Source organism: Mycobacterium sp. 155 (genome assembly GCF_000373905.1).
Lineage (GTDB): Bacteria > Actinomycetota > Actinomycetes > Mycobacteriales > Mycobacteriaceae > Mycobacterium.
On record NZ_KB892705.1, the window covers coordinates 172,299 to 633,671 of the forward strand.

General features: G+C 65.4%; 405 protein-coding genes, 6 tRNA genes, 3 rRNA genes, 7 pseudogenes and 1 riboswitch (2 of these 422 running past the window's edge). Of the genes and pseudogenes, 234 read left to right on the forward strand and 187 right to left on the reverse strand.

Translation table 11 applies throughout. The annotated features are described in order from the left end of the window. A protein-coding gene (locus tag B133_RS0100785) for a Ppx/GppA phosphatase family protein (RefSeq protein WP_018598801.1) crosses the window boundary here: on the forward strand, positions 1-762 show its 3' portion. The gene continues 189 nt to the left of window position 1, outside the view; 762 of the gene's 951 nt are visible here — the last part of the coding sequence; the start codon falls outside the window, past its left edge; its stop codon occupies positions 760-762. Positions 763-835: 73 nt separating this feature from the next. Here B133_RS0100785 and B133_RS0100790 read toward each other — a convergent pair whose 3' ends face one another. The 10 genes and pseudogenes from B133_RS0100790 to B133_RS24585 form a co-directional block, all read right to left on the reverse strand. Continuing rightward, entirely contained in the window at positions 836-1,657 is an 822-nt protein-coding gene (locus B133_RS0100790; protein ID WP_018598802.1) for an MPT63 family protein, read from the reverse strand. Between the two features lie 509 nt (positions 1,658-2,166). After that, on the reverse strand, positions 2,167-4,095 hold the full coding sequence (locus tag B133_RS0100795) for a propionyl-CoA synthetase (RefSeq protein WP_081618263.1): 1,929 nt from the start codon (positions 4,093-4,095) through the stop codon (positions 2,167-2,169). Between the two features lie 4 nt (positions 4,096-4,099). Continuing rightward, a pseudogene (locus B133_RS0100800) lies at positions 4,100-5,167 on the reverse strand (IS110 family transposase); the annotation flags it as partial. Between the two features lie 330 nt (positions 5,168-5,497). After that, positions 5,498-6,187, reverse strand: a complete 690-nt coding sequence (locus B133_RS0100805; RefSeq protein ID WP_018598805.1) for a response regulator — start codon at positions 6,185-6,187, stop codon at positions 5,498-5,500. Then, positions 6,184-8,718 carry a sensor histidine kinase KdpD gene (locus B133_RS0100810; protein WP_232423233.1) on the reverse strand — a complete coding sequence of 845 codons (2,535 nt, stop codon included), beginning with the start codon at positions 8,716-8,718 and terminating at the stop codon, positions 6,184-6,186. The genes B133_RS0100805 and B133_RS0100810 overlap by 4 nt, the downstream gene beginning before the upstream one ends. After that, a complete protein-coding gene (locus B133_RS0100815; RefSeq protein ID WP_018598807.1) occupies positions 8,690-9,571 on the reverse strand; it encodes a potassium-transporting ATPase subunit C in 882 nt (293 codons plus the stop codon). Before B133_RS0100815 ends, B133_RS0100810 begins: the two co-directional genes overlap by 29 nt. A gap of 1 nt (position 9,572) precedes the next feature. Continuing rightward, a complete protein-coding gene (gene kdpB, locus B133_RS0100820; protein ID WP_018598808.1) occupies positions 9,573-11,723 on the reverse strand; it encodes a potassium-transporting ATPase subunit KdpB in 2,151 nt (716 codons plus the stop codon). Positions 11,724-11,769: 46 nt separating this feature from the next. Continuing rightward, positions 11,770-13,440, reverse strand: a complete 1,671-nt coding sequence (gene kdpA / locus B133_RS0100825; protein WP_018598809.1) for a potassium-transporting ATPase subunit KdpA — start codon at positions 13,438-13,440, stop codon at positions 11,770-11,772. Further along, on the reverse strand, positions 13,440-13,529 hold the full coding sequence (locus B133_RS22210; protein ID WP_018598810.1) for a potassium-transporting ATPase subunit F: 90 nt from the start codon (positions 13,527-13,529) through the stop codon (positions 13,440-13,442). Before B133_RS22210 ends, kdpA begins: the two co-directional genes overlap by 1 nt. Beyond that, on the reverse strand, positions 13,526-13,621 hold the full coding sequence (locus tag B133_RS24585; protein WP_198290964.1) for a potassium-transporting ATPase: 96 nt from the start codon (positions 13,619-13,621) through the stop codon (positions 13,526-13,528). Before B133_RS24585 ends, B133_RS22210 begins: the two co-directional genes overlap by 4 nt. Positions 13,622-13,997: 376 nt before the next feature. On the opposite strand from B133_RS24585, the gene B133_RS0100840 reads away from it, so the two are divergent. Next, complete coding sequence (locus tag B133_RS0100840) at positions 13,998-14,819, forward strand: LysA protein (protein ID WP_232423234.1); 822 nt, start codon at positions 13,998-14,000, stop codon at positions 14,817-14,819. 442 nt (positions 14,820-15,261) lie between these two features. On the opposite strand, the gene B133_RS0100850 is transcribed toward B133_RS0100840, so the two are convergent. Then, complete coding sequence (locus tag B133_RS0100850; RefSeq protein ID WP_026255815.1) at positions 15,262-16,557, reverse strand: ISL3 family transposase; 1,296 nt, start codon at positions 16,555-16,557, stop codon at positions 15,262-15,264. Between the two features lie 209 nt (positions 16,558-16,766). Between B133_RS0100850 and B133_RS0100855 the strand changes: the two genes are divergently transcribed. The 3 genes and pseudogenes from B133_RS0100855 (at position 16,767) to B133_RS24590 (ending at position 19,430) form a co-directional block, all read left to right on the forward strand. Further along, positions 16,767-16,840 (forward strand) — tRNA-Leu (locus B133_RS0100855). A 264-nt stretch (positions 16,841-17,104) separates the two neighbouring features. Then, positions 17,105-18,507: pseudogene (locus tag B133_RS22215) on the forward strand (IS1380 family transposase). Between the two features lie 746 nt (positions 18,508-19,253). Then, positions 19,254-19,430: a hypothetical protein gene (locus B133_RS24590; protein ID WP_198290965.1), complete on the forward strand. Its 177-nt coding sequence runs from the start codon at positions 19,254-19,256 to the stop codon at positions 19,428-19,430. A 21-nt stretch (positions 19,431-19,451) separates the two neighbouring features. On the opposite strand, the gene B133_RS24185 is transcribed toward B133_RS24590, so the two are convergent. Beyond that, complete coding sequence (locus B133_RS24185) at positions 19,452-21,167, reverse strand: hypothetical protein (RefSeq protein ID WP_157625764.1); 1,716 nt, start codon at positions 21,165-21,167, stop codon at positions 19,452-19,454. A 984-nt stretch (positions 21,168-22,151) separates the two neighbouring features. Between B133_RS24185 and B133_RS0100880 the strand changes: the two genes are divergently transcribed. Beyond that, positions 22,152-22,781, forward strand: a complete 630-nt coding sequence (locus tag B133_RS0100880) for a cutinase family protein (protein WP_018598817.1) — start codon at positions 22,152-22,154, stop codon at positions 22,779-22,781. 9 nt (positions 22,782-22,790) lie between these two features. Here B133_RS0100880 and B133_RS0100885 read toward each other — a convergent pair whose 3' ends face one another. The 3 genes from B133_RS0100885 to B133_RS0100895 all read right to left on the reverse strand — a co-directional run bounded on the left by B133_RS0100885 (position 22,791) and on the right by B133_RS0100895 (position 24,491). Next, entirely contained in the window at positions 22,791-23,087 is a 297-nt protein-coding gene (locus B133_RS0100885; protein ID WP_018598818.1) for a GNAT family N-acetyltransferase, read from the reverse strand. Between the two features lie 73 nt (positions 23,088-23,160). Next, positions 23,161-24,000, reverse strand: coding sequence for a family 16 glycosylhydrolase (locus tag B133_RS0100890; RefSeq protein WP_026255816.1), 840 nt, complete (start codon positions 23,998-24,000; stop codon positions 23,161-23,163). A 224-nt stretch (positions 24,001-24,224) separates the two neighbouring features. Further along, entirely contained in the window at positions 24,225-24,491 is a 267-nt protein-coding gene (locus B133_RS0100895) for a hypothetical protein (RefSeq protein ID WP_081618264.1), read from the reverse strand. 215 nt (positions 24,492-24,706) lie between these two features. Between B133_RS0100895 and B133_RS24190 the strand changes: the two genes are divergently transcribed. After that, entirely contained in the window at positions 24,707-25,078 is a 372-nt protein-coding gene (locus B133_RS24190) for a hypothetical protein (RefSeq protein WP_157625765.1), read from the forward strand. Positions 25,079-25,197: 119 nt separating this feature from the next. Here B133_RS24190 and B133_RS23455 read toward each other — a convergent pair whose 3' ends face one another. Beyond that, entirely contained in the window at positions 25,198-25,494 is a 297-nt protein-coding gene (locus B133_RS23455) for a DUF4193 domain-containing protein (protein WP_081618150.1), read from the reverse strand. A 399-nt stretch (positions 25,495-25,893) separates the two neighbouring features. Between B133_RS23455 and B133_RS23235 the strand changes: the two genes are divergently transcribed. Continuing rightward, positions 25,894-27,594 (forward strand): PE-PPE domain-containing protein, encoded by a 1,701-nt coding sequence (locus tag B133_RS23235; protein WP_051088017.1) that lies wholly within the window; start codon positions 25,894-25,896, stop codon positions 27,592-27,594. A gap of 29 nt (positions 27,595-27,623) precedes the next feature. Here the strand turns inward: B133_RS23235 and B133_RS0100910 are convergent, their stop codons facing one another. After that, complete coding sequence (locus B133_RS0100910; protein WP_018598822.1) at positions 27,624-28,703, reverse strand: D-2-hydroxyacid dehydrogenase; 1,080 nt, start codon at positions 28,701-28,703, stop codon at positions 27,624-27,626. A gap of 296 nt (positions 28,704-28,999) precedes the next feature. Here B133_RS0100910 and B133_RS0100915 point away from each other — a divergent pair, with 296 nt between their 5' ends. Then, positions 29,000-30,370: an amino acid ABC transporter substrate-binding protein/permease gene (locus tag B133_RS0100915; protein ID WP_036418852.1), complete on the forward strand. Its 1,371-nt coding sequence runs from the start codon at positions 29,000-29,002 to the stop codon at positions 30,368-30,370. Then, entirely contained in the window at positions 30,367-31,140 is a 774-nt protein-coding gene (locus B133_RS0100920) for an amino acid ABC transporter ATP-binding protein (RefSeq protein WP_018598824.1), read from the forward strand. The genes B133_RS0100915 and B133_RS0100920 overlap by 4 nt, the downstream gene beginning before the upstream one ends. A gap of 24 nt (positions 31,141-31,164) precedes the next feature. On the opposite strand, the gene B133_RS0100925 is transcribed toward B133_RS0100920, so the two are convergent. Next, a complete protein-coding gene (locus B133_RS0100925; protein ID WP_018598825.1) occupies positions 31,165-31,821 on the reverse strand; it encodes a DUF3060 domain-containing protein in 657 nt (218 codons plus the stop codon). A 504-nt stretch (positions 31,822-32,325) separates the two neighbouring features. On the opposite strand from B133_RS0100925, the gene B133_RS0100930 reads away from it, so the two are divergent. After that, complete coding sequence (locus B133_RS0100930; RefSeq protein WP_369751430.1) at positions 32,326-33,423, forward strand: YncE family protein; 1,098 nt, start codon at positions 32,326-32,328, stop codon at positions 33,421-33,423. 42 nt (positions 33,424-33,465) lie between these two features. On the opposite strand, the pseudogene B133_RS0100935 reads toward B133_RS0100930, so the two are convergent. Further along, a pseudogene (locus B133_RS0100935) lies at positions 33,466-34,533 on the reverse strand (IS110 family transposase); the annotation flags it as partial. Positions 34,534-34,915: 382 nt separating this feature from the next. Between B133_RS0100935 and B133_RS0100940 the strand changes: the two are divergent. Next, a complete protein-coding gene (locus B133_RS0100940; RefSeq protein WP_018598827.1) occupies positions 34,916-35,755 on the forward strand; it encodes an aldo/keto reductase in 840 nt (279 codons plus the stop codon). Between the two features lie 73 nt (positions 35,756-35,828). Here B133_RS0100940 and B133_RS0100945 read toward each other — a convergent pair whose 3' ends face one another. After that, positions 35,829-36,158, reverse strand: coding sequence for a hypothetical protein (locus B133_RS0100945; protein ID WP_018598828.1), 330 nt, complete (start codon positions 36,156-36,158; stop codon positions 35,829-35,831). 99 nt (positions 36,159-36,257) lie between these two features. Between B133_RS0100945 and B133_RS0100950 the strand changes: the two genes are divergently transcribed. Next, entirely contained in the window at positions 36,258-37,880 is a 1,623-nt protein-coding gene (locus B133_RS0100950; protein WP_018598829.1) for a fatty acid--CoA ligase, read from the forward strand. Positions 37,881-38,001: 121 nt separating this feature from the next. Here the strand turns inward: B133_RS0100950 and B133_RS0100955 are convergent, their stop codons facing one another. Continuing rightward, entirely contained in the window at positions 38,002-38,988 is a 987-nt protein-coding gene (locus B133_RS0100955; protein ID WP_018598830.1) for a patatin-like phospholipase family protein, read from the reverse strand. 239 nt (positions 38,989-39,227) lie between these two features. Beyond that, the gene (gene lpqV, locus B133_RS0100960; protein WP_018598831.1) at positions 39,228-39,680 is read right to left on the reverse strand and encodes a lipoprotein LpqV; all 453 of its coding nucleotides are present in this window, start codon (positions 39,678-39,680) and stop codon (positions 39,228-39,230) included. Positions 39,681-39,769: 89 nt separating this feature from the next. Here lpqV and B133_RS0100965 point away from each other — a divergent pair, with 89 nt between their 5' ends. Both B133_RS0100965 and B133_RS0100970 read left to right on the forward strand, forming a co-directional pair. After that, positions 39,770-40,327 (forward strand): cysteine dioxygenase family protein, encoded by a 558-nt coding sequence (locus tag B133_RS0100965; RefSeq protein ID WP_369751473.1) that lies wholly within the window; start codon positions 39,770-39,772, stop codon positions 40,325-40,327. Between the two features lie 2 nt (positions 40,328-40,329). Further along, on the forward strand, positions 40,330-40,698 hold the full coding sequence (locus B133_RS0100970; protein WP_026255819.1) for a rhodanese-like domain-containing protein: 369 nt from the start codon (positions 40,330-40,332) through the stop codon (positions 40,696-40,698). Here the strand turns inward: B133_RS0100970 and B133_RS0100975 are convergent. From B133_RS0100975 to B133_RS0100985, 3 genes are read right to left on the reverse strand one after another with little or no spacing between them, the layout of a single operon-like run. Beyond that, positions 40,695-42,395, reverse strand: coding sequence for an alpha/beta-hydrolase family protein (locus tag B133_RS0100975; protein ID WP_018598834.1), 1,701 nt, complete (start codon positions 42,393-42,395; stop codon positions 40,695-40,697). The genes B133_RS0100970 and B133_RS0100975 overlap by 4 nt on opposite strands. A gap of 9 nt (positions 42,396-42,404) precedes the next feature. Continuing rightward, positions 42,405-43,178: an enoyl-CoA hydratase gene (locus B133_RS0100980; protein ID WP_018598835.1), complete on the reverse strand. Its 774-nt coding sequence runs from the start codon at positions 43,176-43,178 to the stop codon at positions 42,405-42,407. 11 nt (positions 43,179-43,189) lie between these two features. Further along, a complete protein-coding gene (locus tag B133_RS0100985; protein ID WP_018598836.1) occupies positions 43,190-44,236 on the reverse strand; it encodes an enoyl-CoA hydratase/isomerase family protein in 1,047 nt (348 codons plus the stop codon). A 174-nt stretch (positions 44,237-44,410) separates the two neighbouring features. On the opposite strand from B133_RS0100985, the gene B133_RS0100990 reads away from it, so the two are divergent. Next, entirely contained in the window at positions 44,411-45,244 is an 834-nt protein-coding gene (locus B133_RS0100990) for a Bax inhibitor-1/YccA family protein (RefSeq protein WP_018598837.1), read from the forward strand. A 106-nt stretch (positions 45,245-45,350) separates the two neighbouring features. Here B133_RS0100990 and B133_RS0100995 read toward each other — a convergent pair whose 3' ends face one another. Beyond that, the gene (locus B133_RS0100995) at positions 45,351-46,568 is read right to left on the reverse strand and encodes an acetyl-CoA C-acetyltransferase (RefSeq protein WP_018598838.1); all 1,218 of its coding nucleotides are present in this window, start codon (positions 46,566-46,568) and stop codon (positions 45,351-45,353) included. A 33-nt stretch (positions 46,569-46,601) separates the two neighbouring features. Beyond that, the gene (locus B133_RS0101000; RefSeq protein ID WP_051088019.1) at positions 46,602-47,582 is read right to left on the reverse strand and encodes an SGNH/GDSL hydrolase family protein; all 981 of its coding nucleotides are present in this window, start codon (positions 47,580-47,582) and stop codon (positions 46,602-46,604) included. 194 nt (positions 47,583-47,776) lie between these two features. Here B133_RS0101000 and B133_RS0101005 point away from each other — a divergent pair, with 194 nt between their 5' ends. The 4 genes from B133_RS0101005 to B133_RS0101025 all read left to right on the forward strand — a co-directional run bounded on the left by B133_RS0101005 (position 47,777) and on the right by B133_RS0101025 (position 53,002). Continuing rightward, positions 47,777-48,814 carry an alpha/beta hydrolase gene (locus B133_RS0101005; protein ID WP_026255821.1) on the forward strand — a complete coding sequence of 346 codons (1,038 nt, stop codon included), beginning with the start codon at positions 47,777-47,779 and terminating at the stop codon, positions 48,812-48,814. 29 nt (positions 48,815-48,843) lie between these two features. Beyond that, positions 48,844-50,238, forward strand: coding sequence for a cystathionine beta-synthase (locus B133_RS0101010; RefSeq protein WP_018598841.1), 1,395 nt, complete (start codon positions 48,844-48,846; stop codon positions 50,236-50,238). Between the two features lie 245 nt (positions 50,239-50,483). Further along, a complete protein-coding gene (locus B133_RS22225) occupies positions 50,484-51,506 on the forward strand; it encodes a membrane protein (RefSeq protein WP_026255822.1) in 1,023 nt (340 codons plus the stop codon). Between the two features lie 341 nt (positions 51,507-51,847). After that, a complete protein-coding gene (locus B133_RS0101025; protein ID WP_018598844.1) occupies positions 51,848-53,002 on the forward strand; it encodes a cystathionine gamma-synthase in 1,155 nt (384 codons plus the stop codon). 75 nt (positions 53,003-53,077) lie between these two features. On the opposite strand, the gene B133_RS22230 is transcribed toward B133_RS0101025, so the two are convergent. From B133_RS22230 to B133_RS0101045, 3 genes are all read right to left on the reverse strand, one after another. Beyond that, entirely contained in the window at positions 53,078-53,743 is a 666-nt protein-coding gene (locus B133_RS22230) for a GPP34 family phosphoprotein (protein WP_018598845.1), read from the reverse strand. A gap of 36 nt (positions 53,744-53,779) precedes the next feature. Next, a complete protein-coding gene (greA, locus tag B133_RS0101040; RefSeq protein ID WP_018598846.1) occupies positions 53,780-54,274 on the reverse strand; it encodes a transcription elongation factor GreA in 495 nt (164 codons plus the stop codon). Between the two features lie 262 nt (positions 54,275-54,536). Continuing rightward, positions 54,537-54,959 carry a DUF4307 domain-containing protein gene (locus B133_RS0101045; protein WP_018598847.1) on the reverse strand — a complete coding sequence of 141 codons (423 nt, stop codon included), beginning with the start codon at positions 54,957-54,959 and terminating at the stop codon, positions 54,537-54,539. 89 nt (positions 54,960-55,048) lie between these two features. Here B133_RS0101045 and mca point away from each other — a divergent pair, with 89 nt between their 5' ends. The 4 genes from mca to B133_RS0101065 are packed head-to-tail and all read left to right on the forward strand — an operon-like array spanning position 55,049 to position 58,592. Then, entirely contained in the window at positions 55,049-55,915 is an 867-nt protein-coding gene (gene mca, locus B133_RS0101050) for a mycothiol conjugate amidase Mca (protein ID WP_018598848.1), read from the forward strand. Continuing rightward, complete coding sequence (locus B133_RS0101055; protein WP_018598849.1) at positions 55,912-56,217, forward strand: hypothetical protein; 306 nt, start codon at positions 55,912-55,914, stop codon at positions 56,215-56,217. The genes mca and B133_RS0101055 overlap by 4 nt, the downstream gene beginning before the upstream one ends. After that, positions 56,201-58,180 carry a thioredoxin domain-containing protein gene (locus B133_RS0101060; protein ID WP_018598850.1) on the forward strand — a complete coding sequence of 660 codons (1,980 nt, stop codon included), beginning with the start codon at positions 56,201-56,203 and terminating at the stop codon, positions 58,178-58,180. The genes B133_RS0101055 and B133_RS0101060 overlap by 17 nt, the downstream gene beginning before the upstream one ends. A gap of 40 nt (positions 58,181-58,220) precedes the next feature. After that, positions 58,221-58,592, forward strand: coding sequence for a nuclear transport factor 2 family protein (locus B133_RS0101065; RefSeq protein WP_018598851.1), 372 nt, complete (start codon positions 58,221-58,223; stop codon positions 58,590-58,592). 3 nt (positions 58,593-58,595) lie between these two features. Here the strand turns inward: B133_RS0101065 and B133_RS0101070 are convergent, their stop codons facing one another. Beyond that, entirely contained in the window at positions 58,596-59,420 is an 825-nt protein-coding gene (locus B133_RS0101070; protein ID WP_369751431.1) for a hemolysin III family protein, read from the reverse strand. 57 nt (positions 59,421-59,477) lie between these two features. Here B133_RS0101070 and B133_RS0101075 point away from each other — a divergent pair, with 57 nt between their 5' ends. The 3 genes from B133_RS0101075 (at position 59,478) to B133_RS0101085 (ending at position 62,417) form a co-directional block, all read left to right on the forward strand. Further along, positions 59,478-60,272 carry a (2Z,6E)-farnesyl diphosphate synthase gene (locus tag B133_RS0101075; protein WP_036418322.1) on the forward strand — a complete coding sequence of 265 codons (795 nt, stop codon included), beginning with the start codon at positions 59,478-59,480 and terminating at the stop codon, positions 60,270-60,272. Between the two features lie 50 nt (positions 60,273-60,322). Then, positions 60,323-61,681: a hypothetical protein gene (locus B133_RS0101080; protein ID WP_018598854.1), complete on the forward strand. Its 1,359-nt coding sequence runs from the start codon at positions 60,323-60,325 to the stop codon at positions 61,679-61,681. Between the two features lie 331 nt (positions 61,682-62,012). Further along, positions 62,013-62,417: a hypothetical protein gene (locus B133_RS0101085; protein ID WP_018598855.1), complete on the forward strand. Its 405-nt coding sequence runs from the start codon at positions 62,013-62,015 to the stop codon at positions 62,415-62,417. Between the two features lie 72 nt (positions 62,418-62,489). Here the strand turns inward: B133_RS0101085 and coaA are convergent, their stop codons facing one another. After that, entirely contained in the window at positions 62,490-63,428 is a 939-nt protein-coding gene (gene coaA / locus B133_RS0101090; protein WP_026255825.1) for a type I pantothenate kinase, read from the reverse strand. Between the two features lie 30 nt (positions 63,429-63,458). On the opposite strand from coaA, the gene B133_RS0101095 reads away from it, so the two are divergent. The 8 genes from B133_RS0101095 to B133_RS0101130 all read left to right on the forward strand — a co-directional run bounded on the left by B133_RS0101095 (position 63,459) and on the right by B133_RS0101130 (position 73,177). Continuing rightward, entirely contained in the window at positions 63,459-64,664 is a 1,206-nt protein-coding gene (locus B133_RS0101095; protein WP_018598857.1) for a hypothetical protein, read from the forward strand. Between the two features lie 217 nt (positions 64,665-64,881). Further along, the gene (locus B133_RS0101100) at positions 64,882-66,354 is read left to right on the forward strand and encodes a glycine hydroxymethyltransferase (protein WP_018598858.1); all 1,473 of its coding nucleotides are present in this window, start codon (positions 64,882-64,884) and stop codon (positions 66,352-66,354) included. Between the two features lie 65 nt (positions 66,355-66,419). Next, a complete protein-coding gene (locus B133_RS0101105) occupies positions 66,420-67,247 on the forward strand; it encodes an acyl-ACP desaturase (RefSeq protein ID WP_018598859.1) in 828 nt (275 codons plus the stop codon). Positions 67,248-67,456: 209 nt separating this feature from the next. Next, positions 67,457-68,770, forward strand: a complete 1,314-nt coding sequence (locus B133_RS0101110) for a PhoH family protein (RefSeq protein WP_026255826.1) — start codon at positions 67,457-67,459, stop codon at positions 68,768-68,770. A gap of 73 nt (positions 68,771-68,843) precedes the next feature. Further along, positions 68,844-69,719, forward strand: a complete 876-nt coding sequence (locus B133_RS0101115; protein ID WP_018598861.1) for a polysaccharide deacetylase family protein — start codon at positions 68,844-68,846, stop codon at positions 69,717-69,719. Between the two features lie 78 nt (positions 69,720-69,797). After that, a complete protein-coding gene (locus B133_RS0101120) occupies positions 69,798-70,805 on the forward strand; it encodes an NAD(P)H nitroreductase (protein WP_018598862.1) in 1,008 nt (335 codons plus the stop codon). A gap of 50 nt (positions 70,806-70,855) precedes the next feature. After that, complete coding sequence (locus B133_RS0101125) at positions 70,856-71,491, forward strand: response regulator transcription factor (protein WP_018598863.1); 636 nt, start codon at positions 70,856-70,858, stop codon at positions 71,489-71,491. Between the two features lie 9 nt (positions 71,492-71,500). Continuing rightward, complete coding sequence (locus tag B133_RS0101130) at positions 71,501-73,177, forward strand: GAF domain-containing sensor histidine kinase (protein ID WP_018598864.1); 1,677 nt, start codon at positions 71,501-71,503, stop codon at positions 73,175-73,177. On the opposite strand, the gene B133_RS0101135 is transcribed toward B133_RS0101130, so the two are convergent. Together B133_RS0101135 and B133_RS0101140 are read right to left on the reverse strand one after the other, a co-directional pair. After that, positions 73,174-74,133, reverse strand: coding sequence for a hypothetical protein (locus B133_RS0101135; RefSeq protein WP_018598865.1), 960 nt, complete (start codon positions 74,131-74,133; stop codon positions 73,174-73,176). The genes B133_RS0101130 and B133_RS0101135 overlap by 4 nt on opposite strands. Before the next feature lie 71 nt (positions 74,134-74,204). Next, the gene (locus tag B133_RS0101140) at positions 74,205-75,077 is read right to left on the reverse strand and encodes a universal stress protein (RefSeq protein ID WP_018598866.1); all 873 of its coding nucleotides are present in this window, start codon (positions 75,075-75,077) and stop codon (positions 74,205-74,207) included. A 141-nt stretch (positions 75,078-75,218) separates the two neighbouring features. Between B133_RS0101140 and B133_RS0101145 the strand changes: the two genes are divergently transcribed. Then, positions 75,219-77,945: an HAD-IC family P-type ATPase gene (locus tag B133_RS0101145; RefSeq protein ID WP_018598867.1), complete on the forward strand. Its 2,727-nt coding sequence runs from the start codon at positions 75,219-75,221 to the stop codon at positions 77,943-77,945. A 54-nt stretch (positions 77,946-77,999) separates the two neighbouring features. Here B133_RS0101145 and fdxA (B133_RS0101150) read toward each other — a convergent pair whose 3' ends face one another. The 3 genes from fdxA (B133_RS0101150) to glpX form a co-directional block, all read right to left on the reverse strand. Then, a complete protein-coding gene (gene fdxA / locus B133_RS0101150) occupies positions 78,000-78,344 on the reverse strand; it encodes a ferredoxin (protein WP_018598868.1) in 345 nt (114 codons plus the stop codon). 171 nt (positions 78,345-78,515) lie between these two features. After that, on the reverse strand, positions 78,516-79,925 hold the full coding sequence (locus tag B133_RS0101155) for a class II fumarate hydratase (RefSeq protein WP_018598869.1): 1,410 nt from the start codon (positions 79,923-79,925) through the stop codon (positions 78,516-78,518). A 26-nt stretch (positions 79,926-79,951) separates the two neighbouring features. Continuing rightward, entirely contained in the window at positions 79,952-80,980 is a 1,029-nt protein-coding gene (gene glpX / locus B133_RS0101160) for a class II fructose-bisphosphatase (RefSeq protein WP_036418855.1), read from the reverse strand. A gap of 53 nt (positions 80,981-81,033) precedes the next feature. Between glpX and B133_RS0101165 the strand changes: the two genes are divergently transcribed. Then, positions 81,034-81,657 (forward strand): DUF4245 domain-containing protein, encoded by a 624-nt coding sequence (locus B133_RS0101165; RefSeq protein ID WP_018598871.1) that lies wholly within the window; start codon positions 81,034-81,036, stop codon positions 81,655-81,657. A 9-nt stretch (positions 81,658-81,666) separates the two neighbouring features. Here the strand turns inward: B133_RS0101165 and B133_RS0101170 are convergent, their stop codons facing one another. Continuing rightward, positions 81,667-82,866 carry an AI-2E family transporter gene (locus B133_RS0101170; protein WP_018598872.1) on the reverse strand — a complete coding sequence of 400 codons (1,200 nt, stop codon included), beginning with the start codon at positions 82,864-82,866 and terminating at the stop codon, positions 81,667-81,669. A 514-nt stretch (positions 82,867-83,380) separates the two neighbouring features. Between B133_RS0101170 and B133_RS0101175 the strand changes: the two genes are divergently transcribed. Then, a complete protein-coding gene (locus B133_RS0101175; RefSeq protein WP_198290966.1) occupies positions 83,381-83,656 on the forward strand; it encodes a hypothetical protein in 276 nt (91 codons plus the stop codon). Positions 83,657-83,670: 14 nt separating this feature from the next. On the opposite strand, the gene B133_RS0101180 is transcribed toward B133_RS0101175, so the two are convergent. Genes B133_RS0101180 through B133_RS0101195 form a run of 4 tightly spaced genes read right to left on the reverse strand, consistent with a single transcriptional unit; the run spans position 83,671 to position 88,561 of the window. Then, complete coding sequence (locus B133_RS0101180) at positions 83,671-84,579, reverse strand: formylglycine-generating enzyme family protein (RefSeq protein WP_018598874.1); 909 nt, start codon at positions 84,577-84,579, stop codon at positions 83,671-83,673. Continuing rightward, positions 84,572-85,465, reverse strand: coding sequence for an HAD family phosphatase (locus B133_RS0101185; RefSeq protein WP_018598875.1), 894 nt, complete (start codon positions 85,463-85,465; stop codon positions 84,572-84,574). The genes B133_RS0101180 and B133_RS0101185 overlap by 8 nt, the downstream gene beginning before the upstream one ends. After that, positions 85,466-87,007 (reverse strand): arylsulfatase, encoded by a 1,542-nt coding sequence (locus B133_RS0101190; RefSeq protein WP_018598876.1) that lies wholly within the window; start codon positions 87,005-87,007, stop codon positions 85,466-85,468. A 3-nt stretch (positions 87,008-87,010) separates the two neighbouring features. Then, complete coding sequence (locus tag B133_RS0101195; RefSeq protein ID WP_018598877.1) at positions 87,011-88,561, reverse strand: arylsulfatase; 1,551 nt, start codon at positions 88,559-88,561, stop codon at positions 87,011-87,013. Positions 88,562-88,733: 172 nt separating this feature from the next. Here B133_RS0101195 and B133_RS0101200 point away from each other — a divergent pair, with 172 nt between their 5' ends. Next, complete coding sequence (locus B133_RS0101200) at positions 88,734-89,009, forward strand: dsRBD fold-containing protein (RefSeq protein WP_018598878.1); 276 nt, start codon at positions 88,734-88,736, stop codon at positions 89,007-89,009. Between the two features lie 2 nt (positions 89,010-89,011). On the opposite strand, the gene B133_RS0101205 is transcribed toward B133_RS0101200, so the two are convergent. From B133_RS0101205 to B133_RS0101220, 4 genes are read right to left on the reverse strand one after another with little or no spacing between them, the layout of a single operon-like run. Beyond that, positions 89,012-90,112: an NAD-dependent epimerase/dehydratase family protein gene (locus B133_RS0101205; RefSeq protein ID WP_198291023.1), complete on the reverse strand. Its 1,101-nt coding sequence runs from the start codon at positions 90,110-90,112 to the stop codon at positions 89,012-89,014. A 52-nt stretch (positions 90,113-90,164) separates the two neighbouring features. Further along, positions 90,165-90,377 carry an exodeoxyribonuclease VII small subunit gene (locus tag B133_RS0101210; RefSeq protein ID WP_018598880.1) on the reverse strand — a complete coding sequence of 71 codons (213 nt, stop codon included), beginning with the start codon at positions 90,375-90,377 and terminating at the stop codon, positions 90,165-90,167. Next, positions 90,364-91,626, reverse strand: a complete 1,263-nt coding sequence (xseA, locus tag B133_RS0101215) for an exodeoxyribonuclease VII large subunit (RefSeq protein WP_026255828.1) — start codon at positions 91,624-91,626, stop codon at positions 90,364-90,366. The genes B133_RS0101210 and xseA overlap by 14 nt, the downstream gene beginning before the upstream one ends. Then, entirely contained in the window at positions 91,623-92,204 is a 582-nt protein-coding gene (locus B133_RS0101220; protein ID WP_026255829.1) for a lipid droplet-associated protein, read from the reverse strand. Before B133_RS0101220 ends, xseA begins: the two co-directional genes overlap by 4 nt. A 53-nt stretch (positions 92,205-92,257) precedes the next feature. Here B133_RS0101220 and B133_RS0101225 point away from each other — a divergent pair, with 53 nt between their 5' ends. After that, the gene (locus B133_RS0101225) at positions 92,258-93,259 is read left to right on the forward strand and encodes a 4-hydroxy-3-methylbut-2-enyl diphosphate reductase (protein ID WP_026255830.1); all 1,002 of its coding nucleotides are present in this window, start codon (positions 92,258-92,260) and stop codon (positions 93,257-93,259) included. A 6-nt stretch (positions 93,260-93,265) separates the two neighbouring features. Here B133_RS0101225 and B133_RS0101230 read toward each other — a convergent pair whose 3' ends face one another. Further along, entirely contained in the window at positions 93,266-94,447 is a 1,182-nt protein-coding gene (locus B133_RS0101230) for a DUF6542 domain-containing protein (RefSeq protein ID WP_026255831.1), read from the reverse strand. 84 nt (positions 94,448-94,531) lie between these two features. Between B133_RS0101230 and ychF the strand changes: the two genes are divergently transcribed. After that, positions 94,532-95,614, forward strand: coding sequence for a redox-regulated ATPase YchF (gene ychF / locus B133_RS0101235; protein ID WP_018598885.1), 1,083 nt, complete (start codon positions 94,532-94,534; stop codon positions 95,612-95,614). A 69-nt stretch (positions 95,615-95,683) separates the two neighbouring features. Continuing rightward, positions 95,684-96,091 carry a hypothetical protein gene (locus B133_RS0101240; protein ID WP_018598886.1) on the forward strand — a complete coding sequence of 136 codons (408 nt, stop codon included), beginning with the start codon at positions 95,684-95,686 and terminating at the stop codon, positions 96,089-96,091. A gap of 64 nt (positions 96,092-96,155) precedes the next feature. Here B133_RS0101240 and B133_RS25230 read toward each other — a convergent pair whose 3' ends face one another. The 3 genes from B133_RS25230 to B133_RS0101250 all read right to left on the reverse strand — a co-directional run bounded on the left by B133_RS25230 (position 96,156) and on the right by B133_RS0101250 (position 97,805). After that, positions 96,156-96,653 carry a gamma-glutamylcyclotransferase gene (locus tag B133_RS25230; protein ID WP_369751432.1) on the reverse strand — a complete coding sequence of 166 codons (498 nt, stop codon included), beginning with the start codon at positions 96,651-96,653 and terminating at the stop codon, positions 96,156-96,158. A 23-nt stretch (positions 96,654-96,676) separates the two neighbouring features. Then, positions 96,677-96,898, reverse strand: coding sequence for a sigma factor-like helix-turn-helix DNA-binding protein (locus B133_RS0101245; RefSeq protein ID WP_232423236.1), 222 nt, complete (start codon positions 96,896-96,898; stop codon positions 96,677-96,679). Positions 96,899-97,109: 211 nt separating this feature from the next. Then, positions 97,110-97,805, reverse strand: a complete 696-nt coding sequence (locus B133_RS0101250; protein ID WP_018598888.1) for a guanylate cyclase — start codon at positions 97,803-97,805, stop codon at positions 97,110-97,112. Between the two features lie 26 nt (positions 97,806-97,831). On the opposite strand from B133_RS0101250, the gene B133_RS22235 reads away from it, so the two are divergent. Continuing rightward, the gene (locus B133_RS22235; protein WP_085974222.1) at positions 97,832-97,999 is read left to right on the forward strand and encodes a hypothetical protein; all 168 of its coding nucleotides are present in this window, start codon (positions 97,832-97,834) and stop codon (positions 97,997-97,999) included. Between the two features lie 28 nt (positions 98,000-98,027). Here the strand turns inward: B133_RS22235 and B133_RS24755 are convergent. Continuing rightward, positions 98,028-98,114 (reverse strand): annotated as a pseudogene (locus tag B133_RS24755) (alpha/beta hydrolase); the annotation flags it as partial. Between the two features lie 173 nt (positions 98,115-98,287). Here B133_RS24755 and B133_RS0101260 point away from each other — a divergent pair. Together B133_RS0101260 and B133_RS0101265 are read left to right on the forward strand one after the other, a co-directional pair. After that, positions 98,288-98,725, forward strand: a complete 438-nt coding sequence (locus B133_RS0101260) for a VOC family protein (protein WP_018598890.1) — start codon at positions 98,288-98,290, stop codon at positions 98,723-98,725. 162 nt (positions 98,726-98,887) lie between these two features. Then, entirely contained in the window at positions 98,888-100,147 is a 1,260-nt protein-coding gene (locus tag B133_RS0101265) for a hypothetical protein (protein WP_018598891.1), read from the forward strand. Positions 100,148-100,334: 187 nt separating this feature from the next. On the opposite strand, the gene B133_RS0101270 is transcribed toward B133_RS0101265, so the two are convergent. Further along, positions 100,335-101,126: a FadR/GntR family transcriptional regulator gene (locus tag B133_RS0101270; RefSeq protein WP_026255832.1), complete on the reverse strand. Its 792-nt coding sequence runs from the start codon at positions 101,124-101,126 to the stop codon at positions 100,335-100,337. A gap of 198 nt (positions 101,127-101,324) precedes the next feature. After that, complete coding sequence (locus B133_RS0101275; RefSeq protein WP_018598893.1) at positions 101,325-102,071, reverse strand: fasciclin domain-containing protein; 747 nt, start codon at positions 102,069-102,071, stop codon at positions 101,325-101,327. 360 nt (positions 102,072-102,431) lie between these two features. On the opposite strand from B133_RS0101275, the gene B133_RS0101285 reads away from it, so the two are divergent. Beyond that, positions 102,432-102,953 (forward strand): gamma carbonic anhydrase family protein, encoded by a 522-nt coding sequence (locus B133_RS0101285; RefSeq protein ID WP_026255833.1) that lies wholly within the window; start codon positions 102,432-102,434, stop codon positions 102,951-102,953. Positions 102,954-103,145: 192 nt separating this feature from the next. Here B133_RS0101285 and B133_RS25115 read toward each other — a convergent pair whose 3' ends face one another. Both B133_RS25115 and B133_RS0101295 read right to left on the reverse strand, forming a co-directional pair. Continuing rightward, positions 103,146-103,277, reverse strand: a complete 132-nt coding sequence (locus B133_RS25115; protein WP_018598896.1) for a hypothetical protein — start codon at positions 103,275-103,277, stop codon at positions 103,146-103,148. Between the two features lie 114 nt (positions 103,278-103,391). Next, on the reverse strand, positions 103,392-103,919 hold the full coding sequence (locus tag B133_RS0101295; RefSeq protein WP_018598897.1) for a DoxX family protein: 528 nt from the start codon (positions 103,917-103,919) through the stop codon (positions 103,392-103,394). A gap of 163 nt (positions 103,920-104,082) precedes the next feature. Between B133_RS0101295 and B133_RS0101300 the strand changes: the two genes are divergently transcribed. Both B133_RS0101300 and B133_RS0101305 read left to right on the forward strand, forming a co-directional pair. Then, a complete protein-coding gene (locus tag B133_RS0101300) occupies positions 104,083-106,353 on the forward strand; it encodes an MMPL family transporter (protein ID WP_018598898.1) in 2,271 nt (756 codons plus the stop codon). Continuing rightward, the gene (locus B133_RS0101305; protein ID WP_018598899.1) at positions 106,343-107,038 is read left to right on the forward strand and encodes a TetR/AcrR family transcriptional regulator; all 696 of its coding nucleotides are present in this window, start codon (positions 106,343-106,345) and stop codon (positions 107,036-107,038) included. The genes B133_RS0101300 and B133_RS0101305 overlap by 11 nt, the downstream gene beginning before the upstream one ends. Here B133_RS0101305 and B133_RS0101310 read toward each other — a convergent pair. Further along, positions 107,035-107,748, reverse strand: coding sequence for an NAD-dependent deacylase (locus B133_RS0101310; RefSeq protein WP_026255834.1), 714 nt, complete (start codon positions 107,746-107,748; stop codon positions 107,035-107,037). The two genes, B133_RS0101305 and B133_RS0101310, sit on opposite strands and share 4 nt — an antisense overlap. A 37-nt stretch (positions 107,749-107,785) precedes the next feature. Here B133_RS0101310 and B133_RS0101315 point away from each other — a divergent pair, with 37 nt between their 5' ends. Together B133_RS0101315 and B133_RS0101320 are read left to right on the forward strand one after the other, a co-directional pair. Beyond that, positions 107,786-108,151, forward strand: a complete 366-nt coding sequence (locus B133_RS0101315; RefSeq protein WP_026255835.1) for a GntR family transcriptional regulator — start codon at positions 107,786-107,788, stop codon at positions 108,149-108,151. Positions 108,152-108,295: 144 nt separating this feature from the next. Beyond that, positions 108,296-111,478, forward strand: a complete 3,183-nt coding sequence (locus B133_RS0101320) for a cytochrome P450 (RefSeq protein ID WP_026255836.1) — start codon at positions 108,296-108,298, stop codon at positions 111,476-111,478. 3 nt (positions 111,479-111,481) lie between these two features. Here the strand turns inward: B133_RS0101320 and B133_RS0101325 are convergent, their stop codons facing one another. The 3 genes from B133_RS0101325 to B133_RS0101335 are packed head-to-tail and all read right to left on the reverse strand — an operon-like array spanning position 111,482 to position 113,772. Further along, the gene (locus B133_RS0101325; protein ID WP_018598903.1) at positions 111,482-112,321 is read right to left on the reverse strand and encodes a class I SAM-dependent methyltransferase; all 840 of its coding nucleotides are present in this window, start codon (positions 112,319-112,321) and stop codon (positions 111,482-111,484) included. 25 nt (positions 112,322-112,346) lie between these two features. Continuing rightward, the gene (locus B133_RS0101330) at positions 112,347-112,862 is read right to left on the reverse strand and encodes a DUF1697 domain-containing protein (protein WP_018598904.1); all 516 of its coding nucleotides are present in this window, start codon (positions 112,860-112,862) and stop codon (positions 112,347-112,349) included. A 4-nt stretch (positions 112,863-112,866) separates the two neighbouring features. After that, positions 112,867-113,772, reverse strand: coding sequence for a S9 family peptidase (locus tag B133_RS0101335; RefSeq protein ID WP_051088077.1), 906 nt, complete (start codon positions 113,770-113,772; stop codon positions 112,867-112,869). 171 nt (positions 113,773-113,943) lie between these two features. On the opposite strand from B133_RS0101335, the gene B133_RS0101340 reads away from it, so the two are divergent. Beyond that, on the forward strand, positions 113,944-114,387 hold the full coding sequence (locus B133_RS0101340; RefSeq protein WP_026255837.1) for a PPOX class F420-dependent oxidoreductase: 444 nt from the start codon (positions 113,944-113,946) through the stop codon (positions 114,385-114,387). 17 nt (positions 114,388-114,404) lie between these two features. Continuing rightward, positions 114,405-114,575 carry a DUF5302 domain-containing protein gene (locus B133_RS24000; RefSeq protein ID WP_018598907.1) on the forward strand — a complete coding sequence of 57 codons (171 nt, stop codon included), beginning with the start codon at positions 114,405-114,407 and terminating at the stop codon, positions 114,573-114,575. Positions 114,576-114,655: 80 nt separating this feature from the next. Here B133_RS24000 and B133_RS25120 read toward each other — a convergent pair whose 3' ends face one another. The 4 genes from B133_RS25120 to B133_RS0101365 all read right to left on the reverse strand — a co-directional run bounded on the left by B133_RS25120 (position 114,656) and on the right by B133_RS0101365 (position 118,698). Next, positions 114,656-115,468, reverse strand: coding sequence for a SagB/ThcOx family dehydrogenase (locus tag B133_RS25120; RefSeq protein WP_081618153.1), 813 nt, complete (start codon positions 115,466-115,468; stop codon positions 114,656-114,658). Between the two features lie 116 nt (positions 115,469-115,584). Continuing rightward, positions 115,585-116,850 carry a hypothetical protein gene (locus B133_RS0101355; RefSeq protein WP_157625766.1) on the reverse strand — a complete coding sequence of 422 codons (1,266 nt, stop codon included), beginning with the start codon at positions 116,848-116,850 and terminating at the stop codon, positions 115,585-115,587. Between the two features lie 28 nt (positions 116,851-116,878). Continuing rightward, positions 116,879-117,778: a hypothetical protein gene (locus B133_RS24200; RefSeq protein ID WP_157625767.1), complete on the reverse strand. Its 900-nt coding sequence runs from the start codon at positions 117,776-117,778 to the stop codon at positions 116,879-116,881. 32 nt (positions 117,779-117,810) lie between these two features. Further along, entirely contained in the window at positions 117,811-118,698 is an 888-nt protein-coding gene (locus tag B133_RS0101365; RefSeq protein WP_018598911.1) for an S-4TM family putative pore-forming effector, read from the reverse strand. A gap of 99 nt (positions 118,699-118,797) precedes the next feature. Between B133_RS0101365 and car the strand changes: the two genes are divergently transcribed. Continuing rightward, positions 118,798-122,295 carry a carboxylic acid reductase gene (car, locus tag B133_RS22245; protein ID WP_081618154.1) on the forward strand — a complete coding sequence of 1,166 codons (3,498 nt, stop codon included), beginning with the start codon at positions 118,798-118,800 and terminating at the stop codon, positions 122,293-122,295. Here the strand turns inward: car and B133_RS0101375 are convergent. The 3 genes from B133_RS0101375 to B133_RS0101385 form a co-directional block, all read right to left on the reverse strand. Next, entirely contained in the window at positions 122,201-123,646 is a 1,446-nt protein-coding gene (locus B133_RS0101375) for an acyltransferase (RefSeq protein ID WP_018598913.1), read from the reverse strand. The two genes, car and B133_RS0101375, sit on opposite strands and share 95 nt — an antisense overlap. A 35-nt stretch (positions 123,647-123,681) precedes the next feature. Continuing rightward, on the reverse strand, positions 123,682-124,911 hold the full coding sequence (locus B133_RS0101380) for an MFS transporter (protein WP_051088078.1): 1,230 nt from the start codon (positions 124,909-124,911) through the stop codon (positions 123,682-123,684). 149 nt (positions 124,912-125,060) lie between these two features. Beyond that, complete coding sequence (locus tag B133_RS0101385) at positions 125,061-125,363, reverse strand: DUF732 domain-containing protein (protein WP_018598915.1); 303 nt, start codon at positions 125,361-125,363, stop codon at positions 125,061-125,063. 100 nt (positions 125,364-125,463) lie between these two features. On the opposite strand from B133_RS0101385, the gene B133_RS0101390 reads away from it, so the two are divergent. Beyond that, positions 125,464-126,042, forward strand: coding sequence for an HhH-GPD-type base excision DNA repair protein (locus tag B133_RS0101390; RefSeq protein ID WP_018598916.1), 579 nt, complete (start codon positions 125,464-125,466; stop codon positions 126,040-126,042). Positions 126,043-126,110: 68 nt separating this feature from the next. On the opposite strand, the gene B133_RS0101395 is transcribed toward B133_RS0101390, so the two are convergent. After that, positions 126,111-126,776 carry a nitroreductase family protein gene (locus B133_RS0101395; RefSeq protein ID WP_018598917.1) on the reverse strand — a complete coding sequence of 222 codons (666 nt, stop codon included), beginning with the start codon at positions 126,774-126,776 and terminating at the stop codon, positions 126,111-126,113. A 34-nt stretch (positions 126,777-126,810) separates the two neighbouring features. On the opposite strand from B133_RS0101395, the gene B133_RS23470 reads away from it, so the two are divergent. Beyond that, the gene (locus B133_RS23470) at positions 126,811-126,960 is read left to right on the forward strand and encodes a DUF1059 domain-containing protein (RefSeq protein WP_018598918.1); all 150 of its coding nucleotides are present in this window, start codon (positions 126,811-126,813) and stop codon (positions 126,958-126,960) included. A gap of 77 nt (positions 126,961-127,037) precedes the next feature. Here the strand turns inward: B133_RS23470 and B133_RS0101405 are convergent, their stop codons facing one another. Then, positions 127,038-128,042 (reverse strand): hypothetical protein, encoded by a 1,005-nt coding sequence (locus B133_RS0101405; RefSeq protein WP_018598919.1) that lies wholly within the window; start codon positions 128,040-128,042, stop codon positions 127,038-127,040. A gap of 43 nt (positions 128,043-128,085) precedes the next feature. Continuing rightward, positions 128,086-128,742, reverse strand: coding sequence for a hypothetical protein (locus B133_RS0101410; RefSeq protein WP_036418330.1), 657 nt, complete (start codon positions 128,740-128,742; stop codon positions 128,086-128,088). Between the two features lie 277 nt (positions 128,743-129,019). On the opposite strand from B133_RS0101410, the gene B133_RS0101415 reads away from it, so the two are divergent. Further along, positions 129,020-130,213 (forward strand): mannosyltransferase, encoded by a 1,194-nt coding sequence (locus B133_RS0101415; RefSeq protein WP_018598922.1) that lies wholly within the window; start codon positions 129,020-129,022, stop codon positions 130,211-130,213. Here the strand turns inward: B133_RS0101415 and B133_RS0101420 are convergent. After that, positions 130,158-130,442 carry a 4a-hydroxytetrahydrobiopterin dehydratase gene (locus B133_RS0101420; RefSeq protein WP_018598923.1) on the reverse strand — a complete coding sequence of 95 codons (285 nt, stop codon included), beginning with the start codon at positions 130,440-130,442 and terminating at the stop codon, positions 130,158-130,160. The genes B133_RS0101415 and B133_RS0101420 overlap by 56 nt on opposite strands. Positions 130,443-130,469: 27 nt before the next feature. On the opposite strand from B133_RS0101420, the gene B133_RS0101425 reads away from it, so the two are divergent. The 3 genes from B133_RS0101425 to B133_RS0101435 all read left to right on the forward strand — a co-directional run bounded on the left by B133_RS0101425 (position 130,470) and on the right by B133_RS0101435 (position 133,147). Further along, on the forward strand, positions 130,470-130,862 hold the full coding sequence (locus B133_RS0101425; RefSeq protein ID WP_018598924.1) for a (deoxy)nucleoside triphosphate pyrophosphohydrolase: 393 nt from the start codon (positions 130,470-130,472) through the stop codon (positions 130,860-130,862). A 453-nt stretch (positions 130,863-131,315) separates the two neighbouring features. Further along, positions 131,316-132,689 carry a wax ester/triacylglycerol synthase family O-acyltransferase gene (locus tag B133_RS0101430; protein ID WP_018598925.1) on the forward strand — a complete coding sequence of 458 codons (1,374 nt, stop codon included), beginning with the start codon at positions 131,316-131,318 and terminating at the stop codon, positions 132,687-132,689. A 5-nt stretch (positions 132,690-132,694) separates the two neighbouring features. Continuing rightward, the gene (locus B133_RS0101435) at positions 132,695-133,147 is read left to right on the forward strand and encodes a pyridoxamine 5'-phosphate oxidase family protein (protein WP_018598926.1); all 453 of its coding nucleotides are present in this window, start codon (positions 132,695-132,697) and stop codon (positions 133,145-133,147) included. A 7-nt stretch (positions 133,148-133,154) separates the two neighbouring features. Here the strand turns inward: B133_RS0101435 and B133_RS0101440 are convergent, their stop codons facing one another. Continuing rightward, positions 133,155-133,418, reverse strand: coding sequence for a hypothetical protein (locus B133_RS0101440; RefSeq protein ID WP_018598927.1), 264 nt, complete (start codon positions 133,416-133,418; stop codon positions 133,155-133,157). 309 nt (positions 133,419-133,727) lie between these two features. Here B133_RS0101440 and typA point away from each other — a divergent pair, with 309 nt between their 5' ends. After that, a complete protein-coding gene (gene typA / locus B133_RS0101445; RefSeq protein WP_018598928.1) occupies positions 133,728-135,635 on the forward strand; it encodes a translational GTPase TypA in 1,908 nt (635 codons plus the stop codon). 55 nt (positions 135,636-135,690) lie between these two features. After that, complete coding sequence (locus tag B133_RS0101450) at positions 135,691-137,550, forward strand: ABC transporter family substrate-binding protein (protein ID WP_198291024.1); 1,860 nt, start codon at positions 135,691-135,693, stop codon at positions 137,548-137,550. On the opposite strand, the gene B133_RS0101455 is transcribed toward B133_RS0101450, so the two are convergent. Continuing rightward, positions 137,537-138,784 (reverse strand): chloride channel protein, encoded by a 1,248-nt coding sequence (locus B133_RS0101455; protein WP_018598930.1) that lies wholly within the window; start codon positions 138,782-138,784, stop codon positions 137,537-137,539. The two genes, B133_RS0101450 and B133_RS0101455, sit on opposite strands and share 14 nt — an antisense overlap. A gap of 84 nt (positions 138,785-138,868) precedes the next feature. On the opposite strand from B133_RS0101455, the gene mshB reads away from it, so the two are divergent. Then, entirely contained in the window at positions 138,869-139,735 is an 867-nt protein-coding gene (gene mshB / locus B133_RS0101460) for an N-acetyl-1-D-myo-inositol-2-amino-2-deoxy-alpha-D-glucopyranoside deacetylase (protein ID WP_036418867.1), read from the forward strand. A 120-nt stretch (positions 139,736-139,855) separates the two neighbouring features. Continuing rightward, on the forward strand, positions 139,856-140,296 hold the full coding sequence (locus B133_RS0101465; RefSeq protein WP_018598932.1) for a DUF6113 family protein: 441 nt from the start codon (positions 139,856-139,858) through the stop codon (positions 140,294-140,296). A 1-nt stretch (position 140,297) separates the two neighbouring features. Here B133_RS0101465 and B133_RS23240 read toward each other — a convergent pair whose 3' ends face one another. Beyond that, positions 140,298-141,599, reverse strand: coding sequence for a hypothetical protein (locus B133_RS23240; RefSeq protein ID WP_157625768.1), 1,302 nt, complete (start codon positions 141,597-141,599; stop codon positions 140,298-140,300). Positions 141,600-141,846: 247 nt separating this feature from the next. Here B133_RS23240 and B133_RS0101475 point away from each other — a divergent pair, with 247 nt between their 5' ends. Further along, positions 141,847-144,417 (forward strand): bifunctional FO biosynthesis protein CofGH, encoded by a 2,571-nt coding sequence (locus tag B133_RS0101475; RefSeq protein ID WP_018598934.1) that lies wholly within the window; start codon positions 141,847-141,849, stop codon positions 144,415-144,417. 324 nt (positions 144,418-144,741) lie between these two features. Beyond that, a complete protein-coding gene (locus B133_RS0101480) occupies positions 144,742-145,290 on the forward strand; it encodes a YceI family protein (protein ID WP_026255842.1) in 549 nt (182 codons plus the stop codon). A gap of 72 nt (positions 145,291-145,362) precedes the next feature. Here B133_RS0101480 and ctaD read toward each other — a convergent pair whose 3' ends face one another. Then, positions 145,363-147,072, reverse strand: a complete 1,710-nt coding sequence (ctaD, locus tag B133_RS0101485; RefSeq protein WP_018598936.1) for a cytochrome c oxidase subunit I — start codon at positions 147,070-147,072, stop codon at positions 145,363-145,365. A 49-nt stretch (positions 147,073-147,121) separates the two neighbouring features. On the opposite strand from ctaD, the gene fdxA (B133_RS0101490) reads away from it, so the two are divergent. Both fdxA (B133_RS0101490) and B133_RS0101495 read left to right on the forward strand, forming a co-directional pair. Further along, positions 147,122-147,469, forward strand: a complete 348-nt coding sequence (gene fdxA, locus B133_RS0101490) for a ferredoxin (protein ID WP_026255843.1) — start codon at positions 147,122-147,124, stop codon at positions 147,467-147,469. Next, entirely contained in the window at positions 147,466-147,924 is a 459-nt protein-coding gene (locus tag B133_RS0101495) for a group III truncated hemoglobin (RefSeq protein WP_018598938.1), read from the forward strand. The genes fdxA (B133_RS0101490) and B133_RS0101495 overlap by 4 nt, the downstream gene beginning before the upstream one ends. On the opposite strand, the gene B133_RS0101500 is transcribed toward B133_RS0101495, so the two are convergent. The 5 genes from B133_RS0101500 to B133_RS0101520 form a co-directional block, all read right to left on the reverse strand. Next, positions 147,908-148,684: a slipin family protein gene (locus B133_RS0101500; protein ID WP_369751474.1), complete on the reverse strand. Its 777-nt coding sequence runs from the start codon at positions 148,682-148,684 to the stop codon at positions 147,908-147,910. The genes B133_RS0101495 and B133_RS0101500 overlap by 17 nt on opposite strands. Before the next feature lie 26 nt (positions 148,685-148,710). Beyond that, on the reverse strand, positions 148,711-149,337 hold the full coding sequence (locus B133_RS0101505; protein ID WP_026255844.1) for a hypothetical protein: 627 nt from the start codon (positions 149,335-149,337) through the stop codon (positions 148,711-148,713). Then, positions 149,334-151,661, reverse strand: coding sequence for a nitric-oxide reductase large subunit (locus tag B133_RS0101510; protein ID WP_018598941.1), 2,328 nt, complete (start codon positions 151,659-151,661; stop codon positions 149,334-149,336). Before B133_RS0101510 ends, B133_RS0101505 begins: the two co-directional genes overlap by 4 nt. Positions 151,662-151,809: 148 nt before the next feature. Further along, the gene (locus B133_RS0101515; protein ID WP_198291025.1) at positions 151,810-153,831 is read right to left on the reverse strand and encodes an NADPH-dependent 2,4-dienoyl-CoA reductase; all 2,022 of its coding nucleotides are present in this window, start codon (positions 153,829-153,831) and stop codon (positions 151,810-151,812) included. Between the two features lie 10 nt (positions 153,832-153,841). Then, the gene (locus tag B133_RS0101520; RefSeq protein ID WP_018598943.1) at positions 153,842-154,399 is read right to left on the reverse strand and encodes a PadR family transcriptional regulator; all 558 of its coding nucleotides are present in this window, start codon (positions 154,397-154,399) and stop codon (positions 153,842-153,844) included. 254 nt (positions 154,400-154,653) lie between these two features. Between B133_RS0101520 and fdxA (B133_RS0101525) the strand changes: the two genes are divergently transcribed. From fdxA (B133_RS0101525) to B133_RS0101535, 3 genes are read left to right on the forward strand one after another with little or no spacing between them, the layout of a single operon-like run. Next, positions 154,654-154,977, forward strand: coding sequence for a ferredoxin (fdxA, locus tag B133_RS0101525; protein WP_018598944.1), 324 nt, complete (start codon positions 154,654-154,656; stop codon positions 154,975-154,977). A 26-nt stretch (positions 154,978-155,003) separates the two neighbouring features. Then, the gene (gene dapC / locus B133_RS0101530) at positions 155,004-156,104 is read left to right on the forward strand and encodes a succinyldiaminopimelate transaminase (protein WP_018598945.1); all 1,101 of its coding nucleotides are present in this window, start codon (positions 155,004-155,006) and stop codon (positions 156,102-156,104) included. Between the two features lie 53 nt (positions 156,105-156,157). Further along, positions 156,158-157,354 (forward strand): acyl-CoA dehydrogenase family protein, encoded by a 1,197-nt coding sequence (locus tag B133_RS0101535; RefSeq protein ID WP_018598946.1) that lies wholly within the window; start codon positions 156,158-156,160, stop codon positions 157,352-157,354. A 4-nt stretch (positions 157,355-157,358) separates the two neighbouring features. Here B133_RS0101535 and B133_RS0101540 read toward each other — a convergent pair whose 3' ends face one another. Next, positions 157,359-158,966, reverse strand: a complete 1,608-nt coding sequence (locus B133_RS0101540) for a CdaR family transcriptional regulator (protein WP_018598947.1) — start codon at positions 158,964-158,966, stop codon at positions 157,359-157,361. Between the two features lie 84 nt (positions 158,967-159,050). Here B133_RS0101540 and pruA point away from each other — a divergent pair, with 84 nt between their 5' ends. Continuing rightward, on the forward strand, positions 159,051-160,679 hold the full coding sequence (gene pruA, locus B133_RS0101545) for an L-glutamate gamma-semialdehyde dehydrogenase (protein WP_018598948.1): 1,629 nt from the start codon (positions 159,051-159,053) through the stop codon (positions 160,677-160,679). Between the two features lies 1 nt (position 160,680). Beyond that, on the forward strand, positions 160,681-161,664 hold the full coding sequence (locus B133_RS0101550) for a proline dehydrogenase family protein (protein WP_036418334.1): 984 nt from the start codon (positions 160,681-160,683) through the stop codon (positions 161,662-161,664). Between the two features lie 93 nt (positions 161,665-161,757). On the opposite strand, the gene B133_RS0101555 is transcribed toward B133_RS0101550, so the two are convergent. Both B133_RS0101555 and B133_RS0101560 read right to left on the reverse strand, forming a co-directional pair. After that, positions 161,758-162,243, reverse strand: coding sequence for a hypothetical protein (locus tag B133_RS0101555; protein WP_369751433.1), 486 nt, complete (start codon positions 162,241-162,243; stop codon positions 161,758-161,760). A gap of 13 nt (positions 162,244-162,256) precedes the next feature. Further along, positions 162,257-162,802 (reverse strand): NUDIX hydrolase, encoded by a 546-nt coding sequence (locus B133_RS0101560; protein WP_026255846.1) that lies wholly within the window; start codon positions 162,800-162,802, stop codon positions 162,257-162,259. Between the two features lie 49 nt (positions 162,803-162,851). On the opposite strand from B133_RS0101560, the gene B133_RS0101565 reads away from it, so the two are divergent. Genes B133_RS0101565 through B133_RS0101575 form a run of 3 tightly spaced genes read left to right on the forward strand, consistent with a single transcriptional unit; the run spans position 162,852 to position 165,881 of the window. Beyond that, complete coding sequence (locus B133_RS0101565; RefSeq protein ID WP_018598952.1) at positions 162,852-164,258, forward strand: acyl-CoA synthetase; 1,407 nt, start codon at positions 162,852-162,854, stop codon at positions 164,256-164,258. Then, positions 164,249-164,596, forward strand: a complete 348-nt coding sequence (locus B133_RS0101570) for a VOC family protein (protein WP_018598953.1) — start codon at positions 164,249-164,251, stop codon at positions 164,594-164,596. Before B133_RS0101565 ends, B133_RS0101570 begins: the two co-directional genes overlap by 10 nt. A gap of 43 nt (positions 164,597-164,639) precedes the next feature. Further along, a complete protein-coding gene (locus B133_RS0101575; RefSeq protein WP_018598954.1) occupies positions 164,640-165,881 on the forward strand; it encodes a glycoside hydrolase family 27 protein in 1,242 nt (413 codons plus the stop codon). 171 nt (positions 165,882-166,052) lie between these two features. On the opposite strand, the gene dapD is transcribed toward B133_RS0101575, so the two are convergent. Beyond that, positions 166,053-166,997 (reverse strand): 2,3,4,5-tetrahydropyridine-2,6-dicarboxylate N-succinyltransferase, encoded by a 945-nt coding sequence (gene dapD, locus B133_RS0101580; RefSeq protein ID WP_018598955.1) that lies wholly within the window; start codon positions 166,995-166,997, stop codon positions 166,053-166,055. A gap of 34 nt (positions 166,998-167,031) precedes the next feature. On the opposite strand from dapD, the gene dapE reads away from it, so the two are divergent. From dapE to B133_RS0101595, 3 genes are all read left to right on the forward strand, one after another. Beyond that, complete coding sequence (gene dapE, locus B133_RS0101585) at positions 167,032-168,135, forward strand: succinyl-diaminopimelate desuccinylase (RefSeq protein WP_018598956.1); 1,104 nt, start codon at positions 167,032-167,034, stop codon at positions 168,133-168,135. Next, a complete protein-coding gene (locus B133_RS0101590; protein ID WP_018598957.1) occupies positions 168,132-168,497 on the forward strand; it encodes an RNA-binding S4 domain-containing protein in 366 nt (121 codons plus the stop codon). The genes dapE and B133_RS0101590 overlap by 4 nt, the downstream gene beginning before the upstream one ends. A gap of 139 nt (positions 168,498-168,636) precedes the next feature. Beyond that, positions 168,637-170,244, forward strand: a complete 1,608-nt coding sequence (locus tag B133_RS0101595) for an ABC-F family ATP-binding cassette domain-containing protein (RefSeq protein WP_018598958.1) — start codon at positions 168,637-168,639, stop codon at positions 170,242-170,244. Between the two features lie 21 nt (positions 170,245-170,265). On the opposite strand, the gene B133_RS25125 is transcribed toward B133_RS0101595, so the two are convergent. Further along, positions 170,266-170,400 (reverse strand): hypothetical protein, encoded by a 135-nt coding sequence (locus tag B133_RS25125; protein WP_018598959.1) that lies wholly within the window; start codon positions 170,398-170,400, stop codon positions 170,266-170,268. Between the two features lie 36 nt (positions 170,401-170,436). Further along, positions 170,437-172,509, reverse strand: coding sequence for an ATP-binding protein (locus tag B133_RS0101605; protein WP_018598960.1), 2,073 nt, complete (start codon positions 172,507-172,509; stop codon positions 170,437-170,439). A gap of 76 nt (positions 172,510-172,585) precedes the next feature. Between B133_RS0101605 and B133_RS0101610 the strand changes: the two genes are divergently transcribed. From B133_RS0101610 to B133_RS23475, 6 genes are all read left to right on the forward strand, one after another. Then, positions 172,586-173,140, forward strand: a complete 555-nt coding sequence (locus B133_RS0101610) for a TIGR00730 family Rossman fold protein (RefSeq protein WP_026255848.1) — start codon at positions 172,586-172,588, stop codon at positions 173,138-173,140. Positions 173,141-173,283: 143 nt separating this feature from the next. Beyond that, a complete protein-coding gene (gene folP, locus B133_RS0101615) occupies positions 173,284-174,108 on the forward strand; it encodes a dihydropteroate synthase (protein WP_018598962.1) in 825 nt (274 codons plus the stop codon). After that, on the forward strand, positions 174,105-175,055 hold the full coding sequence (locus B133_RS0101620; RefSeq protein WP_026255850.1) for a glucosyl-3-phosphoglycerate synthase: 951 nt from the start codon (positions 174,105-174,107) through the stop codon (positions 175,053-175,055). Before folP ends, B133_RS0101620 begins: the two co-directional genes overlap by 4 nt. 41 nt (positions 175,056-175,096) lie before the next feature. After that, positions 175,097-175,465, forward strand: a complete 369-nt coding sequence (locus B133_RS0101625) for a DivIVA domain-containing protein (RefSeq protein WP_018598964.1) — start codon at positions 175,097-175,099, stop codon at positions 175,463-175,465. Further along, positions 175,462-176,085, forward strand: a complete 624-nt coding sequence (locus tag B133_RS0101630; protein WP_018598965.1) for a DNA-3-methyladenine glycosylase I — start codon at positions 175,462-175,464, stop codon at positions 176,083-176,085. The genes B133_RS0101625 and B133_RS0101630 overlap by 4 nt, the downstream gene beginning before the upstream one ends. Before the next feature lie 110 nt (positions 176,086-176,195). Beyond that, positions 176,196-176,366: a DUF3117 domain-containing protein gene (locus B133_RS23475; RefSeq protein ID WP_018598966.1), complete on the forward strand. Its 171-nt coding sequence runs from the start codon at positions 176,196-176,198 to the stop codon at positions 176,364-176,366. A gap of 49 nt (positions 176,367-176,415) precedes the next feature. On the opposite strand, the gene glgA is transcribed toward B133_RS23475, so the two are convergent. Continuing rightward, entirely contained in the window at positions 176,416-177,579 is a 1,164-nt protein-coding gene (glgA, locus tag B133_RS0101640) for a glycogen synthase (RefSeq protein ID WP_018598967.1), read from the reverse strand. 145 nt (positions 177,580-177,724) lie between these two features. On the opposite strand from glgA, the gene glgC reads away from it, so the two are divergent. Then, a complete protein-coding gene (glgC, locus tag B133_RS0101645) occupies positions 177,725-178,939 on the forward strand; it encodes a glucose-1-phosphate adenylyltransferase (protein ID WP_018598969.1) in 1,215 nt (404 codons plus the stop codon). Positions 178,940-178,988: 49 nt separating this feature from the next. On the opposite strand, the gene B133_RS0101650 is transcribed toward glgC, so the two are convergent. From B133_RS0101650 to B133_RS0101670, 5 genes are all read right to left on the reverse strand, one after another. Continuing rightward, positions 178,989-179,642 carry an isoprenylcysteine carboxylmethyltransferase family protein gene (locus B133_RS0101650; protein ID WP_232423237.1) on the reverse strand — a complete coding sequence of 218 codons (654 nt, stop codon included), beginning with the start codon at positions 179,640-179,642 and terminating at the stop codon, positions 178,989-178,991. 32 nt (positions 179,643-179,674) lie between these two features. Further along, complete coding sequence (locus B133_RS0101655; RefSeq protein ID WP_018598971.1) at positions 179,675-181,267, reverse strand: ABC transporter permease; 1,593 nt, start codon at positions 181,265-181,267, stop codon at positions 179,675-179,677. Beyond that, positions 181,264-182,160: an ABC transporter ATP-binding protein gene (locus tag B133_RS0101660; protein ID WP_018598972.1), complete on the reverse strand. Its 897-nt coding sequence runs from the start codon at positions 182,158-182,160 to the stop codon at positions 181,264-181,266. The genes B133_RS0101655 and B133_RS0101660 overlap by 4 nt, the downstream gene beginning before the upstream one ends. A 1-nt stretch (position 182,161) precedes the next feature. Then, positions 182,162-182,842 (reverse strand): TetR/AcrR family transcriptional regulator, encoded by a 681-nt coding sequence (locus B133_RS0101665; RefSeq protein ID WP_018598973.1) that lies wholly within the window; start codon positions 182,840-182,842, stop codon positions 182,162-182,164. Between the two features lie 160 nt (positions 182,843-183,002). Beyond that, positions 183,003-183,668 (reverse strand): O-methyltransferase, encoded by a 666-nt coding sequence (locus B133_RS0101670; RefSeq protein WP_051088080.1) that lies wholly within the window; start codon positions 183,666-183,668, stop codon positions 183,003-183,005. A 175-nt stretch (positions 183,669-183,843) separates the two neighbouring features. Here B133_RS0101670 and sigE point away from each other — a divergent pair, with 175 nt between their 5' ends. From sigE to tatB, 4 genes are all read left to right on the forward strand, one after another. Continuing rightward, positions 183,844-184,608 (forward strand): RNA polymerase sigma factor SigE, encoded by a 765-nt coding sequence (gene sigE / locus B133_RS0101675; protein ID WP_026255853.1) that lies wholly within the window; start codon positions 183,844-183,846, stop codon positions 184,606-184,608. Between the two features lie 78 nt (positions 184,609-184,686). Next, positions 184,687-185,085 (forward strand): anti-sigma E factor RseA, encoded by a 399-nt coding sequence (gene rseA, locus B133_RS0101680; RefSeq protein ID WP_026255854.1) that lies wholly within the window; start codon positions 184,687-184,689, stop codon positions 185,083-185,085. A gap of 78 nt (positions 185,086-185,163) precedes the next feature. After that, the gene (locus B133_RS0101685; RefSeq protein ID WP_018598977.1) at positions 185,164-186,657 is read left to right on the forward strand and encodes a S1C family serine protease; all 1,494 of its coding nucleotides are present in this window, start codon (positions 185,164-185,166) and stop codon (positions 186,655-186,657) included. A gap of 3 nt (positions 186,658-186,660) precedes the next feature. After that, entirely contained in the window at positions 186,661-187,065 is a 405-nt protein-coding gene (gene tatB, locus B133_RS0101690) for a Sec-independent protein translocase protein TatB (protein ID WP_018598978.1), read from the forward strand. A 30-nt stretch (positions 187,066-187,095) separates the two neighbouring features. Here the strand turns inward: tatB and B133_RS0101695 are convergent, their stop codons facing one another. From B133_RS0101695 to B133_RS0101710, 4 genes are all read right to left on the reverse strand, one after another. Next, positions 187,096-188,238, reverse strand: coding sequence for an Mrp/NBP35 family ATP-binding protein (locus B133_RS0101695; protein ID WP_018598979.1), 1,143 nt, complete (start codon positions 188,236-188,238; stop codon positions 187,096-187,098). Between the two features lie 44 nt (positions 188,239-188,282). Continuing rightward, a complete protein-coding gene (locus B133_RS0101700; RefSeq protein ID WP_018598980.1) occupies positions 188,283-189,491 on the reverse strand; it encodes a lytic transglycosylase domain-containing protein in 1,209 nt (402 codons plus the stop codon). A gap of 147 nt (positions 189,492-189,638) precedes the next feature. Then, positions 189,639-190,220 carry a DUF1003 domain-containing protein gene (locus B133_RS0101705; RefSeq protein WP_018598981.1) on the reverse strand — a complete coding sequence of 194 codons (582 nt, stop codon included), beginning with the start codon at positions 190,218-190,220 and terminating at the stop codon, positions 189,639-189,641. Continuing rightward, positions 190,217-191,503 (reverse strand): magnesium transporter MgtE N-terminal domain-containing protein, encoded by a 1,287-nt coding sequence (locus B133_RS0101710; RefSeq protein ID WP_018598982.1) that lies wholly within the window; start codon positions 191,501-191,503, stop codon positions 190,217-190,219. Before B133_RS0101710 ends, B133_RS0101705 begins: the two co-directional genes overlap by 4 nt. A gap of 25 nt (positions 191,504-191,528) precedes the next feature. On the opposite strand from B133_RS0101710, the gene B133_RS0101715 reads away from it, so the two are divergent. Next, positions 191,529-192,494, forward strand: coding sequence for a CoA ester lyase (locus B133_RS0101715; RefSeq protein ID WP_085974159.1), 966 nt, complete (start codon positions 191,529-191,531; stop codon positions 192,492-192,494). Position 192,495: 1 nt separating this feature from the next. Here B133_RS0101715 and B133_RS0101720 read toward each other — a convergent pair whose 3' ends face one another. Continuing rightward, positions 192,496-193,140 carry a DUF4190 domain-containing protein gene (locus tag B133_RS0101720; RefSeq protein ID WP_018598984.1) on the reverse strand — a complete coding sequence of 215 codons (645 nt, stop codon included), beginning with the start codon at positions 193,138-193,140 and terminating at the stop codon, positions 192,496-192,498. A gap of 132 nt (positions 193,141-193,272) precedes the next feature. On the opposite strand from B133_RS0101720, the gene B133_RS0101725 reads away from it, so the two are divergent. The 6 genes from B133_RS0101725 (at position 193,273) to B133_RS0101750 (ending at position 199,023) form a co-directional block, all read left to right on the forward strand. Continuing rightward, on the forward strand, positions 193,273-193,785 hold the full coding sequence (locus B133_RS0101725) for a general stress protein (RefSeq protein WP_018598985.1): 513 nt from the start codon (positions 193,273-193,275) through the stop codon (positions 193,783-193,785). A gap of 176 nt (positions 193,786-193,961) precedes the next feature. Next, on the forward strand, positions 193,962-195,359 hold the full coding sequence (locus B133_RS0101730) for an ABC transporter substrate-binding protein (protein ID WP_026255855.1): 1,398 nt from the start codon (positions 193,962-193,964) through the stop codon (positions 195,357-195,359). Beyond that, positions 195,356-196,270: a carbohydrate ABC transporter permease gene (locus B133_RS0101735; protein ID WP_018598987.1), complete on the forward strand. Its 915-nt coding sequence runs from the start codon at positions 195,356-195,358 to the stop codon at positions 196,268-196,270. Before B133_RS0101730 ends, B133_RS0101735 begins: the two co-directional genes overlap by 4 nt. Before the next feature lie 2 nt (positions 196,271-196,272). Further along, on the forward strand, positions 196,273-197,109 hold the full coding sequence (locus tag B133_RS0101740; protein WP_018598988.1) for a carbohydrate ABC transporter permease: 837 nt from the start codon (positions 196,273-196,275) through the stop codon (positions 197,107-197,109). Between the two features lie 4 nt (positions 197,110-197,113). Beyond that, entirely contained in the window at positions 197,114-198,427 is a 1,314-nt protein-coding gene (locus tag B133_RS0101745) for an ABC transporter ATP-binding protein (RefSeq protein WP_018598989.1), read from the forward strand. Continuing rightward, complete coding sequence (locus B133_RS0101750; protein WP_018598990.1) at positions 198,424-199,023, forward strand: suppressor of fused domain protein; 600 nt, start codon at positions 198,424-198,426, stop codon at positions 199,021-199,023. Before B133_RS0101745 ends, B133_RS0101750 begins: the two co-directional genes overlap by 4 nt. Before the next feature lies 1 nt (position 199,024). On the opposite strand, the gene corA is transcribed toward B133_RS0101750, so the two are convergent. After that, positions 199,025-200,131, reverse strand: coding sequence for a magnesium/cobalt transporter CorA (gene corA / locus B133_RS0101755; protein WP_018598991.1), 1,107 nt, complete (start codon positions 200,129-200,131; stop codon positions 199,025-199,027). A gap of 135 nt (positions 200,132-200,266) precedes the next feature. Between corA and B133_RS0101760 the strand changes: the two genes are divergently transcribed. Both B133_RS0101760 and B133_RS0101765 read left to right on the forward strand, forming a co-directional pair. Further along, positions 200,267-201,469 carry an NADP-dependent malic enzyme gene (locus tag B133_RS0101760; protein ID WP_018598992.1) on the forward strand — a complete coding sequence of 401 codons (1,203 nt, stop codon included), beginning with the start codon at positions 200,267-200,269 and terminating at the stop codon, positions 201,467-201,469. Between the two features lie 17 nt (positions 201,470-201,486). Continuing rightward, positions 201,487-202,323, forward strand: a complete 837-nt coding sequence (locus B133_RS0101765) for a glycine betaine ABC transporter substrate-binding protein (protein ID WP_198290969.1) — start codon at positions 201,487-201,489, stop codon at positions 202,321-202,323. On the opposite strand, the gene B133_RS0101770 is transcribed toward B133_RS0101765, so the two are convergent. The 3 genes from B133_RS0101770 to B133_RS0101780 form a co-directional block, all read right to left on the reverse strand. Continuing rightward, complete coding sequence (locus B133_RS0101770) at positions 202,320-203,144, reverse strand: SDR family oxidoreductase (protein ID WP_018598994.1); 825 nt, start codon at positions 203,142-203,144, stop codon at positions 202,320-202,322. The genes B133_RS0101765 and B133_RS0101770 overlap by 4 nt on opposite strands. A 120-nt stretch (positions 203,145-203,264) precedes the next feature. Continuing rightward, a complete protein-coding gene (locus B133_RS0101775; RefSeq protein WP_369751475.1) occupies positions 203,265-206,915 on the reverse strand; it encodes a multifunctional oxoglutarate decarboxylase/oxoglutarate dehydrogenase thiamine pyrophosphate-binding subunit/dihydrolipoyllysine-residue succinyltransferase subunit in 3,651 nt (1,216 codons plus the stop codon). Positions 206,916-207,123: 208 nt separating this feature from the next. Further along, positions 207,124-207,873 carry a hypothetical protein gene (locus tag B133_RS0101780; protein WP_018598998.1) on the reverse strand — a complete coding sequence of 250 codons (750 nt, stop codon included), beginning with the start codon at positions 207,871-207,873 and terminating at the stop codon, positions 207,124-207,126. A 172-nt stretch (positions 207,874-208,045) separates the two neighbouring features. Between B133_RS0101780 and B133_RS0101785 the strand changes: the two genes are divergently transcribed. After that, on the forward strand, positions 208,046-209,326 hold the full coding sequence (locus B133_RS0101785; RefSeq protein WP_026255858.1) for a multidrug effflux MFS transporter: 1,281 nt from the start codon (positions 208,046-208,048) through the stop codon (positions 209,324-209,326). Between the two features lie 102 nt (positions 209,327-209,428). Next, a complete protein-coding gene (locus B133_RS0101790; RefSeq protein WP_018599000.1) occupies positions 209,429-211,378 on the forward strand; it encodes an MFS transporter in 1,950 nt (649 codons plus the stop codon). Here the strand turns inward: B133_RS0101790 and B133_RS0101795 are convergent. From B133_RS0101795 to B133_RS0101805, 3 genes are all read right to left on the reverse strand, one after another. Further along, on the reverse strand, positions 211,375-214,758 hold the full coding sequence (locus B133_RS0101795) for a TM0106 family RecB-like putative nuclease (RefSeq protein ID WP_018599001.1): 3,384 nt from the start codon (positions 214,756-214,758) through the stop codon (positions 211,375-211,377). The two genes, B133_RS0101790 and B133_RS0101795, sit on opposite strands and share 4 nt — an antisense overlap. 60 nt (positions 214,759-214,818) lie before the next feature. After that, positions 214,819-215,688: a hypothetical protein gene (locus tag B133_RS0101800; protein WP_026255859.1), complete on the reverse strand. Its 870-nt coding sequence runs from the start codon at positions 215,686-215,688 to the stop codon at positions 214,819-214,821. Between the two features lie 116 nt (positions 215,689-215,804). Then, the gene (locus tag B133_RS0101805) at positions 215,805-216,329 is read right to left on the reverse strand and encodes an LppP/LprE family lipoprotein (protein ID WP_369751476.1); all 525 of its coding nucleotides are present in this window, start codon (positions 216,327-216,329) and stop codon (positions 215,805-215,807) included. 98 nt (positions 216,330-216,427) lie between these two features. On the opposite strand from B133_RS0101805, the gene B133_RS0101810 reads away from it, so the two are divergent. From B133_RS0101810 to B133_RS0101825, 4 genes are read left to right on the forward strand one after another with little or no spacing between them, the layout of a single operon-like run. Further along, positions 216,428-218,143 carry a DEAD/DEAH box helicase gene (locus tag B133_RS0101810; protein ID WP_018599004.1) on the forward strand — a complete coding sequence of 572 codons (1,716 nt, stop codon included), beginning with the start codon at positions 216,428-216,430 and terminating at the stop codon, positions 218,141-218,143. Then, complete coding sequence (locus B133_RS0101815) at positions 218,140-219,291, forward strand: acyltransferase (protein ID WP_018599005.1); 1,152 nt, start codon at positions 218,140-218,142, stop codon at positions 219,289-219,291. Before B133_RS0101810 ends, B133_RS0101815 begins: the two co-directional genes overlap by 4 nt. Before the next feature lie 46 nt (positions 219,292-219,337). Continuing rightward, positions 219,338-220,048, forward strand: coding sequence for a siderophore-interacting protein (locus B133_RS0101820; protein WP_018599006.1), 711 nt, complete (start codon positions 219,338-219,340; stop codon positions 220,046-220,048). A gap of 57 nt (positions 220,049-220,105) precedes the next feature. After that, positions 220,106-220,978: a rhomboid family intramembrane serine protease gene (locus B133_RS0101825; RefSeq protein ID WP_081618157.1), complete on the forward strand. Its 873-nt coding sequence runs from the start codon at positions 220,106-220,108 to the stop codon at positions 220,976-220,978. 7 nt (positions 220,979-220,985) lie between these two features. Here B133_RS0101825 and B133_RS0101830 read toward each other — a convergent pair whose 3' ends face one another. Together B133_RS0101830 and B133_RS0101835 are read right to left on the reverse strand one after the other, a co-directional pair. Next, entirely contained in the window at positions 220,986-222,341 is a 1,356-nt protein-coding gene (locus tag B133_RS0101830; RefSeq protein WP_018599008.1) for an FAD-binding oxidoreductase, read from the reverse strand. A 9-nt stretch (positions 222,342-222,350) separates the two neighbouring features. After that, a complete protein-coding gene (locus tag B133_RS0101835; RefSeq protein WP_018599009.1) occupies positions 222,351-223,571 on the reverse strand; it encodes an MFS transporter in 1,221 nt (406 codons plus the stop codon). On the opposite strand from B133_RS0101835, the gene B133_RS0101840 reads away from it, so the two are divergent. Together B133_RS0101840 and B133_RS0101845 are read left to right on the forward strand one after the other, a co-directional pair. After that, the gene (locus tag B133_RS0101840; RefSeq protein ID WP_026255860.1) at positions 223,570-224,475 is read left to right on the forward strand and encodes a uracil-DNA glycosylase; all 906 of its coding nucleotides are present in this window, start codon (positions 223,570-223,572) and stop codon (positions 224,473-224,475) included. The genes B133_RS0101835 and B133_RS0101840 overlap by 2 nt on opposite strands. A 13-nt stretch (positions 224,476-224,488) precedes the next feature. After that, complete coding sequence (locus B133_RS0101845) at positions 224,489-225,547, forward strand: LLM class flavin-dependent oxidoreductase (protein WP_018599011.1); 1,059 nt, start codon at positions 224,489-224,491, stop codon at positions 225,545-225,547. Between the two features lie 2 nt (positions 225,548-225,549). Here the strand turns inward: B133_RS0101845 and B133_RS0101850 are convergent, their stop codons facing one another. After that, the gene (locus B133_RS0101850) at positions 225,550-225,987 is read right to left on the reverse strand and encodes an HIT family protein (RefSeq protein ID WP_026255861.1); all 438 of its coding nucleotides are present in this window, start codon (positions 225,985-225,987) and stop codon (positions 225,550-225,552) included. A gap of 255 nt (positions 225,988-226,242) precedes the next feature. Here B133_RS0101850 and mbtM point away from each other — a divergent pair, with 255 nt between their 5' ends. Beyond that, positions 226,243-227,820 (forward strand): long-chain-fatty acid--ACP ligase MbtM, encoded by a 1,578-nt coding sequence (gene mbtM / locus B133_RS0101855; protein WP_018599013.1) that lies wholly within the window; start codon positions 226,243-226,245, stop codon positions 227,818-227,820. Here the strand turns inward: mbtM and B133_RS0101860 are convergent. Further along, the gene (locus B133_RS0101860) at positions 227,789-228,265 is read right to left on the reverse strand and encodes a glyoxalase/bleomycin resistance/extradiol dioxygenase family protein (protein ID WP_018599014.1); all 477 of its coding nucleotides are present in this window, start codon (positions 228,263-228,265) and stop codon (positions 227,789-227,791) included. The two genes, mbtM and B133_RS0101860, sit on opposite strands and share 32 nt — an antisense overlap. 27 nt (positions 228,266-228,292) lie before the next feature. Between B133_RS0101860 and B133_RS22255 the strand changes: the two are divergent. Continuing rightward, a pseudogene (locus tag B133_RS22255) lies at positions 228,293-228,915 on the forward strand (DUF6597 domain-containing transcriptional factor). A gap of 19 nt (positions 228,916-228,934) precedes the next feature. Here B133_RS22255 and B133_RS0101870 read toward each other — a convergent pair. Then, on the reverse strand, positions 228,935-230,344 hold the full coding sequence (locus B133_RS0101870; RefSeq protein ID WP_018599015.1) for an HNH endonuclease signature motif containing protein: 1,410 nt from the start codon (positions 230,342-230,344) through the stop codon (positions 228,935-228,937). A gap of 143 nt (positions 230,345-230,487) precedes the next feature. On the opposite strand from B133_RS0101870, the gene B133_RS0101875 reads away from it, so the two are divergent. Then, positions 230,488-231,720: a DDE-type integrase/transposase/recombinase gene (locus B133_RS0101875; protein ID WP_026255862.1), complete on the forward strand. Its 1,233-nt coding sequence runs from the start codon at positions 230,488-230,490 to the stop codon at positions 231,718-231,720. Positions 231,721-231,739: 19 nt separating this feature from the next. On the opposite strand, the gene B133_RS0101880 is transcribed toward B133_RS0101875, so the two are convergent. Further along, positions 231,740-232,234 (reverse strand): DNA-deoxyinosine glycosylase, encoded by a 495-nt coding sequence (locus B133_RS0101880; RefSeq protein ID WP_026255863.1) that lies wholly within the window; start codon positions 232,232-232,234, stop codon positions 231,740-231,742. 84 nt (positions 232,235-232,318) lie between these two features. Between B133_RS0101880 and B133_RS0101885 the strand changes: the two genes are divergently transcribed. Together B133_RS0101885 and B133_RS0101890 are read left to right on the forward strand one after the other, a co-directional pair. Next, positions 232,319-233,416 carry an adenylate cyclase regulatory domain-containing protein gene (locus B133_RS0101885; protein ID WP_018599018.1) on the forward strand — a complete coding sequence of 366 codons (1,098 nt, stop codon included), beginning with the start codon at positions 232,319-232,321 and terminating at the stop codon, positions 233,414-233,416. A gap of 80 nt (positions 233,417-233,496) precedes the next feature. Beyond that, on the forward strand, positions 233,497-234,093 hold the full coding sequence (locus B133_RS0101890; protein WP_018599019.1) for a DUF305 domain-containing protein: 597 nt from the start codon (positions 233,497-233,499) through the stop codon (positions 234,091-234,093). A gap of 3 nt (positions 234,094-234,096) precedes the next feature. Here B133_RS0101890 and B133_RS0101895 read toward each other — a convergent pair whose 3' ends face one another. Both B133_RS0101895 and B133_RS0101900 read right to left on the reverse strand, forming a co-directional pair. Further along, positions 234,097-235,200, reverse strand: coding sequence for an ATP-binding protein (locus B133_RS0101895; RefSeq protein WP_018599020.1), 1,104 nt, complete (start codon positions 235,198-235,200; stop codon positions 234,097-234,099). After that, positions 235,197-235,916 carry a response regulator transcription factor gene (locus tag B133_RS0101900; RefSeq protein ID WP_036418344.1) on the reverse strand — a complete coding sequence of 240 codons (720 nt, stop codon included), beginning with the start codon at positions 235,914-235,916 and terminating at the stop codon, positions 235,197-235,199. Before B133_RS0101900 ends, B133_RS0101895 begins: the two co-directional genes overlap by 4 nt. A gap of 43 nt (positions 235,917-235,959) precedes the next feature. On the opposite strand from B133_RS0101900, the gene B133_RS0101905 reads away from it, so the two are divergent. The 5 genes from B133_RS0101905 (at position 235,960) to B133_RS0101925 (ending at position 239,772) form a co-directional block, all read left to right on the forward strand. Continuing rightward, positions 235,960-236,166, forward strand: coding sequence for a heavy-metal-associated domain-containing protein (locus B133_RS0101905; RefSeq protein ID WP_026255865.1), 207 nt, complete (start codon positions 235,960-235,962; stop codon positions 236,164-236,166). A 46-nt stretch (positions 236,167-236,212) separates the two neighbouring features. Next, positions 236,213-238,408, forward strand: a complete 2,196-nt coding sequence (locus B133_RS0101910) for a cation-translocating P-type ATPase (RefSeq protein WP_026255866.1) — start codon at positions 236,213-236,215, stop codon at positions 238,406-238,408. After that, positions 238,354-238,914 (forward strand): methylated-DNA--[protein]-cysteine S-methyltransferase, encoded by a 561-nt coding sequence (locus tag B133_RS0101915; RefSeq protein WP_369751477.1) that lies wholly within the window; start codon positions 238,354-238,356, stop codon positions 238,912-238,914. Before B133_RS0101910 ends, B133_RS0101915 begins: the two co-directional genes overlap by 55 nt. Positions 238,915-238,946: 32 nt before the next feature. Further along, on the forward strand, positions 238,947-239,150 hold the full coding sequence (locus tag B133_RS0101920; RefSeq protein ID WP_026255867.1) for a hypothetical protein: 204 nt from the start codon (positions 238,947-238,949) through the stop codon (positions 239,148-239,150). 67 nt (positions 239,151-239,217) lie between these two features. After that, positions 239,218-239,772 (forward strand): hypothetical protein, encoded by a 555-nt coding sequence (locus tag B133_RS0101925; RefSeq protein WP_018599026.1) that lies wholly within the window; start codon positions 239,218-239,220, stop codon positions 239,770-239,772. A gap of 74 nt (positions 239,773-239,846) precedes the next feature. Here the strand turns inward: B133_RS0101925 and B133_RS0101930 are convergent, their stop codons facing one another. Further along, positions 239,847-241,736 (reverse strand): ABC transporter ATP-binding protein, encoded by a 1,890-nt coding sequence (locus B133_RS0101930; RefSeq protein ID WP_018599027.1) that lies wholly within the window; start codon positions 241,734-241,736, stop codon positions 239,847-239,849. Positions 241,737-241,764: 28 nt separating this feature from the next. After that, positions 241,765-243,510: an ABC transporter ATP-binding protein gene (locus B133_RS0101935; RefSeq protein WP_026255868.1), complete on the reverse strand. Its 1,746-nt coding sequence runs from the start codon at positions 243,508-243,510 to the stop codon at positions 241,765-241,767. Between the two features lie 175 nt (positions 243,511-243,685). Here B133_RS0101935 and B133_RS0101940 point away from each other — a divergent pair, with 175 nt between their 5' ends. Together B133_RS0101940 and B133_RS0101945 are read left to right on the forward strand one after the other, a co-directional pair. Next, complete coding sequence (locus tag B133_RS0101940; RefSeq protein WP_018599029.1) at positions 243,686-244,222, forward strand: DUF3558 domain-containing protein; 537 nt, start codon at positions 243,686-243,688, stop codon at positions 244,220-244,222. A 32-nt stretch (positions 244,223-244,254) separates the two neighbouring features. Further along, positions 244,255-244,776 carry a DUF3558 domain-containing protein gene (locus tag B133_RS0101945; protein ID WP_369751478.1) on the forward strand — a complete coding sequence of 174 codons (522 nt, stop codon included), beginning with the start codon at positions 244,255-244,257 and terminating at the stop codon, positions 244,774-244,776. Positions 244,777-244,788: 12 nt separating this feature from the next. On the opposite strand, the gene B133_RS0101950 is transcribed toward B133_RS0101945, so the two are convergent. Then, a complete protein-coding gene (locus B133_RS0101950; protein ID WP_018599031.1) occupies positions 244,789-245,301 on the reverse strand; it encodes a histidine phosphatase family protein in 513 nt (170 codons plus the stop codon). A 120-nt stretch (positions 245,302-245,421) separates the two neighbouring features. On the opposite strand from B133_RS0101950, the gene B133_RS0101955 reads away from it, so the two are divergent. The 3 genes from B133_RS0101955 to B133_RS0101965 are packed head-to-tail and all read left to right on the forward strand — an operon-like array spanning position 245,422 to position 250,488. Continuing rightward, on the forward strand, positions 245,422-246,573 hold the full coding sequence (locus tag B133_RS0101955; RefSeq protein ID WP_018599032.1) for an exonuclease SbcCD subunit D: 1,152 nt from the start codon (positions 245,422-245,424) through the stop codon (positions 246,571-246,573). Continuing rightward, entirely contained in the window at positions 246,570-249,197 is a 2,628-nt protein-coding gene (locus tag B133_RS0101960) for an ATP-binding protein (RefSeq protein ID WP_018599033.1), read from the forward strand. The genes B133_RS0101955 and B133_RS0101960 overlap by 4 nt, the downstream gene beginning before the upstream one ends. A 52-nt stretch (positions 249,198-249,249) precedes the next feature. Next, a complete protein-coding gene (locus B133_RS0101965; protein ID WP_018599034.1) occupies positions 249,250-250,488 on the forward strand; it encodes an alpha/beta hydrolase in 1,239 nt (412 codons plus the stop codon). Here the strand turns inward: B133_RS0101965 and B133_RS0101970 are convergent. From B133_RS0101970 to B133_RS0101985, 4 genes are all read right to left on the reverse strand, one after another. Then, entirely contained in the window at positions 250,478-252,145 is a 1,668-nt protein-coding gene (locus B133_RS0101970; RefSeq protein ID WP_018599035.1) for an ABC transporter family substrate-binding protein, read from the reverse strand. The genes B133_RS0101965 and B133_RS0101970 overlap by 11 nt on opposite strands. A gap of 72 nt (positions 252,146-252,217) precedes the next feature. Continuing rightward, positions 252,218-254,074, reverse strand: coding sequence for an ABC transporter ATP-binding protein (locus B133_RS0101975; RefSeq protein ID WP_018599036.1), 1,857 nt, complete (start codon positions 254,072-254,074; stop codon positions 252,218-252,220). Further along, complete coding sequence (locus B133_RS0101980; protein ID WP_018599037.1) at positions 254,071-255,003, reverse strand: ABC transporter permease; 933 nt, start codon at positions 255,001-255,003, stop codon at positions 254,071-254,073. Before B133_RS0101980 ends, B133_RS0101975 begins: the two co-directional genes overlap by 4 nt. Then, the gene (locus B133_RS0101985; RefSeq protein ID WP_018599038.1) at positions 255,000-255,977 is read right to left on the reverse strand and encodes an ABC transporter permease; all 978 of its coding nucleotides are present in this window, start codon (positions 255,975-255,977) and stop codon (positions 255,000-255,002) included. Before B133_RS0101985 ends, B133_RS0101980 begins: the two co-directional genes overlap by 4 nt. Positions 255,978-256,179: 202 nt before the next feature. On the opposite strand from B133_RS0101985, the gene B133_RS0101990 reads away from it, so the two are divergent. Next, entirely contained in the window at positions 256,180-256,422 is a 243-nt protein-coding gene (locus B133_RS0101990; protein WP_018599039.1) for a hypothetical protein, read from the forward strand. Here B133_RS0101990 and B133_RS0101995 read toward each other — a convergent pair. Further along, positions 256,416-256,853, reverse strand: a complete 438-nt coding sequence (locus B133_RS0101995; RefSeq protein WP_018599040.1) for a hypothetical protein — start codon at positions 256,851-256,853, stop codon at positions 256,416-256,418. The two genes, B133_RS0101990 and B133_RS0101995, sit on opposite strands and share 7 nt — an antisense overlap. Positions 256,854-257,025: 172 nt before the next feature. Between B133_RS0101995 and B133_RS0102000 the strand changes: the two genes are divergently transcribed. The 10 genes from B133_RS0102000 (at position 257,026) to B133_RS0102045 (ending at position 269,369) form a co-directional block, all read left to right on the forward strand. Continuing rightward, positions 257,026-257,730, forward strand: coding sequence for a response regulator transcription factor (locus tag B133_RS0102000; protein WP_026255870.1), 705 nt, complete (start codon positions 257,026-257,028; stop codon positions 257,728-257,730). Then, positions 257,708-259,333 (forward strand): cell wall metabolism sensor histidine kinase WalK, encoded by a 1,626-nt coding sequence (locus B133_RS0102005; protein WP_018599042.1) that lies wholly within the window; start codon positions 257,708-257,710, stop codon positions 259,331-259,333. Before B133_RS0102000 ends, B133_RS0102005 begins: the two co-directional genes overlap by 23 nt. A 4-nt stretch (positions 259,334-259,337) precedes the next feature. Continuing rightward, a complete protein-coding gene (locus tag B133_RS0102010) occupies positions 259,338-261,194 on the forward strand; it encodes a glycosyltransferase family 39 protein (protein ID WP_018599043.1) in 1,857 nt (618 codons plus the stop codon). Positions 261,195-261,249: 55 nt separating this feature from the next. Further along, on the forward strand, positions 261,250-262,557 hold the full coding sequence (locus B133_RS0102015; RefSeq protein WP_018599044.1) for a bifunctional glycosyltransferase family 2/GtrA family protein: 1,308 nt from the start codon (positions 261,250-261,252) through the stop codon (positions 262,555-262,557). Between the two features lie 25 nt (positions 262,558-262,582). Next, positions 262,583-264,460, forward strand: coding sequence for a glycosyltransferase family 39 protein (locus B133_RS0102020; RefSeq protein WP_018599045.1), 1,878 nt, complete (start codon positions 262,583-262,585; stop codon positions 264,458-264,460). 175 nt (positions 264,461-264,635) lie between these two features. Next, entirely contained in the window at positions 264,636-265,565 is a 930-nt protein-coding gene (gene cysD, locus B133_RS0102025) for a sulfate adenylyltransferase subunit CysD (RefSeq protein ID WP_018599046.1), read from the forward strand. 31 nt (positions 265,566-265,596) lie between these two features. Then, entirely contained in the window at positions 265,597-267,441 is a 1,845-nt protein-coding gene (gene cysC, locus B133_RS0102030) for an adenylyl-sulfate kinase (protein WP_018599047.1), read from the forward strand. Then, on the forward strand, positions 267,438-268,169 hold the full coding sequence (locus B133_RS0102035; RefSeq protein ID WP_018599048.1) for a 3'(2'),5'-bisphosphate nucleotidase CysQ: 732 nt from the start codon (positions 267,438-267,440) through the stop codon (positions 268,167-268,169). The genes cysC and B133_RS0102035 overlap by 4 nt, the downstream gene beginning before the upstream one ends. A gap of 71 nt (positions 268,170-268,240) precedes the next feature. Next, positions 268,241-268,837, forward strand: a complete 597-nt coding sequence (locus B133_RS0102040) for a cysteine hydrolase family protein (protein ID WP_018599049.1) — start codon at positions 268,241-268,243, stop codon at positions 268,835-268,837. Positions 268,838-268,898: 61 nt separating this feature from the next. Beyond that, positions 268,899-269,369 carry an RrF2 family transcriptional regulator gene (locus tag B133_RS0102045; protein ID WP_026255872.1) on the forward strand — a complete coding sequence of 157 codons (471 nt, stop codon included), beginning with the start codon at positions 268,899-268,901 and terminating at the stop codon, positions 269,367-269,369. Positions 269,370-269,377: 8 nt separating this feature from the next. Here B133_RS0102045 and B133_RS0102050 read toward each other — a convergent pair whose 3' ends face one another. The 7 genes from B133_RS0102050 to B133_RS0102080 form a co-directional block, all read right to left on the reverse strand. Continuing rightward, a complete protein-coding gene (locus B133_RS0102050) occupies positions 269,378-269,761 on the reverse strand; it encodes a VOC family protein (RefSeq protein ID WP_018599051.1) in 384 nt (127 codons plus the stop codon). A gap of 94 nt (positions 269,762-269,855) precedes the next feature. Then, entirely contained in the window at positions 269,856-270,455 is a 600-nt protein-coding gene (locus B133_RS22260) for a hypothetical protein (protein WP_018599052.1), read from the reverse strand. Positions 270,456-270,486: 31 nt separating this feature from the next. Further along, complete coding sequence (locus tag B133_RS24760; protein WP_018599053.1) at positions 270,487-271,143, reverse strand: LuxR C-terminal-related transcriptional regulator; 657 nt, start codon at positions 271,141-271,143, stop codon at positions 270,487-270,489. 144 nt (positions 271,144-271,287) lie between these two features. Next, positions 271,288-272,715, reverse strand: coding sequence for an MFS transporter (locus B133_RS0102065; protein WP_018599054.1), 1,428 nt, complete (start codon positions 272,713-272,715; stop codon positions 271,288-271,290). A gap of 201 nt (positions 272,716-272,916) precedes the next feature. After that, the gene (locus B133_RS22270; RefSeq protein ID WP_018599055.1) at positions 272,917-273,804 is read right to left on the reverse strand and encodes a GlcNAc-transferase family protein; all 888 of its coding nucleotides are present in this window, start codon (positions 273,802-273,804) and stop codon (positions 272,917-272,919) included. 214 nt (positions 273,805-274,018) lie between these two features. Continuing rightward, positions 274,019-275,062 (reverse strand): LLM class F420-dependent oxidoreductase, encoded by a 1,044-nt coding sequence (locus B133_RS0102075; protein WP_018599056.1) that lies wholly within the window; start codon positions 275,060-275,062, stop codon positions 274,019-274,021. A gap of 25 nt (positions 275,063-275,087) precedes the next feature. Then, positions 275,088-275,498 (reverse strand): nuclear transport factor 2 family protein, encoded by a 411-nt coding sequence (locus B133_RS0102080; RefSeq protein WP_018599057.1) that lies wholly within the window; start codon positions 275,496-275,498, stop codon positions 275,088-275,090. Between the two features lie 117 nt (positions 275,499-275,615). Here B133_RS0102080 and B133_RS0102085 point away from each other — a divergent pair, with 117 nt between their 5' ends. Together B133_RS0102085 and B133_RS0102090 are read left to right on the forward strand one after the other, a co-directional pair. Next, on the forward strand, positions 275,616-276,179 hold the full coding sequence (locus B133_RS0102085) for a PadR family transcriptional regulator (RefSeq protein ID WP_026255873.1): 564 nt from the start codon (positions 275,616-275,618) through the stop codon (positions 276,177-276,179). A gap of 196 nt (positions 276,180-276,375) precedes the next feature. After that, complete coding sequence (locus B133_RS0102090; protein WP_018599059.1) at positions 276,376-276,627, forward strand: hypothetical protein; 252 nt, start codon at positions 276,376-276,378, stop codon at positions 276,625-276,627. 97 nt (positions 276,628-276,724) lie between these two features. Here the strand turns inward: B133_RS0102090 and B133_RS0102095 are convergent. Continuing rightward, positions 276,725-276,800, reverse strand: a tRNA-Arg gene (locus B133_RS0102095). A gap of 103 nt (positions 276,801-276,903) precedes the next feature. On the opposite strand from B133_RS0102095, the gene argS reads away from it, so the two are divergent. From argS to B133_RS0102200, 21 genes are all read left to right on the forward strand, one after another. Further along, the gene (argS, locus tag B133_RS0102100) at positions 276,904-278,553 is read left to right on the forward strand and encodes an arginine--tRNA ligase (RefSeq protein WP_018599060.1); all 1,650 of its coding nucleotides are present in this window, start codon (positions 276,904-276,906) and stop codon (positions 278,551-278,553) included. Between the two features lie 35 nt (positions 278,554-278,588). Then, entirely contained in the window at positions 278,589-279,974 is a 1,386-nt protein-coding gene (lysA, locus tag B133_RS0102105) for a diaminopimelate decarboxylase (RefSeq protein ID WP_198291027.1), read from the forward strand. Beyond that, a complete protein-coding gene (locus B133_RS0102110) occupies positions 279,971-281,293 on the forward strand; it encodes a homoserine dehydrogenase (RefSeq protein ID WP_018599062.1) in 1,323 nt (440 codons plus the stop codon). Before lysA ends, B133_RS0102110 begins: the two co-directional genes overlap by 4 nt. Then, positions 281,290-282,369 carry a threonine synthase gene (thrC, locus tag B133_RS0102115; protein WP_026255874.1) on the forward strand — a complete coding sequence of 360 codons (1,080 nt, stop codon included), beginning with the start codon at positions 281,290-281,292 and terminating at the stop codon, positions 282,367-282,369. The genes B133_RS0102110 and thrC overlap by 4 nt, the downstream gene beginning before the upstream one ends. 6 nt (positions 282,370-282,375) lie before the next feature. Next, a complete protein-coding gene (gene thrB / locus B133_RS0102120) occupies positions 282,376-283,329 on the forward strand; it encodes a homoserine kinase (RefSeq protein ID WP_018599064.1) in 954 nt (317 codons plus the stop codon). A gap of 285 nt (positions 283,330-283,614) precedes the next feature. Continuing rightward, positions 283,615-285,525: a transcription termination factor Rho gene (gene rho, locus B133_RS0102125; RefSeq protein WP_026255875.1), complete on the forward strand. Its 1,911-nt coding sequence runs from the start codon at positions 283,615-283,617 to the stop codon at positions 285,523-285,525. A 190-nt stretch (positions 285,526-285,715) separates the two neighbouring features. Continuing rightward, positions 285,716-285,955: a 50S ribosomal protein L31 gene (rpmE, locus tag B133_RS0102130; protein WP_018599066.1), complete on the forward strand. Its 240-nt coding sequence runs from the start codon at positions 285,716-285,718 to the stop codon at positions 285,953-285,955. An 84-nt stretch (positions 285,956-286,039) separates the two neighbouring features. Next, a complete protein-coding gene (gene prfA / locus B133_RS0102135; RefSeq protein WP_051088021.1) occupies positions 286,040-287,140 on the forward strand; it encodes a peptide chain release factor 1 in 1,101 nt (366 codons plus the stop codon). 20 nt (positions 287,141-287,160) lie between these two features. Beyond that, on the forward strand, positions 287,161-288,018 hold the full coding sequence (gene prmC, locus B133_RS0102140; RefSeq protein WP_026255876.1) for a peptide chain release factor N(5)-glutamine methyltransferase: 858 nt from the start codon (positions 287,161-287,163) through the stop codon (positions 288,016-288,018). A 49-nt stretch (positions 288,019-288,067) separates the two neighbouring features. Continuing rightward, the gene (locus B133_RS0102145; RefSeq protein ID WP_018599069.1) at positions 288,068-288,730 is read left to right on the forward strand and encodes an L-threonylcarbamoyladenylate synthase; all 663 of its coding nucleotides are present in this window, start codon (positions 288,068-288,070) and stop codon (positions 288,728-288,730) included. Between the two features lie 10 nt (positions 288,731-288,740). After that, positions 288,741-289,973: a glycosyltransferase family 4 protein gene (locus B133_RS0102150; protein WP_369751479.1), complete on the forward strand. Its 1,233-nt coding sequence runs from the start codon at positions 288,741-288,743 to the stop codon at positions 289,971-289,973. A 255-nt stretch (positions 289,974-290,228) separates the two neighbouring features. Then, entirely contained in the window at positions 290,229-290,684 is a 456-nt protein-coding gene (locus tag B133_RS0102155; protein ID WP_018599071.1) for an ATP synthase subunit I, read from the forward strand. Between the two features lie 11 nt (positions 290,685-290,695). Further along, positions 290,696-291,451 (forward strand): F0F1 ATP synthase subunit A, encoded by a 756-nt coding sequence (gene atpB / locus B133_RS0102160; protein WP_018599072.1) that lies wholly within the window; start codon positions 290,696-290,698, stop codon positions 291,449-291,451. Between the two features lie 84 nt (positions 291,452-291,535). Next, a complete protein-coding gene (locus B133_RS0102165; protein ID WP_018599073.1) occupies positions 291,536-291,787 on the forward strand; it encodes a F0F1 ATP synthase subunit C in 252 nt (83 codons plus the stop codon). 9 nt (positions 291,788-291,796) lie between these two features. Then, entirely contained in the window at positions 291,797-292,312 is a 516-nt protein-coding gene (locus B133_RS0102170) for a F0F1 ATP synthase subunit B (RefSeq protein WP_018599074.1), read from the forward strand. Then, on the forward strand, positions 292,313-293,650 hold the full coding sequence (locus B133_RS0102175; RefSeq protein WP_018599075.1) for a F0F1 ATP synthase subunit B/delta: 1,338 nt from the start codon (positions 292,313-292,315) through the stop codon (positions 293,648-293,650). Between the two features lie 82 nt (positions 293,651-293,732). Beyond that, positions 293,733-295,382, forward strand: coding sequence for a F0F1 ATP synthase subunit alpha (gene atpA / locus B133_RS0102180; protein WP_018599076.1), 1,650 nt, complete (start codon positions 293,733-293,735; stop codon positions 295,380-295,382). 6 nt (positions 295,383-295,388) lie between these two features. After that, positions 295,389-296,312, forward strand: coding sequence for a F0F1 ATP synthase subunit gamma (locus B133_RS0102185; RefSeq protein ID WP_018599077.1), 924 nt, complete (start codon positions 295,389-295,391; stop codon positions 296,310-296,312). Between the two features lie 43 nt (positions 296,313-296,355). Then, complete coding sequence (gene atpD, locus B133_RS0102190; RefSeq protein WP_018599078.1) at positions 296,356-297,786, forward strand: F0F1 ATP synthase subunit beta; 1,431 nt, start codon at positions 296,356-296,358, stop codon at positions 297,784-297,786. A 57-nt stretch (positions 297,787-297,843) separates the two neighbouring features. Then, entirely contained in the window at positions 297,844-298,209 is a 366-nt protein-coding gene (locus B133_RS0102195; RefSeq protein WP_018599079.1) for a F0F1 ATP synthase subunit epsilon, read from the forward strand. Between the two features lie 8 nt (positions 298,210-298,217). Then, positions 298,218-298,664: a DUF2550 domain-containing protein gene (locus B133_RS0102200; protein WP_026255877.1), complete on the forward strand. Its 447-nt coding sequence runs from the start codon at positions 298,218-298,220 to the stop codon at positions 298,662-298,664. On the opposite strand, the gene B133_RS0102205 is transcribed toward B133_RS0102200, so the two are convergent. Further along, on the reverse strand, positions 298,658-299,230 hold the full coding sequence (locus B133_RS0102205; RefSeq protein WP_018599081.1) for a cob(I)yrinic acid a,c-diamide adenosyltransferase: 573 nt from the start codon (positions 299,228-299,230) through the stop codon (positions 298,658-298,660). The genes B133_RS0102200 and B133_RS0102205 overlap by 7 nt on opposite strands. A gap of 87 nt (positions 299,231-299,317) precedes the next feature. Between B133_RS0102205 and murA the strand changes: the two genes are divergently transcribed. The 4 genes from murA to rrf all read left to right on the forward strand — a co-directional run bounded on the left by murA (position 299,318) and on the right by rrf (position 306,242). Then, entirely contained in the window at positions 299,318-300,571 is a 1,254-nt protein-coding gene (murA, locus tag B133_RS0102210; RefSeq protein WP_018599082.1) for a UDP-N-acetylglucosamine 1-carboxyvinyltransferase, read from the forward strand. Between the two features lie 366 nt (positions 300,572-300,937). After that, positions 300,938-302,457 (forward strand): 16S ribosomal RNA (locus tag B133_RS0102215). Between the two features lie 376 nt (positions 302,458-302,833). After that, a 23S ribosomal RNA gene (locus B133_RS0102220) occupies positions 302,834-305,958 on the forward strand. Between the two features lie 170 nt (positions 305,959-306,128). Then, positions 306,129-306,242 (forward strand): 5S ribosomal RNA (gene rrf / locus B133_RS0102225). Together the 16S, 23S and 5S rRNA genes form the textbook arrangement of a ribosomal RNA operon. A 76-nt stretch (positions 306,243-306,318) precedes the next feature. Here rrf and B133_RS0102230 read toward each other — a convergent pair. The 3 genes from B133_RS0102230 to B133_RS0102240 all read right to left on the reverse strand — a co-directional run bounded on the left by B133_RS0102230 (position 306,319) and on the right by B133_RS0102240 (position 310,026). Continuing rightward, positions 306,319-306,816 carry a methylated-DNA--[protein]-cysteine S-methyltransferase gene (locus B133_RS0102230; RefSeq protein ID WP_026255878.1) on the reverse strand — a complete coding sequence of 166 codons (498 nt, stop codon included), beginning with the start codon at positions 306,814-306,816 and terminating at the stop codon, positions 306,319-306,321. Positions 306,817-306,841: 25 nt separating this feature from the next. Further along, on the reverse strand, positions 306,842-308,335 hold the full coding sequence (locus tag B133_RS0102235) for a DNA-3-methyladenine glycosylase 2 family protein (protein WP_018599084.1): 1,494 nt from the start codon (positions 308,333-308,335) through the stop codon (positions 306,842-306,844). An 86-nt stretch (positions 308,336-308,421) separates the two neighbouring features. Next, positions 308,422-310,026: an adenylate/guanylate cyclase domain-containing protein gene (locus B133_RS0102240; protein ID WP_018599085.1), complete on the reverse strand. Its 1,605-nt coding sequence runs from the start codon at positions 310,024-310,026 to the stop codon at positions 308,422-308,424. Between the two features lie 46 nt (positions 310,027-310,072). On the opposite strand from B133_RS0102240, the gene nucS reads away from it, so the two are divergent. Both nucS and B133_RS23480 read left to right on the forward strand, forming a co-directional pair. Next, positions 310,073-310,759, forward strand: a complete 687-nt coding sequence (gene nucS / locus B133_RS0102245; protein ID WP_018599086.1) for an endonuclease NucS — start codon at positions 310,073-310,075, stop codon at positions 310,757-310,759. Then, on the forward strand, positions 310,759-311,046 hold the full coding sequence (locus tag B133_RS23480) for a hypothetical protein (RefSeq protein ID WP_081618160.1): 288 nt from the start codon (positions 310,759-310,761) through the stop codon (positions 311,044-311,046). The genes nucS and B133_RS23480 overlap by 1 nt, the downstream gene beginning before the upstream one ends. Positions 311,047-311,049: 3 nt before the next feature. On the opposite strand, the gene mce is transcribed toward B133_RS23480, so the two are convergent. After that, entirely contained in the window at positions 311,050-311,526 is a 477-nt protein-coding gene (gene mce, locus B133_RS0102250) for a methylmalonyl-CoA epimerase (protein WP_018599087.1), read from the reverse strand. A gap of 86 nt (positions 311,527-311,612) precedes the next feature. Here mce and B133_RS0102255 point away from each other — a divergent pair, with 86 nt between their 5' ends. Both B133_RS0102255 and B133_RS0102260 read left to right on the forward strand, forming a co-directional pair. After that, positions 311,613-312,803: an acetyl-CoA C-acetyltransferase gene (locus tag B133_RS0102255; protein WP_018599088.1), complete on the forward strand. Its 1,191-nt coding sequence runs from the start codon at positions 311,613-311,615 to the stop codon at positions 312,801-312,803. A gap of 126 nt (positions 312,804-312,929) precedes the next feature. Continuing rightward, positions 312,930-313,814: a tetratricopeptide repeat protein gene (locus B133_RS0102260; protein ID WP_026255879.1), complete on the forward strand. Its 885-nt coding sequence runs from the start codon at positions 312,930-312,932 to the stop codon at positions 313,812-313,814. Here the strand turns inward: B133_RS0102260 and glgB are convergent. Further along, positions 313,811-316,018, reverse strand: a complete 2,208-nt coding sequence (glgB, locus tag B133_RS0102265) for a 1,4-alpha-glucan branching protein GlgB (protein ID WP_018599090.1) — start codon at positions 316,016-316,018, stop codon at positions 313,811-313,813. The genes B133_RS0102260 and glgB overlap by 4 nt on opposite strands. Positions 316,019-316,025: 7 nt before the next feature. Beyond that, complete coding sequence (locus tag B133_RS0102270; RefSeq protein ID WP_018599091.1) at positions 316,026-318,104, reverse strand: alpha-1,4-glucan--maltose-1-phosphate maltosyltransferase; 2,079 nt, start codon at positions 318,102-318,104, stop codon at positions 316,026-316,028. Positions 318,105-318,311: 207 nt separating this feature from the next. Between B133_RS0102270 and B133_RS0102275 the strand changes: the two genes are divergently transcribed. Both B133_RS0102275 and B133_RS0102280 read left to right on the forward strand, forming a co-directional pair. After that, positions 318,312-320,894 (forward strand): glycosyltransferase family 1 protein, encoded by a 2,583-nt coding sequence (locus tag B133_RS0102275; protein ID WP_018599092.1) that lies wholly within the window; start codon positions 318,312-318,314, stop codon positions 320,892-320,894. Between the two features lie 65 nt (positions 320,895-320,959). Beyond that, positions 320,960-321,739: a virginiamycin B lyase gene (locus B133_RS0102280; RefSeq protein ID WP_232423336.1), complete on the forward strand. Its 780-nt coding sequence runs from the start codon at positions 320,960-320,962 to the stop codon at positions 321,737-321,739. Positions 321,740-321,752: 13 nt separating this feature from the next. Here the strand turns inward: B133_RS0102280 and B133_RS0102285 are convergent, their stop codons facing one another. From B133_RS0102285 to B133_RS0102300, 3 genes are read right to left on the reverse strand one after another with little or no spacing between them, the layout of a single operon-like run. Beyond that, positions 321,753-323,189 carry a neutral zinc metallopeptidase gene (locus B133_RS0102285; RefSeq protein WP_026255880.1) on the reverse strand — a complete coding sequence of 479 codons (1,437 nt, stop codon included), beginning with the start codon at positions 323,187-323,189 and terminating at the stop codon, positions 321,753-321,755. 30 nt (positions 323,190-323,219) lie between these two features. After that, positions 323,220-325,211, reverse strand: a complete 1,992-nt coding sequence (locus B133_RS0102290; RefSeq protein WP_051088082.1) for an ATP-dependent DNA helicase — start codon at positions 325,209-325,211, stop codon at positions 323,220-323,222. Between the two features lie 44 nt (positions 325,212-325,255). Next, the gene (locus B133_RS0102300) at positions 325,256-326,626 is read right to left on the reverse strand and encodes a nicotinate phosphoribosyltransferase (RefSeq protein ID WP_255349248.1); all 1,371 of its coding nucleotides are present in this window, start codon (positions 326,624-326,626) and stop codon (positions 325,256-325,258) included. 9 nt (positions 326,627-326,635) lie between these two features. Here B133_RS0102300 and clpS point away from each other — a divergent pair, with 9 nt between their 5' ends. The 11 genes from clpS to rdgB all read left to right on the forward strand — a co-directional run bounded on the left by clpS (position 326,636) and on the right by rdgB (position 333,982). Further along, positions 326,636-326,938, forward strand: coding sequence for an ATP-dependent Clp protease adapter ClpS (gene clpS / locus B133_RS0102305; protein ID WP_026255881.1), 303 nt, complete (start codon positions 326,636-326,638; stop codon positions 326,936-326,938). Positions 326,939-326,944: 6 nt separating this feature from the next. Beyond that, positions 326,945-327,523, forward strand: a complete 579-nt coding sequence (locus B133_RS0102310; protein WP_018599099.1) for a DUF2017 domain-containing protein — start codon at positions 326,945-326,947, stop codon at positions 327,521-327,523. Next, positions 327,524-328,543 carry a P1 family peptidase gene (locus B133_RS0102315; protein ID WP_018599100.1) on the forward strand — a complete coding sequence of 340 codons (1,020 nt, stop codon included), beginning with the start codon at positions 327,524-327,526 and terminating at the stop codon, positions 328,541-328,543. Continuing rightward, a complete protein-coding gene (locus B133_RS0102320; RefSeq protein WP_198290970.1) occupies positions 328,488-328,973 on the forward strand; it encodes a Mov34/MPN/PAD-1 family protein in 486 nt (161 codons plus the stop codon). The genes B133_RS0102315 and B133_RS0102320 overlap by 56 nt, the downstream gene beginning before the upstream one ends. A 31-nt stretch (positions 328,974-329,004) precedes the next feature. Continuing rightward, complete coding sequence (locus B133_RS0102325) at positions 329,005-329,277, forward strand: MoaD/ThiS family protein (protein WP_018599102.1); 273 nt, start codon at positions 329,005-329,007, stop codon at positions 329,275-329,277. A gap of 3 nt (positions 329,278-329,280) precedes the next feature. Next, a complete protein-coding gene (locus B133_RS0102330; protein ID WP_018599103.1) occupies positions 329,281-330,255 on the forward strand; it encodes a cysteine synthase in 975 nt (324 codons plus the stop codon). Positions 330,256-330,265: 10 nt separating this feature from the next. Further along, positions 330,266-330,931, forward strand: coding sequence for a rhomboid family intramembrane serine protease (locus tag B133_RS0102335; protein WP_018599104.1), 666 nt, complete (start codon positions 330,266-330,268; stop codon positions 330,929-330,931). Further along, complete coding sequence (murI, locus tag B133_RS0102340; RefSeq protein ID WP_018599105.1) at positions 330,928-331,752, forward strand: glutamate racemase; 825 nt, start codon at positions 330,928-330,930, stop codon at positions 331,750-331,752. The genes B133_RS0102335 and murI overlap by 4 nt, the downstream gene beginning before the upstream one ends. Positions 331,753-331,816: 64 nt before the next feature. Beyond that, on the forward strand, positions 331,817-332,581 hold the full coding sequence (locus tag B133_RS0102345; RefSeq protein ID WP_026255882.1) for a cyclic nucleotide-degrading phosphodiesterase: 765 nt from the start codon (positions 331,817-331,819) through the stop codon (positions 332,579-332,581). A gap of 9 nt (positions 332,582-332,590) precedes the next feature. Continuing rightward, entirely contained in the window at positions 332,591-333,370 is a 780-nt protein-coding gene (gene rph, locus B133_RS0102350; RefSeq protein WP_018599107.1) for a ribonuclease PH, read from the forward strand. Between the two features lie 6 nt (positions 333,371-333,376). Next, positions 333,377-333,982, forward strand: coding sequence for an RdgB/HAM1 family non-canonical purine NTP pyrophosphatase (gene rdgB / locus B133_RS0102355; RefSeq protein WP_018599108.1), 606 nt, complete (start codon positions 333,377-333,379; stop codon positions 333,980-333,982). A 124-nt stretch (positions 333,983-334,106) separates the two neighbouring features. Here rdgB and B133_RS0102360 read toward each other — a convergent pair whose 3' ends face one another. After that, positions 334,107-334,457 carry a DUF3817 domain-containing protein gene (locus B133_RS0102360; protein ID WP_018599109.1) on the reverse strand — a complete coding sequence of 117 codons (351 nt, stop codon included), beginning with the start codon at positions 334,455-334,457 and terminating at the stop codon, positions 334,107-334,109. Continuing rightward, positions 334,454-334,825 carry a hypothetical protein gene (locus B133_RS0102365; protein ID WP_018599110.1) on the reverse strand — a complete coding sequence of 124 codons (372 nt, stop codon included), beginning with the start codon at positions 334,823-334,825 and terminating at the stop codon, positions 334,454-334,456. Before B133_RS0102365 ends, B133_RS0102360 begins: the two co-directional genes overlap by 4 nt. Positions 334,826-334,983: 158 nt before the next feature. Between B133_RS0102365 and B133_RS0102370 the strand changes: the two genes are divergently transcribed. Beyond that, positions 334,984-335,065: transfer RNA gene (locus B133_RS0102370), tRNA-Leu, on the forward strand. A gap of 380 nt (positions 335,066-335,445) precedes the next feature. Then, positions 335,446-335,814, forward strand: a complete 369-nt coding sequence (locus B133_RS0102375) for an STAS/SEC14 domain-containing protein (RefSeq protein ID WP_018599111.1) — start codon at positions 335,446-335,448, stop codon at positions 335,812-335,814. A 173-nt stretch (positions 335,815-335,987) separates the two neighbouring features. Here B133_RS0102375 and B133_RS0102380 read toward each other — a convergent pair whose 3' ends face one another. Together B133_RS0102380 and B133_RS0102385 are read right to left on the reverse strand one after the other, a co-directional pair. Then, positions 335,988-337,238: an NAD(P)/FAD-dependent oxidoreductase gene (locus B133_RS0102380; RefSeq protein WP_018599112.1), complete on the reverse strand. Its 1,251-nt coding sequence runs from the start codon at positions 337,236-337,238 to the stop codon at positions 335,988-335,990. Beyond that, entirely contained in the window at positions 337,235-337,588 is a 354-nt protein-coding gene (locus tag B133_RS0102385; protein WP_198290971.1) for a bifunctional 3-phenylpropionate/cinnamic acid dioxygenase ferredoxin subunit, read from the reverse strand. The genes B133_RS0102380 and B133_RS0102385 overlap by 4 nt, the downstream gene beginning before the upstream one ends. A 238-nt stretch (positions 337,589-337,826) precedes the next feature. On the opposite strand from B133_RS0102385, the gene B133_RS0102395 reads away from it, so the two are divergent. From B133_RS0102395 to B133_RS0102405, 3 genes are all read left to right on the forward strand, one after another. Further along, positions 337,827-339,011, forward strand: a complete 1,185-nt coding sequence (locus B133_RS0102395; RefSeq protein ID WP_018599115.1) for an aromatic ring-hydroxylating dioxygenase subunit alpha — start codon at positions 337,827-337,829, stop codon at positions 339,009-339,011. Between the two features lie 66 nt (positions 339,012-339,077). Further along, positions 339,078-339,860 carry an IclR family transcriptional regulator gene (locus tag B133_RS0102400; RefSeq protein ID WP_018599116.1) on the forward strand — a complete coding sequence of 261 codons (783 nt, stop codon included), beginning with the start codon at positions 339,078-339,080 and terminating at the stop codon, positions 339,858-339,860. Between the two features lie 39 nt (positions 339,861-339,899). Beyond that, positions 339,900-340,616, forward strand: a complete 717-nt coding sequence (locus B133_RS0102405; protein ID WP_051088083.1) for a nucleoside/nucleotide kinase family protein — start codon at positions 339,900-339,902, stop codon at positions 340,614-340,616. Positions 340,617-340,667: 51 nt separating this feature from the next. On the opposite strand, the gene B133_RS22275 is transcribed toward B133_RS0102405, so the two are convergent. Beyond that, positions 340,668-341,048, reverse strand: a complete 381-nt coding sequence (locus B133_RS22275) for a TetR/AcrR family transcriptional regulator (RefSeq protein WP_232423338.1) — start codon at positions 341,046-341,048, stop codon at positions 340,668-340,670. 300 nt (positions 341,049-341,348) lie between these two features. On the opposite strand from B133_RS22275, the gene B133_RS0102415 reads away from it, so the two are divergent. Continuing rightward, positions 341,349-342,497 carry a thiolase family protein gene (locus B133_RS0102415; RefSeq protein ID WP_018599120.1) on the forward strand — a complete coding sequence of 383 codons (1,149 nt, stop codon included), beginning with the start codon at positions 341,349-341,351 and terminating at the stop codon, positions 342,495-342,497. Positions 342,498-342,556: 59 nt separating this feature from the next. On the opposite strand, the gene B133_RS0102420 is transcribed toward B133_RS0102415, so the two are convergent. Continuing rightward, the gene (locus tag B133_RS0102420) at positions 342,557-342,895 is read right to left on the reverse strand and encodes a hemophore-related protein (protein WP_018599121.1); all 339 of its coding nucleotides are present in this window, start codon (positions 342,893-342,895) and stop codon (positions 342,557-342,559) included. Positions 342,896-343,171: 276 nt separating this feature from the next. Between B133_RS0102420 and B133_RS0102425 the strand changes: the two genes are divergently transcribed. Then, positions 343,172-344,443, forward strand: coding sequence for a low temperature requirement protein A (locus tag B133_RS0102425; protein WP_018599122.1), 1,272 nt, complete (start codon positions 343,172-343,174; stop codon positions 344,441-344,443). Here the strand turns inward: B133_RS0102425 and B133_RS0102430 are convergent. Next, entirely contained in the window at positions 344,428-345,696 is a 1,269-nt protein-coding gene (locus B133_RS0102430; RefSeq protein WP_018599123.1) for a nitrate/nitrite transporter, read from the reverse strand. The two genes, B133_RS0102425 and B133_RS0102430, sit on opposite strands and share 16 nt — an antisense overlap. 309 nt (positions 345,697-346,005) lie before the next feature. Here B133_RS0102430 and B133_RS0102435 point away from each other — a divergent pair, with 309 nt between their 5' ends. The 5 genes from B133_RS0102435 to B133_RS0102455 all read left to right on the forward strand — a co-directional run bounded on the left by B133_RS0102435 (position 346,006) and on the right by B133_RS0102455 (position 359,182). Further along, positions 346,006-346,614: a MerR family transcriptional regulator gene (locus B133_RS0102435; RefSeq protein ID WP_232423238.1), complete on the forward strand. Its 609-nt coding sequence runs from the start codon at positions 346,006-346,008 to the stop codon at positions 346,612-346,614. Between the two features lie 221 nt (positions 346,615-346,835). Then, the gene (locus tag B133_RS0102440) at positions 346,836-347,549 is read left to right on the forward strand and encodes a DUF1906 domain-containing protein (protein WP_026255886.1); all 714 of its coding nucleotides are present in this window, start codon (positions 346,836-346,838) and stop codon (positions 347,547-347,549) included. A gap of 514 nt (positions 347,550-348,063) precedes the next feature. Further along, complete coding sequence (locus B133_RS0102445; protein WP_018599126.1) at positions 348,064-357,306, forward strand: type I polyketide synthase; 9,243 nt, start codon at positions 348,064-348,066, stop codon at positions 357,304-357,306. Positions 357,307-357,349: 43 nt separating this feature from the next. Further along, entirely contained in the window at positions 357,350-357,748 is a 399-nt protein-coding gene (locus B133_RS0102450) for a holo-ACP synthase (protein WP_018599127.1), read from the forward strand. A 96-nt stretch (positions 357,749-357,844) separates the two neighbouring features. Next, positions 357,845-359,182 (forward strand): dipeptidase, encoded by a 1,338-nt coding sequence (locus B133_RS0102455; protein WP_018599128.1) that lies wholly within the window; start codon positions 357,845-357,847, stop codon positions 359,180-359,182. Positions 359,183-359,260: 78 nt separating this feature from the next. Here the strand turns inward: B133_RS0102455 and B133_RS0102460 are convergent, their stop codons facing one another. Together B133_RS0102460 and B133_RS0102465 are read right to left on the reverse strand one after the other, a co-directional pair. Next, positions 359,261-360,568 (reverse strand): NAD(P)/FAD-dependent oxidoreductase, encoded by a 1,308-nt coding sequence (locus B133_RS0102460; RefSeq protein ID WP_018599129.1) that lies wholly within the window; start codon positions 360,566-360,568, stop codon positions 359,261-359,263. After that, a complete protein-coding gene (locus B133_RS0102465; protein WP_232423239.1) occupies positions 360,565-361,653 on the reverse strand; it encodes a glycosyltransferase in 1,089 nt (362 codons plus the stop codon). The genes B133_RS0102460 and B133_RS0102465 overlap by 4 nt, the downstream gene beginning before the upstream one ends. Positions 361,654-362,106: 453 nt before the next feature. Between B133_RS0102465 and B133_RS0102470 the strand changes: the two genes are divergently transcribed. The 5 genes from B133_RS0102470 (at position 362,107) to B133_RS0102490 (ending at position 368,075) form a co-directional block, all read left to right on the forward strand. Further along, positions 362,107-363,348, forward strand: coding sequence for a class I SAM-dependent methyltransferase (locus B133_RS0102470; RefSeq protein WP_026255887.1), 1,242 nt, complete (start codon positions 362,107-362,109; stop codon positions 363,346-363,348). A 1-nt stretch (position 363,349) separates the two neighbouring features. Beyond that, entirely contained in the window at positions 363,350-364,459 is a 1,110-nt protein-coding gene (locus tag B133_RS0102475; protein ID WP_018599132.1) for an NAD-dependent epimerase/dehydratase family protein, read from the forward strand. Continuing rightward, a complete protein-coding gene (locus B133_RS0102480) occupies positions 364,459-365,784 on the forward strand; it encodes a UDP-glucose/GDP-mannose dehydrogenase family protein (protein ID WP_018599133.1) in 1,326 nt (441 codons plus the stop codon). The genes B133_RS0102475 and B133_RS0102480 overlap by 1 nt, the downstream gene beginning before the upstream one ends. Before the next feature lie 101 nt (positions 365,785-365,885). Further along, positions 365,886-367,130, forward strand: coding sequence for a DUF4910 domain-containing protein (locus B133_RS0102485; RefSeq protein WP_232423241.1), 1,245 nt, complete (start codon positions 365,886-365,888; stop codon positions 367,128-367,130). A gap of 27 nt (positions 367,131-367,157) precedes the next feature. Next, complete coding sequence (locus B133_RS0102490) at positions 367,158-368,075, forward strand: NAD(P)-dependent oxidoreductase (RefSeq protein ID WP_026255888.1); 918 nt, start codon at positions 367,158-367,160, stop codon at positions 368,073-368,075. 28 nt (positions 368,076-368,103) lie between these two features. Here B133_RS0102490 and B133_RS0102495 read toward each other — a convergent pair whose 3' ends face one another. The 3 genes from B133_RS0102495 to B133_RS0102505 all read right to left on the reverse strand — a co-directional run bounded on the left by B133_RS0102495 (position 368,104) and on the right by B133_RS0102505 (position 371,922). After that, complete coding sequence (locus B133_RS0102495; RefSeq protein ID WP_018599137.1) at positions 368,104-369,294, reverse strand: glycosyltransferase family 4 protein; 1,191 nt, start codon at positions 369,292-369,294, stop codon at positions 368,104-368,106. After that, positions 369,287-370,453 (reverse strand): glycosyltransferase, encoded by a 1,167-nt coding sequence (locus B133_RS0102500; RefSeq protein WP_232423242.1) that lies wholly within the window; start codon positions 370,451-370,453, stop codon positions 369,287-369,289. The genes B133_RS0102495 and B133_RS0102500 overlap by 8 nt, the downstream gene beginning before the upstream one ends. A gap of 95 nt (positions 370,454-370,548) precedes the next feature. Then, positions 370,549-371,922, reverse strand: coding sequence for a nucleotide sugar dehydrogenase (locus B133_RS0102505; RefSeq protein ID WP_018599139.1), 1,374 nt, complete (start codon positions 371,920-371,922; stop codon positions 370,549-370,551). 482 nt (positions 371,923-372,404) lie between these two features. On the opposite strand from B133_RS0102505, the gene B133_RS23485 reads away from it, so the two are divergent. Further along, positions 372,405-373,610: a heparin lyase I family protein gene (locus B133_RS23485; protein WP_198290972.1), complete on the forward strand. Its 1,206-nt coding sequence runs from the start codon at positions 372,405-372,407 to the stop codon at positions 373,608-373,610. Positions 373,611-373,637: 27 nt separating this feature from the next. Here B133_RS23485 and B133_RS0102515 read toward each other — a convergent pair whose 3' ends face one another. From B133_RS0102515 to asnB, 3 genes are read right to left on the reverse strand one after another with little or no spacing between them, the layout of a single operon-like run. Further along, complete coding sequence (locus tag B133_RS0102515) at positions 373,638-375,794, reverse strand: alginate lyase family protein (protein ID WP_018599141.1); 2,157 nt, start codon at positions 375,792-375,794, stop codon at positions 373,638-373,640. Positions 375,795-375,833: 39 nt separating this feature from the next. After that, positions 375,834-376,916, reverse strand: a complete 1,083-nt coding sequence (locus tag B133_RS0102520) for a glycosyltransferase family 4 protein (protein WP_157625769.1) — start codon at positions 376,914-376,916, stop codon at positions 375,834-375,836. 11 nt (positions 376,917-376,927) lie between these two features. After that, positions 376,928-378,772 carry an asparagine synthase (glutamine-hydrolyzing) gene (asnB, locus tag B133_RS0102525; protein WP_036418359.1) on the reverse strand — a complete coding sequence of 615 codons (1,845 nt, stop codon included), beginning with the start codon at positions 378,770-378,772 and terminating at the stop codon, positions 376,928-376,930. A 197-nt stretch (positions 378,773-378,969) separates the two neighbouring features. Here asnB and B133_RS0102530 point away from each other — a divergent pair, with 197 nt between their 5' ends. Next, complete coding sequence (locus B133_RS0102530; protein WP_018599144.1) at positions 378,970-379,785, forward strand: polysaccharide lyase; 816 nt, start codon at positions 378,970-378,972, stop codon at positions 379,783-379,785. Positions 379,786-379,811: 26 nt separating this feature from the next. Here B133_RS0102530 and B133_RS24770 read toward each other — a convergent pair whose 3' ends face one another. The 11 genes and pseudogenes from B133_RS24770 to B133_RS0102580 form a co-directional block, all read right to left on the reverse strand. Beyond that, positions 379,812-381,155, reverse strand: a complete 1,344-nt coding sequence (locus B133_RS24770) for a glutamate-1-semialdehyde 2,1-aminomutase (protein WP_232423340.1) — start codon at positions 381,153-381,155, stop codon at positions 379,812-379,814. 6 nt (positions 381,156-381,161) lie between these two features. Next, positions 381,162-382,226, reverse strand: a pseudogene (locus tag B133_RS24775) (methyltransferase domain-containing protein); the annotation flags it as partial. 93 nt (positions 382,227-382,319) lie between these two features. Next, the gene (locus B133_RS0102540) at positions 382,320-383,348 is read right to left on the reverse strand and encodes an NAD(P)-dependent oxidoreductase (RefSeq protein ID WP_018599146.1); all 1,029 of its coding nucleotides are present in this window, start codon (positions 383,346-383,348) and stop codon (positions 382,320-382,322) included. A 21-nt stretch (positions 383,349-383,369) separates the two neighbouring features. Continuing rightward, complete coding sequence (locus tag B133_RS0102545; protein ID WP_018599147.1) at positions 383,370-384,011, reverse strand: PIG-L deacetylase family protein; 642 nt, start codon at positions 384,009-384,011, stop codon at positions 383,370-383,372. After that, positions 384,008-384,820 carry a glucose-1-phosphate cytidylyltransferase gene (locus B133_RS0102550; RefSeq protein ID WP_018599148.1) on the reverse strand — a complete coding sequence of 271 codons (813 nt, stop codon included), beginning with the start codon at positions 384,818-384,820 and terminating at the stop codon, positions 384,008-384,010. The genes B133_RS0102545 and B133_RS0102550 overlap by 4 nt, the downstream gene beginning before the upstream one ends. Before the next feature lie 211 nt (positions 384,821-385,031). After that, on the reverse strand, positions 385,032-386,651 hold the full coding sequence (locus B133_RS0102555) for a DUF4832 domain-containing protein (RefSeq protein ID WP_232423243.1): 1,620 nt from the start codon (positions 386,649-386,651) through the stop codon (positions 385,032-385,034). Then, complete coding sequence (locus B133_RS0102560; protein ID WP_018599150.1) at positions 386,621-387,976, reverse strand: O-antigen ligase; 1,356 nt, start codon at positions 387,974-387,976, stop codon at positions 386,621-386,623. The genes B133_RS0102555 and B133_RS0102560 overlap by 31 nt, the downstream gene beginning before the upstream one ends. Beyond that, a complete protein-coding gene (locus B133_RS0102565) occupies positions 387,973-388,779 on the reverse strand; it encodes a hypothetical protein (RefSeq protein ID WP_018599151.1) in 807 nt (268 codons plus the stop codon). The genes B133_RS0102560 and B133_RS0102565 overlap by 4 nt, the downstream gene beginning before the upstream one ends. A gap of 199 nt (positions 388,780-388,978) precedes the next feature. Next, positions 388,979-389,989, reverse strand: a complete 1,011-nt coding sequence (locus tag B133_RS0102570; protein WP_026255891.1) for a hypothetical protein — start codon at positions 389,987-389,989, stop codon at positions 388,979-388,981. A 56-nt stretch (positions 389,990-390,045) separates the two neighbouring features. After that, positions 390,046-391,263: a hypothetical protein gene (locus B133_RS22285; RefSeq protein ID WP_051088023.1), complete on the reverse strand. Its 1,218-nt coding sequence runs from the start codon at positions 391,261-391,263 to the stop codon at positions 390,046-390,048. 227 nt (positions 391,264-391,490) lie between these two features. Then, positions 391,491-392,948 carry an oligosaccharide flippase family protein gene (locus tag B133_RS0102580; protein WP_018599153.1) on the reverse strand — a complete coding sequence of 486 codons (1,458 nt, stop codon included), beginning with the start codon at positions 392,946-392,948 and terminating at the stop codon, positions 391,491-391,493. A gap of 239 nt (positions 392,949-393,187) precedes the next feature. Here B133_RS0102580 and B133_RS0102585 point away from each other — a divergent pair, with 239 nt between their 5' ends. Continuing rightward, the gene (locus B133_RS0102585; RefSeq protein ID WP_018599154.1) at positions 393,188-394,093 is read left to right on the forward strand and encodes a glycosyltransferase family 4 protein; all 906 of its coding nucleotides are present in this window, start codon (positions 393,188-393,190) and stop codon (positions 394,091-394,093) included. A gap of 820 nt (positions 394,094-394,913) precedes the next feature. On the opposite strand, the gene B133_RS0102595 is transcribed toward B133_RS0102585, so the two are convergent. Beyond that, positions 394,914-395,684, reverse strand: a complete 771-nt coding sequence (locus B133_RS0102595; RefSeq protein WP_369751435.1) for a GNAT family N-acetyltransferase — start codon at positions 395,682-395,684, stop codon at positions 394,914-394,916. Between the two features lie 233 nt (positions 395,685-395,917). After that, entirely contained in the window at positions 395,918-396,406 is a 489-nt protein-coding gene (bcp, locus tag B133_RS0102600) for a thioredoxin-dependent thiol peroxidase (RefSeq protein WP_018599157.1), read from the reverse strand. Positions 396,407-396,511: 105 nt separating this feature from the next. On the opposite strand from bcp, the gene B133_RS0102605 reads away from it, so the two are divergent. From B133_RS0102605 to B133_RS0102630, 6 genes are all read left to right on the forward strand, one after another. Next, positions 396,512-396,739: a DUF3618 domain-containing protein gene (locus tag B133_RS0102605; protein WP_018599158.1), complete on the forward strand. Its 228-nt coding sequence runs from the start codon at positions 396,512-396,514 to the stop codon at positions 396,737-396,739. A 795-nt stretch (positions 396,740-397,534) separates the two neighbouring features. Beyond that, positions 397,535-398,137, forward strand: coding sequence for an LGFP repeat-containing protein (locus tag B133_RS24780; RefSeq protein WP_018599159.1), 603 nt, complete (start codon positions 397,535-397,537; stop codon positions 398,135-398,137). 94 nt (positions 398,138-398,231) lie between these two features. After that, positions 398,232-398,390, forward strand: a complete 159-nt coding sequence (locus tag B133_RS24600) for a hypothetical protein (RefSeq protein WP_018599160.1) — start codon at positions 398,232-398,234, stop codon at positions 398,388-398,390. Between the two features lie 188 nt (positions 398,391-398,578). Beyond that, a complete protein-coding gene (locus B133_RS0102620; protein ID WP_018599161.1) occupies positions 398,579-398,812 on the forward strand; it encodes a hypothetical protein in 234 nt (77 codons plus the stop codon). Continuing rightward, positions 398,803-399,210, forward strand: coding sequence for a hypothetical protein (locus tag B133_RS0102625; protein WP_018599162.1), 408 nt, complete (start codon positions 398,803-398,805; stop codon positions 399,208-399,210). Before B133_RS0102620 ends, B133_RS0102625 begins: the two co-directional genes overlap by 10 nt. A gap of 91 nt (positions 399,211-399,301) precedes the next feature. After that, positions 399,302-399,622: a hypothetical protein gene (locus tag B133_RS0102630; protein WP_232423244.1), complete on the forward strand. Its 321-nt coding sequence runs from the start codon at positions 399,302-399,304 to the stop codon at positions 399,620-399,622. A gap of 958 nt (positions 399,623-400,580) precedes the next feature. Here the strand turns inward: B133_RS0102630 and B133_RS0102635 are convergent. The 7 genes from B133_RS0102635 to orn form a co-directional block, all read right to left on the reverse strand. Further along, a tRNA-Lys gene (locus tag B133_RS0102635) sits at positions 400,581-400,653 on the reverse strand. Between the two features lie 102 nt (positions 400,654-400,755). Beyond that, positions 400,756-400,938 (reverse strand): hypothetical protein, encoded by a 183-nt coding sequence (locus tag B133_RS24210; RefSeq protein ID WP_157625771.1) that lies wholly within the window; start codon positions 400,936-400,938, stop codon positions 400,756-400,758. A 14-nt stretch (positions 400,939-400,952) separates the two neighbouring features. Continuing rightward, entirely contained in the window at positions 400,953-401,423 is a 471-nt protein-coding gene (locus tag B133_RS0102645; RefSeq protein ID WP_018599165.1) for an ATPase, read from the reverse strand. Beyond that, a complete protein-coding gene (locus B133_RS0102650) occupies positions 401,420-402,106 on the reverse strand; it encodes a DUF899 family protein (RefSeq protein ID WP_018599166.1) in 687 nt (228 codons plus the stop codon). Before B133_RS0102650 ends, B133_RS0102645 begins: the two co-directional genes overlap by 4 nt. A 101-nt stretch (positions 402,107-402,207) precedes the next feature. After that, a complete protein-coding gene (locus B133_RS0102655; RefSeq protein ID WP_036418362.1) occupies positions 402,208-402,816 on the reverse strand; it encodes a class I SAM-dependent methyltransferase in 609 nt (202 codons plus the stop codon). 88 nt (positions 402,817-402,904) lie between these two features. Continuing rightward, positions 402,905-402,977 (reverse strand) — tRNA-His (locus B133_RS0102660). Between the two features lie 41 nt (positions 402,978-403,018). Next, positions 403,019-403,666 carry an oligoribonuclease gene (orn, locus tag B133_RS0102665; RefSeq protein WP_026255893.1) on the reverse strand — a complete coding sequence of 216 codons (648 nt, stop codon included), beginning with the start codon at positions 403,664-403,666 and terminating at the stop codon, positions 403,019-403,021. Between the two features lie 116 nt (positions 403,667-403,782). Here orn and B133_RS0102670 point away from each other — a divergent pair, with 116 nt between their 5' ends. Further along, the gene (locus tag B133_RS0102670) at positions 403,783-405,360 is read left to right on the forward strand and encodes a helicase HerA-like domain-containing protein (RefSeq protein ID WP_018599169.1); all 1,578 of its coding nucleotides are present in this window, start codon (positions 403,783-403,785) and stop codon (positions 405,358-405,360) included. A 26-nt stretch (positions 405,361-405,386) separates the two neighbouring features. On the opposite strand, the gene cmrA is transcribed toward B133_RS0102670, so the two are convergent. Continuing rightward, complete coding sequence (gene cmrA / locus B133_RS0102675; protein WP_026255894.1) at positions 405,387-406,193, reverse strand: mycolate reductase; 807 nt, start codon at positions 406,191-406,193, stop codon at positions 405,387-405,389. A 38-nt stretch (positions 406,194-406,231) separates the two neighbouring features. Between cmrA and B133_RS0102680 the strand changes: the two genes are divergently transcribed. After that, positions 406,232-407,527, forward strand: a complete 1,296-nt coding sequence (locus B133_RS0102680) for an MFS transporter (RefSeq protein WP_018599171.1) — start codon at positions 406,232-406,234, stop codon at positions 407,525-407,527. 14 nt (positions 407,528-407,541) lie between these two features. Here B133_RS0102680 and B133_RS0102685 read toward each other — a convergent pair whose 3' ends face one another. Continuing rightward, positions 407,542-408,339 (reverse strand): MmpS family transport accessory protein, encoded by a 798-nt coding sequence (locus B133_RS0102685; RefSeq protein ID WP_026255896.1) that lies wholly within the window; start codon positions 408,337-408,339, stop codon positions 407,542-407,544. 150 nt (positions 408,340-408,489) lie between these two features. Between B133_RS0102685 and B133_RS0102690 the strand changes: the two genes are divergently transcribed. Beyond that, positions 408,490-410,346: a S9 family peptidase gene (locus B133_RS0102690; protein ID WP_018599173.1), complete on the forward strand. Its 1,857-nt coding sequence runs from the start codon at positions 408,490-408,492 to the stop codon at positions 410,344-410,346. Here the strand turns inward: B133_RS0102690 and B133_RS0102695 are convergent. Beyond that, positions 410,343-410,939 carry a TetR/AcrR family transcriptional regulator gene (locus B133_RS0102695; protein WP_018599174.1) on the reverse strand — a complete coding sequence of 199 codons (597 nt, stop codon included), beginning with the start codon at positions 410,937-410,939 and terminating at the stop codon, positions 410,343-410,345. The two genes, B133_RS0102690 and B133_RS0102695, sit on opposite strands and share 4 nt — an antisense overlap. A 62-nt stretch (positions 410,940-411,001) precedes the next feature. Between B133_RS0102695 and B133_RS0102700 the strand changes: the two genes are divergently transcribed. From B133_RS0102700 to B133_RS0102765, 14 genes and pseudogenes are all read left to right on the forward strand, one after another. After that, entirely contained in the window at positions 411,002-412,594 is a 1,593-nt protein-coding gene (locus B133_RS0102700; RefSeq protein ID WP_198291029.1) for a carboxyl transferase domain-containing protein, read from the forward strand. 7 nt (positions 412,595-412,601) lie between these two features. After that, positions 412,602-414,617 (forward strand): acetyl-CoA carboxylase biotin carboxylase subunit, encoded by a 2,016-nt coding sequence (locus B133_RS0102705; protein WP_018599176.1) that lies wholly within the window; start codon positions 412,602-412,604, stop codon positions 414,615-414,617. 30 nt (positions 414,618-414,647) lie between these two features. Next, on the forward strand, positions 414,648-415,808 hold the full coding sequence (locus tag B133_RS0102710) for an acyl-CoA dehydrogenase family protein (RefSeq protein ID WP_018599177.1): 1,161 nt from the start codon (positions 414,648-414,650) through the stop codon (positions 415,806-415,808). Beyond that, on the forward strand, positions 415,805-416,293 hold the full coding sequence (locus tag B133_RS0102715; RefSeq protein ID WP_018599178.1) for a MaoC family dehydratase: 489 nt from the start codon (positions 415,805-415,807) through the stop codon (positions 416,291-416,293). The genes B133_RS0102710 and B133_RS0102715 overlap by 4 nt, the downstream gene beginning before the upstream one ends. Next, a complete protein-coding gene (locus B133_RS0102720; RefSeq protein WP_018599179.1) occupies positions 416,293-417,102 on the forward strand; it encodes a CoA ester lyase in 810 nt (269 codons plus the stop codon). Before B133_RS0102715 ends, B133_RS0102720 begins: the two co-directional genes overlap by 1 nt. A 359-nt stretch (positions 417,103-417,461) precedes the next feature. Continuing rightward, positions 417,462-418,553 (forward strand): pyruvate dehydrogenase (acetyl-transferring) E1 component subunit alpha, encoded by a 1,092-nt coding sequence (gene pdhA / locus B133_RS0102725; RefSeq protein WP_018599180.1) that lies wholly within the window; start codon positions 417,462-417,464, stop codon positions 418,551-418,553. Beyond that, positions 418,553-419,611 carry a transketolase C-terminal domain-containing protein gene (locus B133_RS0102730; protein WP_018599181.1) on the forward strand — a complete coding sequence of 353 codons (1,059 nt, stop codon included), beginning with the start codon at positions 418,553-418,555 and terminating at the stop codon, positions 419,609-419,611. Before pdhA ends, B133_RS0102730 begins: the two co-directional genes overlap by 1 nt. After that, the gene (locus B133_RS0102735) at positions 419,608-420,795 is read left to right on the forward strand and encodes a dihydrolipoamide acetyltransferase family protein (RefSeq protein ID WP_018599182.1); all 1,188 of its coding nucleotides are present in this window, start codon (positions 419,608-419,610) and stop codon (positions 420,793-420,795) included. Before B133_RS0102730 ends, B133_RS0102735 begins: the two co-directional genes overlap by 4 nt. A gap of 93 nt (positions 420,796-420,888) precedes the next feature. Beyond that, positions 420,889-421,098: riboswitch (cobalamin riboswitch) on the forward strand. Between the two features lie 126 nt (positions 421,099-421,224). After that, the gene (gene metE / locus B133_RS0102740; RefSeq protein WP_026255898.1) at positions 421,225-423,498 is read left to right on the forward strand and encodes a 5-methyltetrahydropteroyltriglutamate--homocysteine S-methyltransferase; all 2,274 of its coding nucleotides are present in this window, start codon (positions 421,225-421,227) and stop codon (positions 423,496-423,498) included. 295 nt (positions 423,499-423,793) lie between these two features. Then, a complete protein-coding gene (prpD, locus tag B133_RS0102745) occupies positions 423,794-425,299 on the forward strand; it encodes a 2-methylcitrate dehydratase PrpD (RefSeq protein WP_018599184.1) in 1,506 nt (501 codons plus the stop codon). Then, positions 425,296-426,213, forward strand: a complete 918-nt coding sequence (gene prpB, locus B133_RS0102750) for a methylisocitrate lyase (protein WP_018599185.1) — start codon at positions 425,296-425,298, stop codon at positions 426,211-426,213. Before prpD ends, prpB begins: the two co-directional genes overlap by 4 nt. Positions 426,214-426,216: 3 nt before the next feature. Then, positions 426,217-426,339: pseudogene (locus B133_RS25235) on the forward strand (citrate/2-methylcitrate synthase); the annotation flags it as partial. A 55-nt stretch (positions 426,340-426,394) separates the two neighbouring features. After that, entirely contained in the window at positions 426,395-428,008 is a 1,614-nt protein-coding gene (locus tag B133_RS0102760; protein ID WP_018599187.1) for an FAD-dependent monooxygenase, read from the forward strand. A gap of 85 nt (positions 428,009-428,093) precedes the next feature. Beyond that, positions 428,094-428,738: a dihydrofolate reductase family protein gene (locus tag B133_RS0102765; protein WP_026255899.1), complete on the forward strand. Its 645-nt coding sequence runs from the start codon at positions 428,094-428,096 to the stop codon at positions 428,736-428,738. A 42-nt stretch (positions 428,739-428,780) separates the two neighbouring features. On the opposite strand, the gene B133_RS0102770 is transcribed toward B133_RS0102765, so the two are convergent. From B133_RS0102770 to B133_RS0102780, 3 genes are all read right to left on the reverse strand, one after another. Then, positions 428,781-429,680: a hypothetical protein gene (locus B133_RS0102770; protein ID WP_018599189.1), complete on the reverse strand. Its 900-nt coding sequence runs from the start codon at positions 429,678-429,680 to the stop codon at positions 428,781-428,783. A 26-nt stretch (positions 429,681-429,706) separates the two neighbouring features. After that, positions 429,707-429,838 carry a hypothetical protein gene (locus B133_RS25130; protein ID WP_018599190.1) on the reverse strand — a complete coding sequence of 44 codons (132 nt, stop codon included), beginning with the start codon at positions 429,836-429,838 and terminating at the stop codon, positions 429,707-429,709. A gap of 309 nt (positions 429,839-430,147) precedes the next feature. Continuing rightward, positions 430,148-430,220 (reverse strand) — tRNA-Arg (locus B133_RS0102780). A 134-nt stretch (positions 430,221-430,354) separates the two neighbouring features. On the opposite strand from B133_RS0102780, the gene B133_RS0102785 reads away from it, so the two are divergent. From B133_RS0102785 to B133_RS0102825, 9 genes are all read left to right on the forward strand, one after another. Further along, entirely contained in the window at positions 430,355-431,839 is a 1,485-nt protein-coding gene (locus B133_RS0102785; RefSeq protein WP_018599191.1) for a wax ester/triacylglycerol synthase family O-acyltransferase, read from the forward strand. After that, on the forward strand, positions 431,836-433,428 hold the full coding sequence (locus B133_RS0102790) for an HAD-IB family hydrolase (RefSeq protein WP_018599192.1): 1,593 nt from the start codon (positions 431,836-431,838) through the stop codon (positions 433,426-433,428). Before B133_RS0102785 ends, B133_RS0102790 begins: the two co-directional genes overlap by 4 nt. Further along, positions 433,425-435,851, forward strand: coding sequence for a glycerol-3-phosphate 1-O-acyltransferase (locus B133_RS0102795; RefSeq protein WP_018599193.1), 2,427 nt, complete (start codon positions 433,425-433,427; stop codon positions 435,849-435,851). Before B133_RS0102790 ends, B133_RS0102795 begins: the two co-directional genes overlap by 4 nt. A 40-nt stretch (positions 435,852-435,891) precedes the next feature. Beyond that, positions 435,892-437,913: a cytochrome c oxidase assembly protein gene (locus B133_RS0102800; protein ID WP_026255900.1), complete on the forward strand. Its 2,022-nt coding sequence runs from the start codon at positions 435,892-435,894 to the stop codon at positions 437,911-437,913. A gap of 152 nt (positions 437,914-438,065) precedes the next feature. Beyond that, complete coding sequence (locus tag B133_RS0102805; protein WP_026255901.1) at positions 438,066-438,560, forward strand: single-stranded DNA-binding protein; 495 nt, start codon at positions 438,066-438,068, stop codon at positions 438,558-438,560. 139 nt (positions 438,561-438,699) lie between these two features. Next, the gene (gene ettA / locus B133_RS0102810; RefSeq protein ID WP_018599196.1) at positions 438,700-440,373 is read left to right on the forward strand and encodes an energy-dependent translational throttle protein EttA; all 1,674 of its coding nucleotides are present in this window, start codon (positions 438,700-438,702) and stop codon (positions 440,371-440,373) included. 178 nt (positions 440,374-440,551) lie between these two features. After that, on the forward strand, positions 440,552-445,327 hold the full coding sequence (locus tag B133_RS0102815; RefSeq protein ID WP_018599197.1) for an NAD-glutamate dehydrogenase: 4,776 nt from the start codon (positions 440,552-440,554) through the stop codon (positions 445,325-445,327). Then, positions 445,324-445,737: a thioesterase family protein gene (locus B133_RS0102820; protein ID WP_018599198.1), complete on the forward strand. Its 414-nt coding sequence runs from the start codon at positions 445,324-445,326 to the stop codon at positions 445,735-445,737. The genes B133_RS0102815 and B133_RS0102820 overlap by 4 nt, the downstream gene beginning before the upstream one ends. Beyond that, on the forward strand, positions 445,734-446,411 hold the full coding sequence (locus tag B133_RS0102825) for a hypothetical protein (protein WP_018599199.1): 678 nt from the start codon (positions 445,734-445,736) through the stop codon (positions 446,409-446,411). Before B133_RS0102820 ends, B133_RS0102825 begins: the two co-directional genes overlap by 4 nt. 75 nt (positions 446,412-446,486) lie before the next feature. Here B133_RS0102825 and B133_RS0102830 read toward each other — a convergent pair whose 3' ends face one another. Together B133_RS0102830 and B133_RS0102835 are read right to left on the reverse strand one after the other, a co-directional pair. Next, on the reverse strand, positions 446,487-448,010 hold the full coding sequence (locus tag B133_RS0102830) for a glycoside hydrolase family 13 protein (RefSeq protein ID WP_018599200.1): 1,524 nt from the start codon (positions 448,008-448,010) through the stop codon (positions 446,487-446,489). Continuing rightward, positions 448,010-448,414: a globin gene (locus B133_RS0102835; protein ID WP_018599201.1), complete on the reverse strand. Its 405-nt coding sequence runs from the start codon at positions 448,412-448,414 to the stop codon at positions 448,010-448,012. Before B133_RS0102835 ends, B133_RS0102830 begins: the two co-directional genes overlap by 1 nt. Before the next feature lie 168 nt (positions 448,415-448,582). On the opposite strand from B133_RS0102835, the gene B133_RS0102840 reads away from it, so the two are divergent. Genes B133_RS0102840 through B133_RS0102850 form a run of 3 tightly spaced genes read left to right on the forward strand, consistent with a single transcriptional unit; the run spans position 448,583 to position 449,985 of the window. Continuing rightward, on the forward strand, positions 448,583-449,227 hold the full coding sequence (locus tag B133_RS0102840; protein WP_026255902.1) for an HNH endonuclease: 645 nt from the start codon (positions 448,583-448,585) through the stop codon (positions 449,225-449,227). Positions 449,228-449,279: 52 nt separating this feature from the next. Beyond that, on the forward strand, positions 449,280-449,513 hold the full coding sequence (locus tag B133_RS0102845) for a hypothetical protein (protein WP_018599203.1): 234 nt from the start codon (positions 449,280-449,282) through the stop codon (positions 449,511-449,513). After that, positions 449,473-449,985 carry a DUF5130 domain-containing protein gene (locus B133_RS0102850; protein WP_085974161.1) on the forward strand — a complete coding sequence of 171 codons (513 nt, stop codon included), beginning with the start codon at positions 449,473-449,475 and terminating at the stop codon, positions 449,983-449,985. The genes B133_RS0102845 and B133_RS0102850 overlap by 41 nt, the downstream gene beginning before the upstream one ends. A gap of 223 nt (positions 449,986-450,208) precedes the next feature. On the opposite strand, the gene pepN is transcribed toward B133_RS0102850, so the two are convergent. Both pepN and B133_RS0102860 read right to left on the reverse strand, forming a co-directional pair. Next, entirely contained in the window at positions 450,209-452,794 is a 2,586-nt protein-coding gene (pepN, locus tag B133_RS0102855) for an aminopeptidase N (protein WP_018599205.1), read from the reverse strand. A 38-nt stretch (positions 452,795-452,832) separates the two neighbouring features. Further along, a complete protein-coding gene (locus B133_RS0102860) occupies positions 452,833-453,228 on the reverse strand; it encodes a DUF732 domain-containing protein (RefSeq protein WP_018599206.1) in 396 nt (131 codons plus the stop codon). Positions 453,229-453,486: 258 nt separating this feature from the next. Between B133_RS0102860 and B133_RS0102865 the strand changes: the two genes are divergently transcribed. Then, entirely contained in the window at positions 453,487-454,095 is a 609-nt protein-coding gene (locus B133_RS0102865) for a DsbA family protein (protein WP_018599207.1), read from the forward strand. 27 nt (positions 454,096-454,122) lie between these two features. Here B133_RS0102865 and B133_RS0102870 read toward each other — a convergent pair whose 3' ends face one another. The 5 genes from B133_RS0102870 to B133_RS0102890 form a co-directional block, all read right to left on the reverse strand. Then, complete coding sequence (locus B133_RS0102870) at positions 454,123-455,118, reverse strand: zinc-dependent alcohol dehydrogenase family protein (protein WP_018599208.1); 996 nt, start codon at positions 455,116-455,118, stop codon at positions 454,123-454,125. A 37-nt stretch (positions 455,119-455,155) separates the two neighbouring features. After that, entirely contained in the window at positions 455,156-456,241 is a 1,086-nt protein-coding gene (locus B133_RS0102875; RefSeq protein ID WP_018599209.1) for an erythritol/L-threitol dehydrogenase, read from the reverse strand. 46 nt (positions 456,242-456,287) lie between these two features. Next, positions 456,288-457,256, reverse strand: coding sequence for a 1-phosphofructokinase family hexose kinase (locus tag B133_RS22290; RefSeq protein ID WP_081618165.1), 969 nt, complete (start codon positions 457,254-457,256; stop codon positions 456,288-456,290). Next, entirely contained in the window at positions 457,253-458,041 is a 789-nt protein-coding gene (locus B133_RS0102885; protein ID WP_018599211.1) for a DeoR/GlpR family DNA-binding transcription regulator, read from the reverse strand. Before B133_RS0102885 ends, B133_RS22290 begins: the two co-directional genes overlap by 4 nt. 98 nt (positions 458,042-458,139) lie before the next feature. After that, positions 458,140-459,477, reverse strand: coding sequence for an L-fuculokinase (locus B133_RS0102890; protein WP_018599212.1), 1,338 nt, complete (start codon positions 459,475-459,477; stop codon positions 458,140-458,142). A 153-nt stretch (positions 459,478-459,630) separates the two neighbouring features. Here B133_RS0102890 and B133_RS0102895 point away from each other — a divergent pair, with 153 nt between their 5' ends. Both B133_RS0102895 and B133_RS0102900 read left to right on the forward strand, forming a co-directional pair. Beyond that, positions 459,631-460,461 (forward strand): class II fructose-bisphosphate aldolase, encoded by an 831-nt coding sequence (locus B133_RS0102895; protein ID WP_018599213.1) that lies wholly within the window; start codon positions 459,631-459,633, stop codon positions 460,459-460,461. A gap of 715 nt (positions 460,462-461,176) precedes the next feature. Further along, positions 461,177-461,373, forward strand: the start of a protein-coding gene (locus tag B133_RS0102900) for a sugar ABC transporter ATP-binding protein (RefSeq protein WP_018599214.1). The gene runs 1,348 nt beyond the window's last position; the window shows 197 of its 1,545 coding nt (coding positions 1-197); the start codon lies at positions 461,177-461,179; its stop codon lies beyond the right edge, outside the window.

Here is a 461,373-nt window from a genome sequence, read left to right on the forward strand (position 1 = left end):
GACTATGCCGCGCTGATGTCCGAGCTGAAGGTGTCGGCGGTGCGGATGGTAGCCACCTCCGCCGCGCGGGATGCCGGCAATCGCGACGAGTTCTTCGCCATGACCTCGCGGATCCTCGGCACCGTGGTGCCTGGTGCTATCGCCGAGGTGATCACCGGCACCGAGGAGGCGCAGCTGTCCTTCCAGGGTGCTGTCGGCGAACTCGACTCTGCGGGTGCACCTTTCGTTGTCGTCGACCTCGGCGGCGGGTCCACCGAACTGGTGCTCGGCGCCGACGAGGTAAAAGCCAGCTACTCGGCCGACATCGGGTGCGTCCGGCTGACGGAACGGTGCCTGCATTCCGATCCGCCCACCAAGGCCGAGATCGAGGCGGCGCGGGCGGTGGTCCGGGACGGTTTGGCTCAAGCGCTGCAGGTGGTTCCGGTCGACGGGGCCCGCACGTGGGTAGGGGTGGCGGGGACGATGACCACGCTTTCGGCGCTGGTGCAGGGCATGCCCGAGTATGACGCCGAGGCAATCCACCTGTCCCGCGTCGGATTCGATGATCTACGGCGCGTGTGCGATCAGCTGATCGCGATGACCTCCGCGCAGCGCCTGGCGCTCGGTCCGATGCACCAGGGCCGTGCCGATGTCATCGGCGGGGGAGCGATCATCGTCGAGGAGCTGGCGGCTGTTCTCGGCGAGCGCGCGGGCATCGACGAATTGGTGGTCAGCGAGCACGACATCCTCGACGGCATCGCGCTGTCCATCGTGCCGGACTGACGAGGGCGGCGGCGACAAGCAAAACGGCCGGATGCGGTTTCCCGCACCCGGCCGCCTGTCGTAAAGCTTGCGGTTAGGGCGTCGGGCCGTTGCTGCTGATCGGGGCGGCCGGAGCAGGTGTGGTCGGCTGGACAAGGTTGGGCTCGGTTGCCGCAGCGGCAGCCGGTGCACCTGCGGTGGCCGCCGGTGCCTCCTCCGCCGCCGCGGTCGCGGCGTTGCCGGCACCCGTCGGGGCAGCCCCCTCGGCTGCAACGGGCAGATCGGTTGCGTGGCTGCCCGCACCGCCGGGAGCCGCGGCCGGTAGGGCCGCAGGCGTTGCGGCGGGTGCCGGAGTGGCTGCCCCCGGTGCGGCAGCGGGGGCCTCGGCCGGGTGGTTCGCCAGCGGGACGGTGTTGCCGCCGCCGGTCGCGGCGGGCGCAGGCTGGTTCCACACCGCCAGGTCGGTGCCACCGGCGTTGTACACGACGGTGGTGGGGTCGGCCTCGGTGACGTCGAAGTACACCTTGCCGGAGGTCTTCTCGCCCTGGCCGATAGTGGCCGGGTTCACGCCCTGCGCGGTGGCCACCTGGAACAGCGCGCGGTAGTTCTGGCCATCCGCGGCGCGGGTGTTGAAGTTGGAGACGATCGGGGTGACCGAGCCCTGGAGGGCCTCGTTGGTCGCGGTGACCTCCCACAGGGTGCCGTGCACCTGGTAGGGGATCGTGTCGGTGCTGGGCTTGAGGTCGGTGACCGTCCAGCCCTGGATTACATTGCCGTTGTCCAGCTTCGCTTGGTTGCCTAGTGCCGTGGTGGTGACAGCGCTGTCATCAGCGAGAGCGATGGGAGCCGCGCCGATGATCCCCGCGGTGGTGACGGCTGCTGCAGCCATCGCAGCACTGACATTCGTGATCTTCACGATGGTTTACTCCTGAGTGTTTCGACAAGCATCCAATCCAGTCCCCCGACATGGGATGCTCCTTCAGAGGAAGTTAGCAGGCTAAGAGGTTGCTGTGAAACCGGAGCAGCATATTGCGGTGGTGACGGAAAGACGAAAATGGCCTGCCGCCGGCGTACCGGCAGCAGGCCATTGTCATGGTGTCAGCGTCGTGCGTTGCAGTTCGGCGGGTTACCGCAGTGGTGGCCACCGTCGCAGGAATTGCAGTGACACGTGCAGGACCCCTTGCCGAGGGTGTGAATAATGCGCATCGTTGTTCAACTCCTTAGGTGCCCGGACCGTATCGGTGGTGACCGCTAGCAAACGTCCGAGCTCAGACGAATATCAACATATGACCATTTCACAATAGTTCGGCTCCTGACGAAAATAAAGGATTCCCTACGCCGAGCAGACATGAAAGCGCCCGACACGCCGAGGAATTGGGGACCTCTACGTCTGCTCGCCGGTCAATCCGCCGCGCTGGCTAACGGTCAGGAGTCTTGCCCGCGCAGCACCGGCATGAGCGCGTCCAGCACCCCGGGGTCCTCGATCGTCGACGGCACCGGCTCGTCACGGCCGTCGGCGATGGCGCGCATGGTCTTACGCAGGATCTTGCCCGATCGGGTCTTCGGCAACGCCGCCACCACGTCGACCTTCTTGAAAAAGGCCACCGCGCCGATGTTGTCGCGCACCGCAGCAACCAGATCCTCGGCCAGCCGGTCGGCAGACGCCCCGGACTTGAGCACCACGAATCCCCGCGGTACCTGGCCCTTGATCTCGTCGGCCACGCCGATCACCGCGCATTCCGCCACCGCCGGATGCTGTGCCAGCACAGCTTCGATCGATCCGGTCGACAGCCGGTGCCCGGCGACGTTGATGACGTCGTCGGTGCGGCCCATCACGAACAGGTAGCCGTCGGAGTCGAGGTAGCCGCCGTCGCCGGTCAGGTAGTAGCCGGTGAACGCCGACAGGTAAGCCGCCACGTAGCGATGGTCGTCGCCCCACAGGGTGGGTAAGGTCCCCGGCGGCAGTGGCAGTTTGACGCAGATCGCGCCTTCCTCGCCGGGCTCGGCCACTGCGCCGTCCGAATGCAGGATCTGCACGTCGTACCCCGGCATCGGCACCGTCGCCGAGCCAGGTTTGACCGGCAGGGGCTGCACGCCCATCGGGTCGGCGGCGATCGCCCAGCCGGTCTCCGTCTGCCACCAGTGGTCGATGACCGGGACGCCGAGTTTATCGGCGGCCCAGTGGTAGGTGTCGGGGTCGAGCCGCTCGCCGGCCTGGAACAGGTAGTTGAGCCCGGACAGGTCGTGGTTGCCGATCAGCGTGCCGTCGGGGTCTTCTTTCTTGATGGCGCGGATGGCCGTCGGTGCGGTGAACAGGACCTTGACCTTGTGTTCGGCCGCCACCCGCCAGAACGCCCCGGCGTCCGGAGTGCCGATCGGTTTGCCCTCATAGAGCACGGTCGTCGCGCCGAGCAGCAGTGGACCGTAGACGATGTAGGAGTGGCCGACCACCCATCCGACGTCCGAAGCCGCCCAGTACACATCGCCGGGTGCCGTGTCGTAGATGTGCCGCATGCTCCACAGCAGGGCCACCGCGTGCCCGCCGTTGTCGCGCACGATGCCCTTCGGCTTGCCGGTCGTGCCCGATGTATACAGCACGTACAACGGGTCGGTGGCCGCCACGGGCACCGGGTCGGACGGCGTCGCGGCGGCCGTCAGCTCCCGCCAGTCGTGGTCACGGCCGGCAACCAGTTCGCAGGGGCATTGTTCGCGCTGCAGGATCACGCAGGCCCGGGGCTCGTGTTCGGCGATCTGGAGTGCGGCGTCGAGCATCGGCTTGTATTCGACGATGCGGCTCGGCTCGATGCCGCACGACGCGCTGACCACGACCACCGGCCGCGCGTCGTCGATCCGGGCGGCGAGTTCGTGGGCGGCGAAACCGCCGAACACCACCGAATGCACGGCGCCGAGCCGTGCGCAAGCCAGCATCGCGATCACGGCTTCGGGGACCATGGGCATGTAGACGACTACCAGATCGCCCTTGCTGACTCCCAAATCACTTAAGGCTCCCGCGAATTGGGCAGTGGCATCGCGCAGCTCCCGGTACGTGTAGGTGCGCTTGATGCCGGTGACGGGGGAGTCGTAGATCAGCGCGGCCTGGTCGCCCCGTTCGGCGATGTGCCGATCGAGTGTGTTGGCGCAGGTGTTCAGTTCGCCGTCCGGGAACCAGCGATAGAACGGCGGGTTGCTGTCGTCCAGAATTTGTCGCGGTTCGCGGGTCCAGGTGATCGCCTTGGCAGCGTCGGCCCAGAAAGTGGCCGGATCGTTGATGCTGACGTCGAAGAGGTCACGATAACCGGACATGGCGCACACCGTAGCCGTTGACAGTTTCCTCCGGCGAGCAATAGCTCCTATGTCAAGCCGCTGCTGATTGTGGCGGCTGACTGGGGGTTTGGTGGTCGGGGTGGCCGGCGTCGCGGCGGAGGGCTTGGTAGACGCGGCGGGCGATGCGGCGTTTGACGCAGCGCCGGGCGGCGGCTTTGGTTTTCCCGGCATCGACCAGCTTGTGGTAGTAGATCTGCCCGGCGCTGCCGGTCATGCGGATCTGGGTGACGGCGATGCGGTGGAGGGCAGTGTTGAGTTGACGGTTACCGGCGCGGCTGAGCCGCATCTGCCCGGCGCTGGCCCCCGACCACGCCGGGATGGGCGCGACTCCGGCGTGACAGGCGAACGCCGCCTCACTGGTGAACCGGGTGACGCCGGCGGCTTCGCCGACGATCTTGGCCGCAGTCAGCTCCGCGCAGCCGGGGATCTCCAGCAGCGCCGGGGCGGACCGGTGCGCGCTGGCCGCCAAACGCTTGGCTAAGGCGTTGATCTCGCTGGTGAGTCGGATGATGTCGGTCAGCTCTGCGCGGGCAATTTCGGCGACCAGACCCGGCAGCTCCGTCAGCCAGGCCATGAGCGTCTGCTGCTGCTTGACGGCACTGAGTGAGCCCACCGCGGCGGCCCGCTCGGGATCGAGGTCATGGGCATGCCAGAGCAACCGGTTGATCGCCGAGGTACGTTGTGCTACAAGGACATCACGGCGATCGGTCAACAGTTTGAACTCCCGCGACGTCTCGTCATGAGACGCCACCGGCAGGTCGGGTTCCCGCAGCACCGCCCGGGCCACCGCGAGCGCATCGATCGGATCGGACTTGCCCCTCACCCGCGCGGACTTGCGGGTCTGGGCCATCAGCTTGGTGGGCACCCGGACCACTTTTTGCCCGGCGCCCAGCAGGTCACGTTCCAGGCGCGCGGACATGTTGCGGCAGTCCTCGATGCCCCAGATCAGCTCGGTGCCGAACTGCTCGCGCGCCCACATGATGGCCGTGTGGTGCCCGGCGGTGGTGGCCTTGACGGTCTTCTCGCCGAGCTTGCGTCCAACCTCGTTGACCGCGACAAAGGTGTGGCTGCGCTTGTGTACATCGGCTCCAACAACAACCATGGTGGTTGCCTCCTTCAGTCATGAAGAGGGGGTGTATTGAGGTTGGGCCGGGCGGCGGACACTTCTCAGTCGGGGCGATGCCACGCTCCTATCAAGTCACGCCGTCCGGTCCTTCTCATCTGGTGCCGGCACTACTGCTCAACGCCAACCCCCCAAAAGGGGCGGCAGACGCGAAATGAGCCAGACACCAGATGATCCGGAACCAACCACCGCACGCGGGGTCTGTCACCTCGACACACCGCAACACGGCACCCTCACAATGACACTGAGACGCGAAAGTCCGCGACACGCCGAGGGTTGGGGCCTTTGACGTCTGCTCGCGCGGGAAAGTCACTCCTGGAAGCGGTAGCCCATGCCCGCTTCGGTCAGTAGGTGCACCGGGTGCGACGGATCGTCCTCGAGCTTGCGGCGCAGCTGTGCAAGGTAGACCCGCAGATAGTGGGTTTCCTTGGCATAGGCCGGGCCCCACACCTCTTTGAGGAGCTCTTCACGGCCCACCAGTTTGCCGCGGTTGCGCACGAGCATCTCGAGCATGCCCCATTCGGTGGGGGTCAGATGCACCTCGGCGTCGTTCTTGGTGACCTTCTTGGCGGCGAGATCCACGGTGAACGACGATGTCTCGATCACCGGCTGATCGACGTCGGCAATGGCTGCCCGTCGTACGGCGGCGCGCAGCCGAGCCAGAAACTCGTCCATGCCAAAGGGTTTGGTCACGTAGTCGTCGGCGCCGGCATCCAGCGCCTCTACCTTGTCGGAGGAATCGGTGCGGGCCGACAGCACGATCACCGGTGCGGACAGCCAACCGCGCAGGCCGGCGAGCACTTCGATGCCGGACATGTCGGGCAGACCCAGGTCGAGCACGATGACGTCGGGGCGATGATCGGCGGCACTGCGTAGCGCTTCGGCCCCGCTGGCCGCGCAGGTGACCTCGTAGCCGCGTACCGAGAGATTGATCCGCAGGGCACGGAGGATCTGCGGTTCATCGTCGATGACCAGCACCCTGGTCTTCGGGGGGCTCATTTCGGCGCCGCCAAGTCGATTTCGACTGTGAGCCCACCGCCGGGAGTGTCGGTGGCGGAAATGGTGCCGCCCATGGCTTCGACGAAGCCACGGGCCACCGACATGCCGAGCCCGACGCCGGTGCTGTTGTCATGATCACCGAGGCGCTGGAACGGCGCGAACAGCGCGGTGTCGGTTCCCCTCGGCACACCGGGGCCTTCGTCGATCACTGCGATCAGCACCCGGTCGGCGACGCGTCCCGCGGTCACCCGGATCGGGCCGTCAGGCGCGTAGCGCAGCGCGTTGTCGATCAAGTTGGCCAGCACGCGCTCCAGCAGGCCACCGTCGGCCATCGCCACCGAATCGTTCACCTCCACCTTCACGCGGTCGAGCCCTTGACGCCCGAATCCCGTGGTACCCCTGCTGATTCCGACCAGGGCGCGTTGCACGGTCTCCTCCAGATACACCGGACGCAATTCGGGCCGCACCACACCCGCGGCCAGCCGCGAAGAGTCCAGTAGGTTGTCCACCAGCGCGGTCAGCGCATCGACGGACTCCTCCACGGTGGCCAGCAGCTCGGCTGTGTCGTCCTCGGAGAAGTTGACGTCGTCACTGCGCAGACTGGATACGGCAGCCTTGGCGGCGGCCAGCGGGGTGCGCAGATCGTGGCTGACGGCCGAGAGCAGTGAGCGACGCAGTTCGTCGGCCTGCGCGATGGCGTTGGCCTTACCGGCGGCCTCGGTCAGTTCCCGTTGCCGCACCAGCCCCGCGGCCTGCATCGCGACGGCGCCCAGCACCCGGCGGTCGCGAGCCGGCAGTTGCCGCCCGGACATCAGCAGCCAGAATTCGTCGTCACCGACCTCGATCGCGGTATCCGCGGAATCAACCTGCACACAGGGGTTCTCACCCACACACGTCACAATGCCCGTACCTTCGCGCAGCAGGCTCACCGAGCGTTGGCTGTAGGTCTCGCGGACGCGCTCCAGCAGCGCCTCCAGGTCCGCGCCGCGCAGCACCGATCCGGCGAACAGTGCCAACAGTTCGGCCTCCCGCGACGCCCACCGGGCCTCTCTGGCTCGTTTTGCGGCACCGTCCACGAGTGCGGCGACCGCCACCGCGACCGCCAGCAGCACCACGATGGTGATGGCACTGTCGGGTTCGGCGATGGTGAAGGTGTGCCGCGGGGTGACCAGGAAGTAGTTGAGCAGCAAGCCGGACAGCACCGCGGACAGCGCTGCGGGTGCGACACCGCCGAGCAGTGCCACGACGAGTACACCGACGAAGAACAGTGCACTTTCCCCGCCGACCCCAAGGTACGGGTCGAGCAGGTACACCGTCACCGCGCAGATCGCCGACGGAACCACCACGGCGGCAAGCCATGACGTGAGATGCCGGTGTTCGGACTCCAGCCGCCCGGCGTCGCGCTTGGCGTGCTCATGGGTCACCATGTGGATGTCGATCTTGCCCGACTGTTGCACCACCGCCGCACCGATGCCCTCGTCGAACAGCCGGGCCCAGCGGGACCGCCGCGATGTGCCGAGCACCAGCTGGGTGGCGTTGCGTTCGCGGGCGAATTCCAGCAGGGCGGTGGGAACGTCATCGCCGACGACAGTGTGCACCGTGGCGCCGAGGCTGGTGGCGAGGTCGCGCACCTTGCCCATGTGTGAGGCTGATCCGCCAGAGAGTCCGTCGCCGCGGACCACGTGCACCACCATCAGCTCGGCGCTGGATTTCGACGCGATCCGGGATGCGCGGCGCACCAGGGTCTCCGACTCCGGGCCGCCGGTCACGGCCACCACCACTCTTTCACGGGCTTCCCAGGTATCGGTGATCTTGTTGTCGGCACGGTATTTGGCCAGTGCCGCGTCGACCTGATCGGCGAGCCAGAGCAGCGCCAATTCCCGTAGGGCCGTGAGGTTTCCGCGCCGGAAGTAGTTTGACAGCGCCGCGTCGATCCGTTCCGGTGCATACACGTTGCCGTGGGAAAGCCTGCGCTGCAACGCTTCCGGGGTGATGTCGACCAATTCGATCTGGTCGGCGGACCGGACCACCTCGTCGGGCACCTTCTCCTGCTGCTCGATACCTGTGATACCGGTGACGACGTCGTTGAGGCTTTCCAGGTGCTGTACGTTCACCGTCGAGATGACGGTGATTCCCGCGTCGAGCAGTTCCTCGACGTCCTGCCAGCGTTTGGGGTTCTTGCTGCCTGGCGTATTGGTATGGGCGAGCTCGTCGACCAGCGCGACCTGGGGCTTGCGGGCCAGCACCGCCGGCACATCGAGTTCCGGGAACTGGCTGCCCCGGTACTCGATGTAGCGCGGCGGGATTGTCTCGATGCCCTCGAGTAGCTCGGCGGTTTTGGCGCGACCGTGGGTTTCGACCACCGCGGCCACCACGTCGGTGTCACGTTCGAGCCGCCGGTGCGCCTCACCGAGCATGGCGCAAGTCTTGCCGACGCCGGGAGCTGCGCCCAGATAGATGCGCAGTTCACCTCGCTTCGGGGCATTGGCCGTCATCAGCCCATCATCCACCCAGGTAGTCGAGTGCGACATTGAGCTCGAGGACGTTGACCCGCGGCTCGCCCATGAAGCCCAGGGTGCGGCCTTCGGTGTGCTGGGCGACCAGCTGACGGACCACGTCGGGATTCAGGTTGCGGGCCTTGGCCACCCGGTCGACCTGCAGCTCGGCGTAGGCGGGCGAGATGTTCGGATCCAGCCCGCTACCGCTGGCGGTCACCGCGTCGGCGGGCACGGCGGCTATCGCCGCACCGCGGACGGGGACGATCTGGCCGACGCTGTAATCCTCACCGGGTTTGGCGCACTCCACCCGGACCCCTTCGTAGCTGGCCAGGAACGGGACGGCGGGACATGCTTCGTTCACGCTGACAACCTGCGTGGGGTGGACGACGTTGCCATGGGAATCGCGGGGGCCGATCACCGACAGCACCGCGCCGACGCCGTCGCCGGTGCAGAACGGACGCGTGCCCGTGGTGCCGTCGAGTTTGGCCACATCGAGGCTGCGGGTGCACACCTGGGTAAGCAGGCTGGGCTTAACTTCGCCTGGATTGTCGGCACCGCCGACGAAAGTGTCGACGATGCTTTCAGGACCCAGGTTGCTCGCGCCCGAGGCCATCGGGTCGTAGCCGTCTCCGGCTGCCGATGGGCGGGACTGGAAGTACTGGGGGAGCGGCGTGCCGTCGGCGTCGGTGAACGACTGCCCGATCAGGCTGCTGCCCACCGGTTTTCCACCGACCACGATGATCGAGCCGTCGGCCTGATGGTTGAGGCCCGGGATTTGCGCCACCAGCCAGATGAACAGTGGATAGCCGATTCCCAGGATCACCGTGAGGATGAGCAACGCCCGCAGGGCGGCGATGTGCTGGCGGACCAGGTTTGAGATCTGCATGTCAGGACATCCCAGGAAGAAGTTGGACAACCAGGTCGATGAGTTTGATCCCGATGAACGGGGCGATGATGCCTCCGAGTCCGTACACATACAGGTTGCGGCTCAACAGCTTCGACGCACTGCTCGGCGTGTAGCGAACACCCTTGAGCGCCAGGGGGATCAGCGCCACGATCACGATGGCGTTGAAGATCACCGCGGATAGGATCGCAGACTGCGGGCTGTGCAGCCGCATGATGTTGATCAGGTCCAGGCCGGGGAACAGTGCGACGAACATGGCCGGGATGATCGCGAAGTACTTGGCGATGTCGTTGGCGATCGAGAACGTGGTCAGCGCGCCACGGGTGATCAGCAATTGCTTGCCGATCTCCACGATCTCGATGAGCTTGGTCGGGTCGGAGTCGAGATCGACCATATTGCCGGCCTCTTTGGCCGCTGAGGTACCGGTGTTCATCGCCACACCCACATCGGCCTGGGCCAGTGCCGGTGCGTCGTTGGTGCCGTCGCCGGTCATCGCGACGAGCCGGCCGCCTGCCTGCTCCTGCTTGATCAGGGCCAGCTTGTCCTCCGGAGTGGCCTCGGCGAGGAAGTCGTCGACGCCGGCCTCATCGGCAATAGCCTTGGCGGTCAACGGGTTGTCTCCGGTGATCATCACCGTCCGGATGCCCATCTTGCGCATCTCGTCGAACCGGTCGCGCATGCCCTGCTTGACCACGTCCTTGAGATGGATGACCCCGAGCACCTCGGCTTTGCCCCCTTCGGCGGCCACTTGTCCGACAACCAACGGTGTCCCGCCGGCGCCAGAGATGCCGTCGACGATGGAGCCCAACTCTTCTGGCACGGTGCCGCCCTCGGTGCGCACCCAGTGTGCGACGGCGCTGGCCGCGCCCTTGCGGAGCTTGTGTCCACCCAGGTCGACACCGGACATCCGGGTGGTGGCGCTGAATTCGATCCAGTGCGCGTGTGAGAGTTCACCCTGGGTGCGGGCGCGCAGGCCATGATGCTGTTTGGCGAACACCACGATCGAGCGTCCCTCGGGGGTCTCGTCAGCCAGGCTCGACAGCTGGGCGGCATCGGCGAGCTGCTCGGCCGAGATGCCGGTCAGTGGGACGAACGCGGAAGCCTGCCGGTTGCCCAGAGTGATGGTGCCGGTTTTGTCGAGCAGCAGGGTGTTGACGTCACCGGCGGCCTCGACGGCTCGGCCGGACATCGCCAGCACGTTGCGCTGCACCAGCCGGTCCATGCCGGCGATGCCGATGGCGGACAGCAGCGCGCCGATGGTCGTCGGGATCAGGCACACCAGCAGTGCCACCATCACGATCCCGCTCACGCCGTTTCCGGTGAGCGCCAAACTGTCTGGGACACCGGGATTGTTGGCCTTGGAGTAGATGGCCAGCGGCTGCAGGGTAGCGACCGCGAACACGAAGATCACCGTCAGAGCCGCCAGCAGGATGTTCAGCGCAATCTCGTTGGGTGTCTTCTGCCGGTTGGCGCCTTCGACGAGAGCGATCATCCGGTCGATGAAGCTCTCGCCGGGCTTCTGGGTGATCTTCACGACGATGCGATCCGACAGCACGGTGGTGCCGCCGGTGACGGCCGAGCGGTCGCCACCGGATTCCCGGATCACCGGGGCGGATTCACCCGTGATGGCCGATTCATCCACCGACGCAATACCTTCCACGACATCACCGTCGCCGGGGATGACCTGGCCGGCTTCGACCACCACGATGTCACCGAGCTTGAGCTGCGGTGCCGGTACCGACTCCTCGGTGCCGGACTCGGTGATGCGGCGGGCCATGGTGTCGGCCTTGGCTTTTCGCAGCGATTCGGCCTGGGCTTTGCCCCGGCCCTCGGCGACGGCCTCGGCCAGGTTGGCGAACACCACGGTCAGCCACAACCAGCCGACGACCAGCCAGCCGAACCAGGTCGGCTCCATGATGGCCAGCGCGGTACTCCAGACCGCGCCGATTTCGACGATGAACATGACCGGGTTGCGCCACAGCGTACGCGGGTCGAGCTTGCGCAACGCGTCGGGCAGCGACCGCCACAACATCGTCGGGTCGAGCAGCCCACCTTGCACCGACTTACCGGCTTTCTTTGCGCCTCCACCTGCCGCGTTTGTCACGCTGGAGTGGCGGTCGGCCTCGGCCGTCACTCCAGCGTGACGCTCGGGCTGTGTGGGGTATTGAGCGCTGCGCATATCAGTGGATTCCTTCAGCGAGGGGCCCGAGCGCGAGCATGGGCAGGAAGGTGAGCGCGACCAGGATCACCGTGACGCCGACGACCATTCCGACGAACTGCGGTCGATGGGTGGGCAGGGTGCCGATCGACTCTGGTGTGCTGCCCTGGGCGGCAAGGGATCCCGCCAGCGCCAGCACCAGCACGATGGGCAGGAACCGGCCGAACACCATCGCCAGGCCGAGAGCGGTGTTGTACCACTCGGTGTTGACGCTGATGCCGGCGAAGGCCGAGCCGTTGTTGTTGGCCGCGGACGTGAAGGCGTAGAGCACCTCACTGAGGCCGTGCGGTCCGGTGTTGAGCATCCCCGCGCGTTGACCGGGCATGGCCATGGCCACCGCGGTGCCGGTCAGCACGATCAGCGGGGTAACGAGGAAATAGCTTGCCGCCAGCTTGATTTCGCGCGGTGTAATCTTCTTGCCGAGGTACTCCGGGGTACGCCCGACCATCAGGCCGGCCACGAACACCGTGATGATCGCGAGGATCAGCATGCCGTACAGACCCGAGCCCACACCGCCGGGCGCGACCTCGCCGAGTTGCATGTTGAACATCGTCATCAGTCCGCCGAGGCTCGTGTAGGAGTCGTGGAACGAGTCCACGGCGCCGGTCGACGTCAGCGTCGTCGCCGAGGAGAACACCGCTGAATCAGCCACGCCGAACCGCTGTTCGACGCCTTCCATGGCGCTGCCGACGGCGCTCGGCACGGTTCCGTGATGCCGTAGCTGGAACCACATCATGAAGCTGGTGCTCAGCAGAGCGATGACGCCCATCATCGCGGCGATTGCGTAGCCCTGCTTTCGGCTGTTGACCATGCGGCCGAAGGTGCGCGGTAACGAGAACGGGATGAGCAGGATCAGGAAGATCTCAAGCCAGTTGGTCCAGGTGGTCGGGTTCTCGAACGGATGCGCCGAGTTGGCGTTGTAGAAGCCACCGCCGTTGGTACCGAGTTCCTTGATGACCTCCTGGCTGGCAACCGGGCCGCCGGGGATCGTCTGCTGCGCGCCGCTGAGTGTGGTGACCAACTGGTCATGCAACGCGAAGTTCTGGATGGCGCCGCCGGCGATGAGCACGATGGCGCCGATGATCGAAATCGGTAGCAGGATGCGGATACTGCCGCGCACCAGGTCAGCCCAGAAGTTGCCGAGGTCGCCGGTGTGACGACGCGCGAATCCGCGCACCAGGGCCACGGCGACGGCCATACCGACCGAGGCTGACGCGAAGTTCTGTACCGCCAGCCCGCCCATCTGGACCAGGTGCCCCTGGGTGGTTTCGCCGGAGTAGGCCTGCCAATTGGTGTTGGTGACGAAGCTGACGGCCGTGTTCCACGCCAGCGCCGGGGTCATCGGGGTGGCCGGGTCATGAAGGTGCAGCGGCAGCTTGCCCTGGACCAGCTGGAAGATGAACAGGAACAGGATGCTGACCGCCGAGAACGCAAGCACGCTGCGGGCATACGAGCCCCAGGTCTGCTCGGAACGGGGATCGGCCCCGATGACGCGGTAGATCAGGCGTTCGGCGCGGGAATCCTTGTCGCCGGTGTAGACGCGGAATATGTAGTCGCCCAACGGCACATGCACGAGCGCGACAACCGCGACGAGCGACGCGATGAACAAGATCCCCGCGGTGGTGGTAGTCACTAGAACCTCTCGGGGAAGAGCAGGGCGGCGAACACGAAGACGGCGATGAGCACCGCCAGGACCAGGCCGACGATGTTTTCGTAGCTCACAGTCGTTCGACCAGCCTCTGCACCAGGCCGAGCACGGCGAAGATCGCCACCGTCAGCACCGTATAGATCAGGGCGGACACCAGGATGGACATGCTGTCTCCGTTCGAAGACACGTTCATAGGCCCCGGATTTCGATGGCCTGTCCCAGCATCTGCCCGTTTTTCAGTCGGTTGACAGGCCGTTGACGGTTTCTTTACGCCAGGGTCGCAGTCCTTTACGGTCTCCTTTCGCGCGCCCGTTCGCCGGGGGTCGCACGCGTCAAGATGGCGTCAATTGGGCTGGTCGACGCGCTGACGGGGTATTTCTGCAGGTTCTTTACACCCAATGGGGGTTCGTCAGCGCAGCGTCAAGGTTTCGATCGGAACCGTCAAAAGACCGCAAAAGCACTGGTCGGTGGTATTCGGCGGAGTGATCGTTGACATAGGCGCCCAATGACATCCGGTCGGGCGCGTTGGCGAAGAGGTTCCGGTGACACTGTCGACGGTCGTTATGTCCATGTTCTCGGCCAGCTTGCCGGCGTCGGTGCTCAGGCGGCACTCAGCGACGCAGCCACCGGCCGAATCGGAATTGGTGCGCCGCTGCGCGAGCATCCAACGGTCCCTGGGCACGGTCGAATTGGCGCTTCCGGCTTCGGTTCTCGCCGACGAGGCAGTCGCGCGGTGGTCCCGGGATCACGGGGTGACCGTAGGTGTGCGCACCAGCCGGGAACTGGGGACTGCTCTCGCTGCCGGTGTTCTGCCCATGCGCATGACAGTTCACGCCGGCGGACTGAATGCCAACGAATTATTGTTCTGTACAGTCAATCTCGGCGTCGGCCGGGTAGTGATCGATTCTCACTACCAGATCGAGCAGCTGGCGTCGGCGAGTGGCCGCAAGCAGCGGGTGCTGGTCGGGGTGACGCACCGCGGCGAGGGCGTCGGATTCGGCTTCGACACACACGGTGCCACCGAGGCGTACAGCGACGTATTAGATTGCTCCCGACTGGATCTGGTGGGCTTGTACAGCGAGATCGGGCCCGACGAGCACCACTTCCTCAGCTATCCGGCGGCCATTGGCGACATGCTGGCCGAGATGGCGCAGATTCGCCGCGACCACGGTGTAGTACTGACCCGGATCGGGTTGGGCGGGCACGGTTTTACTTTCGCCTTCGGCGACGGTGTCGGCGATCTGGCCGAAGTGGCGACCTCGGTCGACGAGACGCTCGATGATGCGTGTGCGACCCTGCGGTTCCCGCGGCCCGTGGTCACCGTGTTGACCGAGCCGGCCAACCGCATGCCGCTGGCGAGTTAGCCGTCGGCGAGGCCCGGGGCAGGTCAGGGGAGTCAAGCGGCAGGACCTGGGGATCGGCCAGCCGGTGGTGCTTGCCCCGGTGGATCACCCCGGCCGCACTGCAGCCCCGACGTTGTGCACCCAATCGGATTGCGCACCTGACTGCGGCCCACGTGCTCGATGACCGCCAGGTAGGGCAGATACGGTGCCCGCATCCGCTGGATCGGATTGGTCACGTACTTCTTGAACCGGGCCACCATGCGCATCGCACGTGGGCCCAATAGTGTCGAAATCCGTTCTGTCGCTGCGGTAATTATGTCAGCGGTGCTGTTCGCTATGTGTGTCCCCGCCCTCTTGCCTCGTGGGGTATTCAAACACGCGTCGACGAGCCGGCCAGGGCGTCTTGGCGGAGTGTCCATGCTGGGAGCGTCAAAAATTTGGGCTCTTGTGACGTATCTGTGGGTCATTGACGGCCGGGTAGGGCTGGTCGGTGTCCTCCGAGGGTGAGCATGGCTAGGGCGATCAGGGGTTCGGGGGTGGCGAAGCCGAAGGCTATGCGGGTGAGGAGTCGGATCTTGGTGTTGGCCGATTCGATGAGCCCGTTGGATAGTCCGTGTTCGATGGAGGCCAGGATCTGCCTGCGGTGGCGGGTGATGCGTTGTTGCAGCAAGACGAATGCTTCGATGCGGCAGCGCCGCGCCCAGGAGACCCATTTGTCGAGTGCTTCGGCGGCCTCGTCCACGGACAGTTTGAAGATCGTGCGTAGGGCTTCTTTGAGCAGGTAGGCACGGTAGAGCCGAGGGTCGGTCTTGGCGATCCATTCCAGTTTCGCCTGTTGCCGCTCGCTCAGGTTCTCCGGGTTCTTCCACAGCGCAAACCTGGTGCGCTTCAAGGCTTTCGCTTCTCCGGTGGCCACGGTGACACGCCGGCCAGCGACCCACCCGTGGCGCTGGGTGTGACCTGCTCGTCGGGCAGCGTTCCACGCCTGGCGACGCACCTCATCGAGTGCCTCGTTGGCCCAGCCGACAACATGAAACGGGTCAGCGCAGCGGATCGCGCCGGGGCAGCGATCGGCGACCACGTCGGCGATCCATTCGGCCCCGTCGGCGCTGACATGGGTGATCCGAGCGCACCGACCTGCACCGGAGGCTTCCAGGGAATCGAAGAAGGCGCGCACGGTCGCCCGATCGCGGCCGGTGTTGGCCCACACCAGCCGGCCGCTGTCATGGTCGACCACGATGGTCAGGTACTTGTGGTGGCGTTTGTAGGAGATCTCATCGATCCCGATCCGGGTCAGGTCGGCGAATGCGTCGATCCCGGCGGCGGTATCGGCCCACACCCGCGCGATGATCGATCCGACGGTGCGCCAAGCGATCCGCATCAGCTCGGTGATCGCTCGTTTGGAGCAGTGGGTAGCCAACCAGGCCACCTGCTGATCGAATGCGCGGGTGTGCCCGGCGCCGTGCCGAGCCCACGGGACCTGACACACCGTCGGCCCGTGGGTAGCACAGTCGACTCGCGGAATATCGGCTTCCAGGAACACCTCGATGGTGCCCATGTCCAGGGCGCGCCAGCGCCGCCGGCCCTGACCGCGGTCGTACCAGCGGGCCCGCGCACCGCAGGTTCCGCACCGCCCCCGGGCTGCTCGACGGGGCCGCACATGGGCCACAACCACCTGCGCTGCCTCATCGAACTCGACGTCGTCGATCACCGTGTTCTGGACGCACAACACCGCACGCCATAAGCTGGCATTCCGCACGCCGTTCTCCGTTCTATGAGTTTTTGACCTTCGACAAGCCAAAAACCTAGACCGAGAACGGCGTCCGGCCATTCAGGCGCAATCAACCACCCACAGATACGTCACAAGAGCCAAAAATTTTGACGCTCTGCCTCTGGTGCTGTGGGTGATGCCCAACCTGCGTGGTCGGGGCCAAGATGTGCCCGGGTACCGTGCTATCGACGTTTGACGCCCCCATAGCCCAATTGGCAGAGGCAGCGGACTTAAAATCCGCACAGTGTCGGTTCGAGTCCGACTGGGGGCACTGGGAAAGACCAGGTAGACGGGTTTTCGAGGCGATTGGACCGACTAGCAATCCCGTTCAACCCGGCGTCGCCCCGGCGCGCGGCGGGATCGCGGCGGCGAGGTCGGCCCGTTAGCTAACTAGTAGGGCCACGCGGCGACTTAGCCTCGATCCACCGATGAATCGGGGTGGAGTTGGTGTGTTGAGATGAGGAAAGTGCCTTCTGAGCTGGGATGATTGGTGTTCCTTACGCATCAGCCGTCCGAGTTCGGAAAGGCACTTCCGGTGCAAGTGTCCCATAGGTTCACCGCGTCGTCGGCGGTGTTCGATGATGAGCATCTCGTGTCGTGTGCCGGGCTGGTGCCGGTGATGACGCTGGCGGCCCAGACGGGGTTGTCCGAGCTGGTGGCTGACAGGGTTCGTATCGCTGAGCCGCGGATCAAGTCGGGGCCGGCGCACCCGTCGCCGAAGCTGACCACGGTGATCGCCGGGATGTGCGCCGGCGCGGACAGTATCGATGACCTCGATATCGTGCGCTCGGGTGGGATGAAGACCCTCTTTGACGCCGTGTATGCACCCTCGACCATCGGAACGCTGTTGCGGGAGTTCACCTTCGGGCACGCCCGCCAACTCGAGTCGGTGTTGCGGGAGCACCTGGCCGCGCTGTGTCGGCGGGTAGATCTGTTGTCTGGTGCCGCAGGGCGGGCGTTTATCGATATCGACTCGGTGCTGCGCCCGGTCTACGGGCAGGCCAAACAAGGCGCCTCCTACGGGCACACCAAGATCGCCGGAAAACAGATCCTGCGCAAGGGCCTGTCGGCGCTGGTGACCACGATCAGCACCCAGACCGGCGCGCCGGTGATCGCCGGGGCGCGGCTGCGGGCGGGCAAGACCAACTCCGGCAAGGGTGCCGCCCGCATGATCGCCCAAGCGGTGGCGACCGCCCGTGCGGCCGGGGTCACCGGGGCGATCCTGGTGCGTGGCGACTGCGCCTACGGCAACGGCGTCGTGGTGGCGGCCTGTCGGCGTGCCGGGGCCCGGTTCTCGCTGGTGCTGACCAAGAACCGCGCGGTGACAGCGGCCATCAACTCGATCGATGAGACTGCCTGGACCCCGGTCAACTACCCCGGTGCGGTGCGCGACCCCGACACCGGAGGATGGATCTCCGATGCCGAGGTCGCCGAAGTCCCCTACACCGCCTTCGGTTCCACCGGCCGACCGGTGACCGCCAGGTTGATCGTGCGCCGGGTCAAAGACGCCCGCTACCGCGACGCCCTGTTCTCGGTGTGGCGCTGTCACCCGTTCTTCACCGACACCGACGAACCCGTCGCCGCCGCTGACCTCACCCACCGCCGCCACGCCATCATCGAGACCGTATTCGCCGACCTCATCGACGGCCCGCTGGCACACCTGCCCTCAGGCCGTTTCGGCGCGAACTCGGCGTGGATCCTGTGCGCGGCCATCGCCCACAACCTGCTGCGCGTTGCCGGGGTACTGGCCGGCGGCGCTCACGCGGTGGCCCGCGGGGCCACCCTGCGCCGACACCTTGTCACCATCCCAGCCCGATGGCCCGGCCCCAACGCCGATCCATCCTGCACCTACCGGACCACTGGCCCTGGGAACACTACTGGCTTACCTTGTGGCGCAACACCATCGGCTATAGCCCACCGCTACCCGTCCCAGCCTGATCCACCCGCTGAAAGGCCCGGCCGAAGCACACAGGAAAAGCTGGGCAGACCAGCAGATACCCGCTGCCCTCAACCGACAGCCCAGCAAAAATCAGCCCCTCCGAACCTCACCGGCGTCGATCCACGGATCGAGGCTAAGACGTATTGCCTGGTGAAATCGGCGAGAGTGTGACTGCGCGGCGACTCGGCACGTTCAATGAGAAGGTTAAAACCTGCTGTTCAGGGGACAAGAAGGAACAAGTTATCCCTAATTAGCGTTGACTGATGGCTATTTAAGCCGCTAATCTGGCGTCCACACGGTGATGTCGTGTTCGCGCCGGGGTCGCGCTGCGCGGTGAATGTGCGCCGAACCAAGGGCCGCAAGAACGGTGAGTGGCAGACCGGCACCCTCAAGAGCAAGAAGTCCCGCTGCACCGTCCCGCTCCCGCCTTGGCTTGCTACCAAGCTTGCCGACTACCTCGCGACCGACCACCCCCGCGCTGAAGAGGCGACCGCGCCGCTTTGGCCGGCGCGCAACAACGGCGGCGGATACCGCGCGAAGGGCGAGCGGTATGCGGTCCCGCTAGACTGGTCGCAGCCGCTCGCGATGGGACGTTTACGACACCATCCTCAAGCCCGCCCTGGAGGCTGTAGGGCTGCCATCGAGCCGCCCGGCGAGGGCGGATGCGCCCGCAACCCAGGGCGTCCGTCTGCACGATCTACGCCATACGTTCGCCGTGCTTCAGCTTTCAGCGGGTACCCACTTCATGCAGGTATCAAAGTGGTTAGGGCACAGTACTTTCACGCTCACGCTCGACACCTACGGCGACTACGTCCCCGAGCAGGACGGCGGGGCCGCCAACACGCTGCCCGAACCGCCCGCCCCGGTACGGCCCGCCGAGGCGGGTGGCAACGTAGTGCCGCTACGCCGCCGGGCGACCTAATGCACGAGTTGGCGGACGCGGCTAGTACCACGCCACGATGTGCGGACGTAGTGCCGGATCTACCTCGGCGTCCTGTCGCGTTCGCGCCCGCGCCCACAAGGACGGGTCGACGTCGTCGACAGCGCCGGGTCGGACGACGACTGACAACCCTTCGTTACCAGGCGGTGTTGTGAGGCCATCTGTATTCACTGGATTTTCATCGTCGGAGCAAACGTCTATTACCAGGCGCCCTTTACTGGATAAGTCGGCGTTGGTAAAGCTCACGGCCGACGTATTCAAGTGGCACTCTGTAATTATGAACTCAGATTTATCAATACTTAGATCAGGGAAATGTAAGGGTGACCGTATAAAGTTCTGTCGTTGTAAGCCGAAAAATCCACCAGCTGAAATCCCCATGTCGTTAAAATGCAACTCGGAGTCCATAATTTCCGGACTAGGAGTCTTATTGTGGATTCCGCTAGTCAACATCACACGGCCCCCGGCCTCTACCCGTAGACCACTGAAGTACATTGAAGAATTCGTCAACGAGGCATTTCGCAAAACAATCTTGGAATTGCTTACGTGGCACCTACTTAGCGCAAGGCTAGACTGTTTGAGATCGGCCCGTCCTATTTCCAGCGTACTCTTCTCTTTCATGTTAATCTCCATGAACGAAAAGTCGCCGCCGTCAAGGTCAAGTCCCGAAATGTCTACGGTTGTACTCTCCATGTTGGACGCGTAGAATTTGACTCCGCCGCTGATGTCCGCCGTGAGTTGTATTTCGGTATTTCTGAAGTCAGAAATGTCAAACTCGCATTTGCCTACAATATCGGTAAAAAAGAAATCAATCTTTGAGTCTACGAAATCACATCCGCTGAAATCGATTTCGCCGTAAAGGAGGCTTTCCCCGAAGTCGAAATAACAGTCATGGATGTGCGCTCCTGCGAAGCTTGGCGAATCTAAGATAGCCCCGCTTAAATTGAAGCTGTGCCCGAACCACGGTGTACTCGCTTCGGAGTCTAGATGGTCAACTATTACACGGATAATCGTTGTTCTAACTTGGTGTTCTTCACTTGGCGCGGGATTAGAGTCTTCAGATAGCACAAGTCGCCATTTTTTCTGTTCGGATGGCCGGTGTGGGCGTTCGCGTATCTGATCAATGGGAGGATCATTGAGCGGTTTATGGGGCATCCTCAAATAGGCGCATAGCACGTCTATACAGGTTTGCCGACCGCCTTCCCAATCGTCGGCCAGACTAGCCATCGCGTAGACGCCCGCTAGCCGCATTGCGGATCGTTGTGAGCCTAAAAGCTCACTCGCTTTCGAGAATCGTTCGGAATACATCTTCTGGTCTTCACGTCGCGCCGCAGAATCCTCGCGCTGATGCTGCGCTTCTCCGAGTCGCTGCTTTCGATACGCGACAACCAACGCGACGATTCCGCCGACACCGGCGACCACGGTCAGAGATATCCGTAGAAGGTCTAGCGATACGTCGACGGGCAACTCGTTCGGCGGGGCTTGAGGACTCGACGGCGGCTGTGCGCTCGGCGCGGGCGATTGATTCGGCGCGGTCTGCTTGCTGGTTTTCGGAACGACGGGAGGGCTGCCCAGCACGCGCCATCCGGCGTATGTCAAGCCACCTGCCAGTCCGAAGCCGACTAGCAGGCAAAACACAATCTGCCAGACGAATCCGACTCGGATGGGCTTCTTCGGCTTGGTGCCGTTGTTGGTAGGCGCATCACGCTTCCAAAATCGCACGGCGTGGACGCTAATGGCACGCTGTGACACTTTGGCTGTTTTTGGCCAGGCGAAGCTGTGGTGGTGTTTGCGGTCTCACCCCAGCGCTTGAGTCGAATCGGTACGCAAAGCGACTCGTCGCCGCTCTGCTTCGTGGCTAACAGCCCGGCGCAACCTCTCACCCCGGCGTCACCCCGGCGACCGGGGGCGGTTCTAGGGCAAATCGAGCCCGTACCGGAGACGTACCGGCAACGCGCAAAAGCGCTGATTTGCAGTCAATATGACCGTTCTAGCGAGCCGTTTCGCGAGGTCGCGAAACGCGGTGCGCCCGTTCTTAAAATCCGCCAAGTGTCGGTTCGAGTCCGACTGAGGGCACAGGAAAACACCTGGTAGAGGCGATTTTTGGCCGCTGGAAGTGGGCTCAGGCGACCCATTTCGGCCGCCGTGACAGCAGCACGGCAGCGAAACGGCACATTGGCACCGGTCGGAAAAGTGCGCACTTCGAGAAGGGTGTGTGGTTCTGTCACGGCAGTTGTGTCGGTGCCATCAGGCACCATGATCGCCATGAGCGATGAGACTTGGGACGACCACCGCATGGTGGATGGAAGGCCGCGGCAGATCGCGTACCGAGTGCGGTTTGGCAGGCAGGACCCGGGCTGCGCCGGGATTCACACCTCTGAACTCGGGCATTTCCCAACGAAAGGCTGAGCAATGAAACGAAAGGCTGAGCAATGATAGGAACGCGATTTAAGACCGTTGCGGCTGCGTTGGCTGTTTTCATCGGTGGCTCTGTGGGTCTCGCTACACAAGCACAGGCCGATCCAGCGCCACCCTGCGGTTACTACAGCAATCTGCCGTGGTCGCAGTGCAACGAAATCTCCCCGTTTCAGCGCTATCCAGGTCAATATGATCCGACCGGGCGCACACCCGGCATGATGGGTCCAGGTGGATACGTACCGATTCAAGGCGGTCGATAGACAACAGCGGCCCTACGATCGGTTTTCTATGACGACCAAGCCCGCTCTGCTGTTGGTGTTTGCAGCACTAGCCGCAGCCACTCCGATCGTCGTATCTGCACCGGCGTCAGCTGCCCCATGCCCTGACATCACAGTGGTGTTCGCTCGCGGTACGAACGAGCCGCCCGGTCTCGGTAGCGTCGGCGGTCCGTTCGTCGATGATCTGCGCGCGCGGGTCGCACCGCGCACAGTCGATGGGGTAGCGGTCGACTACCCGGCCAGCAACGACTTCGGCTCCAGCCCGCCTGCCGGCGCCGACGCGGCGCGGTCACTCGTCGAGTCCACCGTGGCCAACTGTCCAAACACGAAGATGGTGCTCGGCGGCTACTCGCAGGGTGCGGCGGTCATCGAACTGGCTACCAACGAGATGCCTCCGCAGATCGCTGATCACGTGGCGGCCAGCGCATTGTTCGGTACGCCACGTACCAGCTTCTCGGGCATGCTTGCTGGGGGACCGCTGCCGGCCTTGGCGCCGCAATATGCCGCCAACTCCATCGATCAGTGCAACCAGGACGATCCGATCTGTTGGGAAGGCGGCTGGGACATGGGCGCCCACGTGTCCTATGTGCAGTCCGGAAAGGTCGCGCAGTCAGCAGATTTCGTCGCTAGCCGGCTTTAGACGTGCGCTTCACCGGGCGTCGGTGAATTCGGCATACTCCGGATGCTTGTCGATGTATTCGGCCACCATCCAGCAGGTCGGCACGATCCGTAAGCCAGCCGCACGAGTCGAACGCAAGGCTTCGCCGACGAGGATCGTCGCAAGTCCACGACCTCGATACTGGGGCAGAACCTCGGTGTGCGGGAAGATGCGTCGGCCGTCGATGTCGTGGAAGTCGGCGCGGCCGACGGTATTGCCGTCGACCTCGATGGCGAACCGGTCAGGATGTTTGGTGACGGTCGTCTCTGCGCCGGTTCTGTCGAGCATCCACCCACGATAGCCGCAGGGCAAACTCGACACCGGGACCTTGTAAAGGGTCTGTTCAGGACTGGAAGCCCAGTTACCAGACGCGCACGTAGTCCACAAGCATGTCGGCCGGGTAGGTACCGCCGCTGGGATCTTCGCCGCCGGATCCCGCGACAGCGAGGTTCAGCACGACGAACATCGTGTACCCGGGCTGATTGAACGGCCAGTCCGGCAGCGAACTCGCGGGGACCTCGAAATAGGGCTTCGCGCCGTCGGTGTAGTCCTGCCAAAACCGTGCGCTGTTGCCATCCCATTGGGTGCGCCACGTGTGCCAGGCGTTGTCGACAGCGATGTTGTGGGTCTCCCATTCGCCACCGTTCGATTTGGCATGCACGGTGGTCGCCGACGGCCACTTACCGTTGCCGTACCACTCGACGATGTCGAGTTCACCCTGCCCCAGGCTGCCCAGCCAGAAGGCCGGCCAGGCGCCCGCAGTCAGGCAGTTGAACTTGATCCGCGCCTCCCAGGTGTGGCCGGCGCCACCCTCCCACACGCTGGCCAGCTTCGCGCCGTAATAGGTGTCGCCTTCCTTCGTGGCTCGGATGACCAGATTGGACTTGCCGTCGATGAAGACGTTCTTGCGGTCATCGCGGTACTGGCCGATGCGGCCGGGCTGTTCCCAGTAGGTGGGGTCCTGGATGGTCTCGCGGGCCTTCGCGATGGTCCATTTCGACGCATCCGGCGCTGAGCCGGCAGCCCCGTCGAATTCATCCACGAACACGTAATTCATCGCAGCTTGCGGGGCCGTCGGCGCCGGAACAGGCGGCGTCAGGGGCTTGCTCGGGAGGGCTTGGGCAAGCGGGGTGGGCATAGCCGCCGCTACCACGCCGAGACCCGACAACATCATCAGTTTTCGACGATCCAAGTTGGCCATAGCTGATCACCTTAACCGGGTCGCGTGCGCAGATTCGGGCCGAACGCTTGCCGGTGGGTGGTACGCGCAGGTCAGAGGGCCTTCTTCAAGCAACGCTGAACGTTGAAGACGAAGGCTCGCCTGCCGGTCAAAAGTTTTGACGCTCCGCAGGGACACCTATCGATCAGTGCTCGCGTCGGAGGTACGAGGCGACGCGAGCACTGAGTGCCGATCCTGTGTCGAGTTCACGCTCGGGCGGACACCGCCACCAGGCCTCGGGACTGGGCTGAGGTGACCATCTCCGCCCACCGCAGCTCAACCCCCAGCAGGACCACCACCGCCGTCACAGCGGCGGCGCCAGAGGCGAGCCCGTCGGCCCACGGAGCACCGAGCTGGCTCGCGGCCAGCAGGATCAGCACAGCGGTTGCTGCGAGTGCGACGCCCAGACGGCGATGCCGCCCTGCCGGCGCGATATCGGCGGCCGCATCGGTGGCGTGGGTCAAACCGGTCATGAAGTCCACCCTGCCGCTGCCAGCTGAGGAAAGGTGAAGCGGCGGCTATGGATATCCGATGTTCTTTGCTGGCTTGTGCCCGATGTGGAATCCGCAACTCGCTTCTCCTGTGCCTATGGCGCCAGGACGTTGTTGGGATCGGTAGCGCTTACCGCGCCGTGTACTTGACGCATCGGCGGCGCGGAGCGGGCGTCGCCCCGCGAAAGGAATGCACGGTGGTCGGAGTTTCGCAGCGACTCGCGGTGGGAGTGGCGACAGCAATGATGTTGGTGGGCAATGTCGTAGGGCTGGGCGTGAGTACAGCCCAGGCTCTACCGGACATTCCGATACCGCTGGGGTCGTGGCCGGGGTGCCCGGCGGACAACCCGTCGGGCCCATGCCGTTGGTGTCCCGGAGATCCCCCGGTGCAGACCGGCAATCTCCGGGTGAACCCGGTCATATGGGATGCGAGCATCTGCCACACCTATTGGTACGTCCGGCCCGGGCAGGGCAATGTTGCTCAGAACATCTGGGACGGTGAGACCCCGCCGGCACCGCCTCCGCCGCCGCCGGGCATCACCATTCCGTGCCAGCCGTGGTGCTTGTGATGTCCTGACAGGAGGCTGCCGGGTAGGGCGCGAGATGTTGTGTTGCGGCGGTGTTCGAGGCTAAGACCTGGAAACCCGATCGCCGCGAGTACGGTCCCCGCGGCGATCGGGTTTCGTCGTCAGACGCAGTCGACGCAGATCTGTTGGCTACCCTGCTGCAGCGCGAGGCGGTTGCGGTGCTGCACGAGGAAACAGCTGGAGCAGGTGAACTCATCGGCCTGCTTCGGAATCACCCGTACGGTGAGTTCTTCGCCGCTGAGATCGGCGTCCGGCAGGTCAAAGGAATCGACCGCCTCATCCTCATCGATCACCGCCGTGTCGGTGGCTGTCCGTCGCTGGGCGGCGAGATCCTCGAGTGACTCCTCGGCAGACTCGTCAGCATCCTTGCCCCGAGGTGCGTCGTAATCAGTTGCCATTGATGACCCTCCCTATCGAGACCTGTGCACGCAGAACGCCGACAGACCGTCTATTGTTCCCGGCTGGTTTCCGGCGCGAAGCATAGATGAAAAACCGGCGCACATTGCGGTTGGCCAGTGTTTTGGTGTTGTCACTGCCGCGGGCAGTTAGCCCGCCTGACTGCGGCGGTACCACCACCTGGCCGGCTGATCAGAGTCGTTACATCTCCCACGACCTCTATTTCTGGCTATCTATCACCAAAGTATCGCTGCAGGTACGGCACATTTAATGGTTTGCTGGCGAAAATATGGCGGTTTGATGGCAGTGTGCCGAAACATTGGGATTCCGCTGTGCGATGTTCAGTTGCCATGCAAAATTCCTGTGCCTGGGACACCAGGCTCATCCATAGGGGGTCCTTCGTGCGTCGTCTGTTCCGCACCAGCGCCACCGTGATCTTGGTGATGGCTGCCGCGGTCGTGCTTGCCGGTGCTCAGACGATGGTGATGCCGCTGGCGTTTCTGACCGCGACCGCATTGATCATGGGCGGCACCGGTCATCCGCTGAGTTCGCCAGAGGACAGCCCGCAGTTCATAGACGGCTACACCAACAACGCCATCAACAACTACATTGTGCTCACCGGTTACTGCGGGTCCGAGTCGTGCACACCCACCGCGGTATCAACCCCGGAGCAGTTCATGCCGGTGTCGGGCACTATGCCGTTCGATGAGTCGGTCGCGCAGGGAACGGCGAACCTGAACCAGGCCATCACCGCACAGTCGGTCGGAACCCAGATCATCGTGTTCGGCTACTCGCAGAGCGCGCGCATCGCATCGATCGAAAAGCGTAATCTGGCCGCGTCCGGGTCGACGCTGCCATTGGCATTCGTATTGATCGGTAATCCGAACCGCCCCAACGGCGGCGTGCTGTCCCGGTTCGAGGGGCTGCAAATCCCCATCCTCGGCGTCACCTTCGACGGTGCGACGCCGACGGACACCAACTTCAAGACCGTCGACGTCACCCGCCAGTACGACGGATGGTCCGACTTTCCACTGAATCCGCTCAACCCGTTCGCTACGGCGAATGCCGTTGCCGGGATCTACTATCTGCACGGCGATTATGAGAGCGTGGGCCTGGGCAACGCGGTCTACCAGGGATCTTATGGCGATACGCAGTACTACATGATCCCGAGCAACCGGTTGCCCCTGCTGATGCCCTTGGCCGAGGCCGGCGTGCCGGATCCCGTTCTCGCGGTGCTGGATGCGCCGATGCGCGTGCTGGTGGAATCGGGCTACGACCGGACCGCGAGCCCGGGACAACTTACCGGTGCGAACGTGCTGTACTTCCCGAACCCAGTAGAGACCGGTGTCAACTTCATCATTGCGATCCCGACCGGGCTCGACGACGGAGCACAAGAAGTGGCCAACGTCCGGCCTTTCGGCACCGCACCGATCGATCAGCGCAGTCCGTACGGTGTCGGGGGCCCGCCGGTCAACACGGGATCATTCGGCTCCAGCAGTGTTCCGGTATCAGCAGCCGCCGCTCCGACGCCGAATATGGTGGCGCCCACGCCCAAAACAGTATCGCCGGCTGCCCAGCCTTCTGTTGCGAACCCGCGGGCCGCGGCGCTGCCCATCGGCCCGCAACCCGGAGGATGGCAGTCGATGAATCCTAAACCGGTTGCGGCGCAGCCGGTTCCCGCGACACCAACACCGCGCGTCGACGCGCCGAAGAAGAATCTGACGTTACCGTGGTCGGGGCCCGCCCAGCCAACGTCGCAACCGGCGCCGATTGCGTTTCCCGCCGCTCCTGTGCCGACGCAGGCCCCCGCGAAGGTCGAGATACCCAGGCCGGCAGTGGCTCCGCTCGATCCACCGAAACAACCTCCGGTGAAACTGCCCGCGATCCCGACCATGGTGCCGAAGGCGCCACCCATCGAAGCGACTCCGGAGTTGCCCCTCCCGGCAGCCCTCGAGGTATCGCCAGGGCCCGTCGCGCCACCACCGATGTTGCCGCCGCCGGCGATTCCGACCTTCGTGCCGCCGCCGATACCTGTGCTCCCGCCACCGCCGCCCATGCCGGCGTTGCCGAACATCTTCGGCGGGTTCCGCCTGCCTTTCTGACGTAGGGGGAAGTCGCGGGGTTCTTTGCCTTAGTAGAACTCAACGGTGTCAACCAGATTGCGCATTGGCCTGCCGTCAAGGAGCCTGCCGGCGTTGTCGGCGAACAGATCGGCGATCAAGCGGTCCTCTGCTGAATTCAGCGCCGCGGTATGCGGGCTGATGAGGACGTTCGGGTCGGCCCATAACGGGCTGTCGGTAGGAAGTGGTTCGACCGTGAACACATCCAGCGCGGCGAAACCTACCTGGCCGTCACGCAGTGCCGCGATCAACGCGACCTCATCGATCACGGTGCCCCGCCCGAGACTGACCAGAGTGAACCCGGGTTTGGCAGCCCGCAGCACATCCTCACCCACGAGCTTGTCGGTCGCGGCGGTACCGGGCAGGCTCACGACGATACCGTCGACACCGGTCGCCGCGTTCGCGAGATCGTCTGGGTGGACGATCTCATCGACGCCGTCAACCGGCGTTCCGGAGCGGCTGGTGCCAATCACGTTGGCCCCCAATGCCGAAAGCTTGGCGGCGACAGCGCGGCCGATCGCGCCAAGCCCGATGAGGAGCACCCGTTGCTGGCTGAGCAACCCCATTTCCCAGCGGCTGGACCATTGTCGCTCGGCCTGCTGGGCCACCAGCCTCGGCAGCGTCTTGGCCCCGGCCAACAACCCGAACAACGCGTACTCGGCCATCGGCTCGGCATGAACGCCGGCTGAGGTGGTGAACCGGATCCGGTTCAGTTCGGCTTCGGTCAGTCGAGCAGCCTTTATCTGGGCACCGCCGCCGGCGGCCATGGTGTGTACCCACAGCAGTCCAGGATTGTGTTCGGCGGTGCGTTTGAGTGTCGGCGGCGTCTCGTCGGGCACGCCGTAAAGCGCCTGTGCGGAGTCGACAAGTTCGTCGAATGCGTGTTGCTGGTCTGCGGTGCGGTGGAAGGCCGGATCGCCGGAGTGGTCACCAGCGAACCGCTGGGGAGGCAACAGCGTCTGGTCTCGGATGAAGTCGATACGGGGTTCGTGCCGGACGATCCGTTCGATCAGTTCCTCACTGACCGGGGTCGAGGCCACCACCCGAAGCCGGCTCGGCCTGGCGGTGGAAGGGTCGGTTTGTTCGATCATCTGGTCCCCACTGCGTTTCTGGTATTGCGAACAGCATTCGGGTCTCATACTGCACGCATGGCTGCGGTGACTGCGCGAAGGGACTGACCCGCACTGGGCCAACCGTAACTCGCCAGTTGGCCGGAGATCGCCCGTGAACCCGAGTCGCGACGATAGCGTGAGGCTCGTCTATCTGGATCGGAGGCAATATGCGAGTCACCCCCTCGCCGTGCCGCGCCACCACACGCGCGGCACGGTCCATACGTCGACTCACGGCCTTCGTGGTGGCCGTGTTCGCCGGCCTGATCGGTATCGCGATGTGTACCACCGGATCCGCTTCGGCGGCGGGCGAGCACTACGTCATCGCCACCGACACCACGTTTGCGCCGTTCGAATTTCAGGACGAACAGGGCAGATTGGTCGGCATCGACATGGATCTGATCCGCGAGATCGCTAAGGACCAGGGCTTCACCGTTGACATCAAGCCGCTGGGCTTCGACGCCGCGCTGCAGGCGGTGCAAGCCAACCAGGCCGCCGGTGTGATCGCCGGGATGTCGATCACCGACGAACGCAAGAAGGTCTTCGACTTTTCCGATCCGTACTTCGAATCGGGTGTGCAGATGGCCGTGCTGAAAACCAACGACGACATCAAGTCCTATGCGGACCTGCGCGGCAAGCGCGTCGCGGTGAAGAACGGTACCGAAGGCGCCCAATTCGCCGACTCCATCAAGGACAAGTACGGATTCGACGTCGTATCGTTCGCCGACTCGTCTTCGATGTTCGACGAGGTACGTACGGGCAACTCGGTAGCGGTCTTCGAGGACTACCCGGTGCTGAACTACGGCATCCAGCAGGGCAACGGATTCAAGACCGTGACGCCCAAGGAAAGTGGGTCGAGCTATGGGTTCGCGGTCAACAAGGGACGGAACGCGGAGCTGCTCGCGAAATTCAATGCGGGCCTGAAGAACCTCAAGTCCTCGGGCCGCTACGACCAGATCCTCGAAACCTACCTCGGCAAGGGCGCCACCGAGAACGACAACTCGTTCCTGGGCCTGCTGAAGAGCACCTTCCCGATCCTGATGGCCGGTCTGAAGATGACCATCATCCTGACGGTCGTCTCGATCGCCATCGCACTGGTGCTCGGCATCATCTTTGGGTTGTTGCGGGTCTCGCGGTCGATATGGCTGCGAGCCATCGGCACGACATTCGTCGACATCTTCCGTGGCACACCGCTTCTGGTTCAAGCGTTCTTCATCTACTTCGGTATCCCGGCCGCGCTCGGATTCCAGATGACGGCGATGACGGCGGGCATCATCACGCTGTCGCTCAACGCCGGTGCGTACATGACCGAGATCGTGCGCGGCGGTATCCAGTCGGTGGACAAAGGTCAGATGGAGGCAGCCCGCAGTCTGGGCATCGGCTACCTGCCGGCCATGCGGAAGGTGATTCTGCCGCAAGCGATCCGGACGATGATCCCGTCCTACATCAACCAGTTCGTCATCACATTGAAAGATACGTCGATCCTGTCGGTGATCGGCATCGCCGAGCTCACCCAAACCGGCCGGCTGATCATCGCCCGTAACTTCCAGTCGTTCAACATGTGGCTGATCATCGGCATCATCTACTTCATCGTGATCATGGCGCTCACAAAGCTCTCGGACCGACTCGAGAAGAGGCTCGTCAAATGACCCAGCTCGTCCCAGAATCGGCATCGGCCGAACCCGAAGGCGCCGTCAAGATCCGCGTCGAGGGCCTCAAGAAGGCCTACGGCGACCTGGTGGTCCTCGACGGCATCAATACCACCATCAGTCAAGGTGAGGTGGTCTGTGTCATCGGCCCGTCCGGTTCGGGAAAATCGACCTTCCTGCGGTGCCTCAACAAACTCGAGGACATCACCGACGGCAAGGTCACGGTCGACGACTACGACTTAACCAACCCCAAGGTCGACCTCGACAAGGTGCGTCAGCACATCGGCATGGTGTTCCAGCACTTCAACCTGTTCCCGCACATGACGGTGATCGAGAACGTCACGCTGGCACCGCTTTTGACCAAGAAGATGAACAAGGCCACCGCCGAGAAGCGGGCCCTCGATCTGCTGGGACAGGTGGGGCTGGCGGAGAAGGCAAACGTCAAGCCGGCCACGCTATCCGGCGGACAGAAACAACGCGTCGCCATTGCGCGGGCACTCGCGATGAACCCGTCGATCATGTTGTTCGACGAGGCCACAAGTGCGCTCGACCCTGAGATGGTCGGCGATGTTCTCGAAGTTCTGCGCGCGCTGGCTGCCGAGGGCATGACGATGGTGGTGGTCACCCACGAGATGGGTTTCGCGCGAGAGGTGGCATCGCGGGTGATCTTCATGGCCGACGGGAATATCGTCGAGGACGACATTCCCGCAGAGGTCTTCGACAGCCCGAAACACCCACGGCTGCAGGAGTTTCTATCGAAGGTGCTGTGAGCGTTTCCTGCCGGGCTCGCCGGCTCAGCCCTGTTCGACGACGTTGTCCTGACCGGAGTTGGAGATCTGTGGTTCACCCGAGTGGAAGGTGAGCCGATTCTCCATACCGGAGACGCCGATGGTGTCGACTGCGTCGACAGTGATCGTGTTCTGGATGCCCGACACCGTGATGGTGGTGCAGTGCCCGGTGATCGTCACGGTGTTCTGGATGCCTTGCACGGTCACGGAGCTGTCGTTGCACGCGATGGTGCGGTTCTGGTTGATCCCCGTCACGGCGACCGGCTGGCCGGGTAGCACCGGGCTCGACGAGACAGTGGGCGGCATGGGGGCGGCGGGCTGCGCCTGGGTGGTGCGCACGGTCGTCTTGGCGGAGCCGCTCGTCGTGGTGCCGCTCGACCCGGTGTCCCGTGAGCTGGCGAACATCAGATAGGCCGCGACGCCACCAGCCGCGAGAAGCGACGCCAGCGCCGCCGACAGCACCAGAACACGTACCGAACTGGCTGAGCCTCGCTGTGGTGGTGGATAGCCGGGGTATTCGTTGCCGTACGGCGGCGGAAACTGCTGAGCCGAAGTCCATGGCTGGGTGGTCTGACCCGTTCCCAGCTCCGACGCGTGGGCGGCGTCGGCGAGTGGGCGTTCCAGGTCCCGGATGCGGGCCTCAGGGTCGTCCTGCGGGTCCATGCGGTGATGCTCGCATACGCGGCGATCGAGTGCGGGCGGTTGGCGGCGGACATGTGAGCTGGATCACGGCCAGCGAACATCTGCCTCATCCGGCCTCAGCTTCCCCAGCTGTAACATGACGTGGACCGACGCGACCACCCCCGGTCGCCTGTGGATTCGAAAAGTTTGCTGGCGTGTCGAGGTGTGATTTATCGCTCATTTTTCCGGGGAATGGCGAGAAGTTATTTCGCCGACAGCATTCCGCGATATCGGGCAGGTGGTAGCCGTTGGCAGCATCTTGGCAGGTAACTGACGTGCAGTGTATTGCTACCAAAACATAACGACGACGTAACGAAGAATTTTCTAAGCGCAGCCTGAGAGATCGGCTCGGCATTTGGCCGAGACGCTGACTTCGTGAGGAAGCGCGCGCATTTTCGTCGCTAAACTTGAACCCAACCGCGCCATCCTGGCGCAGAGATACCCCTGAATCTAGTGCCGGTGAAAGTCATGCCGGCGGAGGTGCCGATGACCATGGCAAAGAACTTCTTGCGCGCGATCAGCAATCTGGTTCATCGTGATGCCGCTGTCGCTGACGATGCCGTCGGCAGTGTCGTGTTCGACGGCGTCCTCGATGACCTCGATGTCGCTGGTCTGGTGGAAGTCCGGCGTGGCCCCATCGGCGACATCGCCGTGGATGCGGACCGGGACACCATTGTGGTGACCAACCACGGCACGGACTGCCTCACCGTGATCAACCCCGACACCCTGCAGGTCGTCGGTTCGGTACGGCTCGGCGGTGAACCGTTCGCAGTCGTCGTTGCCGACGACCGTGCTTACGTCAGCGTCGCCACCGCTAGCCACGACGCGATCGCCGTCGTCGACACCATCTCCGGCGCGGTGCTCGCCGAGTACCCGCTGGCGCTGAGCGTGACCGCATTGACGGTCAGCCCGGACGGCAAGCGGGTGTTCGCCGGACGCAGCGGCCATGACCGCATCGACGTCGCCGTCATCGACGTGACCGCCGAGCGGGTCGGCACCATCGACATCGCCACGGGTGTGGGCATCAACCTCGACGCACTTCGGGTCGATGCCACCGGTAAGCGGCTCTACGCTGCCACCTCGGGTCCGCGTGGCAGCCGCGTCGTCGTGGTCAACACCGAAACTGCACGGGTCGAGGCGACCGTGTGGATCGGCGCCCCAGTCCGCGACATCGCGCTGGGTACCGACGGAATCGCCTACGCGCTGACGTCGGATCTGCAGTCTCGCGGTGAGGTGCACGTCGTCGACACTGCGGCGGGCACTGTCCTCGGCGCGATCGCTGTCGGCGGGGCGCCCACGCAGCTCGTGCTCAGCCCGGATTCCACCCGCGCCTACGTCGTCGACTACGACCGTGTCCTGGTGCTGTGTACGTTGACCAGCCAGATCATCGGCAGCGTCGAGGTCAGCGCCCAGCCCGCCGCGGTTGCCGTACGCGCCGACGGTAGCCAGGTCTTCATCGCCGACTACGCCGGTCACGTCAATGCGTTCGACGTGGCAGCCGAGCTGCCCGCGCTGTACTCACAACTGACCTCCGCTCCGGTGGCGCTGCACGAGTTGGCTGTCCGCGAGCCCGTCGCCGTCTAAACCTCCGCGGCTTCGTTCCCGCGAGCAATAGCTCCTATGTCAAGCCGCTGCTGATTGTGGCGGCTGACTGGGGGTTTGGTGGTCGGGGTGGCCGGCGTCGCGGCGGAGGGCTTGGTAGACGCGGCGGGCGATGCGGCGTTTGACGCAGCGCCGGGCGGCGGCTTTGGTTTTCCCGGCATCGACCAGCTTGTGGTAGTAGATCTGCCCGGCGCTGCCGGTCATGCGGATCTGGGTGACGGCGATGCGGTGGAGGGCAGTGTTGAGTTGACGGTTACCGGCGCGGCTGAGCCGCATCTGCCCGGCGCTGGCCCCCGACCACGCCGGGATGGGCGCGACTCCGGCGTGACAGGCGAACGCCGCCTCACTGGTGAACCGGGTGACGCCGGCGGCTTCGCCGACGATCTTGGCCGCAGTCAGCTCCGCGCAGCCGGGGATCTCCAGCAGCGCCGGGGCGGACCGGTGCGCGCTGGCCGCCAAACGCTTGGCTAAGGCGTTGATCTCGCTGGTGAGTCGGATGATGTCGGTCAGCTCTGCGCGGGCAATTTCGGCGACCAGACCCGGCAGCTCCGTCAGCCAGGCCATGAGCGTCTGCTGCTGCTTGACGGCACTGAGTGAGCCCACCGCGGCGGCCCGCTCGGGATCGAGGTCATGGGCATGCCAGAGCAACCGGTTGATCGCCGAGGTACGTTGTGCTACAAGGACATCACGGCGATCGGTCAACAGTTTGAACTCCCGCGACGTCTCGTCATGAGACGCCACCGGCAGGTCGGGTTCCCGCAGCACCGCCCGGGCCACCGCGAGCGCATCGATCGGATCGGACTTGCCCCTCACCCGCGCGGACTTGCGGGTCTGGGCCATCAGCTTGGTGGGCACCCGGACCACTTTTTGCCCGGCGCCCAGCAGGTCACGTTCCAGGCGCGCGGACATGTTGCGGCAGTCCTCGATGCCCCAGATCAGCTCGGTGCCGAACTGCTCGCGCGCCCACATGATGGCCGTGTGGTGCCCGGCGGTGGTGGCCTTGACGGTCTTCTCGCCGAGCTTGCGTCCAACCTCGTTGACCGCGACAAAGGTGTGGCTGCGCTTGTGTACATCGGCTCCAACAACAACCATGGTGGTTGCCTCCTTCAGTCATGAAGAGGGGGTGTATTGAGGTTGGGCCGGGCGGCGGACACTTCTCAGTCGGGGCGATGCCACGCTCCTATCAAGTCACGCCGTCCGGTCCTTCTCATCTGGTGCCGGCACTACTGCTCAACGCCAACCCCCCAAAAAAGGGGCGGCAGACGCGAAATGAGCCAGACACCAGATGATCCGGAACCAACCACCGCACGCGGGGTCTGTCACCTCGACACACCGCAACACAGCACCCTCACAATGACACTGAGACGTGAGAGTCCCCCGACACGCCGGTGTCGGGGGACTCTCACGTCTGCTCGCGAGGGAGGCTCGACAGGGCATGCTGGACGTCACGGTCACGAGGAGGACATTCCCACGCATGAATGCAATCGAACTGAACGACGGCACCCGCATCCCGCAGTTGGGATTCGGTGTGTTCAAGATCGAGCCCGACAGAACGGCGGCGGCGGTCAAGGTTGCGTTAGACGTCGGTTACCGCCACATCGATACCGCCGAGATGTACGGCAATGAACGAGAAGTCGGTCAGGGGATTCGCGACGCAGGCTTGGACCGTGGCGAGGTGTTCGTCACCAGCAAGCTCAACAACGGTTTCCACCGCCCCGACGACGCCCGACGGGCGTTCGACAACACGCTGAGTGCGCTCGGGTCTGACTACGTCGACCTGTTCCTGATCCATTGGCCGCTGCCGATGCTGTATGACGGCGACTTCGTCTCGACCTGGCACGTACTGGAGGAATTCGCCAAGGACGGCCGCGCACGCAGCATCGGGGTATCGAACTTCCAGCCGGCACACCTAGAGCGGCTCGCGAGAGAATCTGACACCGTGCCGTCGGTCAACCAGGTCGAGGTTCATCCATACCTCACCAACGAAGAGGTTCGCGCGTACGGGCGAGACCACGGCATCGCGACCGAGGCCTGGTCGCCGATCGCGAAAGGTCAGGTGCTCGACGATCCGGTTGTCATGAGGATCTCCGATACCGTGGGCCGGTTCCCGGCACAAGTCGTGCTGCGCTGGCACATCCAGCGCGGCGACATCGTATTTCCGAAATCTGTGTCGCCGGAACGGGTCAGATCCAACTTCGAGCTGTTCGACTTCGAACTGACCGAATCCGATATGGATGCGATCTCGGCCCTCGACCGCGGGGAATCCGGAAGAACCGGACCCAACCCCGATACCTTCGATCGAATCCCATCGTGATTCATCGGGACGGATTCGGTCGGGGCACTGCCCGCGCTGGGAGTCGTGGGCTGGCGAGTTGAGGTCGGTCCGCTCAGCGTTGGCAGTTCAGGGAGACCGATACCGTCTGGCTGGTGACGACCTGCACCAGCATGCGGTTGTTGGGGTTGCCATTGCTGTTGCCGCGGCCTGGGCCGGTGTAGGGCACCCATTGGCTGACCTGCTGCGGGTTGCGGACACTGGTGACGACACACTGGTCGAGCGGCGCCGTCCCGACACGGTCGATGTTGACGGTGTAGCCCTGCGACTGCAGTCGGCTGATCACTTCCTGCGCCGTTTCGTCGGCTGAGGCGACCCCGGCGGATGCGCACACCAGCCCGATCACAGCCGATGCCACCGCACCAAGGGCCCACGTCACCCGCATTGCCGCACCTCTCGTTTCAGTTACCTCACATCCTCCTCTCCGTACATCGTTTCGGGAACCCGATTCGTTCCCGGAAACCGCCCCGATAGCATCGCGCCCGTGGACAGCACCATGCAGAACTGGCCGTTGACCATCACGGCGATCTTGCGGCATGCCTGCGGCGCCAATGCCGACCGAACTGTCACCACGGCCACCGGCCAGGGCGGTTACCGAACCAGCACCTACCGGGAGCTCGGCGAACAGGCCGCCCGGCTGGCGCACGCTCTGCGCGGCCTGGGCATCACGGGGGACGAGCGGGTCGGCACGTTCATGTGGAACAACGCCGAACACCTGACTGCCTATCTCGCACTGCCGGCGATGGGGGCGGTGCTGCACACCCTCAACATCCGGTTGTCCCCGGAACAGATCGCCTATATCGCCAACGAAGCGCAGGACCGAGTGATCGTGGCCGACGCGTCGCTGGTGCCACAGCTGGCACCCGTGTTGCCGCTGCTCGAGACTGTGCACACCGTGATCGTATGTGGGAACGGCGATGTGAGCCCGCTGGCCGGGGTCGCGGTGGTGCGTTACGAGGAGCTGCTCGCTTCGCAGCCGGCCGAGTTCGATTGGCCCGACGTCGACGAAAACTCCGCGGCGGCAATGTGTTACACGAGTGGCACCACCGGCAACCCCAAGGGCGTCGTGTATAGCCACCGGTCGAGCTATCTGCATGCGTTGTCCACCTGCACCGCCAATGCGCTCGACGTCAGTGCCGGTGACGTGGTGCTGCCGATCGTGCCGATGTTCCACGCCAATGCCTGGGGTTTGCCGTATGCCGCCCTGATGGCCGGAGCGGATCTGGTGATGCCGGACCGCTTCCTGGACGGCGCCTCGTTGATCGCGCTGATCGAATCGCTGCGGCCCACCGTGGCCGGCGCGGTCCCGACCATCTGGAACGATGTGATGCACTGCCTGGAAAAGTCGCCCGGACACGATATTTCGTCGCTACGCCTGGTTGCCTGTGGTGGTTCAGCGGTACCTGTCTCACTGATGCACACCTTCCAGGAGCGCTACGGCGTCTATATCCAGCAGGCGTGGGGCATGACCGAGACGTCACCGCTGGCGACGGTCGCCAAACCACTGCCCGGAGTGTCCGAGCCGCGGCACTGGGCGATGCGGGCGACCGCCGGCCGGGCCATGTGCGGTGTCGAGGTCCGCATTGTCGACGATGCCGGCAACCCAATGCCGAGCGACGGTAAAGCCGTGGGGGAGCTCGAAGTACGTGGACCGTGGATCACCGGAAGCTACTACCAGGGGCGAGACGCGGAGAAGTTCGACACTGGCTGGCTGCGCACCGGCGATGTCGGCTGCATCGACGAAGACGGCTACGTCACGCTCACCGACCGGGCCAAGGACGTCATCAAATCCGGCGGTGAGTGGATCTCCTCGGTGGAGTTGGAGAATCTGCTGATCGCCCATCCTGCCGTGCTGGAGGCCGCCGTGGTCGGGGTGCCCGACGACCGCTGGCAGGAACGTCCGTTGGCCGTGGTGGTGCTGCACGAGGGCGTCACCGCCAGCCCCGAAGAACTGCGAGAGTTCCTGGGTGGCAAGGTGGTTGGCTGGTGGTTGCCGGAGCGTTGGACGTTCGTCGAGCAGGTGCCGCGCACCAGTGTCGGCAAGTACGACAAGAAGACCATCCGGGCCCGGTACGCCGACGGCGCCTATGAGGTGGTCACTCTCTAGCGCGAGCAGACGCAAAATCGCACTGCGGACCCACGATTCATGCGAGTCCGCGTCTGCTCGGCCCGGGCAGGTTTCCGCGACGTTGCCCGCCAGCCGGTACGGGCCCCGGCGTGACCGAGACTCAGGAGTCGAGCGCGCGGGCGGCCAACTCCTGGCCGATCCCGATCACCTCCGCGGCCCGGTGGAACTCGAGGCTGCGGCACACCGTGCGGGGCACCTCGATCAGCAGGTCGGGCGGGTAGGCCGCCAACATATGCCTGGCCAGTGCGGCCTGTGCGATGTCGATGGTGCGGTACATCACCTCGAAGCTGCTCAGCCGGGGCGCGCCTGTGGCGTCAGGGATCTCGTCGACGGCGGCTTCGGCTTCGGCGAGCTCGGTTTCGGGGATCTCGGTTTCAGGAATCGTCGCCCCGAACCGGCTCAGCACGGCACGCGCGGTGGGCCGGTCCAGCATGCTGCGCACCGATGCCGTATCCAGTATCCCTGAGGTGCTGTGCAGCATCCGGGTGAGCCATTCGGCGGTGGGCCGGGACTCGCGGTCCACCGGGCTTGCGGCCGTACCGGGATCACCGCCGGACACGCTCACCGCGACCGTGAGATCGGCGGTGACTGCGGCGATCGGTGCCATCGGCAACGGGTCGAGAATGCCGCCGTCGCCGAGCAATCGGCCCCCCAGCGCATGCGGGGCGATCACGCCGGGGATCGCGATCGATGCCCGGATCGCCGAATCGACCGGGCCGCGTTGCAGCCACACCGATTTTCCGGCGATCAGGTCGGTGGCGACGGCGGTGTAGGGGATGGGCAGGTCTTCGATCGTGGCCTCGCCCAGAATGTCGCGGACGGTGTCGAGGATCTTCTCGGCGCGCATGATTCCCGCGGCGGTGAGCGACGGATCGAGCAGTCGCAGCACCGCGCGCTGGGTCAAAGTCCGTGCCCAGTCGGCAAAGTCGTCGAGCTTGCCTGCGGCGTACAGCCCGCCGACCAGTGCTCCCATCGACGATCCGGAGACACCGACGACCTCGTAGCCGCGCTCGCGTAGTTCGTTGATGACGCCGATATGCGCGTAGCCGCGCGCACCTCCGCTGCCGAGAGCCAACGCAACTCGCATGGGTCCATTCTGCCGTGGGAACGATGGTGTGCGGTTCCCGGGATCGCCACCCCTTGGGGCCGCGATCCTCGCGTTCGAGGTCCTGCCACCAGGGCCCAGTGGCGCGCGACAGCGTCGACGCGGGCGTCGCGGTGAACTCAACAGCACCCCGGCTGCGGGCGGGGCCCAAGGCGCAGCCAACTCGCCGCCAGTTTCTTCGGTGCCTTGCCCGCGGGTGGTTCGGCGCAGCCTGATTCGAACTAGCCGCAGAGCTGGTCGGCCGCCGCGCGCACCGCGACGATGACCGCGGCCTGACGGCCAGGTTCCAGCTCCGCCCAGGCCTTGTTGTAGGTGCCGGGGCCGGGTGTGGCGCCGGGAGCCTGCAGAGCGGCCAGATACGGCTCAATCTGGGTCTTGGGGTCGCCGCCCTTCTCGTCCATCCAGACCTTGGCGGCATGGCAGGCCTGGAAATACTCCTCTTCGGACGACTGGGCGTCGGCCTCCACGGCGGTGGTGACCCCGCCCGGCGAGGTCGCCACTTCACCCGGCCCGGCGGTGGGGGTGGCCGACTGCGTGGCAGTGGTCGGCGTTGCGGCGGACGAGGCGGGAGGATGACCCTGATCGCCCGTCGACGAACATCCCGTCAACATCGTGAGGGCGGTTACGGCGACGGCTCCAGTCGTCCACAACAGGGCCCAGGCGTTACTGCGCATGGCGCCAATCTATGCAACACTGGCCGCCGTGATGGAACGGACCGGTTCGCAGGGGTGTTGTCGGGCTCGCTAGCGCGCCCTTGACCAACCTGTCCGCAACGTCTGTTCTGGAGTTTTCTCGTATGGTTTCCACCCTTGCCCCTGCCCCGGTTCCTGCCGTGTCCGCACCGACCCGGCTGCGCCTGCCCGATCTGTTGCACACCACCGACCGCGCCGCCGACGACGTCCTGTCCGGTCGCTACGACCGGCTGTTGCGCGGTCTGCCGCACGACGAGCGCTGGTACACGCGGATGGCCGGCGACGACGAGTTGGACATCTGGTTGATCAGTTGGGTACCCGACAAGTCCACCGAACTGCACGACCACGGCGGCTCCCTGGGGGCGTTGACTGTGGTGTCGGGTGCTCTGACCGAAACCCGCTGGGATGGTGAGGAGTTGAGGCGTCGACGGCTCTCAGCAGGCGCCCAGGCCGCGTTCCCACTCGGATGGGTGCACGACGTCGTCCGCGCACCCGGACCGCTCACCGGACCAACGTTGAGTGTGCACGCCTACTCGCCGCCGTTGACCGCCATGTCCTACTACGAGGTGACGGAACGGAACACGTTGCGCCGCAACCGGACCGAACTGACTGACGCTCCGGAGGGGTGAGTGTGAGCCGGATCGAGGCCGTCCTGGCGGCTGCCCGGGAGCGTCTGCAGCGGCTGCCCGCCGACGAGTTGCCCGCTGCGTTGGCTTCCGGCGCCGTGCTTGTCGACATCCGGCCCGCCGCGCAGCGGGCCGCCGAGGGGGAAGTATCGGGCGCGCTGGTGATCGAGCGCAATGTGCTGGAGTGGCGGTGCGACCCCACCAGCGATGCGCGGATTCCGCAGGCGGTCGACGACGACGTGCACTGGGTCATCCTGTGCTCGGAGGGCTACACGTCCAGCCTGGCCGCGGCCGCTCTGCACGACCTCGGGCTGTACCGCGCTACCGACGTCGTCGGCGGCTACCAGGCACTGAAGGTGGCCCAGCTGGTCTAGGTGTTTTCGTTGTTGCTCAACAGCGGACGCAACTTCTCGGTCTTGTCCGGCGTCCAATCGGGCGGCTGCAGGATCTTGGCCCACGCATTGGCGACATCCTTGATGTACACGTGGCCGTGCCCGTCGGGCACGTTGACCGAGACCGCCATGTCCGCGGACACCTGTAGGAAGGTCACCACCGGGATCCACTGCATGCGCCCCGAGACGTCGTAACCACGAGGCTCCTTGAGCCAATCCGGCTCGGAGAACAGCAGATCCGGGTTCCACCACGCGATCGGATCCGACGCGTGCTGCAGGTAGACCGCGCGGGGAGTGTGCCACGGGTCGGCAGGCCGGTCCAGGTTCTCCGGCCGTGCGGAGAATCGGACGTACTCGCCCTTCCCGTAGATCGGAAGCCACTCCGGGGAGCCGGCATCGCGGTTTCGGGTCAGATCCGTCCAGATGGTGTTGTTGAATGTCGGGCCCGAGAACAGCGCGCCGTCGGTACGGGCGATCAGATTGTTCAGGCTCAGGAACGGTGCCTCGCCGCCGAACGAACCCAGGCTCTCGCCGAACACCACAAGCTTGGGGCGCTTGCCCTCCGGCCGCTGCTTGACGAGGTGGTCGACCGCCTCGAACAGCGCCTGCCCGGCCTGACGCGCGTTCTCCTTGTCCACCAGGAACGAGATCCAGCTGGGCAGGAACGAATACTGCATCGATACGATTGCGCTGTCGCCGTTGTACATGTACTCCAGGGCCGCGGCCTCGGCGTCGTTGATCCAGCCGGTGCCGGTGGTGGTCGCCACCGCCACCACTTTGCGGTCGAGCCCGCCGGTGCGCAGCAGCTCCTGGGCGGCCAGTGCCGCAGTGGCCCGGATACCCTCAGCGGAATGCAACCCGGCGTACGCCCGGATCGGTTCCATCGCAGGTTTTCCGTTGAATTCGCTGAGCTTCTCGACACTCGGCCCGCCGGAAACGAACACCCGACCCTGGTGGCCCAGCGACTCCCACTTCGTCAGCGATCCCGGGCCGCCCGACCGCAGTGTCGATGTCGGAGCCGCGAAATCAGGGTCGTCCTCGTTGTTGATCGCCGAGAACGTGCTGTTGATCTTCTCCATCGTGAATCGGACCACCACACCGTTGAGCAGTGCGATGCTGAACGCCAACAACAGCGCGATCACCACCACTACCGAAACGCGTGGGGGCGCAAATCGATTGAGCTGGTGCACGAGGAACCGCACGAGCCTGCCGATCAGCTGTCCGATCTTCACGAACACGAACAGCAGCACCACCGACAACACCGCGGTCAGCGGGTGATCCCAGAACGTCAGCCGCGGCACACCCATGAAGTCCCGGACCTCGTCCTGCCACACGTGGAAATAGACGATCATCAGGATCTGGCCGACGATGCCGACTACCACGAGGCTCACCCATGCCCAGCGCGGCGCACGCGGACTGGTGTCCGCCGACCGCATGAACCGCACCAGCCACACGCCGAAAACGCCGAGGCCGTAGCCGATTGCACCGGCGGCGCCACTCACCAGACCCTGGAACAGCGGACCGCGCGGCAGCAGCGACGGCGTCATCGACAACCACAGGAACACCAGGCCGACCGCCGTCCCGAAGAACGTGTAATGACGCTGCCACAAGTCGGGTTTGTCCGTGGCAACGGGCTTGGCGTCGGGCGTCGCAGCTTCGGGCTCGGCGATGTCGGTCACCCTCGTACTTTAGCGATGGGTGAAGTTAGGGGCGCGCTTCTGGGTGAAGGCCGCCATGCCTTCCTTCTGATCGGTCGTGGCGAACGCCGAGTGGAACAGTCGGCGTTCGTAGAGCAGGCCCTCCGCAAGCGTCGACTCATAAGCACGGTTGACGGCTTCCTTGGCCATCCGCGCCGCCGACAGCGACATCCCCGCGATCGTCTCGGCCACCGCGAGGGCCTCGTCGATCAGCGAATCCGCCGGGACCAGGCGCGACACCAGCCCGGCCCGTTCGGCTTCGACCGCGTCGATGGTTCGGCCCGTCAGGATCAGGTCCATGGCCTTGGCCTTGCCGATCGCACGTGTCAGTCGCTGGCTGCCGCCCATACCGGGCAGCACGCCCAGCTTGATCTCGGGCTGGCCGAACTTGGCGGTGTCGGCAGCGATCAGGATGTCGCACATCATCGCCAGCTCGCAGCCACCACCCAGGGCATACCCGGCGACGGCGGCGACGGTCGGGGTTCGGGTGGCGGCGAATTTCGACCACAGCTCGAACAAGTCGGCCGCGTACACGTCGGCGAACGACAGCTCCGCCATCTCCTTGATGTCCGCGCCGGCGGCGAAGGCCTTCTCGTTACCGGTGACGATGATCGCGCCGATACCTGGGTCGTTGTCGAGTTCGGCTGCGGCCGTGGTGACTTCGTTCATCACCTGGCTGTTGAGCGCGTTGAGCGCCTTGGGCCGGTTGAGGGTGATGGTGGCGACGCGGTCGACGCGGGTCACCAGGATCGTCTCAAAGCTCATGGGATGTCCTCTCAGAACGTCAGGTCGGGATCCGCCGAAACGAAGTATGCGTCGATGTCGGCCTGGGTTACCGCCGCAGTGGATGGCGGAGACCAGTGTGGGTCGCGGTCCTTGTCGACCAGTTGGGCGCGGATGCCCTCGACGAAATCATGCGAACGCACCGATGCACATGACGTCCGGTACTCCTGCTGCAGCACCTCCTCCAGCGTGTCCAGCTTCGCGGCCCGGTGCACGGCGACCAATGTCACCGCGAGCGAGACGGGAGAGCGGGTGGCGATGAGATTGGCGGCGTCGCCGGCGGTCTGGCCGGCCGGGCCCGCATTGTGGCTGCGTAGCCGGGTGAGGATGTCGGCGACGTTTTCCCCGGCATAGCAGGTGTCGATCCAGTCCCGTTGCGCCAGTAGCGGACTGGGCGGTGGTTCGACGGCGTGGACGGCCAGGGCGCTTTCGACACCGTTGTTGACGATGTCCTCGGTGAACTCGGCGAGATCGGCGTGCGGCACATAGTGATCGGCGAAGCCCATCGCGATGGCGTCGGCCCCGCCGAACGGTGCGCCGGTCAGCGCGGCGTGCAGGCCGAGTGCACCCGGGGCTCGCGACAGCAGATAGGTGCCGCCGACATCGGGGATGAACCCGATACCGACCTCGGGCATCGCCATCTTGGTGGTGTCTGTGACCACCCGGACACTCCCGTGGGCTGCGACGCCGACGCCCCCGCCCATCACGATGCCGTCCATGAGCGCCACGTACGGCTTGGGATAACTGCCGATGCGTGCGTTGAGCCGGTATTCGTCGTACCAGAACTTGCGGGCGTCGGCCCCGCCCGCCCTGGCGCTGTGATAGAGCGCAACCACATCGCCGCCTGCGCATAGCCCGCGCTCACCGGCTCCGGTGAGCAGCACGGTGTGGACCGTGTCGTCGTTCTCCCACGCGTCGAGTGCCGCGGCGATTCTCGCGACCATCCCCTCATTGAGCGAGTTGATCGCCCTCGGCCGGTTCAGGGTGAGAATGCCAACCCCGTTACGGACATTTACTAGGATGTCCTCGTTTTCTGCCACGAGGCCAATCTAGTTCGATGCCCGTTGTTCGCTTACGCCGGGTAGGGTTTGCCTCGACATCAAACCTGTACGTTTCCTGGGAATGCGTTCGGTTCTGCGGGAACCTGTGCAGATCGCCGTTCGTTGATCGAAGTAGTTCACTGCCGAACACGGCACATAGGAGAGGACCCGACGGTGCGCGAGACCAGCAACCCGGTATTCCGGTCTCTGCCCAAAACGCAGGGCGGATACGCACAATTCGGTACCGGAGCCGCCGGCTACGGCGCTCAGCAGGTACATGCACAGCCTTATACCGAGTACACCGACCAGCGGCAGACCGGTGTATCGCGTCCACTGACCATCGACGACGTTGTCACCAAGACCGGCATCTCGCTGGCCATCGTGTCGGCTGTCGCCGTCGTCGCCTACTTCTTCGTGGCGGCCAACCCGGCCCTGCTGATGCCTGCGTTCTTCATCGGCAGCTTCGGCGGTCTTGCGCTGGTGTTGATCGCCACCTTCGGGCGTAAGCAGGACAACCCGGCCATCGTGCTGTCCTACGCGGCGTTCGAGGGCGTGTTCGTCGGCACGGCGTCGTTCCTGTTCGCCAACCTGGTGTCCACTGGTGGGCCGGCCATGATCTTCCAGGCCGTGGTCGCGACCTTCGGCGTGTTCTTCGGCATGCTCGTCGTCTACAAGACCGGCGCCATCCGGGTCACCCCGAAGCTCACCCGCATGATCGTCGCCGGCATCTTCGGCGTCGTCGCGCTTGCCATCGTGAACATCCTGTTCGCGATCTTCACCGGCAACGCCCCGCTGACCGACGGCGGCCCGCTGGCCATCGGCTTCTCGCTGCTGTGCATCGCGCTCGCGTCGTTCAGCTTCCTGATCGACTTCGACGCTGCCGACCAGATGATCCGCGCCGGTGCGCCGGAGAAGGCCGCGTGGGGCATCGCCCTGGGCCTGACCGTCACGCTGGTCTGGCTCTACATCGAGATCCTGCGGCTGTTGAGTTACTTCAACAACGACTAGTTTCTTTCCCGAGAAGGGCGTCCGCGACTCGCGGGCGCCTTTTTCTTTTGCGTCGAGACTGGGGTGGTGGCCTTCACTCTGCGGTCAGGAGTCAACGCCGAAGGAGCTAGGAGAGCCGCTCCACGACCATCGCCATGCCCTGGCCGCCACCGACGCACATGGTCTCGATGCCGAGCGTCTTGTCGTAGGTCTGCAGATTGTTCAGCAGGGTTGCGGTGATCCGGGCACCGGTCATGCCGAACGGGTGGCCCAAAGCGATTGCGCCGCCTGAGACATTGAGCCTGTTCTCGTCGATGCCCAGGGCCCGGGCTGAACCCAGCACCTGCACCGCGAATGCCTCGTTGATCTCGTAGAGGTCTATGTCGCCAATACTCATGCCAGCGTTGGCAAGAGCTTTCTTGACGGCCTCGATCGGGCCGAGGCCCATGATCTCCGGTGACAGGCCGGATACCCCGGTCGACACGATGCGGGCCAGCGGCGTGAGCCCGAGTTCGCGAGCGCGCACATCGCTCATCACGACGAGCGCCGCGGCGCCGTCGTTCAGCGGGCATGCGTTGCCGGCAGTGATGGTGCCGTTGGGCCGGAAGACCGGCTTGAGCTGGCTGATCTTCTCGTAGGTGGTGCCGGGCCGCGGGCCGTCATCGGTGGACACCACAGTGCCATTGCGCAGGGTCACCGGCACGATCTCGCGCTCGAAGAATCCGTGCTTGATCGCCTCTTCGGCCCGGTTCTGCGACCGCACACCCCAGTGATCCTGTTCTTCGCGGCTGATACCGGTGTATAGCGCGACATTCTCGGCGGTCTGGCCCATGGCGATGTATACGTCGGGGATGTTGCCGTCTTCCCGCGGGTCGTGCCATTCCTCGGCGCCCGTGGCCGCCTTGTCGGTGCGGGCCATTGCGTCGGCATAGAGCGGGTTCTTGGTGTCGGGCCAACCGTCGGCGTTGCCCTTGGCGAACCGCGACACGGTCTCGACGCCGGCCGAGATGAATGCGTGGCCCTCACCGGCCTTGATCGCGTGGAATGCCATGCGGGTGGTCTGCAGCGACGACGAGCAGTAGCGGTTGACCGTGGTGCCGGGCAGAAAGTCGTAGCCCAGCTGGACCGCGACGGCGCGACCGATGTTGAACCCGGCCTCGCCGCCAGGCTGACCGCAGCCCATGACGAGGTCGTCGATGTCGCGGGGGTCCAGGGCCGGCACCTTGTCCAGCACAGCCTTCACCATCTGAGCAGCCAGGTCGTCCGGCCGCATCTCGATGAGCGATCCCTTTCCGGCGCGGCCGATCGGCGAGCGGGCGGTGGCGACGATGACGGCTTCGGGCATGGCAAGCTCCTAGATCGTGTTCTAGAAATGAACCTAGCCCGCGGGTACCACGATGGGTGCGGGCACTCCGGTCGGCCGCCGCCAGAGCCTGCTCACGCCGCCCAGCCGCGACAGCAACGACGCATCGTCCGCCGAACCGGTCTCCAGCGCCTCGTCACCGTCCCAGTTGCCCAAGGCATTACACAGCGCCGGTAGCAACTGGCTGGCCGCCAGAGCGTAACCGGCCGCCGATGGGTGGAACATGTCCTGTGAGAACAACAGTTCGGGGGTCTTGTAGAAGTCGGGTGCCAGCAGATCGGAGAACGGCACCGGCACACCGCCCGCGGCCCGCACGGCGCCGGCCTGCGCGCGGGCCAGCCGCAACCCCCGGTCCCGTGCGACCCAGCGCAATGGTTGGGGAATCGCCTTGATGACACCGAAATCCGGGCAGGTGCCGACGACTACGACCGCTCCCGCGGACCGTAACCGCTGTACGGCCACACCGAGCCGCCGCGCCGAGGGGCCGATGCCGTTCGGTTTGGTGATGTCGTTGGCGCCGATCATGATGACGGCCGCATCCGGCGGTGGGCCGGCCACGAACATGGCGTCGATCTGCCCCGACAGCCCTTTCGACGTCGCACCGACAATTGCCTTGGTGCTCAACCGGACCCGTTTACCGAACTGCTCGGCGACGCCGCGGGCGATCACCACGCCGGGTACCTCGTCGGCCACGCGGCAGCCGTAGCCCGTGGCGGTCGAGTCGCCGAACACCATCAGATGTATGTCGAACGGAATTCCGCGCTCCCAACGCTGCACCGGGCCACCGCCGGGCGCGTAGACGCCGTCGGCGCGGGGTGGGATGTCCCAAGCCTTCGGGATGACCCGACGGGCCTGATCCGCCTGCCCCGACAGCAGATTGCGCGCCCCGATATACGCGGAGCCGGTAGACACCAGTGTTGCCGCGGCCGCCAGGGCGAAGGTCGTCCGACTCGGGGTGCGGTTGCGGACGCGAGGAGCACGACTGCTTGAGCCCACACCGCAAGTTTAGGTGCGACACACCAGGTTTTGCGTGTGGCGAGCGGAGACCACCGATTACGTTGCGGTATCAAGTCCGGTATCAATTCAGATTATTTGATTGTTGAACTGACTGAGGATGGCAAGCTAAGTTACCCGGGTTGTCTGAGTGACGTAGCACACCTAGCACTACAAAGACGTAGGAAGTGGTGGCGATGACTGCACCGAGTAAGGTCGCGAGGTCCCGTCGTGCTGGTATAAGCCCAGCTAGAGTGCACCGCGCGCGCAAGTACCCTGTCAGTGACCTGATGCCCGTCGAGGTGGTCGAAGACGGTCCGAGTCTCGCCGGCCGACTGGCTTCGGTGGCGGCAATGCTGACTATCCGACCCGTTGTAGCAATTGGTAGCTATGCTCCGCATTTGCCGTGGCCGTTCGGTGTTGTCAACTTCGCCGCGCGGCTCATGCGGCCCGCCCCCGGCACCATCAAGGCGACGATCGGCCTGCCCAACTGCACCGCGCACCTTGTGCGCGCCAAGGGTGTGCTGCCCGCCGACGGCAAGCGAAGCGTCATCCTGTACCTGCACGGTGGCGCGTTCCTGACGTGTGGTGCGAACACACATACCGGCATTGTGACGTCGCTGTCGCAGTACGCGGACAGTCCGGTACTGGCGGTGGATTACCGCATGGTCCCCAAGCATTCGGTGGGCACCGCGATCGACGACTGTTACGACGCCTACCACTGGCTGCGGCTCACCGGATACGAGCCCGAGCAGATCGTGCTGGTCGGTGACTCGGCGGGCGGTTATCTGGGGCTGGCTCTGGCCGAACGGCTCCTGGCCGAGGGAGAGGAACCGGCGGCGCTGGTCACCATGTCGCCCTTGTTCGAGATCGACAACACGGCGCGGGCCAATCATCCGAACATCCACCGGGATGCCATGTTCGTGCCCAAGGCGTTCGACGCCCTCGTCAAGCTGGTCGAGCGCGCGGCCGACCGCAAGGGTGAGGAAGTCTACGAACCGCTCGACCACATCGAGCCCGGTCTTCCGCGCACGCTTATCCACGTGTCCGGTTCCGAGGTTTTGATCAGCGATGCGCGGAAAGCCGCCCACATGCTCGCCGCTGCCGGCGTTCCGGTAGAGGTGCACATTTGGCCCGGTCAGATGCATGTCTTCCAGCTTGCGGCGCCTCTGGTATCCGAAGCGGCCCGGTCGCTGCGCCAGATCGGCGAGTACATTCGCGAGGCCACCTGGTAACCCGCGCGCGGGCCTGAGACGATGTGACTATGCGCATCGCCAAGCACATCAGTGAGCTCATCGGCAATACCCCTCTCGTGCAGCTGAACTCGGTTGTCCCAGAAGGTGCGGGCTTGGTCGCCGCCAAGATCGAATACCTCAACCCCGGCGGCAGTGCCAAGGACCGCATCGCCGTCAAGATGATCGACGCCGCCGAGGCCAGCGGTGAACTCAAGCCGGGCGGCACCATCGTCGAGCCGACCTCCGGCAACACGGGGGTGGGACTGGCCCTGGTGGCCCAGCGCCGCGGCTACAAGTGCATCTTTGTTTGCCCCGACAAGGTCAGCGAGGACAAGCAGAATGTGTTGCGCGCGTATGGCGCTGACGTGGTCGTGTGCCCGACGGCGGTAGCGCCGGATCACCCGGACAGCTACTACAGCGTCTCCGACCGGCTGGTCACCGAGATCGACGGGGCCTGGAAGCCCGATCAGTACTCCAACCCGATGGGTCCGGCCAGTCATTATGCGACCACGGGCCCGGAGATCTGGGCCGACACCGACGGCAAGATCACCCATTTCGTGGCCGGTGTGGGAACCGGAGGCACCATCACCGGCACCGGTCGCTACCTCAAGGAGGTGTCTGGCGGAAAGGTGCGGATCATCGGCGCCGATCCCGAGGGCTCGGTGTATTCGGGTGGGACCGGCCGGCCGTACCTGGTCGAGGGTGTCGGTGAAGACTTCTGGCCGAGCGCGTACGACCCGACCGTGCCCGACGAGGTCATCGCGGTCTCTGACGCGGATTCGTTCGACATGACCCGTCGGCTCGCGCGCGAAGAGGCGCTGCTGGTCGGTGGATCATGCGGGATGGCGGTTGTTGCCGCCATCGAGGTGGCGCGCAAGGCGGGGCCCGACTCGGTGGTGGTGGTGCTGCTGCCGGACGGCGGACGTGGTTATCTCTCAAAGATTTTCAACGACGCGTGGATGTCGTCGTACGGTTTCCTGCGCAGCCGGTTGGACGGCTCGATCGAGCAGGCGACCGTCGGGGATGTATTGCGCGGCAAGTCCGGTGCGCTACCTGACCTGGTTCACACCCATCCGTCGGAGACGGTGCGTGACGCCATCGGGATCCTGCGCGAGTACGGGGTGTCGCAGATGCCTGTCGTGGGTGCCGAGCCCCCGGTGATGGCCGGCGAGGTGGCCGGCAGCGTGTCGGAGCGAGAATTGCTTTCGGCGGTGTTCGAGGGCCGGGCGAAGCTTGCCGATGCGGTTTCCGAGCACATGGGTCCGGCGCTACCGTTGATCGGCGCGGGTGAGTTGGTGAGTACCGCGGCGAAGTCGCTGCGCGAGTGCGACGCCGTGATGGTCGTCGAAGACGGCAAGCCGGTCGGCGTGCTGACGCGGCACGATCTGCTCGGATTCCTGTCGGAGGGAAACGCGCGGCGCTGAATGTCAGGTGAGAAGTCTTGCAATGAGCGACTTCTCAGGTAATGTCAGCGGGCGCTGTCCAGCAAACTCGACTGCGGAGGGGGTCCGCGACCGATCTGTCGACACGGCCTTTGCCGCGGGGGACGTGTGAATGCGCCCCTTGGTGCGTACTCTCCCCTGTGAGCCGTTCCGTTCGCTGTACATCTAGGTGCTGGCAGACAGTGGTGACCGGGTGACGGTCGCTACCCGAGATAGGAGCCATCAACGTGAGTAATCAACCGCCGCCCGGAAACTACCCTCCTCCACCGCCCGGAGGATTTCCGCCGCCTCCGCCGCCGGGTGGCGGCGGATACCAGCCGCCCCACGGTGGTGGCTACCCGCCGCCGCAACCGGGCGGCTATCCTCCTCCACCCCCTGGAGGATTTCCGCCGCCTCCGCAGGGTGGCTATCCGCCGCCTCCTCAAGGTGGCTATCCGCCGCCTCCGCAGGGTGGTTACCCGCCGCCTCCCGGTGGTCCCAGCGGCTATCCTCCTCCGCCCCCTCCGGGCATACCCGGCTATCCGCCCCCCGGTGGCCAGGGCTTCGCGCCCGGCACGGCGTACAGAGTGGGGGATGCGTTCTCGTGGGCGTGGAACAAGTTCACCAAGCATCCGGCTGAACTGATCGTGCCGACGCTGGTATTCGGCGTGATCTATGTGGTGCTGGAGTTCCTCATCCAGTTCATCGCCGGCATGTTCACCACCGTCGACAGCAGCTCGTACGACGAGTACAGCTACTCGACCAGCTTTTCCATGGGGGCGGGCGGTATCGCCGTCTCCGTGATCGGTGGCCTGGTCATGCTCGTGGTCATGGGCGCGATTCAGTCGGCGTACCTGAGCGGCATCCTTGACATCGCCAACGGACAGCCGGTCACCATCGGGTCGTTCTTCAAGCCGCGCAACGTGGGCAACGTCATCATCGCCTCGCTGGTGTCGGGGATCATCGTCACCATCGGCGTTTTCCTGTGTATTGTTCCGGGCCTCATTGCGGCAATCATGTTGATGTTCGGCACCGTCGCCGTGCTCGATCGCAACCAATCGGGTATCGAGGGTCTGTCGACGAGTTTCAACATCGCCAAGGCGAACTTCGGCCCGGTCGCATTGACCTGGTTGGTCACCATCCTGGTCGGGATCGTTGGCGCCCTGGTGTGCCTGGTCGGCCTGCTGGTCGCCGCCCCGGTGGCGGTGCTGATCACGGTCTACGCCTTCCGTCGGCTCAGCGGCGGCCAGGTTGCCCCGCTGACTCCGTAGTACCCGTCAACGACACTGCGCCCACGGTGCGCTTGGCCGGCAGGTCAGCACCGTGGGCGCAGTGTTCGGATGACATCATCTGGCCATGGCCGCGCCCAACCCGGCCTCCTGCACGCCGTGGTTCGACCGTGGCGTGGCGCTCCTGACGGGTGGGCACGCGGCGCGGTGCACCAGCAGCGGCGTGATGGGGTGTTGCCGAAAGAACCGGTCAGCCAATCGATTTCGGTGTGTCCCTGGTGCGGCAGATCTTCGCCGACAAGATGATGTCGACGGTGCGCGTACCGGTGAATCCGCCGGGCGCCGGGCCATATACGCGTTGGCCCGGATAGGCTCGACGGGTTATGAGTGAACAGCGCAAGTGGCACGGTCTGGCCACGAAAGCCATCCACGCCGGTTACCGCCCCGATCCTGGCACGGGAGCCGTCAACACCCCGATCTACGCGACCTCGACCTTCGCCCAGGATGGTGTCGGTGGCCTGCGCGGCGGATTCGAATACGCCCGCACCGGCAACCCGACGCGCGCCGCCCTGGAGGCGTCGCTGGCCGCGGTCGAGGAGGCCGACTACGGGCGTGCGTTCAGTTCGGGTATGGCAGCCACCGACTGTGCCTTGCGTGCCGTGCTGCGTCCGGGCGACCACGTGGTGATCCCCGACGACGCCTACGGTGGCACCTTCCGGTTGATCGACAAGGTGTTCTCTCAGTGGGGAATCACCCACACACCCGCGCCGCTGTCGGATCTCGACGCGGTGCGGGCGGCGTTGACCCCGCGCACCAAGCTGATCTGGCTGGAGACCCCGACCAACCCGCTGCTGACCATCGCCGACATCTCGGCGATCGTGCAGATCGCTTCCGCGTCGGGGGTGAAGGTGTTGGTGGATAACACGTTTGCCTCACCGGCATTGCAGCAGCCGCTGTTGCTCGGCGCGGACATCGTGTTGCATTCCACCACCAAGTACATCGGCGGGCACTCTGATGTGGTGGGCGGCGCGCTGCTGACCAACGACGAGGAACTTGACGCGGCGTTCGCGTTCCTGCAGAACGGTGCCGGCGCGGTGCCGGGCCCGTTCGAGGCGTACCTGACTATGCGTGGACTCAAGACCCTGGTGTTGCGGATGCGCCAGCACAGCGAAAACGCTGCTCTCGTAGCCGAATTCCTCGTTGGTCACCCCGCCGTCGAGTCTGTGCTGTACCCGGGGCTGGACACCCACCCCAACCACCTGGTCGCGGCCCGGCAGATGAGCGGGTTCGGGGGCATGGTGTCGGTCAGGTTGCGGGGTGGTCAGCGCGCTGCGCGTGAATTATGCTCGCGCACTGAGATTTTCATTCTCGCCGAGTCGCTGGGTGGGGTGGAGTCGCTGATCGAGTACCCCGCTGCCATGACCCATGCCTCGACGGCGGGTTCGCAGCTGGAAGTCCCTGACAATCTGGTGCGTCTCTCGGTAGGGATCGAACACCCCGCCGACCTGTTGGCCGACCTGGAACAGGCGCTCGCCTAGACCGCGAGCAGACGCGAAAGCACCCGACACGCCGGATTTCCGGTACCGCAGTGTCTGCTCGCGCAGGGGACGGGATCACCCCATCAATGCCGGGCGCAGGGCCGACGTCGTCATCGCCAGGTTCATCTCCGGCAAGCCTGCCGCGCTGTCGTCGACCCACGCTCCGGTGGTGATCTCCGTCGCCCGCGCATGTACCCAACGCCAGCCCCGCTCGTTGAGGCTGAGCACGGCGCCCAGCCCGTCGACGGCATGCAGCAGGCAGACGATGGCGGCGATCGCCGGAACCGGGTTCTGCCCGTCGAATAGCGCGCCCAGCATGGCGTCCCGCACCTGACCGACCCGTTCCCGGTTGGTCAGCGGCCAGCAGTAGGCGGCGCGAAAACCTTTGCCAGGCATGCGAACCCGACGAATCTGACCCATGCGTTCCAGGTGCAGCTCAAGGTTGGGCTGGTTGATCTTGGCGAGCTTGTTCAGCGCCGATTCCGCAGACAGCGGGTGTCGTTGCAGCAGCTCGAATGCCGGACCGGTCACCGGATCGACCGGCCAGTCACCGGCGAGGGCAACGAGCAAACCAGGGTCGATGGGTTCGCCGGCCAGCGCCGGACGGATTCGGCACCCATAGGCCAGATCTAGAAGAGTGGCGGCGGCCAAGACTCGTTCACGGCGCCGCCGATCCAGACCCGGCTGCGCGGAGGCATTGTCCAGCAACAGCAGAAAGAGATCCTCGGCGATTTGCGCCATTGCCCCGACTGTAGTGCTTGCCCCGCGAGCCGTACGTTACGAGTGGTACGGCTCAGCGCTGACCAGCGTGACCTTGACGATATTGCCGTTGGGCACAGTGTAGGTGCGGGATTCGCCGACCTTGGCGTCGATCAGGGCCCCGCCCAGCGGTGAGTTGGGGGAGTAGACCTCGAGCTTGCCGTCGCTGATGCCTTCCTGACGGGTGGCGATCAGGAAGGTCTCGGTGTCGCTCGTGTCGTCGTCGTAGTAGACCTTGACCACAGAGCCGGGCAGTGCCACGCCTGACTGCTTGGGAGCCTCGCCGACCTTGGCGTTGTTGAGCAGCTCCTGCAGCTGGCGGATGCGGGCCTCCTGCTGGCCCTGCTCCTCGCGGGCGGCGTGGTAGCCGCCGTTCTCGCGCAGATCACCCTCTTCACGACGGTCGTTGATCTCGGCGGCGATGATCGGCCGGTTCGCGATCAGCTGATCCAGCTCGGCCTTCAGCCGGTCGAAAGCTTCCTGGGTGAGCCAGGTGACCTGGGTGTCGGTCATATCTTCGCGCTCCTGTCCATCTGGTCCTGCAGTGCTCTCGCACCGTTTCGCGTACGAAAGTTCTCAGTTTCGGGCCGGGAGCATGTTGCGTGTATCGCCGCTAGCGCAAGCGATTTCTGCGCGCTAATGCAGCAATACACGGCCCCAGCGCGGAACCGTGTATCCGCCGAGCCTACCACCGAACAGACAGGCGATCTTCATGTATTTGCCGTCCGGCGTTTGTTGAGCGTGGGCGAATCGTCGCTTGTGTACGCCCCAGGAATCAGGGCGCTACCAGGTACGACGGTACGTCGGTGCCGCAGCCGTAGACGTCGCCGATGACGGGCGGCTTACTTGCCTTCACCACGGCGGTGACTTGGACCGTCTTCTGAGCCGACGGACCGACCAGGATCTCGCGCCGTCCGGTCTCGCTGCCGTCGATGGAACGGGCCCGCACGATGCATACGACCGGGCGCGACGGGTCTGGCCGGGTCACCCCGATGGTCACTGAGACGCTGTCGTCGCCGACCAATTCATAGGCGGTGAGCTCGCCTTTCACGTCGCCGCCGTCGAACTTGTGCCATGCCGTGAGCGCGAGAATCACGCCGGCCACCACCACGAGAGCAATGAGGGCGACCAGGATCCAGCGGCGGGTGCGGCCCGGCAGAGACTGCCGCCCATACCGGGCGACGGGACGTTCGATCATCAGAACTGGAACTATAGGCGGGAGAGCCCGCAGCCGACGGGCCCAGGTGTTGGATTACGTAAGAGGTCGCCGTAGTTAGATGAGACGCAATGAGTGAACTGCGGTTGATGGCGGTGCACGCCCACCCGGACGACGAGTCCAGCAAGGGTGCGGCGACCACCGCGCGCTACGCAGCCAAAGGTGTGCGCGTCATGGTTGTCACGCTGACCGGCGGCGAGCGGGGAGACATTCTGAACCCGGCGATGGACCTACCAGAGGTGCACGGCCGGATCGCCGAGGTCCGACGCGACGAGATGGCAAAGGCCGCCGAGATCCTCGGCGTCGAGCACCACTGGCTGGGTTTTGTTGACTCCGGACTACCTGAGGGGGACCCGCCGCCGCCGCTGCCGGACGGCTGCTTCGGCGTGGTGCCCATCGAGGAGCCCATCTCACGGCTGGTGCGGGTGATCCGCGAGTTCCGTCCGCAGGTGCTGACCACGTACGACGAGTACGGCGGCTATCCGCACCCCGACCACATCCGCTGCCACCAAGTGTCCGTCGCCGCATATGAGGCCGCCGCCGACTACATGCAGTTTCCGGATGCGGGTGACCCGTGGAGCGTGTCCAAGCTGTATTACAACCACGGGTTCCTGCGACAGCGCATGCAACTGCTGCAGGACGAGTTCTCCAAGAGCGGCAAAGAGGGCCCGTTCGCCAAGTGGCTTGAGCATTGGGACCCCGCACATGACATTTTCGCGAGCCGGGTCACCACCCGGATCGAATGCTCGGAGTACTTCAGCCAGCGTGACGACGCGCTGCGCGCACATGCCACCCAGATCGACCCTCATGGTCACTTCTTCCACGCGCCGATCGAATGGCAGCAGCGGTTGTGGCCGACCGAGGAGTTCGAGCTGGCCCGGTCCCGGGTGCCGGTGAGCCTGCCCGAGGATGATCTGTTCATTGGGATTGAAAAGTGATAAATACCCTGACGGCCGTCGTGACCCTGCTAGCCGACGAGCCCCGCAACACCGGACCGGACTTCGGTAAGGCCAGCCCGTTCGGCCTGCTGATCACGGTCGCACTTCTGGTCGGGACGTTCGCCCTGGTCTGGTCGATGAACCGGCACCTGCGCAAGCTGCCCGAATCGTTCGACCGGGAGCGTCCCGAGCCCGATCAGGCCGTCGACGACGGTACCGTGGAGACCACGGCAGACGATCCAACCGACAACATCTCCGAGGAGCGATCCGACGACCGGCAGCCCCGTGAGTCCGGGGGGTAACACCCTCGCGGGGGCCACCAGCCCCTACCTGCGCCAGCACGCCGACAATCCGGTGCATTGGCGGCAGTGGTCGCCTGAGGCACTGGCCGAGGCGGCTGCACGCGACGTCCCGATCCTGTTGTCCATCGGCTATGCGGCGTGCCACTGGTGCCACGTGATGGCGCACGAATCCTTCGAAGACCCTGAGGTTGCGGCCGCGGCCAACGACGGGTTCGTCTGCATCAAGGTCGACCGCGAGGAGCGTCCCGACCTCGACGCCGTGTACATGAACGCCACGGTGGCCCTGACGGGGCAGGGCGGCTGGCCGATGACGTGCTTCCTGACCCCTGACGGGCGGCCGTTCTTCTGCGGCACCTACTACCCGAAGCTGGGTTTCCTGCAGCTGTTGGCGGCGGTGGCCGAGACCTGGCGGGACCGCCGCGACGAGGTCGAGCGCGCATCGGATCAGATCGCGACCGAATTGCGATCCATGTCCGCGGGGCTGCCCGGAGGGGGCGGGCCCGTGAGACCCGAGCTGTGTGATCACGCGGTGGCCGCAGTACTGCGCGACGAGGATCACGCGCACGGTGGTTTCGGGAAAGCGCCGAAGTTCCCGCCCTCGGCGCTGCTGGAAGGCCTGCTTCGGCATTACGAACGTACGGGCTCCACCGTGGCGCGTGCGGCGGTGGAGCGCACCTGCGCCGCCATGGCCCGTGGCGGCATCTACGACCAGTTGGCCGGCGGGTTCGCCCGCTACAGCGTCGACCCGTACTGGGTGGTGCCGCACTTCGAGAAAATGTTGTACGACAACGCGTTGCTGCTGCGGGCATATGCCCACTGGGCCCGGCGCGCCGGTGATCCGTTGGCGCGCAAGGTATCCGAGGAGACGGCCGGCTTCATCATCACCAGCCTCGGGGCCGGCGGAATGTTCACGTCGTCGCTGGATGCCGACGCGGGCGGTCGCGAGGGTCTGACGTACGTGTGGACGCCCGGCGAATTGTCAGAAGTGCTCGGCGACGACGACGGCGATTGGGCAGCTTCGCTTTTCGCTGTTACCCCCAGTGGAACCTTCGAGCACGGTGCGTCGGTGTTGCAGCTGCCCGTCGATCCGGACGACGCTTCCCGGTTCGCACTCGTCCGCTCGAAGTTGTTGGCGGCGCGCGGTTCCCGTCCGCAACCCGCGCGCGACGACAAGGTGGTCTCGGCGTGGAACGGGTTGGCCATCACCGCGCTGGCCGAAACGGCGGTAGCCCTGGACAATGCCGAATTCCTCACTGCTGCTTCGGAATGTGCGCGGCAACTGCTGGATCTACACCTCGTCGACGGGCGGCTGCGCAGGGCCAGCCTCGGCGGTCGGGTGGGGGACAGCGCGGCGATCCTGGAGGATTACGCAGCTTTGACGACCGGTCTGCTGACGCTGCACCAGCTCACCGGATCGTGGCTGCCCGAGGCCCTCGGTCTGCTGGAGGTAGCGCTGCAGCATTACGCCGATCCGCAGCGGCCGGGCCGCTGGTTCGACACCGCCGACGACGCCGAGCAGCTCATGGTGCGGCCCGCCGATCCGATCGACGGCGCAACGCCATCGGGTGCCTCGTTGATCGCCGAGGCACTGCAGCTTGCCGCGCACCTGACCGCGTCCGAAACGTACGCGGCCGCCGCGCAGGACACGCTGGCTTCGGCGACCCCGGTCCTGGCCCGTGCGCCGCATTCGGGCGGGCACTGGCTTGCGGTGGCCGAGGCCCAGATCCGGGGGCCCATCCAGATCGCGGTGGCGTGTGAGCAGTCGTCGGCCGAATTGCTCACCGCGGCACGCACGCTCGCGCCCGGCGGAGCCATCGTCGTCGGCGGCCCGGCGAACTCGTGCACCTTGCTGGCAGGACGCGACCGCGTCGACGGGGTCGACGCGGCGTACGTATGCCGTGGCCGCGTGTGCGATCTGCCGGTCACCACGGTCGGGGATCTCGCGACGTCACTGGCCGGTTAACCGCCAGACGGCCGACGCGGCGCCGTGTAGCCTCGCGGCCATGCCGAACGTCGAGCACATCACCCAGACCGTCAACCGCTACCTCGAGCTGGTCGCCAACGGAAGTGCCGATGAGATCGCCGAGCTGTACGCGGACGACGCGACCGTCGAGGACCCGGCGGGCGGCGAGGTGCACATCGGACGGGCCGCCATCCGTGGCTTCTACGCCAACGTCGAGAACATCAAGAGCAAGACCGAGCTGGTGACCCTTCGGGTGGCCGGCCATGAAGCCGCGTTCCATTTCCGGCTCACGATGGACTTGGGTAACAGCAGCATGCGGGTCGAGCCCATCGACGTCATGACGTTCGACGGCGACGGCAAGATCTCCGCGATGAAGGCCTACTGGTCGCCTGCCGACACCGTCAAGTTGTAGGGCTCAGAACACCGCGAACCACATGGCGATGTAGTGGCAGATCGCCGCCACGGCCGTACAGGCATGGAAGAACTCGTGATGTCCGAACGTCGCCGGCCACGGGTTTGGCCACTTCAGGGCATAGAGCACGCCGCCGATGCTGTAGAGCGCGCCGCCGACGATCAGCAGGACCACCGCCGCCACGCCTGCGCCGTGCATGATCGGCCCGATGAACCAGGCCGCCACCCAGCCCAGCAGGATATAGAGCGGCACTCCCAGCCAGCGTGGCGCCGAGGGCCAGAACATCTTGAGCAGTACGCCCGCGGCTGCCCCACCCCAGACGATCCAGAACAGCACCATGCCTTCGGATTCCGGAAGGGCCAGCAGCGCGAAGGGTGTGTAGCTGCCGGCGATGAAAACGAAGATCATCGAATGATCGAGCCGCTTCATCCACTTGCGGGCATCCGGAGACTTCCAGGTCACCCGATGATAGGTGCCGCTGACGGCGAACATCGCCACGATGGTGAACGTGTAGAGCAACGTCGCGAGACCGGCGCGGGTGGATTCCATCGACCATGACACCGATACCAGTGCGACACCTGCGATGAACGCGACGACGGCCGAGTACACGTGTATCCAGCCGCGGGCGCGGGGCCTGCCGATGAATTGTGCGACACCTTCCGCAACGGCCTCAGGCAGGTCTTCGGCTTGATGGCTCGCGGCCGCGGCAGCTCGATACGGCGTGGCGGCGTCGATCGGGGCGGGTTGATCGGTGCTCCTCGCGTCCGCGGGGTGATCGGCGCTCCTCGCGTCCGCGGGGTGATCGGTGCTCCTCGCGTCCGCGGTCATATCACCTCCATCAACAGCCGTGGGGTTATCCCGACGGCCACAGTAGTCTGGATTCTCGTGGACATCATTCCCCCGCGTCTCAAGGAACCGGCCTACCGGCTCTACGAGATGCGGTTGCGTCAGGAGTTGGCGCAGTCCAAAGCTCAACTGCCGCGCCATATCGCGGTGCTGTGTGACGGCAACCGGCGCTGGGCGCGTGAGACAGGTCACGACGATGTCAGCATCGGCTATCGCATGGGTGCGGCCAAGATCGCCGAGATGCTGCGCTGGTGCCAGGCCGCCGGCATTGAGATGGCCACCGTGTACCTGCTCTCGACTGAGAACCTGCAGCGCGACCCCGAAGAGTTGTCCGGGCTGATCGAGATCATCACCGACGTGGTGGAGGAGATCTGTGCACCCGCCAACAAGTGGAGCGTGCGCACCGTCGGCGATCTGTCGCTGCTCGGCGACGCACCGGCCCGCCGGCTGCGGGAGGCCGTAGAACGGACGGCATCCACCGCCGGTGGCTCTTTTCACGTGAATGTCGCTGTCGCCTACGGCGGCAGGCAGGAGATCGTCGACGCCGTGCGCTCGCTGCTGAGTAAGGAGCTGGCCAACGGCGCCACCGCCGAGCAGCTCATCGAAGCCGTCACCGCCGAAGGCATCTCGGAGAACCTGTACACCTCCGGCCAACCTGATCCGGATCTGGTGATCCGGACCTCGGGCGAGCAACGGTTGAGCGGATTCCTGTTGTGGCAGAGCGCCTATTCGGAGATGTGGTTCACCGAGGCGTACTGGCCGGCGTTCCGGCGGGTGGACTTCCTGCGCGCCCTGCGCGATTACACCGCGAGGCACCGCCGCTTCGGTAAATAGGGCTGTCTGCTCTTCGCGCAAGCGCTCATCGCCATGCCACACTGGGGTTCATGGCTGCGCTGTCGGCGGTGGTCTTCACGCTCAGCTGGTGGCTGGGGCTCTACCTTCTTGCCCGGGACCCGCGTAAACCCGTCCTGGTGTGCGCCGCGATCGGGCTGACCAGCTTCGCCGTCGTCGTCGCGCTCGACGCCGTCCGTGTGGTCAGCGGATCGGATCTGCTCGGCCGCATCGAGATCTATCTGGTGGCACTGCCCGGCATCGCCTGGTTCGCGGTCATGCTCGAGCTGTCCCGGCCGAGTGACACCTGGCGTGCCCGCGCCGGGGAGATCGCGGCGATCTTCGCCGTCGCGGTGCTGGCTTTCGCCGGCGCCGCAATGGCGGGCAGTGTCGACGGGCCGTTGCGCACCGGACACTGGGTGATGTTCGCGGTGATCTCGCTGGCCTCGCTCGGCGCGATGGTCAAGGCCGTGCTCGGCGGTGCCAAGCCCCGATCGGTGGTCGGCTTCATCATCGTCGCGACCCTGTTCTTCGCGCTCGGCAACGCGATCATCGTCATTCCCCTGGGCCTGGTGCCGAGCTGGCTGGCGTTGGCGTCCACCGGTTTTGACGTCGCGCTCCTCGGCATCGCGGTCGCCATCTGGGATGCGTTCGACGAAGGGCAAGCACTGCGCGCCGATATGCGGCGGTCCATTCTCGGCACGTTGGTGATCGCGGTGCCGTTCGGCGCGCAAGCACTGATCGGTGCCGCCGTACTGACCGGCAGCGGCCGGATTGCGATGACGGTCCTGCTGTTCACCAGCCTCGCCGTCGCCGTCGCGGTAGAGGTGCTGGCCGATCCGCTGGCAGGGCTGCTGGACCGGATGGCGTTCTCCCGGTCACCGGCCCTGCGCGCCGACCGCGAAGCGCTGCGGCGGACGGAGGCGGCGCTACCGCTGCGCTCGGGTAGCCCGCTCGACGATGTCGACGACGACGCGTTCGCCCGGCTGACCCGCCGCGCTCTGGGGCACTACGGCGACCTGTCCAAACTCATGGCCAGCCCACTGACCGCGCTGCCCGCCATCGACGCCCGGCTGGCCGAACGCGGTGCCGCCGATCAACCGCTGGAGCGGGCAAACGAACTCAAAGCGCTGTTGGCCGATCGCATAGCGGCCCTCAAGCCGCGTGGCGGTGGTGAGTTCGGCACCACCGAGCAGTGGCGCCACTACAACTCGCTGTACTTCCCCTACGTCGTCGGCGTGCGCGCGTACGCACAGAACGCCACAGCCGCCGGTCTGGACCCCGTTGCCCGGCAGGCATGGCAGTGGTTGGTCACCGAGGTGCCACAGCGGTCCCTGCACAACTGGCAGAACGCCGCGGCCAGGGTGATAGCCGCCGACCTGCGCGCGGCATTGGTGCGCACTCCGAGCTGAGCGAGGCAATAGGCCCTGACCTGCGGTTGGCAGTGCTTGGCAGCGTCCGGCGTCGATCTGGCAGTGCGCCCGAGAGCAATGTCGGAGGTGTTCGAAGAGCTCGACACCGCCTCATTGCCGAGGAGCTGGCCATGACCGTCTTCGTCACCCGATCACTATCCGAATCCGACCCGAGGGGCGCTGCTCTATGTGCTGGCCGGCTGGCTGCAATACCGCGGAGTGCGCCGTCTGGCGTGACTCCGTTTCCGCCGGTGCGGGGGCCGCATCCGAAGAGGTTGCGGCTGCGGTCCTCGCACCGTGCTCACTCGCAACTCCCACCAAAAGGAGAATCATGACCGCCATCACCACCGCCCGCACCGCGAGCGCGTCCGACACCCTGCTGCGGTTGGCCATGCGCGTCGACGCGATCTTCGTCGGTATCACCGGCATCGTCCTGCTCGCCACGGCCGGCTGGTTCTCGGGCCTCACCGGCTTGCCGAAGTCGATCGAGTACGGCGTCGGCGTCTTCTCAGTCGTCTACGGCATCGTGGTGTTCGCGCTCGCGGCCATCGAGCGGGTCCGACCGGCCGGCAGCGGGACAGCCGTGGCCAACGCGCTGTGCACCGTGATCGCTGTGGTCGCCGTGCTCACCATGCCACTCACGATGGCGGGCGGGGTGATCGTGATCGCCACGGGAATCTATACCGCGGCGATGGCCGAATGGCAGTTCGTCGGAGTCCGCCGGATCCCGGCCTGACACAACGTTGCCGAGCGGCCAGTTGTCACCCGCAAATCGCGAGAATGCGTGTGACAACTGGTCTTTCGGCAGTCAGAGTTTCCGCAGCCGCAGCCGGTTGATGGCATGATCGGCGTCCTTGCGCAGCACCAGGGTGGCGCGCGGCCGGGTCGGCAGGATGTTCTCGATCAGGTTGGGCCGGTTGATGGAATGCCAGATGTCGCGTGCGGCGAACACGGCTTGCTCGTCGGTCAGGGTCGAGTAGTGGTGGAAGTGTGACGCCGGATCGGCGAAGGCCGTCGAACGCATCGTCAGGAATCGCGAGATGTACCACTGCTCGATGTCTTCGATGCGGGCGTCGACGTACACCGAGAAGTCGAACAGATCCGACACCATCAACGCCGGACCGGTCTGCAGGACGTTTAGCCCCTCGAGGATGAGGATGTCGGGATGGCGGACGACCTGCTTCTCGTCGGGCACGATGTCGTACAGCAGGTGCGAGTAGACCGGGGCGCAGGCCTCGTCGACCCCTGATTTCACCGCGGTGACGAACCGCATCAGCCCTCGCCGGTCGTAACTCTCTGGAAAACCCTTGCGGTGCATCATGTTCCGGCGGTTGAGCTCCTGGTTGGGGTACAGGAACCCGTCGGTCGTGACCAGATCGACGCGCAGATGATGTTCCCAGCGGGCGAGCAAGGCCTGCAGCACACGTGCGGTGGTGGACTTGCCCACCGCCACGCTGCCGGCCACCCCGATGACGAACGGCACCGGCCGGTCCGGGTTCTGCTGCGGCTCACCGAGGAATTCGGCGGTGGCAGCGAACAACCGCTGACGCGCGGCCACCTGCAGGTGGATCAATCGGGCGAGCGGCAGATAGACCTCTTCCACCTCCAGGAGGTCGAGCTTCTCACCCATGCCGCGCAGGCGCACCAGCTCATCCTCGGTCAGCTTCAGCGGGGTCGACATGCGCAGCGAACGCCACTGACTTCGGTCGAACTCCACATAGGGGCTCGGCTCGCTGGGCCGCGGCATTCGGCCAGTCTTGCATTTACGGTTGAGGATATGGCTAACGGGATCGACTCAACCGGCTTCATCCGCGAATATCTGCTGCTCGGTTTGCGGTTCGATCGGGTTGAAGAGGGTTACGTCGACTCCTTCACGGGAGATCCGGCACTACGCCGCCAGGTCGGCGACGAACCGGCCCCCGAACCGGCTGATCTAGCCCGGCAGGCCGATCGGCTGCTCACCCAGATTCCCGACGATCTGGACCGCGACCGGGCCGAGTACGTTGCCGCCCACCTGCGCGCGCTGAACTGTGCAGGCCGCAAGTTCGCCGGCGAGCAGGTCGGCTTCGTCGACGAGGTGCAGGCCTATTTCGACGTCCACATCAGCAAGGGCGATCCGGAGCGTTATCGCGCCGCGCACGCCAAACTCAATGAGGCGCTGGGCGGCAGCGGACCGCTTGCCGAACGTATCCAGGCTCACCGAACCAGCGACGAGATCCCGCCGGAACGCCTCGAGGAGTGCATCCATGCGTTCTCCTCGGCGCTGCGTGACAGGGTGCGCGCCGAATACGCGCTACCCGAAACCGAGACCATCACCTACGAGGTGGTCACCGACAAGCCGTGGTCGGGGTTCAACTACTACCTGGGCGATTACCGCTCGACGGTCGCAGTCAACGCCGACCTCAAGCAGCAGATGGCGAACCTGCCCAGGCTGGTCGCCCACGAGTCCTATCCCGGCCATCACACCGAGCACTGCCGCAAGGAGGCGGGCCTGGTGGAGCGGCAGGGGCAGTTGGAACAGACGATCTTCCTCGTCAACACCCCACAGTGCCTGATGGCTGAGGGTCTGGCCGACCTGGCCCTGTATGCGGTCGTTGGGCCGGGCTGGGGGAGCTGGGCCGGCGAAATCTACGCGGACCTGGGACTGCGGTTCGACGGCGAGCGCGCCGAAGCGGTGTCGGAAGCGCTAGCCGGGCTGGCCGACGTGCGTCAGGACGCGGCGCTGATGCTGCACGACGAACACCGCGACGTCGACGATGTCGTCGCATTTCTCAAGCGCTGGCTGTTGGTCAACGATGAGCGCGCAAGACAGATGTTGCGCTTCCTGTCCTCGCCGCTGTGGCGGGCCTACACCAGCACCTACATCGAGGGGTACCGGTTGCTGCGGAGTTGGCTGGACGCCCGGCCCGACGATGTGTCGTTGGCTTCCCGGTTCGGCCGGCTGCTCGACGAGCCGCTGATCCCGTCGACGCTGCGGGCTTGACCTCGCGGCCCCGCGGATCTCTGTGGCGGGCCAGGCGGCGACGGGCCACGGCGGCGGCGGGCCACGGCGGCGACGCGCCACGGCCACCTTGTCACGCTGGAGTGGCTGCCGGCGTCGAGTGTCACGCTGGAGTGACGCACGGGGCGCGGTAGGGGCCACATTGGGGTGCTGACGGGTGCAGTCAATGCCCACAGCCGCTCCGACTAGGCTCAATCCCATGGCAGCAGACTCGTCGTCCACCTCATCTTCTGTGCCCGCGGCCTCTGGCGCCGATTACGCCGACACCGCCAGTGCCGCCTATCAGGCCGCGCTGCGGGTCATCGAGTCCGTCGAGCCCCGGATCGCCGCAGCAACCCGCAAAGAGCTTGCCGACCAACGAGATTCGCTCAAGCTGATCGCGAGTGAGAACTACGCGTCACCGGCCGTGCTGCTGACGATGGGCACCTGGTTCTCCGACAAGTACGCCGAAGGCACCGTTGGGCACCGCTTCTACGCCGGCTGCCAGAACGTCGACACCGTCGAAGCGCTGGCCGCCGAGCACGCCCGCGAACTGTTCGGCGCACCGTACGCCTACGTGCAGCCGCACTCTGGCATCGACGCCAATCTCGTTGCGTTCTGGGCGATCCTGGCCACCCGCGTGGAAGCGCCGGAGCTCGCTAACCTCGGCGCCAAGCATGTCAACGACCTGTCCGAGGCCGACTGGGAGACCCTGCGCAACAAGCTGGGCAATCAGCGGCTGCTCGGTATGTCGCTGGATGCCGGAGGGCACCTGACCCACGGCTTCCGGCCCAACATCTCCGGCAAGATGTTCCATCAGCACAGCTACGGCACCAACCCCGAGACCGGGTTCCTCGACTACGACGCCGTCGCCGCCGCTGCCCGCGAATTCAAGCCGCTGATCCTGGTCGCCGGCTACTCGGCGTACCCGCGGCGGGTGAACTTCGCCAAGATGCGCGAGATCGCCGACGAGGTGGGTGCGACGCTGATGGTCGACATGGCACACTTCGCCGGTCTGGTGGCCGGCAAGGTCTTCACCGGTGACGAGGATCCGGTGCCGCACGCGCACGTCACCACCACGACGACGCACAAGTCGCTACGTGGGCCGCGTGGCGGCATGGTGCTGGCCACCGAGGAGTTCGCGCCCGCGGTCGACAAGGGTTGCCCCATGGTGCTCGGCGGGCCGCTGTCGCACGTGATGGCCGCCAAGGCTGTCGCGCTAGCCGAGGCGCGCCAACCCGCGTTCCAGTCGTACGCCCAGCAGGTCGCGGACAATGCCCAGGCCCTGGCCAACGGCTTCACCAAGCGCGACGCCGGGCTGGTCACCGGCGGCACCGACAACCACATCGTGCTGCTCGACGTGCGGTCGTTCGGTCTGACCGGCCGCCAGGCGGAATCGGCGCTGCTGGACGCAGGCGTCGTCACCAACCGCAACTCTGTCCCGGCCGACCCGAACGGCGCCTGGTACACCAGCGGTGTGCGGCTCGGCACCCCGGCGCTTACGAGCCGTGGATTCGACGCCGACGACTTCGACCGGGTGGCTGAACTCATCGTCGAGGTGCTGTCCAACACACAGCCCGACGGTTCCTCCAAAGCTAAGTACAAGCTGGCTGATGGCACCGCCGAGCGTGTCCACGCCGCGTCGTCTGAGCTGCTCGAGGCCAACCCGTTGTACCCGGGTCTGACGCTCTGACAGGACTCGCGACACGCCACCGATCCGATTTCGAGAAACATGTGAACTAGGGTTACAGTTACTCCATGGCACAGAAACCTGTCCCTAATGCGCTGACCCTCGAGCTCGAGCCAATCGTGACGGCCGAACTACGCCGCCACATTGACTCCGAGGATCTCTGGTATGCCCACGACTATGTGCCGTTCGACCAGGGCGAGAACTTCGCGTTCCTAGGCGGACGGGATTGGGATCCCTCTCAGGTGACCCTGCCCAAGAACGTCACCGATGCTTTGGAGATCCTCCTGATCACCAAGGACAACCTCGCCGGGTACCACCGCGAGCTGGTCGAACACTTCATCCTCGAGGAGAAGTGGGGCCGGTTCCTAGGTCGCTGGACCGCCGAGGAGCATCTGCACGCAGTCGCGTTGCGCAACTACCTGGTGGTCACGCGTGAGATCGACCCGACCGCCAACGAGGACGTCCGCGTCGAGCACGTGATGAAGGGCTATCGGGCCGACACCTTCAGTCAGATCGAGACGCTGGTGTTCATGGCGTTCTTCGAGCGCGCCCACGCGGTCTACTGCCGCAACCTGCAGGCGCAGGCCGACGAGCCGGTGCTCGCGTCGTTGATGGGCCGGATCGCCGGCGACGAGAAGCGGCACGAGGAGTTTTTCGCCAACCTCGTGTCGTACGTGCTGGAGCAGCACCGCGACGAGACCGTCGCGGCGATCGCCTCCCGTGCGAACGAGCTCGACGTCATCGGTGCCGACATCGACGCCTACCAGGACAAGGTCGCGTTGGTGGCCGAGTCCGGCATCTTCGACAAGGCCGCGTTGCGCAAGGTGATCTCCGACCGGATCACCGCATGGGGTCTGGCCGGCGAGGACCAGCTCCAAGAGTTCATCAGCACGTAACACGTTGGGCGCCAAGCGCGCGGCGCGCCGATCAGCAAACCCGCCGTGGCGGGAGTAGCGTCGATTCCGATGGCTAGCGACATGCTCTGCTGTCCGGACGGTACCGATCGTTTTCTTTGCGAGAGGACCGGCCCCGGTCCTGGTGCCGCAGCGTCCACCGAGAAGTTCGCGTGGGGCCGCGTAACGAGCTTCGCCTCTAGGAGCGCCACGTGACTGATTTGCCTGTCCGTACCTATGTGCTCGATACCTCCGTGTTGCTGTCCGATCCATGGGCATGCACGCGGTTCGCCGAGCATGAGGTGGTGGTTCCGCTGGTTGTCATCAGCGAACTGGAAGCCAAACGGCATCACCATGAGCTGGGCTGGTTCGCCAGGCAGGCGCTGCGGATGTTCGACGATCTGCGGCTCGAACACGGACGGCTGGACCAGCCGATACCCGTTGGGACACAGGGCGGCACGCTGCAAGTCGAGCTGAACCACAGCGATCCGACCGTGTTGCCGCTCGGCTTCCGCACCGAGAGCAACGATTCTCGCATCCTGACCTGTGCAGCCAACCTGGCGGCAGAGGGCAAACGAGTGACGTTGGTGAGCAAGGACATTCCGCTGCGGGTCAAGGCCGGCGCGGTTGGCCTGGCGGCCGACGAGTACCACGCCCAGGATGTCGTGGTCTCGGGCTGGACCGGGATGACCGAGATGGATGTCGCGTCCGAGGACATCGACACCCTGTTCGCCGACGGTGAGATCGATCTGGCCGAGGCCCGCGATCTGCTGTGCCACACGGGAATTCGCTTGCTGGGCGGAAGCTCGCATGCGCTGGGCCGGGTCAATGCCGACAAACGTGTGCAACTGGTCCGCGGTGACCGCGAAGTGTTCGGCCTCCGGGGAAGGTCAGCCGAACAACGCGTCGCACTGGATCTGCTGCTCGACGAGTCCGTCGGGATCGTCTCGCTGGGCGGTAAGGCCGGCACCGGCAAATCGGCGCTGGCGCTGTGCGCGGGCCTGGAGGCCGTGCTGGAACGGCGTACCCAGCGCAAGGTCGTGGTGTTCCGCCCTCTCTATGCGGTCGGTGGCCAGGATCTCGGCTACCTGCCCGGCAGTGAGAGCGACAAGATGGGCCCGTGGGCACAGGCCGTCTTCGACACCCTGGAGGGCTTGGCCAGCCCGGCAGTGCTCGACGAGGTGCTGTCCCGCGGCATGCTCGAAGTGCTGCCGTTGACCCACATCCGCGGCCGCTCGCTGCACGACTCGTTCGTCATCGTCGACGAGGCCCAGTCGCTGGAACGCAACGTCTTGCTGACGGTGCTGTCGCGGCTCGGCGCAGGTTCACGCGTGGTGCTCACTCACGACGTCGCACAACGGGACAACCTGCGGGTCGGCAGGCACGACGGTGTCGCGGCGGTGATCGAGAAGCTCAAGGGCCACCCGCTGTTCGCCCACATCACGTTGCAGCGCAGCGAACGCTCGCCGATCGCCGCGCTGGTCACCGAGATGCTGGAGGAGTACAGCCCCGGCGCCCTGCCCTGAGTGATTTGTGTGCGTTTACCGGCGGTGAGCGCCGGTAAACGCACACAAATCACGCGGCCGGTAGGCTGCCGGGGTGGCGAGACTTCCCGACAGCCAGGCGTGGCGGTGGACCGTCGTCGGTATTTTCGTCGCCGTGGTGGTCCTCGTCGGTGGTGCGCTCACGGGTCACATCCGGAAAGCCTCGGCCGACGATGTCGACTGTGCGGTGGAGAAGTGCGTCGCCTTCACGTTCGACGACGGCCCCAGCCCGTACACCGATCGGCTGTTGAAGATCCTGCAGGACAACGACGCCAAGGCGACCTTCTTCGAGATCGGCAACAAGGTCGCAGCCAACCCGGCGGGTGCCAAGCGGGTGGTCGAGGCAGGCATGGAGCTCGGCCAGCACACCTGGGAGCACCCCAATATGACCACCATCCCGCCTGAAGACATCCCGTCACAGCTGTCGAAGGCCAGCGATGCCATCGAGGCGGCGACCGGTCAGCGGCCGAAGCTGTTCCGCACCGCAGGCGGGCTGATCAACGACGCGGTGCTGGCTGAGGCCAAGAAGCAGGGGCTGGCCGACATCAACTGGGACGTCATCCCGTTCGACTGGGCCAACGACTCGAATACCGCGGCCACCCGGTACATGTTGATGACTCAGATCAAGCCCAACTCGGTGGTGCTCTTCCACGACACCTACTCATCCACCGTCGATCTGGTACAGCAGTTCATCCCGGTGCTCAAGGCCAATGACTACCACCTGGTGACGGTCACCCACCTCCTCGGGCCCCGGGAGCCGGGCACCAGCTACGGCAGCCGCGAGAACGGTCCACCCGTCAACGGCCTGCAGGACATTCCGCCCGCCGTCATCCCGGAGTTGCCGGCGACGCCGTCGCCGGCACCGATGCCGAACTTCCCGATCACCGACATCCCCGGTGCCAACTCCGGTGGGGTGAACAACGGGGCGTAAGTCGGTGAGACACGCGTCGCACCCGCTAGAGGACCAAAGACCCTAACCCGATCGCGCGTCGGGGACGACGCTGGTGGCATGCCCGACACCATGCTTGACAGCGCCACCATCGTCAAAGCCGTTCAGCTGGCCTCGCGTGCCCCCTCGCTGCACAACACTCAACCATGGCGGTGGGTGTACACCTCCGGCGCGGACACAAGCAGCGCAAGCAGCTTCGACCTGGAACTGCACCTCGATCCGGAACGGGTGGTGCGCTCCACGGACCGTTCGGCGCGGGAGGCTGTCATCAGCTGCGGGGTGATGTTGGACCATGTCGTGGTCGCTATGGCCGCCGCCGGCTGGGCTGCCGACGTCGAGCGGTTCCCCGACCCGAGTCACCCGGACCACCTGGCGACGCTGCAGTTCAGCCCGCTGGGTTTCGTTACCGATGCTCACCGGCGGCGCGCCGACGCGATTCTGGCCCGTCGCACCGACCGGCTGCCGCTGGCCGCGCCACCGGACTGGGAATCCTTCGAGCCGATGCTGCGGACCTGGCTGGACACCGGGCCGGTGCACTTGGACGTGCTGACCGACGACATGCGGTCGGAGGTGGCCGAGGCCGCCATGCTCAGCGAGTCCCTGCGGCTCTACGACTCCGGTTACCACGCTGATCTGGCTTGGTGGACAACGCCTTTCGCGACAAAGGATGGCATCCCTCAGAGCGCGCTGGTCTCGGCGGCCGAAAGCGAACGCGTTGCGCTGTCCCGGGCGTTCCCCGTCACTGCTCACACCGATCGGCGCCTGGCCATCGCCGACGACGCGGCACGTGTCGTTGTGCTGTCGACCGACGGCTTCAGCCGCGCGGACGCGTTGGACGGCGGTGAAGCGCTGTCGATGGTGCTGTTGGAGGCCACGATGTCAGGCCTGGCGACCTGCCCGGTGACGCAGATGACCGAGCTGCATGCCAGCCGTGACATCGTCGCGACCCTGATCGGTCGGGACGCCTGCCCACAGGTTCTGGTCCGGATCGGGCTCGCCCCGGTGCTCGAAGAGGTGCCGCCGCCGACCCCGCGCCGGCCTGTCACTGACTTCCTCACCATCGCATAGGGATTCGTCATGCTGTTGCGATCAGTCCCGGCAGCGGTGAGACTCGGGAGATGATCAGAGTCTTCCTGGTTGACGACCACGAGCTGGTACGCCGCGGCCTGATCGATCTTCTCAGTGCCGACCCGGAGTTGGAAGTGATCGGTGAGGCGGATTCGGTGGCGCAGGCCCTGGCCCGGGTACCCGCGAGCGCGCCAGACGTCGCGGTGCTCGACGTGCGTTTGCCCGACGGTAACGGCATCGAGCTGTGCCGGGAGCTGTTGTCGCGCATACCCGATCTGCGATGCCTGATGTTGACCTCGTTCACCTCCGACGAGGCGATGCTGGATGCCATCCTCGCCGGTGCCAGCGGCTACGTCGTCAAGGACATCAAGGGGATGGAGCTCGCGCAGGCCATCAAGGAAGTCGGCGCCGGCCGGTCCCTGCTGGACAACCGGGCGGCCGCGGCGTTGATGGCCAAGCTACGCAGCAACGCCGAGCGTGCCGACCCGCTGTCAGGCCTGACCCAGCAGGAGCGCGTTCTGTTGGAGCTGCTGGGCGAAGGCCTGACCAACAAGCAGATCGCAGCCAGGATGTTCCTCGCCGAGAAGACCGTGAAAAACTACGTATCGCGCTTACTGGCCAAGCTCGGCATGGAGCGACGGACTCAGGCTGCAGTCTTCGTCTCCAAACTGGACCGACCCGGCTAGGTTGGTCGGGTGGCCGACGATCTGCGAGGAACGCTGTCGCAGTTGCGATTGCGTGAATTGCTGACCGAGGTTCAAGAGCGGGTCGAGCAGATGCTGACCGGTCGGGACCGCCTCGACGGGCTGGTCGAGGCGATGCTGGCGGTGACCTCAGGGCTCGAGCTCGATGTCACGCTCAGCACCATCGTGCACACCGCGATCCAACTGGTCGACGCCCGTTACGGTGCCCTGGGTGTCCGCGGCGACGCTCATGAGCTGACGCAGTTCGTCAACGAGGGCATCGACGACGCTGTGCGGGCGAACATCGGGCATCTGCCCGAGGGACGCGGTGTGCTCGGCGTGCTGATCGACGATCCGAAGCCCATCCGGCTCGATGACATCCGCCTGCACCCGGCGTCGGTGGGGTTCCCGCCGAACCACCCGCCGATGCGGACGTTCCTCGGTGTCCCGGTCCGGATCCGTGACGAGGTGTTCGGCAATCTCTACCTCACAGACAAGATGACCGGCCAGCCCTTCAGTGAGGACGACGAGGTGCTGGTGCAGGCGCTGGCGGCCGCCGCAGGCATTGCCATCGAGAACGCCCGCCTCTATGAGCAGTCCAGGGCCCGGCAGGCCTGGATCGCCGCCACCCGGGACATCGGCACCGAGCTGCTCGGCGGTACGGATCCAGCAAGGGTGTTCCGGCTGGTCGCCGACGAGGCCCTCAAGCTGACCGGGGCCGACGGCACGGTGGTCGCCGTGCCGGCCGACACCGAGGCCGACCGCGGCGACGTCGCCACGCTGCTGGTGGCTGCCACCGCCGGTGCGGTGCGGGGCTGCGGTACCGAGTCGATTCCGGTGGCGGGCACGGCTGTCGGGGAGGTCTTCCGGGTGGGCCGGTCGCAGCGCCCCGATCGATTCGAGTTGTGCGGATTCGTCGGTCCGGCGCTGGTGTTGCCGCTGCGCACCACCGACACGGTGGCAGGCGTGCTGGTGGCTTTGCGTACCGAGGGCGGTCAGGCCTTCACCGACGAGCAGATGGACATGGCTGCGGCATTTGCCGACCAGGCCGCATTGGCCTGGCAGCTCGCCAGTTCTCAGCGCCGCGTTCAGGAGCTGGAAATTCTTTCCGATCGCGAACGCATCGCCCGCGATCTGCACGACCACGTGATCCAGCGGCTTTTCGCGGTGGGTCTGGCGCTGCAGGGGACGATTTCTCGGGCCCGCTCAGCAGATGTGCAGCGGCGGCTGGGTGAAAGCGTGGATGACCTGCAGGCGGTGATCCAGGAGATCCGCACGGCCATATTCGACCTGCATGGGCGTTCGGCGGGGACGACGCGGCTGCGTCAACGGCTCGACGAGGTGTTGGCGCAGTACTCCGACAGTGGTCTGCACACCACCACTCAGTTCGTCGGCCCGCTGTCGGTCGTCGACGCGGTGCTTGCCGACCATGCTGAGGCGGTCGTGCGGGAGGCGGTCAGCAACGCGGTACGGCACGCCGCGGCAACCGAACTCACCGTGCGGGTGGAAGTGGCCGACGATCTGAGCATTGTGGTGACCGACAACGGATGCGGTATCACGGGTGCGGTCAGCGAAAGCGGATTGGCGAACCTGCGTAACCGGGCCGAGGCGGCCGGTGGCCGGCTGAGCATCGAAAGTCGTTCCGGCGGTGGCACAGTGCTGCGCTGGACGGTGCCGTTGCCGGCTTAGACTCGCAGGGTGCGGCGCGGGGTCGCGGGCAGCGGCGCTGCATCTTCGGCGACCCGGCCGACCCGGATGAGCACCTGCGGGTACTCGCGCCCGTCGAATAGTTCCTCCCGCAATGCGGCTCGGGTCTCGGTGATCTCCAGGGGTTCGGTGATCGGGCAGCACGCCATGTCTGCGCTCGTGGCGGCGAGCAGTAACAGGCTGGTGGCCTCACCGGCACGTAGCCGGGCCAGGGTGTCGTCGTCGCGGGTGCCGAGCGCCAGCACCACGGCATGGTCGGTACAGCCCGGACTGTTGGGTGGTTGCGCCAGAACCGGACCGGCGAATAATCGACCCGGTATGGGCGCGTCGGGATCCGATGTCGGGGTGTTGTGTGCGGGTACTCCGGCCAGCGACGCATAGCGACCGCTCCACCGGTTCAGCTCGCTCAGGTAGGCGCGGTCTTCAATGTGGCGGGAAACCGCTTGTTTCACAATCGTATTGAGGCTTGTCAGACATTCCACTCGGCGCAACGTCACCCCGGCCCTGGCTACCCGGGCGCCCAGCAGGGCGATGTCAGCAGCGTTGGCCTCCCGTCCGCTGTAATGCCGGCGGTCGGCACGGCGCCGTGGAATCGCGGTGGCCATCGCGATGTCGGCCTCGTAAGGCACCGCCGGGGCCAGGGTGAGTACCGCCAGATGGTCCGGGTGGCCAGGGTCGGGAATCCGGTGCACCGTGGCTTTCCAGCCCAGTCGGGCCAGAGCGGTGACGCAGTGATGCAGCGTCGCGCCGCAACTGATCAGCAGATCGCGGCGGTCGGGATCGGTCGCGGAGAGATGCCGTGACGGATCGGCGTAGAGGTGCAGGCTATGTGTGGCGACCCGCCATCGCCACGGTTGCGAGTTGTGCACCGACGGAGCCCGAACCGCCAAAGCCAACGCGGTTCGCAGCGTCTCGGAGTCGGGAAAGCTACTGCTCACCTCTTCACGGTGCCGCCGGTCGGGTCGGCTCAGTAGGGCAGAAAGTCCCTGGATCCGTGGGTTGCGCCCCGTTAGTCTCGGACCACGATCACCGGGACGGCCGCCGCGTGCGCCACCGCGGAGCCGACTGACCCCAACAGCATTCTGGCGAATCCGCCGCGGCCGCGGCTCCCGACGACGAGCAGCTGGGCATTGCGTGCTTCGTCGAGCAGCCACCGGGCAGGTTGGTCGCGCACAAGGCGTCGGCGCACCTTTAAGTCGGGATACTTTTCCTGCCAACCGGCGAGGCGTTCGGCGAGCAGTTGCCTTCCGCGTTCGGCGTCAGGCCATTCCGCGCCGAGGATCGAGGACACCGTGTCGTCGGACCACGCGTGCAGCGCAACGAGATCCACCCCGCGACGTGATGCCTCATCGAAGGCCAACGCGGTGGCGGACTCCGCTGCCGAAGATCCGTCGATACCCAAGACCACGGGTGCATGGCGGTCCGGAGCCGCGTCTGCGCGGATGATCGCGACCGGACAGTGTGCGTAGTGCAGCACGCCTGAACTGACTGATCCGAGCAGCAACCGGCCCAGTGCACCTCTGCCGTGGCCGCCTACCACCACCATCCGCGCATCCTTGGACATGTCGACCAGTGTCGGCACGATCGGCGAATGCCGGATCTCGGTAGCGACATTCAACGAATTCGGGTCAATCACAGCGGTTTCGAGCGTCTTACGGGCCTGATCGAGAACCTGCTGCGCGTTGCTCTCCTGCCACTCCGAGACACTGGCCTGCGCCGGACCTACAGGCCAGCTGACGACCATCGGCGCGATGCCGTATATCAACGTCACCGGTACGTCGCGCATCGCGGCTTCCCCAGCCGCCCACCGCACGCCGGCGTCGGATTCGACCGAACCGTCGACACCGACGACGATCCCGTATTGTGTTTCACCGCAGGACATTTTGCCCACCTTCTTCCCTCGTCCTCATCGTTTCGGACCGGCGTTGCTCGGCAGCAGAGACGAAAGTCCTCAGCCGCATGGTCATTCGGATGACCTTTAGCCCTCGTCGACGGCGGGCGTCTGCCAATAACGTTGCAGGTAATGATCGAAAAATCCCGAGACCCAGGCGCATCCGCGGTCGACGATGCCGAACTTCAGGTGAAGCTGCCGTGGCATGCTCAACCCGTCGGCGATGTCGAAGCGGCATTCTCCACCGCACCGCAGGGGTTGTCGGCCGTCGAAGCCGCTGCTCGGCTGACGCGCTACGGACCGAACGAGTTGCGGGCCGAGTCGCCGCCGTCGCTGTTGCGGATCTTTCTGCAGCAGTTCTCCAACACCTTCATCCTGATCCTGGTGGTTGCTGCTGCGGTGACACTGGTGATGGGCGAACTGCTCGACACGCTACTGATCGTGGTGGCATTGCTGCTCAACGCGATTATCGGCGTGTATCAGGAACGCCGGGCGGCCGACGCGGTGCGGGCGCTCATGCGGCTGGTGGTGCCGCACTGCCGGGTGGTGCGCGACGGCCAGGAATGGGACATCGACAGCCGGGAGCTCGTTCCCGGCGACGTCGTGGTGTTGGAGTCGGGGAGTCGGGTACCCGCGGATCTGCGGCTGTCTGCCGTCAACGCGCTGTCCATCGACGAGTCTCTGCTGACCGGCGAGTCGTTGCCGGTGACCAAGAGCACGTCCGCCGTGGGCGAGCGCGCGATCGCCGCCGATCGCGCATCGATGGCTTTCACCGGCACGATGGTGGCCAGTGGCCGCGGTCGCGGGTATGTCGTGGCCACCGGCGGCGTCACCGAACTCGGCTCGATCGCCGGACTCATCCGCACCGAGCAGGCCGGCGAGCTGCCATTACAAGCCCGGATGGCGAAGTTCGCGCATATCGTCGGCGTCGCCGTGTTGGCCGCGTCGGCGATCGCGTTCGTTTCGGGTCTGATGCTGGGGAAGTCGGTCGCCCACATGTTCCGCGTCGCGGTGGCGCTTGCCGTATCCGCGGTACCCGAGGGCCTGCCCGTGGCGATGACCATCACGTTCGCCATCGGGGTGACCCGCATGGCCCGCCGCAACGCTGTGCTGCGCCGGCTGCCGGCGGTGGAGACGCTCGGTAGCACCACCGTCGTCGGATCGGACAAAACCGGAACGTTGACCGAGAATCGCATGACGGTGCAGTCGGTTTGGGCCGGCGGGCGCGAGTACAACGCTCCCGACGACCTCCGCAGCGCGAGCGAGCCGCTGCGGCTGACCCTGCTCACCGGGGCGCTGACCAACGAGGCCGACCTAGTGCACACGCCTGAGGGGTTGTCATCGTCTGGCGATCCCACCGAGGTGGCGTTGCTCGTCGCCGCCGACAGCGCGGGTATCGATGCCGGCGAGGCCCGCGCAGCCCACAAGTTGGTCGCCGAGATCCCGTTCGAATCGCACCGGCGGTACTCGGCGACCTTCCGGGACTACGAGGGCGGGCGCGTGGTGTTCGTCAAGGGCGCGCCCGAGCAGGTCATCGGAATGTGTGCGTCGGTGCTCACCGACGGCGGCCCAGTTGCGCTGGACGCCGACGCCGCGCATGCCGAGGCCCGCAGACTCGCCGGACGCGGACTTCGGGTGCTGGCCATGGCCTACCGCAGACTGCATCTGCACGCCGTGCACGCGCTCGCCGGTAAAGCCCAACCGGGGCCGGGGGACCGGCCGGATCCCGAGGAGCTGGTGTTGCTCGGCTTCCAGGCCATGATGGATCCTCCGCGTGACGGGGTTCGCGAAGCCATCGACGCCTGTCATCAGGCCGGGGTGCGCGTTGCGATGATCACCGGTGACCACTCGATCACGGCCCGGGCGATCGCGCTGCGGCTCGGTATCCTCGACGAGCCGAACGCGCGGGTGTTGACGGGCGCCGACCTCGCGCATCTCGACGACGACGCGTTACGTGGTGTCGTCGACGAGGTTTCGGTGTATGCCCGCGTATCGCCGAACGACAAGTTGCGTATCGTGCGAGCCCTGCAGGACCGCGGACACGTCGTCGCGGTCACCGGCGACGGTGTGAACGACGCCCCGGCGCTGCGGGCAGCGGCCATCGGGGTGTCGATGGGGCGGGGCGGCACCGATGTCGCCCGCGAGGCCTCCGACATGGTGCTCTCCGACGACAACTTCGTCAGCATCGTCGCCGCGATCGAAGAGGGCCGGATCGCGTTCGCCAACATCCGCAAGGTCACGTTCTTCCTCGTGTCCACGGCGCTCGCCGAGACAGTCGCGGTTCTCGTAGCCCTGTGGCTGGGCTGGCCGATGCTGCTGGTTCCCGCGCAGATCCTGTGGCTCAACCTGGTCACCAACGGCGTGCAGGATCTTGCCCTGGCGTTCGAGCCCGGCAGCCGCGACGCCCTCAAGCGACCGCCACGCCCCCGGCGCGAAGGCATCCTGTCGGCGGCGATGTGGGAACGCACCGTGATTGTCGGGATGGTGATGGCCGCCGGGGCGCTGTTCATGTTCCAGTGGCAGCTGAGCCGGGACGGCTCACTCGTTGCGGCACAATCGGTGGCTTTGGCAACCCTGGTGCTGTTCAACGTTTTTCAGGTCGGCAACGCGCGTTCGCAGGATCGGTCGCTGTTAACCCTTAGCCCGTGGTCGAACCCGTTCCTGTTCTGGGCATCGCTGGGGGCACTGGCCCTGCACGTCTCCGCGATGTATCTGCCACCGTTCCAGCATGTGCTGGGTATCGAGCCGATCAGCGCCGAGGCGTGGGTGCGCGCGATCCTCGTCGCCGCGACGATTCTCGTTGCGGTCGAGGCGCACAAGGCGTTTCGGCGCCGTCGGCCGATCGGCGCCCGCCGCTGAGTCGTCAGAAGCCGTCACTCCCAGACCGAGCTGAACCGGCCCGGCTCTCGGCGGTCAGGACGCTTGGGGTGGTAGCGCGCTCACCAGCGGCGTGTCCACGCCGATCCGGCCGAGTGCGTAGGCGCCACCTGGGGAACCGAGTGGGGCATGGCGGCCCGGGAGAATCTCGGTGAAGAATGCGGCGTTGTCCGCCAGGTGCTGTCGCTGGTTCTCGGGCAGGTCGGCTTCGTAGTAGATCGCCCCCGCGTCGCACTCCAGCCGGCATGCCCCACAATCCACGCACTCATCGGGATTGATGTAGAGCGAACGCGCGCCCTCGTAGATGCAATCCACCGGGCATTGCAGGACACAAGCTTTGTGCATGACATCGACACATGCTGTTCCGATCACGTACGGCATGGTCAAACCGTACGTAGCCGGACAGGCCGAGAGGGTAAGCCGAAAGACCTTTTCGCGAGGACCAAAGTCACATCCGTGCCATGTTTGGCGCGAGAACTCGGGCGAGCAGACGCAAAGGTCTCCCGACGCCGGCGTGTCGAGGGACTTGAGCGTCTGCTCGCGGGGGAAAAGTTAGTCGCCCTGCTTGACCTTCGCCATGGCCAGCACGTCGAGGCGCCGGTCCAGCTCTTCCTCCGACAGCTTGTCGCCGATCAGGCCGCGGTCGATGACCGTCTGACGGATGGTTTTCTTTTCCTTCAGGGCCTGCTTGGCGACCTTGGCGGCCTCCTCGTAGCCGATCGCGGAGTTCAGCGGCGTCACGATGGACGGCGACGATTCAGCCAGCTCGCGCAGGTGTGCCTCGTTGGCCACCAGGCCGTCGATGCAGCGCTCGGCGAACAGTCGGGACACGTTGGACAGCAGCGTGAACGACTCGAGCAGATTGCGCGCCATCATCGGGATGTACACGTTGAGTTCGAAAGCTCCTGAGGCTCCACCCATGGCGATGGCGGCGTCGTTGCCCACCACCTGACAGGCCACCTGGGTAACCGCCTCGGGCAGAACGGGATTCACCTTGCCCGGCATGATCGAGCTGCCCGGTTGCAGGTCTGGCAGTTGGATCTCGGCCAGGCCGGTCAGCGGCCCCGAGCCCATCCACCGCACGTCGTTGGCGATCTTGGTCAGCGACACCGCGATGGTGCGCAGCGCACCCGACGCCTCGACCAGCCCGTCGCGGGCCGCCTGGGCCTCGAAAGAGTCGATGGCGGTACGCAATTCGGCCAGCCCGGTCTCGTTCACCAGCACCTCGACCACCTTGGCCCCGAAGCCGTCGGGCGCGTTGAGTCCGGTGCCGACGGCGGTGCCGCCGATGGCCAGTTCACCCAGTCGGGGCAGCGTCGCCCGCACCCTTTCTATGCCCGCCTCGATCTGGCGGGCGTAGCCACCGAACTCCTGGCCGAGCGTCACCGGCACCGCATCCATCAGGTGGGTGCGGCCCGACTTCACCACGGTGCGCCACTGCTTGGCCTTGGCGGCCAGCGACTCGTGCAGCACCTCGAGCGCCGGGATCAAGTGGCGCACAGCGGCTTCGGTGGCCGCGATGTGCGTCGCGGTAGGGAACGTGTCATTGGAGCTCTGCGACATGTTCACGTCGTCATTCGGATGCACCGTCACGCCGCCCGCGGCCGCGATCGACGCGATCACCTCATTGGTGTTCATGTTCGAGCTGGTGCCCGAACCGGTTTGGAACACGTCGATGGGGAACTGGTCATCGTGGAGGCCGTCGGCGATCTCGCCGGCTGCGGCGATGATCGCGTCGGCCTTCTCCGGGGCCAGCAGACCCAGGTCCTTGTTGACCTGGGCGCAGGCCGCCTTCAGCAGACCCAGCGCCCGGATCTGGGTGCGCTCCAGCCCGCGGAAGGAGATCGGGAAGTTCTCCACGGCGCGTTGCGTCTGCGCCCGCCACAGGGCGTTGACCGGCACCCGGACCTCGCCCATGGTGTCGTGTTCGATGCGGTACTCGACGGCGCTGTCGATGGTCATGTGCTCCCTTTTGATTGTGCGGTGGATTACGGCAGGGGTCGGACGGCGGACGCGTCACCGATGAAATCGATGGCGGAGTATTCGTTGAGCTTGGACAGCCGGTGGTAGGCCTCGATCATCCGGACGGTGCCGGACTTGGACCGCATGACGATCGACTGCGTGGTGCACCCACCGCTGGCGTAGCGCACGCCCCTGAGCAGGTCGCCGTCGGTCACGCCGGTGGCGCAGAAGAAGACGTTCTCGCCGGACACCAGCTGGTCGGTGCCCAGCACCGCGTCGAGGTCATAGCCCCGGTCGATGGCCTTCTGCCGCTCGGCGTCGTCCTTGGGCGCCAGTTTCGCCTGGATCGCGCCGCCCATACAGCGGATGGCAGCGGCGGCGATGATGCCCTCGGGGGTGCCGCCGATGCCGGCCAGCATGTCGGTGCCCGAGTTGGGCCGGCAGGCCGCGATCGCGCCGGCGACGTCGCCGTCGGTGATCAGTCGGATCCGGGCGCCGGCGTCGCGAACGTCGGCCATCAGCTGCTCGTGGCGCGGCCGGTCGAGGATGCAGACCGTCACGTCCTCGACCGAAAGGCGCTTGGCTTTGGCGACCTTGCGGATGTTCTCGCCGATCGAGGCGTTGACGTCGATGGCGTCGGCGGCTTCGGGGCCGACGGCGATCTTGTTCATGTAGAACACGGCTGACGGGTCGAACATCGCCCCGCGCTCGGCGACCGCGAGCACGGAGATGGCGTTGGGCAGGCCCTTGCTCAGAAGGGTGGTGCCGTCGACCGGGTCGACCGCGAAGTCGCAGTCGGGGCCGTCACCGTTGCCGACTTCCTCGCCGTTGTAGAGCATCGGGGCGTTGTCCTTCTCGCCCTCGCCGATCACCACGACGCCGCGCATGGAGACCGAGTTGACCAGCTCCCGCATGGCGTCGACGGCGGCGCCGTCACCGCGTTCTTTGTCACCGCGGCCGACCCACCTGCCTGCGGCCATGGCTCCCGCCTCGGTGACCCGGACAAGTTCAAGGGCAAGGTTGCGATCAGGGGCTTCGCCCCGCGTGGGACTCATGGCGTGATTCTCCCAGAACGGGACGGGGTTCGGGGAGCTGGGATACTGCAACCATGACCACCCAGCCCACACCGGTCCCGAAGCCGGAAAAGTCGCGGTTGCTGCAGGACGGCCGGGACATGTTCTGGTCGATGGCGCCGCTGGTACTGGCGTGCATCGTGCTCGCCGGCCTGCTGGGCATGTGCTCGTTGGCGACCGACGGACCGGGCCGTGGTCCGGCGCCGGTGTACGACGCGGTCGCCGGATTGCATGCCGACGCCGATGCGCTCAAGATCCCACTGCGGGTACCGCAGCTGCCCCAGGGCTGGCAGGCCAACTCCGGTAGTCGCGGCAGCATCGACGGCGGCCTCACGTTGCCGGACGGGCAGCACGGGCGTGCGGTGTTGTCCCGGGTCGGCTACTTGACTCCCACCGGGGCCTACCTGAGCCTGACCCAGAGCAACGCCGACGAGACCGCGCTGGTGGCCTCGATCAAGGCGGGCGCCTATCCGTCGGGGACACAGAACGTCGACGGTGTCACCTGGGTGGTCTACGAAGGCGAGAACCCCGAGCCGGTGTGGACGACGCGCCTGAGCGGCCCGGCCCAGATCGCCATCACGGGCGCCGGCAGTACGGATGAGTTCCATACGCTGGCAGCAGCGACGCAAAGGCAGTCGCCACTTCCCGTACAGCGCTGACAGGCACGCTCAGGGCTTGTCTGACGCCGGCGTAGCGGGTTTGGTGTCCGGGGCGTGCGCTTCGGCAGGCGGGTTCGTGGCTTTGGCCGCCGCGGCGCGCAGCCGGGACCACAGCCGCTTACGGGGTGCTTCGGCCTCGGGCGCCTCCAGTTCGACACCTTTGTAGACCGCCAGATAGACGCTCACGGTGGTGACGATGATGATCATCAGCACCGGGCCGATCACGAGGCCGAAGAAGCCGAACATCGAGATGCCGGCGAAAACAGCCAGCAGCATCAGTGCCGGGTCCAGCCGTGCGGCCTTCGGTACCAGGAACGGACGCAGCACGTTGTCGATGTTGGTGACCACCAGCAGATGCCACACCACCACGAAAATGCCGCCGGTGACATTGCCGAAGAACGCCATCCCAATGCCGAACGGGATGGTCACGATGCCGCCGCCGAGCGGGATCACCGACAGCGCGGTCAGCAGGATCGCGAAGACGAAGAACCCTTCGTGGAAGCCGCCGATGTAGACCGAGATCGCGCCGGCGAGGCCCTGGCACAGTGCGATCACGAACTGACCCTTGACCGTGCCCTTGACCATGGCTCCGATCTTGGCCAGGTACAGGTCGGTTATCTCTTCACCGAGCGGATTGAGCTGACGGATGAGGGTCAGCACACCGTTCTGGTTGACCAGCAGTGAGATGAACACATACAGGAAGATGATCGCTGCCGTGATGGCGCCGACCATCCCTCCCACAGCCCCCTGTAGGACGCCGAGTAGCCATTGGCCGATGTGCTGAGACACCGTGACGATGGTCTCGCGCAACGATTCCGCCGTGACGTGGATGTGCAGGAACGGCACACGCTCCAGCAGCGAGTTGATGAGATCGAGGGTGCGGGAGCCCAGGGTGCTCAGATCGGTTGCGGCCACCCAGTTGCTGACCGCGTTGACCATTTGGGTGACCTGCACGATCCCGAGGAAGACCAGCAGTGACACCGGCACGACCAACAGCAACATGGCCCACAGCAACGTCAGAGTGGCCGATACCCCGGTTCCGAACCGGCGCAGTAACCGGTGGTACAGCGGCGAGAACAGATAGGCGCTGACGGCAGCCATCACGATCAGGACGAAGAAGCTGCGCAGGAAGTAGGCACCGGCCAGTAGCGCGATGACGGTGATGACCGCCAACGCGCGTCTTTGGGTGAGCGTGAATTGGTTGTCCATGCCGCCTTTCCCGCCGTTGCGCTGACCTTAGCGTCACGCACGCTCGAGGTTCGGCGGCTGCGCCCGGCGAGTTTCATGGGGTGGCCGCTGGTGCGCGGTTCGCCGAGCCGGCCTCGACGTTGGCCTTCCGCGTCGACCTCGGCGTCTGCACGACCTCTCGCCGGACTGTCCCGCACGTGCCCGTCACAAGAACTGGGCGCTGCTGTGTGGTTTGGCTGATTGGCGGGCAGCAATCTGCTAGAAATCTGCAGCCTGCGTAGAGATAAACAATGGCAAATCTGTCTGCCGTTGCCGCCGATGAATGGGACTGTGATCGCTATGGGTGTCCGACTGCGACGGTCGGCATCACTTCGCCGGTTTCTGTGCCGATTTGTCCGACAAACCATTCACTTTTCGATTTGTCTGTTTGCCTGGCGTATCTGCATTGTGACTATGAAGAAGAAACGAAAACGAGCCGATCGCAGGTGTTTGTGATGTACTCGGTTGCACTCGTCGACAATTGGGGAGGTGCGGAATGCCAGAAGATGCCGTGGCGGGGGTTAACGACAGCGGACCGGAGCAGGTTGCCGGTCAAATAACTGTAGGTACACCGGTCACGGTGTATCCCGGGACCGACGACGCCCTGCACGGGGTGGTCGTCGAGGACTTCGCGGATCTGGCAGGGACCGCAGTCGAGATCGCCGGTGAACAGATCGTCGGGCCGGCCCGGCGGTGGGCTGTCAACCTCGACGACGGTGGCTTGGTGTTCGTCGACGACGACAGCATTGCCGCCGACCCACAGCTGGCCTGAGCCGCACCGCAGGTTCAGCGGGGGCCGGCCTGCGGCAGACGTCTGACACAGCGAAAACCGATGTGGCTCATGCCGGTGTCCACCATCTGTGGCCGCCGGGCCGCGGGCCGGTAGCGCATGCAGTAGCTGTCGGCGCACAGGAACGATCCGCCCTTGATCACCTTGCGGCCGATGTCGAACTGAGGCTGATCGGGATCGAAACTATCTGCGGCACAGCAGGGTTGCGTGGTCCGGTCAGCGCCGTACCAGTCGCTGGTCCACTCCCAGACATTGCCCGCCATGTCGAACAGGCCGTAGTCGTTGGGCGGGAAGCTGCCTACCGGTTTGGTTGTGCCGTAACCCGTTTCGGGTAGATACGGAAACTGGCCGTGCCAGTAGTTGGCCAGCCGTTGACCGGGCTGCTCCGGCTCGTCGCCCCATGTGTAGGCCGCCCCGGAAAGGCCGCCGCGCGCGGCTGTCTCCCACTCTGACTCGGTGGGCAGCGCCAGGCCGGCCCAGCGGGCATAGGCTTCGGCATCCTCATAGGAGATGTGCACCACGGGATGCGTCTCGCGCCCGCGCAGTGACGATCGTGGCCCGCGCGGATGGTTCCAGCATGCGCCCGGCGTCCAGGTCCACCAGAGGTTCAGGTGTCGCAGATCCACCGGGCCCGTGGTCCGCTGGAACACCATTGAGCCGGGCACCAGGTTCTCCGGCGGGGCATCGGGGAAATCGGCGGCGCTGACCGGTCGCTCGGCGAGCGTGATGTAGCCGGTGGCTGAAACGAACTGCGCGAACTGGCTGTTTGTCACCTGATGCGACTGGATCCAGAAGCCGTCGGTGCTGACCGGCCGAGCGGGACCTTCCTCGGCGTAATGCCGGTCGGAACCGAGCACGGTGGTCTGTGCCGGTATCCAGACCAGGCCGGCATCGGACTCAGTCAAAGATCCGGGACCAGTCGTCACGCATGCTGGCCACCGTCCACCCGCGTTCGCCGGCCAGTGCCAGCGCCTTCTCCGCGCCTGCGGTGTAATCGAATTCGCGCTCCGCGTCGTCGTGGCGCAGCAGCATGCTCAGCGACGGGCCTGGCCCCGCGCTGGTGTATTCGAGCATTTCGATGTCGCCGTTGGAGTTGCCCGCGGCGAAGATCGGTCGGCGCCCGATACGACCCCAGATGCGCACCGGCTTGACCGGGCCATCGTCGAAGAACTCCGGTGTGGGGGTGGTCTTGAGGTGACCATCGGCAAAGTCGAGCCCGACCGAGCTGCCGATGACCCGTTCCGGTGGTACGCCGTACATCTGAGCGGTGACAGGACGCATGAAGTCCCGCCCGCCGCCGGATGCGATGTAGGTGGTAAAGCCGTTCGCCTCAAGGTAGCGCAACAGTTCGACCATCGGTCCGTACCCGCAGGCGGTGTATGGGCGCTTGAGCGTCGGGTGTTGGCCACGGGCGAAGAACGCCTTGACCTGCTCGGCGTGTTCTTCGACGGGCAGCCCGGCGTAAGCCGAAAGGATGCCCCCGGCAAGGACTTTGAGTGCCGAGTCGTCGCCGTTGTAATGCTTTGTGACGGCATCGCCGAACCAGCCGAGATCGCCGGAGGCGGCCGCTTGGTACGGCTGCTTGGCGGCCAGCGCCGGGTCCGCGGCGGCCTGCTCGGCGAGCCTGCGCACCAGGAAGTCCAGCTGGATGTACGCCGGTTTCTCACACCACAGCGTGCCGTCGTTGTCGAACACCGCGACGCGTTCTTCGGGGGCAACCTCGGCGGTGACGCGGCCTACGAAGTCGACGATCACCGCCTTCGTAGGCCCGTTGTTCCAGGACTCCAGCATCTAGTCGGCCGCCAGGAAGGCGTGCAGCTTGGCCACCGCCTGGTTGATGGTGAACGACGCGGCCTCCTGACGGGGCGGGAATTCCTTGAAGGTCTCCAGGAACTGCGTCACGATGGCCCCGGCGTAGAACGCGATGTAGTCGTGATCGAGCCACCAGTCGTAGTACGTATTCGACGTGATGTCGGCCCGCTCGTACGGGTCGGTGCGCAGGTTGTAGATCTTGGGCGCCCGTAGCGGTGTGAAGGGCTCCGCCCAGATCTGCAGCGTGCCCTGGCAGCGCTGCTCCTGAAAAACGACTTTCCAGTTGTGGAAACGTAATCCGAGTACGTCGCAGTCATCGGAGAAGTAGATGAAGCCTTTGCGTGGACTCTCGTCGACTTCGCCGGTGAGATACGGCAGCAGGTTGAACGCGTCCAGGTGGACGTGGAAGTTTTTGTCCCCGACCGGATGTCCCGCCTTGAGCTTGTCGATGATGTCCGGCTCCCCGGCCGCGGCCAGGAAGGTCGGGAACCAGTCGTGGTGCTGGATGATCTCGTTGGAGATGGTGCCCGCCTTGATCTTTCCGGGCCAGCGGATCAGCTCCGGAATCCGGAAGGCGCCCTCCCAGTTGGTGTTCTTCTCGCTGCGGAACGGTGTCGTGGCGCCGTCGGGCCAGGTGTTGGCGTGCGGGCCGTTGTCGGTGGAGTAGATGACGATGGTGTCCTCGGCGATGCCCAATTCGTCGAGTAGGTCGAGCAGCTTTCCGACGTGACCGTCGTGGTCGATCATCGTGTCGTGGTACGGCGACTGCCAAACACCTGCCTGGCCAACCGATTCCGGCTTGGTGTGGGTCCGCAGGTGCATGTGGGTGGTGTTCATCCACACGAAGAACGGTGTGTCGGCGGCCACCTGGCGCCGGATGAAGTCGACGCACGCGTCGGTGGTGTCGTCGTCGATGGTTTCCATCCGCTTCTTGGTCAGCGGTCCGGTGTCCTCGATGCGCTGCTTGCCCACCGGACCGTACTTCGGATCGTCGGGTTCGGTGGAAACCTCATCGGTGGCCCAGGAGTGGATCACTCCGCGCGGCCGCTGCAGGTCGGCCAGGATCGGAAACTGTTTCTTCTTCGGGTAATCCGGGAGCTCGGGTTCCTCTTCCACGTTGAGGTGGTAGAGGTTGCCGAAGAACTCGTCGAACCCGTGCACGGTCGGCAGGTACTTGTTGAGGTCGCCGAGGTGATTCTTGCCGAACTGCCCGGTGGCGTAGCCGAGCGGTTTCAGGCATTCGGCGATTGTCGGATCCTCGGCCTGCAGCCCGACGTCGGCGCCTGGGAAGCCGACCTTGGAGAGGCCCGTGCGGTAGACGCTCTGCCCGGTGATGAATGCCGAACGGCCCGCCGTGCAACTCTGTTCGCCGTACGCGTCGGTGAACAGCATGCCTTCCCTGGCCAGGCGATCGATATTGGGTGTCTGATACCCCATCAGCCCCATGCTGTAGCAGCTCAGGTTGCTGATCCCGATGTCATCGCCCCAGATGACCAGGATGTTCGGTTTGCCGTTCGGCATCGGTCAGTCCTTCGCCAGGTACTCGTGCAGCTTCTCGACGATCTGGTCGACGCTGAAGCTGGCCGGTGGGTGCCGCGGCGGGAACTCCTTGAATGTGTCGAGGAACTTCGCGGCCATGGCGGTGGCGTAGAAGATGAAGAAGTCGTGCCGGAGCAACCACTCGTAGTAGGTGTTGGACGTGATGTCGGCGTACTCGTACGGGTCGGTGCGCAGGTTGAAGATCTTGGGCACCCGCAGCGGGGTGAACGGGTTGGCCCAGATCTGCAGGGTGCCCGGGCAGCGCTGCTCGGCGAACACGATCTTCCAGTTCTCGAATCGCAGCGCCAGCAGTTCCGCGTCGTCGGAGAAGTAGAAGAACCCGCGCCGGGGGCTGGTCTCCACCTCACCGGTCAGGTACGGCAGCAGGTTGTACCCGTCGATGTGGACCTGGTATTCGGTCTCGCCGTCGGCCCCGGCCTTGTGGCCCGTCTTGAGCTTCTCCGCGATATCGGGATCACCCGCGGCGGCCAGCAGTGTGGGCAGCCAGTCGTGGTGCTGGATGATCTCGTTGGACACCGTGCCCGCCTTGATCTTTCCGGGCCAGCGGACCAGTTCCGGAATCCGGAAGGCGCCCTCCCAGTTGGTGTCCTTCTCGCTGCGGAACGGCGTGGTTCCGGCGTCCGGCCACGAGTTGCGGTGCGGGCCGTTGTCGGTGGAGTAGATGACGATGGTGTCCTCGGCGATGCCGAGTTCGTCCAGCACGTCGAGCACCGTGCCGACGTTGCGGTCGTGATCGATCATCGTGTCGTGGTAGGCCGACTGCCACAGCCCGGCCTGACCCCGGCTTTCCGGCTTGGTGTGGGTGTAGAGGTGCATATGCGTGAAGTTGCACCACACGAAGAACGGATTTCCCTCGGAATGCTGGCGCTTGATGTAGTCGACGGTGGCATCGGCGATGTCCTCGTCGATGGTCTCCATCCGCTTGGTGGACAGCGGCCCGGTGTCCTCGATGGTCTGCTTGCCGACCGGACCGAACTTCGGGTCGTCCGGTTCGGTGGACACCTCTGTGGTGGCCTTGCACTTCAACACGCCGCGCGGCTTGGCCAACTGGTAGAGGCGCGGGTAGCGGTCCTCGTGCGGGTAGTCGAAGTTCTCCGGCTCCTCCTCGGCGTTGAGGTGATAGAGGTTGCCGAAGAACTCGTCGAAGCCGTGCACCGTCGGCAGGTACTTGTTCAGGTCGCCGAAATGGTTCTTGCCGAATTGGCCGGTGGCGTAACCGAGTGGCTTGAGCAACTCCGCGATCGTCGGATCCTCGGCCGCCCACCCGATGTCGACGCCGGGCACGCCAACCTTGCTCATGCCGGTGCGGTACACGCTCTGGCCGCTGATGAACGCCGCACGGCCCGCGGTGCAGCTCTGTTCGCCGTAGGAGTCGGTGAACCGCATGCCCTCGTCGGCGATGCGGTCGATGTTGGGTGTGCGATAGCCCATCAGGCCGTCGCTGTAGCAGCTGAGGTTGCTGATCCCGATGTCGTCACCCCAGATCACCAGGATGTTCGGCTTTCCGTTTGGCATGGCGCCCCCTCGCAGCGGATCAAGTAGCGGATCAACCTGTGCCCGTCGGACTTTATGCGCTGCGGGACGGCAGCGGTGCGGGTTGGGCACTGTGACAGCGAAATTTACGAGAATGTCCACTCTGGCGTTGCGCACCGCGATGGCGCACCCTGTAGTACGGAGGTTGATCGACATGTACGAAAAGGATCTGTCTAGCAAGTGGTTCGTCGAAATCGAGTTCTCCGAAGACGACATCCACACCCACGCCTCGGTACACGCACAACTGCGCGATGGCACCATCGCGACTACCGGTGATGCCTACCGCAATCCCAAAGACCCGAGCGCACCGATGGTCGGCGAGGAGATCGCGGCCGCCCGTGCTCTCATCGCACTGGGTACCGAGCTGCTGCAGCTGGCGTCGTCGCGGATCGAGCAAAGCACCCACCATCCGGTGCATCTGTACCGCTGAGATCAGGCGAGTGTCGGCTGCCTGCTCAGCTCGGCCTCCATCTGCCGGAACAAGTCAACGTAGTACGGCAGGCAGTGGACCATCGCTTGCTGCGTGGTGAACAACGGCTCGTATCCCAGATCACGCTTGGCTTTGGCGATCGAGAAGGAGTTGTTCAGGTAAAGCCGTTCCACGGCAAGGGGTTCGATCAACGGCTCGGGAATGCCGAACGTGAAATGCAGCCGCTGCCACAGTGTCATGGCTTTGTGTACGAGCCGGCCCGAAACCCGGACGTTGGGGAGTGTGCGCCCGCATGCCGCGATCACCGGGCGGGCGAACTCGAACATATTGACCGGATCGCCGTCGTTGATGAAATACGCCTGGCCGGGGGCGGTGCCACCGGGCGCCAGATGTTCGGCGGCCAGGATGAAGCCGTGGATCAGGTTGTGGACGTAGGAGTTGTCCAGCTTGACGTTCTTGTTGCCGACGAGCACTTTCACATGACCGGCCAACACGCTCTCGAACACCTTGCGGAACATGGTCTGATCGCCGCGACCCCAGATGCCGCTGGGGCGGATCGAACAGGTGAGCATGCCATGTTTCCCGTTCTGGCTGAGCACGAACTCTTCGGCCACGACCTTGGTCTCTGTGTACAGGTCGTTGAACCGCCAGGTGTACGGCATGCTCTCGTCACCGTTGACGATGTTCTGACCACCCATCACCACGCTGTTGGACGCGGTGTAGATGAATCGGTCGACATCCGCTGCCTGCGCTGCGTGCACAAGGTTCTTGGTGCCCTCCACGTTCACGGCGAAGCTCCGTTGCCGGTACTCGTCGGTGACTGACGCGCCACCCAGCAGATCGATGACGGCCGCGGTGTGAAACACCGTGTCGATGTTTCCGACAGCTGCGGCGACTGTGTGCGGATCGCGGATGTCACCCTGCAGAACCTCCAGGGCGGGGTGCTCGGTGAGCGGCGACGGTGCGCGATCGAAAGACCGCACGGTATATCCGCGATCGAGCAATTCGGTCACCAGGTTGGCACCGACGAAGCCGGAGCCGCCGGTTACGAGGACGCGTCCGAGTTCGGTCTTGAGAGATGCGGCACCCATGGCGGAAAGTATAAATGAAACGTGTTCTAATATCGACTAGATTTCGGTGAGGCCGCTCGCCGGATCAGTCGTTGTCGCCGTCTCGGTCGGCCAATGCCCGCTCGACTCGCTGGCGGGCTCCGGCTAAGTGTTCTTCGCATCGTTTTGCCAGTGCTTCGCCTCGTTCCCACAGTGTCAGCGAAGCATCGAGATCGAGGCCCCCCTGCTCGAGTTGCTGCACCACGGCGATGAGTTCGTCGCGGGCCTCTTCGTACCCCATCTCACTAATGGTCTTCATATGGATCTTCCTCAATACTTCCTTCGATGCCGTCGCTCACGGCCGTGACCACACCATCGGCCACCCGGACTCGCAACCGGGTTCCGTCCGGCGCGTCGCCAACCGAACGCAACACCACCGGCGTGCCCGAAGCGGGCACAGCCTGCACCACCGCGTAGCCGCGGGCCAGCGTTGCTGCCGGGCCCAGTGTGCTCAACCGGGCTGACAGGTGCCGGATCGTGTCGCTCTCGGCGCTGATCAATCGAGTGACGTCGCGCTGCATCGTGGCACGGGCCCGCTGGATCTCCTCGCCACGAGTCGACAAATCGGCCAGCGGCTGGGCCAGCACCGGGCGGCTGCGCAGCTGTTCCAGGAGGTGTTGTTCGCGATGTACCCAGTTGCGTAGCGCGCGAGCACTGCGCCTGCGCTGGTCGGCGACCAGGGCTTGTTCTGCGGCCGCGTCGGGCACGATGCGCTTGGCGGCGTCGGTGGGTGTGGCAGCACGCAGATCGGCGACCAGATCGCACAGCGGGTTGTCCGGCTCGTGGCCGATCGCGCTGACCACCGGTGTGCGACAACCGGAGATGGCCCGGCACAGCGTCTCGTCGGAGAACGGCAGCAGATCTTCGACGCTGCCGCCGCCGCGGGCCAGCACGATGACATCCACGTCGGGGTCCGCGTCGAGGGCCGCGAGGGCCTCGACGATCTGCGGTACCGCGTTGGGGCCCTGCACGATGGTGTTGCGGATGGCGAACTGCACGGCGGGCCAGCGCCCGGTGGCGACTGTGGTGACATCGTGCTCGGCGGCCGACGCGCGTCCGGTGATCAGTCCGATGGTGTTGGGCAGAAAGGGGATTGGTCGCTTGAGCCGTGGGTCGAACAACCCTTCGGCCTCCAGCAGGCGGCGCAGCCGGTCGATACGGGCCAACAGCTCGCCGATTCCGACGGCGCGAATCTCGCTGACGCGCAACGAGAATGAGCCACGGCCGGTGTAGAAGCTGGGTTTGCCGCAGATGATCACCTGCGTACCCTCGGCCAGCTTGACCGGGGCATTGCGCACCAGATCACGGGGGCAGGTGAGAGTCAGCGACATATCGGCGGCCGGATCACGCAGCACCATGAACACCGTTTTGGAATCCGGGCGAACCTTCAGCTCGGTCAGCTGCCCTTCGACCCACACCGCGCCGAGCCGGTCGATCCACTTGGCGACGCGGGTGGCGACGGCGCGCACCGGCCAGGGGTTCTCCGGTGACTGGCCGGGTTCAGTCACTTCGCGGTCGCGCGGGTGATCCTGTTGGTGAGCAGCGTGACGAACGGGGCCCGGGCCTGGCCGGCTTCCTCATAGGCCAGCAGTGCCTCCAGATCCGCGACGCGCAGCGAACTGAGCCGAGCCCGCAACTGCGCCAGCGTCAGGGAGTCGTAGTCCACCTCGTCGACGATCGCGGGAGCGGTGCCCATCGCCGCCGGTTCCGGTGCAGCGGCACGGCCATTGCCGGAATTGACGCCTGCCGGCGGCTCGCCCATGCTGTACAGGGCAAACCGGCCTTCGGTGCGGCGTTCGCCGTCGGTCTGCTGCGTGGGGACTTGGTCGGGCCCGGTGTCCAGGTCCTCGTCGAAAGTGGCCCACTCGGGCTGTTCGTCCTTGGGCGGAAACAGCTGATCGAGCACTTCGTCACCCTTGATGACCAGTTCGGCGAGGTTCTGCTGCAAGTGCATGACAAGGTTGGCGGCCTGGCTGGCCACGGTCATCGGGTACATGAGAATGGTGTGAGGGAGCCTGCGGGTTTCCTCGATCGCAGTTACCGCCGCGCCTACGAGTAGCCGGACCCCATACGGTGCAGTTCCCATGGGCAACAGACTACGGCTGGCTCACGCGCAGCGGCTCCCCGTACCCTGGTGACATGCCGCCAACAGTGAATATGGGTATCCCGGGTGCTTCCAGCTCGGTGAGTTCCGGTGCTGCCGGCAAGCGTGTCCTACTCGCTGAACCGCGCGGTTACTGCGCCGGCGTCGATCGCGCTGTGGAGACCGTCGAGCGGGCACTCGAGAAGCACGGCGCGCCTGTATACGTGCGCCACGAGATCGTGCACAACGTGCACGTGGTGCAGACACTGGCCAAGGCGGGTGCCATCTTCGTCGATGAGACCGATGAAGTGCCCGAAGGCTCCATCGTGGTGTTCTCCGCGCACGGGGTGGCGCCGACGGTGCACGAGACGGCCGCCGCTCGCGACCTCAAGGTCATCGACGCCACCTGCCCGCTGGTGACCAAGGTGCACAACGAGGCCAAACGGTTCGCCCGTGACGACTACGACATTCTGCTGATCGGCCACGAAGGCCACGAGGAAGTGATCGGCACCGCCGGTGAAGCGCCCCAGCACGTCCAGCTCGTCGACGGTCCCGACTCGGTGGACAACGTCCGCGTCCGCGACGAGGACAAGGTGATCTGGCTGTCGCAAACCACGCTGAGCGTTGACGAGACCATGGAAACCGTGCAGCGGCTGCGGGAGAAATTCCCCAAGCTGCAGGATCCGCCGAGCGACGACATCTGCTACGCCACCCAGAACCGCCAGGTTGCGGTCAAGGCGATGGCACCCGAATGCGAGCTGGTCATCGTTGTCGGCTCGCGTAATTCGTCGAACTCGGTGCGGCTGGTCGAGGTGGCGCTGGGCGCCGGCTCCCGGGCGGCCCACCTGGTGGACTACGCCGAGGACATCGACCCGACCTGGCTGGAGGGCGTCACCACCGTAGGTGTGACCTCCGGGGCGTCGGTGCCCGAGGTCCTGGTCCGCGGTGTCCTGGAGTGGCTTGCCGACTACGGCTACGACACCGTGCAGCCGGTCACCACAGCCAACGAGACGCTGGTGTTCGCGCTACCACGGGAGATCCGCGCACCGCGCCGCTGAGCGCGTTCAGCCGTCGTATTCCCAGGTGTTGTCGCGGTCGGGCGATGGCCGCCGTCGGCTCCGGTACTCCTTGTGACCGTCCTCGTCCTCGGCGCCGCGGTACCGCACCCGCGATACCGGGTGGTGGGATGCGTTGCCGTTGCGAGTGGGTGGCGCTTCGTACGGGTCCTCAAAAGGTTGATAGTCGTCGAAACGACGGCGACGTGGCTGGCGGTCGTGCGCCGTCGCGGTGCGCCGTTCAGGCGGGGGCTGTTTGCGGGGTTCTCGCGGCTGGGCGCGCACGCGCCGGCGGGCGTCGGCCGGTGGGACCAGCGGCGGCTCCGAGGCTCGTGGTGCCCTGGCCCGGCGCGGCCGCTCGGCGATCGGCTCACCGAACTCATCCAGCAGCGGACGGCTGGGACGTGAGCGTGGGGGAGTGGCTCGCTTGGTCGCTCTGCGTTCGGCGGCGGCGTCCTCGGTTGCCTCGGGCCGTCGCCGCCTCGGCGGCTCGGTGCGGTGAGGTCGCTCGGCGCGGTCCGGGCGTCCGGCTCGGGTCTGACGGTGAACCTGCTGCGAACGATCTGCGCGACGCCGACGGGGCGTCGGCTCGTCATCGGAATCCGGCGCCGGCGATCGCCGTGTCACGGGTTTGCGGACCAGTAGTCCCGACAGCTTCGCTGTGACAGCTGCCACAATTCCGGTCCTGGCCAGCGTGGCGATCGGTTTTCGGGTCTTGGACGTCTCGTTCTTCTCGGTCTTGTTGGCGCTGTCCCGGGTCATGAGGGCGAAGTACCAGCGTGCCAAGCCGATCAACAACACCGCGGCCGCGGTGAACAACATCAGCGGAAAACGTTCGATCAACGGATATCCGCAGTTGATGGCCACGTCTTTCACGCCGCCCAACTGGCCGCCGTGGAACAGGAAATATGACCCGGGCACCGCCACGAACAGGATCAGCGGAGGTTGGATGACCGCGGTGAACACTCCGGACTGCCGCACGGCGAGGACCGCGGCCAGACAGCCCAGCGCGTAGCAGACGGCGAAGACGGTACTGAGTTCTCGATCACCCGATCCGGCGTCGAAAGCGAAGCCGATCGCGGTAGCCGTCACGGCCAGCAGCACAGCACCCCACCACGGCAGACCTGGCCATTTGGGGTACACAGAGCGATGGTCAGCCGGCACTGCCGACTGTGCGCGCTGTCCTGACACAGGTAGACCGTACCGGCTTCATCGCACCGCGTGCTGCCAGCACGCGCTGGCGTGCCTCCGACACTCTGGCAGACTGTGGTTCCTGTGAGCCTGAACCTAGGAATCGTCGGTTTGCCGAACGTGGGTAAGTCGACTCTGTTCAATGCCCTGACACGCAACAACGTGTTGGCGGCCAACTACCCTTTCGCGACCATCGAACCCAACGAGGGCGTGGTGCCGCTGCCGGATCCGCGGCTCGAGGAACTCGCGAAGATGTTCGGCTCCGAGAAGCTGGTGCCCGCGCCGGTGACGTTCGTCGATATCGCCGGGATCGTCAAAGGCGCGTCCGAGGGCGCGGGACTCGGCAACAAGTTCCTGGCCAATATCCGCGAATGCGATGCGATTTGCCAGGTCGTCCGGGTTTTCACCGATGACGACGTAGTGCACGTCGACGGCCGGGTCGACCCGCGCTCCGATATCGAGGTCATCGAAACCGAGCTGATCCTCGCCGACATGCAGACGTTGGAGAAGGCGATCCCGCGGCTGGAGAAGGAGGCTCGGACCCACAAGGACCGTAAGCCCATCTACGACGCCGCCGTGGCAGCCCAAGAGGTGCTCAACAGCGGCAAGACTTTGTTTTCCGCGGGTTCAGGGGGGCCTGACGCGTCACTGCTGCGCGAGCTCAACCTGCTCACCACCAAGCCGTTCCTCTACGTGTTCAACGCCGACGAAGGTGTGCTGACCGACCAGGCGCGCAGGAGTGAGCTACGTGAACTGGTCGCTCCGGCCGACGCGGTGTTCCTCGACGCGAAGATCGAGGCGGAGCTGCTGGAGCTCGACGACGAGTCCGCGGCCGAGCTGCTCGAGTCGATCGGCCAGAGCGAGCGTGGGCTCGATGCACTGGCCCGGGCGGGATTCCACACGCTGCGCCTGCAGACGTACCTGACCGCCGGGCCCAAGGAAGCGCGCGCCTGGACGATCCACCAGGGCGACACCGCGCCCAAGGCTGCCGGCGTCATCCACAGTGACTTCGAGAAGGGCTTCATCAAGGCCGAGGTGGTCTCCTTCGACGACCTGATGCAGGCCGGTTCCATGGCAGCTGCCAAAGCGGCCGGCAAGGTACGCATGGAGGGCAAGGACTACGTCATGGTCGACGGCGATGTCGTGGAATTTCGATTCAACGTGTAGGCGAGTTCCGGTTTGGATCAACGTCTACAAGTAAGGCCTGATCAGCCGGCCTCTTTCTAAGATTGGGTCGTGCAGACACTTCTGTTCACTCTGGGCTTGGTGCTCTTTCTCCTCGGTCTTGTTACCGGGGTTGCGATCCCGGCGTTGAAGAACCCGCGGATGGGGCTGGCCAGTCACATGCAAGGCATGATGAACGGTCCGTTCCTCGTCGTTATCGGGCTTCTGTGGCCGCATCTCGCGCTGGCTCACGTGTGGCAAGTCGTTGCCGTGGCCCTGCTGGCGTATGGCACGTATGCCAACTGGCTGGCAACGCAACTGGCGGCGATCTGGGGCGCAGGTCAGAAGTATGCGCCGGGCGCGGCGGGCAGCCATGCCGCAACCCGAGCCAAGGAGGGCATCGTCAATTTTCTTCTGGTGTCGCTCGCGCCTGCCATGCTGGCGGCCACGATCATCCTTATCGTCGGCGTCGTACGGTGACAACGACGGCTCGCTTGCTAACAGGGTAGGTCGAAGGTGACGTGGTGGAGTTCCGCTTCAACGTCTAGGCCCGGGAAAGTGGAGGCTTGGCAGGTCCCCGCGCCGGATCATTCACCAGTGTGTACACGTAGGCGGCGACGTCGCCGGTATCGCCGCTGACGGAGACCGGGACACGCCGATAACCTGATCCCTCAAATTCATCGAGTCGCTGCCAGTGTGCTGGTAGGTCCCGGGAGGCGAAGACGTGTACTGCAACCTCGGGACCTGAGTCATCCAACACGACCCCCGGGTAAATGCCCCAGCCACGCTCGTGGAGGTGACCTCTGATCGACCCTCGCGTCCACGTGCCGGAGAGCTCGTAAAGCACGTGTGCGTTCGAGCGTCCCGGAGAGAGAGTGCCGTATGTGGCCAGTCGGTGTTCCAATCCGAGTCGGTCGGTCGTACCCATCTCACTATTGTTGCCTCTGCCCGCAGGTCTATCTCGCGGGTGCACCTTAGTCTCGGCGAACGCTCCGTTGACATACCGTGTCCTGCAGACGACTTCGCCGGCGACGCTTGGCATCCGGCGCGCCGGCTTACCTTGGTTCAGACGTTCGTGCTCATTTCCATCTCCAGCAGGATGAGCCGCAGCCGTCGCAGGGCGTAGTGCAGTCTCAATTTCACGGTGCCTTCGGCGATACCCAGATCGTCGGCGATCTGCTGGGTGGTCCAGCCGAGATAGAACGATCGGCTGAGCACGGCACGGTGTGGTTCGGGCAGATACGTCAGTGCTTCTGCGAGCAACGTGCGGTCCAAAACGGCGTTCACCTCGTCGGCCCCCCAAATGATTACAAGCTCGGGCACCTCGGGAGAACTGATCTCGTAACGAAATCGGGCCGATCGGCTGCCGTCGATGCCGATTTTACGGGCGACTGTTGAAAAACAGGCTCCTACGTCTGGCCTGCTGTCAGTCGACAACGGGTGATGTCACACCCGCAGCAATGTCTCCCGCACCACATCCCATCCTCGGCGGCGGCACTCAGTCGCGAATGACGGAGATCTCGTCGCCCAGCCGGTAGCCGCTCGTCAGCGGCAACCGGTCACCGCTCCAGAACGACCCGGGATCGAAATAGTTCTCCTGCTTCTCGGTGTTGATCAGGCCCATCTCCTCATAGGTGATGGCGACGGTCTCCGCGCAATACGCCGTCTCCAGACCGGCCTCGCGCTTCTTTGTTTTGTTCCGCTGGGCGGACTCGCGAATTTTCTTGTGCAAGAACGGCATTCCCCGGGTGAAATCGCTGACGATCGGCAGTCGTCCGCGCATCCATCGGCCCGTGAGCCGCGCGGTGGTAGGAAAAGCGGTGCCGTTCATCCGGGCCACCACTTTCAGCAGCCGATCCTCCTGTTCCCGGGTGGCGAAGGGGATGAGTTGACGCAGCCAGCAGCGCTGCCCGTAGTGGTCCATCCATTGTTCGATGACCTCGCGAGCATCGTTGAGCTGCACGCCGCGGTGGTGAGTGCCGGTCCAGAGGTCCACGAGTTTGTGGCCCAGCTCGGCGTGCCAGATCAGCGGCGGCAGATCATCGATTGCGACCGTCATCCCGACGTGGTTCACGGGCGCGTTGGTCAGAGTCTGGATGGCTCGGTCCGGCCCGGAGGCCCCCCGGAACAGCCAGATATCGCCGGTTCGGGTCTCCTGCAATGCCCGGCTGACGGGCACCGTATGCGCGTTCACCCGGGCAGCTTATGCAGAATCTGGTCATGAAAAGTCTTTGGAAATGGATTGGTCTGGCCGGTGTCGCCGGAGTGATGGCCGGTGGTGTCCTGGTCGCTCGCGATCAACGCAAGCGCAACGCATATACCCCCGACGATATTCGGGCTCGACTGCATCAGCGGTTGGCCGACGCGGACACCCCGCCGGCAAACTGAGCCGACAACAGCCATCCCTGACCAAAACCAGGGCGATTACATGTAAACCCTGATCGGTCAGGATCAGGCCGGTGGTATTCCAGGAATGCCGGTTCTGCCCACCGCCGTGCAACAAGCGCAGACGGCCCGCGAAAGGTAACGACATGCGATTCGCTGTGTTTCCCGCTGCTCACGGGCAGTCCTCTCGGCAGCTCCGGTGCAGTCGAGTCACCCAGGGGCGGTGAGTTTCGGCCGGCGGGGCGGTCTGTTTTGAAGACCACACTGCCGAGCACACCAAGGAGGCCACCTATGCCATCGATCACGCCCGCGTTGTGGTTCGACGACCACCTCGCCGAGGCCGCAGAGTTCTACCTCTCGGTGTTCCCCAATTCGTCGATCGAGGAGCTCAACGACGTGTCCGTGGTCTTCGTGCTGGACGGCCACCGGTTCATCGGCATCAACGGCGGGCCGCAGTTCCCGTTCACCGAGGCGGTGTCGTTCATGATCGGCTGTCAGGACCAGAACGAGGTGGACTACTACTGGAGCCGCCTGACCGATGGTGGGGAGGAATCACAGTGTGGCTGGCTCAAGGACCGCTACGGGCTGAGCTGGCAGGTTGTTCCGTATCGCTTGTTCGAACTGATCGGTGACCCTGATCCGGCCCGTGCGCAGGCTGCGACCAAAGCAATGATGGGCATGCGCAAAATCGTGCTCGCCGAGTTGGAGGCAGCGGCCGACGACGCCTAGCTCCAGGAGGTCGGCAGCCGTACACCGGACACGACGCTGCGGCACGTTACGTTGGACGGTGAGTGTGTGACTGACACACGGTGCCGGTCCCGCGGAGGAGCATTCATGGCAGACGACAGCGCCGCGGTGTCGATGGCGACGATGGGCCCGGGCGCCTGAATAATGCGTCGGCTGACAGCGATCGACGCCCAGACCTACTGGATGTCGGCGACGATTCCCAACGATCAGTTCATTCTGTATGGATTCTCCGGTGCACCAATCGAACTGGAGTCAGCGCTGAGCGACGTGCGGCACCGCGCCGAGCGGTGCCCCGAACTGGGCCTGCGGATACGCGACGACCACCAGTGGCGGTATCCGGTGTGGGTACCGCGTGGTGTCGGCGACGACCAGTTCGTCGTCCACGATCTCGGCGCGCCCAACTGGAACGATTGTCTCTCAGCGGTGGGTGGGCTGGCTGACCATCAGCTCGACGCGACGCAGGCTACCTGGCGGCTCCACGTATTCACGCGCGTCTGCGGCATCCCCGGAGCTGCCGAAGTGGGCACGGTGATCGTGCTGCAGATGGCGCACGCGGTGGCTGACGGCAGTCGATCGACGGATCTGGCCGGGTGGATGTTCGGCAGGGCGGGCACGGTGGCGGCCGTCGTGGTGCCCCGGTTCGTGACTGCCAGACTGCCGTGGCGGGCCGCGCAAGCCACGCGGTGGCACCGCAGGCTGGTGCGGGACGAGGACGGTGGCCACGTCCCCCGGCAGGCGCAGTCCCGCCCGGCGCTGCGCAGTAACGCAAGACCCGAGGGGGCGCGTTATGTGCGCACGATCGTCCGTGACCGTGGACAGCTGGCCGGCCCGACGGTGACCGTCGCGGTGCTGGCTGCGGTATCCCGCGCGCTCAGTGAGCACCTGCGTGAACTCGGCGACGATCCCGCGGATCTGGGCGCTGAGGTGCCGATGGCCAAACCCGGTGTCCGGCAAGCGAACAACCAGTTCGGCAACGTCGGTGTCGGGTTGTATCCCGCGTTGGACCACGATGCCCGCATCGGGCACATCGTGCACGATCTAGCCCAACGGCGCCGTCGTGCTCAGCATCCCGCGATGGTGGCGGCCGATCGGGCATTCGCCGCCACGCCGGCATCGTTACTACGTTGGGGTGTCAAGCAATTCGATTCCACGCTGCGCTCAGACACGGTGACGGGCAATACCGTGGTCTCCAGCGTCAACCGCGGGGAGGCGGATCTGCGCTTCGGTGCCGCGCCGGTGCTGGTGACAGCTGGGTACCCGGCGCTGTCGCCGATGATGGGCCTCACCCACGGTGTGCACGGTATCGGTAGCACCGTGGCGATCAGCGTCCATGCCGCCGAGTCGGCGGTCCAGGACATCGATGCCTATGTGGCGCGCCTGGACCGGGCGCTCGAACCCGGCTAGCCGGTGAGGCCGGCTGTCCGGCGGCCAGTCGCTCGTTCAGCGTTGGTGCGATGAAAGACCACCGACGGTTGGGCCGCGTGGCCCGCGATGCAGTGCTTTCTATCGAGATTCACGTGAGGGATAAAAACACCGCCGACTTTGTCCCTGACGTGAATCTCGGTGTTCGCGGTGGGGGCTCAGCAAGCCCTCAGCGCACGACGTCGCGAACCTTGACGGTCTCGATGTCCTTCAGCATGAGGATGCGGGCGGTGTCCATATGCTGGCGCCAGTGCGCCTCGGCGGCGTCGCCATCGCCCGACCGGACGAGCTGTATCAGCTCGCGGTAAGAGCGCATCAGCTTGTCGTAGTCGGCCTTCGACACCGGCCGGCGCTCCTGGAACAGGAATGCGTGGTGCCGCACGGTGATCTCGTGCAGCATGCCGGCGATGATGCCCAGCGTGGCGTTACCCGACAGCTCGACCACTCGGCGATGAAAATCACCGGTGGTCTCTGCCAGCCGGTCGGACTGGGGGTCCTTCGGGATGTGCTCGTCGAGCATCCGCTCCAGTTCGGCGAAGGCGGCCTCGTCGCCTTCTTCGGCCAGTAGTCGTGCGGCCATCGGCTCGATCGCTGCGCGCCCCACGAGGAGGTCGGCGATGTCTGCGCCGGACAGTTCCAGCAGCAGGCCAGCCGGGCGGGCGACGATCTCGGGGCCGGGAACCCGAACCCGGGCACCGGTCCGGGAGCCGCGCCGCACCTCGACCAGACGCTCGGATTCGAGCACACGCACTGCCTCGCGCAGGGTGGGCCGGCTGACCCCGAAATGTTCCATGAGCTCGGCTTCGTTGGGCAGGAAGTCGCCGTCTTTGAGCTGGCCGCCGACGACCATGCGCCGCAACGTGCCTGCAACGAGCTCAGCGGTCTTCGGGGAGCGGACCGGGGCATGCGGTGTGATCGAGTCCGGCCCGATCATCGGTGCCAGCGGTGCGCTTCCAGCCACAAGGTCTCCTGCTAAATAGCGGATGAGCCAGCCGCCGCGGCCGGATGTGCAACTCAGTAAACCATGTGAGCGGTGGTGGCTCGCCGCGAGTGGAGCAGCAACGCGCCGGGCTATCCAGGGCCAGCAAGCGGGTGACCTACGGCGTCATCGCCGATGACACGGACGGCTGGAAACGCACCAACCGCGAATTCCGAAGCGTCAGCCGATTGGTGCGTCGGCGGCCGGAGTCTCGGTCGCCGAAGTCTCGGTCGGCGTGGGCTCCTCGCTCGACACGGTCGTGGGGGTCGTCGTGGTGGTCGTGGTGACACCCGAAGGGGTGAGCGGCGCCGGCGGGGAGTTCGGGTCCAGCACGGCGTCGATGATGTAGATGCGGGCGTTCTGAGCTTCGATGCCGCCGCAGATCACCTTGGCGGTGTCGTTGACCTTGATGTCGCCGCCCTTGCCGGTCACGTTGATCTCAGCGCCCTGCTGGGTGGGTCGCTGACCCTTGACGTCGTCCGGGCCGAGCAGGCCGAGGAACGCGTGGTAGTAGTCCAGGCTGGTGAGTGCGGCGACATCGCCCTTGAGCTCGTCCAGCTTGCCCGGCTCCAGCGCTTCGAATGCGTCGTTGGTCGGGGCGAACACCACGTATGGGCCGTTGTCGAGGACCGGGGCGATATCGACAGCCGGGTTCATGCCGCCGGAGATGGCGGAGTTGAACGTGCTGAGCTGCGGGATGCTTGCCAGAACTTTGCTTACGGGCTGCTTCGACAGCGACTTCCAGTCGGGCACTTCCTTCTTGAAGGCGTCGCAGCCGGGGCCCTGCGGGTCCGGGATGTCGATGGTGACCGTTTCCGTGGTTGTCGGCGTTGCCGGGTCGGCGGAAGCAGTGATCGACAGCGGCAGCGACGCTGCGATCGCAGCGACCGCTGCGGCTGCGCCGAGTGTTTTGGTGCGAGTCTTCATAGGTGGGTTTTCCTCCCGCTCATGCCTGGCCTGTGGTTCGTCGGCAGCCGGTGACGTGTATGCCCAAAGCGGGGCATACGAAAATACGACGGCCTCGGCGTTCCCCGCGGCGCCGCATCGGATGGTAAGGGTAACGGTACGGTTACGGCAAAGCGGAAGTGTCTATCGCCGCCCGTTCGACGACGAAGCACTGCCCGGCGGCGAGGTGGAAAGCCGGGGCGTAGCAACCGTTCAGATCGCGCAGCTGGTGGGACGCGAGGACCCGTTGGGCTGGCATGTCACCGTCGAGCTACCGCAAGGTCTTCCAGGGAGTCTGAAGCTGCGTGAGTGGCCGGCGAACGGCTGATTACGATGGCCGACATGCCCGAGCCGCTCATCGTCTCCGTCGCCGGTCATACCCCGAAAGTGGATCCCGATGCCTGGATCGCACCCAATGCCAACGTGATCGGCCAGGTTTCGCTCGCGGCCGGCGCCAGCGTCTGGTATGGCGCGACGCTGCGCGCCGAGTTCGAGCCCATCGAGGTCGGTGCCGGCAGCAACATCCAGGACGGCGTGACCGTCCATGTGGACCCCGGGTTCCCGTGCCGCATCGCCGCCGGGGTGACAGTCGGCCACAACGTGGTGCTGCATGGCTGCACCGTCGAGGACGGCAGCCTGATCGGAATGGGCGCCGTGGTGCTCAACGGTGCCGTGGTCGGTGCCGGATCTCTGGTGGCCGCCGGGGCCGTGGTGCCGCAGGGAATGGTGGTGCCGCCGCGGTCGCTCGTGGCCGGAGTTCCAGCCAAGGTGCGCCGCGAACTCAGCGATGACGAGGTGGGCCACAGCCAGATCAATGCCCTGGTTTACGCGCATCTCACCGAGCTGCACCGGCAGACGGACTGAGTCGCGGCACGGATGTGTGCGCGTCGGGCGGTACAAAGGTTGGCCCGACAGTGCGGGCCCGCTGAACATGAGCTTGAGAAAGAAACAGTCCCCGCGTAAGCGGGGACTGGCCATCACGGCATGGAAGGCTGAGGAACGCCTGCATGGCGCAAACTCAACATGGGAAGCGCGCGCCGCGAGGCGCGCGCTTCCTTATACCGCTGTGCGCAGCGGTTGGAAGTCGTCAAACTGCTCCGAGGTATCACCCTCGACCAGGACATCGCCGTGGTAGAGAGCGTCGAAGTCGACTTTGATGACATCGGCACTGGTGTCGTCGATCCACATGTACTGAACAGTAGGGGTCACCATTAAGGAATCTTTGAGTCACGATTCGGAAAATGATGGCAATTCTTACTTCTGGGTAGGTTCCGGCCGGTTAGGCGACTCTGAACCGGCTTTTCAGTCTGTGAAGTGAATCGGGTTGGTGCCGTTCAGCGCGACCCAGGTCACCACCGCGACGACGAACCCCGCGACCGTCATGGTGACGGCCACCGAACGCGGACCGTTGGCTCGTCCGAAGACCCAGTGATCGACCGACAGCGTCCCGGCGCCGGTGAACAGCAGCCCGATTGTGGCGAAGACCACCAGGAACGGGACATTGAAGGGCTCGGACCAGATGACGCCCGCCGATACGTTCACCGCCCAGGCGTCGATCATCGCGGAGATCACCGCAAAGGCCGCAAGGGGTGTCAGCACTCCGAGGAGCAGGCCGATGCCGCCCAGGGTCTCGGCGACGGTGACCATGAGCGCCGCGAGCGTCGGCAGTCGCCAGCCCCCGCTCTCCATAAACCCGGCCGTGGTGTCGAAATTGACGGCCTTGACCAGCCCGGCCTGCAGCATCGTGGCACCGATGGCGATGCGCAGGATCAGTAGGCCGACATCCGTCGTGGTGGTCTCCCTGCGGAGATCTGTCGTGGTGTTCGTCATGAGTAACTAGACCTGTCGTCGGCTGGCAATTGATTTGCACGCGGATCAAGTGTGAAACGTCTCGCCGTCGTGCCTCACGTGAATCAGTGAGGTGTGCGTTGACGCGCCTAAGTTAGCGTTGTTAAGTTAACGCCGATAACAGTCCTGTGGGGAGGGAATCGAAGTGCTGAACCGGATTGCCCACTTGGCCATCGCCGCGCCGCGGCGGATCCTCGTGGTTGCCGTGCTGGTGATGGTCGGCGCAGGGATCTTCGGGATTCCCGTTGCCAAGAGTCTGTCCGCCGGCGGCTTCCAGGACCCGGGATCGGAATCGGCTCAGGCAGCCAAGCTGCTGTCGGACAAGTTCAACCGCGGCGACATGCAGCTGGTGATCAGCGTGACCGCTGATCAAGGAGTGCGCAGCCCGGTCGCGACGGCCGCGGCCACCGACATCGTCAAACAGTTGCAGGCCTCACCGGAAGTGACGCAGGTCAGCTCGGCCTGGACTTCACCTCCGCCGGCAGCGGCCGCGCTGATCAGCAAGGATGGCCGGACCGGGCTCATCGTCGCAGGCATCGGCGGCGGTGAGAGTGGCGCGCAGAAGTACGCCAAGGAGCTGACCGATCGGCTGGTGTACGACCGCAACGGCGTCACTGTGCGAGCCGGCGGCGAGGCGATGACCTACGTCCAGATCAACGGGCAGAGCGAGAAGGACCTGTTGATGATGGAATCCATCGCCATCCCGCTGAGCTTCCTGGTGCTGGTCTGGGTGTTCGGTGGGCTGCTGGCCGCCGCGCTGCCGCTTGCGGTCGGTGGGTTCGCGATCCTGGGGTCGCTGGCGGTGCTGCGCGGGTTCACCATGATCACCGACGTCTCGATCTTCGCGCTGAACCTCACCGTCGCGATGGGTCTGGCCCTGGCCATCGACTACACGCTGTTGATCATCAGCCGCTACCGTGACGAGCTCGCCGACGGCGTTGCACCCGAACAGGCGCTGGTGCGGACCATGGTGACCGCCGGACGCACAGTGCTGTTCTCGGCGATGACAGTGGCACTGTCCATGATCGCGATGGTGCTGTTCCCGATGTACTTCCTCAAGTCGTTCGCCTACGCAGGCATCGCGGTGGTGGCCCTGGCGGCGCTGGCCGCTGTCGTCATCGCCCCGGCGGCGATCGTGGTGCTCGGTGACCGCCTGGATTCTCTCGACGTCCGACGGTTCGCCCGCCGCCTCCTCGGCAGGCCCGAGCCGGTGCGCGAGCCGGTGGACCAGACACTGTGGTACCGCATGACGAAACGTGTCATGCGACGCTCGGTCCCGATCAGCATCATGCTGGTCGCGGTGCTGTTGCTGCTCGGTGCGCCGTTCCTGGGTATCAAATGGGGCTTCCCCGACGACCGCGTGTTGCCGCCGTCTGCGTCCGCGCGTCAGGTGGGCGACGAGATGCGGACGGCCTTCGCGGGCGATGCGGCGAGTGCGGTGACCGTCGTCATCCCCGACGCGAGCGGTCTGACTCCCGTCAACCTCGACAGGTATGCCGGAGCGCTGTCGACGGTGCCCGAAGTGACCTCGGTATCGGCCCCGGGCGGCACCTTCGTTGCCGGCCGGCTGGTAGGCCCGCCGTCGGCAGCGACCGGGCTGAACGGCGGTAGCGCCTTTATCACGGTCGGCAGCAGCGCACCGCTGTTCAGCGCTGCCTCCGAGGCGCAGTTGGATGCCCTGCATGCCGTACCGGCCCCGGCTGCGGTGCAGCTGACCGGCACCGCGCAGATCAATCGGGACAGCTCGGCAGCGATCACCTCGCGGCTACCGCTGGTCCTCGGGGTGATCGCGGCCATCACCTTCGTATTGCTGTTCCTGCTTACCGGCAGCGTGGTGCTACCGCTGAAAGCCTTGCTGCTCAACGTGTTGTCGCTGTCGGCAGCGTTCGGTGCGCTGGTGTGGATCTTCCAGGACGGCAATTTGGGCGCGCTGGGCACCACCCCCACCGGAACGCTCGTCGCCAACCTGCCGGTGCTGCTGTTCTGCATCGCTTTCGGGTTGTCGATGGACTATGAGGTGTTCCTGGTGTCGCGGATCCGCGAGTACTGGCTCGAATCCGGTGGAGCCCCTTCTCGTGCCCGGAACGACGAGGCCGTGGCACTCGGGCTGGCCCGCACGGGCCGCGTGATCACCGCGGCGGCACTGGTGATGTCGATATCGTTCGCCGCGTTGATCGCCGCGAAGGTCGCGTTCATGCGCATGTTCGGGCTCGGGCTGACGTTGGCCATTCTCGTCGACGCCACTCTGATCCGGGTTCTGTTGGTACCTGCGTTCATGCACATGCTGGGCAAGTGGTGCTGGTGGGCGCCCGCGCCGCTGGCCCGGCTGCATCGTCGCATCGGCATCAGTGAATCCGGTCCGGCTGCAGCAGAACCTGGCGATCAGAAATGTGCCGCCGTGACGGATGCGGAGTGACGTGATTCAACCTCTCCGGCGCAGACGCGCCCCGCGCGGTTCCGGTGAGCAGTTGCGCGACGAGATCATCGACGCGGCCACCGAACTGCTGCTGGAAACCGGGCAAGCCAAGGCCGTGTCGATCCGTTTGGTGGCAGAGCGGGTGGGCGTCACGTCGCCGTCGATCTATCTACACTTCGCCGACAAGGACGCACTGCTGGACGCGGTGTGCGCGCGTTATTTCGAGAAGCTTGACGAGCAGATGCAGATGGTGGCCGATCAGCCGTCGTCGATCGAGGTGCTGCGTGCGCAGGGGCTGGCCTATGTGCGGTTCGCCCGCGAGACTCCCGAGCTCTACCGCATCGCCACCATGAGTGAGCGCAGACCGGGCAGCGACGTCGACCTGGTGCTTAACAGCTCGGCGTTCACGCACCTACGGACCTCGGTGGAAACGCTCATCGTCGAGGGGGTCTACCCGGCAGGCGACGCCACCGAGATGGCACTGGAGCTGTGGACCGCGGCCCACGGTGTCGCCGCCATGCTGGTCGCCAAGCCGTACCTGCCGTGGGGCGACGCCGAGGAGTTCACCGACCGGGTCCTGCGGGCGGTATGTCTCGGGCAGATCGTCGCAGGCTTGATCGGAACCGACCTCACGCCCCAGGACAGCGTCAACCGGCTGAAGGATTTCACCAACGGCGCCTTCTAATCCAGCAGTGTCGGCAACCGCTGCAGCAGTCCGGGGAGTGCGGTCGCCGCAGTCTCCCGCAGCGACACCGTCGCGCTGTCCGACAGCGGTGTGCGCTGCGGATTGACCTCGATCACCGGGATGCCGTTGGCCAGCGCCGCCTCCGGAAGTCCTGCGGCCGGGTAGACGATCGAGCTGGTGCCCACCACGATGACGAGGTCGGAGTTGCCCACCGCGGCCACCGACCGCTGCCAGGCCGTCTCGGGCAGCGGTTCGCCGAACCAGACCACGTTCGGCCGGATGAGCCCGCTGCAGAAGCACTGCGGCGGCTCGATCGCCTCGACCGGCTCCGGCATGTTCGGCAGCACCCCTTCGAACTGCGAACCGCACGCGTCGCAACGGAATTCGAAGAGGCTGCCGTGCAGGTGGTGGACCATGGTGCTGCCGGCGCGTTCATGCAGATTGTCGACGTTCTGGGTAACGACGTGTACGTCGGCGTAGTCCTGCCAGGCCGCCACGGCGCGGTGACCGTTGTTCGGTTCGACCGCGGCCATCATGTAGTGCCGCCACAGATACCACGCCCACACCCGCTCCGGGTGTCGCCGCCAACCATCGGAGCTGGAGATTTCGTACGGGTCGACCTTGGCCCACAGGCCCGTCTCGACGTCGCGAAACGTCGGCACGCCGCTTTCTGCCGATATTCCCGCGCCGCTGAGCAGTGTCAATCGCACGTTCACCAACGTAGTGGGTTTGGGTGATACTGAGCACGTGACCGAGTTGGGGGATTGGGTCCGGGTCGATCCGGATAGTGACAGGCCGTTGTTCGACCAATTGAGAATCCAGATCATCGACGGCATCAGGGACGGGCGGCTCCCACCGGGCACCCGGTTGCCGACGGTCCGGGAACTGGCGGGCCAGATCGGTCTGGCCGTCAACACCGTGGCCAGGGCCTACCGCGAGCTGGAGGGAGCTGGTGTGCTCGAGACCCGCGGCCGGTACGGCACCTTCGTGGCCCGGGCCGATCCGGCGGATGCCGCGATGGCCGCGGCCGCGAACTCGTTCGCCGAGGCCGCCCGAGCGCTGGGCATCGACAAGGTCGACGCGCTGCGCTACCTCGACGCCGTATTCGATTAGGTGCGGGTGGTCGACTGAGCCGCATTCGGCTGACTGCGGTGCGGATACAGCATGTCGCCGTGCGGCAGGTTGCCGGGAAATCCGCACAAACTCCTCAGCTCGTTCGCTGAAGGGGGCGGCGCCGCGTGGCTATGCTCTGCGCCCGTGGAGACGTTTAGGGCGGCACTGCCACCTGATATCGACGGGGTGCCTTCGGCTGTTGGCATAGCACTGCCACCGGGACCAGTGCCCGGCCGGCCGTACGCGCTGCCCGCGGATGTCCTCGCCGAGCAGTACGGGCCGCTGTTCTACGCGGACTTCACCGGCAGCCGGCGGCTCTACGCGTGTTCGTTGAGTCTGGTGGACGAGTTGTGTGACGAGGCTCGGTTCACCAAGGGCATCACCGACCGGCTGGACCGGTTTCGCGTGCTGGCCGGCAACGGTCTCTTCACGGCCTATCCGGGTGAGGACGGATGGCAGCAGGCTCATGACGTCCTGATTCCCGGGTTCAGTTTCAGCGGCCTGCGCAGCTACCACCCGGCCATGCTCGACATCAACCGCCAGCTCTTGGCGCTGTGGGACAAAGCTGCCGGCGCCGACGAGCACCGCTTGGTTGACGTTGCGGGTGACCTGGCAAAACTTGCCATGGACACTGTGGGCCTCGCCGGATTCGGGGCCAGGTTCGACTCCTATCGCCGCGATGGACTCGCGGACATCCCGGCGAGTTTCGCGGCCGCGCTGGAGCAGATAGTCACTCCGGGTGGTCGCGACCGGCCGGTCTTCGCGGCTGAGCGTGACAAGCTCTACGCCTTCATCGAGGAACTGATCGCCGGGCACCGGGCAGGTGCCGTCGACGTCGACGATCTACTGGTGCTGATGCTGCGGCCGGATGCCGACGGTACCCCCCGCCTCGGCCACGACCTCGTCCGCAATCAGATCCTGACGTTCATGGTGGCCGGCCAGGACACCACGTCGACACTGATGCCGACCGCGCTGTACAGCATCGTCAAGAACCCCGCGGTGCTGCATCGGGCGTGCCTCGAGGTGGACGCGATCTTCGGGCCCGACGACGACCACGTGCCCGTATTCGACGAGATCGGCAAGCTGACCTACATCCGCCAGATCGTCGACGAAACCCTGCGGTTGTCCCCACCGGTCCGCGAGTTCGATCGAATGGCATTGGCCGACACGGTGATCGGAGGCCAGTATCCGGTGCGCAAGGGTGAGGTTGTCACAATCACGACCTCGGCGCTGCACCGGCAGCCCCAATGGGGTGACAACGTCGACATCTTCGACCCGGACCGCTTCGAAGCCGAGCGGGCCGCCGGGCGGCCGGTCAACCTGTTCAAGCCCTTCGGCACCGGAGCCCGGTCCTGTATCGGTCGCCAGTTCGCCTTGCACGAGGCGACGATGGCGCTGGCGACCCTGGTACACCGGTATCGCTTCCTGGACGTAGAGCATTACCAGCTGCGCACCCACAGCGACCTGCTGCGTAAACCAGTCGGATTCCACCTTGAGCTGGCGCGGCGGACACCGTCGGAGCGCCGGCACGCCGGCCCGGCCCCGGAGGCGTCCCCAGCGGCACGGCCACGGGCACTTGCCGCGCCGGGATCGAAAGTGACTGTGCTGCACGGCTCGAACCTCGGCAACTGCCGGTCGCTGGCGCAGCAACTGGGCGACGAGGCCACCGACCTTGGGTATCAGACCACCGTCGCCGCCCTCGACACCGCGGCGGGAGCACTCCCGACCGACGGGGCGCTGGTAGTGATCGCCGCGTCGTACAACGGTCAACCCACCGACGACGCGCGGCAATTCGTCGAGTGGCTCGACAGTCCGGGTACCCCGGCGCAATCGGTCATACCGTATGCCGTACTCGGTATCGGAGACCGGAACTGGGCCGAGACCTACCAGACCGTGCCCAAGCACATTGCCGAGCGCCTTGCGGAATTGGTTGGTGCACCGTTGATTCCACGCGGTGAGGCTGATACGTCCGGAGACTTCGCCGGCACCGTAGAGGAATTCTCCGCGGCCCTCTGGAATGCGCTCGCGGGCGCCTCGGGTGCCCCGACACCGGTCGCGCCCGACAGCGCTGCCGCAGACGACACCGTTGGCGGTGAACTCCTCTACGATCTGCGCGCCGTCGACGGACCTGTCACCTCGGCGATCGACGCCCGTTTCGAGGTGCAGCCGGCCACCGTGCTGGACAACATCGCCCTGGTCGACGTCGACGGCGTGACGGGAAACGCTAAGCGGCTCATCCGGATTGCACTTCCGGACGACCTCGAATATCAGACGGGGGACCATCTGACGGTCCTACCCGACAACTCTCCCGAGGTGGTGGAGAAGGTTGCCGAGCTGCTGGAACTGCGGCTCGACCGCCGCATCTCGGTCAATCCGCGGCGCAGCACCCGGCGTGCCATCGCCATTGACAGGGAAGTCAGTGTGCGTGAATTGCTGACCCATTTCATCGAACTCCGCAAACCGGCCAGCCGTACCCAGCTGCTGAGGCTTGCGGCGGCGAACCCGTGTCCTCCCGAGCGGGCAGCGCTGACCGAACTCGCCGAAAACCCCGAAACCCGTGCGATGAGCGTCACCGAATGTTTGGCCGAGTTCGCGGCGACCGCCCTGTCGCGGGCTGAGCAGCTGGAGTTGTTCGAGCCGATGTCGACCCGGCACTATTCCATCGCCTCATCGGCGCGTCTGCTGCCGCGCGAGGTCGAGCTGGTGGTGAGCGTGCTGGAGGGGCCTGCTCGCTCAGGGTACGGTGTCTTCCGCGGCGTCTCTTCGAGCTACCTCGCAGAAGCTGTTCCAGGGCAACAGATTCGGATGCGCGTCGATACCGCTCGCCGGGCGTTCCGGGCCGGCGCCGAACCGGTCAGAAATGTGATTTTGGTCGGTGCCGGCACCGGGGTGGCGCCGTTCCGGGGCTTCATCGGCGACCGGCTGGCGGCGCGGGCCGCAGGCGAGCCGTTCGCCTCGGCTCTGTTGTTCTTCGGGGTCCGTCACCCCGACGTGGACTACCTGTTCCGCGACGAGTTCGAAGCGGCCGAGAAGGCGGGTGTGGTGCGAATGCGCCCGGCGTTCTCGCGCCAGCCCGAAGACGAGATCCGGTACGTGCAGGACCGTATCGCCGCCAACGCCGACGAGGTTTGGGCGATGCTGGGAGACCCAGCCATGGACGCCCACGTGTATATCTGCGGAGACGGCGCCCGGATGGCTCCCGCGGTGCGGGCCGCATTTCGGGACATCTATCGCCGGTTCACCGGCGCCGACGACGACGCTGCCGCACGCTGGCTTGCCGATCTGGTGAATTCGGATCGCTACGTCGAGGACGTGTGGGCCCAGTAGCCGTCAGCCGAATTCCAGCAGCGTCCACGCCGGTCGCACGGAATCCAGCGCGGGCAACCGCTGCACCGACCGCAGCAGGGTATTGATCAGCCGGCCCCGCCCGGCTGGCAGCGGGACGTCGTGCACCGCGCGGATACCCGCAACGGTGTTGACCAGATCGGCGGCCTGCGCCGGCGACATGCTGAACGGCATGGGTGGCAGCTTGTACCGCAGCGAGGTCCGCATACCGCGACGGGTCCAGGCGGTGAACCAGGCCGGCGGCAGGTCGAACATCATCTGGCCGCCTCCGAACCGTTGCGCGCAGGCAGTAATCAGTGACATTGCCTCGTCAGGCTGCAGGTACATCAGCAGTCCCTCGGCAGTGATGAACACGCCGGCGGTGGTGTCGACGGGGTCCATCCAGCTGAAGTCCAGCGCCGATTGTGCGCACACACCGACCCGCCCGGACTCCGGTAACAGCTTGCTGCGCAGCTCGATCATCGGCGGTAGATCGACTGTGAGCCAGCGGAACTCGTGGCCGACGCCGGCGGTGTCGAGCCGGTAGAAGCTGGTTTGCAAGCCTTCGGCGAGGGCGACGACGGTGGCCTTCGGATGGTCGACCAGGTAGCGGCGGGTAACACCATCGAAGGCCAGCGCGCGCAAGGCCATGTCCTGGCGCCTGCTGGGGCCGAACTTGGAGAAGTCGAAATCGATCGAGTCGACCAGCTGGATCGCCATCGGATCGTCGATCAGTGGATCAGCGCGGCGCGCCTCGGTCGCCCGCACCTGCAACGTCAGCAGCGCGGTTTCCGAGACACCGGTCAGCGCACGGCCGTCCACCTTGGCAACTGGGCTACCCGTCATGGGCACGAATGTAGATCAAATCGCCTCAGTGCAGCACCTTGTCCACGGTGCGCAGGTTACGGGTGGTGGTCGACGACTTGTACCGCCTCTTGCCCATGGTCTTGCCGACGGTGCTGTCGAGGGTGGCGTTGCGGGCGACCTGCCAGTAGAGCACGCCGTCACCGCGCTGCACCTTCTCCTCGGGGCCCGGTTCCAGAGCCGCCAGTTCATTGAGCAGCTCGGTGTCGCTGACGAACGTGACATAAGAATGATGGCCTTCGACTTCTCGCTCGAACGGGTAGTTGGTGGCTATCGCCGCCACGGTGTCGAGGTCGTATACCAGCACCCACGCCTCGTAGCCGAACGTGTCGCGCAGCGTCCGCTCGGCGGCAGTCCGCACAGCCTTGGCGCTGGATCTGCTGTCCAGCAATACATTTCCACTCGCCAGGATTGTCTTGACGTTGTCGAACCCGGCCTCGGTGAAGGCTTTGGCTACCTCGGCCATCTTGAGGTTCACCCCGCCGACGTTGACGCCGCGCAGAAAGACCGCATATCGGGGCATGGGATTACTCCTTGAGCAGGGTGTCCAGTTCTGCCTGCGACGTCGTGGTGATGACGTGCAGGACGTGCTGGTAGTTGGGGGAGCGCGCCGACACGATCGAGGTGTGGGTGTCGCCGGGCAGCAACTCGACCGCGGCCCGCCCTCCGCGCCGCTTGACTGCGGCGACGTAGCGCTGGGAGTTGGCGGGTGCGACGACGGTGTCGCGGGTGCCGTGCAGGGCGATCACAGGAACCGTCGGATCGATGTTCTGGATCGGGTCGACCGATGCATAGCGGTCTGGTACCTCACTGGGGCGTCCGCCGAGCACCGTGACGATGTGCTCATCGCCGTGGTTGGCGGCATACACCATGTCGAGTGGGCCTGCCAGTGAGATGACCCGGGTCGGACGGAAAACCGGCAGGGAACCCTCTTCGTTGGCCTTGAGATTTTTGCGGGTGCTCGCCCACACCGCCAGCTGAGCCCCGGCGCTGTGCCCGACGACCAGTTCGTCGTCGATGGTCAGCTGGGGATACCTGCGGTCCACCTCGATGATGTTGTCGAGGGCGTGTGCCACGTCGCGGAAGGTGTTCGGCCACCCGCCGCCGGAGCCGATCCGGCGGTACTCAATGTTGTAGACCGCGAAACCGCGGCCGGCGAGTTCGCGGGCCAGGCCGTCGAATACGTTGGCGCCGAGGGAGCTTTGCCAGGCGCCGCCGTGGATGAGCACCACCAGTGGGATGCTATCGACCCGCTGGGGGCCCGCGGGCAGGTACAGATCGGCCCAGTTCTGGCCGGTGCCGGTAGGGGAGCTGGGACGCTCATCGATGGCGTACCAGAACCGTTTGACCGTGATCTCGGTGAGGCTGACCAATTCGGGCGCGGGGGCGACCGCCTTCGGCGGAACCGGATTTTGGGCACACGACGGCGCCATCGCAACTGCCAACACCGCGCCGAACACGGCGGCGAATTCCCTCCGATGCAATGCCCTCTCCCTTTGCCTGACACCATATTCGGCGCGCGCGGTCGGGGCCAGGTGAATTCCGGCGGCGTGATGCCGTCGATCACTCTTATCGGGGCGACGGTAAAGACGTACGCTCGGGTCATGGGGCGCCAGGTATTCGACGACAAGCTCTTGGCATTGATCAGTGGCAACTCGATGGGCGTGTTGGCCACGATCAAGCAGGACGGGCGGCCACAGCTGTCGAACGTGTCCTACCACTTCGATCCGCGTGCGGTCGCGCTGGAGGTGTCCATCACCGAACCCCGGGCCAAGACGCGCAACCTGCGCCGCGACCCGCGCGCATCGATCCACGTCAGTTCCGACGACGGTTGGGCCTACGCGGTCGCCGAGGGCGACGCCATCCTCACCCCGCCGGCGGCGTCCCCCGACGACGACACCGTCGAGGCATTGGTCGCGCTGTATCGCAACATCGCCGGTGAACACCCGGATTGGGACGACTACCGACGGGCGATGGTCGACGACCGCCGGGTGAAGCTGACCCTGCCCATTTCGCACCTGTACGGAATGCCGCCCGGCCGTCGGTGATTGGCTAGGCTAGCCCCATGGCGGAGACACCGGAAGAAGACGACACCAAACGTAAGTTCCGGGAGGCGCTGGAACGGAAGAAGGCCAGCTCGGCCGGTGGATCGGCGCACAAAGACGGCGGCAACAAGCAGCCCCGGACGCACGGCCCGGTCGAGAACCGCAGGGAGTTCCGCCGCAAGAGCGGTTAAGACGCAGATGGTTAGGGCGTGCGAATGGACCCGTTCGCACTAAGTGCCAGCCGTTGACTGAATCATGCAACGGGGCTGCGTTACCGCGCGATTGCTCGGCTGTGACCAACGGCAATCATGATTGCGATTCCATACCAATCAGGTGAAAGTCCCAGCAGGGCAAGTACTTTCGCATCGACGAAGCCACCGAGTACACATGTGTCCAACCCCAGTTCGCTGGCACGCACACGCAGCAGTTGTGTCAGTTGCCCAGCCTCGATCGCAGCGAACCTGATTCCGCGGTGGCCGTACTTGTCGGTTACCCGGCGAAAGTCGATGGCGAGTGCTACGAGAGCCGCGTCGGGCCAAGCCCACTGCTCGATGAGGGCATCACCGACATCTGCGGCGGCCACTTGATCGATGGCAACCAAGTGCGCGGTGTCGGTGTCGGCATACCAGATTTCGGCGTGAGGCGAACGTGGCCGCAGGAGGTAAATATGAACCGGGTACAGCGCCCCAGCCGATCCATAGGCCATTCCCGTCGTTCCACGGCATGCCGGTGTGAGGAGCGCGGCCAGTTCCGCGTCGTCGAGCATTCGGCTTGGGTACGCGCGGATCGAGGATAAGACATCCGTCGGATTGGGCGGTGGAATAACTAGAGTTCGCCCGCCACGAGGCGGGTAGGGGAACCTGCTGGCGGCAAGTCCGGTGGCGTAGTCCGCTACGCGACCCCCGGACCCGGCTATCCAGTCACCGCGACGCCAATCTGCGATGTAGCTACCCGGCTCAGCCGCCGCTGCTTCTCGATCGATCAATGCGATGTGGCGCTGCAGCCTCCGCAGCCCCCACAACCGCAGCCGCCTGGGGCCGGTTCGGCCCCCTCGGAACGGGGCGAGCCGAGGTGATCCGCCCATGTGGTGACTCGGATCGACCTGAAGTCGATCGAAGAATACGAAGTATCGGGCATTGGAGTCACGGGCCAGGACTTTACTACGCGGAGTTGTCCGGATCCATCGCCTTGTCGTCTACGTCAGCCGGCCTCGTGATTTGCGGGCAGGCCATCGACAACGAGCGCGGCCGCTTTGCGAGCGTCCCCGATGTAGTTCCAGAGGGTCTGATCCATGGTGTCGATAGACGGTAACACCGGGTACTCCAACAGTCGTAGTATCGAGAACACCAGCAACGGTCTGTCGAACGGTTGGGTACCTTTCTTCGTATCGATAACCGCGACGAACTGCTTCAATAGCTTGAGCTTATTGTCGCGAGCTGCCCCAGCAGCATCTCCACAGTGCGACCGAGCGAACGAAAACAGGACCTCATCCAGATCTCCCCAGGTGCGCAGATTCGTTCGCTGGCACACCTCTAGGCAGATGTCCGTCTCATCGCCGATATGTACCAGCTCTTTCCATCCAGACTCTTGAAATCCTGCCTCATTGCCCAGTCTTCGGTAGTCCTCTAGAAACCTCTTGTAGTCAGTGAGCGTGGAGCAATACCACAGCAGGTATTCGTCCAAACCAGTGGATGCGTGATTGTCTTCGAACGCGGTCCTCAGTCTCTTGCGTGCGAGAGAGATCGACAGGCTCAGGTTCCGCATATGATCGCCGAGCAACCTTGAGGTTGACGCCAAACGCAGTAGATCACGTCTGATCTCCTTGGGGACGCCCTGTGAAGTCTTGTAGAAGCCTGCATGGGAGACTCTGCTCCAGGCTTCCTCCATGACAGTGTGGATTTGGAGTTCCAGACCGTACTTTGCGACGATCTCGGTCTGTTCGGCAGTAAGCTTCGGGCCCGATGATTCAGCCGAGTTTGGCGAAGACCCATCAAACTTGGGGTACACCGCGAGGAACTCCTGAATCCATCCATTGAGTGGGATCTTGTAATATGTCCCGGCGTAACCCTGGGCGCGACCGACGCCACTATCGTACTCGTCTATTTTGGGCTTGATATCTCCGACGAGTTTGAAGAGGACCGCCAATTGGCCCTGCACTAATCCAATTTCTTCACTATGAATGACCACTACTCGGCAACCGATGAGGTCTGGTAATTTTGATAGCGACTCGTAGCGCTCGGCGATTCGCTCCTTGCACGATTCCATGTCCTTGACCCTCGAATAGACGACGGGTACGCCGGGCTCGTAGTTGTCGCCCAACTTCGTCTCATAGTCGTTGATGGAACCTACAAGTTCTTTCACCTTCGTGTGAATGCATTGCCGCGCTGTATTGAGGGCCTTTTCGACCGAAGACCATTCGGCCGCTACCGCGTCCTCAGCCTGCTTGAGGTTGTTGTTATCCGACAAATTCAACACTCCTTCTTCGGTGAGCTTCTCAGATCAGTGGATGTGGTCGGAAGGTTGACGATCCAGCTGGCCAGAAACTCTTGCGCTCGATTTCACTGGTGACGTAGTAGCCACGAGTGGTGACATCTTCGACGCGAGCGAAGAACATCGGCCCCAGCTCACCCGCTAATTCGATATGCGCAACGGGTCGGCAAGCAAATGGCTCGGCGTCGACCGCGGCGGCACCCTGCAGCAGTTCGTTATAGGAGGCCACCGCATAGTCTCCGGAGACTTTGGACCAGTAGACGGCCCGGTCTTCCACGCTCCCAATTGCTAAGCGTGACGGCGCTGCGTCAGAACGCGAAAGGTGATGGCGCACCCACGGTCTGGGCTGCAAAATCTCCAATATGCACAATTCCAAGGCTCGTCGCTGGTCTGTATCTCCGTAGTCCCGCACGGTCATTGCTAGTTTTGGCGCACTGTCGATATCCAGTATCGCGCAGTAAATAAAGTTGTGTGAGGGATCGATCCAGGCTGCAACCTCTGTACCGCGAGGGACGAATGGCGTGGGTGGGACTGGCAGTGTTTGGCCCATCGCACGGGTATGGAAGCGGTGAACGAAGTGCAGCGTACCCAGGAGTTCGCGCTCTGCGTGGGTAAGTGCCGCAACCAGGCTCCGATGGACAGCTGAGCCAGTGGTGGTCTTGAGGGCCGCGTCGGGATCCCCCCGATGGATAAGCCGGGCTGTCGCCCGCTCTACTCCCTCGCTGACCGCGCGGTCGACCACTTCCTGATTGGTCGTTACATCGCTGGCATAGCCGAATGCCGCTTCTTTGTGGCCGTCGGCATCGGAGACCGAGCACCGTGCGATCGCGGTGTACCACGCGCCATCGGGGGGATCCGATGGCGCGAAATGGACTGACTCGACGGCATAGAAGAAAGTGCGCACGGTATCCAGTCCTATCTTCGATAGGCTCTTCGTTATCGTCCGACCGCGCACGGCTCTTGGTTTTTCCGGCGGTCAGTCCACCACTTGACGCTCCAATAGATGACCAGCGGAACCACGACACGACTCTTGCGTGCCGCGCTTATTCGCTCTTGGAGGATCGCCAGCCGCTCCGTGCAAAGAGGATCAGCTTCGGAAGCGGGATCGTATTTTTCGACTTCGTTCTCGAGCTTCGTTCGGTCCCCTGCGTGACTGAAGGCGGTGACAGCAACCTTGCCGATCGCAGACACGATCGCAATGACGGCCACTGTGCCCAGTGCTGTGGATTCGCTTCGGAAGACCGCGCCCTGCTCCACCCAGGCATATGTGCCCACGACGGCGAGGCAGACGAAGCCGGTGACAAACCCCCACAGCCGGCGGGTGTCCCGCCCGAACTCCAAAGATTCGAGCTGCGCCGCTTTGATCTGGTCGAGATAGTTCGTGGGGGGCGTTGACTTTTCGAAGAACCACGTCGAGGTGTCCTGCCGCCACCGCTCCGGTAGTTTGGCTCGTTCTTTCTGGAAGCCTTCTTGCCATTGTCCGACGGCGTCGTCCGCTTCCTCGGCGTCGTCCCCTTTTTCGAAGGTGTATGGCTTTTGGATGTCATAGACGTAGTACTCGAACTCGTTGCGGAGCTGCCTGCCTCGTTCTTTCCATCGATCGCGCGTCCACAGCAGTAGGAAGACGACCATCGCCAACACCCACTGCAGCGCGGTCTTGAACCACGAATCGTCACACGTAGTCTGAATGATCGGCACGGCGATAGCCGCAATCAGAACCGCGACATCCCAGCGGGAGCTTCGGTGGTCGCAGAACAGTGATGCCTGAAGGTACCTCTGCGCGGCCGGCTCGGTCTGGCGGCTCTTCAGCTGAATATCGGTCATATTGCCTCTCCCGCGTTAGTAAATCAGAACGACTATTCGGCCGCGACATCATCGTCGAGGTGGACGGCGTGGCTGTGAGGAATACCATCGGAACTCGGGATGTGTACGACGACGGGCGGTTCGGGATTGGACGGGGCACAACAATTTCGCACGACAGACCGGCAGTTCGCCGATGCAGCTCCCGACCCAGTGATCACCGAGCGCATAGAACAACCGGATGCGACTCAACGCGACATCCTACGAACTGTGCTTGCCGGGTATGCCGCCCGTCCTGCACTCGGTGAACGTCCAGTCACCGTCAGCATTGACCCCCGTACCGGTCATTCACGCGCCCAACTCAGCTCCCGGTTCATCGAGATCAGCTACGGCGATCTCGGACGGCGCGTGGAGGCGGTCGCAAAGGCGTTGGCGTGCGATGGGGTATCGCCCGGTGACCGCGTCGCGATGGCGGGTCACAATACAGTCGACTACGTTGTGCTCGACTTGGCCTTGTTGTGGCTGGGCGTTGTCGTGGTGCCGCTACCGTCCAACACCACACTTGATGATCTTCAAGTGATCGTCGCTGAGACAACGCCCGTGGTGATGGCGTGCAGCATCGACGACGTGGACAACGTTGTCGCGGTAGCGAAGTCCGCGCAGGGGTTGCGTCGACTACTGCTCTTGGACTATCGCTCGGTAATCGACGGTCACCGCGACACTGCCGATGTTGTGCGCGCCCGGTTGGTTGAAGATGTACTTGCGCCGGTCGCGGTCGAACCGGTTGAAGCAGTCGTCAGGCGCGGAAGCTCGGGTGTGCCGCCGCCCGCAGACCACATAGACGTCGATGACCCACTCCGGCTGTTGCTCTACACATCAGGTAGCACCGGGGTTCCCAAAGGAGTGATGTTCACCGATCGCCTCACGGTTAACGCATGGCGGCCTTCGACGCGTGCAGCCTGGGGACATCCCCCACAGTTGCCGATGATCACGCTGGCAGCATTGCCGATGAGTCACATTTCAGGTCGCGGACTGGTTTATAGCACGTTGGGGTGCGGAGGCACCGCATATCTCCCTGCAATGCGTGATCTGTCAACGGTTTTCGACGACCTTGCAATGGTGCGTCCAACTCAGCTCGACTTCGTACCGCGGATGTGGGACCTCTTGCTCCACGAATATGACGACAGGGTTGAGCGCCGTATGAGGCATGAATCCGACCGTGACGAAGTCGGCCGAGAGGTGGCGGCGAGGATCCGCGAGCAGGTGCTGGGCGGCCGATACTTCTCGGCGATGACGGGCTCGGCCGTGATGTCGCCCCAAGCGAAGGCGCGCATTGAGACGCTCATCGGGCTCCACCTTCAGGAGGGATACGGCACCACCGAAACGGGTGTCATCAGTGTCGACGGTCGCGTCCGCCGACCGCCGGTGCTGGACTATCAGCTGATCGACGTGCCCGAATTGGGTTATTTTCAAACAGATTTTCCTCACCCACGTGGTGAGCTCGTAGTGAAGTCGAGCGCGGCGTCCCCCGGCTACTATCGACAGTCGGCACCGATGCGCGACGCACACGGTTACTTCCACACCGGCGATATCGTCGCGGAGATTGCGCCCGATCAGTTGTGTTATCTCGATCGGCGCAGCAACGTGGTCAAACTGTCGACGGGCGAATTCGTCGCCGTTGCCAAGGTCGAGGCGGCGCTGACCCAAAGCGACATGATCGAGCAAGCCTATGTGTGTGCGGATGGAGAGCATCCGTACCTGCTGGCAGTGATAGTGCCCTCCGCTCGGGCGCTAAGCGCATACGGCACGGCCGATGTCGGCGCCCTGAAGTCGGGCATCCGGTCTGCGATCGTGAGCGTCGGTCGCGACTGCGGTTTGCGATCGATGGAGATTCCTCGTGAAATCGTGATCGAGTCGGATCCCTTCACAGTCGCGAACGGACTGCTCACCGGTATGGGCAAACTGGTTCGTCCGCGATTGGAACGCCGCTACGCGACCGAATTGCGCCAAATGCATGGCCGCCTCGCCAATGAGCCTAAACCCTTTGAGGAACAATCAATTCTCGAGACCGTCATGAGTGTCGCGGTAACCATCTTGGGTCTCGACAGCACCGCTAACGTCACGCCGCAGAGCAGATTCGTCGATTTGGGCGGGGATTCGCTGTCGGCGTTGCGCTTTGCGAAGATGCTGGGTGAGCAGTACGGAATCGAAGTACCAGTCAGCAGTGTCATTGACCCGACGATGACACTGCGGAGCCTGGCTGGGGTCATCGATAGCCACGGGGATGTAACTACCTCGCAATTGAGCCACGACGCAGTGCATGGATGTGCCCCTGACATACTTCACGCGGCGGATCTGCGGGTGGAGAAGTTCATCGATCTAGCTGCCGTTGCGGCCCCGACGTCTGTCCGGATAGATAACCGCGTTGTTTTGCTCACGGGCGCAACTGGTTTCCTGGGGCGTCACCTGACGCTGGCGTGGCTCGAGCGGCTGGCAGTGGAAGGCGGCCAGCTGATCTGTCTCGTGCGCGGTGACGACGATGCGGCCGCGCGTCGCCGACTTGATGAGGAGTTCGACCGCGGCGATGCGACACCGCGCGAACGTTATCGCCACCTCGCTGAAGCGCGATTGACTGTGCTGGCAGGTCGCAAGAACGCCCATTTGCTCGATCTAGACGCGCGAACCTGGCGCATGCTAGCCGAATCAGTTGACCTCATCGTGGATTGTGCTGCGTTGGTGAACCACGTCCTGCCCTATCGAGAACTGTTCGGTCCAAATGTCGCCGGAACGGCAGAGCTGATCCGGCTCGCGGCAACATCCAGGGTTAAGGAGTTCGCCTACGTTTCGAGTATCGGCATCGGCGCGAGTGTCCCCTACAGCGCGTTTACGGAGTCAGCCGACATACGCAACATAAGTCCGACGCGTGCCGTTGACAACGCTTATGCCAGTGGGTATCTGAACAGCAAGTGGGCGAGCGAGGTGCTGTTACGTGATGCTCACGAGTCATACGGTATCCAGGCTTCGATATTTCGCTGTGGCCCGGTCTTGGCATCGACAGCCCGAGTTGGCCGAGTCGGTCTATCCGACACCACCGCGCGCCTTGTCCGGAGTCTGATAGTCACTGGGCTTGCGCCTAAGTCGTTCTATGAGTTGAGCGACGATGGGGGGCGTCGAGCGAGTCACTTCGGTGGTCTTCCGGTTGACTTTGTCGCGAAAGCGATTGTGGCGCTGGCGTACCGAGGGCCGTCGGGATTTGAGACCTACCACGTGGTGCCACCTGACGATGATGGTATTGGACTTGATGAATTTGTCGACTGGTTGATCGATGACGGCTATCCAATTCACCGGATAGGCGACTATGCGGAATGGTTCACGCAGTTCCAAGCCGCGTTGCAGGCGCTGCCGCACGATCAGCGGGAATCTTCGGTTCTACCGCTCCTGCACGCGTTTGCTCACCCACGCAGGCCATTTCGAGGACCTCTCGCGCATGCTGATCGGTTTCGCGAGGCACTCATAGAAGCAGCGATCAGCGCCGGTGGTGCTGTTCCTCGGCCAAGCGGCCGGGATATCGCTCAGTACGGGTTGCCAGGGCAATCGATCGTCCGCCACGGCGGGCTCTGAAGGTTCCTGTTCCCAGCCAGCGGGCCGCGGCGAGCGCCGTGAGCATCACCGTGACGCAATACAGGCCCTGGTCCTTAAGCCCCCACGCCACCGAGATCAGCGTTGCCGCACCCGCTGTGCAGAGCAATAAACCAACTGTGGCGCTGCGGATTCCACGCTTGTCCACCGATCCGCCGTCCCACAGTGGCAGCGGCGAGTTCTCCAGCGGTCGCAGCGCGACGAACGCCGTCGTCACCAGCACGATCATCAGTGCCAGCTGTACCACCGACAGTGCGATGAATCCGGGGGAGGCCGGGTCGTACCGGTCCAAGCCCAGGCGATCGAATACCAAGTGCATGCCCAGCAGCAGTGGCATGTGCCAGAGGTACAGCGTCATCGCGCCGGAGTTGCCGATCGCGGCCAGCCACCAGACGCGGGGCCGCTGCGCCCAGCGGGAGATTGCGGGTGCCGCGGCGGTCGCGAACGCGCACATCATGATGGCGTGCCCGGCCAGCAACAGCGACGGCGGTGTCATGTTCTTCAGATGCTGGCTCTCGATGCCCACCAGGCTCAGCTCATAGGGTCCGACGACCAGCAGCGTCAGGTTTACGCCGAGCATGCCGAAGCCGATCGCCAGGGCCGAGCGGACGGGGAGCAGTCCGCGGCGGTAGGCGACCCCGAACATGCCGGGGATCAACCACACCACGGTATTGAGATAGCCCAGCGTGGCGTGCCCGGCTCGGTCCATGGTGATGCGGACTACGTCGATTGCGGCGATGAATGCGTACGTGCCGATCACAGCTGCGGCCAGCTGCGCCGTCGTGGTGATCCGAGCCAGTAGCGGCACCGCGGCGAGCACCAGCACGTATGCACCGAGGAACCACAGCAGCTGAATCGAGATGCCCGCGACCGGCTCGTACACGTGCACCGGCAGCACGAACCGCAGCACCGTCAGCGTCACGCCCCAGAACGCCAGGTAGTAGAACACCGGCCGGTATAGCCGAGTGCAACGCTTGAGCAGCCAGCCACCCCATGGCTGGATTGCGGGCACCGCCCGCGGCGAGGTGCCGGGCCGCCAGGACGTCACCGATGCGGCGACCCCGGCGAAAAAGAACAGCGGCATGATCTGGAACACCCAGGTCAGGGCCTGGAACACGGTCGACGCTGTGAGTAGGTTGCTCCAGACGAAGACGTCGTCGCGGATGGTGCTCGTCGCCATGATCGTGTGTCCGAACACCACGCCCACGAGGGACACGATGCGGATCACATCGATGGCCCGGTCACGGTCGGCCGGGGTGGCTGCCTCGACTTCGGCGGGGGTGGGGAACAGTGATGCGGCTTTCCGGGCCGGGGTGGCGACAGCACTGGTCATGGCGGCAACGCTAAGGCCGGCTTGCGTCACCGGACCTAGGTAGAAGCACTCAAATCGACCGTGCGCGTCTGCCGCGACTCCTGCCAGAGGATCGCCACCATGCAGATGACTGAAAGCACCCCGACGGCGATGGCAAACGCCAGGCCTGCTGTCCGCAGACCCCAGTCACGCGCCGCCAGCCCCTCGCTGACCACCGGCAACGAGATCGCCACATAGGCGACGACGAAGTAGGTGGAACTGACCTCGGCGCGGCGTCCGGGCGGTGTCAGCTCGGCGACGGCGGCCAACCCGCGGCTGAAGCTGATGCCTTGTCCCGCACCTGACACCACGGCCGCGGCGATCAACCCGGGTAGCGACGAAAAGTACAGCGCGGCAGTCAGAATGACCATGCCGACCGTCAGGATGGCGCAGCCCACCGCGACTGCTCGCTGTGGGGGAATGCGCGTTGCGCCGATCTGCGCGACAGCGGAGGCGGCAAAGATCGAACATGCGATGACACCCGCGATCGCGTGGTTGTCGATGCCGATGACGTTGGCGAGGAATGATGGCGCCACCGCGGTGAACAGGCCGGCCACAGCGAAACCGGCGAATGCCGCCAGTGCCGCGATGATGAATATCGCGCGTACCTCGACCGGAACGGAGAGGCGCTGCACGCCGATGCTGCCGGTGCGTTCCGAGGTTTCCGGGACGACCAGGACGGCGATGCCGGCCATGGCGGCGAGCACGATGTGGATGAGGAACGGCAACTGCAGCGGATGTGGGGCGTATTGCACCAGCAGGCCGGCCAGCAGCGGTCCGGCACCGAGACCGCCGATGTTGGCGATCGTCGCGACGGTGGCGGCGCGTGCGTGCCAGCGTGGTGGCGCGGCCTCGATCACCGCGGCCGTGCCGGTCCCGGTGAACAGGCCCGCCGACAGGCCGGACAGCACTCGTCCCACGAGCAGTTGCGGCACCGAATCGGCGACGAGGAACACGACCGCACTGGCCAGCGCAGCCACCACACCGGCCAGCAGCATAGGTCGTCTGCCCACCGCATCGGACCAGCGACCGAACGCCAGCAACGCGAAAAGGACGCCGCCGGCGTAGGCCGCATAGATGACCGTGGTGGTCAGGACCGCGAAATGCATCCGCTCGGCGTACAGCGCATACATCGGGGTGGGCAGGGTCGTGCCGACCATGATGGCCGCGAAGGCGTAGGCGAGCAGGGCGAACGCGAAGGCAGAGCCGGAGCGATGGCCGAACGAAGAGCGCCGGAGATCAGGCATGTGCCATACCAACGTGTCGGCATGGTTGTGCAATTCCGTGTCGAGTGTCACGCCAGAGTGGCTGCGGAAATCCAGCGCCACTCTGGCGTGACACTCGGGCGCCCAGTTCGCGGGCCCAGTTCGAGATGATGATGAGCGACGCCCGCTGACTACTGAACCGGGCAGGCGTATTTTCTGGCCACGTCCATCACCCGGTCCTGTGCTCCGGGGCCGATAACGCCTTGCGCAGCCAGTTCCAAACCGATGTATCCCGGTAGACCGCCGATACACGCCTGGTGGGCAACGCGCCACGCAGTGTCTGGATTCAGGTGGTAACCATTTCGGTCGAGCCCCTGCATGTACTCGTCGAACGCCGGCGTGCCCTGGTCTGGCACTGCATTGGCCGTGGCGGCCAAGGCAATAGCGGTAACCACCGCTGCAAAAAGAGGGGCAACCACACGTCTCATGTCCATCTCCTATGGGCATATCTACCGGCTATCGCGTACACGTTCGCACACTGGACCGACACCGGCGTCAGAAACCCCTGACCCCGGGTCGTCCTAAACTGACGGCGTGGCGAAACTGCAGCTAGTTCAAGATCCGGCCGCCGATGCTCTGCTCGAGGACAATCCGTTCGCGTTGTTGGTCGGGATGTTGCTGGATCAGCAGATCCCAATGGAAACGGCGTTCGCCGGGCCGAAGAAGATCGCCGACCGCATCGGCGGCGTCGACGCAGTCCAGATCGCCGAGTACGACCCCGAGGCGTTCGTCGCGCTGTGCTCGGAAACCCCTGCGATCCATCGGTTTCCGGGGTCGATGGCCAAACGGGTGCAGGCGCTGGCCCAAGCCATCGTCGATGAGTACGACGGCGATGCGACCATGCTGTGGACCGCGGGCGATCCGGACGGCAAAGAAGTGCTGCGTCGGCTCAAGCGTCTACCCGGTTTCGGTGACCAGAAGGCGCGGATTTTCTTGGCGCTACTGGGCAAGCAGTACGGCGTGACGCCGAACGGCTGGCGCGCCGCGGCAGGCGATTACGGAAAGGCCGGTACCCACATGTCGGTGGCCGACGTGGTCGATGCGGGGTCGCTGCAGAAGGTGCGCACGTACAAGAAGCAGATGAAGGCAGCAGCGAAGGCAGCCAACGCCTGACTCTGCGTGCAGTCCTTCTTTCGAGGGCTGAACATGCGATCTGCACGCAGTCTCGGTGTACTGGAAGTTCAGTCGAACGCCGAAAATGGTGCGCCGTCGAAGCGTTCGCGGGTGGCGATCTCGGTGACCGGCCTGCGGGTGAGCTTGGTGTACTGACGCACCGGCTTGCCGAGCGGCACCACCGCGGCGATCGCGAACTGTTCCGGTATGCCCAGCAACGCCTTCACCCGTCTTTCCTCGGGCACCACCATGGTCGTCAGCACGCCGCCGTAGCCCTCGTTTCGTGCGGCCAACAGGATGTTCCACACGAACGGGTACACCGATGCCCCGGCCACCACGCCGATTCGGTCGAGGTCTTGATCCAGCGCGGCCACCACACCGAGGTCGACACAGACCACCAGCACCACCGATGCTTCGAGCAACGGGGTGGCCGGGGGCACTTCGACAGCTGCAATCTCTGCATCGGTCACCCCGGGGGAATACAAAGGGTTCCAGGGGTTCTCACCGTTGCGCTGCTGCGCGAGGTAGCGTCGCGCGCCTGTGACGCTGAGATCTGCCAGTGCCTCGCGGGTCTTCCGGTCGCGGATCACCACCACCCGAGTGCCCTGCCGGTTGCCGCCGCTGGGGGCGAACCGGGCGTTGTCCAGTATGCGTTCCAGCACGTCATCGGGCATCGGGTCGGCCGTGAACTGACGGGTGGCGCCGGTGGTACGCATGACGTCGTAGATCTCCATGCTCCATCTATCTCACATATGCAATCGTGAAGATATGGCGAAGACACATCTCAATTGCCCGTGCGGTGAGGCGATCACCGGAACCGACGAGGACGATCTTGTCGAGAAGGCGCAGGCGCATCTGGCCGAGGCGCACCCCGGACGTGAGTACGACCGGGACATGATCCTCTTCATGGCCTACTGACCAGTCCAGACAAAATTCCCGGCCGCCGGCCGATGGCCAGCGACCGGGAATTCCGTTCCCCATTTTCCGTGATGTGGTCAGGGCACCACCGTCGAACCGATGGTGGGCATGAACTGGCATTGCTTCTCAGTGGTCGAGACCTGGCCGAAGATCGTCGAGATGATGCTGCCTGAGCCGGTGTCGGCCACGGCGGTTAACGTCGTCGGGCCTTGTGGGTTGATGTCCGAACGCGGCTTGAGCGTCGCGCTGCCGGACTTGCCGGTGGTCAGGTTCACCCAGGTGACGTTCAGCGGCAGCTTCTGCTCATCTGCCGGTCCCGGAGTGCCGATCGCGGTGAAGACGTAAGCGGTCTGGCCCGGCCCGGGGCCCGGTGTCGGGATCTTGGCGGGACCGGCAACTGAAATTGCCGTCGCCAGAACGTTTCCGCCGTCCTTCAGACATCCATTGCTGATCGACGGGTACATGAAGTCCTGGGTCACCGGGCTTTCCGGCCCGAATCCCGGTGCGGCTGCGGCTGCGGGAGCCGCAGCAGGGCCCGGTGCGGGGTCGGGTGCTGGAGCCGGTGCCGCTTCGGGACCGGGAGCTGGTGCCGGTGCTGCTTCGGGAGCTGGCGCCGCCTCAGGTGCCGGTGCTGCTTCGGGCGCGGGTGCTGCTTCGGGAGCTGGTGCCGCCTCGGGTGCGGCCAACTGAGCCGGCCCGACCGCATTGGCGGGGTCGACGCCCGTCGGCAGATGAGCCTCCGGGCCCGCGCCGGCGCCGGGCACGTGCGCTGCCGGCGCCGCGGCGGCGGGCTCGGCGACGAAATGGTTGACCGCGGTTGCGACATTGCGGGAGTCATCGGGTGCCGACTTGTTGGCCGCAAAGGCTTGCGCGGCTGCCATCAGCAATTGCGCAGCACCCGCAGGGTCCGCCGCGGCCTGCTGGATGACAGGGCTCAGGCTCTGCACCGCCGACAGGCCCGGTGCCTGCACACCGTCGATCGGCAGCGGCGCCGGATCGGCATGCGCCACGCCGCTGCCGAGCAGTACGACGGCCGACGCTGCGATTCCAGCGGCGGTGGCGAACAACGTTTTCGGTGACATGGCTCTCCCTAGTACGTTTCGGACGGTCAGACCGGGTCGGCGATCAGGGCAGGCCGGCGGTCAACAGCGGAGCCAGAGCCAGCGGAGACGTGGACGCCGGGACCGCTGCGGCTGGAGCAGCTGCCACCGGAGCCAATGCGGGCGCCGCGGTAGTGGCTGCTTGTGTCACGACGGGTGCCAGGTTCGCCAGCGGGCTGCCCGCGGACATCAGCCCAGCCAGATCGCCTGGAATGCTCACTTTCTGCGGCAGCGGGATCGGCATGCCCGGCACCTGAGGGATGTTGATGTCGGCCGAGGGGATCAGTGAGCTGGCGGATGTCGCCGCCGGAGCGGCCGTCGTCGCGGCGGGCGCGGTGAGGGGCGACGGCGAGAGCGGCGACGTCAGTGGTGAGGTGGCAGCCGGTGCTGTGGCTGCGGTTGCCGGCAGCTGGGGCAGCGTCACCGATGCAGTGGCCGCGGGCGCGGGTGCCGGCGCCGGCGCGGCCGGGGCTCCCGTCAGCGCCGAGGTGACTCCCTGCAATAGCTGCGGCGCGATGGCCGGTGCAGCCGCGAGCTCGTTGACGATCGGCAGGTTCGGCATCGCAGGTGCCGGCGCGGGGGCCGGATCAGCGGCCGCAGTGGCGCTGAGCGCCAACGCGACCGGGACCGCGCCTGCCGCGGCGATCATGCTGGTGGAAACTGCTTTCCAGGTGAGCTTCATGGTTCTCCCAATCGGTTGACTGCACGGCTGTGCCTGAAACTACGGAGTTACTGGTGTTACTCAAGTGACACGTGTGGCGGTTATTCAACCGTTACGGCAGTGACGGGTATCGGTTACCGGAGCCGTCGGCGGGAGCACTTCGGCAAATACCGTCACCAGCGTCACGCTGGAGTGGCGGTCGGCGTCGAGCGCCACTCCAGCGTGACAGGGCCGGGTGAACGCTAGAGTCGGGTCGGTAGACACAACGCCTGCCACAACCGATCCGACCGCATCGACCATGCGGCTGTATCGCTACGCGTGGTTACTGCTGGCGCTGAGCGTTGCGGCGCGCCTGGCCTTCTCCTACCTGGTGCCCAACGGCACAAACATGGTCGACCTGCACGTCTATCTCGGCGGTGCGGCGGCGCTGGACCATCCGGGCACCCTCTACCAGTACACGTACGGGGACAAGACGCCCGATTTTCTGTTGCCGTTCACCTATCCACCGTTCGCCGCGATGGTGTTCTATCCGCTGCAGTTTTTGCCGTTCGGTGTGGTCGCGTTCTTCTGGCAGATCGCCACGATCGTCGCGCTCTACGGCGTTGTCCGCGTCAGCCAGCGAATGCTGGGCCGGTACACCGACCCGCGGCTGACCCCGCTGTGGACGGCAGTCGGCATCTGGATCGAACCCCTGCGCAGCACATTCGACTATGGGCAAGTCAATGTCATCCTCACGCTCGCGGTGATCTACGCGGTGTACTCAGAGCGGTGGTGGCTGTCGGGTCTGCTGGTCGGTTTGGCCGCCGGGGTGAAGCTGACCCCAGCCGTCTCGGGGTTGTACTTCCTCGGCGCGAGACGCTGGGCCACCGTGGCATTTTCGGCTGTGGTCTTCTTCGGCACGGTGGTGCTGTCGCTGCTGGTGGTCGGCGATGAGGCCCGGTACTACTTCACCGATCTGCTCGGCGATGCCCGCCGGATAGGGCCGATCGGCACGGTGTTCAACCAGTCCTGGCGCGGCGGGATATCTCGCATCCTGGGGCATGACGCGGGCTACGGTCCGGTCGTGCTCGCGGGCATCGTGGTGACGGCGGTGCTCGCGGTGCTGGCGTGGCGGGCCGTCGGCGGCAGTGACGGTGACCGACTCGGCGGGATCATCATCGTCAGCCTGTTCGGACTCCTGTTGTCGCCGATTTCCTGGACGCACCACTGGGTGTGGTTGGTCCCACTGATGATCTGGCTGTTGCACGGTTCGTTGCGGGACCGCCGCGGGGCGCAGATCCTGGGGTGGGGCTGGCTCGGCCTGACACTGGTCGGAGCGCCGTGGCTGCTCAGCTTCGCGCAGCCGACCATTTGGGAGATCAGCCGGCCGTGGTACCTGGCCTGGGCGGACCTGGTCTACATCGTCGCGACGCTGGTGACGCTGGGCTGGATCGCGACTACTGGCCCAGGATACGGTCGATTTCGCGTGCCATATCGACGTCCTTCTCGGTGATGCCGCCGGCGGAATGTGTCACCAGTGCGAAGGTGACTGTCCGCCAACGGATGTCGACATCGGGATGATGATCCTTCTGTTCAGCGAACTCGGCGACGCGCCGCACCGCATCGATTCCGTCGAGAAACGCCGGGAATTTGACGGATCGGCGCAGGGCACCGCCCGCATGTTCCCAGCCGGGCAGATCAACTAGTGCGGCGTCAACCTGATCATTCGTCAACACAGCCATGTCTTCGACCGTATACCGTCGGGCGCGATGGATGAGCAGATCGTCGTTGCGGGTGCGCTGATCTCTGCGGGCGCGCTGCTGGTGGCCCAGCGTGAGCGGCCGCCGGAGCTGGCTGGGCTGTGGGAGCTGCCCGGCGGCAAGGTCGGGCCGGGGGAGAGCGACGCCGACGCACTGGCGCGGGAGTTGCGTGAGGAACTCGGTGTCGGGGTGAGCGTAGGTGCGCGGATCGGCGTTGACGTCGCCCTCAATGCCACCATGACATTGCGCGCCTACCTCGTCGCGCTGACCGACGGCAGTCCGCGCCCGCAGGACCATCGCGCCCTGCGCTGGGTGACTCTCGACGAGCTGCCCCTCCTGGACTGGGTTCCGGCGGACCGGGCGTGGATCGACGACCTGGCTGCGGCGATGCACCCTGACTGAGCACGACTGTCCCGGATTTGCTGGATGCAATTCTGTGAGATGTACCGGTTGCTCACCCAGGCTAAATGCGAAGAGCACCAAGTTATTCCGACTGCCTGTAGAACAGCCGACGGCATTCACAATCGCGGTGTGCAGATGCCCACGCCCGCCGCGCCGCCGGTGTCGTAACGACGAAAGGTCAAGCCCCCGAACGCCTTCCGATGGTACTGGAGTTCGCCGTCACCGTCGGGCGCGTCGCGGGACCGCTCATCCCCGAGTCCTGCTGATCTACCGGCGGCGATGCGCCGGGCCGGTGTTCATGACCACCACCCGAATGGCAAGGTCATATATCTGACGCATGTTTCGATGCTCCTACCGGCTATCTGTTCCGGTCGTACAATGCGGTGAGTGACTCAGCAAACTAGTGACTTTCGGCTCTGTCTTCGTGCCCGGCCATCGGCGCACAGTAGTGGCATGGAGCAGTTGACCGCTCTGGACGCGGGGTTTCTCGAAGCCGAGGATTCTGATCGGCACGTGAGCCTGGCGATCGGCGCTGTCGCTGTTCTCGACGGACCGATGCCCGATGCCGACACGGTGATAGCTACCCTGGCCGAACGTGCTTGCTCGGTGCCGCGACTGCAGCACGTGCTGCACACCCAGCCGCTCGATCTCGCAGCCCCGTATTGGGTGCAGGACAACAACTTCGACGCGGCGCACCATATCCACCGCACCGCGCTGCCACGTCCGGGCGACGACGCGGCGCTGTACCGTCTGCTCGGCGACGTGATGGAGCGGCGGTTGGACCGTGACCGCCCGCTGTGGGAGTGCTGGGTCGTCGACGGTCTGCAACACGGCCGCTGGGCCATCCTGATGAAGGTCCACCACTGTGTCGCCGACGGGATCGCGGCCACGCGGCTGCTGCGCCGGCTCTGCGACGATCCGACCGATGTCCCACCCGAGTCGGGGAAGGACTCGGCCCCTTTCCGTCCGCTGCACTGGATAGCCGGCGCCTGGCGGATGTCGATGGACCTGCTGGGCGCCGCCATTCAGGCCGTTCGCGGTGTGGCCGACATCGCCGCGGGGCTGCTTCGGCCCGCGGCGGCCTCCTCGCTGATCGGGTCGATCACCAGCATGCGGCGTTACACCTCGGTCGCGGTGCCGTTGGACGATGTGGTGAGTGTCTGCAGAGCGTTCGGCGTCACGGTCAACGATGTTGCGCTGGCGGCGCTCACCGACAGTTACCGCAGCGTGCTGGTCGGTCGCGGCGAGAAGCCCCAAGCCAACTCGTTGCGCACCCTGGTACCTGTCTCGGTACGGTCCGACGGTGCGCGTGACGGCACCGACAACCGGGTGTCCGTCATGCTGCCCTACCTGCCTGTCGACAAGGCCGATCCGGTCCACCAACTCCGCACGGTGCACGCGCGGCTGGCCCGAACCAAGGCCGGAGGGCAATGCCTGGCCGGCAATGCATTGGCGTCGGCGGCCAATGTCATTCCGTTCCCGCTCGCCGCGTGGACCGTGCGGGCTTTGACTCGCCTGCCGCAACGGGGCGTCGTCACCGTCGCGACGAATGTGCCCGGGCCGCGAAAATCGTTGCGCTTCTTGGGCTGCAAGGCCTCTCGGCTACTGCCCATCCCGCCTCTGGCGATGCAGTTGCGAACCGGCGTCGCGATCATGAGCTATGCCGACCAGCTGGTGTTCGGTGTGATCGGGGACTACGACGCGGCGCCTGACGTCGAAGAACTGGCTGCCGGTATCGAACGGGCAATCGCCCGACTGGCCGCCATCAGCGTCGGGCATTGGCGTTCCACTCCGGTTGGGACTCTCCAACTCGTACAAGGAGGTTGATCAGTATGACCAAGGGATCCGAACTCGACGTCCTGACCCGCAGGCAGTGTCTCGATCTGTTGCAGGGGCCACGCGTCGGGCGGTTGGTGTTCACCGAGGACGCCGTGCCCGCGGTGCAGCCGGTCAACTATCGGATGTGGCGGGACGACGTGGTGTTCCGAGTCGCGGGCGGGCCGAAGCTGACCGCGGCCATGCACAACCAGGTGGTCGCATTCGAGGTAGACGAGCTGGACGCAGATCTACACACCGGCTGGAGCGTGACGGTCGTCGGGCATGCGAAGCCGATCACCGACGTGGATGAACTCGTCGAGGTTGCCGGGACGTTCGTGCAGCCATGGGTAGAGGGCCGGCGCGAACACTTCGTCCGCATCACCACCGAGAAGGTGACGGGGCGGCAATTCCGCAATCGCGGAGTACCGCACTACCAGGGTGTGACCGCCAACGTCGAAACGCAATAGCGCGCGACTAATACCGCAGACGGTCGCCCACCACCCGCACCATTCCGGGGTGCTGGCTGGTGTATAGCGGATGCAGGATCATGGGGTGCCGGCAGTGCGCGCAGGAAGCCTGCGGCTGGTTCACCGATGCCAAGGTCAGATGGTGGCATTCAGTGCAGCGGACGACATAACACGTGCCTACCCAGTTCGCCAATCCCAGGTAGATCGCGACTGTCGTCCCTGCCGCCAGCACCATGATCAGCGCCATGGTGAGCACTTCGTAGACCGTCATGACGGGTTACCTCCGATCACGCCAGTGCGAACCCAACTTCAAAGGTAGCGCGCGATCCTTATGACTTTCTGGCTCTTCGGAACACCTTGTCCAGTTCTTTACCGCGCAATCCATTGTGCTCGGCTTTGCGGACCTTGTGCAGTACCAGAGGACAGCGTTTGCAGCGGGGCTTGCTGCGACAGCACTTCTTTTTGGGTTTCAGAGCGGCGATCTTGGTGGACTTCAAACTGATCGCTCCTCGCGTGCGCAGAACGTGACGGGGCTCTCTCGTTTTCGTGATCGACCGGCCGAACTGCGAGAATCTGCAGCGTGGATTCACGGCCCAGTTTCAGAAACGTCGCCATCGTCGCCCACGTCGACCACGGTAAGACGACCCTAGTCGACGCGATGCTGCGGCAGTCGGGTGCCTTGACGCACCGCGGCGACGACGCTGTTGAACGCCTGATGGATTCCGGTGACCTGGAAAAAGAAAAAGGCATCACCATCCTGGCCAAGAACACCGCGGTGCACCGGCACCACCCGGACGGCACCATGACGGTGATCAACGTCATCGATACCCCGGGGCACGCCGACTTCGGTGGCGAGGTGGAGCGTGGCCTGTCCATGGTCGACGGTGTGGTGCTGCTGGTAGACGCGTCGGAGGGACCGTTGCCGCAGACCCGCTTCGTGCTGCGTAAGGCGCTGTCCGCGCACCTTCCGGTGATCCTGGTGGTCAACAAGACCGACCGTCCCGACGCCCGGATCTCCGCCGTCGTCGAGGAGAGCCACGACCTGCTGCTCGACGTCGCCTCAGACCTCGATGAGGAAGCCCAGGCATCCGCCGAGAAGGCCCTGGACCTGCCCACGCTGTACGCGTCGGGACGTGCCGGCATCGCCTCGACGACGCAGCCGGCCGACGGCGAGAACCCCGACGGCGAGAACCTCGACCCGCTGTTCGACGTGCTGATGGAGCACATCCCGGCGCCGTCGGGCGACCCGGAGGCGCCGCTGCAGGCGCTGGTGACCAACCTCGACGCGTCGGCGTTCCTGGGCCGGCTCGCGCTGATCCGCATCTACAACGGGCGGCTCAAGAAGGGCCAGCAAGTGGCCTGGATGCGGGAGGTCGACGGATCGCCGGTGATCACCAGCGCCAAGATCACCGAACTTTTGGCCACCGAGGGGGTGGACCGCAACCCGACCGAGGAGGCCGTGGCCGGCGATATCGTCGCGGTCGCGGGCATCCCCGAGATCATGATCGGCGACACCCTCGCCGACCCCGACCACGCGCATGCGCTGCCCCGGATCACCGTCGACGAACCGGCGATCTCGGTGACCATCGGCACCAACACGTCGCCGCTGGCCGGCAGGGTGTCCGGGCACAAGCTGACCGCCCGCATGGTGAAGAGCCGGCTCGACCAGGAGCTGGTGGGCAACGTGTCGATCCGGGTCGTCGACATCGGCCGGCCCGACGCCTGGGAGGTGCAGGGCCGCGGTGAGCTGGCGCTGGCCATCCTCGTCGAGCAGATGCGCCGCGAAGGGTTCGAGCTGACCGTCGGCAAGCCTCAGGTGGTGACCAAGAACGTCGACGGCAAGCTGCACGAACCGTACGAGGCGTTGACCATCGACTGTCCGGAAGAGTTCGTCGGCGCCGTCACGCAGCTGATGGCCGCCCGCAAGGGCCGCATGGAGGAGATGACCAACCACGCCGCGGGATGGGTCCGGATGGACTTCATCGTCCCCAGCCGTGGGCTGATCGGCTTCCGGACCGACTTCCTCACCGAGACCCGCGGCACCGGCATCGCCAACGCCGTGTTCGACGGCTACCGGCCGTGGGCCGGCGAGATCCGGGCCCGGCACACCGGCTCGCTGGTCAGCGACCGCAGCGGCTCGATCACCCCCTTCGCGATGATCCAGCTGTCCGACCGCGGGCAGTTCTTCGTCGAACCGGGTGAGAACACCTACGAGGGCCAGGTGGTCGGGATCAATCCGCGTGCCGAGGATCTCGATATCAACATCACCCGTGAGAAGAAGCTGACCAACATGCGGTCGTCCACGGCCGATGTGATGGAGACCCTGGCCCGGCCGCTGGTGCTGGATCTGGAGCAGGCGATGGAGTTCTGCGCGGCCGACGAGTGCGTCGAGGTGACGCCGGAGATCGTGCGGGTGCGCAAGGTCGAACTCACCGCCAGCCTGCGGGCCAGGGCCAAGGCTCGGGCCAAGCAGGGCGTCAAGGCGTGACCGGGGGAATCGACTCACTGTCGTTACGCTGATTAGTGTGCCGACTCGACTCAGCCTGCGTAGCCGTGTCCACCTGACGCTCGGTGCACTGATCTCGACTCCGGCCCTGTTGTTCAGCGGCTGCACGGTCAGTCCGCCGCCCGCGCCGCAGAGCACCGAAACCACGCAGGTCACCCCGCCACCACCGGCCAAAGCGATGCAGGTGATCATGGCCATCGACTCGATCGGCCCCGGGTTCAACCCGCATCTGCTCTCCGATCAGTCGCCTGTGAACGCAGCGATCGCCGCGCTGGTGCTGCCGAGCTCGTTCCGGCCCGTGCCCGATCCGAAGTCGCCGACCGGTTCTCGTTGGGAACTCGACACGACGCTGCTGGAGTCTGCCGAGGTGACGAGCCAAAACCCGTTCACCGTCACCTACAAGATCAGGCCCGAGGCGCAGTGGACCGACAACGCGCCGATCGCCGCGGACGATTACTGGTATCTGTGGCGGCAGATGGTCGGTCAGCCCGGGGTCGTCGACCCGGCCGGGTATGACCTGATCACCGGGGTGCAGTCGGTCGACGGCGGCAAACAGGTGGTGGTGAGCTTCTCACAGCCATATCCGGCCTGGCAGGAGCTGTTCAATGACATCCTGCCCGCCCATATCGTCAAAGACGTGCCTGGCGGGTTCGGTGCCGGCCTGGCCCGGGCCATGCCGGTAACCGGTGGACAGTTCCGGGTGGAGAGCATCGACCCGCAGCGCGATGAGATTCTCTTGGCGCGCAACGACCGATTCTGGAGCGTGCCGGCCAAACCTGACCTCGTGCTGTTCCGGCGCGGCGGAGCGCCTGCAGCACTGGCCGACTCGATTCGTAACGGCGATACGCAGGTGGCCCAGATCCACGGCGGGGCAGCGACTTTCGCGCAACTCAGCGCTATCCCGGACGTGCGTACCGCACGGATCGTCACGCCCCGGGTGCTGCAACTCACGCTGCGTGCCCAGGAGCCGAAGCTGGCCGATACGCAGGTGCGCAAGGCGATCCTGAACCTGATCGACGTCGACCTGCTGGCCTCTGTCGGCGCGGGTGACGACAACACCGTCACGCTCGCACAGGCTCAGGTGCGCTCGCCGTCGGACCCCGGCTATGTGCCGACCGCACCACCGGCCATGAGTCGCGACGCCGCGCTGGGGCTGTTGCAGGGTGCGGGCTATCAGATCGAGCCCGCCGCGATCGCGCCGGGAAACTCGTTGCCGGACAACGGTCGTCAGCGCATCACCAAGGACGGGGTGCCGTTGTCCCTGGTGCTGGGGGTGGCGTCGAACGATCCGACATCGGTGGCGGTGGCCAATACTGCGGCCGACCAGTTGCGCAACGTCGGTATCGATGCCTCGGTGCTGGCGTTGGATCCCGTGGCGCTCTACGGCGACGCGTCGACCAACAATCGCGTCGACGCCATCGTCGGTTGGCATCAGGCCGGGGGAGACCTCGCGACCGCGCTTGCCTCGCGGTACGGATGTCGTGCCCTGGAGGCCACCGCGGTTTCGACGACGGTACCGGGACCGCCGCCACCTTCGTCGGCGCCGACATCGAAGACCACCACCACTGTGCCGCCGGTGACCGCCACCACGGTGACGCCTCCACCACAGGTTCCGGCACTGGACTTCGGTGATCTGGTGCAGGCTCCCAGCAACATCACCGGCATCTGCGATCGCAGTATCCAGCCGAAAATCGATGCGGCCCTGGATGGTAGCCAGAACATCGCCGATGTGATCCAGGCTGTCGAGCCCCGATTGTGGAACATGTCGACGGTGTTGCCGATCCTGCAGGACACCACGATCGTCGCCGCCGGCCCGAGCGTGCAGAACGTCAGCCTGTCCGGCGCAGTACCGGTCGGCATCGTGGGCGACGCCGGAGACTGGGTCAAATCGAAATAGCCGAGCCGCCCCTGCGGTGGCATCGCTCGCTCAGCACCCGCAGCCCATGGGCAGCCATGGCCGCGACGAGGAACGGCAACAGCACCCACCACGGCGGCCGGGCCAGTTCCCAGACGAACAGGGCCGCCCAGACGGGTGCACGTTGCGTGATGGCGAGTACGCCGGCAGCGCACGTCAACGACACTCCGGCGACGCTGACGGACTGCCCGGTCCAGGTATTGATCGACAGCGCCACAATCGATCCCAGAGCTGAACCGGTGGCCAACGCGGGCGTGAGCATCCCGCCCACCGCCCCGGCTCGCAGAAAGACCGCGGTGAGAAGAGGTTTGAGCAGGAAGATCATGACCGCAGCCGCCAAGGTGATGCCGGTGCCGAGACCGACCGTGAGGATGCTCTTGCCGTTGCCGGGTAGCTCGGGCCAGCGGATCGAGCAGATTCCGATCAGCAGGCCGGCTGCGGCGATCGCCGGGATCAACAACCACGATGTCGGTGCCGAGGCAGGACGGGCCAGGTCCATGATGCGGTTGAAAGCCATTCCCACTCCGAACGTAAGCGGTGCCAGGAGCAACGCGAAACCCGTGAGTAGATAAGACAGTTGGGGATCAGGCCAGTCGAGCGCGGGCGCGGAGTGGGTCACCGGGCTGGCGACCGCGACGGCAAGGCTCGAGGTGATCAACGCCGCGCCGGCGGCCCGCGGATGCCACGTCTTGAGCATGATGCGGGCGGCGAACAACGCCCCGCCCAGCGGGACGCTGTAGACCGCCGCCAGCCCCGCACCGGCGGCGCAGGCCAGCAGGATTTCCCGGTCGCGAGGCGTCAGCGCCCATCGCGATGTCCCGATATCGCCCAGCACAGCCGCGAATTGGCGGGGAGCGCCTTCGCGTCCGAGCGAGGCGCCGGAACCCACGAGCAGCACTTGCAGGCCGGCGTCCAGTGACAGCGGCAGCGCCGGGAGTCGCCGACGGGAGGTGATCGCCGCCGACAGGGCGGGCACCTCGGTTCGGCGGCGCAGCATCCACCAGCCGAAGCCGGCTACCGCACCGCCGATCATCGGCCCCACCGCGCGGCGTACCGGGCTGGCGCCGGTTACCCCCTCGAGCAGCGTGCCGAATGTGTAGTGATAGGTCAGATGCTCGACCGCGTGCAACAGCAGCGTCGTCGCCACACCGGCGAGCCCGGCCCCCAGACCAACCACAACGATGCCGCAGCCGAACTCGAGGTGGCGCCGGTTCACCTTCGTGAATGTAGGGCAACCAGCGTCCGCATGAGAACCGGCGGTATGGCCGTCCCGGTCGCGACCCGACTACTGTCGCGGTCGATGCCCAACGAAAACCCCCGCCTGTTGTTCGTCCACGCCCACCCGGACGACGAAACTCTGACCACGGGCGCCACCATCGCCCACTATGCCGCGCACGGGGCCGATGTCCGGGTCGTCACGTGCACACTGGGTGAAGAAGGCGAGGTGATCGGCGAGCAGTACGCCTTACTGTCCGCCGACCACGCCGATCAGCTCGGCGGTTACCGCATCAGTGAGCTCACTCGTGCGTTGGGTGCGCTGGGTGTCGGGGCGCCGCACTACCTCGGCGGGCCGGGACGCTGGCGGGATTCGGGCATGGGAACCGACCATGCGCGGGGACGTCAGCGATGGGTAGACGCCGACATAGACGAAGCCGTCGGCGAACTCGCCGCAGTCATCACCGGCATGCGGCCGCACGTCGTCGTCACCTACGACCCCGAGGGCGGCTACGGCCACCCCGATCACATCCAGACCCACCGGGTCACCACCGCCGCGGTTGCCGCCGCAGCCGAGAATGACTGGGTCGTACCGAAGTTCTACTGGACGGTCACGGCCACGAGCGCCATGGGCGCCGGGTTGCGCACGCTGTCAGGATTGCCCGACGGGTGGATCACAGTCGACATCAAGGACGTGCCGTTCGGCTACCCCGATGACCGGATCGACGCCGTCATCGACGGCACCGCCCAGTTGCCGGCCAAGATCGCCGCGATGCAGGCCCATGCCACCCAGGTCACCGTCGCTCCCGACGGCCGGGCCTGCGCGCTGTCGAACAACATCGCGCTGCCCGTCCTGGGAGAAGAGCACTACCTGCTTGTCGCAGGCGAGGCCGGATCCCGTGATGCCCGGGGCTGGGAAACCGACCTGCTCGCCGGGCTGGTCCTGGAATAGGTTCTCCCGCCGCGGGGTAAGCTCCAAAAATCCGGCAAGAGTCAGCGGCGAAGGGAAACCCATGGACCCCGACCTCGATCCGAACCTGCAGTATTGGCAGGGCCGGGCGGATAACTTCCAGTGGGTCGCCGGTTCGCTGCTCGACAGCATCCCGACCTGAACGCAACCAGGTCGCGCGTCGACAACGCGCCACTGTCCCGCCCGGCCTTCGACCGCATTGTCCTGACACTGCTCGCCGTCGACGGTGTCATCTCCGCTGTCGTTGGCGCGCTGCTGCTGCCGTCTTACCTCGGCTCCGTGCCGTTTCCGCTCAGCGCTTTGCTCAGCGGCGCGCTGAACGCGGCCCTCGTCTGGGCCGCGATGCAATGCACGGAATCGTTACGGCTCGCGGCGTTGCCGATGTTGACCTGGTTGGCGACCGTCGCAATCATGACGCTCGGTGGTCCGGGCGGTGACGTGGTCTTCGGCGGCGACGGCGTGATGGCCTACAGTGCCCTGCTCTTCATGGTGCTCGGGGCGCTGCCGCCGGCGCTGTTGCTACGCCGGCGGCTGACCCGCTGACCTAGTCGTCGCCGGACGTGCCCTTGGCCGACGTCTTGACCTTGGTGTTGGTCTTGGCGTTGGAGGTGTCGGTTTTCCCGGTTTTCGCAGTCTTCGGATGGGCGCTCTTGGCGGCATCCTTCACGGCGTTGCGCAGCCCGTCGGTCGCCTTCTTCACGTTGGACTTGAGATCGGCCGTGGCGTTGCCGACGCCGTCGCTCACATTCTTGATCCGCGATCGCGGCGCCGTGCTCGTGATGCTGTCGGTCGTGGGCTTCTGCAACTGCAGCGACCGCCGCACCGACTTCGGGACGCTGGTGACCTCATCGGTCGCCGTCGCCGTGGCTGCGTCGGGGAGGGCCTCGGTGACGTTCTCCACCGCATAGTCCTGCACCATGCCGGCTGCCCCCGAAACCGCGGTCTCGATCTCGGTGCCGACGGTCTGCACCGCGTTCTTTTCCGCGCCGGTGGCGGCGGATGTTTCGGTGCCGTCCACGGGCTCGGCTTGCAGGTCCGCGACGTTGAGCAGTGAAGCACCCTCGGTGAGGCCCTTGACCGCGTTGGCCAGGGTTTTGCCCACATCGGCGAGCGTCGACGACAACGTCTGCGCCGGTGTGACAGATGACAGCACCGTGGTCTCTGCCGGCGCGGCAAGCGAGCTCGCGAGGAACGCTCCCTGCAGTGGCGGCCTCGGCGGCAGCGTTATCGGCGGCAGCGGAATAAAGGTGTTCACAACGTCGATACCGAGCCATACAAATGCCAAACCGACGTCCACGCCGAAGTCGACCAGGTTTGTGACGATGCCGCCGTCACCCCGCAGCCAGTCGGTGAAGTTGAAAACGCCGCTGGCGACGATGGACTGCCCGAAGTTGTAGCCGTCCATGATCAGGCCTGATAGCAAACCGATGTACGGAATCCAGCCGACCGCATAGGTCGCCAATTCGAAGCCGTACCGCACCCACGGTTCCACCGTTACGTAGATCTGGTCGATCGTATCGGCGAGATTCGGAGCGATGGCCAGAGCCGCAGGGGCCGCCGCGGCATCGGGTGCCGCCAAGGCCGGAGCAACTCCGGTGGTCGATCCGCCGCCCTGCGCCTGCACCGGCACCGGCCTCGGCGGGATGGGCACGGCGGCGGTCATCCGGCGCGCGGCTGCCAGCAGCTCGACCATGGGCTGAGTCAGTTGAGGCTGCGTGGTCGTCGGATGAGCTGGGACTGCGACATCTGCGGGTGTCACCTGGACCGGGGCTAGTGCGATTGTTGTCGCGGTGGCCGCGGCTGCTCCAGCGACGAGATACGTGCGCACAGACACAGATACAGTCATCAACAGCTCCCTGGAAGTTCACAGCTTCAACCGAGGTCTCAACTTATCGCGCGCAGAGTCAATAGCGACAGCGAATATCGGCGTGTCGTCGCTGCCAGGCGCGTCGTGGGGGATTCCGGTCGTGATCGGGCCCAGCGGGACCGCACTGCAGCAGAGCCCGGTACTACTGTGACCTCTATAGCAGGCGCCAAGGTTTCAGAATGTGAGACGCGTGGATGATTGAGAACTACACCGGGGTTACACGGGAGTGGCTCTGAACCCCCAGCACAGCGCCGATCTGCCCAGCCCGGTGGTCCCGCCGAAAGCCAACGCGGCCGCGTTGCGGCGTGTCTTGCGCCGGGCTCGCGACGGCGTCGCACTCAACATCGATGAAGCTGCCGTTGCGATGACCGCGCGAGGTGATGATCTGGCCGATTTGTGCGCGAGCGCCGCGCGGGTGCGCGACGCGGGTCTGACCTCAGCGGGCCGTCGCGGCGGCACCGGCAGGTTGCCGGTCAGCTACTCACGCAAGGTCTTCATCCCCGTCACCCACCTGTGCCGCGACACCTGCCATTACTGCACCTTTGTCACGGTGCCGGGCCGGCTGCGCGGCCAGGGCCTCGACATGTACATGGAACCCGACGAGATCCTCGATGTCGCTCGTCGTGGTGCCGAACTGGGCTGCAAGGAAGCTCTTTTCACGCTCGGCGATCGCCCCGAGGCGCGGTGGGACGAGGCCCGCCGGTGGCTCGACGAGCGGGGCTACGATTCCACGCTGGATTACGTACGGGCCATGGCCATCCGGGTTCTGGAGGAGACGGGCCTGCTGCCGCACCTCAATCCCGGGGTGATGAGTTGGTCGGAACTCTCGCGGCTCAAGCCTGTTGCGCCGTCGATGGGCATGATGCTGGAGACCACGTCGCGGCGGCTGTTCGAGACGCGCGGTGCGGCTCATTACGGCAGCCCGGACAAGGATCCGGCGGTCCGCCTGCGCACACTCGACGACGCCGGCCGGCTTTCCATCCCGTTCACCACCGGTCTGCTGGTCGGCATCGGCGAGACGCTTACCGAACGGGCCGAGACGATGCACGCGATCCGGCGTTCGCACAAGGAATTCGGTCATGTGCAGGAAGTGATCGTGCAGAACTTCCGGGCCAAGGACCACACTGCGATGGCGTCGACGCCCGACGCCGGCATGGACGATTTCGTGGCGACCATCGCGGTGACGCGCCTGGTGCTCGGCCCGAAGATGCGCATCCAGGCGCCACCGAACCTGGTGTCCCGCGACGAATGCCTGGCCCTGATCGGAGCCGGCGTCGACGACTGGGGTGGCGTCTCACCGCTGACCCCCGATCACGTCAACCCCGAGCGGCCCTGGCCGGCACTCGACGATCTCGCCGATGTGACCGCCGAAGCGGGCTACGACCTGGTGCAGCGGCTGACCGCGCAGCCGACCTATGTGCAGGCAGGCGCGGCATGGATCGACCCTCGGGTGCGTGGGCACGTCGACGCGCTGGCCGACCCCGACACCGGACTGGCCCGTGACGTCAATCCGGTGGGTCGGCCGTGGCAGGAGCCGGATGAGGCGTCGGAATCGTTGGGCCGCACCGATTTGCACACCGCGATCGATGCGGAGGGGCGGCGCACCGAGACCCGCAGCGACCTCGACAGTGCGTTCGGTGACTGGGAGTCGATCCGGGCGAAGGTCTCCGAGTTGGCGGCGCGGGCGCCCGAGCGCATCGACACCGATGTGCTCGCCGCACTGCGCTCCGCGGAACGCGACCCCGGCGGATGCAGCGACGACGAGTACCTCGCGCTGGCCACCGCCGACGGGCCGGCGTTGGAAGCCGTTGCTGCGCTGGCTGATTCGCTTCGTCGGGATACCGTCGGCGACGACGTCACGTTCGTCGTCAACCGCAACATCAACTTCACCAACATCTGCTACACCGGCTGCCGATTCTGCGCCTTCGCGCAACGCAAGGGCGACGCCGACGCGTACTCGCTGTCGACTGACGAGGTGGCCGACCGGGCGTGGGAGGCACACGTCGCCGGCGCCACCGAGGTCTGCATGCAGGGCGGTATCGATCCGGAACTTCCCGTCACCGGCTACGCCGATCTCGTGCGGGCGGTCAAGGCGCGGGTGCCGTCGATGCATGTGCACGCGTTCAGTCCCATGGAGATCGCCAACGGCGTGACCCGCAGCGGGGTGTCGGTCCGGGAGTGGCTGATCAGCCTGCGCGAGGCCGGATTGGACACCATCCCGGGCACGGCTGCCGAAATCCTCGACGACGAGGTGCGCTGGGTGCTTACCAAAGGCAAGCTGCCCACCTCGGAATGGATTGACGTGGTGACCACCGCCCATGAGGTGGGCCTGCGTTCGTCGTCGACCATGATGTACGGCCACGTCGACACTCCCAAGCACTGGGTCGGGCATCTCAACGTGCTGCGCGGTATCCAGGACCGTACCGGCGGCTTCACCGAGTTCGTGCCGTTGCCGTTCGTGCACCAGTCCTCGCCGCTGTATCTCGCCGGTGGGGCACGGCCGGGGCCTACGCACCGCGACAACCGGGCCGTACATGCATTGGCGCGGATCATGTTGCACGGCAGGATTCCCAGTATCCAGACATCGTGGGTCAAGCTCGGCGTGGAGCGCACACAGGTGATGTTGCGCGGCGGTGCCAACGATCTGGGTGGCACGTTGATGGAGGAGACCATCTCGCGCATGGCCGGCTCGGAGAACGGCTCGGCCAAGACCGTCGAGGAACTCGTTGCCATCGCCGAGGGCATCGGCCGTCCCGCGCGCCAGCGCACCACCGATTACTCACCCCTGGCTGCCTGATCCCTTCTTTTGCACCGCGAGCGTGCGGGTCTGCCCCTCACCACGCCGCCAACGGTCAGCATCGGGCGCACGCTCGTGCGGCCGCGAATGTGCACAGGCAGCGGGCTGAGGCTTGGGTTTCACCGGAGTCATCGACATATCCGCGTTCACGCCTGCCGAGCGTGCCCAACATGCTGGGATTTTGCGGCGCGTCGAGGGGCAGACGCGCACGCTCGCGAGGTAAGTGAAGATTTCTCTCGAACGCGGGAATGCAATCGGACTATAGTCCGGTTATCTCTTACGAAGGTGCCGGAACTGCCGGACCTCTATACCAAGGGAGACATCATGACCGCCGCAACCGCCGCTGATCTGACTGCCGGCACCTGGGCAATCGACCCGGTGCATTCTTCGATCCACTTTTCGGTCCGGCATCTGATGGTGAGCAAGGTGCGCGGCAGCTTCGACACGTTCAGCGGCGCAGTCGTCGTCGCAGCGGACGGCACCCCGTCGGTAACCGCCACCATCGACGTCAACTCGATCAACACCCGCAACGAGCAACGAGACGCGCACGTGCGGTCCGCCGACTTCTTCGATGCCGAGAACTACCCGACCGCCACGTTCGTGTCGACCGGTGTGCGGCGCTCGGGCGACGACTACGTCGTCGACGGCGACTTCACCCTCAAAGGCGTGACCAAGCCGGTTTCGCTCAAGCTGGAGTACAACGGCGTCAACCCGGGCATGGGGCACGGGCCGGTCGCCGGTTTCGAGGCCTCGGTCGTGTTGAACCGCAAGGACTTCGGCATCGACATCGAGTTGCCGCTGGAGACCGGCGGCACCGTCGTCGGCGACAAGGTGACCATCACCCTCGAGATCGAGGCGCTCAAGCAGGCCTGACCTCCAGCAAGTCACGCTGGCGTGACGCTCGAGCCCGAGCGTCACACCAGCGTGACTTGCTGGCCAGCGTGACTAGCCGGTGCGCGGATGCCGGCCGATATGCGACTCGGCGCGCATGCGCTCGACCATGTGCGGGTAGTGCAGTTCGAATGCCGGGCGCTCAGAGCGGATGCGGGGCAGCTCGGTGAAGTTGTGCCGCGGCGGTGGGCAACTGGTGGCCCATTCCAGTGAATTGCCATGGCCCCAGGGATCGTCGACGGTGACGGGTTCGCCGTAGCGCCAGCTCTTGAACACGTTCCAGATGAACGGCAACATCGAGATGCCCAGGATGAACGACCCGATGGTGGAGACCACGTTGAGCGTGGTGAAGCCGTCGCTGGACAGATAGTCGGCGTAGCGCCGGGGCATGCCCTCGTTGCCGAGCCAGTGTTGCACCAGGAACGTGGTGTGGAACCCGATGAAGGTCAGCCAGAAGTGCACCTTGCCCAGCCGCTCGTCGAGCAGGCGTCCGGTCATCTTGGGGAACCAGAAGTACACGCCACCGAAGGAGGCGAACACGATGGTGCCGAAGAGCACGTAGTGGAAGTGGGCCACCAGGAAATACGTGTCGGTGACGTGGAAGTCGATCGGCGGGCTGGCCAGCATCACGCCGGACAGACCGCCCAGCAGGAACGTGACCATGAAGCCGACCGAGAACAGCATGGGCGTCTCGAAGGTCAACTGGCCCTTCCACATGGTGCCGATCCAGTTGAAGAACTTGATCCCGGTGGGCACTGCGATCATGTAGGACATCAGCGAAAAGAACGGCAGTAGAACGGCTCCCGTGGCAAACATGTGGTGGGCCCACACCGCCATCGACAGGGCCGCGATGCTCACGGTGGCGTAGATCAGTGTGGTGTAGCCGAACAGCGGCTTTCGGGCGAACACGGGGATGATCTCGGTGACGATGCCGAAGAACGGCAGCGCGACGATGTAGACCTCGGGGTGGCCGAAGAACCAGAACAGGTGCTGCCACAGGATGACTCCGCCGTTGGCCGGGTCGTAGATGTGCGCGCCGAGGTGACGGTCGGCGGCCAAGCCGAACAGTGCGGAAGTCAGCAGCGGGAACACCAGCAGCGCCAGGACGCTGGTGATCAGGATGTTCCACGTGAAGATCGGCATCCGGAACATCGTCATGCCTGGGGCGCGCATGCAGACCACGGTGGTGATCATGTTGACCGCCCCGAGGATGGTGCCGAGGCCGCCGACCGCCAGCCCCAGGATCCACAGGTCGGCGCCCGCGCCAGGTGAGTGCATGGCATCGCTGAGCGGGGTGTAGGCGGTCCAACCGAAGTCGGGGGCGCCACTCGGCGTGATGAACCCCGAGATCGTGATGAGTCCGCCAAAGACGAACAGCCAGAACGACAATGCGTTCAGGCGCGGGAACGCCACATCGGGCGCACCGATCTGCAGTGGCAGCACCAGGTTGGCGAACCCGAACACGATCGGCGTGGCATAGAACAACAGCATCACCGTGCCGTGCATGGTGAACAACTGGTTGAACTGCTCATTGGACAGGAACTGCAGCCCGGGTTGCGCGAGCTCGGTGCGCATGAGCAGGGCCATCAGACCGCCGGTGAAGAAGAACGAGAAGCACGCGACCATGTACATGATCCCGATGAGCTTGTGGTCGGTGGTGGTGATCAGCTTGTAGATCAGATTGCCAGTTGGGCCGACGCGCGCGGGGAAGGGCCGACGCGGCGCGATGACTTGGGAAAGCGGGGTTTTCTCGGCCAGGGGCATCGCTCACCTCCGCTAGTTTTTATAACAACTATTTGTATAAACTATCCTCGTGACGTACGTGATCGGCAAGCCCTGTGTAGACGTGATGGACCGTGCTTGCGTCGAGGAATGCCCTGTCGACTGCATCTACGAAGGCAGCCGGTCGCTCTACATCCATCCCGACGAATGTGTCGATTGCGGTGCCTGCGAACCGGTCTGCCCGGTCGAGGCCATCTACTACGAGGACGATCTGCCCACCGACCTCGAGCCTTACCAGGCCGACAACGCAGCCTTCTTCGCCGATACTCTGCCCGGTCGCGACGTGCCCCTCGGCTCGCCCGGCGGTGCGGCCAAGCTGGGGCCGATCGATGCCGATGCGCCATTGGTGGCGAGCCTCCCGCCGCAGCAGGAACCATGAGCGCACCCGTTGTCGTCGTTCCGGTCGGTGATCTGGCCAACCGGGACGACGTGCATGCGCTGCTGTCGCGGTTCTATGGGCGGGTGCTGACCGACGATCTGCTCGCCGCCCCGTTCACCGAGATCCGGGAAAAGGGCCTGGCGTCGCACCTTCCCGTGATGTGCGATTTCTGGGAGACGGTGCTGTTCCGGGCCGGCCTCTACCGGGGCAGCGCGCTGGTGGTGCACCGGCACGTCCATGATGACCATCCGCTGGCGTACCGGCACTTCATCCGGTGGCTGACGCTGTGGCTGGCCACCGTGGACGAGATGTATCGCGGGCCCGTTGCCGAACAGGCCAAGACCCAGGCTCGGCGGATCGCGTGGGCGATGCACCGGCGGCTCACCGGAACCGACGCACCTGAACTCGACGCGTTCGTGCGGGAGGCCGATCCGGCGTTCAATCGGTCCGGGTGACGCCGTTGATCAGTTCGCCGATCTTGTCGGTGACGGCAGGGTTTTTCAGGAACGGCGTGATGATGTCAACGGGTAGCGGGAAGACGACAGTCGAATTCTGGTCGGCACCCAGCTCCAACAATGTTTGGAGATAGCGCAGTTGCAGTGAGGCCGGGTTGCGCGAGAGGGTCTCGGCGGCCTGTCGCAACTCGTCGGAAGCCTGCAGTTCACCGCGGGCGTTGATCACCTTGGCGCGGCGTTCGCGTTCGGCCTCGGCCTCGCGTGCCATGGCTCGTTGCATGGACTCCGGTATTTCCACATCCTTGATCTCGACGACGCGGACCTCCACACCCCATGGTGCGGTCTGGGTGTCGATGACGCTGCGCAGATCGACGTTGAGATCGTCGCGATGGGCCAGCAATGTGTCGAGATCCACGCGCCCCAGCAGCGACCGCAGCGTCGTCTGGGCGATCTGCGATGTCGCGACGGCGTAATTCTCTACTCCCAGAATCGCTTTGAGTGGATCGGTGACCTGAAACATCACCACGGCGTTGACCCGGGCCGGCACATTGTCCCGGGTGATCACCTCCTGCGGTGGGATGGTGAGCGTGACCACCCGCTGATCGACCCGGATCATCCGGTCCGCCAACGGGATGAGACACGCCAGACCCGGTCCGTGGATCGGCCGTATCCGCCCGAGCCGAAACACCACACCACGCTCGTACTCGCGAAGAACCTTGAGCGACAGTATCGCCAGCCCGGCCAGCAGCACCACACCCATTCCGCCGAGGAACAGCCAAAGGGCCGTCACCGCATCTCCTTTCGTTCGGTCCAACCACCGCCCCACCGAGTGGCGAAGCGATCGGCGGTCGTAGCGATCGCCTCCTGGGCATCGGAGCGGTGCGGAAGGTGACTTGGCGCGACCGCCGGGCTGGACCACAGATGGCGGGCCAGAGGGATGCTGGCGGCGACGACGACCACCGCGGTCACCGCGAGCACCACCAGATCGCCGCCGGTGTGCTTGCTGAACCCCATGGCGATCAGCATGATCAGGGCCAATCCCGCTACCACACAGGCGATTCCGCGGTGGAACTGGCCGGCTTCCGAGTACGGCCACGGATCGATCTCGCGAGTGATCTCACGACCGCGATCGGAGGTGGTGCAGGTGGTCTTGACCGGGCAGCTGTTGCACACAGACGGTTTGGCGCGATAGCGCATGACCCGGCTGCCGGGGTCGAACGAGGTGGGCCACAACCACTGGTCCTGCGGACACAACCATGCGTCGTGGTCGGCGTGATAGCGGAAATTGCCGGTGCGCCAACGAGCTGCGCGAATCGACGTCCGGCGCGCCATCGAGTCGAAACCCCAGGCAACCGCCACCAGGCCGACGGCGTACCCGGCCATCAGCCACACCGAGATCGATGGCGGACTCATTGCGACTCGGCAGCGGCCTGCGGGGTGATCTCGGTGTAGAGCGGATGCTCCGGTAGCTCGTCGGCGGTCACACCAGATCTGAAGTGGCGCAATGCCTGCCAGGCGATCCAGACGAACGGCAGGATGCCGCCGACGATGAAGATGACATCGCCGGGTAGGCGCAGCCACTCCAGCACGGCATTGCCGGGGCGGGTGATGTAGCCCAATGACCGCGCCTCGAAGTAGCCCTCGTTGACCGAGTGGTAAAGCTGCAGGATGCCGAGCGGCAGCAGGCTGGCGAAGACCATCCAGGCCAGGCCGATGTTCAGGCACCAGAACGAAACCCGAGCCCACTTCTCGGGCCACTTGTCGGCCGGAATCACATACCGGAACGCGAACATCGCCAGTCCGACGGCCAGCATGCCGTATACGCCCATCATGGCGCCGTGAGCGTGGTTGGCGGTCAACGCGGTACCGATCTGGTAGTAGGAAACGATCGGCAGGTTGACCAGGAAGCCGAAGATCCCGGCCCCGACAAAGTTCCAGAACCCGACCGCCACCAGGAACATGACCGCCCACCGATGCGGGAACGGTTTGGTGTCGCCGGCGGATCGTCGCGAACCCAGCTGCAGGAACGCCCAGGCCTCGATAGTCAGGAAGGTCAGCGGAATCACCTCGGCCGCCGAGAAGAACGCGCCGAGCGCCATGTGCTCCACCGGGGTGCCGGAGAAGTAGAGGTGGTGCATCGTGCCGATCACGCCGCCCGCGGAGTACAGGATGACGTCCAGGAAGATCACGCCCAGCGCGATGCGCTGGGTGACCACGCCGAGCATCACGAAGATGTAGGCAACCATCACCGTGGTGAACAGCTCGAGGAAGTCCTCCACCCAGAGGTGCACCACCCAGAACCGCCAGAAGTCCGCGACCGACAGATGGGTGTCGCTACCGGCCAGCAGCCCGACGGCGTAGAACGCCGGGATCGCCAAGCCGGAGAAGAAGAACACCCACGGCATGTTCGACTTCGATTCACCCGCCAGGCGCGATCGCATGCCGCGCCAGATGATCGTGATCCAGAGGAACAGGCCGACAACGAGCAGGATCTGCCACAGCCGGGGCAGATCGAGGTATTCCCACTGCTGGGAGAACAGCGACCCGGCCGGGATGATCCCGTAGATCGACAGTGCCTCGGAGAGCAACGAACCGACGACCACCACGACGACGGCGGCCAGCAGACCGTAGGTGAGCCAGTGCTGCCGGCGCGGCTCGCGGCGGGCGATGAACGGTGTCAGGAAGATCCCGCCTGCCAGGAATGCGGCGGCCGTCCAGAACAGCGACAGCTGCAGGTGCCAGGTCCGGGCCAGGTTGTAGGGCAGGATCGTGGCCAGGTTGATGCCGAAGAACGTGGCCAGGTCCGCTCGGTAGTGCTGGACCGCGGCGCCGAGCAGCGCTTGGGCCAGGAAGAGTACGGAGATGATCGCGAAGAACCAGATCGTCGCCCGCTGAGAGCGCGTCAGCGGAACTTCGCCCGGCTGCAGGAACGACACCGTGGGTGCTTCGGCACTGTGCCAGCCGATCTTCTGACTCCAGCGTCCGTAGACGGCGAACATGACGCCTGTGCCACCCAGCAGCACGATCAGCGAAAGCACCGACCAGATGACCAGTTGAGCGGTAGGTCCATTGTCGACGCGCGGTTCGGACGGCCAGTTGTTGGTGTAGCTGTAGTTGTGGCCGGGCCGGTCGGCGGCCGATGCCCACGCCGTCCACGCGAAAAACGCGGTGAGGTCGTGGATTTGCGCGGGATCGGTGATGAAGTCCGGGCGCAGGCCGTACTTGGTGGAGTCTTCGCCGAAGTAGCCGGCGTAGTAGTGGGTGACGTGGTCGAACGCCGCAGCCTGGTGGTCGGTGAATACCAGGGTGCGGGTTGCGGGGTCGTAGCGGTTCGTCCGGAACTCCGCGACCACTGCGTCGTGGGGCTCGGCTATGCCCTGCCTGCGCAGTTGGTCGGCGACATCTTCGGTCGCCCTGCGCAGATAGTCGGCGGTGTAGTCGGGTCCCAGGTAGGCGCCGTGGCCGACCACTGAGCCGTACTCCTGCAGCCCGCGGGCTTGATAGAGCTCCTGCCCGCGGACGATGTCGGCACCGGTGAACACCACCCGGCCCGACTGTGTGACGACCTTGTCAGGCAGCGGCATCGACGCTGCGTAGGTGCGGTAGGCCAGGATGCCCATCACGAAGAATCCGAAGATCATGACCAGGGCCACGCCCTGGATCCAGCCTTTGCCGATCAGTCGTTGTGCCGACTGGTCGGCAGAGGTGGATGCGGAAGATGCGGGATAGGTTGCCATCGACGGTCCCCCCAGCCGAACGGTGCGGAGTCCGGGCCGCAGACCCCCACGTGGAATTGACGACAACGCCAAAGTATCCAGTAGGAGGGGTCGATTTCACCGGTTTAGAGGAAATTGTTCCTTCTTTTCCGTGTGCCCGCTCGATCGACTACAGTCGGGCCGCCAGTTCGGTGCCCTGACGGATGGCACGCTTGGCGTCGAGTTCGGCGGCCACCGCCGCGCCACCGATGATGTGCGGCTCGACGCCGTTGCGCCGCAACCCCTCTTCGAGCTCTCGCACAGATTCCTGGCCGGCGCAGATCACCACGGTGTCCACCGCCAGCACCCGGGCATCGGAGTGCTTCGGTCCGAAGCTGATGTGCAGGCCGTCGTCATCGATCCGCTCGTAGTTCACCCCGGAAAGTTGCTGCACGCCTTTGGCCTTCAACGAAGCGCGGTGCACCCACCCGCTGGTCTTGCCAAGCTTGCGACCCTGCGGTCCCTTGGTGCGCTGCAGCAGATAGACCTCGCGCGCGGCCGGTGCGGGTATCGCGGTGGCGAGCGCACCACGGGCCTCCTGAGGGTCGGCCGCACCCCACTCTGCTTTCCATTCCTTGAGGTTGAGCGTCGGCGACTGATGGGTCGTCAGGAACTCGCTGACGTCGAATCCGATGCCGCCGGCGCCGATGACGGCCACCGACTTGCCCACCGTGGCTCCTGTGATGGCTTGGGCATAGGTGAGCACCTTGGGGTGGTCGATGCCGGGGATGTCGGGTAGTCGTGGCCTCACCCCGGTCGCGAGTACCACCTCGTCGAAACCCGTCAGCTCCTCGACACCCGCGCGGGTGCCCAGCCGCACATCGACACCGTGTTTGTCCAGCATCCGTGTGTAATAGCGGATCGTCTCGTTGAACTCCTCCTTGCCGGGAATCCTTCTGGCCAAATCGAATTGGCCGCCGATTACGGTGCCGGCCTCGAACAGGGTGACCCGGTGACCACGCTGGGCCGCGCTGACCGCGGTCGCCAGGCCCGCCGGGCCGGCACCGACGACGGCCACCGAACGGGCGTGCCGGGTGGGGGTGAATATCAGCGAGGTTTCCCGTCCCGCTCGCGGATTGAGCAGACATGACACGTTCTTGTGCGCAAAGGCGTGGTCGAGGCAGGCCTGGTTGCAGGCGATGCAGGTGTTGATCTCGTCGGCGGTGTCGGCGGCGGCCTTGAGCACCCAGTCCGGATCACTTAGCAGCGGCCGGGCCATTGAGATCAGCTGGACGTGGGTATCGGCCAGGATCTGTTCGGCGGCCTGAGGCATGTTGATCCGGTTGGACGCGACCACGGGGATCGCGACGTGTTCGGCGACCGCGCTGCTGATGTCGACGAATCCCGCGTTGGGCACCGAGGTGACGATCGTCGGCACCCTCGCCTCGTGCCAGCCGAAGCCCGAGTTGATCATCGTCGCGCCGGCGGCCTCGACTTCGGTTGCCAGCGCGACCGTTTCGTCCCAGCTCTGACCGTCCTCGACGTAGTCGGCCATGGACATGCGGTAGCAGACGATGAAGTCGGGACCCACGGCTTCCCGCACCCGTCGCACGATCTCGACCGGGAATCGGCGGCGCTTCTCCGGGCTTCCGCCCCAGGCGTCGGTGCGCTTGTTGGTGCGGGGCGCCAGGAACTGGTTGAGCAGATAGCCCTCGCTGCCCATGATCTCGACGCCGTCGTAGCCGGCCTCGCGGGCGAGCAGTGCGCAGCGGACGAAATCGTCGATGGTGCCCCGGACCCCGTGATCGGACAGGGCCCGGGGCCGGAAGGGGTTGATCGGAGCCTTGATCGACGACGCGCTGACCGAAAGCGGGTGATACGCGTAGCGTCCCGCATGCAGGATCTGCAGCGCGATCTTGCCACCGGCCCGGTGTACGGCGCCGGTGATGCGGCGATGCCGGCGCGCGTCCGCCGAAGACATCAGCGCGGAGGCCAGCGGGAGCAGCCAGCCCGTCTTGTTGGGGGCATAGCCACCGGTGATGATCAGCCCGACGCCGCCGCGGGCCCGTTCGGCGAAATACTGCGCGAGCTTGTCGGTGTCACGGGCTCGGTCCTCCAGGCCGGTGTGCATGGAGCCCATCACCACCCGGTTGCGCAGCGTGGTGAAGCCGAGGTCCAGCGGCGACAACAGGTTCGGATAGCTCATCGGGATCCTTCCGGGGCTACAGGGCTTCCAGAACCTCGGAAAGCCAGGCCAGTGAGCTCTCCTCCGCGCGCATTCCGCCGCGCAGCACCAGGTATTGATGCAGCGCGCTGCCGCGCAGTGCAGCCGGATCGGGGAACTGCCGCTTCTGGTAGCCGCGGTAGGTGTCGAGCAATCCGGCCCGCTCGGTGCGCAGCGATTCGATCTGCTTGCGCAGTGCGGCCGGGTCGCCGTGGGCTGCCCCGCGGATCTTCACGGCCAGGTCGCGCGTGCGGGTGTCTGCGGTCGAACCGGATCTGCCCGACGGCGGTTCCGGCAGTGGCTCGGCGATCCAGCGCGCCAGTTCGGTGCGACCGGCGTCGGACACCGTGTACACCTTCTTGTCCGGCCTGCCGTACTGCACAACCGGGGTGACGTGGACCCAGCCGTCGTGCTCCATGGCCCGCAGGGTCCGGTAGATCTGCTGGTGGGAGGCGGCCCAGAAGTACCCGATCGACCGGTCGAAGCGGCGGGTCAGCTCGTAGCCGGAGCCGGCTTGCTCGCACAACGACACCAGGATGGCGTGGGGGAGAGCCATGCCCGGATTTTATGTGGGACCGGTGGTCCTATGCAACTGATTGCATTGTGGGAAGTGCATGGGTGTGCCGACTGGTCGAGTTGTATCTGCAACGATTAGTATCAGTAACCGCGAGCCGCCGTTAACTGTGACGCGCAAAGTTAGGACACACTGAGACGAGCGTCCAGGAATGTGTAACGCATACTGGCCCCCGGGCTCATGAGCCCTGACCACACCGAACCCGACCAGCAGCCCACTGGACAGGAGACACATCAGTGACGTACGTCATTGCCGAACCCTGCGTCGACATCAAAGACAAGGCGTGCATCGAGGAATGCCCTGTCGACTGCATCTACGAGGGTTTACGCATGCTGTACATCCACCCCGACGAGTGCGTGGACTGCGGTGCGTGCGAACCGGTGTGCCCGGTCGAGGCCATCTACTACGAAGACGATGTGCCGGACCAGTGGGCCAGCTACACGCAGAGCAACGCGGACTTCTTCACCGAGTTGGGCTCTCCGGGCGGTGCTTCCAAGGTCGGCCAGACCGACAACGACCCGCAGGCCATCAAGGATTTACCGCCGCAGGGTGAGGACTGATCCTGCCGATTCGATCCCGCTCTGACGTGGTCCGTGCACCGCGCTCGGCCGCTCTGCCGGTGTTCCCCTGGGACACCCTGGCCGAGGTGACCGCGCGCGCCCGTTCATACCCCGACGGCATCGTCGACCTCTCGGTGGGCACCCCGGTGGACCCGGTGGCCCCGCTGATCCGCGACGCACTCGCGTCTGCCAGCGCCGCACCCGGGTATCCGACCACCGCGGGTACGCCCGCGCTGCGAGCATCGGCGACAGCCGCGTTGCGACGTCGATACGGCATCACCGAGCTGGCGCCCGATGCCGTGCTGCCGGTGATCGGCACCAAAGAACTGATCGCCTGGCTGCCGACACTTCTCGGCCTCGACGCGCGCGATTCGGTGGTGGTCCCCGAGCTTGCGTACCCCACCTACGAGGTCGGGGCGCGCCTGGCGGGAGCGCAGGTCATTCGGGCCGATGCACTGACGCAGCTCGGTCCTCAGGTGCCCGCGCTGATCTACCTCAACTCGCCGAGCAACCCGACCGGGCGCGTGCTCGGGGTGGAACACCTGCGCAAGGTGGTGACTTGGGCTCGTGAGCGTGGTGTCCTCGTGGCGTCCGACGAGTGCTACCTCGGGCTCAGCTGGGAAGCCGACCCGGTCAGCGTGCTGCACCCGGCGGTGAGCGACGGTGACCACACCGGGCTGTTGGCCATCCACTCCCTGTCGAAGACATCGTCGCTGGCCGGTTACCGCGCGGGGTTCGTCGCCGGGGATCCGGCGGTGGTCGCCGAGTTGCTGGCGGTGCGCAAGCACGCCGGCATGATCGTCCCGACACCGGTGCAGGCCGCCATGGTGGCCGCTCTCGACGACGACGAACACGAAGCCGCGCAACGCGATCGGTATGCACGTCGCCGTGCGGTGCTCCTGCCTGCCTTCCGCTCGGCCGGGTTCGCGATCGAGCATTCCGAAGCCGGGCTGTACCTGTGGGCGAGTCGCGGCGAACCCTGCCGTGACACCGTCGCGTGGCTGGCCGAACGCGGCATCCTCGTGGCGCCGGGCGAGTTCTACGGTCCGGCCGGCGCGCAGCATGTTCGGGTCGCGTTGACGGCAACCGACGAACGCATCGACGCGGCCGTCGCACGCCTCGCCTGACCCCACCTGAACCCTCGGCGGAGAAACAGGCTTCGGCTCGTAGAGTTTCAGCCATGAGCACGACGACCACCCCGACCGCGCCCAAGACCCTGCGGCCGCTCGAGATGTTCGGCATCGACACCCTGCTCGATGACGACGAACGCGACATCGCGGCCACCGTGCGCCGATTCGTCGACACGCGGCTGCGCCCCAACCTCGCCGAATGGTTCGAGCGGGGTGAGCTGCCCGGCCGGGAACTCGCCAAGGAGTTCGGCGAGCTCGGCCTGCTCGGCATGCACCTACAGGGTTACGGTTGCGCCGGCACCAACGCCGTCAGCTACGGTCTGGCCTGTCTTGAGCTCGAGGCAGGGGACAGCGGATTGCGCAGCTTCGTCTCGGTGCAGGGCTCGCTGTCGATGTTCTCGATCCACCGCTGGGGTTCTGAGGAACAGAAGCAAGAGTGGTTGCCTCGGCTGGCCAGCGGTGACGCCATCGGTTGCTTCGGCCTCACCGAAGCCGACTTCGGCTCCAACCCCGGCGGGATGCGCACCGCCGCCCGGCGCGACGGGGACGACTGGATCCTGTCCGGCACCAAGATGTGGATCACCAACGGCAACGTGGCCGACGTGGCCACCGTGTGGGCGCAGACCGACGACGGCATCCGCGGCTTCCTGGTGCCCACCGACACCCCCGGCTTCAGCGCCAACGTCATCCACAAGAAGCTCTCGCTGCGCGCCTCGGTCACCTCGGAACTGGTGCTCGACGACGTCCGGCTGCCCGCGTCGGCTCAGTTGCCCAAGGCCATCGGCCTGCGCGGCCCGCTGTCCTGCCTGAACGAGGCCCGGTTCGGTATCGTGTTCGGCGCGGTGGGCGCCGCGCGTGACAGCCTGGAGGCCGCGATCGACTACGCCGGCGCGCGCGAGGTCTTCGACCGCCCGCTGTCCGGCTACCAGTTGACCCAGGAGAAGCTGGCCAACATGACCCTTGAGCTCGGCAAGGGCATGCTGCTCGCGCTGCAACTCGGCCGGCTCAAGGACTCCTGCGGGGTCACTCCCGACCAGATCAGCCTCGGCAAGCTCAACAACGTGCGGGAGGCGCTGGCCATCGCCCGCGAATCCCGCACCATCATGGGCGCCAGTGGCATCACGCTGGAGTACTCGCCGCTGCGTCACGCCAACAACCTGGAATCGGTGCTCACCTACGAGGGCACCAGCGAGATGCACATGCTGTCCATCGGACGTGCGCTGACCGGGCAATCGGCGTTTCGCTGATCGTTCACGGCTGAGTTGCTCGCAGGCTCAGCGAAAGCAGCAGCCGCACATCGGGATCGGTGAGCGCGGTAGCCAGTAGCTGCTCGATGCGCCGCACCCGGTAGCGCACCGTGTTGGGATGCACGTGCAGCCACTGCGCTGCGGTCGCGACATCGCCGAAGCTGTCCAGGTAGGCGCGCAGGGTGTCGGCGAGGACCGGATCGTTGTCCCGCAGAGCCCGCACGCGCGGGTCGATCAACCGTTCGTCGGCGGCGATCGCCGTGACGATCTCGTCGAGTAGCACCGTCGTGCGCGCCTCGGCCAGCGACGTGACCTGTCCCAGCGCCCCCGGGTGGCGCTCGGCACTGTCGAGCACCCGGTCCACCTCGAGGCGCGCGGTCGCGGCGCCGGCGAGTCCGTTGACCGTGCTGGCGATGACGGCGTGCAATTCCAGGCCCAATTCGTTGCGCAGCGCCGCCACGGTGCCGCGGACCCAGGAGGTCACCGCGGCCGGTTTCCCGGTGCTGGGGAACAGCACGTAGACCCGAGTATGCGCCGACGCGACTTGAGCATCCTGACGAAAAGCGCTGGCGCTCAACGACAGTACGTCGGCTAGTTTGGCGCCTACGGCGTCGCCGGCCAATTTGGCGCCCACGGCGCTGCCGTCGAATCCGATCAGCGCGGCCCGGCCGTCGATGGCGATGCCGAGCTCGCGCGCGATGAGGTCGATGTCGGGTGGGCCGTCACCGGGCCGCAGGCCGAGCAGTTCTTGGATCCGCACCATGTGGGTCGAAGGTGTCGCCGCCAGCCGCGTCATGATGCGGGCGGCCAGTACCGCCGCACCGCGCAGCATGTCGTCGGCGTCGTCGGCCAGGGGCCGGCTGCCCTGCTGCACCCAGATCGTCCCGGCGAATGCGGGAGCGCGGCGCTCATCGGCCGACGGCAGGAAGACCCCGATCGCCGAGCGGGGCCGCAGCCCGAGCTCGGGACGCTCGGCAACATGCACGACTTCCGGTTTCGCGCGGATCGCGTCGAAAATGCCCCACTGTGCGATCCAGGCCAGATGTTCAGGCGGTCCGGCTCGGCCCAGGATCGACAACCGGCGCAGATCGTCGGCCTCGTCGTTGGACGCCGAGTACGCCAGCACGTGCGACTGGGCATCCTCGATGCTGACCATCCCGTGAGTACGGTCGGCGATCGACTGCGCGAGGCTGAACAGGTCGGTGCCGGAGTCCTCGGATTCCCGGTCACCGTGGTGTTCGAAGACGTGGTTGACCAGCCGGTACAGCCGTTCCCACCGGGCCCGCGGGTCGACGGCCACCACCGCGGTGCCGGCTGAGGTCGCCCGGGCCACCACGGCGGCCGACGGCTCCTTGATGAAGATCGCAGTCGGTGGCCGACGGGCGATCTGCTGCTCCACCCAGTTTCTGGCGTCGGCATCGGGAATGCCGAGCAGGAAGAACACGTCGGCCGACCCGGCAGACGGCGCCAGGCCCAACCGCACGTCGTCGGAATCGACGAGCGCCGCCGAGGCGACCGGCAGATCCATCCCTCGCGGTGCCTGGACCAGCTGGACCAAGGTGGCGTCCAGTGCCAACAGCAGTTGGCCGAGGCTGACACCCGCTTCCACCATGTTGTCCGATCGTACTGGTCGTTAGTTAAAGTGTTGTCGGATCGGACAAGGGTTGCGTGGATCACGTCGAGGATTCTTAAGCCTATGGATGCCATCACCAACGTGCCGCTGCCAGCTAACGAACCGATCCACGACTACGCCCCAGGCTCGGGTGAACGCACCCGGCTGACCGCAGCACTCGCCGAGCTCGCCGCCGCCCCGATCGACCTGCCGCACGTCATCGGTGGTGCCCGCCGCATGAGCAACGGCCAGCGCATCGACGTGGTGCAGCCGCACCGCCACTCGGCCCGACTCGGCACCTTCACCAATGCCGAGCATGCCGACGCCACCGCGGCGATCGAGGCCGCGATGGCCGCAAAGAACGATTGGGCGGCGCTGCCGTTCGACGAGCGCGCCGCGGTGTTCCTGCGCGCCGCCGACCTGCTATCGGGCCCGTGGCGGGAGAAAATCGCCGCGGCCACCATGCTGGGTCAGTCGAAGTCGGCCTACCAGGCTGAGATCGACGCACCCTGCGAGCTGATCGACTTCTGGCGGTTCAACGTGGAGTTCGCCCGTCAGATCCTCGCCGAGCAGCCCATCAGCAGCCCCGGGGTGTGGAACCGCACCGACCACCGGCCGCTGGAAGGCTTCGTCTACGCCATCACGCCCTTCAACTTCACTGCGATCGCAGGCAACCTGCCGAGCGCACCGGCCCTGATGGGCAACACCGTGGTGTGGAAGCCGTCGCCCACCCAGGCCTTCGCCGCATACCTGACGATGCAGTTGCTGGAAGCCGCGGGCCTGCCGCCCGGCGTGATCAACCTGGTCAACGGCGACGGCATCGCGGTTTCCGATGTGGCCCTTGCCGATCCGCGGCTGGCCGGTATCCACTTCACTGGCTCGACGGCCACGTTCCAGCACCTGTGGCGCGAGGTGGGCACCAATATCGACCGCTACCACACCTATCCGCGGCTGGTCGGCGAGACCGGCGGCAAGGACTTCGTCGTCGCACACACCTCGGCGCGCCCGGATGTGCTGCGCACGGCGCTGATTCGCGGCGCCTTCGATTACCAGGGCCAGAAGTGTTCGGCCGCGTCGCGGGCGTTCATCCCGCGATCGGTGTGGCAGCGGATGGGCGACGATTTCCTGTCGGCCACCGAGGCTTTGACCTACGGCGACGTCACCGATTTGAGCAACTACGGGGGCGCGGTGATCGACAGTCGGGCGTTCGCCAAGAACGTCAAGGCCATCGAGCGTGCCAAGAGCGCGGCCGGGGTGACCATTGCCGTCGGCGGTGAATACGACGACAGCGAAGGCTATTTCGTGCGTCCCACCGTTCTGTTGTCCGACGACCCGACCGACGAGGCGTTCTCCACCGAGTACTTCGGCCCGATCCTGTCGGTGCACGTCTACCCGGACAGTGAGTACGAGCGGATCCTCGGTGTCGTCGACACCGGGTCGCGGTACGCACTGACCGGCGCGGTGATCGCCGACGATCGTGCCGCCGTTGTCGCCGCGCAGGACCGGCTGCGCAACGCTGCGGGTAACTTCTACATCAACGACAAGCCCACCGGCGCCGTGGTCGGCCAGCAGCCGTTCGGGGGAGCTCGGGCCTCGGGCACCAACGACAAGGCAGGCTCGGCGCTGAACCTGCTGCGCTGGACCTCCGCCCGTTCTATCAAGGAGACCTTCGTTCCGCCCACCAACCACACCTACCCTCACATGGAGTCGTGACATGGCGCGCACGCGAGGAGCTTTGGAGTCGACGTTCCAGCGGGTCGCCCGGCCGGCAATCCTCGCCGCTGCCCGCTCTGCGCGACTGCGGCGAACCGCGGAACGGCTTCCGATCACCCGCAGCGTCGTGGACCGTTTCGTCGCAGGCGACACGATCCCCGACGCAGTGGATACCGTAGCCGCGCTGCGCGCTTCGGGCCGCCTGGCCACCATCGACTACCTCGGTGAGGACACCACCCGCGTCGAGGATGCCGCACAGACCGTCAAGGCTTACCTGGCGCTGCTCGACTCGCTCGGCGAGCGCGACGAGGCCGCGTCTTCGGTGCGGCCGCTGGAGGTGTCGCTGAAGCTGTCCGCGCTGGGGCAGGCGCTACCCCGCGACGGGGAGAAGATCGCTCTGGAGAATGCACACACGATCTGTGCCAAGGCCCGCGACGTCGGCGCCTGGGTGACCGTCGACGCCGAGGACCACACCACCACTGACTCCACCCTGTCGATCGTGCGTGACCTGCGCACCGAATTCGATTGGCTCGGCACGGTTTTGCAGGCCTACCTGCATCGGACCGAGGCTGATTGTCGCGAGTTCGCCGAGGCCGGTGCCCGGATTCGGTTGTGCAAGGGTGCTTATGACGAACCCGCGACGGTGGCCTACCGCGACGCCGCAGACGTCACCCGCTCGTACCTGAACTGCCTGCGGATCCTCATGGCCGGATCCGGATACCCGATGGTGGCCTCGCACGATCCGGAGATCATCGACACCGTTCCGGTCCTGGCCCGCGAATTCGGCCGGGAGGTAGATGGTTTCGAGTACCAGATGCTGTACGGCGTTCGGGACGCCGAGCAGCGCCGGCTGGCCGACGCCGGCAACCACGTCCGGATCTACGTCCCGTTCGGCAACGAGTGGTACGGCTACTTCGTGCGCAGGCTCGCCGAACGTCCGGCCAATTTCGGGTTCTTCCTGCGCGCGTTAGTCGAGCGTCGTTAGCCAGAGCACCGCGACCGTGCGTGTCTGCTGCCCGCCGCGCCGCAAAACGTCAGCGGTTCGCGCGCGGTCGCACCCCCACGAGTGTGCGATCGCTCAGGCCGGGAACGCCGCCACGTCCATCAGCACAGTGCCACCACACGGGCCGCCGGCGATCTGGGTGAGCCAGGTGCCTCGCAGGGTTCCGTCGGGCTGTGGCGCGTAATACGCCCACGACCGGGCCGGCGCCCATACCTTCGGAACCCCTTCTCCCATATAGCAATCCCACTGCCAGTCGTAGATGTGCACCCAGCGGCTGCCGTCCCAGGTGTAGCGGGGCGGCAGGGGCAGCGTGGGGTTCTTCGGGGTAGGGCCGTCGAGCACGGTCGAAATACAGGTGCCCGAAGAACAATCGGTGGAAAACGTGTACACGTCGCTGAAGGTCGGCTCGGATTGCCTGGCGGCAAGGCTGGTGCCCGTCTTCTGAGCCGCGTACCGGACCAGCGAGTACCGGCCGTTCCACACCTGGTTGGCGGCATGGGCTGTCGGCACGGCGGTCAACGCCGCGAGGATCAACATGCCGACAGCCGCTCGCCTTCTCATGGTGGCGTTCACGCTAACCGGTCGGGCGCTCATTGAGCAGGAGCAACGCCCATGCCGCGAGCGACTGGGCATCGGTGATCTCGCCGTCGCGCATCATCCGCTCCACCTCGGCGCGCTCGAACCAGGCACTGTGCATGTCCTGTTCCTCGTGTTCGCGTTCGTGCGCACCCTCGCTCAGGCCGGTGGCCAGGTACACCCAACCGCGCTGGCTGCTCATCCCGGCAGCTACATCAAGCTGGCCGAGCCGCTCCATGCTGCTTGCCCGCAGCCCGGTCTCCTCGCGCAGCTCCCGGTGGGCCAGCGCATCTGGATCGAGATCCAGCCGTCCCGGCGCGGTGCCCTGCGGGAACTCCCAGCGCCGCAGCCCCAACGGATACCGGAACTGCTCGACGAGGTGATACCGCTCCTCCTCGCGCGCGATGACCAGCGCATACACCGGCTTGTCGATGACGGCGTAGATGCCTTCGGTGCCGTCCGGACGGCGGATGGTGTCCTCGCGCAACGCCATCCAGTCGTTCCGATAGACCTCACGTGACTGCAGTTGGCGGATAACACCCATCGGCCCAGTATCACCGATGGAGCTGGTGTGCCGGGGTAGCCTCACAGGCGTGCTGCTGGCCTCCTTGAACCCCGCAGCGGTCGCTGCCGGTGCCGACATCGACGACGCCGTCCGTATCGACGGTGCTGTGCTCAGTCGAAGTGACATGATCGGCGCCGCGACGTCGGTGGCCGAACGCGTGGCCTCCGCCCGGCGGGTTGCCGTGCTGGCCACGCCGACCGTCAGCACCGTGCTGGCGATCACCGGTTGCCTGATCGCGGGCGTGCCGGTCATCCCGGTACCCGCAGATGTCGGAGCCGCCGAGCGCCGCCACATTCTCGCTGACTCCGGAGCCCAAGCGTGGCTGGGAGAAGTGCCTGAGGAAATGGAAGGGTTGCCGCACATACCGGTTCGGGTGCATGCGCGGTCCTGGCATCGCTACGCCGAGCCGGCGCCGGAATCGACCGCCATCATCATGTACACCTCCGGCACCACCGGCCCGCCAAAAGGCGTGCCGATAACCAGACAAGCCATCGCCGCCGACATCGACGCGCTGGCCGCGGCATGGCATTGGACAGCCGACGACATCCTGGTGCATGGTCTGCCCCTGTTCCATGTGCACGGCCTGGTGCTGGGGCTGCTCGGCTCGCTGCGGATCGGAAACCGGTTCGTACACACCGGAAAACCGACGCCGGCGGCGTATGCCGAGGCGCAGGGCACGTTGTACTTCGGGGTGCCCACGGTGTGGTCGCGGGTGGTCAAGGACCTCGACTCCGCGCTGGCGTTGTCGTCGGCCCGGCTGCTGGTATCGGGCAGTGCGCCTTTGCCGGTCCCGGTGTTCGACGAGTTGGTGCGGCTGACCGGACATGCCCCGGTGGAGCGCTACGGCAGCACCGAATCGCTGATCACGCTGAGCACCCTGGTCGACGGCGAGCGCAGGCCCGGCTGGGTGGGCCTGCCCCTGGCGGGTGTGGAGACCCGGTTGGTCGACGAGGACGGTGCGCTCGTGCCGCGGGACGGCGAAACCATCGGGCAGTTGCAGATCAAGGGCCCGATGGTGTTCGACGGCTACCTCAACCGGCCTGACGCTACCGCCGCCGCCTTCGATGCCGACGGCTGGTACCGCACCGGTGATGTCGCGGTCGTCGATGCTGAAGGCATGCACCGCATCGTCGGCCGTGAATCGGTCGATCTGATCAAGTCCGGTGGCTTCCGCATCGGCGCCGGCGAGATCGAGACGGTGCTGCTCGGTCACTCCGGCGTGCACGAAGTCGCGGTGGTCGGGATCCCCGACGAGGACTTGGGTCAGCGGATCGTGGCGTTCGTCGTCGGCGACGCCCAGCCCGCCGCGTTGATCGACTTTGTGGCGCAGCAGCTTTCGATCCACAAGCGTCCACGTGAGGTGCGGCTGGTGAACCACCTGCCACGCAACGCGATGGGAAAGGTGCTGAAAAAGGAACTGGTGCAATGGCATTGAGGTTCTCCGAGATCTGCATCGACGCCCATGAACCCGAGGCGCTGGGTGCGTGGTGGGCGCAGGCGCTCGGCTGGCCGCAGCATGCCGATTCCGATGGGTACGTGGTGCTGACACCGCCTGCGGGTGCCGGCCCCACGTGGTTGTTCGTGGCGGTGCCCGACGACAAGGTGGTCAAGAACCGCGTGCACCTCGACTTCACGCCTGACGATCAGCAGGCCGAAGTCGACCGGTTGATCGGTCTGGGCGCCCGTCGCGTCGACATCGGTCAGGGAGAGCAGACCTGGGTGGTGCTCGCCGACCCCGAAGGCAACGAGTTCTGCATTCTTGCGGCGCGGTGAGGGCTTTCGGGTAGTTGCCAGGCGGCGATGCCACCATGGCCACATGCGCCGACTGACTCGCCTGGCGGTGTGCACCGGTCTGCTCGCCGCCTGCAGCACGCCCAGTCCGGCGTCGCAACCGCAGCTGCCACCATTGGGCTGGAACTCCTGGAACTCCGGGATCGCGCTGACAGAGCAGACGGTGCACGAGACGATCGACGCGATGGTGTCGTCGGGCATGCGGGACGCCGGCTACCGCTACGTCAACCTCGACGCAGGCTGGGCGGCGCCGACCCGAGCCGGTGACGGCTCGTTGCGGGCCGATCCCGGCCGCTTCCCGCATGGCATCGCTGCGCTGGCCCGATACGCGCACGACCGCGGCCTACTGCTGGGGATTTATCACAGCCCGTTCAACCAGGGGTGCGGTCAGGATCCCCGGATAGGCGGTGCGGGCCACGAGCAGACCGACGCGAAGACGTTCGCCGACTGGGGTGTCGATTATCTGAAGTACGACTGGTGTCGGCTCGCGGCCGGTCACGAGGATCAGGTGCGGTACTTCACGGCCATGCGGAATGCGTTGCGCGCCACCGGACGTCACATCGTCTACAGCATCAACCCGAACAGCTCGGGTGACCCGGTCGCCGGGCTGGAGTACGACTGGTCGCACATCGCCGACGTCACCCGCGACGCCGTGGACCTGGTGCCGGCGTGGGGTGACGCCGCGCTGTGGCAGGAAGGGCTCGCGGGCGTGGCCCAGGCGTTCGCCGAGGCGGGTTCGCTTGCATCACGTAGCAATTCGAGCCACGTCAACGATCCCGACATGCTCGTGGTCGGTATCGGCTGGAAGCAGTTCTCGGTCGGCCATCCGACCATGGCGTTGGGTGCTCCGCGTCCTGATCTGACCGCTGCCGAGCAGCGCGCCCACTTCTCGCTGTGGGCGATGTTGGCCGCACCCCTGTTGGCCGGCAACGACATTCGCGATATGACCGACCAGACTCGCGACATCCTGACCAACCGGGAGGTGATCGCCGTGGACCAGGACCCGCTGATGGTGCAGGGGCAGCCGCTCAACAGCGACCCGCGGGTGGTGGTCAAACGGCTCGCCGACGGCGCCGTCGCCGTGGCACTGTTCAACCAGTCGACACAGGCTCAGACCGTCCGAACCGCACTCGACGCCATTGGTCTGGACGGCCGTACCCACGCGACTGTGCGTGATCTGTGGCAGCACACCGACAGCGTCGTCTCCGGCACCATCGAACGGCAGGTCCCGGGCCACGGTGTGGTGATGCTGCGGGTGACGCCTTAGCGAGTGCGGGCTTGTGCTACTTAGAACCGCAGGTGCAGTCGGACCCGCAGGTGCAGTTCTCACATGTGCAGTCCGGGTTACCGCAGCCCGTGGATTCAGTGTTCGTATCGCTACTCATGCATATGAGCATAGGACGCTCAGGTCCGGGTCGCAGCCCGTTGTCGAACGTGGTCAGTTGGCGTGCAGCGCCTCGTTCAGCGTGATGCCGGTGCCGTCGCGCTTGACGACCTCGACCGCGCCCGACAACGAATTGCGCCGGAACAGCAGGTTGTTCGCGCCCGAGAGTTCCCTGGCCTTGACGGTTTGCCCGTCAGCAGCGGTGACTTTCGTGCCACCGGTGACATAGAGCCCGGCCTCGACGACGCAGTCGTCGCCGAGTGAGATGCCCAGCCCGGCGTTGGCGCCCAATAGGCAACGCTTGCCGACCGAGATGACCTCTTTGCCGCCACCGGAGAGGGTGCCCATGATCGAGGCGCCACCACCGATGTCGGAGCCGTCGTCCACGACGACACCGGCCGAGATACGCCCCTCCACCATCGAGGTTCCCAGCGTGCCGGCGTTGAAGTTCACAAAGCCCTCGTGCATGACCGTGGTGCCCGAGGCGAGATGAGCGCCGAGGCGGACACGATCAGCGTCGGCGATCCGTACGCCGGCCGGGGTCACGTAGTCCACCATCCGCGGGAACTTGTCCACGCCGTAGACGGTCACCGCGCCGCGACGACGCAAGCGGGCCCGGACGGTTTCGAAGCCTTCCACGGCGCACGGGCCGAAGTTGGTCCACACCACGTTGGCCAGCAGGCCGAAGACGCCGTCCAGGTTGGCCTCGTGCGGCTTGGTCAGCCGGTGCGAGAGCAGGTGCAGCCGCAGGTAGACGTCGTGGGTGTCGGCCGGCTTGTCGGCCAGGTCGGCGATCGTCGTGCGTACGGCCACCACGTCGACCCCGCGGTCGGCGTCGGCGCCGGTCAGGCCCTCGAACTCGGCCGGCACGTCAGCACCGGTCAGCTGCACCGTGCCGGCCTCACCGGCAGCAGTCAGCTCGGGCGAGGGAAACCAGGTGTCCAGGACGGTTCCGTCGGCGGCGATGGTGGCCAGGCCGACGCCAGATGCGGCAGTCACGGAGCTACACGGTACTGGACTAGCCTCGAGGACTGTGGCGCACTCTTCGGCTCTTCACGCAAGTGGCTCATCGCTAGATCTGCGTGCCGATCCGATCGCACTGACCGCCGCGCTGGTGGACATCCCCAGCGAGTCCCGTCACGAGCAGCGCATCGCCGACGAGATCGAGGCCGCGCTACGCGTCCAGGCCCCGTCCTTCGAGGTGATCCGCAGCGGTGACGCTGTGCTGGCCCGCACGCACCTGGGCCTGCCGTCGCGGGTGATGCTGGCCGGCCACATCGACACCGTGCCCGCCGCGGACAACCTGCCCAGCCGCCTCGTGGGCGGCGAGATGTACGGCTGCGGCACGTCCGACATGAAATCGGGCGATGCCGTCTTCCTGCACCTGGCCGCCACCATCGCCGAGCCGGCCCACGACATCACCCTGGTCATGTACGACTGCGAGGAGATCGAGGCGAGCGCCAACGGCCTGGGACGTATCGAACGCGAGCTGCCGGAATGGCTGTCCGCAGATGTCGCGATCCTCGGGGAGCCGTCCGGAGGCTATATCGAAGCCGGTTGCCAGGGCACCATCCGCGTCGTCCTCGGCGCCACCGGCACGCGCGCCCATTCCGCGCGGTCGTGGTTGGGGGACAACGCGATTCACAAGCTGGGTGCGGTGCTGGACCGATTGGGCGGCTATCAGGCCCGCAGCGTCGACATCGACGGCTGCGGGTATCGCGAAGGACTTTCTGCGGTCCGGATTGACGGCGGGATCGCCGGCAACGTGATCCCGGACGCCGCCTCGGTGACGGTCAACTTCCGCTTCGCCCCCGATCGCAGTGTGGAACAGGCCTTTGCCCATGTACAGGAGGTGTTCGACGGGCTCGACGTGTCGATCGAGCTGACCGATGCGGCGGCCGGGGCCCTGCCTGGCCTGACGAAGCCCGCCGCAGCGGCGCTGGTGGCCGCGGCCGGGGGAGCGGTGCGGGCGAAGTACGGCTGGACAGACGTGTCCAGGTTTGCGGCGATGGGCATTCCCGCGGTCAACTACGGGCCGGGCGATCCGAATTTGGCGCACAAGGTCGATGAGCGAGTCGAGACTGCGCAGATCACCGCGGTTACCGACATGCTGCGCCGTTATCTGACGAGTCGATGAGCAGCGTTCGCGTCGACAGCTGGATCTGGGCCGTACGGATCGCCAAGACCCGGTCCGTGGCGGCGGCTGCGTGCCGGGCCGGACACGTCCGGGTCAACGACATCACCGCCAAACCGGCGCAGCTCGTGGGGCCGGGCGACGAGGTCCGGGTACGGCTCGACGGACGCGAGCGCATCGTGGAGGTCCTGCGTCCGATCGCCAAACGGGTGGGCGCCGCGGTCGCGTCGGAATGCCTGATCGACCGCAGCCCGCCGCCCCCACCCAAGGAGACCGTGGCCGCCGTGCCGGTCCGCGATCGAGGAGCCGGCCGGCCCACCAAACGTGAACGGCGACAGCTGGATCGGCTTCGCGGCCACTCCTGAACCGGATAATTGGTTGCGCCCCTGAGTACTGTGGGTTTCGTACTGCTGTCGATCGAGGTGGGCCGAAAACATGCTGGGAGACGACATCTCTGGGTGAACCAGAGAGTCGATTCGTTCCCGATCACCCTGGAGTTCCAGCATGTCTATTGTCTTTTCCCACCTGTCATTCGTGTGGCCCGATCACACCGAGCTGTTCTCGGATCTGTCATTCACCATCGACCCCGGCCGCACCGGACTTGTCGCGCCCAACGGCGCCGGTAAGAGCACGCTGCTCAAGCTGATCGCCGCTGAATACCTGCCATCGGCAGGATCGGTGACGGTGGCCGGCACCGTCGGTTATCTACCTCAGACCCTGCCGTTCGTCGCCGACCTGACCGTCGCGGATGTGCTGGGGGTCGCGCCGGCGCTCGACGCGCTGGCGGCGCTGGCCGCCGGTGACGCCGGCGAGGCGGTGTTCACCGCGATCGGCGAGGACTGGGACATCGAGGAGCGTTCCCGGGCCCAGCTGGACCGGCTCGGGTTGAAGGGTGTGGCGTTGGACCGCCCGCTGGGCTCGCTGTCCGGCGGAGAGGTGGTGACGCTGGGGCTGGCCGCCGAACTGTTGAAACGGCCCGATGTGCTACTGCTCGACGAGCCCACCAACAACCTGGATCTCGATGCACGTCAACGCCTTTACACTGCCCTCGATGATTTCGGCGGCACCCTGCTGCTGGTCAGCCACGATCGCGTGCTGCTGGACCGCATGGATCAGATCGCCGAGCTGTACCGCGGCGACATCGTGTTCTACGGCGGTAATTTCACCGTCTATCAGGAGACGGCCCAGGCGGCCCAGGAGCTCGCTGAAAGCAACATCCGCAGCGCCGAGCAACAACTCAAGCGGGAGAAGCGTCAGATGCAGCAGGCTCGGGAACGCTCAGCGCGCCGAGCCGGCAACGCGGCCCGCAACGTCAAAGACGCTGGGCTGCCGAAAATCGTTGCAGGCAAACTCAAGCGCGATGCCCAGGAATCCTCGGCCCGCTCCGACGAGGTGCACGCCCGTCGCGTGGACGATGCGAAAGCACGGTTGGACGACGCCGAACGGGCATTGCGGGACGACAAGGTCATCGTCCTCGACCTACCCGCCACAACAGTGCCCGCCGGGCGCACGCTGTTCGCGGCCCACGGTCTGCAGGTACAGCGTGATGGTCGGAAGTTGTTTGTCGGCAATGGAATCGATCTGGCGATACGCGGACCGGAGCGCATTGCGCTGACCGGACCCAACGGCGCCGGTAAGTCGACGTTGCTGCGGATCGTCGACGGGACGCAGCCGGGCGCCGGGACGGTGCAGCGGGCCGACGGTCGGATCGCTTACCTGTCGCAGCGGCTCGATCTGCTCGATCCTGAGCGGACCGTGGCCGAGAGCCTTGCCGAAGCGGCGCCCAGTCTGTCCCATACCCGCAGGATGCATCTGTTGGCGCAGTTCTTGTTTCGTGGTGACCGGATCGACCTACCCGTCGGCGTGCTGTCCGGTGGCGAGCGACTGAGGGCGACGCTGGCGTGTGTGCTCTACGCCGAACCCACACCGCAGCTTCTGTTGCTCGACGAACCCACCAACAACCTCGATCTGGTGAGCATCGGGCAGCTGGAATCGGCGCTGAACGCCTACCGGGGTGCATTCGTGGTGGTCAGCCACGACGAACGGTTCCTCAAGACCATCGACATCGACCGCTGGTTGCGCCTCGCTGACGGCGAATTGAGCACCATGTAGTGAATTGAGCACCGTGTGAAGTCACGTGGGACGGGCCGGGCTGTTGGACACACTGCCCTGCGCGTCATCGAGCACATTGCTTGCCGACGAGCTGACATCATCGAGTTGTCGGCCCAGACCAGCCACAGCGCTGATGTCTGCGTTGAACTGCGTCATCTCGGTCCTTCGGATCGTGCGTACCGACTACCGGCTCTACGGCCGATCCGCAATGGCTTGGCGGGCAGCGTCATTGGCGGCCGCCGACATCCCCAGGTCGTGATATCGCAGCGAAATATCGTGCAGCGCAAGGATGTCGTCAGCCGCGAGGGCGCGCGCGTGGTCCATGGTGATCCTGCTGAACACGCAGTCCAACCCGATCCGGGTCAGGTTGTCGACAGCCTCGGTGTCACCCAGCCGCACGGCATCGTGCAGCGCGCGCAACGCCACCGCGGTCTGGCCACCGCGTTCGGCGGCCTGGGCGGCATCGCGCGCGGCGGCGATGGCACCGGCCCTGTCCTTGCGGGCATGACACGTCCATGCCCGGGCCAGTCCCAATTCCGGCGCGAACAGCATGGATTTGAGTCCGTGCCGGGATTCTGCCCGGGACAACGCCTTTGCGGCCTCCATCGGCATCCCGTGCTGACCGAGCGCCTGCGCCAACAACATCCACGCCAATGGCCCCCAAGAGTATCCGGTCGGCGCCAAATTGGCTGTGGCGCGGCGCAGTAGGGACACGGCCTGCAGAGATCCGCGAACCAGCAGCACATCGGACATCAGCACCTCGCCGATGGCCCGGCCCGGCTGCTGCAACTGCGCGAAATCGGTCAGCTGCTGCGCCATCTCCTGGGCCCGGTTCAGCTGGCCGGTCAGCAGCAGTGCGGTCGTCTGCCCGAACCCGCTGGTGAACCGCAGCAACCCGGGGTGCCCGGCGTCCAGGGCACGCTGCGCCATGGGCTCGACGTCGTCGAAACGGCCCATCCGCGCACAGCTGAGCGTCGCCGCGGACGCGGCCCACCCGACAGCGGTGTCGTCGGCTGCCGCACTGCCCAGCACTTCTTCGGCCAGTGACAAAGCGCGTTGTGGCGCACCGGCATTCATCGCGAAGGTGGCTGAAAGGGCATCCAAGGTCGTTTGGGCCTGCGGCGTGCTCACCCGGTCCCGGGTGGTCCGCAGAAAGGCGGTGGCCCGTTCCGGCTCGGAGAGCATCCAGAACTGATTGGCCGCCCGCGGCAACGCCCACGCCATCAGCTGGGCATCGGTGAGCTCGGCGGGGTTCACGGCGGCCAGCACCTCGTCGGCCTCGCGTCCGCGTCCTTGCCAGGCCAGCGCGTAGGCCAGCGTCAGCCGGGCCTCGAAGCCGGCGGCAAGCGAAGTCCGGCCCAGATGCTCGGCCAGGTTCAGGTCGCCCAGCCGCAGTGCGGTGGCTGCCGCGGCTGCCACCTCGAGCGGCGGCTGTGGACGGTCGCTGTCGACGGCCAGAACTGCGACCCGCAACTGGTCCACCACGCTGCAACCGGGAGTCGCCAGCATGCGCTCGACCAGCGCTGTGCGCAGCCGGCGTAATGCGGGACCACCCACCGATGCCCGGACCGCGTCGCGGAACAGTGGGTGCGCGCAGCCCACCATGGCGTTCTCGATGCGGACTGCGCCGCATTGACGGGCCTGCTCGATGGCGTCGGCCCCGGTCAATGGGACCAGGACAGCCAGCGGCAGGGGATCATGCACGGCCAGATACCGCAGAGTGCGCAGCGCGTCACCGGGCAGGTCGGCAATGAATGTTGCCACCTGTTCAGCCAGCCGCGTGTCGTCGTGACCGGCGGGCGCCACCTCGACCCTGTTGACCAGTCCGTCCCGCCACAGCGCGGTGACCTCCTCGGGCCCTTCCGCTGTGGCGGTGGCGATCAACTTGGCCGCGCCGCTGACGGCCAGCTGGTAGACGAGCGCCGCCGAGAGCGGATCCAGCAGATGGGCGTCGTCGACCACCAGGAGTAGGTCGGTGCCCAGTGATCGGCGTCCCGCCCGCAGCACCTCGGCGGTCTTACCGACCACGGGCACTTCGATCAGATGGTCCACCGCCGCGAACGGAATGCTCGCGGCAGATTCGGTGCCCGTCACCCACGCCACCCGGCGATAGTCGGCACCGTGCTGCTCGGCGGCGGAGCGGGCCAGGGAGGTTTTCCCGACCCCGTCCGGCCCGATCAGGACAGCGCCGGACCGGTCGCGCAAGCCGGCCTCGAGGCCGTCAAGAGCACGGTCGCGCGGGGTGATCACCCAGTCGACAGCCATCTACGCGATCTTATGGGCGCAGTGATCGCGCCCGGCCGGAAATCCGTTGTTCACGCCGAACCTTTACGTTGTGTATGTGTCCGGTGAAGTTGACCGCCAATGGGCGGTATGTGTGTATTGCGCGTCGGGGCCCTCCCACCCCGAGTTGTTGGCACTGGCGAGCCAGCTGGGCTTGGCGCTCGCGAAGCGCGGCTGGGCGCTGGTCTCCGGCGGCGGGAACGTCTCGGCGATGGGTGCGGTGGCCCGGGCTGCGCGCTCCGGCGCCGGGCATACCGTCGGAGTCATCCCCAAGGCCCTGGTGCACCGCGAACTCGCCGATATCGACGCCGCTGAGCTCATCGTCACCGACACGATGCGCGAACGTAAGAAGGTGATGGAGGACCGCTCCGACGCGTTCATCGCGCTGCCCGGCGGTATCGGCACCCTGGAGGAGTTCTTCGAGGCCTGGACCGCGGGCTACCTGGGCATGCATGACAAACCGTTGGTGCTGCTCGACCCGTTCGGGCACTACGACGGTCTGCTGACGTGGCTGCACGGCCTCGTGGACACGGGCTACGTGTCCGAGGGGGCCCTGAACCGGCTGCTGGTGGTCGACGACGTCGACTCCGCGCTGGCGGCTTGCGCCCCGTAGCTGCGCGACGGCCCGGCGGTCGCGCAAGCGACCCAAGTGGCCGGAAATCGCACGACGATAGCCTGGAGGGCGTGTCGACGACGTCAGGGCTCCCCGGGCGGACCTTCTGCGGTCGCCCGGTGGCCCCTGACCGCGCACTGATCATGGCGATCGTCAACCGCACCCCGGACTCGTTCTACGACCGCGGTGCGACGTTCACCGACGAGGCAGCCAAGGCCGCGGTGCATCGGGTGATCGCCGAGGGTGCCGATGTGATCGACGTCGGCGGCGTCAAAGCGGGTCCAGGCGGCCCGGTTGATTCGGATGAGGAGATCGCCCGCGTCGTGCCGTTCATCGAATGGCTGCGGTCTGTCTACCCGGACCAGCTGATCAGCGTCGACACCTGGCGCTCTGCGGTGGCCAAACAGGCCTGTGCGGTCGGTGCCGACCTGATCAACGACACGTGGGCCGGTGCCGATCCAGGGCTTCCAGAGGTGGCTGCAGAGTTCGGGGCCGGTCTGGTGTGTTCGCACACCGGTGGCGCGGTGCCGCGTACCCGGCCGTTCCGCGTCAATTACGGCATCACCGAACGCGGCGTCGTCGACGACGTCATCGCCGACGTGACCGCGGCCGCCGACAATGCCGTGGCCGCCGGGGTCCTTCGGGACCGGATCCTCATCGATCCGACCCACGATTTCGGCAAAAACACTTATCACGGCCTTAGTTTGTTGCGCCACGTAAAAGATCTTGTTAAGACCGGATGGCCGGTCCTGATGGCACTGAGCAATAAGGACTTCATCGGGGAGACTCTGGGTGTGGACGTGACTGAGCGCCTGGAGGGCACCCTCGCCGCGACGGCATTGGCCGCCGCAGATGGTGCAGCGATGTTCCGGGTGCATGAGGTCGGGCCCACCCGGCGCGTGCTGGAGATGGTCGCGTCGATCCGGGGAGTGCGGGCGCCCGCACGAACAGTGAGGGGACTGGCATGACCCTAATGCCCGAACTGGCAGACACCGATGGCGTTGCCAGACACCGCTGGCTGGCCGACCGCAGCTGGAACCGTCCGGCATGGACCGTGGCCGGACTGGAAGCCGCCAAGGCCGGCCGCACCGTCTCGGTCGTGCTGCCCGCCCTCAACGAGGAAGAAACCGTCGGATCTGTCGTCGAGACCATCACGCCGCTGCTCGGCGGCTTGGTCGACGAGCTGATCGTGCTCGATTCCGGCTCGACCGACGACACCGAGATCCGCGCGCTCGCGGCCGGTGCCCGGGTCGTCAGCCGCGAAGTGGCGCTGCCCGAGATTCCGCCGCAACCCGGCAAAGGTGAGGTGTTGTGGCGGTCACTGGCCGCGACCACCGGCGACCTCATCGCCTTTGTCGACTCCGACCTGATCGACCCCGACCCGATGTTCGTGCCGAAGCTGCTCGGCCCGCTGCTGACCACCGACGGCGTGCACCTGGTCAAGGGGTTCTACCGGCGCCCGCTCAAGATCAGCGGCAGTGAGGACGCCAACGGCGGAGGCCGGGTGACCGAGCTTGTCGCGCGCCCGCTGCTCGCGTCGCTGCGGCCTGAGCTGAACTATGTCATGCAGCCGCTCGGCGGCGAGTACGCCGGGACCCGGGAGCTGCTCACCTCAGTGCCGTTCGCACCGGGCTATGGCGTGGAGGTCGGCCTGCTGGTCGACGCCTACGACCGGCTCGGCCTGGACGCGATCGCCCAGGTGAACCTGGGCGTGCGCACACACCGCAACCGGCCGCTGACCGAACTGGCCTCGATGAGCCGCCAGGTGATCGCGACGCTGCTGTCCCGCTGCGGCATCGCCGACTCCGGCCTCGGGCTCACGCAGTTCTTCGCCGACGGCGACGGGTTCACCCCTCGGGTGTCGTCGGTGTCGCTGGCGGACCGACCGCCGATGGTCACCCTGCGTCCCCGCTAGCCCGCGGACCGTTGTCGGACGGTTGAGGCAGTATCGACGGTGTGACATTGATTCTGCTGTACCTGGTGGTGCTGGTACTGGTGGCCATCGTGCTGTTCGGGGTGGGCAGCGTGATTTTCGGCCGCGGCGAGACGTTGCCTCCGCTGCCGCGCGGCACGACGGCGACGGTCCTGCCGGCCTCCGGCGTCACGAGCGCCGACGTGGATGCCCTGCGATTCGCCCAGGCGGTGCGTGGCTACAAGACCAGCGAGGTGGACTGGGTCCTGGACCGGCTGGGGCAGGAACTCGACGGGTTGCGTGGTGAGCTGGCCGCCTTGCGGGCGGCGTACGGGATTGCCGGCGATGCCGAGGACGACGATGCCGAGGTGTCGGCCACCGCCGGGCAGATTCGCGCATCGGACGAACCGTGACCGACGACGGTCGCACCCGTTGCGGCTGGGCGGTCGACACTGCTGCGGGCACCACGCTGTACCGCGACTACCACGACACCGAGTGGGGCCAGCCACTGAGGGACCCCGTGGCACTGTTCGAGCGAGTCAGCCTCGAAGCGTTCCAGAGCGGCCTGTCCTGGCTGACGATCCTGCGAAAGCGAGAGAACTTCCGCCGCGCGTTCGACGGCTTCGACCCCGCGACCGTCGCGGGCTACACCGACCCTGACATCCAGCGGCTGATGGACGACACGGGCATCGTGCGCAACCGGGCCAAGATCCTGGCCACCATCGCCAATGCCAAGGCCGTGACGGAACTGGATGTGGACCTCACAGAGTTGCTGTGGTCGTTCGCACCGCCGCCCCGCCCGCGGCCCACTGACCTCTCACAGGTGCCCGCGGTGACCTCGGAGTCGACGGCAATGGCCAAGGAACTCAAGCGGCGTGGCTTCAAATTCATCGGGCCGACGACCGCGTACGCGTTGATGCAGGCCACGGGAATGGTCGATGACCATGTCGCGTCCTGTTGGGTTCCCGTGGTCCGCCAGACGGCACGCCGTCAGACATCCGACGGGTCTTCGCACACCCATCGACGCGCATAGGGAAGAATAGGGGTAGTTCAGTAGCAGTTCAGTGCCGGGTGCCGTCAACGAGTGGGCGGTGCCGGCCCCGACCCACTGACGTGGGCGGGCTCATTTGGAGGGAGCACTCGATGGCGGCGATGAAGCCCCGGACCGGTGACGGTCCACTGGAAGCAACCAAAGAGGGGCGAGGCATCGTGATGCGGGTACCGCTGGAGGGCGGGGGGCGTCTGGTCGTCGAGCTGACCCCGGATGAGGCGGCCGCTCTCGGCGACGAACTCAAGGGCGTCACCAGCAGTTAGTGCGTCGGCGTGATCGATCGCCCCACGGGCAACCGATCACACCGAATCTCTATGCCGTCACTTTGCGGTAGATCTCCAACGTCTGCTCGGCGATGTGGGCCCACGAGAATTCGCGGATACACCGTTCGCGTCCGGCAACGCCGTACCCGGCGGCTCGCTCGGGGTCGGCCACCAACGAGTTGACGGCCTCGGCCAGTTCCGCCTCGAAGGCGGCTGGTTCGGCCGCGTCGTAGTGCACCAGTAGCCCGGTCTGTCCGTCGTCGACCACCTCGGGGATGCCGCCCACGTCCGACGCCACTACCGCTGTCGAGCATGCCATCGCTTCCAGATTCACGATGCCCAGCGGCTCATAGACCGACGGGCACACGAAAACTACTGCAGCGGAAAGTATTTCGCGAATCTTGTTGGTCGGCAGCATTTCCTGCACCCAGAACACACCGGTGCGTGCGCGGGCCAGATCGGCCACCGCCCCGGAGATCTCCGCGGCGATTTCCGGCGTGTCGGGTGCTCCCGCGCACAACACCAGCTGCACGTCGGGGCTGAACTTGTGTGCCGCGGCGACCAGATGCGCCACCCCCTTTTGGCGGGTGATGCGGCCGACGAACGCGACGATCGGTCGGGTCGGGTCGACACCGAGCTCGGCCAGCACCGACTGCTCTTGCTCCGGGGGAGCGGGAAACCAGACGTCGGTGTCTATCCCGTTGCGCACCACGTGCACTCGGGCCGGATCGAGCGCCGGATACGTGCGGAGGACATCCTTGCGCATCCCCGAACTCACCGCGATCACCGCATCGGCCGCCTCGACGGCTGTGCGTTCCACCCAGCATGAGATCCGGTAGCCGCCGGCGAGCTGCTCGGCCTTCCACGGCCGCATCGGCTCCAGCGAGTGCGCCGTGAGTACGTGGGGGATGCCGTAGAGCAGCGCGGTGAGATGCCCTGCCATGCCGGTGTACCAGGTGTGTGAATGCACCACGGTCGCCTGTTCGGCACTGTTGACCATGTTGAGGTCGGCCGACAGCGTCGACAGTGCCGCATTGGCACCCCGCAGCGCCGGATCGGGCTGTGCCACGATGGCGCCTTCACGCGGTGCACCCATACAGTGCACGTCGACTTCACACAACTGACGTAGCTGAGCGACGAGCTCCGTGACATGAACTCCCGCACCGCCGTACACCTCGGGTGGATATTCCCGAGTCATCATGGCCACCCGCATATGTGGCACCGTAACGGCTGGTCCGTCAGATCGCAGGATTGTCGGCAACCTGATGCTGAGAATATTCATCACGGGCGGTGCGCAAGCGGTCACCAATGGCGTCGATGGCTGGCAGCACTGCTTGTCTGCGGGATAGGTTTGCAGCATGAAGGACCTGCCACACGTGCTGGGCGTCGTTCTGGCCGGCGGAGAGGGTAAGCGGCTGTACCCGTTGACGGCGGACCGGGCCAAGCCGGCGGTTCCATTTGGCGGTGCATATCGGTTGATCGACTTTGTGCTGTCGAATCTGGTCAACGCACGTTTTCTGCGCATCTGTGTTCTCACGCAATACAAGTCGCATTCGCTCGACCGCCATATCAGCCAGAACTGGCGGTTGTCCGGGCTGGCCGGTGAGTACATCACCCCGGTGCCCGCACAGCAACGGCTCGGGCCGCGGTGGTACACCGGATCTGCCGACGCGATCTATCAGTCACTGAACCTGATCTACGACGAAGATCCGGACTACATCATCATCTTCGGCGCCGACCACGTATACCGCATGGATCCGGAGCAGATGCTCCAATTTCACATCGAGAGCGGGGCTGGGGCGACGGTTGCCGGTATCCGGGTGCCACGCGCGGAGGCCAGCGCATTCGGCTGCATCGGCGCTGACGACTCCGGCCGAATCCGGGAATTCGTCGAAAAGCCGGCAGACCCACCGGGCACTCCGGACGATCCGGAGCAGACCTTCGTTTCGATGGGCAACTACATCTTCACCACCAAAGTGCTCATCGATGCGATCCGGGCCGACGCCGACGAGGACGGCTCCGACCATGACATGGGCGGTGACATCATTCCGCGGCTGGTGTCCGACGGCGTGGCGGCGGTGTACGACTTCAACAACAACGAGGTACCCGGGGCCACCGAACGTGACCACGGCTACTGGCGTGATGTGGGCACCCTGGATGCGTTCTACGACGCGCACATGGATCTGGTGTCGGTGCACCCGGTGTTCAACCTGTACAACAAGCGCTGGCCCATCCGTGGCGCATCGGAGAACCTGGCTCCGGCCAAGTTCGTCAACGGTGGCTCGGCGCAGGAGTCGGTGGTCGGTGCGGGGAGCATTATTTCCGCAGCCTCCGTGCGCAATTCGGTGGTGTCGTCAAACGTGGTGATCGACGACGGGGCGATCGTCGAGGGCAGTGTGCTGATGCCAGGAACCCGCTTGGGGCGCGGAGCCGTGGTGCGCAAGGCGATCCTGGACAAGAACGTTGTCGTGGGGCCGGGTGAAATGGTGGGGATCGACCTGGAGAAGGACCGCGAGCGCTTCGCGGTCAGTGCCGGTGGGGTAGTCACCGTCGGCAAGGGTGTCTGGATCTGATCCTGGATATCTGCCGGGGGCCTCGGCCCACGGGGCCGTTGTCGCGTCGTCACCACACGTAGGGCATCAGCCGGTACCGCACCTTCTCGGTGTAGGCGGCGTACCCGTCGAGTTCGGCGCGCAGCATCTTCTCCTCGTCGGTGATGCGTACAGCCAGCGCAGGCAGCGTCACGAACACCGCCAACAGCGCCCAATACGAACCCAGAGCCAGTGGCATACCGATCACCACGATTACGTTGCCGACGTACATGGGATGGCGGACCACGCCGTACATGCCGGTCGACACCACCTGCTGGCCGGGCTCGACGCGGATCGAGGCACCAGCGAACCTGTTCTGGAAGACGACCCCCAGCGACACGATCAACCCGACCGCCACCAGGACGTCGCCGAGAATCACCACCGGGGTGGGCACATTCGACCAGCCCTCCCGGTGGTCGACCGCGCTGACGATGAGCACCGCGACGAGCGAGATGAGGCTGATGGTGATGATGACCTTCTGCATTCTCCGGGTTTCGGCTTTCGGTCCGCCGCGCATCCTGCGCTGCAGTGCCGCCGGATCCTTCATTGCCAGGTAGAAGCTGGGAGCCAGCGTGGCGACCACGAACACGCCGATGAAAACCCAGGCCTGCCAATAGTCGAACGTGCCGGCCGACCCGAACAACGCGATACCCAGCAGCACCACGCCGATTACCGCCGATACCACGGTTTGTGCAATGAGCTTGAGCGTTCTCCCGACTACACGGCGTCGCGGTGGCGGTAGATCCAGCCTGCGACCAGAGTCAATATCGTTGCGGCGACGATCATTACAGCCAACGCCGCAAGCGGAGTATGGCTGGGTATGGTGGTCCGGCCGACCGGGGACAGGTCGAGCAGCCAGCGGGGCAGCCGCAGCAGGGCCCCGAGGTAGAGCGCGACGACGACGAAAGTGACAGCCAGCCAACCGATCCAGGGCCGACGCAGGGCGACTGCGAGGGCGGCGACGGCGGCGAACACCGCCATGGCCGGCACGAATCCCAACCCGGCCAACGTCAACCGTGCGACGGTGGCGGGTTCGCCTAGCACGATGCCGGCACCCAGGCCGTTGCCCAATCCGGCCAGCAGCATCAAAACTGCCGAGCCGAGCACGGCTGACGCCACCGCCTCGAGTAGCCAACGCCATCTCGACACGGCACCGGCCAGCACCGCCTCACCGAGGCCGGCCTGCTCGTCCCCGTAGACCCGCAGCACGGTCGAGACCACGTAGGCCGATGCCGCGGCGGCCAGGAACTGCGTCATGGTCGTGTAGACGCCGTCGTTGCCCTGGGAGGCCAGTACCCGGGCGATGAGCTCGTTGGTCCGCGCAGCGTCCAGCAGTGATTTCGTCATCGAACCGAACGCCAAACCGGCCAGGAACAGCCCGATACCCCAGCCGACGGTCGGGCCCCGCTGCAGGGTCATGTGTAGTTGGAACGGTCCCGAAATCCGATGCGCGCCCATGCGTTCACGGGTGGACGGCAGATTGCCGTCGTCGTACTGCCTTCTGGTCTCCAACGTCGCGGCGAGCAGCATGAGCGCCATCGTCAGCGTCACCAGCATGCCCAGCGGCCACCGGCGCAGGTCTACGAATGCCCGCATCTGTTGGGCCCAGGCGATCGGGGAGAGCCAGCTCAGTGCGCTGCCGGAGTTGTTGATGACGTCGCCGACGCCGCGCACCAGTGCGGCCAGGGCCAACGTGCCCATCGCGGCCCCGGTGGCGGTACGCGCGGTTCGCCACAGCTGTGCTGTGACGGCGGCGATCGCGCCGAACACCATCGCCACCGCAGTGATGCCTACGCACATCGCGGCGGTGTCGGCGACGGCAAAACCGGTCGAGGCCATGGCCACAGTCATGGTGACCGCGAGCACCGCGTTGACCACCCCGATCAGGGCCAGCGCGGCGCAGGTTCGGGCGTGCCTGCCGACCACCGAGGACAGTACGAGTTCTGCTGCGCCACTTTCCTCCTCGGTCCGCGTGTGGCGAATCACGGTGGAGATGGCCAGTATTGAGGTTGCGATGATCAGCGTGAGCATCAGCTCATTGGCCATCATGACGCCGAGGTCGGTCTCGTTGTGACCGAACATCGGCCCGCCAAACATGGTCCCGGCGGGCGTCTTGAGCAGTTCCACGCGCGATAAGCGTTGCTGCTCTTCGGGATAGGCGAACTTGATGGTGTTGGGCGCGTACACCATCATCAGCGTCAAGACGGCGATCCAGACGCCGAGGCGAACGCGGTCGCGGCGGACCGCCAACCGCATCAGGTCGGCGGTACCGGCGAACGACGACCGTGCGTCGAGCGCAGGGGTGGTCATGACGACACCCGTTGGTACTCACGCAGGAACAGATCTTCCAGCGATGCCGGGGTCACCGAGAGATCCCGGATGCCGAGACTGGCCAGCTCGACCATGGTGCTGTCGAGATCGCAGCGGTCGACCGAGAAACGGTAATGGCCGTCGGCGACAGCGAAATCGTGCACGTACGGTATGCGCTGCAGCACCTGGCCGTCGGTGCTGGTACGCACCTGGACCGTGGTCTGCATGAGGTGACGCAGCTGGCTCAGCGTGCCGGACCGCACCGTGCGGCCGCCTCGGATGATGGTCACGTTGTCGCACAGCTTCTCCACCTCGGCGAGGATGTGGCTGGACAGCAGCACCGCGGCGCCAAGGGCGGAGACCTCGCTGACGCACTGCTGAAAAGCCTTCTCCATCAACGGGTCCAGGCCGGAGGTGGGTTCATCGAGGATGTAGAGTTCGGCGTTGGTGCTGAAGGCTGCGACGATCGCCACCTTCTGCCGGTTGCCCTTGGAGTAGGTCCTGGACTTCTTGTGCGGATCCAGCTCGAAGCGCTCGATGAGCTGGTCGCGCCTGCGAGTGTCGATGTTGTTGCCGCGCAGACTGGTCAGGAAGTCGATCACCTGCATGCCGGTGAGGTTGGGCCACAGCGTGACATCGCCGGGCACATAGGCGATCCTGCGGTGCAACGCCACGGCGTCGTCCCACGGGTCGCCGCCGAGCAGTCGCACGGTTCCGCCGTCGGCGCGGAGCAGGCCGAGCAGCACGCGGATCGTGGTGGACTTGCCTGCGCCGTTGGGGCCGAGGAAGCCTGTGACGGCGCCGGACGCAACACTCAGGTTGAGTCCATCGAGCGCTTTGGTTCGGCCGAAAGACTTTGACAGACCCTGGATCTCAATTGCGGGTGCGTGCATCTCACACTCCTTGGGGTTCTGGCGGTGCCTGTGTCTGGGTGCCGCTGAACGGGATGCCTTTCTCGCGCTGGGCCAGGAACGCGTCGTACATGGTGGAATCGGCCATCAGTCCGTTGGTGTAGATCTCCAGCGCCGGCAGCACCATTTCCTCGCCGTAGTCGTGCAGGACTCTGCGCAGATCTGTTGGGTTGTCGTGCATCTGGATGTAGAGCAGGAACGCGCCGCCGCCGCAGATCGCCAGATAGCGGGCTCGCGCGAGCGGGTCCCTGCTCGGCTTGAGGATGCCGGTACGCACGCCCTCTTCGAGGTACTGCTCGGCGTTCTCGACCATCTTCAGCCAGAACGATTTCGCGAGGTCGCTGCCGGACTGCATGCTGCGCACCAGGTAGGCGACCAAAGGCACGTACGACTCGATCGCGGCCATCTGGGTGAGCCAGCCGGCGGGGTCGGAAGTCTGCATGGACTCCGACTTGGTGTCGCGGATGGCCTCGGCCACGTAGGCGTCGCAGGACTTGCGCAAGCCGTCTTTGGAACCGAAGTGATGAATCACCAAGGCAGCACTGACGCCGGCGGCCTCGGCGATGGTGCGCAGGCCGACACTGAAGCCGTGTTGGCCGAACTGGTCGATCGCGGCGTCGCGGATCCGCGCCGTGGTCGTTCGATCTTCCTGTGCTGAACGCATGTTCAGTACGCTAAACGTGCGTTCAGCCCACCGTCAAGGTGTGGCACGTCAGGAATCCGTAAAGATCGCCAACCGACGGCGAGCAGACACGGCGGTACGCCAAAGGCGGCGTGTCGAGTACCTGGCTGTCTGCTCGCGGGAAAAGGGTGCGGGGAAAAACTCAGTCGCGCACGGCGGCAAGTAGGCCATCGCCGAGCGGGATCAGCACGGGGGTGAGCCGCTCGTCCTCGGCGATGAGCCGGGCCGCTTCGCGTACCGCCGTCACCTCGGCATCGCGAGCGGTCGCGTCGCCCGCGCGTCCGCCGAGCGCGGCGCGATGCACGACGATGGCACCGCCCGGACGCAGCAGGCGGACCCCTTCGGTCACGAACTGTGGTTGATCGACTGGCTCGGCGTCGATGAACACCAGGTCGTAGGACTCGTCGGCGAGCCGCGTCAGCACCTCCTGGGCACGCCCGCCGATCAGGCGAGTCCGGCCCGGTCCGACGCCGGACTCGCTGAAGCCCTGCTTGGCGATCCGCAGATGCTCGGGTTCGACGTCGATCGTGGTGAGCACACCGTCGTCACGCATGCCCGAGAGCAGCCACAGGCCGCTGACCCCGGCGCCCGTACCGACCTCGACAACGGCCCGGCCGCCCGTGAGTCGCGCCAGCACGCTCAACAGCGCACCGACCGCAGGCGTGACCGCCCCGGCGCCGATGTCTACGGCGCGTTCGCGCGCGGCCGCCACGATCGCGTCCTCGGAGATCGACCGTTCGGCGTGCGTGACGATCGCCTCGGCGTGGCTGGGGTGCGGCTGACCCGGAGTCTCGTCGGAGCTGACCATGCCCGCAGCGTAGGCCAGTCGCCATCGCGGCAGTCGCGACACGCCCGTGGCGTCGGGGGATTCCGCCGCAAAATCGACTGGTTTGCCCAGGCTGTGACGTATATCGCGGTGATTCTCAGGAAAAGTTAAGTTTGCTCATATACCCACCTCACCGGCATGGGGAACGGTATCTCGCATGGAACACGGCCGCCCCCCGCACTCAGCGGAGCAGGCTTGGAATAATGAGATTGCTCGGCGTGTTAGCGACGTAGAGGTCTGTGAGCAGGAGGAACCGACGACCATCGCATCTCAGTTGATCACCACATCTCAGCCTGCCCCGGTGTCGATGTCTCATCTTGAGCAATTCACCGACGGGGAGTGGGTGCAGGCGTCCGACGAGCTGACCGGTACCGCCGTCTTCGACGCGACCGGTGACCAGGCGGCCATGCCGTCCTGGGACGAGTTGGTGCGCCAACACGCCGACCGGGTCTACCGGCTGGCCTACCGCTTGTCCGGCAACCAGCACGATGCCGAGGATCTGACTCAGGAAACCTTCATTCGAGTGTTCCGGTCGCTGCAGAATTATCAGCCCGGCACCTTCGAGGGTTGGCTGCACCGCATCACCACGAACCTGTTCCTGGACATGGTGCGGCGACGCGGCCGGATCCGGATGGAAGCGCTGCCTGAGGACTACGACCGTGTGCCCGCCGACGACCCCAACCCCGAGCAGATCTACCACGACTCGCGGCTGGGTGCAGACTTGCAAGCCGCGCTCGACTCGCTGGCTCCCGAGTTTCGTGCCGCCGTGGTGTTGTGCGACATCGAAGGGCTGTCCTACGAGGAGATCGGCGCGACGCTCGGCGTCAAGCTGGGTACTGTCCGTAGCCGCATTCACCGCGGACGCCAGGCGTTGCGCGACTACCTCGCCAAACACTCTCCGGAAACTGCTCGCTCCGCCTGACCAATCGGGAGTGCCTCGGGCCGGGTCCCGCGCTACATTCACTAGTGAGGTTTAAATGTGCCCGAGAGGAGCTGGGTGATGGTCGACCCGGGACATGTGTTCCGTCGTGCATTCTCCTGGCTACCTGCACAGTTTGCCTCCCAGAACGATGCGCCGGTGGGCGCGCCGCGCCAGTTCGGGTCCACCGAGCACCTGTCGACCGAGGCCATTGCGGCATTCGCGGACGGCGAGCTTCGGATGACCGCGCACCTTCGGGCAGCGCACCATCTCTCCCTGTGCCCCGAATGCGCGGCCGAGGTGGACGCTCAGTGGCAGGCGCGTGCGGCGTTGCGGGACTCGTGCCCGATCTCCATTCCTCATACATTGTTGGGCATGTTGTCGCAGATACCGCACCATGCGCCGCAGCAATCTGCCGAGTGGCCGGAGCAAGAGGAGTTTGCTGACGACCCGACTCGGGCTCGGCGCAAGCGCCGGTAGGCTAGACCAAGACGCGAGTTAGTGTCCCGCGCCGGCTATCTGGCTGCGGCGGCGCTCCGATTAGAGAGTGGTACCCCGTTGGCCAACCAGGATCAGCCCGGCCACAATGACCGCTTGGCGCCCCGTGCTGTCCAACGGCCCCCCGTCGACCCGGCATCGCAACGTGCATTTGGGCGACCGGCCGGTGTCGACGGAGCCTTTCTCGGCGCCGCGAAGTATCAGGATCAAGGCGAATACACACCGAAGGATCAGCCGCCCGATCCCGTGTTGGCCGAGGCCTTCGGGCGTACCGGTGAGTACTCACTGCAACGCCACCCTGCCGACGCCGGCGCGTTGGAGGCTGAGCGGGACGCCGACGGCGACGACGAGGTCGACGACCCCTGGCGGGATCCGGCTGCCGCGGTAGCTCTCGGCATCCCGGCACGGCCGCCGACGCCACAGGTCGTCAGCACCGAGCCGGTCACCAAGCTGGGCCTGCGCGATGTGCTGTTCGGCCGCCGAGTCTCGATACTCGCGCTGGCGACCCTCGGGTTGATCGCCCTGCTGGTCGGCGTGCTCGGCGGTGTGGTGGGCCGGATGACGGCCGAGACGGTGCAGGCGTTCACCACCTCGAAGGTGACGCTGGAGACCGGCAACAACCCCGAGCAGCCTGCCGGCCGGTTCGCGACCGTCGCCGCCGCGGTGGCCGATTCGGTGGTCACCATCGAGGCCAAGGGCAAGACGGATGGCTCCCAGGGTTCGGGCGTGGTGATCGACAAGTCCGGTTTCATCGTCACCAACAACCACGTGATCTCCGACGCCGCTGCCAAACCCGCCGAATACCAGCTCAGCGTCGTGTTCAACGACGGCACCGTCGTGCCTGCCCGGCTGGTCGGCCGTGATCCCAAGTCTGACATCGCGGTGCTCAAAGTCGACAATGTCGACCACCTGACCGTGGCCCGCATGGGCGATTCGGAGAAGCTGCAGGTCGGTCAGGAAGTGATCGCGGCAGGTGCCCCGCTCGGACTGCGCAGCACCGTCACGCACGGCATCATCAGCGCGTTGCACCGGCCGGTGCCGCTGTCCGGAGAGGGCTCTGACACCGACACCGTGATCGACGGTGTGCAGACCGACGCGTCGATCAACCACGGCAACTCCGGTGGCCCGCTGATCAACATGGACTCCGAGGTCATTGGGATCAACACCGCAGGAAAGTCCTTGTCCGACAGTGCCAGTGGGCTCGGCTTCGCGATCCCGGTCAACGAGGTCAAGCGGGTCGCCGAGAAGCTGATCGAGGACGGCAAGATCGTGCACCCGTCGCTGGGGCTGACCGCGGTTTCGGTGAGCAACAGTGTGGCGTCGGGGGCCAAGGTCAGCGATGTGAGTCCGGGCAGCCCCGCTGAGAAGGCCGGAATCCTGGAGAACGACGTCGTGGTCAAGATCGGCGACCGCAAGGTGGCTGACGGTGACGAGTTCGTGGTCGCGGTGCGCCAGTTGAACGTCGGCCAGGAAGTTCCCATCGAGGTGCTCCGCGAAGGTCGTCCGCTCACCCTCATGATCACGCCTGTCGGCGACGACCAGAAAAAGCAGTAAATCGTGTTCGCCAACATCGGGTGGGGCGAGATGCTCGTGCTGGTGATCGCCGGCCTGGTGATTCTCGGCCCGGAACGTCTCCCCGGTGCGATCCGCTGGACCTCTGGCGCACTGCGCCAGGTCCGTGACTACGTCAGCGGTGCCACCAGCCAACTGCGTGAAGACCTCGGTCCGGAGTTCGAAGACCTGCGTGAACCTTTGGCTGAGCTGCAGAAGTTGCGGGGTATGACGCCGCGCGCGGCCATCGCCAAACACCTGCTCGATGGTGACGACTCGTTCCTCACCGGAAAGTTCGACGACAAAAAGTTCGACGACAAGCAGGCACACGAGCCATTGCCGCCGGCATCGCCCCCGGCTCCGCTCCAGCAGAAGCCGAGTGGGACGGTGTTCGACCCCGACGCCACCTGAGCGAGGGGCCCGAACCTGCGCTTCTGTTGGTCAGCGACCAGCCGGATCCAGGCCGAGCGACATCCCAGCCAGACCGCGTTTGCGGCTGGAGAGGGCATCGGCGACTTTGCGCAGTTCCTGGGCTGCGGGTGAGTCGGGCGCGGACAACACCAGCGGGACACCGTCGTCGCCCGCGGACACCAGCAGTGGATCGATGGGAACCTGACCCAGCAGCGGGACGTCGGCGCCCACGGTGCGTGTGAGCGATTCGGCCACCTGACGGCCCCCGCCCTCACCGAACAACTGCAGGGTGGTGCCGTCGGGCAGCACCATTCCGGCCATGTTCTCCACGACACCGGCGATGCGCTGACGGGTCTGGACGGCGATCGCGCCGGCGCGTTCGGCAACCTCGGCCGCAGCCGCCTGGGGTGTGGTCACCACGAGGATCTCCGCGCTGGGAATCAGCTGTGCCACAGAGATCGCGACGTCACCGGTGCCGGGCGGCAGGTCCAGTAGCAGTACGTCGAGGTCGCCCCAGTACACGTCGGCCAGGAACTGCTGTAGCGCGCGATGCAGCATGGGACCACGCCACACCACGGGGGTGTTGCCCCGCGTGAACATCGCGATCGAGATGACCTTCACGTCGTGGGCGACCGGCGGCAGGATCATCGAGTCGACCTGGGTGGGCCGGTCGGCGGTGCCCATCATCCGGGGTACCGAGTGCCCGTAGATGTCGGCGTCGAGCAGCCCGACCGACAGGCCGCGGGCAGCCATCGCAGCGGCGAGATTGACGGTCACACTGGACTTGCCGACTCCACCCTTGCCGGAGGCCACGGCATACACCCGCGTCAACGAGCTGGACTGGGCGAACGGGATCACCGGCTCGCGGGAATCGCCGCGGAGTTGCTTGCGCAGTTCGGCGCGCTGCTCGTCGTTCATGACGTCGAGACTCACCTTGACCGCACCGGTGCCGGGGACGTCGCTGACGGCCTTGGTGACGCGATCGGTGATCTCGGTCTTCTTCGGGCAGGCCGCGGTGGTCAGGTAGATCTCGACGTGCACCCCATGGTCGGGCTCGACCGTGACGTTCTTGACCATGCCGACTTCGGTGATGGGACGACGCAGCTCGGGGTCGATCACCTTGGCCAAGGCGGCGCGGATCGCCGTGTGCAGCTCAGTGGCAGATTCAGACATCACCGCAGAGTCTACGGCTGCCTTCAAACGCGCCGATTCCGGCGTCAGGCCGGGCCCGGTGCGGGACCGAGCACAGGCGGCATCGGACCGCCCGGCGGCGCGGCGGGCAGGGGAGCGCCGGGTCCATGCTCCGGAGCGGCAGCCGGTGCCGGCGGCTGGTGGTCTGTCAGGCAGAACACCATGCAGGTGGGTTTAGGCGGTGGCTGCTCCCACGGCGGTATCCACGGCGGCGGGGCTGCGGGTGTGGGAGCGGGGAGGGCCTGCGCGGGCCCGGGCAGCGGACCGAGCACCTGCCCTGGCGCAAAGCCGGGCACGTCGGCGCCCGTCAGCCGCGCCGCGGTGTCACCACCGCCGAGAACTGGGATGAGTGCCATCGGATCGCCGGGTGGCAGGCCTGTGGCATTGACCGGCAGCCCGGGGCCGAGACCTTCGGGATTGTCCAGGTGCGCGTCGCCGATGGGCGGGATGGTCCCGGTGATCGGGGGCAGGTTCACCGGCACCACGCCGGTGGCGTAAGCCGCCGCCCAGCCCATGACGTTCTGGGCGTAGGCGACCGAGTTGTTGTAACGCAGAATCGCGGTCATCACCTGTGCTGAATTGCGCAGGTTGAGCCCACCGGCGCACAGGTACCGCGCCGCGGCCAGCGACGCGTCGAAAACATTCTGCACGTCGGCCTTGCCGTCGCCGTCCGCGTCAGAGGCGAACCTGGCCCAGGTTCCGGGCAGGAACTGCATGGGGCCCATGGCCCTGGCATAGGTGATTCGGCCGGCCTGGGCGCTTTGCACGATGATCTCGTTGCCGGGCAGCGTGCCGTCCAGCGTGGGACCGTAGATCGGGCGCACCGCGGTTCCGCGGATATCGGTGGCACCGCCGTTGGCATGCCCGGACTCGATCCGCCCGATACCGGCCAGCAGGTTCCAACTGACGCCGCAGCCGGGGACAGCTGCCGCCATCATCCGATCGGCGTTGCGGTACGCCGCCAGTGCGATCGACGGAATACCAAGGGCACCTGGGGAATTCACCACGATTGCGGGTGGGGGAGCGGACGTCGTCGCGGTAGCGATGTGGAACATCGTCGGCGCCTTCGCCGCGGCGATCACCGCGGGGCCGGACCGGTCGGGCGAGGGTTCGACGGCGGCAAGCGGGGTGATCGCGGCGTCGCGGACATTGCTGACCGGTACCGGTCCCGACGCGCCGACCACGCCGGCCAGGATGATGGGGGACAGTGCCGCAACGCCCAGAATGGCGCGCACGCGTGGGCTGGAAGATGCAGCGGCAGGCGCCAGCCGATCAAGTCGGCGTCGAGCGGCGACTATGAAAGCCGCACCTCCCCCTATGCGCACTAACCCGTCCTGACGTCGATTTCGGCCGACTAACAGATGTGAACCACGTCACCATACCTAGTCCGTTTGTTTCTGTTGTGACAATCGTTCACTGACGGCATCACTGGATTTGGCGGCCCGCTCCGAGTCGTCGGCTTTGCCGGATCGACCACTGCGTTTAGCCCGCTTTTGCAACCCGTTGATCGCCTCGTGGAGTTCCTCCAATTCGCGACGCAGATAGTCGCGGGTGGCGACTTCGCCGACCGCAAGGCGCAACGCCGCCAGCTCACGGGCCAGGAACTCGGTGTCGGCCTTGGTCTGCTCGGCCCGCCGCCGGTCTTCCTCCAGGGCCACCCGGTCACGGTTCTCCTGCCGGTTCTGCGCCAACAGGATCAGCGGGGCCGCATAGGCGGCCTGGGTGGAGAATGCCAGGTTGAGCAGGATGAACGGGTACGGGTCCCACTGCAGCTTGATGGATACCAGGTTCAGCGCGATCCAGACCACCACGATGACCGTCTGGATGGTCAGATAGCGCCCGGTGCCCAGGAACCGTGCGATGGACTCACTGAACCGGCCCACTGCCTCGATGTCGACGTGAAACCGGAAGCCGCGCGTGGTGCGCGGGGTGTCCAGCCGCTGACGCGCCGACAGGTCGCTCATGAGCCCGTCACCGGCAGGGTGGGTTCTTCGCTCTCACGCCAGTCGTCAGGGAGCAGGTGATCCAGCACATCGTCGACCGATACCGCGCCGAGCAGATGGTTCTCCTCGTCGACGACCGGACCGCACACAAGGTTGTACGCGGCGAAGTAGCGGGTGACCACGGCCAGCGGATCCTCGGGACCGAGATTGGGCAGATCAGTGTCGACGATGCCGCTGACCAGCGCGGCCGGCGGCTCGCGCAGCAGCCGCTGCAGATGTACACAGCCCAGGTAGTGGCCCGTCGGGGTGGCGGTCGGCGGCCGGGTGACGAATACCAGCGACGCCAGCGCGGGCGTCAGGTCCGGGTCGCGCACTCGCGCCAGGGCCTCGGCCACGGTGGTGTCCGGGGCCAGCACGATCGGTTCGGAGGTCATCAAACCGCCCGCGGTGTCCGGCGAGTGTGACAGCAGCCGTCGCACGTCCTCGGAGTCCTCGGGGTCCATGCGGCCCAGCAGCACCTCGGCGTCGGCCGGGGTCAAGGTGCCCAGGAGGTCCGCGGCGTCGTCAGGGTCCATCGCCTCGAGTACGTCGGCCGCCCGTTCGGTGTTGAGTTGCCCCAGCACCTGGGCCTGTTCGTCCTCGGGCAGCTCTTGCAGCACGTCCGCCAGACGTTCGTCGTCGAGTGCGCGGAACAGCTCGTAGCGGCGCTTGGCGGGTAGCTCGCGCAACGCCTCGGCCACCTCCACGGGCCGCTGCCCCTCGAACTGCTCCAGCAACGACGCGACACCCTGGTCCGGCATCGCGAGCCCGGACGGGGTGAGCCCCTGGACGTTCTGCCAGTCCACCACGTGGATATTGCTGCGCCGGCCCAGTCGACGTTGCTGGCGTACCGCGACCCGGGTGACCATCCAGTCCCTGGTGCGGGTCTGCTCGATGCCGAGATCGGTTACCACGACGTCGGTACCGGCGAGCTGCGGAAGGTCCGGATCGTCCACCCGCACGCGGGTCTCCACCACTTGGCCGAGCACCAGCACCTCACCGGGCCGCTGGGCGAAGCGGCGCACCGACACGCTGCCCGTGGCCAGGGTCACCGAGCCGGGCTCGATCGCGGTCACCCGCAGGATCGGTACGAAAATTCTTCGCCGCGTGAGCAATTCGACCACCAGCCCGAGAACGCGGGGCTGCTGGCGCACGATACTGATGCTGATCACCACATCACGGACACGGCCGATGGACTCCCCATCGGGGCCCAGCACGACCATGCCCGCGAGCCGGGCTGCGTAGACCCTGTTCACGGCCGCCATGGGTCAAAGGGTAGAGAGTGAGGTCGTGGACAACCTGTATCGGCCCCGTCGAACCTGTCTGTCCGTTCCCGGCAGCAGCACCAGGATGATCGAGAAGGCCAAAAGCCTGCCCGCCGACGAGGTGTTCCTCGACCTGGAGGATGCCGTCGCGCCCGACGCCAAGGCGCAGGCGCGCACCCGGGTGGCCGCGGCGTTGGCCGAGGACGGCTGGGCCGGCCAGCTGCGGGGGGTGCGGGTCAACGACTGGACGACACCGTGGACGCATGCCGACGTGATCGAGGTGGTCACCGAGGTGGCCCGCGCGGACGCCGTTCTCGATCTGATCGTGCTGCCCAAGGTGACCGAGGTGGCACACGTCCAAGCGCTGGATCTGCTGCTGACCCAGCTGGAGAAGACGCACGGCCTGCCCGTCGGCCGCATCGGAATCGAGCCGCAGATAGAGAACGCACAGGGCCTGACCAACGTCGACGCCATCGCGGCGGGCCCGCGAGTGCAGGCACTCGTGTTGGGTCCCGGTGACATGGCGGCCAGCCTCAACATGCGCACCCTGGAGGTCGGCGGGCAGCCGGAGGGCTACGACATCGGCGACGCCCACCACCACGTCATGATGCGGATCCTGATCGCCGCGCGCACCCGGGGTGTGAACGCGATCGACGGACCGTACGTGAAGGTGCGTGATGTCGACGGATTCCGGCGGGTCGCCGGCCGTTCGGCGGCGCTCGGGTATGACGGCAAGTGGGTGTTGCATCCGGACCAGATCTACGCGGGCAACGAGATCTTCAGCCCGCGCCAGGCCGATTACGATCACGCTGAGTTGATCCTCGAGGCCTATGAGTGGCACACCTCAGGGGCCGGTGGCGGACGCGGAGCAGTGATGCTCGGTGACGAGATGATCGACGAGGCCAGCCGCAAGATGGCGCTGGTGGTCGCGGGCAAGGGCCGGGCGGCCGGGATGACGCGACAGGCCCAGCCCTTTCAGCCGCCGAGCTGAGTCAATAGGTAGAGCTTGGTGAGGCCGCGACGATGATGATGAAGACCACGATGGCCAGCAGCGGCACCGCTATTCCCACTGCGATTCCGGCGATGGCCAGGCCGCGGCCGCCCTGGCCGGACTGCTTGATCTGGTTGAGCGCGATGATGCCCATGACGACGCCCGCGATCGACGCTGCGAACCCGCTGAAGCAGAGGAACATCAGCGGCACCGCGAGCACGGAGGCCACCAGGGATCCGATGGCCAGGCTGTTGTTGGTGCCCGGGGCAGGTCCGCCGTAGCCGCCGTAACCGAGGATCGGATAACCGTCGGCTCCCGCATACCCCGGTGCGCCGTACGGGGTACTCGGTGGATAGCCCGGCGGCGGATAACCGGGTACGCCGCCGTAGGGCGGAAATGGCGGTGGTGGTGGCGGGTACGGCGCTCCATAGCCGGCCGGTATCTCCGGAGGTGCCGGATATGAGGGATAACTCGACGGGTAATCGATCGGCGGCACCTCATAAGACGGTTGCGCTTCGTCGGCCCGCGGCAGATCCTTGGATTGCTCGATCGGAGGTGGTTCATAGCCGCTCGACAACGGTTCTGACGGCAAGGCACTGGGCTCCGATGGAGGCGTTTCGCCTGCATAGCCGTCCGGGTTTGTCATGCTGATCAACCTAGCGCACGGCTGAGAAGGCGAAGGTCACGTCATTGCGAGGCACCTTTTGTGGGCGGGGAACGTTGCTGTAACAAGAGCAGTCGGCAGATCGGCCGCTGTACGACAGGAGAGTGAAGATCGATGACGAGCCCATTCCAATCAGGGCCGGCAGCCGGTGCGACACGAGGCGCACCGCTGCGCGGTGCGTTGCCCACCCCACCCAAGGGATGGCCGATCGGCTCCTACCCGACCTATGCCGAGGCGCAGCGCGCGGTGGACTATCTGTCCGACCAACAGTTCCCGGTTCAGCAGGTGACTCTGGTCGGCGTCGACCTTATGCAGGTCGAACGGGTCACCGGGCGGCTGAGCTGGCCCAAGGTGCTCGGTGGCGGTGTGCTTTCGGGCGCCTGGTTGGGCCTGTTCATCGGCCTGATCCTGGGCTTTTTCAGTCCCAATCCGTGGAGCGCGTTGCTGACGGGTCTGGTCGCCGGTGTCTTCTTCGGACTGATCACGTCGGCGATACCGTACGCGATGGCTCGCGGCACAAGAGATTTCAGTTCGACCATGCAGCTGGTCGCCGGCCGCTACGACGTGTTGTGCGATCCGCAGAGTGCCGAACAAGGCCGGGATCTGCTGGCACGCTTGAAGATCTGAGCCCGCTACGCCATCGCTGACAGGCAGCGTGGCAAAGTTCCCAGATCACGATTGCGACACGCGCGTGTGCCGAAAGTGTTGCACATCGTGCGTAATTGGCTCTACGGTTTGCGCGCGGGCGGTTCCCGCCCGAAGTCGCCCCGGCGGCGACCTGGAGTTGGACGGGAGGCCCAGCGGTGCGCGCTCGGCGGCTGTGTGCTGCGGCAGTTGCCGCGTTGACGGCGGCCACGACCGTATCTGCCTGCGGAGCGTCTGGCAGCGGTGTGGTCATCAACTACTACACACCGGCGAACGAGATGGCCACGTTCACGGCCGTTGCCAAGCGTTGCAACTCCGAACTCGGCGGCCGGTTCACCATCAAGCAGGTCAGTCTGCCGAAAGGCGCTGACGACCAACGGCTGCAGCTGGCCCGGCGGCTCACGGGCAACGACAGGTCGCTCGACGTGATGGCGCTCGACGTGGTGTGGACCGCAGAATTCGCCGAAGCCGGTTGGGCGGTGCCACTATCCGACGATCCGGCAGGCAAGGCGGAATCGGATGCCACCCAGAACACCCTGGCCGGCCCGCTGCAGACCGCTCGCTGGCAGGGCAAGCTGTACGCCGCACCGATCACCACCAATACCCAATTGCTGTGGTACCGAGCCGATTTGATGGACAAACCGCCCAGCACCTGGAACGGCATGGTGGCAGAGGCTACGCGCCTGCACGCGGCCGGGAAACCGAGCTGGATCGCGGTGCAGGCCAAGCAATACGAGGGCTTGGTGGTGTGGTTCAACACGCTGCTCGTGAGCGCGGGCGGGCAGGTGCTCTCGGACGACGGTAAGACCGTGACCCTCACCGATACGCCCGAGCATCGCGCCGCGACGGTGAAGGCGTTGCAGATCATGAAGTCTGTCGCCACCGCACCCGGTGCGGATCCGTCGGTGACTCAGACCGACGAGGGCACCGCCCGCTTGGCGCTCGAGCAGGGCAAGGCCGCTCTTGAGGTGAACTGGCCGTTTGTGCTGCCCTCGCTGTTGGAGAACGCGGTCAAGGGCGGGGTGAAGTTCCTGCCGCTCAACGAACGCGCCGACCTCAGACGCGCCATCAACGACCTCGGCACCTTCTCGCCCGACGACGAACAGTTCGAGGCGGCCTACGACGCCAGCAAGAAGGTCTTCGGCTTCGCCAACTACCCGGCCGTTCGCGACGGTGAACCGGCGAAGGTGACCATCGGTGGCCTCAACCTCGCGGTAGCCGCCACCAGCCAGCACAAAGCCGAAGCTTTCGAAGCCATCCGCTGCTTGCGCAACATCGACAACCAGCGTTACACATCGGTCGAGGGCGGCCTGCCCGCGGTGCGAGAATCCCTTTACGATGACCCTGCCTTCCAGGCCAAGTACCCGCAGTACGCCGTGATCCGGGAACAGCTCCGTGATGCCGCGGTGCGCCCGGCCACCCCGGTGTACCAGGCGGTGTCGACACGGATGTCGGCGACACTGGCCCCGGTCACCGCGATCGACCCGGAGCGGACCGCCGACGAGTTGGCCACGCAGGTGCAGAAGGCTATCGACGGCAAGGGGCTGATCCCGTGACCCGGGCAACCGCAACCGCATCGCCGGGCCGAACCGACGACCGCCGATCGGAGAGCCGGCTGGCCTTCGCTCTCATCGCGCCCGCGGTGATCCTGATGCTTGCGGTCACGGCCTATCCGATCGGGTACGCGGTATGGCTGAGCCTGCAGCGGTACAACCTGGCCGCCCCCGGCGACACCGCGTTCGTCGGGTTGGAGAATTACCTGACCATCCTCACCGACCGGTACTGGTGGACCGCGTTCGCGGTGACGCTGGGGATCACGGTGGTATCGGTGGCGATCGAGTTCGTGCTCGGCATGGCGCTGGCACTTGTCATGCACCGCACCATCTTTGGCAAGGGCGTGGTGCGTACCGCGGTGCTGATCCCGTACGGCATAGTCACCGTGGCGGCGTCCTACAGCTGGTACTACGCGTGGACCCCGGGCACCGGATACCTGGCCAACCTGCTGCCCGATGGCAGCGCACCGCTGACCGAGCAGCTGCCGTCGCTGGCGATCGTGGTGCTGGCCGAGGTGTGGAAGACCACGCCTTTCATGGCCCTGCTGCTGTTGGCCGGACTGGCTCTGGTGCCGCAGGAACTGCTCAACGCCGCCCAGGTCGACGGTGCGGGTGTGTGGCAGCGGCTGGTCAAAGTGACTCTGCCCCTGATGAAACCGGCCATCCTGGTGGCGTTGTTGTTCCGCACCCTCGACGCGTTCCGGATCTTCGACAACATCTATGTGCTGACCGGCGGGGCGAACAATACCGGTTCGGTGTCGATCCTGGGTTACGACAACCTGTTCAAGGCCTTCAATCTCGGGTTGGGTTCGGCGATCAGCGTGTTGATCTTCGCCTCGGTCGCCGTCATCGCGTTCATCTACATCAAGATCTTCGGAGCATCAGCCCCAGGGTCGGACGCGGAGGGCCGCTGACAATGAGCGAACGGTTAGGTGCGCGCCGCGCAACCGGATGGGTTGTCGTCGACGCACTGGTGATTCTCTACGCGTTGTTCCCGGTGCTGTGGATCCTGTCACTGTCACTCAAGCCGACGTCAACGGTCAAGGACGGCAAGCTGATCCCGACCCAGATCACCTTCGCCAACTACAAAGGCATCTTCACTGGCGACATCTTCACCTCGGCGCTGGTCAACTCGATCGGCATCGGGCTGATCACCACAGTGATCGCGGTGGTGGTCGGCGCCATGGCGGCATACGCGGTGGCCCGACTTGTGTTCCCGGGTAAACGGCTGTTGGTCGGTGTCGCCCTGCTGATCGCGATGTTCCCGCAGATCTCCTTGGTGACACCGCTTTTCAACATCGAGCGCCGGCTCGGCCTGTTCGACACCTGGCCCGGCCTGATCATCCCGTACATCACCTTCGCGCTGCCTCTGGCCATTTACACGCTCTCGGCGTTCTTCCGGGAGATCCCGTGGGATCTGGAAAAAGCCGCGAAGATGGACGGCGCCACGCCGGCGCAGGCATTCCGGAAGGTCATCGCCCCGCTGGCGGCGCCCGGCATCGTTACCGCGGCCATCCTGGTGTTCATCTTCGCGTGGAACGATCTGCTGCTGGCCCTTTCGCTGACGGCGACCCAACGCGCCATCACGGCGCCGGTGGCCATCGCGAACTTCACCGGCAGCTCGCAATTCGAGGAGCCGACCGGCTCGATCGCGGCCGGTGCCATGGTCATCACGATCCCGATCATTGTCTTTGTCCTGATTTTCCAGCGGCGCATCGTCGCTGGACTGACCTCCGGTGCGGTAAAGGGGTAGTTGGATGGCCGAGATTGTGTTGGACCGGGTGACCAAGAGTTACCCCGACGGCGCAGGCGGTGTCCGGGAAGCCGTCAAAGAACTGTCCATGACCATCGCAGACGGCGAGTTCATCATCTTGGTCGGACCATCCGGGTGCGGCAAATCCACCACGTTGAACATGATCGCGGGCCTGGAGGACATCTCGTCGGGCGAGTTGAGCATCGGCGGGGAGCGGGTCAACGAGAAGGCCCCCAAAGACCGCGACATCGCCATGGTGTTCCAGTCCTACGCGCTGTACCCGCACATGACGGTCCGCCAGAACATCGCCTTCCCCCTCACACTGGCCAAGATGAAGAAGGACGAGATCGCGGCCAAGGTCGAGGACACCGCCAAGATCCTCGACCTGACCGAGCTGCTGGACCGCAGGCCGGCCCAGCTGTCCGGCGGTCAACGTCAGCGGGTGGCGATGGGGCGGGCAATTGTTCGTAGCCCCAAGGCATTCCTGATGGACGAGCCGCTCTCCAACCTGGATGCCAAACTACGGGTTCAGATGCGCGCGGAGATCTCGCGGTTGCAGAGCCGGCTGGGCACCACGACGGTGTACGTCACCCACGACCAGACCGAGGCGATGACGCTGGGGGACCGCGTAGTGGTGATGCTCGCCGGCGTGGTGCAACAGATCGGTACCCCCGACGAGCTCTACAAGAACCCGGTCAACCTGTTCGTGGCGGGTTTCATCGGATCGCCTGCGATGAACTTCTTCCCGGCGACGTTCACCGATGTGGGAGTGCGGTTGCCGTTCGGTGAGGTGACGCTGAGTCCGCAGGTGCACGAGTTGCTGGACCGAGCGCCCAAGCCGGACAACATCATCGTCGGTATCCGGCCCGAGCATCTCGAAGACGCGTCGCTGCTGGATGGGTACGCCCGAATCCGGGCACTGAGCTTCACCGTGCGTGCCGACATCGTCGAATCGCTGGGCTCCGAGAAGTACGTGCACTTCACCACTGAGGGCGCGGGCGCCCGCGCGGCCCAGCTGGCCGAGTTGACGGTCGATTCCGGCGTGGGCGAAAATGAGTTTGTGGCAAGGGTTTCCGCCGAGTCCAAGGTGAGGGCCGGTGAGCAGATCGAGCTCGCGTTCGACACCTCGAAGTTGGTCATCTTCGACGTCGACTCAGGTCTGAACCTGACCCGCACACCTGAGCCCGAGGCGGCGCCTGAAGTTGCCGTAGCAGCAGAGGCGGAAGTCGAATCGGAGACGGAGCCGGAAACTGAGACCGAGGTGGTCGAGGACACCGAGGTGGAGCCGGCCGCAGAGTCCGAGTCGAAGAACGAGTGACCGACGTCCTGGCGGTCGTGCGCGCGCGGCTGGAGGAGCACTTCGCGGCCGTGGGCATCACCGCCGACCCCGTCGGCGCGAGCGTCACCTTCCTGGGCACCGAACGTATCGAGGTGCTGCGCTTCGGACCGGATCCTCGACTCGACGGGGTGTATCACTATGTGACGCTGGGCTGTTCGCGTCACCCGATGTTCGATCCCACGGAATTTGTCGCCGACCCCGTACACGGTCCGCGAGCCGAGGTGGTGGTCTCCCTACGCGGACCGACACCGACGGGACTGGCCCGGTCGATGGCGATACTCGCCGCGGCGCCCGCGGTCGAGGGGCTCGTGCTGGAGGCTGATGCCCTGGTCGATCTGGAGACCCCTTTGTTCGCCGCGGCGCCGTTCACGGCTTTCCTGTTGGGGCCCAGCGATATCGGCGAGATTGTGCTTCCGGATCCGCTGGCGGCGGTGAATGTCTTTGCGGCGACACCGATCACCGCGACCGAGGCGGCATGGGTCCGGCTCAAGGGTGCCGATGCCATGCGTGAGGCGTGGCAGGCTGACGGCGTGGACGTGCTGAATCCTGCCCGCAGGGCGGCCAATCCGACGTGAGTCAGAGCCAGTCGTTCCTGCGGAACGTGCGGTACAAGACCAGGCATACCGTCAGCATCAGGGTCAGAACACCGGGATAGCCCCATACCCAATGTAATTCGGGCATATTGTCGAAGTTCATACCGTAGATTCCGGCCAGCGCGGTCGGTACCGCCGCGATGGCGACCCAGGCCGAGATCTTGCGCATATCGACGTTCTGCTGCATCGCGACCTTGCCGAGCGCCGCCTGCACCAGCGAACTCAGCATCTCGTCGTAGCTGGAGATCCGTTCCGAAGCCTGGATGGTGTGGTCGTTGACGTCACGCATGTAGCGGCGCACTTCGACGGAGATGACGTCGTTGTGGTCGGTGAGCAGCCGCTGCAATGCGAGCGTCAGCGGGCCGACGGCGCGACGCAGTTCGACGACCTCCCGCTTGAGCAGGTAGATGCTCTCGATGTTGGTCGGGATATTGGGGGAGAAGACGTTCTCCTCCATGACGTCGATGTCGGTTTCCATCAGATCGGTGACGTGGAGGTAGTGGTCCACCACGTGGTCGGTGATCGCGTGCATCACCGCGAACGGGCCCAGCGTCAGGATCGCCGGTGACTCGTCCAGGCGTTTGCGTACGCCCGCCAGCCCGCCGTGTTCGCCATGCCGGACGGTCACCACGAAGTCCGGGCCGACGAAGATCATGATCTCGCCGGTCTCGACGATTTCGCGGGCGTTGGCCACCGAGGCGTGTTCCACGTAGTTGACAGTCTTGATCACCAAGAACAACGTTTTGTCATAGCGCTCCAGCTTGGGGCGCTGATGGGCGTGCACCGCATCTTCGACCGCGAGCTCGTGCAGCCCGAAAACATCTGCGACCGACTGCATCTGATGCTCGTCGGGCTCATGCAGCCCGACCCACGCGAACGCCTTCTTGCCGGCGCTCTCCAACTCGCGCACCTTGGCCAGGGCGGCCGCATGGGTGTACTTACCGGGTAGCCTCTCCCCGTCGCAGTACACACCGCAGTCCACCATGGCTCTGGCCACCGGGACATGGATCGATTTGGCATTGTTGACGGGGGGCTTGGCCCGTGCCGCGGGGCGCAGCAGTGAAGGCGGTAGCGCGCGGAACGAGGGCATTCGCTGGGCCTCCCATCAGCTGTGACCCGCACCCGATCGGGCCCGTTGAATCGTACGCGCACAACCTGTCACCAAGCGCTCACGAGAGGCGAAAACCCGGCCCTTCGAGTTTGGTCTGTGAAGTACCCTTGCGCGGTGCCGGAAAGTACTGACGCCTCGTCGTCTGAGGACTCCGCGGTTACGCGCACTCCCCAAGTTGTCATCGAAGACGCAGAGATCTTCGCCGCCCATGAAGGCGGCAAGCTGTCGGTGGCGCTGAAGTCGCCGCTGGACACTCAGCGAGCCTTGTCGATCGCCTACACCCCTGGTGTTGCCCAGGTCAGTCGGGCCATCGCCACGGATCGCACCCTGGCCGCCAAGTACACCTGGGCCAACCGGTTGGTTGCCGTGGTCAGTGACGGCAGCGCGGTGCTCGGCCTCGGCGACATCGGAGCGGCAGCCTCACTGCCGGTCATGGAAGGCAAGAGTGCGCTGTTCAAGTCGTTCGGCGGGCTGGACTCCATCCCGATCGTGCTGGACACCAAGGACCCCGACGAGATCGTCGAGACCCTGATTCGGCTGCGTCCCACCTTCGGTGCGGTCAACCTGGAAGACATCTCGGCGCCACGCTGTTTCGAGATCGAACGCCGCGTCGTCGAGGCCCTCGACTGCCCCGTCATGCACGACGACCAGCACGGCACCGCCATCGTGGTGCTCGCGGCCCTGTTGGGCGCCACCAAGGCGCTCGAGCGCGACATGCGCGGCCTGCGGGTCGTCGTCTCGGGTGCCGGTGCGGCCGGTGTGGCCTGCACCAACATCCTGCTGGCCAAGGGCATCACCGATATCACGGTGCTGGATTCCCAGGGCATCGTGCATTCCGGCCGGGAAGATATGAACTCCTTCAAGACCGAGTTGGCCGGGCGCACCAACCCGCGCGGGCTCACCGGCGGCCTCGCCGAGGCGCTGAACGGCGCCGAGGTGTTCCTCGGCGTGTCCGCGGGCGTTGTGCCCGAGGAGCTCGTCGCGACGATGGCCCCCGGCAGCATCGTCTTCGCCCTGTCCAATCCGGATCCGGAGATCCACCCCGACGCGGCCCGCAAGCATGCCGCGGTTGTGGCGACCGGCCGGAGTGACTTTCCCAACCAGATCAACAACGTGCTGGCCTTCCCGGGCGTGTTCCGGGGTGCGCTCGACGCCGGCGCCCGGCGGATCACCGAGAAAATGAAGGTGGCCGCCGCCGAAGCGATCTTCTCGGTGGTCGGTGACGACCTGACCGTCGACCACATCGTGCCCAGTGCGCTCGATCCGCGGGTCGGACCGGCGGTTGCTGCGGCGGTGGCGGCCGCATCGAAAGCCTGAGCAGGCTGATTTCCATCGTGCGTCGTCGATCGGTGCTGGCTCTGGCGGTCGTCCTGGTGATCGCAGGTTGCAGTGCCCGCCCTGCGCCGGCTGCCATCGCGGTCGGGGCGGGCGCGACGCCCGAATCCACCCTCGTCGGCCAGCTGTACGCGGCCGCGCTGCGTTATTACGGCAGCCCCGCCGAGGTGACCCCGGCCGAGAATGCGCTGAACGCGCTGGACTCCGGCTCGGTGACCGTCCTGCCCGGGTTCACCGGGCGGCTGTTGGAGACGTTCGCACCCGGGGCCGCGGCGCACTCCGACGAGCAGGTCTACCGTGACCTGCTCTCGGCATTGCCGGAGGGTGTCGCCGCCGGCGACTACACCATGTCGGCACAGGACAAACCAGCCGTTGCGGTGATGGAGGCAACCGCGGCCGCCTGGGGCGGCAAAGATCTGTCCGCGCTGCGCCGCAATTGCGCCAAGGTGGTGCCCGGCGCGGTCAGGGGTTCGGCCGTGCCCGCGGTGATCGGTACCTGCCGCATGCCCAAGCCTGTCGAGTTCGCCGACCGCGCAGATCTCTTCGCCGCACTTGCGGCCGGGAAGATCAACGCGGCGTGGACCACCACAGCCGACCCGGCCAACCCGCCCGCGGTGGTGGTCCTCGCGGACCGCACTGCGATGATCCGTGCCGAGAACCTGGTGCCGCTCTACCGGCGCAATGCGCTGACCGAACGCCAGATTCTGGCGGTCAACGAGATCGCGGGCGTCCTCGACACCGGCTCACTGGCCGATATGCGCCGCCAGGTGGCCGAAGGTGCCGACCCCCGCGCGGTAGCCGACGCCTTCCTGCAGGCCAACCCGCTGGGTCACTAATACGGCAGCCTGCGGCGCATGGCAGTGGAGAACAGCCGCTGGTAGCCGGAACCGGTGATCCGGACGATCACGTCGAGCACCTTGGCGTCGGCTCCGACCAGCACCCGGGCCCGATTCTTGCGCACCGCCTCGAGGATGATCTTGGCGGCCTTCTGCGGCGTCGTGCTGGCCAACCGCTTGTCGAAGAACTGCGCCAGCTCCTTGGGATCGAGTCCCTCGGCCGCGGTGGCGTTGCGGGCGATGGCAGTCTTGATGCCGCCAGGGTGCACCGCGGTGACCTTGACGGGGTGCTTGGCCAACACCATCTCCTGGCGCAGCGCCTCGGTGAACCCGCGCACCGCGAACTTCGCCGAGTTGTAGGCGGCCTGACCCGGCACCGCGAACAGCCCGAACAGGCTGGAGACGTTGACGATGTGACCGTCACCCGAGGTGATCAGGTGCGGCAGGAACGCCTTGGTGCCGTTGACGACGCCCCAGAAGTCGACGTCCATCACGCGCTCGATGTCCTTGTAGCTGCTGACTTCGACGTCGCCGGTGAAGGCGATGCCAGCGTTGTTGTAGATCTGGTTGACCGTGCCGAAATGCTCGACGACCGCAGTGGCGTAATGCTCGACCGCTTCGCGCTCGGTGACGTCGAGCCGGTCTGCTTTCACCGGTGCACCGATTGCCTTGAGCTGTTCCTCGGTGACGGCCAGGCCTTCGGTGTCGATGTCGCTGATGGCCAGCTTGGCGCCGGAACGGCCCAGCTCGATAGCCAGTGCCTGTCCGATACCCGATCCCGCGCCCGTCACGACGGCGACCTTTCCGGCGAAGCCCTCCATACCCACTCCCTCATGTCGGTTGACTGGTGTCGAGATTAGCCGGTACCCGCGGTTCCGGCTAAGTGAGCCGGCTTGGTCGCGGTCACGAGGTGAGTTCCCACGTATGGGCGGCCCCAGCGACTACCCGAATGCGAGGTCGATGATCTCCTGCTGCTCGACGGCATGCACCTTGGTGGATCCCGATGACGGTGCCGACATGGCGCGTCGGGAGATCCGTTTGATGCCGGTGAAGTACTGCGGCAATATTTCGGGGAGGGTCAGGCCTAGGGTGGGCCAGGCGCCTTGGTTGGCGGGTTCTTCCTGGACCCAGTACTTTTCGGTGGCGTTGGGGTAGCGGTCCAGCGTTTCGGCCAAGCGGTGCTTGGGCAGTGGTGCGAGTTGTTCGAGGCGAACGATCGCGACGTCGTCGCGGTTTTCCTTGGCTTTGCGGGCGGCCAGGTCGTAGTAGATCTTGCCGCTGCACATCACGATGCGCCGGACCTTGTCGCGGTCGCCTTCCCCGTCGGTGTACGTGGGTTCTTCCAGCACCGACCGGAACTTGCTCTCGGTGAAGTCGCGGATGTCGCTGACCGCGGCTTTGTTGCGCAGCATCGACTTCGGGGTGAACACGATCAGGGGGCGCTGGATGCCGTCGAGACCGTGGCGGCGTAGCAGGTGGAAGTAGTTGGCGGGGGTGGAGGGCACCGCGATGGTCATCGATCCTTCGGCCCATAGTTGTAGGAATCGTTCGATGCGGCCGGAGGTGTGGTCAGGGCCCTGGCCTTCGTGGCCGTGGGGCAGTAGCAGGACGACGTCGGAGAGTTGGCCCCATTTGGCTTCGCCCGAGGAGATGAACTCGTCGATGATCGATTGGGCACCGTTGACGAAATCGCCGAACTGGGCCTCCCACAACACCATCGCGTCGGGGTTGCCCACGGAGTAGCCGTACTCGAAGCCGACGGCGGCGTATTCCGACAGCGCCGAGTTGTAGACCAGGAGTTTGCCGCCGGTGGGGGTGCCGTCGGTGTTGGTGGCCAGCAGTTGTAGCGGGGTGAATTCTTCACCGGTTTTGCGGTCGACGATGACGGCGTGGCGTTGGGTGAAGGTACCGCGCTGGGTGTCCTGGCCGGAGAGCCGGACCAGTTTGCCTTCGGCGATGAGTGATCCGAGTGCCAGCAGTTCGGCGAACGCCCAGTCGATTTTGCCTTCGTAGGCCATTTCGCGGCGCTTTTCCAGGACCGGCTTGACGCGGGGGTGCACGGTGAATCCGTCAGGCAGGGCCAGGTGCGCGTCGCCGATGCGGGCCAGCAGCGCCTTGTCCACCGCGGTCGCCAAGCGCTGCGGGATCTTTTGGTCGGCTTCGACGGATTCGCTTGGCTCGGCGGCGTGTTTCTCCAGTTCACGGACTTCGTTGAAGACGCGTTCGAGTTGGCCTTGGTAGTCGCGCAGGGCGTCCTCGGCTTCTTTCATGGAGATGTCACCGCGGCCGATGAGCGCTTCGGTGTAGACCTTGCGGGAACCGCGTTTGGTATCGATGATGTCGTACATATTGGGCTGGGTCATCGACGGGTCGTCACCCTCGTTGTGCCCGCGGCGGCGATAGCACAGCATGTCGATGACGACGTCTTTGTGGAACGCTTGACGGAAGTCGATCGCCAGGCGCGCCACCCAGGCACAGGCCTCGGGATCGTCGCCGTTGACGTGGAAAATCGGGGCGCCGATCATCTTCGCTACGTCGGTGCAGTACTCGCTGGAGCGGGAATCCGATGGCGCCGTGGTGAATCCGATCTGGTTGTTCACCACGATGTGGATGGTGCCGCCGGTGCGGTAGCCGTCGAGCAGGGCCAGGTTGAGCGTTTCGGCGACCACGCCCTGGCCTGCGAACGCGGCGTCGCCGTGCAGCATCAGCGGGACGACGGGGTAGTGCCCGGAGCCGTCGGCGTCTCTGCCGTCGTCGAGGAGGTCTTGTTTGGCGCGTACCAGCCCTTCCAGGACCGGGTCGACGGCTTCCAGATGGCTGGGGTTGGCGGTCAGCGACACCTGGATGTCGTTTTCGCCGAACATCTGGATGTAGTTGCCGGAGGCGCCGAGGTGGTATTTCACATCGCCGGAGCCGTGGGCCTGAGACGGGTTGAGGTTGCCTTCGAACTCGGTGAAGATCTGGGAGTAGGGTTTGCCGACGATGTTGGCCAGCACGTTGAGCCGGCCGCGGTGCGGCATGCCGACAACCACTTCGTCGAGGCCGTGTTCCGCGGCCTGATCGATCGCGGCGTCCATCATCGGGATGACGGTTTCGGCCCCTTCGAGTGAGAAGCGTTTCTGTCCGACGTATTTGGTTTGCAGGAAGGTTTCGAACGCTTCGGCGGCGTTGAGCTTGGACAGGATGTATTTCTGCTCGGCGACCGTCGGCTTGGGGTGTTTGATCTCGATGCGTTCCTGCAGCCAGCGCTGCTGCTCGGGCTCGAGGATGTGGGTGTACTCCACACCGATGTGACGGCAGTAGGCGTCACGCAGCTGGCCCAGGATGTCGCGCAGTTTCATGTACTGCTTGCCCGCGAATCCGTCGACCTTGAACACGCGGTCCAGATCCCACAGCGTCAGGCCGTGGGTCAGCACGTCGAGGTCGGGGTGGGAGCGGAAGCGGGTCTTGTCCAACCGCAGCGGGTCGATGTCGGCCATGAGATGACCGCGGTTGCGGTAGGCGGCGATCAGCTCGATGATGCGGGCGTTCTTGTCGACGATCGAGTCGGGGTTGTCGGTGCGCCACCGCACCGGTTCGTATGGGATGCCCAGCTCGAGGAAGATCTCGTCGTAGAACTCGTCGTCGAGCAGCAATTGGTGGATGGTGCGCAGGAAATCCCCGGATTCGGCGCCCTGGATGATGCGGTGGTCGTAGGTGGAGGTCAGGGTGATCAGCTTGCCGACGCCGACCTCGTTGATGCGTTCGGCGCTGGCACCCTGGAACTCCGCGGGGTACTCCATGGCGCCGGCGCCGATGATCGCGCCCTGGCCGGCCATCAGCCGCGGCACCGAGTGCACGGTGCCGATGGTGCCCGGGTTGGTCAGCGAGATGGTCACCCCGGAGAAGTCCTCGGCGGTCAGCTTGCCGTCGCGGGCGCGGCGCACGATGTCTTCGTATGCCGCGATGAACTGGCCGAACGCCATGCTCTCGCACCGCTTGATCGCCGCGACCACCAGTTGGCGGTTGCCGTCTTTGCCGGGCAGATCGATGGCCAACCCCAGGTTGGTGTGGGCCGGGGTGACGACGTTGGGTTTGCCGTCGATTTCGGCGAAGTGCCGGTTCATGCTCGGGAACGCCTTGACGGCTTGCACGATCGCATAGCCCAACAGGTGGGTGAAGCTGATCTTGCCGCCGCGGGTGCGCTTGAGGTGATTGTTGATCACCACCCGGTTGTCGATCATCAACTTCGCCGGGATCGCGCGCACACTGGTCGCCGTCGGCACCTCCAGCGAGGCGTTCATGTTCTTCACCACCGCGGCCGCTGCGCCGCGCAACACCTGCGACTCGCCATCGATCGGCGTAGCCCCGGACTTCGCCGGCCGGGGCGGGGCTGCCGGGGCCGGGATCACCGGGGTGACCGGCGCTGCCGAGGTGACCGGCGCAGCCGGGGCAGCCGAAGCGGCTTGCGCGGATGCCGCCACCGGGGTGGTTGGTGGTGCGGACTGGCTGTCTGCGGTTGCGGTTTCGGTGGGTTCAGGGGAGTAGTCGACGAGAAACTCATGCCAACTCGGATCCACAGACGACGGATCCTCGCGGAACTTGCGATACATCTCCTCGACCAACCACTCGTTCTGCCCGAATGGTGAAGGTGAACTGGTCACGGCAGCTGTTCGCCTCGATTCTTGGTCTCGGCAAGCCGTGGCAAGGAGGCTCGCCGCTCGTCTTCATCGGTTGTCTGCGGTGACCTACTTGACCGCCGTCTAAAGGCTAGCGCCTCCGAGCCGACAGCGACCACGGCACCGCCAGATGTCTGCGCTCTCAGGATCCGGCCGACGGCAGCACGCGGAGAGTCGTGGGCCACCGTGGCGGGGGCGGGCCGAACGCCTTCTGCGCGTTGCCGATGATCTTCTTACCCATCAGCCGATTGCCGACGCCGCCGACGACGGCGCCGATACCGACCGGCAGCATCTTTCCCAATGCCATGGCGCCACGTTTGAGCGTGTACTTCTTGACGAAGAACCGCATCAGCCTGGAATTGAGTTGGGTCACCGCGGGCAGCGGCAGCGTCGCCGCACCATCGGACAGCCAGGCGCCGCTGACTCTTCCAGAGCCCAGCAGATCGGCTATCGCATGCTTGCTGTCGTCACCGACGAGAACCGCGAGCACCAGCGCGCGCCGGCGCTCCTTATGGTCGGCGGGAATGCCGTGGACCTCGGCGATGGCGAGCACGAACACCGCCGTCGCCTCGAGGAACACCACGGTCTCGCCTGCGACCGCAGACAGGGCGGCCAAGGTGCCGATGCCGGGGAACGCCGCGGCCGAGCCGACTGCCGCACCACTGGCCATCACGGCGGCGATGTAGTGCTTCTCCAGCCGCGTGACGATTTCGGCCGGGGTGGCGTCGGGCCGCTGGCTGCGTAGTCTGTCGACGTAGGCCTTCACCGCCGGCGCCTGTACCCGGGAGCTACGTTCGATGATCGCCGAGAGCACCTTCGCGGCGGCACGGGGATCCTCGTCCTCGCCTTCACGGACTGCCGGCAACTGTTTCTTGGTGGACCGAGCGCTCACTTCGGGGCCTCCCCACGTGCGGGCCGACAAACATCGGCTGACTGTCCAGGCTAACGCTTACGCAACGAGTGGCGTCGGTGCCGGGTTTCCGGCAGTGACAGCGGTCACGGTTGCTGAGCAGGGGGACCCGCCCGGCGGAATAAAAAATTGGAATGCATAGCTGACCTGCTTCATGGCATCATCGCCCCACGTGGACGAGACGACAGCCAGCCAGTTCGATCACTCCTCGCGTCCGCCCGGCCGCACGCGGATGATTCTGGTGCTCGGCGCTCTCGTTGCCCTCGGTCCGCTCACCATCGACATGTATCTGCCGGCGCTGCCGAAGATCGCCGACGAGCTCACGGTGTCGTCTTCGGTCGCACAACTCACGCTCACGGGGACGCTGGCCGGACTGGCTCTGGGCCAGCTCATCGTCGGCCCGCTGTCGGATTCGCTGGGCCGTCGGCGTCCGTTGATGGCGGGCATCGTGCTGCACATGGCGGCGTCGCTGCTCTGTGTCGTCGCCCCTAACGTCACGACCCTCGGCTTGGCGCGAAGCCTGCAGGGCATGGGTGCTGCGGCCGCGTCGGTGGTGGCCGTCGCCGTCGTCGGTGACCTGTACACGGGTTCGGCCGCTGCCACTGTGATGTCCCGGCTCATGCTGGTGCTCGGTGTGGCACCGGTACTTGCGCCGTCGCTCGGTGCGGCGGTGCTGTTGAAGGGTTCGTGGCACTGGGTGTTCGTCGCTCTGGTGGTGCTGGCGGGTGCCCTGTTGCTGATGGCTGCGCTGGCGCTGCCCGAGACCCTGCCGGCCGCGCATCGGCGGCCGTTGCACGTCCGCAGCATCCTCGGCACCTATGCCGAACTGTTGCGGGACTCCCGATTCGTCATCCTGGTGCTTGTTGCGGCCCTCGGCATGTCCGGTTTGTTCGCCTACATCTCGGCCGCGCCGTTCGTGCTACAAGGGCGTTACGGCCTGGATCAGCAAGCGTTTGCGCTGGTGTTCGCCGCGGGTGCGGTGGCGCTCATCGGGTCGACGCAGTTCAACGTGGTGCTGCTGCGGCGGTTCACCCCTGTGGCGATCACCGTGAGCGCGTTGAGCGCGGCGTCGGTGGCCGGGTTGTTGTTCATCGGGCTCGCGGTGGGACAGATCGGTGGCCTGGCCGGCTTCCTGCTGCCGGTGCTGGCCATCCTGGCAGCGATGGGATTGGTGATCCCGAACGCCCCCGCGGTCGCGTTGTCGCGGCATCCGGACGCCGCCGGGACTGCCGCGGCGCTGCTGGGCGCGGCCCAATTCGGACTCGGCGCTGCGGTCGCGCCGGTGGTCGGTGCGCTCGGCAACGGTGCGCTGGCACTGTCGGTGGTGATGACCGCGGGCGTGGTGATCGCTCTGTCGGCGCTGCTGCTGGTCGGTGCGCGGCGGGAGGACACGGCAGTCGGGATCGTCCCGGCGGCCGTCGTCGAACCGGCTTGACCGATGCCCCCGCCAGCCCGACTTGTCGGGAGGGTGGTGGGTCCGTAGCGTCGGCTGGGGCATCACCACCTGCTGAGCCGATTGCCCTCACTTACTGATCACATGTTCGAGACATTGAACGCCCGCTTCACGGGCCACCCTGCCAGCCACAACCCGTGGAACGCGTTGTGGGCGATGATGGTTGGCTTCTTCATGATCTTGCTCGACGCCACCATCGTGGCCGTCGCCAACCCGACCATCATGCAGCGCCTAGGGGCCGACTACGACGGCGTGATTTGGGTCACCAGCGCCTACCTGCTGGCCTATGCCGTGCCGCTGCTGGTGTCCGGTCGTCTCGGCGACGTGTACGGACCGAAGAACCTCTACCTTGCCGGGCTGGCGGTTTTCACCGTGGCGTCGCTGTGGTGCGGGCTGGCCGGCAGCATCGGGATGCTGATTGCCGCGCGGGTCGTGCAGGGCATCGGTGCAGCTTTGCTGACACCCCAGACCCTCTCGACCATCACCCGGATCTTCCCGCCGGAGCGGCGCGGTGTGGCGATGAGTGTGTGGGGTGCGACGGCCGGCGTGGCCACGTTGGTCGGTCCGCTGGCGGGCGGCATCCTGGTCGGCGGGCTGGGCTGGCAGTGGATCTTCTTCGTGAACGTGCCGATCGGGATCATCGGATTCGGTCTGGCGGTCTGGCTGGTGCCGGTGTTGCCGACCACCCCGCACCGGTTCGATCTGCTCGGCGTTGCGTTGTCCGGCATCGGCATGTTCCTCGTCGTGTTCGCCCTGCAGGAGGGACATTCCCACCACTGGGCGCCCTGGGTGTGGGGCACGCTGGCCGCCGGCGTCGTAGTGATGGCCGGCTTCGTTTACTGGCAGTGGGTCAACACCGCCGAACCGCTGATCCCGTTGCACATCTTCACCGATCGGGATTTCAGCCTGGCCAATGTCGGGGTTGCGACCATCGGATTCGCCGTGACGGCGATGATCTTGCCGCTGATGTTCTATGCGCAGTCGGTGTGTGGGCTGTCTCCGACCGAGTCAGCGCTGCTGACCGCCCCGACGGCAATCGCCAGCGGATCCCTGGCCCCGCTGGTGGGCCGCATCGTCGACCGCTCGCACCCGCGGCCGGTGGTCGGTTTCGGCTTTGCCGCCATGGCGATCGGCCTGACTTGGCTGTCGATCGAGATGACTCCGACCACGCCGATCTGGCGGCTGGTGTTGCCGCAGGTGTTGATGGGCGTGGGGATGGCATTCATCTGGTCGCCGCTGGCCGCCACCGCGACCCGCGACCTGTCGCCGCGCCTGGCCGGCGCCGGCTCGGGTGTGTACAACGCCACCCGGCAGGTGGGGTCGGTCCTGGGCAGCGCCGGCATCGCGGCCTTCATGACATGGGAGATCGCGCGGCAAATGCCGGGGCCCGCCCCGGTGGTGCCGCGGGCCGAGACGGCCGCGACGGTCCTGCCGGGATTCCTGCACGAGCCGTTCGCCACGGCGATGGCGCAGTCCATGCTGCTGCCGGCCTTCGTCGCGCTCTTCGGCGTGGTTGCGGCGTTGTTCCTGCGCGGCTCCGGCGAGGTTGCCGGCGCGGCCGACGACTATGCCGAAGACGATGCCGACACCGACGACGGCGGTGACGAGCCGACCGACGTACTGCGCGTGGTGGGCCCGGCCAACCACTACCTGCCCGGGTATCCCGACGACGACGAGTACATCGAGTACACCGTGGCGTGGGAAGAGCCCGCGCCGGATCCGGTGACAGAGCCGCTGCCTGTGCCAGTTGTCCGTCCGGTCGATCCGCTGACGTCCTCGGTACCGCCCGCTGCCGTCCCCGAGGCCGACGATCCGTGGCAGGCAATTCTCGATCAGCTCATGGCCGATATGCCGGCGAATTCGTCTGATGAGCTGATCGGTCACGCGCACAACGGGTTTCATGTCGATTCCGGGCAGCATTTCCGGCGGATGGAACCGCCGGGCGGGGCACACCGGCGGGTCAACGGCAATGACTATGGCGGAGACCCCGACGACAACCGGTCCTACGGCCGGCATTCGCGCCCGGGGGATTAGCGCTCGCCGAGCGCCAGGAACGCGCCCAGCTCGACGATGCCTGCCGGGGTGGCCGGCAGATAGTCGGTGAGCGCCGCGGAACGCACGATCACAGCGGTGTACTTGGCCCGGCTCACTGCTACGTTGAGTCGATTGCGGTTGAGCAGGAACGAGATTCCGCGGGGAACGTCATCGATCGACGACGCGACCATGGAGATGAACACCACCGGTGCCTGCTGGCCCTGGAACTTGTCCACCGTGCCGGCCCGCACCTCGGTCAGCCCGGCGGCATCCAGCTGCCGGCGCAGCATCACCACCTGGGCGTTGTACGGCGTCACGACCAGCACCTGCTCTTGCGTCAACGGACCGCTGCCGTTCTCGTCGGTCCATGTCGAGCCGAGCAGCCGGCCGACCTCGGTGACGATGGCACCGGCCTCTTCCGGGCTGTCGGTGGCGTTGCCGTCGTGCTCAATGGTCAGCAGCCGCACTCCGGGCTCGCAGCCGTCGAGCCGGCGGGCCCCGGTCATCGTGTCCACCGAATACAGCCGACCGGCGTAGGACAACCGCGACACGGCTGCACACACCGTGGGATGCATGCGATACGAGCGGTCCAGGAAATAGCCCAGTTCGGTGGGCAGGGTGTGGTGATCGCCCACCAGCCAGCCCAACGCCGAGGTATCGACCGGCTCGGGGTGCGTGCCCGCACTGACTTGCGGCAGCTGCTGCGGGTCACCCAGCAGCAGCAGATTGGCTGCGGCCGGTGCTACGGCGATGGTATTGGCGAGGCTGTACTGGCCGGCCTCTTCGACGACGAGCAGATCCAGGCCGCCCGGGGGCACCCGCGCCGCGTTGGCGAAATCCCATGCCGTGCCGCCGATGACGCATCCCTGGTGATCAGAGATGAACGCCGGGTAATCTTTCTCGTCGAGTTCGGTCCAGCACGGATCGTCATTGCGGCCTTTCTTGGCGACGCGCGCCGCATCCACGCTGGCCTTGACGATATCGCGAAAGAGATTCTCCACCACCGCATGTGATTGGGCGACCACGCCGACGCGCCAGCGATGTTCGTTGACGAGCCGGGCGATCACCGCAGCGGCGGTGTAGGTCTTGCCGGTGCCGGGCGGCCCGTGCACGGCCAGGTACGACGAGTCCAGATCCAACAGCGCCGCGGTGATTTGCTCCTCGACGCGTCGGTCATCGTGGGGGATGGGTGCGCCGCTGCGGGTCCGGGGCGGCCGGCGCAGCAACACATCGACGACGCCGGTGGCCGGCAACCGAGGCAGACCCGCAGCGATCTGGGTCGCCGTGGTTTCGATGGATTCACGCAGCGCCGTGGTACGGATCGGCGGCCCCGGCGTCAACGCGAACGGCGTCTGATCGAATACGGTGCCGCCCTTGGGTTCCCGCTCGGTGACCAGCACCTCGGTGGGTGCGGCCGGGTCGTCGCAGTCCAGCACCTGCACCGATCCGAACGCCCTGCGCTGCAGATCATAGAGCGCATACATCTCCCGGCCCAGCTCGCCGTTGGCCAGCATGCCGCGCAGCAGCACCTGCCGTTGCGGTTTGCGGGCCCGGGGCGGGGTGTGCCAGTCGGTGACGACGGTCGCCGTCTCGACGACGAAAACCCCGGTGCTGTCGGCCCATTCGTCGACCGGATGGTTCAGCCGATCGAAATGCCCCCACCAGTACGGCTTGTCTTCACGGCGGTGGTAGCCCCGGGCGGCTGAGGTCATCGCCACCGCCTGCTGCTCGGGGCGGCGTTCGCCGTCGCCGACAAACCGTCTCAGAGTGCGCGCCAACTCGTCCTCGGGCTCGGTTGGGCCCCCGTCGATCACGGGTTGGGGGCCCAGGGGCGGCACGGCCGACTCGATGGCCCGGTTGATCAGCCAGTCACGCAGGTTGCGAGTAGAGACGCAGTCATACCGGTTGTAGTCCTCGATCTCTTTGAGTACGAGCGCTGCGTCGTCGTGGCGCTCATCGGCGCGCAGGGCACAGTACTTTGCGTACTGGGTGATGGAGTCGGTGGCCGTAGTGACGTCCCCGCTGCGCAGCTGCGCTCCCATGTACAGCGGTTCAAGCGATTTCAGGCTGTAGTTCTTCGTTCCGACGCGAATACTCTTGCGCACCAATGGATACAGGTCGACCAGTACGCCGCTGCGGAGCAACTCGTCGACGGCGTCCTCGCCTTCGCCGTAGCGTCCGGCCAGCCGCAGCAGGGCCGTCTTCTCGTAGGCCGCGTAGTGGTAGATGTGCATGTTCGGGTAGCGCTTGCGCCGCTGGCGCACGAGCTTGAGAAAATCGCGCAGCGCCTGGCGTTCCTCGGCGCGGTCGTGTGCCCACAGCGGGTGAAAGTCCTCGGCCTTGGTGCCGAGCACACCGAACATGTATTCCAGACCCCACTGCCTGCCGTCGTCGGTCCACAGCGGGTCGCCCTCGAAGTCGAAGAACAGATCGCCCTTGTCCGGGTCGGGCAGTTGCATGAGCGGCTGGGCATCGATCACCTGGAACGGTGGCTTGCCGTCGACCTGCTCGGCGCGCTGCAACCGCGCCTGCGCGGTCAGATTGGTCAGGATGCGGGGATGCAGACCGGCGACGGGGCCCTCGTGGCGGGCGAGTTCGGCCACCGTGGTGATGCCCGAGTCGATCAGCCGGGCCCGCTGGCTCACCCTCATACCCGCGACCAGCAACAGATCGTCGTGTGCGCTGACCTGCTCGGCGCATTCCGGGCACCGGAAGCACGCCCGGACATTGTCGTCCCAACTGACCGGCCGGCCGGTAGCCAGGTGCTCGTCGAGCAGACGCTGCAGGGCGTCGCGGCGCGGCCGGTACACGCCGAGTAGTTCGTCGACCGGGTAGGACGCGACGGCACTGTCGCCCAGCACCAGCTCGACCTCATCGTCGACCGGCACACCTGCCGCGGTCAACGTCTGGTGATAGGCCGCGAGTTGTAGCAGCGCCTCGACCTTCACGGAGCGGGCCAGTTTGGTGTCGCGCAACTTGTAGCGTTCGCCGGCCCCAGATCCGGTCAACACCAAAAAGTCGGCGAAGCCTGCGAACCGGCCGTCGAACATCGCGGCCTGATAGATCACGGGAGCGCGGCGGCGCACGGCATCGAGGGTCTGTTCGGCGGCGGCAGTCAGCCCCGCAACCGTGTAGGCGGGCCTGCCGATCACCGTCACAGAAGTGTCGAAGCGCAGCTCGTCGAGGTGACGCTGCTCGTGCTCGTCGCCGAGTTGCGCGGTGCGAGCAAGCAATTCGTCGTCACCGGAAGGCGCCGGACCCCACCCGAGCCGGGCGTCGAACGAGCGCAGCAACGCGTATTCGCAACGCGCCGCTGCGGCGAGGTCCGAGGCGCTGTAGATGACCGTCCGACCTTCCCGGCGGTCCTCGGTGACGAACACGTTGTCACTGTAGGTGGGTGCGCCGACAGTCGTGGTGCCGCGAAACAGCGTGGAGAGTTGTTACGCCGCCGGCGAAGCGGCCATGGCTTCACGCTCGCGGCGAGTCCATGCTTCACGCACTCGATTGAGGATGTCGCGCGGACGGTCCTCTTTGATCACGCGAATGTGTAGCCACCTCTGGCGCCGCACCCTCCGTAACCGCTTTTCGTCCCACACATAGCGGCCCCGTTCGGCCTGATGCTGCTCTCCGTCGTACTCCAACCCGATCATCATGTCCTCCCAGCCCATGTCGAGGTAGGCGAACGGGAAGCCGTCGGGCTCGAGCACCGGAATCTGGGTCTGTGGCCGCGGATATCCGGCATCCATCACCAGCAGGCGGAGCCAGGTTTCTTTCGGTGATTGGGCGCCGGCGTCCAGCAGGGCGAGTGCCTCCCGCGCACGGCGTACTCCACGCGCACCCCGATAGTGCTCGACGAGCGGTTGCACGTGTTCAGAGCCCAGACCCGTGGTTCGTGCCAGCGCGTCGAGATGAGCCACCGCTGCCTCCCGTGGCAGATAACGGCCGAGGTCCAGTGCGGTTCGCGGGACGGCGGTGACTGCCATTCCGTTGATCTCGACCACCTCGTGGTCGCAGAGCCGGTCGTTGTGCGTCACGATGCCGCGCGGCGGACGGTTGTTTCGCCAGATGAGTTCGATGGGGGAGTCCCTGTCGACATATTCGGCGCCGTGTAGCGCGGCCGCGGCTCGACCGGTGATCACGGCACGCTGACCCGACCACAGCCAGGCGCCGACTGTATTGGCATAGAGCGATGGCTCGGCCATCCGCGGTTGGTAAATGTCGGGAAATATCGACCGATACGCGGCCCTCAAGCGGCCCCTAGTCAGTTCGCCTCGTGCTACCGCTTCGCTGCCTACGAATATCGTCCCCATGCCGCGATCGTGGTCACGGGATCCGACAAGCCGCGCCAAAATGAAGCCATGGCTGCGCAGGCGTGGCTTAAGCAACCATCAAGGCTATTTCGCGGAGAAAGGGGGAAAGTCCGTACTCAGGTGTTGCCCATCAACTCCACGCCGTTGCCGTTCCACCGGAACTTCACGACGCTGGCCAGCCCATGGAAACCGCCCGAGTACTGCAGGGCGACGGTGTCGCCGGTGCTGGTGGTCTTGTCGATGCCGTTGAACCCGTAGGTGTCGGGGACCCCGGTCGGGATGAACTTGCCGAGGTGGAACAGCACGGCGCGGGTGTTCGGATTGGGCGCGTTGGTGTTGGCCCGCACGATGACGGCCGACAACGGCGCGCATTCGTTGTAGTTGCCGGCCAGCGGCTCAGGGCTCCAGGCCTGATTGCTGCGCGGATCGCGGGGGAGTTCGGATACGGCCCGGGCGATCTCGGGCGCAGCGAGGTTGACCGCGCACGGATCCGGGGCTGCGACCGTCGGCGTCGGCGGTGCTTCAGTCGTGGTCGCCGGGGCGGTTGTCGGGGCCGGATTCGCGGACGGTTCCGGTGTTTTGGAGACGGTGGAATCCCCCGAACCGCATCCCGCCACCACGAGCACAGCCGCCGAGATCATCAAGATCTCTTTCACAGTTGGGCAACCTACCCTGATCGTTGCGGCGGATCGGGCAGGCGCGGCGGCTCGGCCGCCAACTGGCACTAGACTCTGTCCCGATGACCTCGCCAGATTCGGATACCGCAGACACCGCACCGACCTTTGCCGACCTGCAGATTCACCCAGCGGTGCTGCAGGCTGTCGCCGACGTCGGTTACGAGTCGCCTTCGGCGATCCAGGCCGCCACTATTCCACCGATGCTGGCCGGCTCCGACGTCGTCGGCCTGGCGCAGACCGGCACCGGCAAAACCGCGGCCTTCGCCATCCCGATCCTGTCCAAGTTGGACACCTCCAGCAGGGCAACCCAGGCTCTCGTGCTGGCGCCGACGCGTGAGCTGGCACTGCAGGTGGCTGAGGCGTTCGGCCGCTACGGTGCGCATCTGCCCGACGTGAACGTGCTGGCGATCTACGGCGGCTCGTCGTACGGGCCGCAGCTCGCGGGGCTCAAGCGCGGTGCGCAAGTGGTCGTGGGTACCCCGGGCCGGGTGATCGATCACCTGGAGAAAGGCCGGCTGGACCTGTCCCACCTGGACTACCTCGTGCTCGACGAGGCCGACGAGATGCTCCAGATGGGCTTCGCCGAGGATGTCGAACGTATCCTCGCCGACACCCCCGAATACAAGCAGGTCGCGTTGTTCTCGGCGACCATGCCGCCGGCCATCCGCAAGATCACCAGCAAGTACCTGCACGATCCGGTCGAAGTCACGGTCAAGGCGAAAACCGCCACGGCCGAGAACATCTCGCAGCGCTTCATCCAGGTGGCCGGCCCGCGCAAGCTCGATGCGCTCACCCGTGTGCTTGAGGTCGAACCGTTCGACGCGACGATCGTTTTCGTCCGCACCAAGCAGGCCACCGAGGAGGTCGCCGAGCGGCTCAAGGCGCGTGGTTTCTCAGCGGCAGCCATCAACGGCGACATCGCTCAGGCGCAGCGCGAACGCACCATCGCCTCGCTCAAGGACGGCAAGCTCGACATCCTGATCGCGACGGACGTGGCCGCCCGCGGGCTGGACGTGGAGCGCATCAGCCACGTGGTCAACTACGACATCCCGCACGACGTCGAGTCCTACGTGCACCGGATCGGCCGTACCGGGCGGGCCGGGCGTTCGGGTGCGGCACTGCTGTTCGTGACGCCGCGGGAACGGCATCTGCTCAAGTCGATCGAGAAGCACACCCGGTCCAAACTCGTCGAGTCCGAGCTGCCCAGCGTGGACGACGTCAACGCACAGCGGGTCCTGAAGTTCCGCGATTCCATCACCGACGGGCTCAGCGCGCCCGGCATCGAGCTGTTCCGCCGGTTGATCGAGGACTACGAGCGCGACAACAACGTGCCGCTCGCCGATATCGCCGCGGCGCTGGCGCTGCAATCGCGTGACGGTGAGGCGTTCCTGATGGTCGAGCCGCCGCCGGAGACGCGCCGTGAGCGCGCCGACCGGCCGCCGCGTGAGGACGGCCCACCCCGCAAGCGACACGAGACTCGCAGCGATCTTGCGACGTACCGCATCGCGGTGGGTAAGCGGCACAAAGTCGCTCCCGGAGCCATCGTCGGCGCCATCGCCAACGAAGGCGGCCTGCACCGCAGCGACTTCGGTCACATCTCCATCCGGGTCGACCACTCGCTGGTCGAACTGCCCGCGAAGCTGCCGCACAGCGTCTTCAAGGCGCTGGAGAACACCCGCATCCAGGGCGTACTGATCGATCTCCAGCCGGACCGTCCCCAGCGCCGGGACCGCGACCGTCAAGGTGGTGCATCCAGACCCCACCGGAAGGCCAAGTGACGCTGTCGAAAGGCGTCAAGGGGCTACCCGACCAGGGTGGGCTGGAATCGGTTTCCACCACCGATCGCGTGGCCTCGCTGACCGGTATCCGGGCCGTCGCCGCGATGCTGGTGGTGCTCACCCACGCGGCGTACACCACGGGCAAGTACGGGCAGGGCTATCTCGGGCTGGTGTACTCACGGGCCGAGATCGGCGTGCCGATCTTCTTTGTGCTGAGTGGTTTCCTGCTGTTCCGGCCGTGGGTGAAGGCGGCCGCAACGGGGTCGGAGGCACCGTCCCTGCGGCGCTACGCCTGGCACCGGGTGCGACGCATCATGCCGGCATATGTGGTCACAGTGCTCATCGCCTATTTGCTGTATCACTTCCGCACGGCCGGACCGAATCCCGGCCACACCTGGGTGGGGTTGTTCCGGAACCTGACGCTGACCCAGATCTACACCGACAACTATCTGTTCTCATTTCTGCACCAGGGCCTGACCCAGATGTGGAGCCTCGCGGTCGAGGCCGCGTTCTACGTGGCGCTGCCGCTGCTGGCCTATCTGCTGCTGGTGGTGTTGTGCCGGCGGCAGTGGCGGCCGGGCCTGCTGCTGGTCGGCTTGGCTGCGTTGGCCGCGGTGTCGCCGGTGTGGTTGACCGTCGTGCACCGCACCGCGGGGTTGCCCGACGGCGCGCGGTTGTGGCTGCCGACATATCTGGCGTGGTTCGTGGCGGGCATGGCGCTGACGGTGCTGTTGCAGCTGAAGGTGCGGGCCTATGCCATGGCGTGCCTGCCGCTGGCGGCGGTGAGCTACTTCATCGTGTCCACGCCGATCGGTGGTGCGCCGACGACGTCACCGGCGGGGCTGGGCGAGGCACTGGCCAAGACTCTGTTCTACGCGGTGATCGCGGCGCTGCTGGTGGCGCCGCCGGCGCTGGGGGATAGCGGTTGGTACGTGCGGTTTCTGGCCAGCCGCCCGATGGTCTTTCTCGGCGAGATCTCCTACGAGATCTTCCTGATCCACCTGATCGTCATGGAACTGGTCATGGTGGAGGTGCTGGAGCATCCGGTCTACACCGGATCGATGATCGAGCTGTTCGTAGTCACCATGATGCTCACCATCCCCTCCGCCTGGCTGTTGCACCGGTTCACTCGAGTTAGGGTAAGCTAACCTAATATGCGACGGCGATATGGTGCCGTGGTGAAAGGTGGCGAGCATGGGCGGCAAGCAAGCCTCACGTGGCTTGGAAGGCACGTTGGTACGGCTCTGCGGGGGCGGTGACTACGAGCTGACGGTCACCGGCCGCACCGAGCTGACGTCGAACTACCTGCGGCTGCATTTCACCGCCGCACGCTTGCTGGCTGAGCAGCGGCTACACCCGACCATGTGGGTGCGGGGCTGGTTTCCCGACGGCACCAAGGCCCACCAGCGTGGTTACACGTTGGTCAACCCGGATCCCGAGGCGGGCACCCTCGACATCGACTTCGCCATGCATGACGGGATCGCCACCCGGTGGGCAAGACACGCGGTCGCCGGCGATGTTCTCGAGGTGACGGTACTCGGCAGCAACTTCGCGCTGCCGGAACCACAGCCGGCCGGCTACGTCATCGTCGGTGACACCGCGTCGCTGCCCGCCATCAACTCGCTGCTCGACGCCATCGGCGATGCCCCGGCCCGGGTGTTCCTCGAAGCAGGGTACGACGACGACCCCGAACTGCCGATCACCGGAGCGGCCGATGTCACCTGGGTGGTCCGCGAGGGCGAGGATCTGCTGGAAGCGGTCAGTTCCTCGGCGTTCGACGCCGCCGATCACTTCGGTTGGGTCGCGTGCAACAACCGCACGACGCGCGCGGTGGCGCGGGTGTTCCGCGACGAATACCGCATCCCGCGCAAGAACATCAAGGCCCAGGCGTACTGGGCGGCCTGATCACTCGGCCATCGAGCGTCGGCCCGGGGTGTGCCGGCGCCGACTAGGCTCGGCGCCGTGAGCATCCCCGACACGCCGCAGTCACCTGCCGCGACGCCGACGTGCTACCGGCACCCCGACCGTCAGACCTACGTACGGTGCACGCGTTGCCAGCGTCACATCTGCCCGGAATGCATGCGCTCGGCCGCCGTCGGCCACCAGTGCGTGGACTGTGTCAACGAAGGGGCCAAGTCCGTGCGCGCACCGCGCACCCAGTTCGGTGGAACGGTGCGCACCGGGACTCCCGTGGTCACCTACGGGCTTATCGCCGTCAACGTGCTGATGTTCGTGCTGCAGCTCACGTCGAAGAATCTCCAGAGTGAACTGACGCTGTGGGCGCCGGGCGTCGCCATCCACGACCAGTACTACCGGCTGGTCACCTCGGCCTTCCTGCACTATGGAGCAGCGCATCTGCTGTTCAATATGTGGGCGCTCTACGTGGTCGGCCCTCCGCTGGAGGCGTGGCTCGGCAGGCTGCGCTTCGGTGCGCTCTACGCGCTCAGCGGACTGGGCGGGTCGGTGCTCGTGTATCTGCTGTCCCCGCTGGGGTCCGCGACCGCGGGTGCGTCGGGTGCGATCTTCGGGCTGTTCGGTGCGATCTTTGTGGTGGCCAGGCGGCTGCGGCTCGACGTGCGCTGGGTAGCGGCGGTCATCGTCATCAACCTCGTGTTCACGTTTGTCGGCCCAGCGCTGGGGACCGGTTCAATCAGCTGGCAAGGCCACGTCGGCGGTCTGGTCACCGGCGCCGCGGTGGCCGCAGCCTACGTGCATGCTCCGCAGCAGCACCGCAACGCGATTCAGGCCGGTGTTTCGGTGGCCATCTTGGTGCTGTTCGTCGCGCTGATCGCGGTGCGCACCAACCAGCTGCTGGCATCTTTCGGGCTGGCCTGAGTCCTACTCAGATGGCCGCGCCCGGATTGAGGATGTTGTCAGGGTCCAGGGCTTGCTTGATGCGGTGGTTGAGTGCCATCGCGTCAGGTCCGATCTGACCGGCCAGCCACGGCTGCTTGAGCCGGCCGACACCGTGTTCGCCGGTGATGGTGCCGCCCAATCCGACTGCGAGATCCATGATCTCGCCGAACGCCAGCTCGGCCCGACGCGTCATGTCGGGATCGGCGGGGTCGAACACGATCAGCGGGTGGGTGTTGCCATCTCCGGCGTGCGCGATCACCGAGATCAGCAGATCACGCCGCTCGGCAATTTTCGCCACCCCGCCCACCAGTTCGGCCAACGCGGGCAGCGGCACCCCGACGTCCTCGAGCAGCAGTGAGCCTTTGGCTTCGATGGCCGGGATGGCGAACCGGCGGGCCGCCACGAACGCCTCGCCCTCGTCGGGATCGGACGTCGAAAAGACCTCGGTGGCACCGCATCCGGTGAACACCTCGGCCATGAACGCTACGTCGTCGGCGCCCGCGGCACCCCGGTCGTCGGAGGCGGCCACCATCATGGCCGCCGCCGTACGGTCCAGGCCCATCTTCAGCTTGTCCTCGACGGCGTTGATGGCCGCCGAATCCATGAACTCCAGCATCGCCGGCCGGATCTTGCCGGTGATCTTCACGACCGAATTTGTGGCGGCCGCCACCGAGTCGAAGGTGGCCACCACCGTGCACGGCGAGTGTTGCGGCGGCAGCAACCGCAGCGTCACCTCGGTGACCACCCCGAGCGTGCCCTCGCTGCCCACGAACAGCTTCGTCAGGCTTAGGCCCGCAACGTCTTTCAGCCGCGGCCCGCCGAGTCGCACCGCGGTGCCGTCGGCCAGGACCACCTGCAGGCCCAGCACGTAGTCGGTGGTGACGCCGTACTTGACGCAACACAGCCCGCCGGCGTTGGTGGCGACATTGCCGCCGATGCTGCAGATCTCGAACGACGACGGATCTGGCGGGTACCACAACCCATGTGCCGCAACGGCTTTCTTCACCTCGGCGTTGAGCAGGCCCGGCTGCGCCACCGCCGTCCGGGTGGCCGTGTCGACGGTGATGTCGCGCATCTTCTCGGTCGACAAGACGATGCCGCCGTCCAGCGCGGTCGCCCCGCCCGACAGGCCGGTGCCCGCACCGCGCGGCACCACCGCCACCTTGTGTGCGGTGGCCCACCGCAGCACCTGCTGGACCTCCTCGGTGCGGGTCGGACGGACCACGGCCAGGGGCGTGCCCGCGCGCGGATCGGCCGCGCGATCCTGCCGGTAGGAGGCCAGGATGTCCGGGTCGGTGACGACGACGCCTGCGGGAAGAGCAGCGATCAGCTCAGACAGCACATGGCGATCCTACGAGCGATCCAATTGCCGCAGCGCCGGCAGGAAGATCGCGACCACGCCGAGTACCAGCATCGGCAGTGACAGCGCCAGGAACGTCGCGTGCAGGCCGGAGGCATCGGCCAGCGGGCCGGCCACCACGAGGCCCAGCGGTCCCGCGGCGTATGCGAGCGAGCCCATCACACCGACCACCCGGCCCCTCAGATGCTGGGGCGCCCGGGTCTGCATCACGTAGTTGGCGATCGGGGCGATCGGCCCGTAGACCAGGCCCACGATCGCGCACATCGTCAGGATCAGCGGCAACGGCGGCAGGAAAGCCACCACTGTCATCGCCACCCCTAGCGTGAGCACGGCGGTGAGCATGGTGGCACGCCGGCTCACATACTTCGACACCACGGCGTATCCGAGGGCACCCACCAGTCCGCCGATGCTCATGGCCATCAGCACCCAGCCGAGTTCGGCGGGTTCGTTGCGGTCGGTGAAGTACTTGGGGAACAGCACGCTCTCCATCGGCATGTACAGCCCGGTGGCCACCAGATCGATGATCGCCAGGGTGCGCAGGACCGGCGTGTGCCACACGAATCGCAGCCCTTCGACGATGCCTGACCACACGCCGTCGGGCAGCGCCTCCCGATCGGGCGTGCCGGCACCCTCCAGCCGCAGCACCGCGATAGCGGCCAGCGAGCAGGCGAATGTCGCGGCCGTCACCCACATGGTGTTGATGCCGCCGATAGCCGCGATGAGCAGCCCGCCGATACCTGGACCGACGATGTAGGCGAGGTTGAACACGGCCTCGTACACACTGTTGGCGTGGTCCAGGGTCCAGCCCGCCCGCTCGGCGGCCTCGGGCAGCATGGTCTGCCGCGCAGTCATCCCGGCCGGGTCGAAGAACGCCCCGAACGCGGCCAGCACCGCCAGCACCACGACGTTGATCACCTGGACGCCGAACAGCAGCGCCAACACCGGAACCGTCGCGACCGAGAGCGCTGAGAGCACATCCGAGAGCATCGAGACCCGCCGCCGGCCCAGGTAGTCCACGGCCGCCCCGGCGATCAGCGTGGCGGCCAGCAGCGGCAGCGTCGCGGCCATCGCAACGATCGCGGCGTCGAGCGCGGATCCATTGCGCTGCAACACCAACCAGGGGAACGCCACCATCGAGATGCCGTTGCCGGCGCCTGCCATCAAGGCGGCGGACAGGATCAACAGCAGTGGGCCGCGCTTGGTGTCAGTCATGGCTATCGCGGCCGAATGTAACAGCGTGCGGCACAGTGGACGGGTGCAACCGGCTCAACTGCCTCACCCCAGCACCGGAGACCTGTTCGACTCCCCGGTGCCGCCCGGTTCGGGCTGGCCCGGCGACCCCGCCGGCCCCGACACGCCGGTGGCGCGGACGGCAGCGCGGGTGCGACGCCTGGCCGCCGGTGCCGGATCCATCGCCGAACTCGACGGGCTGGTGTCGGTGTGCCGGGCCTGCCCGCGATTGGTGGCGTGGCGCGAAGAGGTCGCGGTGGTCAAACGGAAATCCTTTGCCGATCAGCCGTACTGGGGTCGGCCCGCGACCGGGTTGGGCTCGCCGCGGCCCCGCGTGCTGATCGTGGGGCTGGCGCCGGCCGCGCACGGCGCCAACCGGACCGGACGCGTCTTCACCGGCGACCGTTCCGGTGACTTCCTGTTCGCCGCGTTGCACCGGGCCGGTCTGGCCAGCCAGGCACACGCCGTCGACGCCGCCGACGGCATGCGGTTGATCGATACCCGGATGGCCGCCGCGGTGCGCTGCGCACCACCTGGCAACGCTCCGACGCCCGCCGAGCGGGCCACCTGCGCACCCTGGTTGGACGCCGAGTGGCGGGTGGTCGGCGACAGCGTGCGCGTGATCGTCGCGCTGGGCGGCTTCGCCTGGCGCTCGGCGTTGGACATGGTCGGCTCTGCGGCGCGGCCGGCACCCAAATTCGGCCACGGCGCCACCGCCACGCTGACCAGCGCCTTCGGCGAGGTGACGTTACTGGGCTGCTTCCACCCCAGCCAGCAGAACACGTTCACCGGCCGGCTCACCGCAGCCATGCTGGACGACATCTTCGTCACCGCCCGGAGCATCGCGTTCGGGACCGAGCTGGGGAACGAACCCGGCCGGCCGTGACGTTGACGCTGTCATGCGGCTTTCCGTCCTCGACCTCGTCCCGGTGCGCACCGACCAGACCACCGCCGACGCGCTGACGGCCACGGTGCACCTCGCGCAGACCGCCGACCGGCTGGGCTACACCCGCTACTGGGTCGCCGAACACCACAACATGCCGGCGGTAGCGGCCACCAGCCCGCCAGTGCTGATCGCGCACCTGGCTGCCCACACGTCACAGCTGCGGCTGGGTTCGGGGGGAGTGATGCTGCCCAACCACGCGCCGCTGGCCGTCGCCGAACAGTTCGCACTGCTCGAGGCCGCCCATCCCGGCCGCATCGATCTCGGCATCGGCCGCGCGCCGGGTTCGGATCCGGTCACCTCGCTGGCCCTACGCGGGGCGGCTGGCCGTGACGATCGCGACATCCAGGCGTTCCCGCAATACCTCGACGACGTGGTGGCCCTCATGGGCGTCCGCGGGGTGCGGGTGCAGTTGCCGCGGGATCTGCTGCGGGAGAACCAAGAAGACTACGTGCTCAAGGCGACACCGGCCGCGGCCAGCGAACCCCGGGTGTGGCTGCTGGGTTCCTCGATGTACTCCGCGCACCTGGCTGCCGCCAAGGGACTGCCGTACGTGTTCGCCCACCACTTCTCCGGGCAGGGCACCGCCGAGGCCCTCGAGATCTACCGCGACGAATTCCGGCCCAGCGAGCTCGCGGTCGAACCGGTGACCTTCCTGACCGTCAATGCCGTGGTCGCCGAAACCACCGATGAGGCAAAGGCTTTGCTCTTACCCCAGCTGCAGATGATGGGCCGGTTGCGCACCGGGCAACCGCTGGCGCCACTCGATCTGGTCGAGGACGCCGAAGCCACCACGTTGACCCCGCAGGCCGAGGCCGTGGTGGTGTCGGGCCTGCGCCGTGCTGTGGTCGGATCCCCAAGGGAGGCCGCAGATCAGGTACGGGCGCTGGCCGAGGAGTTCGGGGTCGACGAGGTGATGATCAACCCGGTCGCCTCGGCGCGCCGAGGTGCCGATCCGGCCACCGCGACGGCCCGCGACACCACCCTGGAGCTGCTGGCGAAAGAGCTTTTCTAGGCTCAATCCCGCGTAGACCGGTCGAGGTGCTCCAGCGCCGCGCGTAGCAACCGGCCGGACTCCTCGCGATCCGGGTCCCGGCGCACCAACACTCCTTTGGCGAAGGACAGTTTGTCGCCCTTGTGCCGCGGCACCACATGCAGGTGGATGTGGAACACAGTCTGGAACGCGGCCTTGCCGTCGTTGATGACGATGTTGTTGCCGTCGGCGTGGAGTCCGGATTCGCGGGCGGCGCGGGCTATGCGCTGCCCGACGACGGCCATCCCGGCCAGGGTTTCCGGTGGTGTATCGGTGAGGTCGACCGTGTGCTTCTTCGGGATCACCAACGTGTGGCCGCGGGTGAACGGCCGGATGTCGAGGATGCCGAGGTAGTCGTCGTCCTCGTGGATGCGGATCGCGGGTGCCTCACCGGCGACGACGGCACAGAACACGCATGACATACCGCCACGTTATCCGGGGCCGAAGGGGCAGCCGAAGACGTCTGCTCTACCGCCCATAGGGTCCTGTCGGCCGTGAGCGGAATGCGGCACAGTTGCCAGTACCGAGACTGGACATATTCCGGCAAATAACGAGTACCTTCACGCTATGGCTCTCGGGTCCGACAAATCTGCATGCCAACAGTTGATATAGGGGTAGGCAGGCATACGATTCAGTGAACATCGCAATGGAACTGAGACTGATGCGGAGGTTGCCCGATGAACCCACTGGCGGCGGCACTGACTGCCCGACTCGGTGCCAGCACCGATCATCTGGTGCTGCTCGAGGACGGGGTTTGGGTCCGATATCCGTGGACCGAGGTGCTGGCTCGGGCCGAGAACACCGCCGAGCGTCTGCTCGATGACGGGGTGACACGGGTGGGGCTGGTCGGCGAACCCACCGCGGAGCTGGTGTCGGCGATCATCGGGGCATTCCTGGCTGGTGCGGCCATATCCATACTGCCCGGACCGGTTCGCGGCGCCGAAGCCTCACAATGGGCACACAACACGTTGAATCGGTTCCGTGGCATCGGTGTGCAACACGTGCTGAGCCAGGGCAGCTACCTGGATCGCTTGACGGGGGTCGCCGATACGCCGCGGGTCGTCGATCTCGTCGAGATCGCACACGCAGTGCGGTCCACACCTTTCGTCGCGCCGGTGACGGACGCCCCGATCGCGGTCCTGCAGGGCACCGCGGGGTCCACGGGTATGCCGCGCACGGTGCAGCTTTCGCCGGCCGCGGTGCTGGCCAACCTGACCGGCATCAACGAGCGGACCGGGGTGACGCCGACCGATGTCGGATGTTCGTGGCTGCCGCTCTATCACGACATGGGGTTGAGCTTCCTGATGTCCGGCGCCGTGGCCGGCGTGGAGGTCTGGCAGGCGCCCACCTCGGCTTTCCAATCGTCACCGTTCCGCTGGCTGAACTGGCTGACCGAGAGCGGATCCACCTTCACCGCCGCGCCGAACATGGCCTACGGGATGATCGGCAAGTACTCCAGCCGGGTCACCGATGTCGATCTGTCCGCGCTTCGCTTCGCCCTCAACGGCGGCGAACCTGTCGACAGTGAGCTGACCGAGCGGTTCGCCGTAGAGATGGCTCGGTTCGGGTTCTCTGCCAGTGCGCTGTCACCGTCCTACGGCTTGGCCGAATCAACCTGTGCGGTAACCGTTCCCGTACCTGGTGTCGGAATGCTGGTGGACGAGACGGTGTTTCGTACCGACGCGGGAACTTCACCGCGAAGGCATGTCGTGCTGGGCCAGCCGTTGACCGGCATGGAAGTGCGGATCGAGCCACACGAGGCAGCGGCGGTCGAGGTCACCGACCGCGAGGTTGGAGAGGTCGTCATCCGTGGTTCATCGATGATGTCGGGATACCTCGGAGAAGAGCCGCGCGGCGCAGACGAATGGTTCCACACAGGCGATCTGGGCTACTTCGTCGACGGCGGGCTGGTCGTGTGCGGCCGGGCCAAGGAGATCATCACCGTGGCCGGGCGCAACGTGTTTCCCGCCGAGGTCGAGCAGGTCGCCGCCCAGGTGCCGGGGGTCCGCGAAGGAGCGGTGGTGGCCGTCGGCGTCGGGGAGGGTTCGATCCGGCCCGGCCTGGTGATCGCCGCCGAGTTCCGTGGTCCCGACGAGGCGGGTGCTCGCAGCCAGGTTATCCAACAGGTGGCTTCGGGCTGCGGCGTGGTGCCCGCCGATGTCGTGTTCGTCAAACCTGGTGCGCTGCCGCGCACGTCGTCGGGCAAGCTGCGTCGGTTCGAGGTCAAACGCACATTGGTCGGCGACTGGGTGTAGCAGGCCCCAGGCGTTCCTGCCCCTCCGGTGAGACGTCCTCGACGCGGGTCATGACGCTCCAGCGCTGACCGAACGGATCGATGATGGAAGCAAACCGGTCGCCCGTGACGAAGGTCTGGATGGGCTCGCGGATGACGGCCCCGGCCGCCACGGCACGGTCGGTCACCGCGTCGGCGTCGCCGCAGTAGAACGCGATCGAACCGGTCGCGTAAGCGTTCTTGTCGGGTGCGGCAAGCTGATAGGCGTCCTGCGGATCGCCCAGCTGCAGACGCCCGTTGCCGAAGTCCAGTTCGGCATGCGCGACGGTGCTGTTGGGGCCGTCCATCCTGCTCACCAGCGTCGCACCGAACACCGATACGTAGAAGTCGATGGCATCGGCCGCGCCGTCCAGGCACAGGAATGGGGTGAGGCTCGTGTAGCCGTCGGGAATAGGTTTCACACTCATGGCGACCAGTTTCGTAGCCTGGGTTCGATGGTTGCTTGGAGAAACGCGCCAGAACCGAACGCGCCGGTGCCGGACGCCGCGCGGTTCGTCGAGCATTTCTGGTCGGTGAGCTGGGACCGGCGCGCCGACGGACCGTTCGAGAGTGCCGTTATCACCTTCCCGGCCATACACATCACCCGGGAATGGGGCAACGACGTGGTCCGCCACGGGGTTTCACTGCCAAACACCTTGGTGCACGGCGTGGTGCCGAAAGTCTTCCGCACCACGATCAGTGGGCGAGGTGCCGTGGTGGGTGCGCGCTTTCACTCCGGGGTTTCACCGCCCGGTTCGGCAGGGACGCCGGTGAGCTGACCGGCCGTGTGGTGCCGGTGGACGACGAATTATTTGGTGCACCAATACTTCTCGACGACGACATGGCGACCGTCGGCGCTGCCCTTGACGCAGCTGTCGGAGCCTGCACCGCCGAGCCGGATGTGACATACCGTGCGCTGACGCCGCTCCTCGACCGGATGCGGGAAAGCACCCCCGGTGTCGACTTCGCCGATCTGGCAGTCCGTCTCGGCTGGTATGACCAGGCGCATTTCAGCAATGACTTCCGCACCATGCTGGGCTGGACGCCCGGGGAGTACGCCAGCAGATACGGCAGCTGACGCTAGACAACCACTGCGTTCAGAAGGGTGGTGGTTGGTAGTTGGCGGCGAGCCAGGCTTGATGTTGGCGTTGTTGTTCGGTGTTGAGTGCGACGCGGCGGCGGCGTTCGGCGGCAACGCGGTCGCGGCGGTCCTGTTCGCGGGTCTGGGTGCGCGTCGGCATCATCAATGCCCGGTACGGGGTGGGCTCGGCCGGGGTGGCCACGACGATCTCGCCGGTCGGGTGGGCCAGCGCGGGGAACAGGGCGGCACCGTGGGGTTCGGTGCGGTAGACGTGCCCGGTCGGTGAGGTGATAACGACTGTGCCGTCGGGTAATTGGTGATCGCTCCACCCAGGGCAGAACGTTTTCACCAAATGATGATGCCGGCAGTACAACTTGAGGTTCGAAGGATGCGTCGCCCCGTACGGGTACGGCGCGGTGTGGTCGATGTCAGCGGCGACAGCGGGTCGGTCACACCCGGGGAACCTGCAGGTCAGATCTCGCCACCGGATGAACTTCCGCAACGCCGCCGACGGGCGATACCCCGGCGTCTCGGTGGGCGCCGTGACCGGTGTGGTGCGGCCTGCCGCGGCCAGTTCACGTACCGTCTCGGCGGGCTGGATGCCGAAGCCGGGCAGATACCCGGGCGTGTTCGAGGTCCCGTCGACGGTGGCCTGCTCGGCCAGCACATGGACCACCGCCGCATTAGCCGCTGCGCGTTGCGCGGCGGCCGGGCAGTCCGGAGTTCCGCACCGGCACGGTAACTGTGCTTCCAGGCGCGACAGCGGCCCGAGCGCATCCGAGCGGCGCTGCTGGTGGGTGCGTGGATCGTTCTGGCACACGGTGGCCGCCAGGGCGTCCAGGCGCTGATCGAAACCCGCACCGTCGCCGGCATGCACAATGGCCCACACCAACGCCATACCCGGGCCGGCCGGTTCCACCGTGATGTGGCGGGACTCGTCCACACTCGGCGGCACCCGCACCCCGGCGGGATCGTATTTGGCCACCCACAGATCGACCCGGTCCTGCAGTTTTTGATCCGACAGGCGCATCCACTTAGATGCGTGGCGGGCCAGTGCGGCATCCAGTTGCGGGCACACCGCCGCCTCGACCAAGGTGGTGCGCGCGATGATGGTGCACACCACCCGGTAATCGATGGTCCCGGCGGCGAACACCGCCGCCACCTGCGGAAGTTTGTCGCGCAGCACTCGAGCCCTGCGGATCTGTCCACCGGCGCGGGCCCGGCTGATCGTCAACGCCGCCGACACCTCCGCGGCGACCTCCTCGAACGGATCGCTGCGCCAGAAGATCGTCTCGGCCAGCTCCCGCTCCCGACGCGCGTCCAACTCACCGATCAGCGCAAGCCGCCGCGCGATGGCCGCCGCTTCCGCCCGCGCGGCATCCGCCAGCCCGTCGATCAGGGCCGCGTCAGCGAGTTGTTCGAACATATGTTCTATAGTACGCGTTTCTACTGACCGCGTTGACTCGTCTGAAATGCGCGCGTATGGGGGTGTCGTTGCCTCATGGGAAATGCGCGCGTGGACGGCGCGCCTGCCTGATTGATCAGCGATGACTTCGGTAGGCCCAGATGATGGGGTTGACATTGGCCGAGCGCAGAGCAATCACCGAGACCACCGCGATTCGTTATACGCAGGCCGGTAAGGGCGAGAAGGGTCGGATTCTCGACGAGTTGTGCGCCAACACCGGCTGGCATCGTAATCATGCTCGTAAGGCGCTCAAGGCGGCGCTGGCGCCCACGATCGTGGGGCCACGAAGTCCACGGCCGGTGACGTACGGCGAGGACGTCATCGCCGCGCTGACGGTGTGCTGGACCGTGCTGGGAATGCCCGCCGGCAAACGGCTCGCCCCGATGCTCATCGAGCTGGTGGCGGTGCTGCGCCACTTCCGGGAGCTGGTGATCAGTGACCAGACCGCGGCACTGCTGGTGTCGATGTCGGCGGTGACCATCGATCGTCGCCTGGCCGATGAACGAGCCAAGCGCACGATCCGGGGACGGGTGGGCACCAAGCCGGGGTCACTGCTCAAAAGCCAGATCCCGATACGCACCTGGGCCGAATGGGACGACGCTGTGCCTGGTTTCGTTGAGATCGACACGGTCTTTCACGACGGCGGCAGTCGTGGTGGGGGCCATGCCTTCACGTTGACGGTGACCGACATCGCCACCGGCTGGACCGAGAACCACTCGCTACCCGACAGGACGGCCAAACACGTCCTGGCCGCCCTCAATCACGTCGCTGCCGCGATGCCGTTTCCGATCCTGGGCGTGGACTGCGACAACGGCTCGGAATTCATCAACGACGACTTGCTGACATGGTGTCAAGACCGCCGCATCACCTTCACCCGATCCCGACCGGGCAACAAGAACGACGGCTGCCACGTCGAACAGAAAAACTGGACGGTGGTCCGCACCACGGTCGGCTACTACCGCTACGACACCGCGTCAGAACTGTTGCTACTCAACGAGATATGGCAACTACAGTCGAAGCTGACCAACTACTTCCACCCCCAACAGAAACTGATATCCAAAGTCCGCACAGGCGCCAAAGTGTCCAGGAAACACGACAAAGCAACCACCCCGTTTCACCGCGTGATCGACCACCCGGGCATGACCGTGGATCGCATCGTGGCGATCAAACGGACCTACTCGCTGATCAATCCGGCTGCCACCCAACGCCAGATTCAGGCGTTGACCACCCAGCTCATCACGCTGGCCACCAGCAAAGCCCAAGCCGGTGTCCCCGCCCCAATCACCAAGCGCGCACGCTCACGTGAGGCAACGAACCACCCTTCGCGCGCATCTTGACATGAGGCAACTTGCTGACTCATACGCAGCCGAGGACGGCCCGCCAGGCATCCAGCTTGTCGGCGTAGGCCATGGTGTGCGCGGGACTGGTTGATGGCAGCCGCACGCGAGCCGGTGACGGCTCGATGTGCACAAGGCGGCGGTAGTTCGCCTCGGCGGCGGCGCCGTTGAACACCACGAGTTCGATCTCACGGTGATCATCGAAGAACTGCCTGAAGTCGTTGGGCACCATGCTGTCTCGCTCGACTGCGGAATCGAGGCTACCCACCCGGCGGCAGGACCGCAGCACGTCCCATACCGCGATCCTGTGTTCCTGCAGTGCGGCTACCCGCTCGGGATACGGCTTCGCCGCATCGAATCCGACCACGTCGGCGGCGATCCGCCAGAACGCATTGCGCGGGTTGCCGTAGTACTCCCGGGCGGCCAGCGAAGTGACACTCGGCATGTTGCCGAGGATGAGCAGCCGCGGCCGTTCGCCGACGATGGGCGCCAGCCCCTGCAGCACCTCGCTCACCAGAGGCACTCAACCATATTCGCGGTCAGGGCCGTCGGCCACGATCATCGAGCCTTCGGTGCTGCATTGACGAGATACGTTGAGGTGGTGTCTGAGGACGATTTACTCGCGGGTCTGGAGGGCGCCGCCCGCGCGCAGCGCGCCGAGCTGATTCCCTGGCTGCTGGACCGCGGGATCACCGTCGACCAGATCCGCCACGAGATCGCCCCAGCGCTGCTGGCCCCGCGCCGAATCCTCGGCGACGACGGCCAGTACGTGTCGGCGCGTGAAATCAGCGAACAGGTCGGTATTGACCTCGAGCTGTTGCAGCGCCTGCAGCGGGCGATGGGGCTGCAGTCGGTCGCTGATCCCGATGCCGTGGTTCTGCCGCGTGCCGATGCCGAGATCGTCGCGCTCGCCCAGCGCTTCATCGAACTCGGGATCGAACCCGACCAGATCGTGCTCGTCACACGGGTGCTGGCCGAGGGACTGGGTCGGGCGGCGGAGGTGATGCGGTACGCGGCCTTGGCGGCTGTATTGACTCCTGGGGTGACGGAGCTGCAGATCGCTCAGGCGTCCGAGCGGTTGATGACCGCCGTGGCCCCGCTGATCGGGCCGATGATCCAGAACATGCTGTTCGTCCAGCTGCGCCACGCCCTGGAAACCGAGGCGGTCACCGCCTCCGAACGCGCCGAGGGGGTACCGCTGCCCGGTGCCCGGCTGGTCAGTGTGGCGTTCGCGGACCTGGTGGGGTTCACGAGTCTGGGGGAGGTGGTGCCTCCGGAGGATCTGGAGCGGTTGGCCAATCGCCTGGCCGACGCGGCGCGTGACGTCGCGGTGGCGCCTGTGCGATTGATCAAGACCATCGGTGATGCGGTCATGTTCGTCAGCACCGATCCGGGTGCCCTGCTGGATGCCGCGCTGGCGTTGGTTGCCGTCACCGAGACCGAAGAGGATTTCCCGCGGCTGCGGGTGGGCCTGGCCACAGGGCTCGCGGTGAGCCGGGCCGGCGACTGGTTCGGCAGTCCGGTGAACCTGGCCAGCCGGGTCACCGGGGCGGCGCGGCCGGGGAGCGTGCTGGTGGCCGAATCCACGCGCGAGGCGATCGGTGGCGCAGACCGGTTCACGTGGTCCTTCGCCGGGGCACGACGCCTCAAGGGCATCACGGGTGAGGTGAAGCTGTTCCGCGCCCGGCGGGCCTGACGACTCGGACGAGCTTTATCGAATCTTCACAGAACGACTAGCCCAGCCATACCGACCCTGGGCAGGCTCGAGCCGTGGATATGAAAAGAACCATGGCGACAGGAGCCGCCGCGCTCGCAACCGTTGCATTCGCGGCGGGCTGTAGCAACTCTTCGGGCACCCCCGCGAGCAGCCCGACCGATCAGCCGACCACGAGCACCTCGACCGCTGCTCCGGCCAGCAACCAGCCGCATAACGATGCCGATGTCATGTTCGCCCAGCACATGATCCCGCATCACCAGCAGGCCGTCGAGATGAGTGACATGTTGCTGGCCAAGCAGAGCATCGACAAGCGCGTGACCGACCTGGCCACCCAGGTCAAGGCCGCACAGGCCCCTGAGATCCGGCAGATGCAGGGCTGGCTCACCTCCTGGGGCAATCCGCCCATGCCCGCAATGGGCCACATGCAGGGCATGATGTCCGACGCCGATATGGACGTGCTGCGTGACGCACAGGGCGTCGAGGCCGCCAAGCTCTACCTGACTCAGATGATCGCGCACCACGAGGGCGCGATCACCATGGCGCAGACGGAAATCAGCGATGGTCAGTATCCGGATGCGGTGAAAATGGCGCACTCGATCGTCACCACGCAGCAGCAGGAGATCGACACCATGCGCGCCATCCTCGGCACGCTCTGACCCCTAACCGGCGGGCAGAGTCACGACGAACGTGGCGCCGGCGCCTGCGCCGGAACTGCTGACACTGATCCGGCCGTGGTGGGCTTCGACGAGGGCCTTGGCGATGGACAGGCCGATGCCGGAGCCGCCACGGTCGCGGTCACGGGCCGTATCTGTGCGGTAGAAGCGTTCGAAGACGTGTGGCAGGTGCTCGGCAGAGATGCCGTCACCGGTGTCGCTCACCGTGAGTGTGACCGTGTTCTTGGTTGCGCTGGCAGCGATTTGGACGTATCCCCCCGATGGGGTGTGGCGCAGCGCGTTGTCCAGCAGGTTGCCGAGCACCTGGCCGAGTCTGTGTGGATCCGCCCATAGATGCGGCAGTGCGGAGCCGATGTCGGAGTGCAGGGTGACGCCTTTGGCGTCGAACCGGTTGGCGGCGGCGACCACCGCGAGCGCCACCAGATCCGCGACCGATACCGCCGCCGGTTCGACTGTGGCCCGACCCTCCTCGGCCTTCGCGAGTGCGGCGGCATCGTCGGAGAACCGCACCAGCCGGCGGGTGTGCTGACGCAGAACGTCCGTGGTCTCGCTGTCGAGGGTGCGCACACCGTCCTCGATGGCCTCGACGTAGGCCTCCAAAACTGCGACAGGAGTTCGGATCTCATGCGCCAGGTCGCCGAGCAACCGGCGCCGGCTGGTGTCGACCGCCTGCAGCCGGCCCGCCATGTCGTTGAAAGATTGTGCCAGGGCGTCGAATTCGTCGCCCAGATGCGCCGGCGGCACCCGCGAGTCGTAGCGGCCGTCGGCGATGGCGGTGGCCGCTGTGGCGACATCGCTGACCGAGCGCTGCAGCCGCCGGCTGAGGTACCAGGTGACCACCAGGGCGGCCAGCGCGGCCACACACATCGCGACGCCCACCGAGATGACGGTGGCATAGACGTATGCCTGCTCGGCATGCATCTGCTGGGCCGAATCGCCAGAAAGGCCGGCCCGGTGCAGATGTTCGCGGAACAACGGCGGACCGACGACCGCAGCCACCACGCCGGTGGTTCCGGCCGCGGCGACCAGTACCAGGGCCTGCGCAAGCAAGAACCGGGTGCCAAGCCCGGCCTGCCGGCGGCGCGTCATCGGCCGGTGCCCATCTTGTACCCGACGCCACGTACCGTCATCACGTACCGCGGCGCGGCCGGATCGTCGCGAAGTTTGCGTCGCAGGTGCCCGATATGGACGTCGACCAGATGCTCGTTGCCGACATAGCTTGGTTCCCAGACTGTTTCGATCAGACGGTGTCTGCTGAGCACCACACCGGGGTGTGCCGAGAGTGCGGCGAGCACATCGAATTCGGTGCGGGTCAGCACGATCTGTTCGTCATCGATGGATACCTGCCGACCTGCGACGTCGATGCGCAGCGGTCCGAACACCCGGGCGCTCTCCGTACTCGCGGCCGTGTTGCGCGGCCTGCGCAGCATCGCCTTGACCCGGGCGACCAGCTCGCGGGGGCTGAAAGGCTTGGTCAGGTAGTCGTCGGCGCCGACGGACAGTCCGACGATGGTGTCGAGCTCGGTGTCGCGGGCGGTCAGCATCACCACGTAGGCGTCGGAGAAGGTACGCAGCCGGCGACATACCTCGATGCCGTCGATTCCGGGCAGGCCCAGGTCGAGCACCACGACGTCGGGATCGACCTCGCGGGCTATGGCGAGGGCATCGGGCCCCGTGTAGGCGAGGCTGACCTCGAACTGTTCGCGGTCCAGGTAGCTGGCGACGACGCCGGCCAGCGCCGTCTCGTCGTCGACAACCAGGGCGCGGTAACCGGCCGGTGTTGAGTCCACCACTTTATGGTGCATGGGCACCCTACTTTTATACCCTAGGGGGGTATAGTATGGGGTTATGAGCATTCAAACCATCACTGTCACTGGTATGACCTGCGGGCATTGCGTTTCCTCGGTGCGTGACCAGGTCGGCGGCATCCCCGGGGTCACTGCCGTCGACGTCGACCTGTCCACCGGCCGGGTCACGATCGAGAGCGATGCGCCCGTCGCCGCAGCCGCCATCAACGATGCCGTGGCCGAGGCCGGCTACCAGGTGGCGAACTGACCGGTGACCGTGCTGCACGGCCACCAGTACTGACGAGGAGGTCGACGTGACAGTGGAACTGCAGATCGGCGGCATGACTTGCGCGTCGTGCGCCACCCGCATCGAGAAGAAGCTCAACGAGCTCGACGGCGTCACCGCCACCGTGAACTACGCGACCGAGAAGGCCCGCGTCGACGGTGATGTTCCGGCCGAGGCGTTGATCAAGGCCGTCGAAAACGCCGGCTACACCGCGCATGTACCGCAGCCGGAACCCGAAACTGCTCTTGCCGAGCCGGACCCGACCGCGTCGTTGCGCACCCGGCTGGTCATCTCTGCCGCGCTGGCTCTACCGGTGATCGCGATGGCGATGGTGCCCGCACTGCAGTTCACCAACTGGCAGTGGTTGTCTCTGACGCTGGCCGCGCCCGTCGTGGTGTGGGGCGCCTGGCCGTTCCACCGCGCCGCCTGGACCAACCTGCGGCACGCCACGGCGACCATGGACACGCTGATCTCGATGGGCACGCTGGCCGCTTTCGGCTGGTCGCTGTACGCCCTGTTCTTCGGTACTGCCGGGATGGCCGGCATGAAACACACGTTCTCACTCGGTATTTCTCGCACCGACGGCGCAGGCAACATCTACCTCGAGGTGGCTGCCGGCGTCACCACGTTCATCCTCGCCGGGCGCTATTTCGAGGCCAGGTCCAAACGGCGGGCCGGCGCGGCGCTGCGCGCGCTGCTGGAGCTCGGGGCCAAGGACGTCGAGGTTCGCAGAGATGTTCGCACCCAACGCATTCCGATCGATCAGCTGAGGGTGGACGACGAGTTCGTGGTCAGGCCGGGGGAGAAGATCGCCACCGACGGTGTGGTGATCGATGGGTCCTCGGCCGTCGACGCATCGATGCTCACCGGCGAGTCCGTGCCGGTCGAGGTCGGCCCGGGAGACCAGGTGGTGGGGGCCACCGTCAACGCGGGCGGACGACTTGTGGTGCGCGCCAACCGGGTCGGCTCCGACACCCAGCTCGCACAGATGGCTCGGCTGGTCGAGGATGCGCAGAACGGCAAGGCGCAGGTGCAGCGGCTGGCCGACCGGATCTCGGGCGTCTTCGTGCCGATCGTCATCGTGCTCGCGGTGGCCACGCTGGGTTTCTGGATCGCCACCGGTGATTCCGTCGCGGCCGCGTTCACCGCGGCGGTGGCGGTGCTGATCATCGCCTGCCCGTGTGCGCTGGGCCTGGCCACCCCGACCGCACTGCTGGTCGGTACCGGGCGCGGCGCACAGCTGGGAATCCTCATCAAGGGTCCCGAGGTGTTGGAATCCACGCGCCGCGTCGACACGGTTGTGCTCGACAAGACCGGGACCGTCACCACCGGTGCGATGACGCTGCTTGAGGTGATCACCGTCGACGGCGAGGACGACGCCGAGGTGCTGCGTCTGGCTGGCGCATTGGAGAACGCCTCGGAACACCCGATCGCCAAGGCGATTGCGGCCGGAGCGCGCGACAAGATCGGTGAACTGCCCGCGGTGGAGAACTTCGGCAACATAGCCGGACTGGGCGTACAGGGCGTTGTCGAGGGCCATGCGGTCGTCGTCGGCCGGCGCAGGCTGCTGGCTGACTGGGCGCTGCCGCTGCCCGCGAAGCTCGACACCGCCGTGCGTGATGCCGAGGCTCAGGGACGCACAGCGGTGGCCGTGGGCTGGGACGGTGAGTCCCGGGCCGTGCTCGTGGTGGCCGACGCCGTCAAACCCACCTCCGCGGAAGCCATCGCCCAGCTGCGTGCCCTCGGCTTGACTCCGATCATGCTGACCGGTGACAACGAGGCCGCCGCTCGCGCCATCGCCAAACAGGTAGGTATCGAAGACGTTTACGCCGAGGTGCTGCCGCAGGACAAGGTCGACGTGATCAAGCGGCTGCAGGGCGGCGGTGCCGTGGTCGCCATGGTCGGCGACGGCGTCAACGATGCTGCCGCACTGGCGCAGGCCGATCTTGGGCTGGCGATGGGAACCGGAACCGATGTCGCCATCGAGGCCAGCGATCTGACCCTGGTACGGGGCGATCTGCGGGCCGCTCCGGATGCAATCCGGTTGGCTCGGCGCACGCTCGCGACCATCAAGGGAAACCTGTTCTGGGCGTTCGCATACAACGTCGCGGCTCTGCCACTGGCGGCCGCGGGGTTGCTCAACCCGATGCTGGCCGGCGCCGCCATGGCATTCTCGTCGGTGTTCGTGGTGAGCAACAGCCTGCGGTTGCGGCGTTTCCGATGACCAACGACGACATCGCCTACCGGATCGTCGACAGCCCCGTCGGCCCGCTGCTGCTGGCCGTCACCCACCAGGGCGTCGTCCGCGTGGCCTTCGCTCGTGAAGATCACGACGCTGTGCTGCAGGTGCTGGCTGACAAGATCAGCCCGCGCATCCTGCATGCACCGGGCCGTCTGGACCGGACCGCCCGCGAACTCGACGAGTACTTCGCCGGTGCACGAAGGGAATTCGCCGTTCCCCTGGACTGGCGGTTGTCGGCGGGCTTCCGCAGGACGGTGCTCCACCATCTCCCGGAGATCGGCTACGGGCAGACCACAAGCTACGCCATGCTGGCCCGGCTGGCCGGTAACCCGAAGGCCGTGCGTGCGGTCGGGACGGCCTGCGCCACCAACCCGCTGCCGGTCGTGGTGCCGTGTCACCGGGTGGTCCGTAGCGACGGCGCGATGGGCGGTTATCTCGGCGGGACCGATGCCAAGCGGCTGCTGTTGGCGCTGGAGAGCGTGGCATGAATGTCGACGCTGTGCGCTGGCATCCTGGTGTCATGGCAAAGGAAATCGACCGGGTCCGGGCACAGAGCGCCCTCGCGGTCATCAAGCAGCACCCTGGCATGGTGCTGTTCGTATTGTCGCCGGTCATCGTCGTGCTGGGTGCGGTGTGGTGGCTCATGGGCCCCGGTTGGGCCGGGCTGCTACTGGTCGCGCTGGTGCTGGCCGGCGGTGCGGCTCTGCTGCTCAGGCGCAACTGATCCGAGGGTTGTTCGCCGGTGGTGAACGCCGCTCTACCAGCGCTGTAACGGTGTAATCATGTAATTTATGAAACAACACCATCAGCACAGCCGCGGGGGCTGGCAGCAAGCCCAGCAGCCCGCCACTCACGATGTTCCCGAGTGGTTCGCCGGGCGACTGCCCGACAACTGGTTCACCGGTGACCCCACGGTCGTCGTCGACCGCGAAGAGATCACCGTCATCGGACGGTTGCCCGACCCCACCGACGGTGAGAGCGAGGCCAGGGCGTCCGGCCGGGCCGCGCGCTTCCGTGAAGAGACGCGCGCCGAGCGCATGCGTATCGCCGACGAGGCACAGGACAAGTTCGGCCGCAAGGTCTCCTGGGGCGTGGAAATCAGTTCAGGAGAGGGCGCTGAACGAATCCTGTTCACCCACATCGCCGTTCCGGTGATGACCCGGCTCAAGCAACCCGAGCGGCAGGTCCTGGACACCCTCGTCGACGCCGGCGTGGCACGGTCCCGCTCCGATGCGCTGGCGTGGTCGGTCAAGTTGGTCGGTCAACACACCGAGGAGTGGCTGGGCAAGCTGCGGGACGCCATGAAGAACGTCGACGATCTGCGTGCCGAGGGCCCGGGCCTGTAGGTTTTCCCGCCGACACTGCGGTTTCTCGTGCGTTTTCGGCGATTTCACGCCACAACCCGTAGTCTCGGCGAGACTCAGGCCTGGGTCATCTCCCAGTACCTGCCGCGACTTGCCATCAGGTCGTCGTGGCTGCCACGTTCGACGATCCGACCGGCATCCATCACCAGGATCAGATCGGCGTCGCGGATCGTCGAGAGCCGATGGGCGATGATGAAACTGGTTCGGTCCCGGCGCAATACGTTCATCGCGTGTTGGATGAGCAACTCGGTGCGGGTGTCCACCGAACTGGTCGCCTCATCGAGGACCAGCAGTCGGGGCCGGGCCAGAAACGCTCGGGCGATCGTGATCAGCTGCTTCTCACCGGCACTGATACTGCCGCCGTCATCGCTGACGTGCGTGGCGTAGCCGTCGGGCAGCGTATGCACGAACCGGTCCACATGGGCGGCCTTCGCCGCCGCGATCACCTCGTCCTCGCCGGCATCCGGCCGGCCGTAGGCGATGTTGTCGTAGATCGTGCCGCCGAACAACCACGTGTCCTGCAGCACCATGCCGATCGACGAGCGCAGAGACTGGCGGCTGACGGTCGAGATGTCCACACCGTCGATGCGGATGTGTCCGGAATCCACGTCGTAGAACCGCATCAGCAGGTTCACCAGCGTGGTCTTGCCCGCTCCTGTCGGCCCGACGATGGCCACCGTGCTACCCGGTTCGGCGGTCAGTGACAGATCCTCGATCACCGGGAAGCCCGGTCGGTAGCTGAAGCTGACGTGGTCGAATTCGACACGGCCGCTGTGGATGTCGGGCCGATCGGGCGGCTCGGGGGTCTCTTCGGCGGTGTCGAGCAGGTCGAAAACCCGCTCCGCGCTGGCCACTCCGGACTGCATGGTGTTGTACATCCCGGCGAGCTGGGTGAGCGGTTGGTTGAACTGCCGCACGTACTGGACGAAGGCCTGGATGCTGCCGAGGGTGATCTGGCCGGTGGCCACCTGCAGGCCACCCACCACGGCGACGGCGACGTAGCTGAGGTTGCCGATGAACATCGTTGCGGGGGAGAGCAGACCGGAGAAGAACTGCGCGGCGAAGCTCGACTGGAACACCTCGCCGTTGAGTTCGGCGAACCGTTGTCGAGCCGCGGCCTGGTGGCCGAACGTCTTGACGATGGTGAAACCGCTGTAGGTCTCCTCGATGTGTGCGTTGAGCCGCCCGGTGTTGCGCCATTGCGCGACAAACAGTTTCTGTGACCGGCGGGCGATCCAACGGGTCACCCACAACGAGAGCGGTACGGTCAGCACGGTCAGCGCGGTGAGCAACGGCGAGATCGTCAGCATCATTACCAGCACGGCAATCACCGTGAGGACTGCGCTCATGAGCTGATTGATGGTCATCGACACCGACGACGAGATGTTGTCGATGTCGTTGGTGACACGGCTGAGCAGCTCGCCGCGCTGCCGGGAGTCGAAGTAGGACAACGGCAGTCGGTGGATCTTGTTCTCGACGTCTGCGCGCAGTGCGGCCATGGTGCGCTGCACGACCACCACGAGCATCCGGGCCTGAACCCAGACGAACAGCGCGGCAAGCAGATACAAGCCCAGGGCCAGCGCCAGAGTGCGGGCCACCGCAGCGAAATCCACGCCATGTCCGGGGATCACGTTCATGCCGGACAACAGGTCGGCGAACGCGGTGTCGCCGCGGGCCCGGGCCGCCGCGATGGCCTGCTCCTTGGTCAGGCCCGCTGGCAATTCGCGCCCGATCACGCCGTTGAACAGCAGATCGGTGGCGTGGCCGAGAATGCGCGGGCCGATCACACCGATCGCAACCCCGGCAACACCGAGCACGATCACCGCGATCGCCGGCCCACGTTGCGGCACCAGCAGTTTGACGAGCCTCAGCGCTGAGCCACGGAAGTCGCGCGTGCGTTCGGCGGGTGCGGCGAGCACCGCGCGGCGCGCGGACGAGATGCTCATCGGGGTCGTCTCCTCTTCGCGCGAGCCCTCATCGGGGTTCCCCCGCGCCCACCGACTGCGACTCGACGAATTCGGCGTAGGTGGGGCAATCGTCCAGGAGCGTGTCGTGGGTGCCGACACCGACGACACGGCCGTCGTCGATGACCACGATCTGATCGGCATCGACCACCGTCGAGATCCGCTGCGACACGATGAGCACCGTCGCCTCGCCGGACACCGCACGCAGCGAGTCCCGCACCCTGGCGTCGGTGTGGACGTCCAGCGTCGAGAATGCGTCGTCGAAAAGATAGATCGTGGGCTGCCGGATCACGGCGCGTGCGATGGCCAGCCGCTGGCGTTGCCCGCCGGAGAAGTTGATGCCGCCCTGAGCCACCGGCATCTGCAGGCCTTCGGGATGCGCGCGCACGAAATCGTCGGCGGCCGCGACCCGAAGCGCCTCCCACATGTCGTCGTCGGTCAGCACCTGCCCCGGGGCCGCCCCGTAGCCCAGGTTCTCCGCGACCGTCCCGGTGAACAGGTAGCCGCGCTGCGGCACCAGGCCGATCGTCGACCAGAGTTCCTCGACGTCCCGATCGCGGACGTCGATACCATCGACCCGGACCGCGCCCGCGGTGACGTCGTACAACCGGCAGATCAGCGACAACAGCGTCGACTTGCCCGATCCCGTCGAGCCGACCACCGCGGTCGTCGTGCCGGGTCGTGCGGTGAAGGAAACATCCTGCAGCACAGGTCGATCCGCACCCGGATAACTGAAGGCGGCGTTCTGCAGGGTGATTTCGCCGGTGTGAGCCCGTGGCTGTTTCGGATGGTCGGGAGTGGCGATCGCGGGCTGGGTGCCCAGCACCTCGCTGACCCGTTCGGCGCATACCGAGGCCCGCGGAAACAACACCAGTAGGAACGTCGCCATCAACACGGCCATCAGGATCTGCATGAAATAGGCCAGGAACGCGATCAGGGAACCCACCTGCATATGACCCGTGTCGATCCGCAGGCCGCCGAACCAGATCAGCGCAACACTGGAGATGTTGATCACCAGCGTGGTGACCGGCAACATCAGCGCCTGCCACCGCCCGCCCTCGATCGCGGTACCGGCCAGCGCCTCGTTGGCTCCCGCGAACCGCGTCCGTTCGAAGGGTTCGCGGGAGAAGGCTCGAATAACCCGGATGCCAGACAATTGGTCGCGCATCACCCGGTTGATGCCGTCGATGACACGCTGCAACCGGCGGTAGACGGGCATCAGCCGCCTGATGATCGTGTAGTTGGCCAGCGCCAGCGCGGGCACGCTGATGAGCAACAGCCACGACAACCCGGCGTCCTGATGTACGGCCATGACGATGCCGCCGATCGACATGATCGGTGCGGTGACCAGCACCGTGCAGGTCAGCTGCAGCAGCTGCTGGATCTGCCCGACGTCGTTGGTGGTGCGGGTCAGCAGCGTCGGGGCGCCGAACCGCGCGGTCTCTGCGGCGGAGAACGTCGTGACGTGATGGAAGATCGCCGAGCGCAAGTCGCGCCCGAAGCTCATCGCCGCCCGCGACCCGAAAAACACCGCGCCCACCGCGCACAGCACCTGCAGCCCGGTGACACCGAGCATCACCCCGCCCAGGTCGATGATCCGGTCGGTGTCGCCCTTGGCCACCCCGTCGTCGATGATCGCGGCGTTGACGGTCGGCAGATACAGCGACGCCAGGGTGCTGATCACCTGAAGCCCGGCCACTACGGCCAGCAGCGACCGGTACGGCCGCACATACCGCCGCAGCACCGCCCAGAGCATCCAGTTACTGTCGCACACCGCGGCCGCGCCCAACCCTGTCCGGCCGCTCACGGGAAAACGAACCGGAAGTCCAGGTCAATCGGCATGTCGGTGGTTGCTCACACAGGGTGCAGCTACAGTGCATGGCGTGACTGGACGCGCGACGCCGATACGACGGACCCGCACCGCCATCCGCATGGCAGTGCTGGCTGCCGCCGTGGTTCCGGTGTTCGCTGCCTGCTCGGGTTCCGGCGAGTCGGCGGGGCCGTCGGTGCCGCAGTCAGAGTCGCCCTCGGCGACTGCCGCCGCCAAGCACGGGCCGTTCTTTCCGCAGTGTGGCGGGATCAGTGACCAGACGGTCGCGGAGCTGACCCAGGTGCAGGGTCTGGTGAACACCGCGGTCAACTCGTCGGGCTGTCAGTGGCTGCAAGGCGGCAGCATCCTGGGCCCGCACTTCTCGTTCACCTGGTTCCGGGGTAGCCCGATCGGGCGGGAACGCAAGACCGAGGAGTTGTCGCGCACCAGTGTGGACGACATCAACATCGAGGGACACAGCGGTTTCGTGGCCATTGGCCAGGACCCGTTGCAGAACACCTCCAACCTGTGCGAGGTCGGCATCCAGTTCGATGATGACTTCATCGAGTGGTCGGTCAGTTTCGACCAGAAGCCGTTTCCGGAACCATGCGGCGTGGCCAAGGAGCTCGCCCGTCAGTCGATTGTGAACTCGAAATGAGCGTGAGCAGGGGCCGTAAGGGACTCGCCGTCATGGTGGCCGGCCTGGCCGTGTTCGCCGGGCTGACCGGCTGCACCCGCACCGTCGAGGGTGTCGCCGCCAAGGAGGGTTCCAGCGGCGGACCCAGCAACAACAAGTCCGAGAAGCAGTACCCGAACCTGCTCAAGGAATGCGACGTCCTGACCCAGGACATCCTGGCCAAGACCGTGGGCGCGGATCCGCTGGACATCCAGAGCACCTTTGTCGGTGCCGTGTGCCGCTGGCAGGCGGCCAACCCGGCGGGCCTGATCGACATCACCCGCTTCTGGTACGAGCAGGGCAGCCTGGACAACGAACGCAAGGTGGCGCAGCAGCTGCAGTACGCGATCGAATCCCGCCGGATCAACGGCGTTGATTCGATCGTGATGAAGCCCAACGACCCCAACGGCGCGTGCGGCGTCGCCAGCGACGCCGCCGGTGTGGTGGGTTGGTGGGTGAACCCGCAGGCGCCGGGTATCGACGCGTGCTCGATGGCAGTCAAGCTGATGGAGCTCACGCTCAACACCAATTCCTGAGCCGCCCCGCTCTCACCGCGGGATGTGGAAGGTGACCAGTTCGGCCCCGCCCAAACCCAGCTCCTGCCACGGGCTGGGCGTCTGCAGCACCGCGATGGCCGACGTGGGGAACTTCAGCGAAATCTCTTCGGCCGCTGCGGTATTACTGCCATCGGACAGCCCGAGCGCAGTCGCCGAGATGGCCGGCTCGTGACCGATCAGCAAGACCGTCGACACGTCCGCGCCGAACAGTGATTCGACGCCGTTGACCACATCGATCAAGGTGCCCGGCGTCGCGTCGTAGATGCGGTCGACGTAGCGCACCGGTGCGTCGAGCCCGGTGCGGGCCAAGGTTTGGCGGGTACGGGTCGCCGTCGAACACAGCACGGCGTCGATCACCGGGACATTGGCCCGGATCCAGTCGCCGGCCAGCGCAGCCTCCCGGCTTCCCCGGGCCGCCAACGGGCGCTCATGGTCGACGACTCCGTCGGGATAGTCCGACTTGGCATGGCGCAACAGCAGCAGGGTGTTGGTCCGAGTGCTCATCGGATGAGGTTATCGGGGCATCCGACGCTGGGCCATGCCGATGCACCTCCCGGGACTTGTCGGCGCCCGGTCCTACACTCGCCTTGCCCGACGACGAACTGACCGAAAGGACAGCCTGCGATGCGTTTTCTGCACACCGCTGACTGGCAGCTCGGTATGACCCGGCACTTTCTCAACGGCGAGGCGCAGCCACGGTATTCGGCCGCTCGTCGGGACGCGGTGACCGGTTTGGGTGCGCTCGCGGCCCGCACGGAGGCTGAGTTCGTGGTGGTGGCCGGCGATGTGTTCGAGCACAATCAGTTGGCTCCCCGTGAGGTCAGTCAGTCGCTTGAGGCCATGCGTGCCATCGGCGTCCCGGTGTACCTGCTTCCGGGCAACCACGACCCGCTCGACGCGTCATCGGTATACACCAGCGCGCTGTTCCTTGCCGAGCGTCCGGACAATGTCGTCGTCCTGGACCGCGCCGGTGTCCATGCGGTACGGCCCGGCCTGGAGATCGTCGCGGCACCATGGCGATCGAAATCGCCGACCACCGACCTGACCGGAGACGTGCTGGCCGGCCTGCCTGCCGACGGCGTGACCCGCATCGCAGTCGGCCACGGCGGGGTCGATGTGCTCGATCCGGACAAAGCCAAGCCCTCATTGATCCGGCTGGCCGCCCTTGAGGCCGCGGTGGCCCGCGGTGCGGTGCACTATGTGGCCTTGGGGGACAAGCACTCCCGCACCGAGGTCGGCTCGACCGGGCGGGTGTGGTATTCGGGGGCACCCGAGGTCACAAACTATGACGACATCGAATCCGATTCGGGCCACGTACTTCTGGTCGACATCGATGAGGCCGACCCGCGGCGTGCGGTGCAGGTCGGATCGGAACGGGTGGGCCGATGGCGGTTCGTCACCCTGCGCCGCGACGTGGACAGCGACCGCGAGGTGGCGGATCTCGACATCAACCTGGATCAGTTGGGCGACAAAGAACGTACCGTCGTGCGGCTCGCGCTGACCGGCTCGCTCACGGTGACCGCCAAGGCGGCGCTGGACGCGTGCCTCGACAAGTACGCCCGGCTATTCGCGGCGCTGACGTTGTGGGAGCGGCACACCGATATCGCGGTGCTGCCTGCCGACGGCGAGTTCGACGATCTGGGCCTGGGCGGGTTCGCCGCGGCGGCGGTCGACGAGCTGGTCGCCACCGCGCGTTCCGAGACCGATGGTGCCGAGGATGCGCGGGCCGCGCTCGGGCTGCTGCTGCGGCTGGTCGACGGTAAGGGAGCGGCATGAAGCTGCACAGGCTCGTCCTGACCAATTATCGCGGGATCACCCACCGGGAGATCGAGTTTCCCGATCACGGTGTGGTCCTGGTCAGCGGCGCCAACGAGATCGGCAAGTCGTCGATGATCGAGGCGCTGGATCTGCTGATCGAGGCCAAGGACCGCTCGACCAAGAAGGACGTCAAGCAGGTCAAGCCAACACATGCCGATGTCGGCGCCGAGGTGACTGCCGAAATCTCCACCGGCTCTTACCGTTTCGTGTACCGCAAGCGGTTCCACAAGCGGGCCGAGACGCAGCTGACGGTGCTGGCGCCGAAACACGAACAGCTCAGCGGCGACGAGGCCCATGAGCGGGTGCTGGCCATCCTGAACGAAACCGTGGACACCGCGCTGTGGCAGGCGCAGCGGGTGCTGCAGTCGGCGCCGACCGCCCCGGTCGACCTGTCCGGCTCGGATGCCCTCGCCAGGGCGCTGGACGTCGCTGCAGGCCAGGCTGTTTCACTCTCAGGCGGCGAGCCGCTGCTCGTTGAGCGCATCGACACCGAATATGCGCGGTATTTCACCGCGACGGGCCGGCCCACCGGTGAATGGGCGGCGGTGGTCAAGCGGCTGGCCGAGGCCGACCAGGCGGTGGCCCACTGCGTGGCCGCGGTGGCCGAGGTCGACGACGCGGTACGCCGGCATGCCGAGCTGACCGCCGAGGTGGATCGCCTGACCGACGAGCGGGCTCAGGCCGCGGTGCGGCTGACCGCGGCACGTACGGCCGCTGACGCGGTTGCGACGCTGACGGCCCAACTCAGGGAGGCCGAGGTGGTGGCCACGGCAGCCCAGGCCACTCACGGCGCGTCGATGTCGGCGCTGATCGAACGCCGTCGGCTGCGTGCCGACATCGACGAACGTATCGCGGCGATCACCGAACTGACCGCCGCCGTCGGCGCCGCGGAGGCCGCCGCCGAGACGGCGCACGAGGTTCACGAGGCGGCCGAAGACGCCGCCGACCTGGCTCAGGCCGCCGTACACGATCGCGCGGACCGCGTCGATGCTGCCCGCGTCACGGTCGACCGCCTCGCCGCGCGCGAAGAGATCGAGCGGCTGGCTACCCGGCTGGGCCGGATCGACACGGCTGCGCGTGACGTCGACCGGATCGATCACGAGCTCGACTCCATCACCCTCGACGACGCGTCGATGCGGGCCATCGAAGCCGCTGCGATCGCCGTCGAGCGGGCCGCCGGGCAGGACGAACTTGCCTCGGCGCGTATCGAACTCGTCGCGGTCGCCGACATCGCGGTCCGTGTGGGCGATACCGATGTGGTGCTCGACGCCGGTGCCCGGTGGTCGACGAGCACCACCGCGCAGACCGACGTCGAGGTGCCTGGCGCGCTGAGGCTGACAGTGGTGCCGGGCACGCCGGCGGTCGAGACCAGAGCCAGGCTCGCCGAAGCGCAACGTGTGTTGGCTGTCGCGTTGGCCGGGGCTGGGGTCGCGGATGTCGCTTCCGCGCGGGCGCTCGACGAGCGTCGGCGCGATCTCATCGGGGCCCGGGACCGGGCGCGGGCCACCGTGGACGCGTTGACCGGTGATGACCGGGTGACCGAGTTGCGGGCTCGACTGGAGACCCTCGGCGCAGCCCAGCCGGCCGAAGCGGCACTGTTCGACCTCGAGGGACCCGCCGATATCGCAACGGCCAGAACCGAACTCGAGGCGGCCGTCACGGCCCACCGGCAGGCCGTAGTTGACGCCGACACCCATCGCAAGGTGGCCACCTTGGCCACCCGGAAGCTGTCCGAGTCGACCACCGCCGTGACAGTGCTGCGCGAGAAGCTCGCCGCCGCACAGGCCGAGCTGACCGTAGACACGGGACGGCTCACCGCGCAGCGCGCGGCCGTCGCCGACGACGACTTGGCACTGACGGCGCAGGCCGACGGCGATCGAGCCACGGCGGCCGCGGCGAGCGTCGCGGCCTTGCGAGGTGAACTGGCTGGCACCACACCGGATCTCGTGAAGGCCGAACTGGAGGCGGCGGTGCGCAGCGCCGAGAGCCTCGGCGCCCGTCATGATGCGGCGGTCGACGGACTGCGTGAGGTCGCCGCCCAACTGAAGGTGTACGGCACCGAGGGGCGCAAGGGCCATCTGGACGCCGCCGAGACCGAACGTGAGCATGCCACGGCCCAGTACCGGCAGGTGCACCGCCGGGCCCGGGCCGCCGAGATGTTGCGGTCGGTGATGGGCCGGCACCGCGATGCCACCCGGCAGCGCTACGCCGACCCGTTCCGGCTTGAGGTGCAGCGTCTCGGTCGGCTGGTGTTCGGTGAGGACTTCGATGTCGATGTCGACAGTGATCTGCGGATCTGCACTCGCACGGTATCGGGCCGTACAGTGCCGTACGAGTCTCTTTCAGGAGGCGCCAAGGAGCAGTTGGCCATCGTGTCCCGGTTGGCCGGGGCCGCGCTGGTGGCCAAGGAAGACAACGTGCCGGTCATCATCGACGATGCGCTGGGCTATACCGATGCCGAGCGGCTGGTGAAGATGGGTGCGGTGTTCGATGCGGTCGGCGGCGACGGCCAGGTGATCGTGCTGACCTGCAGCCCGCAGCGTTACGCCGGAGTCGGCGCGGCCCACCACATCGAGTTGTAACTGGCCGCATCCGGCGCGCGGGTGGTCGGCATACGCGGCACAATGGACCGCGATGACGATGAACTCGAAGCGTCGGCGCAGGCATGCCAAACTTGCGGCGCAACCCGGGGTCCGTGCGGTCCGGCGGCCGCTGACACCTGGCAGCGACGAGTACTTCAACCTCTATTACGTGCGGTCGGGCGGCAAATCTCGTCATCCGGTGGTGATCATCCCGGGCGGTCCGGGTGTGGCCTCGATCCTGTCCTACCGCGGGTTGCGGCACCGCGCGGCGGCCCGCGGGGCCGACGTGATCATGGTCGAGCACCGGGGTGTGGGGATGTCGCGCCACACCGACGCGGGCGAGGATCTGCCGCCCGAGGCCATCACCGTCGACCAGGCCGTCGATGACATCGCCGCGGTCCTCGACGACGCCGGGGTGTCCACCGCGGTGTTCTACGGCACGTCGTACGGCACCTACCTCGCGTCCGGCATCGGCGTGCGCCACCCGGAACGGGTCGAGGCGATGGTCCTGGATTCGCCGCTGCTGTCGACCGGCGACATCGACGCCATGCGGAAGGCCATCCGCGATCTGCTCTGGCACGGTGCGGATCCTGAGACCTCGGCGCTGGCGCCCAAGGTCCGCAAGCTCGCCGATGCCGGGGTATTCAGAACGGCCGGCGGTCAACTCGCCGGGGCGCTGTACGGCTACGGCGGTGCGGCCCTGCTCGACCGGGTGCTCGACCTCCTGCTGGGCGGGCACACCGTGGTGTGGTCGGTGTTGCGCCGGCTGGACCGCATGTCCACGCGAAAAGTGCCGTACCGCAACGAGTCCGATCTGGTCGGTCGCATCGCATTCCACGAGTTGAACTTTGCGGGCGTCCCCGACGGCATGCCGCTGGACCCAGTGTTCGACCTCCATCTCGGCGGGCACGCCGAGCGTTACGAACCGTTCGAGGCCGAGCCCTACGATCTGGTGGCAGAGATGCCGAACTTCCATTGGCCGACCGTCGTGGTGTCCGGCGGACGCGATCTCACCACGCCGCCCGCGGTTGCCGAACGTATCGCCGAGTTGGTACCCGACGCCGTGCTGGTACCGATGCCCACCGCCGCGCACAGCGTGCTCGACACCCGCGAGCGGGCCGCCCTCGCGGTGATCGATGCCGTGCGCAATGGTGCGGCCGAACAACTTTCGGCCGTCGCGCCGGAATTGGACACTCTGCCGGCACGGATCGGCCTGCGGCTGGCCGCGTCCGCGATCGCGGTGGGGGCCGCCGTGGAATCGGTGTTGCCGAACCGCGCGGCTACTTCATGAAGCCGATCTTGGTGTAGTCGGCGTCGGCCAGTCCGAAGGCGCCGAAGTTGGCCAGGCTGCTGCGTACCGCGACGTTTCCGGGTGACTGGAACAGCGGCAGGCTGAACACCTCGGCGAACAGCATCTTGTCGAGTTCGTTCGCCAGGGCCCGCGCCTTGTCCGGATCGAGCTCTTGCAGGGTCTGTTCGATCTTCGCGTCGATCTCCGGGCTGCCGATCTTGCCGAAGTTGCTGGCGCCGTTCTGGGTGTAGATCTGGGTCAGCGACCCGAGCGGGAACGCGTCACCGAGGAAGGCGAACTGTGCGATGTCGAAGTCGCCCTTGTTGATGTAGTTGGTGAAAAACCCGCTGCCGGGTTTGGTGTCGATGACGAGCTTCACCCCGATCTGAGCAAGGGTGTTCTGCGCGATCTGCGCGACTTGGCGGGTACTGCCCGCGTCGTAGAGCACGTCGCGGACCACCAGCGGCTTGCCGTCCTTCTCCCGGAACTGCCCGTTGAGCTTCCAGCCCAGGGCGTCCAGTTCGGCCTTGGCTTTCTCGGGGTCGAACGCCACCTCGGCGCTGTTGTCCTGGTAGCCCTTCTGCCCGGCGACGTAGATGTGGTTGTTCAACGGCACCGGATTGTCTGTGAGGCCGCGCTGGGTGATGTTGGCGATGGCTTGGCGGTCGATGCCCTTGGCCACGGCCTGCCGCAGCGACCTATCGGCCAGGATGGACCCGGGAGCGCCGTTGAACGTGAAGTGGTACCAGCTCGGGCTGGGGGCCCGGCGGATCGAGATCCCCGGGGTGTTGCGTGCGATGGTCAGCTCATCCAGTGACGCTGTCCCGGTGGCATCGATCGCATTGTTCTGCAGCGCCGGGATGCGTGCCGCGTCATCGAGCACCGAGAACGTCATGCTGTCCAGCAGCGGCGGCGCACCCCACCACTTCGGGTTGCGGGTCAAGGTGATTCGTTGTGCGCCTCGATCGATATTGGACACGATGAACGGGCCTGCTGACGGGCCGGGCCCATTGAGCTGGCCCTTGTTGAAGACCTCGGGGTCGGCGGTCATGCTCTTGGGCAGCAACCGGCCGTTGCCGGCGAACATGCCCCGCCAGTCCGCGTACGGCTCGGCGAACGTCATGATCGCCTGCCGGTCGTCGACGCCGCGGGTGACCGAGGCGACCCGTTCACTGCCGTTGGGTGCGGCGATGATGAACGCGGGGTTCTTCCCGCTGGTCGCGTCGACCTGTGACTTGATGTCCTCCCAGGTGATCGGGGTGCCGTCGGACCACACCGCCTTCGGGTTGATCGTGTAGGTGACCACCTGCGGGTTGGTTGAGGTCAGTTCGACGTTGGTGAAGTAGTCGGTATAGACCTTCGTGGTGCCGTCGGCGGCGACGACGAAAGCCCGCGGCAGTGTCGGCTTGGACAGCGAGCCGACATCACCGGTGCCGCCGTCCAGCTGCAGCGGGTTGAAGTTGGACGGGAACTCGGTGAGTGCCAGCCGTAGATTGCCGCCCTGCCTGAGGTTCGCCACGTCCTGCGGGTTGACGTCGCTCGTGGTGCCGACCTCGGCATTGCCGCCGGCCGAAGGGACATTATGGTCGCCACCCGAGCACGCGGTGAGCGTGAGTGCGGTGGCGAGGGCGGCGATGGCGAGGCGACGCAGGTTCATCCCGTTCACCCCGCCGATGCTAGAGGTAGCAACGCGGGGCCGCGGCGTGACCCCGATTCTCAGGCGCCGAAATCAGCTCGGCCGGGGCCGCGGCACCGCCGACAGCAGCCGCTGGGTGTATTCGTGCCGGGGGTTGGCGAAAATCTTGTCACCCGAGCCTTGTTCGACGATCGCGCCCTGGTACATCACGGCCACGTCGTGCGCGAGATGCTTGACCACCGACAGGTCGTGGGAGACGAACAGATAGGACAGGCCGAGCTCGTCCTGCAGGTCGAGTAGCAGGTTGATGATGCCGGCCTGGATCGACACGTCCAGCGCCGACACGGGTTCGTCGAGCGCCAGGATCTTGGGCTGCAGCGCCAGCGCCCGGGCGATACCGATGCGTTGTTTCTGCCCGCCGGAGAACTCCGCCGGGTAGCGGCTGGCGTCGGCGCGCCGCAGCCCGACCACCTCGAGCAGCTCGGCCACCCGGTCATCGGTGTGGTGCTTGTCGAAACCGTTGGCGGACAACGGTTCGGCCAGCACGTCGAAAACCGGTAGGCGGGGATCGAGCGAGGCCACCGGGTCCTGGAAGACGACCTGCAGGTCGGTGCGCATTTCACGCCGGGTGCGACGGTCCAGCGCCGCTACGTCGGTGCCCAGCACCTCGATCGAACCGGCTTGTGGCGCAGTCAGATTCAGAATCTGGTGCAGCGTGGTGGATTTACCGGACCCGGATTCGCCGACGATGCCCAGGGTCCGGCCCTGCCGCAGTTCGAAGCTGACGTTGTCCACCGCACGGACCTCGCCGACCTGCCGGCGGAACACCACGCCTTTGGTGAGCCTGTAGGTCTTCTGCAGATCGCGCACCCGCAGCACCACCGGCGCATCGGTGGTAGGCGCCTGCGCGCGGGCCGCCGGCACCTGATAGATGTCCGAGGCGCCGCGGCCGCGCACCTTGTCGGTGCGGATGCACGCCGCCCGGTGGCCCGTGAGCCAATGGTCCTCCTCGCGTGCGGCGCCGGCCACCGTCACCAATTCGGGCTCAGCAGCACGGCAGTCGTCGATCGCCAGCGGGCAGCGCGGTGCGAACGGGCAGCCGTGCGGCGTCGCGGTGAGCGACGGGGGAGAGCCGGGAATCGGCACCAGCCGCGTGCCCTGCGGTGCGTCCAGCCGCGGCACCGAGCCGAGTAGGCCGACCGTGTAAGGCATTCGCGCGTCGCGGTACAGCTCGCCGACCGTCGCGTCCTCGACGGCCCGCCCGGCATACATCACCAGGGCCCGGTCGGCGAACTCCGCGACGACGCCCAGATCGTGGGTGATGATCAGCACGCCCGCACCGGTGACATCTCGCGCGGTCTTGAGCACGTCGAGGATCTGGGCCTGCACGGTGACGTCCAGCGCCGTCGTGGGCTCGTCGCAGATCAACAGATCGGGATCGTTGGCGATGGCGATGGCGATGACCACGCGCTGGCGTTCACCGCCGGACAGTTCGTGTGGGAAGGCCCGCGCCCGGCGTTCCGGTTGTGCGATGCCGACCAGTTCCAGCAGTTCGACTGCGCGGGCCCGAGCCGCTCGCCGCGTGAGATCGCGGTTGTGCACCTCAAGTGCCTCGGCGATCTGATCGCCGACCGTGTAGACGGGGGTCAGCGCCGACATCGGGTCCTGAAACACCGTGCCGATGGCGTTGCCCCTGATGCGTGACAGCTCCGCGTCCGATTTCCCCAGTAGCTCTTCGCCGCGCAGCCGCACCGATCCGGACACCTCAGCGAACTCGGGCAGCAGGCCCACCACCGACATGGCGACGGCCGATTTCCCGGCACCGGACTCGCCGACGAGGGCCACCACCTCGCCGGCGTCGACGTGAAAGTCCACGCCGCGCACGGCGGCCACCGGATCGGCGTCGGTCGGAAACGTCACCGTCAGATCGCTGACCTCGAGCAGGCTCATGTGCGCTTCCTCCGCCGCAGCCGGCCGCTGCCCGGATCGAGCGCGTCGCGCAGGCCGTCACCGGCGAGGTTGGCGCAGAGGATGATCAGCACCAGGACACCGGCGGGGAAGAGGAACACCCACGGAAAAGTGGTCGCGGATTTGGTGCCGTCGGCGATCAGCGTGCCCAACGACACGTCAGGCGGCTGGATGCCGAAACCCAGGAAGCTCAAGCCGGTTTCGGCCAGGATTGCGATGCCAACATTGAGAGCGGCGTCGATGATCAGCAGCGACGCCACATTCGGCACGATGTGGCGCACGATGATCCGCCAGCTGCGCACGCCCATATACCGTGCGGCGACGACGAATTCGCGCTCCCGCAACGTCATCGTCATACCGCGCACGATGCGCGAGCTGATCATCCAGCTGAACAGTGAGAACAGCACGATCAGCCAGAAGACGCGATCGGACTGGCCCAGTCGCGGAGTGACGATCGCGATCAGGATGAAGCTCGGCACCACCAGCAGCACGTCGACCACCCACATCAGCGCCCGGTCCCGCCAGCCGCCGAAATAGCCTGCGATCGAACCGACCGTGGCGGCGATGACCGTCGAGATGAGTGCCACGCAGACACCGATCAACATGGATTTCTGCATGCCGCGCAGGGTTTGGGCGAGCAGGTCCTGGCCCAGTGCGTTGGTGCCGAACCAGTGTGTGGTCGACGGCGGTGTCTGCAGCGCGTAGTAGTCGAGGTCGGTGTAGTTGTACGGCAGCAGCGGGGGCAGGGCGTAGCAGCCGACGAACATCACCGCCAGCACGACCAGCGCAGCCACCGCCGGCTTGTTTCGCATGAACCGGCGGAAGACGAGCGTGCGCCGGGTGGCGAATTCCTCGGTATGCAGGCCCGAGCGCGCCGACGTCGCGGTCGTCGCAGCAGAAGCGTCGCTCATGTCACCCGCACTCTCGGATCCAGCGCCGCATAGATGACATCGGACAGCAGACCGGCCAGCAGCACGACGGACCCGGTGAACACCGTGATGGCGGCGATGATGTTGGTGTCTTGCGTCGCGATGCCCTGGACCACCCACTCGCCCATACCGTGCCAGCCGAAGATCTTCTCGACGAACACCGCGCCGGTGACCAGGCCCGCGATTCCGTAGGCGAACAGTGTGGCCATCGGGATCAGCGCGGTGCGCAGGCCGTGTTTGAACAGTGCCTGGCGCCGGGTCAGCCCTTTGGCGCGCGCGGTGCGGATGAAGTCCTGGCCCAGCACGTCGAGCATGGCGTTGCGTTGGTAGCGGCTGTATCCCGCGATGGCTGACAGGGCCAGCGTGAAGGTCGGCAGTGCGAGGTGCTGCAACCGGTCGACGAACTGGTCCCAGCCGCCGCCGACGACGTCGGGGGACGTCTCCCCGGTGTATTCGAACAGTTGCACGCCCAGTATCGAATTGACGTCGAGCGCAGCCAGAATCAGCAGGTTGGCGATGACGAAGGTCGGGGTGCTGATCACCAGCAGGGACAGCAAGGTGATGACACGGTCGGAGAGCCGGTACTGGCGGATCGCGCCCCAGGCCCCGACGACAACGCCGATCACGGTGCCCAGCACCGAACCGATGACCAGCAACCGCAAGCTGACACCGATGCGGCGCCACAGTTCGTCGGATACCGGTTGTCCAGCCACGGTGGTACCGAAGTCGCCGCGAACCGCGCCGGCGGCCCAGTCCAGGTACCGGATCGGGATGGGCTTGTCGAGGCCGAGTTCGGCCGCCTTGGCATCGATGGTGGACTGCGGCGGGCGCGGATTGCGCTGCAGCAGGCTGTCGAGCGGCTCGAAGGCGTACGAGGTGAGGGTGAACGTCAGAAACGACGCCAGCGCCAGCAGCACGATGTAGTTGAGCAGCCGGCGCGCCAGGAAGCGCGTCATCCGGTTGGTCCCTGCCGCATGGGACACACAGTAGAAGAGGCAGGCCCCGACCGGCCTCAAGGTACGGGTCCGGCGCGCCCGTAGCCGGCTGGTTGGGAATTGCCAGCGCGCGCTCAGCGTCTTCAAAGATGTGGCGGGTTGACTGGGTACCACCTGGCGATTTCGCCAAAGCTGACTGAAAGATCAATCAAGGGGCGATGTCATGACCAATGGAAAGCCTGACAAGGTGAAGTTCGTCGCTGCGATCGCCGGAGGTGCCGCAGTAGTCGCGCTCGGTGCGCTGGGCTTGATCAGCCACGAGCAGCCATCCGCCGTCGCGACCAGCACCATGAACATCGGGGCGACCGTTACCGAAACCACCCCGCCCGCGGCGCCCGCCACTCCAATGGCTGTGCCCGCGTTGAAGGGTGACACGCCGCCGGACGGCTTTGCGACGACTCACTGACCCGGGGCTCCGGCCTCGCCGATACTGCTCACGGTCGCTGTCGTCCCGGAGCGCGTCGCCCGGACCAGCACGTGGTCGTTGACCGCCCACGTCGGTTTCAGCGTCGACGGCAGTGTGTAGGCCTGGCTGAACCCGTCGGTGCTCGCGACCGTCACTGAATCGGCCGTCAACGTCGTGATCACGCCCACCTGGGTGAGTTCTGTGGTGTAGCCACCGTGCCCATCCCGACGGACGGATTCGCTGTGAACCGTTGCGGCGTCGGCATTGTCGCGCGCCGGCCGGCCCCAGGGCGGGGGACCGTCGCCGTGGTGGCCTGGTGGGCCGGCTTCACCCATGCCCGGGGAATCGGTCGCGGCGTATACCGCGGCGCCGCCGAGTCCGGCTATCGCCGCGGCGATACCGACGGCCGCGACCGTTAGCCTCATGCTCATGGCACCTACCGTGCAGGTGTCGTCTGTGCGCTGGCTGTGAATAAATTCAGCGACAGATGAGTGCGGCTCTCACAGCTGGGGCATAGACGCCCCACAGTCATGACTCATCACTTCACCGAATAATGGGCGTGTGCCTGCAGCCGTCAACGACAACGAACCTGCCCGTGCCGTGATGCGCCGCGCCGATGGCAACCCGATCCAGGTGCTCGTCGTCGACGACGAGCCGGTGCTGGCCGAACTGGTGTCGATGGCGTTGCGCTACGAGGGCTGGGATATCGCCACCGCCGGTGACGGTGCGACCGCCATCGCCGCGGCCCGCGAAAACCCGCCCGACGTGGTGGTACTCGACGTGATGCTGCCCGACATGAGCGGGCTGGAGGTGTTGCAGAAGCTGCGTGAGCAGATCCCAGGACTGCCGCTGCTGCTGCTCACCGCCAAGGACTCGGTGGAGGACCGGATCGCTGGTCTGACCGCGGGCGGCGACGACTACGTCACCAAACCCTTCAGCCTCGAAGAGGTCGTGCTGCGATTGCGGGCCCTGCTTCGACGCACCGGCGTGACCAGTGAGGATGGCGGCGCCAAGATCGTCGTCGGCGACCTGGTTCTCGACGAGGACAGTCACGAGGTGACCCGTGCCGGTGAGCCCATCACGCTGACCGCGACCGAATTCGAACTGCTGCGCTTCATGATGCGCAATGCCAAGCGGGTGCTGAGCAAGGCCCAGATCCTCGACCGGGTGTGGAGCTACGACTTCGGTGGCCGCTCCAACATCGTCGAGCTCTACGTGTCGTATCTGCGTAAGAAGATCGACAGCGGCCGCGAACCGATGATCCACACACTGCGCGGCGCGGGTTATGTCCTCCGCCCCCCGCGCTGAGGTCCCGGAGTTGTCGGCGTCGGGTGTGAAGCCGTCGGGAACCAAGTGGTGGCAACCACGGACCTGGTCGCTGCGCCGGCGCCTGGTGCTGACCCAGGTAGCCCTGCTCGCGGTGGTGTGCGTCAGCATCGGCGTCGCGACCGAGTTTGCGCTGCAACGGTTCCTGATGAACCAGCTGGACGATCAGGTGATGGAGGCCGGACGCCGGTCGGCCGCCATCTACGAGCTGCCGCCGCCTCCGCTGATGTTTCCGCCCACGGGGCGGCACCACCTCCTGTTCGATCCCGAGCGTGGACCCGGTCCCGGATTTCTCAACGCGCCGGGCCAGGCCGCCCGCACGGTCGGCGCGGTCGTCGCGCCCGACCAGCCGATCGACGCCGGGGTGATCACCTCCGACGGGGATCGTGTCTTCGTCAGCGCCGCGGCCGCCGATCAGCTGGGCGAGGTAGCGCCTGACCACACCCCGAGGACCATCGACCTGGACGGGCTCGGGCGGTACCGGGTGATCGGGCTGCACCCCCGTCACGGCGGCCCGCAGATCATTGTCACGGGGTTGCCCACCGCGGTGGTGGACGACACCCTGCTGTGGGTGCTCGGCATGTTCGCGGTGCTCGCCGTCGTCGCGCTCATCGCCGCGACGCTCGGCGGGATCCTCATCATCAGGCGCCAACTCGCCCCGCTGTCAAGGGTTTCCGCGGCAGCGCGGGCGGTCGCCGATCTGGAGCTGGACCGCGGCGAGGTGCGGCTGCCCACCCCGATCGTCAAGGTCGACCCGGCCAGCGCACACACCGAGGTGGGGCAGCTGGGCACGTCGCTGAACCGCATGCTGGACCGGATCGCGAATGCCCTCTCCGCCCGGCATGCCAGTGAAACCCGTGTGCGCCAGTTCGTCGCCGACGCCAGCCACGAACTGCGGACGCCGCTGGCTGCCATCAGGGGTTACACCGAGCTGGCTCAGCGTAAACGCGACGATCTGCCCGTCGACGTCGCTCACGCGATGAAGCGCGTCGAATCCGAGACCGCGCGCATGACTCAGCTGGTCGAGGACATGCTGCTGCTGGCGCGTCTCGATGCCGGGCGGCCGTTGGAGCGCGAGTCAGTGGACCTGTCCCGGCTGATCGTCGACACCCTCAGCGACGCACACGTCGCCGGGCCGCAGCATCAGTGGTCGCTGGAGTTGCCCGACGATCCGGTGGTCGTGGACGGTGACGAGGCCCGGTTGCATCAGGTGTTGGCCAATTTGCTGGCCAATGCGCGGACCCACACCCCGCCGGGAAGCTCCGTCACCGTGACCCTCGAACCCGATCACGATGGGTCGGTCGCACTGACCGTCGCCGACGACGGGCCTGGCATACCGCAATCGCTGCAGCCCGAGGTGTTCGAACGGTTCGCCCGCGGGGACTCGTCGCGGTCGCGGCGGGAGGGCAGCACCGGGCTCGGATTGGCGATCGTCGCCGCCGTCGTCAAGGCGCACGGCGGCACCATCGAGGTACGCAGCGCCCCTGGTGCGACGGCGTTCACCGTTCACCTTCCCAGTGTTCAGCCCTCACAGGCGACGCACAGGTCGAACCAATCAGAGACCAAGTTGCCATCGCAACGATGAAAGGGTGAGTCTGGTTGCTGTCGACCCCGTCGTGGAAGAGGTTGGGGCACAGGAACAGCCCCTGAAACTGCGCATGGCCGGCCGCGAACGCCTGGCGTTGGCAGTCCTGTTGGTGACCACCGCGGCGTTGTACCTGTGGAACCTGTCGATCAGCGGTTGGGCCAACGCGTTCTACTCTGCTGCCGCCCAGGCGGGCGGCAGCAACTGGACCGCGATGCTGTTCGGCTCGAGCGACGCCGCGAACGCCATTACCGTCGACAAAACGCCGGCCGCCCTGTGGATCGTCGACATTTCCGTGCGGCTGTTCGGGCTGAACCCGTGGAGCATCCTTGTGCCACAGGCGCTGGAAGGTGTCGCGGCAGTCGCGGTGCTCTATGCCGCGGTGCGCCGGGCCGCGGGGCCCGCCGCGGCACTGCTGGCCGGTGCGGTGCTGGCGCTGACGCCGGCGGCCGCGTTGATCTTCCGGTTCAACAATCCCGACGCGCTGCTGGTGCTACTGCTGGTGGTGGCCGCCTACTGCGTGCAGCGCGGCATCGAGAAAGACGCCACCCGGTGGTGGTTCGTCGGGGCGGGCGCAGCCGTCGGCCTCGGCTTTCTGGCCAAGATGCTTCAGGCGTTCCTGGTGCTGCCGGGATTGGGCGCTGCGACGCTGATCGCGGGTGACCGGTCCATGCGCCGGCGGGTGGGTGACGTCCTGGTGGCCGGTGCGGTCCTGGTGGTCAGCGGCGGGTGGTATCTGCTGCTGGTCGAATGGTGGCCGACCTCGTCACGGCCCTACATCGGTGGATCGCAACACGACAGCATCGTCGAACTGGTGCTGGGCTACAACGGTTTCGGCCGACTCACCGGTGACGAGACCGGCGGGCTGGGCAACATGAACTTCGATGCGGGCGCCGGGCGGTTGTTCGGCTCGCAGATGGGTGGCGACATCGCCTGGCTGCTGCCGGCAGCGCTGATCTGCCTGATCGCCGGACTTGTCATCACCCGGCGTGCGCCCCGCACCGATCGCACGCGGGCCGCGCTGTTGCTCTGGGGCGGCTGGTTGATGGTCACCGCGGTGGTGCTCAGCTTCATGAACGGAATCGTGCATCCGTACTACACCGTGGCGTTGGCACCTGCCATCGGTGCGCTCATTGGTATTGGTGCGACTTTGATGTGGCAGCGGCGCAACGACATTCGCGCGGCCACCGCGATGTCGGGCACCGTGCTGGTCACGGCGGTACTGGCTGCGATACTGCTGGCCCGCGACGGCGACCCGATGCCGTGGCTGCGCGGGGCGGTCGCGGTCGGCGGAGTGGGAGCGGCCGCGCTGCTGCTGGTGAATGGATGGCTGGACCGCCGGGTGGTTCCGGCGGTGGCGGCTCTTGCGCTGGTGTCCTGTCTGGCCGCTCCTGCTGCCTACGCGGTAGCGACCGCGGCCAATCCGCACAGCGGCGCCATTCCTTCGGTCGGACCGTCGCGCGGCGGCGGATTCGGTGGCATGTTCGGTGCGCCCGATCCCGGTCCCGCTCTGACAGCAAGGCTCTCAGCCGGTGCCGCGGACTACACGTGGGCGGCTGCGGTGGTCGGTTCGAGCAATGCGGCCGGCTACCAATTGGCCACGGGCGCACCGATTATGGCCGTCGGCGGCTTCAACGGTACCGATCCGGCACCGACCTTCGACGAGTTCATAGGCTATGTCGATCAACACCGGATCCACTACTTCATCCAGAGCCGGATCATGGGTGGTTTCGGCGGACGCACAACCAGCGGCAGCCAGGACGCCGCCAACATCGCCGACTGGGTCGAGAACCACTTCAACGCCATCACCGTCGACGACGTGACCATCTACGACCTGACGCAACGTGGCCAGAACACATAGCCGGCGCATAGCTTCGCCCAACGGGGAACACACACCACCGGAGAATTCTGAAGACATGACAGAAATCGCCACGCGGTCGGACTTCCACTTCGACGCCGATTACGACACCGCTTATGACGGCGACGTACCCGCGGGCCGGTTCCATTTCGCGTCGCGGCCCAATGCCGCGGTGGCCGCCCGCGCCGCGGGCGTCCCGGTACTCGATGTAGTGGTGCCGGTCTACAACGAACAAGCGGCGCTGGCGCATTCGATATACCGGCTGCACCGCTACCTGCGGGAAAACTTCGCCATGCCGACCCGCATCACCATCGCCGACAACGCCAGTGTCGACGACACCCCGCTGATCGCCGCCGAACTGGCCGCCGAGCTCAGCGACGTGCGCGTGGTACGGCTGGAGCAGAAGGGCCGCGGCCGCGCCCTGCACGCGGTGTGGTCCACGTCGGACGCTCCGGTACTGGCGTACATGGACGTCGACCTGTCCACCGATCTGGCCGCACTCGCCCCGCTGGTGGCCCCGCTCATCTCCGGCCACTCGGATCTGGCGATCGGCACCCGGTTGAGCCGCGGCTCGCGGGTGATCCGCGGCGCCAAGCGCGAATTCATCTCGCGCTGCTACAACCTGATCCTGAAATCGACGCTGTCAGCTCGGTTCTCCGACGCACAGTGCGGTTTCAAGGCGATCCGCGCCGACGTCGCACACGAGCTGCTGCCGTACGTTGCTGACACCGGCTGGTTCTTCGACACCGAGCTGTTGGTGCTGGCCGAGCGCAGCGGCCTGCGCATCCATGAAGTGCCCGTGGACTGGGTCGACGATCCGGACAGCCGGGTCGATATCGTCGCCACCGCCACCGCCGACCTCAAGGGCATCGGCCGCCTGTTGCGCGGTTTCGCCAACGGCTCGATCCCGGTCAATACCATTGCCGCCCAGCTCGGTTCGTCGCGCAAATCGGCACCGCCGAGTTCCCTGCTGCGCCAGACGGTGCGCTTCGGAGCCGTCGGTGTGGTGTCCACGCTGGCCTACCTGCTGCTGTTCGTGGCGCTGCGGGCGGGCTTGGGCGCGCAGGCCGCGAACCTGGTCGCGCTGTTGGTGACGGCGATCGGAAACACCGCAGCCAACCGGAGGTTCACCTTCGGCATCGCCGGCGCAGGAAACGTCACGCGGCATCATCTCGAGGGCCTCATCGTGTTCGGCATAGCGTTGTCGATCACCAGCGGCTCACTGGGCCTGCTGCACTTGCTGACTCCGGTCCCGCACCGCGCAGTCGAACTCGGCGTGCTGGTGGCGGCGAACCTGGTGGCGACGGTTGTCCGCTTCGTGCTGTTGCGCGGCTGGGTGTTCCACCCGTCCCGGACGCGACGCTGACCGCCAGAGCAGAAGGACCACGGAAATGTTGACGCTCGCCAAACCACAATCGGATACCGTGACGGTCTCCGATGAATCCGCGGCCCCGGTGCAACCCCGCTGGGTGCGACCCTCCTACTGGGCACTGCTCGCGGCCACCGCGGTGCTGTACTTGTGGGGGCTCAGCTCGGCAGGTTGGGCCAACGGCTACTACGCCGCCGCCGCACAGGCCGGTACCCAGTCCTGGAAGGCCTGGCTGTTCGGATCGCTGGATCCGGGTAACGCCATCACGGTCGACAAGCCTCCGGCGGCGATGTGGGCAATGGGCTTGTCCGGCAGGCTGTTCGGCTTCAACGAGTTCACGATGCTGTTGCCGCAGGCGCTGATGGGTGTGGCCGCGGTGGCCGTGCTCTACGCGACCGTGCGTCGCAGCAGCGGTCCGGGGGCGGCGTTGATTGCGGGCGCGGTCCTCGCGCTGACCCCGGTGGCCACGGTGATGTTCCGGTACAACAACCCCGATGCGCTGCTGGTGCTGCTGCTGGTCGTGGCCGCCTACTGCATGGTGCGCGCGATCGAGAACGGCGCTACTCGCTGGGTCGCGCTGACCGGTGTCGTGGTGGGCTTCGCGTTCCTGACCAAGATGCTGCAGGCGTTCCTGCCGCTGCCGGGCCTGGCGCTGGCGTTCCTGGTGGCCGCGCCGACCCCGTTGTGGAAGCGGATCGGTTCGCTGGCCGTCGGGGTCGCGACCATGATCGTGTCTGCCGGCTGGTACATCGCCCTGGTGGCGCTGTGGCCTGCCGATTCCAGGCCCTACATCGCGGGCTCAAGCGACAACAGCCTGCTGCAGCTGGCCTTCGGCTACAACGGAATCGACCGCATCGTCGGGCAGAACCAGCCGGGTGGCGGGTTCGGGCACGGCCCAGGCGGTGGTGGGCCGAACCTGTTCTTCGGTGGTCAGGCGGGCATAGGCCGAATGTTCGGGCAGTCGATGGGCACCGAGGCCTCCTGGCTGCTGCCCGCGGCGCTGATCGGGCTGGTGGTCCTGCTCTGGCTGACCCGGCGTGCCGCGCGGACCGACAAGCTGCGGGCCGCCGCACTGTTGTGGGGCGGCTGGCTGCTGGTCACCGGTGCGGTGTTCAGCTTCATGGACGGCACGATCCACCCTTACTACACGGTGGCATTGGCCCCCGCGATCGCCGCGCTGGTGGGTATGTCGGTGGCTGAACTGTGGCCGCTGCGTGCACAGCTGCTGCCCCGGCTGGTGCTCGCAACGATGTTGGCGGCCACGGGAATCTGGGCCTTCGTTTTGCTCGACCGCACGCCGGAGTGGCTGCCCGCACTGCGCTGGATCGTCGTCATCGGCACCGTTGCGGTCGCGGTGGTGCTGGCTGTCGGCGGCCACCGGCTGGGTCGCGCGACTGCGGTGGTGGCGCTCGCGGCCGTGGTGTTCGGGCTCGGCGCGACTGTGGCCTACTCGATCGAGACGGTGGTGAGCAGTCACAGCAGCGGGCCGATGCCGACCGCGGGTCCCAAGCACGGCATGGGGTTCGGCGGTCCGGGCGGATTCGGCAAGACCGACGACGCTGCGCTGGGTGAGCTGATGACGGGGCTCAACAACCGTTGGGCCGCAGCAAGTGTCGGCTCGATGATGGTCAGTGACCTGGAGCTCAAGACCGGTGCATCGTTGATGGCGATCGGTGGATTCACCGGCGGCGACAACTCGCCCACCTTGGCCCAGTTCCAGCAGTACGTCGCCAACGGTGAGCTGCGGTACTTCTTCGACCGGGCCGCCGGTGACCGGGGTGGGCCACCGCACGACCCGCACGGCAGTGCCGGTGACATCACCAACTGGGTCAAGGCGCACTTCACTCCGCAGGACATCGGCGGGATCACCGTCTACGACCTGCAGCACCCGCGCGCGTAACTTTTCTCCCGCCAGCAGACGCGGAGGTACCCCGACACGCCGCTGTTGAGGGACTTCCGTGTCTGCTGGGCGATTAAGTCCGGAGCGACCGGGCGTTGACACACGCCCAGGCGGGTCGATAGATTCCAGCGATGCCCATAATCCCGGCCATTTCTACCAACTTAATGGGGAAGTTGTGACCACCGCGCTGAAGTCCGACACACAGGCCGGGCACTACGAGCTGAGCCATCTGCGCTCGCTGGAAGCCGAAGCCATCCACATCATCCGTGAGGTCGCGGCCGAGTTCGAGCGGCCGGTGCTGCTGTTCTCGGGCGGCAAGGATTCGATCGTGATGCTGCATCTGGCGATCAAGGCGTTCAAACCCGGTCGCCTGCCGTTCCCGGTGATGCACGTCGACACCGGGCACAACTTCGACGAGGTGCTGCAGACGCGCGACGAGCTCGTCGCCGAACACGGCGTGCGGCTCGTGGTGGCAAAGGTGCAGGACGACATCGACGCAGGCCGGGTGGTCGAGACCGTCCCTTCCCGCAACCCGCTGCAGACGGTTACGTTGCTGCGGGCCATCCGGGAGAACAAGTTCGACGCCGCGTTCGGCGGGGCTCGCCGCGACGAGGAGAAGGCCCGCGCCAAGGAGCGCGTGTTCAGCTTCCGTGACGAGTTCGGCCAGTGGGACCCCAAGGCGCAGCGCCCCGAGCTGTGGAACCTGTACAACGGCCGCCACCACAAGGGCGAGCACATCCGCGCCTTTCCGATCTCCAACTGGACCGAGTTCGACATCTGGTCCTACATCGGCGCGGAAAAGATCAAGCTGCCCACAATCTATTACGCCCACCAGCGCAAGGTTTTTGAGCGTGACGGCATGCTGCTCGCCGTGCACCGCCACCTGCAGCCGCGCAAAGACGAGCCGGTGATCGAGAAGTCCGTGCGTTTTCGCACCGTCGGCGACGTCACCTGCACGGGCTGCGTCGAATCGACGGCGGCCACGGTGTCCGAGGTCATCGCCGAGACCGCGGTGTCGCGGTTGACCGAGCGCGGCGCGACGCGTGCCGACGACCGGATCTCGGAGGCGGGCATGGAAGACCGTAAGCGCGAGGGGTACTTCTGATGGGGCGAGCGAAGCGACGGGGGATCTGAATATGGCGACCCTTCTGCGCCTCGCCACCGCGGGGTCCGTCGACGACGGCAAGTCAACCCTGATCGGCCGGCTGCTCTATGACTCGAAAGCTGTCATGGAGGATCAGCTCGCCGCCGTCGAACGCACCTCCAAGGAACGCGGCCACGACTACACCGACCTGGCACTGGTCACCGACGGTCTGCGAGCCGAGCGTGAGCAGGGCATCACCATCGACGTTGCATACCGCTACTTCGCCACGGCCAAGCGAAAATTCATCATCGCCGACACCCCGGGGCACTTGCAGTACACGCGCAACATGGTGACCGGAACGTCCACCGCGCAGTTGGCCATCGTGCTGGTCGACGCCCGCCACGGCCTGCTCGAACAGTCCCGGCGGCACGCGTTTTTGGCTTCTCTGTTGGGCATCCAGCACATCGTGCTCGCGGTCAACAAGATGGACCTGATCGACTGGGACCAAGAGCGTTTCGAGGCGATCCGTGACGAGTTCCACGCGTTCGCCGCCCGGCTCGACGTCCACGACGTGACGACGATCCCGTTGTCGGCGCTGCTCGGCGACAACGTGGTGACCAAGTCCGACGTGACGCCCTGGTACGAGGGCCCCGCGCTGCTCAGCCATCTGGAAGACGTCTACATCGCCGGTGACCGCAACCTCGTCGACGTACGTTTCCCGGTGCAGTACGTGATCCGGCCGCAGACCCACGAGCATGCTGACCACCGCAGCTACGCGGGCACGGTCGCCAGTGGCGTGCTCCGCACCGGCGATGACGTCGTCGTGCTGCCTGCGGGCAAGTCGACCCGGATCACCGAGATCGAAGGGCCGTCCGGGGTCGTTGACGAGGCCTTCCCGCCGATGGCGGTGTCGATCAGCCTGGCCGACGACATTGACATCTCTCGCGGTGACATGATCGCCCGGCCGAACAACCAGCCGCGTGTGGTTCAGGATTTCGACGCCACGGTGTGCTGGATGGCCGACGATGCGTCGCTGGAGCCGGGCCGCGAGTACCTGGTCAAGCACACCACTCGCACCACGCGGGCCAAGGTGGTCGGCCTGGACTACCGACTCGACGTCAACACCCTGCACCGCGACAAGACTGCCACTGCGCTCAAACTCAATGAGCTGGGCCGGGTTTCGTTGCGCACCCAGGTGCCGCTGCTGCTCGACGAATACAGCCGCAACGCTGCCACCGGATCGTTCATCCTGATCGACCCGAACACCAACGGCACTGTCGCCGCGGGCATGGTGCTGCGTGACACCCGCAACGAGGCCGCGAGCCCCAACACGGTGCGGCACCAGTCGTTGTGCACCACCGACGATCGGCTGTCGACGGGCCGCGCCGTGTGGTTCACCGGACTGTCCGGGTCGGGGAAGTCGTCGGTGGCCATGCTGGTGGAGCAGAAGCTCCTGGAAAGGGGCGTTCCCGCTTACGTACTCGACGGCGACAACCTGCGCCACGGGCTCAACGCGGACCTGGGCTTCTCGATGGCCGACCGTGCTGAGAACCAGCGCAGACTCGCTCACGTCGCAGCCATCCTCGCCGACTCCGGTCAGGTCGTCCTGGTACCCGCGATCAGCCCGCTGGAGGAGCATCGCGGGTTGGCACGCAAGGTCGTCACGGAGGCGGGTCTGGAGTTCTTCGAGGTGTTCTGTGACACTCCGCTGGAGGACTGCGAACGCCGAGACCCCAAGGGCCTCTACGCCAAAGCCCGTGCCGGTGAGATCACGCACTTCACCGGAATCGACAGCCCGTACCAGCGGCCGAAGAACCCCGACCTGCGGCTCACCCCGGACCGTAGCCCGGACGACCTGGCGCAAATGGTGGTCGACCTGTTGGAAAGCGGTCGATGAACGATCATGAACTGGCCGAACGGCTGGCCACCCGTGCCGGGGACCTGCTGCTCGACGTCCGCGCCGACTTCGCCGACGCCACGGTCGACGAGCGAAAGGCTGCCGGGGACAAGCAGGCCCACGACTTCCTGATGGCGGAGTTGGCAGCCCAACGGCCCGGTGACGCGGTCCTGTCCGAAGAGGGTGTGGACGATCCGATCCGGCTGAACGCAGAGCGGGTCTGGATCGTCGACCCGCTCGACGGCACGCGCGAGTTCTCCGAGCTCGGCCGCGACGACTGGGCCGTGCACGTCGCGCTGTGGCAGGCGGGGGAGTTGGTCGCGGGGGCGGTGGCGCTGCCCGCACAGAACACCACGTTGTCCACCCCCGAGGTAGCCGCGCCGCGTCCGTTCGGCGGTCCGCCGCGGATCGTGGTGTCGCGGACCCGCCCGCCGGCCGTGGCGCTGGCCGTGCGTGACGCGTTGGACGGCACCCTGGTCGAAATGGGTTCGGCGGGGGCCAAAGTCGCATCCGTCATCCGCGGGGTCGCCGACGTGTACGTGCACGCCGGCGGGCAGTACGAATGGGATTCGGCGGCACCCGTCGCCGTAGCACGGGCCGCCGGGCTGCATACGTCGCGCATCGATGGATCCCCGCTGGTGTACAACTCGGCCGATCCCAAGCTGCCCGACCTGCTGGTGTGCCGCCCCGAGCTCGCCGAGCGGGTGCTGGCCGTCACCGCGGGTTGATCTGGACGACAGCCTGCTGGAGCGTCGCCATTGCCGCCTGATCGCCGCGACCAGCCACTACGCTCACCGAAATGACTCGCCCCACACTGCGCGAATTGGTCAGCCTGCCCGTAGAACCGGTTCGTCTCGCCGACTCCGCCCTGGTCCTCATCGACTGCCAGAAGACCTACACGCAAGGCGTCATGGAGCTTGAGGGGGTCCAGGCCGCGCTGGCCGAGACTGCCGAACTGCTCGAGCGGGCCCGCAGTGCCGGTATCCCGATCATCCACATCCAGCACTCCGGCGGGCCGGGGTCGCTGTACGACATCGAGGGGGAGAGCGGCGCGATCGTCGACGCCGTGGCACCGCGCGGTGATGAGCCGGTGGTGGTGAAGCAATTCCCGAACTCATTCGTGCAGACCGACCTTGACCAGCGGCTCAAGGCGCTGGGCGCGTCGAACCTGGTGCTCGCCGGGTTCATGACCCACATGTGCGTGAACTCCACGGCCCGCGGCGCATTTAGCCTCGGGTATGCACCGACGGTGGTGGCTGCCGCAACTGCCACGCGTAGCCTGGCGGGCCCGGACGGTCAGGCAGTGCCGGCCGCGGCGTTGCAGGTGGCAAGCCTCGCCGGGCTCGCCGATCTGGTGGCGGTCGTGGTGCCCGGCACCGCTGACATCCCTGATTGACCCGCCATGATGGGTGCCCTGCGCAACACCGCCTCTCGGTAGCGCTGGCAGAATCCACACCATGCGGATGTCGGCAAAGGCGGAGTACGCCGTCCGCGCCATGGTCGAACTGGCCACCGTCGCCGACGGTCAACTGGTCAAGACCGACGACCTGGCGCAGGCGCAGGGTATCCCGGCGCAGTTCCTCGTCGACATCCTGTCCGACCTACGGACCGACCGCCTGGTCCGCAGCCACCGCGGCCGCGACGGTGGCTACGAGCTGGCCCGTCCGGCCGACGCGATCAGCATCGCCGACGTGCTGCGCTGCATCGACGGCCCGCTGGCCAGTGTCCGCGACATCGGGCTGGGCGACCTGCCCTACTCGGGTCCGACCGCTGCGCTCACCGACGTGTGGCGGGCATTGCGGGCGAGCATGCGCTCGGTGCTGGAGGAGACCAGCCTCGCCGATGTGGCCAGCGGCCGGTTACCGACCCACGTCGTGAAGTTCGCCGGCGCCTACATCAGCCAGGAAGAACAGCGCGGTCACGGCTAGCGAAACGCTCAGCCGCCATACGGCCGGGTGATGATCTCCAGGCGATGCCCGGACGGATCCTCGAAGTACACGCCGCGGCCGCCGTCGTTGTGGTTGATCTCGCCCGGCCGGACGGCCCGTGGATCCGCCCAGTACTGCAGTCCGCGGTCGCGGATACGGCCGAAGATCGCGTCGAACTCGTCCTCGGATACGAGGAACGCGTAGTGCTGGGGCCGGACGGCCTCATCGGGGCCCGCCTGGGCGTAGTCCAGGCTGACACCGTGATTGAGCGTCACCGCGAGGAAGGGGCCGAACTCTTTGGCGCTGGGGAGACCGAACAGATCGGTGAAGAAGTCCGCTGACTGCTGCCGGTCCTTGGCGGCGACGATGGTGTGGTTGAAACTGATGGCCATTAGATCGAGTTAACCCCTGGGCTGACAGGGTCGGCAACCTGACGTGACCGAGACGCGACGGGGTGATCACGTCGCTACTCGATGTCCCCCGATGTCAGTGGTGCCCAGGCCTGAGCTCCTGCACCACCACATCACCGTTGGACGAGTTGGCGATGAACTGTTGTGTGACCGCGATGGGATCGCGGGTGGCCACATCACCGTCGACGGTGTGCACTTCGATCCGCCGCGCAGCGCCGCGCAGGAGGATCGCTCCCTCCGTGGTGCGGGCGGTCAGCTGGTCCAAATCGGCCTCGGCGATGACGGCGCCGAGATCCTGTTCGGTCCGCACGCTCAGCCGACGGGCCAGGTCGGGTGGCAGCGAGACGGTGATCTCCCCGCCACGGGCCCAGGCCAGCATCGGGCCTGGATTACCCGCGATGGAGATGCGGGTGTCGTCGCCGTCGCTGCTCACCGACAGCTGATGCGCGCCGCTGTGCGTGGTGTTGAGCAGGGTGCGCATGGTCGACGGCAACGTCCGGCTGTCGGTGATGACCCGCAGCGTGCTGACACCCCAGGCGGTCACGCCCAGTGCCGCGACGGTGGTGGCGGCCACCAGTGTCGCGATGGCGATCAGTGTCAGCCGGAAGGCGGAGCGCCCGCCCGGCGACAGTTGCGGCGGCTGGGCGACGGGTAGCGAGGGCGTGAGCGTCTGCACTGTGGAAGTCCTTCCCGGTGTTGATGTTCAGCTATGACTCGAGATAGCGGAGCACTGCCAGCACGCGGCGGTTTTCGCTCTCGTCCGGAGCCAGGGCGAGTTTGGTGAAGATCGAGGCGATGTGCTTCTCGGCCGAGCCGACCGAGATGTGCAGTGCGGTGGCGATGGCCGAGTTCGTCCTGCCTTCCGCCATGAGCTGCAGCACGTCGCGTTGGCGCGGGGTCAGTTGGTCCAGCGCGCTGCGCCGGTGGGAACGCACCAAGATCTGTGCCACCACCTCGGGGTCGAGCACCGTGCCGCCGCTGTCCACCACCGCGACGGCGTCGAGGAAGGCCGGAACATCGGCGACCCGGTCCTTCAGGAGATAACCGAAACCTTTTGTGTCCGAGGCGATCAGGTCTGCTGCGTAACGCTCCTCGACGAGGCCGAACACCGCTTCGCTGCGGGTGCGTTCCACCCACTCGACGCCCCGCATCAGGTAGACGAACAGCACGGCCGACAGCGCGAATCCGATCAGCGACGGGATCGATGATATGCCGATGACGATGATGGACAACGGAATCCAGAACCAGACCAGCGCCACCGCGGCGCCGGTGATCATCGACGCGGTCGGCGTCACGCCGATGTTGCGTGGCAACGACCGGGACCGGACGGGTGCGGGAGCGACGGTTTCGCTGATTGCGACCATGCCTTCAACCTACGAAGTTGTCGCGCCCGGCGACACTGCGTTTTCCCGAGACTCGGCTGGGGGGATAACCTCCGGCTCAAGGAGTGGCCACATTAATCCCGGATGAACCTCGGTGAACAACGGGTAATCCGAAGGTCCTGAGCGCTAATGCGATAGCGTGGCCGTGGCCACCAACGAGCCGGGTTTGGGTTTGAGGATGAGGCTGAAGACCAGCGCAGCCAACCCGATGGTCATACAGACCCAGAAAGCGTGCTGGAACGTCGTATCGGTGCCGCTCCCGACAATGGGTCCGGCCCAAGCGAATCCGAGTGATGCTCCGATACCGTAGCTGGCATTGGCGATACCCGGTAGCGCACCCGGTTCCTCGTCGGAGGCCTGCAGAACGCCCAGTGAGCTCATGGCCGTCAACAACACGGCGTTGAAGGCCAGCCCGTAGAGCACCGTCAGCCCGATGATCAGATGTTCCTGTTTGGCGAACACCGCCAGCAATGCCGTAACCGCAACGGAGGAAACGATTCCCGCACGCAGCACGGTGACGAAGCCGATGCGTACTGCGAGTCTTCCGACGAACGGACCCGCGATCACCTGCACGATCGAGGCCGGGGTGAGGAACAACAGCGCCGTCATGGTGGCGTTGTGGCCGAAACCGGAGTCGGTGTCCTCGGCCAGGGCAGGTATCAGGAAACCCGTGACCACCATGAATGAACCCATCACCAGGATCGTCACAACGATCAGCGGCCACGCCTCCCGTGAGCGCATGTGCTTGATGGCCATCAGTGGATGCGCGATTCGGCTGTCCACGACGATGAGCGCGACGAGGGCGAGCACGGCGACGGTGATCCAGATGAGCGCGGGCCGCGACGTCCAGCCCTCGTGCCCACCGGCGCCGAAGAACAGGTTGATGCCGCCCACCGTCAGAGAGATCAGCACCGCACCGACCCAGTCCATCCGACCCGGTGAACGACTGCCGGGCTCGTCGGAAGGCACTGATTTCCAGGCGAATCCGAGTCCGAATAGCCCGACCACCAGGATCAGCACGAAGATCGACCGGAAGCCGAGGTGGTCGACCATCAGCCCGCCGAGCAGCGCGTCGCCACCGGCCACGCCACCGTTGATCGAGGAGATCACACCGCAGCACACACCGAACATCGGGCCGCTGAGCCGCTCACGCATGATGAGGAACGCCAGACCGAAGGTGATGTTCGACCCGCCCTGCAGCGCGCGGCCCAGAACGAACAGCGGTAGCGACGTGGAGAAGATGCACAGCACTGTGCCGATGCACAGCACGATCATGATGGCGAGCAGCACGCGTTTGCGGCCGATGTAGTCACTCCACCGGATCAGCACCACGTTCGCGATGGCGCCGGCCAGATAGAAATACGTCGACATCGCCACGAAGGCATTGGGGCCCAACTCGGCGGTGATGGCGTGGTAGGCCGGAGCCACCATGGTGGCGTTGAGTTGGAACGAGATCACTGACGCGACGAGCGCCGCAACCATGAACACGATCTGGCGCTGGGACAGCGCGGTGCTGCCGGTGTCAGGAGACGTGGCGACCGGCGGCTGGTTCATGACGATCGCACTCCTCGGTCCGCCTCATTGACAGTGATCGCATCGTAGGTGTGATGGCCTGCCAGTGCAGGGTTATTGACGTGGGTCGAAGATGAGGTTGGGATCGGGACCCGTGGTGCACCGTGGTCCATCACCGGATCGGGGAATCCGTCCGGCGCGCATGGCGACGCCGATCACGGTCCAGACGCTCCGCCGGCGTCGTCATCCGGCCGCGACCAGCGGTGTGCGAGTGTGGTTTTCGAACTCCGTGACGGTCCGTTCGGTGCCCAGGACGAGTACGTCATCGATGTAGTCACCGGCGAAGAACCGGCGCATCACCGACAGCGATCGCTCGTGCTGGTCGTGCCAGCCGGGGCGATCGTTCCAATGCGGTATCCGGCCGGCACGGTCGAAGCAATGCCAGCCCAGGACGCGATGCGGGTGATAAAGGTCGTATCCGTGGGTATACGCCAGGACGCTGGTGACCACCTCGTCGCCGAAAAAGTAGATGCGGGGGCTGAAGCGGATGTCGCGGTTGAATTCGCCTGCGGTGAAGATGAAGTGTAGCGACACGAAGTCGGCCGCCACGGGCTCGGTCAGGCTGGTCCACCACGGTATGGGCGTGCTGGCCAGCTTGGTAAGAATGCCGTGGTCCCTGCCGTGGGGGATGATTCGATACGGCCGCTTGCGCCTGGCACCAGGTTCGCGTCGGGGGTCGTAGGCCGGTAGATAGGCCGTCAGCAACGGCTTACGGACACCCTGGTCGGCCAGTTGCCGGTGCATCGCGGTCGCCGCGATGTCCCAGCCTCGGGCGAAGCGATGGTGCGAATCGATGATGAGTGTGTATTCCTCTCCCTGCCAACGTTTTTGAGCCATCGACCGGGCCCAGTTGCAGCCGCGGCTGCGGTCGGCGTCGATGTCGACGATTTCGATTCCGGGTAGCTCCCGCACCTCGGGCGGCAGCGTCTCGTGAGGGGCGTGCTGCCAGATCACGCAGGTACGCAGCCGCTCAGGTGCGGCGGCCTTGCTGTACAGATCCAGGACGGTCTTCGGTAACTCGGTGTCGCGATAGGCGGGGATCTGCACGTAGATCCGGGGCAGGCCGGTCATGGCCGGCGCGCGTCGAGTCGTTTGTTGAGCGCCGCGACGTCGCGGCTGACCTTGAGCAGCTGGCGCATCACTTCGTTGAGCGTGACTTCTTCCAGGACCCGGCACGGATCCGGGGGTGGTGGAGGCGGCCGCGATCACGTGATCGATCACGTGCTGTTCGGAAGGCATGTGCGAAACGCTAGGCCGTCATCGACCTCGTGCCTTGAGTAGTGGACTACTCGTTTGTGAGGTTGCGCAGTTGTTCGATGAGCCTCACCCGATCCGCGGGCGTCGCGGCGATCGGGACGACGTTGAGCACGGTAACTCCCGATTCGCGGAAGGCCTCGATGCGCTCCTTGACGAATCCGGCCGGGCCGATCAGCGAGATGTCCCGAATGAGTTCGTCGGGAACAGCTTTGGCCGCGGCTTCCTTCTTGCCGGCCAGGTAGAGCTCCTGGATCCGGTCGGCTTCTGCGCCGTAGCCGTAGCGGGTCGCCAGACGATGGTAGAAGTTCTTCTCCTTGGCGCCCATGCCGCCGATGTACAGCGCTACATGGGGTTTGACGAACTCGCGCAGTGGCTCGACGTCATCGCCGATGGCGAGCGCGGGGCCGGCGTAGACGTCGAGCGGCCCCAACTCCGGATCACGCTTGGCTTTACCCGCCGCCAGCGCGTCCCCCCAGACGTCGCCGGCCTTCTCGGGCAGATAGAAGATCGGCTGCCATCCCTCGGCGGTTTCGGCCGCCAGTTCGACGTTCTTGGGTCCGAGTGCGGCGAGCAGGATCGGGATACGTTCCCGGACCGGGTGATTGATGAGTTTGAGAGCTTTGCCGAGGCCGGTGCCCTGATCGGGCGGCAGCGGAATGGTGTAGTGGTCCCCGGAGAATTCGAGGACTTCGCGACGCCATACCCGTCGGCAGATCTCGACGATCTCACGGGTCCGCGCGATCGGGGCGTCGTAGGGCACGCCGTGGAAGCCTTCGATGACCTGTGGTCCCGACGCGCCGAGACCCAGGATGAACCGGCCGTCGGATACGTAGTCGAGTCCAGCGGCGGTCATCGCGGTCAGGGTGGGGGTACGGGTGTAGATCTGCAGGATGCCCGAAGCCAGCTGAACGCGGTCGGTGCAGGCGGCCAGGTAGCCCAGCGCGCTCACTGCGTCGAACGAATATGCCTCGGGCACAAAGACGATGTCGACACCGGCCCGTTCGAGGTCGGCAACCTCGGCCGCGACCTCCTTGAATCCGCCGGCATAGTTGATGCCCAAACCGATGCGCATGATTGTGTCCTTTGCCTCGTCGCGCCTACGCCTGCTGCGTGTTGATTTCGTCGAGCGCCTCGGCCTGGATGCGGCCGAACTGTGCGGCCATCGCCTCGGACAGCGCCTGAGCCCCCGAAAGTGGCCGCACCATAACCATGAAGTCGTCGATCAGGCCGTCGGCGTTCAGATGCAGGAAATCGCACCCGGTGATCTTCTTGCCGGCCACGGTCGCCTCGAACACCAGGGCGTGATCGTGACCGCCCGCATCGGCGATCTCGCGGACGTAGTGAAAATCCTCGAACACTCGCATGACCCCGCGCAGGATCGCGGCCGTGATCGGTTTGCCGGGGTAAGGCTTGAAGGCCACAGGGCTGGTGAACACCACGTCTTCAGCTAGGAGAGCCGTCATGGCGTCTTCGTCGCGCGCTTCGACGGCCTGTCGGAAGGGATGCATCCAACACCTCGCATAGTCAATTTGTTGGGTATTGGTGGCAACGGTATCGGTGTCAGCCCTGGTTGTCCATAATGTGATTAATCAATTTTATGAATATTCGAGTTGTACGATTCGGACGTGGCACTTCGTGACGCGGTGCTCGCCGCCCTGCTAGACGGCGAATCGTCGGGATATGACCTGGCCAAAGGGTTCGATGCCTCGGTGGCCAATTTCTGGATGGCTACACCCCAGCAGCTCTACCGCGAGCTCGACCGATTGGCCGAGGACGGATTGATCCAGGCCAGGGTGGTCCACCAGGACCGGCGGCCCAACAAACGGATGTACTCGCTGACCGAAGCTGGCCGTGCCACGCTGCGCCAGTTCACCGCCATACCGCCCAAGCCCTCGATGATCCGCGATGAATTGTTGGTCAAGGTGGCTGCCATGGATGCCGGGGACGCTGTCGCAGTCCGCGAGTGGATAGCCGAACTCGCACAACGCGCGACCGCGAAACTCGCCCGCTATGAACGTAGCCGCAGCGTTCTGCTCGACGGGCGCACCGAGGAGCAGTTCTTGAATGAGGCCCCACGGGTAGGCCCGTATCTGACCTTGCTACGCGGAATCTCCTTTGAGCAGGAGAACATTCGTTGGGCTGAGCACACTTTGGTCGCCATCGAGCGGAGAATCGACGCACTCGGATAGTAGGCCGCCGACTGCCAAAATGCCGTCTGACATGCGAAAATTGGCCTCTTGCTGGGTATTTCACGTCAGCGGGCTGTGGTTTCGGATCGAAAAATTTGGGGAATCCCGGAATAACTGCTGTGAACCGTTGATTGCAAACGGTAGGACCCGCTCAATCCGGGGCGGGTCGACCCGCGACCGAGTGGGGTGGTCAGAGGTGGAATTGAAGAAGAATCGCAAACGGCTCAAGACGGTTTCGGCTGGTGTTGGGCTGGTCGCCGCGGCTGCCATGGGCACTGTCGGGGTGCTGGCGAGCCAGGCGCCCGCCGGCGTGCAGATGTGGTCTGAGCCCGAGATGACGACCGGCGAGACCGTTACGGAAACGACGGCCGGAGAAGCGCCGGAGACATCGGTGGCTACTCCGCCATTTACCTTCACGACGCCGGAAGGATTCGCGGTACCGCACTGATCGCCGGCCAGGGCCGCGTCGCCTTGGCCCGCATGCTTGCTTAGACGTGCGGCTGTGGGCAGAATCCGCTGACGGGGGTTGCGATGCAGGTCAGGTTTGGTGCCCCCGGCAGGATTCGAACCTGCGGCCTTCTGCTCCGGAGGCAGACGCTCTATCCCCTGAGCTACGGGGGCGCGGTGCTGAGCACAGCTGCGCCGTTGGGCTCCGCTAGCGTAGCGCATGGGAAGCGGAACACGGATTCGGGGCGTGAGTGCTCAGCCCATAGGATGGACCCCCGTGACCCCCGCCGACCTTGCCGAGCTGCTCAAGGCCACTGCCACGGCAGTGTTGACCGACCATGACCTGGACACCGCCGCGCTGCCGGCGACCGTCACGGTCGAGCGCCCGCGCAACCCTGAGCACGGCGACTACGCCACCAACATCGCGTTGCAGCTGGGCAAGAAGGTCGGTGTCAATCCGCGGGAGTTGGCCGGTTGGTTGGCGACTGCGCTGAGCAGCACCGACGGTATTGCTGCAGCCGACGTTGCCGGCCCGGGATTCGTCAACCTGCGGATCGAGGCTTCCGCGCAGGGCGTCATCGTCACCGACGTGCTGACCGCGGCTGGTGGATACGGCAACTCCAGCGAACTCGCGCAGAAGATCAACCTCGAATTCGTCTCGGCCAACCCGACGGGGCCGATCCACATCGGTGGCACGCGCTGGGCCGCTGTCGGTGACGCGCTAGGCCGGCTGCTGTCGACGCAGGGCGCCGACGTCACCCGCGAGTACTACTTCAACGACCACGGCGCCCAGATCGACCGGTTCGCGCGGTCGCTGGTCGCTGCGGCCACGGGCGAGCCGACGCCGGAGGACGGCTACGCGGGCACCTACATCAGCGACATCGCGGCGGCCGTGCTCGCCAAGCGTCCCGATGCGCTCAGCCTGCCCGCCGATCAACAGCAGGAAGTATTCCGCGCGGTCGGCGTCGACCTGATGTTCACCCACATCAAGGAATCGCTGCACGAATTCGGCACCGACTTCGACGTGTACACGCACGAAGACTCGATGCACACCTCCGGCCGCGTCGAGCAGGCCATCGCCAAGCTGCGTGAGACCGGCAACATCTACGAGAAGGACGGCGCAACCTGGTTGCGCACCACCGAGTTCGGCGACGACAAGGACCGCGTCGTCATCAAGAGCGACGGCAACCCGGCCTACATCGCCGGCGATCTGGCCTACTACCTGGACAAGCGCCAGCGTGGTTTCGATCTGTGCATCTACATGCTCGGCGCCGACCATCACGGCTACATCGCCCGGCTCAAGGCCGCTGCCGCAGCGCTCGGCGACGACCCGGACACCGTCGAGGTGCTGATCGGCCAGATGGTCAACCTGGTCCGCGACGGACAGCCCGTGCGGATGAGCAAGCGGGCTGGCACCGTCATCACCCTCGACGACCTGGTCGAGGCCATCGGCGTCGACGCCGCGCGTTACTCGCTGATCCGCTCCTCGGTCGACACCCCGATCGATATCGACCTGGCCCTGTGGTCGAGCGCATCCAACGAAAACCCCGTCTACTACGTGCAATACGCGCACGCGCGGTTGTGCGCGCTGGCCCGCAACGCCGCCGATCTCGGTGTCACGGCCGACACCGCGCACCTGGATCTGCTGACCCACGACAAGGAGGGCACGCTGATCCGCAACCTGGCCGAGTTCCCGCGCGTGCTCAAAATGGCCGCGGCGCTGCGTGAACCGCACCGCGTGTGCCGGTACCTGGAGGATCTGGCGGGGGACTACCACCGGTTCTACGATGCCTGCCGGGTGCTGCCGCAGGGCGATGAGGAGTCGAGCGAGCTGCACTCGGCGCGGCTGGCGTTGTGCCAGGCCACCCGTCAGGTGATCGCCAACGGTCTGGTGATCCTCGGCGTGACCGCACCGGAGCGGATGTGAACGCACACCCCGCCGGGCCTCGCCACGCCGAGGAGATGCATCATCCCGGGGCGCCTGCGCGGCCGCAGACCCCCGACGAAATCCTGCTGCTCGCCCCGAATGTGTGGCCCCGCAATCTCGTTCGCCGTGCCGACGGGGTCGTGTCCATCGCCGGAGTGAGCGTCAGCGACCTGGCTGCCCAGTTCGGCACCCCGCTGTTCGTCATCGACGAGGACGACTTCCGGTCGCGCTGCCGTGACATCGCCGCGGCATTCGGGGGTGGCGAGTACGTGCACTATGCGGCCAAGGCGTTCCTGTGCACCGAGATCGCCCGTTGGGTCGATGAAGAAGGTCTCTCGTTGGACGTCGCGACGGGCGGAGAACTCGCTGTCGCGTTGCATGCCGGTTTTCCCGCGCCGCGAATCACCATGCACGGCAACAACAAATCTGTCGAAGAGCTGACCACGGCGGTGAGGGCCGGAGTGGGTCATGTGGTGGTGGACTCGCTGATCGAGATCGAGCGCCTGGACGCCATCGCCGCAGCGGCGGGAATCGTGCAGGACGTCCTGGTCCGGGTGACCGTGGGGGTCGAGGCGCACACCCACGAGTTCATCTCCACGGCGCACGAGGACCAGAAGTTCGGCCTGTCGCTGGCCAGTGGCGCCGCGATGGACGCTGTGCGCCGCGTATTCGCGACCGACAACCTGCGGCTGGTCGGCCTGCACAGCCACATCGGCTCGCAGATCTTCGACGTGGACGGCTTCGAGTTGGCCGCGCACCGGGTCATCGGCCTGCTGCGGGATGTGGTGGCAGAGTTCGGGATCGACAAGACCGCACAGATGTCGATCGTCGATCTCGGTGGGGGACTGGGTATTTCCTACCTGCCCGATGACGATCCGCCGCCGATGGGTGAGTTGGCCGACAAGCTCAAGGTCATCGTGCGCAACGAGTCGGCCGCTGTCGGCCTGCCTGCGCCCAAACTGGTGGTGGAGCCCGGGCGGGCCATTGCCGGCCCCGGGACGGTCACGCTCTACGAGGTCGGCACCGTCAAGGATGTCGCCATCAGCCCGACCGCACAGCGACGCTACGTCAGCGTCGACGGCGGCATGAGCGATAACATCCGAACCTCTCTGTACGCCGCGGAGTACGACGCCCGGCTGGTCTCGCGGGTCAGCGAAGCGCCCGCGACGCTGGCTCGGATTGTCGGAAAGCACTGCGAGAGCGGCGATATCGTCGTGCGTGACACCTGGGTGCCCGACGACATCGCGCCGGGCGACCTGCTCGGTATAGCTGCCACCGGCGCCTACTGCTATTCGATGTCGAGCCGGTACAACCTGCTCGGCCGCCCTGCGGTGGTAGCGGTCAAGGACGGCCACGCGCGGCTGGTGTTGAGGCGGGAGACCGTCACCGATCTGTTGAGTCTGGAGGTGAGCGACGTATGAGCGGCAAGAAGTCGATCGGCGTAGCGGTATTGGGTTTGGGCAACGTCGGCAGCGAAGTCGTGCGCATCATCAACGAGAGCGCTACGGACCTCGCGGCGCGGATCGGTGCGCCCCTGGAGTTGCGCGGGATCGGCGTGCGTCGGGTTTCCGACGACCGTGGCGTCCCGGCGGATCTCCTCACCGATGACATCGACGGTCTGGTGTCGCGCGACGATGTCGACATCGTCGTCGAGGTGATGGGCCCCGTCGAGCCGGCCCGCAAGGCCATCCTCTCGGCGCTCGAACAGGGCAAGTCGGTTGTCACCGCGAACAAGGCACTCATGGCGCAGTCGACCGGAGAGCTGGCGCAGGCTGCCGAGAACGCCCACGTCGACCTCTATTTCGAGGCGGCCGTGGCGGGTGCCATCCCGGTGATTCGTCCGCTGACCCAGTCGTTGGCCGGTGACACCGTGCTGCGGGTGGCCGGCATCGTCAACGGCACCACCAACTACATCCTGTCCGAGATGGACAGCACCGGAGCGGATTACGCCAGCGCACTGGCCGACGCCAGCGCGCTGGGTTATGCCGAGGCCGATCCGACGGCCGACGTCGAGGGCTATGACGCCGCCGCCAAGGCCGCGATCCTGGCGTCGATCGCGTTTCACACGCGGGTGACTGCCGACGACGTCTACCGGGAGGGCATCACCAAGGTCAGCGCCGAGGACTTCGCCTCGGCGCGCGCGCTGGGCTGCACCATCAAGCTGCTGGCGATCTGCGAGCGGATTTCCACCGACGAAGGCAAGCAACGGGTCTCGGCGCGAGTGTATCCCGCGCTGGTCCCGCTGACCCATCCGCTGGCCGCGGTCAACGGCGCGTTCAACGCCGTGGTGGTCGAGGCCGAGGCCGCGGGCCGGCTGATGTTCTACGGGCAGGGTGCCGGCGGCGCACCGACCGCGTCGGCAGTGATGGGCGATGTGGTGATGGCCGCCCGTAACCGTGTGCAGGGTGGCCGCGGTCCGCGTGAATCGAAGTACGCCGAGCTCAAGATCGCGCCCATCGGTTTCATCCCGACCCGCTACTACGTCAACATGAATGTCGCTGACCGCCCGGGCGTATTGTCTGCGGTCGCAGCCGAGTTCAGTAAGCGTGAGGTCAGCATCGCCGAGGTTCGGCAGGAGGGCATGGTCGACGAGGGCGGCGCGCCGTGCGGCGCGCGAATCGTCGTGGTGACCCACCAGGCGACGGACGCGGCACTGTCCGAGACCGTCGAGGCCCTCGCCGATCTCGACGTGGTGCAGACCATCAACAGCGTGCTCCGTATGGAAGGGACAGACGCATGAATGCAGTAGCCCCAGTGCACCGGCCGTGGCCGGGCCTGATCGAGGCGTACCGCGCCCGGCTGCCGATCGGTGACGACTGGTCACCGGTCACCCTGCTGGAGGGTGGTACCCCGCTCATCCATGCGAAGCGGATCTCCGAGCAGACCGGCTGCACAGTGCATCTCAAGGTCGAGGGACTCAACCCGACCGGGTCGTTCAAGGACCGTGGCATGACCGTTGCCGTCACCGAGTCGGTGGCGCGGGGTCAGCAGGCGGTGCTGTGTGCCTCGACGGGCAATACGTCGGCGTCGGCGGCCGCATACGCTGCGCGGGCCGGCATCACCTGCGCGGTGCTCATCCCGCAGGGCAAGATCGCGATGGGCAAGCTCGCTCAGGCGGTCATGCACGGCGCCAAGATCATTCAGATCGACGGCAACTTCGACGACTGCCTGGAACTGGCGCGCAAGATGACCGCCGACTTCCCGACCATCGCGCTGGTCAACTCGGTCAACCCGTACCGCATCGAGGGGCAGAAGACCGCCGCGTTCGAGATCGTCGACGCGCTGGGTACCGCCCCCGACGTGCATTCGCTTCCGGTCGGTAACGCGGGCAACATCACCGCGTACTGGAAGGGCTACACCGAGTACCACCGCGACGGATTGTCGGACCGGCTGCCCCGCATGCTGGGTACCCAGGCCGCGGGAGCGGCCCCGCTGGTCCTGGGCGAGCCCGTCAAGGAGCCCGAGACCATCGCGACCGCGATCCGGATCGGGTCGCCGGCCTCGTGGAACTCGGCCGTCGAGGCCCAGCAGCAGTCCAACGGCCGTTTTCTGGCCGCCACCGACGAGGAAATCCTCGCCGCCTACCACCTGGTCGCCCGTTCCGAGGGCGTGTTCGTGGAGCCGGCGTCCGCGGCGAGCATCGCGGGCCTGCTGAAGTCGATCGAGGACGGCTGGATCAAGCGTGGTTCCACCGTGGTGTGCACCGTCACGGGCAACGGGCTCAAAGACCCCGACACCGCGCTGCGTGGCATGCCGCCGGTCGCCCCGTTGCCTGTCGACCCGATGGCCGTCGTCGCTGAACTGGGACTGGTCTGAGCCATCGTGAGTCAAGTCCTGCCGGTCGGGATCACCGCCACCGCCGTAGTCGCCGCATCGAGTGCGAACCTGGGCCCGGGCTTCGACAGCCTGGGGCTGGCGCTCAGTCTCTATGACGAGATCGTCGTCGAGACAACAGAATCCGGTCTTCAGGTGGAGGTTGAAGGGCAGGGTGCTGGCCAAGTTCCACTGGATGCAACGCATCTGGTGGTCCGTGCTATCGAAGCGGGTCTGCGTGCGACCGGATACACCGCCTCCGGACTGATCGTGCGCTGCCGCAACGATATTCCCCATTCCCGCGGATTGGGATCCTCTGCCGCCGCGGTGGTCGGCGGTTTGGCGGCAGTCAATGGCCTTGTGACACAGGCGGGTTCGAATCCCATGGGCGAGGGTCAGCTGATTCAGCTCTCCAGCGAGTTCGAGGGGCATCCGGACAACGCTGCGGCCGCGGTGCTCGGTGGCGCGGTGGTGTCCTGGACGGATACCTCGGGCGGTCTGGGCGAATCCCCGCGATACGCGGCGACGCAGATCGGGTTGCATCCCGACATCCGGTTGTTCTCGGCGGTGCCGCAGCAGCGGTCGTCGACCGCCGAGACTCGAGTCTTGCTGCCGGAGCAGGTCAGCCACGTCGATGCCCGGTTCAACATCAGCAGGGCGGCGTTGCTTGTGGTGGCGCTCACCGAGCGGCCCGATTTGCTGATGGATGCCACCGAGGATGTGCTGCATCAGCCGCAGCGTGCGGCGGCGATGCCGGCCTCGGCGGAATATCTGCAGACACTGCGGCGTTGGGGAGTGGCAGCAGTGCTGTCGGGCGCCGGACCGTCCGTGCTCGGTCTGAGTTTCGGGGCCGGTTTACCCGCGGAGGCGTTCCAATACGGCACTGCCAACGGGTTCGCGGTGCACGAGATGACGGTGGGTCGCGGGGTCCGGTGGATGTCGGGTGTTGCGGTCCGCAACTGACGACAACACGCCCCACATGGGAGTTGCTTGCTTCCCGCCTGAAAGCGGGCTATTCTCGCTGTCGTCCAGCAATCGCAGCGGCTCTTCCTGCGCAGACACTAGGACGACCACCCAAACTTCTTGTGTTCTACTCGTGGGCTAACGGTTCGCCGTTCAACGGCAAACCCGTGCGATCACCGTTACATAGGCGGTGCGAGCTACGCGTTCAGCGGTACAGCTGAATGCGCGTCGACCTTTGGGGAACCCTCGCGTGACGCAAAACAGTGAGGGAAAGAAAGGAAATCCGTGACTGATACGGACCTCTTCACGGCTGATAACAGCAATGACACCGGAGAGCTGTCGAATGCCGTGACGGCAGCAAATGCAGGGGAAACACCGGCTGCTGCGCCTTCCGCGCCCACGTCCGACACGCGCGCCGCAAATCCGCGGCCTGCCTCGTTGTCGACGATGGTGCTGCCAGAGCTGCGCGCGCTGGCCAAGGAAATCGGTGTCGAAGGCGCATCGGGCCTGCGTAAGAGCGAGTTGATCGCTGCGATCCGTGCCCATCGGGGCGAGACCAACGGCCGCGGCGCTGCCGCGAATGCCCCCGCCGAGACCACGTCCGACGCTGAGACCAAGTCCGACGCCGAGGCACCGGCCGAGCAGGCACCGCCGCGCCGGGAACGTCGCGGCGCGTCCCGCCAGGCGGGAGCGCCGGCGGCCGACGAGTCCGTGAGGCAGCGCGGTGAGAACCAGCGCGGTGAGAACCAGAAGGTCGCCGAGGCGGACGCCAAGCCGGCCGCCGAGCAACCTGCCAAGCAGGACCAGCCGGCCAAGCAGGGTAGGAACGACAGGCAGGATGCGCCGGAGAGGCCGGACACCAAGTCGGCTGGCGATCAGTCGGACCAGCAGGGTGACCAGCAGAACCGCGGTGGCAATGCCGGGGAGGACGATGGTGACGGCCGTCAGGGCCGGCGGGGTCGTCGGTTCCGCGATCGTCGCCGGCGTGGCGAGCGCGGCGGAGAAGGCGGCGGCGGTAACGAGGCCGAACTGCGCGAGGACGACGTCGTACAGCCCGTTGCGGGCATCCTCGATGTCCTCGACAACTACGCGTTCGTCCGGACCTCCGGTTACCTGGCCGGTCCCAACGACGTCTACGTCTCGATGAATATGGTCCGCAAGAACGGGCTGCGTCGCGGTGACGCCGTGACGGGTGCGGTTCGGGTGCCCCGCGAGGGTGAGAACAGCGGCCAGAACTCTCGGCAGAAGTTCAACCCCCTGGTGCGCCTGGACACCGTCAACGGTGGTTCGGTGGAGGACGCCAAGAAGCGCCCCGAGTTCAGCAAGCTCACCCCGCTGTACCCGAACCAGCGGCTGCGCCTGGAGACCACGCCTGAGCGTCTGACCACGCGCGTCATCGACCTGATCATGCCGATCGGCAAGGGCCAGCGTGCCCTGATCGTGTCGCCGCCCAAGGCCGGTAAGACCACGATCATGCAGGACATCGCGAACGCGATCACCCGCAACAACCCGGAGTGTCACCTCATGGTCGTGCTCGTAGACGAGCGCCCAGAGGAGGTCACCGATATGCAGCGCTCGGTGAAGGGCGAGGTCATCGCCTCCACCTTCGACCGGCCGCCGTCAGATCACACGCAGGCCGCCGAGCTGGCCATCGAGCGGGCCAAGCGCCTGGTCGAGCAGGGCAAGGACGTCGTCGTGCTGCTCGACTCGATCACCCGGCTCGGGCGTGCGTACAACAACGCGTCGCCGGCCTCGGGCCGCATCCTCTCCGGTGGTGTGGATTCCACCGCGCTGTACCCGCCCAAGCGGTTCCTCGGCGCGGCTCGCAACATCGAGTACGGTGGCTCGTTGACCATCATCGCCACGGCGATGGTCGAGACCGGCTCCACCGGTGACACGGTGATCTTCGAAGAATTCAAGGGCACCGGCAACGCCGAGCTCAAGCTGGACCGCAAGATCGCCGAGCGTCGGGTGTTCCCGGCTGTCGACGTCAACCCGTCCGGCACCCGAAAGGACGAGCTGTTGCTGTCCCCGGACGAGTTCGCGATCGTGCACAAGCTGCGTCGCGTGCTCTCAGGGCTTGACAGCCACCAGGCCATCGATCTGCTGATGAGCCAGCTGCGCAAGACGAAGACGAACTACGAGTTCCTGGTCCAGGTCTCCAAGACCGCACCGGGCTCGATGGACGTCGACTGACCCAACCGCACACTGCCCCGCACGCCGAGCGTGTCGGGGCAGTGGCTTTTCTCGACCGATGGCCAGGAATACCGCCGGGTGTGCGCACGTTTAGGCGGCTGGCGGCCGAACTGGCATAATGGACCGCCGACCCCTCGGTCCCGGTTCACGTCCATCTTGGGCGACCCGGGCCAACTACTGAAGAGGAACCATGAAAACGGGCATTCACCCTGAGTATGTCGAGACCACCGTGCACTGCGGTTGTGGCAACACCTTCACCACGCGGAGCACCAAGAACAATGGACAGATCGTCGTCGAGGTCTGTTCGCAGTGCCATCCCTTCTACACCGGCAAGCAGAAGATCCTCGACAGCGGCGGCCGCGTGGCCCGCTTCGAGGCGCGCTACGGCAAGCGCAAGGCTGCAGCCGAGAAGGCCGCGGCTGACAAGTAGCTGCGTCAACGACGCCCGATCTGTCGCATACGCGTCAGATCCGGGCGTCGTTCTCGTTTCAGGACAGAATCGGAGGAGGTTGACGTGACGGACACAGCTTCTGCTGAATTCCCGGCTCAGCCGGGGGGAGCAATCGAGGTGATCCTCGCCGAGCACGCTGACCTCGAACTTCAACTCGCCGATCCCAACTTGCATGCGGACGCGTCGGCTGCCCGCAAGGTCGGACGCCGGTTCGCGCAGATCTCACCGGTTGTGGCCACGTACCGCAAGCTCGAGGCCGCCCGTGGCGACCTCGAAGCGGCCCGTGAACTCGCGGCCGACGACGCCAGCTTCGCCGCTGAGGTCGATGAACTGACCGCACGCGTCGCCGAGCTCGACACCCAGCTGACCGATCTGCTGGCACCGCGCGACCCGCATGACGCCGACGACATCGTGCTCGAAGTGAAGTCGGGGGAGGGCGGCGAGGAATCGGCGCTGTTTGCAGCCGACCTGGCCCGGATGTACATCCGCTACGCCGAACGGCACGGCTGGGCCGTCACCATGCTTGGCGAAACCAGCTCAGACCTGGGCGGATACAAGGACGCCACGTTGTCCATCCGGAGCAGGGGCGATTCGGCCGACGGCGTGTGGGCCCGGCTCAAGTTCGAGGGCGGCGTGCACCGCGTGCAACGTGTCCCGGTCACCGAATCGCAAGGCCGGGTGCATACCTCGGCTGCGGGGGTCCTTGTCTACCCGGAGCCCGAGGAGGTCGAGCAGGTTCAGATCGACGAGTCGGACCTGCGCATCGATGTCTACCGCAGCTCAGGGAAGGGCGGCCAGGGGGTTAATACCACCGACTCGGCGGTGCGTATCACACATCTGCCCACCGGCATCGTGGTGACCTGCCAGAACGAGCGCTCCCAGCTGCAGAACAAGGCCCGCGCCATGCAGGTGCTGGCCGCGCGGTTGCAGGCGCTGGCTGAGGAACAGGCCGATGCCGACGCCTCGGCCGACCGCGCCAGCCAGATCCGCACCGTGGACCGCAGCGAGCGCATCCGGACCTACAACTTTCCGGAGAACCGGATCGCCGATCACCGGATCAACTTCAAGGCGCACAACCTGGACCAGGTGCTCGACGGCGAGCTGGATCCGCTGTTCGACGCGCTGGCCGCTGCTGACAAGCAGTCGAGGCTGCAGCAGGCATGACCCGGCCTGCCGGGGAAAGCATGACCGGCCTGCGGCACGTCCTCCAGGCGGCCACCCATGCGCTGGCCGCGGCCGGCATCGAATCGGCCCGCACCGACGCCGAACTGCTGGCGGCGCACGTGGCGGGCACGGACCGCGGGCGCCTCATGCTGATCGACGATCCCGGCGCGGACTTCCGGCGGGCTTTCGACGAGCTGATCGCGGCACGCTCGCGACGGATACCGCTGCAGCATCTGGTAGGCACCGCTGCGTTCGGTCCGCTGACGCTGGCCGTAGGCCCGGGTGTGTTCATTCCCCGGCCGGAAACCGAATCGCTGCTCGAGTGGGCGACGAAATTCATCGATGCGCAACCGCTTCCGGAAAGTCCGATGATCGTGGATCTGTGTACGGGTTCAGGGGCTTTGGCCCTGGCGCTGTCGGCGCACCGGCCAGATGCCCGGGTGCTGGCCATCGACGACTCACTTGAGGCCCTGCGTTATACGCGCCGCAATGCCGCTGGAACGCCGGTCGAGGTGCTGGCCGCCGACGTCACGACGCCGGGATTGTTGCCTCAGCTCGACGACCGCGTCGACCTGCTGGTTGCCAACCCGCCCTACATTCCGGCGGGGGCTCGTCTGGAGCCCGAGGTGGCCGAGCACGATCCGGCGCACGCGCTGTTCGGGGGAGCCGACGGCATGGCGGTGATCGGTCCGATCGTGGGACTTGCCGCGCGCTGGCTGCGTGACGGCGCCGGTTGCGCCATCGAGCACGACGACACCACATCTGGGCGCACCGCCCGGATGTTCGTCGACGACGGACGTTTCGCCGCCGTGACGCCACACCGTGACCTGGCCGGACGACCCCGCTTTGTCACGGCGACCCGCACTGGGAGAAGCTGAGTTCATGGAGCTGATATGAGACCGACCAGCGCTTGCGCGAGGAGCTGATATGGCAACGTTCGACTGCAGCGACCCCGATCAGCGCGCGAAAGGCATCGCCTCGGCGATCAGCGCGCTCAAGGGCGGGCGGTTGGTCGTGATGCCGACGGACACCGTCTACGGCATCGGCGCGGACGCCTTCGACAGTGACGCGGTCGGCAGCCTGCTCGCGGCCAAGGGGCGTGGCCGCGATATGCCGGTCGGCGTCCTCGTCGGATCCTGGACCACGATCGACGGGCTGGTCTTTTCGGTGCCCGATACCGCGCGCGAACTGATCCGGGCGTTCTGGCCCGGTGCGCTGAGCCTGGTGGTGCGCCAGGCGCCATCGCTGCACTGGGACCTCGGCGACGCCAACGGCAGCGTGATGCTGCGGATGCCGCTGCACCCGGTGGCCATCGAGCTGCTGCGTGAGGTCGGCCCGATGGCCGTGTCGAGCGCCAACATCTCGGGCCGGCCGGCCGCGGTGACCGCCGCTGCGGCGCACGAGCAGCTTGGCGATCTGGTCGAGGTTTATCTGGATGGTGGTCCTGCCGAACGGCAGGCGGCCTCCACCATTGTCGATCTGACTGGTGAGCGGCCGCGCATCCTGCGTGAAGGGCCGATCAGTGCCGACGCCATCGCCGGGATTCTCGGTGTGGAAGCCGCAGCCCTGACCGCAACGCTCACGGAGTGATCTCAGCTTGCTGCAGTACGGTGCACCGGTGATCCTGGCCGGCAGCTACACCGATGCCGAAGTCTTGGCACTGTCCGATCAGGGGGCGGGCGTGCCCCTGCGAGAGCTGATACTGGTCGGCCTGACCGCCGCTATCATCACCTACTTCGCCACCGGCTGGGTTCGGGTGCTGGCCATCCGGCTCGGCGCAGTGGCCTATCCGCGTGAGCGTGACGTGCATGTGCAGCCCACCCCTCGGATGGGTGGGCTGGCGATGTATGTCGGTGTCGCCGCGGCCGTGCTGCTGGCGTCCCAACTTCCGGCGTTGACCCGTGGGTTCGTCTATTCGACCGGAATGCCGGCCGTGGTGGTGGCCGGCGGCCTGATCATGGCTATCGGGCTGATCGACGACCGGTGGGGTCTGGACGCGCTGACCAAATTCGCTGGGCAGATCACCGCGGCGAGCGTGCTGGTCACCATGGGTGTGGCGTGGAGCGTGCTGTACATCCCGATCGGGGGAGTCGGCACGATCGTGCTCGATCAGGTCTCCTCGATCCTGCTCACACTCGCGCTGACGGTCTCGATCGTCAATGCGATGAACTTCGTCGACGGGCTCGACGGCCTGGCGGCCGGCCTCGGGTTGATCACGGCGCTGGCCATCTGCGTCTTCTCGGTCGGGCTGTTACGCGACCACGGTGGCGACGTGCTGTTCTACCCGCCCGCGGTGATCTCGGTGGTGTTGGCCGGCGCCTGCCTCGGATTTCTGCCGCACAACTTCCACCGCGCCAAGATCTTCATGGGCGACTCGGGGTCGATGCTGATCGGTTTGATGCTCGGCGCCGCCGCGACCACCGCGGCAGGCCCGATCTCGCAGAACGCTTACGGCGCCCGCGACGTGTTCGCGCTGTTGTCGCCGTTCCTGTTGGTTGTCGCCGTGATGTTTGTGCCTGCGCTGGACATGTTGTTGGCCATCGTGCGGCGCACCCGCGCGGGGCGCAGTCCGTTCAGTCCGGACAAGATGCATCTGCACCACCGGTTATTGCAGATCGGCCATTCGCACCGCCGCGTGGTGCTACTTATCTACCTATGGGTGGGCATCGTCGCCTTCGGGGCGGCCAGCACGATTTTCGTCGACCCGCGTTACACCGGCGCGGTGATGGCGGCGGCCATTCTGGTCGCGATCGTGGTCACTCTGATACCTCTGTTGCGTCGCGGTCCCGATGGGCGGGAACCGCAGCTCGATGATCAGTACGACGAAAAGTAGTAGTCCTCAATTAGGGCCACCTACCATGTGGTACGGTGCTGGCAGAACCCGAAAAACCTCACGGGTTGCCGGCCCGGCCCATTGGTTCCGAAAAGCCGATCGGCGCCGAATAACGACCGACAAAGGGAGCTACCCCTTGGGTGATTCCAGCGGGCCCGCGGCCCTCCGCTACGCTCGTCGGGCACGCTCAGGACATTGCCAGGTAGTACGTGTATACGCAGATGTGCTCCGTGACCGTGGGATTGGGGTGAAGCAGTGACGACACCAGCGCAAGACGCGCCGTTGGTGTTTCCATCGGTGGCATTCCGGCCACTGCGGCTGCTGGTCATCTGCGTGGCCCTGACGGGTGTGGCCGTCGTGGCCGCCGCTTTCACCGGTCACGTTTTGTTCGGTGTGTTCTTCGGCGTCGGCCTTGGCCTTGGCCTGGTCAATGCATTACTGGTGCGCCACGCGGTGGAGTCGATAACCGCTGAGGAACACCCTCTCAAGAAGAAGATGGCGGTGAATTCCGCAACCCGGCTGCTGATCATCACCGCGATCGGTCTCGCGATCGCATACTTCTTCAAGAACTCGGGCGGCATCGCGGTGCTGTTCGGGTTGGCGATCTTCCAGGCACTGCTGGTGATGTCCACCAGTTTCCCGGTGCTCAAGAAGATCCGCACCGACGGCCTCGATGCTGTCGACACCTCTGGCACGGAATCGAAGGGCTGAGCTGACACCAGATGACCGAGACTGTTCTTGCCGCAGCGATCCACGTCGGCCACCACGAAGAAGTGAAGTGGCTGGGCTGGACCTTCAACATCGACACGATCATCGCCACCGCGGTCGCCGCTGTCATCGTCATCGGGCTGGCGTTCTTCCTGCGGGCCAAGGTCACCTCGACCGGGGTCCCGGGTGGTGTGCAGCTGTTCTTCGAGGCCATCACCATCCAGATGCGCCAACAGATCGAGAGCGCGATCGGCATGAAGATCGCCCCGTTCGTACTGCCGCTGGCAGTCACCATATTCGTCTTCATCCTGGTGTCGAACTGGCTGTCCGTGCTACCCGTGCAGTTCGGCGGACCGGATGGTGCTGCATCTGAACTTCTGGCTCCACCGGCCTCGGACATCAACTACGTCTTGGCGCTGGCCGTGTTCGTCTTCCTGTGCTATCACGCGGCAGGCATCTGGCGGCGAGGCCCGGTTGGGCACGCGAAGAAGCTGGTCAAGGGCCATGTCGCAGTGCTGGCGCCGATCAACATCGTCGAGGAGATCGCCAAGCCGGTCTCGCTGTCCCTCCGACTTTTCGGCAACATGTTCGCCGGCGGCATCCTGGTCGCGCTGATCGCGATGTTCCCTTGGTACATCCAGTGGGCGCCGAACGCCATCTGGAAGACGTTCGACCTGTTCGTCGGTCTGATCCAGGCCTTTATCTTCGCCCTGCTGACCATTCTGTACTTCAGTCAGTCCATGGAACTGGACCACGAACACGACCACTAAAAAACCGACACTGACCGACAGGGCGTGTAGGAACCACAAGAGACCCTGGTGGCAACGCTGCCAGTTACCAAGGAGGAATAAGGAATGACCGACCCCACAATCGTTGCCGGTGCACTCATCGGCGGTGGTCTGATCATGGCCGGTGGCGCGATTGGTGCCGGTATCGGTGACGGTATTGCCGGTAACGCACTGATCTCCGGTATCGCTCGTCAGCCGGAGGCACAGGGCCGCCTGTTCACCCCGTTCTTCATCACCGTCGGTCTGGTCGAGGCCGCATACTTCATCAACCTGGCATTCATGGCGCTGTTCGTGTTTGCGACCCCGGGCGCTTCGTAATCCAGCGTGATGGAACAACTGAGCGCAACGATCCTGGCGTCTAGCCAGGCAGCGGAAGAAGGCGGCGGGGGTCAGAGCAACTTCCTGATCCCCAACGGGACCTTCTTCGTCGTGCTGCTCATCTTCTTGATCGTGCTCGGCGTGATCGGGAAATGGGTGGTACCGCCGATCGGTAAGGTCCTGGCGGAGCGGGAAGCGATGCTGGCCAAGACCGCAGCAGACAACCGGAAGTCGGCCGAGCAGGTTGCCGCCGCACAGGCCGATTACGACGAGGCGATGGCAGGGGCTCGGACCGAGGCTTCGGCCATCCGTGACGAGGCTCGTGCCGCTGGCCGTTCGGTCGTCGAGCAGAAGCGTGTCGAAGCCAGCGGGGAAGTGGCCGAAACGGTTCGCGATGCAGATCAGCAACTGTCCGCGCAAGGTGCCGCCGCGCAGTCCGACCTCGAATCGTCAGTCGACGGTCTGTCGGCCACGCTGGCAAGTCGCATCCTCGGCGTCGACGTGAAATCAGGTGGGACGCAGTAGATGGAAATCTTCATCGGACAGCTGATCGGCTTCGCGGTCATCGTGTACATCATCTGGCGGTACGTGGTACCGCCGGTGAAGTCCCTGATGGCAAAACAACAGGATGCAATACGCACCGCACTGGCTGAGAGCGCGGAAGCTTCGAAGAAGCTCGCCGACGCCGACGCCATGCACGCCAAGGCGCTCGCGGATGCCAAGGCCGAGGCGGCCAAGGTCACCGACGAAGCCCGGCACGATTCAACGCGGATCACCGCGCAGCTTGCCGAGCAGGCCGGTGCGGAGGCCGAGCGCATCAAAGCTCAAGGCGGACAACAGGTTCAGCTGATGCGTCAGCAGCTTATCCGCGGACTGCGGACTGATCTCGGCGAAGAATCGGTGGCGAAGGCCAACGAGCTGGTGCGGACACACGTGGCCGATCCGGCCGCGCAGTCGGCCACCGTCGACCGGTTCCTCGTCGAACTGGAGCAGATGGCGCCGTCGACCGTGGTTATCGACACCGCCGCGACGGCCGAATTGCGCGCTGCCAGCCGCGAATCACTCGGCATTCTGGTCGGGAAGTTCGACTCGGTTGCCGGCGGACTGGACGCCGCCGGGTTGACCACGCTGGCAGACGAACTGGCTTCGGTCGCCAAGGTGCTGCTCACGGAGACCGTGCTGAACCGACATCTGACCCAGCCGTCCGACGATCCCGCGCCCAAGGTCCGTCTGGTCGACACGCTGCTGTCGGGCAAAGTCGGTGCGCCGACCATCGAACTGGTGAGGACCGCGGTCGCCCAGCGCTGGTCGACCGAGTCGAACTTGGTCGACGCCATCGAGCACATTGCGCGACTGGCGCTGCTCAAGCGTGCCGAGGTGTCCGGTGAGGTCGACGCCGTGGAGGACCAGCTGTTCCGGTTCGGCCGTGTTCTCGATGCAGAGCCCAAGCTCTCGGCCCTGCTGACGGATTACACGACCCCCGTCGACGGTCGGATCGCCTTGCTCGACAAGGTGATCCCCGCCTCGACCGGGGTGAACGACACGGTCAAGGCGCTGCTGTCCCAGACAGTGGGTCTGCTGCGCGGCGAGCGTGCCGACGAGGCCGTCATCGATCTGGCCGAGCTGGCTGTGGCCCGCCGCGGCGAGGTCGTCGCGCACGTCACGGCTGCGGCACCGCTCAGCGACGCCCAGAATGCGCGATTGACCGAGGTGTTGACCCGTATCTACGGTCACCCGGTCTCCGTCCAACTCCATGTCGATCCGAATGTCCTCGGTGGTCTGTCGATCGCCGTCGGAGACGAGGTGATCGACGGATCCATCTCGTCACGACTGGCTGCCGCGGCGACCGGGCTACCGGACTGACGAGCGCTTGCGCGAGGAAGCGACAAGCCTCGATACGAACGACATGAACGACCCCAGGAACTAGGTAGGAAGACGAAAAACCATGGCAGAGTTGACAATCTCGGCTGCTGATATCGAAGGTGCCATCGAGGACTACGTATCCTCGTTTTCCGCCGACACCGAGCGTGAAGAGATCGGCACCGTCATCGACGCCGGTGACGGCATCGCCCACGTCGAGGGACTGCCCTCGGTGATGACGCAGGAACTCTTGGAGTTCCCCGGTGGCGTCCTGGGCGTCGCGCTCAACCTCGACGAGCACAGCGTTGGTGCCGTCATCCTGGGTGAGTTCGAAAAGATCGAAGAGGGCCAACAGGTCAAGCGCACTGGCGAGGTGCTGTCGGTTCCGGTCGGCGATGCCTTCCTCGGGCGCGTCATCAACCCGCTGGGCCAGCCGATCGACGGCCAGGGCGACATCACCGCCGAGACCCGGCGTGCGCTGGAGCTGCAGGCCCCCTCGGTGGTTCAGCGTCAGGGCGTCGGCGAGCCGCTGCAGACCGGTATCAAGGCCATCGACGCCATGACGCCGATCGGGCGCGGCCAGCGCCAGCTGATCATCGGCGACCGCAAGACCGGTAAGACCGCTGTCTGCGTCGACACCATCCTGAACCAGCGTGAGGCCTGGGAGACCGGCGATCCCAAGCAGCAGGTGCGCTGCGTGTACGTCGCGATCGGCCAGAAGGGCACCACCATCGCGAGCGTGAAGCGCGCGCTGGAAGAGGGTGGCGCGATGGATTACACCACCATCGTCGCGGCCCCGGCTTCCGACTCGGCCGGCTTCAAATGGCTCGCCCCCTACACCGGTTCGGCCATCGGCCAGCACTGGATGTACGACGGCAAGCACGTGCTGATCGTCTTCGACGACCTCTCCAAGCAGGCCGACGCGTACCGCGCGATCTCGCTGCTGCTGCGCCGCCCGCCGGGCCGCGAGGCCTTCCCGGGCGACGTGTTCTACCTGCACTCGCGGCTGCTGGAGCGTTGCGCGAAGCTCTCCGATGAGCTCGGTGGCGGTTCGATGACCGGTCTGCCGATCATCGAGACCAAGGCCAACGACATCTCGGCGTTCATCCCGACCAACGTCATCTCCATCACCGACGGCCAGTGCTTCCTGGAGTCCGACCTGTTCAACCAGGGTGTGCGGCCCGCGGTCAACGTCGGTGTGTCGGTGTCCCGCGTCGGTGGCGCCGCGCAGATCAAGGCGATGAAAGAGGTGGCGGGCTCGCTGCGTCTGGACCTGTCCCAGTACCGTGAGCTGGAGGCCTTCGCGGCCTTCGCGTCTGACCTGGACGCTGCATCCAAGGCCCAGCTGGACCGTGGTGTCCGCCTGGTCGAGCTCCTCAAGCAGGCGCAGTACAGCCCGATGGCGGTTGAGGACCAGGTCGTGGCGATCTTCCTCGGCACCCAGGGGCATCTGGATTCGGTTCCCGCCGAGGATGTTTCGCGCTTCGAGGCTGAGTTCCTGGAGCACGTGAAGGCCAGCCACTCCGAGATCCTCACCGGGATCAAGGAATCCAAGAAGCTCTCCCCGGAGAATGAGGAGAAGCTGGTTTCGGTCATCAACGACTTCAAGAAGGGCTTCGCCGCCAGCGACGGCAGCTCGGTGGTCGCCAACGAGGCCGACGCAGAGGCACTGGACCCCGAGGACCTGGAGAAGGAATCCGTCAAGGTCCGTAAGCCGGCTCCGAAGAAGAACTAGGTAACAATGGCAGCCACACTTCGCGAGCTACGCGGACGTATCCGCTCCGCCTCGTCGATCAAGAAGATCACGAAGGCCCAGGAGCTGATCGCCACGTCACGGATCGCCAAGGCGCAGGCGCGGGTCGATGCGGCCCGGCCCTACGCCACGGAGATCACCAACATGCTCACCGAGCTCGCCGGCGCCAGCGCGCTGGATCACCCGCTGCTCGTCGAGCGGGAGAACCCCAAGCGGGCCGGCGTGCTGGTGGTGTCCTCGGACCGCGGACTGTGCGGCGGTTACAACGCCAACGTGCTGCGCCGCGCCGAGGAGCTGTTCTCGTTGTTGCGCGACGAGGGCAAGAACCCCGTGCTGTACGTGGTCGGCCGGAAGGCATTGGGCTACTACAGCTTCCGGCAACGCACCGTGACCGAGTCGTGGATCGGCTTCTCCGAGCGTCCCTCATACGAGGATGCCAAGACCATCGCCGACACCCTGGTGGCGGCGTTCATGGCGGGCGCCGACGACAGCGGTGACGAGCCAGGTGCCGACGGCATCCTCGGCGTCGACGAACTGCATATCGTGTCGACCGAGTTCCGGTCGATGCTCTCGCAGACCGCCGTGGCACTGCGGATCGCACCGATGGTCGTCGAATACGTCGGTGAGCCTGACGCTGGTCCGCACACGCTGTATTCGTTCGAGCCCAACGCAGAGACGCTGTTCGATGCGCTGCTGCCGCGCTACATCGCGACCCGCGTGTATGCGGCCCTGCTGGAAGCCGCGGCCTCCGAGTCCGCGTCTCGCCGCCGCGCCATGAAGTCGGCCACCGACAACGCCGACGATCTGATCAAGGCGCTGACGCTCGCGGCTAACCGGGAACGGCAGGCTCAGATCACCCAGGAAATCAGCGAAATCGTCGGTGGCGCCAACGCGCTGGCTGACGCACGCTAACCGGATTAAAGACAAAGGCCCCGTAGGAAAGCGAAGAAAAGAAATGACTGCAGCCGTAGACACCAAGACCGCGGGTCGCGTTGTCCGTATCACCGGCCCGGTGGTGGACGTCGAGTTTCCGCGTGGCGCCGTGCCAGACCTGTTCAATGCGCTGCACGCCGACATCAGCTTCGGCGCGCTGGCCAAGACCCTGACGCTCGAGGTCGCCCAGCACCTCGGAGACAACCTGGTGCGCTGCATCTCGATGCAGCCCACCGACGGCCTGGTCCGCGGCGTCGAGGTCACCGACACCGGCGCCTCGATCTCGGTGCCTGTCGGCGACGGTGTCAAGGGACACGTGTTCAACGCTCTGGGTGACTGCCTCGACGATCCCGGCTACGGCAAGGACTTCGAGCACTGGTCGATTCACCGCAAGCCGCCGGCCTTCGCCGACTTGGAGCCCCGCACCGAGATGCTGGAGACCGGTCTGAAGGTCGTCGACCTGCTCACGCCGTACGTGCGCGGTGGCAAGATCGCCCTGTTCGGCGGTGCCGGTGTGGGTAAGACGGTTCTGATTCAGGAGATGATCAACCGCATCGCCCGCAACTTCGGTGGCACCTCGGTGTTCGCCGGCGTGGGTGAGCGCACGCGTGAGGGCAACGACCTGTGGGTCGAGCTCGCGGACGCCAACGTGCTCAAGGACACCGCGCTGGTGTTCGGCCAGATGGACGAGCCGCCAGGCACTCGTATGCGCGTCGCCCTGTCGGCCCTGACCATGGCCGAGTTCTTCCGCGACGAGCAGGGCCAGGACGTGCTGCTGTTCATCGACAACATCTTCCGCTTCACCCAGGCCGGTTCGGAGGTGTCGACCCTGCTGGGCCGTATGCCTTCTGCCGTGGGTTACCAGCCGACGCTGGCCGACGAGATGGGCGAGCTGCAGGAGCGCATCACCTCGACCCGTGGTCGTTCGATCACCTCGATGCAGGCCGTGTACGTGCCCGCCGACGACTACACCGACCCGGCACCGGCGACCACGTTCGCCCACCTGGACGCCACCACCGAGCTTTCTCGTGCGGTGTTCTCCAAGGGCATCTTCCCCGCGGTGGATCCGCTGGCATCGTCCTCGACGATCCTGCACCCCAGCGTCGTCGGCGACGAGCACTACCGCGTCGCGCAGGAAGTCATCCGGATCCTGCAGCGCTACAAGGACCTTCAGGACATCATCGCCATCCTCGGTATCGACGAGCTGTCGGAAGAGGACAAGGTCCTGGTGTACCGCGCCCGTAAGATTGAGCGCTTCCTGAGCCAGAACATGATGGCCGCCGAGCAGTTCACTGGCCAGCCGGGTTCGACCGTGCCGCTCAAGGAAACCATCGAGGCCTTCGACAAGCTGGCCAAGGGCGAGTTCGACCACCTGCCCGAGCAGGCGTTCTTCCTCATCGGTGGTCTCGATGATCTGTCGAAGAAGGCCGAGAGCCTCGGCGCGAAGCTGTGATGCGCGCTCTAGACCGAAGGCAGCGCACGCGAGGAGCACAGAGAAAGGTGGTGTGACATGGCCGACTTGCACGTCGAGATCGTCGCCGTGGAACGCGAGCTGTGGTCGGGTGACGCGACGTTCGTGTTCACCCGCACCACCGCAGGTGAGATCGGTATCCTGCCGCGGCACATCCCGCTGGTCGCCCAGCTCGTCGGGGACGCCATGGTGCGCGTCGAACGCGAGGGTGAAGACGATGTGCGGATCGCCGTCGACGGCGGGTTCCTGTCGGTGAGTGAAGAGGCTGTCCGGATTTTGGTCGAGAACGCTCAGCTGGAATCCGAGATCGATGCTGACGCGGCCAAGCGGGATTCCGAATCCGATGACCAGGCAACCGCGGCATGGGGTAGGGCGCGGCTGCGTGCCCTAGGCCAGATCGACTAGATATGCCGATGAGCGCGCCCATGATCGTCATGGTCGCGCTGGTCTGTGTGCTGCTGCTGGCAGTTACTGCGCTGTCCTACCGACTCTGGAAGTTACGCCAGGTCGGTGGGACAGCGGCGATTTTGCGGGATTACCCCGCGGTCGGCGGCCACGGCTGGCGGCATGGAGTCATGCGCTATCACGGTGGTGAAGCCGGGTTCTACCGGCTGTCGAGCGTGCGCTGGTGGCCGGATCGTCGGCTCAGCCGGCGCGGCCTCGAAGTGGTGTCACGACGTGCCCCACGCGGTGACGAGTTCGACATCATGACGTCCGAGATCGTCGTGCTCGAACTGCGCGACGCCAGCCCCGAGCGCCGCCAGGGTTACGAGATCGCCCTGGATCGAAGGGCGCTGACGGCCTTCACGTCGTGGCTGGAATCGCGGCCGTCGCCACGTGCACGCCGCCGCAGTTACTGACCCTGCCCGGGTTTCCAGAGCACATCGCCGCCCGGATTGGCCACTCGGGACAGTATGAAGAGCAGGTCAGACAGTCGGTTGAGGTACTTCGCCGGCAAGACGCTGACGCCGTCGCCATGCTCCGCGACCGCAGTCCAGGCCGATCGTTCCGCTCGTCGGGCCACGGTGCGAGCGACGTGCAGCAGTGCCGAGAGCGGGGTTCCGCCGGGCAGGACGAATGAATTCAGTGCGGGCAGTGGCTCATTGAACTCGTCACACCACCGCTCCAGCCGGTCGATGTAATCCTGCGTGATACGCAGCGGCGGATACTTCGGGTTCTCCACCACGGGGGTGGACAGGTCAGCGCCCGCGTCGAACAGATCGTTTTGGATCTGTCGCAGCACCACGAGCAACCCGTCGTCGGGCCGCCCCATCGCGATTGCGACACCGATTGCGGCGTTGGCCTCGTCACAATCTGCGTACGCGATCAGCCTTGTGTCATTCTTCGAGACCCTGCTGAAATCGCTGAGTCCCGTGGTGCCGTCGTCACCGGTGCGGGTGTAGATGCGGGTGAGGTGAACAGCCATGTTGGAACCGTACCGGCTGCAACATCTGCCCCGTCATTCTGAGAGAGCATTCCGAATCTCAGTCCACGGCCGCATAAACTAACCCGCGTGAGCGAGCGATTCGTGGTGACCGGCGGAAACCGGTTGTCGGGCGAAGTTGCTGTCAGCGGAGCGAAGAACAGCGTGCTGAAGTTGATGGCAGCGGCACTGCTGGCGGAGGGCACCAGCACCATCACCAACTGCCCCGACATCCTGGATGTGCCGCTGATGGCCGAGGTGTTGCGAGGCTTGGGTGCCACTGTCGAGCTGGACGGCGGGACCGTCTGGATCACTTCTCCTGACGAACTCAAGTACGACGCTGACTTCGCTGCGGTGAGACAGTTCCGAGCCTCGGTGTGTGTGCTGGGTCCCTTGGTCGGTCGATGCAAGAAGGCCAAGGTCGCCCTGCCCGGCGGTGACGCCATCGGCTCGCGGCCGCTGGACATGCATCAGTCGGGATTACGCCAGCTCGGGGCGCGATGCAACATCGAACACGGTTGTGTGGTGGCCGATGCCGATCATCTGCGTGGTGCGGAGATCCAGCTTGAGTTTCCCTCCGTCGGTGCCACGGAGAACATCCTCATGGCTGCAGTTTTCGCCGAGGGAGTGACCACGATCCACAATGCCGCGAGAGAACCTGACATCGTCGACATCTGCGCGATGCTCAACCAGATGGGGGCTGAGGTCAGCGGCGCGGGCACGTCGACGTTGACGATTACCGGTGTTGACCGGCTGTACCCGACAGAGCACAGGGTGATCGGCGACCGCATCGTCGCCGCCACCTGGGGGATCGCCGCGGCCATGACGCGCGGCGACATATCCGTGACCGGTGTCGACCCCCAACATCTGCAGTTGGTGTTGCACAAACTTCACGACGCCGGCGCGACCGTGACACAGAACGACGACGGTTTCCGGGTGGTCCAGTACGAACGGCCCAAGGCGGTGAACGTGGCAACGCTGCCGTTCCCCGGCTTCCCGACGGATCTGCAGCCGATGGCGATCGGCTTGGCCTCGATAGCCGACGGCACGTCGATGATCACCGAGAACGTGTTTGAGGCTCGGTTCCGTTTTGTCGAGGAGATGATCCGGCTCGGAGCAGACGCCCGGACCGACGGGCACCATGCGGTGATCCGCGGGATCCCGCAGCTCTCGAGCGCACCGGTGTGGTCTTCGGACATCCGGGCCGGCGCCGGGCTGGTGCTGGCCGGCTTGGTCGCCGATGGGGACACCGAGGTCCACGACGTGTTTCACATCGACCGCGGCTACCCGTTGTTCGTCGAGAACCTGGTGAGCTTGGGGGCGGAGATCGAGCGCGTAAGCTAGTTCGAGTCGCCCGCGGTTCGGTCGAAAAGCCTCTGACCAGGCGATTTGACTCCCAAGCGCGGATAGTTCTAATCTAATCGAGTTGCCCCGGCAGCGGGGAGACAAAGCCGCTTGACAGTCTGACCAAGATGGTTTAAGCTGGCAGGGTTGCCCTAAAGGGGTCAACTCGAAACAAATTTGGTGTGTTGTTTGAGAACTCAATAGTGTGTTTGGTGGTTTTTGTTTGTTGTTTTTTGGTCATGCTCTTTTCCCGTTTGGGTGTGGCTGTTTTTTTGTTTTTTTGGATGCCGGTTTTGGTGTCTGTTGTTTGTGATCGGATTTTTCTGAATGTGAATTCGGCCTGTGCCTTTGGGTGTGGGTGGTTTTTGTTTGGAGAGTTTGATCCTGGCTCAGGACGAACGCTGGCGGCGTGCTTAACACATGCAAGTCGAACGGAAAGGCCCTTCGGGGTGCTCGAGTGGCGAACGGGTGAGTAACACGTGGGTGATCTGCCCTGCACTTTGGGATAAGCCTGGGAAACTGGGTCTAATACCGAATAGGACTCCGGACTGCATGGTCTGGGGTGGAAAGCTTTTGCGGTGTGGGATGGGCCCGCGGCCTATCAGCTTGTTGGTGGGGTGATGGCCTACCAAGGCGACGACGGGTAGCCGGCCTGAGAGGGTGACCGGCCACACTGGGACTGAGATACGGCCCAGACTCCTACGGGAGGCAGCAGTGGGGAATATTGCACAATGGGCGCAAGCCTGATGCAGCGACGCCGCGTGGGGGATGACGGCCTTCGGGTTGTAAACCTCTTTCAGCACAGACGAAGCGCAAGTGACGGTATGTGCAGAAGAAGCACCGGCCAACTACGTGCCAGCAGCCGCGGTAATACGTAGGGTGCGAGCGTTGTCCGGAATTACTGGGCGTAAAGAGCTCGTAGGTGGTTTGTCGCGTTGTTCGTGAAAACTCACAGCTTAACTGTGGGCGTGCGGGCGATACGGGCAGACTGGAGTACTGCAGGGGAGACTGGAATTCCTGGTGTAGCGGTGGAATGCGCAGATATCAGGAGGAACACCGGTGGCGAAGGCGGGTCTCTGGGCAGTAACTGACGCTGAGGAGCGAAAGCGTGGGGAGCGAACAGGATTAGATACCCTGGTAGTCCACGCCGTAAACGGTGGGTACTAGGTGTGGGTTTCCTTCCTTGGGATCCGTGCCGTAGCTAACGCATTAAGTACCCCGCCTGGGGAGTACGGCCGCAAGGCTAAAACTCAAAGGAATTGACGGGGGCCCGCACAAGCGGCGGAGCATGTGGATTAATTCGATGCAACGCGAAGAACCTTACCTGGGTTTGACATGCACAGGACGCCGGTAGAGATATCGGTTCCCTTGTGGCCTGTGTGCAGGTGGTGCATGGCTGTCGTCAGCTCGTGTCGTGAGATGTTGGGTTAAGTCCCGCAACGAGCGCAACCCTTGTCCTATGTTGCCAGCGGGTTATGCCGGGGACTCGTAGGAGACTGCCGGGGTCAACTCGGAGGAAGGTGGGGATGACGTCAAGTCATCATGCCCCTTATGTCCAGGGCTTCACACATGCTACAATGGCCGGTACAAAGGGCTGCGATGCCGTGAGGTGGAGCGAATCCTTTCAAAGCCGGTCTCAGTTCGGATCGGGGTCTGCAACTCGACCCCGTGAAGTCGGAGTCGCTAGTAATCGCAGATCAGCAACGCTGCGGTGAATACGTTCCCGGGCCTTGTACACACCGCCCGTCACGTCATGAAAGTCGGTAACACCCGAAGCCGGTGGCCTAACCCCTTGTGGGAGGGAGCCGTCGAAGGTGGGATCGGCGATTGGGACGAAGTCGTAACAAGGTAGCCGTACCGGAAGGTGCGGCTGGATCACCTCCTTTCTAAGGAGCACCATTTTTGGTTCCCCCGCCCCCACGTCTGTGGGAGGAGTGCGGTTGGGATATGTCAGCCAGGCCCTGTAGTGGGTGTCTGGTGGGTGCAACGACAAACGTGAGAAGTGGTGTGGGAACACTGCTTTGAGGAATCATCAGGCACACTATTGGGCTTTGAGACAACAGGCCCGTTTTTCCCTGGCCCCTGTGTGGGGTGGGAGGCGTGTTGTTGCCCTGCTTTGGTGGTGGGGTGTGGTGTTTGATTTGTGGATAGTGGTTGCGAGCATCTTGCACGCAAGAGTGTGGCTGGGGCCTTCGGGTTTCTGGTCGTGTTGCTTGTGTGTTGATGTGCAATTTCTTTTGAAACTCATTTTTGGTTTTTGTGTTGTAAGTGTTTAAGGGCGCATGGTGGATGCCTTGGCACTGGGAGCCGATGAAGGACGTGGGAGGCTGCGATATGCCTCGGGGAGCTGTCAACCGAGCGTGGATCCGAGGATGTCCGAATGGGGAAACCCGGCACGAGTGATGTCGTGTCACCCAACGCTGAATGTATAGGCGTTGGGGGGGAACGCGGGGAAGTGAAACATCTCAGTACCCGTAGGAAGAGAAAACAAAATGTGATTCCGTGAGTAGTGGCGAGCGAAAGCGGAGGATGGCTAAACCGTATGCATGTGATACCGGGTAGGGGTTGTGTGTGCGGGGTTGTGGGACCCATCTTCTCAGTTCTATCCGACTGGGGGGCAGTGAGAAAATGTTGTGGTTAGCGGAAGTGGCTTGGGATGGCCTGCCGTAGACGGTGAGAGCCCGGTACGTGAAAACCCGACGTCTGTCTTGATGGTGTTCCCGAGTAGCAGCGGGCTCGTGGAATCTGCTGTGAATCTGCCGGGACCACCCGGTAAGCCTGAATACTTCCCAGTGACCGATAGCGGATGAGTACCGTGAGGGAATGGTGAAAAGTACCCCGGGAGGGGAGTGAAATAGTACCTGAAACCGTGCGCTTACAATCCGTCAGAGCCCTCGGCTTGCCGTGGGGTGATGGCGTGCCTTTTGAAGAATGAGCCTGCGAGTCAGGGACATGTCGCGAGGTTAACCCGGGTGGGGTAGCCGCAGCGAAAGCGAGTCTGAATAGGGCGTATCCGCACAGTAGTGTGTGGTGTAGTGGTGTGTTCTGGACCCGAAGCGGAGTGATCTACCCATGGCCAGGGTGAAGCGCGGGTAAGACCGTGTGGAGGCCCGAACCCACTTAGGTTGAAGACTGAGGGGATGAGTTGTGGGTAGGGGTGAAAGGCCAATCAAACTCCGTGATAGCTGGTTCTCCCCGAAATGCATTTAGGTGCAGCGTCACATGTTTCTTGTTGGAGGTAGAGCTACTGGATGGCCGATGGGCCCTACTAGGTTACTGACGTCAGCCAAACTCCGAATGCCGACAAGTCTAAGAGTGTGGCAGTGAGACGGCGGGGGATAAGCTCCGTGCGTCGAGAGGGAAACAGCCCAGATCGCCGGCTAAGGCCCCTAAGCGTGTGCTAAGTGGAAAAGGATGTGCAGTCGCGAAGACAACCAGGAGGTTGGCTTAGAAGCAGCCACCCTTGAAAGAGTGCGTAATAGCTCACTGGTCAAGTGATTGTGCGCCGATAATGTAGCGGGGCTCAAGCACACCGCCGAAGCCGCGGCAACGTATTTATACGTTGGGTAGGGGAGCGTCCTGCATCCGGTGAAGCCGCCGAGTGATCGAGTGGTGGAGGGTGTGGGAGTGAGAATGCAGGCATGAGTAGCGAATAGGCAAGTGAGAACCTTGCCCGCCGAAAGACCAAGGGTTCCTGGGCCAGGCCAGTCCGCCCAGGGTGAGTCGGGACCTAAGGCGAGGCCGACAGGCGTAGTCGATGGACAACGGGTTGATATTCCCGTACCCGTGTGTGTGCGTCCCTGATGAATCAATCGTGCTAACCACCCAAATGGTGGTCCACCAATCCCTTCGGGGTGCGGGGATTACCGGCTGCGTGGGACCCTGGTTGGTAGTAGTCAAGCGATGGGGTGACGCAGGAAGGTAGCCGTACCGGTCAGTGGTAATACCGGGGTAAGCCTGTAGGGAGGAACGTAGGTAAATCCGCGTTTCATTGATCCTGAGAGGTGATGCATAGCCGAGTGAGGCGAATTCGGTGATCCTATGCTGCCAAGAAAAGCCTCTAGCGAGGACATACACGGCCCGTACCCCAAACCAACACAGGTGGTCAGGTAGAGAATACTAAGGCGTACGAGTGAACTATGGTTAAGGAACTCGGCAAAATGCCCCCGTAACTTCGGGAGAAGGGGGACCCCCATATCGTGAAGGCACTTGCTGCCGGTAGCGGGAGGGGGTGGCACAAACCAGTGAGAAGCGACTGTTTACTAAAAACACAGGTCCGTGCGAAGTCGCAAGACGATGTATACGGACTGACGCCTGCCCGGTGCTGGAAGGTTAAGAGGACCCGTTAACTCGTAAGGGTGAAGCGGAGAATTTAAGCCCCAGTAAACGGCGGTGGTAACTATAACCATCCTAAGGTAGCGAAATTCCTTGTCGGGTAAGTTCCGACCTGCACGAATGGCGTAACGACTTCTCAACTGTCTCAACCATAGACTCGGCGAAATTGCACTACGAGTAAAGATGCTCGTTACGCGCGGCAGGACGAAAAGACCCCGGGACCTTCACTACAACTTGGTATTGGTGCTCGATACGGTTTGTGTAGGATAGGTGGGAGACTGTGAAATTCACACGCTAGTGTGGGTGGAGTCGTTGTTGAAATACCACTCTGATCGTATTGGGCCTCTAACCTCGGACCGTATATCCGGTTCAGGGACAGTGCCTGGTGGGTAGTTTAACTGGGGCGGTTGCCTCCTAAAATGTAACGGAGGCGCCCAAAGGTTCCCTCAACCTGGACGGCAATCAGGTGTTGAGTGTAAGTGCACAAGGGAGCTTGACTGCGAGACGGACATGTCGAGCAGGGACGAAAGTCGGGACTAGTGATCCGGCACCTCTGAGTGGAAGGGGTGTCGCTCAACGGATAAAAGGTACCCCGGGGATAACAGGCTGATCTTCCCCAAGAGTCCATATCGACGGGATGGTTTGGCACCTCGATGTCGGCTCGTCGCATCCTGGGGCTGGAGCAGGTCCCAAGGGTTGGGCTGTTCGCCCATTAAAGCGGCACGCGAGCTGGGTTTAGAACGTCGTGAGACAGTTCGGTCTCTATCCGCCGCGCGCGTCAGAAGCTTGAGGAAATCTGTCCCTAGTACGAGAGGACCGGGACGGACGAACCTCTGGTCTACCAGTTGTCCCACCAGGGGCACTGCTGGATAGCTACGTTCGGACAGGATAACCGCTGAAAGCATCTAAGCGGGAAACCCCCTCCAAGACCAGGCTTCTCACCCATTTGAGTGGGATAAGGCCCCCCGCAGACCACGGGATCGATAGACCAGACCTAGACACCCAGCAATGGGCGCAGGGAACTGGCACTAACCGGCCGAAAACTTACAACAACCCACAAACACCAAACAGTGTTTGGGTTTCAGTAAGACACGCACAACCTTGTCTCGCAACCACAACCACACACCCCACACGACCCCCCGCGGGTCGATAACGGGTGCACACCACACCCCACCACCAAAACACACCCACAGATTCACACCCAGAAACGGGTGAATAAAGTTACGGCGGTCCATAGCGGCAGGGAAACGCCCGGTCCCATCCCGAACCCGGAAGCTAAGCCTGCCAGCGCCGATGATACTACCCACACGGGTGGAAAAGTAGGACACCGCCGAACACACATTAAGTCCCGGGCCCCCAATTCCGATTGGGGGCCCGGGCATTTTTTTATGTACGTTTTTGTATGTAATAGCTCAGTCGAAAAGTGCCGGCTCCCGGCGGCTTTTCTCCAATTCCAGCAATGCCCTTTTGCGGTCCAGTCCGCCGCCATATCCGGTCAGGCTGCCATTAGCGCCGATCACCCGGTGACACGGCACCACGATTCCGATCGGATTGTGCCCATTAGCCAATCCGACCGCCCGAAATGCTCCAGGGGATCCGATCTCGCGGGCGATATCGCCGTATGTGCACGTTTCGCCATAGGGAATCGACTGCAGAGCCGTCCAGACCCGGCGTTGGAATGCTGTGCCGACCATGTGCAGTTCCAATTCGAACACCGTGCGCTCGCCGGCGAAGTATTCCGCCAATTGTTCGACGGCGTCGGGAAAGGCCGTCTCGTCGACGTCCCAGCCGTCGCGGCTCGGCTCATAAGTCTGATCGACCATGCGAAGGTGCATCAACCGCCCGTCTCGTCCCGCCAAGGTCAGAACACCCACCGGGCTGTCTACAGATCGGCATTGCAGTGTCGTCATCGTTTCTCCTGAATTTGTCAGATCCTCATGCTGAATGGGCAGTAACCGGCCAGTCGTTGACTACGTGGTCCAGCGTGGTCCACAGGTGCTGAGTCGCGTAGGACCGCCAAGGGCGCCAGCGTGCGCTGTGCCGGATCAGTGCGTTGTGGTCCGAAGGCAACCCGAGTTGTTCGGCGGCCAACCGGACACCGAGGTCGCTGGCGGGGAACGCGTCGGGATCCCCGAGCCCCCGCATGGCGATCACCTCCGCGCTCCACGGTCCGATGCCGGGCAGGGCCAGGAGTTGCTCGCGGGCTGCCGTCCAGTCGCAGCCGGGGTCGAGGACCAGGGTGCCGTCAGTCAGGGCATGAACGAGTGCGCTGACCGTCCGGCGTCGTGCGGCGGGCATGGCCAGATGGGCGGGATCGATCTCCGCCAGACCGGCGATATCGGGGAACGCGTGGGTCAGACCACCGGTGTCATCGCGCACGGGCTGTCCGTAGGCCTTGACCAGCCGGCCCACGTGGGTGCGTGCTGCTTTGACGGACACCTGCTGCCCGAGCACCACCCGGATCGCGAGCTCGGCCTCGTCGACTGTACGGGGGATGCGTTGACCCGGCGCCTTGGCCACGACAGCGGCCAGGTCCTGATCGGAGCCCAACGCGTCGACCACGGCCTCAGGATCGGCGTCGAGGTCGAGTAGTCGGCGGCACCGGGCGATGGCGGCGCCGAGGTCGCGGAAGTTGTCGAGCACCAACCGGCAGCGGACATGGTCTGGGTGCGGCTGCAGGCTGACGACGCCGTGACCGTGCGGCAACCGCAGCGAGCGTCGCAGCCACCCGTCGCGCACTTCCTCCAGTCCTGGCACCGCGCTGGCCGCAAGGTGGCCGAACAATCCCTCGAACGCGAACGGTGTGCGAACCGGCAACCGCAGTGATACCACCCCGGGAGACACCGACTCGTCGCGGCCGAATCGAGTTGTCGCGCGCCGACGCAACTCGGTCGGTGAGAGATCGCAGACTGCCCGGACGGTGTCGTTGAATTGGCGGATGCTGGCGAATCCGGCGGCGAAGGCGACGTCTCCGAACGGCAATTCGGTGGTCTCGATGAGTACCCGCGCGGTTTGGGTGCGCTGTGCACGGGCCAGGGCCAATGGGCCGGCGCCCAGTTCGGCCTGCATGATGCGCTGCAACTGCCGGGTGGTGTAGCCGACGCGTGCTGCCAAACCGGTGACGCCTTCGCGGTCCACGGTGCCGTCGGCGATGAGCCGCATACAGCGGGCGACCGCGTCACCCCGGACATTCCATTCCGGCGAACCGGGCGATGCATCAGGCCGGCACCGTTTGCAGGCGCGGAATCCTGCGGCCTGCGCTGCCGCTGCGGTGGGGTAGAACCGCATGTTGTGAGCCAGTGGTGGGCGCACCGGACAGCTGGGGCGACAGTAGATCCCTGTGGTGAGCACCGCGGTGACGAACCAACCGTCGAACCGGGCGTCCTTGGACTGGACGGCCCGATAACAGCGGTCGAAATCGTCGTGCACAACTGCAACGATGGCACGAGCCGGATGTCGTTACTAGCGGAAAAACGACATCGTGGTGGCTGGTAGCGGCCGGCATCGGGGCGGGATCAGATCGGAACCGCCAGCCGGGTCGGTTCACAGAGGCCGCGCAATGTCACGGTGTCGCCTAATAACCAACGAGCCCTTTCGGTTTCGGTGGCATTGGCGACAGTGTCCGAAGACGCCACCAGATGACCCGGAACGGATTTGGACAACTCGCACAGCCGGGCCGCCTCGTTGACCGGCTCGCCGATGACCGTGTACTCGAAGCGTTTCTTGGCACCCACGTTGCCCGCCACCACCTGGCCCGCTGCGACACCGATGCCGGCGGCGAGCTCGGGCACCGAACTGCGCAGGCACTCGGCGATGGCCCGTGCGGCGCCCAGTGCTTCGTCCTCGGGATGATCCAGACGCACCGGAGCGCCGAACACCGCGAGCACCGCGTCGCCCTCGAACTTGTTGACCAGACCCTGATGGCGGTCCACCTCGTCGACGATGACTGCGAAGAACCGGTTGAGCAAGGTGACCACTTCGGTCGCCGGTCGGCTCGTCACCAGCTGACTCGAACCGATGACGTCGACGAAGATGACTGCGGCGTGGCGCTCTTCGCCGCCGAGCACCGGCTTCTGCTGCTCTGCCAGCTCGGCAACCTCACGGCCGACATGGCGGCCGAACAAGTCACGGACCCGTTCACGTTCGCGCAGCCCCTGCACCATCGAGTTGAAACCACGTTGCAGCTGGCCGAGTTCGGTGCCGTCGAACACCACCAGGTTGGTGTCGAGATCGCCATCCTCGACTCGACGCAACGCAGCCCGGACCACCCGGATCGGGGCCGCAGTCAACCACGTCGCGATCCACATCAGGATGAATCCGAACACCAGCGCGAACACCGCCAGGACCATGACGGCAGCCGCGAGCTGGGTTGGGGTGAGATTCTGCAGTGCCAGCGCGAACATGGCGGCCAGCAGGATGCCGAGGATCGGCACGCCGGATCCCAAGGCCCACACGACCATGGTGCGGCCCATGATCCCCGAGGACAGTCGGATCGGTGGTGGGCCTGCCTCCAGCGCCTGAGCGGCCACCGGACGCAGTGCGAACTCGGTGAACATATAGCAGCTGACCGATACGACGATGCCGGGAAAACTGACGCCCAACAGGAACTTGGGGATGTAGTTGCTGTCGACCAAGCCGTAGAGGGTGGTGAGCAGCGCGGTCCCGACACTCCACAGGATCAGCAGCACGGTGGTCAGCCGGCCTGGCGCGAGGAAGGTGTTGCGCTGATCCTGGCGGCTGGGTGTCCGCCCCTGCAGCGACCAGCGCACATCGTTGATCACCCGGTTGGTGGCCCAGACCACGCCGATGACCAACGCGGCGCAGATATACGCCGGCGCGACCGCAAAGGTGATCAACCGGACGTCGGGCGCGAACACGCTCGGGGTGGGGAACACCAGTGTGACGATCAGCTGGGAGACCCCGATGCCGAGCAGATTGGCGACGACGACAAACGTGGTCAGGATGATCTGAATGCGCACCCGGCGACGGCGCTGGCTTTCCGATACCTGGCCGAGGATCCAAGATCCATACGCCGGCTCGGACTGGAGTCTGCTGCTCTGCCGGGTCAGGGTTTCCAGAATCCTGCCCAGCCGTCTCGCCACGGATTTGTCGGCGTCCATTGATGCGTCAGCGTAGTTCGTTCGTCCTGCCCTTAAGGTAGATCGGGTGCGCCTCGTGATTGCCCAGTGCACCGTCGACTATGTGGGTCGGCTGACCGCACACCTTCCGTCCGCCCGCCGGCTGTTGCTGTTCAAGGCCGACGGCTCGGTGAGTGTGCACGCCGACGACCGTGCCTACAAGCCGCTGAACTGGATGAGTCCGCCGTGTTGGGTCACCGAGGAGGAGGCAGAAGGCTCACCCGGTGGATCCTCTGTCGTCTGGGTGGTGGAAAACAGGGCCGGTGAGCAGCTACGAATCACGGTCGAAGACGTCGAGCACGACTCCAGTCACGAGCTCGGGATCGACCCCGGCCTGGTGAAGGACGGGGTCGAGGCGCATCTGCAGGCGCTGCTGGCCGAACACGTCGAATTGCTCGGCACCGGCTACACGCTGGTACGCCGGGAGTATCCGACGGCGATCGGTCCGGTGGACCTGATGTGCCGCGACGAGCTGGGCGGCTCGGTGGCCGTGGAGATCAAGCGTCGCGGTGAGATCGACGGCGTCGAACAACTGACCCGCTACCTGGATTTGCTCAACCGTGACAGTGTGTTGGCGCCGGTGGCCGGGGTGTTCGCGGCCCAGCAGATCAAGCCGCAAGCGCGCACGCTGGCAACCGATCGTGGGATCCGTTGCGTGACTCTGGATTACGACCAGATGCGGGGGATGGACAGCAGCGAGTATCGGTTGTTCTGATGGGACGGCGACACAGGACACCCAGGAAGCTGCCATCGTCGTTGCCGACACGTCGAATCGAAACGGGGCCGGACGGTTACGACTACGAGGTGCGCGTCGTCACCGCGGCGCGTGCGGTCAAGACCTATCGCTGCCCCGGATGCGATCACGAGATACGTTCGGGCACAGCTCATGTGGTGGCGTGGCCGGCGGACATGGGAGAGGCCGCGGTGGACGACCGTCGACATTGGCACACGCCATGCTGGGCCAACCGGACCAATCGCGGCCCGACGCGCAGGTGGTCGTGACGATCAGTGCGCCGAATCGGCGGCCGGCTCGACCAGCTCGATCAGCACGCCACCCGCGTCTTTGGGGTGGATGAAGTTGATCCGCGAGTTCGCGGTGCCCTTGCGGGGAGCGTCGTAGAGCAGGCGCACACCCTGGCTGCGCAGCCGTTTGCTCAGTGCGTCGATGTCGCTGGTTCGATAGGCCAGCTGCTGCAGGCCGGGGCCGCGCTTGTCGATGAACTTGGCAAGCATCGAATTCTCGTCGAGTGGCGACATCAACTGGATCTGTGCGCTGCCCTTCGGTGCACCGCGGACTGAGAGCATCGCCTCCCGCACACCCTGCTCTTTGTTGATCTCTTCGTGCAGGACGATCATGCCGAGGTTGTCGTGGTACCACTTGATGGCGGCGTCCAGATCTGGGACGGCGATACCGACGTGGTCGATGGCCGCCACCAGCGCGAAAGCGAGGGCGGGACCGGCATCAACTCGTTCGACGGTCATAACCCAACGGTAGCCTTTACCTGAAGGGTTTGCGGTATGTGTGATCGGCCGCACAGGTCCGGCGAACCGCTCTTTGGAGGTAGGAAATGACCACGTCGGTGATCGTCGGTGGAGCACGTACTCCAGTCGGCAAATTGATGGGTTCACTGAAGGATTTCTCAGGCAGTGACCTGGGTGCGGTCGCTATCCGCGGCGCTCTGGAGAAAGCCTTCCCGAACGGCGAGGGCGACGCTTCGCTCGTCGACTATGTGATCATGGGCCAGGTTCTCACCGCCGGTGCCGGACAGATGCCCGCGCGCCAGGCCGCGGTCGGCGGCGGGATCGGCTGGGACGTGCCCGCCCTGACCATCAACAAGATGTGCCTGTCCGGCATCGATGCCATTGCGCTGGCCGATCAGCTCATCCGCGCCGGTGAGTTCGATGTGGTGGTCGCCGGCGGTCAGGAGTCGATGACGCAGGCTCCGCACCTGTTGCCCAAGAGCCGTGAGGGCTACAAGTACGGCGACGTCACCGTGCTCGATCACCTCGCCTACGACGGCCTGTACGACGTGTTCACCGATCAGCCGATGGGTGCACTCACCGAGCAGCGCAACGATGTCGACAAGTTCACGCGCGCTGAGCAGGACGAGTTTGCTGCGCAGTCCCATCAGAAAGCCGCCGCGGCGTGGAAGGACGGCGTCTACGCCGACGAGGTGGTGCCGGTGTCGATCCCGCAGCGCAGGGGTGACCCGATCGAGTTCGCCGAGGACGAGGGCATCCGGGCCAACACCACCGCCGAATCGCTGGGCGGCCTGCGCCCGGCATTCCGCAAGGGCGGCACCATCACCGCGGGCTCGTCGTCGCAGATCTCCGACGGCGCATGTGCTGTCGTGGTGATGAACAAGGCCAAGGCCGAGGAGTTGGGGCTGAGCTGGCTCTGTGAGATCGGTGCGCACGGTGTCGTCGCGGGGCCGGATTCCACGCTGCAGTCGCAGCCCGCCAACGCCATCAAGAAGGCGATCGCCCGCGAAGGCATCACGGCCGACCAGCTGGACGTCATCGAGATCAATGAGGCATTCGCCGCGGTGTCGCTCGCGTCGACCAAGGAACTCGGAGTGGACCCGGCCAAGGTCAACCTCCACGGTGGCGCGATCGCCATCGGCCATCCGATCGGCATGTCAGGTGCCCGCATCACGCTGCACGCGGCCCTTGAGCTCGCCCGCCGCGGCTCCGGCTATGCGGTCGCCGCGTTGTGTGGTGCGGGTGGGCAGGGCGATGCGCTCGTGCTGCGTCGGTGACCGCTACCAAGGGGCCTAAAACTACGCCGAGTAGTAGCTGTCGATAGCGCGCTCCGTCGACCGGTTCGGCGTTGGCGCCCCAACCGGGCCGCGTCGCGCCGGAAACAACGTGACAGACTTGATGACGTGACACGTCCACGTCCTTCCGTCGGTCCAGCGCTGGCCGGTGCGGTTGATTTGTCGGCACTCAAGCAGCGGCCCGCCGAGGGCACCGCTTCGGCGCCGCCCGGCGGCGTCGAAGTGACCGAAGTCAACTTTGAAGCCGAGGTGCTGGTCCGGTCCAGTCAGGTCCCGGTGGTAGTGCTGTTGTGGTCTCCGCGTAGTGAGCCCAGCCTCCAGTTGGGCGACACGCTGGCGGCTCTGGCTGCTCAAGACGGCGGTAAGTGGTCGTTGGCAGTGATCAACGTCGACACCACGCCTCGGGTCGCGCAGATGTTCGGCATCCAGGGAGTACCCACGGTCGTAGCGTTGGCCGGTGGGCAGCCGATCGCCAGCTTCGAAGGTCCACAGCCGCCCGAGCAGTTGCGCCGGTGGGTCGATTCCCTGCTGCAGGCCACTGCGGGCCAGCTCGAGGCGGGAGCGGCGGAAGAGACTGAACAGGTCGATCCCAAACTGGAGCAGGCACGTGACCATTTGGACAATGGTGATTTCACCGCCGCGCTGACCGCCTACCAGGCCATCCTCGAGGGTGATCCGAATCACTCCGAGGCCAAGGGTGCCGTGCTCCAGATCGCCTTCCTGCAGCGGGCCAGCGCGCAGCGCCCTGACGCAGTGGCCGTTGCCGACGCCGCCCCGGGCGATATCGAGGCGGCGTTCGCCGCAGCCGACGTCGAGCTCCTGCAGCAGCGGGTGTCGGCAGCGTTCGACCGGCTGATTGCGCTGATCAAGCGCACGGCCGGCGACGATCGGACCGCGGTCCGCACCCGACTGGTCGAGCTGTTCGACCTGTTCGACCCGGCCGACCCCGAGGTTGTCGCAGGCCGGCGCAACCTCGCCAACGCGCTGTACTAGGCCGGGTCGAACCAGAGCGCGGACAGCGGCGGCAACACCATGACTGCCGAGGCCGGGCGGCCGTGCCACGGCTCGTCGGTGGCCTCCACCGCGCCGTAGTTGCCGATGCCCGAGCCGTTGTACAGCGTGGCATCGGTGTTGAGCACTTCGCGCCAGGTGCCTGCATGCGGCAGGCCCAACCGGTACTGGCTGTGCTCAGTGCCGGCGAAGTTGATCACACAGGCCAGCATCGAACCGTCGGCGCCGATTCTCAGGAAGCTCAGCACGTTGTTGGCCGAATCGTTGGCGTCGATCCAGGAGTAGCCCTCGGGCGAGCTGTCACGACTCCACAACGCAGGGTGGCTGCGGTAGATCTTGTTGAGATCACGTACCAGGCGTTGCACCCCGCCCGAGAAACCCTGTTCGTCGAGCTGGAACCAGTCCAGGCTACGTCCCTCGGACCATTCGGTGCGCTGACCGAATTCCTGGCCCATGAACAGCAGTTGCTTACCCGGGTGGGCCCACTGGTAGGCCAGCAGGCTGCGCAGGCCGGCCGCCTTCTCGTGATCGCCGCCGGGCATCCGGTTCCACAGCGTGCCCTTGCCGTGCACCACCTCGTCGTGGCTGATGGGCAGCACATAGTTCTCGCTGAACGCGTACAGCATGGAGAACGTCATCTCGTGGTGGTGGTAGCTGCGGTATATCGGGTTGCGGCTGATGTAGTCCAGCGTGTCGTTCATCCAGCCCATGTTCCACTTCATCGAAAAGCCAAGGCCGCCAAGGTTGGTCGGACGCGTGACGCCGGGCCATGAAGTGGATTCCTCCGCCACGGTGACGATACCGGGGGCCACCTTGTGCACGGTGGCGTTCATCTCCTGCAGGAACTGCACGGCCTCGAGGTTTTCCCGGCCGCCGTAGACGTTGGGTGTCCACCCGCCATCCGGGCGTGAGTAGTCGAGGTAGAGCATCGAAGCCACCGCGTCCACCCGCAGCCCGTCGATGTGGTACTCCTGCAGCCAGTACAGCGCGTTGGCGACCAGGAAGTTGCGGACTTCGGTTCGGCCGAAGTCGAAAACGTAGGTGCCCCAGTCCAGTTGCTCACCGCGCCGCGGATCGGAGTGTTCGTAGAGGGCAGTCCCGTCGAACCGACCCAGCGCCCACGAGTCCTTGGGAAAGTGTGCGGGCACCCAGTCCACGATCACTCCGATGCCGGCCTGGTGCAGGGCGTCGACGAGATACCGGAAGTCGTCGGGGGAACCCAGGCGCGACGTCGGTGCGTAATACGACGTGACCTGGTAGCCCCAGGATCCGCCGAACGGGTGTTCGGCCACCGGCAGCAGCTCGACGTGGGTAAAGCCCTGTTGGACGACGTATTCGGTGAGCTGCTCGGCCAGTTCCCGGTAGGACAGGCCGGGTCGCCACGACATCAGGTGCACCTCGTAGGTGCTCATCGGCTCGAACACCGGGTTGAGCTCGGCACGCTGCGTCATCCAGTCGGAGTCGTCCCAGGTATAGGAACTGCTGAACACGCGGGACGCGGTGTGCGGTGGCACCTCGGTGGCGAACGCCATCGGGTCGGCGCGATCGGAGACCAACCCGTCGGCGCCGTGCATCCGAAGCTTGTAGAGCCCGTCGGCTGGAAAGTCCGGCCAGAACAGTTCCCACACACCGGTCGAACCCAGCACCCGCATCTGCGCCTCGTTGCCGTCCCAGTGGTTGAAGTCACCGATCAGGCTGATGCCCTTGGCGTTCGGTGCCCACACTGCGAACGACACCCCGTTCACCACGCCGTCCGGCGTGGTGAACGACCGGGGGTGCGCCCCGAGGATCTCCCAGAGCCGTTCGTGACGGCCCTCGGCGAACAGGTGTAGGTCGAGCTCGCCGAGTGTCGGCAGGAACCGGTAGGCATCGGCGGTGGTGTAGATGTCGATGGTGCCATCGGCGCCCGGATAACCGATCTCCAACCGGTAGTCGACCAGGTTGGTGTAGGGCACCGCAACCGCGAACAGCCCGGATTGCAGATGCTCCAACGGAAATCGTTCGGTACCGATCACCGCCGTCACCTTTGCCGCGTGCGGCCGGTAGGCCCGGATCACGGTGTGATCGGCGTATTCGTGGGCGCCCAGGATGGCGTGCGGATCGTGGTGTTCGCCGGCCAGCAGCCGGTGCACATCTGCCGGGTCGGGCCGCAGTTGCGCATTGGTGAGTTGATTACTTTGCGTCATCTCGCCCTCATTCCCTGCGTAGCAGTTCGAGTCGTTTGTCCTGGGGTACCGCGGGCATATTCAGCACGTGTGCCACCGCCTTGGCGGGGTCGATGCGGATGAAATTGGACTGACCCCACTGGTATTCGTGGCCGGTGATCTCGTCGCGCACCCAGAATCGGTCGTAGGCCTCCATGCCGAGCGCCGCCATGTCCAGCCACAGCGTGGACTCCTCCGGACCGAATGCGTTCAGGGTGACCACCACTAGCACTGTGTCGCCGGTGATGGGGTCGAACTTGCTGTAGGCCAGCAGTGCGTCGTTGTCGATGTGGTGGAACGTCACGTTGCGCAGCTGGCGAAGTGCGGGATGCAACCGACGAACCTCGTTGAGCCGGGCGAGGAACGGTTCGAGGGACTCACCGGCGGCCAAGGCGGCCTCGAAGTCGCGGGGACGCAGCTCGTACTTTTCCGAGTGCAGGTACTCCTCACTGCCCTCACGCACCGCGCGGTGCTCGTAGAGCTCATAGCCGGAGTACACCCCCCACGTGGAGCTCAGCGTCGCGGCAAGCACCGCCCGGATCGCGAACATGCCGGGACCGCCGTGTTGCAGGCTCGCGTGCAGGATGTCGGGGGTGTTGACCCACAGGCTCAGTCGAGCGCAGTCGGCGTATTTGACTATCTCCCTGCCGAATTCGGTGAGCTCCCACTTCGACGTGCGCCAGGTGAAATAGGTGTAAGACTGCGTGAAACCGAGTTTGGCCAGCCCGTACAACCGCGCAGGCCGGGTGAAAGCCTCGGCGAGGAACAGTACGTCGGGGTCCCTGTTCTTGACTTCGGCGATCAGCCAGGCCCAGAAATTCGGCGGTTTGGTGTGGGGGTTGTCGACACGAAACACCTTGACGCCGTGGGATACCCAGAACTGAACCACGCGCAGCACCTCGTGGTACAGGCCTGTCGGGTCGTTGTCGAAGTTCAGCGGATAGATGTCCTGGTACTTCTTCGGCGGGTTTTCGGCGTACGCGATGGTGCCGTCGGGCAGCACCGTGAACCATTCCTGGTGGGCCTTGGCCCACGGATGATCGGGCGCACACTGCAGGGCCAGGTCCAGGGCGACTTCCAGACCCAGGTCACGGGCGGCTGAAACGAATCCGTCGAAGTCGTCGATGCTGCCCAGTTCCGGATGCACGGCGTCGTGGCCGCCCGCGTCACTGCCGATCGCCCACGGTGATCCGACGTCGCCCGGCGCGGCGGTCACGGAGTTGTTCCGGCCCTTGCGGTGCATGTTGCCGATCGGGTGGATCGGCGGCAGGTAAACGATGTTGAAACCCATCCGGGCGATGCGGGGCAGGGCCGCCGTGGCGGTAGCGAACGTTCCGTGCACGGGGTGGCCGTCGGCGTCCCAGCCGCCGGTGGACCGCGGGAACATCTCGTACCAGGAACTGAACCGGGCCAGGGGCCGGTCCACCCATACGCCGTACCGATCACCACGGGTGAGCAATTCACGCAGCGGGTATTGCGCCAAAAGTTCGGTGACCTGCTCGGACAGTGCCGCGCCGGCACGGGTGAACGGATCGCCGGGGGTTCGCAGCGCCGCCGCGGCGGCCAACAGGGGGTCACGCAGGTCGTGCGGCATGCCTGCGGCCGCACGCTCCAGCAGGCGGGCCCCGACCAGCAGATCGTTGGACAGTTCGCCTTCGCTCTGCCCGGCGCCGAGCTTGGCCTCCACCGCGTGGCGCCACGTGGCGATGGGATCACCCCATCCGTCGACCCGGAACGACCACAGCCCGACCCGGTCGGGGGTGAACTGGCCGTGAAAAACGTCCGGGGTGCGGCCCTCGGACATCGGCAACGCTTGCGGCTTGACGCGTGGGGCGGCGGCCACGACGTCCTGGATAGGTACGGGCTCGGGCGCGCCGGCGAGTGTCTCGGTCAGACGCGGATAGTCCGTGCCGTGATACCGCACCACCAGTGTGGCCGCGACCTTGTCGTGGCCTTCGCGCCACACCGTCGCGCATACCGGTACCACTTCGCCGACGACTGCCTTTGCGGGGAAACGCCCACCGGAAATCACTGGCGCGACGTCGTCGATTCCGATACGACCGGTCACCCGCTCAACTCCTCACATTGCCGTTACCGCTGTTCGATTGCACTGTCCCTGTCGCGTCCAGTACCTACCGTAGTGTCCGGTCGAATCTCGCGGGCGTGAAGCAGCGCAGGTGTTGATTTCCCTGCGCGCACGTCTGTATCGGTGTGGCTTTGTGTGGCCCAGGCTGATTGTCTGCGAGATCGCGAATTACCAGTAAGGTGGTGTCGCGTGAAAGCCCTCCGACGGTTCACTGTCCGCGCGCATCTGCCCGAGCGGTTGGCCGCCCTCGAACGCTTGTCGATCAATCTGCGCTGGTCATGGGACAAATCCACCCAGGACCTCTTCGCCCATGTCGATCCGGTGCTGTGGCGGACCGTCGGAGGAGATCCGGTGGCCCTGCTTGGCGCGGTGCGCCCGAAGCGGCTCGATGAACTGGCCAGTGACGAATCGTTTCTGAATCGTCTCGACGGGTTGGCCGCGGATCTGGACAACTATCTGACCCGGCCGTTGTGGTATCAGCAGCAGGCCGACGAGGGCGTCGCGATGCCGAAGGGCATCGCGTACTTCTCGATGGAGTTCGGCGTTGCCGAGGTGCTGCCCAACTACTCCGGCGGTCTGGGCATCCTCGCCGGTGACCACCTGAAATCGGCGTCTGATCTGGGTCTGCCGCTGATCGCGGTCGGGCTGTATTACCGGTCGGGCTATTTCCGGCAGTCGTTGACCGCTGACGGGTGGCAGCGCGAGAACTACCCGTCACTGGATCCGCAGGGCCTGCCGTTACGGCTGCTGACCGACGCGGCAGGCGATGCCGTGCTGGTGGCGCTGGCGCTGCCCGATGATCGCGAGCTGCGGGCCCGGGTGTGGATCGCCCAGGTGGGCCGAATCCCGTTGCTGCTGCTGGATTCCGACATTCCCGAAAATGAGCACGACCTGCGCGGGGTGACCGACCGGCTCTACGGCGGTGACCAGGAACACCGGATGAAGCAGGAGATCCTGGCCGGTATCGGCGGGATCCGAGCGATTCGGGCCTTCGTCAAGGCAGAAGGTCTGCCCGAGCCCGAGGTATTCCATATGAACGAGGGCCACGCCGGTTTCCTCGGACTGGAACGTATCCGCGAGCTGGCGGCGGCCGGACTGGATTTTGACACCGCGCTCACCGTGGTGCGGTCCTCGACGGTGTTCACCACCCACACCCCGGTCCCCGCAGGCATAGATCGGTTCCCGGTGGACCTGATCAGGCGGTACTTCGGCGGGCCGACCGATGATTCCCGACTGCTGCCGGGGGTGCCGCTGGACCGGGTGATCGCGTTCGGCGCGGAGGACGATCCGTCGAAGTTCAACATGGCGCATATGGGTTTGCGGCTCGCGCAACGCGCCAACGGTGTGTCGTTGCTGCACGGTCGCGTAAGCCGAATGATGTTCAACGAACTGTGGCCGGGCTTCGATCCCAACGAGGTGCCGATCGGGTCCATCACCAACGGCGTGCATGCCCCGACCTGGGCGGCGCCGCAATGGTTGGCGCTCGGCCGTGAGCTCATCGGGTCCGAAGCCGCTGAGCCCGCCGTATGGGAGCGGCTGCAGGAGGTCGATTCCGGACAACTGTGGTGGATCCGGTCCCAACTGCGCGAGACCTTGATCGCTGACGTGCGTGAGCGGTTGCGCCGATCTTGGCTCGAGCGTGGCGCATCGGACGCGGAATTGGGCTGGATCACAACGGCTTTCGATCCTTCGGTGCTGACCATCGGGTTCGCCCGGCGGGTGCCGACCTATAAGCGCCTGACGCTGATGCTTCGCGACCCCGAACGGCTGGAGGCACTGCTGCTCGACGAGCACCGGCCCGTCCAGTTGATCGTGGCAGGCAAGTCACATCCGGCCGATGACGGCGGCAAGGCGCTGATCCAGCAGATCGTCAAATTCGCCGATCGGCCTGAGGTGCGGCATCGCATCGCTTTCTTGCCCGACTACGACATGTCGATGGCGCGGTACCTGTATTGGGGCTGCGATGTGTGGCTGAACAATCCGCTGCGCCCACTGGAGGCCTGTGGCACGTCGGGGATGAAGAGCGCGCTCAACGGCGGGCTCAACCTGTCCATCCGCGACGGTTGGTGGGACGAGTGGTACGACGGCTCGAACGGGTGGGAGATCCCGACCGCCGACGGACTGGCCGACGAGGGGCGCCGCGACGACCTGGAGGCTGCCGCGCTCTACGACCTGCTGGAAAAGGCCGTCACCCCGAAGTTCTACGAGCGTGACGAGCATGGGGTGCCGACGCGTTGGGTCGAGATGGTGCGCCACACCCTGCAGGTGCTCGGGCCCAAGGTGCTGGCCTCGCGGATGGTGCGCGACTACACCGAGAAGTACTACCTGCCTGCAGCACAGTCGCTGCGCAAGACGATCGAACCCGCCGCGGGCAAACCCTTCGGCGCGGCAAGCGAACTCGCAGACTACCGGCGCCGAGCGCGGCTGGCCTGGCCCAAGATCCAGATCACCGATGTGGACAGCTACGGGTTGCCCGACACCCCGCTCTTGGGATCGGAACTGACGTTGAGCGCGACAGTGCAGCTGGCCGGGCTGACACCCGACGAGGTGGTGGTCCAAGCCGTTCTCGGGCGCGTCGACGCCACCGACTCCATCACCGACCCGATGACGGTGCCGATGGTGCATATCGGAACCGCCGAAGGCGGCAACGAGATGTTCTCGACCAGCACACCGCTGCCGGTGGCCGGGCCGGTGGGCTACACCGTGCGAGTGCTCCCACACCACCGCTTGTTGGCTGGAGACAACGAACTCGGACTGGTCACGTTGGCTTGAGCAAAGCGCTCAAAGTAGCCGTCGCCGGCGGTCCGTACGCTTTGGCGGCAGGCCCGGACGGCGCCATGTGGGTGACGCTGGTGCACGCCGGAGCTGTCGCGCGGATCTCCGGCGCCGGCGAGGTCACTGTGCATGCGGTCGGCGACGGTTCGCGGCCGTCGATCATCGCTGCGGGTCCCGACGGCGCGCTGTGGTTCACCCGGAACGGGGACGACAGGATCGGCCGTATCACCCCGTCCGGGGAGCTGGCGGCGTTCGAATTACCGGACGGCAGTGCACCTTTCGGCATCGCTGTGGGGCCGGACGACGCGTTGTGGTTCACCGCCATGACCTCGGGGGTGATCGGCCGGATCAGCACTGACGGCGATATCACCACCGAGGCGGTGGTGGGCGGCATGCCGTCGATGATCACCCGGGGGCCCGACGACGCGTTGTGGTTCACCCTCAACGAGGGCAATGCCGTCGGCCGACTGACCCATGCCGGTGAGCTCACCCTGCGTCAATTACCCACGCCCGCAGCGGGCCCGGTGGGCATTGCGGCAACACATGACGACGCGGTGTGGTTCACCGAGATCCGCGCCGACAAGCTGGGGCGTATCCCGATGGACGACGCCGTCCAGGAACTCGACCTGCCGGGTAAGCCGCACGCCGTGGTGGCGGATCCGTCCGGCGGGGTGTGGGTAAGCCTGTGGGGCGCCGATCAGTTGGCGCGGGTCAGCGACGACGGCGAGGTGATCACCGTCGACCTGCCGTCAGGCAGCGAACCGCACGGTTTGGCGATCGGCCCGGACGGCGCCGCGTGGGTGGCTCTGGAGGCCGGGTTCGTACTGCGTATGCCGAACTGAGCGCTCCCTGGCGTCAGGCGAATCGCTTGAAGCAACGCTCCGTGTCCCCGAGCACACCCAGCCGGAACGCATCGATGCGGGAGAACCCGGATGGCACCGATTCGCCGTTGACGTCGCTGGCCACGAGCCCGTTGGTGAGAATGCCCGATACCGCCTCGTCGATGTCGCCTGCGGTCAGCACGAGACTGTCCCCGTTGCCCAGGGTCATGTTCTTGCTCAGCTTGGCGTTGGCCACCCCGGTGAGGCACGCCGTCCGCAGTGCGGCCTCGGCGTTGTTGAGCGGAACCCCCCGAGCATTCTGCAGAGACAGCATGTATCGCGAGGTCACCACCGAAAAAGCGGTGTTGTCGCCGTTGGCCGGAGCGGTCCTGTCGTCGTCCTCGTTCTTCACGCCCATCGCAGCGAGGTCTTTGAGGTCGACGATGATGGTGTTGGTGGCCGGGCAATACGAGGCCGGAGGGCTGGGCCTGGCGTCCGGGCACGTTTGTGCGGAGTCGAAACTGAGCTGCGGTGGTTCGGCCGGCGTGAAGGTGGTGTTCAGCGCGTCGACCATGGCGCGCACCCACTTGTCGGTGATCGGCAGTTCGCCGGTCTGGTCCTCGGTCAGCAGCACCGGCAGGTCCCCGCGGCGCTCAGTGATCTCCTTGACGTCGATAGCCGCGCATGCCGATGGGCCGTCGGTGAAGCCGAACTGGAACGCCGAGACCCGTTCGAATGCCGAGCCGTGCTGGTCGACACCGGCTTGCGCGTCATCCTCGCTCTGTAGCGGGTCCCGGAAGGCGATCACGGCGGCGAGTACGTTGTTGAGGCCGTCGCCGGTGTTGAGGGTGAATCGGGGAGAACTGCCCTCGGCCACCCAGCGCATGTACGTGCCGGCCAGGCAGTCAGCCTGCTGTTCGGAAACCAGGGTGGGGGTTCCGCGGGTGATCAGTTTGGCCTGCTGCTGCACCGAGTGGCCGTACTCGTGGGCGAGCACCAGCACGACTGCCATGTCGCCGCCGTCTTGGCGCAGGGACGGCATCAGCACGCCGCGATCCCAGCCGATGCTCCCGTCGAGTTTGCAGAACGCGGCGTTGACCAGCCCATAGGTGTCCTCACCGCAGAATTCGCCGTCATATCCGTGTGCATCCCACGAGATCAACTCGGAGACGGGTTGGAATGCGCCGTCGAAGGAGTCTCCGTAGGCCGTGTGCCAGAATTCCTCGATGTCGCTGACGGCAGCGCCGGCCAGTTTGTCGACATCCCCGTTGTCGGTCCCGGTGACTTCGCGCGAGCCTGGCTCGGCATCCGGACGCAGACCACTCGGCCCGTCGGTGGCAGGCATTCCTGCCACCGAGAACGGGTCGGCGAACACCGAGACAGGGTTACCCTCCAGCACCGTCGAGCAGGACAGGAGCGGCAACACTGCGCACGCGGCGATCACTATGCGGGCCAGACGCCGTCGACTCATGGAGCTAGAGGATAGTGACAACCCGCAGGCTCAGCTGTCACCACGTAACCGGCGCAGAGCTTGGCGCACCCGGTCGCCGTCGGTGGTGGGCCAGAACGGTGGCAGTGACGCACGCAGATAACCGCCGTAGCGTGCGGTCGCCAGTCGGGAGTCCAGCACCGCGACCACACCCCGGTCGTCGGTGTGGCGCAGCAGTCGCCCTGCGCCCTGGGCCAGCAGCAGGGCGGCGTGGTTTGCGGCCACCGCCATGAAGCCATTGCCGCCGCGTGCGCTGATCGCCCGTTGCCGCGCGGTCAGCAGCGGATCGTCGGGGCGGGGGAACGGGATCCGGTCGATCAGCACCAGCGACAGCGACGGCCCCGGTACGTCGACACCCTGCCACAGCGACAGCGTGCCGAACAGTGACGTTTCGGGATCGGCGGAAAACTGTTGTACCAGAGCAGAAGTGGTGTCGTCACCCTGGCAGAGCACCGGGGTGTCCAGGCGCTCGCGCATGACCTCGGCGGCAGCCTTGGCCGCACGCATCGAGGAGAACAGGCCCAGCGTGCGACCGCCGGCCGCGGTGATCAGACCTTCGATCTCGGCAAGGGCGTCCTCGCCGGTGCCTTCCCGGCCCGGCGGGGCTAAATGCTTGGCGACGTAAAGGATTCCGGACTTGGCATGCTCGAACGGCGAGCCCACGTCGATACCGCGCCAGCCCGGTGTGGTGGCGCCCTCGGAGTCGTCCGGTTTGGCCAGACCCCACGCCCGGGCCATGGCGTCGAAGTTGCCGCCCAGGCTCAGGGTGGCCGAAGTCAGTACGGCGGTGGTGTGGTCAAAGAGCCTGGTGCGCAACAAGCCTGACACGGTCAACGGGGCCACCCGCAGGATGGTCCGGGTGCTGCCGCTGCTGCCCTTGGTGCTCCTCGCGTGCGCGCCTTCTTCGTGGTCCAGCCACACGACGTCCGTGCGGTCGGGAATGGCCGGCACGAACGAGGCCAGGATGCGGGTAGCGGTGTCGTCGACGTCGGACAGTGCGGTCACGGCCTCGTTGCGGGCGGCCGCGGCTTTCGGATCGCTCGGCGAGGTGTCGATCGCCATCCTGGCCTTGTTGGCAGCGTCGCGCAGCGCGGTCAGATAGGTGGCCAGCTCGTCGTCGAGGACGTCGATGCGGCCCGGCTCGGTCTCGTGCAGCAGAGAGGACAGCGTCGCGATGCATGCCTCGAAACGTTCTGCGAGTTCGGGATCCACCAGCCTGGCGGCCCGGCGGTGCGCCACGGCCATCGACGTCGCGGAGAGTTCAGCGGTGGCTATCCCGGTGACGCGATCGGCCAGTTCGTGAGCTTCGTCGACGATCAGCAGCTCGTACTCGGGCAGCACTTTGAAATCGGAGAGGGCATCGATGGCCAGCAGGGCATGGTTGGTCACCACCACATCGGCGGCGCCGGCGAGGCTGCGGGCCCGCTCGGCGAAGCAGTCGGTGCCGTATTGGCAGCGTGACACCCCCAGGCACTCCCGCGCAGAGACGCTGACCTGACTCCAGGAGCGGTCCGGCACACCAGGGCTCACCTCGTCACGGTCGCCGGTCTCGGTGTGCGAGGACCACTCCATGAGACGCTGCACGTCGCGGCCCATCGCGCTGATGGCCATCGGGGAGAACAACTCGTCCTGGGGCCTGTCCTCGGGCTCGCCGGCGTCGTTGTGGATCTTGTTGAGGCACAGGTAGTTTCCCCGACCCTTCAGCAGGGCGAAGGTGGGGCGGCGGGGGAGCGCTGCGGCCAACGACTCCACGAGCCGCGGCAGATCGCGGTCCACCAGCTGCCGCTGCAGCGCAATGGTCGCGGTCGAGACGACGACGGGCTGCTCGGTGGCCAGCGCATGCGCGATCGCCGGAACCAGATAGGCAAGCGACTTGCCCGTGCCGGTGCCGGCCTGAACCGCCAGGTGTTCACCGGATTCGAAGGCGTGCGTGACGGCCTCGGCCATCTCGATCTGGCCGGTGCGACGTGCGCCGCCCAGCCCGTCGACAGCGACCGCGAGCAGGCCGGTGACATCGTTGGTGAAGTCGGATTCCGCCGTGGGAACTCCTAACGATCTCGGGCCGACGGGGCGGCAGGCAGGACCAGCCGGGTCCCGATAGCCGGTTCGCCGCGAGACAGTTTGAGCCCGTCCCACGGCAGGCTGTGCAGTCCGGCGGCGACCCGCTCACGCGCGGCGGCGAGTTCGCCGGCAGGAGTCGTGTCGGACACCGGGTCGCCACCGGTCACCAACGGGACGGTGAGCGTGCGTGCGGTGAGCCCGTTCGGGGCGGGAGGGGCCTGTCCGCAGGGATAGACCACCTCTTCCACGATTGTTCCGGAGGCCTTGGCCAGGCGCAGTGCCTGTTTGCGCCCGCCGTGCGATTCTTTATGGCTGCTGCGCTTGGCCACGGGGATGCCATCCACCTCGACGAGCTTGTAGACCATGCTGGCGGTCGGTGCCCCCGAACCGGTCACCACCGAGGTGCCGACGCCGTAGCTGTCGACGGGTTCGGCGCGCAGGGCGGCGACCGCGAACTCGTCGAGGTCGCCGGAGACCACGATGCGCGTCGACGTCGCGCCCAGGTCGTCGAGCTGGGCGCGGACCTGGCCGGCCAGCACACCCAGGTCACCCGAGTCGATGCGCACCGCCCCGAGCTCGGTGCCGCCCACCGCGATCGCGTTCGCCACTCCCGCGGTGATGTCGTAGGTGTCCACCAGTAACGTTGTGCCGGTGCCGAGAGCGGCCACCTGGCCACGGAACGCGGCCTGCTCGTCCGACCCCGAAGGGGTCGTGTGCAGCAGGGTGTACGCATGTGCCGCGGTGCCCATGGCGGGCACGCCATAGCGGCGCTGGGCCTCCAGGTTCGAAGAGCCGGCGAAACCGGCCAGGTAGGCCGCGCGGGCCGCTGCGACAGCTGCCTGTTCGTGGGTACGTCGCGAACCCATCTCGATCATGGGTCGCCCCGCCGCGGCGGTGGTCATCCGAGCCGCGGCAGAGGCGATCGCCGTGTCGTGGTTGAAGATTGACAGCACCAGCGTTTCGAGGATCACGCACTCGGCGAAACTGCCGTGCACCGACAGCACCGGCGAACCGGGGAAGTACAACTCACCTTCGGCATAGCCGTCGATGTCCCCCCGGAACCGGTAGTCGGCAAGGTACGCCAGCGTCGCGTCGTCGAGAAAATCCAGGCCGGCCAACGTGGTGGCGTCGAACCTGAACTGTCCCAACGCTTCCACGAAGCGCCCGGTACCCGCCACCACGCCGTAGCGGCGGCCGTCGGGCAACCTGCGGGCAAAGACTTCGAACGTGGTTCGGCGGTGCGCGGTACCGTCCCGAAGCGCGGCGGCGAGCATGGTCAACTCGTACTTGTCGGTGAGCAAAGCGACCGTCACAGCAGCAACCGTAGCCGTTTCGGGGTTTGGGTATCTCGCCGGTATTGTGAGCCCATGGTTACACCGGCGAAGGCCCGTCCGGGTACCCGGGAAGAAGTTGATGTCGCCGGGGTGGAGGCCACCGACAGTCCCTGGGTGACCATCGTCTGGGACGATCCCGTCAACCTGATGACATATGTGACCTACGTCTTCCAGAAGCTCTTCGGCTACAGCGAGCCACACGCCACCAAGCTCATGCTGCAGGTGCACAACGAGGGCAGGGCCGTCGTGTCGGCGGGTAGCCGTGAATCCATGGAGATCGACGTGTCGAAACTGCACGCCGCCGGGTTGTGGGCGACCTTGGCGCAGGACCGCTGATCGACTGTGCGCAAATGGAAGCGGGTCCAGACCGCTGACGGCCCGCGGTTCCGCTCGTCGTTGGCCGCCCATGAGGCGGTATTGCTGCGGAACCTGGTGACCTCACTGCTGGGCATGCTCGAGGAGCGTGAATCCTCCGTGCCCGCAGACGAACTGCACGCCATCACCGGCATCCGGACCGGCAATCCGCAGCCGCCGCAGGACGAAACCCTGCGCCGGCTGCTCCCTGATTTCTACCGGCCGGCCACCGAGCACCCGGCCGGCTCCGGCACGGCCGAAAGTCTCAACGGCGCGCTGCGCGGCCTGCACGAACCCGCGATCATCGACGCCAAACGCGATGCGGCGCAACGGCTGCTGGAAACGGTTCCGGACGGCGGCGGCAAGTTCGAGCTGACCGAGAGCGACGCGCAGGCGTGGGCGGCCGCGGTCAACGACGTCCGGCTGGCGCTCGGCACCATGCTCGATATCGGGCCGGACGGGTCGCACCGGTTGCCCCGGGAGCACCCGATGGCGGGGCATCTGGACGTATACCAGTGGTTGACGGTGCTGCAGGAGTACCTCGTCCTGGGACTCATGGGCAAGTAGATGGGCTCGATCACCGATGTCGGCGGAATCCTGGTCGGCCACCATCACCGCATCGACCCGGATGCGACCCTGGGCGCCGGTTGGGCGGCGGGTACGACCGTCGTGATCGCGCCACCAGGCACTGTCGGCGCCGTCGACGGCCGCGGCGGTGCGCCGGGCACCCGGGAGACCGATCTGCTCGACCCGATCAACACGGTCCGCCACGTCGACGCCGTGGTGCTGTCCGGCGGTAGTGCGTACGGCCTGGCCGCTGCCGACGGCGTGATGACCTGGCTGGAGGAACGCGGCCGCGGCGTGGCGATGGACGGCGGAGTGGTGCCGATCGTGCCGGCCGCGGTCATCTTCGATCTGCCGGTCGGCGGTTGGGCCAACCGGCCGACCGCAGAGTTCGGCTACGCGGCGGCCGACGCGGCAGGCACGGAATTCGGGCTCGGTACCTTCGGCGCGGGCGTAGGTGCCAGGGCCGGTGTGCTCAAAGGCGGAGTCGGCACGGCATCGACCGTCCTGGCCAACGGGGCGACCGTGGGGGCATTGGTGATCGTCAACGCCGTAGGCGATGTCGCGGACCCGGCCACGGGGCTGCCATGGATGGCCGCGCTGACCGAGGAATTCGGGCTGGTCGCGCCACCCGCGGACCAGCTCGCCGCCTACGCCGACCGGCACATCGAATTGAGCCCGCTCAACACCACCATCGCAGTCGTCGCCACCGACGCCGCGCTGAGCCCGGCGGCGTGTCGTCGCGTCGCGGTGGCCGCGCACGACGGGCTGGCCCGCGCCATCTCGCCCTGCCACACCCCGCTGGATGGCGATACGGTCTTCGCGCTGGCCACCGGTTCCGTCGTGGTCGAACCGGATCCGCGAACCCCCGCCGCGATGTCGCCCGAGACCATGTTGGTGGCTCAGATCGGGGCGGCCGCCGCCGACGTGCTGGCCCGCGCGGTTCTGGTCGGGGTGCTGGCTGCGGATGCGGTGGCAGGAATACCCACCTACCGTGACATGTTGCCGGGAGCGTTCGAATGAAGGGAGCCGTGCTGTGCTGGTGATCCGCGGTGACCTTGTCGAGGCCATGGTGGCCCATGCGCGGGCGGACCATCCTGACGAGGCGTGCGGGGTGATCGCGGGGGCCGAGGGTTCCGACCAGCCCGACCGGTTCATCTCCATGGCCAATGCCGAGCGGTCGCCGACGTTCTACCGGTTCGACTCGATGGAGCAGTTCAAGGTGTGGCGCGGGATGGACGAGGCTGACGAGGTGCCCGTCGTCATCTACCACTCGCACACCGCGACCGAGGCCTATCCGAGCCGCACCGACATCTCGTTGGCCCAAGAGCCCGACGCGCATTACGTGCTGATCTCGACCCGTGACCCGAACGAGCATGAACTGCGCAGCTACCGCATCCTCGACGGTGTCGTCACCGAGGAACCCGTCCAGATCGTCGAGCAGTACCAATGAGCAGTATCAAGCTGTAGAAGGAAACCGCCGCATGTCTATTTCTGTCTCGATCCCGACTATCCTGCGTCCGCACACCGGTGGGCAGAAGCGGGTCAACGCCTCCGGCGACACGCTGGCCGCGGTGATCAGCGATCTGGAGGCTAACTATTCGGGCATCTCCGACCGGCTGGTCGATAACGGCAAGCTGCACCGCTTCGTCAACATCTATGTCAACGACGAGGACGTGCGATTCTCCGGCGGCCTGGACACCGCGATCGCCGACGGCGACTCGGTGACCATCCTGCCGGCCGTCGCTGGCGGGTAACGCATGGCACGGCACGATTCACTGTTGCAGGCCCTCGGCGACACACCGCTGGTCGGACTGCAGAACCTCTCACCCCGCTGGGACGACGGCGATGACGGAACGCCACACGTACGGTTGTGGGCCAAGCTGGAGGACCGCAATCCGACCGGCTCGATCAAGGACCGACCTGCGCTGCGGATGATCGAACAGGCCGAACACGACGGGCTGTTGGAACCCGGGGCCACCATCCTGGAACCGACCAGTGGCAACACCGGAATCTCGCTGGCGATGGCGGCCCTGCTCAAGGGCTACAACATGATCTGCGTGATGCCGGAGAACACTTCGATCGAGCGCCGCCAGATCCTGGAGCTCTACGGCGCGCGCATCATCTTCAGCCCGGCCGAAGGCGGTTCCAACACCGCTGTGGCGACGGCCAAAGAGCTTGCCGCGCAAAACCCGTCATGGGTGATGCTGTACCAATACGGGAATCCGGCCAACTCCGATGCGCATTATCACGGCACCGGTCCGGAGCTGCTGGCCGATCTGCCGGAGATCACCCACTTCGTCGCCGGGCTGGGCACCACGGGCACTCTGATGGGCACCGGCCGGTTCTTGCGTGAACATGTGCCCGGCGTGCGGATCGTCGCCGCCGAACCCCGCTACGGCGAGGGGGTGTACGCGCTGCGCAACATCGACGAGGGCTTCATCCCCGAGCTCTACGACCCCGATGTGCTGACCACCCGCTTCTCCGTCGGGTCCTACGACGCCGTCAAGCGCACCCGCGACCTGGTGACCCGGGAAGGCATTTTCGCCGGCATCTCCACCGGCGCGGTGTTGCACGCCGCGCTGGGGATGGGGGCCAAGGCGGTCGAGGCGGGTGAGCGCGCGGACATCGCGTTCGTGGTGGCCGACGCCGGATGGAAGTATCTGTCGACCGGTGCCTACGCCGGTAGCCTGGATGACGCGGAAGACGCGTTGGAAGGGCAGTTGTGGGCATAGAGGTGCGGGCATGAGCATGAACAGCCCGGGTCTGCCGGTTCCGACCACGCCGAACAAGCCTCCGGCGTGGAAGGTCGGCGGCATCACCATGCTCACCTTCGTCGCGCTGCTCTACGTCATCGAACTGGCTGATCAGCTCTCCGGCGGGCGGCTGGACCGCAACGGCATCCGGCCGCTGGAGGCCGACGGCCTGTGGGGCATTCTGTTCGCGCCGTTGCTGCACGCCAACTGGCAGCACCTCATGGCCAACACCGTTCCGGCGCTCGTGCTGGGCTTCCTCGTGACGCTGGCCGGGATGAGCCGGTTCGTCTGGGCGACGGCCATCGTCTGGATCCTCGGCGGCTTCGGCACCTGGCTGATCGGCGATGTGGGCGGATGCACCCTGCCGACCAACCACATCGGGGCATCCGGGCTGATCTTCGGCTGGCTGGCATTTCTGATGGTGTTCGGCTGGTTCACCCGCCACCTCTGGCAGATCGTCGTGGGCGTGCTGGTGCTGTTCATCTACGGCGGCGTGCTGTGGGGAGCGATTCCCGAGCTCAACACCTGTGGCGGGGTCTCGTGGCAGGGACATCTGTGCGGGGCCGTTGCGGGTGTGATTGCGGCGTATCTGTTGTCGGGGCCCGAACGTAAGGCCCGCCAACTTCGCAAGCCGACCAACCAGCTGACCTCATGAGAGACCCGCTCGCGCCGATCGGGATTTTCGATTCCGGTGTCGGTGGGCTCACCGTCGCCCGCGCCATCATCGATCAGCTGCCCGACGAGAACATCGTCTACGTCGGTGACACGGCCAACGGACCGTACGGGCCACTGACCATTCCGGAGATTCGAGCGCACTCTCTGGCGATCGGTGACGACCTGGTCGCCCGCGGGGTCAAGGCCTTGGTGATCGCGTGCAACACCGCGTCCTCGGCGTGCCTGCGCGACGCGCGGGAACGGTACGCCCCGGTGCCGGTGGTCGAGGTGATCCTGCCGGCGGTGCGTCGCGCAGTGGCCGCCACGCACAACGGCCGCATCGGCGTGATCGGCACCGCGGCGACCATCGCGTCGCGGGCGTACCAGGACGCTTTCGCCGCCGCTCGCGACACCGAGGTCATCGGCGTGGCCTGCCCACGGTTCGTCGACTTCGTCGAGCGCGGCGTGACCAGCGGGCGGCAGGTACTCGGCCTGGCCGAGGGATACCTTGAGCCGCTGCAGCGTGCCGAGGTGGACACCCTGGTGCTGGGCTGCACGCACTACCCGATGCTGTCGGGACTGATCCAGCTGGCGATGGGCGACCATGTCACTTTGGTGTCCTCGGCCGAGGAGACCGCCAAGGATCTGCTGCGGGTGCTCACCGAACTCGATTTGCTGAAACCGCACGGGGTTTCCCCGGCCCGACGAATCTTCGAAGCAACCGGCGATCCGGAGGCGTTCACCGCCCTGGCGGCCCGGTTCCTGGGACCGAGCCTCGACGGCGTCCGGCAGGTGGGGCGTCACGCCGGCGCTGGAACATGATCCCCGTCGCTCAAACCGGCCATGTCTTGGCGACATGCATGCCAGGCATGGCAAGCTAGGCACTGTGCGTTTGACCGTCCTGGGATGCTCCGGCAGCGTTGTCGGCCCAGACTCGCCGGCGTCGGGATATCTCGTCACCGCGCCGGACACCGTCCCGATGGTCCTCGACTTCGGCGGGGGCGTACTGGGGGCGTTGCAACGCCACGCCGACCCCAATGCCGTCAACGTGTTGCTGTCGCATCTGCATGCCGATCACTGCCTCGACCTGCCCGGACTCTTTGTCTGGCGGCGCTACCACCCGACGCCGGCCACCGAGCGCGGCATCATGTACGGGCCCGCCAACACCTGGGCGCGGCTGGGTGCGGCGTCGTCGCCCGAGGGTGGCGAGATCGATGACTTCACCGATATCTTCGACGTCCGCAACTGGGTGGACGGCGAATCTGTCGAGCTGGGTGCAGTGACTATCACGCCACGGTTGGTATGCCATCCCACCGAGTCGTATGGCATGCGGTTCACCGACCCGTTCGGTGCGACGCTGGTGTACAGCGGGGATACCGGCTTCTGCGACGCGCTTGTGGATCTGGCGCGCGGTGCCGACGTGTTCCTGTGCGAGGCATCGTGGACCGATGATCCGTCCCGGCCGCCGCGGCTGCATCTGTCGGGCGCCGAGGCCGGTCGCGCTGCTGCCGCGGCCGGCGTGGGCGAGTTGCTGCTGACCCACATTCCGCCGTGGACCTCGCGCGAGGACGTGATCAGCGAGGCCAAGGCCGAGTTCGACGGTCCGGTGCACGCCGTGGTGTGCGGCGAGGTATTCGACATCACCCGATAGGGTTGGCGGGTGTCCAGACGAGAAGATGGCCGCCTCGACGATGAACTGCGGCCGGTAGTTATCACCCGCGGCTTCACCAATCACCCGGCAGGCTCGGTACTGGTGGAATTCGGCCAGACCCGTGTCATGTGCACCGCGTCGGTGACCGAAGGCGTGCCGCGCTGGCGCAAGGGGACCGGGCAGGGCTGGCTGACCGCCGAATACGCGATGCTGCCGGCCGCCACCCACGACCGGTCGGATCGAGAGTCGGTCAAGGGTCGCATCGGCGGTCGCACGCAGGAGATCAGCAGGCTCGTGGGCCGCTCGCTGCGGGCGTGCATCGACCTGGGGGCGTTGGGGGAGAACACCATTGCCATCGACTGCGATGTGCTGCAGGCCGATGGCGGCACCCGCACCGCAGCCATCACCGGGGCCTACGTCGCGCTGGCCGATGCGGTGACCTACCTGGCCGCTGCGGGACGGCTCTCAGATCCGCGGCCGCTGTCGTGTGCCATCGCGGCGGTGTCGGTCGGCGTGGTCGACGGCCGCGTGCGGGTCGATCTGCCCTATATCGAGGATTCCCGTGCCGAGGTGGACATGAACGTCGTAGCCACGGACACCGGAACGCTCGTCGAGGTCCAGGGCACCGGCGAAGGTGCGACCTTCCCGCGGTCGACGCTGGACAAGCTGTTGGACGCCGCGCTCGGCGCATGCGAGCAGCTGTTCGTGATCCAGCGGGAGGTACTGGAGTTGCCGTACCCCGGTGTGCTGCCGGAAGGCCCGGCCCCGAAGAAAGCCTTCGGAAGCTGAGCTTGAATGCCTGAGCTGCTGGTCGCGAGCCGCAACCCGAAGAAGCTCGCCGAGCTTCGGCGCGTGTTGGATGCCGCCGGAGTGTCGGGACTTTCGCTGCTGTCCCTGGCCGACGTGGCGCCTTTCGACGAGGCACCCGAGACCGGCGCGACGTTCGAGGACAACGCGCTCGCCAAGGCCACCGACGGGTTCCGGGCAACCGGTCTGGCCTGTGTGGCCGACGATTCCGGGATCGCCGTCGCGGCCTTGAACGGCATGCCCGGTGTGCTGTCGGCGCGGTGGTCGGGGTTGCACGGCGACGACGCCGCCAACACCGCACTGCTGCTGGGGCAATTGGCGGATGTCCCTGACGAACGGCGGGGCGCGGCTTTCGTCTCGGCCTGTGCCCTGGTGTCTGCCTCCGGTTCGACGGTGGTGCGCGGCGAGTGGCCCGGGACGGTCACCCGCGAACCCCGCGGCGACGGCGGCTTCGGCTATGACCCGGTGTTCCTACCCGATGGGTCAACCCTGACGGCAGCCGAGCTGACCCCCGCTGAGAAGGATGCCGTGTCGCACCGCGGCCGGGCGCTCGCGTTATTGGTACCGGCGTTGCGGGAGTTGGCCGGCGAGTAGCTTGGCGACGGCGAGCGTCCACTTTGTCACGCCAGCGTGGCTCTCGGCTTCGAACGCCACTCCAGCGTGACATTGGTGCCGCGTTCGGGCGCGGGTGCTGCGAGCCAGTCGCACGGTGTCTGTCTCAGAGGCTGAAGCGCTCTTTGATGGCGATGGTGTTGAAGTGCTCGACAATGATGCCCAGCAGCGGGATGGTGCCGGCGAGCAGAGTGCCAATGGTCTTGCCGAGAGGCCAGCGGATCTTGACCGCGAGGTTCGCGGTGAACAGCAGGTAGACGAAGTACACCCAGCCGTGAACGATGCCGATCCAACTGGGCGGGTTGTCCACCTGGACGATGTACTTGAGCACCATCTCGTAGCAGAGTGCGATCAACCACAGACCCGTGGCCCAGGCCATCACGCGGTAGCCCAGCAGCGCTTTACGGATAGTGTCCTTGGGCGTGGTGACTTCGGTGTCCGGTTCGGGTGCCGTCATCTGTCGGTCCTGTCTTTCTTCTCGGCATCGCGCTTGGCCAGTTCAGCGAGGTAGCGGTTGTACTCGCTCATCACCTGATCGTCGTCTTGTGTTGCAGGCCTTGGCCTTTCGGGTAGTAGCCCGGCAGGGATCTCGGTCTGCTTTGCCACCGGTTGTGGTGGAGTGTCCTCGTAACGGACGAACTTGTAATACGCATAGAAGCAGAAGGCGGCGAACATCGGCCACTGCAGGGCGTAGCCCAGGTTCTGGAAGCTACCCGAGACCGATTCATACCGCGTCCACTGCCACCAGGCCAGCCCCATACAGCCAGCCGCGCCCAGGCAGACCAACGCGATGAGCGCCGGCCTCCTACGCCTTGTAGTGGACATTAGTCCACGGTACCGCGCGGTCCTGGATCAGCTCGCATCCGTCAGACCTTCGGGCTGGCGGACGGCATGTCCGTCCTTTTCGGGGGCGTTGATGTCAACGTAGCGAGTGACACCGACAGATTGAGCAGCACGACGGGGCGCTAGGCTGATGCGCAAACGCGCGAGTGTCGGAACTGGCAGACGAGATGGATTTAGGTTCCATTGCCTTAGGGCGTGGGGGTTCGAGTCCCCCCTCGCGCACTGTTAGGTCCCTTTGGGCCTCCACGGGAGCCGCGTTCGACTTCACCGCGTTGAGAATGGCGACGACGTTGTCGACGTCGCCTGTTCAGGTCATCGAGCGTTGGCGGCTTGGCGCGGAGCCTGGGTATGTTCAAGGGCGGTGACCAGGTCGAGTCGGTCTCAAACAGTCTCTGGGTCAAGGACTTCTGCAGAGAACCGTGTGCCCCCGCAGATCTTGGCTGGAGAATTCCAGGTTGCTCGACATACTGCGCAAGTCACTGACCACCCCAGATGATTGGACCGAACCGGACTGTCTACCAGTCGACTCCGACGAATCACGGGGGATTGCTGCATCTGGGAAGATGGATGTGCCTGGTAAGACTCATGTCAGGAGGAGACCAATGATCGAATTACTGCCCGACCTGCCAGACGGGGTGTTCGGGGTTCGGGTGTCGGGTCATGTCAGCGGCGATGAGATGCGGCAGTTCCGACCGGCTATGGACGACCTGTCGAAGAATAGTGAGATCCGGATCGTCGAGGTCATCGATTCGGACTATGCGGGCTTTGGGCCCGGCGGACTGATCGAGGATCTCAAACTCGGACTCGGGCTGGTGGCCCACCATCACTCGGCGTTCAAACGGATTGCCGTTGTGTCGGACAAGGATTGGGTGGCCCACGCCATGCATGCGTTCGCCTGGATGGTTCCCGGCGAGCTCCGAGTCTTTGGCCTTGATGAGCTCGACGCGGCCAAGGAATGGGCGGCGGGCTGAGCCTGCGGCTAGTGCCGTCACGTCGACGACGCCCTGCTACCCGACGAACCATTCTGCTGGGACGGAATCGCCGGCGAGGCTTGCCGAGGTGGCACCGAGATCATCTGTGCCCAACCACAATCCGTATCGAGCACCGAGTTGACCTGTGCTCACAGCATCTTGCTCGTGGTTCTTCAGGTGGCTGCCAGTTCGTCCGATAGCCCGTCGGCCCCGAACCCCGCGGTGTGCGCAGCGGCGGTGCGGGCGGCAACCTGCTCGGCGAGTTGACGCTCGATGAGCTTGCGGTGCCGGGTGAACAACCGCGGATTGTCCATGGCGAACACGGCCGTCGCGACGCCGTCGCGTTCGTAGAGTGCCACGAATGATGCGGAGCCGGGATCGCCGTCGATGAACCGGACGGTATCCCCAGGTTGGCGGTGCCCGGCGAATTGCAGTTGGCGCCCATACTGTTTCGACCAGAAGTACGGTGCGGCGGGTGGTCCCTGCGGCGCACCGAGGATCGCCGACGCGACGACGCGGGCTTGTTGGGTGGCGTTCGTCCAATGCTCACTGCGGTGGTGGGCTCCGAGATGGACGTTGAAGGACGTCGCGCAGTCGCCGACCGCATACACGCCGGGTGCCCCGGTACGGCAGCCGTCATCGGTGCGAAATCCGTTCTCGACGGCGATCTCCGAATGCGTCAACCACTCGGTGTTGGGGATCGCACCTATCCCGACGACCACCACGTCGGCGGCCAGTTCGGTGCCGTCGTCGAGCACCACGCCCGTCACGCGCTCTTCGCCGGTCACCCCGGACACGCAGACGCCGGTCAGCAATGTCACGTCATTCAGCCCGTGCAGCGCCGTACATGCCGTCGCCACTTCTTCGCCGAGGACGCCGACCAGTGGCGCCGTGGACATCTCGACGACGGTGACTTCGACGCCGCGGCTCGCTGCGGTGCTGGCGACCTCGGCTCCGATGAACCCGGCACCCACGACCACCAGCCGCCGTGCGTTCTCGAGGGAACCGCGCAGCGCACGCGCATCGTCGACCGTGCGCAACGTGTGCACGCCGGGCAGTGGCCGACAACCGGGTAGTGAACGAGCCCGCGCTCCGGTGGCGAGCACGACCGCCTCGGCGGTCAGCGTGCTGCCGTCGTCGAGCGTCACGGTATGGCCGCCGCTGGCATCGGATGTCAGTCCCACGGCGGCGCGGCCAAGCACCCAATTGGCTTGCAGGGCGTCGATGTCATCCGACTCGGCCAGCTCGATCGACGGCTGGCCGGTCAGATACTCCTTGGACAGCGGCGGACGGTCGTACGGCATGTGCGGCTCGTCGCCGATGACGGTGACCGGGCCTTGGTAGCCGGCCGCACGCAGCTCGCGGACAGTGGATAGTCCGGCCAGGGATGCGCCGACCACCACGACCGATGTCGGGCAGCTCATGCCGCGTCCACCTCGAGCCAGATCTGACCGTCCTCGGCGCCGACGCCATAGGTGCGTACTGCAATTTTCGCGGGCGGGCCGGATACCTCGCCCGTGCGCAGGTCGAAACAGGACTCGTGTAGCGGGCACTCCACGGTGCAGTCCTCGACCCAGCCGTCGGCCAGCGACGCGTCCTGATGGGTGCAGGTGTCATCGATGGCGAACAGTCCAGAGTCGGTGTGGAAGATTGTGATCGGATCCAGCCCCGGTAACCGCACGGTGAGTACCTCGCCGACCGGTAGTGCATCGAGTTGCCCGACGACGATACGGCCGGAGATCGGCTCGGTCAGCGGCACAGAAGACGCATCCACGGCCAGTCCTTTCTTTGTTGCGATAGACGCAACACACTCTTATAACGCAACAGTATGCCAGTGTGAGCCGCCTCACGTCAATCCGTTGACATGGCCTGGACCGTGGGCGATTATTGATGCGAATGACGCGCACGTTGCGTATTCAGCAACAGCTCGGAGGCAAGATGCGCAAGGTCGCCACCACCGATGCCGCAGCCCATCCCATCGGACTCTTCGACACACGACGATTGGTGAATTCATGACGACAATCGACAACCCCGCTCCGGCAGCGACGGGTGGCAACCCTGACGGGGGAACCCTGGTTCGGACGCTGGGCGGCGAATACTATTACGACCCTGGGATTTTCCGCGCCGAGCAAGAGAACATCTTCGAGGCAATGTGGTTCTGCTCGGTGCGCAGTGCGGATCTGCCCGACCCGGGAGATTTCCGCAAGGTCCAGGTAGGCCGGGAGAGCGTGCTGATCGTCCGTGGCCGAGACAAGCAGCTACGTGCCTTCCTGAACATCTGCCGGCATCGCGGAGCGATGCTGTGCACCGAGGACTCCGGCGCAGTCAAGCGCCATCTGCGCTGCCCATACCATGCCTGGACCTACGGGCTGGACGGCAAGCTGGTCGCGGCGCCCAATCTGGGCGCGCTGAAGGACGACAATGGCGTCGACATCGACCGCACCGAATACGGTCTGGTGCCGGTCGCGCTCCGTGAGTGGCTCGGCTACGCCTGGGTCTGTCTGGCCGAAGAGCCGCCGTCTTTCGAGACCGACGTGATCGGTGCCGTCACTGAGCGGCTGGGTGATCCGACCGCGATCGACCACTACCACGTAGATGAGTTGTCGGTGGGCCGCCGCGTCGTCTACGACGTCGCCGCCAACTGGAAGCTCATCGTCGAAAACTTCATGGAGTGCTACCACTGCGCCACCATTCACCCTGAGCTCACCGAAGTGCTGCCGGAATTCGCCGACGGCCTTGCCGCCCAGTACTTCGTCGGCCACGGTGCCGCGTTCGGCGAGGACATCGACGGGTTCACCATCGATGGTCGGGCCGGTTTCGACACGATTCCCGGGGTGACCGACGATCAGCAACGCAAGTACTACGCGATCACGGTGCGGCCGACGGTATTCATCAACCTCGTGCCCGATCACGTGATCCTGCATCGGATGTTCCCGCTGGCCGCTGACCGCACAATCGTGGAGTGCGATTGGCTGTTCAGTCCCGACGTGGTGGCCTCGGGTCGCGACGTCGAGCATTCGATGGAGCTGTTCCACCGGGTCAACCAACAGGATTTCGACGCCTGTGAACGTACGCAACCGGCGATGTCGTCGCGGGCGTACCGAAACGGGGGGGTACTGGTACCCGCCGAGCACCACATCGGGGAGTTTCATCGGTGGACGCTGGACAAACTGGGCGACACCCGGCCGAAGGGCTAGCGGCGGGTGCGGCAGGCTGAACGGAAGACTCATATGCTCGCCTTGCACCCTTACACTGGACGCGCTATGAGCGTGCCCAGCAACAGCCGTCAGCCGGCCGCGGCTGTCCAGTCGGTCGACCGTGCCCTGCAGGTGCTCGAGATCCTGGCCAAGCTGCAGACGGCCGGGGTCACCGAGATCGCGGCCGAGATCGGCGTCCACAAGTCGACGGTGTCCCGGCTGATCGCGGTCCTGGAATCACGGGGATTCGTCGAGCAACTGTCCGACCGCGGCAAATACCAGCTGGGTTTCTCGATCGTGCGACTGGCCGGATCGACCACTGCTCGGATGGACCTGGTCAAGCAGTCCCAGGACATCTGTGATCAGGTCGCGGAGAGGACCGGTGAGAGCACCAACATCGCGATTCTCGACGGGGGCCGGATCATCAATATCGTCGAATCCGTCGGCCGGGGTGAAATCGCGCTGCGCAGCTGGGTCGGCCAGAGCTGCCCCGCACACGCCACGTCCAGTGGCAAGATCCTGCTGGCCGCGCTGCCGCCCTCGGAGGTGCGGGCCCGGCTGGGCCGCAGGCTGGACTCCTACACTCCTCGTACCATCGTCGATTTCGCCAGTCTCGGTACCGAACTCGAAGCCGCCAGGGAACAGGGATGGGCGCCGACGTGCGAGGAACTCGAGACCGGACTCAACGCGGTGGCGGCCCCGGTGCGCGATCACAACGGGTCCGTCATTGCCTCGCTGAGTATTTCGGGTCCGGCCTATCGGCTGGAGCAGTCCCGGTTCGATGAGATCGCTCGTGTGGCCATCGAAGCGGCCGAGCAGATCAGCCGGCGAATCGGCTACACCGGCTGAGGTGTGCAAGCCATCACGAGCACGCTGGTCGCGGGTCGGATGATTTGTTCGCCCGCAAACGGCCACAATGACGTCATCGAACACATCGGTTTTGATGATCTCGTCGCCCGCGTCGTTGCGCACGCCGAGCAGCCCGGCACGTCGATCGTCGGGATCGCCGGGCCGCCCGGTGCTGGCAAGACCACGCTCGCCGAGGCCGTGGTCGCCGCCACCACGGCGCGGCTGGGCGCGGCCGTTGTCGCCCACGTGCCGATGGACGGATTCCACCTCGCCGATGCCGAGTTGGGTCGCCTCGGTCGGCTGTCCCGCAAGGGCGCGCCCGACACCTTCGACGCCGCCGGGTACTCGGCACTGCTGCGACGGATCCGCAGTCCGCGCGGTGACGTGGTCTACGCGCCGGCCTTCGAGCGGGAGCTCGAGCAGCCCATAGCCGGCGCGATCGGGGTCGCGCCCGCAGCCCGGGTGGTCATCACCGAGGGGAACTACCTTCTTCTCGATGCGCCGCAATGGCGCGCAGTCGCAGCCGAGATCGACGAGATCTGGTACTGCACAGTCGATGACGCAGCGCGGGTGCGTCGGCTCATCGACCGTCACATCCGGTTCGGCAAATCCGTGGAGGCCGCGCGGCGCTGGGTGCAGGAGGTCGATGAGCCCAACGCCCGGCTGATCGCCGCCACCGCATCCCGAGCGGCCGGCATGGTGAGGACTGACCGCGTACCTCCGGCGACGAACTGGTCAGGAGAAGTGTCTCGCTGATCGCGACCGCGCCACGATGCCGCCGCGATGGTACGAGAATGTAGTTCTCGTTTACTCGGCGGCGAACCCTTGGGCGCAGAATTCCCACACTTCGTCGGCGGTGATCGGGTAGGGCCCGGTGCCGTCGGCGCCGCCGCTCGACTGCGCGACGAACATGACCGTCTGCATGGTCATCGCGGCCATCCGACGCGTATCGATGCCTTCGCGCAGCACGCCGGCGTCGGCGGCTTCCTCCATGAGTTCGGTGAACAGCGCCAACAGCAGCTCGTGCTTGCCGTCGAATTGGAGGTAGAAGCTCCGCAGCGACTGCCGCGAACGGTCGACGACCTCTTGCACCGTGAAGTCGGTGCTGCCCTTTTCGATGATGATCGCCTGCGCGGCATCCAGGAAGCGCTGAACGCGCTGCGCTACTCGCAGTTTGGCGGTTTTGATCGACCGCTCGACCGCCCGTTGCTTCTACGCGGGTTCTTCGCCGGCGGTGGTCACCGGCGGCTCGGATGGTTGTCGAGTCGGGCGAACATGCGCTGACTGTATCGGAAGGGCACCTTGCCATCGTGATGTCGGCATCGTCGCGGTAGGCGTATCGGAGACTTCGACTTTCTGGCAGAACAAAGAACATTCTCATGCTGCCCGATCGATGGCGGCATGGTTATGTGAGCTTGTGAGCTCGCTGACGTGGAACTGACGGCCTCGGCCTACCCGAAGGCCAAGTCCTAGATCGGAGCAACTGTCGTGCGCGAAACCGTCGTCGTCGAAGCCGTCCGCACGCCTGTCGGCAAACGCAACGGTGGATTGTCCCGGTTCCACGCCGCCGATCTGTCCGCACTCGTGCTCAACGCGCTCGTCGAGCGTGCCGGCATCAATCCCAACATCGTCGATGACGTGGTGTGGGGTTGCGTCTCGCAGGTCGGTGACCAGTCGAGCAACATCGGCCGCTACTCGGTGCTCGCGGCGGGTTGGCCCGAACACATCCCCGGCACCACGGTCAATCGGGCCTGCGGATCCAGCCAGCAGGCACTGGATTTCGCAGTGCAGGCGGTGATGTCGGGTCAACAGGACGTCGTGATTGCCGGCGGGGTCGAGGTGATGAGCCGGGTCCCACTCGGAGCGGCACGCGCCACCGGTCAGCCATATGGCCCGCAAGTACTCGACCGGTACCGGGGTTTCACCTTCAACCAGGGCATTTCGGCTGAAATGATCTCGCAGAGATGGGGTTTCAATCGAACCCGACTTGACGAGTACGCCGTGGCATCGCACGAACGGGCTGCTGCCGCGCAGGACAGCGGTGTCTTCGAGACGCAGACGATCACGGTGTTCCCCGATGACGGCGACCCCGTGGTGGACGACGAGGGCGTGCGGCGGGGAACCACGGTCGAGAAGCTGGCCGAGCTCAAGCCCGCGTTCGTCGAGGACGGCGTCATCCATGCCGGCAACTCGTCGCAGATCTCCGATGGCGCGGCAGCGTTGTTGGTGATGACTGAGGAAAACGCTGTGGCGATGGGGCTTTCGCCGATCGTGCGGTACCGTGCCGGCGCAGTCACCGGCGCCGACCCGGTGCTGATGCTGACCGGCCCGATCCCGGCCACCGAGAAAGTGCTGCACAAGGCCGGCGTTCGGCTCGACGAAGTCGGTGTGTTCGAGGTCAACGAAGCCTTCGCGCCGGTGCCGCTGGCCTGGCTCGTCGAAACGGGTGCCGACGAAGCCAAGCTCAACCCGCTGGGCGGTGCGATCGCGCTGGGGCATCCGCTCGGAGCGTCAGGTGCGGTCTTGATGACACGGATGATCAATCACATGCGCGACAAGGGAATTCGATACGGATTGCAAACCATGTGTGAGGGCGGCGGTACGGCAAACGCCACACTGGTCGAACTTGTCGGGTAAAACCCGAACCTCCCGGACCCGGTCACCGATGTCGGAACCGCGACCAGAGCCGCGGTCTCTCAGTAGTTGCTGCAGCTCCCGGCGATCGAGCTGATCGGCCCGAAGTACTGCGAAGCCGCCGGGCTGCTCTCCAACTGTGCGACTGTCTGTTGGCGATCGGACGGCGGTGAGGCCAGGAAGCTGCGCAGCGCGCCCTGTGCGAACGGCGATGTGTTGAACTCCTCGGCCAGCGCGGGCTGCTGCGCGTTGAGCGCCGCGATGACCTGGTCATAGGTGCACGTCGTGTTGATCACCGGACCGAAGTCGGGTGCCGCTGATGCGACACCGACAGACAAGGGCACGGACAACGCGACGCCACAGACAGCGATCGCCAGATTCGTGCGTGACAGCTTGACCATGTGTCGCTACCCCCATCATTGCTCGCCGTAGGCCGCCAGATTTGCCGAGGCGGTTCTCTAGATTGGACTCGTTCGAGGTTAACAGGGTCGGCCGACATCGCGTCCGCCACACGCACTGACCAGGGACGACATGGTCTGGCTTGCGAATTGCGCCTGTTATGCAGCGACCGTGAAGGCGCGGACGGTCTTGGGTGCCATCTGACAGCCCGGCGCTGCGGGGATCGCCGCTCACCCCGGTACCGTCACCTTCGACACCGATCGGGAGGACGCTGACACGTGGCCGAGGGCGATTCGAGTTCGCCGGTGCAGACCCACCGGATCCGCCGGATGTCGGGACGTGATCCCCATGAACTGCACCGGGTCTCCTCGCCGTTGGAGTTGTTGTTCGACCTGACCTTCGCAATCGCCTTCGGCGTGGCGGCCGCGCAGTTGGCGCATCTGCTGGCCGAGGGGCACGTGGCCGCCGGGCTGCTGGGTTTCGGGTTTGCGGTGTTCGCCATCTGGTGGGCGTGGATGAACTTCAGCTGGTTCGCCTCGGCGTATGACACCGATGACTGGATCTATCGGCTGATGACCATGGTGCAGATGGTCGGCGTCATCATCCTGGCACTGGGGCTCCCGCAGACCTTTGCCTCAATCGAACATGGCGGACACGTGGACAACACCGTCGTGGTGGCGGGGTATGTGGTGATGCGGATCGCCATGGTGGGCCAGTGGCTGCGGGCCGCGCGTCAAGATCCGGACCGGCGGTCCGCCTGCCTGACCTACGCGGTCGTGATCGTCGTCGCGCAGATCGGCTGGGTCGGCCAGATCCTGGTGAACACGTCGGCATCGGTGTTCGCGGCGAGCGCACTGGTACTGATGGCGTTCGAGATCTCTGGTCCATTCTTCGCCGAGCGCCGGATGGGCGGCACGCCCTGGCATGCCCACCACATCGCCGAGCGATACGGGCTGCTGGCGATCATCGCGCTCGGCGAGGGTGTCGTCGGAACGGTGGCGTCACTGTCTGCCGCGGTCGGTGAGCACGGCTGGTCCGCCGACGCGGTCGTGCTAGCGGTGGCCGGGACAGGTCTCACGTTCGGGATGTGGTGGGTGTACTTCCTGGTTCCGGCTGGCGAGTTGCTACATGCTCACCGCGAGGTCTCGTTCCTGTACGGATATCTGCATTTGGTGGTGTTCGGTTCGATCGTGGCGACCGGCGCCGGGCTGCACGTCGCGGCCTACTACTTCGAAGAGCAGTCCGCGCTGAGCGCGGTGGGCACCGTGATGGCTGTCGCGATTCCGGTTGGGGCCTACATCGCCGCCATGTTCGTCATCTATTCGTTGTTGGTCGGCGCATTCGATGCTTTCCACACCGGACTGCTGGTTGTCGCCGGTGCGGTATTGGCCATCGCGGTGGCGATGGCTGCCGCGGGCGTTCCTATGGCGCCGTGCCTGCTCGTGGTGACGGCGGCGCCGATGGTCATCGTGGCGGGTTTCGAACTGGTGGGGCATCGGCATGCCGGAGCGATCGTCGCCAGACGGCTGGCCGATCAGCGGGGCGAGTGAGTCTCGAAGCTCTCCAACAACATCCGGTCCTGCTCGACCTGCATGAGCCTGCGGGCCTTGCTACGGGTGATCAGGATGCCGATGGTGGCCAGCACCCAGATCGCGTATTGCACGGTCCAGGCCACCCGGAACGACGCGGCCGAATAGTCGCCGGCATGGGACAGGATGACTCCCATGGTCTGCATGACCAGCAGTGCCGCTATGAATCCGCCCATGTTGACCATGCCCTGTGCGGTGCCCAGCGTGGCGCTCGGATTGAACGTGCGGGCGAAGTCGAAGCCGACCATCGAACCCGGCCCGCCCACCGAGATGATCACGATGAGCACCACCAGCAGCCATAGCGGGGCGCGGCCCGGTAGTGCCAGCACCACAGTCCAGATCAGCGCGTTGCTTGCAACGATGCCGAGCACCAGGCGCGACCGGTGATGCGGGTGGCGGCCGGTGAAGATCCCGATCGCGATGCCCGCGACGATCGCGACCGCCACCGAGAGGGTCAGCAATGAGCCGGCCGCGGTCGTGGACAAGCCCTGCGCGACGGTCAGATAGGGCACACCCCACATCAGCGCAAACACCGTCACCGAGAACTGGGTGCCCATGTGAGTGAAGAAGCCCAGCCGTGTCCCGGGCCGCAGCCACACCGTTTTCACGCTGGCCAGGATGTCGTGGACGGTGGTGGTCTCGACCGTGACCACGCGCCCGTGCGGGCTGTTGCGAATCAAGGCGAACGCGAGTGTCATCGCCACCACTCCCAAAGCGGCCACGCTGAGATAGGCCGGGGTCCAGCCGGAACCGGTGAGCAGCGCCAGGAACGGCACTGCCGACAGCACCTGGCCGAACTGCCCGCAGATGCCGGTCAACTGGGTGACGAGCGGCACCTGCGCGGGTTTGAACCAGTGCGGCACCAGGCGCAGTACCGAGATGAAGGTGACCGCGTCGCCGAGGCCCACGATCGCGCGAGCCGTGAACGCCGCGGGCAAGGATTCGCTGACCGCCAACACCAATTGGCCTGTCGCCATCAGGGCGGCGCCGGAGACGATGAGCACGCGTGAGCCGAACCGGTCGAGCAGCAACCCGGCGGGCACCTGCGCACCGGCGTAGACGATCACCTGCAGCACGACGAAGCTCGACAGCACACTCGGATTGGCGGCAAACCGATCGGCGGCCTGCAGGCCGGAAACGCCGAGGGTGGTTCGGTCGAGTACCGCGACGATGTACGCAAGCAGTCCGGTGGCCCAGACGATCCAGGGACGCACTCGCGGCCTTTCGTCAAACGGATTTGTCTTGATATCCCGCAACATGGTCGCGCACGCGGGGGTGGCTTTCCAGTTCTGGCCAGGTGAATTCACTCACGGCGGCTCGCCGACCGCGCAGGTAATAGTTGGCTGTGATCGCAGTGACATGTGTAAATTCATGCCCGGTGGTCAATATATCTGCAGATGAAACGTGGGACAGCCCAGTTATCGGCTGTGTTGTTTCTGTGGTCAAAACTTCGCTCGTAGTCGTTTTGTCGGGGTAGGGTGGGGGAATGCATCGCTGTCCGGCTCGGCGCGGGAGTAGCCAGATTGGCTGAGTACCGGTTGGATGATCTGGCGCGAATCTCGGGCGTCAGCGCTAGGAACATCCGCGCCTATCGTGAGCGCGGGTTGCTCGATCCACCCCGTCGTGTCGGTCGTTCGGCGTACTACAGCGACACCCACCTGGCCCAACTGGCGGCGATCAGCCGGCTTCTCGGCAAAGGATTCAGTTCCGCGCACATCGCAGAGTTCTTCGATGGGCTGCGGCACGGCCAGAGCCTTGTCGACGTCCTGGGTATCCCGCCGACGGCGGTCGGTCAACAGGCCCGTCGTCTGCAGGTCGCCCCAGCAGATCCTGACTTGGGCACCCTTGTCTCGCGTGGTTTGGTGCGAATCATCGACGGCGCTGTGGTTCTGACCGATCCGGTGCTGGCGGAGGTCGTCGACCACATACCGGATCAACACATGTGGCTGCACGCTATCGCCCAGGTGGTCGCGTCGACCGATGCTGCGGTCGGCGCGCTTGCCGAGTCGGCGGTCGGGACGGTCGCCGACTGTTTGACCGATCAACAGGAGTCCGACAGCCGCGCTCTGGTGCATGCCGTGCTGTCCGGTCTGCTCGACCAGGCCGTCAAGCGGGCTGCTGCGATCGCCTGAGCGGCACACCCGCGAGGTGGCGGAGCCACGCTGAACTGCAAGCGCCGTAAGGAAATTCGCGGCACGGGCGACTTACCCGGCCCAGACGGTTCTTGATCGACAGGCTGGCGCCTTCGGTGGCGCCTCTCGACGTCGGTGTGAATCGTCGGTGTGAATATTGATAGAGATGTGACCAGTGGCGTTGATGTGAATATTGGGACGACTGTCGTAACCTGATATTCGTGTCGATGTCCCGGCGCGAGCTGCTCAGATGCGCCGCTGCTACACCCGCGCTGCTCGGGCTGGGCGGGCTGGTTGCCGCGCCGCCCGCAGGTGCCGCGCCGTTGGGCGTGCTGCTCGACTATGCCGCGGGCGTCATCAAGGCCTCCGACATTCGATCGGCGGGCGCAATCGGCGCGATCCGCTACGTCTCCGATCGTCGCCCCGGCGGCGCGTGGATGCTCGGTAAGCCGATCCAGCTTCCCGAGGCCCGCGATCTCTACCAGAACGGTATGAAGATCGTGTCCTGCTACCAGTACGGCAAGCAGGACACCGCGGACTGGCTGGGTGGACAGAACGCGGGTGTGCAGCACGCCAAGCGGGGCTGGCAACTTCATGTTGCCGCGGGCGGCCCCTACGGCGCGCCGATCTATGCATCCATCGATGACGACCCCACGCCCGAGCAGTACAAACAGCAAGTCGCACCTTATCTTCGGGGCTGGGAGTCGGTGATCGGCCACCAGCGCACCGGCGTCTACGCGAACTCCAAGACCATCGAGTGGGCGTTGCAGGACGGTCTCGGCTCCTACTTCTGGCAGCACAATTGGGGGTCCCCGGGCGGCGTCGCCCACCCCGCCGCGCAGCTGCATCAGGTCGAGATCGACAAGCGCAACGTCGGGGGAGTCGGGGTGGACATCAACCACATCCTCAAGCCGCAATTTGGCCAGTGGGACTGACCGGTAAGTCTTTTTCAGCAAACTTTTCGGATCCACCCGTACGGTTCGCTTGACATATGTCGCCTCAATGTCGACCGGCGACATGGCAGTCCGACGGGCTTCGTCGGCCCCGGATTTTAGATAACGATTTGATAACAATGCTGCTTTGATCTGCATTGTTGTTGCTACCCGAACGTAACCACCTGCCAGCAGGAAGTTTGTACCGAATGCGTTCTGCCGCTGTCGAACGCGGTGTTACGTTACCGGGGGTTACCCGTGCGTAGAACTCGTCAGTAACCAATCGCGCGGAGAAATGGCCGCTTGCTCTTATGACACCCTTAGTACGGCAGGGATGCTCACCCACCTTTCTGGACCACCCGGAACCTGAACCGGAGGCGGCTCCCTGCCGGATTCGACGCTGAATCGCCGATGGCCTAACGCCCGGGGGACTTGAGCCTCTGGGCCCGACAGCCATGGCAGGCATACGGCCGCCCGTACGCGACAACACCCGAGCAGCACCGAGGAGATAGCCCCAGTGACGATCTACGAACACGACCGAGTGTCCGCCGGTTGGAACGACGAGTCTGGATCCGACGGACTGCCGGTCGACTCCGCCCACGCACTTGTCGACCGGCTCAGCGCCGGCGAACCCTACGCGGTGGCTTTCGGCGGTCAGGGCAGCGCTTGGCTGGAAACCCTTGAGGAACTGGTGTCCTCCGCCGGGATCGAAGCCGAGCTGGCGACCCTGGCCGGCGAGGCAGAGCTGATGCTGGAGCCCATCGCCGCCGAGCTCGTCGTGGTCCGGCCTATCGGCTTCGACCCGCTGCAGTGGGTCCGCGCGCTGGCCTCCGAAGAGCCGGTGCCGTCGGTCAAGCAGCTGACGTCGGCCGCGGTGTCGGTGCCGGGCGTGCTGCTGACCCAGATCGCCGCCATTCGCGCCCTGGCCCGTCAGGGGATGGACCTGACCGCCACCCCGCCGGTGGCGGTCGTGGGGCACTCCCAGGGCGTGCTGGCCGTCGAGGCGCTCAAGGCCGGCGGCGCCAAGGATGTCGAGTTGCTCGCGTTGGCCCAGCTGATCGGTGCCGCGGGCACACTCGTGGCCCGCCGGCGCGGTATCACCGTGCTGGGCGACCGGCCGCCGATGGTCTCGGTCACCAACGCCGAGCCCGAGCGCATCTACGAACTGCTCGCGGAGTTCTCTCAGGATGTCCGCACCGTGCTGCCGCCGGTGCTGTCCATCCGCAACGGTCGTCGTTCGGTCGTCATCACCGGCACGCCCGAGCAGCTGTCCCGGTTCGAGCTGTACTGCACCCAGATCGCCGAGAAGGAAGAGTCCGAGCGCAAGAGCAAAGTCCGCGGCGGCGCGGTGTTCGCGCCGGTGTTCGACCCGGTCCAGGTCGAGGTCGGCTTCCACACCCCGCGCTTGTCCGACGGCATCGAGATCGTGGGCCGCTGGGCCGAGGCCGTGGGCCTCGACGTCACGCTCGCCAAGGCGATGACCGAGGCGATCCTGGTCAACCAGGTGGACTGGGTCGAAGAGATCACCGGGGTGCACTCGGCAGGCGCCCGCTGGATTCTCGACCTGGGCCCCGGCGACATTCTCACCCGGCTGACCGCTCCCGTCATTCGCGGGCTCGGGGTGGGCATCGTGCCCGCCGCTACGCGCGGCGGCCAGCGCAACCTGTTCACCATCGGTGCGGTGCCCGAGGTGGCCCGCCCGTGGTCCAGCTACACCCCGACCCTGGTGTCGCTGCCCGACGGCTCGGTCAAGCTCGAGACCAAGTTCACCCGGCTCACCGGGCGCTCGCCGATCCTGCTCGCCGGTATGACCCCGACGACCGTCGATGCCAAGATCGTCGCGGCCGCCGCCAATGCCGGCCACTGGGCCGAGTTGGCCGGCGGTGGTCAGGTCACCGAGGGCATATTCGACGACCGCATGACCGAGCTGACCACGCTGCTGGAGCCCGGCCGCGCGATCCAGTTCAACACTCTGTTCCTGGACCCCTACCTGTGGAAGCTTCAGGTCGGCGGCAAGCGCCTGGTGCAGAAGGCCCGGCAGTCGGGTGCCCCGATCGACGGCGTCGTCGTCAGCGCGGGCATTCCCGATCTGGAAGAGGCCGTCGAGCTGATCGACGAACTCAACGACGCCGGCATCAGCCACGTGGTGTTCAAGCCGGGCACCGTCGAGCAGATCCGCTCGGTGATCCGGATCGCCGCCGAGGCACCCACGAAGCCGGTGATCGTGCACATCGAGGGCGGCCGCGCCGGTGGCCACCACTCGTGGGAGGACCTCGACGACCTGCTGCTGACCACCTACTCGGAGCTGCGTAGCCGGTCCAACATCACCATCTGCGTCGGCGGTGGCATCGGTACGCCCGAGCAGGCCGCCGAGTACCTGTCCGGCCGCTGGTCGGCCGGCCACGGCTACCCGCTGATGCCGATCGACGGCATCCTCGTCGGCACGGCCGCGATGGCCACGCTGGAGGCGACCACCAGCCCCCAGGTCAAGGAGCTTCTGGTGGCGACCCAGGGCACCGACCAGTGGGTGGGTGCCGGAAAAGCCCAGGGCGGCATGGCCTCCGGACGCAGCCAGCTCGGCGCCGACATCCACGAGATCGACAACACCGCGTCACGCTGCGGCCGGTTGCTCGACGAGGTGGCCGGCGACGCCGACGCGGTCGCGGACCGTCGCGACGAGATCGTCGCGGCCATGGCCGACACGGCCAAGCCCTACTTCGGCGACGTCGCCGACATGACCTACCTGCAGTGGTTGCGCCGCTACGTCGAGCTGGCCATCGGGGACGGCAACAGCACCGCCGACACCAAGCGGGACCACTCGCCGTGGCTGGACATCACCTGGCGCGACCGCTTCGAGCAGATGCTCAAGCGTGCCGAAGGGCGTTTGCACGCACAGGATTTCGGTCCGGTCGAGACGGTGTTCGACAACGACGCGCTACTCGAGGATCCCAAGGCCGCGCTGGCCGCCCTAGTCGGTGCCTACCCGGACGCCGCATCGGTGCAGCTGCACCCGGCCGACGTCCCGTTCTTCACGGAACTGTGCAAGACGCTGGGCAAGCCGGTCAACTTCGTGCCGGTCATCGACAAGGATGTGCGCCGCTGGTGGCGCAGTGACTCGCTGTGGCAGGCGCACGACGCCCGCTACACGGCCGACCAGGTGTGCGTCATCCCCGGCACCGCCGCCGTCGCCGGCATCACCCGTGTCGACGAGCCCGTCGGCGAGTTGCTCGACCGCTTCGAGCAGGCCGCCGTCGACGAGGCGCTGTCAGCGGGTGCCCAGCCGGTGCCCGCGCTGTCCCGACGGGCCCGCCGCGCCGGCGTGTCCGGTCCGCTGGCCGTACTGCTCGATGCTCCCGATGTGCTGTGGGCCGGGCGTACCGCCACCAACCCGGTGCACCGCATCGCCGCGCCCGCCGACTGGCAGGTCAACGAAAATCGTTCCGCCACCAACGCTTCGACCGGAGCCCGGCTTGAGGTGGTCGACGACACGCACGTCGTGCTCTCGGTGCCGCTGTCGGGTACCTGGATCGAGATCCGGTTCAGCCTGACCGACGCCGTGCACAGCGGTGGAGCCCCGATCGTTTCGGTCGAGGACGCCTCGACCGCGATGCGGGCCGTGCTGGCCATCGCCGCGGGCGTCAATGGTCCCGACGCGCTGCCGCCGGTGACCGACTCCACCGCCACCTTGACGGTCGAGTGGGATCCCGAGACGGTCGCCGACCACACCGGCGTGACCGCCACCTTCGGCGCCCCGCTGGCCCCGACGCTGACCGTGGTTCCGGATGCGCTGGTCGGTCGGTGCTGGCCCGCGGTGTTCGCCGCGATCGGATCGGCCGTCACCGACGAAGGATTCCCGGTCGTCGAGGGTCTGCTGAGCCTGGTGCACCTGGACCACGCCGCGCAGCTGCATGCTCCGCTGCCGGCGGAACAGGCCGAATTGACCGTCGCCGCAACGGCTTCGGCCGCTTATGACACCGAGGTGGGGCGAGTGGTCCCGGTTTCGGTGGTCGTGAAGGCTGCCGACGGAACGCTGCTGGCCACGCTCGAGGAGCGGTTCGCCATCCGTGGCCGCACCGGCGACGCCGAGCTGGCTGACCCGGTCAAGGCCGGTGGCGCCATCTCCGACAACGCCACCGACACGCCGCGTCGCCGTCGCCGCGACATCACTATCGGTGCCCCGGTCGACATGCGGCCGTTCGCCGTGGTGTCCGGTGACCACAACCCGATCCACACCGATCGGGCGGCCGCGCTGCTGGCAGGCCTGGATTCGCCCATCGTGCACGGCATGTGGCTCTCGGCCGCGGCCCAGCACGTGGCCACCGCCACCGACGGCAAGCCGGCTCCGCCGGCCAAGTTGATCGGCTGGACCGCCCGCTTCCTGGGTATGGTCAAGCCCGGCGATGAGGTCGACTTCCGCGTCGATCGCGTCGGAATCGACGTCGGCGCCGAGGTACTCGAGGTGCAGGCGCGCGTCGGCTCCGATCTGGTGATGTCGGCGACCGCCCGCTTGGCCGCGCCCAAGACCGTCTATGCGTTCCCCGGCCAGGGTATCCAGTACAAGGGCATGGGCATGGAGGTCCGGGCCCGGTCCAAGGCCGCCCGCAAGGTGTGGGACTCGGCGGACAAGTTCACCCGCGAGACCCTCGGCTTCTCGGTCCTGCATGTGGTGCGGGACAACCCGACCAGCCTGATCGCCTCCGGTGTGCACTACCACCATCCCGACGGTGTGCTGTTCCTGACGCAGTTCACCCAGGTGGCCATGGCCACTGTCGCGGCGGCTCAGGTCGCCGAGATGCGTGAGCAGGGTGCGTTCGTCGAGGGCGCCATCGCCTGCGGGCACTCCGTCGGTGAATACACCGCACTGGCCTGCGTTTCCGGCGTGTACCAGTTGGAAGCCCTGCTCGAGGTGGTGTTTGCGCGCGGCGGCAAGATGCACGACATCGTCGAGCGTGACGAGCAGGGCCGGTCCAACTACCGGCTGGCCGCGATCCGGCCGTCGCAGATCGATCTCCCCGACGCCGACGTCAAGGACTTCGTCGCCGAAATTGGAGCTCGTACTGGAGAATTTTTACAGATCGTGAACTTCAACCTGCGTGGTTCGCAGTACGCGGTCGCCGGTACCGTGCGCGGTCTGGAGGCACTGGAGGAAGAGGTCGAGCGGCGTCGCGAGCTCAGTGGCGGCCGACGCTCGTTCATCCTGGTGCCTGGCGTCGACGTGCCCTTCCACTCCAGCGTGCTGCGCGTGGGTGTCGACGACTTCCGCCGCAGCCTGGACCGCGTCATGCCGCGCGACAACGACCCCGAGCTGATCATCGGCAAGTACATCCCGAACCTCGTGCCGCGGCCGTTCACCCTGGACAAGGACTTCATCCAGGAGATCCGCGATCTGGTTCCGGCCGAGCCGCTCGACGAGGTGCTCGCCGACTACGACACCTGGCGGAACGAGAAGCCGGGGGAGCTGTGCCGCAAGGTCGTCATCGAGCTGCTGGCCTGGCAGTTCGCCAGCCCGGTGCGCTGGATCGAGACGCAGGACCTGCTGTTCATCGAGGAGGCCGCAGGCGGTCTCGGTGTTGAGCGGTTCGTCGAGATCGGCGTGAAGTCGGCTCCGACGGTTGCCGGCCTGGCTACCAACACGCTCAAGCTGCCCGAGTACTCGCACAGCACCGTCGAGGTGCTCAACAGCGAGCGCGACGCGGCAGTGCTGTTCGCCACCGACACCGATCCGGAGCCGGACCCCGATGTCGATGAAGGTCCCGCAGAACCGTCCACCGGCTCCGCCGAGGCCGCTCCTGCGGCGGCCCCGGCACCCGCCGCGGCCCCGGTCGCGGCGTCCGGTGGCCCACGGCCCGAGGACATCGCGTTTGATGCCGCCGACGCCACTGTGGCGCTCATCGCGCTGTCGGCCAAGATGCGCCTCGATCAGATCGAAGGGCTGGACTCCATCGAGTCCATCACCGACGGTGCGTCGTCGCGCCGGAACCAGCTGCTGGTGGACCTGGGCTCCGAGCTGAACCTCGGTGCCATCGACGGTGCCGCCGAAGCCGATCTGGGTGCGCTGAAGGGGCAGGTGAGCAAGCTCGCCCGCACCTATAAGCCGTTCGGCCCGGTGCTGTCGGACGCCATCAACGACCAGCTGCGGACCGTGTTCGGTCCGTCCGGCAAGCGTCCGGCCTACATCGCCGAGCGGATCGCCAAAACCTGGGAGCTGGGTGCCGGCTGGGCCAAGCACGTCACCGTCGAGGTCGCGCTGGGCACTCGTGAGGGCAACAGCGTGCGCGGCGGCGACCTGGGTGCCCTGCACCCCGGTGCGCTGGCCGACGCCGCCAGCGTCGACAAGGTGATCGACGCGGCCGTGGCGGCAATTGCGGCCCGGCGTGGTGTGCCTGTCTCGTTGCCGTCGGCCGGCGGTGCCGGTGGCGGTGTGGTGGATTCGGCAGCGCTCGGCGAGTTCGCCGAGAAGGTCACCGGACGTGACGGTGTGCTGGCGGCCGCGGCGCGGACGATCTTGGGTCAGCTCGGGCTCGACAACGCCGTGACCGCCCCGGAGACGGCAACCGACGCCGAGCTCATCGACCTCGTGACCACCGAACTCGGTTCGGACTGGCCGCGACTCGTCGCGCCGACATTCGACGCCCGCAAGGCCGTCGTGTTCGACGACCGGTGGGCCAGTGCCCGTGAGGATCTGGTCAAGCTGTGGTTGGCCGACGAGAGCGAGATCGACTCGGAGTGGCCGCGGCTGTCCGAACGCTTCGAAGGTGCCGGGCATGTGGTTGGCACCCAGGCGAATTGGTGGCAGGGCAAGGCCCTGGCCGCAGGCCGCAACGTGCATGCGTCGCTGTTCGGTCGCATTGCAGCCGGCGCCGAGAACCCGGGCAAGGGCCGCTACCGTGACGAGATCGCGGTCGTGACCGGTGCCTCGAAGGGTTCGATCGCCTCCGCGGTGGTCGGGCAACTGCTCGACGGCGGTGCCACCGTCATCGCCACCACCTCGCGCCTGGACGACGACCGGTTGGCCTTCTACAAGAAGCTCTACCGCGACAACGCTCGTTTCGGCGCCACGCTGTGGGTGGTTCCGGCCAACATGGCGTCCTACTCCGACATCGACAAGCTGGTCGAGTGGGTCGGCAGTGATCAGGTCGAAAGCCTTGGGCCGCAAGCCATTCACCTCAAGGACGCGCAGACTCCGACGCTGCTGTTCCCGTTCGCCGCACCACGCGTGGCCGGGGATCTGTCGGAGGCCGGTTCGCGCTCCGAGATGGAGATGAAGGTGCTGCTGTGGGCCGTGGAGCGGCTCGTCGGTGGGCTGTCCAGGATTGGCGCCGACCGTGACATCGCTTCACGCCTGCACGTGGTGCTGCCGGGCTCGCCCAACCGCGGCATGTTCGGTGGCGACGGTGCCTACGGCGAGTCCAAGGCGGCACTCGACGCGCTGGTGAACCGCTGGAGTGCCGAGGCGTCGTGGGCCGAGCGGGTCACCCTGGCGCACGCGCTGATCGGCTGGACCAAGGGCACGGGCCTGATGGGTCACAACGACGCCATCGTCAGCGCGGTCGAAGAGGCCGGCGTGACCACTTACACCAGTGCGGAGATGGCAGCCATGCTGCTGGACCTGTGCACGGTCGAGTCGAAGGTGGCCGCGGCGAATGCGCCGATCAAGGTCGACCTGACCGGTGGTCTCGGCGACATCAAGATCGACATGGCTGAGCTGGCTGCCAAGGCCCGCGAGGAGATGTCTTCTGCGGCAGCAGAAGACGGAGCTTCCGACGGCGACAATCGCGGTACTGTCGCCGCGTTGCCCTCGCCCCCGCGCGGATACGCCCCGGCGCCCGCGCCGGTCTTCGAAAGCCTCGATGTCGACCCGGCCGATCTGGTGGTCATCGTCGGCGGTGCCGAACTCGGCCCGTACGGTTCCTCGCGTACCCGTTACGAGATGGAGGTCTCCGGCGAGTTGTCGGCGGCCGGCGTGCTGGAGCTGGCGTGGACGACCGGACTGGTCAAGTGGGAGGACGATCCCAAGGCCGGCTGGTACGACACCGAAACCGGTGAGCTGGTTGACGAATCGGAGATCGTGGAGCGTTACCACGACATCGTCGTCGAGCGCTGCGGCATCCGCGAGTTCGTCGACGACGGCGCGATCGATCCGGACCACGCCTCGCCGCTGCTCGTCAGCGTCTTCCTGGACAAGGACTTCTCGTTCGTCGTGTCCAGCGAGGCCGACGCCCGGGCGTTCGTGTCCTTCGATCCTGAGCACACCGTGGCCCGGCCGGTGCCGGACTCCGGTGACTGGCAGGTGATCCGCAAGGCGGGCACCGAAATTCGGGTGCCGCGCAAGACCAAGCTGTCGCGGACCGTCGGCGCGCAGATCCCCACCGGGTTCGACCCGACGGTGTGGGGCATCACCCCGGACATGGCCAGTTCCATCGACCGGGTGGCGCTGTGGAACATCGTGGCGACCGTCGATGCGTTCCTGTCGTCGGGCTTCACGCCGACCGAGCTGATGCGTTGGGTGCACCCGAGCCTGGTGGCCAGCACGCAGGGCACCGGTATGGGCGGCATGACCTCGATGCAGACCATGTACCACGGCAACCTGCTGGGCCGCGCCAAGCCGAACGACATCCTGCAGGAGGTGCTGCCGAACGTTGTTGCGGCACACGTCATGCAGTCCTACGTCGGCGGCTACGGCGCAATGGTCCATCCGGTCGGCGCATGCGCCACGGCCGCGGTCTCGGTCGAGGAGGGTGTCGACAAGATCCGCCTGGGCAAGGCCGATCTGGTGGTGGCCGGTGGCTTCGACGATCTGACGCTGGAGGCCATCATCGGCTTCGGTGACATGGCGGCTACCGCCGACACCGAGACGATGCGGGCCAAGGGCATCAGCGACTCGAAGTTCTCCCGCGCCAACGACCGGCGTCGGCTCGGGTTCCTCGAGGCACAGGGTGGTGGCACCATCCTGCTGGCCCGCGGTGACCTGGCCGCCAAGATGGGTCTGCCGGTGCTGGCGGTGATCGGCTACGCGCAGAGCTTCGCCGACGGTGTGCACACCTCGATCCCCGCTCCGGGCCTGGGTGCCCTGGGTGCGGGCCGTGGCGGCAAGGACTCGGCGCTGTCGCGTGCGCTGGCCAAGCTGGGTGTGGGTGCCGACGACATCGCGGTGATCTCCAAGCACGACACCTCGACGTTGGCCAACGATCCCAACGAGACCGAGCTGCACGAGCGGCTGGCCGATTCAATGGGCCGCTCGGAGGGTGCGCCGCTGTTCATCGTCAGCCAGAAGTCGCTGACCGGGCACGCCAAGGGCGGCGCCGCGGTGTTCCAGATGATGGGTCTGTGCCAGATCCTGCGCGACGGCGTCATCCCGCCGAACCGCAGCCTGGACTGCGTCGACGACGAGCTGGCCACCTCCGGTCACTTCGTCTGGGTGCGTGAGCCCCTGGACCTGCGCGGCAAGTTCCCGCTCAAGGCCGGTCTGGTGACCAGCCTCGGGTTCGGTCACGTGTCGGGCTTGGTCGCGCTGGTGCATCCGGAGGCGTTTATCGCGTCGCTCGATCCGGCTGAGCGGGAGAGCTACCGCAAGCGTGCCGAACAGCGCACGCTGGCCGGTCAGCGCCGGTTGGCCTCGGCCATCGCCGGTGGGCGTCCGATGTACGAGAAGCCTGCCGACCGCCGGTTCGACCACGATGTGCCGGAGAAGCCCCAGGAAGCGGCCATGTTGCTCGACCCGGATGCCCGACTTGGCAATGACGATCTCTATGCGCGATGAGCGCTTGCGCGAAGAGCAAGAGGGCGTGAGCTAAGGTCGCTGGGTGGCGATAGTCGGAGTAGGCATCGATCTGGTTTCCATACCGGATTTCGCTGAGCAGGTTGATCGGCCAGGCACGGTTTTCGCCGAGACGTTCACACCAGGTGAGCGCCGGGACGCCGCGGACAAGAGTTCCTCGGCGGCCCGGCACTTGGCGGCCCGGTGGGCCGCCAAGGAGGCGGTGATCAAGGCCTGGTCGGGTTCGCGGTTCTCCAAGCGACCGATGCTGCCGGAGGACATCCACCGCGACATCGAGGTGGTCACCGACATGTGGGGCCGTCCGAAGGTCCGGCTGTCAGGCGAAATTGCCCGGCACCTGGAGAACACGACCATCCATGTGTCGCTCACGCACGAGGCGGACACCGCCGCCGCCGTGGCGATCATCGAGGAACTCGAGCCCTAGCTCCGCGAGCGTGCGCGTCTGCCGCCCGACACGCCGTGTCTGGTCAGCATTTCGCGCACGCTCGCTGGGCTCGACTGTGACGCTAGTGTCATCACCATGAGTGATGTCGTGCAGCGGATCCAACAGGTATTGCCGTCGGTACGGGCCGATCTGGAGGATCTGGTCCGCATCCCCTCGGTATGGGCTGACCCAGCCCGCCGTGGTGAGGTGGCCCGCAGCGCCCAAGCTGTCGCAAAGCTGTTGTCCGATGCGGGTTTCCCCGACGTCACGATCGTCAGCGAAGGCGGCGCGCCCGCCGTCATCGCGCACTACCCGGCCCCGCCAGGGGCGCCCACGGTGTTGCTGTACGCCCACCATGATGTGCAGCCCGAAGGCGATCCCGCTCAATGGAACTCGGCGCCATTCGAGCCGCAGGAGCGCGACGGCCGGCTCTACGGCCGTGGTACCGCGGACGATAAGGCCGGTATCGCAACGCATCTGGCCGCGATCCGGGCCTTCGACGGCAAGCCACCGGTCGGTGTGACGGTGTTTGTCGAAGGCGAAGAAGAGTCCGGTTCCCCATCGCTGGGAGCCCTGTTGACCGCCCATCGTGACGCCCTGGCCGCCGATGTCATCGTCATCGCGGACTCAGACAATTGGAGCACCGAAACCCCTGCGTTGACGGTGTCTCTGCGAGGGCTGGCGGACTGCGTCGTCGAGGTCGCCACCCTCGACCACGGGCTGCATTCGGGCTTGTGGGGCGGGGTGGTGCCGGACGCACTGAGCGTCCTGGTGCGGCTGCTGGCCAGCTTGCACGACGACGACGGCAACGTCGCGGTCGCCGGCCTGCACGAGGCGTCCGCCGCGGACGTCGACCGCGGTGACGACTGGGTCCACCAGGAATCAGGTCTGCTCGACGGGGTATCCGAAATCGGCTCGGGCTCAGTGGTGCAACGCATGTGGGCCAAACCCGCCGTCACGGTGATCGGCATCGACACCACGCCCATCGACAAATCGTCCAACACTCTCATCCCGCGCGCCCGCGCGAAAGTGAGCATGCGCGTGGCGCCTGGCGGCGACGCCCGTGCTCACCTCGAAGCGCTGACGCATCACCTTGAGCTGCACACCCCGTGGGGCGCACGGGTAACGGTCACACCAGGCGACATCGGGCAGCCGTACGCCATCGATGCCACCGGCCCGGTGTACGACGCGGCCCGCGCCGCGTTCCGTCAGGCCTGGGGCACTGATCCGGTGGATATGGGCATGGGCGGCTCGATCCCGTTCATCGCTGAGTTCGCCACAGCGTTCCCCGCCGCGACGATCCTGGTCACCGGTGTCGAGGATCCCCGCACCCAGGCGCACAGCATCAACGAGAGCTTGCACCTCGGCGTGTTGGAGAAGGCGGCGACCGCCGAGGCGCTGCTGCTGGAGCGGCTGGGACAGCTACACCAATAGGTCGCGGGCGGCCGTAGCCGCCCGCGGCACGGAGGATGCACACCAACAAGCGGTGTGCATCAAAACCGGCGGTTCAGTTCAATGTCCGATGAGGTTCAGGACCTGTTCAGCCGCATTCTCGCCACTGACGAACGCTTCGTCGGTCCATTGATATCCCCACTCTCCGTACCGACCACACCACGCGATCCCGATGTCCGCTAGATAACCGTGCACAGTTTCGAGAGCCGCGGCCCGGTCGAGATCGAAGATGATGTTTGCGTAAGGGATGTGCAGCGTATTCGCGAAGATGATTCGGTCGGATTCGCGCAGGATGCCGCATTTCCTGAGATCGCGGAGCACCGGCTCGATCAGACTGTCCGGACTGCGGTCCAGCGGCCGGTACTTGGCCGAGAAATAACATTCAGCCTGCAGGCTGCCGCAACCGGTAGGTGCGTTATTCGGCGAGAGTAGGTGTGGCGTACTAAGCCTGGTGAACGTTATCTCGCGGTCGTAGTAGTACGACCAGTGGGCGTCGAGGAGGTCCGCACGATCGACACCGACGTTGACGAGCACCACCTCGGTGCAGGCGAGGCGGTCTGTCGCGTCGAGCACGTCAGGTGGTGTCCCCTCGATCATCGGCACCAGTGTCTTCAGTGGGATGGAGGAGATGAGGTGCGTGTAGTCGATGCGCTGCCCGTTACGGAACGTAAGTAACCTGCGCTTGGGGTCCACCGCGCTGACCTCGTGGCTGGTTCTGACATCGGCATCCTGGGCGAACCGGCGAAGATAGGCCGCGAATCCACCGCGAGTCGGGTAACGGAAATAGTCCACGTAATGGGTGTGGGGAGTGTTGGGCCCCAGTGCACCCCGCAGAACTTCGTCGAGGCTGGGTCGGTAGAACCGGGGCCCCAGCCAGTCCGTACTCATATTGTCAGCGGTGGTTGTGTGGTACTTGTATGCGTACTCCATCGGAAAGGTCTCAGCGAAGGTCTTGCCGAATGCCGCGTAGAGCCATTCCTGGTAGTTCTTGAATTTACGCGCCGGCTCGTCCTGCACGGCGACGAAATCCTTGATGACGTCGACCACCAAGTCCTCGGGCAAACCGTGCAGATTGACTTGTGCTGGATGCTTGATCCAATGGCCGCGCCAGAGATTGTTGATCTTTGCGTGCAAAGTCTCGTACGCACCATCGATATTGTCAGCCAATAACTCTTGGATCCGGGTATCGCTGGTGAAGGAAACGTGCGGTCCCTCGTCGAACATGAAACCGTGCCACTCATGCGATGAGGTATGTCCGCCGTAGTGGGGCAGCTTCTCGAACATCACCGGTGACAGACCCGCCGAACGCAATCGATGTGACGCGCCGAACCCCGCCATACCGGATCCGAGGATCGCAACATTTGTCATGGGTTAGCCGATCCTTCTAACTCGCTTTGCGGGATGGTGCGATCGATTGACTCCGCGAGGTCGCTGAGCGCACGCTTGCGACGTTGCATTGCCTCAGTTTCCGGCAGTCCTACGGCGGACAGGACCTGAGCCCAGCGATAGACGTGGTCGTGACGGCGTAATGAGTTCACGACGTTGGTTTTGCTGATCCGTTCACAGCGAGTCGGATCAGCGTCCAATGTTGAGATGACAGCTGAGATCTGGTCGGAATCATCGGGGAGTGGGATGACCGCGTCCTCCCAGCCGAACCATTCGTGGAACGCCTGAGTGTCGGGAACATCGCCGACGAGGATGGCGCCACCGGCGGCGCCTTCGAAGTAACGAAATCCCAATTCTTGTTGGCCGCCGGTGCGTTCGGGATTATTGAACAATGCCAGATTTACCAGGAAGTACCGCGAACGCTTGATCATGTCCGCAAGTCGGTTGCGGTGCTCGACGTAGCTCGTGACTTCGGAATTCTTCACGGTGTCGTACATGTAGTAGAAGTCGTCTGTGGCTGCGATCCTGAGGAGTGCGTTGTGGGTCAGTTCCGGGCGGCGACCCATTGCATAGAAATCGATGACTCTCTCGGGCGCCGAGGGATACGGGCAAAATTTGAGAGCATCGGTAGAGGGCGGGATGTGGTGGCAGGGACGGCCGGTGGCCCGTGCCAGCGGCTCGGCAGTGCCCGCGTCGGCGACAAAAATGTGATCGAAGCGTTTGAGTAGATTGAGGAGATTCCCGAGGGCGGGAATGTCGGCAGCATAGATTTCTTCTATGTAGCACGCGGAGACTTTTGCCGCTGATCGCCACATTGCGCACGGAGCGAGTGCACGTAAGTCGGCCACTGATTCCGTGCTGAGGAAGACCAGGTCGTAGTGGCGGGACAGGCCGGCGGGCAGGCGCCGACGACCCGCGATTGGGCAAGCTTGTTCGAGCCGCAGGCTCAACCGCTGTAAGACCCGCAGCGACAGCTGCCGAACCTTACCCAGAATGGCCTGAAATAGACCTTCTGCACCCTCGTGAGCGACCGAGCCGGAGGGGGCGATCACATCAACGTCGTCCACCGATGCGATGAGGTCTTCGAGTTCGTACTGTAAGCATCGCGAGATCAGTGGCGCGATGTCGCGGTTTGAGACACACAGAATCCGTGCACCCGGACTCTTCGTACTGAATCGGTAACGCCGCATCTCACAGACTCCACACGTGGACTGCGCTCACGAGAGTAGTCATGCGACTGGTGGCTTTCATGGTGCGACAGCCAGGGGACGGGACGTTTGACATGTGCGAAACTCTCTTTGCTGGATACATCCGGCTGAGCCGAGTGTACCCAACGGGTTGATCTTGGTAGGCACCGTCGTCAAAGGGTAGTTTGGCAGCTTAAGCCACGCGCTGCGGATCTTATTGAAGCAAGACGGCACGCCGTGTGCAGAGCAGAGGATAGTCAATGTAGATTCGCTAGCGGAATACTTGTCAACGTGCACGGTTGCGTCGTAGAGGTCGAAAGAGTGTTGTTGAACATGACTGAGCAGTCCACGTTATCGTGCCGGTTCTGCACACGACCCCTGAACCGGACGTTCGTTGACTTGGGAATGTCGCCATTGTGCCAGTCGCACCTGGGGCCTGATGAACTCGAGCGTGGTGAGGAGTTCTACCCCTTGCACGTCTTCGTGTGTGAGGGCTGCCTGCTGGTCCAACTCCATGAGTACGTCCGACCTGAGGCGATATTCACCGAGTACGCGTACTTCTCCTCCTACGTCGACACGTTGCTGCGATACGCCGAGGAATATGTCGAGGAGGTTGTTCCACGGTTTCGGCTGAACTCGCGGAGCACGGTGGTCGAGGTCGCCAGCAACGACGGCTACCTTCTGCAGTACTTCGCGAAAAAGGACATACCGGTACTGGGTATCGAGCCCGCCGGCAACGTTGCAGAGGCCGCCGAAAGCAAAGGAATTCCCACTCGAATTCGGTTCTTCGGCGTGCGCACCGCGCAGGAGCTGGTTGACGAGGGTGTCACAGCTGATCTCCTGTTGGGCAACAATGTGTTGCCGCACGTGCCCGACCTGCATGACTTCGTCGGAGGACTCAAGATCCTGCTCGCGCCGGGTGGCACCGTCACAATCGATTTCCAGCACCTGATGCGGATGGTTGAGGGCAATCAGTTCGACACGATTTATCAGGAACACTTTTCTTACCTGTCGCTCGCCGTGGTCGTCAGGCTCTTCGCACATCACGGGTTGACGGTCTTCGACGTCGCCGAACTCGGCACCCACGGCGGATCGTTACGGATCTTCGCCACCCACGCGGAGCGTGGTGTTGAGCCGGGGTCGCGCGTGGCCGATGTCTTGGCGGAAGAGGAACGCCGCGGGATGAACGAATTGGCCTACTACGCGAAGTTCGATGAGCGAGTAAAAGAAACCAAGCGCGGTCTCCTCGAATTCCTCATCGCGGCTAAGCGGGACGGCAAGTCGATCGTCGGCTACGGTGCGGCCGGCAAGACCAACACCCTGCTGAACTATTGCGGCATCCGAACGGATTTCATCGACTACACCGTCGATCGCAACCCGTACAAGCAGGGGAAGTTCCTGCCTGGTACCCATATCCCGATTCTGTCTCCCGACCGTATTCGGGAAACTAGGCCCGATTATCTGTTCGTAGGTCCATGGAACCTGGTCGACGAAATCATGGAACAGACATCCTATATTCGCGAATGGGGTGGGCAGTGGCTGATCCCGATCCCCGAAGTAAGGGTTGTGCGCTGAAATGACTGATACCGCAGCGGATATCGTCGAGCAGGACCTTGAGTACATCACCAGTGAACTGTGCGAAGAGTTCGGCCGTATGGGAGGCAAGCGTCTACTCATCGTGGGGGGCGCGGGGTTTCTCGGCTACTACCTGGTGCAGGCCGTGCTGCACTGGAACCGCACCGCCGGCAGACTGAACCCCATCCGGCTTACGGTGTACGACAACTATATTCGTGGAATTCCGGAGTGGTTGGCCGCGCTGGACGGCACTGCCCATCTCGAGTTGATTCGCCACGACATCACCGAGCCGCTGCCTGATGACATCGGTGATGTTCAATACATCGTGCACGCGGGTTCTATCGCCTCGCCGATCTTCTATCGGCGTCATCCGATCGAGACGATGGACGCCAACATCGGCGGTCTGCGAAGGCTTCTGGACTATGCGCTGGGGCAACAGTCGTCATCACATCCAGTGGAGGGGTTCCTGTTCTACTCCAGCAGCGAAATCTATGGTGACCCAACACCAGAGAACATCCCGACACCCGAAACCTATCGAGGCAATGTGTCGTGCACGGGACCGCGCTCGTGTTACGACGAGTCCAAGCGATTCGGTGAGACCCTTTGTGTGTTCTTTGCCCAGCAGCATGATCTTCCGATCACCGTGGTCAGACCGTTCAACAACTATGGACCCGGTTTGAAAATCACCGACAAACGAGTGTTGCCCGACTTCGCCCGTGACATCCTTTCCGGCCGCGACATCGTGATGAAGTCCACTGGGACCCCGAGCCGGACGTTCTGCTATGTCGCAGACGCAGTCGTCGGTTATTACAAGGTGCTGGTGAAAGGTCGCCCCGGCGAGGCATACAACATCGGTGTCGAGACTCCGGAGATCACCATGGCTGAGTTGGCGGAGAAAGTAGTCGTGCTCGGTCATGAATTGTGGGGTTACACAGGCAAGGTGGTGCGCAATATCGACGAGGACTACCTCGCCGACAACCCTGAGCGCCGGTGCCCGGTGATCGAGAAGGCCAGGAAAGAATTGGGTTATGCACCGAAAATTCTTGTTGACGAGGGGCTTCGGCGCTCACTGATCTGGTATGCAGGCAACCGCGACGCCGAGGATGCCTGATGCGCATCGCGATCATCGGAACGGGGTACGTCGGCCTGGTCACAGGGGCATGTTTGGCCGAGAAAGGCCACGACGTCGTCTGTGTCGATTTGGACCGATCCAAGGTCGACGCAATCAACCGCAGTGAGTCCCCGATCTTCGAACAAGGCCTCGAAGACCTGCTCGTGCGCAATGTCGGGCGTCGTTTGCGGGCTACGACAGATACCCGTGAGGCGGTATTGGGTTCCGAGATCACGTTCATCGCAGTGGGAACCCCGTTCGATGGCACGAGGATCGACTTGACGCACATTGAAGAGTCGGCCCGTGCGATCGGTGCGGCGTTGGGCGAGGCCCACGACTACCACGTCGTGGTGGTAAAGAGCACCGTGATTCCGGGTACCACTGATGGCGTTGTGCTCCCGATTCTCGAAGCGGCCTCGGGTAAGCGCGCGCATGTCGATTTCGGCGTTGGAATGAACCCGGAGTTCCTCACCGAAGGGGAGGCCGTCGGAGATTTCATGCGGCCCGATCGAATCATCTGCGGTGGCATCGATGCGCGAACACATGCGGTGCTGGAATCGGTGTACCTGCCGTTCTCCGATGCGCCGTGTGTGCGAACGAACAACAACACTGCGGAGATGGTCAAGTACACCTCCAACGCGATGCTCGCCACGATGATCTCCTTCTCGAACGAGATATCCAAATTGAGTGCGGCACTTGGCGGTATCGATGTCGTAGAAGTTATGGACGGGGTACACACGAGTCGCTATCTGACCACCGTGCTCGATGACGGCCGGCGGGTGGTTCCGCCTATCGCATCGTTCCTGATGGCTGGCTGCGGCTTCGGCGGAAGCTGTCTGCCCAAGGACGTCAACGCACTTATCGCACGAGGCGGGGATGCCGGAATTCCGATGCCGTTGCTGCAGTCGGTCATCGACGTCAACGAGGCGCAGCCTAACGAGATGTTTCGGCTATTGGCCAAACATTTCGCCAGTCTCGCGGGGGTAAAGGTCGCGGTCCTCGGTTTGTCGTTTCGGCCCGACACCAGTGATACCCGGGAGTCACCCGCCATTCCGATCGTGCATGGTTTGCGGGAGCGGGGCGCCATCGTGTCCGTGTATGACCCGGTAGCCGATGGGAGCCGGATCTTCGACGACGTCCGCATCTGCGACTCACTGGTGAGCGCTGTGGCGGAGGCCGAGGCTGTCCTGGTCGTCACACGATGGGCCGAGTTCGAACATCTGCCGGCTGTGCTGGCTGAAACAGGGCAGAACCCGGTTGTCGTAGATGGCCGGCGCATGTTGGACAAATCGGCCTTCGATCGTTACGAAGGCATCGGGCTGTGACGGAAGAGGCTCTGCCTGAACAGTTTCCGACACTCAATCTGAGCAGCCTCCGGGAATCGCTCGGCGTAGACGAGCCGGGTGCGGACATGTACGAATCGTGCATGTCTCTGTACCCGATCTGCCGCAGCATTACCGGTGACGGTGTCCGCGAGACACTTGCATTCATCGGGGCAGATCTGCCGCTCGTGGTACATGAGGTGCCAAGCGGAACCCCCGTGCTCGACTGGACGGTGCCGCGGGAATGGAATATCCGTGATGCGTTCGTGAAGAACGCGGCGGGTGAACGCGTGATCGACTTCGCCGACAGCAACCTGCACGTGGTCGGCTACAGCGTGCCCGTGCATGGCAGGGCAACCCTGTCGGAGTTGAAGGCGCATTTGTATTCGCTGCCCGACCGTCCCGAGTGGATTCCGTACCGCAGCTCGTTTTACGCGGAAAATTGGGGATTCTGCCTGAGCGACGCGAAGTTGAGTGAACTTCCTGACGGCGAGTACGAGTATTGCATCGACTCCACACTCTCGAACGGTTCACTGACATATGCCGAGCTGACCCTGCCCGGCACCAGCACCGATGAGATCCTGATCAGCTGCCATATCTGTCACCCATCGTTGTGTAACGACAACCTGGCGGGTATCGCGGTTGCCACATATCTGGCGCGCTACTTGGCAGTCGTTCCCCACCGGTACACCTACCGCTTTCTGTTCATACCGGTGACCATCGGTGCGATCACGTGGCTGGCTCGCAACGAGAGCGACCTCGACCGTATTCAGCACGGTTTGGTGCTGAGTCTGCTCGGTGATCGTGGCCACATCACCTATAAGCGCAGTCAACGGGAGTGCGCCGTTGTCGACAGGGCGGCGGAGCATGTCCTGGCTCATTCCGGCGCACCCTTCGACATCATCGATTTCAGCCCGTATGGCTACGACGAAAGGCAGTTTTGCTCACCGGGATTCGATCTTCCGGTCGGTTGTCTGATGCGCACCCCGCACGGTAAGTACCCGGAATACCACACATCGGGGGACAACCTCGATTTCATCGATGCCGCCTCGCTCGAGGGCTCGTTGGACACGGGTCTGAAGATTCTGGAAGTACTCGAGAAGAACGCGGTTTACCGCAATCTCAAACCCAAGGGAGAACCGCAACTAGGTCGCCGGGGTCTCTATCGCGCTATGGCGGATCGAACTGACGGCGGGTTTGACGAGATGGCATTGCTGTGGGTGCTCAACCAGAGCGACGGCACGCGTTCATTACTCGACATTGCCGAGCGGTCGTCCCTGCCCTTCGCGGTTTTGCATCGCGCGGCCACAGCGCTCCTTGAGCACGATCTTGTCGAGAAGGTGGGCTGACAGAGTGGATCGGCGGGAAGGCTACTCGTGACTGCGATCGCCCTGGGTACCCGCGTATTGGTCACAGGTGCTTCGGGTTTCATCGGATCGGGACTGCTCGACGAGTTGGTTCTACGAGGAGCGCAAGTCAGCGGTGTGTCTCGGCGAGCTCGGCCGGATACCGACGAAATATCGTGGAGGAAAGTCGATCTCAGCGATGGAGATGCCGTCGATGCGCTCTTTGCGGAGATCGATCCACATCTTGTGTTCCATCTCTCGAGTTGGGTGTCGGGTCGGCAGAATCTCCACAACGTGCGCACGGCATTCACCGGTAACGTTGCGTCGGCGGTGAACGTGTTGGCGGCCGCCACCGCGTCAGGGTGCCAACGCGTGGTACTCGCAGGATCGATCGAGGAGCCGCGCCGCGACGACGGGGACGTTCCATCGTCGCCCTACGCCGTATCAAAGTCGGCTCAGACGCTCTATGCTCGATTTTTCCGGGCCGTGTACCAGACGCCGGTCGTGGTGGCACGTATTTCCATGGTGTATGGGCCCGGTCAGCGTGAAACGGCCAAGGTGGTGCCCTACTCGATTCTGTCCGGCCTCAATGGACGTGCGGCCGAGCTAGGCGGAGGAGCTCGCCCGATCGACTGGATATACATCGACGATGTGGTTCGAGGCCTGATCACCCTCGGCGAAGTATCGGGCATCGAAGGCCGAACACTGGATGTTGGTTCTGGATGTACAACCACTGTCGAAGAGATGGTCACCCGTATTGCGACGAAGCTGGACGCGCCGGCTCCAGTAATTGGCACACGTCCGGATCGGACTATGGAGATTGTCCGGTGTGCTGACCCGAGAGAAACGTACGTGTGCACTGGGTTTCGGCCACAGGTTGGCCTTGAGGCCGGTCTCGACGCCACGATTGCATGGTTTCGTACCGAGCTTGCGGCCGGTAGGTTCTGACGTGAGCCCGCTGGCGAGATCTCTCCGGTCAGTGGTCGAACACGGTCGTATACAGGTCGATCAGGTGCTGTTGTGAGACGCTCCAGGACAAGTTGCACTCGACCCGTGCACGTCCTAACTCGCCGAGCTTCTGTCGGCGGTCCGGGTCTGCGAGGAGCTCATCGATCGCATCTGCAAAACCGGATTCGTCATTGGCAGGGACGTAGATGGCTGCTTCGCCCGCAGACACTCGCGCCTCGGTGAGCTCGAAGGAGACGATTGGGCGTCCCATCGCCATGTACTCGATGACCTTGTTCATGGTCGAAACGTCGTTGAGCGGATTGAACGGATCAGGGGACAGACAGACGTCGGCTGTCGACAGACACCGCTGGACGAACTCGTCGGACACCCGACCGGTGAATTCGACTATATCGGCGATCCCGAGTTTCTCAGCCAGGGCCACCATGGCGTCGAACGCATCACCCGCTCCCATGAACACGCAGTGAAAATCTGTGCGTCCGATACGATCACGCAGAATTTGAATGGCGCGCAGGGCGTAGTCAACGCCGTCCTGAGGGCCCATCACACCCAGGTAGGCCAGTAAGTGTTGCTTACCTCGACGCAGACTATCGTCAGGCTCGCGTGGGTAGAACCGGTCCAAGTCGGGGGCGCTGCGGACCACGACGACGCGGTCCGGATCCATGCCACCGCGTTCAATGGCTACTCGCCGATAACTCTCATTGGTGGAGATGACGTAATCTGCGGCGGCGAAGGTGAGTCGTTCCACGAACTTGGTGACTGCCAGTAGTGCGCGCCTGTCGCCAGCGAAACGTGACATGAAAAGTTCCGGGACCAGATCGTGATGGTCAAACACGAACCGGGCACCCCACGGCCGCAATACCAACGCGATAAGGAACAGGAGATCAGGCGGGTTGCAGGCGTGTACGACATCTACAGGTTGCGTGCGCCGCACCCGGATTGCCAAACGCAGTGTGTGCCACATCGCTAGCGAGTACTCGCGTAGGTATCCCAGCGGACCACCCGCTGCCGGCCGAAGCGGGTAACGAAGGATCCTGACCCCGTCGATGACAGCTTCGGGCTCGGTGTCCTGCTTGCCGCCTGCGGGGCATATCACAGTGACCGCAAACCCCGCCTCCACCAGCGCTCGGCTTTCTTGCCAGACACGCCGATCGAATGGCACTGAGAGGTTCTCGACCAGAATCAGGATGTGTTTATTCACGGTAGTACTCTATTTTGGTCAATGATTCGAGTTCGCGCTCGGTGGCTGACACGCTTGCGTCAAGGCTAAATTCCCGTTCGACCCTTACCCGTGCGGCTCGCCCCATTGCAGTGGCCAGTGAATCGTCGGTGAGAATTCGCAGCAATCCGTCGGCCATGGCACGAGGATCGTGGGGCGGTACAAGGAAGCCGGTAGTTCCGTCATCGATCATTTCCGGTATTCCACCGACAGCTGTGCATACCGCGGGTCGGCCTGCGGCCATTGCCTCCAGCAGGGCCATCGGGAAGCATTCGACGCTGTAGGAACTCAGTACGAAGACGTTGACGGTTTGCAAGATCGCGGGGATGTCCGATCGAGCTCCGGCCATGACCACCTTGTCGCCGAGATCGAGTTCCGCAGTGAGCTGTTCGATTCGTGAACGCATCTCTCCGTCACCGACGATGAGTAATTTTGTGGTGGGTAACGCGTCTACGACCATTCGTGTGGCGCGCAGCAGCATCTCGTGGTCTTTTTCTGGGCGCAGCGCCGCGACGATCGCGACAACCTTGTCGGTCGGGGCGATGCCGAACTCGGCCGCTGCGGTAGCCCCGGCGGATCGGTCCGTCTCGAAGTTGTCCAGATCGACACCGTTGTAAATGATGCGAACCTTATCGGCCGGATACCCGAGCTCTTCGACTATGTACGACGTCTGAGCTTGTGCCACACCGAAATATGCGCTGGTGACGTGGTCGAGCAAACGGTCGGCGAGTCTGCGGATGGTGTTCCTGCGGGTGATGTCGCCGTAGTTGTGGACCCAGACCACATTGTGCGGTACCCGGGCAAGCGCTGCCGCTATCCTGCCGAGCGTCTCGGCGTTGTAGCCCCGGGTGATCACGACGTCGGGTCGAAAATCACGCATGTGCTGGATCAGATCGAGGATCGCGCGGATCGCCTGTCGCTTACGACGATCCAGCGCTATGGCGGGTGTGGTGGTGCCCTCGAGGTCGGAGAAAAGTGTTCCCTTCTCGCCGAGACAGATTACCGAGGTGCTGAACCTGTCGGGGTCGAGACTCGGCATCAGAGTGGTGACATGCCGTTCTGCCCCACCGATATTGAGATCGGGCACGACGTACATCACCCGGATACGTCGTGTGGATACGGCTTGGTGATCGGCCGTCACCCGTGTTCCCGAGCGTCGGGGGAGGTTAGCGTGGTGATCGAGGCGGTCTGGTCCGTCAGGCGGTTGGGCCATTGATCAATCGGCACGGAGTGTTCCTACCAACCGATGCCGAAATACCCAGGCTTGGTGCGACGGGTCTCTGCATCTGGAAGACGTACCAGGTCAACTATCACCCGGTCGCCATCGAGGGCATCGATGGCCGCCCCGAGGCCTGGTTCGGTCGCACCGACCACCAGCAATTCCCCGTGGTCGAGCGCTTCAGAAAGATCAGCGGTGATCAGCTGCGCGACGTGTGGCAAGTGTTCGTCGAGATATTCGCGGTTGGCGCCGATGAGTTGGGACAGTGCCACATTGGGGTCGTATACCTTCACGTGGTAACCCTTGCCGATCAGGCGTTCGGCGAGTTCGACCATTGGACTTTCCCGAAGGTCGTCAGTGCCTGACTTGAAGGCCAATCCCAAGATGGTGATGTTGCGCCGGCCCAATTCGATGATCTTGTCGACAGTCCGGCGCAGCTGGGCATCGTTGGATACAAGCACGTTAGACAGGACCGGCAACTCCAGGTCGTTCTGTCGGGCGGTGTGGGTCAATGCTCGTACGTCCTTGGGCAGGCATGATCCGCCGAACGCGAAGCCGGGACGGAGGTACGCCGGACTGATGTTGAGCTTCGTGTCGCTCAAGAAGATGTCCATGACGGTGTGAGAGTCCAGGCCCAGGCGCGCGCACAGCGCTCCGATTTCGTTGCCGAAGGTGACTTTGAGGGCATGAAAACTGTTGTCGACGTACTTCGTCATCTCTGCGACTGGGATGGGGACGCGGAAACGGGGTCCGGGGAGTCCGTCGTAGAGGTCCATGACCTCGGAGCCGCTGCGTGCATCACTTTCGCCGACCACCGTCTTGGGCGGATTCTTGAAATCCGCCACGCTTGTGCCTTCCCGTAGGAATTCGGGATTGACGCATACCCCGAAATCGACGCCGACTCGCTTGCCGGAAGTGCGTTCCAGGATCGGTATCAACAGCTGCTCGCAGGTTCCCGGCACCATTGTGCTGCGGAAGACGATGACGTGCCAGCCGTCCTTGTGCATCAGCGCTGTGCCGATCTGCTCGCTGACATTTTCGAGGAATCGAGTCAGCAGTCCGCCGGAGGCGGTCGACGGTGTTCCCACGCACACGATGGAGATATCCGAAGCAGACACTGCTTGAGCAGCATCGGCGGTGACCGTGAGCCGACCCGACTGAACCGCATCGGCCACCAATTCGCCGATGCGCTCTTCCACTACCGGGGACTTACCGGCGCGGAGGAACTCCAGTTTTGTGTGACTCACATCAACACCGACGACGGTGTGACCCCGCGTGGCCAAACAGGCTGCCGATACGCAACCCACGTATCCGAGGCCGAACACGCTGATCGACTTTTTGGCAGCTACACCGTCGGCCAGGCCGGGGGCGATATGGGCAGCTTTCGACATTCCGTCAGTCTAGCAAATTTTTCTATGGTCGCGATAATTCCATCGATGGTCGAGGGTGTAGCGTGCAACCATGGCCTCCACCTGGTGATGACCTGTGTTAATCCCAGCGCAGAGCTGCTGTTGATCGTATATTTCTTCCGCAGGGGCGGTGGGCCAAGTCGGAGTGCTTCTTATCTATGTATTCGCTGTGTGTAGTTCAAGCAAATGTAGGTTGATGCCCTCGCTGGGTCGCTGATGATTGTCCTGGCGGTGACGGAGTTGGTAAGGAACGCGTTGCCGCGAAATCGGGTACTGCGGCCGGCCGAATGTTTGCTCGTGCTCAATGGGCACAGGTGCGGCGCGGCTCAAAATGTTATGTAAGTGATAGATGCGACTGTTGTGGTTGTGAAAATGTGCGTAATAATCTGAGCGTCCGCACCTAAAGCCCAAAGTCAGGGGACTGAATGAAGCACCTCCGAAGTGCGTGCGCGATGTTCGGAGCAGTGACGATCGCGATGTCAGGTGTTCTCGTTACGTCCTGGGTTCCCGCAATGGCGGAGGTGTTAGCGGTTTTCGAGGCGACCGCAATGAAAGTGGCACCGGCGTGGGCGGGCAAGGTGATAAATGACCGGGCCGCAACGGGCGGCACTGCGTTGGCTCTGACCTCGTCGGGTGGTACGGCGGCTGCCACGGTGCAGTTACCCTCGGCCGCGACCATTGTCGTGCGCGCCAAAGGTGGCACGTGCTCCAACACACCCAAGTTGACGGTGTTGGTCGATGGTCGCGCGGTTGGTGTTCTCACCGTCGCTTCAGCTGCATGGAAAGACTATCCCGTTGCGACGCAAGTGATTAGCGGACCGCACACGGTTACGCTACGACTCGACGCTGGTAATCGGTTCGCTTTCTGCACAGGGTCGGTGGCCGTCGACACCATCGCGGTGGCCGGCGCTGCTGACAACAGCGGCCCCGCGGAACCGCCGGTCGACACCACGTCGCGAATCTTCAACGGAGACTATTCAACAGCGAATTTCGCGCAGTGGCCGACCGTGCAAAACCGCTACTACACGGGCTCTGGAAGTGGTTACAGCCCTACGTATTCGGCGCAAATCGTCGATGACACGGTGAAGGGTAAAGCGGCACGCTTCGAGGTGCGCTCGGGCGATGTACCGTCATTCGGAGGTGGTGAACGATCCGAGGTGGCCGATAGTCTCAGTGGTGCGGAGGGCCAAACCCTGTGGTACGCCTTCTCCACCAAATTCGATCCGACGTACCCGCAGAATCGCGCCAGCCTTGGCTGGGGACTGACAAATCAATGGCATCCTTCGTCGAACACCGGCAGTCCTCCGGTGGGCTGGTACGTGGACGTCCGCAATGGTTATTGGTCGCTGGTCATCCAGAAGCAATCCGCCCCGGGGGAGTATGAGCAGGTGTTCTCCCTTATCGACCTTCCGCTCGCCGTCGGTACCTGGCACGACGTAAAGATGCAGGTGAAGTGGTCCACCTCAGACTCGACGGGCTTTGTCAGATTGTGGCACAACGGGGTCCGGCAAAAGTTCGTCGACGGCTCGGACACCTACTTCGTCCGTACCATGATTCCCGGTACCAACTACGTGTATTACAAAGAAGGAATCTACCGCCAGCCGATGGCACCTACCGAAATCGTTTACCACGCAGGTTTTCGCTCGGCCAGCACGGAAGCAGGCTTATGAGGGCCGGGCGTACATATATACGCACGATCAAATCCGTTGTGGTGGACCCGATTCGGTAAGTACGGCAGCGAGGCTACTGGTATCGATGTGCAGTCGGCGTGCGGTCCCGTTGTCAATCCACTGAGCGAGCAGAAGCCGTCTGTCCATGCGTATTTGTGCAGAGGTGATGACGGCGTCGTCCTCGGGTATACGCAGCAGCGTCATCAATGCCACCGGCCCGGTGGCATTGATGTGCGTGCCGACCCACCAGGCCGGTATCCGGTGTTCTAGCCGATCCGACCACCAGCCATGCTGCGAGTTGCTGTCGCCGCAGACCTGTACGAGGTCGAAAGGGACTGTCGCCGCGTAGCTCATCTGCAGCACCAGGACGCCACCGCGGTCGATGAGATGTCCACTACCGGTGTCAGTGACCGGTGTCGGTTTCATGTCCGGATGCAGCGGCCAAATTAAGTCGACGTTATGCGTTCCTCGGCTGTCCAACAGGTCAACGACCGCCACGGTCGAATCACCCGGCGCGGCTATAAGCCAGCGACGATGGCTGACCGGCGAATCCAGTCGAAGGTAGCCGTCGTGTGCCGCGTCGACGACACCGGCGGCGAGATCGACTGACACGGAGCTGATCCGGGCATGCCGGCGCCAGTAGAACGGCCCGCCGATTTGAGATTGGTCAGTGTTGTCGACGCAGACCGTCGGGTGCGCGCGGGTGCCGCGGTGCACGGCTCGCCAGTCGGGGTGACCGTAGTAGCTGGCGGTGCCAGGGTCGACGATGACATCGTGTCCGTCACAGCTGAGGGTCACCGCGAGTGCATCGGCATGCCCGTGCGCGGCGATTGACAAATACCCGAGTGCACCGACATCCATGGTGAGTCGGTTACGCCCGCGGCGCAGCACAACCAGGCCAGCCTTGTCCGCATAATGACTGGATTCGATCTCGCCGCTACCTATGCCAGCGCCAAGGCCGTCGAGTTCGTTGTCAACAGCGTCGGCGATCCAGCTGGCCGTGATTGTCGGGCTCCCGTAGCGGATCGCCCGATGCTCGGTCAACGCGGAGACGATACCCAGGTGTTGTCGCACTGTACGTTTCGATTCGGGCCCTAGGCGCAGTGCGAAGCTGTCGTCGTCGTCGCCGTAACGTGGGTCGGGATCGTCGGAGCCGACCATTGCGGCAAGATGATCGGCGTCACGGCACAAAGCCGCGGTGAGCGCGGCAGGAATCGGGGTGCCGCTCGACCGGAGCAGTGTCGCGACCAACGCAATGAGTTCGGTGGTGAACATTTGGTACGAGATCGACTGTTCGGCACCCGCTCCGTCCGGCAAGATCTGCCGATCTGCCTCGACCGCCAGGCGGTCCAATGCACGATTGAAAAATCTTGCAGGAGTGGCGAGTTCGGGAAGGATCAGATGGGTCGTCAGGAGGCCGGTAAGCTCGCCGACCAGGTGGTTGTTGGCCGAACTATAGAGAGAGCGGTCGTGCCAGCAGTAGCGTGCGCTGATGTCGAGGACATGCGCCAGTCTCTGAAATCGCGTTGTAGTGAGACCCGGTGCGGTGCACAGCCCCTGCAGGGCAACCGCGAGAGAAATGGCCCGTATCCCGACTTCAAAGGCACCTCGCCAGGCGATACCGACGCCGGGTGGGTTCTGTTCGATCCAGGAATCGATCTGGGCCAGTGCGGCATCGGCGTAGTGTTCGTCACCGGTGAACAGCCAGGCCTCCGCTAGGAGCGGCAGGTGCTGTAAGCGGTTGAGCTCCCAGATCCACTTTGGGTCGGCGTCGGCCGTCCGGTGGTTGATTTGGTTGCTAGGACAGCGTGGCCAGTGGAAGTCAGCAATTGCGTCGTAATTCCAATCCACGTGCTCGCCGAGCAGTGCTCGTGGATATCCGAAGTAGGTGTACTCGCCGGCCAGTGTGCGTGTCGCAGACTCGAGGACGGGAACGACCTGTTCGGGGTGCCGGTCGGCGATCCGACGGGCGCGGCTCTCGTTGAGCAGTACCGCACGATCGGTGCCGGCCCGAAAACGGGCAAGTGCCTCGTCCCAGTCTCCGATCTGGGCGGTCAATCCGGTAGCTGCATCGTGAATTGCGCCACGGTGCATTATGCGGCCGCCTGCACGCCGAAGCCGCGAGGCGATTTCACCCGGCGACATTGCGGCCACGCGGCCCGCGTACCACGCCAGCTTGGACACGAATTTCCCTTCTGCCGAACTCGCAGCAGCGACAAGGTGTTAGAAGCGGGTTAGCTCTCGATAGAGTGCTTCGATCCGGCGCCACACCACGTTGATGTCGAAATGAGTCTCGATGCGGGAGTGGGCAGCGGCCCCGCACCGAACCCTTACCTCCGGGTTGTAGATGACTTGTCGCAGCGCGTCTGTGATGGCGTCGACGTCGTCAGGCGGCACCACTACGCCGCACCCGCCGCCGATCATTTCGGCCAGCCCACCGACATCGCTGGCGACAACACACAGTCCGCGCGTCATTGCTTCCAGTACAGCCATGGGCTGACCCTCATTGCGGGACGGCAGGACCAACACGTGAGAGCGGTCGAGCAGTTCTGCGACCGCTTCCGTAGGCAACCAGTCGAATAGCTCAACGGTGCTGTCGAGGCCGAGTTCCCGGATGCGCTGCCGGGCAAGCTCGACCTCGCCATCCCCGGCGAGGGTCAACGTCGCGGGTGCGGGCTCGGTGGCGAACTCTGGATCGTGGCTCAGGGCGCTCCACGCGTCCAGCAGTCGAAACGCTCCTTTGTGATCGCCGATGCGCCCGAGGAATACCACCCGCACCGGTCCGCCTGTGGTGTCGTGTGTTATCTGTGGATGGAGAACAATTGCATTGGGGATTGCGATGATTCGCGCGTTGGGTGCGATCAGTTGGAGCTGCTTTGCCTGTACTTCACTGAGCGCGATCACGGTGTTCGCTCGGGAAAGCGTGGCTCGGATTATTTTCTGGGCGAATCGCGGTGCTTGATCGTAGAACTCGGGGAAACCTGATGCGTGGATGTGCAGAACGATGTGTGCCTGGGTCAGCGTGCCGATCCACAGCAGGATGCTCTTCCGGACGAAGCTGGAGTCCGCACTGCTGTGGATGTGAATCACGCTGGGCCGGTACCGGATCAGCTCGGCTAGGAATTTCAGTGCGCCGCACGCAAATGCTGCGATCTTGTCAGTCGCGGAGCCATCGCGATGGGTTGCGACGTGCCGCACGTTCCAGTCCGTCCACAGCGGCGTCTGACGAATGTCCCGAACATAGGTGGCGACACCACCTCGGGTCCGCATGCTGGTCGAGACCCATAGTGCCCGATGCTCAGACATGGATTTCTCCATCATGACGCGATCGATCTCAACCGGTTGACCAGTTGCCGATGCCACACTTCGAGTGAGAGCAGGGTCCAGATCCGCGGCTGCTCATCGCGCTCACCGGTCCTGTGCGCATGCAACAACGCACTGACCGCCGCCCGGTCGAATGTGGACGCGACGAAGGAGGACGGGTCAGTCAGAAGATCGAATGCCATGTCTTGCAAGCCAGTTCGGAACCAGGCATCCAGCGGAACCTTGAAGCCCACCTTTGGGCGGTCCACGACGTCGGAGGGGAGGTGTTTCCGAGCCACCTCCTTCACGACCCACTTGGTGGTGCGACCCCGTACCTTGACATTGCTCGGCAGCGAGAATGCCAGTTCCACCAGGCGGTGATCGAGAAACGGCGGGCGCAGCTCCAGGGACGCCGCCATTGACATGCGGTCGCCACGCTCGAGGAGATTGTCGGCCAGCCAGGTGTGGACGTCGGCATAGAGCATCCGCTGCAATGCGTCGCCCCGGCCGTTGAGATAAGGGGCCGGTATGCATCGTGCCGGCGGACGTCCGATCAGCGCTGTTCTTTCCCAGGTGGTGAACGGTGCAAACCAGGCCCGCATCCGTTCGGCGTGACTTGTCTCCGACAGTGCGCGCAGTGCGATACCGAGCCGGGCTCGGTCGGCGGGTAGTGACCGCTCCAGCCGGCGTAAGACGGCTGTCGGAATCGGGCCTGCCCACCGAGTGGCAGCTGCGAATCGGTGCTTTGGATAGCCGCCGAACAATTCGTCGCTGCCTTCACCGGACAAGACCACCTTGACCTCTTCGCGAGCGAGTTGGGCGAGGCGGAAGACCGCGACATCGGCGGGTTCGGACAACGGGGCGTCGCGATGCCAGCTCAAATTCGACCAGGTTTGTTGGAAGTCGTCGGCGGTTACCTGAACCTCGTGATGGGTACTGCCGACGACGCCAGCAACCTTTCGTGCCCATGACGTCTCATCGAACCGGGCGTCGCCGAACCCGGCCGAGAACGTGTGCACGCCGGCCCCCTGGCGTTCACGTGCTACGAGGGCGGTGATCAGACTGCTGTCCACGCCGCCGGATAGATATGTGCCCACCGGCACGTCGGCAATCAGGGCCTCGCGCACAGATTCGGTGAGTGCGGTGTCGACGAGGCGAACGGCATCGGCAGGGCTGATCTCCTCAGCGTTGCCGTGTGATGGCAGTGTCCAATACGGCGTAATTCGTATCGAGCCGTCGGCTCGGAGTAGCAGGTGATGACCTTGTGGAAGCTTTCTCACACCACGTATCAGCGTATGTGGCGATGGCACGGAACGGTGTGCGAGGTAGTCGTGCAGACTGTCCGTGTCGACATCGGGTGAACCGATCACCGGCAGCAGCGCTTTGATCTCGGACGCGAACGCGAACACGTTGGCGCCGGCGTAGTAGTAGAGCGGCAGGATGCCGAGTCGATCTCGAAACAGGTGAGTTTCGTTTGTGGTCGTATCGTGCACGGCGTAGGCGAACTGGCCACGCAATCGCGTGACACCCGCCGGCCCGTACTTTTCGTACAGGGCCAACAGCACCTCAGTGTCGCCGTGGGTGCGGAACGGGTAGGCCAACTCTCGCCGTAGTTCGCGGTAGTTGAGGATTTCGCCGTTGAAGGTCAAGTGGGCAGTGCCGCTGACGCTGGTCATCGGCTGCTGCGATCCGGTCACGTCGATGATCGACAGCCGAGTGTGGCCGAGTCCAACGGGCCCGTCGATCCAGACACCGTCGCCGTCGGGTCCTCGATGGGTTATCTGGGTCGTCATCTGGCGCAGCAGCTCTGCCGACACTGGTTCACCGTCGAGGTTGCGTATCCCAGCTATCCCGCACACACTCGCTCCGACTGCCTGTCCATGGCGTTAGCTCCCTGTTCGAACGTTGATCGGACTAAAATCCGATAACGCTACCGTGTTGCCTCAGCAACGTTACTTTACGTTACAGTCAGCATAGAGCAGGAACTCGTACCGCCGGGATCCCCGCAATATTGCGCCGGTCTCGATGAGTGGTGAGTTTGGGGGAGGAGCAGGCTATGACCGGCTATACAGGTGCCCGAATTGCCCTGTGGCCTGCCGTGATCGTATCCGCGATGACTCTTGTGGCGCCGGCAGCGCCGGCTGCCGCTGCGAGACTCTGCACCGGTGACTACTCGACGGGCGATTTCAGCCAATGGCAATACGTACAGAACCAGGGTTATCTCGGTTCTGGTGCGGGCTACGCGCCACCGAACTATTCCGCGCTCATCGTGGAGGACCCGGTCAAAGGTCAGGTGGCACGTTTCGAAGTACGCCCTGGAGACGTCCCAGGGTTCGGTGGCTCGGAGCGATCTGAGGTTGAGGGTGGCGGCAATACTGGAGGTGCCGAGGGACAGACGCTCTGGTACGCATTCTCGACCAGATTCGATCCCAGTTTTCCGCAGAATCACGCAGATTTGGGGTGGGAACTGACCAACCAGTGGCACTCCAATGCGGAAATTGGAAGCCCGCCAATAGGGTGGTATGTCGACATGCGTAACGGATTCTGGTCACTGACCGTCCAGAAGCAGTCCAGCCCAGGCGTTTACCGGCAAGTGTTCTCGATCTTCGATGTTCCGCTGGGTACCGATTGGCACGATATCAAGATGCAAATTCATTGGTCTGCGTCCGACGACAACGGATGGATCCGGCTGTGGCACAACGGGCAGCGACAACGATTCACCAACGGCGACGACACTTTCCACGTTCGCACCCTCATTCCCGGTGAGTCGTCGGTCTACTACAAGGAGGGTCTTTACCGGGCCCCGACAACAACGAGCGACATCGTGTATCACTCCGGATTCCGTTGTGGCACCGATGAATCAGATCTCTGAACGGCAGGCGAACGTGACCGCTGTGTTCAAAGTCGGCGGGGGTTGGCCCGGAGTCTGATCGCTGGGGCGACAGGCCGACCAGACAGTAATCCCTCGACTGAACCGGCATCGAGTGCACGCCGATAGATCTCGAGCGCACCATGCGCTGCAGCTACGGTCTCGCTGATATCCCGATCGGTGTGGGCGGCGGAGACGACGAACGATTGGCCGAGTACCCCGCGCTGCAGCATTTCTTGCAGAAACAGAGTACGGAACGCTTGTGACGGTGTGCCGTCGGTACCTCGGGTGACAAAAATCAGACAGGATGGCCGACCCTGCGCGAAGACGAAATCGGCGATCCCATAGTCGGCGGCGGCGTTGTTGAACCCGGCGGCCAGCTGCGTTCCGATAGCTTCCATCCGCCCGATGGGATCGCCCTGGCGGTAGGCCTGTACTACGGCACGAAAGGCGGCTAGCCCTGTGGTCTCTGGTCCATGCGTGGTGGATAACAGGAACACACGATCACGGTCGGTGTTCAGGCCGCCGAGTTCCATCAGCTCCCGGCGACCCGCTAAGGCCGATATCGCGAATCCGTTACCCATTGCCTTGCCCCAGCAAGACAGGTCCGGGGTTACGTTGTAGACACTCTGAGCGCCACCGGTGGACCACCGGAATCCGGTGATCATCTCATCGAAGATCAGAACCGTTCCGTTGGCGTCGCACAGCGACCGCACCCCCTCGAGGAACCCTGGTTCCGGTTCCGCAAGGGCAGTGGCGGCCTCCATGATCACGGCGGCAATCGTGTCGGGGTTGCTGTCGAAGCATCGCTGCAACGATGAGAGATTGTTGTACTCGAATTGCACTGTGTGCTGACTGATGTCTGGTATGCCACTGGACATTGCCGTTGTGCCGATGAACCAGTCATCGACTGAGAAAAACGGTTGGGTACAGAGCGCAAGCGCGTGTCGTCCGGTCGCGGCTCGGGCGAGCCGGATAGCGGCAGTGGTGACGTCGGATCCGTTCTTGGCGAACTTGACCATGTCTGCGCCTGGCACAAGCTCGATGAAATCCTGTGCCGCTAGCAGTTCGAGCTCGGTTGGACGGGTGAAGCTCATGCCATCGAGCGCGGCCGCGTAGGCAGCGTCGACGACCGGCCGGTAGCCGTGCCCGAGCACGACGGAGCGCAAACCCATGCCGTACTCGACGAATTCATTTCCGTCGACATCCCAGACCCGGGCGCCATGACCACGGCGAAGAACCGGCGCCAGTCCCTCGGGGTACTGATCCGAACCGCGGGCGTACGTGTGTGCCCCACCGGGGATGAGTTCGTGAAGCCGGGATTGGAGCCGTTGCGATGCCGTGAACGTCCGCGCTCGGTGGGGCGAGGGCAACTCGGTCACCCACCGGCCGTCCAATTCAGGAAAGCGGCGACTGACTTCAGGTAGCAGGTCAGGCACCGTGAGCATCACCAAATCTGGCTGTGCTGCGACGAGTTCGGCTGGAGAGATGATGGGAATATCGGTGCCTGGCATTCGGCGGCCCTGTTTTTCCGGCGATGCGTCAGCAACGGCCGTCAACAGGCTGGAATCCAGCCGAGCCCGGCTCAGCAGGGCTACGGCGCGGGATGCGGCGCCGTAGCCGAAGACTTTCCGGCTGCCCGCCTGGCTTTGCAGCCAGTCGCGCAGCTCGGTTGCGTCTCGGTCGGCAGCGTCCTGCAGGGAGCGGAAGGCAGCAGCGGTCGTGATGGCTTTCGCGTGCTCCCGCTCGAGAATGGTCTGAACCGAGGGGTCTTGCGGAGTCGGGTCATCGCCGGGAATCGCTGCGATCAATACTGTTCCGCCGTACAGGTCGAATTCCCATACCTTGGCGACACCCAGCCCCACGCGACGCAGCAGATACCGTAGCGCTGTCAGTGAGTAGTACGCGAAATGCCCGTGCCGCAATGCATTCCATTGGCCGTGCTCGACGATTGTGAGGATCGAGTGGTATTGCAACAGCAACACGCCATCGGGATTCAGACACCGTGCGCGCTGGTGGAGCGCAGCGGCCTGGTCGGGTGCGTGCATGAGTCCGAAGCTGTCCAACACCAGGTCGGCGCGTTGGTCTCCCAGGGAGAATCCTCGTGAGGTGAGCAGCGGTAGCCAACTGCCGCCGTGCGGACTGCCGAACTCGAGTGCGGTCGTCCCGTGCAGCCAGCCGGTATCTTCGACCAGCCCGACCGCGGCGGCGGCCTGATCTCTGAGCGCCTGTGGCTCTATCCCTCGCGGTTCCTGCACGATGGTGTCGTCGTCGGCAAGCTGTGCGAGACCGCACCTTTCGCACAGGATCATCACCAGAGGGTGCGTCGATTCAGCGGGCAGTAGCGGCGCGTCGACCGGCGGGAAATAGTCCCCCGCCGGGACCGTCCCGAGGTCGAGGATGCGGTGCAACTCGCCATTGTTGCACCCACGGCAACGCCTCATGTCAGGGTCGTCCGGTGCACATCGAATCGGCGGATTTTGCGGTCACGACGGTTTCGGCCCGTGATGCTGCGGCGGGCAACTGGTCCGAACTGATCAGGCATCTTGGGGGACCTGGCGTAACGATTCGTCGACGAGCCCGGCGTTGCGCAACGCCTCCAAACGCCTCAAGCGGGTGAACTGGTTGAGGAAGGACTCCTCGGTCAGCCCGTATTCGGTATAGCGTTCGTAAAGTTCCGCAGCACCGGCAGAAACTGACCACTTGGCCTCGAACCCGAGGACCCGGCGGCTCGCGGAGAAGTCCACGCGGTAAGAACGCGGATCCGAACCAGTCTCACCGGTGACCACTACACGTGACCCGGGGACAACCCCTGCTACCGCATCGGCGATCTGTGCAACGGTGACGTTATTAGATTCGCATCCGATGTTGAGTGCAACTGACCGCACGCGGTCGGCAGGAGCATCCAATGACAGTAGGAAAGCCTGGGCGATGTCCCGGGCATGCACCAGCGGACGCCACGGAGTGCCGTCGGAAAGCACCCGGATGTCCCCGGTAAGGACCGCGTGCCCCACCAGGTTGTTGAGCACGATGTCGGCCCGCAGCCGAGGGGAGAATCCGAATGCGGTGGCATTGCGCAGAAAGACCGGACAGAAGTCGTCGCTGGCGAGTGCGACCAGATCGTCTTCTACGCGGACCTTGCTTTCCGCGTAGGGAGTTAAGGGGCGCAAAGGTGCGTCTTCTCCGACCAATCCGTCCCCCGCGGCCCCGTACACCGAACACGTGGAGGCGTAGAGGAATCGGCTTACACCCGCGTGCTTGGCCAGTCGGGCGAGCCGGGTCGAGGCGTGGTGGTTGATGTCGTAGGTGATCTGCGGTGCCAGCTCGCCCAACGGGTCATTGGACAGCGCGGCCAAATGAATGACGGCGTCGAAGCCCTCGAGTTGATGTGGTGTCACATCGCGCAGGTCGACACGCAGGGTCGTGCAGGATGCGGGTTCGGGGCCCAACACACAGTCGGCGTAAAACCCGCAATCCAGACCGATCACCTCATGGCCTGCGGATTTCAATACCGGCACCATGACTGTGCCGAGATAGCCCTGATGGCCTGTGACGAGTACCCGCATATCTGTATCAGCCCTTTGTCATCAAATTTTCACGGTGAGCTTCTCGGCCGTGAATGCTTCGGCATACACCGAATGGCATTGCACGCCACGGACTCTCGCCAGAGCGCGAAAGGCCTCCGCGTCGAACCAATCGTGACCGGCCTGCGACGGGTAGTGCTCGAGCAGCAGCCGGACCTTGTCGTCGACAGTCGGTGGCTCCAGCGGAAAGAATATGTTGGCACGCGGAGTGTCCGCCTCCCACTTCAGAATTTCGTAACCGAACAGCGCGTGGTTGCGAAACTCGGTCGGTAAGAGCTTCGCCAGTAGTCGGTGATCCTGGTGGGCGTCGGTGCGATTCGGACCAAACACAAATTGCGGTTCGCAGGTACGGCGAAACTCGTGCAGAGATTCTTTGATACGACCCCAGTGCTGGGGAGCGCGTCCGTCGGGAATGTCGAGCACGGTGACCTCGACATGGCTGCCGGGGCACAAGGACGCGAGAGCTTTACGCTCTTCGGCCTCACGGACCCCGCCCGCGCCACTGAGAACCAGTGCGTGCACTCGCAGACCAGGGTGGCCGGCACACAATTGCAGCAGAGTGCCCCCCATGCCGATCGCGATGTCATCGCAATGGGCACCGGTGACCGCGATTTCGGTTAGGGAGCCCGCACTGAACGTGATCACGGGGTGTTTCCGATGGCAGCCGCCGAGATCCCATTCGGTTGCTCCCACACCATCCACGGCCGATCACCACGTCGGTATCTTTCGTCGAGTTCGGCCCGTTCTTTGAAGGTGTCGGCCGGTTTCCAGAACCCCTCGTAGCGGTAGCCGAAAAGGCGTCCCTCGCCAGCGAGCTTGCCGCACACGTCTTCGACGAGATCTCCCCCGGGAGGCAGGTAGTCGAAGATTTCCTGGCTCAGCACAAAGAATCCACCGTTCTCCCAGATGGGCAGGTTGGATACCGGGTTGATGCTGCTGACGTACCCCGTTTCGTCGATGTCGACACAGTGGAACGACGACTGTGGCGGTACCACCATCATCGAGGCCGCTGCGCCGGACCGATGGAACCCAGCAATCAACTCATCCATCGGTGCGTCGGTGAGCACGTCGGCGTAGTTGGCCAGGAAATACTGGTCGCCGTCCAACTGCGGACGTATCCGGCGTAAACGCTCACCGATTGCCGACTCGAGGCCTGTATCGACAAAGGTGATCTTCCAGTCGGCGATGTCGGAATGCATCAGTTTGATTTGGCCGCGGTGCATTACGAAGTCGTTGGACTCGGCTTCTTGGTAGGACAGGAAATAATTCTTGATGTGAGATGCACCATAGCCCAGGCACAGGATGAATTCACGGTGGCCGTAGTGGGCGTAGTAGCGCATCACATGCCAGATCAGTGGGCGAGGCCCCACCAGCTGCATAGGTTTTGGTACATCATCTTCGGCGCCGTTGCGCATACGCATCCCGTATCCGCCGCAGAACAACACCACTTTCACTGCACACCCCCAGTGTGATCGTCGTTCAGCGCTGCTGATGGCTGCATTACGCGCAGTGGGCAACTGACGACTTCAACCCCGACCTTCACTAGCCGCCAGTAAGTAATATTCTGTAAATAGAAGCCATATTTTGCAGCAAAGTCATAGTCTCTAGGGCAATTTAGCAAATTGCTTAGATATCTGCAACTACGCATTAATCATGCTCGGCTCGTCAGGTCACACGAAATGTCGTGATCGGGTAGGCGCCGTCGGCGTCGCGGCCAGGCTGGGCGAGTTGCATCGGCGGATAGTCCATGGTGTGCGTCGCGTCAGGCTTGTGTTCGTGCCAGGCGACTCGCACCCGTACTGAGTAGTTGCCGCGGGGTAGGTTCCCGATCACCAGGTTGCTGTCGACGGTATGCGCAGCTGGGAGACCGTCGGCCTTCTCGAAGTGCTGATCGGCGACTATCGCACGCAGGTTTACCTGGCCGGTCACGGTGCGGATTACCGTGCCGGTATCGGATAGGACGTCGAACTCTGGCTGCCAGTTCTCGTACGTGGGAGCCGAGCCGAAGTTGGTCCAGCGCAGCGGGATGCGTACGGGTGTGCCCGCAGTTGCTTGTATTGGCGGGCCAGCGGCGATTACCGCGTAGCGGTAGCCGCTGAATTTGTTGGCACGCGACCAGATCGTGAAGTCATCAGGCGACATGGGCTTGTTTGAGGACTGCGCAGGGAAACCGGTACTGGCAGTCATCGACACGTGGTAGTTGACGACGTCGCGCAGTCCGGTCAGATAGTAATCGGTGGTGCTGGTGCCCGGCGGGATCTGGGGAATCCATTCAGTCACGATTGGCGCGACCCTGTACCGGTTTGCGATGACCTGGTTGATCGGGTCATGGCTGCGCACGTAGTGTGAGTCACGCTGCGCCGCCCAGTCTGGTATTGGCGCGTACACGCCGAGCCCGTCTGCGCGGATGCCAACCAATTTTTTCCGGTTTTGCAGCAACGGACTATCGCGAAACATCTGTTTGACGATCTCCGGGTTTCCCGGAGCTGTGATTATTTGAGTATTCGGGAACGCTGCCAGGTTTGCGGCCACCAGGTACGCGATTGACTGCTTGGTGATGAATTGATCTCCGTATTGGCTGAAATAGCCAAGTTGGGCTTCACTGTCCGAGGGGCCGGGACCTGGTATACCGAGTGTGTTGCTCATGAAGGCGACATGATTCTCGCTGAAGTCGCCATAGCCGGACATCTCGAACAGTGCGATTCGTTCATCACGGTCATAGCGGTGACCCAGGGCCGTCAACAGGTCGGCGAAATACGAGAGATATGCCTCGTTGTTCCAGTCGGGGATCACATAGGTGATGCCGTCGTGGACGTAGTTTCGGGTCGCGCCGCTGACCGATTGCAACCAATCGGGCACGGAGATGTCGGTGTTGTGTGGATAGGAGGTTTCACAGCACGAATTGAACGACGTGATGCGGAAACCGAAACGACGACCGTGCTGTGCGGCCGCATCGACAGCCTCGTCCAGGGCGGTGAAGTCGAATTTTTCGCTGTCAGGGGCGTTGTGAGGCAATGTACGCGGGTCACGCGGCTGTAGAAGGCGCCAATCGATTCGAACGTTCACGTCATTGGTGCCTGGCCACGGTGGAAACTGTTGATTAGCCGTGCTTGCTTGCGGGAAAAGTGGGCTTAGTAAATTCTCGTATTGCCCGCGTAACGGATTGACGAGATCTGGACCTTCGAAGGCGGCGTAGCCGGATGCCAGGGTATTCGCGCTGGGCGCTGAACATGAGGCCAGCACGCACACGATTGCTACAGCGACGATCTGGATGCGTCGACGCACGGCACCTCGGCCCTTCCAGTATCCCCTGGTGGCAGGTCGCCATGGCGCGCGAGATACGCGACGACTGCGGCCATTGCGACAATAAGCCAGATCAATGTCGAAACCTGGACAAACCCACCCATATCGAGGATCGCGCTAGTGGCGATCACCACCGCAATGGCGCCACTGATTCCGCCGCCGAGTTCCGCCACAACTGGAGATGGTGCTGCCGAGGCCCGAATCGCCAATACGATGGCAGTAATCAACACAAGGGCGTAGCAGATCAGGCCGAGGATACCGCCCTCCATCAGCCGGGAGAAGTATTCATTGTCAAGAACCGGCTGGTTGGGAACCGCCGGGTAGGTGCCCATCCCTGTGCCCACCCAAAAATGTTCCTGATAGTGGGTGAGCACGTAACTCCTACCGGTCGATCGCGATTCGATTGACGGGTCATCGGAAAACACGGCGAAAGAGGCGGCCAGAGCAGTGGCGATACGCAACTGCAGCAGCCAACCGGCCCCTACCGCAACAAGTAAGCCTCCCAGTGTCGCGGCCAAGCGGGTGACTCGCCACCGCCAGCACATTACGATCGTTGCGGCCACCAAGCCGAGTACGACTGATCTTGACACTGTGGACAATGCCCCCAAGGCCACCACGCCGGTGCACAGTACCCACGGCCAGATCCGATCGTGTTTGGCACGGGCGCTGCCGATGACTCCGACGCCGATCGGTATCAGGATGGTCAGCACGACGGCGAGTTCGAGTGGATGCCCGGCAGAGCCTTGTGAGCGAACAATACCTTCGCGCATAAGGTCTTTGACCAGCATGAAATCGCTCGTTTTCAGGCCTGGCAGTTTGAAACTGGCGGCGAGATCCAGCCCGGTAGCCGACTGGAGAAGCGCGAAACCGGAGCTCACTGCTCCACCCACCAGCAATCCCTTTAGTGCTAGTTGGACGTCGTCGGCGGTGGTAAGCAGCGACATGACCGCGCCGACCATCATTACCAGCCCAACGGTCACATAGTTGTACTGTCCGGAGAATTCAGCTGCTTTCGGTGTGAGGCCTGCGCCGATCGCTGCTGCGTAGGTCAGCCACACAGCGGCGAAGTAGCACAGCACGACGATGGTCAAGATTGGATTGGAGATGCGGGACCGTTGGCCACTGAGGCGGGTCAGGACCCACAGCAATCCACTGCCGAAGAATAAGAACTGCCCGAGGCTCAACCCTAACGACATGGGGACGGTGACGTTCTGGCGCATGCTGATCAGCAGGAATCCGCTGATCGCCACAAAGATGGCGCCCCAGTGTCGGCCCGCCGTCGGGCTAAGCGCCGGTGTGGTGCTCATTGCTCAGGTTGGTCCGGCGCCGTCTTAACGATCGACCAATCGCTGTCGTCGATTACTGAGGACTCGTCGCGGAACATATTCGACGATTCCGCTATCTCGGTGGGTTCCGGTATCTCGGCTGCAGTGACTTCAGCATGTTTGGGCCGTTTACGCCGGGTACCCCGGGTCTTTGTACGACCGCGTTCGGCAAGACGAGCCTGCACTACGTCATACGCGATCAGTAGGACAAACCCGATCAATAGGGTGGCGACCGCATATGAGGCTCCGCTGCGGAGAGGGCTGTTCGACACCTCGGTACCCGACTGCGGTGCCACCGATGCCACGGTGATCGCGTTGTTCTGGCTGGGTACCCATGCGTCGGCCTGGATTTTGTCGAGGGCGTCTCCAACATAATCAGCGAGCGCTTGTGCGGAGTGCTGGGCTCCCTCGGAAGTCGACGCCGTCGTCTGGATTACCAGCTGTGACGTGAGCTTCGCGTATGTGGGGGAGTCGCCAAAAGTAGTGTCGACGGTGAACCCGTGGTCGCCGCCGGCCTCGGCGGCGATCGGTCCACCCTCGGCTCGCAACATCGTTGCGAGCACGGCGGCGAGCTGAGCGATGTTGTCGTTCATGTTCACCAGCGGGTTCAGCATCGCATCGCGATTACCCGAGCCGGGCGGGAGGACAACGACGACCGCTGTTGATTGGTAGTTGTGTGGCGCCAACACGACACCAGCGATACCCGCGACGATCGCAGCCGCGACGATGAGTGCACAGGCGAGTGGTCGCGACAACAGTGACCGCAGGAATGTGGCGACGTTCAACGGACAACTTTCTATGCGGCATGGGGTGACGACTTTGCTGCAGTCGCTTCGATGTCAGACGATACCGCACGTTTCGAGGTAATCGACAGTCGCTGATGACACGTCCATATGTCAACAATGTGCTGTTTGTTGGGATTGACGGGCGGGCGATCATGGCGGAGGCAAGATCGTTTCACAGGTTCGCCATGGTTGCTGTGTATCACCCGGGTGAACCTTGTGGACCGAGGCTGCTGACCCTTTTCAGCGTTTCGATGAGCACACTCGTCGAAGCGCTGGCTGAATATCTAGACATGTAGTGGCGTCGCGCCGCCACTCCACGAGCCGCAGCCTGTTCCGGGTCGGCCAAGGCGTCGAACGCGGCGCAGAGTCCCGTTACGTCATCAATGCCGATTGGATCTTCGCCTGGTGGTTGGAACTCGGGTAATGCACCCTGCATTGACACGATGGGCACCACTCCAAGCTGCATCGACAGCACCTGGACACCGCTCTGGCTTGCCCGCCGGTAGTGCACCAGCGAACCCTTCGCGCGTGCCAGTGTGGGCAAGACATCGCGATACTCGAATGCCTTCGCCTGCCATTGCACGTGTGGTGGTAGTGGTCGGTGCAGATCTCCTTGGCCGAGGAGAACTAATTTGTCGCCGCGCCAGCTACTGCCGTTCGTGTGGTGCTGCCACGCTTGCAGGCAGACGTCGATGTTCTTGTATCCATTGAGTCGGCCGGTCAATACAAAGTCTCGGCGGTCGGTCGCCGTAACGATGGACGGCACTTGAGCGTCTTCGAGATCGCTCGTCAGGGGAACGACCGTGTCGGCGCCGACCTCGTGCGCGACGTAATCGCTGAATGCGACACGAGAGGCCGCTCGCGACGCCCACCAGCCGAACAGTCTGCGTTCCCAACCAGGACGTTGCTCGGCGGGGTCGTGCGGCCGGCCATCGTGGATGAGTTCGACTCTGGGTATTCCGGGAGCCAACATCATCCAACGGGGGTCTCGGACAATTTCGGCAACGACAACGGTTGGCTTGAACCGGTGGACGTCTGCCGCGGCACGGGCGAATTCCGGCCAGGTTCGGGCGGTCTTCGGGCGGGGGTCGATCACCAGTTCATACGGACGGGCGCCGTCGGAGCCGGGATGATGGTCCGAGGTCACTAGCAGTAAGTCAGCACCCATGGCGCGTAATGATTCGGCGTAGACGCGTGCGAGCGGACGCATCCACGGCGAGAGCCATAAAACCCTTAGTCCACGTCCCGGGTATCGGGCGAGATCGGTCATCGGAGTGCCTCGGCGATCGCAGATTCGTATGTGTCGGCTAATCCGTCGATGGTGAGCGCATTGTCGAGTTCGGCGGTTCCTAAGACGCCGTCCAAGGTGACGACGCCGTCGCAGCGGTGCATGGCCGCCGTGTGCGCGCGGGAGCATCTCGGGTTGTTTGGGGACGGGGGGAGAGAGGTGATCAACCAGCGTCGACTGCGGCTGGTGGCTCGCCACAGCGCGGCAAAACCAGTCTCGGGCCTCGTGCCGCCGCTGATCACGACTGATTGCCCGGGCGCAGTGTCGATAAGTGGTAGCCACCAGGCTTGGCGGATGACGCGGACCGTCGGGGTAACCATAGAGATCGGCGGACCGAACCTCCCGACACAGACAATGATGACTTCGTAGCCGCGACGATCGAGTTCGCTGGCCAGCAGTGCGTGCTGACGTTCGAACTGTGCGGATGTCAGCTGGTTCATGGTTATGAGGACCGACGGTCGAGTGCCCTGAGGGCGCCTGCGGGCTGCTCGCGCCCTGCGTACCGAGCGTTGGACACGGTCCAGAACCGTGGATCCGGCGAGGAATGCATTCGCACACCTGCGGCCGTTCTCCAACTCGAGGTTCAGCGCTACGTTGGCGCGCAACAGGTCTTGTGAGCGCAGACCGGCAGTGGGATCGCCGGCGACGGTGCCGTGACCGGTGTGCACAATTCCGGGCTCATCGACAAGTCGCAGTGACCAGCCAGCTGATCGTGCTCGACGCTGCCAGTCCGCCTCCTCGCCATAAAGGAAAAACTCCGCGTCGAAATTTCCGACACGGTCCCACGCGTCGCGACTCACGACTAGGCAGGCGCCGGTGAGATAGCCCTCGACGATGTCGGGTCGATGTTCGTAGAGATCGGACCACCGCGATCCGCGAATTTTGGTGGCGTAGCCGGACCACGCGACCAGTGCTCGGCTGAGGCTGTGCTCACGGTGTGCGGCATCCCAGGGCCGGTGGTGTATGGAATGGGTGTCGTGCTCGACGGTAAGTGGTGAAGCTGCGGCGACACCGTAGCGTTGGATTGTGGCCAGCGTGTCCGTCAACGGGCCCTGCAGAATCGCGTCCGGGTTTAGCAATATGAAGTCATAGTCAGGGACTTCGCGGGTCAAGGCGTTTACTGCGGCCGCGAAGCCGATGTTGGCTGAGCCCAGATACCAATGTACGTCTGGATACTCGGCCACTACCTTTGTCATTTCATCGGCACCCGCATATTCAGGTCCGGAGTTGTCCCATACGTACACCGGTATCCCTGGCAAGTGGGTGTGGGCCGCGGAAAGACATTCGCGGAGCAGACTTGCGTTGCGGTATGCCACGATGAGTATGACCACCTCACGCCGCCGAGATTGCTGCCGCGTTACGGGGCGCTGTGGGTGGTGGTAACAATCCGGAAGATAGATCCGGTGGGATTCACTGGGCATGGTCACCGGGCCTGTCTGGCATTGCGCTCGGTTTCGTCATCGGATTGGTCCTCGTCGGGGTGTTTGGCAAATAGCGATTTGATGGCCTTCGCATTGGCCGGGCCGATCACTAGATTGACGGCGAGATAGACGAGGACGCCGACGGCGATAGCCAATAACACTGGCAGATGCCGGACGAATTCGGTGACGACACCGCAGACTGTCAGCGGTATCAACAACCGGGCGATGAACAACCACGGGGTTCGATAAGGCGTCCGGTGGCTGAGGCGCCAACTCGCGACGACCACCCCGCTGATTTCGGTGAGTAACATCGCGACCCCGGCTCCGATGGCGCCGTAGTGCGGGACCAACGCGACGTTGAGGGCGATATTGATCAGGAGATTGACAAAACTGAGCCGAGCCAGGAATGACTGCTCATGTGCGGCGAACATTGCCTGACTCAACAAGCCGGTCACGAAGGTCAGTGCGACCGCAACACTCAGCAACGCGACGGTGACGCCTCCGTCCGCGATGAACTCGGTCGAGCCGACAAGGTCGACGATCGGGTTGGCCAGGATGACGCCGACAACCGCGATCACCCCTCCGGCGAACAACATCGATTCCATCGAGCGTGCCGTGAACCTGGCGTACCCACTGGGGTCCCGTGGGAACAGATGAACCATCGTCGACAGCGTCGAGGATAGGAAGAAGGCCGACAGCGCAGTCAGCGTGAAGGTCAACGTGTAGGCCAGGCCGTAGATGCCGACCTGGTCGGTCGTGCTTAAGAGACTCAGGATGACTCCGTCAGCACGCCAGTACAGCACGCCGATGATCAGCATCGCGGTGAGCGGCAGTGCCTCGCGGACCAGCGCGACGCTCTCCCGGAGGGAGAACTGTGGAAGCCAGTTGATCATCCGCGTCGCGGCCGCACCTTGAATGATCAGCACCACCAGCGGCGGGACCAACTGCACAACGGCGAACCACACGATGCCAGCATGGAAATGGACCAGCAGCATAGTTACGCCAAGCGACGCGCACCTACTCAGTAGATCCGACAGTGCCATTGCGCCGAACCGTGCCGTGATCAGGAAGATCGGGGTAAAACAGCTGGAGACCGTCGTCAACAGCAAACTGACCGAGACGATCAGCACCATCACCACGATGTCGGTGTCGTTCCGGTAGATCAGTGCGCCCGATGCCGCCGTAATTGCCGACAGCGGCAAGCAGTACGCCACGGACATACCGGTGTTGATGCGGATCAGCCGCTCAAGATCGCCGGTGTTCGCCATCACCCGACGCACGATGACCTGTCCGACGCCTAATTCGGTAAGGCTGGTCCACAGTGCCACGAACATGGCAGCGGTGGTGAGCGCGCCGTAGGAAGAAGGACCTAAGTAGCGCGTTGTTACCGACACCGTGACTACCGACGCGACTGTGCCGAGCGCGCGGGAGCCGATCTGCTGAAGGAAATTGTGCAGCATTCGACGGTTCGACACTCGGCCGGGCAATGATTCGGAGGCCGCCCTTCCGGGCTTTTCGGCGGCGGTAGAGTCCGAGGACGATGCGAGCATATATTCCTCTGCCTCACGGGTTGTCCGCTTCGGGTTGGCAAACTCGCCATGCTCTGGGCGAGGTTCCGGATGCGTCACCGTACGGGTTTCATAAGCTGGCCGAACATGGCATTGAAGTCACCTTCGGGGAAAAGACGTTCAGTCGTCCGGTGGCGCGGTTGGCCGACATCGTGCGCCATCGGACTGGCGGCGTCGACGTATTGGAGGGGGCGACGCAGGCACGGTCTCGTTTGCGCAGAAATACCGACGTGGTGTTGGCCTACGACGAGCGAACCGGTATCCCGGCGAGTCTGACGAATTCGAGTCGGCGCTACGCGCCGGTTCTCCTCGGCGCCGGTTGGCTGACCACCCGTGCGGCTGCACCCAAGGTACATGCTGCGTTGGCGGCGCGAGCACTCCCACGCGCTGGTGCAGTGTGGGCTCAGTGCGCGCCTGTGCTGCCGGTACTGGGCAGGGAATGGGGTGTTGCGTCGTCCCGCTTGCATTTCGTGCCGATGGGGATCGACGCGGATTTCTACTGCCGACAACCTATGCCGAGCCAATCGAATGTTGTTGTCAGTGCTGGGGAGGACCGATACCGCGATCACGATCTGCTGGTGTCGGCAGTCAAGATGGTCCGCGGTGTGCGTCCTGACGTCTGGCTTGAGCTGGCTACTCTGCTGCCGGTTGGCGTTCCTGACGATCTCGGTGTGGTGCACCGAGCCCGGCTCTTCGGCAAAATGCGTGACCTTTACCGGAAGGCGGCTGTCGTGGCGATCGCGCTGAAGCCGACGCTGAGTGGGTCCGGGCTGACCGTGGCGTTGGAGGCGATGGCCAGTGGTCGCCCAGTGGTCATGACGGAGAATCCGGGGGTCGGCGACTACGTCGAGCATGGGGTCACCGGGTTACTTGTGCCACCCAACGACGTTGATGCATTCGCCGCTGCCGTCGCCGAGCTGCTTGCAGACCCGAGTCGGTGCGCCGAGATGGGTGCTGCTGGGGCGCGACGTGTCCGTGAATACTTCACGTCGGGAGTCATGGCAGCTCACCTGGCAGCCATGATGATGAACGTGTGATAGCCATTCCCTGAACTCTGCGCGTTGTGTTTTCCGATAACTTCAGCAAACTCGATATTAGTGCCTGGGCCGCCTAAGGGGCGGCAGGTTGGGTGTAGATCGGGGTCGCCCCGCCGTTATGGCGGCCGCTGCAGCGGGAATTGGCGGGTAGTCAGTGATCACTGTCATCAGCTGACCAGAACACCGGAGGTCGACCGGTAGGCTTATATTTCACCGTGGTGATCCGGGCTCCGAATGCGACCGGGAAGGCCACCCACCCGCGAGCGCACTCACCGACCGCCAGTGGCGTCGGTGAAACAGGAAATATCGGTGGCGTAACGTTAGGCACTTGATCTTGGCTGACCTCATACTGACCGTTGTCCGCGTCAGCCACCGACCAATCCGTCCAGCTAACCGTGAACGCAGTGTGAGCCTCATCGAGGCAGGTCTGCACGTCGATTCCGGTCCAATGGCCACCACCTGACGGAGCGGCGCCGTCAGCCAGGAAATTCTGGGCGACGTCGTACACGGTCACGGACACTTTCAAGCCGGGATCAGTCAGCGTGTACGTCGAACCGAGAGGCTCGGGATGCAGCGGGCTGGAGGCAGGGGTTGTCGTTGCGGTGGTGCTCAGGGCGGCTGGTTGCGGTGGTGCGCCGCGCCCCGAACACCCCGTCACGATCAGGAGGGGTACCAGGCCGAGGCCACAGAGAATCCGCTTCATTGGCATTATCTATCAGATCTGTGTTCAAACTTCGGTATCAGGTGTGTGCTGCCGTAGCGGCAGGCAAACGGTCCCGATACGGAGGTGTGTGCAATCCGCAAGTCGCTGAGGGAGAGGTCAGCCCTTACTACGTGCCAGCCAGTCTTTGCGGGTCATGCTCCATAGGTCATAGTCACAGCGACCTTTTCCGGATGTCAGGTAGTTGCGCATCACACCTTCGTGCACGAAGCCCAAGCGTTCTGCCAGCCGGCTCGGCGGCACGTTGCCACACGCGATGGGTGCGCTGACCCGCTCCAGCCCGATTTCGCTGAACAGATGGTCGATCAGTAATCCGACTGCGACCAGCCCGACGCCGTCGCCCGACCACCGGGAATGTATCCACATGCCCAGCTCACCCCGCTGGTGATAGCGTTCCAACCAAGCATCGCACTGGCCGGCAAGCTGGCCGTCAACCTCGACTATCGTGTGGATGGACTGCCCCCGCCGCATGCGTCGGCGCGCAGCGATCCACTCTCGGACCCATACTCGACGACGATGCTGGTCCGGCCAGGACTGATCTGAGTACGCCCAGTACGGCTCAATCGCGGCTTGGTCATCCAGTCGGACCCGTCTCCAGGCGTCTGCGTCGCTCAATCTGGGGTTTCGAAGTACTACTCGCAGCCCTTTCGGCGTGGTGCCCGCCGCAAGTATGGACACGGCGCTCAGGCGGTCGGAATCAGATCCTGACTTGGTCACTGACGTCCTTTCTAGTGGATATGGACGCACACAGCAAACAGATTGTTCACCATGCCGGTGAAGTGGGCAAACCGGTGACCAGCTGCTGGACAGACGATGCCCGGGTGTTAGCCGGCCCGACTCGTACGCCGACGAAGGTGCGCACCAGGCCACCGCTGGACGTCACGGAAGGCGGTGGACGGCGCCGGCCCCCTCACAGATCGTGGTGTCGTTCGGCGTGAATGTCACCGCTCAGGCCGGATGAGTCTGATGAATTGTGTTCTCGGGCCGACTGTTCGCGCTATTGATCGCGACGACCTTTATGGCGGCGCTCTGAGGCTCCGACCAACTGGAAGGCAGGCGCCCAGCCGTTGAAATTCTGCTGGTGGTCGACCTTCGTGCTGGCTTCAGTTGGCTCCTGCCACTTCATGCAGGATCTTCTTGATCTTTGTTGACGTGTGTGCAGCCCGCACGTTGTACTGCGCGACGGCGATCTTGCCCTTTTCATCGACGACGAACGTCGAACGGATCACGCCCTGAACTGTCTTGCCGTACATGGTCTTTTCCCCGAACGCGCCCCAGGCCGTCAGCACTTCGCGGTCGGGATCCGACAGCAGCGGGAACGTGAGGCTTTCCTTATCGCGGAACTTCGCGAGTTTCTCGGGCTTGTCCGGCGAAATACCGACCACGTCAAGACCGGCGTCGTTGAGTTCAGCGAGGCTGTCGCGGAAATCGCAGGCTTGCTTGGTGCATCCGGGAGTCGAGGCCGCCGGGTAGAAGTACACGATGACCTTGCGCCCGCGGTAGTCCGAGAGCTTGACGATGTTGCCATCGGCGTCGGGCAAACTGAAAGCGGGGGCGGTGGTGCCCACCTCGAGGCGCGGGGTTGGCGACATACGCAGAATTCCCTTCTTGATCGACCGGTGCCGTTCGTACGGTGCAGGCTGATCTAGGGTAGTGCGGCAGGGCAGCACGACATGGAGCGGCTTTGGAGGAGCACAGTGGCGAACCGGGATCCGGAGAGCATCAAGCGTGAGATCGATCAGGCTCGCGATCAGTTGGCGCTTACTGTCGACTCCCTAGCCGAGCGCGCCAATCCGCAACGACTCGCCGACGACGCCAAAGCCGCAGTGATCAGATTCCTGCGCAAGCCCGCCGTCGCGGCGTCGCTGGCAGGGGCTGGTGTGCTGGTGGCGTTCGTTGTCGTCCGCCGGATCAAGAATCGCTGACGAGCCGCTCAGCGGCTCCAGTTATCTTCGCCGCTCAGCCGGCGGCGCCCCGGTAGGAGCCAGTCCGGCAACGAAAAGCTCGGGGGGTTGGCAGTGCGGCCGAGACGACTGCAGCTGCAAACCATGATCGGACGTTGCATAGCAACATAGCTCTGAGGCGAGGTATCGGCGTGGTCCGCGCCGAAGCTGGGGGTCATCAGCTAACACCTCGATTCCTCGTCTGTGTTGCCGAGAGTTGCTCGACCCCGGCGGTTCGGCTAACGGGAGATTAGCAGCATTCCCCATCTCTGACCAGTGCATCAGCATAGATTCGGCTATCGGCCAGTAACTTTCGCAAGCGTCAAAGCGGCATGGCGCTTCGGGCCTTCCCATGGCGTTGGTTACTCTGCTAGCACATCGCACCGGCTGTATCTCAATAGAATGCAACGAAGCTGTCATGAGCATTCTGCAATCTCTCACTGATAGCTGGTGGACCGAACGGCGATTGCCGGGATCCGGTGATCGTTTCGGTGATCTTGATCGATTTTGCTGCAAGATTGCTCCGAGGCTCTTCGTCGGGCCGGGAATTCATCGGTGGCCGACGCCGGACGGCTGTCCGAATGCGTATTTCAGCTGCTGCACAAGACAATTCCGATAGTGCTTGGGCGAACAATGCCAAAGTCCACAACTCGACCCGGGGCACGTCGTGAACGGCCCTTATTGCCGTAATGGTTGCTACCGTATGCGTCGCCAGCTACGCTCGCATGAGGATCTTGGTCGGGGATACGGGCCACGTGTGACAAGGGGAGATCGGCAATGCAGCGAACATATCTAAGATTTGCCGGCATCATCGCAGTCGTCGCCACCGGCACGCTTGGCGTGGGGTGTTCGAACAATTCCACGGGGTCGGGGAGCGAGACCAGCGAAGCGACCACGAGTGCGGAATCTGGTGCGGCCGCTCCGGGTGAGTCGGTTGCTCCGGGTGCCGACGGAACCGCCACCGCTGGTGCGCCAGCCGAGTCCGGCGTCGCAGGTGCGCCAGGTGCGGGTGCAGCGGACAGCACCACAATCGTCACACCCAACGGCTCGTTCGTCGTACAGGGCATCATCCTGCAGAAGTACAACGCAACCGGTGGTGCGAGCAGCCCACTCGGGCTGCCGACGGCGAGTGAGGCTCCCGCACCCAACGGTGGTCAATTCAGCACCTTCAACGGCGGCGCAATCTATTGGACGCCGCAGACCGGTGCCCACATCGTGTGGGGCGGAATCCGCGACGCCTGGGAGCGCGACGGCGGTGCGGGCGGCCCGCTGGGCTATCCGACGTCGGACGAGGAGACGATCCCCGGCGGATGGCAGTCGCAGTTCCAGCACGGAACCATCACCTACACCGACGGCCAGGCCAAGGTCGAGGCTCGCTGACAATCACTTTCTGACGACTCGCATCGGCGCCGGGTGGCGCTGGTGCGAGTCGTTGTTCATTCACCCGATCCAGAAGGTCACATGGCGCACGTGAGTGACGAAAACCCTCAATGAGCTGTGTCGGGGGCTCAGCCGTTTCAAGAGTGAGCAGTATCGCGATCGCGGCTATGCCGCAGCCGATCTTGCCGGCGATGTGGAAATGCTCTTGGAGGAAGCTGAGCAGAGTGTCGGCGAGCACGATCAGGCCGGTTGACGCCCGCTGACGCGCGGCTCTGCCGATAGCCGCAGACGAGAAGCCCCAGTGTTACTGGGGCTTTCGTTGTGCGTCGTCAGGGTTTCGAACCCCGGACCCGCCCGGGCCCGACTGCGAGCGCAAGCAGAAGCGCGTCTACGCGCTGTGATCCGGCGACCACAACACCTCTAGCTTGCGGGGTTGGCGTGATGGTCTCCGCGACAACACCGCTCGAGGACTGCGAGTTTGACGCCGCAACCCAACCGGCGGCCTCTACGTCGGGCCGCTGCAAGCAGTCGAAGCCGACTGGGGACTGCGCTAGGGACCGATCCGGTGAGATCCACGGTGAGGAACCTACCGAATACGTCAAGATCGGGCTCGGCAAGTACCAGGGCCTGGACCGTGACGGCAACGACCTCATCCACTGCTCGAAGTGCCCCTGAATTCCCAGTGGGGCGGGGGATTCACGGAGGACGACTACCACCGGCTCGCCGGGTTCGCGAAGTTCCACCTGAAAGTGCAAGAGCAGGCTGACATGGAATTGCTTAAGTGGTTGCTCGCCGAATCACGTTGGCGCACATCGGTAGCCACCGAGTCGGCCATCCGGAACTGGAAGCACCGCTACAACGTGCACACCACCGACGACGGCAAGTACTGGTGGGGTGATGCGGCTACCCGCGCAAACGAGCCAGCTGACGGACTGACCGTCGGCGCGCCGCCGAACTACGAGGATGAACGAGGTTTGGCTCACGCACCAGTGGGGCACTCATCGAGTACGGGCAACCACCCAGCGCCGGTGTGGATGCGCCGCCATAGGCCGCTAAAGAGGGTGGCGTCATGAGCATTGTCGTAGGCATCGCTCCCAGCCTCATCAGCACCGGCATCGTTCTGCTCGACAGTGGGAAGCCCGGACTGGAGAAGGTGCAATGGCCATGAACCGAGGTTGGGGGACGCCGGGCGACAACCGGAGTCTGGCCCACTGGTGGGTCGACAACGATGACCCGACGAAGATCTATCTGCAGAGTCTGTGCGGCCAGTACAAGCTGGAATATGCTGAGTCGCAAGAGGTGTGGTTCAAACAGGATCATCCGAAGTGCGCGGCGTGCGAGTTGGCGCGCGAGCAGGACATGCGTGACGGTGTTGTGCATGACTGCGTTCGGACGTCGTGCCGGGCGCTCGGCTACATCTGCCCAGAACGCCAGGCGGGCAAGCCATGCCGATGGCCGAACCATCCGACCGCGACAAGATCATGACGATGTCGGATTCGGCTACGTGAGTAGTCGTCAACGACAGATCAGGTAGTCCACTACGCATTACATTGGCTCTGGGCGAATTACGTTGTGGACATGTCAAAACAAAATGTTGCGGAGCCAACCTACAATGGCGGCGTTACGACGGTCGAACTCACAGCGCCAGAATCAGTCAGCGTTGAGAGCGATATCGCTTTAGCAGCCGGGCGTACCATTTCTTTTCGCTATCTCATCCGCGGTGTGCGGGGCAGAAATATCCGTTGCAACCTTAACTGGGACGCTATTAGGTCTCGGCAGGCGGTAGTGCAGGTCACGGCTGGTCAAGCGATACGCGCCCAAGAGTCTTCCGTAATAGGACCCGACGGGGGCGTCGTCAGGCAAAACTGGGCCTACAACCTTGGCGCTGCACCCGTCTGGGTTAGCAACATAAGTCCTCATTTCTCCCCTGGCGGAGTGGAATTCCTGTTGCAGGTTGAGTGGGGAGATCCTCTCGACATTGGTGTCACCGTTACTGTCGAGCCTGAGACACCCTTCGCAATCCAGGGCTTCTAGCACGCTCGCCTTTAGCTCACTGCCTGTGATGCGCGGTTGATAGCCCAGGTGAGCAACACTCGACCCGGGTAAATGGCAACCGCATGATTTCGTGGGACACTATTCCGCAAGCACAAATGTGCCCAATTCCAGATACGGAGAACGCAACGCCCCGAGAGCCTCTGTAGGCCCGGGGCGTTTTGCGTATGACGACGCGGGGGCGACGACCACAACGAGCCATGGAAGGCGTCATCTTCGAGGTCCACATGCGGACCTGTCCGCCCATGGTGGCTGCGGGTGCCCGTGGTTGATCGTCGGCATCGTGGTCGGCGCGCGCGGGACAATTCGTGGTCGATCGAGTTTCTTAACGAGAAAGGCCGGTGCCTGTCCGCTGTGTGTACAGTCGAGAACAGTCACCGGCCTTGACCTGTGCGCCGTCAGGGTTTCGAACCCCGGACCCGCTGATTAAGAGTCAGCTGCTCTACCAACTGAGCTAACGGCGCGCGCATGGAACGATAACAGGCCACGCGCTCAAGGTGAAATCCGGTCGGCTCTCTTCTCCGCTCGACGGCGTGGGCGCGCTCACGATGCGGGACTTCCTTAGGCTATCGCTGGAATTCGTCCGTTTGCTCTCGTTGTGCGAGGTAGAGCGAGACATGCGGCACGTACAGGCGTTTATCCGCCAGCGTCGAGAACGGTCCCGATGTGCGGCCGTTGCTGTGGGCGCGGGCTGTGATCTTCGGCATATCCGCGAACACCAGACGGGGCGACATCGTCGGGGTGACCAACGCCAGAATCTGGGCTACTTGACTGAACGGTCCAGTGCGACAAGCGATTCGGTGAGAAAATCCTTGCCGAACGGAGGCATCCGGCCGACCTGGTCGCGGAAGCTCTGCGGTGTGTCGGTCCAGTCGTAGGTCAACGTGACATCTGTCGCCTCGCCGTTGGGTGCAAGGTCGTAGCGCCAGTACCAGCCGCCGGGCGTGTGCTTGCCGGCGTCGTCGAGTCGACCGGGCATCCACGCGATGGTGCGGTCCTTGGCGAATTCACTGACCAGGTTGTGCATGACGTAGTGCCCGCCGACCTGCGGCAGGAACATGTTCATCGCGAAGATCTGACCTGTCCCGGTGATCGGTTGGGGGTCGATCGCGTCGCGCACCCAGTCCCCGGGCTCGGTGTCCTTGTGCCGGGCTGGATCGGCCAGGACGGCGAAGACCGCACTGGGTGTGGCGGCGATGGTGTGGGTGACGACGTAACGCTCAGGGTCGGTCACTGGGAGTCCTTTCCATAGAAGCGGGCGATATCCGGGCTGTCGAGCCACCCCGAATAGGTGGGCAGTTGCGGCCACCCCTCGGGGGAGTCCTGCCACTGTTCCTGCCGACCCCATGGCAGCAGGTCGATGAGCGCGAAGCTGTGGCTGAGCTGTTCGGTGCCGCGCCCGTTGGTGTGCCAGGTCCGGTAGACCGTATCTCCGTCGCGCAGAAAGACGTTGACGGCGAAGCCGTCGCCGGCGGCAGCGTCCATATCGGCGCCGAACGAACTCTGCGACGACGAGTACCACTGCATCCAATTACCCACCTTGTCGCGGTAGGCCAGGGCTTCCTCGATCGGCCCGTTCGTCACGATGACGAAGCGGGCGTCGTAGTTGTCCAGGAAGTCCAGCCGCGTGAACTGGGAGGTGAAACCGGTGCAGCCACCGCACTGCCATTCGGCACCGTCGGTCCACATGTGGTGGTAGGTGATGAGCTGGGAGCGCCCCGCGAACACGTCGGCCAGCCGGACGGGGCCCTCGGCGCCGATCAGCGTGTAGTCGGGCAGTTCCACCATGGGCAGGCGCCGTCGTTCGGCAGCGATCGCGTCGAGTTCGCGGGTGGCGGCCTTCTCTCGGCGGCGCAGATCACCCAGCGCGGCGCGCCAGGTCTGCTGGTCGACCACCGGGGGCTTCGCTGTCGTCATCGGATGCTCCTTCGCTCCATGTTTCATACGACGCCGGTCTCCGGTATTGACCCGCCATGTCCCCGGAACTCATCGCGCACGGCGTTGTCCGACGGCGAAAGCTACGACGGCGCGTGCCAGGTGATCAGGACGCGGCCAAAGAGCAGTCGGCGCAGCCTCGCACCGGGAAGCGCCTGACGTACCTTGATGCGCAACTGGCCGAACGTTTCTGGCGGCGGCCATTTGACCGGGGCCGAATGCTCCCACTTGCCCTTGGTGTGGTTGACGACCGCGCACGCCACCCATGCCGGGATGTGCCAACCGATTTCGCGCAGCGACGGCTTTACGAACGTCGTCACTGCAACTGTGCCGCCAGGGCGGACGAGGGATGCGAACCGGGTGAGGGTGGCACCGGTGTCGTCGAAATGATGCAGGGCGGCGTTGGAGACCACGGCGTCGAAACCGTGGGCAGGCAGGTCGGTCGACATGACATCGCCGTGAATCCAGTTGACCGGCGCCGTCGGGAAGCGGATCTGGGCTCGATCGAGTACCGGCTCGTCGACGTCCACCGCCATCACGTCGGGCACCCGCTGGGCGAGCCTTGCGGCCAGGAAGCCGTCGCCGCACCCGACGTCGAGAACGGTGTGGGCATCCTGCGGGACTATCGAATCGAGCAGCCCGTCGTAGTGAATGTTGATATTCCACAGTTGGTCGTCCACTATTTCGTGCATACCACGGTCGGGTCAGTGTGCATCGGCAGCGGAATTGAACCGAAACCAAAAACGCCGCCCACTCGCGTAGGCGGCGTTTCCGTATCGGGGTGGCTGACGGGACTCGAACCCGCGACAACCAGGATCACAACCTGGTGCTCTACCAACTGAACTACAGCCACCATCGCCGCTACACCTTTCGGCACATGCGGCGTCGTAGATACTAGCCGCTCGGACGCTCCCACGCCGAATCGTTATCCTCCGCGTCGGGAGAATCCGGTCCGAGCGTGCTGGCGATCTCCGCGATATCGCTGGTAGACGGCCCGGGCGGGGCCACGAAGGCGGTCGCGCGGTAGTACTTCAATTCGCGGATTGACTCGTGGATGTCGGCCAGTGCGCGGTGGGCGAGCCCTTTTTCGGGCTGCCCGAAGTAGATCCGCGGGTACCAGCGCCGGCAGAGCTCCTTGATCGAGCTGACGTCGATCATCCGGTAGTGCAGGTAATCGTCGAGTTTGGGCATGTCCCGGGCGATGAAACCGCGGTCGGTCGCGATGGAGTTGCCCGCCAGTGGCGCGGTTTTGGCCTGTTTGACGTGGCCGCGGATGTAATCGAGCACCATCTCCTCGGCGGTCGCCACGTCGACGGTCGAGGCGCGCACCTCTTCGGTGAGCCCCGAGCGGGTGTGCATCTGGGTCACCACATCGACCATCGAGTTCAGCGCCGCGTCGTCGGTATGTATCACCACGTCGAGGCCGTCACCAAGGATGTTCAAGTCTGCGTCGGTGACCAGCACTGCGATCTCGATGAGCCGGTCTTTCTTGAGGTCGAGGCCGGTCATCTCGCAGTCGATCCATACCAGTTCGTCTCGCACGAGGATCCACAGTATGCCCAAGCGCGACAAGCGGTCGCCCGCACCCACCGCGCGGGCAGATTGGCCAGTAGTGTCAGGTCCCGATTGGCTCGTTCGCGCGTACGGAGGACCCCGGCATGACCACCGAATCGACAGCAACTCCCGCGCAGCAGATCGCCGCCGCCTACGCAGTCGGCGGTCAGGCGTTGGAGCTGGGAACCGTCGTGGTCGACGGGACTGTGGACCCCAGCGCTCAGATCCGCATCCCGCTCGCCACGATCAACCGGCACGGATTGATTGCCGGTGCCACCGGCACCGGCAAGACCAAGACACTGCAGGTGATCGCCGAGCAGCTGTCGGCGGCCGGAGTGCCGGTGGTGATGGCCGACGTCAAGGGCGATCTGTCGGGATTGTCGAAGCCGGGGGAGGTCAACGACAAGATCACCCAGCGCGCCAACGACACTGGTGACGACTGGACCCCGACCGCGTTCCCGACGGAGTTCTTGTCGCTGGGCACCTCGGGTATCGGCGTGCCGGTGCGTGCGACGATGACCAGCTTCGGGCCTATTCTTTTGTCAAAGGTCTTGGGGCTCAACGCGACCCAGGAGTCAACGCTCGGCCTGATCTTCCACTGGGCCGATCAGAAGGGGCTCTCGCTGCTGGATCTGAAGGACCTGCGTGCGGTCATCCAGTACCTCACCAGCGACGAGGGCAAGCCCGAACTCAAGGCGCTCGGTGCGGTGTCACCCGCCACGGCCGGGGTGATCCTGCGCGCTTTGGTGAACCTGGAGGCCGAAGGCGGCGACACGTTCTTCGGTGAACCCGAGCTGGAACCCAAGGATCTGATGCGGCTGGACGCGCAGGGCCGTGGCGTCATCACGCTGCTGGAACTGGGGTCGCAGGCCGCGCGGCCGGCGTTGTTCTCCACCTTCTTGATGTGGGTGTTGGCCGATCTGTTCACGACGCTGCCCGAGATCGGTGACGTCGACAAGCCCAAGCTGGTGTTCTTCTTCGACGAGGCGCACCTGCTGTTCGCCGACGCCTCGAAGGCATTCTTGGAGCAGGTCGAGCAGACCGTCAAGCTGATCCGGTCCAAGGGCGTCGGGGTGTTCTTCTGCACGCAGCTGCCCACCGATGTGCCCAACGATGTGTTGTCGCAGCTGGGCGCTCGCGTCCAGCACGCTCTGCGGGCCTTCACCCCTGACGATCAGAAGGCACTCTCCAAGACGGTGCGCACGTATCCGAAGACCGACGTCTACGACCTGGAGAAGGCGTTGACCTCGCTGGGCATCGGTGAGGCAATCGTGACAGTGCTCTCCGAGCAGGGGGCGCCGACGCCGGTGGCGTGGACGAGGATGCGGGCGCCGCGTTCGCTGATGGGGGCGATCGGCGACGACGCCATCAAGGCCGCCGCCCAGACCAGCCCGCTGCAGGCCACCTACGGGCAGACCATCGACCGCGAGTCGGCGTACGAGATCCTCAACGCCAAGCTGAACGCCGCCCCGACACCCGAGGCAGGCGACTCGGGTGGGTTCGCCGGTGTCGAGGCGTCCGGCGAGGTGGAACCGATGCCCGCGCCGGCTCAGCGGGCCGAGCCCAGCATCGTCCAGCAGGTGCTGGCGAGCTCGGCGTTCAAGAGTGCGTTGCGTTCGGCGGCCACCGTTGCCGGCCGCGAGATCACCCGCAGCATCTTCGGCGTCGGCCGCCGCCGCTGAGTTACGCCGGTGAAAACAGCCGGCGGTTAGTTGCCGCCCAGCTTCTTGTACACGGCGCCGACGATGGGCGTGACGATGGCGCGCGGAGCGTAGCCGGTGGCCACCGACATGGCCTTGGAGGTGACGCCGGGCACCACCCGGATCTTGTTGTGCTCCAGGCCATCCAGCGACAACTTCGCGGTGTATTCGGTGGAGATCCACAGGAAATCCGGGATCAGCCGCTCGACCAGCGACTGCTCGGACGGATCGGGCAGTTCGGTGCGCACCGGGCCGGGTGCCAGCACGGTGACGTGCACGCCGGAGCCCTTGACCTCGCCGCGCAGCGACTCGCTGAAGGTGTTCGCGAAGGCCTTGGAGGCCGCGTAGGTGGCGTTGTTGGGTATCGGTGAATTACCCGCCACCGAACCGGAAATCAGGATCCCGCCCGCCGCGCGCTTGACCATGCCCGGCAACACTGCGAGAACAAGGTCATGTACGCCGAGGACGTTCAGTTGTACCTGCGCCTTCTCGCCTGCGGGGTCGAGGTCCACCACCGAGCCGAACGTCGCCGTCCCGGCGTTGGCGCACAGGATCGAGATCTCGCGGGCCGCGAGCTCATCGCACAAGGTCTCCCTGGCGGCCGGGTCGGCGAGGTCGACCGCGCGTACCTCCACGGTCACGCCGTAGCGCTCAGTAAGCCGCTGCGCCAACGTGTTCAGCACGTCCTCGCGCCGTGCGGTGATGATCAGGTGGTGTCCGCGGGCGGCGAGTTCGGTGGCCAACGCCTCGCCGATGTTCTGCGAGGCGCCGGTGACCACGGCACGGGCGTCCGGACTGGGTGCGGGAACTGGCATGGCGCTCATCCTAGAAGCAGCCGCATAAAGTGTCGGTCATGATCAACCCCGGGCGGGCGCGGGTGGTCGCGTGGGCCCTGTGGGACTGCGGCGCGACGGGCCTGAACGCAATCGTCGTCACCTTCGTGTTCTCCGTGTACCTGACCGGCAGCGTCGGATCGGACCTTCCCGGCGACACCACGCCCGCGAGCTGGCTGGGCCGGGCCATGACGGTTGCCGGTCTCGTCGTCGCGCTTCTGGCACCTGCCACTGGAATCTGGGTCGACGCGCCGCATCGTCGGCGTCGGGTCCTGGCTGTGATGACCGGTGCGGCCGTGGTGCTGACAGCGACGATGAGCCTGATCCGCGACGACCACCGCTACCTGTTGCCGGGACTGGTGTTGTTGGCTTGCACAGCTGCCTGCAACGAGCTCGCCACCGTGCCCTACAACGCCATGCTGCGGCAATTGTCCACACCGGAGACGTCCGGGCGGATTTCGGGACTCGGCCTTGCGATGGGTTATGGCGGCAGTGTGGTGCTGTTGCTGCTGGCCTACGTCGGGTTCATCGCCGGTGACGGTGACAGCCGCGGGCTGCTGGGAATCCCGGCCCAGGACGGACAGAACGTCCGGGCCGTGATGTTGCTTACCGCTGCCTGGTTCTTCCTGTTCGCGCTGCCGGTATTCGTGGCGGTCCCGCGCGTGCCAGCCGTCGGTTCGCTCGACCGGGTGGGCCTACTCGGCGCCTACCGAAAGCTGTGGGACGAGATCCGCAGCGAATGGCGCCGCGATCACAACGTCGTCTACTACCTGCTGGCAAGCGCGGTGTTCCGCGACGGGTTGGCCGGAGTGTTCGCATTCGGCGCGGTGCTTGGCGTCAACGCCTACGGCGTGTCCCAGTCAGATGTGCTGTTATTCGGCATCAGCGCGTGCGTGATCGCGGCGTTCGGATCTGTCGTCGGTGGGCTGCTCGATGACCGGGTGGGTTCCAAGCCGGTCATCGTCGGCTCGCTGGTCTGCCTGATCGTGGTGGGACTGACCATGCTGTCCCTGTCGGGACCGGTGGCCTTCTGGGTGTGTGGCTTGCTGCTGTGTCTGTTCATCGGCCCGACGCTGTCCTCGGCGCGCACCATGATGCTGCGGATCTCTGCGCAGGGCAAGGAAGGTGTGGCGTTCGGCCTCTACACGACGACGGGGCGCGCCGTGTCCTTTATCGCGCCGTGGCTGTTCTTCACCTTCATCGATGCGTTCGGCGCCGACCGGGCCGGCCTGGGCGGGCTGTGCCTAGTGCTTGCGCTGGGCCTGATTGCGATGCTGACGGTGCGTACCCCGCAGCGGGTGCACGATCCGGTGTAGAGCGTGCACTCCCGCTACGATGTCGTGCCCGCGCACACCGTGAGGCCGGTTCCGGTGCGGCGCTGGGTCTGCACGCCGTTGACGGTCACCGAGCAGCTGACCTCGGGGCCGAAGTTGATGACGGTGACGCTGGCAGTCCCCGTGGCCGGCTGGGGAAGTTCGACCTGCTTTCGCCACGGCAGCATCACGTTGAACTCCGTCTGCAGCATGTTGCCGGTGTCGATGTAGGTGATGTTGATCGCCCGGCCTGCACCGGTGACCTCGTAGGTCACGGTGTCGGTGGCGCCTGGCGTCGACGGCCCGGTGGGTGAGGTCGGCGTCGTGGCGGGAGGCGCCACGGTCGGCTGTGGGGTACGCGAGGTCGTCGGTGGGGTCCTGGTTGTGGTGGCGCTGGGCAACGGGGTCACCGGCTGCGGCGCGACCACGGTTTCCTGCTGCGAGCTGTTGATGATGACCAGGGCGATCATCAGACCGACGACCAGCAGCACCGCAACCGCGGCAAGGATCCACAGCCACAGCCGCGGCCGCTCTTCATCTGGTTCCTGTTCCGGGGGCGGCCCCGCCGGCGGGTAGCCCGTGCCGTACTGCCCGGTTGCGTTGGGGTTGTACCCGTAGGAGCTGGAGTTGTACCCATAGGAAGGATAGGGAGGCAGCTGCTGGGTCTGATTCGACGTCGCACTCGGCCCGGCCGGATAGCCGGGTGGCTGGTACGGAGGCGGGTCGGCGTAGGCCGGCTCGGGATAGTCCACCGGGTATCCGCTGCCCAGTGGTTGGGTCGGATCGGAACCTTCGCGGCGTGGTGAATCGGTCATGTCCACCTCATGGCAGCAGGGTACCTGTGCGGACCCCCGGTGTGCTTCGGCGGCGGGCCGCCGGATAGATGTGGCGGCGGGCCGCCGGATAGATGTGGCGGCGGGCCGCCGGATAGATGTGGTCGGCAGTGGCGGAGAGGAGTAGCGCGAGTGGAGCGGCACGTTCGGGTGAATTACGGCGCGTCACTGTCGCCGGATGCGACAGCGTTCGCCCACCTGGTTGACGACGGCGGCTACCCGCGCGCCGTCCAGCGATTCCTGCGTGGCTGGCGGGCGAGCTCGTCGCGGGACGTGGAACTGCCGGTGGTCGGCCCAGTGACGCGGGTGATTCACTCGGCCGACGGGTATTGGTTGGCCTGTGAGGTCGCTCCCGAGGGCGGTACCCGCACTCAGATATGGGTCGTGACAACCGATCCTGACGACCGAGCCGCCCGCCGGGTCGACAGCTGGCCTCCTGATACCCCCGAGGGCACCGCCGAACTGATCGGGTGGGACGGCACCCAGGTCGCGGCCATCCTGACCGGCGACGACGGCGTCGGCAGCTCGTGTCTGATCGACCCCGCAACCGGGGACACCATCGTGTTGGACCGCCGGTCGGGGGGTCGTCTGGTGGATTCGTGGGCTGGTGCCTCGTTGGTGCGGGTCGGTCCGCGGGGTTACCGTGAGCTGATCATGCTGTGGGGCCTGCGGGAAATCGCTTTGCTGCCGTTCGATCCCGGATCCACCACCGATGCCGGCGTGATTCTCGACGACCATCAACCCCGGCGGCTGCGCAGTGGTCTCGAGGGTGAGACCGCATTGATCGAACCGGCCAAGAACTACCCTTTGGGCAGCTCGGAAGGCTATGTGCGGGCGCTCATCCGCAGTGAGAACGGTGCCAGTCATGCGCGACTGCTGGAGGTCACGGTGACCGCTGACGGCGTGTCGTATCACGTTGTCGCCGAACGACCGGGATACGAGCTCGACGAGTTCGCGGTCAGCGATGACCTGTCCACGGTGGCCATGCTGTGGAACGTCGACGGATGCAGTGAACTGCAGATTCTGGAGTACGCCGATGAGACCCTGTCCGGGCCGATCCCGCTGCCCGGCATGGTGGCCAGCGAATTGAGCATCAGTGCGGGCGGTTCCATGGTGGCGGTGACGGTCCAGGGACCGGCGTTGCCACCGACTGTGGAACTGGTGGACCCACGTACCCGGGAATGGGAACGTATCGACCGCGAACCCAGCCGCGGACCCCGTACCGGCACACCCACTTTGGCGCGCATCACGGCCCGCGACGGATTGGAACTCAACTCCTGGCTGTACCGTCCTGACGGCGAACCTATCGGGGCGATGATCTTCCTGCACGGCGGTCCGGAAGGGCAGGCGCGGCCTGATTACAACGAGTTCTATCCGCGGTTGCTGGAGGCCGGTATCGCAGTGCTGACGCCGAACGTGCGCGGATCCGGAGGATTCGGCAGGGCATTCATGCACGCGGACGACAAGGAACTGCGGTTCGCGGCCATCGATGACGTCGCCGACTGCGTGCACTACCTGGTCGAGCACGAACATATCCGGGCCGATCGCATCGCCTGCAGCGGCTGGTCCTACGGCGGATATCTGACCCAGGCGGCGCTGACGTTTCACCCCGAACTGTTCGCCGCGGGCATCAGCATCTGCGGGATGAGCGATCTGAATACCTTCTACCGCAACACCGAACCCTGGATTGCTGCCGCGGCGCATCCCAAGTACGGGCATCCGGTTGCCGATCGCGAACTGTTGGAGCGGCTTTCGCCGTTGTCGCGGGCGCACGCGCTGACGGCACCGCTGCTGCTGGTGCACGGTGCCAACGACACCAACGTGCCCGTCGGCGAATCCGGGCAGATGTTCGACGCATTGCGCAGACTGGGACGCACGGTGGAATTGCTGATGTTCGACGACGACGGCCACGAGATCGTCAAGCGGGAGAACCGGGCTGTCCTTGGCCAGGCGATGACCCGCTGGCTGCTGGCGGCGTTCCGCGACTAACGGGTGGCGTGCAGCGCCGCGAGCGTCATCCTGCGCAGCACGTCACGTGAACGTGCCTTGGGCGCAGCGGGTTTCACACTGTGCGGGGTGGAGTTGAGCAGCCCGAACGCGGCGTGAGCCATCACCCGCGCGTCATCTTCGGCCAGCTCTGGATCGAGTTGTGTCAGCACTGAAACCCAGATCTCGACGTACTGCCGTTGCGAGCGGCGGACCTGGCGCGCCGCGGTGTCGGGCAGATGTGTGAGGTCGCGGTCCTGGATGCGGATCAGGTCCGGTTCGCCGAAGACGAAGTCGAGGTGGAAGTCCACGAGGCTGTCCAGGGCTGCGCGCGGGTCGTCGTTCTCGGCGATGACGTCGCGCGCACCGGCGAGCAATCGGGTGCTGATCCCGACCAGCAGCTCGACGAGCAGTGCTTCCTTGTTGGGGAAGTGTCGATAGATCGCGGGCCCGCTGACACCGACCGCGGCGCCGATGTCTTCCAGGCGCACTGCCAGGTATCCGCGCTCGGCCACCAGGCGTTCTGCGGCGGCGATCAGCTGGCTGCGCCGGTCGGACTTGGCCTGGCTGCGACGTGTCACAGCGCTGGTCGACATGGCGCCTCCTGAAAGGTGGACAACTCGGTTAAGCGTGACTAACATATCATGAGTTAGTCGTCATTAACTCAAATGGAGCTGCCTTGTCATCCCATGCAGACGACCATCTGGCGCTGGTTGCGCAGCTGCGCACCAAACTCGCCACCGCGGCCCTCGGTGGACCGGAGCGGACCCGGGAGCGACATGTCAGCCGGGGCAAGCTGCTCCCACGTGATCGGGTAGACGGCCTGCTCGACGTCGGTAGTCCGTTCCTGGAGATCGCGCCGTTGGCCGCCGACGGCATGTACGACGACGAGTGCCCGGGCGCCGGGATGATCGCGGGCATCGGCCGGGTTTCGGGCCGGGAATGCGTGATCGTCGCCAACGATGCCACGGTCAAAGGCGGTACGTACTACCCGATCACGGTCAAGAAGCACCTGCGCGCACAGGAGATTGCGCTGCAGAACCTGCTGCCGTGCATCTATCTCGTGGACTCCGGCGGCGCGTTCCTGCCGCGCCAGGACGAGGTGTTCCCGGACCGTGAGCACTTCGGCCGGATCTTCTACAACCAGGCCACGATGAGCGCCAAGGGCATCGCCCAAATCGCGGCCGTGCTCGGATCGTGCACGGCCGGCGGCGCGTACGTGCCGGCCATGAGCGACGAGGCGGTGATTGTCCGCAACCAGGGCACCATCTTCCTCGGCGGCCCGCCGCTGGTAAAGGCCGCGACCGGCGAAGTCGTGACCGCCGAAGACCTCGGTGGCGGCGATCTGCATTCCAAGATCTCCGGCGTCACCGACCATCTGGCCCGCGACGACCGCGACGCCCTGCGTATCGTGCGCAACATTGTCGCCACGCTGGGACCTGCCCAGGCGCCGCCCTGGGCGGTGGAACCCACCGTCGACGCCGTCGCCGACCAGACCGAGCTCTACGACGTCGTACCGGTTGACCCCCGGGTGCCCTACGACGTTCACGAGGTGATCACCCGGATCGTCGACGGGCCTTTCCCCGGCGCTTCGCTCGCCCAAGGTGGCCGGTTCGCCGAGTTCAAAGCCGAGTACGGCACCACGCTGGTCACCGGCTTCGCCCGCATCCACGGCCACCCGGTCGGCATCATCGCCAACAACGGTGTGCTCTTCGGCGAATCCGCGCTCAAGGGCGCGCATTTCATCGAACTGTGCGACAAGCGCAAGACACCGCTGCTGTTCCTGCAGAACATTTCCGGCTTCATGGTCGGCCGTGACTACGAGGCCGGTGGCATCGCCAAGCACGGCGCCAAGATGGTGACGGCGGTGGCGTGCGCGCGGGTGCCGAAGCTGACGGTCGTGATCGGCGGTTCCTACGGCGCAGGCAACTACTCCATGTGCGGCCGCGCGTACTCGCCGCGGTTCCTGTGGATGTGGCCTAACGCCAGGATCTCGGTGATGGGTGGCGAGCAGGCCGCCTCCGTGCTGGCCACCGTGCGCGGCGAGATGACCGATGAGCAGGCAGAAGAGTTCAAGGCGCCGATCCGCGCCCAGTACGAGCACCAGGGCAATCCCTACTATTCGACGGCGCGGCTCTGGGACGACGGCGTGATCGACCCGGCCGACACCAGAACCGTCCTCGGACTGGCCCTTTCGGTTGTCGGTCAGGCTCCGCTGGAGCCGGTCTCCTACGGCGTTTTCCGGATGTGAGGCGGAGATGACGAGTTTCGACACAGTCCTCGTCGCCAACCGCGGTGAAATCGCGGTGCGGATCATCCGCACCTTGCGCGAGATGGGGATCCGCTCGGTCGCCGTGTTCAGCGACGCTGATGCTGGTGCTCGGCATGTCATGGAGGCCGATGTCGCAGTGTGCATCGGCCCAGCGGCAGCACGGCAGAGCTACCTCAATATCGAGGCCGTCGTCGGCGCCGCCCGGCGCACCGGAGCCCAAGCCGTGCACCCGGGTTACGGATTCCTTTCCGAGAACGCCGAATTCGCCGCGGTACTGCAGGACGCCGGCATCGTGTTCATCGGGCCGTCCGCCACGGCGATCGCCACCATGGGTGACAAGATCGCGGCCAAGGCCGCGGTGTCGGCGTTCGGAGTTCCTGTTGTGCCGGGTGTTGTCCCGCACGCGAGGAGGACTAATGACGAAAGCCCGGGACTCACTGACGACGACCTGATTGGCGGTGCCCCCGAGGTCGGTTTCCCGCTACTGGTGAAGCCGTCCGCCGGTGGCGGCGGCAAGGGCATGCGGGTCGTCCACGAGGCTGCTGAGTTGCCGGCTGCGCTGGCGTCCGCGCGCCGTGAGGCTGCTGCGGCGTTCGGCGACGACACGCTGTTCCTCGAGCGGTTTGTGTTGCGGCCCCGACACATCGAGGTGCAGGTTCTCGCAGACGGCGACGGCAACGTGATCCACCTCGGCGAGCGTGAATGCAGCCTGCAGCGCCGCCACCAGAAGGTCATCGAGGAGGCTCCGTCGCCTCTGCTGGATGCCGCCACCCGGGCCCGGATCGGTGCTGCTGCATGCGATACCGCGCGCAGCGTCGACTACACCGGCGCGGGCACGGTGGAGTTCATCGTCTCCGCCGACCGGCCTGACGAGTTTTTCTTCATGGAGATGAACACCCGGTTGCAGGTCGAACACCCCGTCACCGAGATGGTCACCGGTATCGACCTGGTGGAACAGCAGATCCGAATCGCCGCCGGTGAGAAACTGTCCTTGAGCCAGGACGACATCGTGATGACTGGGCACGCCGTCGAGGCGCGGGTCTACGCCGAGGATCCTGCTAACAGCTTCCTGCCGACCGGCGGATTGGTGCTCGGACTCAGCGAACCCGTCGGGGCGGGCATCCGCGTCGACTCGGGTCTGGCGGTCGGCACCATGGTCGGCAGTGACTACGATCCGATGCTCGCCAAAGTCATTGCCCATGGCGATGATCGGACCGCAGCACTGCACGCACTCGACCGGGCACTGGCCGACACCGCGGTCCTGGGCGTCACCACCAACACCGAGTTCTTGCGGTTCCTGCTGGCCGACCCCGATGTCGCCGCCGGCCGGCTCGACACCGGACTGCTCGACCGTCGCGCACCCGATTTCATTCCGGCCGCCCTAGGCGACGAGCAGATGATCGCGGCCGCGGCATACCAGTGGTTGCGGCACTGGGCGGACGCCGGTGACAGCCTGTGGCAGCTGCCGTCCGGTTGGCGCGTCGGCGAGCGAGCGCCCGCCACATTCCGTCTGCAGGCCATCGGCCGTATCGATCACGTCTACCTCACCGGAACCCCGGACCGCGCAACGGTCACTGTCGAAAACGGCGGAACCCACACGGTGAGCGCTACTTTCGACGACGGGCTGCTGGCCGTCACGTTGGACGGATTGCGCACCGAGTACCTCGTCGCCGCCACCGATGGCTGTCTCTGGCTGACCGGTGGTGGACGCGTCTGGACCGTCGAAGAGGTGCGTGAGGCGCCGGTACGTCCCGATGACCAGCACAGCGGTGACGCCGAGCTGATCAGTCCGATGCCGGGTTCGGTTGTGGCCGTGGGTGTGAAGGACAGTGAAGCGGTCGCTGCGGGAGCCATGGTGGTCACCGTCGAGGCCATGAAGATGGAACATGCGCTGACCGCGCCGGTCGACGGCACCGTGGCACTACTCGTCGCGGTCGGCGACCAGGTCAAGGTGGGCCAGCCGCTGGCCCGAATCACCGCAACACGGGAGAGCACATCATGACTGACAAGCGAGAAGCGGAGCGGATCGCGCATGAGCAATAGTTTGTCCACCGGAACCCTGCCGGAGCACTACGAGCAGCTGGCCACGACGGTCCGTGACTTCGCCCGGAGCGTGGTCGCACCGGTCAGCGCCAAGCACGACGAAGAGCACTCGTTCCCGTACGAGATCGTCGCCGGCATGGCCGATATGGGCCTATTCGGCCTGCCGTTCCCCGAGGAGTACGGCGGTATGGGCGGGGACTACTTCGCGTTGTGTCTGGCGCTTGAGGAACTCGGCAAGGTTGATCAGAGCGTGGCCATCACGCTGGAGGCGGGGGTATCGCTGGGAGCGATGCCGGTGTACCGCTTCGGCAGTGACGCACAGAAGCGGGAATGGTTGCCGCTGTTGGCCAGCGGCAAGGCGCTGGGCGCGTTCGGCTTGACCGAAGCCGGCGGTGGCAGCGACGCCGGGGCCACTAAGACCACTGCGAAACTGGATGGGGCATCTTGGATTATCAACGGCTCCAAGCAGTTCATCACCAACTCCGGCACCGACATCACCAAACTGGTGACTGTCACCGCGGTGACGGGGGAGACGCCCCGAGGTAAGGAGATCTCGTCAATCCTCGTGCCGGTGCCGACCGAGGGTTTCACCGCTGAACCGGCATACAACAAGGTCGGCTGGAACGCCTCGGACACCCACCCGCTGAGCTTTGACGACGTCCGGGTGCCCGCCGAGAACCTGCTCGGTGAGCGGGGCCGCGGCTACGCCAACTTCCTGCGCATCCTCGACGAGGGACGCATCGCCATCGCCGCGCTGTCGGTCGGCGTCGCGCAGGGCTGCGTGGACGAATGTGTCAAATACGCCAAGGAACGCCAGGCCTTCGGGGCAGCCATCGGCACCTACCAGGCTATCGCCTTCAAGATCGCACGGATGGAGGCCCGTGCGCATACCGCCCGCGCGGCCTACTACGACGCGGCCGCGTTGATGCTGGCCGGCAAGCCGTTCAAGAAGGCCGCGGCCGTGGCCAAGCTGGTCGCCAGTGAGGCCGCGATGGACAATGCCCGCGACGCTACGCAGGTGTTCGGAGGCTACGGCTTCATGAACGAGTATCCGGTCGCCCGGCACTACCGTGACAGCAAGATCCTCGAAATCGGCGAAGGGACAACCGAAGTGCAGCTCATGCTGATCGCGCGGGAGGCCGGTCTGTGAGCGAAAAGAAGGTAATAGAGCAGCGCGGGCTCTGGTTCGAGGAGTTCGAGATCGGCGTGCGCTACCTGCACCGGCCTGGCCGCACCATCACCGAGACCGACAACGTCCTGTTCACCACACTGACGATGAACACCCAGGCGCTGCACCTGGATGCGGCCTTCTCCGACGCCCTTCCGCCGTTCCACGCGCGCCTGGTCAACTCGATGTTCACGCTGTCGACCCTGGTCGGTCTCTCGGTCGCGCAGCTGACCCAGGGCACCATCGTCGGCAATCTCGGATTCTCCGAAATCGCTTTTCCCAAACCGCTTTTCCACGGTGACACGCTCTATGCCGAAACCGAGATCACCGAGAAGCGTGAGTCCAGGAGCCGGCCGGGGGAGGGCATCGTCACCTTCGCGCACACGGGGCACAATCAGCACGGTGACGTCGTCGCGACGGCGTCGCGCAAGACCATGGTCCGGATGCGTCCCGCCGAGGGGGCCTAGTGGCACTCTCGAACACCGGACCGGGTTGGCTGTTCTGCCCGGCGGATCGACCTGAGCGGTTCGAAAAGGCCGCCGCGGCAGCCGATGTGGTGATCCTGGATCTCGAGGACGGAGTGGCGGCCAAGGACCGCGAAGCCGCCCGCCGGGCGCTGATCGATACGAGGCTGGACCCGGCCCGCACCGTGGTACGGGTCAACCCGGTCACCACCGCCGATCACGCACGCGATCTCGAAGTCGTGGCAGCGACGGACTACACCACGGTGATGCTGGCCAAATCCGAGCATGCCGACCAGGTGCGAGCCCTGGCACTGCTGGATGTAGTGGTCCTCATCGAGACCCCGCTGGGCGCTCTCAATGTGGTCGAACTGGCGCAACCCGACAACGCGTTCGCGGTGATGTGGGGAGCGGAGGATCTGTTCGCGGTCACCGGCGGCACCGCCAACCGCCGGCCCGACGGCAGCTACCGCGACGTGGCCCAGCACGTGCGCTCGCAAACGCTGTTGGCAGCCAAGGCGTTCGGCAAGGTAGCACTCGATTCGGTGTACCTGGACATCAAGGATCTGGATGGGCTCCGGGCTGAGGTCGACGACGCGGTGGCCGTTGGATTCGACGCAAAGGTGGCCATTCATCCGTCCCAGGTGGCGGTGATCCGGGCCGGTTACACCCCGACAGACGAACAGGTCACCTGGGCGCGAGCAGTGCTCGACAGGGTGGCTACCGAACGCGGGGTCTTCCAGCACGACGGTTTGATGGTCGACGCTCCGGTTCTGCGGCGCGCAGAGCGCATCGTCGCCCTGGTTCCGCGGTGATGTCCTGAGTCAAACCCTGTGGCGAGCGTGCAGCTTTGTTGTGGCTTTTGTCCTTCGTCACGTCGGTAAGCTGCACGCTCGTCACAGCGCCCACAGCCGACATCTGGGCCTGACTGTTACCCGCATACTCAAGCAACACGCTGCCAATCTGTTATCAGCGTTGACAGCGGCTGTGTTCAAATCGGGCGCATAATGGCGGTGATGCCCCAGCGCTGCGACGTCCGAGCGGATCGTTCAGCTAGCGCCATACCCAGGCGGCTAGCCGGCGGCCCCTCACCAGGGGTTTTGTTCGTACCGCCGCTGCGCTGAGCACCTCACGGACCGACGGCGGAACATGCCGTCACCGAACAGGAGGCGGTATGGCTGAGCCATATGCGACGCCGCAGAGCGTCGATCTGGATCCGGTGCGGCTGGTTGAGGCCGACGGGTCACCAACCTCTGAGACGCGCTACAGCCGTGATCTGCCGCCTGAAACGCTGGGTTGGCTCTATGAGTCGATGGTCGTCACCCGCGACTTGGACACTGAGTTCATCAACCTGCAACGCCAGGGCGAGCTTGCGTTGTATGCGTCGTGCCGCGGCCAGGAGGCTGCGCAGATCGGCGCGGCGGCCTGCCTGCGCAAAACCGATTGGCTGTTCCCGCAGTACCGGGAGATCGGTGTCTTCCTGCTGCGCGGTATCACCCCGGGGCAAGTCGGCGCGGTGTGGCGCGGCGCCTGGCACGGTGGCCTCGAATTCACCAACCATTGCGTCGCCCCGATCGCGATTGCGATCGGTACCCACGGCCTGCACGCGGTGGGTGCGGCGATGGCTGCTCAGCGGCTCGGCGAGGACTCGGTGACGGTCGCCTTCATGGGTGATGGCGCGACCAGCGAGGGTGACGCGCACGAGGCGTTCAACCTCGCGTCGGTGTTCAAGGCGCCATGCGTGTTCTTCGTTCAGAACAACCAGTGGGCCATCTCGGTGCCGGTCGGTCACCAGATGGCCGGACCGTCCATCGCACACCGGGCCATCGGGTACGGCATGCCCGGCATCCGTGTCGACGGCAACGACGTGTTGGCCTGTTACGCGGTGATGGCCGAGGCCGCCGAACGTGCCCGCCACGGCGGCGGGCCCACGCTGATCGAGGCCATCACCTACCGGATGGGCCCGCACACCACATCCGACGACCCCACCCGTTATCGATCCGGCGACGAGGTCCAAGATTGGGCGGCCCGTGATCCGATCTCCCGCTACCGCACGTATCTCGAATCCGTTGGGGTGTACACCGAGCGCTTGCAGGAGCGGGTCGCCGCACGATCACATCGTTTGTGCGCTGAACTGCGCGAGGCGATCGTGGGCGGACCGGATCACGATCCCGCCGAGTTGTTCGACACCGTCTATGCCGAGATCACGCCGGAGCTGGCGCGCCAACGCGATGAGCTGCTGGCTGAGTTGGCGAAGGAGGCGTGATGACACAAATCATCGATCGGCCCGCTGCACAGGGTGATTCGCCAGAGCCGTGGGCACCTATCCTGAGGCCCGTTCCGGCAGCGACTGAACTCACCATGGTGCAGGCGATCAACCGCGCGTTGCACGATGCGATGGCGGCCGACGACCGCGTGTTGGTGTTCGGCGAGGATGTCGCCACGCTGGGCGGGGTGTTCCGAGTCACCGAGGGCCTGAGTGAGACCTTCGGCGCACAACGGTGTTTCGACACACCGCTGGCCGAGTCGGCCATCATCGGCCTGGCGATCGGAATGGCGATCCGCGGGTTCACCCCGGTACCGGAGATCCAGTTCGACGGGTTCAGCTACCCGGCCTTCGATCAGATCGTCAGCCACTTGGCCAAATACCGGACGCGTACTCACGGCGATGTCAGTCTGGGCGTGACGGTACGCATTCCGTCGTTCGGCGGGATCGGTGCTGTCGAGCATCATTCCGAATCCACCGAGAGCTACTGGCTGCACACCGCTGGGCTCAAGGTGGTGGTGCCGTCGACCCCAGCGGACGCGTACTGGCTGCTGCGGCATTCGATTTCCTGTCCTGACCCGGTGATCTACCTGGAGCCGAAGCGTCGGTACTGGGCGCGCGAGGCCGTCGACACCGCCACCCCTGGGCTGCCACTCGGGCGGGCGGCGGTGCGGCGCGCCGGAACAGACGTCACGGTGATCACCTACGGAGGGCTGGTCGCTACGGCACTGAACGCCGCGGATCTGGCCGCCGAACGCGGCTGGAGCCTGGAGATCGTCGATCTGCGCACGCTCAACCCACTGGATTTCGACACGGTTGCCGCCTCGGTCCGCCGCACCGGGCGTGCGGTGGTGATGCACGAGGGTCCGCGCACGCTCGGGTTCGGATCCGAGCTGGCTGCGCGCATCGCCGAGGAGCTGTTCTACGACCTCGAAGCACCGGTGTTGCGCGCCACCGGTTTTGATACGCCGTATCCGCCGGCGCGGTTGGAGAAGCTGTGGTTGCCGGGCGTGGATCGGCTACTCGATTGCGTCGAGCGTGCGATGGGGCAGCCGTGAACCGAGAATTTTTGGTTCCCGATCTCGGTGAGGGGCTCCAGGACGCCACCATCACCAGTTGGAATGTGTCCATCGGCGACACCGTCGAGTTGAACCAGACACTGTGCACCGTCGAAACCAACAAGGCGGAGGTCGAGATCCCCAGCCCTTATGCGGGACAGATCCTCGAACTCGGTGGTGCAGCAGGGGATACGCTGGCCGTCGGGGCTCTGCTGGCGCGGATCGAGACCAGTGAATCCGCACCGGTGGCGGCGACGACGAACGGCACCAGCACGATACGCAAACCGGTCCTGGTCGGTTATGGTGCCGATGACACCATGGATTCCAGCCGGCGTCGTGCGTCTGCACCGGAATCCGAACGGCCGCGGACCAAACCACCGGTGCGCAAGCTCGCTGCAGAACTGCACGTCGACCTCACTGCGCTGGCACCCGGATCCGGTCCCGAGGGGATCATCACCCGTGACGACGTCCTGGCTGCCGCCGGTGGCGCGGAACTCCTCGACGTGCGGGGCGTGCAGGCCGAAATGGCTCGCCGGATGACATTGGCCCACAGTGAGATACCCGATGCGCATGCGCGCGTCGAGGTGGATTGCACGGCGCTGCTTGCGCTGCGGGATAGGCTCGCGGCCGCGGACGATGCACCGCCCGTCACCCCGTTCGTGTTGACATTGCGGATGCTTGTCATCGCGCTGCGTCGTCATCCGATCCTGAACTCGACGTGGGTGGTAGCCGACGAGCATCCCCGCATCCATCAGCATGCCGCCGTGCACCTCGGGTTCGGGGTGGCCGCACCGCGCGGCCTGCTGGTGCCGGTCGTCAGCGATGCCCACGACCTCACGACGCGCCAACTTGCCCAGAAGGTTTCGCGGCTTATCGACAGTGCGCGGGCCGGATCGCTGCAGCCGCAGCAACTCACGGGCTCGACATTCACGGTGTCGAACTACGGTGCGCTGGGGCTCGACGACGGGGTGCCGGTGATCAACTACCCGGAGGCGGCGATTCTCGGTATGGGAGCGCTCAAGCCGCGGGCCGTGGTGGTCGACGGGATCGTGACGGCCCGTCCGACCATGGCATTGACCTGTGCGTTCGACCACCGGATCGCCGACGGGGCACAGGTTGCCGCCTTTCTGGTCGAGCTGCGGAACCTCATCGAGGCACCCGAGCTGGCGCTGCTGGACCTGTAGATCTCGTTATCTGTGCTTCGCGGCGACCTCACGACCCGGCAACGGGTAGTCTGAGTTACGCAGCTGGTTTGTCGGCACTGGTCCAGGCCCGTGTCGACATCGAACGCGGCACGCTCACACAGGTGCGACGTGAGAGGGAACCCGGTGGGAATCCGGGACTGTCCCGCAGCGGTATGCAGGAACGACCGCCGTCATCAGCACTGGCATGCAGGCAACTGCGGCTGGGAAGCGACGGCCACTAGGTGCACGGACTCCCGTGCGGGCCTGCGAGTCCGAAGACCTGCCAGCTGTACCGGGCGCGCCGCGCCCGGTGGTTCATCGCCTCGTGGAATGGGCAGTGGCCGAACGCGGTTCACTCGTGGCGGGTGATCGTGCTCGGCTTGACGCCTCCTGGCGGTGACCCTCCCGTCGTACGTTGAGGACGTCGTCATGAGCACAACCGCTGTACCTTTCACCGCCACTATCCTCGGGTCGCCCCGCATCGGCCCGAATCGTGAACTCAAACGCGCAGTCGAAAAGTACTGGGCCGGCCGCATCGACCGCACCGAACTGGAATCCGTCGCCGCCACCCTGCGCCGCGACACCTGGGCATCGCTCGGCGCGGCGGGGCTGGACTCGGTCCCGGTCAACACCTTCTCCTACTACGACCAGGTGCTCGACACCGCGGTACTGGTGGGTGCGCTACCGCCTCGGGTGGCCGGTGTGGCTGACGAGCTAGACCGCTACTTCGCGGCGGCGCGTGGTAACGACGAGATCGCGCCACTTGAGATGACGAAGTGGTTCGACACCAACTATCACTACATCGTGCCCGAGATCGGGCCTGACACCTCGTTCGCCCTCAACCCGGCCAAGGTGTTGGGCGAGCTGGAAGAGGCTGCAGCCCAGGGTATCCCGGCGCGACCGGTGATCGTCGGACCGATCACCTTCTTGGCGCTGTCGAAGGCGGTCCAGGGCGCGGGTGCTCCGATCGCCCGGCTCGACGAGCTCGTCGACGTGTACGCCGAGCTGCTTGAGTTGCTTGCCGACAAGGGTGTCACGTGGGTGCAGCTCGACGAGCCCGTGCTGGTGACCGACATTCTCGACAACGCTGCCGAGCTGGCCGGACGTACCTATGCCCGGCTCGGTGCGCTGACCAAGCGGCCGTCGGTGTTCGTCGCCACCTACTTCGGTGAGCTCACCGACGCCCTGCCCGCGCTGGCCAGCACCCCGATCGAGGCCATCGGCATCGATCTGGTCGCAGGTTCGGGGACGGCGTTGGCGGCCGTACCCGAGCTCGCCGACAAGCTCGTGGTCGCGGGCGTGGTGGACGGCCGCAACATCTGGCGCACAGATCTGGAAGGTGCACTGGGCAAACTGGCCACATTGTCGGGGTCTGCGGGGGCCGTCGCTGTCTCTACTTCATGCTCGACGCTGCACGTGCCGTACACCATCGATGCCGAGGAAGGCCTCGACGCGGCGCTGCGCAGTTGGCTGGCATTCGGCTTCGAGAAGGTCACCGAGGTGGTGACCCTGGCCCGCGGGCTCAACGACGGCCGTGTGGCAATCTCGGCTGAGATCGCGGCATCCAACGAGGCCATTGCATCGCGGAAGTCCGATCCACGGCTCAACAATGAGCAGGTCCGTGCGCGTATCTCGGCCATCCTTGCGTCGGGTGCCAAGCGCGGGCCCGCCGACCAGCGTCGGGCGGCGCAGCAGGATCGGCTCAAGCTGCCCACCCTGCCCACCACCACGATCGGGTCCTACCCGCAGACCTCTGCCATTCGGGTTGCCCGCGCCGACCTGCGGGCCGGCAAGATCGATGCGGCGGAATACGGGCGGCGGATGAAGGCCGAGATCGCCGACGTCATCAAGCTGCAGGAGCAACTGGGTCTGGACGTGCTGGTGCACGGTGAACCGGAGCGCAACGACATGGTGCAGTACTTCGCCGAGCAACTCGACGGATTCTTCGCGACCCAGGATGGTTGGGTGCAGTCCTATGGCAGCCGGTGCGTACGCCCGCCGATCCTGTACGGCGACGTGGCTCGGCCCAAGCCGATGACGGTCGAGTGGATCACGTACGCACAGTCCCTGACCGACAAGCCGGTCAAGGGCATGCTCACCGGTCCCGTGACGATTCTGGCGTGGTCCTTCGTCCGCGACGATCAGCCACTGGCCGAGACTGCGAACCAGGTCGCGCTCGCGATCCGAGACGAGACGATCGACCTACAGTCTGCGGGCATCGCGATCATCCAGGTCGACGAGCCGGCGCTGCGTGAGCTGCTGCCATTGCGATCCAAGGACAAGGAGGCGTATCTGAGGTGGGCGGTCGACGCGTTCCGGCTGTCGACCTCCGGAGTTGCCGACTCGACCCAGATCCACACTCACCTGTGCTATTCGGAGTTCGGCGAGGTGATCGGAGCGATCGCCGACCTGGACGCCGACGTGACGTCGATCGAGGCCGCGCGTTCGCACATGGAGGTGCTCGCCGATCTCAACGATGTCGGCTTCGCCAACAGCGTCGGGCCCGGCGTCTACGACATCCACTCACCGCGGGTGCCGGGAGTCGACGAGATCACCGCTTCGCTGCGTGAGGCGCTGAAATCTGTTCCAGCCGAAAGGCTTTGGGTTAATCCAGATTGCGGACTGAAGACTCGGACCACACCTGAGGTGACTGCTTCGTTGCAGCATCTGGTCGCCGCCGCTGCCGCGGTGCGCTCTAACTGACCCGTGGGCTGTTGCCTCGTGCCGCCGGTGAGAGGGGTCATCGGCGGCACGACGGGCGGGCGTTGAGCCTGGCGAAACTAAACACGGTCCGACGCCCATCACCGGCGGACGTAAACCCAAGTGCAGCAGCCTCGCGCGAGCTGATCGATGTCGTCACGCACCAACCCGATCCGTACCACAACCCTTGCCTCTGAACGCAATTGGTCATCGGTGCGGATCTCGCGGAGTCGGAAACCGGCCGGGCATCGGCATCAGGTACTTTTGCCCCTCCTTGGTTCTGGGTACCGTGCGAATTATGCTTGTTCACGACATCCGGACCCGGCGTAGCGCCGACGACTTCCCCCGCAATGAACACCTGGCCTGGAAGATCGCCGAGGTTGCCGCCGACCCGGTCGCCGTGCCGCCCGAGACCGAGGCGATGGTAGTCAACCGCATCATCGACAACGCCGCGGTATCGGCTGCATCGGTCATCCGCCGCCCGGTCACGGTCGCCCGCGTCCAGGCACTCGCCCACAAGACCCGCCAGGGTGCGTCGGTGTTCGGTGTCGACGGCACGGTCTCGGCGGAGTGGGCCGCCTGGGCGAACGGGGTTGCGGTACGCGAACTGGATTTCCATGACACGTTCCTGGCCGCCGACTATTCCCATCCCGGTGACAACATCCCCGCGCTGGTCGCTGTGGCGCAGCAGCTCGGAGTGTGCGGTGCAGACCTGATCCGTGGCATCGCGACGGCCTACGAGGTGCAGGTCGACCTGGTCAAGGGAATCTGCCTGCACGAACACAAGATCGACCACGTTGCCCACCTCGGACCGTCGGTGGCTGCAGGTTTGGGCACCATGCTGCGCCTGGACCCGGAGACGATCTATGCGGCCATCGGTCAGGCTCTGCATCTGACCACCGCCACCCGCCAGTCCCGCAAGGGACTGATCTCCAGCTGGAAGGCCTACGCGCCGGCGTGGGCAGGCAAGGTCGCCATCGAAGCCGTCGACCGGGCGATGCGCGGCGAGGGTTCGCCGGCACCGATCTGGGAGGGCGAGGACGGTGTGATCGCGTGGCTGCTGTCGGGCCCGGACCACATCTACCAGGTGCCGTTGCCCGGCCCGGGCGAACCCAAGCGCGCCATCCTGGACACTTACACCAAGGAGCATTCGGCGGAGTATCAGAGCCAGGCGCCGATCGACCTGGCCCGCAGGATGCGTGAGCGCATCGGTGATCTCGATCAGGTCGCCGGCATCACACTGCATACCAGCCACCACACCCACGTGGTGATCGGGACCGGATCGGGCGATCCGCAGAAGTTCGATCCCGACGCATCCCGGGAGACCCTGGACCACTCGGTGATGTACATCTTCGCCGTCGCGCTGCAGGACGGCATCTGGCACCACGAGCGGTCCTATGCCCCCGAGCGAGCGCATCGGCCAGACACCGTCGAATTGTGGCGCAAGATCAGCACTGTCGAAGATCCGGAGTGGACCCGCCGCTATCACTCCACCGACCCCGCCGAGAGGGCATTCGGGGCCCGGGCCGTGGTGACGCTGAAGAACGGCGACACGATCGTCGACGAGCTCGCCGTCGCCGACGCCCATCCGCTGGGTGCCCGACCGTTCGAACGCGAACAGTACGTGGCGAAGTTCACCGAACTCGCCGACGGAGTCGTGGAAGCCGAAGAGCGGCAACGATTCCTGGACGCTGTCGCCGGCGTCGCCGACATCACGCCGGGCGGGCTGGGGGCGCTGAACGTGCGGGTCGACGCGCGGGTGCTGGACAAGGCTCCGGTGGTCCCCTCGGGGATTTTCCAATGAGCGGCCTGCTGGCATCGGAGAGTTCGGCGGCCGAGAAACGGGAACGTTTCCGTGCGGGATTGGAATCCGGCACATTACAACGCTTCCCGGGCGCATTCTCGCCCCTGGTCGCCAAACTCGTCGCCGAGATCGGCTTTGAGGGCGTGTATGTCTCGGGTGCGGTGCTCTCGGCCGATCTGGGGTTGCCCGACATCGGCTTGACCACCCTGACCGAGGTCACCACGCGCGGGGCCCAGATCGCGGCGGTCACGGATCTGCCCACCCTGATCGACGCCGACACCGGATTCGGTGAGCCGATGAGCGCTGCGCGGACTGTTACGCAGCTCGAAGACGGCGGCCTGGCCGGACTTCACCTGGAGGATCAAGTCAATCCGAAGCGGTGCGGTCACCTCGACGGCAAGGCTGTCGTCGAGACAGCGGAAATGGTCAAGCGGCTGCGTGCGGCCGTCGCCGCTCGGCGCGATCCGAACTTCGTGATCTGTGCGCGCACCGATGCCGCGGGAATCGAGGGGATTTCCGCGGCCATCGATCGGGCCAAGGCCTATGCCGATGCCGGAGCCGATCTGATCTTCACCGAAGCGCTCGGCACACCCGCCGAATTCGAGCAGTTCCGCTCGGCGGTCGACACGCCTCTGCTGGCCAACATGACCGAGTTCGGCAAATCCGATCTGCTCACCGCGCGGCAGCTGGCCGATATCGGCTACAACGTCGTCATCTACCCGGTCACCACGTTGCGCCTGGCGATGCACGCCGTCGAGGCGGGCCTTCGCGAAATCGACACCGCCGGCACGCAGTCCGGGCTGCTGGACCGCATGCAACACCGCAGCAGGCTCTATGAGCTCCTCCGCTACTCCGATTACGGCCAATTCGATTCCGACGTCTACAACTTCGTCGTGCAAGGGGAACGGTCGTGACAACCGATCTTCGTGATGAGCCGGATCACCGGCTGGACCGCCCACATCATCGAGCAGGCGGGCTCCAACGCCCTGATCCGGCCACTGAGCGGGTACAGCGGTCAGCCGCAGCGCGCGCTGTTGTGACGGCGGAAATCTGGTAACCGCCGACACGTCGCTTGTGCGGGCGCATAATCTCCGCGTGACCGACACGGACGTGCTCATCGCTGGTGCCGGGCCGGTCGGTCTGACCGCCGCGATCGAACTGGCCCGAAATGGCATCGGATGTCGAATCGTCGACCCTCTACTGGAACCCCCGCAGTATGCGAAGGCCGTCGGCATTCAGCCCCGCACGCTCGAACTGTTTGAACGGATGGGTGTGTTGCGGCAGGTGCTCGATGCGTCGGTTCAGCTGCGCGGTCAGCTCGCCTACGTCAACGGCGAGCAGGTCGGGCAGCTGGATCTGGCGCTGCCCGACGACGTACCTTTCCACTTCGTCGGGCTGCCGCAGTACGCGGCCGAACGTATCCTGCGCGAGGAGTTGACGGCTCACGGCGTCGCGATTGAGAGCGGTCGGCGACTGACCGGGTTCGCGCAGGACGGTGACGGGGTCACCACGACGCTGACCGACGCCGACGGGACGCAGCAGACTGCCCGGGCGCGGTATCTGATCGGTGCGGACGGCGCACATTCGCTGGTGCGCAAGGTACTCGGCCTGTCGTTCGAGGGCGCGGCGTTCGACGAACAGTACATGCTCGGCGATGTCGAGGTGGACTGGTCGTTGCCGCCCGGTTACACCGTGCGGGCCATGCACCAGACAGCTGGGCAGACCGACGATCTGCTGGTCTGTATTCCGCTGCCGGGTCGCAAGCGTTACCGGATGTCGATGCTCGTGCCCGACGAACTCACCGTGGCGCCGAACGGCGATGTGCAGCACGGGTTTCAGGAGCAGCGCACGCCGGAGTTGGCCCACATCCAGGCGGTGTTGGACCGGCTCGCGCCGGAGCCCACCACGGCGAGGAATCTGCGGTGGTCGTCGGTGTTCCGGATCAGCCACCGCATCGTCGACTCCTACGGCCGCCTCCGGGTGTTCGTGGCAGGCGATGCGGCGCACATCCATCCGCCGACCGGGGCGCAGGGCATGAACACCGGGATCCAGGATGCCCAGAACCTGGCGTGGAAGCTTGCGCTGGCGGTGTCAGGCGTTGCGGCCGAGGGGTTGTTGGACAGTTATGACGCCGAACGTCGTCCGGTGGGGGAGGAGGTGGTGGGCCGCACCGTCCGCCACGCCCGACAGGGCATTGGTGCGGGCACCACCGATCCCGAGCAGGTCATGCGTCGTGAGGCGCAGTTGCTGATCGACTACGGCGGCAGCCCGATCATCAGCCCCGGCGACGACACCTCCGCGCCGCGACCCGGTACTCGGGCTCCGGATGCCCGCGGCCTGACCCGCGACGAGGTCGTACCGGCCCAACGACTGTTCACCCTGCTGGCCGGGTGCCGGCACACGTTGCTCTGTTACGTCGGCCGGCGGTGCGACGACGATGTCATCGCGGCGATCGAGCAGGTGGTCGCCGCCGCGGTAGCAGCCTGCCACGGACTCGTCGACACGTATCTGATCGCGCACCCGGATGCTGCGGCGGATACCACGATCCTCCCGCTGATCCGGGACAGCGCAGAAGATTTCGCACGAGCCTACGCGGCGGCAGACCCGACGGTATACGTCGTCCGGCCGGACGGGTACGTGGGTTACGTGTCGCGCGGGCGGGTCGATGCCGCTGCCCTGGTCGCCCATCTCAAACTCACCTTCCGGTGAGCTACTCCGTGAGCGGTTCGCGATGAGTTCTCGGGCCATCGCCGGTCACATTGGCATCAACTACGGACCGATCGGGAGTGAACACGTGGCCCAACTGCTCAAAGTCCAGAATTTCAATGTCTCCAGCGACGGCTTCGGCGCCGGCGAGAATCAGAGCCGCGAGCGGCCGTTCGGCCACGCCGACCCCGCGGATATGTTCTCCTGGGCCGGTGCCACGGCCAGTTGGCCTAATCGCACCGACCCGGGTGGCAGTCGTGGTCTGGACGACTACCTCACCCGCGACTTTGCCAACAACATCGGCGCAGAAATCATGGGCCGCAACAAGTTCAGCCCGTATCGCGGGCCGTGGGAGGATCATGAATGGCAGGGCTGGTGGGGCGAAGAGCCGCCCTTCCACACACCGGTTTTCGTCATGACCCACTACCGGCGGCCGTCATTCACCCTCTCCGACACCACGTTCCACTTCGTCAACGCCGCCCCGGCTACCGTCCTGGACCAGGCACGTGAGGCCGCACAGGGCAAGGATGTCCGGCTCGGTGGCGGTGCGACCACCATCCGACAGTTCCTCGATGCCGACCTTGTCGACACGCTGCACGTGGCGGTGTCTCCGATCGAGTTGGGTGGCGGATCCCGCCTGTGGCGGTCACCGGAGGAGTTGGACGATCGGTTCCACCACGATGTTGTGCCGAGCCCCAGTGGCGTGACCCACCACTTGTTCTGGCGCACATGACGTGAAGGGGATGGCGATCGACGGCGGGTGGGGGTGTTGGCGCTACGCGTCTTCCGCCAGCTCCGGATCGAGGTCGGCTTCTGCCGCGATGACAGTGTCGGGTGGAGCGGCGCGCTCCCACAGAACCGCGCCTACACATGCTGTCAAGACCCATCCGATGCCACTCACCCCGCACCAAGTCATCAAAGCCATCGCCACACCAATCGGGCCGAAGCCTTCCCAACCGCGGAGCAAAGGCGGGAACGCGATCCGGGCCGCCAGCGGGAGAGCGACCCCGTTGATGACCACACCGGCGAGTCCGGCCAACATGAGGTATCTCAGGCCTCGGCCGCCATCGCGCACGAGAAGCACCGGTGTGAGCGACCAGAAAATCCACACCGGCACCAGGGCGACCAGGAACAGCAGTGGTCGGAATGAACCAGGGTGGTTATGGTCGAGTGCTATCAGTTCACGAGTGGCGAGCATGATCAGGTACAGCACAAACCACGTGACACCGCGCAGCAGCCGCTGACCCAGCCCGAACTGTTCACGACGCCAGGCCTTGGCGAAGATTCCGGCGATGGTGATCGACATGGGAATTCCCCACACGAGGAATCCGGCGACTCCGATGAACGTCCAGCTCGACCGGAATGCCGAAGAGTCGCCGAATGCAGCGCGCACCCGGTCGGTCAGTGGGCTGACGAGACCGACTTCCCGACTGAAAAGCATGCCGGGACTGGCGTTCTCGGCGAAGCCCGAGAAATAGTCGAATCCGATGATGACCAACGGAATGACCGTGGTGAACAGCTGGACGGAGACGAGTGTGCCCAGCGTGCCGCCGTCGATCTCGCTGAACCGGGACGCCACGGCCGCAGGCAGTCCCTTGCTGCGGAGATCGGCGAGCTGCCGGTAGCGTTGCGCGAGCCGACGGCTGACCTCGTCTCGCTTGTCGCGTGTGCTCATAGATTAGGGCGAATTCTTGCGCACGATCACACCAGCCAAGCGTTCCAGGTCGCGGTGTGGACGATCAGGATGTCGACCGAGGCCAGTCCGACGTCGCCGACGACCGGATCGGCCTTGACCCGGGCACGTGCCCTCCGCAGGATCTCGCATCTGCTCATGATGTCTCCGAGCTGTCGGTTTGCGTGAATAAGTCAGGACACTAACCTCTGTAAGGCCGGTGCACATCGGTCTTCGGGCAAGGCGAGTTGGGCTCGCGTCTGCGGCCTGTGCGCCGTCGTCTCGCCGGCGCAGCCCGACTCGCCCGGGGGCGAGGCGCTCGGATCTCTGCCGTGCTGAAAGCGGCTGGGCCGGTGATCTTTTCGGTGCTGCCCACCCGATGTCCCGCCGCGGGTCGCGGCTGGGACAATTCAGCGAATCGGCACGCTGTGAGTGCCCTGGCAGCTGGTTTCAGCTGCGAAGGCAGGCTGCGCCCCCGGCAGGGATCGAACCTGCGACCAACCGCTTAGAAGGCGGCTGCTCTATCCGCTGAGCTACGGAGGCAACGAGGCTGAAGTGTATCTTCCCTGCCCGGGTGGACTGCCAATCGTGACACCCGGCAAAGCTGGCCCGCGGCCATCAGCGGCGGACTAGCGTGGACGCTGCACTTGGCAGCCGGGGAGGAAGAGGATCGCGTTATGAGTAACGTGCCGGAGTTGGATGCGGCCGGATTGCCCGAGGAACTGAGTGCCGTCGACCAGCTCCTGCACCGCGGCGAGGCAAATCCTCGCACCCGGTCGGGGATCATGGGGGTCGAGATTCTCGACACCACCCCGGACTGGGAGCGGTTCCGCACGCGTTTCGAGAACGCGTCGCGCAAGGTACTGCGGTTACGGCAGAAAGTGGTCATGCCGTCGTTGCCCACGGTGGCGCCACGCTGGGTGGTGGATCCCGATTTCAACCTGGACTACCACGTGCGGCGACTGCGGGTGCCGGCGCCGGGAACGTTGCGTGAGCTCTTCGACATCGCCGAGGTTGCGATGCAGTCGCCGCTGGACATCTCCCGGCCGTTGTGGAGCGCGACGCTCGTGGAAGGTCTGGAAGGCGGCCGCGCCGCGACCATCTTGCACCTGAGCCACGCGGTGACCGACGGTGTCGGCAGCATCGAGATGTTCGCGAGCATCTATGACCTGGAACGCGATCCCGAACCCAGTCCTGCACCGCCGCTGCCGATCCCACAGGATCTGTCGCCCAATGACCTGATGCGCCAAGGGGTCAACCGGCTTCCCGGCACCATTGCCGGCGGCGTGCTCGGTGCGCTGGGTGCGGGGGTGCGCGTCGCGACCCGGGCGGTGCGTGACCCGGTTTCAGCGATCAGTGGCGTCGTGGATTACGCCATGTCGGGTGCGCGGGTGATGGGCCCGGCCGCCGACCCGTCGCCCCTGCTGCGGCGGCGTAGCCTGTCGTCGCGCACCGAAGCGATCGACATCAAGTTCAGCGATCTGCACCGGGCATCCAAGGCCGCCGGCTGCTCCATCAACGACGCCTACCTGGCCGGACTGTGCGGCGCGCTGCGGCTCTATCACGAGACGATGGGCATTCCGATCCAGAACCTGCCGATGGCGGTGCCGGTCAATCTGCGCTCCGAGGATGACCCGGCCGGCGGCAACCGGTTCGCCGGGGTCAACATTGCCGCGCCCGTCGGCATCGTCGATCCGGAGCACCGCATGAAGGCGGTGCGGGCGCAGATGACGAGCAAACGTGAAGAGCGTGCCATCGACATGGTCGGTGCCATCGCGCCGGTGCTCAGCTTCCTGCCGGATACCTTCCTGGAATCAGTGGCCGGGAACGTGGTGCACTCCGACGTCCAGGCCAGCAACGTGGCGATGTATCCGGGCGAGACGTTCATCGTAGGTGCGAAGATCGTGCGGCACTACGGCATTGGACCGCTCCCCGGGGTGGCGATCATGGCCGTGCTGATTTCCCGGGGAGGTCATGTCACCGTCACGACCCGGTACGACCGAGCCTCGATCACCAACGAACCGCTGTTCGCGCAATGCTTGCTTGACGGCTTCAACGAGATCCTCGGGCTAGGGGGCGACGGCCGCGCCGCCCCGGCCACGTTCACTGCCGAGGCGCCTGCTTCGGCCGAGGCCGCGTCGAATGGGAGCGGAGCACAGTGACGTCACCAGGAGGATCAGAAAAGTCGAAGCAGCGGTTGCCGGGCTCGCTGGCCGAAATCGAGGCAAGCCCCGAAGGCGCCGAGGTCGGGGCATTCTTCGATCTCGACGGCACTCTGGTGGCCGGGTTCACCGGGGTGCTGATGACCCAGGATCGGCTGCGGCGTGGACAGATGGGTGTCGGCGAGTTCATTGGGATGATGCAGGCGGGACTGAACCATCAGCTCGGTCGGTCCGAATTCGAGGATCTGATCGGCAAGGGTGCCCGCATGCTGCGCGGGAATTCGATGAGCGATCTCGACGAGCTGGGGGAGCGGTTGTTCCTCCAGCACGTGCGTGACCGGATCTACCCCGAGATGCGGGCCATGGTGCGCGCCCACATGGATCGCGGCCACACAGTCGTGCTCAGCTCGTCGGCGTTGACGGTTCAGGTGGATCCCGTTGCGCGGTTCCTCGGTATCGACAATGTGCTGTGCAACAAGTTCGAAACCGACGATGACAGCCTGATCACCGGTGAGGTGCAGGCGCCGGTCATCTGGGGGCCCGGCAAAGCTCATGCGGTGCAGGAGTTCTCGGCCGAAAACGGTGTCGACCTGGCGAAGAGCTACTTCTACGCCGACGGTGACGAGGACGTCGCACTGATGTACCTTGTGGGCAATCCACGTCCCACCAACCCGGCGGGCAAGCTGGCCGCGGTCGCCGCCAAACGTGGCTGGCCGATCCTGCGGTTCAGTAGCCGCAGCGGCAGCAGCCCGGTGTCGCAGCTGCGAACGGCCGCCGGCTACGCCTCGATGATGCCCTTGGCCGCGGGCGCCATCGGCTGGGGTCTGCTCAACCGCAACAAACGTAGCGGGGTCAACCTGTTCACGTCGTTGATGGGCCGAGTGCTGTTGGGCGTCACGGGCGTCAGCCTCGACGTGCTGGGAAAGGAGAACCTGACGGCCGAGCGGCCCGCGGTCTTCATCTTCAACCACCGCAACCAGGCCGACCCGGTGATCGCCGGAACGTTGGTCAGCGACAACTTCACCGGCGTGGGCAAGAAGGAACTCGCCAACGATCCGTTGGTGGGCACTCTCGGCAAGGTCATGGACACCGCGTTCATCGACCGGGACAACCCGGAGAAGGCGGTCGAGAGTCTGCACAAGATCGAAGAGCTTGCCCGCAAAGGCCTTTCGGTACTCATTGCACCGGAGGGCACCCGGCTGGACACCACCGAGGTAGGTCCGTTCAAGAAGGGCGCATTCCGTATCGCCATGGCCGCAGGCGTCCCCGTCGTGCCGATCGTCATCCGTAACGCGGAGGTGATCGCGGCCCGCGACTCCAGCACGTTCAATCCTGGGACGGTGGACGTCGCAGTGTATCCGCCCATCCCGGTGGACGACTGGACCCTCGAGGAACTGCCCGAACGGATCGCCGAGGTGCGCCAGATCTACCTCGACACGCTCAAGTCGTGGCCCGACGACGAACTCCCGACCTTCCCGATCTACAGCCGGCCCAGATCACCCAAGCCGAAAATCCGCAGTGTGCCCAACAAAACTGATGCGGCAGGGACGAATTCAGGCGCCGGCCGGACCGTGAAGGGTCGGCCGTGACGGCCCCCGTGGACTATTTCGCGAGCTTCAGCACCACCGATGATGCCCTGGTGCTGGCGTCGGTGTCCTCGCCGGCGGAACTGGAACTGCTCAACGACTGGCTGCGGACACATCGGCGCGACCATCCCGATTCCAAGATCGACGTGCTGCAGCTCCCCGCCACCGACGAACCCGCACCCGGCGTGCTGGCCAGCCTGGTCAAGGAGCTGGAGACCGACGAGGACCGGCTGGTGGTGCCGGTGCGGGTGTTCTGGGTACCGGCCGGACTGCCCACCCGACTCAAGGTGGTGGGGCTCATCTCCGGCCGGGACACCTACCGGCCACCGGAGATCCTGCAGCGGCGGATCCTGCGCAAAGACCCATCCCGCGCGCGGGTGGTGGCCGGTGAGCCGGCCAAGGTCTCCGAGCTACGGCGCCAGTGGAGTGAGCAGACGACCGCCGAAAGTCCAAGGGAATTCGCGCGTTTCGTGTTGCGGCGGGCCGCGCTGGCGATCGAGCGGGTGGAGCTGCGGCTGCTGGGGCCGGAGTACAAGTCCCCGCGCCTGATCAAGCCGGAGATACTGGCCTCGGCGCGATTCCAGGAGGGGCTGGAGCAAATCCCCGGCGCCACCGTCGAAAAGGCCGGCGAGATGCTCGACGAGCTGTCTACCGGGTGGAGCCGGTTTTCGGTTGACTTGATTCCAGCGCTGGGCCGGCTGTTCAGTCGTGGATTCGACCCGCGCATCGACTATGACCGCGAGCAGGTCGAGAAGATGCGGCGCAACCTGGAAACCCATCCGGCCGTGCTGCTGTTCTCCCATCGGTCCTACATCGACGGCGGCATCGTGCCGTTGGCCATGCAGGAGAACCGGCTGCCCCCGGTGCACACCTTCGCCGGCATCAACTTGTCCTTCGGGATCATGGGTCCGCTGATGCGCCACTCGGGGGTCATCTTCCTGCGCCGCAAGCTCGACGATCCGCTCTACAAATACGTGCTTCGTCAATTTGTCGGCTATATCGTCGAAAAGCGGTTCAACCTCAGCTGGGCCATCGAAGGCACCCGCTCACGCACCGGAAAGATGTTGCCGCCCAAGCTCGGTCTCCTCGCGTACGTCGCCGACGCCTATCTGGATGGCCGCGCCGACGACATCCTGCTGCAGCCGGTGTCGATCAGTTTCGACCAGCTCCACGAGACCGCCGAATACGCCGCATATGCCCGTGGCGGGGAAAAGCGGCCCGAGAGCTTCAGCTGGCTGTACAACTTCATCAAGGCTCAGGGCGAACGTAATTACGGCAAGATCTATGTGCGGTTCCCCGAAGCGGTTTCGATGCGCCAGTACCTCGGCGAGCCGCACGGGCCGATGGTGGAGGACGAAGCCGCCAAGCGGCTGGCCATGCAGAAGATGGCCTTCGAGGTCGCCTGGCGGATCCTGCGCGTCACGCCGGTCAACGCGACCGGGCTGGTCTCGGCACTGCTGCTCACCACGAAGGGCATCGCGCTGACGCTCGATCAGCTGCACCACACCCTGCAGGATTCGTTGGACTACCTGGAGCGTAAGAACACCCCGATCACCAACAGCGCGTTGCGGCTGCGGACGCTCGAGGGGGTGCGGTCGGCCGTGGACGCGCTGTCCAACGGACACCCGGTGACACGCGTCGACGGCGGTCGCGAGCCGGTGTGGCGGATCGCTCCCGAGAACGAATTGGAAGCGGCGTTCTACCGTAACTCCCTGATCCATGCGTTCCTCGAGACGTCGATCGTCGAGCTCGCCCTGGCTCATGCCGCGCACACCGCAGACGATCCGCTGCAGGCGTTCTGGGATCAGGCCATGCGGCTGCGGGATTTGCTCAAGTTCGACTTCTACTTCGCCGATTCGGCGGCGTTCCGCGAGAACATCGCCGAGGAGATGTCCTGGCATACCCGCACGCGAGGAGGACAAGAGGGGCCCCGCACGCGAGGAGGACAAGAGGGGCCCCGCACGCGAGGAGGACAAGAAGAATCAAGCTGGGAAACGCACGTCTCGGCCGGCGGTGAGGAGATCTTCCAACTGCTGCGGGCCAAGCGGCCACTGATCGCAGGTGCCATGCTGCGACCGTTCTTCGAGGCCGACCAGATCGTGGCGGACGTGCTGAGGGACGCGCCCGCCGAGATTTCCGAGAAGGACCTGACCACGCGGGCGCTCGGGCTCGGCACTCAGCAAGTCGCCCAGGGGCGCGTGCAGAGCAACGAGGCGGTGTCGACATTGTTGTTCGCCACGGCACGCCAAGTCGCCGCCGACCAGAACCTGCTGACGCCTGCTGCGGACCTCGCGGCGCGCCGTGAAGCTTTCCTGCGTGAGATCCGCGGCATCGTGGCCGACATGACCCAGGTCGAACAGATCGCGCGGGACCGCTTCTTCGTCGAGGAGCGGCTGCGGCACCGGCAGAGCAGCGAGTCGGCCTAGCCCACGAAGTGTGCGTCGGGGCACGCCATACGCTGGGAACATGACTTCACCGGACGTGCCGGCCGCCGCAGGCATGCGCACCAGCGCTGTGTGGCCTGTGCTCGTCGGTGTCGGGCTGCTGGCCGGGACCATTGCCGCCGGTATCGGTGCGCTCGCGCTGGTCGACGCCCTCACCGCGACCGGTCTGCCCAACCCCGGCCCGATCACCACCTACGGTCTGCCGTTCGTGCGTGCGGCCGGTGAGATCGCCGCGGTGGTCGCGGTCGGCGCGTTCCTGTTCGCGGCGTTCCTGGTGCCGCCGCAGGCCAACGGCGTGCTCGATGTGTCCGGCTACCGGGCCGTGCGGCTGGGGTCGGCGGCCTCGGCGGTATGGACGTTGTGCGCCGCGTTGCTCGTTCCGTTGACCGTGTCCGACGTGTCCGGGCAACCGCTGCTCGACCACCTCAGCCCTGCCGACGTGTGGTCGGTGGCCAGCCTGATCGATACGGCCGGGGCCTGGCGGTGGACGGCGGTTCTCGCCGCTGTGGTGACGGTCGGGAGCCTGCCTGTGCTGCGCTGGGGCTGGACCCCGGCGCTGCTGGCCGGATCGATGCTGACGCTGGTGCCGCTGGCGCTGACCGGTCACTCATCTGCGGGCGGAGCCCACGATCTGGCCACCAACAGTCTGTTCATCCATCTCATGGCCGCTGCGCTGTGGGCGGGTGGCCTGCTGGCGCTGTTGGTGCATGCGCTGCGCGGGCAGCTCGGGGGGAACACCGCACTGGCAGCCCGACGGTTCTCGGCGCTGGCGCTGTGGTGTTACGTCGCAATGGCGTTCAGCGGCGTGATCAACGCGCTGGTGCGCATCGAACCGGCCGATCTCGTGCGCACGCCCTACGGCCTGCTGGTCGTCGCCAAGATGGTGGCCCTCGGATTGCTCGGAGTGCTCGGCTGGGCGCAGCGTCGCAACGGGGTGGCCGCGCTGCAGGCCGACCCGGACGCCCGGCGGCCCCTGATTCGGCTGGCCCTCGGTGAGGCCGCGCTGTTCGGGGCGACCTTCGGGATCGCCGTCGGGTTGGGCCGCACCCCACCGCCACCGGACACCAAGGTGCCCAGCGCCACCGAGGTGGCCATCGGATACAACTTGGCCGGACCACCGACGGTCACCCGCGTGCTGTTCGACTGGCGCTTCGATCTGATCTTCGGCACCGCCGCGATCATCATGGCGGTCGTGTACCTGCTGGCGGTGCGCCGGCTGCGCATCCGCGGCGACGCCTGGCCGATGGGCCGGACGGTGGCGTGGCTGCTCGGCTGCGCGGTGCTGCTGTTCACCACGTCGTCGGGTCTCGGCAGGTACATGCCTGCGATGTTCAGCATGCACATGATCGCCCACATGCTGCTGTCGATGCTGGTGCCGGTCCTGTTGGTCCTCGGTGGACCGGTCACCTTGGCGTTGCGGGCGCTGCCCGCCGCGGGCCGCGGGGCTCCGCCGGGTCCGCGCGAATGGTTGCTTGCCGCTCTACATTCGCCGGTGTCGAAGTTCCTCACCCAGCCGGTGGTGGCAACCGTGTTGTTCGTGGCCGGGTTCTACGGCCTCTACTTCGGTGGCATCTTCGACGCGGCCGTGAGCAATCACGCCGCGCATCTGCTGATGAACGCCCACTTCCTGTTGTCGGGCTATTTGTTCTACTGGGTGGTGATCGGCGTAGATCCGACCCCGCGGCCAATTCCGCATCTGGCCAAGGTCGGGATGGTGTTCGCCTCGCTGCCGCTGCACGCGTTCTTCGGCGTGGTGATGATGGGCATGGAGATCGTGCTGGGTGGGGCCTTTTACCGGTCGTTGCAGCTGCCCTGGCATATCGATCTGCTCGGCGATCAGCACCTTGGCGGTGGAATCGCTTGGGCGGCAGGGGAAGTCCCGCTTGTCATCGTGATGCTCGCGCTGTTGATCCAGTGGCGGCGCAGTGATCAGCGCACCGCCAAACGCCTCGACCGCGCCGCCGACCGCGACGATGGTGCCGAGCTGGCCGCGTACAACGCGATGCTCGCGGAGATGGCCCGCCGCGACAAGCCATCGGCCTGAGAACTTATCCCCAACCTGGATTTCATCCACAGCCTTCCCTTGCCAGCGGCTGCCGTGCGCCGTCGGTGTCGGTGCCGCGGCGGTCAATGGCGGTGTCAGGCATCGCGGCCTTCCGGTCCGGTGCCCACATCACCAGCGAAAGGGAATCAGCAATGTTCGAGACACCGTTCACCGTGGTCGGCAACATCGTCACCAATCCGGTCCGGCTCCGGTTCGGAGACCAGGAGCTGTTCAAGTTCCGGGTCGCGAGCAACTCCCGCCGGCGGAGCGCCAGTGGAACCTGGGAGCCCGGAAACTCGTTGTACGTGACGGTCAACTGTTGGGGAAACCTGGCCCGCGGGGTCAGCGCCTCGCTCGGCCGGGGTGACGCCGTGGTTGTCGTCGGGCACCTCTATACCAGTGAGTACGAGGACAAAGACGGTGTGCGGCGGTCATCGGTCGAGGTCCGGGCAACCGCCGTCGGGCCTGACCTGTCACGGTGCATCGCCAAGGTCGAGTTGCTGCCGAAGCCGGGCGGTACCGCTGCCCTACCCGGCGCGGACCAGTCGGCGACGTTGGATGACGAGCGTTCCGAGACCGACGACGACGAAGGCGATGACCCGGGGGTAGCGGTGCTGGATCCCGGGGTGTTGCCACTGTCGGCTTGACGTCACTCGGGCACGCCTAGGATGGGCCGCGAGTGACAGGACTTGGGCTTCCCCGCGCGGGCCTCGTCAGGTGCTTGTGCTTCCTCGCGCAAGCGCTCGTCAGAAAAGACTGGACAGCTTCAGAAAGGCACATCACGGCATGGCCGAATTCATCTACACGATGCGGAAGGTCCGCAAGGCGCACGGCGACAAGGTCATCCTCGACGACGTCACGCTGAACTTCCTTCCGGGCGCGAAGATCGGCGTTGTCGGCCCCAACGGGGCCGGCAAGTCGAGCGTGTTGCGGATCATGGCCGGGCTCGACCAGGCGAACAACGGCGACGCGATGTTGGCCCCGGGGGCCACCGTCGGCATTTTGATGCAGGAGCCGGTGCTCGACGAAACCAAGACCGTGCGCGAGAACGTCGAAGACGGCGTGGCGATCAAGGCCAAGCTCAACCGGTACAACGAGGTGGCCGAGCTGATGGCCACCGATTACACCGACGAGCTCATGGAAGAGATGGGCCATCTGCAGGAGGAGTTGGACGCCGCGGACGCCTGGGACATCGACTCCCAACTCGAGCAGGCCATGGACGCCTTGCGCTGCCCGCCGCCCGACGAGCCGGTGACCCACCTGTCCGGCGGCGAGCGTCGCCGCGTCGCTCTGTGCAAGCTACTGCTGTCCAAGCCGGATCTGCTGCTGCTTGATGAGCCCACCAACCACCTCGACGCCGAGAGCGTGCTGTGGTTGGAGCAGCACTTGGCCGCGTACAAGGGCGCGATCCTGGCAGTCACCCACGACCGGTACTTCCTGGACAATGTCGCCGAGTGGATCCTCGAACTCGACCGGGGCCGCGCTTACCCGTACGAGGGCAACTACTCGACTTACCTGGAGAAGAAGGCCGAGCGGCTCGAGGTTCAAGGCAAGAAGGACCAGAAGCTGCAGAAGCGGCTCAAGGATGAACTGGCCTGGGTCCGCTCGGGCGCCAAGGCGCGGCAGGCCAAGAACAAGGCGCGTCTCGGCCGGTACGAGGAGATGGTTGCCGAAGCCGAGAAGTCGCGGAAGCTCGACTTTGAGGAGATCCAGATCCCGACGCCACCGCGGCTGGGCAATGTGGTGGTGGAGGTCGAGCACCTGGATAAGGGCTTCGACGGCCGACAGCTGATCAAGGATCTGTCGTTCAGCCTGCCGCGGAACGGCATCGTCGGCGTCATCGGGCCCAACGGCGTCGGCAAGACCACACTGTTCAAGACGATCGTCGGTCTGGAAGAACCAGATAGCGGCACCGTCAGGGTCGGCGACACGGTCAAGCTGTCCTACGTCGACCAGAGCCGTGCGGGTATCGACCCGAAGAAGACGGTGTGGGAAGTCGTCTCCGACAAACTCGACTACATCGAGGTCGGGCAGAACGAGATTCCGTCGCGGGCTTATGTGTCGGCGTTCGGCTTCAAGGGGCCCGATCAGCAAAAGCCGGCCGGTGTGCTCTCGGGTGGAGAACGCAACCGGCTGAATCTCGCGCTGACCCTCAAGGAGGGTGGCAACCTTATCCTGCTCGACGAACCGACCAACGACCTCGATGTGGAAACTCTGTCGTCGCTGGAGAATGCGCTGGAGAACTTCCCCGGCTGCGCGGTGGTCATCTCGCACGACAGGTGGTTCCTCGACCGCACCTGCACCCACATCCTCGCGTGGGAAGGCGACGACGACAACGACGCCCAATGGTTCTGGTTCGAGGGCAACTTCGGTGCCTACGAGGAGAACAAGATCGAGCGCTTGGGCGCCGAGGCGGCGCGCCCGCACCGGGTGACGCACCGACGCCTCACCCGCGACTGACCGCCACGCACAAGACTTGGCGGGCATCAGGCCCAGCGGGTCGGGCTACGACTAAGGTCGCTCCTACGCACCAGCGCCGGTGCGTGGGCGTGAGTCAGGAGTGTTCGGTATGACGGCACCACAATCCCAGGGGCAACACGAAAGCGGTGTCTCAGGAGGTCTGGAGCCAACGCCCGACATGATGCAACGGCTTGCCGCTGTGTTCCTGTCCACCTATCGGGGACCGCAGGTCGACGCACCAGGCGCAATCACGACCGGGCCGATCGCTGCGACGTCGCCCGAACAGCCCGTCTCGGCTGACGCCGTGGCGGCCCAGTACCGGTTGGGTGCCCGGCGCACCGCCGGCGAGACCAATGTCGCGGTGTACCCCGGTGACGCCGAGACCGGACCCGCACTGCAGATCGTCACCGATCAGGCGCCGATGCTGATCGATTCGGTGACAGTGCTGCTGCACCGGCTCGGCGTCGCCTACAGCGCCATGATGAACCCGGTGTTCCGGGTCCGCCGCGACGCCGACGGGAAGCTGTTGGATATCCGGCCGGTGGCTGACGCGGCGCCAGGAGAAGGCATCGACGAGTGCTGGATTCTCGTCCCAGTGGCCGGCGCGGCCGACGGCGGCGCCCTCACCGAGGCCACTCGGCTGATACCCGGCATCCTTGCCGACGCGCGCCAGATCGGATTGGACACCGGGGCGATGGTCGCAGCCCTGCACGGACTGGCCAACGACCTGGCCACCGACGTCGAGGGGCATTTCCCCAGCGCCGACCGCAAAGACGTGGCGGCACTGCTGCGCTGGCTGGCCGACGGGCACTTCGTGCTACTGGGTTACCAGCAGTGCGCGGTCGGCGACGGACAGGCTGTGGTCGATTCGGCGAGTCGGCTCGGCATGCTGCGGCTGCGCCTCGATGTGCTGCCGCCGCTGACCAGTCCCGACGATCTGCTGGTGCTGGCCCAGGCGACGATCCCGAGCTACCTACGCTACGGCGCCTACCCATATCTCGTCGCGGTCCGTGAAAACGGTGGTCCCTCCGGTGCGATCGAGCACCGCTTCGTCGGTCTGTTCACCATCGCGGCGATGAACGCCAATGTGCTGGAGATCCCGCTGATCTCGCGACGCGCGGAGGAAGCGCTGGCGATGGCTCAGCGCGACCCGAGCCACCCGGGGCAGCTGCTCCGCGACATCATCCAGACCATTCCGCGGCCGGAGCTGTTCGCGCTCAGTTCCAAAGAGCTGCTCGAAATGGCCATGGCCGTGGTGGATCTGGGCTCGCGGCGGCGGACCCTGCTGTTCCTGCGTGCCGATCAGCTCGCGCATTTCGTGTCGTGCCTGGTGTATCTGCCGCGTGATCGTTACACCACCGCGGTGCGCCTGGAGATGCAGAACATCCTGGTTCGCGAACTCGGCGGGGTGAGCATCGACTACTCCGCGCGGGTCAGTGAATCCCCATGGGCAGTAGTGCATTTCACGGTACGGTTGCCTGACGGCAACCGCGCGCACGCAGTGGACACCTCGATCGAGAACGAGGCCAGGATCCAGAACCTGCTGACCGAGGCCACCCGCAACTGGGGCGACCGGCTGATCGGGGCAGCCAAGGGCCTTAACCCGGCCGCTGTCGAGCACTACGCCACCGCCTTCCCGCAGGACTACAAGCAGGCGGTCGCACCGGCCGATGCCACCGGTGACATCGCGATCATCGAACAGCTGCAAGGCAATTCGGTCAAGCTGGTGTTCACCGAGAGCGCTGACCGCATTGCGCAGCTCACCTGGTATCTCGGTGGGCATTCGGCATCGCTGAGCGAGCTGCTGCCGATGCTGCAGTCCATGGGCGTTGTGGTGCTCGAGGAACGGCCATACACCGTCACCCGACCGGACGGCTTGCCGGTCTGGATCTACCAGTTCAAGGTCTCGCGGCAGCGCAACATGCCCGATGCGCACGACGCCGCCGCCCAGGCTGCCACTGCGCAGCGGTTCGCCGATGCCGTGACCGCGATCTGGCAGGGGCAAGCCGAGATTGACAGATTCAACGAGCTTGTGCTGCGCGCCGGGCTGACCTGGCAGCAGGTGGTGATCCTGCGGGCGTACGCGAAATACCTGCGTCAGGCCGGATTCCCGTACAGCCAGAACCACATCGAGTCGGTGCTCAACGACAATCCGCATACCGCGCGCTCGCTGGTCGAGCTGTTTGAAGCGCTGTTCGACCCGGCGGTCGACACGGTGCCCGCACGCGACGCGCAAAGCGCGGCCGCGGCGGTGGCAGAGGATATCGATGCTCTGGTCAGCCTCGATACCGACCGGGTGCTGCGGGCGTTCGCGAGCCTGATACAGGCCACCCTGCGAACCAATTACTTTGTGCGAAGCCCGGATTCGGCACGTCAGCGTGGTGTGCTGGCGATGAAGCTGAACCCCGGGATGATCGACGAATTACCGCTGCCTCGGCCGAAGTTCGAGATCTTCGTGTACTCGCCACGGGTTGAGGGTGTGCATCTACGGTTCGGGTTCGTCGCCCGCGGGGGGCTGCGCTGGTCGGATCGCCGGGAGGACTTCCGGACCGAGGTTCTTGGCTTGGTCAAGGCGCAGGCGGTCAAGAATGCCGTCATCGTCCCGGTCGGCGCCAAGGGTGGGTTCGTCGTCAAGCATCCGCCGGAACCCACCGGTGACGCCGCGGTCGACCGCGATGCGACCCGCGCCGAAGGCGTTGCCTGTTACCAGCTCTTCATCTCCGGTCTGCTCGACGTGACCGACAATGTGGACAAGGCGACCGGGGCCGTCGTGACTCCGCCGGACGTGGTGCGCCGCGACGGCGAGGATGCCTACCTGGTGGTGGCGGCGGACAAGGGCACTGCGACGTTCTCCGACATCGCCAACGAGGTCGCCAAGTCCTACGGATTCTGGCTGGGTGACGCGTTCGCATCGGGCGGATCCGTCGGCTATGACCACAAGGCGATGGGCATCACCGCCAAGGGAGCCTGGGAATCGGTCAAACGCCACTTCCGGGAGATGGGAGTCGACACCCAGACCCAGGACTTCACCGTCGTCGGTATCGGCGACATGAGCGGCGACGTGTTCGGCAACGGAATGCTGCTCTCCAAACACATTCGGTTGATCGCCGCATTCGACCACCGGCACATCTTCCTCGACCCCAATCCGGATGCCGCGGCATCGTGGGTGGAGCGCAGCCGGATGTTCGAGCTGCCGCGGTCCAGCTGGGAGGACTACAACAAGTCGCTCATCAGCGAGGGCGGCGGCGTGTATAGCCGTGAGCAGAAATCGATCCCGATCAGTGCCGAGGTCCGTACTGCGCTGGGCATCGAGGGCGACGTCGATGAGCTGACTCCACCGGCGCTGATGAAGGCCATCCTCAAGGCACCGGTGGATTTGCTCTGGAACGGTGGTATCGGCACCTACGTCAAGGCCGAGAGTGAGGCCGACGCCGACGTCGGTGACCGGGCCAACGATCAGATCAGGGTCTGCGGAAATCAGGTGCGGGCCAAGGTGATCGGGGAGGGTGGCAACCTCGGTGTGACGTCGTTGGGCCGCATCGAGTTCGATCTGGCGGGCGGCCGGATCAACACCGACGCGCTGGACAACTCCGCCGGTGTCGACTGCTCCGACCACGAGGTCAACATCAAGATCCTCATCGACTCGTTGGTCACTGCGGGCAGGATCGAGCCCGGTCAACGCACGGATCTGCTGTTGTCGATGACCGATGAGGTCGGCGAGTTGGTGCTCACCGACAACCGCGACCAGAACGACCTGATGGGCACCAGCCGGGCCAACGCCGCGAGCATGATGTCGGTGCATGCCCGCATGATCAGGGACTTCGTCGCCGACCGCGGACTCAATCGCGAGTTGGAGGCGCTGCCGTCGGAGAAGGAGATCCTGCGTCGCACCGAAGCCGGACTCGGCCTCACCTCACCGGAATTGGCCACGTTGATGGCGCATGTGAAGCTGGCACTCAAAGAGGATGTCCTCGCCGGCGATCTGCCCGATCAGGAGGTGTTCGCCTCTCGCCTGCCGTACTACTTCCCGGCCAGGTTGCGCGACGAGTTCCATAACGAGATCCGGTCGCACCAGCTGCGCCGGGAGATCATCACCACCATGCTGGTCAACGATCTTGTCGACACCAGCGGCATCAGCTATGCCTACCGCATCACCGAGGACCTGGGTGTCGGTCCGGTGGACGCTGCCCGCAGCTATGTGGCCACGAGTGCGATCTTCCGGATCGGCGATGCGTGGCGGCAGATTCGTGCGGCAGGTGAGCAGGGCGTGTCGGTTGCGATCACCGATCGGATGACGCTGGATCTGCGCCGGCTGGTCGACCGGGCGGGCAGATGGCTGCTCAACTACCGGCCGCAGCCGCTGGCCGTGGGCGCCGAGATCAACCGGTTCGCCGACAAGGTTGCGAAGCTGACCCCGCGGATGGGTGAGTGGCTGCGGGGCGCCGACAAGGCAATCGTCAGCCAGGAGGCCGGCGAGTACGTGTCGAATGGTGTCTCGGCGGAGTTGGCCTACACGGTGGCCACCGGTCTGTATCAGTACAGCCTGCTCGATGTGATCGACATCGCCGACATCATCGAGCGGGATCCGGTCGAGGTCGCCGACACCTACTTCGCGTTGATGGCTCACCTGGGAGCCGACGGACTGCTCACCGCGGTGTCGATGCTGGGGCGTGATGACCGGTGGCATTCGTTGGCGCGGTTGGCTATTCGCGATGACATCTACGGATCGCTGCGGGCCTTGTGCTTCGATGTCATGGCGGTTGGCGAGCCGCATGAGAATGGTGAGCAGAAGATCGCCGAATGGGAGTTGACCAACAGTTCCCGGGTTACCCGCGCCCGCCGGACGTTGGCCGAGATCTATCAGGGTGAACTCCAGGACCTGGCGACGCTGTCGGTAGCGGCACGTCAAATCCGTAGCATGACGCGGACGAGTGGGACGGGGGCCACCGGGTGAGCGCAGGGTTCACGACGCCGGTGCACGTGCGCTGGTCGGACATCGACATGTACCAGCACATCAATCACGCCACCATGGTGACGATCCTCGAAGAGGCCCGGATCCCGTTCCTGCGCGAGCCGTTCGGTGCCCAGATCACCACGATCGGTTTGCTGATTGCCGAGGTGAACATCGTCTACAAGGCACAGTTGCGGTTGGTGGATTCGCCGCTGCAGGTGACGATGTGGTCCAAGCGGGTGCGTGCGGTGGATTTCACCATCGGCTACGAGGTGCGGCCGGTCAACGCCGATCCAGACTGCAGGCCGTCGGTGACCGCCGAGACGCAACTGGCTGCCGTTCACATCGAAGAGCAACGACTGCAACGGCTTTCGGACGAGCAACGGGCTTATCTGGAGCACTATCTGCGATGATCGGCGCGGAGCGCGGCTTGTGGGTCGACGACCCGCACCAGCGGGAGAACCTCGCGACCTTCATCGACCGGGCGCTGCGGCTCGACGATGCGGCGGTGGTGCGGTTGCGGTCCCGCGGGCGTGACGACGGGGAAACCGATACCGGACAGGTCGTGGCTTGGGTCACAACGGGATTCGACGTCCTGGCCTGCCGGGTGTTCTACGGGCGGGTACGTCCGAGCGACCTTTCCGCGGGGGCCGACGCGCTGAGTACCGGCCTGTCGGCGTCGCACGCCGGCTACGTCGACACCGGTCTGCCGATGGACTCGGCGTGGCGTGGCGGGCTGCCACCCGAGGCCGGGTTCGTCCATGTCGACGACGTCCCGGCGCGGGTGATGCTCGATTTGGCGCAGCAGGGAACCGCACTGGCTCGTGAACACAGTGGTGCGCACGGTCCGCCGCCGTCGCTGCTGGATCAAGATGTCCTGGTCGTCAGCGCAGGCGAGTTGACCGTCGGCATCCCGATGCGGTGTGTATTCGCCTTGACGGCAATGGGTTTCCTGCCGTCGTCGGGCGAGATGCTGAGCGCCGAGGAGATCGTACGGGTGCGGGCGCACGCCGCGTGGTTGCGCATCGATGCCCGGTTCGGCTCGGTGTACCGGCGGCGTGGAGCCCCAGCGCTCGTTCTCGGCTGACTTCCTCTCGCGAGCAGACGTGCGGGTACTGAAAACGCGGCGCGTCGCGGACTTTCGTGTCTGTTCGCGGTGGAACTAGACCAGCCAGACGGCGGTGTCTGGCGGCAGCGCACCGTCGACGAGCGGTCCGCTGGCCAACAACACCTCACCGGCCGGTAGCGGTAGGGGAGTGGCGCCGACGTTGAGTGCACAAATCAGCCCGCCGGGGCGCCGGAACGTCAGCATGTCAAGCCAGTCGATTCGATTGCCGCTGAATTCACTTCGGCTGCCCCGCAACTGAATTGCCTGCCGGTAGAACGCCAACGTGGAATTTGGGTCGTCTTCCTGGTGGGCGACCGTCAACGCGGCCCAGTCGGCAGGGATCGGTAACCACGTGTCGGGATTGGAAGAGAAGCCGAACGGTGGCCCGGTGCCCGACCACGGCATCGGCACGCGGCAGCCGTCGCGTCCGCGTTCGGTATGCCCGGAGCGTTCCCACACCGGGTCCTGCAGCACAGTATCGGGCAGCTCGACGTTGGGTAGGCCGAGTTCCTCGCCGTTGTAGACGAACGCCGCGCCCGGCAGGGCCAGCATCACCAGGGCCATCGCCCGGGCCCGGGCCACTCCGCAGGCGCCACCGCCGTAGCGGGTGACTTCGCGCTCGACATCGTGGTTGGACAGCGTCCAGGTCGGGGTCGCTCCAGCCAGCGCAGCGGCGGCCAGAGCATTGTCGATCGCGTCGCGGATCTCGTCGGCGTCGTAATCCGCTTGCACGAGGCGGAAATTGAAGCCCAGGTGCAGTTCGTCGGGCCGTAGGTACTTTGCGAACCGCTCATTGTCATGCACCCACACCTCCCCGACGGCCACTGCATCGGGATAGTCGTCGAACACGGTGCGGATGAACCGGTGAATGCCGTGGACACCTTCGTTGTCGAACCGGGGATCGTTGTCTCTGTTGCGCAGCAGTGCGGTGTCGGTGACTGTCATATCGGGTAGGCCCGGCGTTTTAGCCATCCCGTGTGCCACGTCGATGCGGAACCCGTCGACCCCGCGGTCCAGCCAGAACCGCAGCGTCTTCTCCAGATCGTCGAACACCTCGGGGTTGTCCCAGTTGAGATCGGGCTGTGCGGGATCGAACAGGTGCAGATACCACTGGCCATCGGTTATCCGCGTCCACGCCGGACCGCCGAACACCGAGATCCAGTTGTTCGGTGGCGTCGCACCACCGGGGCCGGTGCCGTCGCGGAAGATGTAGCGGTCGCGTCGGGCGGGATTGGCCAGCGCCTCAACGAACCACGGATGTGCAGAACTGGTGTGGTTGGGCACCAGATCCATGGTGATCCGCATACCACGTGCGTGGGCCGCATCCAGCAGCCGGTCGAGCGCGTCGATCCCACCGAACAGTGGATCCACGTCGCGGGGGTCGGCGACGTCGTAGCCATGGTCGGCCATCGGCGAGAGCATCACCGGGTTGAGCCACAGCGCGTTGACACCGAGCGTCGTCAGATAGTCGAGCCCCGCGGTCACCCCGTCCAGATCGCCGACGCCGTCACCGCCGCTGTCCCGGAACGAACGCGGGTAAACCTGGTAGAAGACCGCGCTTTCCCACCACGGCGCCATCAGAATGCCGAGTTGACCATCGCGTCGGCGGCCATGTTCAGATATTCCAGCAACGCCTTGCGATGGTTGTCGTCCAACGTCGCAGCGTCGATCGAGGCCACTGCGGTGTGCATGCACCGCAGCCAGGCGTCGCGTTCGAGCAAGCCGATCCGAAACCGTGCATGCCGCATCCGCAGGCGCGGGTGGCCGCGCAGGTCGGAATATGTGCTCGGGCCGCCCCAGTACTGCTCGAGGAACATCCGCAGTCGTTCCTCGGCGCCGTCGATGTCGTCCTCGGGGTACAGCGGCAGCAGGATCTCGTCCTCACGCACCAGCTGATAGAACCGCGACACGATGGTGTGGAAAGTGTCGTGGCCGCCGACCTCGTCGTAGAAGGTTCGTTGCGCCTGCGTCACGCCCTCCATTGTGCAGATCCTCCGCCACGAATCTGTCGGCGACCCGTTGAAAACCGACTGCGTTTAGCCCGCCTAACAGTGTCGTCATGTGCTGTTCACCAATTCGACCAGTGAACTCACTCAAATTTGTCGTGCTATTGCACCCGATCCGTGGTGGACTGTGTGCTCGGAGGCTCTATGGCGCACAGCAAAAAAAGCCATACACGACGGACCGGTCACGTATCCGGCCCATCGGCGTCTCACGTGCCGAACCGCCCCCTGCACAGTGTCGAGACGCTGGCGACCGCCATTCCGGATGCATCGGTCTGGGGACGCCGCCGAGTGCTGCTGCTCAACTCGACCTACGAACCACTGACGGCGCTGCCCCTGCGCCGGGCGGTGGTCATGCTCCTATGCGGTAAGGCCGATGTCGTGCACGACGACCCGTCGGGTCCGGTGATCCATTCGGCGACCCGCACCATCGTCGTACCGTCGGTGATCCGGCTGCGCACGTTCGTGCGGGTGCCGTACCGGGCCCGGATCCCGATGACGCGGGCCGCGCTGATGCACCGTGACCGCTTCCGCTGTGCCTATTGCGGAGGCCGGGCTGACACCGTCGACCACGTGGTGCCCCGCAGCCGGGGTGGCGAGCACTCGTGGGAGAACTGCGTGGCCGCCTGCGCGGCATGTAATCACCGCAAGGCAGACAAGCTGCTGGCCGAGCTGGGCTGGACGCTGCACGCTGTGCCGATGCCACCGAAAGGCCAGCATTGGCGGTTGTTGTCGACCATCAAGGAGCTCGACCCGGCGTGGGTCCGCTACCTGGGCGAGGGCGCGGCATAGTGGAGTGCTCACTGTTGCCACGCCGAGCGGGCTCGGCTGATACGGTTTGCGCGTGAGCACAGCACTTACCCATTCCCTCCTCGGAGGGGTTCCGCTGTTGTTGTTCGTGGTCCTGGCGCTAGTCTTCCTGACCCGCAAGGGACCGCACCCGGCCACCTACAAGATGTCGGATCCGTGGACGCACGAGCCGATCCTGTGGGCGTCGGAAGAGCCGAGCGACCACGGGCATGGCGGTCACGATTCGCATGGAGTCACCATCGGAGGAGGCGCAAGTGGCAAGTGGTAGCCAAACAGGTGCAGTCGCGACTGTCGCGCCCGGTGAACTCGAGCTGCCTTACGGCTACGCGATCACATCCAGTGGACGGATCTCCGGTGTCACCGAACCCGGCGAGCTCTCGGTGCACTACCCGTTCCCGACGATGGACCTCGTCGTACTCGACGACGCCCTGAAGTACGGGTCGCGGGCGGCCAAGGCTCGGTTTGCGGTCTACGTCGGCGGACTCGGTTCCGACACTGCGGCTACGGCCCGCGAGATCCTCGCCAAGGTTCCGACGCCGGACAACGCAGTGCTGTTGGCGGTGTCGCCCGACCAGCATGCGATCGAGGTGGTCTACGGCGCCGACGTCAAGGGCCGTGGCATCGAGACGGCCGCACCCCTGGGTGTCTCCGCAGCCGCCGCCTCGTTCAAGGAAGGCAACCTGATCGACGGGCTGATCAGCGCAGTGCGCGTGCTGTCGGCCGGCGTTTCCCCTGCCTGACGTTTTCCACCGCGACCGTGCGCGTCTGCTGTACGACGCGCCGCTGAGTAACAGCATTGCGCGCACGCTCGTGCGTGAGTCCCGGTATCGAGACCATTGGTCTCGATACCGGGATTTCTGCGTTTAGAGCGTTATACGGCAGCCCCAAGCACCGCGAGCGTGCGGAGACTGTCGGCCAGCGACGGTGTGTTGGCCGGCAGACCCGCACGCTCGCGGTGATTAGTTAGGCGCTGTCGAAGGCACGGGCGCGCAGTGAGCGCTCCACACCGGCACGACCTTCCAGCACCAGACGGCGCAGCGCGGGCGGCACCTCCGGGTCGGACAGGAACGTGTCCGCTGCGTCCAACCCGTTCTGGCTGATGTCCCATGACGGGTACAGGCCGACGACCACGGTCTGGGCGACCTCGCTCGACCGGCGCTCCCATATCCCGGCGACCGCCGCGAAGTAGCGCGTGGTGAACGGCGTGAGCAGTTCGGCCTGGCCCGGTTGGACGAAACCGCCGACGATCGCGCGGGTGGTGATGTTGGGCAGGGTGTCGTCCTCGATCACGTCCTCCCAGGAAGTGGTCTTCACGACATCCTGCGGGCGGGCGGCCGACGCCGCGGCGGCCTGACGCTTGCCTGCGGCCGTCGGGTCGCGCTGGGCTTCGGCGTCGATGAAGGGCGTCTCGGGTCCCTCGGCGTCGATCTGTCCGGAGCGTGCCAGTGCCGTGACGATTCGCCAGCGCAGGTCGGTGTCGATCTGCAGACCGGCCAGTCCGAGCGATGCGGGATCTTTGTCGAGCAGATCGGCCAGCAGCACGGTCTGCTGAGTGGACAGCACCGACGTGCACAGGGCGTTGACGTAGGCCAACTGGTGATCGGATCCCGGCTCGGCGCCGCGGGCCAGTTCCAGCAATCGTTCGGCGAATGCGGGCCAGCCCTCGATGGTCGCCCAGTCCTGATCGGCATAGGAGCCAAGGGCGGTCTGCGCCTGCAGCAGGAGCCGCTGCGCCACGCCGACCTCGGTTTCGGCATGGACGCCGCCGGACACCAGGGCCACGAAATCGCGGGCCTTCATCTCAGCCTCACGGGTCATCTCCCATGCCGCCGACCAGGCCAGCGTCCGGGGGAGCGGCTCGGCGATGTCGGCGATGCGGGTCAGCACTGTGGCAAGCGATTCCGGATCCAGCCGCAGCGAGCAGTAGGTCAGGTCGTCGTCATTGACCAGGATCAGCTTCCCGCGCGAAATCCCGACCAGCTCAGGGACTTCGGTAACCGGACCGGCGATGTCGAGTTCGACGCGGTGTATGCGGGTCAGCCTGCCGGAGCCGCTGTCGTCATAGACGCCGATGGCTAGGCGGTGCACGCGTGTCTCACCGGCCCCCGGGGTGGCACCGGACTGGGTGACGGCGAACCGGGTGAACGCACCGTCCGCGTCGACGTCGAAATCGGCGCGCAGCGTGTTCAAGCCCGTTGTCCGCAGCCACTGCCGGCCCCAGCCCGACAGGTCACGCCCCGAGGACTTCTCCAGCGCACCGAGCAGATCCTCGAAGGTGGCATTGGAGAACGCGTGGTCGCGGAAGTAGTCCCGCAGGCCGGCCAGGAACTGTTCCAGCCCTACGTAGGCGACCAGCTGCTTGAGCACCGATGCGCCCTTGGCGTAGGTGATGCCGTCGAAGTTGACCTCGACAGCAGCCAGGTCGGGGATATCAGCCGCCACGGGATGCGTCGACGGCAGCTGGTCCTGCCGGTAGGCCCACGACTTCTCGACGTTGGCGAACGTTGTCCAGGCCTGCGTGTACTCCGTCGCGTCCGCCTGGCACAACACCGAGGCGAACGTCGCGAAAGATTCATTGAGCCACAGGTCATCCCACCACTGCATGGTGACCAGGTCGCCGAACCACATGTGGGCCATCTCGTGCAGCACCGTCTCCGCGCGGCGTTCGTAGGAGGCCCGGGTGACCTTGGAGCGGAACACATAGTCCTCCAGGAAGGTCACCGCGCCGGCGTTTTCCATGGCACCCGCGTTGAACTCCGGGACGAACAGTTGGTCGTACTTGCCGAACACGTACGGTGTGCCGAAGTTCTTGTGGTAAAAGCCGAAACCCTGCTTCGTTTGGGTGAAAAGCCGATCGGCATCCATGAACTCGGCCAGCGACTTACGGCAGAACAGCCCGAGCGGGATCGTGCCGTGATCGTCGGAGTACGCGTCGCGCCACACCGCGTACGGCCCGGCGATCAGCGCCACCAGATAGGTGCTCATCTTCGGGGTGGTCGCGAAGACGTGGACGGTCGCGCCGCCGGAGGCCTCGGCGGAAACCGTTGCCCCGTTGGAGATCACCTCCCAGTGCGCCGGCGCGGTGACCCGGACGTCGAAGGTCGCCTTGAGGTCCGGCTGGTCGAAGCACGCGAACATCCGCTTGGCATCGGCGGTTTCGAACTGCGAGTAGAGGTACACCTCGTTGTCGACGGGGTCGACGAAGCGGTGCAACCCCTCGCCGGTGTTGGAGTACAGGCAGTCCGCGTCGACGACGAGCACGTTGTGTGCGGCCAAACCCGGCAGGGCGATGCCGGTGGACTCGTCGTAGGCGGAGGTGTCGAGCGTGACGCCGTTGAGCGTCGCGCTGCGAATGGCCTCGGCGGCGATGTCGATGTAGGTGTCGGCGCCGGCAAGCGCGTCGAACTCCACCGTCGTGGTGGACCGGAAGGTCCGTTCGCCGGGCCGGTCCTCACCGGCGGTGAGGTCGAGCTCGATGCGGTAGTTGTCGACGGTGACCAGCGCGGCGCGCTCGACGGCCTGGTCGCGGGTGAGATTGGGAAGAGCCACCCGTCCAACCTATCGGCTGGACGCCAGGTCGGTCCGGGCTACTGCCCCAAGCCGGGGAGGCCTGCGATCCCGCTCAGCGCGTTCAGACCGCCCAGATTGTTCAGGATCGAGCCGTCACTGATCGACGACATCATCTGCGGGCAGTACATCTGGATGGCGATGCCGGTGAAGAATGACGCCATCTCAGGGGAGATGCCGTTGTTGTTGCCGCGCATCTGCGAGGCCACCGATGCGAAGTTCTTGCCGGGCTCGACGAGCATTGGGCACACCTGTTGTCCCAGCTGGACGGCGGAGCCCGGGTCGTTGTAGCCGATGCCGGCGTTGTTGAGGGCGTTCAGGAACGAGGAGTCGTTCGTGTCGGCCTGCGCGGGCGCCGCCAGCGCGAGGCCGGCGGCGACGACGCTCACCGTCGTCAGAAAAGCACGTGCGGCCATAATTTCAGCTCCTCAGCTGTCACGTAGGACACTTGCAGTGCCCTACTCACTTGGGAAACAGTGGTTTACCAGAGTCACAGGGACAACACGGTTCGATAAAAATCTGCACACTATGCGTTTCCTGTGCCACTTCCGTGACGTCGCCATGCTTATCGCAAAGCCTGGCTAGATGGTTACCCGCCTGCCGGGAACATCTTGCTGTAGGCGCACAGTTGTGCTGAACGGAGTTCTGGCCCGGACCATGGAGAGGACGCACTGATGACTCAGAAGGATGTTGCGGGATTCTGGTTCGATCCGCTGTGCCCGTGGTGCTGGATCACATCGCGCTGGATTCTTGAGGTGGAGAAGGTCCGTGACATCGACGTGCAGTTCCACGTGATGAGCCTGGCCGTCCTCAACGAAGGACGCGACCTTCCCGAGAACTACGTCGAGCTGATGAAGAAGGCCTGGGGTCCGGTCCGGGTGGCCATCGCCGCCGAACAACTCAAGGGCCCGGAGATCCTCGCCCCGCTTTACACCGCGATGGGCACCCGGATCCACAATCAGGACAGCAAGGATCTCGACGCGGTCATCAAGGAGTCGCTCGAAGAGGTCGGCCTGCCCGCAGAGCTGGCGGAGGCGGCGACCACCGACAAGTACGACGAAGCACTCCGCAAGAGCCATCACGCGGGCATGGATGCCGTCGGAGACGACGTCGGCACCCCGACCATCCATGTCAACGGCGTCGCGTTCTTCGGTCCGGTGCTCTCGAAGATCCCACGCGGTGAAGAGGCCGGCAAGCTCTGGGATGCCTCATTGACCTTCGCGTCGTATCCGCATTTCTGGGAGCTGAAACGGACCCGCACCGAGCGGCCCGAGTTCGACTGAGCGGTACGGCCGAGCGCCTCGATGCCATCACGATCGGATGATCTGCGTTTTGATCCCGTCGCCGCGGCGGACCAGGTCGACGGCGTTGCCGATGTCGACGAGCGGGATTCGCGCCGTGACGAGTTTGTCGCCGTCGAGCGATCCGGTAGCGAGCGTCTCGACGGCACGGCCGAACGTCTGCTGTAGAGATTGAGAGCCGGTGATGGTCAGTTCTTTTGCGAAGATCTCGTAGGGCGATATTCGAGCGATCGCATCGGGACTGGCGACACCGAAGATATGGAGTCGACCCGCGTCCCTGACGCAGGCCAACCCGGATTCGAGCGCGGCAATCGACCCGGTGGCTTCGACGACCAGATCCCACCCGGCGTGCTGATGAAGGTCGGCGCGATCGGATGCGGTGCGCAGCGCGCCGAAGTCGGCCGCGAGTGGGTGGCGTTGTGGGTTACGGTCGACGACATCGACGCTCGCACCAGACGTCGTCAGCAACTGGGCGAGGATGAGCCCGGTTGGCCCCGCACCCAACACCAGGGCGGATTCTCCGGGGCGGATCCGACCGATGCGGTCGAGCGCGTGCAGTGCGCACGAGAGCGGTTCGGCCAAAGTCGCCCAGTGCCGAGGGACGCTGTCGGGGACGGGTTCGACGTCTTTGGCTCGTACGCAGACGAATTCGGCGAAGCCACCGGGGAGGGTGACACCGTAGCCGCGCCAGTTCTGGCACAAGTTGGTGCGTCCGGCGCGGCAGTGCAGGCAGTACCCGCATTCGACGACGGGGTCGACCACGACAAAGTCCCCTTCACGGAGATGATGGTTACCCGCCCCGAGTGCGACTATCGTTCCTGCGATTTCGTGGCCGGGGACGATCGGTGGCTTCGCGATGGGGTAGTCGCCGTCGATGATGTGTAGATCGGTCCCGCACAGGCCGCAGCTGTCGACGTGGATGACGATCTCGCCCGGTCCGGGTGTCGGATCCGCGATCGTGGTCACGGTGAGGGTGCCGTTGCCATCCGCGACGGCTGCTCGCACGGCGGGTCCTTCCTTAGAGGGGTCAGGCTGTTGGTGGTTATCTGGCAGTGCTCGTCGGCAGCAATGAGACCTTGACGCTGTCGCTGCCGCCGACGAGGTCGATGCCTTTCTGGAACTCGGCCAAGGGGAGTTGGTGGCTGCAGATGCGGTCCAGCGGCAAGATGCCCGATTCGATCATGGCGATGGCGGTGGGCCAGCAGTACGGACCGAGGTGGGCGCCGAGCACATCGAGTTCTTTGATGTCGCTGATGATGGACCAGTCGACCGAGACGTCCGAGCCGAATACTCCGTACTCGACGTAGCGACCGAGCTTGCGCAGCATGGTCAGACCCTGGGTTACTGCTGACGGATGTCCGGTGGCATCGAGGTAGATGTCCGCGCCGTAACCGTCGGTGAGGCCTCGGACGATCGCGTCGGCATCCTCCTTGGTGACGTCGATGAGGACATCGGCACCGCATTGGGCGGCAAGGTCGAGTTTTGCGGGGGTGAGGTCGAGGGCGACGACATGGGCGGGGCTCTTGGCGCGGGCGCCTGCGATCATGCCGAGTCCGATGGGCCCGCAGCCGGCGGCGACGACGACGTCACCGAATCCGATCTGGGCGCGCTCGACCGCGTGCAGTGCGCACGAAAGGGGTTCGGCGAAAGCGGCGTGCGCCGCGGGAATGTGCTTGGACACCTTGTGCACGATCGCGTCGGCCGGATAGATCATGTACTCGGCCATGGCGCCGTTGGTGACGCGCCGAAAACCAAAGATGCGGTGTGGCGCGCACATCCAGTACTGGCCGCGCCGGCAGTAGCGGCAATTCCAGCACGGCACAATCTGTTCGGACACCACGCGATCGCCGACGTCGACGCCCCACCGCTGCCGGCCTTGATCGTCGATTGCGACGATCTCGCCGACGAACTCATGGCCTGGGGTGACGTGAAGGTCGAGACCAGGTGGAACGGGGCCGTCACCCCAGTACATCGGTGCGCCGTGGTAGCACTTGAGGTCGCTGGCACAGATGCCGACGGCCTCGACCCGTACGAGGGCCTCACCGGGCCCAGGCGCGGGGATCGCGACCTCTTCGAGGCGGTAGTCGCCGCGCCCGTGGATGACCACCGCTTGCATGGTGCTCGGCATAGGGATTTTGTCCTTGTCGGTGTGAATGGTTGTCGCAGAGGAAGGTTCAGATTACCGGCGTCGCCGTGGCGGGTGCGGGTTCGTCGTCGCGCAGGGTCCGCCGCCGATCGAATGCGTCGTCGAGGATGACGGTCGAGCTCGAGGTTGCGGTGTGGGAGAACAGGGTTCCTTCGTGCTGCACAGCCGCTGCACCCCACTCGAGCGCGGTGGCCAACGCGGTGCGTCGGCCATGCCTGCGTCCGGCGAGGTAGCCGGCCAGCATGGCGTCACCGGCACCGACAGTGCTCACCACGCGTTCGACGGGCGCGCAACCGTAGAGCGCTCCCTCGTCGTCGATGAGGACGGCGCCATCGGCGCCGAGGCTTGCCAACACGGTGCCGATGCCGCGAGAGCGGATCTCGTATGCGGTGTCGACCACGTCACCGAGGCTGTGCAGACTGCCGCCGGTGAGTTCGGCGAGTTCGTGAGTGTTCGGTTTGATCAGATCGGGGCCTGCTGAGACGCACGCTTCCAGTGGTGCGCCCGAACTGTCGACCACGACAGGAATTGCCTTGTGTTTGGCGATGGTGGTGATCTGGGCGTAGAGATCCACCGGGGCCCCAGCGGGCAGGCTTCCGCCGCATACGAGCAGCGAAGCCTCGATATCGACGACACTGTCGATGAGGCACTGGACCTCGCGGTCGGTGAGGACCGGGCCGGCTTCGTTGATCTTCGTGACCGTGCCGTCGGGAGAGGTGAGGCTGATGTTGGAGCGGATCTCCCCGGCGATGGGCACGTAAACAGTATCCAGACCGGCTGTGTCGAGCATCTGATGTAGTTGTGCTCCAACGGATCCGCCAGCGGGGAGCACTGCGCGGACCGGTTCTCCGTGCGCGTGTAACGCGAGTGCGACGTTGACACCTTTTCCGCTGGGCTCACTCGAGCTGCGCCGACTGCGGTTGACCGAGCCGAGCACGATCTCGTCGACGAACACTGTCCGGTCCACACTGGGGTTCGGGGTTACGGTGACAATCATGTGCGTTGCACGCTCATTCCGGTTCTTTCGAGTTGGGTGAGTTGCTCGTCGCTGAGCCCGGTGTCGGTGATCAGCAAGTTGATGTCGCTGAGTTCGCCGTGTTTGGCTCCCCGGATCTCGCCGACCTTGCTGTGATCGGCCAGCAGAACCCGATACCGCGCGCTGGTGAGCATCTGGCGCTTGATCGCGGCTTCCTCCGGGTCCGGGGTGGTCAGACCACGGCTGAGCGAGATGCCGTTGGTGCCCAGAAAGGCGACATCGACATTGATTTCGGCGAGGGCTCGGGAGGTCCAACTGCCAACCTCGGCGAGTGTTTTGGACCGGAGCCGCCCCCCGAGAGTCATCACCGTCAACGTCGGTCGGGTCAGTAGGGCGACTGCGAGCGACAGTGTGTTGGTATAGACGGTGAGCTCGCGATCGCCGGGGAAGAGTTCGACAAGTTTGGCCGTGGTCGAGCCGGCATCGATCAGTACTGAGCCGTGTTCGGGAATCTGGGCCAGTGCGGCCCTGGCGATTCGGGTTTTCTCGCTGACGAATTCGGTGCGTGCCTCGACCGCTGGTTCGAACGACAGCGACTCGAGCCGAACCGCTCCACCGTGTACCCGGCGGAGCAGGCCTTGGCGTTCGAGCTGGATCAAGTCCTTGCGGATCGTCTCACCGGTGACACCGAGCTCGTCGGCGATCTCGATCGCCTCGATACGCCCTTGGCCACGTAATACCTGAATGATGTGGGATTTGCGCTCGTCGGCGTAGGGCGCGCGGTTGTCGGCCTTGCTTTCACTCATAGCCGTCGATCCTTGCGCATCGGGTGCCAGATTTCGGCCGGAAAAACGGGACGCGGCACCCTGGCTGTCATCGACACATGTTGTCGAGAGCATCCGGGTCATGGCACATGCACCGAGGGCTCGGGTGCCGCGATTGCTTCTGCCGCGACGGCGGCCAGCATTGCCGCGCCGCGTGCGCCGGCCTCGACGACGTCAGGGCGAGCCAGATTGCCGAATCGGTGTCGCTTGACCGCGATGAGGGCTTCACTGCGCGACCAGCCGCCCGTGACCACCAGGGCGCGGTGTCGGCCGCTGACTGCGGTCATCGCGTCGTGGATGACCGCGACCTGGTCGGTGACACATTCCAGAGCGGCTCGCCAGACGTGCGCGGGAGTGTGGCCGTCGCCGGCGCCGACGAGGTCGACCTTGCCGAACGGTGGGGCGACGATCTTCAGCGTCGGCGTGGGTAATGCCAACGCAGCGGCGTCGAGGGCAGGCAGATCGGCTCGGTCCTTACCCAGCAGCGCAAGCACCCGCTGCAACGCCAATCCGCCCTGGGTTGCGCCCAGCAGACACCAATGACCGGCCACCGCGTGCCAGCCGGTGGTTATCCCCGCGGCGGCGAGGTCGGCGACCACCATCGGCGGGAGTCCGGGACGAACTGTCCGCACGAGTGCCTCTGCCGTACCGCAGGAATCGAGTTCGTCGCCCGGCCCATCGGCGCCGGCACCGACAGCGGCCGCCTGATGGTCGTGACCCGCCACCGTCAACACCGCCCCCCGAAGGCGGGGCAGACCGACCGAGCTGCTGACCCGGCTCAGGGGAGTGCCGGCGGTTATCAGTTCGGGCATCAATTCCTCGGTCGCGCCTGACCAGTCGAGCGCCTCGGGCCACCAGCTGCGATCGGCCAGGCGCAGCCAACCCGTTCGCGATGCCAGCGACTGTTCGGTCGCCTCGTCGCCACCAAGCCCACGGACGATCCATTCCGCCACGTTGAACCGACGCACGGCCGCACGAGACGTCGGGACATGGTCGCGTAGCCAGCGGTGCTTGGTCAGTGACCACTGCTGGCGCAACGGCAATCCGGTGACCGCGGCGAATTCCGGGTCCGGAAAACGGCGTTTGAGGTCTGCCAGCTCGGCATCGTCGCGGGTGTCATGCCATGCCACGACCGGTGCTACGGGGTCGCCGTGACGATCGATGAGCACCCCGGACTCGGCCAGGCTGGCGACACCGACACCCGCAATTGTTCCCGGCGGGCAGGTCTCGAGTGCGCCGGCGATTGCCGCTATCGCCGACCGCAGCAGGGCACGGGCATCCAGCTCTGCTCCAGTGGCGACCATCTGCCACGGGGTGGGAGCGCGTCCCGCCGACACTGCCTCACCAGACTCGGTGAATACCACCGCCTTGCTGGTGGTGGTGCCGACATCAAGGCCGACGAAATATCTGCCGCTCATCTGCGAGACCTCTTGAATGTGGTGTTGCTCACTTGGAAGTTAATGGATATCGTTGTATTTCGTTGGAGTGATGTCAAGTGAACGCCACGGAGGGCGCGCCACGATCACACCGATCCGAGTCAGAACACTCGAAAACCCTTCGGAGAAAACCACATGCCTCTCGCAAGAACTGCGGACCTCGTCGCTGCCGCCCATCGGGCCGGCGTTGGAATCGCAGCGTTCAATGTGATCACCCTCGAGCACGTCGAGGCGATCGTCGCTGGTGCAGAGTCGGCCACCAAGCCGGTCATCCTGCAGATCAGTGAGAACGCGGTGAAGTTCCACAACGGTCGGGTCAAGCCGATCGCCGCCGCCGCCCGCGCGGTCGCCGAAGGTGCCGCAGTGGATGTGTCGATCCACTTCGACCACATTGAAGACGTTGCCCTGCTGCATGCGAGCGACGAAACCGGCGCGTCCTCGGTGATGTTCGACGCCTCCACACTCGACTACGACGCCAACGTCGCGGCAACCCGGGCTGCTGCGGATTGGGCCCACGAGCGCGACATCTATCTGGAGGCCGAACTCGGGGAAGTCGGGGGAAAGGACGGCGCGCACGCACCCGGCGTGCGCACCGATCCGAGTGAGGCGGCGGCTTTTGTCGCGGCCACCGACGTTGACGCGCTTGCGGTCGCCGTCGGCAGTTCACATGCGATGTCCTTCCGAACGGCCACCCTCGATTTCGACTTGATCGCCCGGCTGCGCGCTGCCGTACCCGTGCCACTGGTGCTGCACGGCTCCTCGGGTGTTGCTGACGAGGACCTGCGCAAGGCCGTCGCGGCTGGCATCACCAAGGTCAACGTCGGCACCATCCTGAACATCGCGTTCACCGACGCCGTGCGCGCCCGATTGGCCGAGGATCGCGTGGTTGACCCCCGCAAATACCTTGCGCCGGCCCGCATTGCCATCGCCGATACCGTCGCGTCGATCGCCTCGGTGATCGGCTAGAAACGTCCGGTCGTGTCCGTTACCGTCCCGGATGCCGCCGCCGAAATACCAGAGGCATCATCCAATTCGGCACTATTTCGCCGAGGCTGGCGATGTGTCGGGCGGCATCCAGGCGCGACTTACGCTGGACGTCGGACCGCATGATCGGTAGGCCGGCGCCACGGGGCTGATTCACGTGGATCCGGCAGTAGGTTGCATTTCCAACAGACCTGGTGGTGTTGTTTGGGCGACCTCTGAAATCCCGTATCTCCACTGAAGTGGCGTCCTCATGGTCCGGCGCCGCGTTGCCTCATTCGGCGTAGCTGGCGCTTGATTTCATGAAATATGGTGTAAATAAGCATGTTTAGCCAATTGTGGCGGAAGGCCCGGGGTTGCGGTTCAGGCTGATGAGTGGGGCAAGCGCTGGGTTGTGTCCATTGTTCAATGATGTCCAGTTGCGCAGATGTAGTGACAACGGAATCGGTTCCTGCGGTATCTCTTGACAGAAATCCAACGAAGAGCAATGATATCCATCAAAATACAAGTGTGGTAGATCACATTTGCGGGATGGAGTGATGGCAACGAGGTGTTTGTCGGACTGGGTATCGGCCCGGTCGTGACCGGCACACCGGGTTGGCTGCATGCGGCTGTGCCGGAAATCTGCCCGCCGACTCGATCTGTCTGATGGCCTCTCGAACCATACTCAGCTCAAACCCCAAGGAGGGGAAGGATATTCATGCTAACGCAGCAACGCAGTGAAGGCGCTGAACATGCCCGCACCGTCGCGTTCAAAGCGGTCGGGGTCAAGAAACACTATCCGGGAGTCAAGGCTCTCGACGAGGTTGATCTCGAAGGCTACGCGGGCAGCGTTCTGGCCGTCTGCGGTGCCAACGGGGCGGGCAAATCGACCTTCGCAAAACTCCTCGCCGGCGT

Excerpts from the sequence above, each read along its gene's own strand:
- B133_RS24780 (WP_018599159.1), top strand. The coding sequence starts at position 397,535 with ATGCAGCGAACATATCTAAGATTTGCCGGCATCATCGCAGTCGTCGCC.
- B133_RS0101955 (WP_018599032.1), top strand. The coding sequence starts at position 245,422 with ATGCGTTTTCTGCACACCGCTGACTGGCAGCTCGGTATGACCCGGCAC.
- B133_RS0102075 (WP_018599056.1), bottom strand. The coding sequence starts at position 275,062 with ATGCGCATCGGTTTGGGCATCAACTATGCCGGCGGATTCAAGGAGGTC.
- B133_RS0101740 (WP_018598988.1), top strand. The coding sequence starts at position 196,273 with ATGAGCGAACGGTTAGGTGCGCGCCGCGCAACCGGATGGGTTGTCGTC.
- B133_RS0102175 (WP_018599075.1), top strand. The coding sequence starts at position 292,313 with ATGGAAATCTTCATCGGACAGCTGATCGGCTTCGCGGTCATCGTGTAC.
- B133_RS0101890 (WP_018599019.1), top strand. The coding sequence starts at position 233,497 with ATGAAAAGAACCATGGCGACAGGAGCCGCCGCGCTCGCAACCGTTGCA.
- B133_RS0102065 (WP_018599054.1), bottom strand. The coding sequence starts at position 272,715 with ATGAACCAGCCGCCGGTCGCCACGTCTCCTGACACCGGCAGCACCGCG.
- B133_RS0101925 (WP_018599026.1), top strand. The coding sequence starts at position 239,218 with ATGAAACAACACCATCAGCACAGCCGCGGGGGCTGGCAGCAAGCCCAG.
- B133_RS0100980 (WP_018598835.1), bottom strand. The coding sequence starts at position 43,178 with ATGAGCTTTGAGACGATCCTGGTGACCCGCGTCGACCGCGTCGCCACC.
- B133_RS0102200 (WP_026255877.1), top strand. The coding sequence starts at position 298,218 with ATGAGCGCGCCCATGATCGTCATGGTCGCGCTGGTCTGTGTGCTGCTG.
- B133_RS0101285 (WP_026255833.1), top strand. The coding sequence starts at position 102,432 with ATGCCCGAGCCGCTCATCGTCTCCGTCGCCGGTCATACCCCGAAAGTG.
- B133_RS0102890 (WP_018599212.1), bottom strand. The coding sequence starts at position 459,477 with ATGAGCGGCAGATATTTCGTCGGCCTTGATGTCGGCACCACCACCAGC.
- B133_RS0100925 (WP_018598825.1), bottom strand. The coding sequence starts at position 31,821 with ATGGACCCGCAGGACGACCCTGAGGCCCGCATCCGGGACCTGGAACGC.
- B133_RS0102015 (WP_018599044.1), top strand. The coding sequence starts at position 261,250 with ATGACAGAAATCGCCACGCGGTCGGACTTCCACTTCGACGCCGATTAC.
- B133_RS0100885 (WP_018598818.1), bottom strand. The coding sequence starts at position 23,087 with ATGCTCGACAGAACCGGCGCAGAGACGACCGTCACCAAACATCCTGAC.
- B133_RS0101505 (WP_026255844.1), bottom strand. The coding sequence starts at position 149,337 with ATGAGTCCGCCATCGATCTCGGTGTGGCTGATGGCCGGGTACGCCGTC.
- B133_RS0102320 (WP_198290970.1), top strand. The coding sequence starts at position 328,488 with ATGCGGTGGCAGGAATACCCACCTACCGTGACATGTTGCCGGGAGCGT.
- B133_RS0100930 (WP_369751430.1), top strand. The coding sequence starts at position 32,326 with ATGACCATGGCAAAGAACTTCTTGCGCGCGATCAGCAATCTGGTTCAT.
- B133_RS0101005 (WP_026255821.1), top strand. The coding sequence starts at position 47,777 with ATGACTGCACCGAGTAAGGTCGCGAGGTCCCGTCGTGCTGGTATAAGC.
- ctaD (WP_018598936.1), bottom strand. The coding sequence starts at position 147,072 with ATGCCCCTGGCCGAGAAAACCCCGCTTTCCCAAGTCATCGCGCCGCGT.
- B133_RS25130 (WP_018599190.1), bottom strand. The coding sequence starts at position 429,838 with ATGAGCAGATGCGAGATCCTGCGGAGGGCACGTGCCCGGGTCAAGGCC.
- B133_RS0102475 (WP_018599132.1), top strand. The coding sequence starts at position 363,350 with ATGACTGATACCGCAGCGGATATCGTCGAGCAGGACCTTGAGTACATC.
- B133_RS0102580 (WP_018599153.1), bottom strand. The coding sequence starts at position 392,948 with ATGCTGCACAATTTCCTTCAGCAGATCGGCTCCCGCGCGCTCGGCACA.
- B133_RS0102730 (WP_018599181.1), top strand. The coding sequence starts at position 418,553 with ATGACACAAATCATCGATCGGCCCGCTGCACAGGGTGATTCGCCAGAG.
- B133_RS0100955 (WP_018598830.1), bottom strand. The coding sequence starts at position 38,988 with ATGCGAGTTGCGTTGGCTCTCGGCAGCGGAGGTGCGCGCGGCTACGCG.
- B133_RS0101170 (WP_018598872.1), bottom strand. The coding sequence starts at position 82,866 with ATGGACAACCAATTCACGCTCACCCAAAGACGCGCGTTGGCGGTCATC.
- B133_RS0101960 (WP_018599033.1), top strand. The coding sequence starts at position 246,570 with ATGAAGCTGCACAGGCTCGTCCTGACCAATTATCGCGGGATCACCCAC.
- B133_RS0102255 (WP_018599088.1), top strand. The coding sequence starts at position 311,613 with ATGACCACGTCGGTGATCGTCGGTGGAGCACGTACTCCAGTCGGCAAA.
- B133_RS0100890 (WP_026255816.1), bottom strand. The coding sequence starts at position 24,000 with ATGGCCAACTTGGATCGTCGAAAACTGATGATGTTGTCGGGTCTCGGC.
- B133_RS0101025 (WP_018598844.1), top strand. The coding sequence starts at position 51,848 with ATGAGTGAACAGCGCAAGTGGCACGGTCTGGCCACGAAAGCCATCCAC.
- B133_RS0102420 (WP_018599121.1), bottom strand. The coding sequence starts at position 342,895 with ATGGTCAAGCTGTCACGCACGAATCTGGCGATCGCTGTCTGTGGCGTC.
- B133_RS0102620 (WP_018599161.1), top strand. The coding sequence starts at position 398,579 with ATGGTCTCCGCGACAACACCGCTCGAGGACTGCGAGTTTGACGCCGCA.
- B133_RS25230 (WP_369751432.1), bottom strand. The coding sequence starts at position 96,653 with ATGCCAAGCGTCGCCGGCGAAGTCGTCTGCAGGACACGGTATGTCAAC.
- B133_RS0102335 (WP_018599104.1), top strand. The coding sequence starts at position 330,266 with ATGAGCATGAACAGCCCGGGTCTGCCGGTTCCGACCACGCCGAACAAG.
- B133_RS0101395 (WP_018598917.1), bottom strand. The coding sequence starts at position 126,776 with ATGGAGATCTACGACGTCATGCGTACCACCGGCGCCACCCGTCAGTTC.
- clpS (WP_026255881.1), top strand. The coding sequence starts at position 326,636 with ATGGTTACACCGGCGAAGGCCCGTCCGGGTACCCGGGAAGAAGTTGAT.
- B133_RS0102530 (WP_018599144.1), top strand. The coding sequence starts at position 378,970 with ATGACCGGCTATACAGGTGCCCGAATTGCCCTGTGGCCTGCCGTGATC.
- B133_RS0102460 (WP_018599129.1), bottom strand. The coding sequence starts at position 360,568 with ATGACAAATGTTGCGATCCTCGGATCCGGTATGGCGGGGTTCGGCGCG.
- B133_RS0101930 (WP_018599027.1), bottom strand. The coding sequence starts at position 241,736 with ATGAGCATCTCGTCCGCGCGCCGCGCGGTGCTCGCCGCACCCGCCGAA.
- B133_RS0101420 (WP_018598923.1), bottom strand. The coding sequence starts at position 130,442 with ATGGCTGTGTTGACGAATGATCAGGTTGACGCCGCACTAGTTGATCTG.
- B133_RS0101940 (WP_018599029.1), top strand. The coding sequence starts at position 243,686 with ATGGCAGTGCTGGCTGCCGCCGTGGTTCCGGTGTTCGCTGCCTGCTCG.
- B133_RS0102815 (WP_018599197.1), top strand. The coding sequence starts at position 440,552 with ATGATGCAACGGCTTGCCGCTGTGTTCCTGTCCACCTATCGGGGACCG.
- B133_RS0102570 (WP_026255891.1), bottom strand. The coding sequence starts at position 389,989 with ATGCGTCCGCTCGCACGCGTCTACGCCGAATCATTACGCGCCATGGGT.
- mce (WP_018599087.1), bottom strand. The coding sequence starts at position 311,526 with ATGACCGTCGAACGAGTTGATGCCGGTCCCGCCCTCGCTTTCGCGCTG.
- B133_RS0102650 (WP_018599166.1), bottom strand. The coding sequence starts at position 402,106 with ATGACGACAGCGAAGCCCCCGGTGGTCGACCAGCAGACCTGGCGCGCC.
- B133_RS0102240 (WP_018599085.1), bottom strand. The coding sequence starts at position 310,026 with ATGGACGCCGACAAATCCGTGGCGAGACGGCTGGGCAGGATTCTGGAA.
- B133_RS0101145 (WP_018598867.1), top strand. The coding sequence starts at position 75,219 with ATGATCGAAAAATCCCGAGACCCAGGCGCATCCGCGGTCGACGATGCC.
- ettA (WP_018599196.1), top strand. The coding sequence starts at position 438,700 with ATGGCCGAATTCATCTACACGATGCGGAAGGTCCGCAAGGCGCACGGC.
- B133_RS0101660 (WP_018598972.1), bottom strand. The coding sequence starts at position 182,160 with ATGCACGCACCCGCAATTGAGATCCAGGGTCTGTCAAAGTCTTTCGGC.
- mca (WP_018598848.1), top strand. The coding sequence starts at position 55,049 with ATGAGTGAACTGCGGTTGATGGCGGTGCACGCCCACCCGGACGACGAG.
- B133_RS0102865 (WP_018599207.1), top strand. The coding sequence starts at position 453,487 with ATGACTCAGAAGGATGTTGCGGGATTCTGGTTCGATCCGCTGTGCCCG.
- B133_RS0102005 (WP_018599042.1), top strand. The coding sequence starts at position 257,708 with ATGTCCTCCGCCCCCCGCGCTGAGGTCCCGGAGTTGTCGGCGTCGGGT.
- B133_RS0101010 (WP_018598841.1), top strand. The coding sequence starts at position 48,844 with ATGCGCATCGCCAAGCACATCAGTGAGCTCATCGGCAATACCCCTCTC.
- B133_RS0100940 (WP_018598827.1), top strand. The coding sequence starts at position 34,916 with ATGAATGCAATCGAACTGAACGACGGCACCCGCATCCCGCAGTTGGGA.
- B133_RS0101385 (WP_018598915.1), bottom strand. The coding sequence starts at position 125,363 with ATGGACATGAGACGTGTGGTTGCCCCTCTTTTTGCAGCGGTGGTTACC.
- lysA (WP_198291027.1), top strand. The coding sequence starts at position 278,589 with ATGCATCATCCCGGGGCGCCTGCGCGGCCGCAGACCCCCGACGAAATC.
- B133_RS23240 (WP_157625768.1), bottom strand. The coding sequence starts at position 141,599 with ATGACTGTATCTGTGTCTGTGCGCACGTATCTCGTCGCTGGAGCAGCC.
- B133_RS0101405 (WP_018598919.1), bottom strand. The coding sequence starts at position 128,042 with ATGTCACCGAAAACGTTGTTCGCCACCGCCGCTGGAATCGCAGCGTCG.
- B133_RS0101440 (WP_018598927.1), bottom strand. The coding sequence starts at position 133,418 with ATGACGGTCTACGAAGTGCTCACCATGGCGCTGATCATGGTGCTGGCG.
- B133_RS0102825 (WP_018599199.1), top strand. The coding sequence starts at position 445,734 with ATGATCGGCGCGGAGCGCGGCTTGTGGGTCGACGACCCGCACCAGCGG.
- B133_RS0101510 (WP_018598941.1), bottom strand. The coding sequence starts at position 151,661 with ATGGCAACCTATCCCGCATCTTCCGCATCCACCTCTGCCGACCAGTCG.
- murI (WP_018599105.1), top strand. The coding sequence starts at position 330,928 with ATGAGAGACCCGCTCGCGCCGATCGGGATTTTCGATTCCGGTGTCGGT.
- B133_RS0102860 (WP_018599206.1), bottom strand. The coding sequence starts at position 453,228 with ATGGCCGCACGTGCTTTTCTGACGACGGTGAGCGTCGTCGCCGCCGGC.
- B133_RS0102020 (WP_018599045.1), top strand. The coding sequence starts at position 262,583 with ATGTTGACGCTCGCCAAACCACAATCGGATACCGTGACGGTCTCCGAT.
- B133_RS0102165 (WP_018599073.1), top strand. The coding sequence starts at position 291,536 with ATGACCGACCCCACAATCGTTGCCGGTGCACTCATCGGCGGTGGTCTG.
- bcp (WP_018599157.1), bottom strand. The coding sequence starts at position 396,406 with ATGTCGCCAACCCCGCGCCTCGAGGTGGGCACCACCGCCCCCGCTTTC.
- B133_RS0101570 (WP_018598953.1), top strand. The coding sequence starts at position 164,249 with ATGGCATTGAGGTTCTCCGAGATCTGCATCGACGCCCATGAACCCGAG.
- rseA (WP_026255854.1), top strand. The coding sequence starts at position 184,687 with ATGGTCGACCCGGGACATGTGTTCCGTCGTGCATTCTCCTGGCTACCT.
- B133_RS0102835 (WP_018599201.1), bottom strand. The coding sequence starts at position 448,414 with ATGGAGGGCGTGACGCAGGCGCAACGAACCTTCTACGACGAGGTCGGC.
- B133_RS0101710 (WP_018598982.1), bottom strand. The coding sequence starts at position 191,503 with ATGGCGGCCGTGAACAGGGTCTACGCAGCCCGGCTCGCGGGCATGGTC.
- B133_RS0102540 (WP_018599146.1), bottom strand. The coding sequence starts at position 383,348 with ATGCGGGTACTCGTCACAGGCCATCAGGGCTATCTCGGCACAGTCATG.
- B133_RS0102170 (WP_018599074.1), top strand. The coding sequence starts at position 291,797 with ATGGAACAACTGAGCGCAACGATCCTGGCGTCTAGCCAGGCAGCGGAA.
- B133_RS0101165 (WP_018598871.1), top strand. The coding sequence starts at position 81,034 with ATGACCACCCAGCCCACACCGGTCCCGAAGCCGGAAAAGTCGCGGTTG.
- B133_RS0101800 (WP_026255859.1), bottom strand. The coding sequence starts at position 215,688 with ATGGGGACGATATTCGTAGGCAGCGAAGCGGTAGCACGAGGCGAACTG.
- B133_RS0102520 (WP_157625769.1), bottom strand. The coding sequence starts at position 376,916 with ATGTCTGAGCATCGGGCACTATGGGTCTCGACCAGCATGCGGACCCGA.
- B133_RS23455 (WP_081618150.1), bottom strand. The coding sequence starts at position 25,494 with ATGGCAACTGATTACGACGCACCTCGGGGCAAGGATGCTGACGAGTCT.
- B133_RS0101535 (WP_018598946.1), top strand. The coding sequence starts at position 156,158 with ATGAGCACGACGACCACCCCGACCGCGCCCAAGACCCTGCGGCCGCTC.
- B133_RS0101340 (WP_026255837.1), top strand. The coding sequence starts at position 113,944 with ATGGGGCGCCAGGTATTCGACGACAAGCTCTTGGCATTGATCAGTGGC.
- B133_RS0101985 (WP_018599038.1), bottom strand. The coding sequence starts at position 255,977 with ATGACGCGCTTCCTGGCGCGCCGGCTGCTCAACTACATCGTGCTGCTG.
- B133_RS0102805 (WP_026255901.1), top strand. The coding sequence starts at position 438,066 with ATGTTCGAGACACCGTTCACCGTGGTCGGCAACATCGTCACCAATCCG.
- prpD (WP_018599184.1), top strand. The coding sequence starts at position 423,794 with ATGCTTGTTCACGACATCCGGACCCGGCGTAGCGCCGACGACTTCCCC.
- B133_RS23470 (WP_018598918.1), top strand. The coding sequence starts at position 126,811 with ATGGCGAAGACACATCTCAATTGCCCGTGCGGTGAGGCGATCACCGGA.
- B133_RS0101990 (WP_018599039.1), top strand. The coding sequence starts at position 256,180 with ATGACCAATGGAAAGCCTGACAAGGTGAAGTTCGTCGCTGCGATCGCC.
- B133_RS0102145 (WP_018599069.1), top strand. The coding sequence starts at position 288,068 with ATGGCAACGTTCGACTGCAGCGACCCCGATCAGCGCGCGAAAGGCATC.
- B133_RS0101120 (WP_018598862.1), top strand. The coding sequence starts at position 69,798 with ATGCCCGACACCATGCTTGACAGCGCCACCATCGTCAAAGCCGTTCAG.
- B133_RS0102685 (WP_026255896.1), bottom strand. The coding sequence starts at position 408,339 with ATGACCGATTCACCACGCCGCGAAGGTTCCGATCCGACCCAACCACTG.
- B133_RS0100815 (WP_018598807.1), bottom strand. The coding sequence starts at position 9,571 with ATGCAGATCTCAAACCTGGTCCGCCAGCACATCGCCGCCCTGCGGGCG.
- B133_RS0102480 (WP_018599133.1), top strand. The coding sequence starts at position 364,459 with ATGCGCATCGCGATCATCGGAACGGGGTACGTCGGCCTGGTCACAGGG.
- B133_RS0101105 (WP_018598859.1), top strand. The coding sequence starts at position 66,420 with ATGGCACAGAAACCTGTCCCTAATGCGCTGACCCTCGAGCTCGAGCCA.
- B133_RS0101325 (WP_018598903.1), bottom strand. The coding sequence starts at position 112,321 with ATGACGGGTAGCCCAGTTGCCAAGGTGGACGGCCGTGCGCTGACCGGT.
- mshB (WP_036418867.1), top strand. The coding sequence starts at position 138,869 with ATGCCCAACGAAAACCCCCGCCTGTTGTTCGTCCACGCCCACCCGGAC.
- B133_RS0101155 (WP_018598869.1), bottom strand. The coding sequence starts at position 79,925 with ATGACCATCGACAGCGCCGTCGAGTACCGCATCGAACACGACACCATG.
- B133_RS0101550 (WP_036418334.1), top strand. The coding sequence starts at position 160,681 with ATGGCGCGCACGCGAGGAGCTTTGGAGTCGACGTTCCAGCGGGTCGCC.
- B133_RS22290 (WP_081618165.1), bottom strand. The coding sequence starts at position 457,256 with ATGATTGTCACCGTAACCCCGAACCCCAGTGTGGACCGGACAGTGTTC.
- B133_RS24590 (WP_198290965.1), top strand. The coding sequence starts at position 19,254 with ATGCAGGTATCAAAGTGGTTAGGGCACAGTACTTTCACGCTCACGCTC.
- B133_RS0101655 (WP_018598971.1), bottom strand. The coding sequence starts at position 181,267 with ATGACCACCCCTGCGCTCGACGCACGGTCGTCGTTCGCCGGTACCGCC.
- B133_RS0101100 (WP_018598858.1), top strand. The coding sequence starts at position 64,882 with ATGGCAGCAGACTCGTCGTCCACCTCATCTTCTGTGCCCGCGGCCTCT.
- B133_RS0101845 (WP_018599011.1), top strand. The coding sequence starts at position 224,489 with ATGCGGCTTTCCGTCCTCGACCTCGTCCCGGTGCGCACCGACCAGACC.
- prpB (WP_018599185.1), top strand. The coding sequence starts at position 425,296 with ATGAGCGGCCTGCTGGCATCGGAGAGTTCGGCGGCCGAGAAACGGGAA.
- B133_RS0101425 (WP_018598924.1), top strand. The coding sequence starts at position 130,470 with ATGGATGAGCAGATCGTCGTTGCGGGTGCGCTGATCTCTGCGGGCGCG.
- B133_RS0101785 (WP_026255858.1), top strand. The coding sequence starts at position 208,046 with ATGGCATCATCGCCCCACGTGGACGAGACGACAGCCAGCCAGTTCGAT.
- B133_RS0102875 (WP_018599209.1), bottom strand. The coding sequence starts at position 456,241 with ATGCCGAGCACCATGCAAGCGGTGGTCATCCACGGGCGCGGCGACTAC.
- B133_RS0101980 (WP_018599037.1), bottom strand. The coding sequence starts at position 255,003 with ATGAGCGACGCTTCTGCTGCGACGACCGCGACGTCGGCGCGCTCGGGC.
- B133_RS0102185 (WP_018599077.1), top strand. The coding sequence starts at position 295,389 with ATGGCAGCCACACTTCGCGAGCTACGCGGACGTATCCGCTCCGCCTCG.
- B133_RS0102485 (WP_232423241.1), top strand. The coding sequence starts at position 365,886 with ATGTCTCTGTACCCGATCTGCCGCAGCATTACCGGTGACGGTGTCCGC.
- rdgB (WP_018599108.1), top strand. The coding sequence starts at position 333,377 with ATGCCTGAGCTGCTGGTCGCGAGCCGCAACCCGAAGAAGCTCGCCGAG.
- B133_RS0101875 (WP_026255862.1), top strand. The coding sequence starts at position 230,488 with ATGGGGTTGACATTGGCCGAGCGCAGAGCAATCACCGAGACCACCGCG.
- greA (WP_018598846.1), bottom strand. The coding sequence starts at position 54,274 with ATGACCGACACCCAGGTCACCTGGCTCACCCAGGAAGCTTTCGACCGG.
- B133_RS0102800 (WP_026255900.1), top strand. The coding sequence starts at position 435,892 with ATGACTTCACCGGACGTGCCGGCCGCCGCAGGCATGCGCACCAGCGCT.
- B133_RS0101820 (WP_018599006.1), top strand. The coding sequence starts at position 219,338 with ATGGGCGGCAAGCAAGCCTCACGTGGCTTGGAAGGCACGTTGGTACGG.
- B133_RS0101860 (WP_018599014.1), bottom strand. The coding sequence starts at position 228,265 with ATGAGTGTGAAACCTATTCCCGACGGCTACACGAGCCTCACCCCATTC.
- B133_RS0101140 (WP_018598866.1), bottom strand. The coding sequence starts at position 75,077 with ATGTCCTGCGGTGAAACACAATACGGGATCGTCGTCGGTGTCGACGGT.
- B133_RS0100995 (WP_018598838.1), bottom strand. The coding sequence starts at position 46,568 with ATGCCCGAAGCCGTCATCGTCGCCACCGCCCGCTCGCCGATCGGCCGC.
- B133_RS0102400 (WP_018599116.1), top strand. The coding sequence starts at position 339,078 with ATGAGCGTGCCCAGCAACAGCCGTCAGCCGGCCGCGGCTGTCCAGTCG.
- B133_RS0102285 (WP_026255880.1), bottom strand. The coding sequence starts at position 323,189 with ATGAGTCGACGGCGTCTGGCCCGCATAGTGATCGCCGCGTGCGCAGTG.
- cmrA (WP_026255894.1), bottom strand. The coding sequence starts at position 406,193 with ATGCCAGTTCCCGCACCCAGTCCGGACGCCCGTGCCGTGGTCACCGGC.
- B133_RS0102785 (WP_018599191.1), top strand. The coding sequence starts at position 430,355 with ATGAGTAACGTGCCGGAGTTGGATGCGGCCGGATTGCCCGAGGAACTG.
- rpmE (WP_018599066.1), top strand. The coding sequence starts at position 285,716 with ATGAAAACGGGCATTCACCCTGAGTATGTCGAGACCACCGTGCACTGC.
- B133_RS0101870 (WP_018599015.1), bottom strand. The coding sequence starts at position 230,344 with ATGTTCGAACAACTCGCTGACGCGGCCCTGATCGACGGGCTGGCGGAT.
- B133_RS0101045 (WP_018598847.1), bottom strand. The coding sequence starts at position 54,959 with ATGATCGAACGTCCCGTCGCCCGGTATGGGCGGCAGTCTCTGCCGGGC.
- B133_RS0100895 (WP_081618264.1), bottom strand. The coding sequence starts at position 24,491 with ATGACCGGTTTGACCCACGCCACCGATGCGGCCGCCGATATCGCGCCG.
- B133_RS0102850 (WP_085974161.1), top strand. The coding sequence starts at position 449,473 with ATGGAGTCACCATCGGAGGAGGCGCAAGTGGCAAGTGGTAGCCAAACA.
- B133_RS0102080 (WP_018599057.1), bottom strand. The coding sequence starts at position 275,498 with ATGCATCCCTTCCGACAGGCCGTCGAAGCGCGCGACGAAGACGCCATG.
- B133_RS0101705 (WP_018598981.1), bottom strand. The coding sequence starts at position 190,220 with ATGAGCGACCTGTCGGCGCGTCAGCGGCTGGACACCCCGCGCACCACG.
- B133_RS0101330 (WP_018598904.1), bottom strand. The coding sequence starts at position 112,862 with ATGCCCCGATATGCGGTCTTTCTGCGCGGCGTCAACGTCGGCGGGGTG.
- B133_RS0101595 (WP_018598958.1), top strand. The coding sequence starts at position 168,637 with ATGTCTATTGTCTTTTCCCACCTGTCATTCGTGTGGCCCGATCACACC.
- B133_RS0101555 (WP_369751433.1), bottom strand. The coding sequence starts at position 162,243 with ATGAGAAGGCGAGCGGCTGTCGGCATGTTGATCCTCGCGGCGTTGACC.
- mbtM (WP_018599013.1), top strand. The coding sequence starts at position 226,243 with ATGAACCCACTGGCGGCGGCACTGACTGCCCGACTCGGTGCCAGCACC.
- B133_RS0101895 (WP_018599020.1), bottom strand. The coding sequence starts at position 235,200 with ATGACGCGCCGCCGGCAGGCCGGGCTTGGCACCCGGTTCTTGCTTGCG.
- B133_RS0102885 (WP_018599211.1), bottom strand. The coding sequence starts at position 458,041 with ATGAGTGAAAGCAAGGCCGACAACCGCGCGCCCTACGCCGACGAGCGC.
- car (WP_081618154.1), top strand. The coding sequence starts at position 118,798 with ATGTGTACGACGACGGGCGGTTCGGGATTGGACGGGGCACAACAATTT.
- sigE (WP_026255853.1), top strand. The coding sequence starts at position 183,844 with ATGGAACACGGCCGCCCCCCGCACTCAGCGGAGCAGGCTTGGAATAAT.
- B133_RS0101520 (WP_018598943.1), bottom strand. The coding sequence starts at position 154,399 with ATGGCTCTCCCCCACGCCATCCTGGTGTCGTTGTGCGAGCAAGCCGGC.
- B133_RS0101575 (WP_018598954.1), top strand. The coding sequence starts at position 164,640 with ATGCGCCGACTGACTCGCCTGGCGGTGTGCACCGGTCTGCTCGCCGCC.
- B133_RS0101900 (WP_036418344.1), bottom strand. The coding sequence starts at position 235,916 with ATGCACCATAAAGTGGTGGACTCAACACCGGCCGGTTACCGCGCCCTG.
- pdhA (WP_018599180.1), top strand. The coding sequence starts at position 417,462 with ATGGCTGAGCCATATGCGACGCCGCAGAGCGTCGATCTGGATCCGGTG.
- B133_RS0101905 (WP_026255865.1), top strand. The coding sequence starts at position 235,960 with ATGAGCATTCAAACCATCACTGTCACTGGTATGACCTGCGGGCATTGC.
- B133_RS0100915 (WP_036418852.1), top strand. The coding sequence starts at position 29,000 with ATGTGTACCACCGGATCCGCTTCGGCGGCGGGCGAGCACTACGTCATC.
- thrC (WP_026255874.1), top strand. The coding sequence starts at position 281,290 with ATGAATGCAGTAGCCCCAGTGCACCGGCCGTGGCCGGGCCTGATCGAG.
- B133_RS0102455 (WP_018599128.1), top strand. The coding sequence starts at position 357,845 with ATGAGTGATGTCGTGCAGCGGATCCAACAGGTATTGCCGTCGGTACGG.
- B133_RS0101605 (WP_018598960.1), bottom strand. The coding sequence starts at position 172,509 with ATGGCTGTCGACTGGGTGATCACCCCGCGCGACCGTGCTCTTGACGGC.
- B133_RS0101995 (WP_018599040.1), bottom strand. The coding sequence starts at position 256,853 with ATGAGCATGAGGCTAACGGTCGCGGCCGTCGGTATCGCCGCGGCGATA.
- B133_RS0102895 (WP_018599213.1), top strand. The coding sequence starts at position 459,631 with ATGCCTCTCGCAAGAACTGCGGACCTCGTCGCTGCCGCCCATCGGGCC.
- B133_RS0102670 (WP_018599169.1), top strand. The coding sequence starts at position 403,783 with ATGACCACCGAATCGACAGCAACTCCCGCGCAGCAGATCGCCGCCGCC.
- B133_RS23480 (WP_081618160.1), top strand. The coding sequence starts at position 310,759 with ATGGGACGGCGACACAGGACACCCAGGAAGCTGCCATCGTCGTTGCCG.
- B133_RS0102035 (WP_018599048.1), top strand. The coding sequence starts at position 267,438 with ATGAACGATCATGAACTGGCCGAACGGCTGGCCACCCGTGCCGGGGAC.
- B133_RS0101670 (WP_051088080.1), bottom strand. The coding sequence starts at position 183,668 with ATGGTCAGCTCCGACGAGACTCCGGGTCAGCCGCACCCCAGCCACGCC.
- B133_RS0101665 (WP_018598973.1), bottom strand. The coding sequence starts at position 182,842 with ATGCGTTCAGCACAGGAAGATCGAACGACCACGGCGCGGATCCGCGAC.
- B133_RS0102705 (WP_018599176.1), top strand. The coding sequence starts at position 412,602 with ATGACGAGTTTCGACACAGTCCTCGTCGCCAACCGCGGTGAAATCGCG.
- B133_RS0100910 (WP_018598822.1), bottom strand. The coding sequence starts at position 28,703 with ATGATCGAACAAACCGACCCTTCCACCGCCAGGCCGAGCCGGCTTCGG.
- B133_RS0101375 (WP_018598913.1), bottom strand. The coding sequence starts at position 123,646 with ATGACCAGTGCTGTCGCCACCCCGGCCCGGAAAGCCGCATCACTGTTC.
- B133_RS0100945 (WP_018598828.1), bottom strand. The coding sequence starts at position 36,158 with ATGCGGGTGACGTGGGCCCTTGGTGCGGTGGCATCGGCTGTGATCGGG.
- B133_RS24585 (WP_198290964.1), bottom strand. The coding sequence starts at position 13,621 with ATGTCCATCCTGGTGTCCGCCCTGATCTATACGGTGCTGACGGTGGCG.
- B133_RS22230 (WP_018598845.1), bottom strand. The coding sequence starts at position 53,743 with ATGGCGCAAATCGCCGAGGATCTCTTTCTGCTGTTGCTGGACAATGCC.
- B133_RS0101495 (WP_018598938.1), top strand. The coding sequence starts at position 147,466 with ATGAGCGCACCCGTTGTCGTCGTTCCGGTCGGTGATCTGGCCAACCGG.
- B133_RS0102655 (WP_036418362.1), bottom strand. The coding sequence starts at position 402,816 with ATGCACGAAATAGTGGACGACCAACTGTGGAATATCAACATTCACTAC.
- B133_RS0102840 (WP_026255902.1), top strand. The coding sequence starts at position 448,583 with ATGGCGCACAGCAAAAAAAGCCATACACGACGGACCGGTCACGTATCC.
- glgC (WP_018598969.1), top strand. The coding sequence starts at position 177,725 with ATGAAGGACCTGCCACACGTGCTGGGCGTCGTTCTGGCCGGCGGAGAG.
- B133_RS0101260 (WP_018598890.1), top strand. The coding sequence starts at position 98,288 with ATGCCATCGATCACGCCCGCGTTGTGGTTCGACGACCACCTCGCCGAG.
- B133_RS0101185 (WP_018598875.1), bottom strand. The coding sequence starts at position 85,465 with ATGCTGGAGTCCTGGAACAACGGGCCTACGAAGGCGGTGATCGTCGAC.
- B133_RS0102680 (WP_018599171.1), top strand. The coding sequence starts at position 406,232 with ATGATCAACCCCGGGCGGGCGCGGGTGGTCGCGTGGGCCCTGTGGGAC.
- B133_RS0102280 (WP_232423336.1), top strand. The coding sequence starts at position 320,960 with ATGTGGGTGACGCTGGTGCACGCCGGAGCTGTCGCGCGGATCTCCGGC.
- B133_RS25125 (WP_018598959.1), bottom strand. The coding sequence starts at position 170,400 with ATGACGCAGTTCAACGCAGACATCAGCGCTGTGGCTGGTCTGGGCCGA.
- B133_RS0101560 (WP_026255846.1), bottom strand. The coding sequence starts at position 162,802 with ATGGGTGTTATCCGCCAACTGCAGTCACGTGAGGTCTATCGGAACGAC.
- B133_RS22270 (WP_018599055.1), bottom strand. The coding sequence starts at position 273,804 with ATGACCGGCCTGCCCCGGATCTACGTGCAGATCCCCGCCTATCGCGAC.
- glgB (WP_018599090.1), bottom strand. The coding sequence starts at position 316,018 with ATGACGCAAAGTAATCAACTCACCAATGCGCAACTGCGGCCCGACCCG.
- B133_RS0102050 (WP_018599051.1), bottom strand. The coding sequence starts at position 269,761 with ATGGCCATCAGTTTCAACCACACCATCGTCGCCGCCAAGGACCGGCAG.
- pruA (WP_018598948.1), top strand. The coding sequence starts at position 159,051 with ATGGATGCCATCACCAACGTGCCGCTGCCAGCTAACGAACCGATCCAC.
- metE (WP_026255898.1), top strand. The coding sequence starts at position 421,225 with ATGAGCACAACCGCTGTACCTTTCACCGCCACTATCCTCGGGTCGCCC.
- B133_RS0102630 (WP_232423244.1), top strand. The coding sequence starts at position 399,302 with ATGAACCGAGGTTGGGGGACGCCGGGCGACAACCGGAGTCTGGCCCAC.
- B133_RS0101720 (WP_018598984.1), bottom strand. The coding sequence starts at position 193,140 with ATGACAAACCCGGACGGCTATGCAGGCGAAACGCCTCCATCGGAGCCC.
- B133_RS0101770 (WP_018598994.1), bottom strand. The coding sequence starts at position 203,144 with ATGGAGGGCTTCGCCGGAAAGGTCGCCGTCGTGACGGGCGCGGGATCG.
- glgA (WP_018598967.1), bottom strand. The coding sequence starts at position 177,579 with ATGCGGGTGGCCATGATGACTCGGGAATATCCACCCGAGGTGTACGGC.
- B133_RS0101085 (WP_018598855.1), top strand. The coding sequence starts at position 62,013 with ATGACCGCCATCACCACCGCCCGCACCGCGAGCGCGTCCGACACCCTG.
- B133_RS0101965 (WP_018599034.1), top strand. The coding sequence starts at position 249,250 with ATGACGATGAACTCGAAGCGTCGGCGCAGGCATGCCAAACTTGCGGCG.
- atpD (WP_018599078.1), top strand. The coding sequence starts at position 296,356 with ATGACTGCAGCCGTAGACACCAAGACCGCGGGTCGCGTTGTCCGTATC.
- B133_RS0102040 (WP_018599049.1), top strand. The coding sequence starts at position 268,241 with ATGACTCGCCCCACACTGCGCGAATTGGTCAGCCTGCCCGTAGAACCG.
- B133_RS0101190 (WP_018598876.1), bottom strand. The coding sequence starts at position 87,007 with ATGCCGAACGGCAAACCGAACATCCTGGTCATCTGGGGCGATGACATC.
- B133_RS0101335 (WP_051088077.1), bottom strand. The coding sequence starts at position 113,772 with ATGGCGCCGTCGTGTGCCCAAAATCCGGTTCCGCCGAAGGCGGTCGCC.
- fdxA (WP_018598868.1), bottom strand. The coding sequence starts at position 78,344 with ATGCCGTACGTGATCGGAACAGCATGTGTCGATGTCATGCACAAAGCT.
- B133_RS0102470 (WP_026255887.1), top strand. The coding sequence starts at position 362,107 with ATGACTGAGCAGTCCACGTTATCGTGCCGGTTCTGCACACGACCCCTG.
- B133_RS0101415 (WP_018598922.1), top strand. The coding sequence starts at position 129,020 with ATGCGGCTGTATCGCTACGCGTGGTTACTGCTGGCGCTGAGCGTTGCG.
- coaA (WP_026255825.1), bottom strand. The coding sequence starts at position 63,428 with ATGCCGCGGCCCAGCGAGCCGAGCCCCTATGTGGAGTTCGACCGAAGT.
- B133_RS0102365 (WP_018599110.1), bottom strand. The coding sequence starts at position 334,825 with ATGTCCACTACAAGGCGTAGGAGGCCGGCGCTCATCGCGTTGGTCTGC.
- B133_RS0100810 (WP_232423233.1), bottom strand. The coding sequence starts at position 8,718 with ATGTCGCACTCGACTACCTGGGTGGATGATGGGCTGATGACGGCCAAT.
- B133_RS0101975 (WP_018599036.1), bottom strand. The coding sequence starts at position 254,074 with ATGAGCCTGCTCGAGGTCAGCGATCTGACGGTGACGTTTCCGACCGAC.
- B133_RS0102330 (WP_018599103.1), top strand. The coding sequence starts at position 329,281 with ATGGCACGGCACGATTCACTGTTGCAGGCCCTCGGCGACACACCGCTG.
- B133_RS0101175 (WP_198290966.1), top strand. The coding sequence starts at position 83,381 with ATGCCAGAAGATGCCGTGGCGGGGGTTAACGACAGCGGACCGGAGCAG.
- B133_RS0101380 (WP_051088078.1), bottom strand. The coding sequence starts at position 124,911 with ATGCCTGATCTCCGGCGCTCTTCGTTCGGCCATCGCTCCGGCTCTGCC.
- B133_RS0101725 (WP_018598985.1), top strand. The coding sequence starts at position 193,273 with ATGACGAGCCCATTCCAATCAGGGCCGGCAGCCGGTGCGACACGAGGC.
- B133_RS24000 (WP_018598907.1), top strand. The coding sequence starts at position 114,405 with ATGGCGGAGACACCGGAAGAAGACGACACCAAACGTAAGTTCCGGGAG.
- B133_RS0102000 (WP_026255870.1), top strand. The coding sequence starts at position 257,026 with ATGCGCCGCGCCGATGGCAACCCGATCCAGGTGCTCGTCGTCGACGAC.
- B133_RS0101920 (WP_026255867.1), top strand. The coding sequence starts at position 238,947 with ATGGCAAAGGAAATCGACCGGGTCCGGGCACAGAGCGCCCTCGCGGTC.
- B133_RS0101500 (WP_369751474.1), bottom strand. The coding sequence starts at position 148,684 with ATGGGTGTGGTGCTGCTGGCCGGGCTGGCGATACTGTCGCTCAAGGTT.
- prmC (WP_026255876.1), top strand. The coding sequence starts at position 287,161 with ATGACCGGCCTGCGGCACGTCCTCCAGGCGGCCACCCATGCGCTGGCC.
- B133_RS0102405 (WP_051088083.1), top strand. The coding sequence starts at position 339,900 with ATGATTTGTTCGCCCGCAAACGGCCACAATGACGTCATCGAACACATC.
- atpB (WP_018599072.1), top strand. The coding sequence starts at position 290,696 with ATGACCGAGACTGTTCTTGCCGCAGCGATCCACGTCGGCCACCACGAA.
- B133_RS0101210 (WP_018598880.1), bottom strand. The coding sequence starts at position 90,377 with ATGAAGACCATTAGTGAGATGGGGTACGAAGAGGCCCGCGACGAACTC.
- B133_RS0101775 (WP_369751475.1), bottom strand. The coding sequence starts at position 206,915 with ATGTATCGCAAGTTCCGCGAGGATCCGTCGTCTGTGGATCCGAGTTGG.
- B133_RS0101805 (WP_369751476.1), bottom strand. The coding sequence starts at position 216,329 with ATGATCTCGGCGGCTGTGCTCGTGGTGGCGGGATGCGGTTCGGGGGAT.
- B133_RS24760 (WP_018599053.1), bottom strand. The coding sequence starts at position 271,143 with ATGGTCGCAATCAGCGAAACCGTCGCTCCCGCACCCGTCCGGTCCCGG.
- B133_RS0100805 (WP_018598805.1), bottom strand. The coding sequence starts at position 6,187 with ATGAGCCCCCCGAAGACCAGGGTGCTGGTCATCGACGATGAACCGCAG.
- B133_RS0101835 (WP_018599009.1), bottom strand. The coding sequence starts at position 223,571 with ATGACTGACACCAAGCGCGGCCCACTGCTGTTGATCCTGTCCGCCGCC.
- B133_RS0101480 (WP_026255842.1), top strand. The coding sequence starts at position 144,742 with ATGACCGCCGCAACCGCCGCTGATCTGACTGCCGGCACCTGGGCAATC.
- B133_RS0101620 (WP_026255850.1), top strand. The coding sequence starts at position 174,105 with ATGACCCTAATGCCCGAACTGGCAGACACCGATGGCGTTGCCAGACAC.
- atpA (WP_018599076.1), top strand. The coding sequence starts at position 293,733 with ATGGCAGAGTTGACAATCTCGGCTGCTGATATCGAAGGTGCCATCGAG.
- B133_RS0102375 (WP_018599111.1), top strand. The coding sequence starts at position 335,446 with ATGATCGAATTACTGCCCGACCTGCCAGACGGGGTGTTCGGGGTTCGG.
- B133_RS23475 (WP_018598966.1), top strand. The coding sequence starts at position 176,196 with ATGGCGGCGATGAAGCCCCGGACCGGTGACGGTCCACTGGAAGCAACC.
- B133_RS0101810 (WP_018599004.1), top strand. The coding sequence starts at position 216,428 with ATGACCTCGCCAGATTCGGATACCGCAGACACCGCACCGACCTTTGCC.
- B133_RS0101080 (WP_018598854.1), top strand. The coding sequence starts at position 60,323 with ATGGCTGCGCTGTCGGCGGTGGTCTTCACGCTCAGCTGGTGGCTGGGG.
- B133_RS0102230 (WP_026255878.1), bottom strand. The coding sequence starts at position 306,816 with ATGACGACACTGCAATGCCGATCTGTAGACAGCCCGGTGGGTGTTCTG.
- B133_RS0101070 (WP_369751431.1), bottom strand. The coding sequence starts at position 59,420 with ATGACCGCGGACGCGAGGAGCACCGATCACCCCGCGGACGCGAGGAGC.
- B133_RS0101945 (WP_369751478.1), top strand. The coding sequence starts at position 244,255 with ATGGTGGCCGGCCTGGCCGTGTTCGCCGGGCTGACCGGCTGCACCCGC.
- B133_RS0101935 (WP_026255868.1), bottom strand. The coding sequence starts at position 243,510 with ATGCTCTGGGCGGTGCTGCGGCGGTATGTGCGGCCGTACCGGTCGCTG.
- B133_RS0101225 (WP_026255830.1), top strand. The coding sequence starts at position 92,258 with ATGCCGCCAACAGTGAATATGGGTATCCCGGGTGCTTCCAGCTCGGTG.
- B133_RS0102560 (WP_018599150.1), bottom strand. The coding sequence starts at position 387,976 with ATGAGCACCACACCGGCGCTTAGCCCGACGGCGGGCCGACACTGGGGC.
- B133_RS0101305 (WP_018598899.1), top strand. The coding sequence starts at position 106,343 with ATGCGGAGTGACGTGATTCAACCTCTCCGGCGCAGACGCGCCCCGCGC.
- B133_RS22235 (WP_085974222.1), top strand. The coding sequence starts at position 97,832 with ATGAAAAGTCTTTGGAAATGGATTGGTCTGGCCGGTGTCGCCGGAGTG.
- B133_RS0101790 (WP_018599000.1), top strand. The coding sequence starts at position 209,429 with ATGTTCGAGACATTGAACGCCCGCTTCACGGGCCACCCTGCCAGCCAC.
- B133_RS0102395 (WP_018599115.1), top strand. The coding sequence starts at position 337,827 with ATGACGACAATCGACAACCCCGCTCCGGCAGCGACGGGTGGCAACCCT.
- B133_RS0101695 (WP_018598979.1), bottom strand. The coding sequence starts at position 188,238 with ATGTCTGAATCTGCCACTGAGCTGCACACGGCGATCCGCGCCGCCTTG.
- B133_RS0102830 (WP_018599200.1), bottom strand. The coding sequence starts at position 448,010 with ATGGCGCCGTGGTGGGAAAGCGCGGTCTTCTACCAGGTTTACCCGCGT.
- corA (WP_018598991.1), bottom strand. The coding sequence starts at position 200,131 with ATGCCCTCGTTCCGCGCGCTACCGCCTTCACTGCTGCGCCCCGCGGCA.
- B133_RS0102360 (WP_018599109.1), bottom strand. The coding sequence starts at position 334,457 with ATGACGGCACCCGAACCGGACACCGAAGTCACCACGCCCAAGGACACT.
- B133_RS0100920 (WP_018598824.1), top strand. The coding sequence starts at position 30,367 with ATGACCCAGCTCGTCCCAGAATCGGCATCGGCCGAACCCGAAGGCGCC.
- B133_RS0101410 (WP_036418330.1), bottom strand. The coding sequence starts at position 128,742 with ATGAAGCTCACCTGGAAAGCAGTTTCCACCAGCATGATCGCCGCGGCA.
- B133_RS0101950 (WP_018599031.1), bottom strand. The coding sequence starts at position 245,301 with ATGAGCACTCGGACCAACACCCTGCTGCTGTTGCGCCATGCCAAGTCG.
- cysC (WP_018599047.1), top strand. The coding sequence starts at position 265,597 with ATGGCGACCCTTCTGCGCCTCGCCACCGCGGGGTCCGTCGACGACGGC.
- B133_RS0102695 (WP_018599174.1), bottom strand. The coding sequence starts at position 410,939 with ATGTCGACCAGCGCTGTGACACGTCGCAGCCAGGCCAAGTCCGACCGG.
- B133_RS0102325 (WP_018599102.1), top strand. The coding sequence starts at position 329,005 with ATGTCTATTTCTGTCTCGATCCCGACTATCCTGCGTCCGCACACCGGT.
- lpqV (WP_018598831.1), bottom strand. The coding sequence starts at position 39,680 with ATGCGCAGTAACGCCTGGGCCCTGTTGTGGACGACTGGAGCCGTCGCC.
- B133_RS0101540 (WP_018598947.1), bottom strand. The coding sequence starts at position 158,966 with ATGGTGGAAGCGGGTGTCAGCCTCGGCCAACTGCTGTTGGCACTGGAC.
- B133_RS0101365 (WP_018598911.1), bottom strand. The coding sequence starts at position 118,698 with ATGACCGATATTCAGCTGAAGAGCCGCCAGACCGAGCCGGCCGCGCAG.
- B133_RS0101430 (WP_018598925.1), top strand. The coding sequence starts at position 131,316 with ATGGAGCAGTTGACCGCTCTGGACGCGGGGTTTCTCGAAGCCGAGGAT.
- B133_RS0102770 (WP_018599189.1), bottom strand. The coding sequence starts at position 429,680 with ATGAGCACACGCGACAAGCGAGACGAGGTCAGCCGTCGGCTCGCGCAA.
- B133_RS0101275 (WP_018598893.1), bottom strand. The coding sequence starts at position 102,071 with ATGAAGACTCGCACCAAAACACTCGGCGCAGCCGCAGCGGTCGCTGCG.
- B133_RS22285 (WP_051088023.1), bottom strand. The coding sequence starts at position 391,263 with ATGACAAAGGTAGTGGCCGAGTATCCAGACGTACATTGGTATCTGGGC.
- B133_RS0102195 (WP_018599079.1), top strand. The coding sequence starts at position 297,844 with ATGGCCGACTTGCACGTCGAGATCGTCGCCGTGGAACGCGAGCTGTGG.
- B133_RS0101220 (WP_026255829.1), bottom strand. The coding sequence starts at position 92,204 with ATGGGAACTGCACCGTATGGGGTCCGGCTACTCGTAGGCGCGGCGGTA.
- B133_RS0102315 (WP_018599100.1), top strand. The coding sequence starts at position 327,524 with ATGGGCTCGATCACCGATGTCGGCGGAATCCTGGTCGGCCACCATCAC.
- B133_RS0102710 (WP_018599177.1), top strand. The coding sequence starts at position 414,648 with ATGAGCAATAGTTTGTCCACCGGAACCCTGCCGGAGCACTACGAGCAG.
- B133_RS0101065 (WP_018598851.1), top strand. The coding sequence starts at position 58,221 with ATGCCGAACGTCGAGCACATCACCCAGACCGTCAACCGCTACCTCGAG.
- B133_RS25115 (WP_018598896.1), bottom strand. The coding sequence starts at position 103,277 with ATGTGGATCGACGACACCAGTGCCGATGTCATCAAAGTCGACTTCGAC.
- B133_RS0101295 (WP_018598897.1), bottom strand. The coding sequence starts at position 103,919 with ATGACGAACACCACGACAGATCTCCGCAGGGAGACCACCACGACGGAT.
- B133_RS0101970 (WP_018599035.1), bottom strand. The coding sequence starts at position 252,145 with ATGAACCTGCGTCGCCTCGCCATCGCCGCCCTCGCCACCGCACTCACG.
- B133_RS0101200 (WP_018598878.1), top strand. The coding sequence starts at position 88,734 with ATGTACGAAAAGGATCTGTCTAGCAAGTGGTTCGTCGAAATCGAGTTC.
- B133_RS0102505 (WP_018599139.1), bottom strand. The coding sequence starts at position 371,922 with ATGTCGAAAGCTGCCCATATCGCCCCCGGCCTGGCCGACGGTGTAGCT.
- B133_RS0101840 (WP_026255860.1), top strand. The coding sequence starts at position 223,570 with ATGGCTATCGCGGCCGAATGTAACAGCGTGCGGCACAGTGGACGGGTG.
- B133_RS0101435 (WP_018598926.1), top strand. The coding sequence starts at position 132,695 with ATGACCAAGGGATCCGAACTCGACGTCCTGACCCGCAGGCAGTGTCTC.
- B133_RS0101095 (WP_018598857.1), top strand. The coding sequence starts at position 63,459 with ATGGCTAACGGGATCGACTCAACCGGCTTCATCCGCGAATATCTGCTG.
- B133_RS0102205 (WP_018599081.1), bottom strand. The coding sequence starts at position 299,230 with ATGGCTGTTCACCTCACCCGCATCTACACCCGCACCGGTGACGACGGC.
- B133_RS0101850 (WP_026255861.1), bottom strand. The coding sequence starts at position 225,987 with ATGTCATGCGTGTTCTGTGCCGTCGTCGCCGGTGAGGCACCCGCGATC.
- B133_RS0102045 (WP_026255872.1), top strand. The coding sequence starts at position 268,899 with ATGCGGATGTCGGCAAAGGCGGAGTACGCCGTCCGCGCCATGGTCGAA.
- B133_RS0101125 (WP_018598863.1), top strand. The coding sequence starts at position 70,856 with ATGATCAGAGTCTTCCTGGTTGACGACCACGAGCTGGTACGCCGCGGC.
- glpX (WP_036418855.1), bottom strand. The coding sequence starts at position 80,980 with ATGAGTCCCACGCGGGGCGAAGCCCCTGATCGCAACCTTGCCCTTGAA.
- B133_RS0101265 (WP_018598891.1), top strand. The coding sequence starts at position 98,888 with ATGCGTCGGCTGACAGCGATCGACGCCCAGACCTACTGGATGTCGGCG.
- B133_RS25120 (WP_081618153.1), bottom strand. The coding sequence starts at position 115,468 with ATGGGCGGATCACCTCGGCTCGCCCCGTTCCGAGGGGGCCGAACCGGC.
- folP (WP_018598962.1), top strand. The coding sequence starts at position 173,284 with ATGGCGATCGTCAACCGCACCCCGGACTCGTTCTACGACCGCGGTGCG.
- B133_RS0100880 (WP_018598817.1), top strand. The coding sequence starts at position 22,152 with ATGACGACCAAGCCCGCTCTGCTGTTGGTGTTTGCAGCACTAGCCGCA.
- B133_RS0101195 (WP_018598877.1), bottom strand. The coding sequence starts at position 88,561 with ATGCCAAACGGAAAGCCGAACATCCTGGTGATCTGGGGTGACGACATC.
- B133_RS0101745 (WP_018598989.1), top strand. The coding sequence starts at position 197,114 with ATGGCCGAGATTGTGTTGGACCGGGTGACCAAGAGTTACCCCGACGGC.
- B133_RS0101590 (WP_018598957.1), top strand. The coding sequence starts at position 168,132 with ATGAGCAGCGTTCGCGTCGACAGCTGGATCTGGGCCGTACGGATCGCC.
- B133_RS0102380 (WP_018599112.1), bottom strand. The coding sequence starts at position 337,238 with ATGAGCTGCCCGACATCGGTCGTGGTGGTCGGCGCATCCCTGGCCGGA.
- B133_RS0102110 (WP_018599062.1), top strand. The coding sequence starts at position 279,971 with ATGAGCGGCAAGAAGTCGATCGGCGTAGCGGTATTGGGTTTGGGCAAC.